This is a genomic window from Algoriphagus sp. Y33 (assembly GCF_014838715.1).
Classification (GTDB): domain Bacteria; phylum Bacteroidota; class Bacteroidia; order Cytophagales; family Cyclobacteriaceae; genus Algoriphagus.
Genome location: NZ_CP061947.1, coordinates 3,978,112 through 4,327,500, shown reverse-complemented (window position 1 = coordinate 4,327,500; position 349,389 = coordinate 3,978,112). Strand labels below are relative to the sequence as shown.

The 349,389-nt window shown below is 42.2% G+C and carries 281 protein-coding genes, 3 tRNA genes, 2 rRNA genes, 1 pseudogene and 1 riboswitch (2 of these 288 cut by a window edge); of the genes and pseudogenes, 170 read left to right on the top strand and 117 right to left on the bottom strand.

What is annotated here, in order from left to right; all coding sequences use genetic code 11:
• From ID165_RS17350 to ID165_RS17310, 9 genes are all read left to right on the top strand, one after another.
• Nucleotides 1-2,338 (top strand): 23S ribosomal RNA (locus ID165_RS17350); it begins 544 nt to the left of the window's first position.
• A gap of 95 nt (nucleotides 2,339-2,433) precedes the next feature.
• A 5S ribosomal RNA gene (gene rrf, locus ID165_RS17345) occupies nucleotides 2,434-2,545 on the top strand.
• A gap of 308 nt (nucleotides 2,546-2,853) precedes the next feature.
• Entirely contained in the window at nucleotides 2,854-5,463 is a 2,610-nt protein-coding gene (locus ID165_RS17340) for a heavy metal translocating P-type ATPase (protein WP_370539705.1), read from the top strand.
• Nucleotides 5,464-5,467: 4 nt separating this feature from the next.
• Entirely contained in the window at nucleotides 5,468-5,656 is a 189-nt protein-coding gene (ccoS, locus tag ID165_RS17335) for a cbb3-type cytochrome oxidase assembly protein CcoS (RefSeq protein ID WP_192346425.1), read from the top strand.
• Complete coding sequence (ccoN, locus tag ID165_RS17330) at nucleotides 5,649-7,775, top strand: cytochrome-c oxidase, cbb3-type subunit I (protein WP_192346423.1); 2,127 nt, start codon at nucleotides 5,649-5,651, stop codon at nucleotides 7,773-7,775. The genes ccoS and ccoN overlap by 8 nt, the downstream gene beginning before the upstream one ends.
• Nucleotides 7,776-7,968: 193 nt before the next feature.
• Nucleotides 7,969-8,889 carry a cbb3-type cytochrome c oxidase N-terminal domain-containing protein gene (locus tag ID165_RS17325; protein ID WP_192346421.1) on the top strand — a complete coding sequence of 307 codons (921 nt, stop codon included), beginning with the start codon at nucleotides 7,969-7,971 and terminating at the stop codon, nucleotides 8,887-8,889.
• Between the two features lie 51 nt (nucleotides 8,890-8,940).
• Nucleotides 8,941-10,353: a cytochrome c oxidase accessory protein CcoG gene (ccoG, locus tag ID165_RS17320; RefSeq protein ID WP_192346419.1), complete on the top strand. Its 1,413-nt coding sequence runs from the start codon at nucleotides 8,941-8,943 to the stop codon at nucleotides 10,351-10,353.
• 24 nt (nucleotides 10,354-10,377) lie between these two features.
• Nucleotides 10,378-10,803: a FixH family protein gene (locus ID165_RS17315; protein WP_192346417.1), complete on the top strand. Its 426-nt coding sequence runs from the start codon at nucleotides 10,378-10,380 to the stop codon at nucleotides 10,801-10,803.
• Entirely contained in the window at nucleotides 10,804-11,505 is a 702-nt protein-coding gene (locus ID165_RS17310; RefSeq protein ID WP_192346415.1) for a sulfite exporter TauE/SafE family protein, read from the top strand. It abuts the gene before it with no gap.
• On the opposite strand, the gene hemN is transcribed toward ID165_RS17310, so the two are convergent.
• The 4 genes from hemN to ID165_RS17290 all read right to left on the bottom strand — a co-directional run bounded on the left by hemN (nucleotide 11,502) and on the right by ID165_RS17290 (nucleotide 15,757).
• A complete protein-coding gene (hemN, locus tag ID165_RS17305) occupies nucleotides 11,502-12,860 on the bottom strand; it encodes an oxygen-independent coproporphyrinogen III oxidase (RefSeq protein WP_192346413.1) in 1,359 nt (452 codons plus the stop codon). The genes ID165_RS17310 and hemN overlap by 4 nt on opposite strands.
• 105 nt (nucleotides 12,861-12,965) lie before the next feature.
• Nucleotides 12,966-14,009 (bottom strand): VWA domain-containing protein, encoded by a 1,044-nt coding sequence (locus ID165_RS17300; protein ID WP_192346410.1) that lies wholly within the window; start codon nucleotides 14,007-14,009, stop codon nucleotides 12,966-12,968.
• A complete protein-coding gene (locus ID165_RS17295) occupies nucleotides 13,990-14,886 on the bottom strand; it encodes a hypothetical protein (protein ID WP_192346408.1) in 897 nt (298 codons plus the stop codon). Before ID165_RS17295 ends, ID165_RS17300 begins: the two co-directional genes overlap by 20 nt.
• Nucleotides 14,879-15,757 (bottom strand): DUF58 domain-containing protein, encoded by an 879-nt coding sequence (locus tag ID165_RS17290; protein WP_192346406.1) that lies wholly within the window; start codon nucleotides 15,755-15,757, stop codon nucleotides 14,879-14,881. The genes ID165_RS17295 and ID165_RS17290 overlap by 8 nt, the downstream gene beginning before the upstream one ends.
• Nucleotides 15,758-15,863: 106 nt before the next feature.
• Here ID165_RS17290 and ID165_RS17285 point away from each other — a divergent pair, with 106 nt between their 5' ends.
• Nucleotides 15,864-16,214, top strand: coding sequence for a DUF4296 domain-containing protein (locus tag ID165_RS17285; RefSeq protein ID WP_192346404.1), 351 nt, complete (start codon nucleotides 15,864-15,866; stop codon nucleotides 16,212-16,214).
• Nucleotides 16,215-18,602: an endonuclease MutS2 gene (locus ID165_RS17280; protein ID WP_192346402.1), complete on the top strand. Its 2,388-nt coding sequence runs from the start codon at nucleotides 16,215-16,217 to the stop codon at nucleotides 18,600-18,602.
• Nucleotides 18,603-18,617: 15 nt separating this feature from the next.
• Here ID165_RS17280 and ID165_RS17275 read toward each other — a convergent pair whose 3' ends face one another.
• The 6 genes from ID165_RS17275 to ID165_RS17250 all read right to left on the bottom strand — a co-directional run bounded on the left by ID165_RS17275 (nucleotide 18,618) and on the right by ID165_RS17250 (nucleotide 24,390).
• Nucleotides 18,618-19,106, bottom strand: coding sequence for a hypothetical protein (locus tag ID165_RS17275; protein ID WP_225586815.1), 489 nt, complete (start codon nucleotides 19,104-19,106; stop codon nucleotides 18,618-18,620).
• Between the two features lie 178 nt (nucleotides 19,107-19,284).
• A complete protein-coding gene (locus ID165_RS17270) occupies nucleotides 19,285-19,905 on the bottom strand; it encodes an ATP-binding cassette domain-containing protein (protein WP_192346400.1) in 621 nt (206 codons plus the stop codon).
• A 2-nt stretch (nucleotides 19,906-19,907) separates the two neighbouring features.
• Complete coding sequence (lpxA, locus tag ID165_RS17265) at nucleotides 19,908-20,687, bottom strand: acyl-ACP--UDP-N-acetylglucosamine O-acyltransferase (RefSeq protein WP_192346398.1); 780 nt, start codon at nucleotides 20,685-20,687, stop codon at nucleotides 19,908-19,910.
• The gene (locus ID165_RS17260) at nucleotides 20,684-22,078 is read right to left on the bottom strand and encodes a bifunctional UDP-3-O-[3-hydroxymyristoyl] N-acetylglucosamine deacetylase/3-hydroxyacyl-ACP dehydratase (protein WP_192346396.1); all 1,395 of its coding nucleotides are present in this window, start codon (nucleotides 22,076-22,078) and stop codon (nucleotides 20,684-20,686) included. The genes lpxA and ID165_RS17260 overlap by 4 nt, the downstream gene beginning before the upstream one ends.
• 39 nt (nucleotides 22,079-22,117) lie before the next feature.
• On the bottom strand, nucleotides 22,118-23,140 hold the full coding sequence (gene lpxD / locus ID165_RS17255) for a UDP-3-O-(3-hydroxymyristoyl)glucosamine N-acyltransferase (protein WP_192346394.1): 1,023 nt from the start codon (nucleotides 23,138-23,140) through the stop codon (nucleotides 22,118-22,120).
• Between the two features lie 17 nt (nucleotides 23,141-23,157).
• The gene (locus tag ID165_RS17250) at nucleotides 23,158-24,390 is read right to left on the bottom strand and encodes an HD domain-containing protein (RefSeq protein WP_192346392.1); all 1,233 of its coding nucleotides are present in this window, start codon (nucleotides 24,388-24,390) and stop codon (nucleotides 23,158-23,160) included.
• A gap of 59 nt (nucleotides 24,391-24,449) precedes the next feature.
• Here ID165_RS17250 and ID165_RS17245 point away from each other — a divergent pair, with 59 nt between their 5' ends.
• From ID165_RS17245 to ID165_RS17235, 3 genes are read left to right on the top strand one after another with little or no spacing between them, the layout of a single operon-like run.
• On the top strand, nucleotides 24,450-26,006 hold the full coding sequence (locus ID165_RS17245) for a bifunctional response regulator/alkaline phosphatase family protein (RefSeq protein WP_192346390.1): 1,557 nt from the start codon (nucleotides 24,450-24,452) through the stop codon (nucleotides 26,004-26,006).
• A gap of 8 nt (nucleotides 26,007-26,014) precedes the next feature.
• Nucleotides 26,015-26,446, top strand: coding sequence for a tRNA (adenosine(37)-N6)-threonylcarbamoyltransferase complex ATPase subunit type 1 TsaE (gene tsaE / locus ID165_RS17240; protein ID WP_192346388.1), 432 nt, complete (start codon nucleotides 26,015-26,017; stop codon nucleotides 26,444-26,446).
• Entirely contained in the window at nucleotides 26,436-27,647 is a 1,212-nt protein-coding gene (locus ID165_RS17235) for an alanine dehydrogenase (RefSeq protein WP_192346386.1), read from the top strand. Before tsaE ends, ID165_RS17235 begins: the two co-directional genes overlap by 11 nt.
• 5 nt (nucleotides 27,648-27,652) lie before the next feature.
• On the opposite strand, the gene ID165_RS17230 is transcribed toward ID165_RS17235, so the two are convergent.
• Entirely contained in the window at nucleotides 27,653-28,126 is a 474-nt protein-coding gene (locus tag ID165_RS17230; protein WP_192346383.1) for a response regulator, read from the bottom strand.
• Between the two features lie 369 nt (nucleotides 28,127-28,495).
• Between ID165_RS17230 and ID165_RS17225 the strand changes: the two genes are divergently transcribed.
• The 5 genes from ID165_RS17225 to ID165_RS17205 all read left to right on the top strand — a co-directional run bounded on the left by ID165_RS17225 (nucleotide 28,496) and on the right by ID165_RS17205 (nucleotide 34,151).
• On the top strand, nucleotides 28,496-29,599 hold the full coding sequence (locus ID165_RS17225; RefSeq protein ID WP_192346381.1) for a ThiF family adenylyltransferase: 1,104 nt from the start codon (nucleotides 28,496-28,498) through the stop codon (nucleotides 29,597-29,599).
• Nucleotides 29,589-30,296, top strand: coding sequence for a hypothetical protein (locus ID165_RS17220; protein WP_192346379.1), 708 nt, complete (start codon nucleotides 29,589-29,591; stop codon nucleotides 30,294-30,296). The genes ID165_RS17225 and ID165_RS17220 overlap by 11 nt, the downstream gene beginning before the upstream one ends.
• On the top strand, nucleotides 30,293-32,443 hold the full coding sequence (locus ID165_RS17215; RefSeq protein ID WP_192346377.1) for a 7TM diverse intracellular signaling domain-containing protein: 2,151 nt from the start codon (nucleotides 30,293-30,295) through the stop codon (nucleotides 32,441-32,443). Before ID165_RS17220 ends, ID165_RS17215 begins: the two co-directional genes overlap by 4 nt.
• Entirely contained in the window at nucleotides 32,436-33,521 is a 1,086-nt protein-coding gene (locus tag ID165_RS17210) for a hybrid sensor histidine kinase/response regulator (RefSeq protein WP_192346375.1), read from the top strand. The genes ID165_RS17215 and ID165_RS17210 overlap by 8 nt, the downstream gene beginning before the upstream one ends.
• Nucleotides 33,522-33,611: 90 nt before the next feature.
• On the top strand, nucleotides 33,612-34,151 hold the full coding sequence (locus tag ID165_RS17205; RefSeq protein ID WP_192346373.1) for an inorganic diphosphatase: 540 nt from the start codon (nucleotides 33,612-33,614) through the stop codon (nucleotides 34,149-34,151).
• Nucleotides 34,152-34,316: 165 nt separating this feature from the next.
• Here ID165_RS17205 and ID165_RS17200 read toward each other — a convergent pair whose 3' ends face one another.
• Nucleotides 34,317-34,790, bottom strand: a complete 474-nt coding sequence (locus tag ID165_RS17200; RefSeq protein WP_370539704.1) for a hypothetical protein — start codon at nucleotides 34,788-34,790, stop codon at nucleotides 34,317-34,319.
• Nucleotides 34,759-35,364 (bottom strand): ACP phosphodiesterase, encoded by a 606-nt coding sequence (locus ID165_RS17195; protein WP_192346371.1) that lies wholly within the window; start codon nucleotides 35,362-35,364, stop codon nucleotides 34,759-34,761. The genes ID165_RS17200 and ID165_RS17195 overlap by 32 nt, the downstream gene beginning before the upstream one ends.
• Before the next feature lie 64 nt (nucleotides 35,365-35,428).
• On the opposite strand from ID165_RS17195, the gene ID165_RS17190 reads away from it, so the two are divergent.
• The gene (locus ID165_RS17190) at nucleotides 35,429-37,360 is read left to right on the top strand and encodes an AAA domain-containing protein (RefSeq protein ID WP_192346369.1); all 1,932 of its coding nucleotides are present in this window, start codon (nucleotides 35,429-35,431) and stop codon (nucleotides 37,358-37,360) included.
• Nucleotides 37,361-37,564: 204 nt separating this feature from the next.
• On the opposite strand, the gene ID165_RS17185 is transcribed toward ID165_RS17190, so the two are convergent.
• Nucleotides 37,565-38,104, bottom strand: coding sequence for a DUF4924 family protein (locus ID165_RS17185; protein ID WP_192346367.1), 540 nt, complete (start codon nucleotides 38,102-38,104; stop codon nucleotides 37,565-37,567).
• 179 nt (nucleotides 38,105-38,283) lie between these two features.
• Between ID165_RS17185 and lepA the strand changes: the two genes are divergently transcribed.
• The 7 genes from lepA to ID165_RS17150 all read left to right on the top strand — a co-directional run bounded on the left by lepA (nucleotide 38,284) and on the right by ID165_RS17150 (nucleotide 45,888).
• Nucleotides 38,284-40,077 carry a translation elongation factor 4 gene (gene lepA / locus ID165_RS17180; RefSeq protein ID WP_192351636.1) on the top strand — a complete coding sequence of 598 codons (1,794 nt, stop codon included), beginning with the start codon at nucleotides 38,284-38,286 and terminating at the stop codon, nucleotides 40,075-40,077.
• Nucleotides 40,078-40,217: 140 nt separating this feature from the next.
• Nucleotides 40,218-40,571 carry a four helix bundle protein gene (locus ID165_RS17175; protein ID WP_192346365.1) on the top strand — a complete coding sequence of 118 codons (354 nt, stop codon included), beginning with the start codon at nucleotides 40,218-40,220 and terminating at the stop codon, nucleotides 40,569-40,571.
• 98 nt (nucleotides 40,572-40,669) lie between these two features.
• Nucleotides 40,670-41,554, top strand: coding sequence for a bifunctional 5,10-methylenetetrahydrofolate dehydrogenase/5,10-methenyltetrahydrofolate cyclohydrolase (locus ID165_RS17170; protein WP_192346363.1), 885 nt, complete (start codon nucleotides 40,670-40,672; stop codon nucleotides 41,552-41,554).
• A 125-nt stretch (nucleotides 41,555-41,679) separates the two neighbouring features.
• Nucleotides 41,680-41,763 (top strand) — tRNA-Leu (locus ID165_RS17165).
• 245 nt (nucleotides 41,764-42,008) lie between these two features.
• The gene (locus tag ID165_RS17160; protein WP_192346361.1) at nucleotides 42,009-42,659 is read left to right on the top strand and encodes a hypothetical protein; all 651 of its coding nucleotides are present in this window, start codon (nucleotides 42,009-42,011) and stop codon (nucleotides 42,657-42,659) included.
• Between the two features lie 124 nt (nucleotides 42,660-42,783).
• Nucleotides 42,784-43,326 (top strand): DsrE family protein, encoded by a 543-nt coding sequence (locus ID165_RS17155; protein WP_192346359.1) that lies wholly within the window; start codon nucleotides 42,784-42,786, stop codon nucleotides 43,324-43,326.
• Nucleotides 43,327-43,371: 45 nt separating this feature from the next.
• On the top strand, nucleotides 43,372-45,888 hold the full coding sequence (locus ID165_RS17150) for an ATP-binding protein (protein WP_192346357.1): 2,517 nt from the start codon (nucleotides 43,372-43,374) through the stop codon (nucleotides 45,886-45,888).
• Here ID165_RS17150 and ID165_RS17145 read toward each other — a convergent pair.
• The gene (locus tag ID165_RS17145) at nucleotides 45,885-47,294 is read right to left on the bottom strand and encodes a sigma-54 dependent transcriptional regulator (RefSeq protein WP_192346355.1); all 1,410 of its coding nucleotides are present in this window, start codon (nucleotides 47,292-47,294) and stop codon (nucleotides 45,885-45,887) included. The two genes, ID165_RS17150 and ID165_RS17145, sit on opposite strands and share 4 nt — an antisense overlap.
• Before the next feature lie 447 nt (nucleotides 47,295-47,741).
• Here ID165_RS17145 and ID165_RS17140 point away from each other — a divergent pair, with 447 nt between their 5' ends.
• From ID165_RS17140 to ID165_RS17120, 5 genes are all read left to right on the top strand, one after another.
• Nucleotides 47,742-49,625, top strand: a complete 1,884-nt coding sequence (locus ID165_RS17140) for an amidophosphoribosyltransferase (protein WP_192346353.1) — start codon at nucleotides 47,742-47,744, stop codon at nucleotides 49,623-49,625.
• Nucleotides 49,626-49,927: 302 nt separating this feature from the next.
• On the top strand, nucleotides 49,928-50,980 hold the full coding sequence (locus ID165_RS17135; RefSeq protein ID WP_192346351.1) for a M42 family metallopeptidase: 1,053 nt from the start codon (nucleotides 49,928-49,930) through the stop codon (nucleotides 50,978-50,980).
• Nucleotides 50,981-51,013: 33 nt separating this feature from the next.
• Nucleotides 51,014-52,051 (top strand): App1 family protein, encoded by a 1,038-nt coding sequence (locus ID165_RS17130; RefSeq protein ID WP_225586813.1) that lies wholly within the window; start codon nucleotides 51,014-51,016, stop codon nucleotides 52,049-52,051.
• Between the two features lie 19 nt (nucleotides 52,052-52,070).
• A complete protein-coding gene (locus ID165_RS17125; RefSeq protein WP_192346349.1) occupies nucleotides 52,071-52,976 on the top strand; it encodes a diacylglycerol kinase family protein in 906 nt (301 codons plus the stop codon).
• 163 nt (nucleotides 52,977-53,139) lie between these two features.
• Entirely contained in the window at nucleotides 53,140-53,943 is an 804-nt protein-coding gene (locus tag ID165_RS17120) for a DUF1080 domain-containing protein (protein WP_225586811.1), read from the top strand.
• Between the two features lie 393 nt (nucleotides 53,944-54,336).
• On the opposite strand, the gene ID165_RS17115 is transcribed toward ID165_RS17120, so the two are convergent.
• Entirely contained in the window at nucleotides 54,337-55,227 is an 891-nt protein-coding gene (locus ID165_RS17115; RefSeq protein ID WP_192346347.1) for a winged helix-turn-helix domain-containing protein, read from the bottom strand.
• 101 nt (nucleotides 55,228-55,328) lie between these two features.
• On the opposite strand from ID165_RS17115, the gene ID165_RS17110 reads away from it, so the two are divergent.
• Genes ID165_RS17110 through ID165_RS17100 form a run of 3 tightly spaced genes read left to right on the top strand, consistent with a single transcriptional unit; the run spans nucleotide 55,329 to nucleotide 57,686 of the window.
• On the top strand, nucleotides 55,329-55,970 hold the full coding sequence (locus ID165_RS17110; RefSeq protein WP_192346345.1) for a YceI family protein: 642 nt from the start codon (nucleotides 55,329-55,331) through the stop codon (nucleotides 55,968-55,970).
• Between the two features lie 10 nt (nucleotides 55,971-55,980).
• Nucleotides 55,981-57,108 (top strand): two-component regulator propeller domain-containing protein, encoded by a 1,128-nt coding sequence (locus ID165_RS17105; protein ID WP_225586809.1) that lies wholly within the window; start codon nucleotides 55,981-55,983, stop codon nucleotides 57,106-57,108.
• Nucleotides 57,109-57,113: 5 nt separating this feature from the next.
• The gene (locus ID165_RS17100; RefSeq protein WP_192346344.1) at nucleotides 57,114-57,686 is read left to right on the top strand and encodes a hypothetical protein; all 573 of its coding nucleotides are present in this window, start codon (nucleotides 57,114-57,116) and stop codon (nucleotides 57,684-57,686) included.
• A 1,087-nt stretch (nucleotides 57,687-58,773) separates the two neighbouring features.
• Here the strand turns inward: ID165_RS17100 and ID165_RS27150 are convergent.
• The 13 genes from ID165_RS27150 to ID165_RS17040 all read right to left on the bottom strand — a co-directional run bounded on the left by ID165_RS27150 (nucleotide 58,774) and on the right by ID165_RS17040 (nucleotide 70,527).
• On the bottom strand, nucleotides 58,774-59,304 hold the full coding sequence (locus tag ID165_RS27150; protein ID WP_370539703.1) for a Gfo/Idh/MocA family protein: 531 nt from the start codon (nucleotides 59,302-59,304) through the stop codon (nucleotides 58,774-58,776).
• 17 nt (nucleotides 59,305-59,321) lie between these two features.
• Entirely contained in the window at nucleotides 59,322-59,876 is a 555-nt protein-coding gene (locus ID165_RS27145) for a Gfo/Idh/MocA family protein (RefSeq protein ID WP_370539702.1), read from the bottom strand.
• A gap of 155 nt (nucleotides 59,877-60,031) precedes the next feature.
• Nucleotides 60,032-60,280 carry a DUF5615 family PIN-like protein gene (locus ID165_RS27140; protein WP_192346342.1) on the bottom strand — a complete coding sequence of 83 codons (249 nt, stop codon included), beginning with the start codon at nucleotides 60,278-60,280 and terminating at the stop codon, nucleotides 60,032-60,034.
• Nucleotides 60,277-60,498 (bottom strand): DUF433 domain-containing protein, encoded by a 222-nt coding sequence (locus tag ID165_RS17085; protein ID WP_192346340.1) that lies wholly within the window; start codon nucleotides 60,496-60,498, stop codon nucleotides 60,277-60,279. The genes ID165_RS27140 and ID165_RS17085 overlap by 4 nt, the downstream gene beginning before the upstream one ends.
• Before the next feature lie 76 nt (nucleotides 60,499-60,574).
• Nucleotides 60,575-61,345, bottom strand: a complete 771-nt coding sequence (locus ID165_RS17080; RefSeq protein ID WP_192346338.1) for a 3-ketoacyl-ACP reductase — start codon at nucleotides 61,343-61,345, stop codon at nucleotides 60,575-60,577.
• Complete coding sequence (locus tag ID165_RS17075) at nucleotides 61,342-62,787, bottom strand: NADH:flavin oxidoreductase (protein WP_192346336.1); 1,446 nt, start codon at nucleotides 62,785-62,787, stop codon at nucleotides 61,342-61,344. Before ID165_RS17075 ends, ID165_RS17080 begins: the two co-directional genes overlap by 4 nt.
• Complete coding sequence (locus ID165_RS17070) at nucleotides 62,784-64,163, bottom strand: glycoside hydrolase family 88 protein (RefSeq protein WP_192346334.1); 1,380 nt, start codon at nucleotides 64,161-64,163, stop codon at nucleotides 62,784-62,786. Before ID165_RS17070 ends, ID165_RS17075 begins: the two co-directional genes overlap by 4 nt.
• Nucleotides 64,153-65,565 (bottom strand): sodium:solute symporter family protein, encoded by a 1,413-nt coding sequence (locus tag ID165_RS17065; protein WP_192346332.1) that lies wholly within the window; start codon nucleotides 65,563-65,565, stop codon nucleotides 64,153-64,155. The genes ID165_RS17070 and ID165_RS17065 overlap by 11 nt, the downstream gene beginning before the upstream one ends.
• On the bottom strand, nucleotides 65,562-65,774 hold the full coding sequence (locus ID165_RS17060; RefSeq protein ID WP_192346330.1) for a hypothetical protein: 213 nt from the start codon (nucleotides 65,772-65,774) through the stop codon (nucleotides 65,562-65,564). The genes ID165_RS17065 and ID165_RS17060 overlap by 4 nt, the downstream gene beginning before the upstream one ends.
• A gap of 220 nt (nucleotides 65,775-65,994) precedes the next feature.
• Complete coding sequence (locus ID165_RS17055) at nucleotides 65,995-68,295, bottom strand: FdhF/YdeP family oxidoreductase (RefSeq protein ID WP_192346328.1); 2,301 nt, start codon at nucleotides 68,293-68,295, stop codon at nucleotides 65,995-65,997.
• Between the two features lie 150 nt (nucleotides 68,296-68,445).
• Entirely contained in the window at nucleotides 68,446-68,766 is a 321-nt protein-coding gene (locus tag ID165_RS17050) for an MmcQ/YjbR family DNA-binding protein (RefSeq protein WP_192346326.1), read from the bottom strand.
• A gap of 109 nt (nucleotides 68,767-68,875) precedes the next feature.
• The gene (locus ID165_RS17045; RefSeq protein ID WP_192346324.1) at nucleotides 68,876-69,505 is read right to left on the bottom strand and encodes an NAD(P)H-dependent oxidoreductase; all 630 of its coding nucleotides are present in this window, start codon (nucleotides 69,503-69,505) and stop codon (nucleotides 68,876-68,878) included.
• A gap of 128 nt (nucleotides 69,506-69,633) precedes the next feature.
• Entirely contained in the window at nucleotides 69,634-70,527 is an 894-nt protein-coding gene (locus ID165_RS17040; protein WP_192346322.1) for a DUF808 domain-containing protein, read from the bottom strand.
• Nucleotides 70,528-70,923: 396 nt separating this feature from the next.
• On the opposite strand from ID165_RS17040, the gene ID165_RS17035 reads away from it, so the two are divergent.
• The gene (locus tag ID165_RS17035; protein ID WP_192346320.1) at nucleotides 70,924-71,442 is read left to right on the top strand and encodes a GNAT family N-acetyltransferase; all 519 of its coding nucleotides are present in this window, start codon (nucleotides 70,924-70,926) and stop codon (nucleotides 71,440-71,442) included.
• 119 nt (nucleotides 71,443-71,561) lie between these two features.
• On the opposite strand, the gene ID165_RS17030 is transcribed toward ID165_RS17035, so the two are convergent.
• On the bottom strand, nucleotides 71,562-72,239 hold the full coding sequence (locus tag ID165_RS17030) for an OmpA family protein (protein WP_192346318.1): 678 nt from the start codon (nucleotides 72,237-72,239) through the stop codon (nucleotides 71,562-71,564).
• A 527-nt stretch (nucleotides 72,240-72,766) separates the two neighbouring features.
• Between ID165_RS17030 and ID165_RS17025 the strand changes: the two genes are divergently transcribed.
• The 7 genes from ID165_RS17025 to ID165_RS17000 all read left to right on the top strand — a co-directional run bounded on the left by ID165_RS17025 (nucleotide 72,767) and on the right by ID165_RS17000 (nucleotide 77,773).
• Nucleotides 72,767-74,017: an ectonucleotide pyrophosphatase/phosphodiesterase gene (locus tag ID165_RS17025; protein ID WP_192346316.1), complete on the top strand. Its 1,251-nt coding sequence runs from the start codon at nucleotides 72,767-72,769 to the stop codon at nucleotides 74,015-74,017.
• Nucleotides 74,018-74,019: 2 nt separating this feature from the next.
• Nucleotides 74,020-74,415, top strand: a complete 396-nt coding sequence (locus ID165_RS17020) for a group III truncated hemoglobin (protein ID WP_192346314.1) — start codon at nucleotides 74,020-74,022, stop codon at nucleotides 74,413-74,415.
• Nucleotides 74,416-74,557: 142 nt separating this feature from the next.
• A complete protein-coding gene (locus ID165_RS26950) occupies nucleotides 74,558-75,124 on the top strand; it encodes a formate/nitrite transporter family protein (RefSeq protein WP_255505041.1) in 567 nt (188 codons plus the stop codon).
• The gene (locus ID165_RS26945; RefSeq protein WP_255505040.1) at nucleotides 75,121-75,438 is read left to right on the top strand and encodes a formate/nitrite transporter family protein; all 318 of its coding nucleotides are present in this window, start codon (nucleotides 75,121-75,123) and stop codon (nucleotides 75,436-75,438) included. Before ID165_RS26950 ends, ID165_RS26945 begins: the two co-directional genes overlap by 4 nt.
• A 50-nt stretch (nucleotides 75,439-75,488) precedes the next feature.
• On the top strand, nucleotides 75,489-76,301 hold the full coding sequence (locus tag ID165_RS17010) for a hypothetical protein (protein WP_192346312.1): 813 nt from the start codon (nucleotides 75,489-75,491) through the stop codon (nucleotides 76,299-76,301).
• Nucleotides 76,252-76,644, top strand: coding sequence for a hypothetical protein (locus ID165_RS17005; RefSeq protein WP_192346310.1), 393 nt, complete (start codon nucleotides 76,252-76,254; stop codon nucleotides 76,642-76,644). The genes ID165_RS17010 and ID165_RS17005 overlap by 50 nt, the downstream gene beginning before the upstream one ends.
• Before the next feature lie 4 nt (nucleotides 76,645-76,648).
• On the top strand, nucleotides 76,649-77,773 hold the full coding sequence (locus tag ID165_RS17000) for a DUF4221 family protein (RefSeq protein WP_192346308.1): 1,125 nt from the start codon (nucleotides 76,649-76,651) through the stop codon (nucleotides 77,771-77,773).
• A gap of 54 nt (nucleotides 77,774-77,827) precedes the next feature.
• On the opposite strand, the gene ID165_RS16995 is transcribed toward ID165_RS17000, so the two are convergent.
• The 3 genes from ID165_RS16995 to ID165_RS16985 all read right to left on the bottom strand — a co-directional run bounded on the left by ID165_RS16995 (nucleotide 77,828) and on the right by ID165_RS16985 (nucleotide 81,556).
• Entirely contained in the window at nucleotides 77,828-79,345 is a 1,518-nt protein-coding gene (locus ID165_RS16995; RefSeq protein ID WP_192346306.1) for a M20/M25/M40 family metallo-hydrolase, read from the bottom strand.
• 46 nt (nucleotides 79,346-79,391) lie between these two features.
• Nucleotides 79,392-80,174, bottom strand: a complete 783-nt coding sequence (locus tag ID165_RS16990; RefSeq protein ID WP_192346304.1) for an NYN domain-containing protein — start codon at nucleotides 80,172-80,174, stop codon at nucleotides 79,392-79,394.
• Nucleotides 80,175-80,665: 491 nt separating this feature from the next.
• Complete coding sequence (locus tag ID165_RS16985; RefSeq protein ID WP_192346302.1) at nucleotides 80,666-81,556, bottom strand: dienelactone hydrolase family protein; 891 nt, start codon at nucleotides 81,554-81,556, stop codon at nucleotides 80,666-80,668.
• A 177-nt stretch (nucleotides 81,557-81,733) separates the two neighbouring features.
• Here ID165_RS16985 and ID165_RS16980 point away from each other — a divergent pair, with 177 nt between their 5' ends.
• Nucleotides 81,734-83,968, top strand: a complete 2,235-nt coding sequence (locus ID165_RS16980) for a radical SAM protein (RefSeq protein WP_225586808.1) — start codon at nucleotides 81,734-81,736, stop codon at nucleotides 83,966-83,968.
• 944 nt (nucleotides 83,969-84,912) lie between these two features.
• Here the strand turns inward: ID165_RS16980 and ID165_RS16975 are convergent.
• From ID165_RS16975 to ID165_RS16920, 12 genes are all read right to left on the bottom strand, one after another.
• On the bottom strand, nucleotides 84,913-87,441 hold the full coding sequence (locus ID165_RS16975; protein WP_192346300.1) for a phosphocholine-specific phospholipase C: 2,529 nt from the start codon (nucleotides 87,439-87,441) through the stop codon (nucleotides 84,913-84,915).
• Nucleotides 87,442-87,676: 235 nt separating this feature from the next.
• Nucleotides 87,677-88,270 carry an O-methyltransferase gene (locus ID165_RS16970; RefSeq protein ID WP_225586806.1) on the bottom strand — a complete coding sequence of 198 codons (594 nt, stop codon included), beginning with the start codon at nucleotides 88,268-88,270 and terminating at the stop codon, nucleotides 87,677-87,679.
• A 142-nt stretch (nucleotides 88,271-88,412) separates the two neighbouring features.
• Nucleotides 88,413-89,111, bottom strand: coding sequence for an SIMPL domain-containing protein (locus ID165_RS16965; RefSeq protein WP_192346298.1), 699 nt, complete (start codon nucleotides 89,109-89,111; stop codon nucleotides 88,413-88,415).
• Between the two features lie 144 nt (nucleotides 89,112-89,255).
• Nucleotides 89,256-90,227, bottom strand: coding sequence for a kelch repeat-containing protein (locus ID165_RS16960; RefSeq protein ID WP_192346296.1), 972 nt, complete (start codon nucleotides 90,225-90,227; stop codon nucleotides 89,256-89,258).
• Nucleotides 90,228-90,348: 121 nt separating this feature from the next.
• Complete coding sequence (locus ID165_RS16955; RefSeq protein WP_192346294.1) at nucleotides 90,349-90,642, bottom strand: type II toxin-antitoxin system RelE/ParE family toxin; 294 nt, start codon at nucleotides 90,640-90,642, stop codon at nucleotides 90,349-90,351.
• Entirely contained in the window at nucleotides 90,642-90,881 is a 240-nt protein-coding gene (locus tag ID165_RS16950) for a hypothetical protein (protein WP_192346292.1), read from the bottom strand. The genes ID165_RS16955 and ID165_RS16950 overlap by 1 nt, the downstream gene beginning before the upstream one ends.
• 200 nt (nucleotides 90,882-91,081) lie before the next feature.
• Complete coding sequence (locus ID165_RS16945; protein WP_192346290.1) at nucleotides 91,082-91,930, bottom strand: prephenate dehydrogenase; 849 nt, start codon at nucleotides 91,928-91,930, stop codon at nucleotides 91,082-91,084.
• A 6-nt stretch (nucleotides 91,931-91,936) separates the two neighbouring features.
• A complete protein-coding gene (locus ID165_RS16940; protein WP_192346288.1) occupies nucleotides 91,937-93,082 on the bottom strand; it encodes a pyridoxal phosphate-dependent aminotransferase in 1,146 nt (381 codons plus the stop codon).
• Between the two features lie 155 nt (nucleotides 93,083-93,237).
• Nucleotides 93,238-94,065: a prephenate dehydratase gene (locus ID165_RS16935; RefSeq protein WP_192346286.1), complete on the bottom strand. Its 828-nt coding sequence runs from the start codon at nucleotides 94,063-94,065 to the stop codon at nucleotides 93,238-93,240.
• A 3-nt stretch (nucleotides 94,066-94,068) separates the two neighbouring features.
• Nucleotides 94,069-95,310 (bottom strand): 3-phosphoshikimate 1-carboxyvinyltransferase, encoded by a 1,242-nt coding sequence (locus tag ID165_RS16930; protein ID WP_192346284.1) that lies wholly within the window; start codon nucleotides 95,308-95,310, stop codon nucleotides 94,069-94,071.
• A gap of 11 nt (nucleotides 95,311-95,321) precedes the next feature.
• The gene (aroB, locus tag ID165_RS16925; protein WP_192346282.1) at nucleotides 95,322-96,365 is read right to left on the bottom strand and encodes a 3-dehydroquinate synthase; all 1,044 of its coding nucleotides are present in this window, start codon (nucleotides 96,363-96,365) and stop codon (nucleotides 95,322-95,324) included.
• Nucleotides 96,366-96,456: 91 nt separating this feature from the next.
• On the bottom strand, nucleotides 96,457-97,554 hold the full coding sequence (locus ID165_RS16920; protein ID WP_192346280.1) for a chorismate mutase: 1,098 nt from the start codon (nucleotides 97,552-97,554) through the stop codon (nucleotides 96,457-96,459).
• Between the two features lie 547 nt (nucleotides 97,555-98,101).
• Here ID165_RS16920 and ID165_RS16915 point away from each other — a divergent pair.
• Both ID165_RS16915 and lysS read left to right on the top strand, forming a co-directional pair.
• Nucleotides 98,102-99,289, top strand: a complete 1,188-nt coding sequence (locus tag ID165_RS16915) for a proline dehydrogenase family protein (RefSeq protein ID WP_192346277.1) — start codon at nucleotides 98,102-98,104, stop codon at nucleotides 99,287-99,289.
• Between the two features lie 73 nt (nucleotides 99,290-99,362).
• Complete coding sequence (gene lysS, locus ID165_RS16910) at nucleotides 99,363-101,069, top strand: lysine--tRNA ligase (RefSeq protein WP_192346275.1); 1,707 nt, start codon at nucleotides 99,363-99,365, stop codon at nucleotides 101,067-101,069.
• Nucleotides 101,070-101,496: 427 nt separating this feature from the next.
• Here lysS and ID165_RS16905 read toward each other — a convergent pair whose 3' ends face one another.
• From ID165_RS16905 to ID165_RS16895, 3 genes are all read right to left on the bottom strand, one after another.
• The gene (locus ID165_RS16905) at nucleotides 101,497-101,751 is read right to left on the bottom strand and encodes a Txe/YoeB family addiction module toxin (RefSeq protein WP_192346273.1); all 255 of its coding nucleotides are present in this window, start codon (nucleotides 101,749-101,751) and stop codon (nucleotides 101,497-101,499) included.
• A gap of 12 nt (nucleotides 101,752-101,763) precedes the next feature.
• Nucleotides 101,764-102,024, bottom strand: a complete 261-nt coding sequence (locus tag ID165_RS16900) for a type II toxin-antitoxin system Phd/YefM family antitoxin (protein ID WP_192346271.1) — start codon at nucleotides 102,022-102,024, stop codon at nucleotides 101,764-101,766.
• Nucleotides 102,025-102,110: 86 nt separating this feature from the next.
• Nucleotides 102,111-104,564 (bottom strand): ABC transporter permease, encoded by a 2,454-nt coding sequence (locus ID165_RS16895; RefSeq protein ID WP_192346269.1) that lies wholly within the window; start codon nucleotides 104,562-104,564, stop codon nucleotides 102,111-102,113.
• A gap of 171 nt (nucleotides 104,565-104,735) precedes the next feature.
• Here ID165_RS16895 and ID165_RS16890 point away from each other — a divergent pair, with 171 nt between their 5' ends.
• Nucleotides 104,736-105,182: a hypothetical protein gene (locus ID165_RS16890; protein ID WP_192346267.1), complete on the top strand. Its 447-nt coding sequence runs from the start codon at nucleotides 104,736-104,738 to the stop codon at nucleotides 105,180-105,182.
• 46 nt (nucleotides 105,183-105,228) lie between these two features.
• Here the strand turns inward: ID165_RS16890 and ID165_RS16885 are convergent, their stop codons facing one another.
• Nucleotides 105,229-106,416, bottom strand: a complete 1,188-nt coding sequence (locus ID165_RS16885) for a winged helix-turn-helix domain-containing protein (protein ID WP_225586805.1) — start codon at nucleotides 106,414-106,416, stop codon at nucleotides 105,229-105,231.
• A 155-nt stretch (nucleotides 106,417-106,571) separates the two neighbouring features.
• Nucleotides 106,572-107,555 carry a hypothetical protein gene (locus ID165_RS16880; protein ID WP_225586803.1) on the bottom strand — a complete coding sequence of 328 codons (984 nt, stop codon included), beginning with the start codon at nucleotides 107,553-107,555 and terminating at the stop codon, nucleotides 106,572-106,574.
• 315 nt (nucleotides 107,556-107,870) lie between these two features.
• On the opposite strand from ID165_RS16880, the gene ID165_RS16875 reads away from it, so the two are divergent.
• From ID165_RS16875 to ID165_RS16860, 4 genes are all read left to right on the top strand, one after another.
• A complete protein-coding gene (locus ID165_RS16875; protein ID WP_192346263.1) occupies nucleotides 107,871-108,320 on the top strand; it encodes a KTSC domain-containing protein in 450 nt (149 codons plus the stop codon).
• A gap of 417 nt (nucleotides 108,321-108,737) precedes the next feature.
• A complete protein-coding gene (gene rapA / locus ID165_RS16870) occupies nucleotides 108,738-111,566 on the top strand; it encodes an RNA polymerase-associated protein RapA (protein ID WP_192346261.1) in 2,829 nt (942 codons plus the stop codon).
• Nucleotides 111,567-112,499: 933 nt separating this feature from the next.
• Nucleotides 112,500-113,303: a sensor histidine kinase KdpD gene (locus ID165_RS16865; protein WP_192346259.1), complete on the top strand. Its 804-nt coding sequence runs from the start codon at nucleotides 112,500-112,502 to the stop codon at nucleotides 113,301-113,303.
• A 73-nt stretch (nucleotides 113,304-113,376) separates the two neighbouring features.
• A complete protein-coding gene (locus tag ID165_RS16860; RefSeq protein ID WP_192346257.1) occupies nucleotides 113,377-114,114 on the top strand; it encodes a phytanoyl-CoA dioxygenase family protein in 738 nt (245 codons plus the stop codon).
• Between the two features lie 137 nt (nucleotides 114,115-114,251).
• On the opposite strand, the pseudogene arr reads toward ID165_RS16860, so the two are convergent.
• The 5 genes and pseudogenes from arr to ID165_RS16835 all read right to left on the bottom strand — a co-directional run bounded on the left by arr (nucleotide 114,252) and on the right by ID165_RS16835 (nucleotide 118,859).
• A pseudogene (gene arr / locus ID165_RS16855) lies at nucleotides 114,252-114,677 on the bottom strand (NAD(+)--rifampin ADP-ribosyltransferase).
• 135 nt (nucleotides 114,678-114,812) lie between these two features.
• A complete protein-coding gene (locus ID165_RS16850; protein WP_192346255.1) occupies nucleotides 114,813-115,463 on the bottom strand; it encodes a DUF2490 domain-containing protein in 651 nt (216 codons plus the stop codon).
• A gap of 229 nt (nucleotides 115,464-115,692) precedes the next feature.
• A complete protein-coding gene (locus ID165_RS16845; RefSeq protein ID WP_192346253.1) occupies nucleotides 115,693-116,964 on the bottom strand; it encodes a DUF445 domain-containing protein in 1,272 nt (423 codons plus the stop codon).
• A 346-nt stretch (nucleotides 116,965-117,310) separates the two neighbouring features.
• On the bottom strand, nucleotides 117,311-117,691 hold the full coding sequence (locus tag ID165_RS16840) for a nuclear transport factor 2 family protein (protein ID WP_192346251.1): 381 nt from the start codon (nucleotides 117,689-117,691) through the stop codon (nucleotides 117,311-117,313).
• Between the two features lie 217 nt (nucleotides 117,692-117,908).
• Nucleotides 117,909-118,859, bottom strand: a complete 951-nt coding sequence (locus ID165_RS16835) for an ornithine cyclodeaminase family protein (protein ID WP_192346249.1) — start codon at nucleotides 118,857-118,859, stop codon at nucleotides 117,909-117,911.
• Between the two features lie 1,048 nt (nucleotides 118,860-119,907).
• On the opposite strand from ID165_RS16835, the gene ID165_RS16830 reads away from it, so the two are divergent.
• The 4 genes from ID165_RS16830 to ID165_RS16815 all read left to right on the top strand — a co-directional run bounded on the left by ID165_RS16830 (nucleotide 119,908) and on the right by ID165_RS16815 (nucleotide 123,340).
• Nucleotides 119,908-120,900, top strand: coding sequence for a kelch repeat-containing protein (locus ID165_RS16830; protein ID WP_192346247.1), 993 nt, complete (start codon nucleotides 119,908-119,910; stop codon nucleotides 120,898-120,900).
• 299 nt (nucleotides 120,901-121,199) lie between these two features.
• The gene (locus tag ID165_RS16825) at nucleotides 121,200-121,604 is read left to right on the top strand and encodes a helix-turn-helix transcriptional regulator (RefSeq protein ID WP_192346245.1); all 405 of its coding nucleotides are present in this window, start codon (nucleotides 121,200-121,202) and stop codon (nucleotides 121,602-121,604) included.
• Between the two features lie 30 nt (nucleotides 121,605-121,634).
• Nucleotides 121,635-122,357, top strand: coding sequence for a hypothetical protein (locus ID165_RS16820; protein ID WP_192346243.1), 723 nt, complete (start codon nucleotides 121,635-121,637; stop codon nucleotides 122,355-122,357).
• An 86-nt stretch (nucleotides 122,358-122,443) separates the two neighbouring features.
• Entirely contained in the window at nucleotides 122,444-123,340 is an 897-nt protein-coding gene (locus tag ID165_RS16815) for a hypothetical protein (protein WP_192346240.1), read from the top strand.
• A gap of 180 nt (nucleotides 123,341-123,520) precedes the next feature.
• Here the strand turns inward: ID165_RS16815 and purL are convergent, their stop codons facing one another.
• Nucleotides 123,521-127,204, bottom strand: a complete 3,684-nt coding sequence (gene purL / locus ID165_RS16810; RefSeq protein ID WP_192346238.1) for a phosphoribosylformylglycinamidine synthase — start codon at nucleotides 127,202-127,204, stop codon at nucleotides 123,521-123,523.
• Nucleotides 127,205-127,802: 598 nt separating this feature from the next.
• Here purL and ID165_RS16805 point away from each other — a divergent pair.
• Entirely contained in the window at nucleotides 127,803-128,357 is a 555-nt protein-coding gene (locus ID165_RS16805; protein ID WP_192346236.1) for a transposase, read from the top strand.
• Nucleotides 128,358-128,715: 358 nt separating this feature from the next.
• On the opposite strand, the gene ID165_RS16800 is transcribed toward ID165_RS16805, so the two are convergent.
• Nucleotides 128,716-128,790, bottom strand: a tRNA-Pro gene (locus tag ID165_RS16800).
• A 411-nt stretch (nucleotides 128,791-129,201) separates the two neighbouring features.
• On the opposite strand from ID165_RS16800, the gene ID165_RS16795 reads away from it, so the two are divergent.
• The 5 genes from ID165_RS16795 (at nucleotide 129,202) to ID165_RS16775 (ending at nucleotide 136,676) form a co-directional block, all read left to right on the top strand.
• Nucleotides 129,202-129,801: a TetR/AcrR family transcriptional regulator gene (locus ID165_RS16795; protein ID WP_192346233.1), complete on the top strand. Its 600-nt coding sequence runs from the start codon at nucleotides 129,202-129,204 to the stop codon at nucleotides 129,799-129,801.
• 69 nt (nucleotides 129,802-129,870) lie between these two features.
• Nucleotides 129,871-131,280 carry a TolC family protein gene (locus ID165_RS16790; RefSeq protein WP_192346231.1) on the top strand — a complete coding sequence of 470 codons (1,410 nt, stop codon included), beginning with the start codon at nucleotides 129,871-129,873 and terminating at the stop codon, nucleotides 131,278-131,280.
• Between the two features lie 73 nt (nucleotides 131,281-131,353).
• Entirely contained in the window at nucleotides 131,354-132,484 is a 1,131-nt protein-coding gene (locus ID165_RS16785; protein WP_192346229.1) for an efflux RND transporter periplasmic adaptor subunit, read from the top strand.
• A gap of 7 nt (nucleotides 132,485-132,491) precedes the next feature.
• Complete coding sequence (locus ID165_RS16780; RefSeq protein WP_192346227.1) at nucleotides 132,492-135,896, top strand: efflux RND transporter permease subunit; 3,405 nt, start codon at nucleotides 132,492-132,494, stop codon at nucleotides 135,894-135,896.
• A 273-nt stretch (nucleotides 135,897-136,169) separates the two neighbouring features.
• Nucleotides 136,170-136,676: a UpxY family transcription antiterminator gene (locus ID165_RS16775; protein WP_192346225.1), complete on the top strand. Its 507-nt coding sequence runs from the start codon at nucleotides 136,170-136,172 to the stop codon at nucleotides 136,674-136,676.
• Here the strand turns inward: ID165_RS16775 and ID165_RS16770 are convergent.
• The 5 genes from ID165_RS16770 to ligA form a co-directional block, all read right to left on the bottom strand.
• Complete coding sequence (locus ID165_RS16770; RefSeq protein WP_192346223.1) at nucleotides 136,673-137,377, bottom strand: hypothetical protein; 705 nt, start codon at nucleotides 137,375-137,377, stop codon at nucleotides 136,673-136,675. The two genes, ID165_RS16775 and ID165_RS16770, sit on opposite strands and share 4 nt — an antisense overlap.
• Before the next feature lie 137 nt (nucleotides 137,378-137,514).
• A complete protein-coding gene (gene xseB / locus ID165_RS16765; protein WP_192346221.1) occupies nucleotides 137,515-137,703 on the bottom strand; it encodes an exodeoxyribonuclease VII small subunit in 189 nt (62 codons plus the stop codon).
• On the bottom strand, nucleotides 137,700-139,010 hold the full coding sequence (xseA, locus tag ID165_RS16760; protein ID WP_192346219.1) for an exodeoxyribonuclease VII large subunit: 1,311 nt from the start codon (nucleotides 139,008-139,010) through the stop codon (nucleotides 137,700-137,702). Before xseA ends, xseB begins: the two co-directional genes overlap by 4 nt.
• Before the next feature lie 2 nt (nucleotides 139,011-139,012).
• Nucleotides 139,013-139,876, bottom strand: coding sequence for a 4-hydroxy-tetrahydrodipicolinate synthase (dapA, locus tag ID165_RS16755; RefSeq protein ID WP_192346217.1), 864 nt, complete (start codon nucleotides 139,874-139,876; stop codon nucleotides 139,013-139,015).
• Nucleotides 139,877-140,010: 134 nt separating this feature from the next.
• Nucleotides 140,011-142,461: an NAD-dependent DNA ligase LigA gene (ligA, locus tag ID165_RS16750; protein WP_192346215.1), complete on the bottom strand. Its 2,451-nt coding sequence runs from the start codon at nucleotides 142,459-142,461 to the stop codon at nucleotides 140,011-140,013.
• Between the two features lie 532 nt (nucleotides 142,462-142,993).
• Here ligA and ID165_RS16745 point away from each other — a divergent pair.
• From ID165_RS16745 to metG, 3 genes are all read left to right on the top strand, one after another.
• The gene (locus ID165_RS16745; protein WP_192346213.1) at nucleotides 142,994-143,626 is read left to right on the top strand and encodes a TetR/AcrR family transcriptional regulator; all 633 of its coding nucleotides are present in this window, start codon (nucleotides 142,994-142,996) and stop codon (nucleotides 143,624-143,626) included.
• A gap of 49 nt (nucleotides 143,627-143,675) precedes the next feature.
• Entirely contained in the window at nucleotides 143,676-144,248 is a 573-nt protein-coding gene (locus ID165_RS16740) for a GrpB family protein (RefSeq protein WP_192346211.1), read from the top strand.
• Nucleotides 144,249-144,315: 67 nt separating this feature from the next.
• Complete coding sequence (gene metG, locus ID165_RS16735) at nucleotides 144,316-146,376, top strand: methionine--tRNA ligase (protein ID WP_192346209.1); 2,061 nt, start codon at nucleotides 144,316-144,318, stop codon at nucleotides 146,374-146,376.
• 168 nt (nucleotides 146,377-146,544) lie between these two features.
• Here metG and ID165_RS16730 read toward each other — a convergent pair whose 3' ends face one another.
• Nucleotides 146,545-147,450: a YitT family protein gene (locus tag ID165_RS16730; RefSeq protein WP_192346207.1), complete on the bottom strand. Its 906-nt coding sequence runs from the start codon at nucleotides 147,448-147,450 to the stop codon at nucleotides 146,545-146,547.
• Nucleotides 147,451-147,711: 261 nt separating this feature from the next.
• Between ID165_RS16730 and ID165_RS16725 the strand changes: the two genes are divergently transcribed.
• Together ID165_RS16725 and ID165_RS16720 are read left to right on the top strand one after the other, a co-directional pair.
• The gene (locus tag ID165_RS16725; RefSeq protein ID WP_192346205.1) at nucleotides 147,712-149,136 is read left to right on the top strand and encodes a circularly permuted type 2 ATP-grasp protein; all 1,425 of its coding nucleotides are present in this window, start codon (nucleotides 147,712-147,714) and stop codon (nucleotides 149,134-149,136) included.
• 14 nt (nucleotides 149,137-149,150) lie between these two features.
• Entirely contained in the window at nucleotides 149,151-150,137 is a 987-nt protein-coding gene (locus ID165_RS16720; protein WP_192346203.1) for an alpha-E domain-containing protein, read from the top strand.
• 21 nt (nucleotides 150,138-150,158) lie between these two features.
• Here ID165_RS16720 and ID165_RS16715 read toward each other — a convergent pair whose 3' ends face one another.
• The 8 genes from ID165_RS16715 to ID165_RS16680 form a co-directional block, all read right to left on the bottom strand.
• Nucleotides 150,159-150,929 carry a DUF6503 family protein gene (locus ID165_RS16715; protein WP_192346201.1) on the bottom strand — a complete coding sequence of 257 codons (771 nt, stop codon included), beginning with the start codon at nucleotides 150,927-150,929 and terminating at the stop codon, nucleotides 150,159-150,161.
• A gap of 267 nt (nucleotides 150,930-151,196) precedes the next feature.
• Nucleotides 151,197-152,333 (bottom strand): AEC family transporter, encoded by a 1,137-nt coding sequence (locus ID165_RS16710; RefSeq protein WP_192346199.1) that lies wholly within the window; start codon nucleotides 152,331-152,333, stop codon nucleotides 151,197-151,199.
• Between the two features lie 14 nt (nucleotides 152,334-152,347).
• Nucleotides 152,348-153,517, bottom strand: coding sequence for a histidinol-phosphate transaminase (locus ID165_RS16705; protein WP_192346197.1), 1,170 nt, complete (start codon nucleotides 153,515-153,517; stop codon nucleotides 152,348-152,350).
• A gap of 65 nt (nucleotides 153,518-153,582) precedes the next feature.
• The gene (locus ID165_RS16700; RefSeq protein WP_192346195.1) at nucleotides 153,583-154,026 is read right to left on the bottom strand and encodes a hypothetical protein; all 444 of its coding nucleotides are present in this window, start codon (nucleotides 154,024-154,026) and stop codon (nucleotides 153,583-153,585) included.
• 31 nt (nucleotides 154,027-154,057) lie between these two features.
• Nucleotides 154,058-155,518, bottom strand: coding sequence for a SusD/RagB family nutrient-binding outer membrane lipoprotein (locus tag ID165_RS16695; RefSeq protein WP_192346193.1), 1,461 nt, complete (start codon nucleotides 155,516-155,518; stop codon nucleotides 154,058-154,060).
• A 29-nt stretch (nucleotides 155,519-155,547) separates the two neighbouring features.
• Nucleotides 155,548-159,021, bottom strand: a complete 3,474-nt coding sequence (locus tag ID165_RS16690; protein ID WP_192346191.1) for a SusC/RagA family TonB-linked outer membrane protein — start codon at nucleotides 159,019-159,021, stop codon at nucleotides 155,548-155,550.
• Nucleotides 159,022-159,223: 202 nt separating this feature from the next.
• Nucleotides 159,224-160,150, bottom strand: coding sequence for a FecR family protein (locus tag ID165_RS16685; RefSeq protein ID WP_192346189.1), 927 nt, complete (start codon nucleotides 160,148-160,150; stop codon nucleotides 159,224-159,226).
• Between the two features lie 374 nt (nucleotides 160,151-160,524).
• Entirely contained in the window at nucleotides 160,525-161,151 is a 627-nt protein-coding gene (locus ID165_RS16680) for an RNA polymerase sigma-70 factor (protein WP_192346187.1), read from the bottom strand.
• Nucleotides 161,152-161,551: 400 nt separating this feature from the next.
• On the opposite strand from ID165_RS16680, the gene ID165_RS16675 reads away from it, so the two are divergent.
• The 6 genes from ID165_RS16675 (at nucleotide 161,552) to ID165_RS16650 (ending at nucleotide 171,251) form a co-directional block, all read left to right on the top strand.
• On the top strand, nucleotides 161,552-162,805 hold the full coding sequence (locus ID165_RS16675) for a PepSY domain-containing protein (protein WP_192346185.1): 1,254 nt from the start codon (nucleotides 161,552-161,554) through the stop codon (nucleotides 162,803-162,805).
• Between the two features lie 462 nt (nucleotides 162,806-163,267).
• Complete coding sequence (locus tag ID165_RS16670) at nucleotides 163,268-163,936, top strand: response regulator transcription factor (protein ID WP_192346183.1); 669 nt, start codon at nucleotides 163,268-163,270, stop codon at nucleotides 163,934-163,936.
• Nucleotides 163,933-165,312: a HAMP domain-containing sensor histidine kinase gene (locus ID165_RS16665; RefSeq protein ID WP_192346181.1), complete on the top strand. Its 1,380-nt coding sequence runs from the start codon at nucleotides 163,933-163,935 to the stop codon at nucleotides 165,310-165,312. The genes ID165_RS16670 and ID165_RS16665 overlap by 4 nt, the downstream gene beginning before the upstream one ends.
• Before the next feature lie 231 nt (nucleotides 165,313-165,543).
• Complete coding sequence (locus ID165_RS16660) at nucleotides 165,544-169,866, top strand: CusA/CzcA family heavy metal efflux RND transporter (protein WP_192346178.1); 4,323 nt, start codon at nucleotides 165,544-165,546, stop codon at nucleotides 169,864-169,866.
• Nucleotides 169,866-171,026: an efflux RND transporter periplasmic adaptor subunit gene (locus ID165_RS16655; RefSeq protein WP_192346176.1), complete on the top strand. Its 1,161-nt coding sequence runs from the start codon at nucleotides 169,866-169,868 to the stop codon at nucleotides 171,024-171,026. Before ID165_RS16660 ends, ID165_RS16655 begins: the two co-directional genes overlap by 1 nt.
• Nucleotides 171,027-171,095: 69 nt before the next feature.
• Entirely contained in the window at nucleotides 171,096-171,251 is a 156-nt protein-coding gene (locus ID165_RS16650; protein WP_192346174.1) for a hypothetical protein, read from the top strand.
• A 59-nt stretch (nucleotides 171,252-171,310) separates the two neighbouring features.
• On the opposite strand, the gene ID165_RS16645 is transcribed toward ID165_RS16650, so the two are convergent.
• Nucleotides 171,311-171,538 (bottom strand): hypothetical protein, encoded by a 228-nt coding sequence (locus ID165_RS16645; RefSeq protein ID WP_192346172.1) that lies wholly within the window; start codon nucleotides 171,536-171,538, stop codon nucleotides 171,311-171,313.
• Nucleotides 171,539-171,746: 208 nt separating this feature from the next.
• On the opposite strand from ID165_RS16645, the gene ID165_RS16640 reads away from it, so the two are divergent.
• A complete protein-coding gene (locus tag ID165_RS16640; RefSeq protein ID WP_192346170.1) occupies nucleotides 171,747-172,289 on the top strand; it encodes a DUF6252 family protein in 543 nt (180 codons plus the stop codon).
• Between the two features lie 35 nt (nucleotides 172,290-172,324).
• The gene (locus ID165_RS16635) at nucleotides 172,325-175,390 is read left to right on the top strand and encodes a T9SS type A sorting domain-containing protein (RefSeq protein WP_192346168.1); all 3,066 of its coding nucleotides are present in this window, start codon (nucleotides 172,325-172,327) and stop codon (nucleotides 175,388-175,390) included.
• A gap of 422 nt (nucleotides 175,391-175,812) precedes the next feature.
• On the opposite strand, the gene ID165_RS16630 is transcribed toward ID165_RS16635, so the two are convergent.
• Entirely contained in the window at nucleotides 175,813-176,292 is a 480-nt protein-coding gene (locus ID165_RS16630; RefSeq protein ID WP_192346166.1) for a GAF domain-containing protein, read from the bottom strand.
• A 106-nt stretch (nucleotides 176,293-176,398) separates the two neighbouring features.
• On the opposite strand from ID165_RS16630, the gene ID165_RS16625 reads away from it, so the two are divergent.
• The 10 genes from ID165_RS16625 to ID165_RS16580 all read left to right on the top strand — a co-directional run bounded on the left by ID165_RS16625 (nucleotide 176,399) and on the right by ID165_RS16580 (nucleotide 183,866).
• Entirely contained in the window at nucleotides 176,399-177,499 is a 1,101-nt protein-coding gene (locus ID165_RS16625; protein ID WP_192346164.1) for a glycoside hydrolase family 130 protein, read from the top strand.
• Nucleotides 177,500-177,631: 132 nt separating this feature from the next.
• Nucleotides 177,632-178,186 carry a GNAT family N-acetyltransferase gene (locus ID165_RS16620; protein WP_192346162.1) on the top strand — a complete coding sequence of 185 codons (555 nt, stop codon included), beginning with the start codon at nucleotides 177,632-177,634 and terminating at the stop codon, nucleotides 178,184-178,186.
• 363 nt (nucleotides 178,187-178,549) lie between these two features.
• Nucleotides 178,550-178,897, top strand: coding sequence for a VOC family protein (locus ID165_RS16615; RefSeq protein WP_192346160.1), 348 nt, complete (start codon nucleotides 178,550-178,552; stop codon nucleotides 178,895-178,897).
• Nucleotides 178,898-179,023: 126 nt separating this feature from the next.
• Nucleotides 179,024-179,800, top strand: a complete 777-nt coding sequence (locus ID165_RS16610) for a DUF3050 domain-containing protein (protein ID WP_192346158.1) — start codon at nucleotides 179,024-179,026, stop codon at nucleotides 179,798-179,800.
• 21 nt (nucleotides 179,801-179,821) lie between these two features.
• The gene (locus ID165_RS16605; RefSeq protein ID WP_192346156.1) at nucleotides 179,822-180,259 is read left to right on the top strand and encodes a GNAT family N-acetyltransferase; all 438 of its coding nucleotides are present in this window, start codon (nucleotides 179,822-179,824) and stop codon (nucleotides 180,257-180,259) included.
• Nucleotides 180,249-180,692: a GNAT family N-acetyltransferase gene (locus ID165_RS16600; protein ID WP_192346154.1), complete on the top strand. Its 444-nt coding sequence runs from the start codon at nucleotides 180,249-180,251 to the stop codon at nucleotides 180,690-180,692. The genes ID165_RS16605 and ID165_RS16600 overlap by 11 nt, the downstream gene beginning before the upstream one ends.
• Before the next feature lie 73 nt (nucleotides 180,693-180,765).
• A complete protein-coding gene (locus tag ID165_RS16595) occupies nucleotides 180,766-181,422 on the top strand; it encodes an HAD family hydrolase (protein WP_192346152.1) in 657 nt (218 codons plus the stop codon).
• A 254-nt stretch (nucleotides 181,423-181,676) separates the two neighbouring features.
• Entirely contained in the window at nucleotides 181,677-182,075 is a 399-nt protein-coding gene (locus tag ID165_RS16590; protein WP_192346150.1) for a heme-binding protein, read from the top strand.
• Nucleotides 182,076-182,238: 163 nt separating this feature from the next.
• Entirely contained in the window at nucleotides 182,239-183,285 is a 1,047-nt protein-coding gene (locus tag ID165_RS16585; protein WP_192346147.1) for a serine hydrolase, read from the top strand.
• Nucleotides 183,286-183,287: 2 nt separating this feature from the next.
• Nucleotides 183,288-183,866, top strand: coding sequence for a YdeI family protein (locus tag ID165_RS16580; protein WP_192346145.1), 579 nt, complete (start codon nucleotides 183,288-183,290; stop codon nucleotides 183,864-183,866).
• Between the two features lie 38 nt (nucleotides 183,867-183,904).
• On the opposite strand, the gene ID165_RS16575 is transcribed toward ID165_RS16580, so the two are convergent.
• The gene (locus ID165_RS16575; RefSeq protein WP_192346143.1) at nucleotides 183,905-184,633 is read right to left on the bottom strand and encodes an RDD family protein; all 729 of its coding nucleotides are present in this window, start codon (nucleotides 184,631-184,633) and stop codon (nucleotides 183,905-183,907) included.
• Between the two features lie 262 nt (nucleotides 184,634-184,895).
• Between ID165_RS16575 and ID165_RS16570 the strand changes: the two genes are divergently transcribed.
• From ID165_RS16570 to ID165_RS16540, 7 genes are all read left to right on the top strand, one after another.
• Nucleotides 184,896-185,873, top strand: a complete 978-nt coding sequence (locus tag ID165_RS16570) for a stage II sporulation protein M (RefSeq protein WP_192346141.1) — start codon at nucleotides 184,896-184,898, stop codon at nucleotides 185,871-185,873.
• The gene (locus tag ID165_RS16565) at nucleotides 185,852-186,679 is read left to right on the top strand and encodes a hypothetical protein (RefSeq protein ID WP_192346139.1); all 828 of its coding nucleotides are present in this window, start codon (nucleotides 185,852-185,854) and stop codon (nucleotides 186,677-186,679) included. Before ID165_RS16570 ends, ID165_RS16565 begins: the two co-directional genes overlap by 22 nt.
• Nucleotides 186,627-187,424, top strand: coding sequence for a DUF4129 domain-containing protein (locus ID165_RS16560; RefSeq protein ID WP_225586801.1), 798 nt, complete (start codon nucleotides 186,627-186,629; stop codon nucleotides 187,422-187,424). The genes ID165_RS16565 and ID165_RS16560 overlap by 53 nt, the downstream gene beginning before the upstream one ends.
• Complete coding sequence (locus ID165_RS16555; RefSeq protein ID WP_192346135.1) at nucleotides 187,421-188,647, top strand: DUF4350 domain-containing protein; 1,227 nt, start codon at nucleotides 187,421-187,423, stop codon at nucleotides 188,645-188,647. Before ID165_RS16560 ends, ID165_RS16555 begins: the two co-directional genes overlap by 4 nt.
• A complete protein-coding gene (locus tag ID165_RS16550; protein WP_192346133.1) occupies nucleotides 188,619-189,608 on the top strand; it encodes a MoxR family ATPase in 990 nt (329 codons plus the stop codon). The genes ID165_RS16555 and ID165_RS16550 overlap by 29 nt, the downstream gene beginning before the upstream one ends.
• 10 nt (nucleotides 189,609-189,618) lie before the next feature.
• A complete protein-coding gene (locus ID165_RS16545; RefSeq protein ID WP_225586799.1) occupies nucleotides 189,619-190,944 on the top strand; it encodes a DUF58 domain-containing protein in 1,326 nt (441 codons plus the stop codon).
• A gap of 65 nt (nucleotides 190,945-191,009) precedes the next feature.
• Nucleotides 191,010-192,545 (top strand): DUF1593 domain-containing protein, encoded by a 1,536-nt coding sequence (locus ID165_RS16540; RefSeq protein ID WP_192346129.1) that lies wholly within the window; start codon nucleotides 191,010-191,012, stop codon nucleotides 192,543-192,545.
• Between the two features lie 204 nt (nucleotides 192,546-192,749).
• Here the strand turns inward: ID165_RS16540 and ID165_RS16535 are convergent, their stop codons facing one another.
• Complete coding sequence (locus tag ID165_RS16535) at nucleotides 192,750-193,085, bottom strand: HopJ type III effector protein (protein ID WP_192346127.1); 336 nt, start codon at nucleotides 193,083-193,085, stop codon at nucleotides 192,750-192,752.
• A 127-nt stretch (nucleotides 193,086-193,212) separates the two neighbouring features.
• Nucleotides 193,213-194,346, bottom strand: a complete 1,134-nt coding sequence (locus ID165_RS16530; protein WP_192346125.1) for a VCBS repeat-containing protein — start codon at nucleotides 194,344-194,346, stop codon at nucleotides 193,213-193,215.
• 297 nt (nucleotides 194,347-194,643) lie between these two features.
• Here ID165_RS16530 and ID165_RS16525 point away from each other — a divergent pair, with 297 nt between their 5' ends.
• The 3 genes from ID165_RS16525 to ID165_RS16515 all read left to right on the top strand — a co-directional run bounded on the left by ID165_RS16525 (nucleotide 194,644) and on the right by ID165_RS16515 (nucleotide 197,817).
• Nucleotides 194,644-195,615 (top strand): GlxA family transcriptional regulator, encoded by a 972-nt coding sequence (locus ID165_RS16525; RefSeq protein ID WP_192346123.1) that lies wholly within the window; start codon nucleotides 194,644-194,646, stop codon nucleotides 195,613-195,615.
• A gap of 65 nt (nucleotides 195,616-195,680) precedes the next feature.
• Nucleotides 195,681-196,745 carry a DJ-1/PfpI family protein gene (locus ID165_RS16520; RefSeq protein ID WP_370539701.1) on the top strand — a complete coding sequence of 355 codons (1,065 nt, stop codon included), beginning with the start codon at nucleotides 195,681-195,683 and terminating at the stop codon, nucleotides 196,743-196,745.
• 22 nt (nucleotides 196,746-196,767) lie between these two features.
• Nucleotides 196,768-197,817 (top strand): hypothetical protein, encoded by a 1,050-nt coding sequence (locus tag ID165_RS16515; protein ID WP_225586798.1) that lies wholly within the window; start codon nucleotides 196,768-196,770, stop codon nucleotides 197,815-197,817.
• Between the two features lie 379 nt (nucleotides 197,818-198,196).
• Here ID165_RS16515 and ID165_RS16510 read toward each other — a convergent pair whose 3' ends face one another.
• From ID165_RS16510 to ID165_RS16500, 3 genes are all read right to left on the bottom strand, one after another.
• The gene (locus tag ID165_RS16510; protein WP_192346119.1) at nucleotides 198,197-201,346 is read right to left on the bottom strand and encodes a PVC-type heme-binding CxxCH protein; all 3,150 of its coding nucleotides are present in this window, start codon (nucleotides 201,344-201,346) and stop codon (nucleotides 198,197-198,199) included.
• 426 nt (nucleotides 201,347-201,772) lie between these two features.
• Nucleotides 201,773-203,275, bottom strand: a complete 1,503-nt coding sequence (locus tag ID165_RS16505) for a RagB/SusD family nutrient uptake outer membrane protein (protein WP_192346117.1) — start codon at nucleotides 203,273-203,275, stop codon at nucleotides 201,773-201,775.
• A 17-nt stretch (nucleotides 203,276-203,292) separates the two neighbouring features.
• On the bottom strand, nucleotides 203,293-206,391 hold the full coding sequence (locus ID165_RS16500) for a TonB-dependent receptor (RefSeq protein WP_192346115.1): 3,099 nt from the start codon (nucleotides 206,389-206,391) through the stop codon (nucleotides 203,293-203,295).
• A gap of 391 nt (nucleotides 206,392-206,782) precedes the next feature.
• On the opposite strand from ID165_RS16500, the gene ID165_RS16495 reads away from it, so the two are divergent.
• From ID165_RS16495 to ID165_RS16455, 9 genes are all read left to right on the top strand, one after another.
• Complete coding sequence (locus ID165_RS16495) at nucleotides 206,783-209,881, top strand: TonB-dependent receptor (RefSeq protein WP_192346113.1); 3,099 nt, start codon at nucleotides 206,783-206,785, stop codon at nucleotides 209,879-209,881.
• A 45-nt stretch (nucleotides 209,882-209,926) separates the two neighbouring features.
• On the top strand, nucleotides 209,927-211,435 hold the full coding sequence (locus ID165_RS16490) for a RagB/SusD family nutrient uptake outer membrane protein (RefSeq protein ID WP_192346111.1): 1,509 nt from the start codon (nucleotides 209,927-209,929) through the stop codon (nucleotides 211,433-211,435).
• A gap of 198 nt (nucleotides 211,436-211,633) precedes the next feature.
• Nucleotides 211,634-214,327 (top strand): c-type cytochrome, encoded by a 2,694-nt coding sequence (locus tag ID165_RS16485; protein ID WP_192346109.1) that lies wholly within the window; start codon nucleotides 211,634-211,636, stop codon nucleotides 214,325-214,327.
• On the top strand, nucleotides 214,324-215,127 hold the full coding sequence (locus ID165_RS16480) for a DUF1080 domain-containing protein (protein WP_225586796.1): 804 nt from the start codon (nucleotides 214,324-214,326) through the stop codon (nucleotides 215,125-215,127). The genes ID165_RS16485 and ID165_RS16480 overlap by 4 nt, the downstream gene beginning before the upstream one ends.
• 318 nt (nucleotides 215,128-215,445) lie before the next feature.
• Complete coding sequence (locus tag ID165_RS16475) at nucleotides 215,446-216,120, top strand: hypothetical protein (protein WP_192346107.1); 675 nt, start codon at nucleotides 215,446-215,448, stop codon at nucleotides 216,118-216,120.
• Nucleotides 216,121-218,210: 2,090 nt separating this feature from the next.
• Complete coding sequence (locus ID165_RS16470; RefSeq protein WP_192346105.1) at nucleotides 218,211-219,269, top strand: aldose 1-epimerase family protein; 1,059 nt, start codon at nucleotides 218,211-218,213, stop codon at nucleotides 219,267-219,269.
• Between the two features lie 114 nt (nucleotides 219,270-219,383).
• Nucleotides 219,384-220,595: a hypothetical protein gene (locus tag ID165_RS16465; RefSeq protein ID WP_192346103.1), complete on the top strand. Its 1,212-nt coding sequence runs from the start codon at nucleotides 219,384-219,386 to the stop codon at nucleotides 220,593-220,595.
• A gap of 145 nt (nucleotides 220,596-220,740) precedes the next feature.
• On the top strand, nucleotides 220,741-221,763 hold the full coding sequence (locus tag ID165_RS16460; protein ID WP_192346101.1) for a sugar phosphate isomerase/epimerase: 1,023 nt from the start codon (nucleotides 220,741-220,743) through the stop codon (nucleotides 221,761-221,763).
• Nucleotides 221,764-221,917: 154 nt separating this feature from the next.
• Nucleotides 221,918-223,084, top strand: coding sequence for a Gfo/Idh/MocA family protein (locus ID165_RS16455; protein ID WP_192346099.1), 1,167 nt, complete (start codon nucleotides 221,918-221,920; stop codon nucleotides 223,082-223,084).
• A gap of 90 nt (nucleotides 223,085-223,174) precedes the next feature.
• Here the strand turns inward: ID165_RS16455 and ID165_RS16450 are convergent, their stop codons facing one another.
• Complete coding sequence (locus tag ID165_RS16450) at nucleotides 223,175-224,083, bottom strand: sugar phosphate isomerase/epimerase (RefSeq protein ID WP_192346097.1); 909 nt, start codon at nucleotides 224,081-224,083, stop codon at nucleotides 223,175-223,177.
• Between the two features lie 108 nt (nucleotides 224,084-224,191).
• Between ID165_RS16450 and ID165_RS16445 the strand changes: the two genes are divergently transcribed.
• From ID165_RS16445 to ID165_RS16430, 4 genes are read left to right on the top strand one after another with little or no spacing between them, the layout of a single operon-like run.
• Nucleotides 224,192-224,914, top strand: a complete 723-nt coding sequence (locus ID165_RS16445; RefSeq protein WP_192346095.1) for a hypothetical protein — start codon at nucleotides 224,192-224,194, stop codon at nucleotides 224,912-224,914.
• The gene (locus tag ID165_RS16440; RefSeq protein ID WP_192346093.1) at nucleotides 224,911-227,646 is read left to right on the top strand and encodes a carboxypeptidase-like regulatory domain-containing protein; all 2,736 of its coding nucleotides are present in this window, start codon (nucleotides 224,911-224,913) and stop codon (nucleotides 227,644-227,646) included. The genes ID165_RS16445 and ID165_RS16440 overlap by 4 nt, the downstream gene beginning before the upstream one ends.
• Nucleotides 227,646-228,800, top strand: coding sequence for a DUF4249 domain-containing protein (locus ID165_RS16435; RefSeq protein WP_192346091.1), 1,155 nt, complete (start codon nucleotides 227,646-227,648; stop codon nucleotides 228,798-228,800). The genes ID165_RS16440 and ID165_RS16435 overlap by 1 nt, the downstream gene beginning before the upstream one ends.
• A 1-nt stretch (nucleotide 228,801) precedes the next feature.
• Nucleotides 228,802-230,418 (top strand): hypothetical protein, encoded by a 1,617-nt coding sequence (locus ID165_RS16430; RefSeq protein ID WP_192346089.1) that lies wholly within the window; start codon nucleotides 228,802-228,804, stop codon nucleotides 230,416-230,418.
• Between the two features lie 149 nt (nucleotides 230,419-230,567).
• Here ID165_RS16430 and ID165_RS16425 read toward each other — a convergent pair whose 3' ends face one another.
• The 5 genes from ID165_RS16425 to tilS all read right to left on the bottom strand — a co-directional run bounded on the left by ID165_RS16425 (nucleotide 230,568) and on the right by tilS (nucleotide 238,022).
• Nucleotides 230,568-232,223 carry a mechanosensitive ion channel family protein gene (locus ID165_RS16425; RefSeq protein ID WP_192346086.1) on the bottom strand — a complete coding sequence of 552 codons (1,656 nt, stop codon included), beginning with the start codon at nucleotides 232,221-232,223 and terminating at the stop codon, nucleotides 230,568-230,570.
• 68 nt (nucleotides 232,224-232,291) lie between these two features.
• Nucleotides 232,292-234,997 carry a hypothetical protein gene (locus ID165_RS16420; RefSeq protein ID WP_192346084.1) on the bottom strand — a complete coding sequence of 902 codons (2,706 nt, stop codon included), beginning with the start codon at nucleotides 234,995-234,997 and terminating at the stop codon, nucleotides 232,292-232,294.
• A 100-nt stretch (nucleotides 234,998-235,097) separates the two neighbouring features.
• Nucleotides 235,098-236,033 carry a malate dehydrogenase gene (mdh, locus tag ID165_RS16415; protein WP_192346081.1) on the bottom strand — a complete coding sequence of 312 codons (936 nt, stop codon included), beginning with the start codon at nucleotides 236,031-236,033 and terminating at the stop codon, nucleotides 235,098-235,100.
• Nucleotides 236,034-236,183: 150 nt separating this feature from the next.
• Entirely contained in the window at nucleotides 236,184-236,699 is a 516-nt protein-coding gene (locus ID165_RS16410; RefSeq protein WP_192346079.1) for a Crp/Fnr family transcriptional regulator, read from the bottom strand.
• A gap of 3 nt (nucleotides 236,700-236,702) precedes the next feature.
• Nucleotides 236,703-238,022: a tRNA lysidine(34) synthetase TilS gene (gene tilS / locus ID165_RS16405; protein ID WP_192346077.1), complete on the bottom strand. Its 1,320-nt coding sequence runs from the start codon at nucleotides 238,020-238,022 to the stop codon at nucleotides 236,703-236,705.
• A 48-nt stretch (nucleotides 238,023-238,070) separates the two neighbouring features.
• Here tilS and ID165_RS16400 point away from each other — a divergent pair, with 48 nt between their 5' ends.
• From ID165_RS16400 to ID165_RS16330, 16 genes are all read left to right on the top strand, one after another.
• On the top strand, nucleotides 238,071-239,711 hold the full coding sequence (locus tag ID165_RS16400; RefSeq protein WP_192346075.1) for an OstA-like protein: 1,641 nt from the start codon (nucleotides 238,071-238,073) through the stop codon (nucleotides 239,709-239,711).
• 169 nt (nucleotides 239,712-239,880) lie between these two features.
• Entirely contained in the window at nucleotides 239,881-240,597 is a 717-nt protein-coding gene (locus ID165_RS16395; protein WP_192346073.1) for a T9SS type A sorting domain-containing protein, read from the top strand.
• A gap of 67 nt (nucleotides 240,598-240,664) precedes the next feature.
• Nucleotides 240,665-241,579: an outer membrane protein assembly factor BamD gene (locus ID165_RS16390; RefSeq protein ID WP_225586795.1), complete on the top strand. Its 915-nt coding sequence runs from the start codon at nucleotides 240,665-240,667 to the stop codon at nucleotides 241,577-241,579.
• 21 nt (nucleotides 241,580-241,600) lie between these two features.
• Entirely contained in the window at nucleotides 241,601-241,915 is a 315-nt protein-coding gene (locus tag ID165_RS16385) for a DNA-directed RNA polymerase subunit omega (protein ID WP_192346071.1), read from the top strand.
• A gap of 4 nt (nucleotides 241,916-241,919) precedes the next feature.
• Nucleotides 241,920-243,128, top strand: a complete 1,209-nt coding sequence (gene coaBC, locus ID165_RS16380) for a bifunctional phosphopantothenoylcysteine decarboxylase/phosphopantothenate--cysteine ligase CoaBC (RefSeq protein ID WP_192346069.1) — start codon at nucleotides 241,920-241,922, stop codon at nucleotides 243,126-243,128.
• Nucleotides 243,129-243,156: 28 nt separating this feature from the next.
• A complete protein-coding gene (locus tag ID165_RS16375) occupies nucleotides 243,157-244,059 on the top strand; it encodes a DUF4835 family protein (protein WP_192346067.1) in 903 nt (300 codons plus the stop codon).
• Between the two features lie 39 nt (nucleotides 244,060-244,098).
• Nucleotides 244,099-245,751, top strand: a complete 1,653-nt coding sequence (gene recN / locus ID165_RS16370) for a DNA repair protein RecN (protein WP_192346065.1) — start codon at nucleotides 244,099-244,101, stop codon at nucleotides 245,749-245,751.
• 85 nt (nucleotides 245,752-245,836) lie between these two features.
• A complete protein-coding gene (locus tag ID165_RS16365) occupies nucleotides 245,837-246,652 on the top strand; it encodes an enoyl-ACP reductase (protein WP_192346063.1) in 816 nt (271 codons plus the stop codon).
• A gap of 246 nt (nucleotides 246,653-246,898) precedes the next feature.
• Nucleotides 246,899-248,488: an amidohydrolase family protein gene (locus tag ID165_RS16360; protein ID WP_192346061.1), complete on the top strand. Its 1,590-nt coding sequence runs from the start codon at nucleotides 246,899-246,901 to the stop codon at nucleotides 248,486-248,488.
• Between the two features lie 80 nt (nucleotides 248,489-248,568).
• Nucleotides 248,569-249,369, top strand: coding sequence for an alpha/beta fold hydrolase (locus ID165_RS16355; protein WP_192346059.1), 801 nt, complete (start codon nucleotides 248,569-248,571; stop codon nucleotides 249,367-249,369).
• A gap of 246 nt (nucleotides 249,370-249,615) precedes the next feature.
• Complete coding sequence (locus ID165_RS16350; protein WP_192346057.1) at nucleotides 249,616-250,068, top strand: MarR family winged helix-turn-helix transcriptional regulator; 453 nt, start codon at nucleotides 249,616-249,618, stop codon at nucleotides 250,066-250,068.
• A gap of 75 nt (nucleotides 250,069-250,143) precedes the next feature.
• Complete coding sequence (locus ID165_RS16345; protein ID WP_192346055.1) at nucleotides 250,144-250,671, top strand: YceI family protein; 528 nt, start codon at nucleotides 250,144-250,146, stop codon at nucleotides 250,669-250,671.
• Between the two features lie 112 nt (nucleotides 250,672-250,783).
• A complete protein-coding gene (locus ID165_RS16340; RefSeq protein WP_192346053.1) occupies nucleotides 250,784-251,734 on the top strand; it encodes a ring-cleaving dioxygenase in 951 nt (316 codons plus the stop codon).
• Nucleotides 251,727-252,335 (top strand): alpha/beta hydrolase, encoded by a 609-nt coding sequence (locus tag ID165_RS16335; RefSeq protein ID WP_192346051.1) that lies wholly within the window; start codon nucleotides 251,727-251,729, stop codon nucleotides 252,333-252,335. Before ID165_RS16340 ends, ID165_RS16335 begins: the two co-directional genes overlap by 8 nt.
• A 380-nt stretch (nucleotides 252,336-252,715) precedes the next feature.
• Entirely contained in the window at nucleotides 252,716-252,976 is a 261-nt protein-coding gene (locus ID165_RS26785; RefSeq protein WP_225586793.1) for an AAA family ATPase, read from the top strand.
• Nucleotides 252,904-253,599 (top strand): ATP-binding protein, encoded by a 696-nt coding sequence (locus ID165_RS16330; RefSeq protein ID WP_225586791.1) that lies wholly within the window; start codon nucleotides 252,904-252,906, stop codon nucleotides 253,597-253,599. The genes ID165_RS26785 and ID165_RS16330 overlap by 73 nt, the downstream gene beginning before the upstream one ends.
• A gap of 270 nt (nucleotides 253,600-253,869) precedes the next feature.
• On the opposite strand, the gene ID165_RS16325 is transcribed toward ID165_RS16330, so the two are convergent.
• Together ID165_RS16325 and ID165_RS16320 are read right to left on the bottom strand one after the other, a co-directional pair.
• On the bottom strand, nucleotides 253,870-256,899 hold the full coding sequence (locus ID165_RS16325; RefSeq protein ID WP_192346049.1) for an SbcC/MukB-like Walker B domain-containing protein: 3,030 nt from the start codon (nucleotides 256,897-256,899) through the stop codon (nucleotides 253,870-253,872).
• Nucleotides 256,896-258,125 carry an exonuclease subunit SbcD gene (locus ID165_RS16320; protein WP_192346047.1) on the bottom strand — a complete coding sequence of 410 codons (1,230 nt, stop codon included), beginning with the start codon at nucleotides 258,123-258,125 and terminating at the stop codon, nucleotides 256,896-256,898. Before ID165_RS16320 ends, ID165_RS16325 begins: the two co-directional genes overlap by 4 nt.
• A 127-nt stretch (nucleotides 258,126-258,252) precedes the next feature.
• Here ID165_RS16320 and ID165_RS16315 point away from each other — a divergent pair, with 127 nt between their 5' ends.
• From ID165_RS16315 to ID165_RS16300, 4 genes are all read left to right on the top strand, one after another.
• A complete protein-coding gene (locus ID165_RS16315; RefSeq protein WP_192346045.1) occupies nucleotides 258,253-258,747 on the top strand; it encodes a septal ring lytic transglycosylase RlpA family protein in 495 nt (164 codons plus the stop codon).
• Nucleotides 258,748-258,961: 214 nt separating this feature from the next.
• Entirely contained in the window at nucleotides 258,962-260,032 is a 1,071-nt protein-coding gene (locus ID165_RS16310; protein WP_192346043.1) for an efflux RND transporter periplasmic adaptor subunit, read from the top strand.
• Nucleotides 260,033-260,035: 3 nt separating this feature from the next.
• Nucleotides 260,036-263,080 (top strand): efflux RND transporter permease subunit, encoded by a 3,045-nt coding sequence (locus ID165_RS16305; RefSeq protein WP_192346041.1) that lies wholly within the window; start codon nucleotides 260,036-260,038, stop codon nucleotides 263,078-263,080.
• A gap of 1 nt (nucleotide 263,081) precedes the next feature.
• Nucleotides 263,082-266,198, top strand: a complete 3,117-nt coding sequence (locus ID165_RS16300) for an efflux RND transporter permease subunit (RefSeq protein ID WP_192346039.1) — start codon at nucleotides 263,082-263,084, stop codon at nucleotides 266,196-266,198.
• Nucleotides 266,199-266,427: 229 nt separating this feature from the next.
• Here the strand turns inward: ID165_RS16300 and ID165_RS16295 are convergent, their stop codons facing one another.
• Nucleotides 266,428-267,579, bottom strand: coding sequence for an ATP-binding protein (locus tag ID165_RS16295; protein WP_192346037.1), 1,152 nt, complete (start codon nucleotides 267,577-267,579; stop codon nucleotides 266,428-266,430).
• Nucleotides 267,580-267,812: 233 nt separating this feature from the next.
• Here ID165_RS16295 and ID165_RS16290 point away from each other — a divergent pair, with 233 nt between their 5' ends.
• Nucleotides 267,813-268,997, top strand: coding sequence for a hypothetical protein (locus ID165_RS16290; RefSeq protein WP_192346035.1), 1,185 nt, complete (start codon nucleotides 267,813-267,815; stop codon nucleotides 268,995-268,997).
• Nucleotides 268,998-269,460: 463 nt separating this feature from the next.
• A complete protein-coding gene (locus ID165_RS16285; protein ID WP_192346034.1) occupies nucleotides 269,461-270,537 on the top strand; it encodes a hypothetical protein in 1,077 nt (358 codons plus the stop codon).
• 63 nt (nucleotides 270,538-270,600) lie between these two features.
• On the opposite strand, the gene ID165_RS16280 is transcribed toward ID165_RS16285, so the two are convergent.
• Nucleotides 270,601-271,296 carry a hypothetical protein gene (locus tag ID165_RS16280; protein WP_192346032.1) on the bottom strand — a complete coding sequence of 232 codons (696 nt, stop codon included), beginning with the start codon at nucleotides 271,294-271,296 and terminating at the stop codon, nucleotides 270,601-270,603.
• Between the two features lie 148 nt (nucleotides 271,297-271,444).
• Here ID165_RS16280 and ID165_RS16275 point away from each other — a divergent pair, with 148 nt between their 5' ends.
• Nucleotides 271,445-272,605 (top strand): cellulase family glycosylhydrolase, encoded by a 1,161-nt coding sequence (locus ID165_RS16275; RefSeq protein WP_192346030.1) that lies wholly within the window; start codon nucleotides 271,445-271,447, stop codon nucleotides 272,603-272,605.
• Nucleotides 272,606-272,783: 178 nt separating this feature from the next.
• On the opposite strand, the gene ID165_RS16270 is transcribed toward ID165_RS16275, so the two are convergent.
• A complete protein-coding gene (locus tag ID165_RS16270; RefSeq protein WP_192346028.1) occupies nucleotides 272,784-273,770 on the bottom strand; it encodes an FAD:protein FMN transferase in 987 nt (328 codons plus the stop codon).
• Between the two features lie 369 nt (nucleotides 273,771-274,139).
• Between ID165_RS16270 and ID165_RS16265 the strand changes: the two genes are divergently transcribed.
• A complete protein-coding gene (locus ID165_RS16265) occupies nucleotides 274,140-277,664 on the top strand; it encodes a VCBS repeat-containing protein (protein WP_192346026.1) in 3,525 nt (1,174 codons plus the stop codon).
• A gap of 496 nt (nucleotides 277,665-278,160) precedes the next feature.
• Here ID165_RS16265 and ID165_RS16255 read toward each other — a convergent pair whose 3' ends face one another.
• Nucleotides 278,161-278,922: a creatininase family protein gene (locus tag ID165_RS16255; RefSeq protein ID WP_192346022.1), complete on the bottom strand. Its 762-nt coding sequence runs from the start codon at nucleotides 278,920-278,922 to the stop codon at nucleotides 278,161-278,163.
• 145 nt (nucleotides 278,923-279,067) lie between these two features.
• Here ID165_RS16255 and ID165_RS16250 point away from each other — a divergent pair, with 145 nt between their 5' ends.
• The 4 genes from ID165_RS16250 (at nucleotide 279,068) to ID165_RS16235 (ending at nucleotide 282,913) form a co-directional block, all read left to right on the top strand.
• On the top strand, nucleotides 279,068-280,060 hold the full coding sequence (locus ID165_RS16250; RefSeq protein ID WP_192346020.1) for an isoaspartyl peptidase/L-asparaginase family protein: 993 nt from the start codon (nucleotides 279,068-279,070) through the stop codon (nucleotides 280,058-280,060).
• Entirely contained in the window at nucleotides 280,048-280,791 is a 744-nt protein-coding gene (locus ID165_RS16245) for a copper homeostasis protein CutC (RefSeq protein WP_192346018.1), read from the top strand. Before ID165_RS16250 ends, ID165_RS16245 begins: the two co-directional genes overlap by 13 nt.
• A gap of 104 nt (nucleotides 280,792-280,895) precedes the next feature.
• A complete protein-coding gene (locus ID165_RS16240; RefSeq protein WP_192346016.1) occupies nucleotides 280,896-282,332 on the top strand; it encodes a VCBS repeat-containing protein in 1,437 nt (478 codons plus the stop codon).
• 119 nt (nucleotides 282,333-282,451) lie between these two features.
• On the top strand, nucleotides 282,452-282,913 hold the full coding sequence (locus ID165_RS16235; RefSeq protein WP_192346014.1) for a CBS domain-containing protein: 462 nt from the start codon (nucleotides 282,452-282,454) through the stop codon (nucleotides 282,911-282,913).
• A 110-nt stretch (nucleotides 282,914-283,023) separates the two neighbouring features.
• Here ID165_RS16235 and ID165_RS16230 read toward each other — a convergent pair whose 3' ends face one another.
• From ID165_RS16230 to ID165_RS16215, 4 genes are all read right to left on the bottom strand, one after another.
• Nucleotides 283,024-284,196, bottom strand: a complete 1,173-nt coding sequence (locus ID165_RS16230; protein WP_192346012.1) for a PLP-dependent aspartate aminotransferase family protein — start codon at nucleotides 284,194-284,196, stop codon at nucleotides 283,024-283,026.
• 102 nt (nucleotides 284,197-284,298) lie between these two features.
• Nucleotides 284,299-284,401, bottom strand: a riboswitch (SAM riboswitch).
• 156 nt (nucleotides 284,402-284,557) lie between these two features.
• Complete coding sequence (gene pth / locus ID165_RS16225; protein ID WP_192346010.1) at nucleotides 284,558-285,118, bottom strand: aminoacyl-tRNA hydrolase; 561 nt, start codon at nucleotides 285,116-285,118, stop codon at nucleotides 284,558-284,560.
• Nucleotides 285,119-285,315: 197 nt separating this feature from the next.
• Nucleotides 285,316-285,894 (bottom strand): 50S ribosomal protein L25/general stress protein Ctc, encoded by a 579-nt coding sequence (locus ID165_RS16220; protein ID WP_192346008.1) that lies wholly within the window; start codon nucleotides 285,892-285,894, stop codon nucleotides 285,316-285,318.
• Between the two features lie 113 nt (nucleotides 285,895-286,007).
• Nucleotides 286,008-286,934, bottom strand: coding sequence for a ribose-phosphate pyrophosphokinase (locus ID165_RS16215; protein ID WP_192346006.1), 927 nt, complete (start codon nucleotides 286,932-286,934; stop codon nucleotides 286,008-286,010).
• A gap of 359 nt (nucleotides 286,935-287,293) precedes the next feature.
• On the opposite strand from ID165_RS16215, the gene ID165_RS16210 reads away from it, so the two are divergent.
• From ID165_RS16210 to ID165_RS16195, 4 genes are all read left to right on the top strand, one after another.
• Complete coding sequence (locus ID165_RS16210; protein WP_192346004.1) at nucleotides 287,294-289,996, top strand: M14 metallopeptidase family protein; 2,703 nt, start codon at nucleotides 287,294-287,296, stop codon at nucleotides 289,994-289,996.
• Between the two features lie 244 nt (nucleotides 289,997-290,240).
• Entirely contained in the window at nucleotides 290,241-290,987 is a 747-nt protein-coding gene (locus ID165_RS16205) for a hypothetical protein (RefSeq protein WP_192346002.1), read from the top strand.
• A gap of 349 nt (nucleotides 290,988-291,336) precedes the next feature.
• Nucleotides 291,337-292,053 carry an EcsC family protein gene (locus ID165_RS16200; protein ID WP_192346000.1) on the top strand — a complete coding sequence of 239 codons (717 nt, stop codon included), beginning with the start codon at nucleotides 291,337-291,339 and terminating at the stop codon, nucleotides 292,051-292,053.
• A 54-nt stretch (nucleotides 292,054-292,107) separates the two neighbouring features.
• Nucleotides 292,108-293,262 (top strand): aminotransferase class V-fold PLP-dependent enzyme, encoded by a 1,155-nt coding sequence (locus tag ID165_RS16195; protein ID WP_192345998.1) that lies wholly within the window; start codon nucleotides 292,108-292,110, stop codon nucleotides 293,260-293,262.
• Between the two features lie 95 nt (nucleotides 293,263-293,357).
• Here ID165_RS16195 and ID165_RS16190 read toward each other — a convergent pair.
• The 3 genes from ID165_RS16190 to ID165_RS16180 form a co-directional block, all read right to left on the bottom strand.
• Nucleotides 293,358-293,439 (bottom strand) — tRNA-Leu (locus ID165_RS16190).
• An 89-nt stretch (nucleotides 293,440-293,528) separates the two neighbouring features.
• Nucleotides 293,529-293,828 carry a putative quinol monooxygenase gene (locus ID165_RS16185; protein ID WP_192345996.1) on the bottom strand — a complete coding sequence of 100 codons (300 nt, stop codon included), beginning with the start codon at nucleotides 293,826-293,828 and terminating at the stop codon, nucleotides 293,529-293,531.
• Nucleotides 293,828-294,598, bottom strand: a complete 771-nt coding sequence (locus tag ID165_RS16180) for an S-adenosyl-l-methionine hydroxide adenosyltransferase family protein (protein WP_192345994.1) — start codon at nucleotides 294,596-294,598, stop codon at nucleotides 293,828-293,830. The genes ID165_RS16185 and ID165_RS16180 overlap by 1 nt, the downstream gene beginning before the upstream one ends.
• A gap of 119 nt (nucleotides 294,599-294,717) precedes the next feature.
• On the opposite strand from ID165_RS16180, the gene ID165_RS16175 reads away from it, so the two are divergent.
• The 11 genes from ID165_RS16175 to pgk all read left to right on the top strand — a co-directional run bounded on the left by ID165_RS16175 (nucleotide 294,718) and on the right by pgk (nucleotide 305,716).
• On the top strand, nucleotides 294,718-295,707 hold the full coding sequence (locus ID165_RS16175; protein ID WP_192345991.1) for a PhoH family protein: 990 nt from the start codon (nucleotides 294,718-294,720) through the stop codon (nucleotides 295,705-295,707).
• Nucleotides 295,676-296,110, top strand: coding sequence for a GNAT family N-acetyltransferase (locus ID165_RS16170; protein ID WP_192345989.1), 435 nt, complete (start codon nucleotides 295,676-295,678; stop codon nucleotides 296,108-296,110). The genes ID165_RS16175 and ID165_RS16170 overlap by 32 nt, the downstream gene beginning before the upstream one ends.
• Nucleotides 296,111-296,145: 35 nt before the next feature.
• The gene (locus ID165_RS16165) at nucleotides 296,146-296,709 is read left to right on the top strand and encodes a DUF3575 domain-containing protein (protein ID WP_192345987.1); all 564 of its coding nucleotides are present in this window, start codon (nucleotides 296,146-296,148) and stop codon (nucleotides 296,707-296,709) included.
• A gap of 124 nt (nucleotides 296,710-296,833) precedes the next feature.
• Entirely contained in the window at nucleotides 296,834-298,768 is a 1,935-nt protein-coding gene (locus tag ID165_RS16160; protein ID WP_192345985.1) for a ComEC/Rec2 family competence protein, read from the top strand.
• A gap of 62 nt (nucleotides 298,769-298,830) precedes the next feature.
• Complete coding sequence (locus tag ID165_RS16155) at nucleotides 298,831-299,604, top strand: enoyl-CoA hydratase/isomerase family protein (protein ID WP_192345982.1); 774 nt, start codon at nucleotides 298,831-298,833, stop codon at nucleotides 299,602-299,604.
• A complete protein-coding gene (locus ID165_RS16150; RefSeq protein ID WP_192345980.1) occupies nucleotides 299,605-301,527 on the top strand; it encodes an ATP-dependent DNA helicase RecQ in 1,923 nt (640 codons plus the stop codon). It begins immediately after the preceding gene.
• The gene (locus tag ID165_RS16145; protein ID WP_192345978.1) at nucleotides 301,520-302,128 is read left to right on the top strand and encodes a hypothetical protein; all 609 of its coding nucleotides are present in this window, start codon (nucleotides 301,520-301,522) and stop codon (nucleotides 302,126-302,128) included. Before ID165_RS16150 ends, ID165_RS16145 begins: the two co-directional genes overlap by 8 nt.
• A complete protein-coding gene (locus ID165_RS16140; protein WP_192351616.1) occupies nucleotides 302,115-302,666 on the top strand; it encodes an NUDIX hydrolase in 552 nt (183 codons plus the stop codon). Before ID165_RS16145 ends, ID165_RS16140 begins: the two co-directional genes overlap by 14 nt.
• An 88-nt stretch (nucleotides 302,667-302,754) precedes the next feature.
• On the top strand, nucleotides 302,755-303,426 hold the full coding sequence (locus ID165_RS16135) for a tetratricopeptide repeat protein (protein WP_192351615.1): 672 nt from the start codon (nucleotides 302,755-302,757) through the stop codon (nucleotides 303,424-303,426).
• 1 nt (nucleotide 303,427) lies between these two features.
• A complete protein-coding gene (locus ID165_RS16130; protein ID WP_192345976.1) occupies nucleotides 303,428-304,393 on the top strand; it encodes an L-threonylcarbamoyladenylate synthase in 966 nt (321 codons plus the stop codon).
• Nucleotides 304,394-304,516: 123 nt separating this feature from the next.
• Entirely contained in the window at nucleotides 304,517-305,716 is a 1,200-nt protein-coding gene (gene pgk, locus ID165_RS16125) for a phosphoglycerate kinase (protein WP_192345974.1), read from the top strand.
• 143 nt (nucleotides 305,717-305,859) lie between these two features.
• Here the strand turns inward: pgk and ID165_RS16120 are convergent, their stop codons facing one another.
• The 4 genes from ID165_RS16120 to ID165_RS16105 all read right to left on the bottom strand — a co-directional run bounded on the left by ID165_RS16120 (nucleotide 305,860) and on the right by ID165_RS16105 (nucleotide 310,210).
• Nucleotides 305,860-306,594, bottom strand: a complete 735-nt coding sequence (locus ID165_RS16120) for a LytTR family DNA-binding domain-containing protein (protein ID WP_192345972.1) — start codon at nucleotides 306,592-306,594, stop codon at nucleotides 305,860-305,862.
• Nucleotides 306,591-307,679 carry a sensor histidine kinase gene (locus ID165_RS16115; protein WP_192345970.1) on the bottom strand — a complete coding sequence of 363 codons (1,089 nt, stop codon included), beginning with the start codon at nucleotides 307,677-307,679 and terminating at the stop codon, nucleotides 306,591-306,593. Before ID165_RS16115 ends, ID165_RS16120 begins: the two co-directional genes overlap by 4 nt.
• A 226-nt stretch (nucleotides 307,680-307,905) precedes the next feature.
• On the bottom strand, nucleotides 307,906-308,895 hold the full coding sequence (locus tag ID165_RS16110) for a kelch repeat-containing protein (protein WP_192345968.1): 990 nt from the start codon (nucleotides 308,893-308,895) through the stop codon (nucleotides 307,906-307,908).
• Between the two features lie 4 nt (nucleotides 308,896-308,899).
• A complete protein-coding gene (locus ID165_RS16105; protein WP_192345966.1) occupies nucleotides 308,900-310,210 on the bottom strand; it encodes a DUF4270 family protein in 1,311 nt (436 codons plus the stop codon).
• Between the two features lie 196 nt (nucleotides 310,211-310,406).
• Here ID165_RS16105 and ID165_RS16100 point away from each other — a divergent pair, with 196 nt between their 5' ends.
• Nucleotides 310,407-311,630, top strand: a complete 1,224-nt coding sequence (locus ID165_RS16100) for a hypothetical protein (RefSeq protein WP_192345964.1) — start codon at nucleotides 310,407-310,409, stop codon at nucleotides 311,628-311,630.
• Nucleotides 311,631-311,635: 5 nt separating this feature from the next.
• Complete coding sequence (locus ID165_RS16095) at nucleotides 311,636-312,169, top strand: hypothetical protein (protein ID WP_192345961.1); 534 nt, start codon at nucleotides 311,636-311,638, stop codon at nucleotides 312,167-312,169.
• 50 nt (nucleotides 312,170-312,219) lie between these two features.
• Here the strand turns inward: ID165_RS16095 and ID165_RS16090 are convergent, their stop codons facing one another.
• A complete protein-coding gene (locus ID165_RS16090; protein WP_192345959.1) occupies nucleotides 312,220-313,071 on the bottom strand; it encodes an endonuclease/exonuclease/phosphatase family protein in 852 nt (283 codons plus the stop codon).
• A 381-nt stretch (nucleotides 313,072-313,452) separates the two neighbouring features.
• On the opposite strand from ID165_RS16090, the gene ID165_RS16085 reads away from it, so the two are divergent.
• Nucleotides 313,453-314,355, top strand: a complete 903-nt coding sequence (locus tag ID165_RS16085) for a flavin reductase family protein (protein WP_192345957.1) — start codon at nucleotides 313,453-313,455, stop codon at nucleotides 314,353-314,355.
• 260 nt (nucleotides 314,356-314,615) lie between these two features.
• Here the strand turns inward: ID165_RS16085 and sppA are convergent, their stop codons facing one another.
• Nucleotides 314,616-316,382 carry a signal peptide peptidase SppA gene (gene sppA, locus ID165_RS16080; protein WP_192345955.1) on the bottom strand — a complete coding sequence of 589 codons (1,767 nt, stop codon included), beginning with the start codon at nucleotides 316,380-316,382 and terminating at the stop codon, nucleotides 314,616-314,618.
• 70 nt (nucleotides 316,383-316,452) lie between these two features.
• On the opposite strand from sppA, the gene folK reads away from it, so the two are divergent.
• Nucleotides 316,453-316,932: a 2-amino-4-hydroxy-6-hydroxymethyldihydropteridine diphosphokinase gene (gene folK / locus ID165_RS16075; protein ID WP_192345953.1), complete on the top strand. Its 480-nt coding sequence runs from the start codon at nucleotides 316,453-316,455 to the stop codon at nucleotides 316,930-316,932.
• 170 nt (nucleotides 316,933-317,102) lie between these two features.
• Here folK and ID165_RS27135 read toward each other — a convergent pair whose 3' ends face one another.
• The 4 genes from ID165_RS27135 to ID165_RS16055 all read right to left on the bottom strand — a co-directional run bounded on the left by ID165_RS27135 (nucleotide 317,103) and on the right by ID165_RS16055 (nucleotide 321,450).
• Nucleotides 317,103-317,156, bottom strand: a complete 54-nt coding sequence (locus tag ID165_RS27135; RefSeq protein ID WP_370539763.1) for a hypothetical protein — start codon at nucleotides 317,154-317,156, stop codon at nucleotides 317,103-317,105.
• A gap of 127 nt (nucleotides 317,157-317,283) precedes the next feature.
• Nucleotides 317,284-318,159, bottom strand: coding sequence for an ACP S-malonyltransferase (gene fabD / locus ID165_RS16065; protein WP_192345951.1), 876 nt, complete (start codon nucleotides 318,157-318,159; stop codon nucleotides 317,284-317,286).
• A gap of 70 nt (nucleotides 318,160-318,229) precedes the next feature.
• Nucleotides 318,230-318,673 (bottom strand): thiol-disulfide oxidoreductase DCC family protein, encoded by a 444-nt coding sequence (locus tag ID165_RS16060; RefSeq protein WP_192345949.1) that lies wholly within the window; start codon nucleotides 318,671-318,673, stop codon nucleotides 318,230-318,232.
• The gene (locus ID165_RS16055; RefSeq protein WP_192351612.1) at nucleotides 318,670-321,450 is read right to left on the bottom strand and encodes a gliding motility-associated C-terminal domain-containing protein; all 2,781 of its coding nucleotides are present in this window, start codon (nucleotides 321,448-321,450) and stop codon (nucleotides 318,670-318,672) included. Before ID165_RS16055 ends, ID165_RS16060 begins: the two co-directional genes overlap by 4 nt.
• A 298-nt stretch (nucleotides 321,451-321,748) precedes the next feature.
• On the opposite strand from ID165_RS16055, the gene ID165_RS16050 reads away from it, so the two are divergent.
• From ID165_RS16050 to ID165_RS16040, 3 genes are all read left to right on the top strand, one after another.
• Nucleotides 321,749-322,432: a succinate dehydrogenase cytochrome b subunit gene (locus tag ID165_RS16050; RefSeq protein ID WP_192345947.1), complete on the top strand. Its 684-nt coding sequence runs from the start codon at nucleotides 321,749-321,751 to the stop codon at nucleotides 322,430-322,432.
• A gap of 13 nt (nucleotides 322,433-322,445) precedes the next feature.
• A complete protein-coding gene (locus ID165_RS16045) occupies nucleotides 322,446-324,380 on the top strand; it encodes a fumarate reductase/succinate dehydrogenase flavoprotein subunit (protein ID WP_192345945.1) in 1,935 nt (644 codons plus the stop codon).
• Nucleotides 324,381-324,493: 113 nt separating this feature from the next.
• The gene (locus ID165_RS16040; protein ID WP_192345942.1) at nucleotides 324,494-325,243 is read left to right on the top strand and encodes a succinate dehydrogenase/fumarate reductase iron-sulfur subunit; all 750 of its coding nucleotides are present in this window, start codon (nucleotides 324,494-324,496) and stop codon (nucleotides 325,241-325,243) included.
• 187 nt (nucleotides 325,244-325,430) lie between these two features.
• Here ID165_RS16040 and ID165_RS16035 read toward each other — a convergent pair whose 3' ends face one another.
• From ID165_RS16035 to ID165_RS16020, 4 genes are all read right to left on the bottom strand, one after another.
• Nucleotides 325,431-326,054, bottom strand: coding sequence for a hypothetical protein (locus tag ID165_RS16035; protein ID WP_192345940.1), 624 nt, complete (start codon nucleotides 326,052-326,054; stop codon nucleotides 325,431-325,433).
• Nucleotides 326,055-326,457: 403 nt separating this feature from the next.
• Nucleotides 326,458-326,865: a hypothetical protein gene (locus tag ID165_RS16030; protein ID WP_192345938.1), complete on the bottom strand. Its 408-nt coding sequence runs from the start codon at nucleotides 326,863-326,865 to the stop codon at nucleotides 326,458-326,460.
• 2 nt (nucleotides 326,866-326,867) lie between these two features.
• Nucleotides 326,868-327,917 (bottom strand): DUF4221 family protein, encoded by a 1,050-nt coding sequence (locus ID165_RS16025; protein ID WP_225586790.1) that lies wholly within the window; start codon nucleotides 327,915-327,917, stop codon nucleotides 326,868-326,870.
• Nucleotides 327,918-328,265: 348 nt separating this feature from the next.
• Nucleotides 328,266-328,460 (bottom strand): hypothetical protein, encoded by a 195-nt coding sequence (locus ID165_RS16020; RefSeq protein ID WP_192345936.1) that lies wholly within the window; start codon nucleotides 328,458-328,460, stop codon nucleotides 328,266-328,268.
• Between the two features lie 386 nt (nucleotides 328,461-328,846).
• On the opposite strand from ID165_RS16020, the gene ID165_RS16015 reads away from it, so the two are divergent.
• Genes ID165_RS16015 through ID165_RS16000 form a run of 4 tightly spaced genes read left to right on the top strand, consistent with a single transcriptional unit; the run spans nucleotide 328,847 to nucleotide 332,457 of the window.
• Entirely contained in the window at nucleotides 328,847-330,283 is a 1,437-nt protein-coding gene (locus ID165_RS16015; protein WP_192345934.1) for a sodium:solute symporter, read from the top strand.
• The gene (locus tag ID165_RS16010; RefSeq protein WP_192345932.1) at nucleotides 330,280-330,720 is read left to right on the top strand and encodes a GNAT family N-acetyltransferase; all 441 of its coding nucleotides are present in this window, start codon (nucleotides 330,280-330,282) and stop codon (nucleotides 330,718-330,720) included. Before ID165_RS16015 ends, ID165_RS16010 begins: the two co-directional genes overlap by 4 nt.
• Before the next feature lies 1 nt (nucleotide 330,721).
• Nucleotides 330,722-331,804: an alanine racemase gene (locus ID165_RS16005; RefSeq protein ID WP_192345930.1), complete on the top strand. Its 1,083-nt coding sequence runs from the start codon at nucleotides 330,722-330,724 to the stop codon at nucleotides 331,802-331,804.
• A gap of 59 nt (nucleotides 331,805-331,863) precedes the next feature.
• Nucleotides 331,864-332,457: a porin family protein gene (locus ID165_RS16000; RefSeq protein WP_192345928.1), complete on the top strand. Its 594-nt coding sequence runs from the start codon at nucleotides 331,864-331,866 to the stop codon at nucleotides 332,455-332,457.
• 49 nt (nucleotides 332,458-332,506) lie between these two features.
• Here the strand turns inward: ID165_RS16000 and ID165_RS15995 are convergent, their stop codons facing one another.
• The 4 genes from ID165_RS15995 to ID165_RS15980 all read right to left on the bottom strand — a co-directional run bounded on the left by ID165_RS15995 (nucleotide 332,507) and on the right by ID165_RS15980 (nucleotide 336,351).
• A complete protein-coding gene (locus ID165_RS15995; RefSeq protein WP_192345926.1) occupies nucleotides 332,507-332,815 on the bottom strand; it encodes a hypothetical protein in 309 nt (102 codons plus the stop codon).
• Nucleotides 332,816-333,301: 486 nt separating this feature from the next.
• Nucleotides 333,302-334,207, bottom strand: coding sequence for an NAD(P)/FAD-dependent oxidoreductase (locus ID165_RS15990; RefSeq protein ID WP_192345924.1), 906 nt, complete (start codon nucleotides 334,205-334,207; stop codon nucleotides 333,302-333,304).
• Between the two features lie 87 nt (nucleotides 334,208-334,294).
• Nucleotides 334,295-335,017 carry a 3-ketoacyl-ACP reductase gene (locus tag ID165_RS15985; protein WP_192345922.1) on the bottom strand — a complete coding sequence of 241 codons (723 nt, stop codon included), beginning with the start codon at nucleotides 335,015-335,017 and terminating at the stop codon, nucleotides 334,295-334,297.
• Between the two features lie 122 nt (nucleotides 335,018-335,139).
• Nucleotides 335,140-336,351 (bottom strand): hypothetical protein, encoded by a 1,212-nt coding sequence (locus ID165_RS15980; protein ID WP_192345920.1) that lies wholly within the window; start codon nucleotides 336,349-336,351, stop codon nucleotides 335,140-335,142.
• Between the two features lie 164 nt (nucleotides 336,352-336,515).
• Here ID165_RS15980 and ID165_RS15975 point away from each other — a divergent pair, with 164 nt between their 5' ends.
• The 9 genes from ID165_RS15975 (at nucleotide 336,516) to ID165_RS15935 (ending at nucleotide 348,259) form a co-directional block, all read left to right on the top strand.
• Nucleotides 336,516-337,043, top strand: coding sequence for a sigma-70 family RNA polymerase sigma factor (locus tag ID165_RS15975; protein ID WP_192345918.1), 528 nt, complete (start codon nucleotides 336,516-336,518; stop codon nucleotides 337,041-337,043).
• Nucleotides 337,044-337,160: 117 nt separating this feature from the next.
• Nucleotides 337,161-338,132, top strand: coding sequence for a FecR family protein (locus ID165_RS15970; RefSeq protein WP_192345916.1), 972 nt, complete (start codon nucleotides 337,161-337,163; stop codon nucleotides 338,130-338,132).
• A 124-nt stretch (nucleotides 338,133-338,256) separates the two neighbouring features.
• Nucleotides 338,257-341,703 (top strand): SusC/RagA family TonB-linked outer membrane protein, encoded by a 3,447-nt coding sequence (locus tag ID165_RS15965; RefSeq protein WP_225586787.1) that lies wholly within the window; start codon nucleotides 338,257-338,259, stop codon nucleotides 341,701-341,703.
• A 12-nt stretch (nucleotides 341,704-341,715) separates the two neighbouring features.
• On the top strand, nucleotides 341,716-343,152 hold the full coding sequence (locus tag ID165_RS15960; protein WP_225586785.1) for a SusD/RagB family nutrient-binding outer membrane lipoprotein: 1,437 nt from the start codon (nucleotides 341,716-341,718) through the stop codon (nucleotides 343,150-343,152).
• Nucleotides 343,149-344,723, top strand: a complete 1,575-nt coding sequence (locus tag ID165_RS15955) for a calcineurin-like phosphoesterase C-terminal domain-containing protein (protein ID WP_192345909.1) — start codon at nucleotides 343,149-343,151, stop codon at nucleotides 344,721-344,723. Before ID165_RS15960 ends, ID165_RS15955 begins: the two co-directional genes overlap by 4 nt.
• A 295-nt stretch (nucleotides 344,724-345,018) precedes the next feature.
• Nucleotides 345,019-345,861: a sensor histidine kinase gene (locus ID165_RS15950; RefSeq protein ID WP_192345907.1), complete on the top strand. Its 843-nt coding sequence runs from the start codon at nucleotides 345,019-345,021 to the stop codon at nucleotides 345,859-345,861.
• Nucleotides 345,858-346,604 carry a LytTR family DNA-binding domain-containing protein gene (locus ID165_RS15945; RefSeq protein WP_192345905.1) on the top strand — a complete coding sequence of 249 codons (747 nt, stop codon included), beginning with the start codon at nucleotides 345,858-345,860 and terminating at the stop codon, nucleotides 346,602-346,604. Before ID165_RS15950 ends, ID165_RS15945 begins: the two co-directional genes overlap by 4 nt.
• 318 nt (nucleotides 346,605-346,922) lie before the next feature.
• Nucleotides 346,923-347,606 (top strand): hypothetical protein, encoded by a 684-nt coding sequence (locus ID165_RS15940; RefSeq protein ID WP_192345903.1) that lies wholly within the window; start codon nucleotides 346,923-346,925, stop codon nucleotides 347,604-347,606.
• Between the two features lie 14 nt (nucleotides 347,607-347,620).
• Nucleotides 347,621-348,259: a hypothetical protein gene (locus ID165_RS15935; RefSeq protein ID WP_192345901.1), complete on the top strand. Its 639-nt coding sequence runs from the start codon at nucleotides 347,621-347,623 to the stop codon at nucleotides 348,257-348,259.
• 144 nt (nucleotides 348,260-348,403) lie between these two features.
• On the opposite strand, the gene ID165_RS15930 is transcribed toward ID165_RS15935, so the two are convergent.
• On the bottom strand, nucleotides 348,404-349,389 hold the 3' portion of the coding sequence (locus ID165_RS15930; protein ID WP_192345899.1) for a tetratricopeptide repeat-containing sensor histidine kinase. Its footprint extends 889 nt past the window's final position; only the last 986 of its 1,875 coding nucleotides appear in the window; its start codon lies beyond the right edge, outside the window; its stop codon occupies nucleotides 348,404-348,406.

Below are 349,389 nucleotides of genomic sequence, written 5' to 3'. Positions count from 1 at the left end.
TACAAGCGGTCGGAGCCACTGTGTGTGGTGACGGCGTGCCTTTTGCATAATGAGCCTACGAGTTACTCCTCACCGGCAAGGGTAAGGCATTCAGTGCCGCACCCGGAGCGAAAGCGAGTCTGAAAGGGCGAATTAGTCGGTGGGGGTAGACGCGAAACCTAGTGATCTACCCATGGCCAGGTTGAAGTTGTGGTAACACACAATGGAGGACCGAACCGATAAACGTTGAAAAGTTTCCGGATGAGCTGTGGGTAGGGGTGAAAGGCTAATCAAACTGGGAAATAGCTCGTACTCCCCGAAATGTTTTTAGGAACAGCGTCGGGAATTGTATGGCGGAGGTAGAGCTACCGATAGGACTAGGGGGAGTCAAATCCTACCAAATCCTGACGAACTCCGAATGCCGTCATACAGAACCGGCAGTGAGGGCTTGGGTGCTAAGGTCCAAGTCCGAGAGGGAAAGAACCCGGACCTTCCGCTAAGGTCCCCAAATCCGTGTTAAGTTGAACAAAGGTGGTCCAGCTGCAGAGACAGCCAGGAGGTTAGCTTGGAAGCAGCTATTCCTTTAAAGAGTGCGTAACAGCTCACTGGTCGAGCGGCAGGGCGTCGATAATAATCGGGCATCAAACACGGTACCGAAGCGAAGGATTCGACTCCGATTTATCGGAGCGAGTGGTAGGGGAGCATTCCAACGGCGGTGAAGGTATGGCGTCAGCCGTGCTGGAGCTTTTGGAAAAGCAAATGTAGGCATGAGTAACGATAATGCGGGCGGGAAACCCGCACACCGCAAGACCCAGGTTTCCTGATCAACGCTAATCGGATCAGGGTTAGTCGGGACCTAACGCGAACCCGAGAGGGGTAGTGGATGGACAATGGATTAATATTTCCATACTAATTATACAGGTGATGGAGTGACGGAGTGATGAAAGATCCGCGCGGTGACGGAATACCGCGTTAAAGGCAGTAGGTATTGGACCCATAGTAAAATGCGTGGGTTTAGCCGAAGCTGACAGTACCGTGCGTCTTCGGACAGGCGGATAGTGATCCTAAGGGCTTCCAAGAAAAACTTCTAGCGCTAAGCGTATAATTACCCGTACCGCAAACCGACACAGGTGGTCGAGGAGAGTATCCTAAGGTGCTCGAGTGAATCATGGCTAAGGAACTCGGCAAAATGGCCCTGTAACTTCGGGAGAAGGGGCGCCCCCGGCGACGGGGGCCGCAGTGAAGAGGCCCAGGCGACTGTTTAACAAAAACACATGGCTTTGCAAAGTTTCAAGACTAAGTATAAGGCCTGACACCTGCCCGGTGCCGGAAGGTTAAGAGGGGATGTTACCGCAAGGGACGCATTGAATCGAAGCCCCGGTAAACGGCGGCCGTAACTATAACGGTCCTAAGGTAGCGAAATTCCTTGTCGGGTAAGTTCCGACCTGCACGAATGGTGTAACGATCTGGGCACTGTCTCAGCCATGAGCTCGGTGAAATTGTAGTCGCGGTGAAGATGCCGCGTACCCGCAACGGGACGGAAAGACCCCATGCACCTTTACTGCAACTTAGTATTGGTACTGGACAAATGATGTGTAGGATAGGTGGGAGACGTTGAAGCGGGTTCGCCAGGATCCGTGGAGTCACTGTTGAAATACCACCCTTTGTTTGTCTGGTATCTAACCCCTGTATAGGGGGACATTGCTTGGTGGGTAGTTTGACTGGGGTGGTCGCCTCCAAAAGGATAACGGAGGCTTCCAAAGGTTCCCTCAGTACGCTTGGTAACCGTACGTGGAGTGCAATAGCATAAGGGAGCTTGACTGTAAGGCCGACAAGCCGAGCAGGGTGGAAACACGGGTATAGTGATCCGGCGGTTTTGAATGGAAGAGCCGTCGCTCAAAGGATAAAAGGTACGCTGGGGATAACAGGCTGATCTCCCCCAAGAGCTCATATCGACGGGGAGGTTTGGCACCTCGATGTCGGCTCGTCACATCCTGGGGCTGAAGAAGGTCCCAAGGGTTGGGCTGTTCGCCCATTAAAGTGGCACGCGAGCTGGGTTCAGAACGTCGTGAGACAGTTCGGTCCCTATCTGTTGCGGGCGTGGGAAGTTTGCGAGGACCTGACCTTAGTACGAGAGGACCGGGTTGGACTGACCGCTGGTGTACCGGTTGTGATGCCAATTGCATTGCCGGGTAGCTACGTCGGGAAGAGATAAGCGCTGAAAGCATCTAAGTGCGAAACTCCCCTCAAGATGAGACTTCCAACTAGGGCCGTCAGAGACGATGACGTCGATAGGCTACAGGTGTAAAGGCAGCAATGCCATAGCCGAGTAGTACTAATTGCCCAAAAACTTACGCGCTGTTTGTTACAGTTTCTGCCAAGACATGTTGTTTTCCCAGGTACGGGGTATCTGGAAAGAACTTAAGATATTATGTGATGTATAGCCACAAAGATTTAGGCGGCCTGGCGCAGGGGTCCCACCTCTTCCCATCCCGAACAGAGAAGTTAAGCCCTGCAGCGCCGATGGTACTGGGGTTACACCCGGGAGAGTAGGCCGCCGCCTTATTTATTCAAAAGCCAGCACTATGCTGGCTTTTTTGCGTTGCTCCCTTTTGGAAACCGGCGGGGCAGATACACACAAAGTCGGATCAGTCTGAACAGCTTGAGAACTGTTTTTTGATTATATGTTATTCTAAACTCCTTCAACGCTGTACTTTACTCTAAGCTTTGCAGTGGATGCATTTAATTTTCAATAGGCCATGTATTGCGCTTTTCTTTTTTTACCGATAAGATTTTATAGAAAGAGTATTCTCGATCAAACTGGCTTTAGTTGTATAACAGGCGTATAACTATTGCAGTGTAATTCCACCTTTTTTGAAACTGACTTTTGTCAGCTTTTTATATGTGTTTGATCATTATTTGGGCTATTCCAATAGTATACTTTTGCGGTGTGAAGGGAATGGCCAGAGCGATGTAATTCAATTCTCTATCGTGGGGCTTCTTACATTCTGCCTGCTTTCTCCTGTTTTATTGATAGAATATTTAGTTAAATTGAAGGTGATGAAACCTGAAATAGCTCCAGCGCATAATGTATCTTGTTTTCACTGTGGTGAAAATTGCGATGAGTTGGTGATTCTATCCGAAGACAAGAACTTTTGCTGCCAAGGCTGTAAATTGGTTTATGAGGTGCTTTCAGAGAATGATCTGTGCAATTACTATGATATAGCGAATCATCCAGGAGAAAGTCAAAGGAGAAAAGGACTCCAATCCAATCGATTTGATTATTTGGATGATGAGGATACTGTCAATCTCATGTTGGATTTTCAGAATGAAACTGAAAGCCATGTTACGTTTTATATCCCTATAATTCATTGTGCATCCTGTATTTGGCTTCTGGAGAATCTCCATCAAATACATTCAGGTGTATTTCATAGCCGCGTTGAGTTTATTAAGAAGAAGGTTCAGGTTAAGATCTTACGTGATAAAATCAGTATAAAGGAGCTGGTTAGTCTACTATCCACAATAGGGTATGAACCTCAAATCCATCTTTCTAATCTTGATAAGAAACAAGGTTTGGGACTTGATAAGCGTTTAATCCTACGATTAGCGGTAGCGGGTTTTTGCTTTGGAAATATGATGCTATTTAGTATCCCTGAATACTTCTCTGAAGCGGATCTTATTGATTCTTCTTTTCGGGGATTGTTTAGTTATCTAAATGTAATTCTGGCGATTCCTGTAGTTATCTATTCGGCAAGTGATTACTATCGTTCGGCCTGGAATTCACTTAAACAAAAAAAAATCAATATGGATGTTCCTATCGTTCTTGGGATCATCGCACTGTTTGTTTATTCACTTTGGGAGATATTTGCTTTTCAACGCTCCGGCTATATGGACAGCCTTGGAGGACTTTTGTTTTTTTTATTGTTAGGGAAAATTTATCAGCAAAAAACCTTTTCAACACTTGAATTTGATCGGGATTACAAGTCTTATTTCCCAATAGCTGTTACCAAAATTGTAAAAGACCAAGAGGCTGTAATCCCTCTAGCAAAGCTTCAAGTAGGGGATGTGATCATGGTGAGGGATGAGGAATTGATTCCTGCTGATTCCCTTTTACTGAGTGCCTTAGCAAATATTGATTATAGTTTTGTGACGGGGGAGGAAGTCCCAGTACCAAAGCAAAAGGGGGAATTTATCTATGCTGGGGGGCGCCAAAAGGGTAATGCAGTCCTATTGTCAGTTCAAAAACTACCTTCTCAAGGGTATCTAACAGATCTATGGAATAATGAGTCTTTTTCAAAAGGAGAAGGAAGATTACTGGAACCTTTGGCTACCAAAATTAGCTCTGTATTTACATGGTCTGTCCTAGTTATTGCTCTGGTAGCATTTTCGTATTGGACGATAGTAGATTTTTCTATTGCGATTAAGGTATTTGCCTCTGTTCTCATAGTGGCTTGTCCTTGTGCTTTGGCCATGTCTACTCCTTTTACATTAGGCAATACGCTTAGGATTTTTGGAAAAAGTAAGTTTTATCTAAAAAATGCGAGTGTGGTCGAGCGGCTAGCTTTGGTTGATACCGTAGTCTTTGATAAAACCGGTACACTTACAGATCCTGCAAATGCTAAAATCAGCTACATAGGGGAGAAGCTTTCTGAAGAAACCAATGCTCTCTTGAAATCCATGGTAGAGCGATCCACACACCCACTCAGCAATCGGATTAATCATTGGCTTGGAAATCAAAAAGGTGTAAAGCTTGAACAAGTGAGGGAGATAAAGGGTGCTGGGATTCAAGCAGTTTTCAAGAATCAAGAATTTAGACTAGGCTCCGCCGTGTTTACGGGATTTGGGAATAGTATTGAAAACCGAAATGGCAATGTGGTTTGCTTATCTGTGGAAGGACAGGAGCTAGGATATTTCCTTATTGAGTCTGGACTTCGGGAGAAGGCTGCAGAAGTGATTGATCAACTTAAGACGGGTTATGATCTCCATGTTTTATCTGGTGATTTCCATCATGAGCAAACGTATTTGGAGGAAAAGCTGGGAATTGAGATTAAATATAATTTCAAACAAAGTCCCGGGGATAAACTGAATTATTTAAAGCAGTTAAACAAGTCTCGCCATACATTGATGATCGGAGATGGATTGAATGATGCAGGTGCATTACAGGAAAGTGAGGTTGGTGTGGCAGTTTCAGATCAGGTAAGTCACTTCTCACCAGCTAGTGATGCTATTATGGATTCGGAAGTATTTGGAATGATTCCTAATTTCTTAAGCTTTTCCAAATCCAGCAGGCTTATTATCAAGGCAAGTTTTATATTGAGTTTGTTGTATAACTTAGTCGGGGTTGGTTTGGCCGTTCAAGGGCTTCTAAGTCCTGTGATTTGTGCTGTTTTGATGCCGCTAAGCAGCGTTTCGGTAGTGGTTTTTACCACATTGTGTACAAATTTTGTCGCCTGGAGAAAAGGACTTTTAACTTTAAAACTGTAGTAGTATGGAGGTTATTTTTCTATTAATCGCAATCAGTTTAGTGTTGGCCGGTACATTTCTTTTCTTGTTTTTCAAAGCAATGAAAGGCGGTCAATTTGATGATAATTACACCCCTTCGATAAGGATTCTTTTTGAGAATAATTCGAAAAAACCTAAAAAAAATCAACAATCAAAACCGAAATCCTATGAATAACTCTACTCTGGAGAGGTTCCAATATGACAACAAGATTGTCAAATACTTTGGAGCCGCAACGATTATTTGGGGCGTAATCGGGATGCTCGTCGGCGTACTTGCTGCGACCCAGTTGTTTTTACCCGAGGCAAATTTGGGTAATCCATACACTACATTTGGGCGAATAAGACCCCTGCATACCAATGCGGTAATCTTTGCTTTTGTAGGCAATGCAATTTTTGCAGGCGTGTATTATTCCATGCCTAGGTTGTTGAAGACACCGATGTGGAATAAATCACTTGGCTGGTTTCATTTCTACGGTTGGCAATTGATTATCCTTTCAGCAGTTTTGACTTTGCCTTTGGGGCTGACTAGCTCCAAGGAATATGCAGAACTGGAGTGGCCAATTGATATCGCAATTGCAATCGTATGGGTGGCTTTTGGAGTCAATATGATAGCAACCATTCTCACCCGTAGAGAACGCCATATGTACGTGGCGATCTGGTTTTATCTCGCATCTTTTATTACAGTCGCGGTTTTGCACATTGTGAATTCCTTGGCCTTGCCGGTTTCCTTTCTGAAAAGCTATTCAGCTTATGCAGGTGTGCAAGATGCGCTGGTACAATGGTGGTATGGTCATAATGCAGTGGCTTTTTTCCTTACTACGCCTTTCTTAGGTTTGATGTATTATTTCCTGCCAAAGGCAGCCAATAGACCTGTTTATTCATACAAGCTATCTATTATTCATTTTTGGTCACTGATTTTCCTTTACATGTGGGCGGGTCCTCATCACCTGCTTTATACGGCATTGCCTGAATGGGCTCAAGTATTGGGAACTGTTTTCTCGGTGATGCTTCTGGCTCCTTCATGGGGAGGTATGGTGAATGGATTGCTGACGTTGCGTGGGGCGTGGGATAAAGTAACTACCGACCCGGTTCTGAAATTTATGGTGGTAGCGATCACCGCTTACGGTATGGCTACTTTTGAAGGGCCTATGCTTTCATTCAAAAATGTGAGTGCTATTGCCCACTATACTGATTGGATTGTGGCTCATGTTCACATTGGCGGACTAGGGTGGAACGGGTTCTTGACTTTTGGTATGCTTTATTGGATGTGGCCTAGATTATTCAAAACTACCATCTATTCTGTCAAACTGGCTAATACACACTTTTGGCTAGGGGTGATGGGAATTATTTTCTACGCTTTGCCAATGTATGTAGCAGCATTGACTCAGTTCTTGATGTTGAGAGAATTTGATGAGATGGGCAAACTGGCTTATGGTAACTTCCTACAGACTGTGGTTGAGTTGGTGCCTATGTATATGCTGAGGGCATTTGGAGGACTGCTGTATGTAAGTGGTGCTATACTGATGATGTATAATATGTTCATGACTGCTCAGCAGGGTACGTTTGTAGAGACGGAAGAGGATTCTGCTCCCGCACTGGCTAAAGTGTATAATCCTGCGGGAGAATACTGGCACCGTGCTTGGGAGAGAAAGCCTGTTTTCTTTGCTGTATTGGCTACCGTGGCGATTCTGATTGGTGGAGTAGTGGAAATCGTTCCTACCATTTTGGTGAAGTCCAATGTGCCAACCATCAGCTCTGTTAAACCATATACGCCGCTTGAGCTTGAAGGAAGGGATATTTATATACAAAATGGCTGCGTAGGTTGTCATTCTCAGATGATCCGGCCATTTAGATTTGAGACTGAGCGATATGGTGAATATTCCAAAGCAGGGGAATTTGTATATGATAGGCCATTCCTGTGGGGTTCCAAACGTACTGGGCCAGACCTTCATCGCGTGGGAAGGAAATATCCGGACAGCTGGCATTATTTCCATATGGAAGATCCACGCAGCATGTCACCGGGCTCATTGATGCCGCCATATCCATGGTTGGTGACCAATGCATTGGATTATTCGGATTTACCTGCGAAAATCAGAACAATGCAAAAGCTTGGTGTTCCATACCCTGAGGGGTATGATGAGCTAGCCTCGGCCGATCTCGAAGCTCAGGCAGCAGTGATAGCTACCAACTTGAAAGACGCTGGGGTTGAAGTAATGCCGACTACCGAAATCGTGGCCTTGATTGCTTATTTGCAACGATTGGGTACTGATATTAAAGTCTCACCATCTAACTAATCGGAGAAATCATGTACAAAGAAGTATTAAGATCAATGGAGAATGTAGAGATATTTCCGATTATCTCTCTAATCATATTTGTCCTGTTTTTTATAGGGGTTGCTATTTGGGCTATGAGAGTCCCAAAGGAATATGTTGACCATATGAGTTCTCTACCAATGGATGATGACAATGAATTAACCGACAACCAGCCATGAAAAAATATTTAATCTTTCTCGCTTTAAGTAGTCTTTTGTTTTCTACTCCGGCTTTGTCTCAGAGTGAATCATTTTTGGGAGGGTTGCAGGCGTTGGATTCAAATCAACTCTTCCTATTGATCATTATAGCCGTCATTATAGGAGTAATTGTTTTGCTCTTATTACTGATGATATATCTGATGTCGTTTATTTCAGCCGTTTTGCGCAAGGAAACTCCTGAGTTTGCGAATAAACCTAGCTGGTGGGATTCATTCAAAGAGCGGTTTGTCACTGGAGACATAAAGGAGGAGCAGGCAAAGGACAAGCTTATGGACGACCACTCATATGATGGTATTCAGGAATTGGACAACTTTATGCCTCCTTGGCTTCAATATGTTTTTATGGGTACTATCGTAATAGCCGTTGTCTATTTTGGTTATTATACTGTATTGGGCTATGGAAAGACCGGTGTGGAAGAATATGAAGAGGAAGTTCGTATCGCAGCTATAGAAGCTGAAGCCCGCGGAGCCAGCGAATTGGCATCTATTGATGAGACCAACGTACAAATGGATAACTCTGATTTAGGTATCAGTGCAGGTAACACTATATTCGGAGCGAACTGCGCAGCTTGCCATGCGTCAGATGGAGGAGGAGGAATTGGCCCAAACTTGACAGATGAGTATTGGATACATGGAGGTGATATCAAAGATGTCTTCAATGTGATTAAATATGGAGTAATCGAGAAAGGAATGGTGCCTTGGGAAGACCAATTGAGTCCGGTGGAAATACAACAGGTGGCTAGCTACATTCTCACCCTTCAAGGAACAGATCCTGCAGCACCAAAAGCTCCTCAAGGAGAATTGTACAGTGGCGGTGGCGAAGTTGCTCCTGCTGAGGATTCGATTCCGATGGACAGTACTTCTGCTATTGGAGAATAAATTCATACTGCCGGGGATTCGATATTTCCCTGCAGAAAACAGCCTACTACTATGGCAAAGAAGAACCCACATTTAAATCCTGAAACATTCAGGGATGCACTGGCTACTGTCCAAGATGATGGGAAGCGAAACTGGGTTTATCCTAAGAAGGTCAAAGGGTATTTCTATAAATACAGGACCTACTTTTCTTGGATATTACTAGCTATTTTATTTTCAGGTCCTTTTATCAAAATAGACGGACGTCCATGGCTCTTATTTAATATTTTTGAAAGGAAATTTATCATTTTTGGAGCTGTTTTCTGGCCTCAGGACACCTACCTGCTTATATTCCTGCTTCTGATTTTCTTTGTTTTTGTAATCCTCTTTACCGTAGCTTTTGGCAGGGTCTGGTGTGGCTGGGCATGTCCACAGACGTTATTTATGGAAATGGTTTTTCGGAAGATTGAGTACCTGATAGAAGGCGATGCCAATCAGCAAAGAGCCTTGAATGCCCAACCATGGAATCAAAACAAGATATTCAAGAAAATACTCAAGGTATCGGTTTTTGCGATCATATCGCTTTTGATCGGTCACCTGGTAATGGCTTACCTGATTGGAATAGATCAGGTAATAACTATAGTTTCTTCACCACCAACAGAGCATATGGCTGGCTTTGTTGGGCTTTTGGCATTTTCAGGTATTTTCATGTTTGTGTTCACCTGGTTTCGTGAGCAGGCATGTCTGGTGGTATGTCCCTACGGGCGACTTCAGGGAGTGATGCTGGACAATAATTCCATCAATGTGATGTATGATTATGTCCGTGGAGAACCGAGAGCACCGATTCGAAAAAAAATTGAGGAGAATGCGGGCAAAGGAGATTGTGTGGATTGTAGTATCTGTGTGCAGGTTTGTCCCACAGGAATAGATATCCGAAATGGTATCCAGATGGAGTGCGTGAACTGTACCGCCTGTATCGATGCCTGCGACGAAGTCATGGTCAAAGTAGATCGTCCCACGGGTTTGATCCGATATGCATCGGAGAACAGCATCAAACAGGGTTTTCAGAAGTTGCTCACTGGCAGAGTCAAATCCTATATAGTTGTTCTGGTTTTATTGATAGCAGTTTTTGTTTCACTCATTTCGACAAGGGATGATATTTCTGCTACGGTCACTCGATTCCCCGGAATGACGTACCAAGTGCGCGAAGATGGAATGGTCACAAATCTCTATCAGATAACGCTAATTAATAAAACCTTTGAGCCGCAGGAGGTAGTGCTGAAGTCACTGACCGAAGGAGTAGGAGTTGAGATAGTAGGAGTGCAGCATTTGATACTGGATGCCCAGTCAAAATTTGAGGGTAGATTCTTTTTGGTGAGAAACCATAATGAAGTTAGTATGAATCAGGAAAAAGTGGAACTGGCTCTTTTTCATAAGGGAGAGAAAATTGACCAAATAGAAACAAATTTCACTGCACCGGTAAAATAAGGCTGAAACTTAACCAAATAAATCATGAATTGGGGAACAGGAATAGTACTCACTATTATAGGATTTGTGGCACTGATCATGACAATGGTGGTAATATCGGTGCGCATGGATGGCATAGAGCTGGTTACCGAAAACTACTATGAGGAAGAGATCAAATACCAAGACAGAATTGATGAGTCCAACTCTGCAATGGCTCTGGACAGAGAAGTAATCTCTTATAATTCTCAGACTAAAATCATCGTACTGGATCTTCCGAATGGAACAATAGGTTCTTTGAAGCTTTTCCGTCCTTCTGATTCCTCGATGGATCAGAAAATAGACGTTGAAGTAACTCACTTCGGGAAAACAGAAGTTTCATTGAAGGAGCTAAAAGTAGGCTACTGGAAGGTTCAGCTCAATTGGTTAGAGAATGGGGTAGATCATTATCAAGAGAAAAAAATTACTATTTAAATGCTGTGGACCGCCTTCTTTTTGGGGTTTTTTGGGTCATTCCACTGTGTGGGAATGTGTGGTCCGATCGCTTTGGCAGTTGGAGGGAAGAAAGGACGAACATATTTCGCACATAAAATCCTTTATAACCTAGGGAGAACAGTCACCTACACGGTACTGGGCTTGATCGTCGGTAGCATTGGGTTTTCATTGTCACTTGCCGGGGTTCAACAAGTCTTCTCTATCGCCATGGGTATGGTTATTTTGATTTTTGCACTTTCCTATAAGCGAGCGGATCAGTTTTTAGCTGTCCCTGCACTATCGGGAATAGTGATTTGGGTCAAAAGACAATTAAACCGATTTCTGAGTGCAGGGGGATACACTACTTTTTTCGCTACAGGTCTTGCAAATGGCTTGCTGCCCTGCGGCATGGTGTACATGGCCTTAGCCGCTGCCTTAGCTTTTCAAAATCCAATCTTGGGAGCCACCTATATGTTTTTCTTCGGAATAGGAACGATTCCTTTACTCTTGGTTTTGATGTATTCCGGAAATATCTTTTCCGCCCAAGTAAGACAAAATTTTCAAAAAGCCATACCGTATTTAGGAGTAGTGATAGGTGCTCTGTTCATCTTTCGCGGGTTAGGCTTGGGTATTTTTTACAGTCCGGATTTAGTGGTTTTTGACTATGGGGCTCAGCAGGTAGAAATCACCATGTGTCGCTAAATTGTCTTACTGAATAGCTCTTTTTTCGTTTGGTCAGATGCAAGTCTCAGATCGATTTGCGCACAAATATTCCGAACGAAACTCATTCCCTCTGTGCTCACCGTGAGAATGGGAGAAGTTATGCTTATAAGTTGATCTTGTTCCATTTCCCTTAGGTTATCTAACTGATTATCGGTAAGCTCATCCCATATCTCCTGTGGGATTTCCGCTTGTTTTTTACATATCAAGTCAAGAATACTATTCCTTACCTGAATGTCCTTTTGCGAGAGTATATGGCCTTTCTGCAAGGCCCAATTGCCGATCAATACTTCAGACTGGTAGCTATCTATTCTTTTTTCATTTTGGGCGTAGGCGAGATAAATATCACTTATGCTGCTTGCGCCCAATCCGATCAGCAGTTTTGAGGGCAATGTGGTGTAGCCCATGAAGTTCCTATGAAGATTTCCTTTGGATTTTGCAGTAACTAGCGGGTCATCCGGCAAGGCAAAATGATCCATTCCAACTTCTTTATATCCCATTTCTATAAGAAGGGCTCTTCCTGTTTCATACAATTCCCTCTTTCCTTTTTCAGATGGAAGAAACTGTTCAAAACTTTTTTGGGCCGGAAAAGCACCTGGCAGATGCGCATAGGAATAAAAAGCAATCCGATCAGGTTTTAAAGAATGGACCTTTGTAAAGGTGTCCCTTATGCTCTCCGGCGTCTGATGCGGCAAACCGTAAATCAGGTCAAAATTGATTGAGCTGAATCCGAGGACTCTGGCAGAGTCTGTTACATACTTAACTTTCCCAAACGGCTGAATCCGATGAATAGCAGTTTGCACCTGCTCATTAAAATCCTGAATCCCGAAACTGACACGGTCGAAACCTAGGTCTTTCAGTGTCGTTAGATGAGCAAAACTTGTGTTGTTTGGATGCCCTTCAAAGCTAAATTCCGCATTAGGCATTCGCTCAGAAACCCTCAGAATACTTGATATCAAATCGTAGAGATTACCGGGATCAAAGAAAGTAGGGGTGCCTCCCCCCAGATGAATTCCGGCGATTTTAGGCTTTTCATCAAATAGAAGGGTGTATTTTTTCCATTCCGCTAACAGCGCCTGAATGTAAGGTGATTTGACAGCTTCGTTTTTGGTGATCCGCTTATTGCATCCGCAGTAAGTACATAGACTTTCGCAGAATGGAAGGTGGATATAAATAGAGATTCCTTCCTCCTTTCCAAATAGTAAGAAGGCCTTTTTCACCAATTCTTCCCAGTCTCCTGTTTGCAGAGTGTTTTCCCATAGAGGGAGCGTAGGGTAGGAAGTATATCTGGGAGCTGGGCGATTGTACTTTTGTACAAGATCGGCGGATAGTATCATGAGTTACCGTTTTTTTTGCGAATTACGGTAGACTAGACATGAACTTTATTGACTTCCGGTGGCCCGAAAACTGATTTTGATCAGGAATTTTCTTGCTACTGGGGACTAGTCCAATAGGAAGTTATTGAGAAATGAACTTTTAAGACCCAACCATACGAAGAAGAGCATAAGACCCCAAAACATATAAATTCTATAGTAATCCGCTGTCTCTTTGTATCGATTTTCTATCACCTCGGTTTTCTCAAGTGTATCAATTCTGTCGAAAATTGATGTTAGCGTTCCGCCATCGGCTGCTCTAAAAAACTCTCCATTTCCGATTTTGGCTATTTCCCGTAGGGTTGATTCGTCCAAATAACTTTCTACCATTTGTGGTCTTCCGAAGAAATCAGTACCATACGGAACTAGCCCGTCCTTACCCATTGCAATCGTATAAATTTTAATATCCAAGGCTGAAGCAAGGTTTGCGGCAAATAGCGGATCTACATTTCCGGCATTGCTCTCTCCATCGCTCAATAAAATCATCACTTTGGAGGCGGATTCAGATTCTTTCATTCTGTTTGTACCCGCAGCTAATGCAGACCCGATCGCTGTGCCCTTGGCTTCCATCATACTGAATGAAATCTCATTTACCAGATCTGTCAGTAATTTGTAATCATTGGTCAGAGGGGCTAGGGAATATGCCTCTCCCGCAAACACGACCATACCTATACGATCACCAACACGACCGGTTATAAAGTCAACGGCAGTGGCCTTTGCGGCTTCCAGCCGATTTGGCGTGAAGTCCTGTAAATCCATAGATTCGGAGATGTCCAAAACAAGCATAATATCTATACCTTCCGTGAATTGCTCTACCCGTTCATTGCTGCGCTGGGGTCGGGCTAGGGCAACGACGAGCATGATCAGAAAGAGGTAAAAAAAGCCCCCGGGAATAAGGCGTAGATATGTCCAGGGATTGTTTGTTGCTATCCGCTTAGGAAGAGAAAGCTCAAGAACAGGGTTTTTCAGAAACTTTACAAAAGTTCTGAAAAGCATGATCAGAGGGATAAGCCAAATCAAATTCAGAAAAATCGGATTTTCCCATTCGTAGCTTTTAAAGGTCTCAGGCAGAAACCAGGACCAGCTAAAGAATTCAGACAACTGCTCTCTCATGCTTGATTTTGGTTTGTTTTTCCCGGTATTTTTCTCTTGCCACTTCTAGTAGGTAGGCAGTAGCTTCCTCACTCTTTGAGGATTCTCCTGCATATATAATTAAATCTATGGACCGAAGAGCTGTGAAAATTTCTAAGTTGTCCATCCGTTCTCCTATTTCGCTGGAAGTCCATTCTTTCACAGGTAACTTAGTGATGCTCTCCATGTAGCCTTTCCATAGACCTATCACCTCATCTGCCGATTCGATAGCCGGATTTTTTGCAAGAAGGGCAGTTTGGGTTTTCCACTTTTTCTCAAACTGAGTCCAGCGTCTTTTCTCCAGTCTTTCCTTCCAATATTCTTTGATTTTACCAGCGAAAAGTAAATAAAGTACGCCTAATAAAAGGAGAAGCCCGCCCAGTATAATTCCGATAATTATCCAGTTGAATGACTTTTCGAGTGGTTGGTAAACATTGTTTTCCTGAAAAACCAACTCCTCAGGAATACTGTCCAATGTAAGTTTTAGTTTTAACTCTGCCTCCAGTGGGTAATGGATCACGCTGTCATATCGTGCTAATTCGTATACCGGTAAAGTCAAAAAAGAACTTGGATCCAGAGAGAAATTAGATAGGTAGTAGATCGTACTGTCCTGTGTGACGTTGTCTTGGGTATGGGAGATAAATGTTTTCTTTTCCAGTAAGACCAATGGCGTGAAGTCAAAGGTAGAGTCGGGAAAGATAATCTGAGTGGATTGAGGATAGGTTGCTTTTAGGACATAACCTACTCGCTCCCCAAGTTTGGCAGAATCCTGCAAGAAATAACCGTCCACAGTGATTTGCTGCGCATTGCTCAGGAATGGGATCAGAAGAAGGAAAAAGATTTTGAGCGTTTTAGCCACGTTTCATGCTTTTGTTTCGGTACTTAAATAGCTCGAGAAGCGGACCTACGATGTCTTGGGTCGTATCTATAGACAGGTAGTTTATTTGGTTTTTTTTGCAAATATCTTTTAGATATTCTCGCTCAGAGGTAAAGGTATCTGCTATTTTTTTCGAAAAGCTACCAAAGGCGGTGTTGACCCAAGTAGTTTTTCCTTTTTCTTTATCAAAAACAGGTATGATCCCCAAAGACGGCAAGGCTGATTCACGTGGGTCAGTGAGCTGAATGGCTACCACATCATGACGCTCTGCAAGAGCCCTGAATGGCCGTTCGTATCCTTCATCAATGAAATCGGAAATTATTACGATCACTGCTCTTTTCTTGATCAGATTCAGCGCAAACATGAACATTGAATTCAGATCTGTTTTCAGTGAATTACTCTCATGATCAAAAATGCCACGGATCATTTTCACGCCTTGCTTACTGCCTTTGGACGGAAGGATAAGTTTTTCCTTTTGATCTGAATAACTGATCAGTCCCACCTGACTTCCCTCAAACACTGCCGCAAGAGTCAGTACCCCTGCAATGATCTTGCCTTGATCTATTTTCTTATTCCCCGGCTGACCTATATCTTGGCTTCCGCTTATGTCCAGAAGGAAGAATACTGACTGCTCTTTTTCTTCACGAAATGTTTTGACAAAGGTACCATGTCCCTTCGCTGACACTTTCCACTCAATCGTACGAACATCGTCTCCATACTGGTAAGGGCGGAGATCATCAAACTCCAATCCTGATCCCTTGAAAAGCGATTGGTATTCTCCTTGCAGGTGATTATTAGCCACCTTTCGGATCATGATTTCGTATTTTCTGAGCTTGCTGAATAATTCGTTCATGAATGGTGATTTGAACGGCCTAAGTTATGCTTCTAAGCTGAATTATAAAATTTCAGTTACATGAAGGGTGGGGAGTTTTTCCGTTAAAAAAACCTAATTTTGATTTGTGAAAAGATTTCTGATACTAAGTTTTTGCATCCTTTCCCTCGTAAGTTGTGATTCTGCCAAAAAACCGGAAGGCTTGTTGTCGGAGGAGAAAATGGTAGAAGTACTCATAGATATCCATCTTACTGAGGGGATTACGAGTTCAATGCCTGTAGCTTATGATTCGTCAAGGGTACTGTATAGTTTACTCGAAAAAGATGTTTTCCTCAAGCATGAGGTGATCGATTCTGTATTCACTCAAAGCATGTTGTATTACCTCCGTGATCCTGATGAGATGGAGCGGATTTATTCCCGTGTGGTAGATTCTCTTGTGGTAAGGGAGTCTTCTGATGGGATTATAGACCAATTCTAAATGCTATACCCACGCAATCCCGAACAAAAAGTAAATTTCATTAAGATCAAAGAACTGCTAAAAGTAGAGTGTACTTCTCTGCTTGGTATGCAGTATGTGGATCGGTTGGCTTTTTCTTCAGACTATAATTTGGTCAACAAATTACTTGACCAAACAGAGGAGTTTCGCCAAATCCTCATCTCAGGAGAGCTATTTCCTTCTTCCAATTTCACTGATCTCAACCCTTACCTCGAAAAAGCCAAATTGGAGAACGCTTTTCTCGATGTGGAGGATTTCTATGAGATCAAGCTCTCTCTGGATACCCTACGTGGATGCATCTCATTTTTTCAGAAAAGAGAGAACGTATATCCTGTTTTGAGCCAGTTACTTGGATTACTCTTGGATATGGATATGAGTTTGCTCAAAGCCATCGAGCTGGTCATAGACGAAAAGGGGAAGATGCGGAGCAATGCGAGTAGGGAGTTGCAACTTATTCGCACGCAAATACTCTATGAAGAAAGCCGCCTGCGGAAAGTGATGGAGCGTGTCTTTAAGGAAGCAAGAGCAAAAGGCCTTACTCCCGAGGACTCTGCGATCACCGTCCGGTCAGGCAGACTGGTAATACCTGTAGCGGCAGAGAACAAGCGAAAGCTTCGTGGTTTTATACACGATGAATCTGCCACGGGGCAGACAGTATACATGGAGCCGGAGGAGGCGCTGGATATCAATAATGAAATCCGCGATTTGGAGTATATGGAACGTCGGGAGATTATTAAGATCCTGACCCAATTGACTGACAGGATAAGGCCTGCAATTCCGGCGCTAAGGAAGGCTACCAATTTCCTCGGTTTGATGGATTTTATTCGTGCCAAAGCAAAATTTGCACAAAAGACAGATAGCTGTAGGCCTGAGATTACCAAAGAGCGACAGTTGACTTGGACAAAGGCCAGGCATCCAATTTTGGAAATTGCGCTAAAAGCACAAGGTAAAAGCATCGTGCCGCTGGATGTCAAGCTTAGTGGCCATGAGCGATTGCTGGTAATCTCCGGGCCAAATGCCGGAGGAAAGTCAGTCACGCTGAAGACAGTGGCCTTATTGCAGTATATGCTTCAATGTGGTGTTTTGATCCCGGTTCATTCTGATTCGAAAAGCTCACTTTTTGATAATTTCTTTATCGATATCGGCGATGAGCAAAATTTGGAGAACGACTTAAGTACTTATAGCTCCCACCTGATGAGCATGAAGCATTTTTCACTTTTCGCAAATAAGAAAACAATTCTCTTTATTGATGAATTCGGCACGGGTACAGAGCCACAATTTGGTGGCGCTATTGCTGAATCTATCCTGATGGCACTGAATAAACTCGGTGCATACGGCGTGATCACTACTCACTATGGGAATCTCAAGCAGATTGCCAATAAAAATCAAGGAATGGTGAATGGGGCGATGCGCTATGACGTGGATAAGCTGGAACCGCTATATCAACTTGAAATTGGAAAGCCGGGATCTTCTTTTGCCTTAGAGATTGCATCGAAAATCGGAATTCCAAAGGAGATACTGAAGTATGCCAAAGAGCAAATAGGAGAGGAACGGGTTCGCTATGACAGATTGCTCACGCAGGTAGAAAACGAAAAAAATCAATATGCCACGTTACTCGCTGATGTCAATGCTAAGGAGAGGTTGCTGAAAACCCGTCTTCAGGAATACAATGAACTGAAGGAAACATTGGAAACTACCAGGAAGCGTTATATCCAAGAAGCAAAGCAGGAAGCTAAACAACTACTTGATCAGGCAAACAAGAAGATTGAGTCCACCATTCGTGAGATCAAAGAAGGAAAGGCAGAAAAAGAAGCTACCAAACAGATCCGTAAGGAGTTGGAGGAATTCAAGGAAAAAGTAAAGCCGGAAAAGAGTATTGTCACGAGTCCTGAGATCAAGGTTTTGGGGGGCAAAATTGATGTGGGTGACTGGGTGAGAGTGAAAGACAATGGTGCAATTGCAGAGGTGCTTCAGGTAAAAAATAACGAGGTGGAGATTTCTATCGGCGAGCTCAAGTCAAAAGTGAAGCTGTCGAGACTGGAGAAAATATCCCAAGGTGAAGTCAAAAAGGAGAAGAAAGCAGCTGTCTCCCGAGGTGGATACAATACCAACGAAAAGATGATGGATTATTCTCCCAATCTTGATTTGAGAGGAATGAGAGGAGAAGAGATTCTATCCTTGATCCAAACATTCATTGATGAAGGTTTTATGCTTGGATTAAAAGATTTAAGGATTGTCCATGGTAAGGGCAATGGGATTCTGAGGGATTTAACACGTAACTTCCTAAGAGGAATGAGTCAAATCCGTCATATTGAGGATGAGCATGCAGATCGTGGAGGAGCAGGAGTTACACTGGTGACATTGAAGTAAATTAAGGGGGGCGGTCTACTGCTTGATCAAATTAAATGTATAGCTTCCTGCCACCACCAGCACACCATTAACTCTGGCTTCGGGAGCAGGAATAGTAAAGTTAAGCGTCAGATTATCATTGTTTTGAGTAAAGGAGATTTCTCTTCCTGCTGCAGGTTGGGAGCCGGAGAGCATAAACTTGTCAAAGTTGCTGCCTGCAAAAGTCCAAGTACCTGAGGAATCAAAAAGATTGTTGTTGCTATTGGAAGTATATGTTTTGGCAGTTCCTGATTTTAACGCTAGTTCGAACCCAGCGTATAAATCTGTTACCGGATTCCCGTCCCGGACGACCGAACCGCCTCCATTGATTCCCCATACTTGAGTTCCTGAGCCGGTCAATGCTTCTATTGCGATCTCTTCGGCAGTTTTCACCGGTGGGTCAGGATCTGGATCATTCCCGCCACAGCCTTGAATAGCAATCACCGCAAAAGCGAGTAGTAATATTCTGGTAAAAGGAGATTTCATGTGTTTATAATTTGTTTTTCAACGGTCATAACCCGTCCCGTGACGAAGGATACGGGATGGAATTTCGTAGGGTTTACAATCATCCCAGTGTGTGCCGTTTTCGACATGCTGGATTTCATATGCTTTAGAATTAATACCTGCAAAATTAAAGATATGAATTTAACTTTAAAGCTGCTCTTTACTTGTAGTCTTCTAAGTATATTTTTTGTTCACAAAACTCGTATTCTCTTGGCTCATTTGAGCAAATCACTAAGATTCTATTCTTGCCGTATAGAGTTATCAGTTCCTGATACCATGTTATCCCTTTGTTGTCAAGATTGGAAGTAGGCTCATCGAGAAATATAAGAGGGACATCCGAAAAAAGTGCCAAGCCTAGTTTCAGGCGCTGCTTCATGCCTGAAGAAAATTGCCCGACGGGCTTTGAGCTATGCTGTGTGAGATATAATTGTTCGATGATTTCCTTAGAAGAAATTCCATCAAGAGGTTTTTTAAACTTGAAATGGAAATTGAGTAGTTCCTCTAGACTGAATTCTTCAGGTACCTCCATATAGGGAGCAGAAATCGTCAAATACGAAAACCAATCAGTTTCCGGGATCGATTTTTCATCCATCTGATAATCTATTTTTCCTGAGGTGATCGGTATAGCTCCGCTCAGACATTTCAGTAAAGTGGATTTTCCGGATCCGTTACTTCCTGTTATAGCCAAGGAATTGCCCTGAGATAATTCAAGACTTAGATTTTTAAAAATCCATTCGTATTGGAAGCGTTTGGAAGCTTCTTCTAAGTGGATTTTCAGCATGGTTAATTGATGTATCCTTTCATCACACCGCGTTCGGATGAGCGAATGAAATTCAAGATTTCATCCCTTTCTTTGGTGGCAGGCAGATTTACTTCGATTTCTTCCAGTGCCCGGCTATTGTTCATGCTGTTAAGGAAAAGGTAGCGATAGACTTCCTGAATGTGGGAAATTGATTCACTTGAAAAGCCCCTTCTTCGGAGTCCCAAAGAATTAACTCCAGCATACGAAAGTGGCTCACGGGCAGCTTTGGTAAATGGAGGAACGTCTTTCCTTACCAAGGATCCGCCGGAGACCATAGCGTGCATGCCTATTTTCACAAACTGATGAACAGCGCTGGATCCACCTACAATAGCCCAGTCATCGATAGAGACATGACCGGCAATTTGGACAGAATTAGCAATAATAACATGACTTCCTATTACACAATCATGCGCTATATGTACATAAGCCATCAACAGACAGTGGCTTCCGATGACGGTAGTTTGCTTTTCCACAGTGCCTCTGGAGATAGTGACACACTCTCTGATAGTAGTGTTGTCACCGATCATGACAGTAGAGTCTTCCCCTTGGAATTTTAGATCTTGAGGGATTCCTGCGATCACGGCACCTGGGAATATCTTGCAGTTTTTCCCAATACTGGCACCTGAAAAAATAGTCACGTTCGGGCCGATCCAGGTATTGTCACCTATAGTGACATTTTCACCGATCATGGTGAATGGATCAATGTGAACGTTTTTTCCAATTGTTGCTTTTGGGTCAATATGGGCTAAAGGACTGATCATGATTCTTTTCGGGTTATGCTTGCTGTCATTACGGCCTCACATACTAGCGTATTACCTACATAAGCTTCACCACGCATTTTTGCTATACCTCTTCTTATCGGGGCCAAAAGTTCACATTTAAAAATGAGAGTATCACCGGGAAGAACCATTTTTCTAAACTTACAGTTTTCAATTCCCAGAAAATATGTCCAGTAATTCTCCGGATCATCTACTGTACTCAATACCAATATGCCACCTGTTTGGGCCATAGCTTCAACCTGCAATACACCTGGCATCACTGGATTGGCAGGGAAATGCCCCATAAAAAATGGTTCATTGATCGTTACATTTTTTACTCCTGCTACTACAGTATTATCAAGATAGATGATTTTGTCAAGTAACTGGAACGGATACCTATGCGGCAATATATTGCTGATCTGATTGATATCCATTACCGGGGGAAGTTTGGGGTCGTAATATGGAATGTGCGAATTAGCAGACTTTTCCATAGCACGTTTTATTTTTTTTGCGAAAGCTACATTAGCGGCATGACCGGGCCTTGCTGCCATAATCTGGGCTTTCAGAGGACGGCCTACCAAGGCTAAGTCTCCGACAACATCCAACAACTTGTGCCTAGCTGGCTCATTGCGGTAGCGTAAGTCCACATTGTTTAAAATGCCTTCTTTTTTCACCTCGACCTTTGGCTTATTAAACATCTTGGCCAGATGAACCAATTCTTTTTCCTCTACTATTCTATCCACCACTACGATGGCGTTGTTCAGGTCTCCGCCTTTGATAAGGTTAGAATTGTAGAGCATTTCCAGCTCATGCAAAAAGCAAAAAGTACGGCAAGAAGCAATTTCCGATTTGAATTGGCCGATGTCAGTAATAGATGCATGCTGACTGCCTAATACGGGAGAATTGTAATCGACCATCACCGTCACACGGTAGTTGTCGGTAGGCAAAGCTACCATTTCTACCTCACGGGCAGAATCTTTATATTGAATGCTTTCTTGAACTTCATAGAATCTTCGAAGCGCATTTTGTTCTTCGAGACCTGCGTCTTCCAATACTTCTATAAACTGAATTGATGACCCATCCATAATAGGAGGCTCAGGTCCGTCCAGCTGAATGAGTACATTGTCGATTTCCAAACCTACCAAAGCAGCCAAGACATGCTCTACTGTATAGACCCTGGCTCCATTTTGCTCCAAGGTGGTTCCTCTGGATACATCTACCACCAAGTCGCAATCTGCATCTATAGTTGGTCTGCCTTCCAGGTCAATTCGCTGAAACTTATATCCGTGATTTGGGGGAGCGGGTAGAAATGTCATGTTTGAAATGACCCCGGTGTGTAGTCCCACTCCGGATAATTCCACCTGCTTTTTAATGGTGTGTTGTTTTACTTTCATCTGATTTTTGAACCGTTCAGCATGCTAAAGGCTGCAAATTTACTGCTTTTTTTCTAGTTCTTTTATGCGGTCTACTATCCCTTCGAGGTTTTTGAAGATGGAGTATGATTTCAGGAAGTTTTTCATGTCCATGCCGATGTATCCAAATAAAGTCGTTCCTGGCTTAGAGATAGATTTGCTTACTCCTGTATTTGCTCCGATTGTGGTATTGTCTGCGATTTTTATATGGCCTACAATGCCTGCTTTTCCAGCTATTACGCAGTTTTTTCCAATCACTGTAGAGCCTGAGATCCCCGTTTGGGAGGCTATTACTGTATTTTCGCCTATGACCACATTGTGAGCGATTTGGACCAGATTGTCTATTTTTGCCCCTCTTTTGATTATTGTTGAGCCCATGGTGGCACAATCAATCGTGCTATTTGCGCCCACGCTCACATTGTCTTCCAGTACCACGTTTCCGATTTGAGGTATAGCTTTGTATGAGCCATCTCCCTGGGGGGCAAATCCAAACCCATCAGAACCGATAACGGCTCCCGGATGAATTTCGCAATTGCTACCTATGATGCTGTCAGCACATATTTTGGCACCGGCATGAATTATCGTATTATCTCCTACCTGCACACGGTCTCCGATGTGCACATGACTATATAGCTTAACTGACTCTCCGATTCTGCAATTTTTTCCGATGTAAGAGAATGCGCCTCTAAAGGCCTGTTCCCCTATCTGGGAGCTAGGGTCAATGAAACTAGGCTCTTCGACTCCTACTGCGCTGTTTTTCATTAGCATAGCATAAGCCTCAAGCAATTTTGTGAAACCGGTATAAGCATCATCTACCCTGATTAAATTGGTTTTCAGGGTTTTGGTGGGGATAAAGTGGTGGGAGACAATTACTGCCGTAGCTTCTGTGTCATAGATGAAAGGAGTGTATTTTTCATTTGCCAAAAAACTTATACCTCCTTGGCTGCCATCTTGGATTTTGTCCAGCCGGGATACTTTTTGGCTTTCATCGCCTTCTACTTTTCCCTGTAGGATTGCAGCGATTTGTCCGAGGGTAAATTCCATAAACAATATAAACGGAGTTAATAATTTAAATTTAGGCTTTTGGCCTTACATACGTAATGCTTCTCCACGATTTTACTCATGACCTTTATGTTTGGCAGATCAGCTGCCTGAGCTACATCAATTACCTTTCCCTTTTTTGTCAAAATATTAATCCTGTCCTTAGCGAGGTAGCCATAGTTGCTCACTGCTCCATGGGAAAAGAAATAATCAAGATCTTCTGTAGGGATCTTAAGTTTTATAATGGTCTTCTCTTTTAACAGCGTGATTTCTTCAGCAGAAAAAGGTTCATTTGTTAAATTGATCTTATAAAGATTGCGGGTCAAAAACATCTGGGAAATATTCCTTAACACATAGTCTGGGTGATTTTTCCACAGTTTTACTGCTCCCCAAATGTCCAAATCGTCCATTTCAAGAAACAATCGTAAAAAGGCTGGATTAGTTCGGAAGTCCGCCAAAGATAAATTTTGGGTTAGAAAGAAATCGAATTCATCTGTGATCGTAAATCGAGTGCCCGACTGCCGTAGAAATCTCGCTCGCTGGATAAGCTTGATGAGCATTTTCTCAGCACTGACGGTAGTTTTGTGCAGGTATACCTGCCAATACATTAATCTGCGCGCACTCAGGAAATTCTCAATGGAGTAAATCCCCTTTTCTTCAATGACCACTTGATCATTTTTCACGTCCATCATCTTGATAATACGGTCTGCTCCGATAGTTCCTTCGGATACACCTGTAAAGAAACAATCGCGCTGTAGATAGTCTAGCCGGTCAATATCTAATTGACTGGATACTAGCTGATTGAAGAATTTTCGCTCATATTGATTCTTAAATATTCTTAAAGTAAGGCCTAATTTGCCACCAAACTCCTGATTCAGGAGTTCTATAGTCAGAAGAGAAAGTTCTTCATGGGGGATGCCTTTCAGCAAGCTATATTCTAAGGCATGTGAAAAAGGTCCGTGCCCGATGTCATGCAAAAGGATTGCAATTAGCGCAGCTTCATATTCCTCATCTGTGATCTCAGTGCCTTTTATTCGTAGATTGTCAAGTGTAATGCTCATCAAGTGCATTGCCCCTATGGCATGATGAAATCGGGTATGGAGAGCTCCGGGGTAGACAAAATCAGTCAGCCCCAGTTGCTTTATTCTTCGCAATCGTTGAAAATAAGGATGGTCGATAATCGTAAAAATCAACTCGCTTGGGATTGTGATAAATCCGTAAACAGGGTCGTTTAGTATCTTTTGGCTTTTCAAGGAGGCCTTTTTTGTTTGACTCAAAAGTAATTATAATTTTAAAAGAAACTGAATCTAAGATGTCTCAAAAATTCAATATACTCTGGGCAGACGATGAAATCGACCTGCTTAAACCTCATATTCTTTTTCTCGAGAAGAAAGGCTATGCTATAACCACGGTCAATTCTGGCGTGGACGCTATCGAAGAAGTTGAGCAAAAAAACTTTGACGTAATCTTTCTGGACGAAATGATGCCAGGAATGACAGGTCTCGAAACATTGCAGCAGATCAAGCAGATCAAGCCGCAAGTACCGGTAGTGATGATCACCAAAAGTGAGGAAGAGCATATTATGGACGATGCTATTGGTGGCAAGATTGCTGATTATTTGATCAAGCCGATCAACCCCAATCAGATTTTGCTTTCAGTAAAGAAACTCCTTCAAAACAAGCAATTGATCGATGAGCGAACTACTCAGAGTTACCAGCAGGACTTTATGAACATCAGTATGGCTTTCGGTGACGCTGAAGATCATCAGGATTGGGCCGATATTTATCGGAAGTTGACTTATTGGGAAATGCAGATCGATGATACTGAAAACAAAAACATGCTTCCCGTATTGGAGTCCCAGAAAATTGAAGCCAATGCCAATTTTTCCCGATTCATAAAAGACAACTACCTGGACTGGATGGAGGAAAAGAACCAGACAAAACCTCTACTTTCCCATCATGTGATGAAAAAGAAGGTTTTTCCACAACTCAAAGAGAAGAAGCCTCTTTTCTTCATAGTAATTGATAATTTCAGACTGGATCAATGGGAAGATATAGAGTCAATAATTGCTCCCTATTTTAATCTCAAGGATAAGGATACGTATTATAGCATCTTGCCTACTACCACAGCCTTCGCTAGAAATGCGCTTTTTAGCGGAATGATGCCTATGGATATGGCGAGATTCTATCCCCACTTCTGGGAGGATGAAGATTCAGATGAGGGGAAAAATAATTTTGAGGAAGAATGGCTTAAGATAAACTTGGAGAAAAACCGGCTATCTATCAAATCCAGTTATAACAAAATAATCCAAGCCCATCAGGGAAAAGCCGTTTTGGAGCAGTTCCATACTTTTCTTCAAAATGACCTGAATGTTTTGGTCTATAATTTTGTGGATATGGTTTCCCATGCAAGGACCGATATGAAAATGATTAGGGAATTGGCTCCAAATGAATCCGCCTACAGATCGCTGACCACCAGTTGGTTTGAGCATTCTTCCTTGTTTGAGTTACTCAAGAAAATCCATGACGCAGGAGCCGAAGTGATTATTACTACGGATCACGGCACTAAGCGGGTGAATAAGCCCTATAGAATCATCGGAGATAAAAATGTGACTACCAATCTAAGGTATAAGCAAGGGAAGAACCTGAATTTTGAGCAGGGTAAGGTGTTTGAAATCAAAAAACCTGAAGACGCAAAACTTCCAAGGCTAAATGTTTCTTCTACGTATGTTTTTGCAGTGGAGGACTATTTCTTTGCATACCCCAATAATTACAATTATTATGTGAACTTCTATAAGGACACTTTTCAGCACGGAGGTGTATCTTTGGAAGAAATGATCATTCCGATCGTTCATTTGTCACCAAAATAATTACGCAGTTGACCCAGTTCACATACGAGCTAGATGAAATTGAAAAGGCCGCAAACGCTTTAATAGAAGCTGCTGCTGACGAAAAGGTATGGGTGTTTCAAGGCGAAATGGGGGCGGGTAAAACCACTCTGATTAGGGCTTTGTCCAAAGCTTTTGCAATGACTGATCAAGTAAGCAGCCCCACTTTTGGGATCGTAAATCATTATGAAAATCTAGGTGGTGTAACTTTTTACCACTTTGATTTCTATCGAATGGATGATCCTACAGAAGCTTTGGATATCGGAATAGAAGAGTATTTTTATAGCGGAAATTATTGTTGGCTTGAATGGGCAGAGAAAATTGCCTCCTTTTTGCCGGAGAAGTTTTTCCTAATTCGGATCAGCAATGATTCCGAAACAAAACGAACCTTGAACCTACAACATATCCAAGATGCCAGCTGAAATTGATCAACTAACTGCTGTGGGGCTTATCCCACAAGAATCACCGGCTAGGGTTAGAAAGAAAGGCCAATCTTTGGTAATTGGCTTGCCTAAGGAAGCTTCTGCCCAAGAGAAGAGAGTAGTTATCACCCCCGAGTCCGTTGGTTTGCTTTCAAATAACGGCATTAGTGTAGTGGTGGAAGCAGGAGCCGGATTACAGTCTAAATTTTCAGACCAGGATTTTTCGGATGCGGGTGCAAAAGTCACAGATTCCAAGAAAGAGGTCTTTGAGTCAGAGGTAGTATTAAAAATTGACCCACCTACAGAGGAGGAGCTAAGTTATATGAGTACCGGAAGCTGTTTGATATCAGCATTACAGCTCGAACGACAAAGCCAGGAGTTTATCCAGACGCTGAACCTGAAGAAAATCACCTCGGTAGCATTTGAATACTTGGAAGATAAGGTGGGGGGAATGCCTGTAGTAAGGGCGATGTCCGAGATAGCCGGCAGTACGGTGATGCTTATTGCCGCTGAATACCTTTCCAGTGAAAATAATGGTAAGGGATTGATCATGGGAGGAGTCACGGGGGTACCGCCGACCCAGGTGGTGATTATAGGTGCAGGAACAGTGGCGGAATATGCAGCCAGAACTGCATTGGGATTAGGAGCCAACATTAAAGTTTTTGACAATCATATTTACAAATTGAGAAGACTTAAGCAGCTCCTAGGCCAGCAGATATACACTTCCACAATTGATAATTTCAGCTTGAACCAAGCACTTTCTGAAGCAGATGTGGTGATCGGGGCACTGCGTGCGGAAAAGGGAAGGAACAAAATTGTAGTGTCTGAGGAAATGGTGGCCAATATGATGCATGGGAGTATCATTATTGATGTAGCCATTGATCAAGGGGGGTGTATCGAGACAGGAAGAATGACATCACATGATGAACCGGTGTATCAGGTTCATGATATTACACATTATTGCGTGCCGAATATTGCTTCTCGCGTTGCCAGAACAGCTTCTTATTCCTTAAGCAATATTTTTACCCCTATTATTCTTCAAATGGCCGACTTGGGAGGTGCTGAAGAAATGATATTCAATTATAAATGGTTTTTGAGGGGGGTTTATACCTATCGGGGAAGCCTGACAAATGCCTATTTGGGAAGGAAATTTGGCATCAGTCACAAGGAACTACAGCTATTGCTTGCTGCTAGATATTGATAGGATTAGGAAAGTAGGTTTTGACGAAGTAGAAATTCCAGCTGATCATTGGATTTGATCAGTGCTTTGGTGAGCTTTTCGTTTTCCCTACGAAGTTGTAGGATCTCGTAAGCATTTTTGATGACGGTTCGTAGATAGTCTTCCTCCCAGGGTTTTGTTAGGTAGTGATAGACCTGGCCCTTATTTATTGCGTCAATGACAGCTTGGATATCCGTATATCCTGTAAGTAAAATTCTTATTGGGTTGGGATGGGTTGGAATTATGGATTCCAGAAATTCCACCCCGGATTCCTCAGGCATTCTTTGGTCAGTAACGATGATATCAACCTCTTCTTTTTCAAGGATAGCACGGCCCTCTTTGGCTGAGATTGCCAGGAAAATTTTATAATCTCTCCTGAAAGTTGCCTTAAATGCCTGAAGATTGTTCTCCTCATCATCTACGTAAAGGATTTTGATTTTTTCTTGAGGCTTGTCTTCCATGATGTAAAAGTCTAAAAAAAAACTTCAATTTTATACGATTTTTCGTTCATTTTCAAAATAGTCTTTTTTTCCTACAGTTGCATTAAGTCAAATAAAATTCTTGACAAAACCAATGAAAAGGATTCGATCCATTAATTTTGGGAAATTTGAAAATCCCCCTACAAGTTTCACCGCTCCCATGAGCATTTGACTTAGGGGAAATTTGTTGTAGTAAACCACTGAAATTCAGAGTAAAAAAAAGAAGGGTGGCTTAGTCGGTTGTTTGGTAGAAGGAAATAAAAGAAAAATATTCATTTATCATTAACTGATTTATTGCACTTTAGTGAATTATTATTCCTCCCATATCAAACCCCTACAAGTAAAATTTCGATGTCAAAACTAATGGGTACTTCAAAGAAAGAAGTGTATAAGCCGTTGATATTAAACACTTCAGATGAAGAGTTAAATAATGTCATACAAGAGCTGAAAGGAGACACTGCTTTACTTATTCATGATGAGATCAAGTCTCAGGTGGCTGATTTGATCAAACTCAGAAACCCGCAGAAAAAATACACACGGATTGAATTAGATGAGGCAGTTGAGGATTTCTTTGGCAATCAAGCTATTTCAGATATTGGGAATTGGGTGTATTATCCATGGCGCCATTGTCTCGTTCATTTACTTCCTGAGAAGGAGTTTGTTACTGTACGAACTGTTAGAAATAAATATGTCATCACGGAAGAGGAGCAAAAGGAATTGGCGGACAAGAAAATCGGGATAATAGGACTCTCGGTGGGACAGAGTGTGGCCTTAACTTTAGCGTTGGAAAGAGGGTGCGGGGAACTTCGGTTGGCTGATTTTGATGAGCTGGAACTTAGTAATCTAAACAGAGTTCGGACAGGGGTTCATAATTTGGGAATCAAGAAATCAGTAATTGCTGCCCGTGAAATCGCAGAGATAGATCCTTATCTGAATGTGGTGCTATATAATGAAGGTGTTCAGGATTATAATATTCATGATTTTTTTACTCAGGGAGGTGAACTGGATTTATTAATAGAGGAGTGTGACAGTTTGGATGTGAAAATCAAGAGCAGAATCAAAGCAAAAGAGCTTGGGATTCCGGTGTTGATGGACACCAGCGACAGAGGAATGATTGACGTAGAAAGATTTGATTTAGAGCCGGAGCGGCCGATACTTCATGGACTTCTTCGGCAGTTTGGAGAGGAATCGGGTCTTGTGTCTAAAATCCCCAATCAATACGCTGAGATTTTAATGGCTCTTTTGGATTTTAATCAACTGTCTACAGGAGCTCAGCAAAGTATTCATGAAATAGGGAAGACGATAACTTCTTGGCCACAGCTGGCTTCTTCCGTAATATTGGGAGGAGGGGCATGCGGGTATTTCTCCAGAATGATTCTTTTGGGGCAAGAAATCCGCTCCGATAGATATTATGTAGACTTAGAAAAGATCGCAAATTTTAGTCATGGAAGTTAGGGTAAGGGTAATAAGGGTCACGGAAGATATTGCGGCTACAGAGAAATATATAGCGGGGCATTTAAAGGTACTTGAATCCTATGGAGTTACTAAAGTAACCTCAGCGGATAGATCATGGGTAGATAATCCAAACACTTATTTGATTCTGTTTGAATCTATGGATGATTTTAGGGTTTTAGGGGGAGGCCGTGTTCAGTTAAGAAGTAAGGGATATCCTCTGCCCCTAGAAGATGCGATTTCGGAAGTGGATCCCGGCATCATAGAGTATATGAATCAATTTGGAGAATTGGAGGTGGCTGAGTATTGTGGTTTATGGAATAGTAGGGAGGTTGCAGGATACGGCATTGGAAGTATATATTTGGTAAAGGTTGGGGTAGCTATTGCATCTCAATTCAAACTTAAGAAGCTGTTGGCTCTATGCTCTCCTGCGACAGTACGAATATCAAAAAAAGTTGGCTATGAAGTGATAGAGACATTGGGAGATAATGGTACTTTTTATTACCCTAAAGAAGGGTTGATTGCTACTGTACTAGCCATTGAAGATGTTGATAATTTGCCCACTGCAGAAGAATCTGAGCGAGAGTTTATTTTTCAGCTTAGAAACAATGTGGTCCATCAAAAACTGGAAACAGGTCCAAAGGGAGAAATGATGGTGAGATTTGATTTAATAGTTAATAAGAATTCGGAGAACCAATGAGAATTAAGAAGTTAAATGTAATTGGTTTTCTTGTTGTTTTGATGATATTTTTTGGTATCTTCTTACCGCTATCTAGATATTTAGATATATTCGGCGACAATAATGTTTACCAGATTGATCGCTATTTTATTTTTGAAAGCGAAATTAATGAGAATTATGGATGGGGGGACGGGTTCCAAGAAATCGATGGGGAAAATACTGACATTATTGATCTTGGTGTACAGCATGACACAGTTTATATTGGATTGGATTTGAGTTCTGATCTAATGAGTCTGCCTGGTCAGTATTACCTTGAGATCAATAATCCTTCGTTTAGAAGTATAGAATTATACCGGGTCAATTTAGAAGGACTATTGGTTTTCTGCGACGTGGAGGGGATTGGTTTTTTGGACTCTAATGACTTTGGCAATCCGAACCCTACTTTTAAAATTACTAATTCAGAGCGTTGGCTACCCTATGTGATATTAAAGATAAATTCCTCAGAACCTATCCGTTTTACGGCGTTACTTTCTTCGGAAAGTGGTTTTGATTCAAGTTTTAATAAAAGGACTGTTTTTATAAATATATACATAGGTATAATGCTGGCCTTGTTTTTTTATAACCTATTCCTTTATTTTTCGGTCTTAGATGTTTTGTATTTGTTCTACAGCATGTATGTGCTGTTTATTGCATTAGCCCAGCTTTCACTTTCCGGACATTCTTATTGGTATTTTCTCTATCAGAACCCACTTCTTTACGAGATTAGTATTATAGGATTTACTTCAATAGCAAGTGTGTTTGCTATTCCCTTTGTCCGTAATTTTTTAAGCACAAAAGAGAGATTGCCTTTTTTTGACTTAATATTGAAGGCTATATGGGTTTCTTACATAGTTACCTTTCTATTAAGATTGTTTGGGATTGTTAGTTTGAGTTATCAGATCACTGATATTAATGGGTTTTTGGTGGTGATTACGTTTTTTTCGATTGCAATATTATTGGTTCGTAGAAAAATCCGTTCAGCCTCATATTTTCTGATTGCATGGAGTTTCTTTTTACTCGGCATAATTTTCTATATCCTGCAGACTCAAGGATACTTTAATCTAGGCTTTTATGCTAATCTACCGATGCTGATAGGAACAGCTTTGGAAGCTATTTTACTTTCTTTAGCCCTGGCGGATAAGATCAATATCCTAAAGAAAGAAAAGGAGATAGAACAGGCTGAGCGTCTAAAAGCCCTGGCTGAAAACGAGCAGCTGGTATTGGAACAAAATGCCATGCTGGAGCAAAAGGTAAGGATTCGGACGGATGAACTGGAAATGGCACTACGGAATCTCCAGAACACCCAGAGCCAGCTTGTAAATCAAGAAAAAATGGCTTCCCTCGGTCAGCTGACAGCTGGTATCGCCCATGAGATTAATAACCCGATCAACTTTGTGAGTTCCAATGTGATGCCATTGAAACGGGATATTAAGGATATTATGGAGGTGATAGCGTTTTATAGAGCCGCAGGTGAGAAAGAGTTTTCAGACGATTCGCGCAAGCAAGCAAAACAATTGGAAGAAGACTTAGAGCTTGACTACGTATTGGAAGAAGTGGAGCAACTGCTGAAAGGAATGGACGATGGAGCTAAGAGAACTGTTGAAATTGTAAAGGGACTCAGGTTGTTTTCTCGCGTCGATGAGCAAGACATGAAGAAAGTTGATCTTCATGACGGCTTAAACAGTACACTCATCTTACTGAATAGCACGATGTCTACCAAAATCAGGGTAGTAAGGGATTTTGAGGAGTTACCATTGGTGGAGTGTCTGGCCGGTAAGATCAATCAGGTATTTATGAACATTATAAATAATGCAGTTCATGCGTTGGCTGATCACATTGATTCTGTTGTTGATCCCAAGATTGAGCTGCGGACGAGAGCGTTGAAAGATTTGGTTACAGTTGAGATTATGGACAATGGGCCAGGCATGCCTGAGCATGTGAAGCAAAGAATTTTTGAGCCTTTTTTCACTACGAAGGCTGTAGGAAAAGGAACAGGTTTGGGGCTTTCAATAGTTTATTCTATTATTGAAAGCCACAAAGGAACGCTGGAAGTAATCTCTGAAGAGGGGCAGGGCACTACATTCAAGATAACCCTTCCTATTTATCAAAGCACTCAACGCTATGAATGATAAAATTCACGTACTCTATATTGATGACGAAGACAATAATCTAAAGTCTTTCAGGGCTACTTTAAGAAGGGACTTTAAGATTTTCACAGCTATAGACGCTGATGAAGGATTGAGAATCGCCAGAGAGGAAGAAGTACACGTGGTGATCGCTGACCAGAGGATGCCAGGAATGACAGGTACGGAGTTTTTTGAAGAGTTGGTTAAGTTTAATCCTGATCCGATCCGTATTTTGCTTACAGGCTATTCGGATATAGCATCTGTAATAGATGCTATTAACAAAGGGGAGGTATATAGGTTTATAGATAAGCCATGGAACATTGAGCAGATTAGAAACTCTATAAAAAATGCTGCAGACATATACTTTATGCGACGTGAGCTAAAGGATAAAAATTTGAAACTCAAAAAACTTCATTCTGAGATGAATCAATTTGTTTACAGTTTGTCCCATGAATTGAGAGGGCCTCTGATGAGTATTTCAGGGGTGTCTAAGTTGGCCAAAATGGAACTCAAAGATCCCGAGGCTGCGGAGTATTTTGATATGATAGACAGTGCGACGGTTAAGTTGGATGATTTTATCTACAAAATGCTGGACTTTTACAGATCAACCAAAATTGACAATAAAATTTCTGAAATCAGTTTCAAGGATGTAGTCGATCAACAGTTGAATGCCTACAAGGCCAAGTTCAATATCGATCATATTAAAGTGGATATTAAAATCAATCAAGAGTATGTGTTTTATTCAGATGATGCGAAAATCCGGGTAATCCTAAATAATCTCTTCAGCAATTCAGTCCAATTTCAGAAAGCGGATGAAAGCAACAAAAAAATTAATCTTTCTATCACCGTTACAGAGTCTGAGGCTACTATTGTCTTGGAAGATAATGGTATAGGCATTGAAGATAAGCATCACCCGGAGGTCTTCAACTTGTTTTCCCGAGCAACACAAAAGAATGTTGGAACAGGCTTAGGTCTTTATATGGTGAAAGAAGCGGTAGAGCAAATGGGCGGCAAAATAAATTTGAAATCTGTGTTCGGGGAAAGTACTATTTTCGAAGTAATTCTACCAAGCATGAAATAATGAGCGGTTTGTGGGCATTTTCGCTCTAAACTGTATCTTTGCACGAGTTTTGTGAAAAACTTCACTTTTTATTAACTAATTCAAGATACTATGATTAATCCCTGGCATGACGTCAACATTGGGAAAAATGCCCCTGAATTCGTAACAGGTGTAATAGAAATACCTAAGGGCAGTAAAGGAAAGTACGAGCTGGATAAGAAAACCGGGATGCTGATGCTGGATCGAGTGCTCTTCTCTGCGGTACATTATCCTGCAAATTATGGATTTATTCCACAGACTTTCTGCGAAGATCATGATCCATTGGATATTCTGATTATCTCTCAGATTGATATCCCTTCCATGTGTCTGGTAGAAGCCAAAGTTATCGGCGTGATGAGAATGATAGATGGTGGCGAAGCGGATGATAAAATCATTGCCGTGGCGGCCGGAGACCAGTCTGTGAATTACATCAACGATATTGACGACCTTCCTCCACATTTGATGAAAGAAGTCCACAGATTCTTTGAAGATTACAAGAAGCTGGAAAATAAAGAAGTGAAGGTAGAAGACTTCCTGGGCAAAGAAGATGCGATGCGCATCATTCAAGAAAGTGTTGATCTATACGATGAGAATTTCCGCACAAGAAAATAACCGAAAGCCTGAGATCAATCTCAGGCTTTTTTGCTTTTTCTTTAACCATGAATATGGAATTTTGTGCGGAGATCCTAATATGCAAGGAAAGACTGCAAAACATGTAAACCGTTCATGTGGAACTAACGGTGGCTCTTTCAGGTACTGAAAAAATACTGAGACTGATCACTTCTTTCCTTTCACTTTCCGCTTTCCCGCTTTCTTGGTCAGGTAGGCTAGTAAGTCTTTGTAAGCATCATGCTCATGATTTGACACGGAAATAGATTGCCGATCCGTGAATGCTACGGTCACCTGACGGAATTCTTTTTTATTCGCTACTACGATTTCTTCCTCCCAGGCAAGAATCTGTGAAATTGGATAGGTTTTGGAATATCCCCTCAAAGGTAATCTGACGATGATCTGATCCCTTCCCGCAGTAATAAATCGAAAGCCTGCCAGCATCTTCACCAGAAGCATCAAGATCACAAGAGTGATCAGCGTGCACGCAATCAAATAAAACCAGATTCCGAAACTTCCTTTATAGGCAAAATCCCTAAGAATATATACTAAGCCCGAAATAAGAATTAGTAGTATTAGGCTTAATGAAATGTAGGTAGAGACTTTTGGTTTAATGACCAGCATGGGTATTTTGAATTTCAACTAGTTTGGTTTGTGCAAAAGTCTCCAAATCCTTGAAAAAAGCGAAGAATATCACTTGAAATTCTGCGTCTTTCTCAAGTAAAGCCAAGTGTGCTACTTCCATTTTGGATTCGAAGCGGGTTCTTCGGGACATGCCTGTGAGTGTTTGCCGGATGCCCTCAATTTCCCTGTATTTCAAAAGCCAATTATCCTGTACCATCCATTGAAACATGCTTGTAAAACGGTCAGGAAAAAGATGATGGTAATGGCGAAGGGTGGAAAATGTGTTTTGAATGAACTCTTCTAGCTGGATTCTGGAATATTTCTCCCAGTTCCTTGCCAAGTAATAATCAAAGAAAATGTCCGTAATCACGGTGGCGTAATGTCCGAATTTTGGTCTTAAATAACTTTGCCCGGCATGAACCAGCGGGTGCGTATCCGTAAACTTGTCTATTGCCCGATGAAGCTTAATCCCATTTTGGACTTCTTGTGGAAAGGAACCCAGCATTTTTCCTTTTACAAAGTCTCCGATAAAGTTACCCACAAGTACTTCATCCTGACCAAATGATAGATAAGCGTGGGCTAAGTAGTTCATAGGAGATGATGAATTGGAGAAACTCTTGATGAGTTTTCATTAGTTTCGCCTAAAATACGCATTGATGGCCAATATCACGGAAGAATTAACTAAAGGACTGAAACTGCTGAAGATAGAATGGCAGGAAGATCTCGCCCAATACAAGCAGAAATTTCTAAACTCCTCTTTAGCTGAGAAGAAAAAAGAAGGAATTACTTGGCACCCTGTCCATCTGAAAAAAAGTAAAATCGGAATGGGTGAGCGGCTATTGGTGGAGGTGGAACGCCTGGACTCTACTCATGCTTCAGCTTTTAATTCAGGTAAATCTGTTACATTTTTCAGTACCCATGAGTCTTATAACAGCCCTGAAGATAGGGTTAACGGTGTAGTCAATTTTGTAAAGCAAAACACCATGACAGTTACCTTGCAAGCTGATGAGTTGCCTGAGTGGATGCATGGAAGTAAATTGGGAGTAGACTTACTCTTTGATGAGGCAAGCTATCGGGAAATGGAACATGCGATGAAGAAGGTGATCTCATCGGAAAACAAACGATTGGAAGAATTAAAGACTATTTTGCTGGGTGAGAAAGCTCCGGTTTTTTTTAATAAGTATCTTGCTCAGAAGACCAATCTCAATTTTTCCCAAAACCAAGCCTGCGAACTGATCGCAAATGCCAAGGACGTGGCTGTGGTGCATGGACCCCCCGGAACTGGAAAAACGACTACGCTGATCGAGGCGATCCAAGATTCAGTGATCGCAGGAGAATCGGTTTTGGTGTGTGCGCCAAGTAATGCTGCTGTGGATTTGCTGGTAGAGAAACTGATCGATCGGAGGATAGAAACCTTGCGCTTAGGCCATCCCGCCCGTGTAGAGGAGAAAATCCTAAATCAGACGCTCGATGCCAAGACAGCTTTTCATTCCAGCTATAAGGATCTTAAAAAGCTCCGTAAAGAAACAGACCAATACCTGAAACTGGCCAAACAATACAAACGGAGTTTTGGCTCAGAGGAACGTGGGCAGCGGAAGCTTATGTACGGAGAGGTTTCCCGACTGCGGGAAGCATCTAAATCGCTGGAGGAATACATTCAGTACGATATCTTTCAGAAAACGAAAGTATTTGCAAGTACCCTTGTAGGAGCATCGTCCTACAACCTGAAGGGGATGGAATTTGATGTGGTTTTTATTGATGAAGCTGCGCAGGGATTGGAAGCAGCAACTTGGATTCCCATTCTGAAGGCCAAGAAGGTGGTTTTTGCAGGCGATCACTGCCAGCTTCCGCCTACTATCAAGTCCTATCAGGCGGCAAAAGATGGATTAGCTGAGACGCTTTTTGAGAAAGTGATTTCCAGAAAATCCCAAGCTGCACAAATGCTGCAAGTACAATATAGAATGCCCGAAGTCATTATGGGTTTTTCGAATGAGCAGTTCTATCAGGGAAGATTGATTGCGGATGAACGTACCAAAGCTCATGTGTTTTCTGAAGACGAAGCATTTTTAGAGTGGATAGACACTGCCGGAGCGGGCTATTCGGATCAGCAGGAGCCGGAGAGTCTAAGTACATTCAATCCGGAGGAAGCAGCATTTGCAGCGAAGTATTTGAATGATCTTGTGGAAAGAATCGGAACTTCAGATTTTATCCAGAAGGGTTGGACGATTGGCTTGATCGCTCCCTATGGTGCACAAGTGCGGAGATTGAGAGCATTGATTTTCGATTCGGATGATTATCCTAATTTACTGGCGACAAAAGGGCTAATCACTATAGATACAGTGGATGGTTTTCAGGGGCAAGAGCGGGATCTGATGATGATTTCCCTTACCCGATCCAATGAGAGTGGAGAAATTGGCTTCTTGTCAGAAGAGCGCAGAATGAATGTTGCGCTGACCAGGGCGAAGCGAAAGCTGGTATTGATCGGAGATAGCAGCACACTGGCTCAGCACCCGTTTTTCGACAAGCTGCTTCAGTATTTCGAAAATCATGGAGGCTATAGAAGTGCGTGGGAGTTCCTTGCTGATTGAAAGATTAAAAAATTCTAAATCGTGAATTCACAGTAAATGGTTGTTTGCCCAATCGGCATATTAGGAATGATTGCATTCTAAGGGCGGCGCACTCATGGATTACATATATGTCAGCATCAAATTCGTCAAGAAATTGATATTTTCTCTAAATGCACCGTTACAATCCCAAGTGACAATCTTCAAATCTTTCAATCTCATTTCTGTTCAATTCTTCGAAATCGAATTCTTCACCTTGTAATGATAGCTCAGCGTACTGAGAATATCACCGTAAGCATCAGCTGACTTCAATTGCTCATCGGAGACTTTCTTTCCCAGCAGCCGGCAAAGCAATAAGCCGTAAACTCCATTCAGGCAGATTTGAATTTCATTTCCAAGGTCTAGCCCTTCTGCCTGCATCACTGTTTCCAAGATAAATGGCTTGGCTTTTCTGTAAGCTTCAAAGTAGACGGGGTCGGTTTTGAGCTGATTCCAATGGATTTGTGCAAGTTCTGAAACTAAAGAGTTAAGTTCTTCCAAATGCCCTTTTGTCAGAATATCCTGATCTTCCATCTGATCTAGAAGTGCCAAATACCAATCAGCTATTTCTCTTTTCTCTTTTTCTGAAACAGGGTATTTCTCTACTACAAAGGTTTTGATTTCCTCCCGATCTCCTTGGTAGGATCGGATCAAATCTTCCATCTGGTACATGTAGATGATGTATTCGGCTATATTTTGAGATTTTTTGTTTTCGGCTACTGACTGCATTTTACTGGCTTTTGAAAGTGCAAAGTTGGGTAAATTTTCAATTATCAATCAACAATGATCAATTTTCAAATGAAAGTGCATTAAGCCTTTCCTTGATCATTGAATTTGAACATTGAAAATTGACACTTGAGTTTGAAAATTCTCTTATCTCCCACTTATTTACTACTTTTGCGGGCAGAATGGATATGCAAAAAATAAGGAATTTCTGTATCATTGCCCATATTGATCATGGGAAAAGTACACTGGCGGATCGATTACTGCAAGAGACCCAGACGGTCGCTGACCGTGATATGCAGAATCAATTGTTGGATAATATGGATCTCGAGCGCGAGCGTGGTATCACGATCAAGTCTCATGCGATCCAGATGAAATATACGCATGAGGGTGAAGTCTACACACTCAATCTGATCGATACACCGGGTCATGTGGATTTTTCTTATGAGGTTTCCCGGTCAATCGCCGCCTGCGAAGGCGCTTTATTGATTGTGGATGCTTCCCAGGGAATTGAAGCACAGACGATATCCAATTTGTATTTGGCTCTTGGCCATGATCTGGAAATCATTCCGGTGTTGAATAAAATTGACCTTCCCGGAGCTGATCCGGAAGCTGTTGCCGATGAGGTGATTGATTTGATCGGTTGTGATAGGGAGGATATTATTTTGGCTTCCGGCAAAACAGGTATAGGCATTGATGATATACTGAAGGCCGTGGTGAATAGAATTCCTGCTCCAACAGGAGACCCCGAGGCACCGCTTCAGGCGATGATTTTTGATTCAGTTTACAATCCATTCCGTGGAGTGGAGGTGATTTTCAGAATCTTCAACGGTACTTTCAGCAAAGGCGATAAAATCAAATTTGTCAACACCGGAAAAGAATATGAGGCGGATGAAATTGGTATTTTGGGACTAAATCAAATTCCTCAGCAAACCATGAGTGCCGGTAATGTGGGCTATCTGATTTCTGGGGTGAAAGTCGCCAAGGAAATCAAAGTTGGGGATACGATCACGCACATCAAGAGACCTTGTGACAAGGCCATCCACGGCTTTGAAAATGTGAAACCTATGGTTTTTGCAGGGATTTATCCCGTAGAGACTACTGATTATGAAGAGCTTCGGTATTCTATGGAGAAGCTTCAGCTGAATGATGCTTCGCTCGTTTGGGAGCCTGAGACATCTATGGCATTGGGCTTTGGATTCCGTTGCGGATTTCTGGGGATGCTACATATGGAGATTATCCAAGAGCGTTTGGAGCGTGAATTTGACATGACTGTGATTACCACAGTACCTTCCGTTCAGTTTAAGGCGCTGATGACCAATGATACGTATCAGATTATCAATGCGCCATCAGATATGCCGGATCCAACTCGGATGAAGCATATCGAGGAGCCATATGTGAAAGCTTCCATCATTACTGCTGCGGAATATGTAGGAGCGGTGATTACGCTTTGTATGGACAAGCGTGGACAGATCAAAAACCAGGTTTACCTGACTTCGGAGCGTGTTGAACTTACGTTCGACATGCCATTGGCGGAGATCGTTTTTGACTTCTTCGACAAGCTGAAAACCATTTCAAGAGGCTATGCTTCTTTGGATTATGAACTGAAAGGCTACGAAGTGTCGCATATGGTGAGGCTGGATGTGATGCTAAATGGAGAGCCTGTTGATGCTTTGTCGGCAGTTGTCCATAGGGATAAAGCCTACGATTGGGGAAGAAGACTGTGCGAAAAGCTGAAGGAACTGGTACCTCGTCAAATGTTTGAAATCGCTATTCAGGCAGCCATTGGGCAGAAGATCATTGCAAGAGAGACTGTAAAGGCTTTGCGCAAAAACGTATTGGCAAAGTGTTATGGCGGTGATATTTCCCGTAAGCGTAAGCTCTTGGAAAAGCAGAAAAAAGGTAAGAAGCGAATGCGACAAGTCGGAAACGTCGAGGTGCCTCAGGAGGCATTTATGGCTGTATTGAAGTTGGATTAATCAGATTTATGATTTACGAAGGACGATTTACGAGGCTCTTTTGATCTTCATAGCCCAATTTTCCGATTTGATATTTTCGAATTTAGTTTTGTGGCCTTTTATGCATAAGTTTAGTTTGTCCACTTAATCTAATTTTCGTTATGAAACAGGAAATGATTAAAAGAACAAAGCAGTTCGCCACAGATGTTTGGCGATTGTGTTCGAAATTACCTCATTCGAGAGAATATAATAGTTATGTAAATCAGTTGATAAGAAGCTCCAGTTCTGTTGCTGCGAATTACCGGGCAGTGGGAAGGGCAAAATCAAAAGCGGATTTTATAAATAAATTGAAAATAGTTGAGGAAGAGGGGGATGAAAGTCAGTTCTTTCTTGAAGTGATAGATGAAATAAATACCAATCAGGAATTATCTTCTGAAATAGCAAGACTAATTAAAGAAGCAGATGAAATAGTAGCAATTATTGTTTCAAGCATAAAAACAGCAAGATCTTCTTAATCTTAAACAGTGTTTCGGCATCCTTTGTAATTTTAAGGACTGGGGTTCCTGAAGATCTCGTAAATCGTAAATCTGAAATCGTAAACCAAAAAATAGAAATGTCCATTCTTATCGACGGTAAAAAAACATCCTCTGAAATCAAATCTGAAATCGCAGCCCGCGTAGCGGAAATAAAGGCTGAAGGAGGTAAAACGCCTCATTTGGCAGCTATTCTCGTGGGAAGTGATGGAGCAAGTCAGACTTATGTAGGAGCTAAAGTGAAGGCTTGTGAGGAATGTGGTTTTGAGTCCACCTTGGTGAGATTGGAAGAAAATGTGTCGGAGGAAGAATTGCTGAAAGTAGTTGCTGATATCAACGAGAATTCGTCTATCGACGGATTGATCGTACAACTTCCTTTGCCTAAGCATATCTCAGTAGAGAAAGTGACTGATAAAATCAGGCCTGAAAAGGATGTTGATGGATTTACTCCTGCTAACGTAGGACGAATGGCGTTGAATTGGCCGGCCTATGTGGCGGCTACTCCCTACGGCATTATAGAATTACTTAAAAGGTATAATATTGAGACCTCAGGCAAGCATTGCGTGGTGATCGGTAGAAGTCATATCGTGGGAAGTCCGATGAGTATCCTGATGGCCAGAAATGGCTATCCGGGAAATGCAACCGTTACCCTGACCCATAGCCGGACTGCCAATCTTCCGGAAATCGCAAAAACCGCAGACATTCTTATCGTGGCTTTGGGCAAGCCTCATTTTGTGACGGTGGATATGGTGAAGCCAGGTGCTGTGGTGATCGATGTAGGAATACACCGAATCGAAGATGCAAGTAAGAAGTCCGGTTTCAGATTGGTCGGAGATGTAAAGTTTGATGAAGTGTCTGAAGTAGCCTCTGCAATCACACCTGTGCCGGGCGGTGTGGGCCCAATGACGATAGCTTCCTTGTTGTATAATACGCTCTTGGCTGCTGAAAGGAAAGTTTACGGGTGATCTATTTGCCCGTTTTTGAGATGCGAACGGTGGCTAGAAGGGTAATCCCAAGAAAATAATCAAAAAAGGTTTTAATCAGGTTTGTTTGGAATAGACAAGTCTGATACTTTTGCAGACTGTTAACCGCGCACGTGGTGAAACTGGTAGACACGCCAGCTTGAGGGGCTGGTGCTTTAAGTAGTGTGGAGGTTCGAATCCTCTCGTGCGCACAATCAAAGCCTTGATCGTTTATTCGGTTGAGGCTTTTTTGATTTAGGATTTTAGAAGTACGATTTACGAAGGCATTTTTAAAGTTGAGATTTATGATTTTGCTTGATCGCTTCGCCCCGGTTTGTGTCTCCACAAACCGGAATGCCTTATCCAATTACTTTTAAAAAAGTCAAATTAAGGAGGGGATTATTAGAAAGTATTATCTTGAAAAATGTACGAACGTTGGAATGAAATCTACCAATTAATGGAAACCTACTTTGCTTTTTTTACTGCAGTTTTTTCTGGCTTTAGCCTGTATTTGGTTTGGAGAGGTTTTCAACTTGCCAAGGAATATTTGCCTCAGCACAAAGAGAAACTCACAATTGAGCGAAATCACAGGTTTGCCGAAAAAATGATCGAAATCATTTATAAAATCGATTCCGAGATGAGCGAACTGTTTAAAGATAAAATACTCGAAAGGCCAGAATGGCAAAATGATGTGAAAAAAGTGAATGAGTTAACAGATGGATTTGCAATTCTAGGTTATCCTCAGATTAGATATTTATATATGAGACACTTGGCAGTCAAAGCCAACAAAGAAATAACATGGGGAAAAGTAAATTCTTTAAGTAGCGAGCTGGCACTTTACCTAGGGTACTTCGAAAATAGAGGGATGCAGTTTCATAAACCAAGAATGATCATTGCTGCAAAAGCTTTGATAGACTGGACAGTAGATACTTTTCCAAAGCTGATGAGAGAGGAATTTGATACTACTAAAGAGTTTATTGATTATTTCTTCTCTGAAATCAATTCTAAGTTTCCCGATACGATGTATGTGAAAACACCATTTGTGGAGGGCTATGAGAAACACAGAGATATGCTAACTGAGGAAGTATTTAAGATATTGGAGAATTAAAGAATAGATGAGGGTGTATCTATCATTCGTGATTACACTAATAGCGGCCAACAAAATCTTTTTCCACCATCGGCATCTCTCCTCCCCGTTATTTTCCTTACATTTTCAGCCTAATTACTGACTTATGGATCGTTTATTTGCCTCGGCTATCTTTTGTTTTACGTTTTTTACGCTTGGGTTTTCTTTTGCCCAAACCGCTCAATTTCCACTTGTTAAAGGATTCGGAGGAATTTATGAAGTGCCTGACGCAACAGAAAGACCCGATGGAAGCTTGGAATATTATATCTTAGTGGACATGTCCACGGGCGGAGCGGACAACTCCGAGATCAGCCGGTGGGTGGATAATGTAGCCCGGATGATGAATCTTCACGGTCTTGCCGGCGTTCCACAGGAGCGTATGCACGTGAAAGTGGTGGTTCATGGCGGGGCGATCTTCACTTTGCTGAACAATGAGGAGTACAACAAACGTTTCAATACTGACAACCCAAACCTCCCTGTATATGAGGCATTGGAAGCAGCGGGTGTAGAGGCGCTGGTTTGTGGACAGTCTCTACAGGCAAGAGGCTTAAAAAAAGGTGATTTATACGATGGTGTAAATGTGGCACTTTCTGCCTTGACAACGGTGACTACATATGTTCCGAAAGGATATACTGTCTTTAAGTTTTAATTCCCACTTGGAATAATTATTGGTTCCGGGGATAATGTGTTTTTGATGAAGAGAAAATCCCCAAGTTCCAGTACCGCTGGAAAAGTCGTTACCGGCTTTTTCATAGCTGCTATATTCCTGATCGGGATGGCGGGATTGACTTACTATACCCAGAATAGACTCCTTGCTACCATGAAGGAGCTCGCTGAGCCAAATCAGAAGCTCAACCTTCTGAACGAATTACAGTCTGAGATCATACAAATCACTCAATTTGACCATTCAGGGGTAGACGAGGATTTTAGAGTGCAGGATTCAAGTGTAGTTTCACTCAAAAATAAGCTAGAGGAATTAGGTTCCCTTGCGGAGGATTCCCTTGAGAGCACCTATATACACAGTGTACAGACCAATCTCGACACGCTTATTGTTGGTTATATCAATTTGTATGAGGTTAAGACAAATTTGGCCAACAGGAATTTCACCCAAGAAGCGCTGAATAAAGTCGAACTGGGAATTCGTAGGCGAGCCGCTACTTTAGAACAACGCCCAATTGGCAGGATCAACCCAAAGGACTACCTTTTCAACGAGTTGGAACGGGAGATTACTATGCGTCAGGAAGCTATGGCTAACCAAGCTATTATAGCAAAAGAAGATGATAGATCCATCGCCTATCTACGCGATCTGCAAAGGCAGAATCTTCGTGACCCCAATATGCCACCAAGCCAGACACTGGATAGTGTGCTGTATAGTATCAAAGGTGTAATGAACAGAGTCAATCGGGAAGAAGCTTATCAAAGACAAAGATTGGCCAAAATGGAGGCCGATATTTCTATAAGCCAAAGCAAGATTATCAATACCATTCAAAATCTGGTAAGCACACTGCAGCAGCGGGCACTGGAGAAATCAGACCGACAGAATGATTCTGCCTATAAACTGACCTATGACATGACGTATTTTCTGATCATGATTGTAGTATTGGCGGTAATAGGAGCGGGTATCATGGTATACTCGATTTTGAAAGAGATTAAAGTGACCAAGAAGTATCAGGAGAATCTTGAGGCTTCCAGGCTGAAATCTGAGCAGTTAGCAAGATCAAAGCAGGAATTCTTGGCCAACATGAGTCATGAAATTCGTAATCCACTCCATGTGATTCAGGGATATAGATCGGTGTTGGAGAAATCGGAACTGGACTCTAGCCAGCAATCCCATCTGAGAATGATAGGGTTTGCCTCGGATACATTGATGGAAATAGTGGATGAAGTGCTGGATTTTTCCAAGCTGGAAGCTGGTAAGTTAAAGTTGGAAGCCCGTCCATTTGATCCGGAGTCACTTTTCTCCTCTTTGCAGAATTTCTTCGAATTGCAGGCAGTGGAGAAGAAGATAGGCTTTGAGTGGTCCTTAGATCTTCCTGAAAATAAGTGGTTGATCGGAGATCAGCTTAGGCTCAAGCAGATACTGAACAATCTGCTGAGTAATGCTTTCAAATTCACTTCCGAAGGTGCAATCTGCGTAAATGTGAGGTGGGGCAAAGGTGCGCTAACTGTGGAAATAAAGGACACGGGCATCGGAATGTCTCCGGAGGTGCTGGAGAAAGTTTTTAGGGAATTTGATCAGGCGGACACTTCAATTTCGAGAAAATACGGGGGAACGGGGCTTGGATTGGCGATTGTGCAACGCCTAGTTTCCTTGATGGATGGAGAGATTACAGCATCTAGTGTGGAGCACGGGGGGACTACCATGCTGGTGAGTTTGCCGATGACAGCTACAGAAGCTCAGCGGGTGGAATTCAATCCTGATGAGATCGTCTCGCTTGATCTTTCGGGATTGAAAATTCTGCTCGTTGATGACGATAAAGTAGGAATCAGGTATTTGGAGACTATTCTAAGTTATTTTGGAGCATCAATTATAGCTTATCCAGGAGGGACCAACTTCCGGGATGAGTTTGTAGCCATTGATTTTGATCTGGCTATTTTAGATATACAGATGCCTGAGTTTTCCGGGTTTGATGTGGTGAAAAGATTACGGTCTATAGACATGTATAAGGAAATGCCGATTCTGGCAATGACGGCAAATGTCTTCGTGGAAGAACGGGAAAAAATGATGGAAAGCGGTTTTACAGAGATTATTTTTAAGCCCTTCCAAGAACGCGTTTTGATTGAATGTCTTGGCAAATTCTTCCCGAATCACGTAGTGAAAGATACGCCTGTGAATCACGCAATAAGTGAAACCGAGAGTACATTGTTTCAGTTGAAGGACTTGGCTAGGTTCTGTATGGGAGATGAGTTATTGCTTCAGGACATTGTACGGGAACTAGTGGGAGAGACTCAAAAAGATCTTGAAAAGTTGAAAAAGGCCAGACTGAATGATGATTTTGATGAGATCCTAGAGATCTGTCATCAGTTGGGAAGTCGTCTTGGACAAATTAAGAGTTCTGCAGGACAAACTGCCAGAAAAGTAGAGAACAGCTTGAAGATCGGAAATAAAAATGGCCTCGGTGACACCCTGAATCAGCTGGATGAGGAAATCCGCATCTTGCTGGCAGCGCTTAACGAGACCATCGAAAAAACCGCAAACGTAGCAAATTAGTCTAATCCGTATTTCTCCATTTTGCTGTAAAGAGTTTTGCGGTCCATATTCAGGATTCGAGCTGTCTTAGACTTGTTGAATTTGGTGTCAGTCAATACTTTTTGAATCAATTCTTTTTCTTGTTCCACCCATTGTGATTTATAATCCTTCGGTGAAGGGAGATCGGATGGTCGGGAAATTGAGTTCATGCTGCCCTTCAGTCCTGTTATGCTGGCGGAAGGCTCATAAAGATCTGCCGGTAATGCATCTTTCTCCACATGCGATGCAGGTGAAAGCAGTACGGCACGTTTGATAATGTTTCTCAATTCACGCAAATTTCCCGGCCAATCGTAGGCGATAAAAATCTCCCAAACTTCCGGTGAGAAGCCTTTTACATTTTTCTCAAGTCTCTCATTGCTTTCTTCGAGGAACTGGTCTGCAAAGTTTTCCAAATCTTCTTTTCTGCTTCGAAGTGGAATTGCACTTAGGGTAAACTCATTAAGTCTATGATAAAGATCTTCACGGAAATTCCCTTCTCCAGCCTGTATCAATAAATTGTCATTAGTAGCAGCGATTATCCGGACATCGATTTGGATTTCTTTGTTACCACCGATTTTACGGATTGTTCTTTCCTGAATTGCCCGGAGAAGCTGTATTTGGACTTCATAGCTTAGATTTCCGATTTCATCGAGAAATATTGTACCGCCATTCGCCATTTCGAAGTGGCCTGTTTTGTTTTCCAATGCACCTGTAAATGCTCCTTTTACATGACCAAAGAGTTCACTTCCGGCAAGTTCTTTAGGCAAGGCCCCACAATCAATGGCGATAAATGGCCCATCTTTTCTTGTGGAGAAATCATGGATTCTCCGAGAAATAAATTCTTTTCCGGTTCCCGTCTCACCAAGCACAAGAACACTCAAATCAGTAGGGGCAACGAGTTGGATGTGTTTTTCCAGTTTTTCGGCTTCGGCAGAGCCGCCTACTACATAGTTGCTTTTGAAGGATTTCTTAGATGATGAAGGTGGTTTGGTGATGGTATCTATCTCTTCAGATACCAGTTCTGTTACTTTGGCAGAAAGAGATTCTTTCACGGTGGCCAGAAGCTCATCAGGATTGATGGGCTTAGTGATGTATTCGAATGCCCCTAGTTTCATGGCTTTGATGGCTATTCGTATATCCGAGTAATGAGTGATCAGAATCACTTGAGTTTGCGGATAGTTGCTTTTTGACCACTGAAGGAGTTCCATTCCGGTTCCATCAGGCAGTCTGAAGTCAGCAATAATTAAGTCAAATTTGGAATTGCTGAAAAATTGCTGCGCTTCTTTGACTTTAACGGCTGTCTGCACGGTAAATCCATTTTTCTCAAGAAAGGTCTTAACGATTCTGGAATAGGTCAGATCATCCTCTACTAATAATATATGCTTCATGAATAACTTTCTTTATAAAGCTAATTAACAAAAAAAGCACCAGAGAAGTATCCGATGCGTTTTTACTTAGGGGATTGAGCAACTAATATTGAGTTTTTTTGCCCCAAATATTAAATATTTTATCGGGGAGTAAGTTTTTTTCAACAGGGTTTTGTCCCATTAGTAATAGAGACTTCAGGTTTCCTATTTTACCTAACTATCATTGTGCCAACTTGCATTGGGAGGAGATAGGGCTGGTATGCTGCAAAATCAGTAGCGGCTACCTGTGGAATATCCGGTCAATTTGTATCTGAAAAGTAAGCTTTGGCCGGTCTGAGACGAATTTGGGGTAGGTCAAATTCGTGTGGGATCACCAAATATATGAGAGGCAAAGAGAACTTATTTTGCCAAAAATATCTTCAAAAAACAATTACCTTTGATTCTTCAAAATAACATTTGCCAGACTCTATGAGTGACGCTATCAAACACGAATGCGGCATAGCAATGATTAGATTGCGAAAACCTGCCCAGTATTACATTGATAAATATGGGACAGCGGCTTTTGCCTCTAACAGACTCTATGTCCTGATGCAAAAACAAATCAATAGAGGTCAGGATGGTGCAGGTGTCGCCAATGTCAAAATAGACACCAAGCCAGGGACTCGATATATCAGCAGATATAGGTCAATAGAACCTTCCGCAGTCAATTATATTTTTGACAAAATCAATAGAAAATACAAGAAAGCAAAGAAAATTGGAGGCCATGATGCGCTTACAGATGGGACTTGGCTAAAAGAAAATATTGCTTTCACAGGGGAAGTTTGGCTGGGACACCTGAGATACGGGACACATGGCGAAAACTCCATAGAGACTTGTCACCCTTTCCTAAAGCAAAACAACTGGAGAAGCCGTAATCTGGTGATGGCAGGCAATTTCAACATGACCAATGTGGAGGAGCTTTTTGACAAGCTTGTCCAGCTGGGACAGCATCCGAAGGAAAAAACCGATACTGTCACTGTGATGGAGAAAGTCGGCCACTTCTTGGATGAAGAGAACCAACGTATTTTTGATAAGTACAAGCACCAGTTTTCCAATGAGCAAATCACCCAGGTGATCGAAGATGAATTGGACATGGCCAGAATCCTTCGAAGGTCCTGTAGAGACTTTGACGGAGGCTACGCAATGGCGGGAATTGTGGGGAATGGATCCTCTTTCGTGGTTAGAGATCCTTCAGGTATTCGCCCGGCATATTATTATGCTGATGATGAGGTGATAGTGGTCGCTTCAGAGAAGCCTGCCATTAAATCCGCATTCAATATTAATTTTAATTCCATCAAGGAGATTCAGCCTGGACATGCTTTGGTCATTAATAAGGATGGCTCTTATGCTGAGTCTGAAATAATGCCTGCAAGGGAAAAGAAATCATGTTCATTTGAGCGGATTTATTTTTCCAGAGGAACTGATCCAAATATCTACCAAGAGCGAAAGAATCTTGGCAAGGCTTTGATTCCCCAGATTTTGAAAGCCATTGACTTTGATCTGAAGAATACTGTGTTTTCCTACATACCGAATACTGCTGAAACCGCATTTCTGGGTATGATTGAAGGGTTGGAAGACTATCTGGCCGCAAAAAGAAGAGAAGTATTCGTGGATGGTAAGCCACATATGGGTGATTTGGATGAATTGTTGAATTTCCGTCCCAGAGTGGAAAAACTCGTAAGTAAGGATGTGAAATTACGTACGTTTATCACCAATGATGAAGACCGAGATACAATAGTGGCTAATGTGTACGATACGACGTATGAGGTGATCAAGTCGGGAATTGATACGTTGGTAGTGATAGATGATAGTATTGTCAGAGGCACCACACTTGAGAAAAGTATTCTGACTACACTCGATAAGCTAAATCCTAAGCGGATTATCATCGTTTCCTCTGCTCCTCAGATTAGATTTCCGGATTGCTACGGCATAGATATGTCTAAGATGAAGGAATTCATTGCTTTCAGAGCTGCCTTGGCATTGATCAAGGAAAGAAAGATTGATAATGTATTAGATCAGGTTTATGAATCTTGCGTGGAGCATCCGTATTCTACAGAGAATTTCGTGAAGGGAGTTTACAATTCATTCACCGACGATGAAATTTCTGATAAGATTTCCGAGATTGTTACCAATGAAGATATTAATGCAGAAGTAAAGGTGATTTACCAGACTGTGGACAATCTGCATAAATGTTGCCCGGATCATTTGGGTGATTGGTATTTCACCGGGAATTACCCTACTACGGGTGGGATGAGGGTAGTGAATAAATCATTCGTTAATTTCATCGAAGGCAAAACCGTGAGAGCTTATTAAGATATTTTTGGAGTATTTCCATACTCTTTTTAAGAGATAAAGATTCAAGAAAAAAGGCACTTGGAAGTTATTCTTTGTGCCTTTTTACATTCTAGACTTTTCTAATTCTTAATTTCGCCAAGAAGAAAAAGCAATTGTGACTTTTGACCTTTGTAGACGGGTATGAGAGTGCAGAGTTAATCCTACTTCAGGAGAATGTGTGACAGAATAGTAAGCACAGGATATCAGTAAACTTTGACCTCTGTGCAAACCTTAGTGCTCTCAGTGGATAAGATGGACTTTCAGTAAAAAAAACATAGAAAATGGATATAAACGTAGCCCTTTTAAAAGAAATCTGTGAAATCGCCGGAGCTCCCGGTTTTGAGAAAAGAGTTCGTGATCTCGTAGTTGATTTGGTCACTCCACTGGCGGATGAAATCAGAATAGATAATATAGGCAATGTGATTGCCTTAAAAAAAGGCAAGAGAAACCCGGATGGTAAGCGGGTGATGGTCGCCGCCCATATGGATGAAATCGGATTTATTGTTACCCACGTGGATGAGAATGGATTTTTAAGATTTCATACCCTAGGTGGTTTTGATCCTAAGACGCTTACTGCTCAGCGCGTGATTGTACACGGGAAAAAGGATTTGGTAGGTGTGATGGGGAGTAAACCTATCCATGTGATGTCAGCAGAGGAGAAAACCAAGCTTCCAAAAACTACGGATTTCTTCATTGACTTGGGAATGAGTAAGGAGGAAGTAGAAAGGTACATCACTGTAGGAGATCCGGTAACCAGGGATAGGGAGCTGATTGAGATGGGAGATTGTGTGAATTGTAAATCAATTGACAACAGAGTGGCTGTATTTATCCTGATCGAGACACTGAAGCAACTGGAAAATCCCGCTTATGATGTCTATGCGACCTTTACCGTACAGGAAGAAGTCGGCCTTCGCGGTGCAAATGTGGCTGCCCACGGCATTAATCCTGATTTCGGCATTGCTCTGGACACTACGATTGCCTTTGACGTCCCCGGGGCACAGGCTCATGAGAAGGTGACTGAACTTGGGAAAGGTACTGCCATCAAAATCATGGATGCTATGACAATATGTGATTATAGGATGGTGGATTTTATGAAGCGGACTGCGGATAAATCCCAGATCAGGTGGCAGCCTGAAATTTTGGTAGCCGGCGGTACAGATACGGCCGGAGTGCAGCGCATGGGTAAGCAGGGGGCGATAGCCGGAGCGATTTCCATTCCTACCAGACACCTACATCAGGTGATAGAAATGGCCCATAAGAGAGATATTGCTGATTCAATTGCTCTGCTCAAGAGTTGCCTTGAGCACATTGATGGATACGACTGGAAGCATTAAGTTATGGGATTTAGGAGCTGTAATTCTTGTTAAATGAGAAGTTTACTCATTACTATCTGCGTGATTTTTGCGTTACTATCGGTATACCAACTATCAGAATATTTGATGAGTATTAGTAAAAAGGATAAAATCAAAGTAGAACCTTTTTTAGCCTTCGGAAATGACACGGAAGTTTTTTTCAAAGGAAGAGTAATCAAGGTTTATACACAGAAACGACCATCTTCCCGCAATAATTGGCTATCAAATATCTTAGCGGCGGTGAAAAGATACTCAGGATCATCTGTCGCTCTTGCTAAGGTGGAAATCACTTTTCAGGGGAAAAACTATGTGGTATCCTCCGACGAGGATGGGGTGTTTGAGTTACAGATCGGGGATTCCAAACCCGGTACAGATGTGGTTGAACAAGCGACTTTTCAGGTATTGGAGCCTGTCACAAAGAAATCCCTCCTTGCTTACATGAATGTGAGTAGATTTTCAGGAAACACAGGAGTAATCTCCGATATCGACGATACTATAATAATCTCACACTCCACAGAGATCGGAAAGAAATTTTGGCTATCGATTTCGAAAAATGCCTATACCAGAAGGCCTTTGCCAGGAGTGTCAAAATTCTACAGGAAGATTACAGAAGGCACGACTTTACCTATTTTTTACGTGTCTAGTAGCGATTGGTCATTATATGATCTGATCAAAGATTTTCTACGTTACAGGCACATTCCTGATGGGCCTATTTTGCTCAAGGATAAGCATATAAACCTCAAAAATATCTGGAAATCAGGAGGTGGGGATCATTCTCACAAATTACAAAAAATCGAGCATCTTATGGAGATGTTTCCTGAGATGCAGTTTTATTTAATTGGAGATAGTGGGCAGCACGATCCTGAGATTTATGCCCAAGTGATTCAGGATTACCCGGGAAGGGTTAAGGATGTTTTTATAAGGGTGGTAGGACAATTGGATTCATCAAGAATAAGTGAACTGAAAAAACTTCACGGATTTGATCACTTTCATTTCATCGAATCGTCCGATGAGGCAATAGAAATAGTAGAAAAGGAATCAATCATCACTTAGTTTGCAATCTGAGCTCAACATGGGTAAAAAATGTTTGTTAATCTATAATCCTATCTCCGGGAATGACTCTATTACTGATGTCGAACTTCTAGAGATGGCAGCCGCCAGATTGCCCGGTTCCAATGTGGAACTATGGGAGACTACAGGAGAAAATGATGAAGACAAAATCTTGGCAAAATACAAGCAGTCAAGTCCTGATTTTGTTTTGATTGGTGGTGGGGACGGCACAGTCAAACTGGTGGCTAAATGCCTTAAGGAAGCTGCTGTTCCCATGTGCATCTTACCGCTGGGTTCAGCCAATGGGCTGGCAAAATGCATGGGGATCAATGATTTGACAGATTCATGGGAGGCCGCTCTGGATTTTAATGTACACCCTATAGATGCGATCCACATTAATGGTGAACTATGCCTGCATTTAGCAGACTTTGGGATAAACGCCAATCTGATTCAGAAATTTGAACAGGATGAGTCACGGGGTATGCTTGGCTATGTAAAAAATTCATTTTCAGAGATTTTTGGTACCGAGACAATGAATTTTCGGCTGAGAATCGCAGAAGAGTCAGTTGAGATAAAAGCTAAAATGATTGTAATTGCCAACGGTGATCAATATGGCACAGGAGCAATTGTGAATTGCAAAGGAGTTATGGATGATGGTAAATTTGAGATTATTGCGTTCAATCCCAAAACCGCTGAGGATTATGTTCGGATAACCATGGCTTTTATCAAAGGGAATTTAGACGAGGTGGAGGGAATTCAGACATGGGTAGTGCAGGAGTGCCAACTTGATAATCCTGAAGGGGCAGAATTTCAGATCGATGGAGAACTTATGGAAACAGTAAAAACCATCACTGCTAAAATTGAAAAACATGCATTTCGATTTTTGGTTAGCAAATCCTTTACTGCTTGCCGTGCTTCCCCTGATTGAGTTCGCTCGTCCAAAACTTACTTTTTAAACCTAGGAAATCCTTAACTTTAACCTACCTTATGCGCCGCCTCTTTCTATATCAGTCATGAAGGAAAATGTGAGACAGGCATAATTGCGGGTAATCGTAATTTATTGTAATCTTTTTATATCAACTTTTAATTCCATGTTAAAAAAAGTATTTATAGGATTTCTGATGGGAGGCACCCTGATTTCTTGCAGTTCTGATAAAAAGGAAATCCAAGGAGCAGATGAGCCCAAAGCAGAGTGGATTGATATGTTTAATGGTAAAAATCTGGACAACTGGATTCCGAAAATCTATCATCATGAAACCGGTGAAAATTACCAAAACACGTTCCGTGTGACCGATGGTACGATAGCCGTGAATTATGATGATTATAATGAGGGCTTCAATGACCGCTATGGACATTTGTTTTATGAGAAGCCATTTTCTGCCTTTCATATGACCTGGGAATACAGATTTACCGACCAGTGGCTCGAAGATGCAGCCAGCTACACCTATAGAAATAGCGGGGTAATGTTTCACTCTCAGGCTCCTGAGACAATCTTGAAGGAGCAGGACTGGCCTATCTCTGTAGAATGGCAAATGCTAGCCGAGGAAGAAGAAGGCGTGGCCAGGCCTACGGGAAATATGTGTTCTCCCGGGACAGATGTATTCTTTGAAGGTGAAAAGGATCCACGCCATTGTATAAATTCCACTTCTCCAACTTTCAAATGGGATGAATGGGTGAAAGCAGATCTGATCGTGTATGGAGATTCACTAGTCATTCATTTGGTGAATGGAGATACAGTTTTGCAATACACCAAGCCTCAGGTTGGCGGTGGGGTAGCTGCCAATTTTGATCCTAAATACAAGGTGGATGGAACTCCCCTGACTGAGGGATACATTGGGCTGCAAAGCGAAGGACAGGGAGTGATTTTTAAGAATTTGAAGATTAAAGAATTGTAAAAGTATCAAGTAGCAAGACGTAAGTATCAAGATTTCAGATATAAGAGCCAAGAATTTAGAATAGAGATTGTATGAGTTAGACTCTTGATACTTCCATTGCCGTTGAACTTTCCATTGCCGCCGTTCGTGTCCTCACGAACGGCCTTTTACATGTGCCGTATAGCAGGAGATGAAAATCCACTGTGGGGGATCACCAACTACTAGCCAAAAGAACAAGAACGCCCATCATGAGGTGGAACCTGACTGCCGTCAGGCAAGTTCTGAAGGAAGTTGGCGGTAAAACTCTGCCACGAGAACCTGTTCGGCTCAGCGGGAGGAGGTTTCAAGGATGTGTGGAAAGAGTAAATGCCAAATTGAATTCTAGTAAGATCAGTTTGGAGCCTGAGGATCTTCTTAAGCGCTGATTTCAAGCATATATCCTTTGCCGCGTATAACAACAATGTTGATATTCGGATCAAATTCCAGCTTTTTTCTAAGTTTTGATATGAACATGTCCAGACTGCGTCCGACGATAACACCTTCGTCCTCCCATATCTCTTTTTGTAACCGGCTCCGCTCTATAACCTCGTTAGGAGACAAAGCAAAAATGTGCAATACACGGGTTTCAGTTCTGGTCAGGTCGATGGTATTTTCATTTATCATGAGCTTGCGGGTTGCTGCATCGAATGACATGGATCCCAATCTGATCAAACCCTTATTCCGACTGTAGTGTGAGAACCTCCTCGGTTTGACAGATCTCAAAAAAACTAAACCAACAAATGCTAAGGCAAAAAGGGATCCAAATAAGTACTCATTTTTAGCCAATGAGATACCCGTTGGTTTAAATTGAATGTTGACCGCGTAACATCCCATAGGTTGCCTTCTTCCTATACAGGCTATAATGTCATCCTTCTTGTTTTTTGAAATAGCATATCCAAACAATACACTGGCATTGGCAGGGTCGACTACGTTCACAACATAATCACGTGCAAACGGACCTTCGGCTAACAAACTTTGGATCGTATTTACAAGGGTGTCGGGTTGAAAACTAAGCTCATTCTCAAAACTGATCTGATATTCATTTTCAGCGATCTTTTTTACCGGAAGCACCCGTGATGTACTGTCGCCTGACTGTAAGAGCAGTTCATGCCCGATTTTTCGAAGAAGAACTTCCTGCCTGGCAAGATCAAAGTCATCACTGCCCAACATGCTGAAACCCACGCTGGCCAAAGAGATAAAGATAAGTAGTACCGATGCAAACAGGTAGTTGCGTTCTTCGGAGAGGAGGTTTTGCCTGAGATCCATCGTGTCAAAAGTTTATTTACAAAGTTTACATTTCTATTTACAATCGAAATTCATGTATCAAAAGTTACCTAAGTACTATTGTGGATCAGCTATGAAACTTTATGAACAACAAGTTATCCCTATTTTACTTATTTCTGGTTATTGCTCCTTTGCCCTTTGGTTGCAGCAAATCTGTAAAAGAGGAGACTAAAAATACCATAGCGGCAATCCCCGTTTCCTACGGAGAAAAATATAAGGTAGATACAAGCCAAAGTGTGGTAACATGGATAGGTACAATGGTACTTTCTCCTGAAGACCATATAGGGTATGTCTACTTATCCAAAGGTGAATTGCTGATTGAAAAAGGACAATTGGTGGGTGGTACTGCTGAAATTGATATGAATTCAATTGAATATGGTGACAAGGAGAATAAGAACACCCCAGTGAAACACCTGAAGTCGCCTGATTATTTTGATGTCGAAAAATTCCCCATTTCTACTATCGCAATTACCAAGGTTGATTCAGTGAATAGCAAGAACATACAAATTACAGGAAACCTGACGATTAAAGGTGTCACACGCTCTGTTACTTTTCCAGCAGTGATAGAAGTCAAAGACGGGATTGTCAAGGCGACAGGCAAAATCATCATCGACAGGACACAGTGGGGTATCCGCTATAGATCAGGGAAGTTTTACGATAATTTAGCTGATCAAGCTGTTTCGGACAATGTTGAATTCCAGATTAAGATAGTAGCAAGAAAATAAAAACTATAAAATGATAAAATTCTTTTCCCTCCCCATTCTATTCTTGATGCTTGTTCTGTTCACATCCTGTGGACAAGAGCAAACAAACGTACCACAAGATACTATCAAGACCAATAATGCAGGATACTCCGAGTCGCAACTTAATGAGGCGGATACCTCTAGGGTGCCTATGAATATAGTTCGGAATGTAAAACAAGCGAGTAACGGAGATATTTTGATTGCTTCTTATTCAGGCGTGTTTCGATACGATGCCCGCCTGCCGGACGGACAGGGAAAATCGTTTACCAATCTCACAAATAGTATAGTAGGTTCGCACACATTCTGGGATGTGCTGGAAGATCGAAAAGGAAATCTTTGGATTGCTTCTAAAGATTCAGGGGTTTATCACTTACCTGCCGGGCAGACAGACTTTCAACATTTTACAACAAAGGATGGGCTTGCCAGCAATATGGTGCTGCACATTTATGAAGACAAGGCCGGTAATATTTGGTTCGGACCAAGCCGATATGACGGGAAATCTTTTCGGACCTTTACCACAAAAGATGGATTTCCCACTAACAATATTCGCTTACTCTTTGAAGACAAAACCGGCAAGCTTTGGTTTGGTCCTCACAATGAAAATATGTTTGTATATGATCCCCGTCTGTCCCGATCGCTATCGGGAGGTGATATCGATAGCTATAGAGACGGACAAGGAAAGGGATTTACCGTTTTAAAAAACAAAGAGGACAAGGCGTTTAAAAACGTTTGGTCAATCATCGAAGATAAAAAAGGCAACATTTGGTTCGCTGACGTTTACGGTCTCTGGCGTTATGACGGCAGCACTTTTACACACGTGTCGGAGAGAGGTGCCTATTCAATAATCCAAGATAAAAAAGGAAATATCTGGACTACCGGTGAGGTCAAACTCTATTCGAATGTCTGGGTACTTTCACGATATGATGCAGAGACATTGTACGATAAAAATCCTACTGTAACCGAAATTTTTTCAGGACCACCTGCTCTTTTTGGGCTTTTGGAAGCGAAGGATGGAAGTATTTGGTTTGGCGCCGATGGCGTTTATCGTTATGAGGTTGGTTCAGACGGGAAGGGATATACCATCACGGACTTCAAAGCAGATTCACTATATCAATTCTGATAGATATGAAAAATAAAAGATACGTTTTGTCCTGCCTGATTATTCTGTTAACAGGAGTAATTTATTTTGCCGTACAGGCTCAACAACAAAATGACAGGCATCGCGCCAACTTTTCCGGTGAATGGAAATCCAACCAGTCGATAAGTATGGACGGAAATATTGTTTGCATATATGACGCGGGTGATCGTATGCGCTCTAAAACAATGAAAATAGCAGAGCAGGCAGATTTTCTAACCATAGAAGTACCAAATCCCTCTCCTGAAGCAGCCCTGGCTACAAGCCTGGAGAAATTGACCTTTGACGGTAGAGAAAGCCAAATTAATCCTGGTCCGGAAAGAGGGAAGAAGTTTACCGTAAAGTGGTCACCTGATGGGCAAACTATGACTGTTAACTCACTTGTACACCTGATGGTCCACACTCCTTATAAGGTAAATGCTCGGGAACAAATGCTTGTTTCCGTAACAGAGGTTTGGAAGTTGAGCAATGATGGCAAGTCTATTACTGTTCAGGCCAAAGCAAAAGAAAATTCTGAAGAAAACGAGCGTTTCTGGACGACCGTATTTGATAAAGCCAATTAGTATTGAATTACGTATTTGTGCAAGCCCGACCGACGTTTGGGCTTTTTTAAACATGCTTGTTTCCGGGTAATTCAATTACTGTCTTAGGGCTTTATAAATTAGTCTATCTCCTTGAAACTTACTGCCCCAAGATCCTATAGAGTTCCAGATTCATGTAATAATGCCCACCACTGATTTCTCTGCGCTCGACGATTCCCATAATTGCTCAAAAATATCCAAATCCCTAAAATATTGCCCTTCAATGGGGAGCTCGGGAAGATTGTTCCAAGGTTTGGTTCTATCTGGGTTAATCAGGTATGTCATTATCTAACCTTAAATTTTAGTGTCAACAACTATACTGACATTAAAATATTAAATTTTTGATGTATCCTTAGATGTAAGCCTTAGCATTAATGTTGAATTTTGGATCTCACATCAAATTACGAAAAATTTAATGTGAGATCTTGTGTTGCTCAATCAATTTTTATCCTCATAAAGCCCATCTCATCATCTATATTTTCAAAAATCCATTGCTTTCCATGTTTTGGTAGATATTCTATATTGCCTCCGTTCGTGTCACACGAACGGCTTTTTAATATAAGTTGTGGGCAATTCTGGAATTCAAAAACACAACTAATCCAATATTTATTCGTAATTTAATATTTGAAAAAATTGAAAACTATGGTAGTTTCAACAAAGCATTTACCTGACTTCAACGAATTACTTTTGACTTTGAAGAGTCAACTTCCACATTATTCAATTTATACATCATACTCCATACCTCAAAAAAGTATAATTGTGCGAAAATCTGGTACAGTTGGAGTACAAATAACCGTTCGTGATAACGAAATTTTTGTTGATGGATGTTGCCCTAACATTTTCATAGCATCCCTTATTGGGTTTTTAAGTGTAATTTTCCCGCCCTATCATAACTTCGAAATGAAGATTACAGATTTCTTGAGAAAGAAGTACAATTGAAGAAATTTTAAGCTGCCCATAACATCACCTTGAATCCAACAGGCAGTACTGAGTATATAAGAAAATCAGTTTCTTTAAGAAATTAGGAATAGGTTGGAAGAGAACGTATCCTACTTTCAATTTTCTCCCTCTACTTCAAATGCACCGTTTTACCTGTCTTGGCACTTTCTACGGCCGCAGACAAGATTTCTACTACGATCATATTGTTCTCAAGTGAAGGAAGGGCATACTCATCGAGAACAAGATCTCCATTGATTACAGCTAAAAACAGGCTAAATGGATCTTCAAAGGGTGTATTCTCATATTCTAATTTGAGTTTATTTTCCTCAAAATCGCTATAGCCTTCTGCTTTTCTCACGCTTAGATCCGTAGGGTTATCAGCATAGATAGAGCCTGTGAGTCCATAGATTTCCATGTCTTTTCTTCCAATTGGCCAATTCCATGAAGCCTGAATGATGGCCTGTGAATCATCATAATTAAGGATAATGGTTGCCTCATCGTCTACTTTCGGATTGTTTTCCGGCTGAAGCTGCTGAGTGACGGCGGTGACAGAATTAGGCTTTTTTCCATCCTGAAGCCAAGTAATCAAATTCGCTCCATAGCAGCCAAAATCAATAATTGCCCCGCCTCCATTTAGTTTTGGATCAGTCAGCCATTCCAAAAACTCATCACTTACGCCTATTTTTTTGGACCTTTGTGACCGTCTCGCACGACTACTTTTCGCAAGTCGCCCACTTCTCCCTTATTCAAAAGTTCGTAGGCTTTGAAAGTACTGGGATACCATGTGGTTTCGTAATTGGTGATCAGGTGGATGTTGTGCTTCTCCGCAAGTGTCTTCATTTTCTGAGCATGTTCCAGACTTACAGCCAAAGGCTTTTCCACCATCACATGAATGCCTCTGGGTGCACAGGCTTCGACGACCGCCAGATGATCATAGATGTTTCCAAAACCTGTCACAGCTTCAGGATTCGTTTTGTCCAGCATTTCTTCCATAGAGTCAAAGACCAAATCCATGGAAATTCCATGTTGCCCGGTAAGTCTCTTTGCTAACTCCCGATTGGGTTCGGCTATTCCCACGATCTCAAGATCAGGTCGGTCTTTCGCATTCAAAATCCAACCCACATGACCATGGGTAAGGCCTGCGACTCCGATTTTTGTTCGCTTCTGCTGCGCAAAAGTTTGAGTACTAAGAAGGGCTAAAATGAAGAAACTGAAAAGGAAGTGGGTTTTCATGGGGCTTGAAATCTAAAAAGGCGAGAATAGGGATAAACTCATTTAAGCGTATGGACTGACTTGTTTTTATTTTCCAATTAACTCTAGACAAGATAGGGGACTATCAATTTTAAAAAGGTCGATATCTCGCAAGTGATGTCTTAATAAAGATTCAATTACCAGAGTGGTTTGGACAATTGAACGAATCCAGATGATTTTGGAGGGTGATCCCAGACAAGGGAGAAATGATAGAAATCAGCGTCAAAGGTGACAATAATGAAATCTCCACTCTTTACGAATTCCCATATTTCTCGATCAGTAAAGCCTTCAATCCCTAATTCTCGTACTTGCTTCGCTTCTGGAAAGATATCTGAAAGATTTTTGACAATTCGATACGAAATGTTCTGGTCGAACAGTAGCTTCATGATGCAATTCCTAAGTGTTTTTCCCTAGTTGCAGCAAAAAACAGACATGCATTAATGCTTTCCAAGGATAATTCAGGGAAATCAGAAATAATTTCTTCTTTAGACATTCCACTTGCCAACCAATTTAAAACATCTGCTACCGAAATTCTAGTGCCGATGATTGATGGTTGACCAAATCTTTTGGATGGATTGATTTCGGTGTACTTGATGAATTCCATAGCTAAATGTCGTAAACTCAGATAAGAAAATCTACGAAATAATATTGATGATGTTCATTTCAATCTAAAATCACTCCTACATCCTCGCAATAGTCATTCCTCCATCTACGGAAATCACCTGACCGGTGGAATAGGGAAGATCACCCCGCACTAAAGCGGCAACCACTTTTCCGATGTCCTCAGGAACTCCCATCCTCGGCTCAAGCGTCATTCCGTTTTTTACACCTTGATGGTAAGTTTCACGTACTTTTTCGATCATATCTGTCTCTATTACTCCGGGGCGGATTTCATAAACCGGGATTCCAAACTCTGCCATTTTCACGGCCAAAACCTTGGATAGCATAGAAAGTGCTGATTTTGACATGCAATAAGAAGCTCGGGTCGTGGAGGCAACAGTGGAGGAAATAGAAGTGATGGTGATGATAGAAATTTCCGATTCAGGACTCGCTTTCTTCAAATCTGCCATCCATTTTGCGATAGCTTGAGTTAAGAAAAAAGTACCTTTTTGATTGATCTCCATGAGGTGATCATAGTCTTCTTCGGTAACTTCAAAAAAATCGCTTCTAGTTCTAGGAGCCACTCCGGCATTATTGACCAGAATATCGATTTTTCCAAATTTTGCCAACAATCCTTCAACAATCTCCTTACGATCCTCCCTGGAGGCAATGTTTCCTTGAAGGTACTCTACCCGAACGCCAAAGCCTTTCAGCTCCTCTAAGGCTTCTCTTACGTCCGCCTCTTCACGCACGCCATTGATTGCCAGATTAATGCCTTCTTCGGCTAATTTTCGTGCTATTCCCAAACCTATTCCACGTGAACCTCCTGTGACTAATGCTACTCGACTCATGATGTTTTGATAGTTTTAAGTGTTTCGTGTATTTCCATTTTCTTGTAAAAAGGATCCAATGGAAAGCAACCTGAAATCATTCCGTTTCTGGGGGCGGTGGTACAGTCTGAGAAAGTACGGCATATTTTTGCCCGCTTCATAGGAATTCCGTCTATGACATCAGCCGGTAATTCCGGATAGCTTAACACCATTCTGCCTAAACCTATAGAATCTGCTTTTCCCGTTTCCAGTACATTTTGAGCTACATTTGGCAGCCATTCCTGAAGATAAGAGTATCCTGAACCTACCACATAAAAGTTGGGAAATGATTTTTTTACCTCACTTACCGCGGCTATTTGTCTGGCTACTCCGTGAAGCGGATCTTCCGGGGGCATGTAGCCGTCCGAAGGGGGGAAGAGTGCGGGACGCTGAATATGGGGGTTGTAATAAGGACTGCCGGCTGTAGTGCAAAGTAATTCTATATCGAGTTTTTCAAGTTCCCTGAGGAATTGAAAAGACTCATCAAGATCTTCTCCCTGACCGGTTTCATTTCCTCCGAAGGCATAGGTGTAAGGGGCTTCAGTAGCAGGAATCCCAACGCCTTCCGGACCCTGCTTGAAAGGCACCCAGTCAAAAATGCTCATGCGAACACCAATCTCTAAGCCGGGTGCTTCGGCTCTGATTCCTGCTGTGATCTCCCGGATAAAGCGCGTCCGGTTTTCGATTGATTTACCGTATTTACCCTCACGGTCGTAAGCGCTGAGAAACTCATGTCCCAAATAGCCATGACAGTGCTTGATGTCAACGAATTTGTATCCGGTTTTTTGGGCTCGTACTGCCGCTATTACATAGGCATCGATCAACTCGGATATTTCTCCGTCAGTCATGAGTGGGTAGCCCTCCGCCAGACCAAATTTCTTATTCAATACCGGGTGGGAATACAGTATTTTAGGCTCCATTTTGGTCTTGCTGTTTGGTTTGCAGAATCTCCCTGAATGTGTGAGCTGCAAGCCCGTGAGCAAATCATCCGAATTCCCAAAGGCAAGCTTGTGTTCATGCTCCACCAGTTGATACAATTCCTCAAAATCACCGAGATTATTCTCATTTATCATCAATTGATTTGGATTTGCCCTGCCTGCCGGCTGAACGGCGACAGCCTCACAGCCCCAAAGTAATTTCGCACCGGAAATTGCAAAGTTCTTCCAGCGTCTTTTGGTGAGCTCGGTAGGCTTACCGTCAGTAGTGCCGTCCCAGCCTTCCATAGGCAAGATGCAGAACGCATTTCCTATAGAATTACCCACTCGTGTGGTGTGGGATTTCGCAAAAGCTGAAGTTGCTCCGGACTTTAGTTCTTCGTCAAATTCAAGAGCGATGCCCTCCTTGTTGAAGTGGTCACGGAGATTCTCCCCTGTTTTTAGCTGTGCGACCCGCGGATATTGCGGTTTGTATTTTCCGGTGCTCATAGGCTTACGCAGTTAAAGAAGCTGTAATAGTTTTCTCCATTATGCATCCGCTTCAGCAGTAGCGCCAACTCCCGTGCATGATAGTCTCCCCACATACAGGATTCTCCATAAGGAGCCTTAGTCGGATCAGGACGATAATCCCAGCCATTTGGCTGATGATAGATGGAGTGCAAAATCAAACCCTGATGCGTTGGGTCCGTGGATAGATAGGGCTCAGCGAATAGATTCTCTGCTAACTGAATTCCAACTTGAATGTATTTTTCTGACCGGGCAGGGTCTGTATTTTTTAGCCAGTTTCCTATACGGATAAATCCTTGTGCCGCAATGCAAGCCGCAGAGGAATCAATTGGTTCATGGGCGTTGAATGGATCTGATTTCGTGTTGAGGTAATCTCCCATTTTATCCAAGCCCGGCGCTCCCGTGTCCCAATAAGGAATGCCATCGGTCGGCGTATTGTTGAGGTAAAACTCTGAAGTTGCGATGGCGGCTTTGGAAAGTTCTGAAAGGAGATCTTTTTTGGAAATGATTGCTGAATAGTCGCTCTCGTCAATCTTGTCCAGAATTTCCAGCGTTTCGCCCAGTCCGCAGATGGCCCACGCCAGGCCTCTGGTCCAAGTGCTAAAGCCTGTATAGCCTTGCTGCGAATTTGGGCAGCGGTAGTTTCCGTCATTTGTATTGAAGATGATTTCATGGGTTGTTCTGCCCGATACATCATATGAGTCTCTGCCGTTGCCATAGAAAATAGAATAGCGAACCGTACTCAGAATATGCTGGATTGCCCGCTGAATGAGTGAGATTCGCTTGTCATTTTCTCCCTGCATCACATGTCCTAATGCATGGGAAACGACTAGAGCCCTACATGAACGGATCGTATCCACAAACAGGGAATGTGGCCCATTAAACGAATAGATGTATCCACCATCAGGAATAGAAGTCCAGCGCATTGCCTGTACTGCTCCGCTGACTTTTAGAGCCAGTTGATAGAAGTTTTTCTCCCAAGCCGCACCTTCGATTTTCCCCTCTTCTATCAGGCGGAGTAGATTTCCGTACGTACTGACATTGTTAAAGCCATGGTCATGAACACCCGTATGGGTGAGATGGGGAGCCATTTTGGATAGTGTGCTGTCTCTGCCTATTTTTAAAAACTGCTCATCACCTGTGGCATCAAACTGGAGAATTGCTGAGCCGTACTGAAAGCCTTGTGTCCATTCTGTCCAGCCACGGGTAACATACTTTCCTTTTTCCGTGAAAACCGGTGCGCCCTTATTGGGATCAAACGACTTTTCTATTTGTAGAATTTTTTCTCCGGAAAGCTCCCAAAATCTTTTTAGCGGCTGTTCCAATCGAGTTATGGAAATGGTTGAATCAAGCTTCATGAGTAGTTTTTTGAGTCAAATGATGGCGAAGCATCAAGGTAAAAGTTATTACAAAGAGTAGGCAATACATTAAGAAATCAAGCGGATATCCTGCGATAAGATTGGGGACCACCCCTACAAGCGACAGTACAAATGTGACTAGTGCGAATGAGGAAAGCCAGATCAGCTCTTTTGGAGGATGTTTGAAGATCACTGCACCCAGTACCACAGGTGCTATCATAGATGTGCCCGCAAAACTCACGCGCGCCAGCAATACCAATTCATCACTCATATAAGTGGAAAACACCAAAACGATCAGCGAGAATACCAAGATTGAAATCTTGGTGACCCGCATATTGAATTGGTCAGATCCCGAAAGCATGGATCTAAGCTCTGTGCCCAAGGCGAAAATCTGTGCATTGGTGGTAGATAGACAGGCAGCGAATAGTCCTACCACCGCCAAGGCGGCAACGGGCACAGCCTGATCAAATAACAGGGCATTGGTAAGGAAATCTGCGGTGCTTGCGTCAGGGTATTTGACTGCTCCATAGAGCCCGATAAAGGCAGTAGGTAATATTACCAGAATCGCGAAAATCCCCACTGCATAAGCCATTCTATGGACTGATTTTAGGTTTTTCATGACCACCAAACGGGTAGTGAATTGGGGCTGAGATACCGGTATCAGTACGATTGCTATCGCCGAAGCGATCAGGAACGGACTGGTGAACAGTCCATTTGGGCCGGGAAGTGTCAGTAGATCGGCATTGGTTTCGGATACTTTTGCAAGGCCGGATTCCAGTCCTCCGCTCATTTGGAGACAAGTCACTCCGATGATCCAAATCACTGTCAGCATGATCACGCCTTGGATTGCATCACTGTATACGATGGCCTTTAGTCCTCCGATCTCTGAATAGATAAGCATAATGAATACCAACAGTGCTGACCAAGACCAATAGGGGAGCATGTCAGGGAAGGCCGCATCCAAAAAGATGGAGATCCCACGGATTTGGATGGCTACGTAAGGTATCAGAAAGAGAAATGCACTGGCGAATACCAAATAGCCGGCAAAGGAATTTCCATAGCAGGATTTCATCAATCCTGCTACTCCTTTGTATCCGTTAATGGAGGCACGTTTTCTCAACGCATATCCAAACCATATCAGGAAAAAAACCATCAGGGCATCGGATAAAGCCAGAAATATCCAAGCACCAACGCCGTGAGTACGGAAGAAATCCGGCATTCCCATAAAGGTGAAGGCAGAGAATAATGCAGCAGAGAATGTCAAGAAACCTAAAATGGTACCTATGTTGGAACCTGCGAAAATGAAATCGTCCGAAGTTCTTCCTTTGTTATAGGAACGATAAGAAGCATAGCCCAGCATGGCCAGGAATAGCGTGAAAAAGAATATTAGCCATCCAATCATGGCTTCTTCGGATCTTCAAATGGAAAGAATTTAGATCCTAGAAATGTAGCAAACACCACCAGTACGTTAACCAGAAAACCGGTCCAAAAGGTGAAAGGAATACCGGTAAGTGTAGGCTCAAGTTTGTGCTCTTTGAATAAAAACAGGAAAGCGCCTACTGTCAAGATTATCACAGCAAGCACCAGTGTTTTCCATAGTTTGGATTTCATGGGAATGGATTAAGGTTATTTTGGATAATTCGGGTTTTACCTAAAAATTATTTTAAGTTTGGCTTAAAATAGCAATTATCTTTTTTAATACTAACCTGTGGTGGCTTGCTATATGGATTTTCTTACGAAATGGATTCCATGAAAAGACGTAAAATCTGTTAGTAGTGAAGCGTGAAATTTGTTTCACTATGTACATAAAGAGTGTCTTACCGGTTAATATTTAGCCGGCTTTTTCCACACTCACCCGAATCGATTTACTGATTGGCGTGTTGCTTTTGTCGGCGTATTCATGGATTGGAACCAGTGGGTTTGTTTCCGGGAAATAGGCCGCCAAATTCCCTTTGGGGATACAGTAGGGGATTATCAAAAATTGAAAGACTTTTCGCTCTTGACCGTCATAATTGCTTAAGATATTGACTACGTCCATTTTCTTTAGACTTTCCCGAGCCATATCAGCTTTATTCATAAAGAGGACTCTTCGTTCATTGTGGATTCCCCGGTATCGGTCGCCAAGACCATAAATAGTCGTGTTAAACTGATCGTGCGAGCGTATGCTCATCAACAAGTACTCATTTTCTTTCAGATCATGCACAGGAAGCTCGGTCTTGCTGAATTGGGCTCTTTTATTTGGAAGCTTGCTGAAATCCAAGTTTCTTACATTATTTGGGAGATAGTATCCAGAACCTGCAGACTTTGAGTTCATATCCTTAAATCCAGTGATCACTTCTCCTAATTTTTCCCGGAGCAATTCGTAATTTGAGCCGAGCAACTTCCACTTTACAGGATGATTATCCCTGAAATATGCCTCGGCAATACCGGCTACTATCTCAGGCTCACTTTTGATGTCGTCAGAAATTGGATCTAGAAAACCTTTGGACCGGTGGACTATGCCCATACTGTTTTCTACCGTGAAATGCCGTTGTTTTCCGTCTTTTAGATCCTTGTCAGATCTTCCCAGTGTAGGTAAAATCAGGGCTGTCTTCCCTGTGATTACATGACTTCGGTTTAGTTTCGTGCTGATCTGAACTGTTAGGTCGCAGTTTTGAAGTGCTCTGGCTGTGTATTCAGTGTCGGATGCAGCGGATACGAAATTTCCTCCCAAGCCTATAAATACCTTGGCTTTCCCTGTATGCATTGCGGGAATCGCCTTGACCACATCTACTCCTTCATGGGTCGGTGCATCGAAGCCAAAGACGTTTTTGATGGCCGAGTTAAGTTCTTTGGACACGTAATGCATAATCCCCACACTTCTATCTCCCTGTACATTGCTGTGTCCACGAACGGGACAAGTGCCTGCCCCGGGTTTTCCCAGACTTCCTTTCAGCAACAGAAGATTGACGCACTCTTTGATATTTTCTACGCCATTTTTATGCTGAGTCAGCCCCATCGCCCAGCAGATGATGATTTTGTTCTTTTTGGCCAAAAGTGCTACTGCCTCCTCAATCAATTGCTCTTCTACTCCGCACTTCTCCAGTAATTCCTGCTCATCATGTGTGTCCAGATGAGCTAGAAGGGACTCGTATCCTTCGGTGTATTTACTGATGAATTCATGATCAAATACATTGCCGTCGGATTTATCCAAGTCCATCAACTTTTTCTCAATCAATTTCAAAAGAGCCACATCCTGATTGATTTTTACCTGAAGAAAGATATCGGTGAGTCCATGTCCATTGAGCAGCATCCCGCTGATCTCTTGGGGATTTCGGAATCGGATTAGCCCAGCTTCCTGTAGCGGATTTATACTGATTATTTTTCCTCCGTTTCTCTTACATTTTTCTAAAGCTGAAAGCATTCTGGGGTGATTGGTTCCCGGATTTTGTCCGATTACCATGACAACTTCGGCCTGATCAAAATCTTCCAATTTTACGGAGCCCTTGCCTATTCCCAATGTTTCTGAAAGGCCAACACCGCTGGATTCATGGCACATATTGGAGCAGTCGGGCATATTGTTGGTGCCAAAAGCTCTGGCAAAAAGCCCGTACAGAAATGCAGCTTCATTGCTTGATCTGCCTGATGTATAGAAAATTGCTTGGTCAGGATTGTCTAATGCATGGAGGTGCTCTGAAATTACTCGAAAAGCTTCCTCCCAAGTGCATTCCTCGTAGTGATTCGAATTGGGCTTTAAGATCATAGGGGCAACTAAGCGACCGCTTTGACCGATTTTATAGTCTGACCACCGGGAAATTTCCTGTAAGGAGTAGTTTGAAAAAAAAGTAGGGTCAACCTCCTTTGATGTGGCTTCTTCCGCCAAAGCCTTTGCGCCGTTTTCACAATATTCTCCAAGTTTGGAGCGGTTTTCAGGATCCGGCCAAGCGCAGCCCGGACAGTCAAAGCCATCCTTTTGGTTCATATGGGAAAGTGCCCGGAAGGATTTAATGACTCCCATTTCTTTGAATGTATGCTGAAGGGCTACTTTCACGGCTGTAAAACCTGCCGCATATTCAGCCGGTTTTCTAAGATCAATTCCTGTAAACTCGGTGGAGCTTTGTGTTTGGATATTTTTTCGTGTAGGAGAGGGCATATTGTTGGGTTTCTCTGGGGAACTATCTTAATGGCAGTCAGAATGTGTAGAGATGAAGTAATTTCTATTCCGGTTTGTGCTTCGAATGTTCAGTAGACTAGCAGATAAACACGCTGAAAATCATTTTTAACGTGCTCTGTTCTGCTTTTTCTATTTATGTTTGGTGATTTCCGAATAGGCGGAAGTTAGGGCTTCATACAATACCTCTTTGGAAACCTTGTCAAGTTCAAAAGTCGTCCAGCCTTTTTCTCCCCACTTATTGGGAACAGGATAGATAGCTTCGGGCTCGTATTCACAAAAAGCACTTTGCTCTTCTAAAGAAAGAGCGAGGTTAGCTGAATTGCTTTTTTCGTGAAGTGAAGCAAATATCCGTCTTTTTGTCACTTTAAAGGCAGTTCTGTCAAAGTGGGGAGCACGTTCAGTCCCTGGGAGTGAGAGTGCCATTTGGGCAAATGACTCAGAGGTTATCATTGGGCGTAGTGTTTTCCCTCCTAAGTTCACTAATTCCCACTTAAAAGTAAAAAGCGTATCGAGTGCTTTACCCAATACGCTTTAGAAAGTACCGGAATAATTGTCCTAGTTAGATTACTGTTACGAATTTTTCTGTTGGAGTACGTACTTTTTTCATGTTGACCAGCCAGTCATTTTCCTCATTTCTATAGCCGAGTGGCAGTATGACCACGCTTCGAAGACCTTTGGATTTAAGGTCCAGAATTTCATCCAGTGCTGCAGGGTCAAAACCTTCCATCGGAGTAGAATCTACTCGCTGCTCAGCTGCTGCTATCAATGCGGTACCAAGGGCAATGTAAGCTTGTTTGGCAGTGTGGGTGAAGTTTTCTTCAGCAGTTTTAACTGTGTATGAACTCAATAGCTTGTTACGATATTCATCGGTAACGCTGTCGGGTAAGCCTCGTTGTTCATTGTTGAATTTGAAGACGCTGTTGATTCGCTCTGCCGTGTAATTGTCCCACGCTGCAAATACAAGCACGTGGGATGCGTCTGTGATCTGACTTTGATTCCACGCAATTGACCTGATTCTTTCTTTTATTTCCGGATCAGTGATTACCAGAATTTCATAGGGCTGCAATCCTGAAGAGGATGCTGTAAGTCTGACGGCTTCCAGTATGTAGTCAATTTTTTCCTGGGGAACAGGAGTTCCATTCATTGATTTGGTGGCATATCTCCAATTCAAATTTTCTAATACTTCCATGATTTCTTTGTTTAGTTTTGACGTTTTCAGCTTTCGCCAAAAAGCAATGATTACTAAACATAATCGCCTTCCGAAAGTTCCGTGTTTAGAAAATTAATGTATGTACACAGGGTTTTGCCGAAACACTCTTAATCTAATTGGCTGTTGCGACCTTCCTTTTTCTTAAAGAGTTTTTTGCCAAGTTCAACAATTAAAAATACGATAAAACCAACGACCAAGCCGACCAAAAGCTCTGTAATGATAGCGGGGAAGGAAGGGAAGAGGTGATGGAAGAAATCTAGATTATGCACGAAAATCCCTCCGGATACCAGTAGAAGGGCTATTGTGCCTATCAACCCCATGGCTTTGATGATTTTGGGAAGTGCGTTTACAAGCACTAGTCCAACCTTGTCTGAGAAGCTGTCTTCTTGCTTATTCATTGCTATCAACTTGTAGCCAAATTCGTCCATTCGTACTATTAGGGCTACTATTCCATATACGCCTGCGGTGGCTAAGAGAGCGATGACAGACACCACTATGATTTGTTCTAGAATAGGTTCGTTCACCACAGTGCCCAAAGCAATGATTACAATCTCTACAGATAAAATAAAATCAGTTACCACGGCGGATTTTATTTTTTCTTTTTCACATCGAAGTAATTCTTCTTCAGAGACATCCTCATCTATTACCGCTATTTTGGTATGCTCATGAGGCACAATGTATTCGTAGATTTTTTCTGCCCCCTCGTATGCGAGATAGAGCCCGCCAAGTATCAAAATAATTGTAACTACGGTAGGAACAAAAGCACTGAGCAAAAAAGCAAAAGGGAGAATTATTGCTTTGTTGAGTAGAGAACCCTTGGTGATGGCCCAAAGCACAGGTATTTCCCGATCAGAGACGAATCCCGAGGCTTTCTCAGCATTCACAGCCAGATCATCACCCAATATTCCGGCTGTTTTCTTAGCCGCTACTTTACTCATTACCGCTACATCGTCCATCAGTGTGGCGATATCGTCTAGCAATGCAAATATTCCTGAAGCCATTTTGTTTTATTGAAAACTTTTGAAAATTCCTTTCACTACATCGCAATCGGGAGTGAATGTACTCTGCTCCTGTTGTGCTTACAAATAAAGATTATGCCTATGGGAAAATTAGCATAATGCCCTAAATTTTTCCTGATTATTGGAGGGTATCTCCGGTACTAAACCACTAATCAAGTCATGATTCAGGCTGGTTTAGTTCACTTCAAGAGTATTCGTTTACTACTGGACTCCAGAAATGATTAAGACACTTTGGGCATGGATTTGAGAAGATGGCGACACATAATTTCTTATAGGAAAAGAGTTGATTTGAGGCTTAAGAAGACAAAATCAAATTAGATTTGTGCGCAAATTGAAAACACCCTTAATACCGGGTATTTAGAACCATATTATTAACACATGTCCTATTTAATCAGAAAAGCCAATTTTGCTGACCTGAGTCCTTTGGTGGAAATGGCTAGGACCTCATTTGTCCAAGCTTTTACCGAAGGAAATAAAATCGAAAATGTAAACGCTTATTTGGAAGAGGCATTTACGGAGGAACAGTTTATGGATGAAATGGAAAATCCGGCATCTGTTTTTTTTCTTCTGGAAGTAGATGGGGTTCTTGTCGGCTATGCTAAAGTGAATTTTGTTCCTGCCCAAACGGATCTTCAAGATAATTCAAGCTTGGAAGTGGCTCGGTTATATCTTCTTGCAGAGTATATAGGCATGGGACTGGGCACGGTGTTGCTTACTCATACTATCAATTTTGCAAAGCTGAATCGGAAAAAATACCTCTGGCTAGGCGTTTGGGAGAAGAATAGACGAGCGATCAAATTCTACGAAAAGCACGGGTTGAGTGTTTTTAGCTCTCATCCTTTTCCTTTTGGAGATGAGATTCAAACTGATTTTTTGATGCGAATAGATTTTCATTAAAATCCAACTGGATTTAGGTGTATGTTTTGGAGTAAAGACTTGGCTTTGTCTCATTGATTTCCCAAAGAAAAGGCGACCGAACGGTCGCCTTCAGGTATATAGAAAGGGATAATGATGAATTAGTATTCTCCCAATTCCCCTTTTTCAGCCATTTTTTGCATTTTCTTATTAGCATAGATAGCGACTTCCACTCTTCGGTTTTGCTGACGACCTGCCTCGGTATCATTAGTGGCTGTAGGTTGCATTTCACCGTATGCAGTGATTTCCATCCGGTTCTTGGCAATTCCCTGACTTGTCAAATAGTCTTCTACAGAATAAGCTCTCTTTCGTGAAAGCTCCATGTTGTAATCTTCCGCACCGGTATTATCCGTATGGCCTTCCACAAGGATATTGGTCTCCTCATATTTTTTCAATGTTTCGGCTAATTCTTTCAAGTTTTGTTTTGAGCTCTCACTCAAGTCGGATTTGTTTACAGGAAACATCAAGCCTGAGTCGAATGTGATTTTGATGCCTTCCCCCACACGCTCTACATTTGCTCCTTCAAGATCCCGCTGAAGCTCGTCAGCGGCTTTATCCATTCGATTGCCAATAATTGCTCCCGCAGATCCACCGATAGCGGACCCGATCAGGACTCCGACAGCGGTATTGTTTTTTCCTGCGATGACTCCCCCGAGTACTCCGCCTGCCGCTCCACCGATAGCCCCGCCTTTCACGGTGTTACTTGATTTACAGCTCACGGCTCCCAAAGTGGTAGTAGTGATAAGGGCTGCCATTAGAAATTTGTTGGTTGTTTTCATATGATTATAATTTTTTCTTAAAGGCCATATGGAATCTCGCTGGGTTTATAGTTATCCCTTTGTGTGTCGTCTTCGACATGCTCGATTTCATACGTATTGTTTGTTTGATATGCTTGAGAGTTCAATTCATATGCCATTTCAATTTTAAACGTAAAGAAGTTGTTTAGGAGTTGGTGTGAGAAGGAATATATTTCCATGGATTCACAGCATGTGCCAGCAGTTGAGCAGGTAGAAAACGGGTGGTTTTTCTCCGTCTTTTTTGCCAATCATACATAGATCCGTCCAGAAAGGTTATGCATACTTATAAAGCTGAAAACGAACATGCCCTTAAGTTTACCAATCTGTTATAAATGACAGATGGATTGCTTGCCATGAATGCAGCAGGTATTTTTGCGGAAATATTCTCCTCTTAAATCGAGCATGACTCAGAATGTCACATACCGGGATGATAATCAATCATGCGAGATTACATCCCGTTTCCTTCGTCACGGGACAGGTTATGACCATAAAAAATCAATTATAAACAGATGAAAAGATTTTGCCTGCTGTTATTGTCTTTAGTAACATTTCCGACTTTCTCTTTTTCCCAAGGAGCTGCTGAATCAAAGGAACCCATTGTGATTTTGATTTCACTCGATGGGTTTAGATATGATTATGTAGATCGATTTCAGCCTGAAAATTTAAAAAGGTTTATCGCGGAAGGGGTGGAGGCTGAAAGCATGATGCCGTCATTTCCGAGTAAGACTTTTCCCAATCATTATACTATTGCTACAGGACTTAAGCCTGAGCATCATGGCTTGGTGGACAATTCTTTTTACGATCCGGAAAAAGAGCTGACTTACGGAATCGGCAAAAAGGAATTGGTTCAGGATGGGAGCTGGTATGGTGGGACTCCTCTGTGGGTGCTTGCGGAGCAAAATGACATGGTTGCGGCGAGTTATTTTTTCGTAGGTTCGGAAGCGGATATCCAGGGAATTCGGCCTAGCTATTATTACCCGTATGATGGAAGCGTCAGCAATATGACTAGAGTATCAGAGGTGTTCAAATGGCTGGAATTGCCGGAAGCTGAGCGTCCAAGGCTTATTACCATGTACTTTTCTGATATGGATGATATAGGGCATGCATATGGCCCTTCCAACGACGCTCTGCTTGAGCCAAGGCTAAGAAAACTGGATCATGAACTGGGGGCACTTTTTGAAGGATTGAAAAGTTATGATCTTGACATCAATGTGATTATCGTTTCGGATCATGGAATGACGGATATTCCGATAGATAATTTCCTGAATCTTACTATACTGACGAAGGATGTTCCCGGGAGTGTTGTCAATAATGGAGCTTTGGCCCATGTGTATTTGGAAAATAAAAAGGACAAACGTAAGGTGATCAAATCGCTTGAAAATGCCGGTTTTCCGGTCCATATCACTGACGTAGATCACAAGGAGAATTATCAGGATCTGATGTACAAAGACCGGATTGGAGATATTCTGATCATCCCGGATATGGGCTATTACCTTGCAACGGGACCGGCAGTCACTCTGACTAAGCGGCGTGCGAAGAGCATGGGGACTACTGTTTTCGGAGAGCATGGGTTTAGTCCTGCGTACAAAGAAATGCACGCAATCTTTTATGCGAATGGGCCTGCATTTAAGTCAGGACTGAAGATCGAAACCTTTCAGAATGTGCATGTGTATCCAATGATTTGTAAAATCTTGGGTCTACCTATTCCTGATGACATTGATGGCAAATTGGAGGTTTTGGCACTTATTTTAAAAAACTAGTCATGGATAAACTTGATATAAGCTCACGCAAAGAGGTAGATTTTCTGGTTAGGAGATTTTATGATCAGGTACGCAAACATGAGACGCTTGGTCCGATTTTCAATGGTGTGGTGAAAGATTGGGATACGCATCTGGTCCATCTGAGTGATTTTTGGGAGATGATCCTGCTACAGACCGGCCCCGGAGCAGGTAAATTCAACCCGGTCAAAGTGCACAGAACAGTGGATGCTGAAGTGAATAATAGCATAGAGCAGGTGCATTTTGGACATTGGTTGGAGTTGTGGTTTGAGACGCTTGACCGATATTTCGAAGGGGAAAATGCAAATTATGCCAAGGAACATGCAAGAAGAATGGCTCATATGCTTTTTATGAGGATTTGGGAAGCGAGGGTGAAATAATACTACAAGTGGATTGCTGATGAAATACTCTGACTTGAAATAGTGCAGAGCTACTTTTATATCAGCCCTCTATCAAACTTAATTCTTTAAAACTTGTTGTATTGGACTAGATTGATGGGAGAATAACATTACTACGTATCGGATGGCTTGGAAAAAAGAAATGACAGAGGAACAGATATTAGCAGCGCAGCAACGTGAAATAGATAACCAACTCCGTAAATCAAAGTCTAAAAGTGTAGATTCAGCCAAGACGCATGGAGAGATACTTCGCGATCAGATCACCGATGCCATGGAAGTGTATGACAAAAGGGACCGAAGTCTTTTTACAAGTTCGTTGACTGCCGGGTTGGAAATTGGATTTAGCTATTTACTGCTATGTACGTTATACTTCTTCTTAATGGGAAAGATGGATTCTGATTCTATTATCAGAGTGGTGGCATTAGTCTATCCGGTAGGTTTTATTTTGGTGGTAATGGGCCAAAGTATTCTATTCACAGAGCAGACTGCATTGCTGACTTTACCGGTTTTGAATAAAAAGCGATCAATAGGAAGTATGTTAAGGCTTTGGGGAATTGTGATCGCAGGCAACTTGGTAGGCGGGTATATTATCTCGGGAATTTTATTGTGGCTTGGACCTCATTTGGGAATTTTCGATGATGAGGTGGTCGTGATCTTGGCAAAACATTCGCTTCATGCCAAATTCCCGTGATATTTGTAAGTGCCATTGTAGCGGGTTGGCTGATGGGACTGCTTTCCTGGCTGCTGGCCTCCTCACGCGATACGATCAGTAGAATCGTAATGATCTATATGATCACTGCGGTGATGTCATTTACAGGCCTTCATCACAGTATTATCGGGAGTGTTGAGGTATTTTCGGGTATGCTGAGTTCTCCGGATATTTCAGTTTGGGACTACCTGTCATTCCAAAGTACCGCTTTGATGGGTAATGCATTTGGAGGGGCGATTTTTGTGGCTTTGCTGAAGTATAGGGCTTTTGTTTTCAATATTGTTTCGAAGAACTGAGTTTAGGGAAAATTAACTTATGTCTTTAGTTTTTGTTTTTAACTTCAGGGATGAATAGATTTTTACTCCCTCCGGCCTTAGTGGTGTGTTATTTTTCATGTAGTCAGAAAGATGACGTTGTCTCTAAGAAGGTTGGTGATTTTCGCTTAGAAATTGTTGATTCACTACAGATTGATTACTTGGGAAATTTGAGGATACTAGATTACGACTCTGCTAGTCAAAGTTATTTGGCTTTGGGAAACAGGGATAAAGAAGTATTAATCTTGGATAGTAAAGGCAAGATCACTTCAACCTTTGATTTCCCTTCAGATGGACCTCAAGCTTTGCAAGGCAGGATAAATCCACTTGGCTTGAGGGATGGAAATATCGAATTAAATAACTCTAGTGAAGGATTTTTTAGATACAATTACCAAGGAAATCGAATGTGGCAGTATGATTTACCTTTCGATTATTTTTATGTGAATGGATTGAAGGGGGATCCTTTTTATCCTTTGGGACATGAGATCGCATTTATCCGTCCACAACATGGCGAACACGCCAGAGATCAATCAATGAAGAGCGTATTTGAGGGGATTTATGGGAAACCAATTTTAGAAGTAATTGACACCCTTTCTGATGCTAGCCGTGAGACAATGCCATTTCCTCCTAGCTCAATCTATAGTGACGGAAATTTTTATTTTTGGATGTTCCCAACAGTAATTCAATCTGATAGCGAATGGCTGCTTTATTTCAGAAATGAAATGAAATTTTGGATTTACAGGGAAGAGAATGGTGAAATAAATTTACAAAAAGAGGTAAGTCTCGAAGTGAGTGATGCTATCGAACCTACTTGGTGTTCCTTTCGAAAAAGAAGAAGAATATAACGAGTTGACTGCTAATAACTTTCCGGGGACAATTCGGGAAATCTACAAGTCAAAGAATAAAACCTTCGTCATTTACATTAAAGGAATTCAAGAGGAAATCGCTCGACAACTTGATAAGAATGAGGATTCGGGTCGTAGGGAACTGGAGAAGCTAAAAGCTAATTATATTGCTGTTTTCGATGCTGAGTTTAATTTACTTCAAAATGACATTTCTGTCCCAAAAGGTCTGATCTTTTCTACCATACTGACTGAGGGGGATGAAATAATAGCATGGAAACATCCGGATTTTTTTGAAACTGAGGAGGATTATATAGTCTATTATAAGCTGAAACTTTTAAATTAGGTTTATGAAAAAATCTTACCTCTTTTCATTTCTGCTGTTGATGGCACTGAGTTTTTTACAAAGCTGCGGATCCGGTCAAGAGAACATTACCACCCCACAGGAACTAGTGTCTGACGGGCAGCTGATTTCTCTACAAATAGACAGCCAAACTTCGAATGTCAGTGATGGTTTAGTGGCTTTTCAGGACGAAAATGGAGCTTGGTTGTTTAACCTCAATTTTTCCAACAATGAAATCCAACTATACAACCTGGACTCCCAGACACTGAAAAAGAGAATGGTTTTTGAGCTGCAGGGTCCCGGGGGCGTAGGTTTTGTCCAAGGTTTTTATGTGCATAGTATGGACAGTATTTTTCTTTTTGGGTATCCTATGCAAAATCTTCATCTAACGGATACTAGTGCCCATATCAAAGCCAAATTTCACTATGAACCTCCTTTAGGCTATACAAGTGCTTTTATACATAATGCCCACTTCACGTATAAGCCCGTTTTGATTGGGGATAAGTTATTGGTAAATGCAAAATTTGAAGGGAATCTGCGCGAAATTACCGGGGAGGAATTGTCATCCAAAAAATTCGGATATAGTATTGATTTAAAGAATTCCGAAGTGGATCTTTTGCCTATAAGCTGGCCGGCGGATTATAATGCTTCCGGCGCAAAACTTCTGGATTTCAGTATGGCTGCTACGGATGACAGGTTAGTTTATTCACTTGTAGCTGACCATAATCTTTATGTAACAGATTTGCAGGGAAACCTCCTGAAAACTGTAAATTCCAAAAGCCAATTCATGGAGGAAAGCTTCGAGAGTTTCGATAGTACAGATCGCTTCGAAACCATGAAATATGTATTGGCATCTGACCGCTACGAGCGGATCTTGTATGATGAATTTAGGGGCGTATTTTATCGCTTTGTATTTCCCAAAGTAGATGTACAAAATGAAGAGGAAATAGACCAATTGAGGAGATTCCCACGGAAGTTTGCCGTGATGATACTTGATAAGGAATTAAATATCTTGGGAGAAACACTGATGCCTGATACTACCTATTATCCCGGAAATTCCTTTGTGGGCAAGGAAGGTTTATACATTTCTATCAGTCATCCCGACAATCCTGCGCGAATAAGGAAGACTTGATGAGCTTTGAAGTGTTTAAACTGGAGGAAATAGAGTGATTTGCTGAATTGAATTCTAAAGTTCTTGGGTTAAAATAGCCATCACTGCTGTAATACCTTCCTTGTAGTTTCCCAATCTGATATTTTCATTGGGACTATGCTGATTGTTATCAGGATTGACAGTTGGGATAGTTACTGCCGGGATTCCCAGGGCATCCACAAAAGGGGAGATAGGGATAGAACCACCTGAGATCCGGATTTGGACAGGATCCTTGCCATAGGCTCGATTCATAGCAGATCTCAGCCATGCACCAGCCTCAGAATCCATGGGAGTACGGAACGCCTGATAAGAAATAGAGTAGTTCATTTTGACGATTTTAGGATACTTCATCCGCTCCTCATCGCTGGGATCATGATCCGTAATATGGAATCCTTGTCGCGTTATGTGTTTTTTGATGAGGTCAAACAAACGCTCAGGATCAGATTCCGGAACTAGCCTTACATCGATTTCGGCTACCGCAGTGGCAGGCACAATAGTTCTGGCTTCTTTCCCTATCCAGGCAGATTCCATGCCTCTGATATTTAGAGACGGGTACTGGATACTTTCTTGGTAAGTTTCCCCTACCTGATCCGTTCTGCCAATCCCTAATTTTTGACGAATTGCCTCTTCATCATCAGGGACTTGAGCCAAGATCGCCTTTTCTGTTTCAGTCAGTACGATTCCATCATAATAGCCGGGAATTGTAACTTTTCCATTTTCATCTTTCATACCGGCTATAAGCTGAGCCAAAAGAAATCCCGGGTTTGGAGCGTAATTACCGTAGTGACCGCTGTGCTGAGGGAATTTAGGTCCGTAGGTAGTAAGTGTCATTTCAGAGATTCCACGGGCACCATAGCTCAGTGTAGGTTCATTGCTTGTATGGCGCGGGCCATCCATGATCAGCATTAAATCAGCCTCAAGTTTTTCTTTGTAGTTCAACACCGCACTTGGCAAATTGGGGGATCCCTGCTCTTCTTCGAAGTCCAGGATTATTTTGATATTATAATTTGGGGCAATACCGGCTTTCTTAAGTGCATCCCATCCGGTAAGAAACATGGCGATCGGGCCTTTGTCATCCGAAGTGGACCGTGCAAATATTCTCCAATCTGCGTCATATCCCGTTTTAAGATTTTCTGAAAGGATAATTTCCCATTCTCCTGATGAGGTGTTTACTGCTTTAAGCACCGGTACATAGGGATCAGGCTGATTCCACTTACTTCGGTCTACCGCCTGCCCATCCATGTGGAAATAGAAAAGAGCCGTTTTTGAAGCTCCTGCTTGCTTTTTGCTTACTAGAAGCAAGGGAATTCCACTTGTTTCCAGTTTTTCAGAAATCCAACCTCTTTCGCCGAATTCTCTTTCACACCAAGCAATGTTTTCTTCCATTTGATCAGGATGTGCAGCGTCATTTGGCATACTGACTATCTCTTGCAATAGGTTCAGCCCATGCTGCCAATTTTCGTCGGTGAGTTTTTCAAGTACGGATCTGAAAGTAGACTGGGGAAATGCGGTGAAACCATAGATCAAAAAGGGGAGAAGTAAGAGTTTTTTCATAGAGATTGGTTTTAATTCGGTGTTTCAAACTGTCTTTGATCCAGTCCTATTTCAATTTTACCAGTGGATAATTTAGCCCATTTACTTCATTTTTCATCACTTGGTATTTTTTCAAACTTCTAAAGAGCTCTGTCAGATTTCTGAATCCATACGACCTTGGGTCAAAACTTGGATCTATCTTTCGCAGTGAAGCCCCGATTTTTGCGATGTGGATTTCCTCTTCTTCATCTGAGGATATTTCAAAGGCCTTGTCTATTATGCTCAGATCCAGCTCTGCGTTTTCCTTTTCCGGCTGTTCTGCCTTGACTTCTTCCACCAAAACCACATTTTTCCGGGTAGTACTGACCTGGGATTTATCCACTTTCTTCGAAGTGGCTTTCGGCTTTTCCTCGGGCAAAAGATTCTCAGCATAAGTGAAAATCTCGCAGGATTGCACAAAGGCTTTTGGAGTGATTCTACGGCCTATTCCCATCACAAACAAGCCTTCTTCACGGATTCTTTTTGCCAATCCCGTGTAATCAGAATCCGAGGAAACGATACAAAAACCATCTACACTTTTACTGTGGAGTATATCCATTGCATCGATGATCATCGAGCTGTCGGTAGAATTCTTGCCGGTGGTATAGGAGAATTTCTGTATGGGACTGAAGGAGTGAAGATTGATCAATTCCTTCCAGCTGTTCATATGGGGAGTAGTCCAGTCTCCATATATTCTACGGATGGTGGCTTTTCCGTATTTGGAAACTTCTTCCAGTATTTCTTTGATTAGTTTTGCTTGGGCATTGTCACCGTCTATAAGTACGGCGATATTGAATTTATTATCTCTCATATATAAAAATAGAATGTCGTTATCCTAAAGCTAGCAATTAATAAGCCGAGGTGGGGAGTTGGAATGGGAAAATCCGGAAAACCTGCTTCCACCGCCGTGGCTGTCTCATAATCATGTTTTCTTGCCAGACTGAGCAGCCAGTCTGCTGCCACCGTGGTCTGTGTCCTTACTCACCACTTTTTATCGCCGTTGTGAGTGTCCTCACTCACAACCTTCTTCCAGCCATTTAATTTATGCTTTAAAACAACCAATAAGCAAGTGAGTGGAGATACTCACTTGGGCGGAGAAATTCGGGATTAGCCGAAAGTTCGACACCCTCCGGGGTCGTTTGGAATCGTATATTATTCGGTTGTCCATGGGTTGTACCCATGGTTATTGAGAAGTTTGATCCCTTCGGGATCATTCAAATGACATACAAAGTGGGAAACGGTTATTGTTTTAGAAATGAGGCTGTATCACCTTTTTTCAGACAACCTCATTATTCTAGTGGCTCACCCCTGCAAATGAACTTTAAAGAACCCAACCGTCCTTTCCCATGCTAAAGTAGCAGCAGCTTCATCGTATCTAGGGGTAGTGTTATTGTGAAAACCATGGTTGACATCCGGATAGATAAATGCCTGGTATTCTACTCCGTTTTCCTTTAAGACTTCCTCGTAGGCCGGCCAGCCGGCATTTACCCGCTCGTCTAAACTTGCAAAATGCAACATTAATGGTGTATTAACTAGGACAGCTTCTTCCGCTGAAGGTTGACCTCCATAGTAAGGCACTGCCGCGCCAAGTTCCGGGATCCGCACTGCCATCATATTGGCTATCCAGCCCCCGAAACAAAACCCTACTACACCGACCTTGCCATTGCAATTCGGATGTGTTTTCAAATACTCGTAAGCGGCGATAAAATCCTCCAGCATTTCATTCCGGTCTCTTTTGCTTTGCATTTCACGTCCTTGATCATCATTTCCCGGGTAGCCGCCCAGCGGAGTAAGTGCATCCGGAGCCAAAGAGATAAATCCATCTACAGCCGTTCTTCTTCCCACATCCTCGATGTAGGGATTTAATCCGCGGTTTTCGTGGACGACCACCACTCCAGGCACTTTGCCGGTAGTTCCCTGAGGGATGGAGAGCAGTCCTTTGATTTCGCCGCCTCCCTTAGGAGAGTCATAGGTGATGTATTCGGATGCTAAGCGCGGATCATCGGATTTGATGGTGCGGGTATCTTTATAATTTGGCATCATCGCACTCATCAGAGCAGCGACTGTAATTCCACCGACTGCGTAGGCGGAGAGCTTTTCTATAAATTGTCTTCGTTCCAGTTTGTTGTGGGCGTAGGCGTCGTATAGGTCAAAAACTTCTTGGCTGATGTCTTCTTTTCTTAATTCGTTCATGGTTCTGGTTTTATGGGTTCTCCCGTAATTTACTGATTTGCCGGAAGTAAATATATTCGCTCGTGTAATTTCCTAAGCTATTGAGAACTAAATCCCCCTTGCCCCCTTTAAGAAAGGGGGAATTGCCTCAATTCCATTTCTTGTTTTAAAATTAGACGGAGATCTGTAATTATATGAATGCTCCTATTACTTAACTATTCTTGCGAACTTGCAGCCGTAAATCACTCTTCTTACATCTTGGCTTCGAAAGTTCTCTTTATCACTCCGCCTTTTACCCAGCTGAATACACCTTATCCGGCGACTGCCTATCTGAAGGGGTACCTCAATCAAATCGGTGTGGGCTCCAATCAGGTGGATCTGGGGATTGAGGTGATTTTGCAGCTTTTTTCCAAGACTGGCTTAACCAAAATCTTCGAAAAGATAGCATCCAAACAGTCAGAATTGTCTGATAATGCTGCCCGTATTGTACGTCTGAAGGCCAACTATCTACAATCCATAGATCCTGTGATCGCATTTCTGCAGGATAAAAATCCAACGCTTGCCTACAGAATTGCTGAAGGAGATTACCTGCCTGAGGCAAGTCGCTTTGAGCAGCTGGATGATTTGGAGTGGGCTTTTGGTACGCTTGGAATTCGGGATAAGGCTAGGTATTTTGCCACGCTCTATTTGGAAGATATTGGGGATTTGATCACTGAGCAGATTGATCCGCATTTTGGCTTTAGCAGATATGCAGAGCGGCTGGGGCTTTCTGCCAATTCTTTTGATGAGATGCATCAAGCTTTGCATCAGGATTCCGGCTTAATCGACGGGATGATGTGTGATTTGCTTGAGCAAAAAATCCGGCAGTATCAACCGACTTCCGTGGCTTTTTCAGTGCCTTTCCCGGGAAATCTATACGGCGCTTTCAAATGCGGTCAATACCTCAAAAAACACCATCCCGAACTGGTGCTTTGGATGGGGGGAGGGTATCCCAATACAGAACTTCGTTCTTTGAAAGAACCAAGGGTTTTTGATTACATGGACTTTATTGTGCTTGATGATGGGGAAGCGCCCATTCGCTTATTATTGGATCATCTTGATGGGAAAATCCCAATAACTGATTTGAAAAGAACCTTTGCTAGAATTGATGGGAAAGTGACTTTTTGTAATAGTAATCCTGCCAAGGATGTTCCTCAGCGTGAAGTAGGAACTCCGGATTACAGCGATTTGCTGATCCGCGAATACCTTTCTGTCATAGAAGTAGCCAATCCCATGCATAGACTTTGGTCTGATGGTCGCTGGAATAAGATGACATTGGCACATGGCTGCTATTGGGGTAAGTGTACTTTTTGCGATGTGTCTCTGGATTATATAGGGAGATACGAGCCTATCACCGCTTCAATTTTGTGTGATAGAATAGAAGAAATTATCGCTCAAACCGGAGAGAATGGATTCCACTTTGTAGATGAAGCTGCGCCCCCGGCATTAATGCGGGATTTGGCAATTGAGATTCTCCGCAGACAGCTTTCTGTGACTTGGTGGACCAATATCAGATTTGAAAGCAGCTTCACCGCTGACCTTTGTCGCTTGCTTAGAGCATCGGGTTGCATTGCCGTTTCCGGAGGTTTGGAAGTGGCCTCTGACCGTTTGTTGGCATTGATCAAAAAAGGAGTGACTGTCTCACAGGTAGCTCAGGTGACCAATCACTTTACCCAAGCGGGAATCATGGTTCATGCGTATCTGATGTATGGTTTTCCTACGCAAACCGCCCAAGAGACGATAGATTCGCTGGAAATGGTGAGGCAGCTGATCCAGGCTGGTGTGATCCAGTCCGGTTTCTGGCACCGCTTTGCGATGACGGCGCATAGTCCTGTCGGTCTTGATCCAAAGGCATTTGGTGCGATTAATTTGATGCCTGTCGAAGGTACTTTCGCAAACAATGACCTTCCGCACGATGATCCCACAGGGGCTGACCATGAGCTTTTCGGTGAAGGACTTCGCAAATCACTTTTTAATTACATGCACGGGGTGTGTTTTGAGGTTCCGCTTCAAGACTGGTTTGATTCCAAAGTTCCGAAGACTACAGTCCCGAAGAATTTTATTGCGAATGAAATCAGGAATGAACCTACTCCGGAATATAAAGATCGAAATAGGATCTTGTGGATTGGAGCTCAACCGGAGTTGCAGGTTTTCGAAGAAGATGAGCTCTCAGAATTGATTTTCTCCGGGAAAAAGGAAGATTTTGCAATGGAACTTCCGCTCGATTTGGGGCAGTGGGTATATGAAATGCTGCTTACTGTAAGTTATGGACAAACCCTCAATACGCTAAAACCTATCCGGGAAAGTTATGAATCGGAATTGGGAGACTTTGAGGAATTACTGGAATCGGAAGTTTGGGAAATATTGAGGGAACACGGCTTACTGGTGTTTTAAAAGCTGGAAGACAGAAGACAGAAGGGGGCTCAATTTTAATGTTTGCCAATCCTTAAGTTGCTTTTTTCTGAAAGTCGGGTATTTCCCGCAGATCACCGCAGAAAAATTCGCTGACCTGCCTTGCCGGTAGGCAAGTTATCGCTGATCCTTTTATTTATAAGATTATGATGCTTCTTCTATCTCCGTTTGTGATCATAGGATTCGGAAAACACTAGCGTCAAGGCCACTTCGGTCTTCGGTCTTCCGTCCAATAAAGCAAAGAGAATATTGTTACTGGCATCATTGCGGATAATCACATTTCTTTTAATGCATTTCCGGAAAATCATATAAACAACATCAGGTCAACAGTGACTTTTTCCCAAATTGGGAAATGGCTCTTGTCTCAAATCGGGATTTTCTTACTCAAAGGTTGCTTTGAAAAAGCCAATAATCTTTCTGAAAGCTCGATTTTCTGGGTTTAGCAATGTGTTTGTAAACTGAAAACTGCTATGGCACAACTTGTGGGTCGGAGCCATAGCAATCAATTTAAAACTTAAAATTTCCCGACATGAATAATCTTTTCAAAGGACTAATCGCAGGCTACGGTGCATATAAGCTAGGTGGAGGATGCCTGGGCACTGTCTTGGTTTTTGTGATAATTTTTATGCTTTTGGGACAGTGTAGCTAGGGCATGCTGAAAAACGCCAGTAGTAGATCAAAAGCTATCATTTTGAATGATTAACCCATTTTTGATGCGAACGGTTTTTAAGCAAGTGCAAGCTTATTGAGCACAATAGGTCTTTATCTATGCATCAGAAAATCCCAAAATCGGGATTTTCAAGCTAGCCTCAGGCATACCATCTTCTATGTTGGCCTCATTCGAGGTATAAGCATACATCTTCACTCGGCTGCCTTGAAGCTGGCATACCTGAGACTTTTTCAGCAAGCCCTAGCTAGGCAATGGGTTAGATTACTTTTCCCATCTGCGGATCAGAAATGCTGTCTTTTCCCGTTTCTAACCTGCCTGCATAGGTGATTTGCAGGTGGGGATCCTCTTTAGCGGTAAGACTGAGTTGGTACCAGCCTTGGTGCTTCTTCGTATCTGCTTTCAGGGAGGTTTCTGCTCCGGCTGTGAGCTTGATTTCCTTGTTTAGCTTGAGGTAAACAGCATCCTTGACAAGGATAGTTAAATCGGAAAGGGAAGTATTCTTGATTCTCAATTCAAGTTCATCAGTAATTTTCCCGTTTTTCAAATGTGATTTGGCCTCTACTTCTACAGGTGAAGCGGGAGAAACTCCCTTAAATTCGCGATAGAAGCCATTTGGCCCATAGACCCGAAGGTGGCAAAGCCCATTTTCAAATTCTGAAATTGGCCATTCATAAGAAATGCTGTCTCCGGACTTTACGGCAAACGCCCATGTTTTCACCGCTTCAAACTTCTTGGTTTTCTGATTTAGATAGTTTCCCGGTGCATACACATTGAATCCTGAGCCTAATGACTCTTTACCAAAAAGATCTTGGGAAGCTGAGAAAGTGATGATAAAATTCTTTCCGTCCTTGCTCAGCGTCCCATCTGCATGCAAGTCGTAGTACAGTTTATTGGATGGTTTTGTTCCCGGTTCTTGAGTAGCAAAAACAGCTGAATTATTTCTGTTTTGTGCTTCTTTTTTAGCTTCTTCTTCAGATAGCTTGATGAAGTTGGTCGGGACGTTTTTAAACTTGGCATTATAGATCTGCTTTACGAATTCTTCCTGATCTACCGGCTCAGCATGGGTTATTTTCTCACCATTGTAAGGTCTGAAAACTGAGGTCAAATCTCCGCTTACAGTTCGTCTCCATGAACTGATATTCGTTTCCTCGATCACTTTTCCGGTTTTTTTAGAAAGGAATTTTTCCAGAAACTGAATGGTGGAAGTGATGTCACATACTTCAGAATTGACCCATCCGCCTCTTGACCATGGCGAGGCAATAATCAAAGGAACTCTATATCCTAATCCTACCGGACTCGTTCTTGCTTCTTCGGCATCGAATCCTGCTTTGATTTCTTCTTCGGCAGTCACAAATTCTCCTGCACTGGACAAACCTTCGGACATTTTGCCATTTGGTTCGTGGGGGTGTGGGGGCACGAAAGGTGGAATATGGTCGAAATAGCCATCGTTCTCATCGTAATTGACGATAAAGATTGTTTTCTTCCAGACTTCCGGATCCTCAGTCAAGATATTCATCACTTCGGACGCATACCAGGCACCGTACCAGGGAGCGCTGGGATGATCAGAGAATTTCTGTGGAGCTACAAGCCAAGTGACTGTAGGCAAAGTGCCTTCTCTCACATCTTTGCGGAATTGGTGCAGGATGTCTCCCTTGGGGATCAAAGTTTCCCTGTCTTCACCGTTTTCTTGGTAAGAAAGTTTTTCTGTCTGATGATAATCAGGGTCTCCGGTGTTCGTTTGAAAAGCTTTTTTATGGAGATTTTTTGCGCGATCTGAAAGCTTTTCAAATTCGGCTTCATTCCATTTCTTTAGGTAAGCTTCCAGATATGCCAAGCCATCTTCCTTCTCTTTCAGTTCCTTTTTCAGTCCTTCGGGATTGGCCGGATTGCTTTCTAGTTGTGCTTTTAGGGTTGCTATTTCAGCAGGAAGTCCCTTTTTTCTTTGTTGTAGAAAAAGGTAATGAGCCGGATGGAATCGTACGCCATATTGTGAAAACCATTCCAAATTGTTGTCTGTGAAGTTTGCCAAAAGCGATTCTGCTTCACCTCCCAGTTCGGAGGTAATGCTGAGCTCATTTTGGTAAACTTTCCAAGAGATATCGTTTTCCTCAAGCCGCTCAGGAAAGGTTTTCCAATTCCCCTCCTTATCATAGGTTAACTCCCCGTTTCTGACTTTGGCTTTCTCGCCATCTGCTCCATGGGTTTTTCCCGTCCAGAAGTAACTTCTATTGGTAGTAGTGCCGGTAAGTGCGGCGCAAAAGTGCTGATCACACACCGTAAACGCATCAGCCAGGGCATAGTAGAAAGGTAAGTCTTCTCTACTATAATAACCCATAGTCAAAGGCATGTCATAAAATTCCCCCCCGGGTCTTTTTGCCTCTATCCAATTGTTGTATTTCCCTTCGTTTCTTGCATCCACTTGATTTTCCCATGAATGGGGAGTTCCACTCATCCAGGTGGCTTTAGTATCTTTGATGTCAAAGCGAAAAGGAGCAAACCGGTTGCCATCCTTGTCCGGTTGAAGCCAAACAGGATTTTGGTCGGGAAGAGAAATTGCCCTAGGGTCATTGAATCCGCGAACGCCCTTCATGGTGCCAAAGCAATGGTCAAAAGACCTGTTTTCCTGCATCAACATGACTACATGTTCTGCATCGTAGAAAGTGGTTCCGGGTGCTGCAGGGATAGCCATAGCCCGCTGGACGGCTGAGGGCATTGCACTCCAGATGCTTGCACCACCGGTGACCAAAGCAGCCTTCTTTAAAAATTCTCTTCTCGAATCGTTCATTATATCTTATATCATTTCGGGTTTAAGTATAGCGACTTTTTGGATTTGCCTTACGCTTTCTGGGATTTCCTTTTTGTTATGGTTTTCGTTGAGTGTGCGATTAAAACTTTCTCCGTAAGTTAAAGGTGATTGAGAAATTTATAAAGCTGAAAAAGTACGTTAAAAAATAATTCAAAGTCGTTGTTTTTGCAAAGGATCCGAACCTGTGCTATTGAGATGGGATGATAACCACGGTTTAATAAAGTTTGGTCATTAGTATTATCCCCGTCGACCAATTCATTTTTGTGGTGCAAAAGTCTTCCCGTGCCTCAAGTGTGCTGATTAGCTCTTCAGCTTTTTCGGCGTGACCTTCCGGCCAATTCGGCTGCTCGTCCATATCGTCAATCACATAGATGCCCCCAACTTTTAGCAGCGCCAACGTCTCGTCTAATTCACTGTATTTTCCCGGCCATGCATCGGCAAAAATCAGATCAAAATCATCTCCGCTATAGCTTCTGATCCACTCAGCACCATCTTGGCAAAGAATAGTGACTCTGGAATCCTGGCTGAAAAGTCGACTGACCAGTTCCGTTAGTTTGGGGTCGTTATCTATAGAAATAAGCTTGCCAAAATCATCCATTCCGTCTGCCATCCAAGATAGAGACAAGCCGATGCCGGTGCCTAGTTCGAGGAAATTGCCACTGGGTTTACTTGCTACCAAAGTTTTTAAAAGGGTTCCTATATAAACATCCGATGGCATCGTAAAGCCAATTTCTTGACATTTGGCTTCTATGGTAGCATGTAGTTTGGGCTTTTTCCTGATGTTGGATTGCTTCATTTGAGAAAGCATAGGTTAAATTTTAAATTAGTCAAAAGTAAAATGTCCCAAAAAAAGGCTGTCTCAAAAAATAAGAACAGCCTCTTTTTCCTTCGGAAGGAATCCGGGTTATTACATATATCCCAGAGCTTCATTTATGTTAGGTTAAGGTTTTTTATTGCCAGGTGTACTTTACATACACTCGCTTTTCAATGCGTTGGTCATCAGGATTGATCATTGTAGGCGCAGCATCTGCACTGGAGCGCATCATTTCCATTTTGGCGTATGATTGTATAATTGGCTGTGAATCCAAAGACACTCTCTGAACCCGAATGGATTTAATGTTTAATGTTTGAGCGATTAAAAGTGCTCTACTTTCAGCATTTTTCAATGCCTCGGTAAGCAGTTCATTCTCAAGTGATTTTTGAGTAGCTTCTGAAAGCTGGAAATTTAAGTTAAAACTCATGTCTCCTGCTCCCTGAATTGACTCAATAATTTTTTGCAAGTCTTCATTTTTGCTGTTGGTCACCACGCGAAGAGACTGTCTGGCTACATATCCGGAATCACGTTGTGTCCCTCCTCTGTAAATGCGATTGACATCTACAGAATAATTATCAGCAATTAATTTGTAATCTTTGATTTTGGCTTTTTTCAACGCATTTGAAAGAAGCTCTGTTTTTTTGTTAAGTACTTGTACTGCATCGGTGACTTTCATGGCTTTTTCCTCTAGGTTGATCTGGAAAGCTGCTTCATCAGGAGCAATCTTTCTTTCGCTAACCCCCTCTACTTCAATCAAAGGAACGGTCATGTTATCCTGGGCAAAAACCGGAGCAGCCAATAAGAAGGCTAATAGGACAGTTAAGTAAGTTTTCATGTGTGTTTAGTTAGTTCTACTTTGTGGTTATTCAAAATGGAAGCCGGTTTTGAACAAAAACTGATTTTGTTAAGGGAAATTAAGGAATGAGAGATCAGAGAACCGAAGTGAAAAATCAATGTTCTTATTTGAAATCAGCAATGGTTATTCCCACTCCAGCACTTCCATGTCATTCAGCTCTGGCCCGCCGCCGCGGTTTGCACTTCCGGCAGCTACATACAGTTTGCCTTTGTAGTATATCACACCTGTACCGTGTCTTCCTTGATTCAGATCCGCTAGCCTTGACCACTCACCCGTTCTGGTGTCCAATACTTCCACTTCGGAATGTGATGCTTCCTGCACGGTGCTTTCGCCGTTCATTACAAGTAAATAATGCCCCTTTCCTATAGAAGACGTGCCTCCTCTTGGAGTCGGCAAGCCAGCTTCAACCGTGTTCCAAGAATTGGTTTTAAAATCAAAATAGTCCACTTCAGTAATCACGAGATCCAGAACTTTCCCTATTTCGGCATGGGAAGTCCTGCCGCCCGCAGCGTAAATTTTGTTATCCACGAGTACTGCACCAAAGTGATCCCGTGGTCTTGGGGCATCAGGAAGCACCGTCCATTCACCTGTTTTGGTATCATATTCATCGAGCCAAGGCACAAAATCAGCATAATGACCATCTACAATGCCGCAGACCATATAGATTTTATCACCACGTACCAAAACTCCCGCAGAACCTCTTCGCCTCTCTTCCGGGATTTCCGCCCCTTCCCGCCATGTGTTGGTTTTTGGATTGAAAACCAAGAAATGTGACAAAGGGGTTTCATGAGGATAGCCGCCTGTCAATGCTCCGATCACATAGATTTCATCCTTAAACGAGATGGCTTGGAAATGATGGAATTCTATCGGTGCTTCCGCCAAGGTTTTCCAGGTTTTTGTTTTCGGATTGTATTCTTCAATTGGTTTGATACCTCTTCCGCCCAAAAGGTAAAACTTGCCATCGCATTCTACGAATGAGTTTTCATGTCTGGGTAGCGGGTGATTGGCGGTTTCAGCTGTGGTCCACTGATCAGAAGATTGGGAAAATCCGACTGTGGTTATTAGCAAGATTGCTAGACTGAAAAAGTATTTCATAGAAATGTGTTTAGGTTTAATGAAGTTAATAATAAGGATTTTTGAATTGTTATATTTAAGTAACTGGTAGGAGATAATTCCAATAATTACTTGATAGGGTGTCTTTCTGTTGGATTGGTGATTATTTCGATGCCAGAATGTCGGGAGATTGTCTAGTAGAAAAAATATCAATAATTAGAATACGATTACCCTCTTCCAAATACAGGATTTTGTATTCTCTAACTATAATTCTATAGTATTTTGGATTGATATCGTCCTTCTGATATTGTTTTGCAAAGATAATCTTCTTCGGAGTTTGCAATAGATCAGCCCTTACATTTTTTGCTCCTTGCAACGATTTGTCTTTGTAATAGTCAAAAATTCCCTTTAGAGATTCCTTAGCTTGTTTAGACCAAATGATGCGTAGAGCCGGCATTACCAATTCTCAATTTCCTTTTCTAAATCTTCTTGAGAAAGAAATTCTCCAGAACTTATTTGTTGCTCTGCCTTTTCTAACCGGAGATTATATTCTCTTTTGGTCAATGGGGCACCCGCGGAAGTATAGGCGACAATCAATTCTTCTTCGAGCAGGTTGTCAATTTTTTCCAGCAATGATTCTGTGGAGACATTCATGATTTTTTGAATCACCTCAAGTTTGGCGGTTTTCAGATCCATCTTTCTAAGCTTTTGTACAAATTAACGATTTATCAGAATTATTGGGTTCACCTTCAATGGATTTCTGAATTATGCAGAGTAAAAGTGTGGAAATGGGTGTTTTTTTTAAAAAAAGCAGGCCTCAAAAAAAACGCCACTTGCTACTAAAGCAAATGGCACCTTTTTATGCCGAAATCAAAAATCTGAGAACCGAAGTTACTTTATTTCTCCAGATCCAAAATATCCCGAATCGAATTAATTTCTGTCATTTCTTCTGAAAGCCCTGCTCTATCACTTGCTACAATTTTCTGGCGGAAAGCGGTCAGGTTTGAAATATAACCGTCCAGGGCAGATAGAATATTTTCTTTGTTTTCAGTCAAAATAGGAGCCCACATCGCCGGACTGGATTTAGCCAAGCGTACGGTGGAAGCAAATCCTGATCCCGCCATATCGAAGATGTTCTTCTCGTCTTCCATTTTCTGCAAGACTGTTTTGCCAAGCATAAATGAAGATATATGAGATAAATGAGACACAAATGCCAAGTGACGGTCATGCTCCTCCGGATCCATAAATCTCAACTTTAGATTTAGCGCATCAAAAAGTTTATAAGCCTTTTCTTTCAATTGTAAGTCAGTCTTTTCCAGATCACAGATGATCATCACTTTGCGGTCCAACAACTCTGTAAACGCTGCTTTAGGCCCTGAATACTCGGTTCCCGCAATGGGGTGAGCCGCCAGGTATTGTTTCCTTTTAGGATGCTCTGCTACTAGAGCACAAAGTTTGGCTTTCGTAGATCCCACATCAAAAACCAAGGTGTGTTCACTAATTTGATCAAGAGTTTTTAAAAGCAAATTCCCCAAGGTATCAGCAGGAGTAGCCAGAATGACAATATCCGTGTCCGTGTCGGGGATATCTTTTGTTTCCTGAATGATTCCCAGATTTAGCGCATCCTGAAGATTTTTTTTGTCTGCATCGTTTCCTGTAATCAGAATTTCAGGGAATTTGTTTTTTGCTGCCAAAGCAAATGAGCCTCCAAGAAGTCCCAATCCGACAATGTGTAGTTTGTTCATGTGCTCTTATTTAATGCGGTTGATCGCTTCCAGGATCTTGAATTCCGGCATGCAAAGCGAAAAACGTACATAGCTTTCGCCTTCCGAACCGAAGATCTTACCTGGCGTGATAAATATATTTCTTTCGTATAATAGCTCGTCTACCACTTGATCGGCAGTTTTATCATCAGGGACTTTGCACCAGACAAATAACCCGGCGGCTTTGGTGTCGTACATCAAGTTGAGTTTGTCGGCGAGTTTCCATACCAACTTTCTGCGGTTTTGATAAGTGCTTTCAATGTCCGAAAACCAACTTTCTCCCAGATTCAGTGCAGCGATAGCCCCCTTCTGGATTCCCAAAAACATCCCGGAGTCCATATTGCTTTTCACTTTCAGTACTTTCGAAATCCAGTCCTCCCGTCCGGCAAGCAAACCCACACGCCAGCCGGGCATATTAAACGCCTTACTCAGAGAATTCAGCTCCATTGCTACCTCTTTCGCTTCGGGGATTGACAAAATGCTAATTGGCTCTTTTGTCAAAATATGACTGTACGGATTGTCATGAAGCAATACAATTTCATGTTTTTTGGCAAAGGCCACTAATTCCTGCAAAATAGCCTTGCTACCCGGTGCGCCTGTGGGCATATGCGGATAGTTGATCCACATGACTTTCACCTTGCTTAGATCTTGTTTTTCCAGCTCTTCCAGATTCGGTCGACCGGCTTTAGTCAGATCAATTGTATAGTAAACGGGTTTGGCATCCAGTAAATTGGTGACAGACGTATAGGTGGGATAGCCGGGGTTTGGAATTAACACTTCATCACCCGGATTTAAGAAAGTCATGCTGAGATGCATAATTCCTTCCTTTGAACCCATCATCGGCAGGATTTCCTTATTCGGATCAAGATTGACCCCATATTCCCCGGAGTAGAAATTTGCTATGGAAATCCTCAGTTCAGGAATCCCCTGATAGCTTTGATAGCCATGTGCCTGAGGATTGTCAGCAGTGCTTTTCAGTGCTTCGGTTACTTTTTTGTCCGGAGCCAAATCCGGACTGCCTATTCCTAGATTGATCACCGGTTTTCCGTCAGCTATCATCTGATTTACCTCACGGAGCTTAGCGGAAAAATAATATTCTTCCACACTGCCCACTCTATCTGCAAAGCCTTTCATGTGTGTATTCTTTTGATTTATTAAATGCTTAACAGCGTAAAAGAACCTATGTTCTTGAATTGATGATTGGGGTTCAAATTAGGTAATTCCCCCTTGCTTAAAGGGGGAAAGGGGAATTTCCTTATACTAAAACCCAATAAAATTCTAATAGGATTTCATTGTTTCCGACTCAAGTACTCTCCAAAAATCTTCACTTCACCAAAAGTAATTCGAATTTCTTCAATTGTCCGGGAGAAAATGACATGATCCTCAAATACCAAATCAATAAAAAACGCATACTCCCAAGGTTTTTCGATCACCGGAATAGACTGGATTTTGCTCAAATCAATTCCGTTTTCGGAAATTAAAGTCAGCAGTTTTGCCAGTCCGCCTTGTTGATTTTGTATAGTGACTTTTATTGATGCTTTATTAACTGAATTAGCAGGTTTTACAGCTTCTTTTTGAAGGATTATAAAGCGGGTAAAATTACTTTTCACCGTCTGAATATCCGCTGCAATGATTTCCATGCCGTAGATTTCTGCCGCAATCGTAGATGCTATTGCAGCGACTCCTTTGAGGTTTTCTTTGGCAATATCACGTGCTACTGATGCTGTGTCGGTATCTTCCTTGAGCCGGATATGAGGATGCTGCGCAAAAAAAGCCTTGCATTGCAGGAGTGCCATAGGATGCGAGCGGACTTCGGTAATGTCTTCGATAGTCTGTCCTGGAAGTGCCATCAATTGATGTCCGATAGGCAGGTAATATTCATCCCGAATGCTTAATCCATAGCGGTCTATCAAATCATAATTAGGTAAAATCGCTCCGGCTATGGAATTCTCTATCGCCATCACGGCAAAATCAGCTTCGCCATTTGCAACCGATCGTGCTACCGGCTCGAAGGTGGTGAAATCTAGAATTTCTATGACTTCACCGAAATTACGCAGCGCAACTTGATGGTGGAAAGACCCAAGTACGCCTTGAATGGCTATTTTAAGCTGGTTCATAGATTAGGATTGACTTACGATAGAAATTCCTGCAAGCCGGCAATGCTTCCAAAAGCTCGGATATGATTTATTCACCACGGATGGATCTTCTATGCTCACCCTCGTTTTGGTGATCAAAGGCATAAAAGCCATCGCCATTCTGTGATCTTCATAGGTGTGGATTTTCACTTCTGAAGGCATGGTCACTGATGGAATTACCTGATATACTTCAGGTTCTATTTCCTTTAAATCGGCATTGAATTTTGCAAGCTCCTGTTGCAGGGCATAAATCCTATCTGTCTCCTTTATTTTCAGACTTTCCAGTCCTGTAAAAGTTGCGTTTTGTCCTAAAATGGCGCAAGTCACGGCGATCGTCTGAGCCAAGTCTGGGCAATGGGTAAAATCCCAGGTTTTCAAGCCTTTTACCGGTTGTTTTTGCAATAAAACGCCCCCGTTCTGAAAAGTGCTTTTCACTCCCAATTGATCCATGATTTCCACTACCGCAGAATCTCCCTGCAAGCTGTTTTCTTTCAGACCGGAGAGAAAAAGTTCACCTGAATCAGCGCAAGCCAATAGACTGAACCAATATCCGGCTCCGGACCAGTCGCTTTCTACAGCAAAAGTAGTCGGATGATAGGCTTGATGGGGAACAGAAATTTTATTCCCGGTCCAGGTGTAGGTGATTCCGAATTGAGACATGGAATCCAATGTCATTTCTATATAGGAGCGGGAACCGACTTTGCCTTCCAATTCAACTTCCAATCCCTTTGGTAGCAAAGGGGCGATCATAAGCATCGCCGAAATGTATTGACTGGAAACGTCTCCCCTGATTTTTACTTTATCACTTTTCTGCTCCGGAAGGCCATGGATCGCAATTGGAGGATAACCTTCCACACCCAAGTAATGAATTTCTGCACCCACTGTCCTTAGCGCATCCACCAAAATCCCAATCGGACGTTCGCACATTCTTGGCGTTCCCGTCATCACCTTTTTCTGATTGGTGATCGCAGTATAAGCAGTCAAAAAACGCATGGTCGTCCCTGCGTCCAGCACGTCATATACAGGCGGGTTTTTCTTCAGCAGACTGATCATAGTCTGGGTGTCACGTGCTTCGGCAAGATTGCTCAGCTCATTTTTGCCTTCAGTCAATGCATCTATAATAAGTACACGGTTGGATTCACTTTTGGAAGAAGGAAGTGGGATATGGGTGGCCGAAAAATCTGATTTTTGAGCCAGATGAATCGTTTCTAGGATTTCAGTATTCACAATATATGGAGTTAGGTTTGAGGTAAATTTTGGTAGTAATGGATCGCTTCACGGATTTCTTCCCTGGTAACAGGAATGTTATAGGTACAATCACCAATGGAGTTGAGCAAAGAAAACATCAATTCTTTGCCTTCATTCTTTTTGTCTTGGAGGCAAAAATCCAGAACCGCCGGAATATCAGTTTCCAGAATTTCTATTTTGCCGTACACTTTCAAGAAGGCAGATTGAATTTGCTTCACTTCTGCCATCGAAAGGTTTGATTTTTTGTATGAAAGCCATGCTTCGCAGATCATGCCTACGGCAATGGCTTCTCCATGCAATAGATGTCGGGGTCCGTCCAAAAAGTAAGTTTCGAATGCATGGCCTATCGTGTGTCCAAAATTCAATATTTTTCGTAAACCGGCTTCTTTCGGATCTTCTTTGACAACAGCTTTTTTGATTTCCACAGAATGGTGAATTAGCGGTGTCCAGTAGGACTTCTTCCAGTGGTCAAAATCCAAACTCTCGAAATAGGTCTTGTCCCGGATCAGCCCGTGCTTTATGATCTCGGCATAGCCTGATCTAAGTTGTAACTCGGGTAAAGTCTTTAGGAATTCGGATGCTACAATAACCGTTTCAGGTTCGTTGAATACCCCAAGGTGGTTTTTCAGCCCTTCAAAATCCACTCCCAGTTTTCCGCCTACACTCGCATCCACTTGGCTCAGAAGGGTAGTAGGCATATTGATAAAGCGGATTCCTCTTTTGTAAATGCTGGCACAAAATCCACCCATATCGCCGAGCACCCCTCCTCCAATATTGATGAAAAGCGCTTTTCTGTCGAGTTGGGCTTCGGTCATCGCTGCCCAGATTTCCATGCAAGTGGCGATTGTCTTGTTCTTCTCCCCGGAATCTATCGTAAGAAAGGTGCTGTTGGAAGGGAAAACTTCTTCCACCAAGGGCAGACAATGCTCTTTGGTGTTTTCATCAGTTAGAATAAAAAGACCGGAGAATTTGAGCTCGCTGAGTACAGCAGTCAAATCAACAGACGCATTTTCAGAAAAGATAATTGAGTTCACGAAAACGAGAGTTTACTGAGTCTGAAACTAGAGTAAAAATCTGAGGAGAAACGTTCTCCTCAGATTTACAATAAGCTCAGTGATTATGAATTTACTTTTTTACGGGATCAGCTTCTCTAAGCTGCTTTTCCTGGCGCTTTACTGATTCTTCATGGATACAATAAAGTAACTCCCGCATAAATTTCTCGCTAAGGTTTTTCTGAACTCCCTTTGCGGTACGTCCCTCCATTACTTCTTTCCAGCGGTCAGACTGAAATACGGACAGGTGATGCTCTCTTTTATGTGCGCCGATTTGGTCGATCACGGCGAATCTCTCCTGAAGGATATCTAATAACTGATCATCCAAGTGATCCACAGCTCTTCTCAGATCATTGAGACGCTCACTCGGCTGCTCGGATTCTAGCGGTTTTTTGAAATCAATAGCATCCAAAATCTCTTTCAGACGGGCCGGAGTTACTTGCTGCTTTGCATCAGACCATGCTTTGTCAGGATCGTGGTGAGTTTCGATCATCAAGCCATCCAAACCAAAGTTCATAGCCTTCTGGGATATTTCCAGAATGCCATCTCTTTTTCCAACGATATGAGAAGGATCATTGATTACTTCCATTCCAGTCCATACGCGCTTCAAATGCATAGGCATTGACCAGTTTGGTTTGTTTCTGTATCGCTTGTCATATGCATCAGAGAATCCTCTGTGAATAGCTGCCAGTTTAGTGAGACCCACCGCGTGGAATCTTTCCAAAGCTCCCATCCAAAGATCAAGATCAGGATTCATCGGGTTTTTTACCATTACAGGGATATCTGATCCTCTCAAGGCATCAGCAATTTCCTGTACTGCAAAAGGATTTACTGTAGTTCTTGCACCTACCCAAACCACGTCCACATTATTTCTAAGGGCGATTTCTGCGTGGGCTGCATTCCCCACTTCCACAGTGATCGGGATATTCAGATGATGACGGACGATCTCCATCCACTTTAATCCTTCTTCACCTATCCCTTCGAAGCTTCCCGGTCTGGTTCTCGGCTTCCAGATGCCTGCACGAAACATGGATGGGATTACATTGTTTTCCTTCATCTCGATGCAGATCTGCTCGATTTGCTCCGGAGTCTCTGCAGAGCAGGGGCCTGCGATGATAGTTGGGCCTGTCAATCCTAGGCCCCAGTCTTTGATTTGCTTGTGTTCTTTCATACTACTGAGCTTTAAATGAAAAAAGCCCGACTCTTTCGAATCGGGCTTTATGTGTTATATTTTCTTTTTAGTTTAGGCTAGGCAATACACAACTCCGATTCGATTTTGTCTTCGAAAGTAAAAGTAAAAGAAGCTAAAATATGTCGCTGCTGTGTTTAACATGTGCCAAATGTAAAGTGGTGATTTTTAAAATCAAAATTAATTTTCTGCTGCCTATAGTATTTAATCCCCAACACTTCAGGAAATTTCCTGAAAACTTCTGCTTTCCAATAATAATGCGGCTATTTTCGGAATAATATCCTGTTTTTATGACAATATTCTGTTTTTCTGATTGTAAAATATTTTTTGGAATATGAGTATCCACATGAATGCACGTACCTGGTTTTATATGGAACCTCGCATTGACATGCCGCTATGTTTTACTTGCTTCATACCTAAAGGCGGTAGTCAGGCATGATTTCAACTCCCTATTCCTCACCTGAATTATCCCAACAAAAGGAAAGCAAAAGCAGTTTTTTTAATATCTTTGCAGCTTTATTTCCGGAATATGCCCGCCAAACCCACTATTTCTTTTGAGAATTTAAAGGTTGCCTTTGCATCAAAAAGTGATTCAGAACTCAGAAAAATGTACATGGTTTTTGCCATGTTGAACAATAAATTTGTCTCCAATCTCGGAATTGCCCTGACTAATTTGGGCTTTAGGCTTCATTTGCCTATAAAAGGGATTATGAAGCGGACGATGTTCGGGCATTTTTGTGGAGGAGAGACGATAGCGGAAAGCACATCGGCCGCACAGAAATTAGCCGAATACGGAGTGGAAAGCACACTCGATTATTCGGTAGAGGGAGAAGGGGATGAAGCAAGTTATGATCAGACTTGCGCCGAGATCTTGAAAACTATTGAGAAAGCGGAGAATCAATCGTCTTTGCCATTTGCTGTATTTAAGGTGACAGGGCTTGGTGATTATCAGATCATGACTAAGATGCAAGCGGGGGAGATGCTTTCAAAGGAAGAAAGCCTTGCGTTTGACCGAATGAAAAAGCGGGTAGATCAATTGTGCAGTACAGCTTTCCAAAAGGGAATAAAAATATTGGTTGATGCAGAGGAGTCTTGGTTTCAGGATGTGATTGATGAGTTGGCGTACGAAGCCATGGAGAAGTACAATCTAAAAACCTGCATTGTATACAATACTTATCAGATGTACAGACATGATATGCTGGCCCGTCTGAAAGCAGCTGAAGCGGTAGCAAAAGCTAAAGGCTACTTATTGGGAGCAAAGTTGGTACGTGGCGCATATATGGAAAAAGAGGCAGAACGTGCAGCTGAAATGGGCTATCAAAGTCCGATTCAGCCTAGCAAATCAGCAACGGATAAAGACTATGATCTGGGGGTGGGGTTCTGCATCGAACATGGTGTGTATCTGGTCAGCGGCTCGCACAATGAAGCGAGTAACCACCTGGTGGTAAAACTGATCGAGAAGCATGGTATAGATAAAAATTCAGATCGGGTATTCTTTGCGCAGCTCTATGGAATGAGTGACAATATTTCCTTCAATCTAGCTGATGCAGGATACCGAGTCTTGAAATATGTGCCATATGGTCCTGTGGAAAAAGTGATGCCATATCTAATCCGTAGAGCTTCTGAAAATTCCAGTATTGCAGGACAAAGCAGTAGGGAGTTTTCGTTGATAAAGCGTGAGATCACAAGACGGAAGTCGGAAGACCGAAGACCGTAGAAACCGACTTCGGTTTCCAGACTGCGGTCTTCCTGCCATAACAAACAAGAACTTAAAAATTCAAAACAATACAATGCAACTTTTGAGCGAACAGGAAATAGAAAGACGTAAGGATCGGGAAGAACTGATGAAGCTGGGGATCAATCCCTATCCAGCTGAGTCATTTCCAATCAATGTCACTGCGGAGGATATTCATCGTAACTATGAAAATCGCAAGAATGACTATAAGAGCATTTCGATAGCAGGCCGTTTGATGAGCCGTAGAATCATGGGTTCGGCCTCCTTTGGCGAGATTCAGGATGCTACCGGTAGGCTGCAATTCTATGTCCGCCGTGATGATATCTGTGAAGGCGAAGACAAGACGTTATATAATTCCGTTTTCAAAAAGCTCTTGGGAATCGGTGATTTCCTAGGCTTGAAAGGTTATATTTTTACAACTCAAACAGGTGAGATATCTCTTCACGTAACTGAGTTGACAGTGCTTTCCAAATCAGTAAAGCCACTTCCTGTGGTGAAAAGAGACGAAGATGGAAATGTACACGATGGATTTACAGATCCGGAGTTGAGATACCGTCAGCGCTACGTAGATATGACGGTAAATCCGGAGGTGAAGAAGACTTTTATCACCCGCTCCAGAATCATCACTCAGATGCGTCGCTATTTCGACGATCATGGATGGCTGGAAGTGGAGACTCCTATCCTTCAGGCTGTACACGGAGGAGCTGCGGCAAGCCCTTTCAAAACCCATCACAATAGCTTGGATATGCCGCTTTTCCTGAGAATTGCGAATGAACTATACCTGAAGCGGTTGATTGTAGGTGGATTTGATGGGGTGTATGAGTTTGGGAAAATGTTCCGAAATGAAGGCATGGACCGCACGCACAACCCTGAATTCACTTCCATGGAAATCTATGTAGCATATAAAGACTACATCTGGATGATGGAAATGGTGGAGGAAATGATCGAACAGGTGACTGAATCGATTCACGGCAAAACCAAAATAACGGTCGGTAAAAATGAAATCGAATTTGCTGGACCTTATAGAAGATTGACCATGTACGATTCCATCAAAGAATATGCTGGTATCGACGTCAGCAAGCTGGATGAGGAAGGCCTTCGTCAAGTCTGCGCTGATTTGGGCATAGAGACTGATGCGACTATGGGCAAGGGCAAACTAGTGGATGAGATCTTCTCTGAGAAGGTGGAAGCCAACCTGATCCAGCCAACCTACATCACGGATTATCCTATAGAGATGACGCCTTTGGCGAAAAAACATAGAACCGAGCCAGGTTTGGTGGAGCGTTTTGAGTTGTTTGTGAATGGAAAAGAAATCGGGAATGCCTATACCGAACTAAACGATCCTATCGATCAGCGTGAGCGCTTCGAGGATCAGTTGAAACTGGCAGAGCGTGGGGATGACGAAGCAATGGCGATGGATGAGGATTTCCTTCGTGCCTTGGAATACGGGATGCCTCCAACCTCAGGTTTAGGAATCGGTATAGACCGTCTGACTATGCTAATGACAAATAACACCACGATCCAAGAAGTACTATTCTTCCCTCAGATGAGACCAGAGAAAAAGCAGGTGGAAATGACTGAGGAGGAGAAAGGAATCTTTGAATTGCTTAAAGCAGAATCTCCAGTGGCAATCGCCGACTTGAAAGGGAAAGCTGGATTAAGTGGTAAAAAATGGGATGTAGCAATGAAAGGCCTTACAGGCAAGGGAGTTGCTAAAGTGACGAAGGAAGGTGATGAAATAAGCGTATCGCTAGTCGATTAATTCCTGAATGATATAAAAGTGTAAACCGGGCTGAGAGGCTCGGTTTTTTTGTTTTTAGCTACGAAGAAAGCGCAAAGACTTTTGCCGCTGTGGGTGTCTTCACTCACAGCTAACTGATATGGGTTTTATAATCTTTGGTCGGAATTTCATTTAATTCGGTAGTGAAATAATTGAGTGCTTCCTAATTCATGGATAAAGCAATTTATTTTGAGTATTGAACACGTGAGTGGAGACACTCACGTGGGCGTAGGCTAACTGATCCATCCATCTCATGGGTGGCTATTCAGTGTTCGACTGCTTCGCAGTCATTCCTTTATGGACATTTTCATGGGACAGAACATTGTAGAGTTCGCTGGACGCTTCTAATAAAATGTTTATCAAAAGTCTAGTATGAACTTAAGCGAAGATCTCTATAAACCCGGTTTTACTAATAATGATGTCTACACTGAGCAATCTCCAATGGGTCGTCTTTGACTCGGTACACCAGCCGATGCTCCCGGTCAATTCTTCGTGACCATGCACCGGATAGCTCGTGCTTCAGTGGTTCGGGTTTGCCAATTCCTGAAAAAGGAGTGCGTTGACATTCTTTGATCAACGAATTAATTTTCTTGAAGATCTTTTTATCTGTAGCATTCCAATAGAGGTAATCCTCCCAAGCTCGATTTGAAAAAATAATGTTCATCTGCTGGAAGTGCTATTCATCTATTTCAATTAGGTCTCTTTTAATTCCTCCTCCTTCATCCAATTCTTTGAGTGCTTCCATCAATCGTTCAGCATTTTTTGGGCTTCTCATCAGATAGTAGGTTTCCTGTAGTCCTTCATAGTCGGATTTGGATAGGACAACGACATCTTCGCCATTGGCTCGGGTGACATACAAGGCTTTCTGGTCGTTGACCACATCGTCGAGATGGGACTTCAGATTCTGGCGAAAATTAGAGTAGGTAGTGACATCCATGATTTTCAGGTTTTTACAAAGATAGAAAATTGTACGTGATGTTGTACAAGATGTTTTTTCTAGTATAGAAATACTCTTAGATCACCCTATTCATGCCTAAGCAATTTCGCGGGATTAATCAGGGAGGCTTTAATAATCTGGAAGCTTATGGTAAAGCAGGTAATCAGTAAAATCATGGCTATTGGAAGCATATAGATCCACCAGGAAATTTCAACCCGATAAGGGTAGTTTGCCAGCCATTGCTCCATAGTAAACTTAATAATCGGAACGGAAAGCACCCCTGCCACTAGAACTAAGACCATGAATTGCTTCGAAAGTAAAGAGACTATCTGGGAGACTGAGGCGCCCATGATTTTCCGTAATCCCACTTCTTTAATCCGCTGAGATACAGTAAGGAGGGTGATTCCGTAAAGCCCTAAACCAGCCACTATAATTGCTAGAAAAGTAAAGGCACTCAGCAGCTGCCCAAATTTCTGGTCGGCTTGGTATTGACTGTTGAAAAAATCATCCAAAAAGAAAAATTCAAACGGCTGATCGGGAAAAACTGAATTCCAACTATTCTGGATCATCGCTACATGCTCTGCTGCGTTTGCTCCATTGATCTCATCAAATTTGACAGAGACATATTTGTAAGGAAAGAAAGTAGAGGTGTAAGCCACGGGATAGTTAGATTCTTTATACGAAACTGCCCTGAAATCCACGACCCCTACAATTTCAGCTTTCGCCAGATTTTCATTTCCCCAATTGACTCCATGGCCTATGGCTTCTTCAGGATTTTCAAATCCTAAAACCTGAACAGCTTCCATGTTTAATATTATCGAGGACCGATTGTCTACACCCTCAATAAAATTCCTTCCGGCAATTAAATCGACATTAAATGTTGGAATAAAATCATAGTCCATACGGGTGAAGTAAAGGGTTACAAGTTCATCCGTATTTTTAAAATGTCTAAAATTTGGCATCATACTCAGGTGTTCTTTTCCCGGGATATCATGCGAAGCTGTTATTCCTTTCACCCCCTTATTTGCATTCAGTTTATCTCTAAAGGTATTCAGTCTGCTGGTAAAGACAGAATCAGATCCTGGAGGGCCAAAAGTCTTTTGGGTATTGACGACCATAGTGCTTTTGATGTCGATGCCCAAGCTGCTGTTTTTCATTAAGCTGAGTTGTCGGTAAGCAACAGTAGAAGCGGCAATCAACCCAATGGAAATCATAAACTGAAATACAATCAGACCATGTTTCAGACTGAAAAGTGATCCCTTGTGATGATTTGTGTAGCCACCTTTCAGCGCAAGTACAGGCTTAAAGGAAGAGGTGACAAATGCAGGGTACATTCCGGCCAATGCACTGCCAATGAGTATAAGCAATATAATTCCTATGAGAAAATCAGTACTGGAAAAAAGTGAAAGAGCTGATCCTCCACCGATGAAAGATGAAATATATGGGTCAAGTAAATACAAGAAAATGCATGAAAGGGAAATTGCCAGTAGGTTCATTACAAGCGATTCAGTTAGGAACTGCTTTATAAGCTGCAATCTGCTGGATCCGATGACTTTTCGGACTCCAACTTCCTTCGATCTTTCCAGTGATCTGGAGATTGATAAATTGATAAAGTTGATCCAGGCAATGATCATCACAAAAACAGCTATAGCCAATAAGGCATAGACGATTTTTGCCTCACTGTTGGGTTCTGCCTCAGCCAGTAAGTTGGAATTTAGATGAATGGATGTCAGCGGCTGAAGTGAGAATGCCGAATTGATGCTGGCATTTACATTGCTTGCTTTATATTTTTCTACAAATGATGGGAATTTCCCCTCCAATACTGGAATATCAGCATCAGGAGTTAACAAAAGATAGGTGTAGAACCCGTCCCATCTCCAGTTTTCATTATCACCTCCATCACTTGATACTTCCTGCCAAGCAAAGAGGAAGTCAAATTTCATATGTGCATTCCCGGGAACATCCTCAAAAACACCTATTATCTCATAATTTTCCGCATAATTATGACTGATTATTTTTCCGATAGCAGATTCGTTTCCAAAATATTTAGATGCAGTGGATTGGGAAACCAAGACCGTCTTTGGCTCCAACTGTTTGATTTCTGAATTCCCTTCTATGATGGGAAAGGAAAAGACTTCAAAGAAATTTCCTTTCACGTGGTAAACTTCCTTTTCGGGGAACCTTAACATTTCACCATCATCTGCCAAATGGGTCATGACTATATCTGATTCCGCACTGATTCTGAACATGGTGGTGTAATCTTCCACCTCAGGATATTCATTCATCATTGCTTCACCTGTAGGTATAAATGCCTGAGCTTTTTGATATTGGAGTTCCCCGTCGGAATATCGGTCATGTTGGACTCTGTAGATTCGGTCAGACTTTTCGTGAAAACGGTCATAACTCAATTCAAATCTGACATACTGCAATATGATCAGGCATGCGGTCATTCCCAGTGCAAGACCGAGTAGGTTGATGGTGCTAAAAATTTTATGCTTGAGAAGATTCCGATAAGCTATGCGTAAGTAGTTTTTCCACATTTTCTTTGGAGCTTGGTTGAAAGTGCCAATGTAATTACTGTTATCGTGCCAGAAAAAGAAAGGTGAAAGGGTTGATAAACAGATATTTTTCTTTAATTGAAGTGGGTTTTCGAACAAAAATGCTCGTTTACGGACGAAAGTCAACTAGAATGAAGACTAATTTTGAATTATATGCAAGCTTATGTCAACCACCTTTTAGAGGATATAGCGGAAGGGCATCGCCCATCAGACTATTTCCGAAAAACAAAGAAAAACACTGAAGAAGAGGATTTGGAAGAAGCACTTGAAGAATCTGAGAAATTTGTTAGTCAGGAGCCAATGCCTGGATTTTCACGTTATTGCGGATTAAAGAGAGAAAGCTTTCCTCCTAAAGAAAAGCTCTCTGAAAGTCAATTGGCTCAAGTGACAACGGCTTTTGTAGCAATGATGAAATCGTGGAATTTAGAGGTAGCATTTCCGGATGACCTTCCGCAACAGCGCAGATATGAATTGCTCATGGAGATTTTGGTCGGCCCGGTTATGATTTTCAAACATGGATATTATTGTTTTGACTTTTGTACTGGGAATTCTGACGGTTGTCAGCTAGGCGAGTATTGCTCTTGTTTGAAGAGTGAATAGTTTAATCCTTGAAAAAAATGGGTTGGTTTGATTACTCTTCCAAAGTTCAAAACTTTGGAAAAGCTTGCTTTAATGTGTTTGTCAATGTGGACGGGCTGACTTTTGTAAGTGTTAAATAGTGACAGTTGTTGAAATCAGCAAAGCTATTTACTGCTGCTATAAAGGGGGCTAGCCATGCTTCAATGTCGATAGTTGTATTTTCAATGTGTAAGTGTATTAGCTCGAGTTGTTTCTCTTTTCGATGCGTTTTGCAATCCACTCTGCCTATAAATGTGTCTCCGAATAAAATAGGTAAACAGAAGTATCCGTACTGTCTTTTTTCTCTTGGTGTGTAGCATTCAAGACGAAAATCAAAACCAAAAAGCTGTTTGATGCGGTCACGATGAATAATTGAATTGTCAAACGGTGAGAGAAGCCGGACACTAGGAGTTGGTTTTCTATATATTTTATCGACTAAATCACTTTGTACAAAAACAGAAGGCATGCCTTCAATAGGGACTTGTTGTACGGTGCCTTGCTGCAGCATTGAATTTAAAACTTCAGTTACATTCTTTTTTAACAATTCTCCCTTCCTCAGATGTGTAATTTGTTTTAGTGTAGTAAATCCATAGGCAAGTAGATATGTTTTTGCCAAATATTCAGCAAACTCCATTGGAGTTGGTTCCGTCGTGTCAATGTTGTCCGGAAGCACTCTTTCGCTGATGTCATAGGTTTTTTGCATACCGCTTCGCCCGCAAATCATTAAATCTCCTTGCATAAAAAGCCTTTCCAGAGCCAGTTTGGTTGGTTTCCAACTCCACCAATTCCCCGGTTTTTTACTTATACTTTCAAAATCTCTTGATTTTTTTGGCCCTTCCCAGCGGATTGTATCCATTACATAGCGCATGACTTTTGGATCTGCATTATAATAGTGGGATTTATTTCGTTTCACATCCAGCATTTGGGGTAGTGCGTAGCGAAAGTCTTTCATTGGAAGATATGAAGCAGCGTGAAACCAATACTCAAATACTTTGCGCTCCGATACTAACTCTTCCAGATATCCGGGTTTATAGTCTGGGATTCTTGTCCATAGTGTATGGTGATGTGCACGTTCGACTATTGATAATGTATCTATTTGTATATACCCAAGGTGTTCCAAAGCGTTAAGCACTGCGATTTTGCCATTTCCAAATGGAGATACTTGCGTTAATCGTTGACTTTTTAATGTTGCACGCTGAAGTTGTTGTAATGTCAATGCTTCTTTAATTTTTGCGTAACAGATATGTTTTATTAAGGAGAGATAGAGAAGGATTCCGATGCAAGCAAGGCGATGACTTTAACGTTCAGCCAGAAAAGGTTGATTCAGCCACTGTTCTGACATTTTTAGGACGTTGCTTTACCCGAAGTGTATTAATGATCATCCCATTTAAGCCATACATTGGCGACTGATTGATGAACTTCAGTGTTCAATACAACAGCGAGATTTTCATCGGTGAGCTTGTCTTCATGTTTTTCTAATGCTCTCCATAGTTTAGCAAACACATCTCCGCCGCCTGAATTGTAAATATCTGCTGCTGCCGAATGAAGTCTGCTTTGATACCATCCGTAGTTTTTGGGGTGTCTTCTGGCAATTTCATCATATTTAGCCTCAAAGTCGCTTAAGGTAGTAAATTGAAATTCAGAATCGGTAGCAGCTATTACCATCTGTGGGAAAACAGTAAGAGCCGGTAATAGGATGGGTTCTTTCTCAGCAATGTAGGTGTGTAGAAAAATGTTTGCAAATAATTCGGTCATCCAATGTCTCTGCATTGTGAGTTCTCCCTGATTGTGAAAAGCGTGACCTAGCTCATGAATTGCCAGCAAGTCAAAAAAAGGCTGCATCGTTGGATTGCCGTCTTTGTCAACATAGATTCGGGATATTTCTTCTGCAAGTTGTTGTGGGAGCTTGTCTATTGGCGGCAAAAAACTTTTCCAAAGACCATTGTTCTGGGAAGCTATGACTAGTGTGTTGTCGCTTTTGTAATGAGGAACTCCATAAGGTGCACCTGTTAGAGCAAACTTGGTCCAATCGTCAGGATCAAGGATTAACAATTTCACACCTGTCGGGTTGAAATTTATAGTTGATTCGTAGAAAGAATAAACGCTGTCACAACGAATGGCAATTTCATTCACCCTTTGTGAGCTGCCTAGGCCTTGACTATAGTAAACTTGAAGTTTGTGTCCGTCAAGCTGATCCAAGCCATCATATGTTTGTGCAAACATATCAAAAGACAACAGTATACCGGCTAACGTCAAATACTTTAGTATTTCTTTAAAGTGAATATGTATTCGAGGCATACTGTTTTTTGATGGTGTTTCATTCAGTTTATTGCTTACGTCTCGTCGCTTTTCCAATACAGTAAGGTATAGTGAATATAGACCAAAAAGATGATCGTTGCAATGGATAAATGATTGTGCATATGGCTATTTATGTCTCATGAATTTTGAAATGAAGCCGGTAAAATTTTGGATTTGTGATTTTGCCTTTCACCTCTTGATTTATACAGATTGGTTATGCTTACTCCCGGTTGTGCCGGGAGTAAATTTGGATCAAGGAGTGAGAGGAGGGTGAGGAGCTTGATGTAGACTGATGATATAAATAAAGCAAAGGATGGAATAGTAATTACCGTCAGATTAAGGCGTACTTTTGCGCCCGCAAAGAAATACGATATGAAGCGCATCAATGAATATAAGAAGCTCTTTGGAGTGGAAAAGCAAATCGATTTGAAGACCTTGAAAAAGAGTTATAGGGATTTAGTGAAGGAATGGCACCCTGACAAATTTCAAAATGGAGATCCTTTACATGCAGAAGCAGAAATACAAAGCCGAAGGATTATTGATGGTTACCATTTTTTGGTAAGTATAGCACCGGAAACCATAGAAGCTAATTTGGCCGCCTATACAGAAACGATTAACAACGCGGGGATTGCAGATTATCACCACAAGGGATTGCTGCTTGAAATCACGTTTCTTGACGGTACTACCTATGAGTACTTTGGTGTCACACCGAATGTTTATCGAAAAATGATCAATAGCGATAAGCTAAACCGTTTTGCCAAGCGGGCTATTTACCCCAATTATACCTATAGAAAGACTAAGAAAAGTTTGGAGCAGGTTTAAGGTTATCCTAATCGTGTTTGTTCCCCTTTCTAACTGTAGTTTGTGTCTACAGACGACAACATGTTTATTGTTTACTTGTGGAAAACAGACTAAGTAAGCTGGTCATCTGAACCAAAAACTTGGTTCTTTTCTGCTATTCTTGTTTTAAACTAAAAAAATAATAAACACAAGTCTGCTGTTTTTTACATGTATATATCCGCTTTTTTACCACTAAAGAGATTAAAGCATCCAAGGATTTGGTGAGCTTTATCTTTTAGGCCATTTCGGCCTGCCTCGCCGAGACGGGTCACCCGTCCTCGCCAGCCCGACGTGGACGGGGTCATCCAGCCAGTAAAAAAAATGTGGGGCTACTGGCATCATCCGATCACGGATGCGGATAATCACTTACATTAATCCTCTAAACAAAAATCCTTATTCATGGGAGAATTTTTTCTAAATCAACGATATACCAGTTCCGGAGAACCTGAACTCGGAGTGGGCATAGTGACAGAAGTCAGTAAAGGCAAGGTGAGGATATTCTTTCCGGTGCCAGACGAAGTGAGACTGTATTCAATAGAAAGTGCTCCTTTGCTCCGAACTATTTTTAAACCAGGACATACCATCGTAGATCAGCAAGGACATGCGATGTTGATTGAAGAAGTTAAATTTGAAAATGGGCTGTATGTGTACTTTGGGGGCAACAGAGCGTTGGGTGAGTCCGAACTTGGAGATGTATCTATCTCGCATACGGTGGATGATCGGCTATTTGCGGGAGATATTGATTCGCCAGAATTTTTTGCGCTGCGCAGAGAAACGCTCGATCATAATTATCAAAGAAGAATTTCTCCGGTACATGGATTTGTTGGGGGTAAAATTGATTTGATTCCTCATCAACTATACATAGCCCATGAGGTGAGTTCGCGGTTTGCGCCCCGTGTTTTGCTATCCGATCAGGTTGGACTGGGAAAAACTATTGAGGCTTGCCTTATTCTTCACCGCTTATTGGTGACTGGTAGAATATCAAGGGTACTTATCCTTGTTCCCGAATCCTTGATCCACCAGTGGTTTGTGGAAGTATTGAGAAAGTTTAATCTCTGGTTTAACATTTTCGATGAAGAACGTTGTTCGGCTCTTGAAAAAGGTGCGCCAGAGGTAAATCCATTTCTCGATGATCAGCTTGTTATTTGTAGCATCGAATTTTTGGCAGGTTCAAAAAAACGCACCCAACAGGCCATTTCTGCCAGCTGGGACATGCTGGTTGTTGACGAAGCCCATCATCTTGAGTGGTCAGTTGACGAGGTAAGCCCAGACTATGGTATTGTAGAATTGCTGAGTAAGGTGGCAAAAGGGTTACTACTCCTTACTGCTACGCCGGAGCAATTAGGGGTAGAAAGTCATTTTGCACGACTTAGGTTACTTGACCCCAACAGGTATAACAATTACGATGATTTTATCCACGAATCTGACGGAAATAAAGATATTGCTGCTATCGTCGAAAAGCTCTCGTCAGGAAAAGACTTAAAAGCTAAAGACCTCAGGCTGTTAGAATCCATTTTCTCTAAAGAAAGAATCGCCTTGCTAGCCAATAAAGATGAACTTACAACGCACAACCTAATTGAAGATTTGCTCGATCAGTATGGTCCGGGTAGGGTTCTATTTCGAAATACCCGATTGGCTATGAGCGGATTCCCCGAGCGTATTGCCCAGCTGATTCCCCTTCAGGAAAGAGAAAATCATAGCCTTTGGATCGAGCGCTTAACAAGAGAGTTTTCCTTGGATATGGAAAGGGAATCCGAAACAAAACCTGAACAGGAATTGTGGTTTGAAGAAGATCCGCGAGTGGAGTGGCTGGTTGGGAAAATGGAGGAAATGCATCCTGAAAAGATGCTCTTAATATGCACCTCCAAAGAAAAAGTACTGGCATTAGAATCGGCTTTAAGTAATTTCCCGGAATTTACAGCAAGCGTTTTTCACGAAGACCTCACACTTGTACAGCGGGATAGAAACGCTGCATGGTTTGCTGAGCCTGATGGGGCGCAAATACTCCTCTGCTCAGAAATAGGGAGTGAAGGCCGGAATTTTCAATTCGCCCATCACCTCATTCTTTTTGACATGCCCTTCCATCCCGAATTGCTGGAGCAGCGAATAGGCCGCCTTGACCGAATAGGACAGAAGAAGGACATTACTATACATATTCCGTATCTACTTGGCAGTCCACAAGAGCTCATTGTCAGGTGGTTCCATGAAGGACTGGATGCTTTTAATAGAAATCTTGAGGGAGGCAATCTTATTTCTAAATTGTTCAGTGAGCGATTACTCAACATTACCAAAATACCATCATTCGAAGGGGCTCAGAAGGAACTGGAAATATTGATTACAGAAACAGCTGAATATCAAATAGAACTCAAGAAAGCCCTTGCTGAGGGACGCGATAAATTGCTGGAAATGAACTCATTTCGTCCGAAAATAGCAAAAAGATTGATTGAGCAAATCCAGGCGGAAGATAATGATCCCACATTAGAAACATATCTAACGAAAGTCTTCAGGCATTTTGACATAGAGATGGAAGACCTTGCGTCAAGGACGTACCTGTTGCATCCGGCTTCATTTAGCGCAGAAGTGTTTCCGTCCATCCCGCGGGAAGGCATCCAGGTGACCTTTGATAGAAAACGGGCGCTCAGCAGGGAGGATGTAAGCTTTCTTACCTGGGATCATCCCATGGCAACCGGTGCTATTGATAAGGTGCTAGGCTCGACCTTGGGAACTGCCAGCTGTGGATTGATTCGGGGAACTGGCAATCCAGGCCTATTACTTGAATTAATCTTTGTCCTTGAAACAGCCGGCAAGAAAAGTACTGATATAGACCGGTTCCTTCCCGATACACCGCTTAGAATTGTAGTAGACCATACAGCTAAAGAAGTAACAGATAGCTATTCGGTAGCAATGCTAAACAAAAACTTAGTACCCGGTAGAATAGAACCCTTACTAGAAAATGAAGCATTTGTAGATACCCTACTGCCGAATATGATTTTATCCGCTACAGAAATCGCTGAGCAAATGGGTGAACAAGAAATTAAAAAGGGTTTAGAGCGGATGAAATTAACTTTGGATCATGAAATCAATCGGCTTACCGCCTTGCAAAAAAAGAACAAAGATATTAGGGCGGATGAAATTCAGGCAGGGCTGGAAGAGCGTAATACCTTATCCGCCCTGATAAAAAAAGCAAGAGTTCGATTGGATGCTGTGCAGCTGATTAGGAAGGAATAGGAGGTGATGTGTTTATTAATTAGGGTACAAAACCTAACCGTGATTTGCGCGCTCACTGAACACATACCTACCCATTGTTTCGGTCTGTGTCACACAGACCGAGGAAGCTGAACGATGGGGTAGGGTACAGCTAATATGGAGGAATAGCTTTCGGAGCTGTTAAGTGATGTAAGAAAGAAGTCAATGATAATCAATGACTGAAATCATATTAAGGGACTCTTTTCAGATGTAATTTTAAGTTTTAAGAATCACACTTAAAAACCTGATTATTGCGTGAATTTTCTAATCTTTAGCATACTCAAATGAATAGAGGATAGCAATATGGCCCTAGATTACCCTTCAATTTTGTTTTTTTTAGCGCTCAATAATTTATTCATTATTGCCTTATTCATCTATCAGTATTATTACCATCACAAGCGATGGTATTTGCTAATAGTTGCACTAGGAATTGCGTTTCAGGTATTCGCTATCGTTTTGTTTAATTTTAGAGATCATCTTCCTCCTTTATTTTCATTCAGGATAAGCAATTTCCTTATGATTTCCAGTTTTGCACTGACTTCATTTGGCCTTCTTTCTTTCGATGGTAAAATTCGAAAAAAGCTCATGTGGGGTTTCATTACTGCCGTTTTTCTGGTTTTTTCCTGCATTTTAGTCGTCGAAGAAAACAACACAATTCTCAATGTAATACGGATAGCATCCTCTTCATTTTTCTTTGGCGTTGGCTCCTATTATCTTTTTACCAATAAGAATAAGTACAAATCCGCTTTACTGATAAGTGGAGTGCTTTTGATCTATTCTGTGTTCCAGCTGATCAGGGCATTTTATATTTACCAATTAGATCAATCCTATATCTATACGACTAATTCAACGATTGGTAATTGGTTTCTGATAATTTCACTTTTTGTCATAAGTGGTTCCTGTATAGGTTTCATTATGCTTTTAAAGGAGATTGATGAAAAAACGATACTTGAAAAAAATATTATAATACAACAGAGTAAGCTTAAACTAGAAGAATTACACCTAACCCAGAATAAGTTATTTTCCATCATTGCACATGATCTAAGAAATCCATTCAACAATATTATAGGCCTTTCTGAGCTCCTCAAAGAAAACGGTATGAGTGAAGTAGAATCTGTAGAATATATTGATCTAATTAATTCTACTGCCAAAAACACCCTTAATTTGCTTGATAACTTGTTGAATTGGGCAAAATCACAAACGGGGCAATTAAGTTTTATCCCAGAGAAAATCATACTGTCCAGGTTCATAACTGAGATACTCTGGCTTAAAGAATCGCGTGCAAAGACTAAGAATATTTCTTTAAAATATGCACCAACGAGTGATATCGTATTATATACAGACAGAAATATTTTAGGAACTATTTTGCGAAATCTAATTTCTAATGCAATAAAATTCACAAATCAAGGAGGGTGTATTGATATCTTAACGACAACAAGCGACAATGAGGTGGAGATTTCTATTTGCGACAATGGAGTAGGAATGAGCGAAGAGACCATTCGTAAGATTTTTGACCCATCCACTACCATGACATCCCTAGGTACTAATAGCGAAGGTGGCTCTGGCCTAGGTTTGGCACTTTGCAGAGAGTTTGTGAAAGGGCTTGATGGGCATCTTTGGGTTGAAAGTGAAGTAGGGCAAGGAAGTAATTTCAAGTTTATCCTACCTTTAGCAAGTGAGGTTCTTCCGTCTCCCATCTCCTTAAACAAAGAAATTTAGGTGTCCGGCGTAATTGCATTCAATCATTATTTGAACATTGGCAGACTTGCGGTCAATTATAAACTATCTACATATGCTTACAACAGAAGAAATCGAATTTTTGGATAGCTATGGTTATCTTGATTTAGGGCAATTGTTGACTGCAGAGCAAGTGAAGAAAGTGAATGACAGAATTGACGAGTTGATGTGGTCGGAAGGTGAAAATGCGGGGGCAGAATTGGCAGAATCAAAATATATCCGTCATCCGAAAGAAGAAGGGGCGGATCGCTTGGCTAATTTGGTCAATAAAGGCTCCATTTTCGATGTTTTTTATACGCATCCTCGTGTGCTGGCGGGTATTGAAGCCGTTTTAGGGAAAGCGTACAAATTATCGTCGCTCAACTATCGGGCAGCAAAACCCAATCAAGGACTTCAAAAACTCCATGTGGACTGGAAAAATACGGTCGTGAATGACTCATACAAAGTTTGCAACAGTATTTGGCTGTTGGACGATTTTACAGCCACAAATGGGTCTACCCGAATCGTACCCAAATCACATAGATTAAGCACCTTGCCCGATGAAGTGATGGCAGACCCGTATGACAAACATCCCGACGAAATCCGGATTATAGCTCCCGCAGGATCGGTGTTTATTTTTAACTCGCACGTTTGGCATGGTGGTACTACTAATCAAACTGACCGCGTGCGAAGAAGTATCCATAGTTATTTTTGCAGCAGAGAGCAACCTCAGCAGATTGACCAAAGAAAGTATATAACGGTAGAAACTTCACAGCGGATAGGGGAAAAGGGCAGGCATATTTTGGATGTTTAAGGCATACAATAGATTTGCATCTGTAGGGTTGAAAAACGTAGTCCCTCGACGCTTGTTATACGCTCAGTATTAGCCTCGCCCTCTCGACGGTATCTTGTAGCGGCGAGTTGGTTTTTTTATTGAGGAAATCGTATTGATTAGTTTATGATTTCTGTCTTCGGATCCCCCCGTAATTTTTTCAGATTTTCTTGCCATTTCTTGAGTTCTTCGGGTGGTAGACGGACCCAATCGGTTACTTCGCCAATGATTTTTAGGGGCTCTTTGCTACGATAAGAACGGGTCGGATTGCCCGGGAATTTTTTGTCGGTGACATTGGGATCATTTTCAAAATGTCCCGTCGGTTCTACACTATATATACGTGGAGGCTCATCGCCGGGAGCCAGTTCAGCGGCAAGACCTGCCCCCTAGACCAGGGCAGTGAAATAAATATGATTCATAATCACATCCGGGCGGTAATTGGATCTAAATCCCGATGTCAGCAAGTCGCCAACTTTCAAATCTGCCTTCGTTCCATGATAAAAGGGGCCCTGATCTAGAACTGCTAAAGAATCTTTTTCTTTCATGCGTTTATAATTTGTTTTTCAATGACTACCCCGAATAGTAGGGACAGGTTATGGAATCTCGTGCGGTGTATAATCATGCCTCTGTGTGTTCCTTTAACCGTATTTTTTTAAGTTGTCAGCCTCTGACTCAATAATCTAAAAATTTAGAAATGTGATTATATTCAATTGATTTCGGGAAGCATTATTGGTGGATTGGTTCATTATACCAATTTCTGTTCTCATGTTAGAAAATCTGTATCCAAGTCCTCCATAAAGTCTGTTTCTGTCAAAAAATGTCTGTTCTGTATTCATGAAAACCTCATTGTATGTAGAAAAATAGAGTGTATTGTCAGTCATTTGTTTTTTGCTAAGAGCCACATTTAGAGAAAGAAAATATCTTAGCCTAAGTATAAAGTCATCATCGAAAAATCGTTGTTCAAATCTGTAGCGGTGTTGTAGTGCGAAACGTCCAAACGCTTGTCGTGTAATGAACTGTTGATAAATACGGTGTTCGTTAAACTTGGTTTTTTCATCCGTGTTCTGAATGTAAGGTTCACTATAGACAAAACTATAACCCACAAGGATGTTATTGTTGTTTTCCGAAAGGTCATACCCCAAGCCCGTCCTCAAGAGCAGTTGCTCTGTGTCGCCTATAAAATTGAAGTTACGATACTGAACCTCGTGATGCCAGTTGAATTTGTCATTGATTTTTTTGTTGCCAAAATAAATCAGCCAATTGCCAAAATCACTGGTTTGAGCAAATAGCGATAGTGGTGCAAATAATAGGATGAGCAGAATTCTTTTCATTTTCGATTGTGTTGTGTCCCCTTGATCAGTGTCCTCACCGACCATGCTTACGGGATATTCCGTTGACTGGGGAATTGGAGTGTATGCAGAATTGATGTTGAATTCCCGTGTAATAAGTGTCTACTGTCAGTATCAATTTCTTTCCTGTTGATAAGATAGAGAGGTGTAATTGCTTTCGATTACTTTATACCTCTCCTCTTCCAACGTGATTCTTTGTTCAGTGATGACTTTAGATCAGTTTTAATAACGCAATCAGAATTCCAACCAAACCTCCGACCACCGCTCCATTTAAACGGATATATTGCAGGTCACTGCCAACTTTCTCCTCAATTTGAGCTACTAATTCTTTGTCATCCAATTTGCGGAGACTGTTTCGAACCATATTCCCGATTTCTCCATGAAATTGGGTTATTAATCGGGAAACTGTTTCTTTTATCCAATGATTTATTTTGCTCTGAGCTTCGGGATCATTTTCCAAATCAGATATCACCTTGTTCGATTTGGAAATCACAAACTGCATAAGTGGAGTGTCATTAGTTGAAAGTTGCTGTCTAAGTGTTTCTTTGAAACCTTCCAGCAGGTTGTTAATAATCTTTTCAGCATCTGAGTGCTGTGTAAACCCTTGAATAAAATTAGCTATCATTTTTCGGCTGTCTGCGTCTCCTGAAGCTAGTTGACGGGCAAACTCCAACAGCCAATTATCAAATTTGGAACGAATCGGATGGGAAGGATTTGCTTTGGCTTCAGCCAAAAATTCCTCTGCTTTGTTGAGAAGATCATCAGCAAGTACATTCAGATCAATTCCTCCAACAGATTTTGCAAGGGAAATGGTAAGTCCTTTTATTAAACTTTTGTCTCCATATTCAGCGGCGGCATATTCTAATTTGTCGAGCAGAAGTTTTCGGGTGTCAGGGCTGTGAATCGCTGTGGAACTTGCCTCAATCATCAACTCCCAAAGCTGGTTGTGATCACCGTTTGTAATCGATTTTTCCAGCCATTCCCCTAGGGTCGATGCCAAATCCAGCTCGTTGATTTGCTCATTTAGCATAGCTTTAAGAGCTGATGCCATTCTTGGATTGTCCAATTCGTCTGCCAACTTCATCACGATTTTTTTTGCCACGGCAATAGTTTTTTGTTGGTTTTTCTGAGTTTTCAGAAAGGATAAAATAGCCTTTGCGGGATCCATTTCATTCATTTTTCCGGAAATGACTTCCGGAGAGAGCCATTGGTTAGTCACCAAATCGACAATGCCTTCGGTCAGCTTTCCCCTGTTTTTGGCAATGATATCGGTGTGTCTTTTGATATACGGAATGGGAATCTCACGGAACAAGGCGCTTACAGCAAACCAATCTGCAAATCCTCCGATCGCTGCTGCCTCAAAACCTGCCAATACCACTTTCCAACCCTGATGTGAAAGAATCCCCAAACGCAACATCGCTTCAAAAAACACCAATCCGATAAGTGCAACGGCTAGAGAGATTGTTCCAATTCTGTTTTTCATGTGGTTATACTTGTTTTTCTATAGTCATTCCGATTAATCGGGGCAGGCTATGGAACCCCGTACCTTTCCATAAAAAAGGTGCTTCAGTTACTAGGTAAGCTTTTTTTGGCTTAGCCACAAAGAAGGGGATTAAAGAAACCGTTAAGCAATCCTGATTTGAAACATTTCAAAGGAAATCGTTTAATAACCAGTTTGATTTATACTGGATAAAGATTATAGCTTAAGACGAATATCAAGATCAATTTTTAATTGATTCAATGACGGTGTTCCGATTGTAAATTGACTATGAAGGAATAATGATATTTACACTTGGCTCAATGCCTAATTTAAGCTCAGAGTGGGCTTTTTAACTTTCATCCGTTATCCTGATAATTGCATTTCCACTGAATTCAAAGGAGGATTTTCCATTCAATTCAAGCGTGTCTCCACGCTTCAGACCATTAGGTAAGTCCTTGTCCAAAGTAGCTTCATAAGCTATGTCAACTAAAACTATTGAGTTATTGAATTGCCAATTTTGAACCGTTTGCTTTCTTTTTCTGAAGTACTGTTTTGCAGTTTCTGCCTGTCCCTTAAACGCTTCCAATCCTTCCGTTCGCATATTCACTTTCCCATTTGATATGTTTTCAAACACAATATTTTCTCCTAAGTCTTTTATCATACCATTTACATCGAAAGCATTGTATGAGGAAATATAGTCCTGGATTTTTTTCTTTTGTTGGTCTTTCATCGTCTTTTCAGTTTGACAGGCTGTTATAACGAAAAAGCATGCAATAAAGATTGATGTTTTCATTTTTCCATAAATCGTATGTTCTTAATCCGACATGGGACAATTGTCAAAACCACCTACTTCAGACAAGTTTCAAATGAGAAATTCGAAGTTTAAGAGCAGCATCTATCAGCTCAGTGCAGCCCGATAGCAGGTAGGACTGGGTTGGGGTTGAGTTTTACTCTTGGACAGAGGAGCTATAGCTTTTATAAACCAATAGTGCTGCTGCAAGGTCTTCGATAGCCAAGCCTGCAGACTTGAAAAGAGTGATCTCTTCACGCGAAGTTCTTCCAGGGTGAATGCCTTTGATTAATTCAACGATATCAGCTTTAACGTCCTTTTCTGTAATGATTCCATCAGCAATAGGCAGTGCAAGTTCACCGGTTTCATGTAATGCTCCTTCACGCGAATCGACAAAGATGGAGCTCTTACGAATGGCATCATTGTCCGTTTCCCGGGTAGTCGGTTTATGAGAGCCGATCATGTCTAAATGTGTTCCGGGTTGTATCCATTTTCCTTTAATAATTGGAGTTTTGGAAAGCGTGGCACAGGAGATAAGATCTGCATGACCGACCGATTCTTCTAAATTAGTAACCGCTTCGGTATGAATTCCCTGAATGTTTAAGCTGGTAACGAATTCTTTCATTTTGGCAGTGTTTCGCATCCATACACTGATTTTTTTGAATTTTCTTACAGCCAAATGAGCCTGGACCAAATGTTTAGCCACAGATCCGCCGCCTATTACAAGTAAATTTTCTGCGTCTTTCCTACACAGGTATGAAGCTGCAAGTGCTGAGGTACAGGCCGTTCTCCGGGCGGTTAGCTCAGTGGCATTCATTATAGCCAAAGGTTGTCCCGTTTTGGAATCGCTAAGAATATACTGCGCAAAAATAGAAGGTATATTACCTTTGGTATTTGCCGGTGCTACAGTTACCTGCTTCATGCCCATGTATTCGCTGTTCCAAACCGGCATTAGAATCAATGTGTTGTCATCTCCCTGAGGTGTTTTATAAAAATGATGGTGCCTCAATGGCATGGTATAGTCAGACTGGAAAATTTCTCGAAGCGCTCCAATCAGTTCTGTATAATCTAAATATCCACTGATTTTCTCTTCAGGTATAATTAACATAGTGGTTTGTTGGGTTAGTCCAAGGCTCAAAGGTCGGGAAATTCTTAACAAAACAGTCAGACGGGGGCGATTACGACTAAGACGGCAATTTCTATTTGCGCTGAAAATGATCCGGATGCTGTATGAGTTTGTAACTGAGCTTAGCTCTTATCTTATATCGCCCGTCCCTCTGGGACTTTGCCGGATCATTCTGTCATCAATTTTTTCAGCCGTTGAAACGGCTGGCAAGAAGATGGGTCGTCCCGCTGAGGGGCGAGCGTTAAAGATTTGTCCACTGGACAAATCTAGCGAGCAGCCAGCCTGTAGGGTGGGTTAAGTTTGATTAATTTGCCGGACTTACAAATTTTATGATATTTATGATCTGTGTTCTGGGAATTGGCAAGAATGAGAGATTTCGTTCTAATAAATGCCGTAGGCATGATCGATTCTATAGCCAGTCATTTCAATGGCTGGTAAAATGATAAACCCGTGATTTGAAAATGCCTTTAGGCATGGCCGATATTAAAAATACCCCACAAACCATATAGTCATTCTTCTCAACCTTTTCAGCTAAACACATTGCTTAGACCTCATGACATTAGCTTAGAGCAGTACAAGTACAGCTGCGGAGTTCGACCGCCTTCGGGGTCGTGGGGTATGATACATTTGCCCTCATAGCCATGGGTTTCACCCATGGTTATTCATGGTTCGATCCCGTTGGGATCATGAATAGTTGAGATTTTCACATAATTCTATTTCGATATCCGACCACGAAGTGGTCAAACAATAAATACCTGTGCGCCGAGGCGTAGCCCCGTATGAAATGCGGGGTATATAGAATCGACGTTGGGAAATGTCAACCCTGAAGCTATAGTCCAATGAGCGAAGCGATTTCAGGGGGGAAACTAGTGAAGTAGAAGGATTACAAATCCAGAAATATAAATGTTGTCACAATCTACGCTCAGTTGGGGACGATTTGGTGGTATTTAAAATTCCATATTATGATCACAAAATCAGTAGATTAAAATACCATAGTTTTGTGCTACTTTTCCTATAAAATCCAAGACTTATGAAATCAATAACCATCATCATTTTATTTCTATGTATGGTATCAGGCTGTTCAAGTAGTGAAGAGCCACAAGTTACAGATCCTGATGAAGTCCAGTTGGAATTTTCCAATATCGGAGAATTCCCCTCCTCTGGAAGAACAGGTGCATTTTCTTTCACCATAGGAAACAAAATTTATGTTGGAACAGGCTACGGCTCTAATGCTACCTATTATGGAGATTTTTGGGAATATGATATAAACTCAGCCACTTGGAAGGAAAAAGCTTCATTTCCTTTGGGACCTTTCATTGGAGGTGAAGTCTTGGTATATAATGAAAAAGGCTACGTGTTTGTAGGCGGTACCTTAAGCTGTCCGGAATTAAATGTTGCATGCGATCATATCGAATACACTGCGGTTCATGCTTATGATCCAGTCTCCGATAGTTGGGAAAAAGTGGCCGACTTACCTGCATTTAGAGGTATGAATTATGGTGATATTGAAGTAAATGGTGATAAAGCAATACTTTTTTGGGGTAGGAAAACATACGAAATCAGTTTAATTGATTTCCAATTCATTCAAAAAACTAGTGCTCCAGCATCTATTGTTTATTCAGCCAACTTCAGAGTCGGAAATAAGGTCTATTTCACGTGCCGTATGGATAGTGGAAAAGGGACCAAATCAAACTATAGTTATGATCTCGTTACAGATCAATGGGAAGTTCTTCCAGATTTCCCGGGCATTAAGAGATACGATGCAACTGGTTTTGCACAGAATGGATTTGGATATATCCTTGGAGGCAAAGAAAGTGATTATCAGGGTGAAGAGGAGCAATTTAAAGAGATATGGCAGTTTAATCCCGCTGAAGAAAGTTGGAAAATGGTTGGGGAATATCCTGGTAATGCTTACACAGGACAAGTTTTAGAAATAGTAGGAAATGATATCTTTATAGGTTTTGGTGACACTAGAAGCTACATCACATTTGAGAAGGATTGGTGGAGGCTTAAAATCAATTAGACAACTAAACTCACCTAGTTTGCTAATTGAATGTACACTAAGTATGGCTAGAAGGGGTTCGATATATACTTTTCCCAGTCTACGAGCGATTTTACTGCACCTAGAGTAGGATTGACTTCTCGCATCTTTGTGCCTTTTTGACAAACGAAATCTCAATCCTTACTCACCCATCCCGACACCTTTTGTCTGGATTTATCAGGCAATACCTCGGATTCCTTGCTGATCTCATCCCTAAGGAATAAATTAGTCCAAGGACTTTGGGCAGATTTTCTTAATTTCCCTTTCTAATACTTCAGATTATGAACGAAAAAATCCACCACGGCAGGAATATCAAGCGTTTTCGTGAGATGATGGGCATCAAGCAGGAGTCACTGGCCTTCGAACTCGGGCCTGACTGGTCCCAGAAGAAAATCAGCCTGCTGGAGCAAAAGGAAGAAGTGGAGGAAGACCTCTTGCGTCAGGTGGCTGAGATTTTAAAGGTTCCGGCGGAAGCGATTAAGAGTTTTAATGAGGAATCGGCCATCAACTTTTTTAATTCTTCATTCAATGGTCAATTCAGCGGTGTGAATTATCATACAACCTTTAATGTAAATCCGATAGAGAAGTGGGTTGAGGCACTTGAAGAAAACAAAAAGCTTTATGAGCGACTTCTGGAATCCGAGCGGGAAAAGGTGGAGTTGTTGAAGAAAATGATGGAGAAATAGGTAAAATACTTTTCTAATTAGGTCGAAAGAATGAATTCTGAACATTTTCATTATGCATGGTATAAATTGAATTGGATTTGGGTTCTTTCATTTATGACTAGTATTGGTGGTATTTTGATTATTTCTATAAATTCTGAGAACCCAGAATTTTTCTCATACGGCTATGAACTAGGTGTGTTTTTTATGCCAGTTTTTTCATCCTTAATTGTCTCAATTCCTATAATTTTTTTCACATCTCATATGAACTCTGCTATCCGTGAATTTCAAGCTTTTGCCAAGTTTGAAGCATATCGTCTTACCGTAATTGATATTTTAAAAATTTTTCATGAAGTATTTGGAGACAAAGAATATGTCCCAAATTTTAATGAAAGCGATCTTAGTGAAAATTACTCGGTTATTATTAGCGAGGAGGCTATTCAAAAGGAAATATTTAGCTCTACCTATAGCTGTAATCTCAAGTTATATGATCTTTTAACTAGGGATGTAGAAACTTCAATGATGATAATTAAATCCAAAGAATTTTCAGATTTGAATTCAACCCTATACGACTGTATTATTTATTATACAAGGGCTAAAGAGTTACTTGTTAGTGAAAAAGATTATAATGCTTTTCTCTTTAACTTGAAGCATATTTTAGGTTTGATAAATATTCAAATTTCTGAAAACGATGATTATCAATTTTACTTTAAAATCGTTTTTGGGAAAATCTGGACTGGTGGAAAATTATTGAAAAGAGTTGTAATTAATGCTTGAATTTAATTTTCTATTGGGCTGTAAAATTGCGCTCAGATGGGTGGAAAGCAAGGGGTAGGTGAAAAATATTTGTTTATTTTTATAGTATGGATGAAAATAGATTTAATTGCGATAGCTTTAGAACATTGCTTCAAAGCCACCCATTATATAAAAAAGAGCGTATCAATGGAGAGTTTGCTGAAATTCCATTGGGGCTAGAAAATTTTGGTTTTCCATTTTTATGTATCTGCCAAGCCGAGCAGCAAACTCATCTTTTGAAATTTGAGGAAGAAACGTTGCGGAAAATGGAAATTCATGCCGCAAATAATAATCGATTACTTGTTTCAAAAAGAGTTAGGTACGCTTTTTATGAAATCAATGGACTGAAGGGTCAGAAATTTACAGAGAAAGTATATGGCGAATGTCAAAATTGTAAGAGAAAAAGGGCGGTTTTTCTTATTGAATTTTTCACTGAATTACATGAGGAAAATTATTATTTCTATGCAAAGAAAATAGGGCAAGACCCTCCATTTTCTATAAACGTTGATGGATTTGCGAAAAAAATCCTTAATCCTGAAAATCTAGATCTTTATAAAAAAGCATTGATGAACCTATCATCCAATTTTGGAATTGGAGCATTCGCCTATTTCAGAAGAATTGTAGAAAATGAAATACTTCATTTACTTACTGAGGTAGCTGAAATCAATACACCTGAAAGCATGGAATTAAAAAAATTGTTGGAAAGGCATGAAAGTGAACATGCTCTATCACAACTGATAGATGAAATTTTTAAATATTTGCCTGATTCGTTGAAGGGTTTGGGGCATAACCCTTTTAGGTTATTATACGGGACACTCTCAGTTGGAATCCATCAATTATCTGAAGATGAATGTTTTGAAAAAGCAACAAGTTTAAAGTTCGTTTTGGAATTTGTATTAAAGAAAATCTATGAGGAAAAAACTGAAGTTTCTAAAGTGAGAGATCACATCAAAAACTTATCATAATTCTTTAGTTCTTAAAGATGATACCTTGGGTTATAATTTGGGGTATTTTTCTAAAATCCCTCAGATTTCTCTAAGGGATTTATAAGTTTCGAGGTTCTTAATTTTTCAATCTTTCAATATTCCAATTTTTCAATCAGAAGAATATCGAATGATGAACATCCAATAATGAATATCGGAGGTTTAAGAAGTATGTTCTTCAACCCATACTCTCGCATTCACAAAAGCCTCCATCCAAGGTGTAAAGTCATCATTTCTATCAGCAGGGTAGTGAGCCCAGTTCCAAGGCTTCAGACTTCGCTCGATATGCGGCATAATGGCTAAGTGACGACCGTCTGCTGAGGCGATACCTGCAGTAGCGTGATCGGAACCGTTTGGATTGCCTGGGTAGGCCTCGTAGCTGTATTTCATCGCGAAGTTGTAGTCACTTTCTGCCTGAGGCAGATGGAATTTGCCTTCTCCGTGGGCTACCCATACACCTAGTCTCTGACCGCTAAGTGAGCCTAACATCACAGACTCATTTTGTGGGATGGTTACATTCACGAAAGTGGATTCAAACTTATGGGATGCATTGTGTAGCATCTTTGGTTTGTCGGCATGATCAGGAGTGACCAGGCCAAGTTCTACCATCAGTTGGCAACCGTTACATACGCCCAAACTCAAGGTGTCAGGTCTTGCGTAGAAGTTGTCCAGCGCCTGCTTAGCCTTCGGATTGTAGAGGAATGCACCTGCCCAACCTTTGGCCGAACCTAGTACATCGGAGTTGGAGAATCCACCCACGAATACGATTAGCTGTACATCTTCCAGGTTTTCACGACCTGCGATCAGATCGGTCATGTGAATGTCCTTCACTTCGAATCCAGCCAGCCAAAGGGAGTAAGCCATCTCACGATCTCCATTCACCCCTTTTTCACGGATGATTGCTGCTTTCGCCTTGCCTTTCGTAGTGCGGAAAGGATCAAGTCCCGCTGCCGCAAAGTTACCTTTCCAGCCTTCTGCAAACTCAAATGCCAGCGGTTGATTTTTATAGTTGTCAAAGCGGTCTTTGGCTAGTTGCTCCCCGCTTTGCTTTCTGTCCAATAGATAGGAAGATCTGAACCATACATCACGAAGCTCAGTGATGTCCAGCGTCAGGTCTTTTCCTGCAAATTCAATATTTCCGGAATCAGTCACTTTGGCCAACTCCACGTAGTCCACATCCGCTTCTGCCAATAAGGCTTCTACTGCATGCTCATCAGCCACCTGAATGAGGATTCCTGGATTTTCGGCAAACAATGCTTTTACCATGTCCGGCTCATGCAAGCGATCTAGTTTCACTTTCAATCCAATATTCTGTACAGGGAAACACATTTCCAACAGGGCTGTGACTAATCCGCCTGAGGAGATATCATGACCTGCAAGCACCCAAGTCTGATCGATGAGGTCCTGTACAGCTGTAAATGCCTGTGCAAAATACTGCGGATTTTTAACGTCAGGTGTTTCTGTTCCTACTTTGTTCAGCGCCTGATAGAAGCTGGAGCCAGCCAGTTTGAAGTCGTCCTTGGAAAAATCTATGTAGAGGATTCTACTTCCTTTGATTGGTTTCAGAGCAGTTTTCACCGTCTTCTTCACATCCGAGCATTCTCCCACTGTGGAGATAATCACCGTTCCGGGAGAATAAACCGTTTTTCCGTCAGGGTATTTCTGAGTCATGGAGAGGGAGTCTTTTCCTGTAGGAATATTCACTCCCAAATCAATGGCAAATTTCGAAACTGCTTCTACCGCTCTGTATAATCTATCGTTTTCACCTTTGTTTTTGGCAGGCCACATCCAGTTGGCAGAAAGGGAAATCCCCTGCAAACCATCCTGAATAGGTGCGAAAATCAAGTTGGTCATCGCCTCTGCGATTGCCAACCGGCTTCCCGCCTCAGGGTCTGCCAATGCTGCCACAGGTGCATGACCGATGGAGGTGGCGATACCTTTGTTTCCGGTAAAGTCCAAGGCCATCACAGCCACGTCATTCAGGGGAAGTTGAATCTCACCGACAGTTTGCTGAGTTGCCACACGACCGGTTACGGATCTATCGACTTTGTTGGTCAACCAGTCTTTACAAGCCACAGCCTCCAGTTGCAGTACGTCGCGGATATATCCTTGGATCAGATCTGCTTCATAAGTTGCTTCCGAAAAAGAGGCGTTGGTGGTTTTATCTTCCAAAATGGTTTTTGGGGAAGAGCCGAACATGTAGCTCAGGTTCCAGTCCACCGGCTTTTCACCGGTTTTTCCATTTTCGAATTTGAAATGCATATCTCCGGTAGTCTCGCCCACCACATAGAATGGTGCGCGCTCACGGTCGGAAATCTGATGCAAGGTGTCAACGTCCGCTTTGCCGATTACCAACCCCATGCGCTCCTGGGATTCGTTTCCGATGATTTCCTTAGCGGAAAGGGTAGGGTCTCCCACCGGTAATTTGTCAATATGAATCGTGCCTCCGGTGTTTTCTACCAGTTCAGAAAGGCAGTTTAAGTGTCCGCCTGCTCCGTGATCGTGTATGGAGATGATCGGATTGTTTTCGTTCTCAGCCATAGCGCGGATCACGTTGGATACACGTTTCTGCATCTCAGGATTGGAGCGTTGTATGGCGTTCAGTTCGATGGCATTGGAAAGTTCTCCGGTATTCAATGAAGAAACCGCCGAACCGCCCATTCCGATTCTATAGTTGTCGCCGCCCATGATCACAATCTGATCACCGGCTTTTGGTTCGTTTTTCTTGGTGTATTTGGCATTGGTGAATCCCACACCACCGGCCAGCATAATTACCTTGTCAAATCCGTGATGCTTCCCATCCTCCTCGTGCTCGAAAGTCAAAAGGGATCCGGAGATCAACGGTTGACCAAATTTATTTCCGAAATCAGACGCTCCATTGGAAGCTTTGATCAGGATGTCCATCGGTGTTTGGTATAGCCAAGGGCGTTCAGCTAGCTTACTTTCCCAGCTTCTTCCTTTCTCCGATCTAGGATAAGAGGTCATGTATACCGCGGTTCCCGCCAAAGGAATGGATGCCGTGCCTCCTGCGAGACGGTCTCTGATTTCTCCTCCGGCTCCGGTTGCCGCGCCATTGAAAGGCTCCACGGTAGTAGGGAAGTTGTGTGTTTCAGCCTTTAGGGAAATAACCGTGTCGATTTCACGGGTTTCGAAGAAGTCCGCTTGATGTGCTGTTTTCGGTGCGAATTGCTGTGCTTTTGGTCCTCCGACAAATGCCACATTGTCTTTATATGCAGAAGCGATTCTATTTGGGTGCTTCTTGGAAGTTTCTTTGATGAGCTGAAAAAGTGTCTGCGGTTTTTCTACACCGTCGATGATAAAGGTGCCGTTGAAAATCTTGTGACGGCAGTGCTCAGAGTTTACTTGGGAAAAGCCAAAGACTTCAGAATCCGTCAGAGGACGGGCCAATTGCTTGGCGACGTTGTCCAGGTAATCCACTTCTTCTTGGCTAAGTGCCAACCCATGCTCCTTATTATATGCCGCGATGTCGCTTACTTCTATGACCGCTTCGGGCTGCAGGTGAATATCAAAAATCTCCTGATCCAGCCCTTCAAATGCATGCTGAAGCATTGGGTCAATGCTGTCTCCTTCATTTAGCGGGAAGAACTCTTCAATTCGGATAATGCCGGGGATTCCCATGTTTGCGGTGATTTCCACTGCGTTGGTAGACCATGGAGTGATCATTTCCTTGCGGGGTCCTGAGTATTTACCGGAAAGTGAAGGTGCAGTAATAGCTGTTGCTCCGCCAAAAAGCCAAGTCAGCTTTTCTAGGTCTTCGGGCGCGAAAGGGTGTGGAGATTGTACAGCGTAAACGGTTTTTTGAGGGGATTCAAAGAAGAAAATCATGTCCTTTGGCTGGTAAGCTGCAAAGGTACGGAATTGAGCGTTAGATTGAAAGATTGAAAAATGAAATAACTTGTCCGCTGTGGCGGATTTGAAAATTTGGTGCCACGTCATTGCGAGGAGGCACGACGAAGCAATCTTTTATGATACGATGAGATTGCTTCGGTCATTCTTCCCTCGCAATGACGTCGAAGATCAATCTTGACTCTAGGTTATAAGACCTGATTGATTAGCGCAAGACTTTAGTCTTGTGCTTATGATAATGCAGTCTTCAGACTGCAGAGGTTAAATAACCTTACAATCACAGAAAAGCAGTCTAAAGACTGCAATACTTAGGGTCCAAGTCAATAGACTTGAACCAGTAGAGATTGGCGCAAGTCTTCAGACTTGTGCCTTGCTAATAAATGCAGTCTTCAGACTGCTGTGGTTATATAAATTGACGATTACTGAAAGGCAGTCTAAAGACTGCAATATTTTGGGTCCAAGTATGAAGACTTGAACCGGACTTAGACTTGAACCAGACTGCCTGATTTTTAACTAATCCATGAAAAATCATTTCACTTTTAAGTAACTTACTATTAGTAATCTAATGACTTTTTAAATGAGCAGAAAATACAAAATCAGAGATCAGGAGAGACTATATTTCGTGACTTTTACAATTGTAGAATGGATTGATCTCTTCACGCGAAAACATTACAGAGATATTCTGGTAGATTCTTTAAAATACTGCCAAAATAATAAAGGCTTGGACTTATGCGCCTTTTGCATCATGTCAAGCCATATTCATTTGATCATTGGCAGAAATAGTGAGCCAACAATCGAGTCAATTATCCGGGATTTCAAAAAATTTACTTCGACAGAAATAGTTAAATCTATCCAGACAAGCCAGGATGAAAGCAGAAAAGAATTTTTGCTTAATCACTTTAGGAAAGCCGGAGCAAAGAACTCAAACAACACGGTTTTTCAATTATGGCAGCAACATAATCATCCAATTGAGCTAAATACAAATGAAAAGATCAGTAGATGTCTCAATTACATACATCAGAATCCAGTAGTTGCCGGATTGGTGTATTCAGCAGAGGATTATATTTATAGCAGTGCATCCAACTATGCAGGATTACCGGAAAAGATGATTGATGTGATTCTTATTGAATAGTTTACTAATTTTTTCTTCTTGGTTAAGTGCAGTCGGGAGACTGCAGCAAGTTAAGTCCAAGTCTGAAGACTTGAACTAGAGCATCCAGCGCAATTGGCGCAAGTCTTCGGACCTTGTGCCTTATTCAATGCAGTCTTCAGACTGCTATGGTTAAATAAATTTACGATCATTGAAAAGCAGTCTGAAGACTGCAGTACTTCGGGTCCAAGTCTGAAGACTTAGACCAGTGCATTTGGACCAGTGCAGAGTTCAAATTTTAAACGATGGCTGCATTTGCCAAGAGAAATTTGGTCTGTAAGTTTAAGGCAAATGAAAAAGGAGCAATAAGATGTTAACTCATGGCTCCTTCTCAATCAAGTCGGGGTGACAGGATTTGAACCTGCGACCTCACGCCCCCCAGACGTGTACGCTAACCGGGCTGCGCTACACCCCGAGTGAATGCGAAAATAGTAATTTGATTTTTTTTTTGTAAAACCATTGCCTGTTTTTTTTGAAAAACCTTAGTTGGCGCAAGTCTCCTGACTTGCCTTGCTAAATGAAGTCTTCAGACTGCTCTATTTTGAAATTGCAGTCTGAAGACTGCAATATTTTGGGTCCAAGTCATGAGACTTGAACCAGACGTAGCCGTTCGAGACTTTGAATCAGTAATGAGGTTTTCCTACTTACCACTAGCTCCGTCAATTTAAAATTCTAAAAACTAGCTGTACTGTTCATTTTCGCACGGTTTTATATGTTATTTTTTTGTTAATGCCGAATATTGTTCGTTTTTGATACGTAGGAAACTTTTGACGGGATGAAAGTTTCTGTAATTTTGCCATGTAAAAATATTGGAGAATAGAGAGAAATGAGAGATAAGATTCTGGGGGTAGCACAAGAGCAGTTCAGTCAGTACGGGATCCGTGCCATAACTATGGAAGATATCGCCCGATTGGCAGGAGTTTCGAAGAAGACAATTTATCAGGAGTTTAGTGATAAAAAGCAGCTAGTAAAGGAAGCTTTTGCCGTGGCCTTGAATGAAGATCAACAGTCGCTCAAAAAGATAATGAATGGGGAGGACGGGGTTATTGAGCATTTGGTACATATGTCCAAAATGGTAAGAGAACGTTTGGCCACTTTAAATCCCATGGTTTTGCTGGAGATCCAGAAGTACTTTCCGGAAGTGTGGGAGATGTTCAATGAGTTTAAAGATGAAATTATTGTGACAGATATCGTCAACGTGATTGAAAAAGGCAAGAGGCTTGGCTACTTTCGACCTGAAATCAATGCCAAGATTTTGGCAAATATGAGAGTTGACCAAATTAGGTCTGCCATGAATCCTTCAACTTTCGATAGGACAGACTTCGGTCTAGTGGCACTTCACATGGAGATGCTGGATCATTTCTTACATGGCATATTTACCGAAAAAGGCAGGGAAGCTTATTTTGAAAAGCGTAATTCGAATTAATCGATCGAAGGCATAAAGTCTTCAAAAATTAACAATTAATAGACAACAGATCCTTTTTAGAATAACATTATGTTTAGATCGAAGATTTATTTAACACTGCTGATAGTTTTGGGCTTAGTTAAGCTTGAGGCTACTGCACAAGAAGCACCTAAAGTGGATGAGGTACAGCTCAATCTCAAAGAGGCATTGGAGTTTGCGCTGGAAAATAATGTAGATGCAAAAAATGCCAGGCTGGAGATTTTGGTTTCAAAGGGAGTTGTAGGAGAAAACAGAGCCGCCGGTCTGCCTCAAATCACCAGCACACTGGAGATGACCAAAAACGTACAGCCCCCGTTAATCATCTTGCCTGCTGAAGCAGGAGGAATTATTCCTGACGACGGTTCGGGCGGTGGGTCGGCGGATACTCCCGATGATATAACCGTTATACCGTTTGCCGTAAACTATCAGTCTTCATTAAGTATCAATGTGGAGCAGATGATTTTTAACGGATCTTATTTTGTGGGGTTGAAGGCAGCTAAAACGCTTAAAACCCTAACTGAATTTGATAAAGTAAAGACAGAGAATGATGTTGTCGAAAATGTGAAAAAGGCATATTTCACTGTACTGGTAAACAATGAAAGGAGAAAATTAGTAGAGGCTAACCTTACTCAGACAGATGCTTTGTTGAAAGAAACAGAAGCGATGTATGAAGCGGGGTTTGTAGAAAAGTTGGATGTGAGCAGGATCAAGGTTCAGTCTAATAACCTAAAGACTGAGCTTGAGAAAAACGAGGTAGCTGTAGCCGTGAGCAAGGAATTGCTAAAACTTCATATGGGATTGCCCGAAACTATTGAGATAGAGCTGACGCAAGATCTGTCGTCACTTAATGATGAAGCAGAAATCATGAATTTGCTTGATCAAGCCGGCTCCAATAGGGTAGAGGTTGACCAGGTGATTACCAATAGGGATCTTGCACTACTGGATTTAAAAAATAATCAGATTCAATATATGCCTCAAATTACTGCGTTTGGAACTTTTCAGAGAGTGTCGGGTGCAGAAAATTTGGGCAGTGTTTTTCAGGCAGACAGATGGTTTTCAACATCTTTTGTGGGGTTGAGGATGTCTATTCCTATTTTCGATGGACTCAATAAGCATTATAGAATACAGCAAAGCCGGTTGAAAGTGAATCAACTGGAAAATCAGTTGATGTATATGGAGCAGAATGTAGCATTGGAGTTGTTTGAGGCGAGAAAAACGCTCCAGAATAGTCTCCGTACACTGGTGGTCCAAGAGGAAAATATGGAGCTGGCAAGAGAGGTGTTTGAGATGACCAAGATTAAATATAACGAAGGTGTCGGATCGAATCTCGAGGTGGTGGAAGCAAATGCGACACTGGAAGAGGCTGAGTCCAATTATTTTTCAGCGCTTTACGATGCTCTGGTGGCTAAAGTGGATCTGGAGAAGGCACTTGGTATTTTACAGGAAGGACTGGACAACTAATCCAATCCGCCCCGGCGGGCAAGTTATTTTCTTTTACAGAGGAAGGCATAAACAAAGATATTATCTAAAAATCATGAAACTAATCAATAAATTTTTACCCCTAATTGCGCTGGCTTTTGTAGCTGTTTCCTGTGCTTCGGAAGAAAGTGTGGATGCCAAAAAAGCTGAACTGGAAAAGCTCAAAGCTGAATCCCATGAAATCGATACCCGGATTAGAGCGTTGGAGGCTGAGCTGATCGAACTGGATCCCGAATTTGCAAAGCAAAACCAAAAGTCGTTGCTGATCACTACAGCGAAAGTAAAAAAGGGAGAATTCGATCATTATGTAGAAGTGACCGGATCAGTGCTTTCCAAGAAGAATGTAATGATCAGCGCGGAGGCTGCAGGGCGTATTCTAGAGGTGCCCGTGAGTGAAGGGCAGACCGTGGCTAAAGGAGCTGTGCTTGCAACAATCGATGCAGAGTCTATCCAGCGGAATATTGATGAGTTGGAGAATACGTTGAGTCTGGCTACCACATTATTTGAGAAACAAGAACGTCTCTGGAACCAGCAGATCGGTACAGAAGTACAATTTCTGGAAGCGAAGAATAGGAAAGAGGGGCTGGAGCGGAATCTTGCCACTGCCAAAACCCAGCTAGATAAGGCCACTGTAAGAGCACCCTTTTCGGGGACGATCGAATCGGTAGAGGTAAGACTGGGAGAATTGGTCCAGCCAGGTGTCTCTATGTTTCAATTTGTCGGAAAAAGTGACTTGTTTATTGAAGCAGATATATCGGAAAGTTATGTAGGGGTGCTGGACAAGGGTGATTCGGTAAACGTGAATTTCCCGTCGATAGGCAAAGAACTCCGTACCAGAGTGTCATCTGTGGGAGCGATTATCAACCCTGACAACCGTACGTTCAAGATAGAGGTTTTTTTACCTAGCATGGCCATGGTGAAGCCCAATATGATCTCGGTCTTGAAGATTCGGGATTATGAAAATCCCGAGGCTATAATCGTACCGAGTTATTTGATTTTAAGTGATAACAGAGGCGATTACTTATTTACGGTAGTAGATGGGAAGGCCAAGAAAACCTATGTCAAGCGGGGCAAAACCTTTGATAGGGAATCAGAAATACTAGAGGGACTGACCGGTTCGGAGACCTTGGTGGATAAAGGATTTCGGGAAGTGGGGGATAATTTCAATGTGAATATAGCTCAGTAGTAAGAACATGTCAGATATTCAAAAGGACCAAAAAACGAGAGAATTTGGATTGTCCAGCATGTCGGTGGACAACTCCACTTCTGTGGTAATACTTACGCTGATTATCACTGTACTCGGCTTAAGTGCTTATCGCAACATGCCGAAGGAAAGTTTCCCGGAAATAGTGATCCCTACGGTGTATGTAGGAACGCCTTATCCGGGCAACTCTCCCGTGGATATGGAAAACCTGATCACCAGGCCTATAGAAAAAGAACTGAAGTCTATCAACGATGTGAAAGATATCACTTCCACTTCAGTTCAGGATTTTTCTTCCATCGTGGTGGAATTCAATCCCGGAGTAGAGATATCCAAGGCTATTCAGGATGTAAAAGATGCTGTGGACAAATCTAAAAGTGAGCTGCCTACAGACTTGGATCAGGATCCCAATGTATTGGAGGTAAACACTTCTGATTTTCCCATAATGAATGTAAATATTTCGGGAGATTACTCTGAGGCGGAGTTAAAGAAGTTTGGGGAGTATCTGGAGGATGAGATTGAGAAGCTCTCGGAGATCTCAAAGGCTGATCTGGCAGGCACGGTAGAGCGGGAAATCCAGATCAATGCCGATCCCTATAGGATGGAATCCACCGGTGTGACTTTCAATGATATCGCCCAGGCGGTGCAAACTGAAAATGTCACGATATCGGGAGGCAATATCCGGGCGGGAGAATTTCAGCGTACCCTACGGGTGGATGGTGAGTTCACCGATCCGATGGAATTGCTCAATATCATAGTCAAAACGGATAATCAAAAGATTGTCTATCTACGGGATGTGGCGGAAGTAAAAGACACTTACAAGGAAAGAACCAGCTATGCCCGGAGCAAAAACCTACCGGTGGTGACGATCAACGTCGTAAAAAGAAGTGGGGAAAACTTGTTGTATGCTGCAGATAAAATCAAAGAGATTATAGACAAGACCAAGGCAAACCGCTTTCCTCCTGACCTTGAGATTACCATTACCAACGATCAATCCAAGGCAACCAGACTTCAGGTCAGTGATTTGGAGAACTCGATCATTTTTGGGGTCATTCTGGTTGTATTGGTATTGATGTTCTTTTTAGGCTTTAGGAATGCGCTTTTTGTAGGTATTGCCATACCGCTTTCCATGTTCATTTCCTTCTTGATTTTGAACGCCTTCGGCATTACGCTAAACTTGATGGTGCTCTTCTCGCTGATCCTTGCTCTGGGAATGCTGGTAGATAATGGGATCGTGGTAGTAGAAAATATATACCGACTGATGTCCGAAGGGAAAGACGCAGTACAAGCAGCTAAAGAAGGCGTAGGCGAAGTAGCATGGCCTATTATTACTTCTACTGCTACCACACTTGCGGCGTTTCTTCCACTTGCTTTCTGGCAGGGTATAGTCGGAGAATTCATGAAATTTCTTCCGATTACACTTATCATCGTGCTTTCTTCCTCACTCTTTGTGGCTTTGGTGATCAATCCTGTGTTGACTTCCATTTTTATGAAAGTGGAAGATATAAGCAGGAACAAGCCTAAACAGAAATCAATAATTGTGGCGGGGGTGTTCCTTGTTTTATCCGCTATATTTTACTTGGCAGGTGCTACAGCTTTTGGGACATTGATGCTGGTAGGTTGTCTGCTTACGGTCTTCAACACCTTTGTTTTGAGGAAAGCCATCCGGTGGTTCCAGACGGTTTTTTTGGTGAAGTTGGAAAATGGCTACGAATCGACACTGAAGTACGCTTTGGATGGCAGAAGACCTTATGCGTTTTTGGGAGGGACAGTTTTACTTCTGGTGTTTTCTTTGGTATTGCTTGGTATAAGAGCTCCGAAAGTGTTGTTCTTTCCGGATAATCAGCCTCAGCTGATCAATGTTTTTATAGAATTTCCAATAGGTACAGACATAGAGGCTACCAATGAGTTTGTGGATGGGATGGAAGATGAATTGATGGTGGCACTGGAGGATTATCAGAATATTTTAGAATCTGTCATTACCCAGGTAGGAGAGGGTACCGGAGATCCGATGGAAGGGCCAAGTAATCAGCCGACTCCCAATAAGGCAAAAATCACGATCGGATTTGTGGATTACATTGATAGACAAGGAATAAACACCAACGGAGCGATGGAGGAAATTCGTCAGCTGGTCGAGAAGTATCCCGGAGTGCTGATTACCGTGGATAAGGAAAGAAACGGCCCGCCGACGGGACGGGCTGTGAATTTGGAGTTTTCAGGAGAGGATTATGAGCAATTGATTGCTTTTGTGAACCAGACAAGGGAATACCTGGTGAATCAAAATATCGGAGGTATAGAGGAATTGAAATCTGATTTGTCCTTGGGTAATCCTGAGGTTATTCTGGATATTGATCGCGAGAAAGCCAGAAGATTTGGACTTTCTACCTCGGAGATAGCGACAGATTTGAGAACAGCTCTTTTTGGATTGGAAGTGTCTAAATACAAGGAAGGTGAAGATGATTATCCTATTCAGCTACGTCTAAACGAAGGCTTCAGATATGATATCAATACCTTGGTAAATAAGAAGATCGGGTTCAGAGACAAGTTTGGGACTAAGCGGGAGGTGCCTATATCTGCTGTTGCTGATGTGAAATACGGGTCTACTTATGGCTCGGTGAAGAGAAAGGACCTTGAGAAAGCTATCACGGTCTATTCCAATGTTCTTGATGGCTACAATCCTACTGAGGTAAATACCCAAATCCAACAGGCATTGCAATCTTGGGAAGTTCCTGATGGAATCTCTGTGAAATATACGGGAGAACAGGAAGAGCAAAACAAATCCATGGAATTTCTAATAGGAGCCTTGGGAGTTGCGGTAGCCATGATATTCTTAATTATCGTAGCTCAGTTTAACTCAGTGACCACGCCATTTATCATTATGGCTTCTGTGGTTTTGAGTACAATTGGCGTATTCTTGGGGCTTGTGATTTTCAATATGGATTTTGTCGTGATTATGACGGGTATCGGGATTATTTCCCTTGCAGGGGTGGTGGTAAACAATGCGATTGTCCTTATTGATTATACCAATCTAGTTCGTGAGCGGAAGAGAGATGAACTGGGGATGGGGCCAAAAGATCATTTGCCTTTCCCTCTGATGATAGCAAGTATAGTGGAGTCAGGGAAAACCAGACTTCGACCGGTACTGCTTACTGCGATTACCACAGTTCTTGGGTTGATTCCTTTGGCGATAGGTATGAACATTAATTTCGGGACACTATTGAGTTCTTTTGACCCACAATTTTATGTGGGAGGGGATAATGCCGCTTTCTGGGGACCGATGGCCTGGACGGTAATATTTGGGTTAACCTTTGCGACATTCCTTACGTTAGTCATCGTACCAGTCATGTATTTGTTAGCAGATAAACTCTCATTGAGGATCAGCAAACTTAAGTCTTGATTGGATTAAGGTTGGTGGTTTTTTTTGTTAAAACCTCTGGGGCAATGTCTCAGAGGTTTTTTTTAAATATGATGAACCGCTTTTCCACTATAGGATTTGGTAAAATCCTAAGCTTGGGCTATTTCGCCCTGCTTCTCCTTACCGGGCTTTTGTCCGGTAAAACAAAGAGAATATAGCTACGGGCATTATTATAAATAATCATATTTAAATATTTATTTTTCTATTTCCAGTACGGAATTTGTAAGTTCGCCATCCCGAAATTATACGAGTAGAATGGAAGAATTAAAGTGGTTTGTGATGTACACAACCTCACGATCTGAGAAGAAAGTGGCTGACCGGCTGAAAGAAAAAGGAGTGGAAATTTACTTGCCAATGATAGAGGAGCTACGCCAATGGTCTGACCGTAAAAAGAAAGTGCAGCGTGCCATGTTCAACGGGTATGTTTTTGTGAAAACCCACCGCAATCAACTTTGGGAATGTCTTCAAGTTCCGGGTGCGGTTAAGTTTGTTAATTTTTCGGGACAGCATGCCACTGTTCGGGAGGAAGATCTTGATATCATCAAGCGGGTAATAGAAACAGGAGTAGGAGTAGAATCTGATGGATCGACTATTGACCCTGGTGAAAAAGTGCGTGTGATCGGAGGACCTCTCCAGAATATGACAGGTGAAGTGATTGAAAAAGGGAATAAAGATTATTTCCTAATACGGATTCCGGGAATCTATCAGAACCTGCTGATCAATGTTCCTAGGAAATTTCTGGAGGTTACAAATGAATCTTAATCGTTAAACTTGGAAAAAAAGTATCTTCTAAAGACAATCTGACCTTGGACTAGGTGGTCGCCAAATTTGTTGAAACCTATATTTCCATCAAGATTATCGGTGAACGTAGCGAGCATGGTGCCTTCCAGTGCGATATCAGAGAATGGGCCGAGTGTGTAGCTAAGTCCGGCTCGGATTGGGACATAACCCGTGGTTATTTTTTTACGCTGGGGTACTTCTTCCTCACCGAAGGATTTGGCTTGATCGGTAATTGTATGCATTACTCCCAGCCCTAATCCACCGTAAAGATTGAACATACTTCTATTCATATGGTTTACAAAAGGAATGGAGTACATGCTTGGCATTACATCAAAATAGTAAGCTCTACCAACGGCGGTAAATGAGGAGTTGTTGGCAGCCCACATATTTGTGACTTCGGAGACCGGGTTTCCCCCACTGGAAATCCACTGCACGCCACCGGTGGCCCTGAGCTCAAATCGATCAGTCAGTCTTTTGGTCAAAGAAGCAGAAACAGACGGCTTTATTTCGAATTTTAAGGATCTATACTGTCCGCCGTTGTCCATGTAAGAGAAGGAAGGGCCTACACCTATGCTAAAGATATTGTCTCTTGCCTGTTTCTCTTTATAAAAGTTCTGGGCAAACAGATCCATGCTTGCTAGAAGAAAGAAAATTACGATAGGGAATTTGGGAATTTTTGACATAACATTGAATCCTATATAAAGAATCAGAGCTTTAGGCAGGATTTTTTTTCAATTTTGGCAACAAATATGCCAATCTTCTCCCTAAAAGTATGTTTTAAACAGAGAAATACAAATATTGGTATGTCAAAGGCAAAAAATTATGCTCCTTCAAAAGCTTTTTTTATGTCATCTTCAGTGGTTTTTAATTTACTTCTACAGGCTTTTACCAGTTTAGAGGCTTCCCTGACTAGCTCAGAAAGCTCATCCACACTTTTTTTTCCTTCTTCCAGCTCTGTTAAGATTGTCTCCAATCGTTTCATTGCTTCATTATATTTTAGATCGTTCATTTTTCCTCAATTTGTGTAATTGTGCTGCTGATTTTTTGTTTGGAGGTATGGGTATGTAGTTCATCCCCAATTTGGATTTTTGTGGCATTTACAGGCTTACCGTTAAGTTCCGTCCTAGTATAACCTCTGGCTAGTATAGTGTGGGGATTCAATTGGCGCAGGAGTAGTTCTTTGGCGTCTACGTCTTGCTTTTGCTTGTGCAAAAAACCAACCAGTCCCCGTACTACATTTTTTTCCATAGAAACTAAACTGTTTTCCTGAATCTGTAGGATGTTTTTGCAAGAGATCCGGATTCGATTAGCAGAGGAGTTCAATTTCTCGGCTTCAAGTTTTAAACGGTTATGCGAAAATGCTTTTATCTGATGCGCTACCTGATTTATTTTTGATTGCTCTTCATTGAGCATTTGACGGGTTGCCCGATCCAGTCTCAGTATCGCCAATCCTAAATTTTCCTCAAATTCCCGAAAACCTGAAAGCAGAAATTCGGCCACGGCTGTAGGGGTTTTCAATTGGGTATGCGCTACAATGTCGGCGATGCTTTCATCCCGTTCATGTCCTATTCCGGTGAGCAGAGGAAGGGAGTAATTTGCGATTTTGACAGCGAGGTTGTATTCATCAAAGCAGTCTAAATCCAATTGGGCTCCTCCTCCCCGTATCATTACTACAGCCTCAATTCCCAGCTCATCTTTCACCGACTCGATCTGTTCCAGACTTCTGATGAGGGAAGCTACAGCTTCATTTCCCTGCATTGAAGAGGGGAAAAGCTTGTGATAAACTTGATATCCGTATGTGTTGTTTTCCAGCTGATTGGTAAAATCACCATAACCTGCCGCTGTGGGACTACTGATTATGGCAATTTTCTGGATAACTGCCGGAAGCAGATGTCTGGCATTCAGCCGCAATAAACCTTCCCTTGTCAGTCTATCAATGGTTTCTTGGCGGATACGCGCCCGCTCTCCCAAAGAAAACGAAGGGTCGATGTCCTTCACATTGATACTCAGCCCATAGACAGGATGGAAGTTAACGGCAACCTGTGCGAGCACTTTCATGCCGTTTTTGATGGTGGATCCTGTAATGGATTCAAATCTCGCAGCCACAGTCCTATAGGCAAATGACCAAAGATTTGCTTTTATTTTTGCCTGAACCTGATTCCCTTGCTTTTCTACCAATTCAAAATAAGCATGTCCCTGAGGTGCCAGACGGAAATCTGCGATTTCACCGATCACCCAGATCACCGGATCCAGTTCCGTCTCCAGGGCTTGTTGGATCAGCCGGTTGAGTTCGGATATGGATCTGGCATCTTGCATACTTACTTGAGTTTTTGGAATTCAGCTTTGATCTTTTGGCTCAGGCCTAGGCTAGCGCGAAGCATGGGTAGTCTTACCTGATCGTCGCATATTCCCATGTGACTAAGTAGGTTTTTGATGCCTACAGGATTGCTTTCGGCATACATTAGACTGTTCAGCGACAGTAGTGAAAATGCAGCTTGTAGACTTTCTTCTTCTGTACCATGACATAGTGCTTTGAAAGTTGCAGGCAATGCATTTGCCATGACAGAAATAATACCCGATCCGCCAATGCTATACAATGCCTTGGTCATTAGATCATCACCGGAAATCAGCAAGAAATCGTTTGGCATTTTCGCAGCGATCTGCATGCATTGCTCCAGGTTTCCACTAGCCTCTTTCATCCCGATGATATTAGAGTGTTCAGCAAGACTTAGCGTGGTTTCCGCTGTGATATTAGACATAGTCCTACCGGGAATATTGTACAAAATAACCGGTACAGGGCAGGCATCTGCAACCGCTTTGTAATGAGCGATAATCCCGGCTTGGGTTGGCTTGTTGTAATATGGGCTCACTGAAAGAATAGCCGTGATGCCGGTGAAATCTGTGTTTGAAATATCACTCAATACTGACATGGTATTGTTGCCACCAATGCCATAAACTACGGGTACCCGTCCGGCATTATATTCCAAGCAGGCATTAAGAACCTGTTTTTTCTCAGAAGATGAAAGAGTCACTGCCTCCCCTGTCGTACCCAAAACCACCAAATAATCCACCCCACCATCGATTACATGGTCAATCAATCGTTTGAGACCGTCGAAATCTATAGAGTAATCATCGTGAAATGGGGTGACAAGGGCTACGCCGGTTCCTTTAAATTGGTTCATTGTTATTAGGTTTGGGAGGCTAAAGATAATGGGATGATAGGAATTGGCATTCTGTTTTTGGAAAAAATGGGTTGAGATATAGTGATCAGTCTCAGTTACCACCAACTGTTTACTGCGACTGAACACTGTAAACTCTAATCACCTATCATCTTCAAAAACTCTTCTTCTGAAATCATCGGGACGCCCAGTTTCTGGGCTTTTTCTTTTTTGCTGGGTCCCATGTCTTCTCCTTCGATGATGAAGTCCAGATTTTTGGAAACGGATGAAATATACTGTCCGCCATGGGCGATCACGGTGTCTTTGATCTCATCCCGCTTGAAATGGGTCAGTTTCCCACTGGCCAAAATCCGCTTACCTTCCAGTGAATTGCCAAGCTGCTTTGATTCGCTTTTCTCTATCTCAAATTTCAATCCGAAGCTTTTCAATCGGGCGATGATCTCTTGGTTTTTCGACTGTTCAAAAAAATCATGGATGCTGTAAACAAGCGTTTCGCCCACGCCATTGATATCCAGTAATTGTTCAGAAGTGGCAGCTTCGAGCTTTTCAATAGAACCAAAATGTCTTGCCAGCAATTGAGCCGTGTTTTCTCCAATGTTTCTAATTCCCAGCGCAAAAAGCACTTTTTCGAAAGGCTGGTTTTTAGATGCTGCGATTCCTTCCATCATGTTTTTGATGACACCGTCTTGGAACGTATTCGCCTTTAGTTTCTTGATGCGGTCGGTGGTTTCCGGTGTCAAATCCAGATTAAGCTTGAGCAGGATTCCATGCACTGTGCCTTCGGTTTTACTGGCCTGAAGGATCGTGTCAAAATCAATTCTTCTACCTAACAGAATCTCTAAAACCACAGCGACGGGCACGTAGTCTTCCAGCTTGGGAAGGTTGTGATCTTTGAGGTGATTGATTAGGTATTCTATCATACCCACATTGGCAGAAGCTTTGGTTTTCCATTTTCTGATTTGATCCTGAAAAGCTCTCAGTGTTTCTGCGAAAGGAATGTCGGTTTTTTCAATTAGGAAATCAGAAATCTGTTTGAACTTAAGTCCCTCAGTCAAGGCGTAAAGTGCTTTTTCCAAGGTGATATAAAGCAATCCGTCACCTTCAGTTTCGTATTGATCTTGGGACATTTCCAAACCCAAAAGTTCATCCTTCCTAGCTTCCAATTCATAAATATCAGCCGGATTGGCAATGAATCCCTGATCGATCAATGCCCTGATCCGTTCCGTTCCCATGGAATCGATATCCATAGCCCGCTTATGCACAAAGTGCTCAATTCTTCCCAGTACCTGGGGAGGACAGGATTCAGCATTGGGACAGTAATGCTTGGCTTCACTTTCTTTTCGTTCCAGTTCAGTTCCGCATTCTGGGCAATGGGTGATATAGGTGAGAGGCTTTGCTTCGGGAGTTCTCCGTTCCGGGTTTACGGCGGTGATTTTAGGGATGATTTCTCCGCCTTTTTCCACAAACACAAAATCACCTTCATGCAGATCCAAGCGTTCAATTTCATTGGCATTGTGTAGGGAGGCCCGCTTCACAGTCGTACCTGCCAAGCTTACGGGGGAAAGGTTTGCCACCGGTGTGATAGCGCCTGTCCGTCCTACCTGGTACGTCACAGACAATAATTCTGTCTCAGCACTTTCAGCTTTGTACTTATATGCAATTGCCCATCGGGGATTTTTGGCTGTAAAACCCAGCTCCTCACGTTGATCGTAGTTATTGACTTTCAAAACTACCCCGTCAGTATCTACAGGCAGCGAAAATCGCTTTTCCTTCCAATCTTCTATGTATTGAATTACTTCTTGGATGTTTTCTACTTTTCTATAGGTTTGGGAGACATTGAATCCCCATGTTTCTAAAAGGGACATGGACTCAGAATGTGTGTTGACACTGAGTTCGTCTCCCAGCAACTGATAGAAATAGCAGTTCAATCTACGCTTGGCGACGACGGAAGAATCTTGCATTTTTAGAGTTCCCGAAGCTGCATTTCTGGGATTGGCGAGAAGTGCATCACCGGCTTCTTCGCGTGTGGCATTGATTTTCAGGAATTCCCTAAGCGGTAAAAATATCTCTCCACGCACTTCGAATCTGTCTGGAATATTGTCTCCTTTTACTTCTAGGGGGATATTTCGGATTGTTCGCACATTGGCAGTGACATCATCTCCGCGGTTTCCGTCCCCGCGCGTTACAGCCCGTACAAAACGCCCGTTCTCATAGACCAAACTGATGGCAACTCCGTCAAATTTCATTTCACAGAAATATTCGTAATCCGTATGCCCAAGACCTTTTGCGACACGCTCATCGAAGGCAATAAGCTCTTCTACAGAATAGGTGTTGCCCAGAGACAGCATGCGGGTCGAGTGCTGTACGGTGAGGAATTCCTTGGTGATTGTCCCGCCCACACGCTGGCTTGGGCTGTCAGGGTCGAGCAAATCCGGAAATGCAGTCTCCAATCGGATCAGTTCCTCCAGCAATTGATCGAACTCGTAGTCAGAGATTTCGGGATTGCTTTCCTGATAATACAGGTTGTTGTGGTGGTTGATTTCTTGACTTAGCTGGGCAATTCGCTTTTCGGCTTCCTGTGGGTTCATGTTTTTGTGGAAAAATTAGGGCTTGTAAAAATAATAGATACTGACCGCAAAGCCACAGAGATCGCAAAGAAAGGGGCCAAGGTTTTTGGAGAAACTGCGTTCTGCGTTCGCACAGACCGTAAGTTTTTTAGGAATAGTAATATTGATTTGGGATTATCCGCAATGATGCCAGTAACCATATTTTCTTTGCTTTACTGGACGGAAGACCCGCTACAGTGGGGGGGGCGAAGACGGGTGACCGACGTGACCTTGACACTAGTGTTTTCCGAATCCTATGATGCTTTTACTGGCAGAAAAGCGGATATACATATATTGATTTATATAAAGTCAGATATGCTGTCCCACTTTTTACATAAAACTGCACCTTAGGGCCTTAGCGGGATCATTTCCAAGACAAAATCTTTGAGGTCAGAAAAAGATCTCAACTGTCATCTCAATGATACACCTTCCGTCTTCGGTCTTCCGTCTATTTTTTTCTGGTATATCCTACCATTATTTTAAATCTTTACCTTCCCTATTTAACTAAATGCATATGAGTAAGAAAGCAAGTGCTGAAAGCAAGATTCTGGATGCGGCCTACAAACTTTTTCTAGAAAAGGGGTATCGCCAAGCTACCATGGACGATATCGCCCAAGTGCTGGGAATGAGTAAAAAAACGCTATATAAATACTATCCAGGTAAACTGGACTTGCTTGCTGCTTCGTTTGAAGTCACAAAAACCAAACTGACAGCCAAAGTGGAAGCAATAGTGGAAAACAGATACATTTCTTTTCCGCTCAAACTGAAGTCCGCGCTGACAGTGATGGCTTCAGTGCTTGGCCCTATCAACCCGGAGCTTTTCGAAGATCTTAGGGAACATGCCCCTGAAATTTGGGAGGATTTGGCACATTATATCCAAGAGTCTGCCCATGTCCGGTTTAAGAAATTGCTGGAGCAGGGAATCGGCGAGGGTATGGTCAAGCCATCTATAAACATCAACCTGGTGGTGATGCTTTATGCGGCTTCCGTACAATCACTTATGGATCCCAAATTTAGGGGGCAATTTCCCGAGCCTATTCAAAAGGGGATGAAAATACCTCCTGCTGATATTTATGATCAGGCGATCACTATTATTTACAATGGAATCATGACTGATAAAGCACGCAATGAATTTGCAAGTGCGTAAGAAAGGCTTTGGCTGATTTTCCTATCTTTGTGCTCTAGTCATAAAAGAAATGAGCAATCCATTATATGAGTTAAAAAAAGATGATTGGAACCGATTTTTTCCAATTCATCTTGAGAGCCACAATCCTCGGTGGAGTGCTGTTTTCCAGAAGGAAAAAGAGTTGATTTTTTCCCAAATTAAAACCTTTGAGCCTATCCTAATTGAGCATGTAGGTAGTACTTCCATCCCCGGAATAAAGGCAAAACCTTACATAGATATCCTAATAGTAATTGGAGAAGAATTGCTTTTTAATGAAGATATAATATCAGCGCTGACTGCCATTGGTTATACTTATTTTTTTGTGCCGAAAAGAGAGAATATTGAGGCTTACATGTCTTTTGGTAAAGGATATAATTTAGAAGGAAAGCCTGAGCAAATCTTCCATATCCATATGTGCCCGGAAAATAACATCACGGTGAAGCAGCGGGAATTCCGTGATTTTCTCAGAGCTAACCCTGAACAAGCAAAAGCTTATGAAAAGTTAAAATTAGAATCCGCTGAGAAATTTAAAAATGACAGAGGAGCCTATGTGCTGTCAAAAAATGAGTTTGTCCGACAAGTATTAGCTTTGGCTGGCAGTTAAAATAAGAATAATAAGAAAGGTCAATTGGGAAAACCATTTTCCTGATTTGATACATGAGAAATAAACTATGAGCAGCAAGAATTTCAAAAAATATACCATTACTTCCGCACTTCCCTATGCCAATGGGCCACTTCACATAGGTCATCTGGCGGGATGCTATATTCCATCAGACATTTATGTGCGTTATCTACGAAGTCTAGGCAAGGATGTCGCATACATTTGTGGTTCGGATGAGCATGGTGTGGCGATTACCATTAAAGCTAAAAAGGAAGGCAAAACCCCTCAGGAAGTGGTGGATCACTACCATGAGATTATGAAGGGAAGTTTTGCTGAATTTGGGATCAGTTTTGACCATTATTCCAGAACTTCTGCCAAAATACATCATGAGACAGCACAGGGGTTTTTCAAGGATCTTTATGAAAAGGGAGAATTTCTGGAGCAAAGCACTGAGCAGTATTTCGATGAAGAGGCAGGACAGTTTTTGGCTGACAGATATATCGAAGGAACTTGTCCTAAATGTGGCAATGAGCATGCGTATGGTGACCAATGTGAAAAATGCGGCAGCTCGCTGAGCCCTACTGAACTGATCAACCCGAAATCAAAACTCAGTGGAAGAACGCCTGTTTTGAAAGAAACAAAACATTGGTTTTTGGATTTGGCCAAATACCAGAATTTCCTGAAGAAATGGATTCTGGAAGACCATGCAACTGACTGGAAAAACAACGTGTTGGGACAATGCCGTTCCTGGCTAGAAGCCGGGGAAGGGCTGCAGGCAAGATCGATGACACGTGACTTGGACTGGGGGATAAAAGTTCCTTTGCAGGATGCGGAAGGCAAAGTCCTTTATGTATGGTTTGATGCGCCGATAGGCTACATCTCTTCGACCAAAGAATGGGCTGCGGAAAAAGGAATTGACTGGGAGCCGTACTGGAAAGATAAGGATACCAAACTGGTACACTTTATCGGGAAAGATAATATCGTGTTTCACTGCATTATTTTTCCTGCAATCTTAAAAACCCACGGGGAATACATACTTCCTGACAATGTGCCTGCCAACGAGTTTTTGAATCTGGAAGGAGACAAAATTTCCACATCTAGAAATTGGGCTGTCTGGCTTCATGAGTATTTGGAAGAATTTCCCGGTAAGCAGGATGTGTTGCGCTACGTGCTTACGGCAAATGCTCCCGAGACTAAGGATAATGATTTTACCTGGAAGGATTTCCAGACAAGAAATAACTCAGAGCTGGTTGCCATTTACGGGAATTTCGTGAATCGTGCAGTGGTTCTGACTCATAAATATTATCAGGGAATTATCCCTCGGCGAGGTGAATTGACGGGGTATGACCAGGAGGTGTTGGATGCCGTGGCAGAGTTTCCGGAGAAAATAGCAGCTTCTATCGAGCGCTACAGATTCCGTGAAGCGCTGAGCATAGTGATGGATCTGGCTCGTCTGGGAAATAAATATTTGGCGGATACTGAGCCGTGGAAAGTGATCAAAACCGATGAACCCCGTACGGGAACCATTTTGAATATTGCACTGAATATCGCTGCTAATCTTGCGATAGTTTCTGAGCCATTTTTGCCTTTTACTGCAGGCAAACTGGTAAATCTTTTCGGGATGGGAAAAATTGATTGGAATGAAGCCGGTCAGAAAGAACTTATGAAAGCGGGGACTTCGCTGGGGGAGATGGGATTGTTGTTTGAGAAAATCGAAGATGAGACTGTTGAAAAACAAGTACAAAAACTACTAGAAGCCAAAAAAATGAATGAAGCAGAAAATACACAGGTACCTGTGATGAAAGATACTATTACCTACGATGATTTCGCAAAACTGGATATGCGTGTGGTTACCATTCTGGAAGCAGAGAAAATGCCGAAGTCCAAGAAATTACTCAAACTGAAAGTGGATACGGGGCTTGGAAACCGTACGGTGTTGAGCGGCGTGGCGGAGCATTTCGAGCCTGAATATTTGATTGGAAAGCAAGTGACTATGCTGATCAATCTAGCCCCGAGAAAAATGATGGGCATCGATAGTGAAGGTATGATTCTAATGGCTGAAGACAAAGACGGAAAGTTGAAGCTGATGATGCCACATGAAGGTACTGCGAATGGCTCGGCGATATCTTAAGTAGCGAGTAGCAGGTGTTAAGTAGCTAGAGCACAGATTCTAGATTCAAGAGCCAGAGAATTCAGTAGCAACAGGTGCTGAATTTTCTGGCTCTTTGTCTTTGGTCTTGATTCTACTCTATTGATTCTAGTGTTTAGCGTCTTGATACTAGGATCTAGCTTCTAATGACTAATGAAGCGGTCTTTTCTTGATCATCCCTCCCTTGGTATCCTTTATGGGGTACTGGATTACAAAGGCTTTTGAGTCGATTTTCTCGATTTCCAGCAGCATTTTGGTGACTTCTAGGCGGGTAATCACACAGAATAGGACTTTTCTGTCTGGAAGTAGGTTGGCTTTGTCACCGTAGCCTCCATCGGATTTCAGTACAGTCACACCCCGTCCTAAGTCATAAGAGATCATCTGCTTGATATCTTCGGCTTGCTGGGACATGATCATCACGCCAAGGTATTCTTCCACTCCGTTAATGATGAAGTCTACTGTTTTCGAGGCTGAGAAATAGGTCAGCATAGAGTACATGGCTGTTTCCAGATCGACGAATATTGCTGCGACGATAAATAGGCAAACATTGAAAACGGTGATAAAATCACCCACGGTCAAGCTTGATGTTCTGCTTACAGAGATCGCCAGTACTTCTGTACCATCGATCACAGCTCCTCCACGGATGGCAAATCCTATCCCGGAGCCCAGGAAAAAACCGCCAAAAACTGCAATTAACAATTTGTCCGCAGTGATGGCGGGAACTTCTATGTAATGCACCAGAAGAGCCAATCCGAATATCGCAAGTGTGCTTTTGATGGCAAACGGCACTGAAACCTGCTTGGCTCCCAAAACGATGAAAGGCATATTGACCAGAATAATCAATACAGAAAGGTTGACAGGGGTGAGCATTTCCAACAGCAGGGACATTCCCATGGCTCCGCCATCGAAAAATCCGTTTGGCAGTAAAAATCCCTTCAAACCTATACTTGCCATCAGTACACCTATGGCGATAAATAACCCGTCCTTGATTTGTCTCCAAATCGTAATTCTCTTAACGAGTTTGTTGTCCTGAAATTTTAATAGCCGTTTCACCATAATTCGAAAATAGAGTTTTTTAACCAACCCTTCTGTTTAAAAATGCATATCGCGAAGGAATAATTACCTATCTTAAGTCAAAATAAAAGGCAAACTCTTTGAGTCGTTTAAATGAGAGATTGGTAATAAATGGGTTAGTTTGTTGATAAAACGTGATTGGAATAGTGATTGTAGTAAATATTTTAACCTATTTCATTATTTTTTTTGACAATTACTCTTTTTCATCTATCTTTTTGAAGCTTGTTTTATTTAGATAGAATTATGAAAACCGAAGGTTACAACGCAGGGGAACATTATGATGAGATGATTTCCGCAGATGGGGAGATCAGAGAACATTACAACGAATTTTATCATCATCTGAAAAAGACTAGCTCTCGGAAGATGAATCATCTTCAGCATTCTGCCAATCAGACACAGCGGTCGATGGGAATGACCTTCAATGTCTACCACGACAATCAGGGCATGGAGAAAATTCTGCATCTGGATATTATTCCCAGAATAATTCCCAATTCTGAATGGCAGAAACTTGAGGCTGGGTTAAAGCAGCGGACTCAGGCACTTAATCTTTTTTTGCAGGATATTTACAATGACCGGAATATTCTAAATGATGGAATTGTTCCTGCGGATTTGATTCTCAAGAGTAAGGATTACCTTGAGCCATGTATAGGGCTTACTCCTCCAAAAGGCATCTGGTGCCATATTACAGGTACAGATCTGGTAAAAAGTAAAGATGGGGAGTACTATATATTAGAAGATAATCTCCGATGTCCTTCAGGAGTGTCATACATGCTGGAGAGCAGGGAGATCATCAAACGGGTGTACCCGGATATTTTCAATCAGAAAGGCGTTATGCCTGTGTCCAATTATCCTACAAAACTGCTGCGAATGCTTCAGAATCTTTCTGACAAACCAAAGCCGGTGGTTGGGGTTTTGACACCGGGGATTTATAATTCAGCATATTACGAACATTCGTACTTGGCTTTGCAGATGGGAGTGGAGCTGGTCAACGGGGTTGATTTGATTGTGGAAAATAAGAGGGTGTATATGCAGACCACAAAGGGACTGCAGCAAATCGATGTGCTTTACCGCAGGATCGATGACACTTTTCTTGATCCCGAAACCTTTAATCCTGATTCCATGCTTGGGGTTCCGGGACTTTTTGAAGCCTATAAAGCCGGAAATATTGCCCTGGCGAATGCTCCGGGAACGGGTGTTGCAGACGATAAAGCTGTCTATGCTTATGTGCCAAAAATCATTAAGTATTACCTGGGCGAGGAGCCTATTCTGAACAATGTGCCCACTTATCTGTGTAGGGAGGAAGAGGATAGAAAATACGTGCTGGACCATATTGAGGAATTAGTGGTGAAGGAAACCAATGCGGCGGGAGGCTATGGAATGCTGATCGGCCCCAAAGCCATTCCGGAAGAGCATGCTAAGTTCAGAGAATTGGTCAGAAATAATCCGACAAACTATATAGCCCAGCCTACGCTGTCACTCTCCACTGTTCCTACATTGACTGAGGAAGGGATCAGTGGCAGGCATGTGGATCTAAGACCATACATATTATTCGGGCAGGAGATAGAAGTAATTCCGGGTGCATTGACCCGGGTGGCTCTCAAGAAGGGGTCACTCGTGGTAAACAGCTCCCAAGGTGGGGGAAGTAAGGATACTTGGGTTTTATATTAATAAAGAGATAGAATATGCTAAGCAGAGTAGCGAATAGTATTTATTGGCTGGGAAGATACCTGGAGCGTGCGGAGAATTACGCGAGATTTATAGATGTGAATTTCAATCTGATGCAAGATCTGCCTGTAGATTTGAAAGAACAGTGGCATCCGCTGATCGCAGCCACCGGAGACTTAGAGCTTTATGAGTCAAGGTTCAAGGGCTATGAGAGAAATCAGGTGCTGTTTTTCTTGGGATTCGATGCTGAGAACCCCAACTCTATGCTTTCCACAATAAAGAATGCGAGGGAAAATGCACGGATTATCCGTGAAAATCTGAACAAGGAGACGTGGGAAAAAGCCAACGAGCTTTACTATATGATGCAGGAAGGTTTGGAAAGAAAGGTTTGGAAAAAAGAAGACCCCAGGCCGTTTTTCGAGAAAGTAAAAAACCAGATTTTGCTGATCTATGGTATCGCAGATAGCAGTGTGGCGAGGATCGAAGGTTGGTATTTCAGGCAACTTGGTCAATACCTGGAGCGAGCGGATAAGACTTCCAGGATATTGGATGTGAAATACCACATCTTATTGCCCTCGGATCAGGAAGTGGGCACGCCTCTTGATTTTCTGCATTGGATGGCTTTGCTGAAATCAGTTACCGCATTCAATACCTACCGCAGGTTGTACGGGAATATTGACTCATCTTGCGTGGTGGAGTTTCTGGTATTGAACAAGTATTTCCCCAGATCTATATATTACTGTATCAAAGAAGCTGAAAAATGCCTCCACAATATCTCCGGAAATATGGGAGGTGGATATATGAACTCGGCAGAAAAGGCTATGGGTGAGCTTCGGTCAAGGTTGGAGTTTGCCGAAGTAAGTGAAATTATAGGTTTTGGACTACACGAATATCTCGATAATCTTCAGATGAAGATCAATGGGATTTCTAATCTGGTGGACTCTAATTTCTTCACGATCAGGGATAATCATACCGTTCAGACCCAAAGTCAAACCCAGAATTAACGGGTTGGAATTTTTACCGGGTTAGTCTGCGAAAACTCCATTTGTAGGTTTGTCAAAAATCTCTGAATCAAACTCTTCTTCCAGAAGTAAGGCATCGGCAAAAGTGACTTGATATCTTATGTTCTTGGTAGAGTCGTTTTCAAAAGTGTACCCGGTAAGGATTCTCGGGAAGTAAACTCCGTCAGCATTGCGGTAATCCTCATATTTCAGTGCATTGAGCGGTGGACTTTCATCACCGAAATAGGTGACGTTATAGAGAAGGTACTCAAGTCGGTTGGTTTCCGGGTTGATCAGCATGAAATATTGGTCTTTCGGGCTATAGCCCGTGCTTGGCTCAAACTTGGCTTGAAAAGTCGGATACTTTTTACCATTAAGGGATTTGTCGGCTATTTTCTCCACCGTCACACCGGGATCTGTAAATACATAGGGAATATTGAAAAAATAGAAGTACAAATTGTGATAAAACTTAACGGATTTTCCTTTGTAGGCTTCTCTGTTTGGGCTAATCCAAGTCTGTTTCCCGTCAAAACCAATCTCAAATTCTGTAGTTGATAGCCGTATTTTCCTACTGTCCAGATTGATGAATGCATTTTCCTCAGTCATAACTCCCTCATGGATCATGGCATAGCTTTCAGCTTTGGCGTTGCGCCATTTTCGCCAGTCACCGTGAGCATCCAGAATTGTCGTAAATTCCTGAGAAAGCTCAGGAAGGTTTTTTTCCACTTTGTTTTGGCAAGAAACACTAGTGAAAAGGATGATTAAATTGGCAAGAGCCAGACTGAGTTTGCGCATGTCGTGTTGTGTTTGGAGATTCAATTTAAAAGGAAATTGATATATACCCAATCGAATAATTTCAATACATTTTTCAACTTGTCCGTGAATTGTCCCAAGCTTGTGATAAGTGTAAAGCAATAGGCGCCCTTTTCAAAACCCGCAGGAATTGTGCGTTTGGGGTCAGCTTTTGGGCATACAATAAATTGCATCAAAAAAGCCCAAGCAAAGCTCGGGCATTTTCATTTGATCAGACCTATCGGATATATTCTATTAACCCAACTTGTGTTACTCCGCTGAGCTGTCTTTCAGTACTTTTTCTCTAACTGAGTCAAAGCTGAAATCGGAGCTCTTGATCAATTGTATGGCTTTTGGCAATAAAGCTGCTCCTACTAGTAATGCGCCAATTGATAATACGTGAAGAGGGGATGTGAAATAGCTGCCGGAAGTGAATACCCCTAGCACCAGTAAGGTGCTGAAGGGCATGGATACAGCCAGCACATTGATCCCCAATTCAAGATCAAAGGTTGGATTGTTCTTCTGGACTTCATTTTCATATTCAAACTTTCTGATAGCCGACATATGGGCAAATGGCCAAAAACTCACTGCGCTCTGCGGGAATACCACAGCAAGTAATACGGCGGCCTCCGAGGGCATAGGTACCAGCCAGATAAAGAGACCACTTAGCAGAAATGTAAATCCTGCTCTGAAAGTGAGTATGGAGGTAATCATACGTAATTGATCCCATTTGAAAATCACAGCTACTCCTATGAAAATCAAAACCAAAGGAGTCATCATGTCCTTCATCATAAGGATGGACTCGCCAAGAAATGCCGGCATACTTTCCATGTTGAATCCGAAGCTGAGTAGAACTATAGCGACTAGAATAACGAGATTGATAGGCTCGCTTACCATGGTTATCAGCAATTCTTTGACCTTTTGTCCATTAGACCTAGCTTCCAGCTTTTGGTTTTTGTAATACCAAGACATGGCGAGCAAATAGGCTAAAACCAATACAAATAGCTTATTTCCAATGTCTGCAAGCGCTGCCCAGGCCAGCACGTCATCGCCCAGATATTCTACTATGAATGGGAAACATGTCAGTCCCGGAGCCAGAGAAGGGAGAAGCAGCATCAGTGTTCGCATAGCCGGAGTATTTGCCTTGATGCCAAAAAACGGCAAGGAATACTTGGTAAGGAAAATCATCACGATATTGAAGATTAAAGCCAAAACGGGAAGAATCAGCAGATCCGGATTGATTTCGATTTTCAACAACGCAACAAAAATCATTGCCGGTAAGGCGATGTTTAGAATTATAGTCTTTAACCCCTTTTTCTGATCCTCATTTTGTAGTTTTTTCTGGAGAAATATCCCGATAACTATTAACAGGAGCAGCGATAGGGTCTTCTGAAGTGCAATACTCATAGTTGGTTATACTCTTAGGCAGTTACTTTTTTGAAAGCATCGACGAAAATTTCCATTTCGCCCATGGTTCCCATACTTACTCTACACCACGGTTTGTTGTCAATATTGAATACTCTGATGCCTACGCCGCTGTCGTACATGCCTTTCATAAATGGCTGTCCGTCCATGCGAAGCGGGAAAATCATAAAACTTGTATGTGAAGGGATGATATCGTATCCAAGGGAAGCGATTTCGCCTTTGGTGTATTCTCTGCATTCGGTATTCATGCTTCTACATTTTGAGAGGAAGCCAGGGTCTTTCATGCTTGCAATAGCACCGTTTAATGAGGTGACGCAAAGTCCCATAGTGCTTCTCACTTTAGAAGTGATGCTTTCAATCCGCTCTGGAAGTGCAACTAAATATCCGATTCGGAGTCCCGCCATTCCGTGGACTTTGGAGAATGTTCTGGCAATCATTACGTCTTTGCCCTCGGCCACAAGCCCCACCATAGAGCTTTCTTCGGGTTTTTCCAGAAATTCCAGATAGGCTTCATCTACGAATACAGGTGTTTTCTCGGATACGGAAGAGCAAAATGCTCTGAGTTTCTTGGCATCGGTGATAGATCCTGTAGGGTTGTTTGGATTACAGATGTATACCAGGTTGGTCTCCGAGTCCACAGCTTTGGCCATACCATCCAGATCATGCTGATAATCTCCAGTCAATAAAACAGGCTTCCAGGTTGCCCCAAGTTTTTGGGCAGTATTCATCAAGGACATGTAGGAAGGATCCGCTGATACTACATTGCCTCCGTTCATGAATTGCACAAACGCTGTCTTTTCAAGTATGTCTGATGATCCGGGAGATAACATAATATGATCTGGACTTACACCTTCTTTTTCGGCGATCATATCAATAAGTACCTTAGCCTCGCCATGGCCATACCGGTTACCCAAAGTGATAGAGTCCGTAATGGCTTTGATCACTTTAGGAGATGGACCGTATGGATTCTCATTTGCATTTAGTTTCGCAACAAGCCGGGCCTCGTCGTATCGGAAAGTTGGGATGTGCTCATTAAGAATAGAGTCTGGCTGATAAGCAGCCAGTGCTTTGTTTTTTGGAAGGGCGAAAGCCGGGGCTACAGCCATTGTTCCCACAGCCATAAGGCTGGATTTGATCCAATTTCTTCTGTTAATAGAGTGGTTCATAGCTTTTTTTAATGAGTTTGTGGAAAGATTTGTAGGAATGAATTTTTGGTTTTATGAATAGTATATTAGTTGACTCTTACTGTATGATACTTCCTGAATGCTACGTTTTTGTAAGTCCCTGTGAATTCCAATCGAACCTGGTTGCCACTTTTGGCTTCCGCCAACCCCAGATCAGCCCAGGAAATGATCAGTTCGGCACTGCCGCTTGTGTCGGTGATCAGTTTGGCTATTTCATCGGTGTTATTGATGAAGACAGCGATATCAAGGTTGGGGACAGGAATGGAGTCTATACCCTTGGTGTGGTCGAGGATGTTGGTTTTGTCAAGTTCCAAGAATTTGGAACCAACAGTCACAGGAGATTCTGCGTCGAAGGAAGTTCCTTCAAGCAGAACCAAAACAGGTGCGGCCACATTTGGGGTCACCAAATCTTCAGCTTCCACACAGGACTGGGTGAAAGCAATAGTGGCAAAAGCTGCCAGTACTAAATATATGTTGAATGACTTTTTCATATAGATTTTAATAAGTGTAGATCGATTTGGATTATTCTACCCACCAGAGCGGGGTTCTCATGTTATCGGCACCACCTAGTTTGCTTACACCCTCGTCGAGATTTGCTTTGTTGAGAGAGTATTCTGAAGTAGGGTATTCTATTCTTGTGGGAAGCACTCCGTCGTTGGAAAACACTGAGTTTGGGTGGGGAGCAGGCATCACAGGATAGCCTGTGCGGCGGTATTCATTCCATGCTTCGACTCCTTGTCCGAAAAGTGCAATCCACTTTTGGGTCATGATGCTTTCTTTTGTTACCCCGCCTATGCGGCTCATGTAATCGTCTGGCATAGTAAGTCCTTGTTGATTAAAGGATGCTTTGATCGCACTTTCAAGAAATTGGGCAGCGTCTCCCTCTATATCTCCGTCCAGAGCTGCCTCTGCTTTGATAAACTCCACTTCTGCATAAGTCATCAAGACGCTGGGGGCAGTAGGATCCAGGTATTTAAGTCCAATTCTGGAGGCATTGAAGTTGCCGGCTGCCGCATCGGTCAGCCCGTTGGGAAGACCTGCATAGGTGCCGTCTTCCAATGGCTGTGCATATACCGTGATCCTCTCGTCATCAAGAGCAAGTAGTTCGTCAATTAGCGTAGTACTGATGTTCCAATCCGAACGGGTGGAGAACACATCAAACATCTTGTTTCTGCTGCCGATTACATCGAAGTGAATTAATTCCGCTGTCTGAGAATTACTTTCTATAATCGGGTATTTTGCAGGGTCAGCCAGTATTCGAGTCATGATTTCCTTTGATTCTGCGGGCTTTTTGACCGCTTGTCTATTGGCGATTCTCAACGCAAGTGAATTGGCGAAACGCTTCCATTTCATGATGTCTCCATTAAACATGATGTCTCCGACTACTGCCGGACCAGAAGTAGAGAGATGGTCATTTGCTTCAGTCAAATCGGCTAGAATGCCTGCATATACTTCCTCCATGGAATCATATTTTGGAGAATTTATGGCTTCTTCTGCCGTACCTTTCAATGCTTCTGAGTAGGGGATAGGTCCAAATACATCAGTTAAATATGCATAGGTAAATGCCTGCATGACCATAGCAATGCCCACATAGTTGGTGTTTTCGTAGGACCCGCCCGGTCCTGACAATGTTTTGACCTTTTCAAAATTGATCAGGGATTCTCTGTAAAGATTGTTCCAAGTTCCTGAAGAGATAGTGAGGGGTATTTCATAGCTATCTCCCTCGGCATTGATGTAAATATTCCTTGAGAGATGCTGGATCCAGCACATGGCCGCGTCGATATTTAACCTTTCGTATCGGGTGCTATGTCCCCAGTACCTGTCCACTACTATTTGAATAGCATTGGGTAAAAGCAAGGATGGGGATACAGAAATGGGATCGTTAGGGTTTGTATTGATTTCTTCAAAATCCCCGGTACAAGAAGATATTGTGCCGAACGTTAACAGAAGTATTGCGATGGAGGAGATGTATAGTCTTTTCATGATAAGTTCTTAATAAGTAGAAGATTAGGTCAGAATGTCACATTAAGATTGAATCCCATATTACGTGTAGTGGGCATTTGTCCATAAGCGAATCCCTGTCCATTGCCGCCTTTCATATCTACTTCCGGATCCATATGCGGATGGTTTTTATAAAGAATAGCCAGATTTCGACCCACAAAGGAGAGTTTCATGGTTTGGATGAACTTATTACCCATGAAATTTTTAGGGAATACATAGCCAAGAGAGAGTTCACGAAGCTTGATAAAGGAGCCGTCAAAAATGCCAGCTTCGTGGTAGGTTCGTGGATTCTGTGAATTCCAGAAAGTAGTAGCATTTGCGATTACGTCGTTTGCTACATACACAGGCTCCTCTGAAGTTCCTATGTTCTTTACCCCCTGTCCGATTACTCCCTCTTCACGTCCAGCGGTTGTTTCGGCGTATTGACCTGTTTTTCTTGCGAGTCCGGTACCCACGTCAAATATATCCCCGCCCATTTTCACATCGATTAGGGTGTTGATTTCAAGGCCTTTGTATGTAAATGAGTTGGTCCAGCCCCCAATCCAATCAGGTTGGATATTTCCCAAAACAAAAGTCCCTTCTTCCAAAATAGGTAGGCCATTGTTGTAAATGAGTTCTCCTCCTGGGCTTCTTAAATACCTTCTTCCATAGAGCGAGCCATAAGGCTGACCTACACGAGCTTCAGATGTCAAAGAGTTTTGCGAAGCCAAAATTAAATTTTCCAGTCCTTCGGCTAGCTCTTCTACTTTGTTACGGTTTCTAGCAAAATTCAATGCTGTGTACCAACTGAACCCTGATGCAGTTCTGATAGGAGTTGCATTAATTGTTAGTTCAATTCCTTGGTTTGTGATAAGGCCTGCATTTAGTATCTGATTGCTATAACCAGATGCTGAAGAAATGGCCACTGCTAGGATCTGATTGAATGTGGATTGATGGTAATAAGTGAAATCCAATCCTACTTTTCCTTCAAAAAACCTCAAGTCTAAACCCACTTCTTTTCCATTTGTAGTTTCCGGCTTTAGCGTCCTATTTGCAATTTCATTTGATTCAGCATACATAGGAGTAGTTCCGGCCCAAAGACCTTCGGAAGTATATACTTGCTGCACTTTGTAAGGGTCCGCATCGCTACCAACCTGAGCAAGGCTGGCTCTGACTTTTGCAAATGAAAGGAAGTCAGATTGTACATTGAAAATATCTGTCAGTACAGCACTTAAAGCTACTGATGGATAGAAGAATGAAAGGTTTGATTTTGGAAGTGTACTTGACCAGTCATTTCTTCCGGTTACATCCAGAAACAAATAATTGTTGTATCCGAATTGTGCTGAGCCAAATGCACTGTTCACAACTCTTTTTCTAATCAAACTTGAAGGATCTACCGGGCTAGCATAATTACCCAAGTTGTATAGTCCATCAACGGTAAGCTGACCTACACTGACTCCGGTGCTTTTATAGTTATTGACCCTGTGTATTCCTCCAGCTTGTATTTTCAAAGAAAGCCTTTGTGTCAGATTTTTGTTAAAAGTCAAAATCAGATCACTATTTGTCTCTTGACTGGTCAATACTGATTCTGAGTACGACCCAAATCTTTTGACATTGTTTTTGAAACTTTCTGCGCTATTGATATTTATTCGGGTATCGCTCCAGTAGTCGGTTCCAGACCTGGCCATGATGCTGAAATGCTCACTTATATCATAGTTAAGCGCAATACTTCCCACCAAACGGTCTTTTTCGTTCGAATTGGGTAAATATTTTTGGTTGAAAAATGGATTGGAAAAGTATTCATGCTGCCAGTTGGCATAGGGGTAATCATCTCCAGGCCGGAAAGTTTGCCTTTGTACTTCGTAGTAATCCTCCCAGTTTTTCAATTTGGTATAATCTGTATGTCTATGAGCCCAAATAAAGTCTTGACTGCCTGTAAATCCCCTGTTGTCTGAACCTGATTTGACGTACTCGGCGTTCACACTCATCTGGAGTTTGGGGATGAATTTATAAGAAGTATTTAGTTTGAAGTTGTTTCTGTAATAATCATTATCTGCCATAATACTGGTCTGATCCAATCTGCCTATGGCCAGACGGAAACTTCCCTGCTCATTTCCTCCGGAAAGTGCGACGGTATTGGAGAAGCTTTGGCCTGTTTCCCAAAAATCCTCCCAGTTGTTTGGCTGGGGAAGTAACGCTACTCTCTCAGGAGCGGAATACCAAAGCGGTACCAGTCTCCCGTCCATGGGAGCACCCCAGCTTTCATCCACTCCGGCGGTTCCCCTGATGCCGTCTGCGTCGAATCCATTTCTTCCATCTACATACCAAGTTCTATAGCCGGCACCGCCACCGTAAATGTTCTGGAAATCCGGCTTAACTAGCGGGTTGTCAAAAGTCATATTGCTGTTGAACTCAATGCCCAGCCCTTTGGTCCCTGCCCCGTTTTTGGTGGTAACCATAATGACTCCATTGGCCGCACGAGAACCGTATAAAGCAGCAGCTGTGGGGCCTTTCAGAATGCTCATTTCTTTGATATTGTCCGGGCTTATTTCAGAGAGGCCGTTTCCATATTGCCTGCTTGAGCTTTGTTCCAACGGAACCCCATCCACCACCACCAATGGTTCGTTATTTCCACCTACTGAGGATGATCCTCTAATTACAATATGGGCTCCACTGCCCGGCATGGAATTTCCGGTTACCTGCACGCCTGCTACCCGTCCTGAGAGACTGTTTGCCACGTTAGTGGGACGAGATTCTGTAAGGGCATTTCCATCTACACTTTGTGTGGAATATCCCAGGGCTTTTTTGTCCCGTTCGAGGCCGAAGGCCGTGACGACTACTTCATTTAATGCCAAATCTGATGATTCTAGCGTGATAGTGAACATGGAAGTGGTTCCGACTTTTACCTCCTGGGTAGTGAATCCTATGAAGGAAACCGTCAGAATTGCATCAGGATTATCGTCTGCCAGTGTCAGAGAGAATTTTCCGTCTATGTCGGTTACTACACCATTCATGGTGCCTTTGATCAAGATACTTGCGCCGGGAATAGGCATTTGGTCATCGTCGAGCACCACTCCCTGGATGGTGCGCTCTGTTTTTCGTAGAGTATTGGTAGGTAGCTGATTGGAGAAGCCTGTTGTGATAGGTGCTGTCCCTTCTTCATCTGCTGTTTGTTCAAGCATATAAAAGTTTCCGGCGCCTTTCCTAAAGTGAAGCTTACTTCCTTTTAGAATGCGTTGCAGGTTTTCCTCGGCTGTAAGCTTGGAGTTAATGGCGGCGGGAATCTTTGTTTCTGAATCTATCAGGGAGGAAGGGTATGCTATCGATATAGCATACAGATCTTCGAGCTCCTTTAGCGTTGATTCCATGTTTTTTCTGTCCGACTTCTGGTCGAAAGTTGGGCCTTTGGCAGATTGGGTGAGATTTTGGCCTTTTGTGGAGATTGGGAGTGCCAGCACTCCCGTCACCCCTGCAACCAACAGGTAGCGGGTAAATTTGATGAGCATAGATTAACAGGTTAGTGGTTAGAATGATAACTCGTATTTATTTTGGGTCAATTGCTAATCATTCATAGAACTGAATAGGATAGTTATCCAGCTCTCACTAGTGTGATTTTAGCTGTAGGTCTTCACCAAAGCTTTTGCTCGAACTAATTTTGACTGTGGTTAAAGTTGATGCTTGCGATCCGGCCGAAAGGCAAGCAGTAATCTATTGTACTCTTAATGAATTCTGTTCTAGGGTGATTTTAGTATCGAAAAGCACTTGAATATTTTCGATCACCTCGTTTGGATTGTCTGTTAGTGGTAAGCTTCCTGAAATAAGTTGGGTGGTTGGTGGTATTTTTTGATCATGTAATTCGATGTCGTACAATTCTGTCACTATGCGGAGCACATCTTCTAAGCTCTCATCTTGCATCCGCAGCCTTCTGTCTTGCCATGCTAGAAGCCTTATTGGATCAGCTACTTTTTTAGTTTCAATTTGATGATTTTCTATGTTCAATTTTATTGTCTCTCCAGGGGCTACCATACGGTTGGTGTTACCCTCTTCACTTTGGTAGCCAAGTTTGACGCTTCCCTCTATAAGTGTCAGTTTATGGATGGGGTGCTGGTTTTTGAAGTTGAATTCAGTCCCAAAGACTTCCACTTCCATGAGCTCTCCTTCATTGATTACAAATCGTTTGGAGTCCGTGTCTTTTGCAATGTCAAAGTAGGCTTCTCCTGTCAGCTTGACTTTCCTGTCAAAACCCAAAGCCCAGGAATAGGAATAGGTTAGCAATGAATTGGAGTTCATAAAGACCGTAGACCCATCAGGAAGTTCGGTTTCCAGGGTCTCATTTGCGCCGGTTTTGTAGGTTTGTGTTTCCTGTTTCAGTGCCAGCCAAAGCCCTATGTTTGCCGCAACCAGAAGCAGGATAGAGGCGGCTATTTTAGTTTTATGAAGAATTCGCTTTTTGACTTTAATCTTTACCTCGTGCTTTCTGATTCCTGACTTTATTTCCCCAAATATTTTTTTCTTCAAAGCCTGTTGGTCTTCCGCCTTCAATTGACCTACAAAGTCAGGGACAATAGGATCTTCAGACCCCGGAAGAAATTCTGAGTTCTTGTCTTGAAATAGATGGAGATTGGTTTTTGTCATAACTTCTGTGTTATACTATATATGTCAATTCAGACATGAATATCCTCTATTGTGAATAGAATAAAAACCAATATTTTTTGAATTGACATTTTATTTGATTGAAAAGGTCAATTTTTAACCCTCATTTATTTTTTTACAAAAAATCGGGATTTGTGTGACATGTGAATCTCTCCGGGTATGCAAGGGATTAAGCTAGTGTCGTTATTGATGCCGAAAAACCGGAGTGAGGCAGGTGATATATTCCTAGAAGAAATGGAAATATGAAAAGATTTGACCAAAGAGTACTTATGAAAATGCAATTAAGCTGACTTCCAGGTGGTATTTCGACCCATTGCCTTTGTCTGCGAAGTACCTGCTTCAATGATAAAATATACTTAACTGAACACCGGGAATGATACGGCATCCAATAGTTTGAAAAGAGAATCGGATCCCACGCATGCCAGTGAGGAAAGTGTGAGTTCTCTTAGACTGACCCGAATATCCTTTAACGCACGCATCAGGTGTTTTTCGACCGTGCTTACTGATATTTCCATGCTTTGGGCGATTTCTATATAACTTAGTCCTTTGTTAAAACGAAGTTGATAGACTTTTTTGCGCTGTGGGGGGAATTCCCTCACGACCTTTTTGATGTTTGATTTCAGGTCGTTGAAGAGGATTTTTTCTTCGGTGGAAGCGCTGTTCTGTTCTCCTTTGGATTTTTCCTCCTCCGAATATTTGTCTCTAATACTTTGGGATTTGTACTTGTTGATGATTTTGTAATTCACAGAAGTGAATAGATACGAGGAGAGGGAGGTGTGAATTTCAAGTTTAGCCCGTTTGGTCCAAAGATCAATAAATACCTCCTGTACAATTCCTTCCACAATCTCTTTCTTGCTGAGCTTTTTATAGCCGAAATTGAACAGTTGCTTCCAGTAAAGGTCATATACTTCAATGAATGCTGACTCATCGCCGCTTTTGATTCTTTCTAGGGTTTCCTGTTGGTTTAACACTTTTTCGAGCATGGGGTCTTTTACTTGATGATTTGGTTGTTGATTGTGTTATTTTAGTAAAAGCTGGTTTAAAAATTTCTGATAAATTGAACATTTTTCGTTAAAATATCAAATAATGGGTTTAAATTAAACATTGTGATGAGGTATTTGCTTCAAATTTTAAAAATGGGGTTTAAAATCACTTCTTAATAAGCGGTTTTTTGGGTATTTTTTGTTAACTGATTGATTATTAAATACTTGTTTTTAATAAAGAGCGTTTAGTAAGTCAATCTTCTGTCTAACCGGTTGAAGTAGCTCTCTTTAGGCAGATTACGATTTTTTCAATTCTTTATTAGATTAAATCTAAATAATTAAATTCTTCCTTATTTTTGTCCTTTGGATTAATTTTCACCTCCTTTAAACTGACCATTGTATGCAGCCAAAAAAGTCTACCGCCTGGAAAAGTATCCGAAATATTTTTGACCAAATTCATTTATATGCTGGCTTGATTTCCGGTCTGGTGGTTATTGCTGTCTGTCTCAGCGGAACTGTCTATGTGTACAATACGGAGATCAGAGAGTTTATGGATTCGGAACTTTATTTCGTGGAGGAAACTGGACCTCGTATGACGGCCGACGAACTGAGGAGTTCACTGGAGCAAAGTGCCGAGTCGAAGGTGGTAGGTCTGATGTGGAATGAAGAGTCTGATCGTAGTGTTCAGTTTACGTTGAAAAAAGAAGGGGAAGAGGGAAGGGGCACCACCTATTATGTAAATCCATATTCGGCAGAAATTTTAGGCAATACATCTGATCGTACGCAGACAGCTGAATTTATGGGGTATATGTTTAGCCTTCACAGGTGGTTGCTTCTGGACCAGATCGAAGAACCAATATTGGAAAGTATGGGCAACCGTGACCTGGGAAGATTTATCAACGGAGTGGCTACGCTTCTGTTTCTTTTGGGGGTGATTACGGGGATTGTGATTTGGGTGCCCAATAAAGTAAAAAGCTGGAAACAAGGATTGAAAGTGAAATGGTCAGCTAACTGGAAGCGGGTGAATCATGACCTCCATAATACATTGGCTTTTTACTCTTTGATATTTCTTTTTATAATGGGAGCGACAGGGCCATTCTGGTCCTACTCTTGGTATAGAGAAGGATGGCAAAAGACTTGGGATACCTATCAGGAGAGCCCGGGGCCCAGAGGCGGAAATGCAGAGGGACCTAGAAGAGGAGGAGCAAAGCCCGAAATAGCTGATACAGAAGCTTCAGTTCCAATGCTTTCCCTTGAGGATGTTTTTGCAAAAACCAATGCGGAGCTTCCTTACGAGGGGAATATCAGAGTTTCAATTCCTTCCAAAGCGTCTGATCCGGTAAGTGTAAGTAAGTATAGAACAGGTTTTTTTGCCAGAGCCGGTGCTGATCAGCTGACCTTGTCTTCAACGGACCTATCTGTGACTGAGGCTAATTTATTTTCGGATTTACCTTTTCGCCAGCAGATCGGTAGGTCGGTAAAGTCTTTGCATGTAGGGGATATTTTTGGTCAGTTCTCCAAATTTCTTTGGTTTGTGGCCTGTTTGATTGCCACTTCATTGCCGATTACGGGAACCTTGATCTGGTGGAATAAGCGGAAGAAAAAACCGGCTAAGAAAAAGCCTATTGCTCGTCAGGTGGCAGAAATGGCATAAAGCATTTAAGAGACCTTCTGATTTCGGAAGGTCTTTTTTTTTCATCACGGTGGTCACGGTGGTCTGCACAGGTAGCGCAGAATATAATTTGGTCCAAGCCTTCAGATTTTGGTTCTTCATTTTGGTAAGTGCTCCCAAACAATGGCATTGTCTCTTCTGTAGTACTGCTTCTCCAGAAGCTGGATGTGAGTATGTGTTTTTTTTTCTCACATACTGAGTTCGTTGAGTGTTTTTCTGTTTTCTGTAAGCTCACTTTAAGATTCATTCAAAACTTTAAGAGAATCTTAAGCTGTAGGATTACGGGGCTTGGGTTGAATTGTTAACTTTTGGGCAGCAAAAATCAATTACAACTGAGACCTTTAGGGCAATGAGAAAAAATGTACGACTTTTCTTTACAGTTAGGCAACATAACAGGGACCTTTGCGTGACCTTTGAGCTCTCTGTGGTTAAAAAAGAGCAATCATGCGAATTCTAGTTGTAGAAGATGAGCCGGGGATTTCCGGATTTTTAAAGCAAGGATTGGAAGAGGAATCCTATCATGTGGATATCGCTGAAAATGGTCAAACAGGTCTTCAGATGTCGCTTAGTGGCGTGTATGATCTTTTGCTATTGGACTGGATGCTTCCGGTCATAAGTGGATTGGAGCTATGCATAGATTTCCGAAAGCAATTTCCGAATACTCCGGTCATTTTTCTTACTGCAAAAGATACCGTGGAAGAAACAATCACAGGATTACAGTCCGGCGCAAATGATTACATCAAAAAGCCTTTTCACTTTGAAGAATTATTGGAGCGGATCCGGGTGCAGTTGCGGGCCAGGGATATTTCGGAAGAGAAATATACTCTTGGGCCTATTACTCTCTACACCGGCAGGCATCTGGTGCTCAGGGGTGAAGAAGAAGTACAGCTTACCCAAAAAGAGTTTGCACTGCTGGAATACCTGATGAAAAACAAAAATCAAGTATGTAGACGGACCCAGATTATCGAGAAAGTGTGGGATATTCACTTTGATTACAATACGGGTGTGATTGATGTTTTTATGAATTCACTGAGGAAAAAGCTAAACTTCAATACCAATGAAGATTACATACAGACGGTACGGGGAATAGGTTATGTAGCCAAGGATTTATGAATATTTCCTACAAAGAACGGATAGCACGGAGACTGACGCTGGTCACGGCATTGATTGTATTGGTTGTGTTTGCCATTATTTATTTAGTGGTGAACTATACTGTCGTTCAGAGCATAGACAGGGAGCTTAAACTGGAAACTGATAAGCATGTCGGCCAGATTTTTTTGGTACATGGGGAGATAAGATTTGTACATAAGGACGAATGGCTGGAGCAGGAGCATAGCCAGATTCAGCTCAATCCTATCTTTATAGAAATAGTGGATATGCAGGGGAATTCCATGGATAGGTCCCCAAATCTCGGAGAGCATCACTTGAGTTTTTATCCCGGACGGGGAGAAAACAACGAGGCGTGGACACTGAAGACCGGCGACAGAGAAGTGCGCCAAATGCAGATTCCATTGAATCATGCTGGAAAGCAAGAAGGATATATGCTGGTGGCGAAGTCATTTGAAGATGCCCGAGAACTGCTGACCAATCTGAGGAATATATTGATGATTCTCTATCCGGGCATTCTTATTTCCCTATTCTTGGCCATGAGATATTTGGCGGGCCAAAGTATTCAGCCTATTCAGAAGATCATTCAGAAAACTAATCTGATCTCCCAGAGCAATCTCAATGAGCGGATCCCTGTAGCCGATCCAAATGATGAAATAGCCCAGCTCACCCGTTCAATTAATGAGCTGCTAGCCCGGTTGGAACAAGCCCTGACCCGGGAGAAGCAATTCACTTCTGATGCCTCTCATGAGTTGAGGACTCCTCTGGCCATTTTACGAGGTACACTGGAAGTGTTGATCCGCAAACCGAGAACACCCGGGGAATATGTGGATAAGATCAGAATGGCTTTGGGAAGTATAGACCGTATGTCAGAGATGATTGATCAGTTACTTTCCCTCGCCAGAGTTGGCAAAGGGAAAATGAGCAGGGAAGAAGTGGAGTTGATTTCTTTTGTGCAGGATTTTGTGCAACAGGCAGAGTTGGATTCGGGCAGGGAAATCACGGTGGAAACCAATCTTTCCACTCCGCTTTTTACACTGGTCAATGAGAAGTCCCTGCAGATGATCTTGACTAACCTCACCCAAAATGCCATCAAATATTCTTCTCCTACTACGATAGTCCGGTTTCAGGTAGGGAGTCATGAAGGGGCACCTTACCTCTTGATCAGGGATGAGGGAAAGGGGATAGCCAAGGAGTCATTGGACAAGATTTTTGATTCTTTTTATAGAGAGGCAAATGATGTGGGAAATCCTGTTCAAGGTACTGGGCTTGGACTTGCTATCGTGAAGAAGCTGGCGACGGAATCCGGTATCCGGGTGGAGGTAGAAAGCGAAAAGGGGAAGGGCAGTACATTTCGATTGATTTTTAACACTGAGATTTAAGACAATCTTAAGGAGATTTTTCAGGGGTTGAGAAGCCATTGGTCCATTTTTGCATTTCATTCAAACGGATAACTGTTTTGACTGCTATTGAGGTGAAACTAAGATAGGGGATGTCTAAAGCTGTCTATGAAGACCACTTCGGTCTTCGGCCGCCTGTCTTCCTGCTATTTCCTGTCAAAGTGCCCCAATTGGCTTCATTACAGAAATTAATATTCAACTACAATCTCTCACATGTTAGATAGAATTATACAATGGAGTATTGGGCATAAACTGATCATTTTCATTTTTATAGCAGCGTGGATAGGTTTTGGGGTTTTTGCATTAAGCAATCTGCCAATAGGAGCAGTACCGGATATCACTACTAACCAGATTCAGGTCATCACTACTTCCCGGAATCTGGCGACGGAAGATGTGGAAAAATACCTGACTTATCCGGTGGAGCTGGAAATGGCAAATCTTCCCGGGGTGATCGAAATCCGTTCTGTTTCCAAATTTGGGCTTTCGGTAGTGACTATAGTTTTTGAGGATGATATGGGAACCTATCTTCCCCGGCAGCTGATTGCAGAGCGCATCAAAATAGCAGAAGAAAGTATCCCCGCAGGATTCGGTTCTCCTGTGATGGGGCCGATTTCCACCGGTCTTGGGGAGATTTTCCAATATGTGATCGATGTAGAACCGGGCTATGAAAGCAACTATGATATTACTGATCTGCGTACCATTCAGGACTGGGTAGTCAGAAGACAGCTTTCTGGAATAGAAGGAGTGGTGGAAGTAAATACCTGGGGAGGTTTTCTAAAGCAATATGAGGTCGCCATTAACCCTGAGCGATTGAAGGGGATGCAGATCGATATTGCCGAGGTGTATCACGCTTTGGAAAAGAATAATTCTATTGCAGGCGGAGGGTATATCGAAAAGACTAACGAAAGCTATTTCATCCGTGGAGAAGGATTGGTAGCTGGTTTGGACGATATTGGGAATATAGTTGTAGAAGTAAGGAATGGAGCCCCGGTGTATATTCGGGATATCGCGGAAGTAGGCTTTGGTCATGCGAATAGATTTGGGGCGATCACCGCAAATGGTGAAGGTGAAAAAGTGCTGGGGCAGGTGATGATGCTGAAAGGAGCGGATTCCAAAGGGACAATAGACCGGGTGAAGGAGCGATTGGAAGAAATGAAAACCTCTCTTCCGGAAGGAATTGTCATCAACGGATTTTTGGATAGATCTGAATTGATTGGTAAAACTACCTTTACGATTGCCGAAAACCTGATATTGGGTTGCCTGATCGTGGTTTTTGTGGTGGTGTTACTTCTGGGGAACTTACGCTCCGGATTGGTGGTCGCTTCAGTGATTCCGCTGAGTTTGCTTTTTGCGCTTTCCATGATGTACATCTTTGAAGTCGATGCCAATCTGATGAGTTTGGGTGCGATTGACTTTGGGATTATTATCGATGGCGCAGTGATTATTGTAGAGTTTATTGCCTTCCAATTCACCAGAGCAGATCATCAGTTGGCCGGATTGTCTAGGGCTCAACGACAGGCTAAGAAGGATGAAATTTCTTTTATAGGAGCATCCAAAATGATGCACTCGGCAGTTTTTGGACAAATCATTATCATCATTGTTTTTATCCCTATTTTATCCCTGACAGGTGTAGAGGGTAAGATGTTTCGCCCGATGGCTGAAGTTTTTTCCTTTGCCTTGATCGGGGCAATGATTCTGGGGTTGACTTACGTTCCTGTAGTTTCAGCGCTTTTTCTCAAGACCACTCCTCCGGGGCCAAAAAATATATCCACAAGAATCATCAATGGCTTAAATAAAATTTACGGTCCGGCGATTACTTGGGCATTAGATCATACTAGGGCGGTGATCGCTACGGCTTTTGGCTTGTTGGTCGGAGCTATTTTGATTTTCTCTACGATGGGCTCCGAGTTTGTGCCTACACTGGATGAGGGGGATTTTGTAATTCAGCCTTTTTTGAAAACAGGAACTACGCTGACCAATACAGTGGAAACTGTCACGGAGATAGAGAAAATCTTAAAAGAATTTCCGGAAGTAAACCAAGTAGTGACCCGAATCGGTGCCGCCGAGATTCCCACAGATCCCATGTCCATGGAAGAGAGTGATGTGATCGTGACACTGAAACCCCGCTCAGAATGGACTACTGTGGAAACCAAGGATGAACTTGCTGATAAATTCAAAGAAGCTCTGGAAGTCATTCCTGGGATGGAATATGAATTTACCCAACCTATAGAAATGCGCTTTAATGAATTGATTACCGGTGTACGTGCCGATTTAGCTATCAAAGTGTTCGGTGAGGATCTGGACGTGCTACTGAAAACAGCTCAGGAAATCGAAGCTGCCATACAGGGTGTAGAAGGTGCTGCGGATATTATTTTGGAAAAAGTAGACGGGCTTCCGCAGATGAAAATTGAATACAACCGTGGCAAAATAGCCAAGTTCGGGTTGAATATTTCTGATCTGAACGAGGTCGTGACCATGGGGTTTGCAGGGATGACTGCAGGGACTGTCTTTGAAGGAGAGAAGCAATTTGATTTGGTGGTGAGATTTGCCGAGCCTTTCCGCAAGGATATCAGACATCTGGAGCAGGCTTCAATCCAGCTTCCCAATGGAGGTTCGGTGCCACTGTCGGAATTGGCAACCATCAGTTACACTAAAGGGCCTGCAAAGATATCCAGAGACAATACTAACCGCAGGGTAGTGATCGGGGTGAACGTGAGAAATCGTGATTTACAGTCTGTGGTAGATGATATTCAGGGAATCATTGCCAGCCAAATTGATCTTCCGGAAGGCTATAGAGTAGATTATGGAGGGCAGTTTGAGAATCTCCAAAAGGCCAGAAACAGGCTGATGATCGCAGTTCCGATTGCCTTATTTCTGATTTTCGTACTGCTTTATTTTGCATTTTCTTCTACCCGGGATGCACTGATGATTTACTCTGCAATTCCGCTTTCGGCGATAGGGGGGATAGTGCTGCTTTGGATCAGGGATATGCCGTTTAGTATTTCCGCCGGTGTGGGATTTATTGCGCTTTTTGGTATAGCCGTGCTGAACGGAATCGTACTGATAGAACATTTCAAATCTATGGAGTCCCATTACATCAATATCAAGGATTTAGTGATAAAAGGTGCGAAGGAACGTTTGAGACCTGTACTGCTCACTGCTTCTGCGGCTGCATTGGGCTTTTTGCCAATGGCAATTTCTAATTCCGCAGGGGCTGAAGTGCAGCGGCCACTTGCCACGGTGGTGGTTGGAGGGTTGATTTCCGCCACGTTCCTGACCTTGATCGTGCTTCCGGTGCTCTATGTTTTGTTTAAGACCAAATCCGGGTCGTCTCCTTCATCCAAAAAAGTACTGGCCTCTTTGGTGCTGCTTTCCATGTGCACTTTTAACATGCAGGCACAGGAGTTTCCGCTTACACTTGAGCAGGCGGTAGAGCTGGGATTGGAGAGAAATCTCACAATAAAGACAGCCGACAAGTCGCTTGAGATAGCCAATGCCAAAATTGGCCAAGGCTGGAATCTGGACAAGACGAGTATTTATTATGCGGAGGACAAAAATGATCTCGCCGAAAATGGGGTCTACAATAGGAGATGGGGGCTAAGCCAGAGTTTTGCTTTTCCGACGCTTTATGGAGCGCAGAAAAATGCCTTGGAAGCCGGCGCAGAAATGCAACTCAGTCAGTTTGAACTGCAGAAGAGAAAGCTGGAAGGCGAGATTAGTAAGGGATTTATTACAGTCAAATATTGGCAGGAACTGATAGAAAACTATGGGTATCTCGATTCACTCTATGCTGAATTTACCCATGCAGCTACCCGTAAGTTTGAAACAGGGGAAAGTAATTACCTGGAGAAATTGACGGCAGCAGGGAAGCGGCAGGAAATCAGTCTCAAGAGTAGTGAGGCCAGTGAAAATTATCTGATGGCTCTGGATCAGTTGAAATTATTGCTGAATTGGGAAGGAGATCTAGTGCTTTCAGAAGAGGATGTTTCACTGGCCCCTTCTTTACAGGAAGATTGGTCCGCCCATCCCGGTGTGGAATATTATGAAAATGCTGTCAGTCAGTCTGCATATCAGATTCAGACTGAAAAGAGAAAACTCCTCCCGGATTTCAATTTGGATGTGTTTCGTGGGACTAATCCCGGAGCAAATGCAAAGGTTTATCCGGGATTTCAGGCGGGAATAGCGGTGCCTCTATTTTTTGGAGCTCAAAAATCCCATATCAGAACCGGCGAATACCAACAGCAGAAAATCCAACTGGAAGCAGAGCACTATAGAAATCAGCTGGAAAGCCGGGCGCAGCAGCTGCACCGACAACTTGATCAGAATATCCGCGTCATAAATTATTATGAAGCCGAAGGCAAAACGCTTTCGGGGCAAATACTGGAACAGGCCCGGCGGTCCTATCAGGAAGGAGAAATCGATTTTCTCCAATACGTGCAGCTGATGGAGAATTCCCGAACAATTACCCTACAGTACCTGCAAAGCAAATTTGCCTATCAACAAACTATTTTGGACATCAACTACCTTCTAAACTGATGAAGAATTTCCCTATAAAATCAATCCTTAATGTCTCCCTTTTGGTGGGCAGTCTGTTGTTCTTTCAATGCAACGGACCGGACACCTCTGAAAATGGGGGAGTGGAAGTGGAGACAGGAACGTCTTCCGGACCGTTTATTATGGTTTCCCAGAAGCAGTTTGAGACGATGAAGATGACTTGGGGAAGTCCAAAACTGGAGGGATTTTCGGAAGGCCTGTCCGTGCAGGGAATGGTGAAAGTTCCCGTGGAGGGAGTTCAGGAGATTTCGGCATTTTTTGGTGGCTATGTCAGTGGCTTGAATAAGCTGGAAGGCGAGCCTGTAAAGAAAGGTGAGGTGCTTTTCTATCTGGAAAATCCTGATTTCATCCGATTGCAACAGGATTTCTTGGAGACAAGTAGCCAGTTGGGCTATTTGAAAGCGGAATATGAGCGTCAAAAGACCTTATACGGAGAACAGATATCCGCACAAAAAATCTACTTGAAAGCAGAGGCGGATTATCAGGGAACCAAGGCCAGAGCAGAGAGTTTGAAGCGTCAATTGGCGCTGATTAATATCAATGCAGATCAGTTGAAGCCGGAGAATATCCGCTCAAAAGTTCCTGTACTTTCGCCAATTGCCGGTTTCGTAGATGGAATTCATCTGGTGCAGGGCTCGTTTTTGACAGTTGGGGGAAAGGCTATGACGATCATTAGCAAAGAGCATTTGCATATAGAGTTGGTGATATTCGAGAAGGATGCGGGGAATATCCATAAGGGACAGAAAGTGCAGGTTTCCATTCCTGATCTTCCCGGGAGAACCTTTGAGGCCGAAGTGTTTGTGGTTGGCCAGTCGATCAATAATGAGCGCCAGATCAATGTGCATGCACATTTGCCGGATGAAAAAGAGGGGGAAATGCTTGTGCCGGGGATGTTTTTGGAAGCGAAACTGATTCAGGACCCCAAAGAAGCCTGGGTAGTTCCGGTGACTTCTGTGGTGGTATCCGAGGGAGAAAGCTATGTGCTGGTGCAGCGGGAAAAAACTGAGAACGGATTCAAACTGGAGAAGGTGGTAGTGAAGACAGGTTTGGAAAGTGAAGGGGTGATAGAGCTATTGCCGAATGGGGAATTGGGTGAGGATACTGTGATCTTGACTTACGGCGGATTTAATTTATTGCCTTAGGTTGTTTTAATTGCTGAGAGTCGTTCGTGATGACACGAACGACGGCGAAAGGGAGAAAGCTATGTGCTGGTGCAGCGGGAAAAAGCCGAGACTGGGTTTAAATTGGAGAAAGTCGCGGTACAGACGGGTTTGGAAAGCGATGGAATGATAGAGCTCTTGCCAAATGAAATGCTTGATGAGAGCACGGTTATTCTGACTCACGGAGGCTTCAATTTGCTGCCTTAGGTTGTTTTAATCGCTGAGAGTCGTTCGTGATGACACGAACGACGGCGGAAGCGCCAAAATTATTGCAGTCTCCTGACTGCTGTTTTGTTAGCAAAAAGCCGTTCGTGAGCATGAACGGCGGCGAAAAGATATTTCCCATACCAACGAATACGGCGAAAATGGTTACCGGCTCCATCATCAATAGGTAAAAAAGACAAAAGTGCTTCCCTACGTACTTTTTCACCAAATGTCAGATTATATTTTGCTCTAATTATTAATCTAAGTCCAATTAATATCTTAATAATCATAGTGTTGTGTTCAAACAGTTCAGTCTAAAAGGATCAAAGAAATACCTTCATCATTTAGTTTTGATATTTTAGTTTTTCATTTTATATTTAGTAAACCTAATTTTTATAGTTATGAAATCGAGCATGTCGAAGACGACACACATAACATAGGGATGATTATAAACCCAGCGAGATTCCATATGACCTTTAAGAAGAAAATTATAATTATATGAAAAGTAGCCTTTCTCCTTTATACCCTGCTTTACTACTGATTTTTACTATGTGTACTGCCTGTGACCTGAATCTATTCTGGAAAGAAAGCAAGCCAAAATCTGAATTGGAGAAACTTCCGCCGATTACCCTAACCGGAGAAAACACATTTGGTTGTTTGATCAACGGAGAAGCAATGGTTGCCAATAATTCGTTATATGTTACTGCGATATATCAGGGCGGGGGAGTTCAGATCTCTGGCAGGATGGATACCAAAGGCTTAAATCAAATTGTTGGATTTACCGTTCTGGATCCTTTTGAGATAAATAAAGAGTATGATTTGACCAATCTACCCAAGGTGAGGGCAAGATCAATGAAATATTTGGGAATTGAAAACTGCACCTATGCGGCAGAAGATATTATTGAAGGAAAAATTAACTTTTCAAGAATAGACAGAACCAATTTCGTGATTTCCGGAACATTTGAATTTTCAGCTTCTAATGAAGCTTGCGATACTGTTAGAATGACAAATGGACGTTTTGATATTCAGTACATACCTTAAGGCTCAATTTATCACTTTTATTAGATTAGCGAAATATGAGAAAAACAATACTTTTCCTGCTTTTTCTGGGTGTTTTCATTAACACATATGCTCAAACCACCAATTACTATAACAGAATGGAGCATGTGTTTGGTGCGATAGATAAAAGCAAGGTCAATACTGGGCTTTTAAAGGAATTCGGTGTCAAATTCAATAATATTGAAGCTTTTAACGGTGTTCTTACGGATAGTAGCTGGGTTAGTTTAAGTGAGTGGGAGGCATTCTATAATTCGGTGTATTCAATGAGGATAGGAAGTGCTACAACCATGACTGTACCGTCATCAGTTTTCAGTCATTTTAGTACTCAGCAAGATGCCAACCCGGGTGTGATTTTACTTGCCGCCGGCCATTTCAACTACCAGCAATACAAGGCCAATGCCTACACAAACGGGGATGTAACTGTAACTAACGAAAAAATATATGATGTGGCGGGAAGAAACCCCTATGAAATAAAAACATCTTTTGCTGTAGCTCCCCTTCAAAATGAAATTCAGGGTAACACATTTGCTTTTAGACTCCAAAGCAACATGGTTTATAAAAATATAACCAATTCATTAAGCTCAATACAAATCGATTTTGGCAATGGCCAAGGGTATCAAACAGTTAGTTTAAATAGTAATAAAAACGTCACATACACTTCCGGAGGCGAAAAAGAGCTGAAATTTAAATTTTCATACAGTGGTGGCATTACTAGGTATAGCCATTCCAAAATCTGGCTTGATTATATACCACCAAGCTCTTCCCCCAATGGGCGGTTTAACGGGTCTGGTGCAAGTACGCAAGTTATTACCGGTAATGCATGGCAGGGTGCGTCAGCTATTGGTGATATTACAATTGAGACTTCCGGGACAGATGGGGTTTTGGATAAGCCATTTATCGTGGTGGAAGGTTTTGATCCAAATAATGATTTTGATTATTTAAGTTTTGTAAACAATGACGATATAGGGGGAATAAATGTTTCAGTTGATAATAGCACTGGTCAAACGCTAAATGAGGCTATTGAAGCAAATGGATATGATTTAGTTTTTGTCAACTTTCGAAATGGAACTGACTACATCCAGCGTAATGCCTATATGGTTGAAAAGGTGATTGAATGGGTCAATAACAACAAAACCGGTAATGAAAAAAATGTTGTGATGGGAATGAGTATGGGCGGGTTGGTAGCCCGTTATGCATTGAGGCATATGGAGCAAACTAGTCGACTTCATAAAACAAAATTGTACATTAGTCATGACACACCCCATCAAGGTGCGAATGTACCATTGGCATTTCAGGCATTTATCAGACATTTAATAGGGGAGTCCATCAGTATTCCGGTCTTCTATAGTCTTTTTAATATAAATGTTGTAGATCTGGACAATGCATTTCCTGACCTGCAGCAAGGGCTTGATTTATTAGAGACTCCTGCAGCCCAACAAATGCTAATTTATCAACTTTCCGGAGTAGGAGCTTCCTTGACCCATACCACTAATGCACTGAGGACAAATTTTCTGAATGAGTATAAAAATATGGGATATCCGTCTCAGGACGGCATTCGCAATATCTCTATCTCAAATGGTTCTGAGTGCGGAACTCCATTAGACTTTGCTCCTAATGCAACGATAGCCCAAATCAATGAAACTGTAGTTGATCTTCCCTTTTTCGTTCATAACGTTGTTTTCAGCATTATTAATTCTCTATCTGTTAATCCGATTAAGACAATGACGTCCGCATTGTCAACGAATACTGATGTCAAGGCTTTATTTGTAATGAAAGCTTTACCAAATCAACAGGTCAAAGAAATCTATAAGGGGAAAATTTTTATTAAGAAAAAGGTTCTGGGATTTATCAATATAGAAGAACAATTGATAAATCAAAAAACGCTGAATTCAACTTCTTCTATGCTACCCCTAGACAATTCTAATGGCGGAATATATAATATCGATAAATTTGTTACTCTTCCCCCAGAAATGTCAGGGTATATCTTAGAACCGAGGTTTAATTTTGTTCCAACTTATAGTAGTTTGGATATAAGCAGTGGGAATCAAACTATCAGTTATACTGATCTTACCAGAAGCTACTCTCCATTATCACCTCCTCCAGCTCCAAAATCAGTTCCTTTTGATAATTTTTTCACAAATCCACAAATAAGTGAAGATCATACCCAATTTACCCTCAATAATGGAAATTGGTTGCTGGATGAACTGGAAGGAACTCCTTCACTCTTTTCATGTTTAGGGACATGTGGATCTTCTAATCCCATTACGGTTTCAGGGCCGAATACGATTTGTTCATCAGGCACATTTAGTTTAAACAATGTGTCTAATAGCGCTGTAATTATCTGGTCATCAAGCAATTCTTCTGGACTGAGTATCAATTCTTCATCAGGGGTAGCGACCAGAAAAAATAATTTTGACGGAGAAATAACAGTGACTGCAAAAATAAATAGTAACTGTGGCTTGGTTAATTTAACCAGAAAAGTATGGGTAGGGAGGCCTAAAGCAAGCTTTATAGGTTTCACTAATAGTGTTGACGGATTTTCATATTTTTGTTCTAATGCTAGCGGTAATTCATTTGAAGTGGAATCTTCTGCCCCTGGTGTTACTTGGAACGCCCGATTATTAAATTGGCCAAACCTAACAGTTAAGTACACCTCATCAACGCCCTATTCCGGAAATGGACCTCATGCATGGACATATGTCCCTAGCCCAATTGGGTATTATGTTTTTGAAGTGAGGGGAACCAATGCATGTGGGACTTCTTCGTGGCTTCCCGGCTATGAGGTGGAATATCTGGATTGTGGGCAATTTAATGAAGGACTATTTTCAGTTTATCCCAACCCAACCTCCTATGAGCTTAACATAGAAAGATTTGGTAAACAAAGTAAAAGCTCCATATTAAATAGCAATGAAAATATAAAGGTTGAATTAATTAATAATGTAGGTAAGGTTGTAATTACTAAAGAATTTATCGATAATGGTAACAACTCAATTGATGTTTCCTCGTTGTCTGGTGGACTTTACCTTTTAAAGGTATATACAATAAACAATGTGGAGACACACAGGATAAGAATTGATCATTGAGAGCAGGGCTGATTTATACTTTCACGCTGTGCTGCTTCTCCAGAAGCCGAACTTAGCACTTAGCCGTTTAAAGCCTGCCTCCCTTCAGGCAGGTCTGGATCCAACACAATGCAGTCTCCTGCCTGATGTTGCAAATTAGAAGAAGTCGTTCGTGGAGACGCGATCGACGGCGGAAATTATTGGTCGCAATAACTTTTACGCCGTGGCGTAGAAATACTAATGCATAATGGGGGTTTAACCACGAAGTACGCAGAGGTTTTCGCAGAGGGCGCAGCTGGTTATCGTTGTTATCTTACTAGCTGTGCTGCTTCTCCAGAAGCAGCACCTAGCACTTACTTGACCCCAACACAATGCAGTCTCCCGATTGCTGTTTTGTTAGCAAAAAGCCGTTCGTGGGGACACGAACGGCGGCGGAACCGATGCTAGGATAATGGCAAGTTCTTAATGCTTCTGGCAATTTCCTCTCCTATAGTTAATAGAGCATCACTTTCTGACTTGGTGAAATCATAGGGTTCCGGCTTGGCAATGCCTAAGGTTCCATACAATTCCCCATCCTGCATCATCGGAACGGCGATAGATCCTTCCACTTTGGTTTCTTTGGCGGCGGGACGCGCTACCCCGGACTCATCCGTCTGTAAGTTGCACATTTCTACAGGAGCCTTCCGTTCGGCTGCGATTCCTGCCATTCCCTTTCCGATAGGGATGGAAGACATTTTCGGCAATAGGAAGTCGGGAATTCCTTTTTGGGATTTGAGTACCAATAGATTGGTGGTAGGGTCTAGTGCGTGGATAGTACCTGTGGTGCAATCAAAGGATGAAATAATGCTTTCCAGCAATTCTTGCCAGTTGGGCTCGCCTGATGTTTTTTTGATGGAATCGATGATGAAGTCGGTATTGTTCATGGTTACAATTGAATATATGAAATGGTTTTATCAATCGGTTTTCGATTTCCAAAGATAGTTTTTTGTGCTTCTTGGGTTTACCTTGAACGGAATAAACCCAACTCAAATGAAGAAGTCGATTTCATTCATCCTGCTTTTATTTTCTTTTTTGTCTCTTCAGGCTCAGGAAAAAACCTGGATGCTGGGGCCTTTTCTTAGACCTGAAGGAGCCATGCCCATTATTGTTCCTCAGAATACGACCGGTTTTGTAGATCCCATGACCGGTAAAACCGTAGCTTGGGAATCCATGGCTACCTTCAATCCTGCTGCTATCGTCCGGGACGGAAGTATATATGTGCTCTATCGTGCAGAAGAAAAATTGGGGGAAAAAGAAATCGGTGGACATACCTCCAGAATAGGTTTGGCTACATCAGCAGACGGTTTTGCTTTTGAGCGGGAGGATGAACCGATCTTTTATCCGAAAGAAGACAATCAAAAGAAATTTGAATGGACAGGCGGGACTGAGGATCCCCGGATCGTCGAGACCACTGAGGGACTGTATGTGCTGACCTATACCCAGTGGAACAGGGATGTGCCAAGATTAGCTGTGGCCACATCAAGAGATCTGCGAAACTGGGAAAAACATGGACCGATTTTCAAAGAGTGGAAGGATGGGAAATACCATAATGTGGAATCCAAATCCGGTGCTATTGTCACTGAACTGAAAGATGGGAAGTTGACAGCCGCTAAAATAGATGGGAAATATTGGATGTATTATGGGGTTCCCCACATTTGGCTGGCTACTTCGGAAGACTTGGTCCATTGGCAGCCCGTAGAAAATCACGAAGGAAACCGGGTTCCGGTGCTTAGTCCACGGCCGGGATATTTTGATTCTTGGCTGGTAGAGGCAGGCCCTCCTCCGGTGCTGACCAAAGATGGGATAGTAGTGCTCTACAATGCGGGCAACTCACAACAGGTGGGAGTGAAAGATCTGGGAAATCGGGTATATACCGGTGGACAGGCACTCTTCTCTGCTACGGAACCTTGGAAATTGATCGATCGGGTAGAAACACCTTTTATTCAGCCTACACTGGCATTTGAAAAATCAGGGCAATACCCTGAGGGAACCACCTTTCTGGAAGGCTTGGTTTATTTCGAAGGCAAGTGGTTGCTTTACTATGGCACAGCAGATAGTATGGTGGGGGTGGTATCTGCCGAGGGTAAGTAGGTAGGATTTTTACTTTTGAGAGGTAATTGCCTAGGGAGGATAGAATCTTTCTTTTACAATTGAATTTCACTGACTATTACTTTTATTTGAGTTGGAAGTAAATGGTTTGAACATCCAAATCCCTATCACAAATTGAACATACGAAAAGCTATAGTTGAAGATTCTGAGGCGATTGCTGCACTGCTAATGCTTGCTACAGGAGAGGTGATGTACAAATTCATCGGAGAGCAGGATTACGATAAAGCCAAAGACTTTTTGCTACACTTTGTAAAAAGTGAAGACAACCAATATTCTTTTCAGAATTGCTATGTCGCGGACGAAGAAGGGGAGGTTTTAGCCGCTGTTCTCGTGTATGATGGAGCGAAACTAGGGGAGTTAAGAAAGCCGGTTTTGGAATACGTTCACAAGCATTTTGACTCAAATCTGAAAGTAGAAGATGAGACTAAGGAAGGAGAGTTTTACATAGATTCTCTTGGAGTAGCGAGCACCCAACAGGGGAAGGGACTTGGGTCAACCTTACTTAGTTTTCTTATTGATGAGATCGTACGCAAGATGGGAAAAACGCTGGGTTTGCTTGTGGATAAAACTAACCCGGGAGCAAAGAAACTGTACTTGAAATTGGGTTTTAAGCCCATAGGTGAGAAGAAATTGCTCGATCTTTCGCTTGAACATCTTCAGTTGAAATAGAAATTTAATCTAGTGTTATGTTAAGTGTAAAAAGAACCTGATAAACCTGTCAGGTTTTGCTTTTAGAACCGTAAAAACCTACTTATTTATCAAAAATTGATGGTGTTAACCTGACAGGTTTCGGTTAACACTACACTAGTCTAACGTAACCTGTGTCTCCTGACTACTAACTAACTAACTAACTACTTTCGGTCTGTGGGACACGTGAAAGCATAAAATCCACTTTTATTTGTTGACCCTGACTTGTGTAGCGTCGACCGGTAAAAGAAATAAAGTTTCCTGTCGTACTGACACAACTTGGATAGGATGATTTCTCCAAAACTTGTTAGTTTTAACACAAAATAATCTTAACCCATTTTTCTGATGAGTAGTACCAATAATCATATCAATTACATAGAGTTCAAAGCGAAAGACCTTGTCGAAATCAAGAAGTTTTATACACAGGTTTTTGGCTGGGATTTTACAGATTATGGCCCCAGTTACACTGCTTTTTCAGAGAGTGGGATATCGGGTGGCTTTGAAAAGATAGATGGGGAGATAGTAAATGGAGCATTGATTGTGTTATACCATAGTGATTTGGAACATGCAAAAAGCGAGGTAATCAAGGCAAACGGTAAGATTTCAGTGGATATTTTTTCTTTTCCAGGTGGACGTAGATTCCATTTCCTTGATCCATCCGGAAACGAACTTGCAGTTTGGGCAGAGGTTTAATAGGTGGAATGAGGTGAATTTTCTCAGTATTTCCCCATTTTTGCATCCCGGTAAAAGGGTTGGTTCGTATGGTCTGATGCCAAATCAAATTACCTGTAGAACCAAAACACGCAAGATTAAACCAACATGGATAGAATAGCACATATTGAGCAGGAGATCTCAGCATTGAGAGAGGAACTTAAGCATCATTCACTTTATGAAAACCTTCGGAATCTGGGTGATATCCGAGTTTTTATGAAAAGTCATGCCTTTGCCGTCTGGGATTTTATGTCCTTGCTGAAAGCGCTTCAAGTCCGACTGACTAATGTGCAGATCCCTTGGACTCCAAGCCCAAACCCTACACTGGCACGTTTTATCAATGAGATTGTCCATGGGGAGGAGAGTGATATCAATGAACTCGGTGAGCCCAAGAGCCACTATGAAATGTACCTGGATGCCATGGATCAGATCGGTGCCGATACCGATCAGATTTCGGGTTTTGTCCGGCTGATAAAGCAAGGGAAATCAATTGACGAAGCCTTTGGACAGATTGAAATAGATCGAAATGTGGAAGCCTTTGTGAAGTTTTCCTTTCAGGTTATCGCCACCCAAAAACCGCATTTAATTGCCTCTGCATTTACATTCGGTAGGGAGGATGTGATTCCGGATATGTTTATTTCTATCCTAAAGCAGGCCGATGCAGAAAATGTGCAGTACAATAAACTGCGGTATTATCTGGAAAGGCATATTGAATTGGACGGTGATGAGCACGGGCCGTTATCACTCAAAATGATCTCCGAGCTATGCGGCGACGATAAGCAGAAATGGGAGGAAACGTTAGAGGTGGCCAAGCAAGCACTTCAGCAAAGAATCTCGCTTTGGGATTGCATTGCAGAGCAATTGGGAAAGAAAGAATTGGTTTAGGTTTTTCAGAATATACTAGGAATGGATTTACGAAAGAATGACTATGTAATCTCAACGGACAAGGATAAATTGGACAGAGCGATGATCCATCGCTTTTTAAGTACGGAATCCGGTTGGGCAAATGGGATAAGTTTTGAAACGGTAAATAGGAGTATAGAAAATTGTCTGAACTTTGGAATCTATCACCAGAAGGAGCAGATCGGGTATGCCAAGGTGATTTCTGATTTTGCTACCATAGCCTATTTGGGCGATGTTTTTATTCTGGACAAATTCCGTGGCCTTGGTCTGAGCAAGTGGCTGATGGAGTGCATTACCTCGCATGGAGAACTGCAAAATCTGAGGCGCTGGATTCTGTTGACCAATACTGCTCCTTGGTTATATGAGAAATTTGGTTTCTCCAAGTTGGCCAACCCTGGCTTCTATATGGAGCGGCACAATCCCAAAGTCTATGAAGTATAAAATTACCGAAATTACCCCATCCGAATATCAGGAAGTAGTAGAACTGTGGGAAGCCTCCGTGCGGGCCACACACGATTTTCTGCAGGAGGAAGATATCATGTTTTTCAAGCCGTTGATTTTGAATGAGTATTTGAAAGCAGTAGAATTGAGCTGTGTGCGAGCTGACTCAGGTAAGATTTTGGGTTTTTCCGGGGTGGCCGAAGGGAATCTGGAAATGCTTTTTGTCCATCCTGATCAGGCAGGAAAGGGAATTGGGAAAGCCTTGCTTAGCAACTCCATCAGCACTCAGCACGTCACGAAAGTAGATGTCAATGAGCAAAATCCTAAATCACTGGAATTCTACCTCAAAAATGGCTTTGAAATCATCAGCAGATCGGAATTAGATGCTATCGGAAAACCTTATCCGATTTTGCATATGGAATTGGTGAAATGACCTTTTCCTGTAGCTTTTAGTTTTATTACTTTTAATCTAACCCTTATATTAGTATTCAACTATTTGGTATGTGATGAAGCTAATAAAAGCAGTTATTTTTGATTTGGATGGCACAGTGGCTAACACCCTGCCTCTTTGTATTTCCGCATTCCGCCAATCCATAGAGCCTTTGATTAATCGTTACGTCTCAGACGAGGAAATTATCGAAACATTTGGTCCTTCAGAAGAAGGAACGATAATGGCTTTGGCACCGGATCATTACGATAAGGGAGTAGCAGATTATCTCCTTCATTATGAATCCTCCCATTACATGTGCCCGACACCGTTTCCGGGTATAGCAGAGCTATTAGACTTCTTGAAGAAAAAAGGTGTACATGTTTCCATGGTAACCGGAAAGGGGAGAAAAAGTGCCATGATTTCTTTAAAGCAATTTCAGTTTGAGAACGTGTTCGAAATTCTGGAAGCTGGATCGTCTGCTGGGTCTCGAAAGACGGAGGGTATTCAGTTGATTCTAGAGAAGTTGCCGGATATTTCCAAGGATGAAGTGGTCTATGTAGGTGATGTTCCAAGCGATATAGTGGTAAGCAGGAAAGCCGGCATAGTCTCAATAGCTGCTGCCTGGGCAGAAACTGCGGAACCCGAAAAACTGCTAGCCTTAAAGCCTGATGAGATATTCTACTCCGTTGAAGATTTCTTTGATTGGCTGAAGGGAAAAATTGCAGATTCTTAAACTCAATTATGTGTATAAGCTTAACTGTACGCATGTATCTTGGATTAATGCTAGAAGTTCAAATTTGGCAATTCCCTCCATCGGGGCAGAGGGCGGGAGCCTGTCCCGACGACTGTCGTGGAGAGATTTTTTCAGGCTAGAACCAGAAATAGTTCTGATACGTGCATTCATGCGGATACACATAAACTCAATATATAGTAAGCATATTTGTAATATATTTAAGGATATAAACTAAATCACAAATAACTTAAAACATGAACATTACATTAGAACAAGCATCAACGGCACTAGATAGTGCTAAGAAAAAAGCCGAGAAACTAGATACCAAAATGAACATAGCAGTAGTAGATGCCGGGGCAAACCTTGTCGCTTTTGCGCGTATGGATGGTGCTTGGTTGGGTTCTCTGGATATCTCCATCAAAAAGGCAAAAACCGCTCGTTATTTTGATATGGATACAGGGATCATTGGTAGTCTTTCTCAGCCGGGAGGTTCGCTGTACAATATAGAACATTCAAATGGCGGTTTGATCACCTTTCCCGGAGGTATTCCAATCAAAGACGCAGAAGGAAATATCATAGGTGCAATCGGCGTAAGTGGAAGCACTGTAGAAAATGACCATGAGGTAGCTAAAGCCGGAGCAACACCTGTCTAAGTATCCATTACATTAATTTAATTCTCTGATGCCAAGAAGAAAAGCTGAAATGTTCCTTCTTGGCTTCTTCAATTTGGGTAGTATTCGAATTGTAAAACTTTTTGAAAATGAAAATTAGAGCCAGTACAAATCCATTTTAACTACTTAGTAGTCATTACATTAAATGAAAATTTATATTCCGGTTTTTCTCCTGCTGTTTTTAAATTCTTTCTTTTCAAAAGGACAGAATGATAAGGCGCACTATTCCGCATTGGTATCTGAAATTGATGCTATAATCGAGGAAAGCAACTTCAATGGTGTAGTGCTTTTCACTGAAGGGACTTCCACTATTTTCCATAAGGCTAAAGGCTACGCCAATTTTGAAGATAGAGTACTGATTGAAAAAGCCGACCAGTTTGTCATCGGATCAATAAGTAAGCAAATAACCGCCGTAATGGTCCTTCGGGAATATGAGAAAGGAAATCTTAATCTGGATGATGAAATTGGAAAGTACCTTCCTTTGATTGATCAAAGCTGGTCTAAAAGTGTGACGATTCATCACCTGATGACGCATACTCATGGGATAGTGGATGTAAACCAACAGTTGGAATTTGAGCCTGGCTCCCGATTTCATTATTCCCAGCTGGGCTATGAATTGCTGGCGCAGATTCTTGAAAACATAACCGGAAATTCATTCGAGGAATTATCAACCCAACTTTTTTTGGAGTATGGTTTATCCAATACGTTTCATCCTGATAATAAGGGGTACAAGTCTCTTGTGAAAGGATATGAAGAATCAGAAAATGCGACATTGGAATATGTGACAAACAGTTTGGATATTTATGTGGCCGCAGGTGCATTTATCTCAAATGCAGAAGATTTGAGTAGATGGAATTACTTACTTTATTCAGGTAAACTTGTCACTAAAGAAACCCTGAAACTGATGAAAATGCGGTATGCGACAAGAATCCATCCCATTTTTGGACAAATAGAATATGGTTACGGTCTACTTTTTAATAGGGGAGAAGAAAATATTCAAATTGGAGCATTGGGCTATGCGCCGGGGTTTGCTTCCGCTTGTTACTATTATCCTCGGGCTGATTTGAGTATACTAGTGTTGGAAAATGCACCAAGACACATGGATGATATCAAAAAGACTTTTAGAATACATACCCAATTAATGGAAGCGGTAAAGAGTGAAAGCCTATTAATTCAAAATCCCAATAATTAAAAATGAATCCTAAAACTGACTTTTTTTTCGATAAACCTACTCAATGGCAAGAAGAGTATAGGCAATTGAGGAGACTGGTTCTTGACTGTGGACTGACTGAAGAGCTGAAATGGGGTGTGCCTTGCTATACATTCCAAGGAAGCAATGTGGTGCTGATACATGGCTTTAAGGAATACTGTGCGCTTTTGTTTCACAAAGGTGCCTTGCTTCAGGATGCTGAGCATATTATGATCCAACAGACAGAGAATGTGCAAGGAGCAAGACAGATTCGATTTGCTGACGTTAAGGGAATCGTAGAGATGAAGCCTGTGTTGAAAAGCTATATATATGAGGCTATTGAAGTAGAGAAAGCGGGTTTGAAAGTAGCTTTGAAAAAGACGAAGGAGTATGCTGTCCCTGAGGAATTTCAGGTGAAACTGGATGAAAATGCTGCGTTGAAAAGTGCTTTTGAAGCACTCACACCTGGGAGACAGCGTGGATATCTACTGCATTTTTCCGCTGCTAAACAAGCCAAAACTAGAGAAGCGAGAATAGAAAAGTTGATTCCGCAGATTCTTGCAGGAAAGGGATTGAATGATTAATTGATGGGAGTCAAAGAGATCTGATGGGTTTCTCCACATTACCCTTCTCCATGCTCTTTTTGGGCGAAATATTCATAGTCCAAAATCAGCTGATCAATAAATGCAAGAGGTTTTGTATCATAGTTGACCTGAAGCATTTGACTTGTTTTTTCGGCCAATTTGTTGATCAATTCAAAATCATGGGATTTTAGGGCTTCCAGTCTTATACTTTTGATCTTCATGATTTGAGAGTCGTTCAAATTAACTACTTGGGGATATTTTGGCTCGTGATCGGATTTAACCTGAGTCAACAGATCCTCTCGTTTTATAGCTTCTTGTTTTAGGGAAATGACTGTCGTCCCGGCAGCTATATCGCCAAGTCTTTGGCCTTTGCCACCCATAAGTATGCTCAAGACAGCAATTCCACCGGAGCTGATTGTGATGTCCACAGGTCGGAGTAACCATCGAATCAGGTAACTGCTCACTGTAGCCTTGGTTCCATCAAGCTGAACTACCCGGATCTCCATGGCAAACTTTCCAATGGATTGGCCATTCATGAATATTTCAAACAACAGATGATAGACCAAAAAAGGTAAAACGAACATGGTAATCACAGCAACCGAATTGTCTTCAACCTTCATGATTCCAAAAACGGTGATCGAAACCAAGATAATATAGATTCCCATGACAAAGCCATCGATCAATTGCGCCAATATTCTGGATGCCAAAGTTGCCGGACGCTGTCTGATTTGGATATGCTGGGCAGTTTCGAAATAAATTCCTTCCATCTTCTATGTGCTGTTCTGCTCTTGAAATAAAGTTATCAGGAAAAATACCCATCTCATGTCATATAATAAAATAATTTAATAGTTTTAGGTGGGGCCTATTTTATTTAATATGTATATCTGCTTTCTTCTAGTGAAGAGCCTTAAGCATCATAAAATTTGGTCAACAAAAGCATTGAGGCTACTTCGGTCACCTGTCATCGGTCTGCCAGCAAGCCAAAGAAAATGAGGCTACTGGCATGATTGCGGATAATTATATAATTTAATGAGAGAATCACTTTTTATCAAGAAAAATCAGACGAAGTGGAGCAGTTTGGAACAGCATTTATCCAAGAAAACTGAGCTTCCACCATCTGATTTAGCAGACTTGTACTTGGAGATTTCGGATGATCTCAATTATGCACGGACGTTTTATCCGGAAGGAAAAGCTATTGTCTACCTCAATCACTTAGTCTCCCAATATCATCGTGAAGTTTATCGGGATAAAAAAGTGGGGCTCAAAGGAGTGTTGGATTTTTATACAAAGGATTTTCCGCTGATGTTTTACAAATACCTTCCCCAACTAGCGATCTCTTTCTTTGTGTTTGTCCTATTTGCGGTGATGGGAGCTTATTCTACCCAAACCGATATTTCCTTTGTGCGTTCTATTCTGGGCGATAGCTACGTGAATCAAACCCTGGCCAATATCGACTCGGGTGATCCGATGGCCGTTTACAAGAAAATGAACCGGATGGATATGTTTATGGGCATTACTGTCAATAACATCCGGGTAGCCATTACCGCTTTCGTAGCAGGAATCTTTCTGGGCGTCGGCACTCTGCTCGTGCTTATGTATAATGGGGTGATGCTGGGTTCATTCCAATATTTCTTCCATGCTAAAGATCTCCTTTGGGAATCTGCCCGTACGATCTGGATTCATGGAACACTAGAGATTTCTGTTATAGTTATTGCCGGTTGTGCGGGCTTGGTGTTGGGCAATGGAATCCTTTTTCCCGGAACATTCAGCCGCTTGCATTCCTTTCGTCGTGGGATGAAAGATGGTGTGAAAATTCTCATCAGCACAATCCCATTCTTTGTGATTGCGGGTTTTTTGGAATCTTTTGTCACCCGACTTACCCAAATGCCGGATGCACTCAGCATCCTAATCATCTTGGGCTCTTTGACTCTGATCGTTTTTTATTATGTTTATTTACCTATCAAACTATTCAAAAAGTCCAACCTATGCATCCTTATCTTGAATTAAGAACCAGGAGGGAATTAGGAACCATTCTTTCTGATTCATTCACCTTTATTAGAATCAATATCACCCCGCTTTGGAATATCCTATTAAAGACCTCGGGAGTATTCTTTGTGCTGACAGTGTTGTTATCGGGGCTTTATCAATATGCCAATACAGCCTTTTGGATTACTACCGATCCACTATACTTTGTTTTAGTGTTCCTTCTCATGATGTTGGGTAGTGTGCTTTTTTATGCTTCGGTGTCTGCTGCGATTTATGCTTTTATGCAGAACTATATTGACACCAAGGGAAATGTACAAGAGGAGGTTGTCATACAGAATGCCCGCGCAAAAATTGGGCATCTGGTCTTACTATCAGTAATGTGCTATCTACTCATTATTCTCGGATTTATGTTTTTCATTATTCCCGGAATTTATTTTATGGTGCCTGTATCTATGGTTTTTCCGGTGTTTTGCTTTCTGGGAATGGGGAAAATTGACAGTATCCGTGAGGCATTCAAATTGGTTTCGGGATATTGGTGGGTTACTTTCGGGACTATTTTGGTGCTGTTCATCGTGATGGGAATCATATCCTTCGTGTTTCAACTTCCGGGCACAGTCTATCTAGGTACTAAGACGTTCTTTTCGGTGATTGAGGGAAATGAAGAACTTTCAGGCGACTTTATCTATTTGCTTCTAGCTACCTTAGGTTCTGCTGCGAGTAATCTGATTTCTATAGTTATGGTTGTTGCATTTGGCCTGATTTATTTTGATTTGGATGAAGAAAAAAACAGAACCGGAATTAAGGCGAAACTTGAGGACCTTGGCTAGAATAGGACTGATAGCTCTTCTGTTTTTTTTATCCCCATACCGGCCGGTGATGGCTAAGCAGGATATTCTGCATGCCCAAGACAGCCTGGGTACAAGATTGGACTCACCAAGCTTTACTTATCACAAGGCTTGGTCATTTGAGGCGGGTTATGAAGATGGCTACCTCTCTCAGGCGGAATACGATTATGAGGAAATCCGACAGGAGAAAAACTGGCTTCACCGGGTAAAGTTGTGGTTTACAAATGCATGGAATAAATTTTTGGATAGAATATTGGGAGGATCGGCTCTTTCCGGTTTTTGGCAGGTGTTTTTTCAATTGGCACCTTACCTCTTGCTCATGATGCTGATGAGTCTGCTCGTCTGGCTCGTCATGAAATACAGCTCAGGTGCTAGCCAAGATGGTAAAACCGCACTGTCTTCTCTGAGTGCGGACGAAGCTCTGCTCAAAAGTGATAATCTAAAAGAACTTGAAGAAGAAGCACTGAGAAATCAGGACTTCCGACTTGCCTTGAGATACCGTTACCTTTCGGTATTGCAGCACCTTATCCGGAGCAAACTGATCGTGTGGAAATCTTCCAAAACTAACTTTGACTACCAAAAGGAACTGGAGGAAACCCCATTTCTTGCACCTTTCACCGAAGTGACCAGAATCTATAACTTCGTTTGGTATGGGCATTTTGACTTAGATGCCACCGCTTACGGGGAGCTGGAAGGAGCTTTTAGCAATCTAGACCAGCTGTCATGAGCCAAGGCCAAAAGATTCTGCTGATGCTGCTCTCCTTACTGATTTTGGGAGTGCTTTTGCTGATCCATTCCAGCCCTCCTCCCGTGGACTGGTCTCCCAGTTATGAGCAGCATGACAGTCGTCCTTTGGGGGCCAAGGTATTCTATGATCTGGTGAAAAAGGAATCAGGAGATTGGAGAGCTATTTATACACCGCCATTCGAGGCGATTGGAGAAATGCCGGAAGTGGGTACTTATGTGATTATTAATCAGTATTTCTCTACAGATCCCGACGAATGTGAGCTATTGTTGGATTGGGTGCGTAGCGGCGGTCATTTGTTTGTGTCGTCCTCAAATATATCTACTGTGCTACTGGATAGCCTTGGACTCAGTGAGGATGTTTTTCCTGAAAATTTTGAAGCGGAGCGACTATTTACCTTGAGTTTGGAAGCACCTATGGACTTGGTCGAATCCATCACCTACGATCAATTTCATTTTGGCGAGTATTTCCAATGGGGAGATTCCGTGCAAGTACAAACATTGGGAAAGATCAGGGACCAAAGTATTCTGGACACGGTAGGAGCGCAACCGAATTTTATCCAACTCAGGCAAGGAAAGGGGCTCGTCACACTCCACGCTTTTCCGGAGGCTTTTTCCAATTATTTTCTCTTGGACAAAACCAATAAATCTTATACAGAACAGGTTTTGGGAACTTGGGATTTGAATTACCCCGTGCTGCTGGATCATTACATCAAAGAAGGCAAGGTTACCCCTTCTTCGCCTTTGTATTTAGTCTTGGGCAATCCTTCCCTGAAAGCTGCGTATTTTACTTGCTGGATTTTACTGGCTCTATGGGTGGTGTTCGAGGGGAAACGCAGGCAAAAAGCCATTAGAATCATCACACCTCCCCAAAATCAATCCCTGGAATTTGCCAAAACAATCTCCTCAATTTACCTCAACCGCAAGGATATGACAGAGCTGGGACAGCTCCAACTTAAGCTGTTTTGGGATTATTGCAGAAGAACCTTCCACTTGCAGACAGGGGAGGATCAGGAGGAAATTGCCCTTTCATTGGCCAACAAAAGCGGAGTTCATCCGGATCATACCCGGGCTTTGGTCAGGCAGCTGAGCGTATTGGAAGCAAAAAAGCTGCTGAGCTCTGAAGATATTTTGCAGCTATATCATTTAATTGAAGACTTTAAATCAAAACTACAACATGGAAGAAATCTCCAACCCGCAGGATAGCGGCATGCCCTTCGGCAACCGCTTACCGGTGGAACATATCGCAGAGGGAATAGAGAAAATCCGCAGGGAAATCAAAAAAACGATCGTTGGCCAGAATGAAATGATTGAGCTTATGATCGTGGCATTACTCAGTAAAGGACATATCCTGCTTGAAGGTGTTCCCGGCATTGCAAAAACCCTAACAAGTAAATTGTTTGCCAAGTCAGTCGATACCGGATTTAGCCGGATTCAATTTACTCCTGACCTGATGCCTGCGGATGTATTGGGTACTTCTGTTTTTAATTCCGGAGAATTTGAATTCAGAAAAGGTCCCATCTTTTCCAATATAGTCCTGATTGACGAGATCAACCGTGCTCCCGCCAAGACCCAATCGGCGATGTTTGAGGTGATGGAGGAGCGTCAGGTGACAATGGATGGGCACACGTACCCGATGGCTACTCCCTTTATGGTTTTGGCGACACAGAATCCCATTGACTCCGAAGGGACCTATCGCTTGCCAGAGGCACAAATGGACAGATTTCTGTTCAAAATCCACCTTGGATTGCCTAACCTTGAGGAAGAAATTTTGATCCTCAAAAACAGGGGATCCGAAACAGAAAGTGAACCGAATGTGGTTCCTGCAATTTCAGGAGAGGAGGTTTTGAGGTTTCAGGAATGGACTTCTGCCGTAAGGGTTGAAGAAAAGCTGCTCCACTACATCGCCACTATGGTGGTCAAAACAAGAAATCATCCCAGCCTGTATGCAGGTGCTTCACCGAGAGCTTCTTTGGCGATCTTTCGTGCGTCCCAAGCGCTGGCTGCAATGGATGGGAGGGACTTTGTCATTCCTGAAGATATCAAAAGAGCGGCTATCCCGGCCATGCGACATCGGATCATTCTCAATCCGGAGAAGGAAATGGAAGGCATTTCCCCTGATTTGATTTTGGAAGGAATCATTCAATCCATAGAAATCCCCCGCTGATTTGTTCACGTTGTTTAAACAGTTGTTTCTGGGAAAAAGGCTATATGCGGGACTGGCGATAGTAGCCGTAGTCTTCTTTTTGTCCTATTGGTTTTGGGTGCTTTACCCCATTGCCCTCTTTTTTGTAGCCATGCTGTTGGTACTGTTTGTGGTGGATTTTTTATTGATTTTTGGAAAAAAGGCGGGGATCACAGCCGATAGAAAGCTTCCGGAGAAGTTTTCCAACAGTGATGAAAACGAAGTGGAAATCACCATCGCCAATCAGTACCGATTTCCTGTCCGCCTGTTTGTTTTGGACGAAATACCGGAACAGTTTCAAAAAAGGGACTTTGGATATTACACAAACTTGGCTTCAGACGAAAACCGGACGAGTTCTTATGTCCTCACACCTAAGCAACGGGGGGAATACCGATTTGGGAGTCTTCACTTGGTTGCTTATGGGCCTTTGGGGCTGGTTGCAAAACGCTATAGTTTTGATGACGGCAAAATGGTCAAGGTATACCCCTCCTTTTTGCAAATGAGGAAATACGAGTTTTTGGCATTCAATGCACTGAAGCGGGAGCATGGTCTCAAAAAGCTTCGGAAGTTTGGACAAAGCAGGGAATTCGAGCAAATCAAGCCCTACGTCACCGGAGATAGCCTTCGCAATCTCAATTGGAAAGCGGCTGCCAAATCAGGGAAATTGATGACCAATCACTATCAGGAAGAAAAAGCCCAGCCGGTGTACTCCATCATTGACTTAGGACGGGTGATGAAAATGCCCTTCGAAGGCCTCAGCCTGCTGGATTATGCGATCAACAGTAGTTTGGTTTTTACCAACATAGCGCTTAAAAACGGGGATAAAGCAGGTTTGGCCACTTTTTCAGATCAGATAGGCCTCACCTGTGAAGCCTATCACCGGCCTACCCAGCTCCTGACCGTGATGGAATTGCTGTATAATATCAAGACGGGTTTTCCCGAATCGGATTTTGGTAAGCTGTACAGTTGGGCAAGGAAAAAGCTGGGGCAAAAATGCTTGCTGATGATTTATACCAATTTTGAGCATGCGGGAGCCATGAGGCGGCAATTACCATTTCTGAAAGCCCTAGCCAAGCATCATTTGGTTCTAGTAGTGATTTTTGAGAATCACTTGCTGGAGGAATTCTCTGTCCAGCCGGCAGAATCTCTTTCGGGAATTGTGGAAAAAACCATCGCTGCCAAGTTTGTTTATGACAAAAGACTTATTGCCAAGGAACTGAATCGGCATGGAATTCAAACGATCCTCTGTGCTCCACAAGATCTAAGTATGCAGGCCGTCAATAAATACATGGAGATAAAAGCTAAAGGGTTGATTTGAAAATCCGGTTTTAGGTGGTTTTATGCCCCACTTTTATTATTTTATTGCCTCAACCCCAATAACCTATGCGCATTCCATCTAAGTCTCTACTAGTGGCAATATTTCTGACGCTGATATTTTTCTCATGCCAACCTACCAAAACAGAAACGGTCACCGAAACTCTTGGAGAGTCCAAAAAGCCAAGGACAATAGTCACTACCGATGGAGAGATTGATGATGTGGATTCTTTTATCCGCATGCTGCTTTATGCCAATGAGTTTCAGATCGAAGGCTTGATTTATTCCTCGTCCATGTGGCATTACAAAGGCGATGGGAAAGGGACGCTTTTCACTTCGGAGATGGAAATGACCAAAACTATGTATGGAGCAATTCCTGATTTGCGCTGGCCGGGGGTGGAATGGATGAATCCGCTTTTGGATTCTTATGAAGAAATTTACCCAAAGTTAAGTCAGCATGCCGATGGTTTTCCTACAGCTGATTATCTGAGAAGCCTGGTGAAAGTAGGGAATATTGATTTTGAAGGAGAGATGGAGGAGGATACGGAAGGTTCGGACTTTATCAAAGAAAAACTGCTTGATGATAATATGGAGCCGCTTTACTTGCAGGTTTGGGGTGGTACGAATACCATTGCCCGTGCTTTAAAATCCATTGAGGAGGATTATAAAGGCACCGACGAATGGGAAAGTGTTTACAAGAAAGTGACAGACAAAGCCATACTGTATGCGATACTGGATCAGGATGCTACCTACAGAAAATACATTGCTCCCAACTGGCCTGATCTGAAGATTTTCTATAATTCAAGTCAGTTTTGGTGCTTTGCCTATGCGTGGAAAAGTGCTGTGCCTGAGCCACAGCATTACCTTTTTGAAGGGGAATTCATAGGAAATGAGATTATAAACAACCATGGTCCATTGCTAAAGCACTATTACAGCTATGGCGATGGACAAAAGCAAGAAGGGGATGATGAGCATATTCATGGAGATTCCACCAAACTGGAAAATGCACAATGGGGGACTTTTGGTGTTTATGATTTTATTTCTGAAGGAGACTCCCCTGCATACCTTCATCTAATCAATGTGGGTTTGGATAATTTGGATAATCCCCAATGGGGTGGCTGGGGAGGCCGGTTGGTTCAGTCGGAAGAGCAGCCCAACCGATGGGAAGACGGGAAAAATGTCATGGATTTCAATCCTTTTACGGATACACTAGACGCTACCTATCCCCAGATTCGCTGGGTGGAGGGAATTCAGGAGGACTTTGCAGCACGGGCAGATTGGTGTGTGATGGATTATGCAGATGCAAATCATCCTCCGGTAGTGAAAGCGGTCGGAACGCACTCGCCTTCGGCAAAGGCAGGTGAGAGTCTTGCCCTTTCTGTGGAAACTTCCGATCCGGACGGAGATAAGTTGGAAACCAAATTTTGGGTATATAAGGAAGTAGGAACCTACTCCGGTGAAGTGAAACTAATGGCAGAAGGGAATAATCTTCAGGTTCAGCTTGATTCAAGCGCAAAAGGCCAACTTCACATAATCGCCGAAGTCAAAGACAATGGAGCACATCCAATGACGAGGTATCAGCGGTTTGTGATTAAGGTTGATTGAAAGATTGGGAAATCAGGCCCTAAGCGGATCAGGTTTACAGATTTTATTCTTATATGTTGATCTGATTTCTATCCTAAAAGAGATTAAAGTACTAAGGATTGGTTAACATTTAAGTCATGCTTCGGTCTACCGTCATCGGTCTTCCGGCCAGATTAACAAAGAGATTAAGGCGCTGGCATCATTAGAGATATTCAGAGAATTTAACTATATAGGCCTTAAAGCCTCATCCTCAAATTTGATCCCTTCCCAACCTGACTGCATAAAATTCCGGATGTTTTGGTGATCCGTTCCGTCGGGATTTTGCAAAACGTCTTTTAGGTAAAAGTCTCCAAAAAGTGACAAAGTTTCTATCGGAGTTAAGTTTTGAAGTTTTGCGAAGGAAAAGATTTTGCAACTCCCATTGTTTTGACCTGCTTCGTTTACTGTTGTTCCATTCAAAAATCTGGTGGGTGTAAATTCATAGTGGGAATCTATGTGCGCAATCACCTCCGAAAAAGAAATAGCGGCAGGGGCGTTTTTGATCTGATCTAAAATATTCATAAAATTCAATATTTACCGCAAGATGGGGATTTTTTGGAAAATGCCATTTATACTCCTCCGAACTGTAGATCATGGGTAGAATAGAGAAAATAATGAAATTGCGCCTTTGCACCTTAGTGGGAGATGCTTAATTCTCAGGCCTGCCCAGATTCTCAAAAACCACCAATCCATCTTTACCGGCTACGACAATATCTTTCCAGCCATCTGAGTTGAGGTCAGCAATCGAAAAATAGAGCCCGCTTCCCTTGCCCTCGCCAAGTGGTCCATAGCTGATTATATTTTTGGTAAATGAAGTTCCGTTCCATTTGAAATAATATAATCCTGCATAATCTTTTCCACCCGGATCTTTGCCGTTGTGCGCACGGTAACGCTTGCCGGTGACCAGTTCATTTTGACCGTCATTGTCTATATCCACCCATTCCATGGTGTGATACTGGGATTGGAATGGGTCTATTTCATGTTTGACAAAGCTTATTTTGTCTCCTTCTTTCTTTTGCTTCAGCCAAAACAATCCGAATCCATGTGCCTGCCCGACGATGATATCGTTCAATCCATCTTGATTCACATCTGCGACGGTCATTGGGATACTTGCATCGCCCAGATCAAAATCCGCATGATGAATCCATGTTCCTGTTTTCAGGTCTGCAGGGGCCTCTAGCCAGCCGTCGGAAATAATCAGATCTCCCCGCCCATCTCCATTGATGTCTCCAAAGCCCAATCCATGGCCTTGGGTGTCATGGACCGGGAATTTTTCAAATTGATTTGGCCCGGTCTTTTTATAGTAGGCGAGTGCCTTGCGTGGAGTATTTGGAACAATCTCCAATAGTCCATCCCCATCGATGTCAAAGCCCCTGCTGGTTTCTATATTTCCGGTATTGGCGATTTCATGCACAGGCCATTCGCTTCCATCTCCCGGGTTTTCTTTCCAGACCAAAGTACCTTCAAACCAGCCTCCGGTGATAAAATCCATTTTCCCATCTTCATTCACATCCATGGGAATGGTGGAAAAGTCCTCGTAATATTCTCCGTAGCGTTTGACTTGTCCGATCAAAAAGCGGTCGAGGAATTTCGGGCCTTTATACCAATAGCTTCCCGATACCAAATCCAATGTGCCATCATTATCTACATCAAATACTCCGACAGATTCCGTGCTTTCGTAGGCGACCATTTGTTTTTCGAAGTTGATATTTTTGGATTGAGAAAAAGCAGGGACAGTTCTCAGGAGAGCAAAAATGGCAATTGGCAGGTAGAGTAATTTCATGTGTTTATAATTGTTTTTTAACGGTCACATGGAATCTCGCATGGTAAATAATCATCCCAGTGTGTGAGGTTTTGCCTCATGCTCGATTTCATATGATTATAATTTGATTTTTAGAGGTTATATGACATGCTATGATTTCGTAGAAAGTAAATTGGAGGAAATAAACAATACGAAACAAGGATGGTCGGCCTAATTTTGGCAAAAAAACAAAGTGAGCTGTCCTGCTCTCTTTGTTTTTCGAATTGGGATTTTGGTATTCGCTTTATTACTCCTAATCTTTAGCAAATTTTGAGACACATGGATGTTTTGGCAGACCAAAAATACAGGGCTTTTTTCGCAGTTCCCATACAGGTTCAATTGTTGGATTTGAGTGGGCCTGTCCATGTGTTTTATGAAGCCAAATGTCTAAATTCTGCAGTGTCTTCTTATTTCATTTCATTGGAGGGAAATAGGGAAGTTGATTCTTGTGCTGGTCTTAGCCTCACAAATCTGCAGAATTTCAACGATTTTGAACTTTGCTCATCAGATTGGTTAATTATTCCCGGATTGGAGTCTGAAGTGTTTTTCGGGCAGCAGTTTTTTCAAAAAATCCAACCCTTTTTGGATTGGGTTAAAATCCAGGCTGATCGGGGTGCGAAAGTTTGCTCGGTTTGTACCGGTACATTTCTCCTGGCAAAGTCAGGAGTCCTGGAGGGGAAATCCTGTGCGACACATTGGAAATATTCCAAGGTTTTTCAACAGCAGTTTCCTAAATCCAAACTGCTTGCTGACAGGCTCTTTGTCAAAGACGGAAACATCTATTCTAGCGCGGGAGTGGCTTCGGGGATTGACCTATCGCTTTATCTGCTGGAAGAGGTTTTTGGGTCACTGTTTGCGATTCAGGTGGCCAAGGAGATGGTTATATATCTGCGTCGGACATCTGACGATCCTCAGTTGAGCATTTTTTTACAGTTTCGGAACCACCTCGAAAACCGCATCCATGAGGTTCAAGATTTACTCTCAAATCGTCTGGATCAAACAAATTCTTTGGAGGATTTGGCAGAAAAAGTAAATATGAGTTCCCGCAACTTGAGCAGGCTTTTCAAGAAAACCACAGGAATCACTTTGGGTGAATACAGGGACAAGCTCCGCTTGGAAAAGGCCGTCCAACTCCTTGCAAGAGGCGAGAAAGTGGAATTAATCGCACTGGGTTGCGGACTTAAAAGCCCCAATCAGCTCCGTGCTTTGCTCAAAAAACACAAAGGAGTTCTTCCTCGGCAATTGTCCTGATCTTGCGCACGGTTGTCCTTTTATGGAGGAGTACTTGACTCTAATTTTGAAAAAAAAATCAAGATATGACACGGCTTTTCTATTCGATATTAATCTGCATGATGATTCAATCTTCTCTTTTGGCACAAAGCATAAGTGATGCACCAGACTATGTCTGTCCCCCCTGCGGCAGCTCATGCGACTCTGAGATTTTTTCAAAGCCTGGGACTTGCCCACATTGTAATATGACTTTGGTAAAAAAGAACCAGATCAAAAAGATTGCTTTTTACCTGCAGGACGGCGTAGAGGTGCTGGACTTTGCCGGGCCTATGGAGGTGTTCTCCTATGCGGGTTACGAGGTGTTTACCGTTTCCAAAACCAAGGACCTTATCAAGTCTCAAGGGATCTTGAACGTGACTCCTGACTATTCGATTGATGACGCACCCAAAGCTGATATTTTGGCTTTTTTTGGGGGGAATGCCGTGGTGGCTTATCAGGATTCGGCGGTGATCGATTGGATCAAAGACCAAACGGAAGTAGAATATCACTTTTCCGTTTGCACGGGAGCTTTTATGTTGGCTGAGGCGGGAATATTGGATGGAAAGACAGCGACAACTTTTCATAATTCTTTGAATAGTCTGGAAGAAAACTATCCAGAAATTGAAGTGCTACGGGAAGTCCGTTTTGTGGATAATGGAAAGGTGATTACCACTGCCGGAATCTCGGCTGGTATCGACGGGGCCCTGCATCTGGTGGCCAAGTTTCAGGGTTTGAATGCGGCGAGAAGAACTGCTTTTTACATGGAGTATGACAATTGGGTGCCTGGCGACGGATTAGTTCTTTCAGGTGACAGCCCCTACCGCATTGCTTACTCTAGCCCAGAATTGATCGATTTTGTAGGAACTTATTCGCATAAGGGAAGCACAACCTTTGAACTGACTTTTAATCCGAATGACCAAACACTCTATGCCAAAATCCGTGGGGTAAACTATCCTATATTCCACGAATATGAGGACGTGTTCAGCGATGTTGAGGGAGGGGATGCGATCTACTTTCAGAGGGGAGAGAAGGGAGAAGTCATTGGCTATAAGGTAGAGAAAAATGGAGAGGTCTTTAGTAAGATAAATTGTTGTACGCAATTAGAAAAATGATCAATCAAATAAATTAAAAACTATGGAGTCAAAATTTTTATTCGGGCTTATTTTATTCGGGCTTATTTCTTGTAAAGAACAAGTAGGAGAGTATGTATGCAAACCTTGTGATTTACCTTGTGACGAATTGAATTTCAATGAATCTGGAATTTGTCCCCATTGTAAAATGGATCTTATTAAAAAAAGTGCTTTAATTCCTGAAAAGGAACTAATTGTAAATGAAATAAAGATTCAAGACGGAAGTGGGGAATTTTTAATTGATGGAGGTTTACAAGAAGGAAAACAAATAGTCATTCATTATTATAAACCACGGAATCTGAAATCCGAATCGCCTGTTTTGATGGTTTTGCCAGGTGCTGGACGAGATGGAGATGAATATAGAAACGCTTGGATTGGAAATGCAGAAAAATATAATATTCTGGTTCTTTCACCTGAATACCCTGAAAGATATTACCCTGGATTTTGGAGTTACAATCTTGCAGGAATGATTACAGCCGTTGAAATAAATGACGAAAGAACAGCTATGGCAAGTTTTAAAATCGTTAAAAATCCAAATGAATGGATTTTTAACGATTTTGACAGAATTTTCAACTTAACAAAAAACAAGCTTAATCTGAAAACAGATACTTACGATTTGTTCGGTCATTCTGCTGGTGGACAAATTTTACATCGACTTGCAATTTTTAAATCAGATAATAAAGCCAATAGAATTTTATCATCAAATTCTGGGTGGTACACTATTCCAACAGATATAGAGGATTTTCCATATGGACTTAAAAACAGTTATAAATCCGGAAAGGACTTAGATTTTAGCAAGAATCTTGTTTTATTTCTTGGAGAAAAAGATGATGCTAATGAAACAAGAGGAGATTTAAGGAGTTCAGCAGAAGTTGATAAACAAGGTCTTCATCGATTAGAAAGAGGGGCGTATTTTTATAATGAATCAAAGAAAATCGCATCGAAACTACACTCTGAATTCAATTGGAAATTAGAAATCATTTCAAATATCGGCCACGACTTTAGAGAAATGAGTAAGGCAGCTGCTGATTACTTATATAACGTGGAAAAGTAACTGCGGAGATCACCTATACGCAAGCAGGGGTTCCCCTCTTCTTAGGACTGGAAAGGGCTAAATTGAGAGCTTAGTTCTTCGTAGGAAGTTGAGCGGTTAAAATCCCTGTCTGGGCATAGCTGAGAAACGAAGTACGAGGCTTTTTCTGGAGTTTAGGGTCGTCGTCGCAGAATCAATCATGCAACAATTGGAGGCAAGCCATTTTAAAGCTTTACCTACTTCGGGTTTTCGAATAAAAAAGACTTCGACTCCGCTCAATCTGTCATCGGTGTCGCCCTGAGCGGAGTTGAAAGGTTCCCGATCATCCAATATATCAATAACCAATAACCCAAATTTCGAACATCGAATCAAATCAGTCATCCAGCAACGGACAAAATTCCTATTTCTCCATCGGATGCGCTTTCAACAATTCGGCTGGTTGGAAGAATCCCGTATGGTCTTTGACTTCTTCCCTTACTTTCTTCACCAGATCGGGAGAAATGGCCGAAGCGGAATTTCCAAAGGAGTTTCTCACGAAAGTCAAAACGGCTGCCACTTCAGAGTCGTCCAGCATACCTTCGAAAGGTGTCATCGGCACCTGTCCCGGATAGTCTTTCCCAAGTACTGTAATAGGCCCCATCATGCCTTTTAGAACAATTTTGATCAATCGCTCTTCACTTCCTGTTACCCAAGGAGTGCCTGCAAGTGGAGGAAAGCCTGATGCGGAAAGGCCTTGTCCATCCGGCTGGTGGCAAGTACTGCAGAATCCTTCTCTTGCATAAATTTCTTTACCCAGTAAAAATAGCTCTCTGTCTGAACCAGTCAAGGAAGACTTGATGTCTTCTTCTTTTTTCTCCTTTACAGAAAGCCCGGAAATATGAGCCACCGCAGTTTCATAAGCTGGTGTAATCCATTCTTCCATCTCCGTACCTTCAGCAGCTGAAAGCACCTCAAGACCTTCTTCACGTGGCATCCAGGAAGCCGCCACAATTGCTTCAAGTCGTACCCGGCCATTTTTGTCTTTGATTGCTTCGGCCATCAATTCTTTTTGATTGGATACCTGATGGCCTGTGTAGCGAAGGACTCTCACGGCCGCTGCCCTGGCCCTGTAATCTTTGGCTTTTAGTAACTGTTCCAGTAGTTCTTGATTCACCTTATTGATCCCCCAACTTACCCAAAGTGCCTCCAAAAGATGATGTTCATATCTTGGATCATTCTTGTCCAGCTTACTTGCCCAATCGGCCACAGCTTTCGAAACTTCTGTCTGGTCTCTTCCACGTAGTTCCCTGCGTGTTCTGTAGCGAGATCTGTACTCAGGCAGTTTTAGATTTTCCATCAACTCCGGAATGCTTGCTCCGTCGATTTTAGCCGGAGTTACCAATGGTCTGGATGGATAGGTGATTCTATAAATTCTTCCATGCTGATGATCCCGCAGAGGATCGCGGGCATTATGCTGCATGTGACCAATCAGAATATTGTGCCAATCTACTACGTACAATGAACCGTCAGGTGCAATTTCCATATCTACAGGACGGAAATTTCTGTCTGTGGACGTAAGCAGATCCTGTCTCCACTTGGTCGAAAATCCGATTTCCTCATCTATCATTTGGTGCTGCTTAGTCCCAAGAAACCCGATGGTATTATTGATAATCATGTCGCCCTGCACCTCATCAGGAAAATGTCTGCTGGAAATAAATTCCAAGCCGGAAGTGGGTCTTACCATCTGATCTTTTTGGATAAGGTTTGCGCCTTTATTCGTGGCATTTCCATAGCGCGGCAAGACGGATCCGGGTTGCATCCAGTTTACATTCGGTCCGGAAGTCTCCGCGTAGAAGTTTTGTCCCCACTCATCAAAAGCTATTCCCCAAGGGTTGGGAATACTTACCTGGGCTACGCGTTCCAGTTTATGTCTGCTTGGGGTGTATCGGTAGAAACCGCCATTTGTCGCACGGACAGTACCGTAGGAAGTTTCCACGTTACTGTGAAGGAATACCCCCTCTGCCATATAAATCGCTCCGGATTCATCGGTGGTAAATGCTGAAATCGCATGATGCGTGTCATGATCGTCAAACCCGCTTAGTAAAATCTCCTTGCGATCGGCTTTATCATCCTTATTGTCGTCGTAGAGAATGATGAGGTTGTTTCCCTGAGACACATATACGCCTTCCGGAGCCAATTCAAATCCTACCGGAATGTGAAGGTCATCCGAAAAAACCGTTTCCTTGTCTGCTTTGCCGTCATTGTTGGTGTCTTCATAGATCAACAGCTTATCCGCCGGTCTGGAATCTCCCGGCCTGTAATGTGGGTAGCTTGGCATGGTGGCCACCCAAAGTCGTCCTTTGTTGTCAAATGAAAGCTGAACGGGATTTGCCAGATTTGGCCAGTCCTCCTCGGAGGCGAAAAGCTCGATTTTATATCCTGGAGCTACTTTTAACTTGGCTAGGGCTTCTTCTCCGTATAGATATTCCAAACTGCCGTTTTGCTCCGGATTGTAATTGGTTTTCACTTCGGGGAGTTTCTTGGTTTTGGCATCGGCAGCCACAAGATCTTTCCTTTCTCCTTTATTCGCCATCCATATTGCGGTGTCTCTGATAGCGGTCAACTCACGGATTTTTTCCAATTCAAAAGGGTAATTGTCCGGTCCGAAAGGATCGTATCTTCTGCCAAAGACGTGAACACCGTTTGGTATTTTGTAGTCATTTCTCCAAAACCAGTTTTTCTCCTGCACGGCCTCATGAACCAGCTTCCTATTTGCTTCATTCTTGATTTTTTGCTTCCCAAAAATCTCATCTGCCAGCAGTACAGCCAGTTTCTGATATCCTGCCTCATTAAGTTGTGAGCCATCGATGGTCAAATCTTCTTCCGTTTCCAGATACCATTGCTTGCTTGGAGTATAAGCATCCACAAATATCACTTGGTTTTTTTCTGCAATCTCCCGCATGGCTACCGTGTAGAGATTTAGGTTTTCATTTTCTGTTTTCCCGTTAGGCACATCTATCTTTTCGGACAAGTCTTCGAAAGCAATGGGAGAGACGATGACTAATTGGGGAGAAAGTGTGTCGTGGTATTTCTGGCGCAGCGTATGCTTGATGAACGCATCAAGTTCTGCCTTGTAATTCTCCAACCCGTCTACTCCCTGAAATGATTCATTGTATCCAAAGAACGAAATAATAATGTCTATTTGCAGTCTGGTCAGCCATTCGTCAGGTTTTTCCAGATGGCCTTCGCTGCCTGAAAGGGTGGCGTATTCATCCTGAAAAGCGTCCGCTCCGGGGAAAGCCCAAGGATCATTGGTTCCGGATCTAGGCCTAAAGCCGGGAGTGTCTCCTGGATCGGAAAGATTTCGGATATACAGATTTTTGTCCGGATTTCTGAGTTGCATCTCAGTCTCAAAACTCCCGTAATCCATCATTCTAGAGCCCAGATTGTTTCCGATCAGGGCGATTCGGGCGTTGGGCTTTAATTCAATGGTCTCTTTTTGGGTGCATTGAACGGTGAGAACTCCTAGAATAAGTAGGGAGAGAAGTGAGAAGGGATATTTTTTAAGCATGATACAAGTGGTTGTCACTTTTTTAGTGTTGATTTGGATGTGTTAATCCAGAGAATTCAGAGGGTTTTGGAAAAGCCTGCAATAAGGTTGCTGCCATATATTCCGGTTGAAATACATACAATGATATTATGCCCTTTTTGTGGAAGTACAAAGTTTATTTTGATTGTAGCGTTTTTTTGCAAAGCAAACGGTCGGATTAATTCTTATGTCCGTTAATAAATTATTCTTTTTGCCGGTATTCATTATCATCTTCGGGGAAATTATCGTGTGTTTTTCCGCATTCATTTGTTTCCCGGACTGTAGGAGGGTTTTGGCAGATAAGTCAAAACCTTCCTTTTAAGTACAGCCTGCCGGATTATAGGAAAACAGCCTTGAGCATGCTTTTTAAAAGAAATCCCAATTGATGGAATTGCCTTTTACAGTTCATTAATAGCCGGGGTTTTGGACAAGATTCTTATTGTTCCTAATCTCAGCAGTAGGGATAGGGAACAGTAATTCACGTTCTTTTAGCGTAGGTCCGTATACAAATTGGTGGCCTACATAGTCCTCAAATTCCAATGTTTTGACATTAAATCCTTTTCGGATTCTCACCATGTCAAACCAAGTTTTATTCTCATAAGACAGTTCATGGAATTTCTCCCTCCAAATAGCTTCCCGTAAAGCTTCTTTTGAAAGCCCACTTAAAGGAGCTAATTCAGCCCGATCTCTGATTTTATTGACCGCATTGTAAGCCTCGCCGTTAGGCCCGTCAGCTTCATTGGAGGCTTCTGCAAAAATCAAAAGTACCTCAGCAAATCTCAATATTGGCCAGTTCATGCCGCTACTTGTCGTGTTTGTTTGGGCTACTTCATCAAAATGCTTGTAGATGTAATAATCGCCCAGCTCCAGAGTTTGGGTTCTGTCATCTCTAAGTGAATAACTGGTGTAATAAAACGCTTTCTCAGAAGTTCTTTTGTCACCGGTTTCGTAAGATTTCACAAATTCTTCCTGAGCAAAAATACCCCCAGTCTCAGCACTGTAATTTGAGATGCCTCTGTTGTAAGGAATAATAGATACTTGCCAGCTAGAAGGTAAAATATATGCAGCAAACTGAGCCATAAAGATGTTTTCGCCCAGGTTTTTCATCGATGGATCATGTAGCTCATCATAGGAGGTAAACAAGGAGAATTCGCCTGAGTCTATTACTTCCTTCGATTTAGCTGCTGCCAACGAATAATGTCCGGAGCCTTTCTGAAGCGGATAACCAGCCATGGTCAGATAGACAGATGATAGCAGTGATTTGACGGCTCCCAAGGATACTCGTCCGCTGGCATCTCTCATGGGAAGTCCGGAATCTTCGGCATCCTGCAGATCCGATACAATTTGATTATATACATCTTCTGTGGCAGCCGGAGGGGCAAAAAGACCCTCCGAAGTCAGGTCTATAGGCTCTAGAGTCAATGGGATATTGCCAAAGATCCGTACCAAATTAAAGTAATAGTATGCTCTCAGGTACTTTGCTTCCCCGATTAGTTTCTGTTTCTCGGTTTCATCCATTGTGATTTCAGGAATTCTGGCGATAGCAATATTCGCATTGGCAATACCTTTGTAGAAGCTGGTCCAAATGGTTTGGCCATACTCATTGTCAGAATTGTTTACCAAGTCTTTTACGAAAAGACTATTCTGTGCTTGGCCTAATTCCGTGTCAGCGAGGCCGGTGGCAAATTCTACCATCATCCATGGGCCTCCACCAAATCCGCTGGACATGATAGGCTGTAAACTCTCATAAATGGAGTTGACTACGCTTTTTGCATGTTCAGGTTTCGTGAAATAGCTGTCCAAGGTGAAGTTTGATTTATCGCTTTCATCCAGAAAATCAGCGCAACCGGCTGCTGAAACCAATAAGGCGGCTAGGGATATTTTTTTTATATATAGTTCTAAGCGTTTCATAATTTGTGGATTAAAATTTACAATGTGATACTTACACCAAGCATAAACACTCTAGGCTTAGGGTAGGCATAGAGATCAACTCCTTGATCAAATGCAGCACCCGATGTGGAGACTTCAGGATCATATCCGTCGTACTTGGTAGAGAGAAAGAAATTCTGTACAGACAAGTAGGCTCTCATTCGTGCCACGTTGATTTTTTCCAAAGTCTGAGGGAGGAAGTTGTACGAAAGCATCAGGTTTCTTCCGCGGACAAATGAGCCGTCCTGAACACGGTCAGAATCATTGTTTGTGTTATATCCTGCAGTCAGTGGTCGGATTTGAGCGATGTTTGTTTCCTGATTTTCCGGAGTCCAAGCATTTAGCACTGTTTTGAAACTGTTGGCAATTCCTGTTCTGTCCTCGGCAGAATGCTTGCTTCTAAATAATACGTCATTGCCATAAGTGTACTGTATATCCACCAGCAATTCGAAGTTTTTATAAGTAAATGTGTTGGCGAGTGTTCCAAAGCCGTCAGGAATACCTTTGCCTATCACGACTCTATCGGAATCATTGATGATACCATCTTCATTCACATCCCTATACTTGATGTCACCTGGACGCTTGTTGTATTGTGCTGCAGTGGATTCTTCACTTAAATTCCAAGTGCCGTCATGGATAAACCCGAAGAATGAGCCTACCGATTCACCTTTTCTGACAATGGTGGAGCCAAGAAAAATATCCGAGCCACCGGCAAGTTCCAGCACTTCATTCTTATTGTACGAAAAGTTAAAATTCGTGCTCCAGGAGAAATTGGCTTTTTCATAATTGACAGTACTTACACCTATTTCAACACCTTTGTTTATCATACTGCCTATATTCTGGCTTACTACCGTATAGCCGCTGCTCGATGGCACCGGAGCACTTAGAAGCATATCGTCAGTGACTTTTCTATACAGATCGACCTCAAACATTACACGGTTTTGAAACAATCCCAATTCAGCTCCTATATCAACTTGTGTTGTTTTCTCCCAGCGTAGATCCGGATTGGCCAATCTGCTGATGCCAATTCCGATTTCCCTTTGGTCGTTGAATATTACTGAATAATTGCCCATGCCTGCAAGTGCCTGATAAGCCGTAATTTCGGAGTTACCTGTGACTCCCACACTGGATCTTAATTTCAGATTTGAGATCACGGGGCTGTTTATCAGGAAATTTTCGTCTGAAGCTCTCCAGGCAAATGCCGCAGACGGAAAAAATGCATATTGGTTGGACTCTCCAAATTTGGAAGAACCATCCACCCTGCCTGTAAACGTAAATAGGTACTTGTCTTTTAGGGTGTAATTCAATCGGGAAAAGTAAGAATTAAGCCCGTATGCTACGCTACCTGATTGGGGTTGGATCGCATTTGCTCCGGCCCCCAGATTATTGAACATAAAATAATCATCCTGAAAATTTTGTGCCCTGGCTGTGGAATTAAACCTGTCCACATGCTGCCATGAAATGCCGACCATTCCGTTGAATGCATGGTCTTCGTTAAGGGCTTTAACGTAAGTAAGGTAATTCTCAAATTGCCAGGAGTTGAGTCTGTCATTAGAGATAGAGGCATCTCCACCCTGATTTCTTGCGATATAATTCAACTCTCTCCCACCATAGTAGTCAACCCGTTGATTCACAATATTGGCTGAAATATTTGATCGCAGCTCAAGGCCTTTTGCAAGGAAAAAATTGGCGTAAATATTACCCAATACGGTTTGTGTATTCACTAGATAAACCCGCTCTTTTGCAACATGAAGAGGGTTGTTTCCTCCTTCCATTCCCGGATAATCTGCATTTCCTGCCCAATTGCCGTCAGGGTATCTTACAGGAATGATCGGCAGGGCTTCCAGTACTTGGCGCATGGCTATAATCCCCCCATTTCCCAATGGGTCTACCTGACTTTCTTTTTGGTCGTTATAGCTCAATCCACCGCCTACTGTCACCCAGTTCTTCAGCTTACTGTCAAAGACAAACCTGCCTGAAAATCTTTTCATCCATGACTCTTTCATCAGTCCGTCTTCATTTCGGTAACCTAAATATGCTCCGTAACTATCGTCTTGATTCCCGCCGGTTAAGCTTAGCTGGTGGTTTTGGGTGAAGGCTTGCTGAAATGATTCGTCTTGCCAGTCTGTATCATAAAGCGGGTTTCCATTGGCATCAAAAAGGTTTGGGTCAGTTCTTTTTAGCTTCGGGTCTTTATAGATTCCATTTGCCCATCCTGTTGGGTCATATTTTTGTGCGTTTTGGTACGCCAGATCCTCGGTGGCTAGAAATTCTGCAGAATTTAAAAGCGGGATTTTTTTAGGAAGGATACCTATGCTGAAGTTTCCGTCATAAGTAATTGTCCCGCCTATTTTGCTGCCTCTTTTTGTACTTACTAAGATTACGCCGTTTGCTCCCCGCGCTCCGTAAATTGCCGTTGCAGAAGCATCCTTAAGCACTTCTATTGAAGCGATGTCATTTGGGTTGATGTAATCAATCGGTGTACTTCCATTTGCCAAGCCGGCAGAATGTAATATTACCCCATCAATGACATAAAGCGGATCATTCGCAATACTCACGGAAGTATTGCCTCGTATTCTGATATTTGCCCGACCTCCCGGTCTTCCTGAATTCACAGAGACATTTACCCCTTGTACTCTTCCGGAGAGATTCTGTGTCAGAGAAGCAGACGGTCTGTCTTTTAGATCCTTTTCGCCTACTGAGCCTACCGCTCCTGTCAAATCTGACTTCTTTTGGGTTCCATACCCGATGACTATTACTTCATCCAGTTCAGCTTCGTCCACTTGAAGGGAAACGTTCATTACTTCCGAAGTATTTTCTATCAAAATCTCCCGGGTGGTATAGCCTATAAAACTAACTACCAATGTTTCAGAAGAATTTGCATCAATGCTGAATGTTCCGTCATTTTCAGTGACCGTTCCCCGTTGTGTTCCTTTTACTACGATAAGTGCCCCGGGAATAGGCTCCTGTGAACCTTGTTCTGTTACTTTTCCTTTTAATGGGGCGGTTTGGCTGTAGCCAAGTCCCGCTAGGGAAAACAGGATCAAAAGGAGCCCTGTCCTAAGAATCCCTCTTAAGTAGATAGTGTGTTTTAGCATTATAGTGAGGTTTATTGATTTTACAATATCATTTTATGTAATACCTTCTCTGTCCTGCCGAATCCTGATTTATGGATTCTTAATATAAGGTTATTGTTTTTTATTTATATTATTTTATAAGTGTTAGATTTTATGTTGTATTATTTCTAGGTATGGATAATTAATTATTGATTTTATCAAGGTGAAAAAAGTATTCATGTGGATATAGGAATGAGCTTTTTTTTATTTTTAAATGTTTTATTGGATGTAACTGTCCTGTGCTATGCTGAATAATTTCTTTTTATTATAAAGTTGTATAAGGGGGTGTTGTTCAGGATGGTGCAGGATAGAATTTATATTTTATGCAGGTTTATTGTGAAAGATTTTGTTCAATTACATTAAGCCCATTTCTATGCTAAATTATTATCAAAAGAATGCAAGAATCCGATTTATAGGGTTTTTGCTGGCCTTTATCGTGTCTGTGTCGTCAGCGTTTTCGCAGTCTATAACTGTGAAAGGGACTGTGGTCTCCGAAGGAGACAATGAACCCATTCCAGGGGCCTTAGTTTCAATCAAAGGCACACAGAACGGAACTGTGACAGACATTGACGGTGGATTTACGATTCAGGCGGCAGTAGGCCAGACGTTGGTGGTTAGCTTTATCGGATTCACTACAAGTGAGGTGGCGGTGACAGCAGCTTCCACTCCTATTCAAGTTACGCTGGGCTATTCTACCTCAGACCTCTCCGAAGTGGTGGTCGTAGGATACGGTAGTCAGGTGAAGCGTGAAGTGACCGGGGCGGTGCAGTCTGTAAGCCAGGAGGAGTTAAAAGATCTACCGGTGTCCTCAGTAGCCCAAAAGCTTCAGGGACGTCTTGCCGGTGTGCAGATCAACCAAACGACAGGTAAGCCCGGTCAGGGAATGAACGTTCGGATCCGTGGGCAGCTTTCTGTGTCAGGCGGTAGTTCTCCTTTGTATGTAGTGGATGGATTTCCTATTACAGGAGATATCAACTCAATCAATCCGGACGAGATTCAGGAAATTACTGTATTGAAAGATGCAGCGTCCACTTCTCTATATGGTTCTCGGGCTGCCAACGGTGTCGTATTGATCACTACCAAAAAAGGTAAAGTTGGTCAGACGAATGTTAACTTAAATGTTTTCACCGGACTCCAGAATGTGCCTGATAGAGGCCGTTTGGAAATGATGGATGCGGAAGCTTTTGCTACATTCAAAAAGGAACATTATGAAGCATCAAATCAAGAGGTACCTGATATTTTTCAAAATCCTTCGGAGTACAGGGGGAAATCGAATGATTGGTATGATGCGATGCTCCGAACTGCATCGATATCCTCGTACAATTTGACTGTCACCTCTAACAAAGAAAAAGTCAATACGGCAATCGTGGCGGGGTTTTTTGATCAGGAAGGAGTAGTTGTAGGTTCTGATTATCAGAGGTTTTCATTACGGATGAATACCGATTATCAGTTGTCTGATAAGGTTACTGTAGGGGTGAATGTTGCGCCAAACTATGTGGTGGATAACACCCCGAGAACAGATGGGACTAGGGGAACGGGTATTTTATTTAACGCCCTGCACACTTGGCCTATTATGCCGATCTATGAAGAAAATGGTGAATTGACTTCCTTTAACCAACTCCCCGCCAGTACAGGTAATATCTATGCCTATCCTAACTGGGTGAGATCAGCTCAAGAGATCACTAATGAGACCAAACAAATGAATGTCTTGGCAAATACCTATGTAGAGTGGAAACCAATTGAGGGGCTTTCGCTCAAATCTACATTTAATGCTGAGATTCGAAATTCTAAGTATTTCTGGTTTAACCCATCTACCGCAACCGCAAATATAAATGTTTCTATACCGACAGTGGCTGTTTCCATCAGAGAGAACAGAGAGAATCTTTCTTGGTTGAACGAAAATATAGCTACTTATACCAAGAGCTTTGGAGACCATAATTTTCAGCTCCTGGGAGGATTCTCCAATCAGAAGTTCAGAATGGATCGCACACGTATACAGGCTGATACCTATGCGGATGATAGGCTTCCCACGGTACAGGGGGCTTTAAATATAAATCGTAACGGAACCACTACCGGTGTGGAAGAATGGTCTTTGACTTCCTTGTTTTCGAGATTGACTTATAATTTCAAAGGCAGGTATCTTCTAACAGCTTCCGTAAGGGGTGATGGCTCATCCAGATTTGGATCAGAGAATCGTTGGGGTGTCTTCCCTTCCACTTCTGTGGGATGGGTGCTTTCTGATGAGGGTTTTCTAAATACCAGTTCTACTATTTCCTTTGCAAAATTACGTGCGAGCTATGGGGTGACAGGTAACAATAATATCGGAAATTACACCTCTTATGCGTTGGTAAACAATACGATCAATGCAGTTTTTGGTGAGACTGTAGTGCCTGGTGCAGCAGTTACTACTCTTAATAATAATAACCTGGGTTGGGAGACTACAGCACAGTTAGACTTGGGTTTGGAAGTGGGGCTTTGGGATGACAGAGTACTATTTACCTATGATTACTATACTAAGAATACCACTAATCTCCTTTATGCAGTTCAGGTTCCTCAAGAGTCAGGCTTTACCAATTTCAATGACAACATCGGTGAGATACATTTTTGGGGACATGAATTTTCGATAAATACAATAAACACTACCGGGGCATTCAGATGGAGTACCAATGCCAACCTGTCTATTAATCGAAACAAAGTCCTAGAGCTTGCGGATGGCATAGATCGGGTATATGGTACGTTTCACATTACCCAAGTGGGTCAGCCTTTCGGGCAGTTTTATGGCTTGATCAAAGAAGGGAATTACATGAATCAGCAAGACCTCGATAACTCTCCCATCATTCCGGGAAGATCTACAGTGGGAAGTATTAAGATAAAAGATGTAAATGGTGACGGGGTTATCACCTATGGCGGGGACAATGACGATAGAGCGATTATGGGGAATCCATTCCCGGACTTTACGTATGGTTTGATCAACAATTTCAACTGGAAAAACTGGGATGCAAGTATAACTGCCTCAGGGTCTCAGGGCAATGAGCTTTATATGAGGCATTTGTATTCTACTGCCAATTTGGATGGAGTATTTAATATGGTCGCAAAGGTGTCTAATCGATTCAAATCTCCTGATGATCCGGGAGATGGGATCTTTGGTACTTCTGTAGGTGGAGGGAATGTGACCGGAGTGGAGCGTGATTGGAACAACAGCAATTTCGTCTGGGATGCTTCTTACTTTACGATCAGGAATATTACCCTTGGCTACACTTTCACCAAGTTGCCAAAGTCTATTAAGTCTTTGAGACTTTATGCTTCCGGACAGAATATGTGGGTGTTTACCAAGTATTGGGGAGGGTCAAATCCGGAAGTGAGTATGCAGGACAATGGAGATGGAGACGGAGGCAACCTGAGCCCCGGTGTAGATCTATCAGCTTATCCGGTTCCCCGCACGATCACATTTGGGGCAAATATCAATTTCTGATTTAGCCGGATCTGAACTTACATATTCACATAAACTGAATTAAAAATGAAAAAATATATAATTGTATTACTAGCTGCCACTTTGGGACTTTCAGGCTGTGATGATTTTCTCACAGTAGTGCCTGAGACTGAATTGAGCTCCACTACGTTCTTCAAAACGGAGACTGACTTTGTGCAGGCAGTGAATGCGGCTTATGCTCCGTTGAGGAGTATTGTGAACGACAGAGCCTATAGACTTGCTGAAATGCATTCTGATAATACCTATTATGGAAGAAATGAGCTGTTTGGAGCCGTAGATCCCCAGGAGGATTTGGCGGATTTTTCCGTGGCTGAGGCAAATGGTGTCACTGCAAATGATAATATTCTTCAGCAATGGAGGCTTGACTACCGTATTATTTCGAGAACCAATCAGATTTTGGCGTTGATTGATGAGGTGGAATTTGATCAGGATTCAAAAGACAATGTTAAAGGACAGGCATTGTTTTTAAGAGCTTATGCATATTTTGAGTTGGTGCGTTATTTCGGAAAAGTCCCATTGCATCTAACTCCCGTGGACACTCGGGAAGAGGCTGCTCTACCGCTTTCTGAAGAAGCAGATGTCTATGCACAGATAGTGGCTGATCTGAAAACTGCAGTGCCTTTATTACCTCCAAAATCCCAACAGGAAGCAGGAAGAGTGACATCCGGAGCAGCTCGTACATTGCTGGCAAATGTTTACATCAATCAGGAGCAATGGCTGGATGCTGAGGAGATATTGAAACCGGTAGTCAACAGCGGTGAATATAGTCTGATACCTAATTATGCTATGGCCTTCTCTGATAATGCCGGTAATAAAAATAATGCAGAATCGGTGTTTGAAGTACAGTTTTTAGAAGGTGCTGCAGGCCTTAACGGTAATTTTATTTATCAGATGATGCCTAGGCCGCTGTTGGCAGAAGAATTAGTGGAGATTACAGGAACCGGCAATCCCCAGGATTTGGACGGTGAAGGAAATAATATCCCTACCCCCGATATTATTGCTGCCTATGAGGAAGGGGATGAAAGAGAAGAGGCCTCCATTGGGTATGTGTTTTTGTCCAATAGCGCAAGAGATGATAAGACTTACCCTTACATTAAGAAATACGCCAAAAAACACTCCCAGCATAATAATACAGGCACGAACTTCCCGATTTACCGCTATTCAGAAGTATTGCTTTTTATGGCAGAAGCACTTAATGAGCAGGGGAAAGACGGGGAAGCACGCACTTACCTGAACCAAGTGAGAGACCGCGCCGGGCTCGGTCCGGTGAATAGTAGTGGTACAGATTTGGGAGAGGCGATTTTCAGAGAGAGGAGAGTGGAGTTAGCCTTTGAAAATAAGCGCTGGTTTGATATCCAAAGAACTGACCGTATTCAGGAAATTATTGTTCCTTATGGCCAACGGATTGTAGCTAATCCTTTGGATTATTACTATCCTTCAACTGAGACGGGTAAGCCCCGTCCACAGGTATTTACGAATCTTAATAAGTTCTATGCATTGCCGGCGGCAGAGTCTGACCTTAGTCCTTATTTCTAATAAATAAGAGTAAATGACCCGACATCAGCTGTATTGAGAATGCTTTGATGTCGGGTAGTTTTATTTGCAGCTGGGAATAATGTCTTACTGTAAAAATCATTTTGCAAAAAGACATAATATTTCATGAGTGGTTTTATTATAGCAGAATTAATCACCAATTTAAAATTCTAACTATTGCTATCCAATAACATTAGCCCTATGCGCCTCAAAAATTCAATAAGAAATTTATTTCTTTTCTCTGTGGCTGTGCTTGTAACAGTATCCTGTTCCACAGAGGATAAGGATGAAAACAAACGAAAATTAACCGGCAATCCCAAGTTGGATAAGCTTACGTTACCCGATGGTTTTGTAGCCGAACATCTCTTGAGCCCTGGAGAAAAGGATGAAGGATCATGGGTTGCTATGACTTTCGATGACAAAAACAGATTGATTACGGCTGATCAATATGGGTTTCTATATAGGCTGGAGATCCCTGAAATAGGGGCTGACTCCATAGTTCCTAAAGTAGAAAAACTCATTGTAGGAAATGTGTCGGAACCTCAAGTAGGGATGGGATATGCGCAAGGCTTGCTGTATGCATTCAATAGTCTCTATGTCATGGTAAACCATCATGGAAATGAGACATTTGCCGAAAGTACAGGACTCTACCGGATTCAGGATTTAGATGGAGACGATCAGTATGAGTCCGTAACGAAGATCAAAGGATTTACCGGGCAGCCAGGCGAACATGGACCACATAGTATCAAGCTTTCACCCGATGGACAGTCACTTTATATAGTAGCGGGAAATCATACAGATGTACCTGAAATGGATGCTTACAGACTTCCGAATGTATGGCAGGAAGACAACCTGTTTCCTGAGATAAAAGATCCAAGGGGACACGCAAATGATAGAATGGCTCCGGGAGGATGGGTAGCAAACATAGACCCCGAAGGAAAGCACTGGGAGCTGATCTCTGCAGGGTACAGAAATCCTTTTGACATTGCGTTTAATGAGGTTGGTGATTTGTTTACTTACGATTCAGACATGGAGTGGGATTTTGGAATGCCTTGGTATAGACCTACCAGAATCTGTCATGTGACTTCGGGAAGTGAGTATGGGTGGAGAACGGGCAACCAAAAATGGTCTCCAAATTATCCGGATAATTTACCGGCGATTTTAAACATTGGACAAGGGTCACCTACGAATGTGATGTTTGGTACAGAAGCAAACTTCCCGGAGAAGTATAGAACATCCCTTTTTGCATTTGACTGGAGCTTTGGGATTATTTATTCTATGACATTGACTCCAAAAGGAGGCACCTATGAAGCCAAAGCCGAAGAGTTTATTTCCGGTTCTCCGCTTCCTTTGACTGATGGAATAATAGGCCCGGATGGTGCGATGTATTTTATGACTGGTGGCAGAAGATTGGAGTCAGATCTTTATCGGGTATACTATGATGGTGATGTAAAGGAGTCCGATAAAAAACCGCTTCAAATAGATGATTTGCCTGATGAAGCAAAGTTGAGAAGACAATTGGAGGCTCTTCATGTAGCTGATGCCCCGGCTTCCGGACTTGATCTGGCTTGGGAGAACCTGAAAAATGGGGATAGATACGTGCAGTATGCAGCTAGAATTGCCTTGGAGCATCAGCCTGTGAGTTTATGGAAAGCCAAGGCTCTTGGAGAAAAGGATCCTGTGACTTTGACACAAGCAATGATAGCTTTGTCCCGTCACTCAGACAAAGGGGCGGGAGCACCTATGGTCCAGGCGTTGATAGGAATTGACTTTAGGTCTTTGGATGAGAAAGGTAAGCAAGACTTATTGAGAGCTTTTGAGCTGATCCTGGCTAGGCAGGGAGAGCCCTCAGGTTCTCTGAAAACCGATTTGATAGCTTATCTGGATGATAATTTCCCTGCTAATAATAACAACCTTGATCGTGCTTTGGCGGTGCTTCTTGTTTATTTGGATGCGCCTAATGCGGTAGAAAAGACTTTGGCTTTACTGGAAAATGCCAAAGATGATCCGGATTATCAGAAGACGTTTACTTCTTCTTCTGATCTGATTATGAGAAATCCCCAGTACGGATTGGACATCGCAAATATGCTGGCAAATGTGCCACCTGCCCAACAGACGTATCTTGCTACAGTTCTCGGTGGAGCTGAAGCGGGGTGGACCCCAGAATTACATGAGAAATATTTCAGTTGGATTCAGGATGCTTTCAAATACAAGGGGGGGCGCAGCTATGTTGGCTTTATAGACCGAGCTAGAAAAATGGCATTATCCCATGTTCCAAAAAGTGATTTTGATAAATACAATGAACTCTCAGGTGCAGCTTTGCTCACGGGGAATGGAAATGACTTGGTGAATTCAGACATTCAGCCGGAGGGACCGGGGAGAAGATGGACTGTGGAAGAAGCTGATTCGCTGATGAGAGATTTAAGTGGCAGAGATTTGGCCAAAGGTAAAGCGATGTTTGCGGCTTCTCAGTGCTTGTCCTGCCATACACTAGGCGGAGAGGGCGGAATCATAGGTCCTGATTTGACCCAGTTAGGAACCCGTTTCTCTCCAAAAGATATTCTGGAAGCTACGATCAACCCTAGCGATGAGATTTCTGAGCAATATGTAGCTAGCGTACTTGAGTTAAATGACGGAAGCTCTGTGATGGGAAGAATCGTGAACGAAGATGAAACCAGCTATTCTGTTTCCCAAAACCCTTTCTCTCCAGATGTGCTTCGCAAAGTGGAAAAGAATAAGGTGTCCACGGTCAAGGATTCGAAGATTTCTGTAATGATGCCGGGGTTGATCAACAGATTAAACGAGGAAGAATTGAAAGATTTGATGGCTTACCTGATCTCTGGAGGCAAGGCAAATCATAAAGTATACCAAACTAAAGCCCAAACAGAAGAATGAAAGATCTATTAAAATCAAAATGGCTGAGAATAGAGGCACTTAGTGTAGGGGCAATGATGGTAATCGGTTTTGTGAATTGCCAACAACCTTCGGATAGTAATGTGTCTACTATAGTCCCAATAAGTTCAACAGATGCTGGTTTCGAATCAATTTTTGATGGACAGACTCTTGAAGGTTGGGAGGGAGATCCTGTTTATTGGTCTGTGAAGGGGGGAGCGATCACAGGCGAAATCACTCCTGAGACATTACTGAAAGCCAATACTTTTCTGATTTGGAAAGGAGGACAGCCCGGGGATTTTGAGCTAAAAGCAGAATTTAAGATTTCTGAAGGCGGAAATTCCGGGATTAACTATAGGAGTGAGATGGTAGAGGACGTGCCATTCGCCCTGAAAGGCTATCAAGCTGATATAGACGGAAAGAACAATTATACCGGTCAAAACTACGAGGAGAGAAAGCGTACTACACTAGCTTACAGAGGTCAAAAAACTAAGATTCTGTCACAGCCTGATGGTGTGGAAATGAGGGAATACATAGAGCGAAACGCCTGGAAGGGGCTTAGGGTAGAGCAGGAAATCGGTGATCGGGCTGAGCTGGGGGCTATGGTCAAAGCCGGTGAATGGAACAGTGTCCATATCATTGCGAAGGGGAATGTGCTACAGCATTATGTAAATGGACAGCTTATGAGCGAAGTGCATGATGAGGATCCTAAAAACAGAATGGAATCAGGTTACTTGGGGGTGCAGGTGCACGTAGGACCTCCGATGGAAGTTCAGTTTAAGGATGTTCTGCTGAAGCAGTAGACAGCTCGTTAGAATAGGTCATGAAATGCCCTTGTTGAAAAGCAAGGGCTTTTTTATTGGCATTTATCCAAGTCCTGAGATTTCGATGCACAAACATTAACAAATATAAATCTGACAATAAACCTAGTTTCGGAGGACTTAAGAAGCCTTTTTGTGATTCTAAGCTTTAGGTTGTGTTCTTAATACTTCCTTGCTCGAACGCTAATTGTAGAATGTCCGTTATAAAATCAAGAGTACGGTAAGCTAGCGGAGCTTTTTCCTACAGGCTCTTTGTTAGCAAATAGCTACACAATTCTATAAAAACTAAAACCACTAATTATGAATTACCATATCATTATCAACAAAGTCAACACCGTAGATGAATTGCTGGAAAGTTGGAGCAACCAAGATTTAATAGCATTGCTTGATCGTTTTGGTTTTCCAGATGCTGCAAAATCCAACCCGGCTGAGTTGAGAGAGCTTCTTACTATGGCGATTTCTGATTTCGAACCGGCTGAAGCTGCAGCAATCCTGCTTGATTATAGACTTTCGGATAAACTCAATGAAGGTCAGATTGAGCAGATTTCCCATGATATGCTATTGGACAAGATCTCCGAGGAGTACCCTGTCATTAGCCTCCATCACCAGCTTTTCAATATCAATCAGTTATTGCACAAGGCCTACAATGGCAAATTCCCAAATGCAAAAGCCACAATTGCTGAATTTGAAATCAGCAGTGTCGATGCCGCTGCAGAAGAGGTCAGCAAGGAAATTGTGCTTAAAGCTTTGCAGTTTACTTTAAATGATAGCAATTTGATCAAGCGGCTATTTGCAGATCATCTCCTGGGTAAAGTCAAGTTTGAAGAAGCAGATTCGATAATTTGGGAGTTAAGCAATTTGGGTGAAAATCAGTACAGATTGATCACTTCAGAATACTGGATAGCGAGGGATGAGTTTGTGGAGGCAGAATTTGATGCGGAAGTAACCGTTTTTCAAGAGGCAGAGGAAGAGTAGCTTTGGGTTGGGTTCTAGTGCCCTGGCTCCCAACTACTAAGCTTCGAGGTTTCCGAAATCTCGAAGGTTTTTTGAGTTAAACTACTTTCGCACCCTAGTTCAAGTCTTCAGACTTGGACTTACTTTGCTGCAGTCTCCCGACTGCATTTAATTAAGAAGAATCCTGCTCATTTTAGAAAAGTGTAAATGTTCGGATTTTAAGATGCTCTTAACTCTTAAAGAGAGTTGACTTTTGCCAAATTAGGAGAAAAATAAGGCAGTCTGAAGACTGCAATGATCTAGGTCCAAGTCATGAGACTTGAACCAATTTCGCACCCTAGTTCAAGTCTTCAGACTTGGACTTACTTTGTTGCAGTCTTCCAACTGCATTTAACTAAGAAGAATCCTGCTTATTTTAGAAAAGTGTGAATGTTTTGATCTTAAGATGCTCTTAAAGAGAGTTGACTTTTGACAATTATTAAGAAAATAGGGCATTCTGAAGACTGCAATGATATGGGTCCAAGTCGGGAGACTTGAACCAATTGCGTGCCCTAGTTCAAGTCTTCAGACTTGGACTTATTTTGCTGCAGTCTCCCGATTGCATTTAATTAAGAAGAATCCTGCTCATTTTAGAAAAGTGTAAATGTTCGGATTTTAAGATGCTCTTAACTCTTAAAGAGAGTTGACTTTTGCCAAATTAGGAGAAAAATAAGGTAGTCTGAAGACTGCAATGATCTAGGTCCAAGTCATGAGACTTGAACCAATTTCGCACCCTAGTTCAAGTCTTCAGACTTGGACTTACTTTGCTGCAGTCTCCCGACTGCATTTAATTAAGAAGAATCCTGCTCATTTTAGAAAAGTGTAAATGTTCGGATTTTAAGATGCTCTTAACTCTTAAAGAGAGTTGACTTTTGCCAAATTAGGAGAAAAATAAGGCAGTCTGAAGACTGCAATGATCTAGGTCCAAGTCATGAGACTTGAACCAATTTCGCACCCTAGTTCAAGTCTTCAGACTTGGACTTACTTTGTTGCAGTCTTCCAACTGCATTTAACTAAGAAGAATCCTGCTTATTTTAGAAAAGTGTGAATGTTTTGATCTTAAGATGCTCTTAAAGAGAGTTGACTTTTGACAATTATTAAGAAAATAGGGCATTCTGAAGACTGCAATGATATGGGTCCAAGTCGGGAGACTTGAACCAATTGCGTGCCCTAGTTCAAGTCTTCAGACTTGGACTTATTTTGCTGCAGTCTCCCGATTGCATTTAATTAAGAAGAATCCTGCTCATTTTAGAAAAGTGTAAATGTTCGGATTTTAAGATGCTCTTAACTCTTAAAGAGAGTTGACTTTTGCCAAATTAGGAGAAAAATAAGGTAGTCTGAAGACTGCAATGATCTAGGTCCAAGTCATGAGACTTGAACCAATTTCGCACCCTAGTTCAAGTCTTCAGACTTGGACTTACTTTGCTGCAGTCTCCTGACTGCATTTAATTAAGAAGAATCCTGCTCATTTTAGAAAAGTGTAAATGTTCGGATTTTAAGATGCTCTTAACTCTTAAAGAGAGTTGACTTTTGCCAAATTAGGAGAAAAATAAGGCAGTCTGAAGACTGCAATGATCTAGGTCCAAGTCATGAGACTTGAACCAATTTCGCACCCTAGTTCAAGTCTTCAGACTTGGACTTACTTTGTTGCAGTCTTCCAACTGCATTTAACTAAGAAGAATCCTGCTTATTTTAGAAAAGTGTGAATGTTTTGATCTTAAGATGCTCTTAAAGAGAGTTGACTTTTGACAATTATTAAGAAAATAGGGCATTCTGAAGACTGCAATGATCTAGGTCCAGGACAGGAGAATTGAACCAATTTTGTGCCCTAGTTGAAGTCTTCAGACTTGGACTTACTTTGCTGCAGTCCCCCCGACTGCATTTAATCGAGATGAATCCCGCTCATTTGAAAAAGTGTAATTTCCTGATCGTAAGATATTTTTTGATCAGCGGCAAAGTTCCAACACCCGGATTTTATAACTTATTCCCGGGCTTTTACTTCCAACCCATATAGGGCAGGACAGTGTCAGGAGCCCTTTTTAATAGATTACAGACTAGTTCAAAACTTCAGAATGAACCTATCAGATCCATCCAATTGGAAAGATAAATTATCCAATTTCCACCAGCTTGGCGGAATAGAAACATCTATACTTGATAATGGCTCAGGTCGCGGTACCCGCATCGCTTGGATTAATACAGGCACCGGACTTCGGTTTAAAGTCGTTTTGGACCGCGGAATGGATATTTTGGATGCATTTCACAATGAGCATAGCTTGGCTTGGATTAGCAATGCAGGTCATGTGGCTGCGCAGCCTTTTTCCAATCAGGGAATAGATTGGCTGCGTACTTTCGGAGGAGGACTGTTGACCACCTGCGGGATTTCTTCGATGGGTCCACCCAATGAGGATGAAAATGGGAGTCGTGGTTTGCATGGGAATTATAGCAATACTCCTGCGGAACTGATTTCTGTCAAGCAGCCTGATATATATTCCGGAAACTTAGATTTTGAAATTGTAGGTGTAATTCGTGAGACAACGACGTTTGGGCCAAGTCTGGAACTGAAAAGAACAATCTCAGGCACTATTGGAAATACTGCTATCCGCATCAAAGACGAGGTGAGCAATCGGGGAAATTCTCCCGCACCGCACATGGTACTCTATCATGTCAATTGTGGTTGGCCGCTAATAGATGAAGGAACGAGAATAGTGTGGAAAGGTGAAATACAGCCAAGGGAAGCTGATGCTACACTTTCATCTTTCAACAAAGAGTACAAATTCACAAGATGTGCAGGGCCATTGGATGAACACACTTCATTTGGAGAAGATGTGGCTTTCATAGACCCAAAAGCGGGAGAGAATGAGCAAGTTACTTGTGGTTATATGAATGACCGACTTGAGCTTGGGCTCAGTATTTCATTTTCCAAAAAACAGATGCCATGGTTAATCAACTGGCAACACTGGGGCAAAAATGAATATGTCACCGCGCTCGAACCGGCTACCAATCCACCGATAGGTCAGGCTGCTGCGCGTAAAAATGGAACTTTGATTTTATTGAAGCCGGCAGAAAGCAGAACTTATGAAATCAAACTGGAAGTTCTCACAAGGGAAGCAGTCAAGGAATTTAAAATGTAAATTTAGGAATGGGGAATTGTGACTATAGAGAAGCTGAAATAATTTTCCAATCTTTCAATTTTCCAATTTAATCTCAAGTTAGAAATCTCAAATCTCAAAATAATCAATAAACCCATGAGTTTAGCAAAAAAAGCCCTAGAGCAGGGAGAAGGAATTTTAAGATTAACACCAACCTGGGTACCTCGTTCGTTCTGTGTACCGGGAAGAAGAATTAAACTTCATCCTGATGATTATTATTGTCTGGGGGGCAACCGCGGAGGCATAGATGAACGTTGGTTTTCATCGACTACGCCTGCCGAAAATGGCCCCCTCACAAGCAAAAATGAAGGACTGAGCCATATTGCCTATGAAGATGGGAGCAAGACGGAGCTTTTTCTTTTGAAAGACGCGATTGATGAGCTGGGTGGAGAAATCATCGGAGGTCGGCTCTGGGACAAGTACAAGTCCTGGCCTATGTACTCCAAGTTTTTTGACAATATGGGGCCGCTTCCACACCACATTCACCCAAGCGATGAATATGGAAAACTGACCGGTCAGAATGGCAAACCTGAAGCGTATTATTATCCTCCGCAATTGAACAATCACGGTGGAGATTTTCCGTACACATTCTTCGGAATAGCTCCGGGAACGACCAAAGAACAGATCAAAGAATGCCTGATGAACTTTAATAAAGGCGATAACAAGATCACTAATTATTCGCAGGCATTTAAGCTTCAGCCGGGAACCGGTTGGGATGTGCCTCCGGGGATGCTCCATGCTCCAGGCTCACTTTGTACCTACGAGCCGCAGAAGGCATCGGATATTTTTGCGATGTATCAGTCTCTTGTAAATGAGGCGATTATTCCTGATGAATTGCTCTGGAATGCCACTCCAAAGGATAGAGTAGGGGATTACGACTTATTGGTTGAGATGATTGATTGGGAACTGAATGTCAATCCTAATCTTTTGGAAACCCGTTTTATGGAGCCGATTCCTGTGCAAAATGAAGAAGAAATGCACGCAGTGGGATATCATGACAGCTGGATCTGCTATAGATCCCATGACTACAGCGCAAAGGAGTTGACGGTCTATCCAGGCCAGACAGTGACGATCAAAGATGCTGCCGCCTACGGAATGATCATGATGCAGGGATATGGTAAAATGAATGAGTGGGATATAGAGACACCTGCGTTGATCCGCTTTGGTCAGCTGACACATGATGAGTATTTTGTCAGTGAGAAAGCTGCGAAAGCTGGTGTGAAAATCACGAATCATTCCAAAACCGATCCTATCGTGATGCTGAAGCACTTTGGTCCGGATAACCCTGATCTGAAAGTGTGGGAGTGATTTTAGATGCTAGATAAAAGACACACGAATCAAGACAAAAGAAGTAATTAAGAATATCCAATGCTGAATACCGAAGTAGGTGAGTTTGAGGTTCTGTCTTCGGTCTTCCTCCTTCACACTTTAATAACTATTAACCCATAATATCATGAGTTCTAATAACTATCCAAAACTACATAATGCCACTTGGCCTGGGATAGTAGGCAAAGGAGCCGATTCTGAGCCTGTAATTCCATTTGATTCCCTTCTGGCGATGACTGCAGCAGCTGAAGTGGACGGAGTGAAATTTGACGGTCTTGATCTAGGCTTGCTTGAGCCCCACTTCACACTCAATGATCCGGATGAGACTAAGATTTTGGCAGAAAAACTTCAGAAACATAACCTTGTAGCAGGTTCTTTTGTTGCTCCGATCTGGGCTGGATCAGCGATGGGCTCCGCGGATCAGCGGAAAACTTTTGTAGAAATGGTTAGAAAGGCATGCGAATTTGGCAAGCAGCTTAATGATCTTGGCGTTCGCCACTATGGCGTAGTCAGGATAGACTCTGCTGCCGGAGTGGAAGACTGGGCAAAAGACCCTTTAGGAAACACAAAAATCATTGCAGATACGTTCCGTGAGGCCTGTGATGTGGCAGCAGGATATGGAGAGAAATTGGCAGCGGAAGGTGAAATCTGCTGGGGAGCCATGCACAGTTGGAAGCATATGGTGGAGTTACTGGAGCTGGTGGATAGGCCGAATATTGGCTTCCAGGCAGATATGTCCCATACCTTTCTTTATACCATGGGGTATAATGCGCCAGAGCATAGAATACTCCCGAAAGACGCAGATCTTAAAGACCGTGAGGCTGTCAAAGCTGCACTGAAAACGGTGACAGATGCGCTTCGCCCTTGGACGATTGACTTCCATGTAGCACAAAATGACGGCTCAGTCTTCGGTTCCGGTTCTCACGATAAGACGGGTAGACACTGCCAAGCGACTGATCCCAACGGAGTCTTGGATATCACGCATGATGCAGGTTATTGGCTTCGGGATGAAAAAGGTGAGCTGACCAAAGCGTTCAAGCATATTTGCTGGGATGGATGCATGTTCCCCAATGAGGTCATGAACAACCAACAAACCTGGAATGATATCCTTGCTGCACTCGTGAAAGTAAGGAATGCCCATGGATGGTAATAGTGGTTTTCACGTTGCTGCGAGCGAAGGAATGATGTGAAGCAGTCTCTAATTTAATTAAGATTGCTTCTCCGCCTGTGGCAGATCGCAATGACGAAAATTTAAATTTTCAACTCTTGTCCCGATAACTATCGGGATTCAAATTCAAAGTAGAATGAAAGAAAAAAAACATATAAGAATAGGTCTCATCGGTACAGGATTGATGGGCCGAATACATACCAATGGTTACAAAAGAGTGCCTGATTTTTTTCCGGAGTACGAATATGTTCCGGTGTTGCAGGCATGCTGCTCCAGAAGAGCCGATAAAGCGCAGGCTTTCGCAGATCAGTGGGGCTACAAATCTGTGGAGACAGATTGGAGAGAACTACTGAAAAGAGACGACATAGATGCAGTGGATATCTGTACTCCAAACGATACTCATTCGGAAATTGCGATAGCAGCTGCTGAAGCGGGTAAAATGATTCTATGTGAAAAGCCTTTGGCAAGAACAGTTGCGGAAGCTGAAGGTATGGTGAAGGCAGTGGAAAAAGCAGGAGTAAAAAATACTGTTTGGTATAATTACAGAAGAGTGCCCGCAGTGACTTTGGCGAAGCAAATCGTAACTTCGGGGAAGCTGGGCAAGATTTTTCATTACCGTGCAAATTTTCTCCAGGATTGGACAATTAGTCCGGAATTGCCTCAAGGAGGTGATGCACTGTGGAGGCTGGATGCTGATGCTGCAGGCTCAGGTGTGACCGGAGATTTGCTGGCGCATTGTATCGATACCGCTATGTGGCTGAACGGTGGCATCAAAGATGTCTCGGCCATGACGGAGACATTTATCAAAGAGCGCGTTCATCAGGGCACAGGTGAAAAGAAAAAAGTAACTATCGACGATGCCTGTGTATTCCATTGCCACTTTGATAACGGCTCTTTGGGCTTATTTGAAGCGACTCGATACGCAAGAGGGCATAAGGCACTTTATACCTTTGAGATCAATGGAGAGCATGCTTCGATTCGCTGGGATTTACATGATTTGACACGTCTGGAGTACTTCGATCACAATGATGAAGGTCAAGTCCGCGGCTGGAGATCTATTCACGTGACAGACGGGGATCATCCGTATATGGACAGATGGTGGATTCCGGGAACTTCCATCGGCTATGAGCATTCCTTCATTCATCAGGTAGCTGATTTCTTCCATAGTTTGGAGACAGGTGAGGCTTGTCATCCTACTTTCAGAGATGCTTTTGAGACTCAGAAAGTTTGTGAAGCTGTAATCAATTCTGCCAATGAGCGTGCTTGGAAAGATACGGGAGTGGATTGGATAGAGAAGGTTTGAACGGCAGAAGTACAAAGTTAGAAGTATGAAAAATATAAAAAGCAGGAAGAAATACCCTTCCTGCTTTCGTATCAGCTATAGTTAATTCTATCAAAAAAACTGCTTCATTTTTTTTAGTCCGGTATTCGCTACTTCCTGTGCATCCTGAGCCCAATAGGTTTCGTTAAAAAGTTCCAACGAAACGAATTTTGTGCCTCCCATAGCTTTTAGTAAAGTAGCTACTTCTTTCAATGGAGCTATGCCATCCCCCGGATATATTCTGTCGCTGTCATTTTGCTCCAGTCTTGGTTTTGTGTCAGTGAAATCATTCAAGTGAAAAACTTCGATGGCATTTCCATTGACCATTTTCAATCCCTCAAATCCTGATCCTCCCCTGAACAGATGGTATATGTCAGGGAGAATTCTTGCATCTGCATCGTTTGCAGCCGCAGCCGTAGCCAAGGCTTGACCCAGATGATGGAAGGGAGGAAATGCTCCCCAGAATTCCAATTGCGGCATCACTCCGGTTTTCCTTCCGACTGTTAAAAGCTTGGCGTACTGCTCACCGGCAGCCAGTAAATCTACAGGATCTGTAGCACCGATAGCAGGAGCAGCTATTCGTTTACAACCAATCTCAGCAAGCATGCCCATTTCTTTTTCCATTTGGTCAAAGCCCACTTTACTTTTGGTCTCATCCTGCGCCATCCAAGGAGCAAATCCAATGGCATTTACCGGGATTATTTTAGCATCCTCCAACAATTTTTTAAGAGATGCCAAAGATTTGCCGGTGCTGAGGTAGGTCTCCAACTCTGATATCCAAAGTTCGATCCCATCATACCCTGATTTGGCTGCAATCTCAATAATTTGGCGTAAATTGAGTTTTTGACCGCGTAAAGTGCTAGTATTAAGGGAGAATTGTATCGTTGCTTCCTTTTTCTGCGTAGTAGAAGCAAGTACAGGTGCCAACGGAAGAACGGTGGCACCAAGAGCAATAGATTTGAGTAAATTTCTTCTTTTCATCTTAGGTTTATTTATAACTTGAGAGAGACCCATTCAGACACTATATTTACCGTTCAAATTATTGTATGTAAAAGAGAGTTTAATCTGATCTAGTATAGTACCGAACATATGCTAAAAATAAACTTTTTCACACCTTTTCTGCTGATTTTTATAGTAACTGCCAATGCTTTTGCACAGTCACAATCTTATTTGTCCTTATATAAGGAGCAGTTGCCATATTTTCAGGAAATAATCACAGGCGGTCAATACAAAGAACCTCCCTTCAACTACGAGGGAGATCCTTACTACATGGATAGGAAGTTCGGAGAGGGAATGCTGTCCATCAATAAAATCACCTATACCGAAGTTCCTCTTTTATACGATGAACATGCGGATGTAGTGATCACATTCCATCCGATCTACCGTCAGAAGATTCTGATTAAACCTGAAAAAATTGAAGAATTTCAACTTGTCGATGGAAGTCTATTTAGAAAATTCTTGGGAAATGATTCATACGCTCTCAACAAGAATGGATTTTATAAAGTGATTCAGGATGGTGAGCTCAAAGTACTTATGAAATATTATAAGTACACGGAACTAACGGGGGAGCTGGGGAAATACACACACAGATTTGTAGAAAACACAGACTACTTCTATTGGCATTCTGGCGATTTTGTACTTATCAGGAAGAAAAAGCAGGCATTTAAAAGCCTGGGACTGAAAAAGAGAGATGTGAAAAAACACATGAAGGGAAAGTCTCTTTATTTCTCTACGGACAAGGAAAAGTATATTATAGAATTGGTTTCCCTCAAGGAAAGCATGGTAGAGGAATTTAATGGATTTGTCGAATGAAAAGAATTCTATCCCTTTTTGTACTTGTTCTCTTTTTCGCAGAAACAAATGCCCAGACGACTACCACAAAGCTGTCCGGTATGTACTTGGGAATGACATTTGAACGGTTTGCTGAAAGAATAGAATCCGAAACTGAGTTTAAATTTTATTATAAGAAGAAAGACGTAGAAAATATTCAAGTCAACCTTCAGGCTACTGATTCGGACCTCAAGATGATATTGAATCAAGTATTTGAGAATACAGGTTTGATTTATTCCATAGACGCTTCCAAGAGAATTTGGGTAAGCAAAGGCCAACGAATACAAGTTGATTTTCCGAAGGATTATTTTTTAGTTCAGGAGAGACAGGATAATCTGGCAAATGCGGGTGATTCACTTGGCGCATACGATAAGAACAAACGCTTTGTGATCGGGAAAACAGCGGATAATCCTCAGTCCAAAACAGCAATTTTGAGTGGTGTTGTGACCAGCATAGAGTCCGGGAAGCCAATGAACGGAGCAATCGTTTTGGAAAAAACAGACTATAACCAAGTAGCTACTGATGCAAGTGGCAAGTATCAGCTGACTCTTCCAAAGGGGAGACACACCATCTGGGTACAGAATATAGGAGGCTATCAAGAGCAGCGTCAGATTGACCTGAAAGGCGATGGAGTTCTCAATATGAGTATTGAAGAGACGATACTTTCCTTGGATGAAGTAGTAGTAAGTTCGGGAGCCTTATCTAATGTCAATAAACTCGACATGGGTGTACAGGCTATCAGTATTGCCGAAGTGAAGAGACTACCTGCGGTGATGGGTGAGGTGGATGTACTGAAAGGCATCTTGATCATGCCTGGAGTGAATACCGTTGGAGAGGCTACTTCCGGCTTTAATGTACGTGGCGGTGCTGCTGATCAGAATTTGATCCTGTATGGGAATTCCACGATTTTCAACCCTACCCATGCGTTCGGTTTTTTCTCTGCATTCAATGCAGACATTGTAAATGGGGTAGAACTTTACAAAGGCTCTATTCCGGTAAATTATGGAGGAAGACTGTCTTCGGTGCTTCAGGTGGATCCGAAGTTTGGCAGATCTGAAAAAATAGGTGGCTCGGGAGGAATAGGAATTTTGACAAGTAGGCTGAGTTTGGATGGGCCGATTGGTGACAAAACAACCTTTATGCTGGGAGGGAGGACAACCTATTCTGACTGGGCACTGGATCTGCTGGACGATGAGGCGGATTTAAACGACAGTAAGATTACTTTTTACGACATCAATGCGAATATCAGGCATACTATCGATGAAAAGAACGCACTGGAGTTGACAGCTTATTTGAGTCAAGATGATTTTCGGTTTGATGCGGATACCACCTATTCCTACCAAAACATAAATCTTGCTTTGGGCTGGAAGCATTTTTTCAATGACGAACTTGAAGCTAGGTTTTCAGTGGGTAGCGATAGTTACCGATTTGGCATTGTGGGTCAGGACAATCCCTTGAACTCCTTCAATTTCAGCTTCGATGTTCATCAGTTTTTTCTAAAGGCAGATTTTGAATACAGAATGAACGAGAAGCATATCATGACTTTTGGAGTGCATGGGATTCAGTATTCTTTAAATCCGGGAAGAAATAGGCCGTATGGTTCTGAATCAATTGTGATAGAAAAGGAGCTGGATGAGGAAAATGCCCGGGAGATTTCTCTTTACTTCGGAGATGAATTTAGTGTGTCTGAAAAGTTTTCAGTGAGCTACGGTGGTAGGTACATGTTATATCAATTGCAGGGGCCAATGATTGTAAATCAATATGTTCCTGGAGCTCCTATAACTGAGAGCAATGTAATCGGAGAAGAGATAATTGGAGAGGGAAATACGGTTAAAACGTACCATGGCCCTGAATTTCGGGTTTCGGGGAGATATATATTGGACAACAAGTCTTCGGTCAAAGCTGGGTTTAATACCATGAGACAGAATATACACTTACTCTCAAACACCTCCTCTATTTCTCCGACAGACTCTTGGAAATTGAGTGATTCCTACATTCGACCGCAGACAGGAGGACAAGCCTCGGTGGGGTATTATCGTAACCTTGCAAAAAACAAACTCGAATTTTCCACGGAGGTATACTATAGATACATGGCAAATCTGCTTGATTACCGTTCGGGAGCAAATATTGTCCTTAATGAAAACATAGAACAAGACGTGTTGAATTCAGACGGAAAGGCCTACGGGGTGGAACTGCTACTGAAGAAAAGCACAGGATTGCTCCAAGGTTCCTTGGCTTACACATATTCCCGGTCTTTGATGAAAACTTCCGACGATCCGAGCATCGAGAAGATCAACGACGGAGACTTTTATTCCAGTAATTTTGACCAGCCGCACCATGTGGTTCTCACGGCGAATTATGAATTGAGTAAGCGGATAAATACGTCGCTAAATGTAAACTATAGTACAGGAAGACCTATTACTTTACCGATTTCAAAGTTTGACTATGCCGGATCCGAGCGTGTTTATTTCTCCGAACGGAATGCCTACAGAATCCCCGATTATTTCAGAGTAGATTTTTCTGTTAATCTGGAGGGAAGTCATAAGGTTAAGAAACTGGCCCACTCTTCCTGGTCATTGGGAGTTTACAACCTGCTGGGTAGAAGCAATCCGTATTCAGTATATTACACTCCTGTGGAAGGTCGATTAAGAGGGTATCAACTGTCTATTTTTGCCCAGCCGATTCCGTTTATTACTTATAATTTCCGATTCTGATGAATAGATTAGCTGCTCTTATATTTTTATGTGCACTGCTCACCACCGGTTGTAGGGAACCATTCGATCCGGATATAGCACCTGCGGATCTTTCTGTGTTAGTGGTGGAGGGATATTTGGATACGGAGGGCTTGCCAAGTATGCTAAAGCTAAGTTACACTAGAAACATCCAAACAGATGATTCGTATTCGCCAAGTTATCCTGATGGAACAGTCTCTCTTAGGTCAGAATCCGGCACAGAGTACGCTCTGACCGCGATGGGATCTGGGGAGTTTGAATTTGCACATGATATCCCTGAAGATGAGAATTACAGACTATACATTTCAACGAATGATGGGAAAAGCTATACATCAGAGCTGATGAAACCCATTCTTACTCCTGATATTATCGATGTGGGTTTTGAGAGAAATGAAGAAGGTGCAGAGATATATTTGACGACTAAGGGGAATGAAAATGCAGATGATTTTCTATGGACCTATGAAGAAATGTATGCGTTTCGTCCAAAAATCACCTCTGTATTTAAATATGATGAAGAGACTGGAGATATAGTGATCAGAAAGCCTGAGGAGCGAACTGACTTGTGCTATAGAGGATCTGTTAGTGCCGATTTGATTTTAGAGACTTCATCCCGATTTGAAGATCAGTTTGTATTTAGGCAGTCTATCAAGCAGATTTTACAAGATGATGAGCGGTTGTCAGTTCGTTATAGTATTCTGATTTCCCAGAAGGCCTTGGATTCCAAAGCGTCTGAGTTTTGGGAAATTCTACGCAAAAACACCGACGATATTGGCTCCATATTTAGCCCACTGCCTTCAAATATTGGAGGAAATATCAAGAATGATCAGAATCCTGATGCCCCTGTGGTGGGCTATGTAAGCTTGGGAACGGTAAAACAACAGCGTTTTTTTATCGATGTAAGAGATGTGGCTCCGTGGAGAGCGGTAGAACCTGATTACTACAGTTGTTTTATCGAGCCTGACACGGTGATGAAGGAAGATTATGGGAGATCATTCAGTAATGGTAGCTTTGTGCCTGTCATACCTGTTATTCCAGAGAGAGCGCCTGAGCCAATCGGCTATCAAGGAGCAATTCGCCGCTGTACAGACTGTACCTTGAGAGGGACAAATGTGAAACCTGATTTCTGGGAGGATTAATATGAGCTTATTACATAAAATTTCTATATTTCTCTTTTTAGGTTTTAGCTTTTCCCAAGGTGTATCCGGTCAGGGAAATGGGAGAGAAGCAGTGGCTTTTTCTATTCCCAAGACGATCTATTTTGGAGGAGAGCGGATATGGATAGCGAGCGAGGCTATGCAGGGTAATTCTCCTGTGGAGTCAAAGATTATCTACGCAGAGCTTGTCAATCGATACAATGAGTCAGTGGCTATTGCCAAAATGCCTTTGGAGGAAGGAAAGAGCTTTAACTTTCTGCAGCTTCCAACTAACCTTCCTTCTGACAATTACCTCCTTCGTGTGTTTACCAGGGTAAGTCCCTACCAAAACTTAGAAGAAGGATTGGTGCAGCGGTTTATTACGGTATTTAATAGGAATGTCCCACCTACGGTTGTCTCTGAGCGAAAGGCACTTTCTCTAAATCATGACTCCCGGGAAATAGTATTGTCCAGAGAAGTGAACGCTCCTGGATCCAAGTTGAAAATAGAGTTGCCTGAGACAGTTGAAATAGAAGAAGTAAGTATAGCTGCTGAGAATCCGTTTTTGACTGATGAGGGGATGATTTCCTCAGCAAAGGCCTATGAGTCAATTCAGCAACATAATTTGCTCCCCGAGCTTTTTGGGCATATTATCGAAGCTCAAGTTGAGAGTGCATCTGTCGATACCACGAAATTGTATTATCTGTCTCTGCATGGTGAAAAGTCAGCACTTTTTACAGATCGTCCCAATGCTGAGGGGAGTATGTTTTTCGATGCTGGAGGAATGAAAAATTGGAAATATCTGGTGGCACAGGCGAGTAATAACGAGAGCTTGCTTGATTTTGGGATTGTTTCTCCGGGACCTGTAACTCAATTCAAAAGCGATTTCATTTTTCCGGAGCTTGAAATAAGCCCTGCGGATCAAGACCTTCTTCAAGAATTGCTAAAAGGCGGCCAGGTGGAAAGCTATTTTGTAAATGAATTTGATGCAAGCCTATTTCCTGTGGTAACTGGGTTTACGGAAGATCGAACGTACCTGTTGGATGATTATACAAGGTTTGAAACTGTAGGGACAGTTATCAAAGAATATGTGCCTGAAATACGTATAAAAACTACCAAGAAGAAAAAGGAGTTTCGTGTCTTAGATGATGTGATGGATGCGGGTTTTGATTCCAATCCGCTTATGCTTATCGATGCATTACCCGTTTTTGACTCGGATTTATTGGCAGCATTTGACCCAAAGGGTTTTAAGAGGCTTGAAGTATTGACCCGTGCGTTTTACCTAAATGAAGAGAAGTTTCCCGGAGTGCTGAGTTTCAGTTCTTACAAGAATGACTTTGGTGGATTCCCTATTCCTTCCAATGGTATTTACCTCGACTATGAAGGAATCCAGCCCAAGGTAGTATCAGCTTCTTCTCTTTTTGAAGCACCGGAGCCAAGTCAGGGTATCATGGACTGGCGTACGGTACTGTTTTGGTCAGAAATCCCTGAAAAACTTCCTATAGGCAATGTTGTTGAAATCCAAGTTCCGGACGTTAAAGGGAAATACCTCATTACAATTAAGACTGGAGCTAATGGGGGGGGAGTCAAAGTGTATAAGAGGACTTTTGAGATAAAGTAAATGTCTTTATGTGTTTTGGGGAGGGTAGTAAGAAGGCACAGCAAAAACAGAAATTTACCCGTTTCCTATCATTCATGCGATCATTTGGGGTTCCAATTTTCTTTAGCAGAGATATTAGAGTCAATTAAGGTGATAGCCAATCGCTTTGGTTATTCTTTTGTGTGTTTCAACTCCCTTTGGACAAACTCGGTCACTTTTGCTTCGTATCCCCCATTGTATTGGGGAACAAGCGTTTTCTTTTCAGGGAAGGATTCCATATGCAAGGTCTGCGTAGGGAATGCAAAGCGTACTCCTATTGAATTGGCGAGCTTCACGATCTGTAACAATATTTCGTGCCTGGACTGGAGTTCTTCTGCCCAGGTAGGTACCTCGAAAAAGATATAGAACATAATGTCTTGGCTGAATGAGGACAGATTGTTGAAATAGACATGATAACCATCCTTTCTGGTCTTGGGATGGGCAAGTACGATTTGACGGAGTCCTTTTACGAATTCGTCGATTAGATCAGGAGGAGTGTCGTAGGTAATTGTCAATGTAGTATAAAACCTTCTGTATTGACGTAAGCCATGGTTATCGAGAATAGCGTCTGCAATTTTCCCATTTGGCACATACATCAGAGAATTTCGGAATGTACGGATTCGGGTAGATCTAAACCCGACTTCTTCTACAGTCCCATCGATGTCACCTGAGGTAATCCAATCACCTACCTGAAAAGGCTTGTCGATGAAAATCATGACGGATCCGAAGAAGTTTTTGATCGTGTCTTGGGCAGCTAAAGCAATCGCTACACCACCTATGGAAAGACCTGTCAGGAATGGAATAATGTCAAGATTCAGACCATCCCGGAGAATAAACAAAGTCCCTACCAGAATCACAAATGCCTTCAGTGTTTTACGCATCAAAGGCACCAGTTGGTCATCAAGTGTGGATTCGGTCTTGGTGGCTAATCTGGCAAAATAGGCCGCTATCACATCTGCCAACTTGTAAAAAATGATAGTGATTAGGAATGGTTTAAGGGTTCGTAGTACGATCAGTATCCATGACCAAATCTCTATTGGTAGCTGGAGAACACGGATGAAAAGTGACAGCAAAACCACAATTAAGTAGAAGCTGATGATCCGTGCCACCGGTAGGATGTAGTCTTCTCCCACCTTCCCGTAGCCGTATCTATTGAAAAGATAAAGCATCAGTTTGTCCACTACTAAAGTGAAAATCCAATGCGAAAGGAAAATCAAAAGCAGCAGAATAAACAAGCCAACCAATTGCCAAAGATGGAGTCCCAAGTATTCCTCATTTCCAATCTTGGGTAAGACGTTTAGAAGCTTGGCTGTCCCGTAAGGATAGGTTTCTGAGTGGAGTTCATCTATTTGGCTGACGCTGAAGGCAGAATATTTCCAGCTATCACCGCTCTTTTCCAGAAAGATCCCAGGGAGCTTTTTTTTGTCAAAATAGTAGATGTTTTCATTGGAAGCCGAGGTGCTGTCAAAGTAATTTTGCTCGTTTGGTATTTCATTGGTTCGGATTAATATCCCCTTCCCCTCAAAAATCTGCTTTAATTTTACGGCAAGACGCTGCCCATTTTGATCCTTACTACCGGAAAGATCAAGTGTCATGGCTGCTTTTTCAGGCTGGTAATGCCCTTCTTCCAGATTGTAGAAAAATGATAAGGTAGTGTGATAGGGAGAGCTAAGATTGACTGAGTTGCCTATTTTGTAAGTGTCCTCTTTTCCGGATATCAACTGGGCAAAAGCCTGAGTATTGATCCAAATAAGTAGGGGGAATAGAATGTAATACTTCTTCAGCATTAGTCGGTTTAGTGATTTTTTGCAAGTTAGCCAATCGTGATAGGAAGCCCAAGAGAAACCGGATATGCCTAATTTGCCAATTGAAATTCTGTAAGCGTACTCCCGCTCACAGTTCTGATCAAATATTGGCCTAAGGAAGACTGGTAGGTGATCTGGATTGGACCGGTACTTTCCAATGGCATGGTAGTCTGCAGGTTTCCTTTTAAATCATACAGATAGCAAAATTCTTGATTGAGATCTGTTATTGCGAATAATTGTCTGTTTGATCCGAAATCAAAATATTGATAAACTAGGTGTTCGTCCGAAACCCGGGTATTGAATAGAGGTTTTTCATTTCGGTCAAGCACACTTACTTCATTAAACTGACGGGAGATAAAAACGAAGTCATTTTTTTTCTGATCAGCGACCAACAGGAATTCGCTGTCTCTATCATTTTTGATCAGTTGGTTTCTATAGCTTATTTCCCCATTGAAGTTAGAGTGGATCACTTCCCCATTTTTGGTAATGCCTACAAGTTGGGTAGATCGGGATCTGGGATCTCTCCAAGCTATCAAGCCGGTATTGAAGGACTCTCCGAGTTTCACTGAAGAACCTGACTGGCTTTCCCCTCTTCTATTGAAAAGTTGAAGTCTTCCGTCTTCTGTCAAAGAAGCCATAAAGTCCCCTTTGCCGGGTACCCTGTAATGCGCCGGTGCGCCGGTAGTTTTAGCCCCTATTCTATTAGGGTTCCAGCCCTCAAGTTTTTCCCCCGTCTTATCTAGTAAGTATAAGTTGCCTTCTTCAGTGCTGGTGAAATAGCGGTAATCTTTTGTGTTGCTATAATCTACGAGGTTGAAATGCCTGATTTTTTCGCCATTTACTTCGAATGGATACCCCGGGAGAGGATTTCCAAGTCTATCTATTCCATAAATTCCTTCCGCGGTTGCTATCAGCAGCTGTAGTTTTCCATTTTTGTAATAATCAATTTGGAAAGCTTCCGACACGATCGGGCCGGTAAGTTGCTGGGAATACACTTCCTGGCCTGCAGAATTGATCAAGTGGAGGACGTTATTTTGATCCTGTACCAGCAGATCTTCTGTATTGTCTTGATAATTGACAATGGATTTTGGACCATAAATTAGTTGCTGACTAAAGGATATCCTATTGCTTGGCTTCAACAATATAGCATCCGTGGTTTTAATTTTTGGCTTGGAATCTCCATCATAAGGGAAGCTCAACGTTGCTTCAGTTCTGTCCTGAAGTTGGTTGATTTTGAAAGAAACCCAAGAAAAAGAGCGAAAGGCTTCGGAGTATTTCTGAAGGAAAGAACTCCAGGACGGATTGGCTTTTTTAGTCCAGGAATCCCAAATGTAGTCCGTCAAATACATCCGGCTAAAACCCGAAGTAGGACTTAAATCTTTTTTCGCCTTAGGTGCTCTTGACGATTTTCCCCAAGTGTTGCCAGAAGTGATATCGTCTATAATGAGCTTCATTCCTTGCTGGGAATTGGCGAAAATCAGCACGTCGTTTTCTGAGGTGATAAAGGTCTGTCCAAAGCCGTGGAATTTGCCTTCCAATAAATGTGCTGGGAAATCCTCCTCAGACAGGTATAAAATTTCATGTCCCAGATAGAAATCAGAACTCTCATCACTTTCTATTTCCTGAAATTCTTTGAGTTGCTGAATAGCCAGCTCTGTATTTCTAGTTCTTGCCAAGAGTGCCAGATTTTGATCTACTCCTCCCGCATTTTCGAGATCAAGCAAATACAGTTCACCGGTAAAGCTATCCAAGAACCCCCTGTCTAAGAGTTTGCGTTGAATTTCCCCGCTAAAAGTGGCTCTAGCTGTAAATGCGCGGTTGGCAATTTTTTGTGTTTCGTAAATGCTTTCCAGATTGATCTGAGTAAGAGCAAGGGTTCGATTGGGAATGATCTCTTCGATAGTTGCAAGATTGGCTTGGATGGATGGTGTGAAGTCAACATCCTCATCATAGCTCATGGATCCTTTGAATACCATCCTGTTTTCTTCCAGATTTAAGTCTAATGCCACCACCCCGGGCATAATCTCCAAAGCGGCAATTGTAGTGCTTTCCCTTTGCCCACCAATTCCTTTAAGAAGACTACCAAGTCCCTTACCTGCAAGCAATAGTCTTCCTTGAGCATCTGAGTTGTATGGAATTGACTTTACCAGCGTTAAAAAGCTTTGTTGATCTTCGTTTACATAGAACCGTATTGCTTCTTCCACCAAGAAGGAAGATGAGGAAATCACAGCCAAGTCACCAAGCAGTGATATGCTCCAGAGTCTGTTGTTTTCAGAATCGTAATACTCTAGCACCTCTTTGTCAGAGTATTTTCGGGGTTGAAATCTTGATCCTAAAGGGATTCGGGATTTGACTTCGTCTATAAAATCCACTGCTGTCTTGGGGGGTAGATTTACGGTAAAAAGTAAATCGAAGGTCTCAATGCCTGTAGAATGAAGGCTGATCGTGGCTTGCTGACCATTAATGGATTTTGCGATTTCCCCGGAGCCGCCGTTGAGACTGTCTAGTGCGATTAGTTGATCGGATAATCTTTGAAATGCGGGAAAGGTTTTTAAAATTTCCCAAACGGGATCATTGACTAAAGCATTCCATTGATCAGCACCCTCGTATGTTTCAAAAACAAAGACTGCGTTTTGGCTAATTACTTCTAGACTATTGACGTGACGGGATGAAAAGTAGGTTTTGTAGATCCAGAATCCACCTACGGCAAGGAGTACGGTAATAAAAAGAATAAGTAAGCTTTTCCAGATCTTCACAGGCTCAAGGATGATTCAGATGGCATATTACAAAAATCAGACCTAAGAAACCCCTACATAAGCAAGGGAATCTCAGGTCTGATATATAAATCTGCCGGGATTATTTGCCCAGCTTGTTCAAAACTTCCATTACTTCTTTCACATGGCCTCTAGAAGTCTCAAGAAGCGCTTTTTCTTCGGCATTTAGGTCGAGTTCCAAAACTTTTTCAACTCCGTTTTTGCCTAGAATTACCGGCACGCCAAGGTAGCAATCGTCGATTCCGTATTCGCCTTCAAGCTTGATGCAGACAGGGAATACTCTTCTTTGATTTTTCAAGATTGCTTCTACCATTTGAGCTGCTGCTGATCCCGGAGCATACCAGGCAGAAGTACCCATTAGCTTCACTAGCTCGCCGCCGCCGAACTTAGTTCTCTCAATGATTGCATCCAGTTTGTCTTTCGCTACCAATTCAGTCACCGGAATACCTGCTACTGTAGTGTAGCGTGGAAGGGGTACCATGGTGTCGCCATGGCCACCCATGAGGATTGCCTGGATTTCTTTTGGGGATACATTCAGTTCTTCAGCAAGGAAAGCCCTGTAACGCGCCGTGTCCAAGATACCTGCCATACCGATTACTTTGTTCCTGGAGATACCTGCAGTGATGTGTGCCTGGTAAGTCATTACGTCAAGTGGATTGGAAACCACAATGATAATTGCATTGGGAGAGTGCTTAATCACATTTTCAGTCACGGACTTCACTATACCTGCATTGGTTTCGATCAAGTCGTCACGAGTCATTCCCGGTTTGCGGGGAAGGCCGGAAGTGATGACCACTACATCAGAATTAGCGGTCTTGCTGTAATCATTCGTGCTTCCTGTTGTGCGGCTGTCGTACTGATTGATGGGAGCTTTCTGGAAAATGTCAAGTGCTTTGCCTTCTGCTACACCTTCTTTGATGTCAACTAATACAATTTCCTCGGCGATTTCGCGATAAGCCAATACATCAGCACAGGTTGCGCCTACGTTACCAGCTCCTACTACGGTTACTTTGCTCATTAGATTTATAGATTATTATATATGAATATAGTGCGTTAAAAAGCGGCGCTAAGTTATTAAACAATGCCTAGGATTCGAAACAGAGCCCGGAATACTTTGGAAGTAATTAAGTTTTTTTGACATATAGGAAATGCTATGCCTGAACTATGGTTATTCAAACATTTGACGGAGGCTGAAGAAGCCGAATGATTCTCGGTAGGAGCGGAAAAGCCGCTGATTGTTTTGATTGTAATACTCGGTAAGCGAAGTCATCATTTTTGCTTTGATTTTCGGGTTGCTGTCAAAAATCTCCTGTATTGCAAAGTGAGGGATTACAATCAATTCAGCTTCCTCAGATTCTATTAGCGCAGTGTACGTTCTCTTTGCATTTTCGAGTAGGGAGTTTTCCCCAAAAGCTTCTCCTTTTTTGATTTCAATAATAGTCTCGAAACTGTCTTTAATATCGATGGTGAGGCTAATAGCTCCACTTTTGACCAAATAAAAAGCCTGACTGGGATCTTTACTGAAAAATACCACTTCATCTTTGACATACTTTCGGTGATGCATGGCAGGGATGAATCGTGCCATTTCCTTGTTTTTCAAGCTTTCAAAAAATTTAATCTGTCCAAGAAAACGGAACATTTGTTCCTCTGCCTCTGTGTATGTTTTAGAAAATGGATTGCGCATTGCCTATCGTTTTTTTAGATAAAGTAGCTTTCTGGTGGCTGCTGTCGATTTAGCCCAGTCAGCTATTCTGTAGCCGATCACCCAAGCTATTTGGTCTTCTGAAAGTAACACTTTTACCGCATGTTTTTTCACTACAGGAACCTTCAAATCTATCAGGAAGTCAGAGATCTTTTTGGGGTTTTTCATTCCAAGGGGAATAAACCGGTCACCCTCTTGCCAAGTTCTGATTTCTAAGGGAAAGCTGAGCCGTTCCAGATCAAGCATGGCATTTTGCCTGGTTTTGTCAAGACTTTCCTTGCCTTCCAGTTTGAGGATTTCATAATTGCCTTCAGGCAATTGAAACCCAATGGCATCTTCGGATACTGAGATAGAATCAAATTCGCCCGGTGTAGATGCCAAAATCAACTGCCCCCTATCAAAATTGAGCAAATGGGTAGGGCTCTCAAAGAGTTTTCCGGAATCTCCGACATGACAGGCTTCTAGAATATCCTGTGCCTGGTCGGAATTGAAACCATACGGACGAAGCCAGAAGTACAGAAGAGAAGCCGCACCGGCGGTTCTCAGAATATCAGTTGAAGAAAGGATCTGCATCCCGTCAGATTCTTCTATTTTTTCATTCTTCCAGTTTTCAAAAAGGGAGGTGAAGGCTTTTCCTGTGTCCTTCAGTCTGGCAAAACTATTCAGTAGGTTTGTTTTTGCATCATCAGCCACATCATAGAGTGCAGGCAAACTGATATGGCGGATTTTATTGCGCTTGTAATCGGTTTTATCATTAGAACTGTCTTCTCTCCATTCGATTTGATTTTCAGTGATATAGTTATGGATTTCTTTTCTTCCAAAAGGTAGCAAGGGACGGATCAGCCAGCCTCTGCGCTCTGCCATCCCGTAGATTCCTTCGATACCTGTGCCTCGTAGAAGATTCAGGAAAATAGTCTCAATCTGATCGTCTTCATGATGAGCCAGAACTATTCCGTCCAGTTTTCGTTCTGCCCGTAATTTCTCAAACCAATCGTACCGAATCTCCCGGGCTGCCATTTGGGTCGAAATGTTTCTCTCGGTAGCGTATTTATACGTGTCTGCGTAATGCACATGAATGATTTTGCCTTGAGAAAGTGCCCATTTTCTTAGAAAGCTTTCATCCCCATCACTTTCCTCTGCACGTAGTTGGAAATTGACGTGGGCTATTTCAAATGGGATTCCTGCTTTGGTAAGAAGATTGCCTAAACACATACTGTCCATTCCACCGCTGCTTGCCAATAGATAGGTTTTGGAGGGATCCAAAATTGATTTGTTCCGGATATGCCGGATAAAAGCTTCAACCATTGACCAAAAATATCATTTTCTGCTAATTTTGCCCACATTTGTGCTGCTATGACTTCATCTCTCTTACGTGTTTTCTTTTTCCTTCAGGCTTTTTGGGGTTTTTCAATTTATTCCTATGCTCAACAACCTTCCACGTTGGAGATTATCCAAGCTGATAAACTGATCGGTGCTAAGGGCTTTGATAGGCTATTGGGGGCAGCGCAGATGAGACATCAGAAAACATTGATTTATTGTGATTCTGCACATTTTTTTAGAGAGGAAAATAAAGCCAGACTCTTCGGGAATGTAAGAATAGTGGATGAGGTAGATCCTGTCAGGACTACTAGTAGATATGCAGAATATGATGGGAATACGCAGATGGCAAAGCTTCGAAATAATGTAGTGTTCACCAATGATAAAACTACGCTGAATACTGAATACTTGGATTATGATCGTGCGGGTAATATTGCTTATTACTATAATGACGGAAAAGTAGTGGACTCTGTAAACGTTCTGACGAGCGAGCGCGGCAAGTATGAGGTGAATATAGAACGGATCACTTTTCAGAATAACGTGGTGCTGGTCAATCCTGACTATACCATGAAAACCAACGATTTGGTTTATATGACAATACCCAAAACCGCGGAAACAAAAGGGTTGACGAATTTGATCTCAAAGGATGGCAATACGCTTGATGCCCAAAAAGGGAGTTTTTATGATACTCAGGGAAAAAAATTCAGGTTTTATGATGGGGTGGTAGAGTCAGAAACGAGCAGGATTAAAGCAAAAGAGCTATACTATAGTGAGCTGGAGGCATATTATGAAGGGATTGAAAATGTAAGTGTGCTCAATAAAGAGCGGCAAGTGGAGGTATTTGGTGATATAGGCGAGTATTGGGAAGAGCGGAAGTACAGTCAGGTTTATGGCAATGCTTTGGTTAGAAGGTATTTTGAAAAAGACACCTTGTATATGGCCTCAGATTCCTTGATTTCTCAAGACGGTGAGGCGGATTCAATGAAATATTTGCTTGCTTTCAGAGCTGTAAAATTAGTAAAGACCGATTTGTCCAGCGTCGCAGATTCATTGGTTTACAATTATTCTGATTCATCTATCCAGCTGTTCAAAGACCCGGTTATGTGGAACCAAAAAAGCCAGATTACAGCGGATAGCATGGTTTTTTACATAGCCAATGAGGAACTGGATCGTGTGTTTATGAAAGACAAAGTATTCGTGATCACGCAGGATACAATAAAGAACTTCAATCAAATGAAGGGCAGAACGATGGTCGGCTATTTTGAAGAGGGGCAAATGGACAGAATCGACATAGAGGGAAATGGTGAATCACTGTACTTCGCACTGCAGGCAGACACAATTTCTCAGGGGATCAATAAAACGCTGAGTGCCAATATCAAACTCAGATTTAAAGAAGGGGCGATTCAGCGGGTAACTTACGGGATCAAACCCGACGGGAAGTTTACCCCGTTTCAGCTCATCAGTGAAGATAATTCTAGACTGGAGGGTTTCACCTGGAGGTTTGAAGAGAAGCCGACCATGGCGGATATTGATGCTTGGAGAAAACCTGAAGAAGTAGATCTGAAAGCAGAAAATTTATTTAATGATCCTGAGGTAAAATTGATTTTGCCCACTGATGAAGAGATTCTGAAATCACTGGAAAAACGTGGATGGAAGCCCGTGAAAAAGGATCTATAATAATTTTTGAAAGAACGGGCAGAAGCGTAACGTGCCCGGGCAGAAAAAATTTTAAAAGGGTTAACAGATTTTAACCGCATTTTTCTCCAAATACATAACCATTGGCTTAATTTTGTCCGTATATTGAATACAGTTACAACACTGAAAGGCGTATCGATAGAAACTCTACATGAAACTATTACTCATATTTTTTACATGGCTCTGGCTGCTGGTTCCCTTGTTGGCGGAGGCACAACAGGTACGCGTGTTGAGTGAAGGGATTGAATTTCGTGGAGATTTGGGGTCAACCCAGCGCCGGACGGTGATTTTGCAGAACGAGACAGGCCAGGTCAAATCATATCTTCTCAAGAATCTTAGGGGGAATATTGGTTCTTCACAGAAAGTGAGGATCTGTATAGGAGATCAATGCTATGATCCCAAAAAAGATCTGGCAAAAATCAAAATAACATTGGGACCGGGGGAATTGTTGACGGATCTATATTTGGATTTTGACATGGGAATAGCTGAAACCCGCGGTTCTTTCGATTTATCGTTTGTGAACGAAAACAATTTGAGGGACTTGTTTGTCGTTGAAGCTAGGTATGAAGTAGATGATCCTGCTATCAAAGTGGACGAGTTTGACTATAAGGATATCATTCTTAGTGATGTATACCCAAATCCCAGCGTGAGAATTGCTCAGTTTGATTATACTTTCAAAAATCAGTCTGTAAAGGCAAGGATTGCGATAAATAGTTTCATTGGCAACCCTGTTGCTGAATATGAACTTGATCCCGAGAGGAATACGTTGCCAATTAACGTGTCTGATTACAATCCCGGGATTTACTTCTACACCCTTTTCTTGAACAATAAGAATATTGTGACCAAGAAGCTCGTTGTCAAGAAGTAAGACTTGACTGTCCTGCTATCATCCATTTGAATCCCAATAATTATCCCGTATATTTGCGGTCTTGAAAATGAAAATGCGCATACAATCCATCCTATTTCTGATTATCATACTAGCTGCAAGTTCCTGTGGCCCATTCAACAAGCTTGAGAAAAGCACGAACTGGGAAGATATTTATGCAGGGGCAAACAAATATTATCAGGAAGGTGAATATAACAAAGCTATTATCCTCTACGACAAGGTTCTGCCTGTGATCAGAGGAAGTGAAAAGGCTGAGTTGGCAGATTATAATTATGCCAATTGTCATTTCAAGACAAAACGATACATTGAGGCTGCGGGCTATTTCAGTGGTTTTTATAGAACCTACAACAGAAGCCCTTTGGCGGAAGAGGCGCTGTTTATGAATGCATATGCACTGTATCTTGATGCTCCTGATGCTAATTTGGATCAGCAAAGTTCTCAGGAAGCTGTAGCTGCAATTCAGCAGTTTGTCTCCAAGTTTCCGGCTTCCGCCAGTTATGAGCGCGCTATGGATATGCTGGTTGATTTGCAAGGACGGTTTGAACAGAAAGCATATATGGAGTCATCTATGTATTACCGTCTCAAGGACGGTCTATATCCGGGAGATTTCTACCGTGCATGCATCATTAATTTCCAGAACTTTACGAAAAATTATCCTGAGAGCAAACACAATGAAGAACTTGCTTATAAACTAGTGGAAGTGGGGACAGGATATGCGGAGAATAGTACCTTCCTTAAAAAGGAGGAAAGATTGAAAGATGCACTGGGTTTTGCAACTTCATTTTACCGCAAATATCCAAACAGTGCTTATACAGGGAAAGTTAAGGAGTTTGAAGAGAAAGCTAAAGATGAGCTGAAAGCGCACGCTGTTCTGCAGAAGGAATACGCAGAGCGATTGGCTGAGCAAAAAACTAAGGAGTTTGAGAGCAAGTCTTTGGAAGAGAAAAAAGAAGAAAATAAATAGAACTATAATCCAATTAAGAATATGGCAGTTAATCCATCCATCATTACAAGAGATCTTGATAAAATAGCCGATAAAACCGGAAATATCTATGAATCTCTTCATGTAGTAGGGCAGCGGGCAAAGCAAATATCAAACACCTTGAAGGAGGAGCTGAATATTAAGCTTTCTGAGTTTGCTTCTACTGTCGATAATTTGGAAGAAGTATTTGAAAACAAAGAACAGATCGAAATTTCCAAGTTCTACGAAAGAATGCCAAAACCGAGCACACTTGCCATGGAGGAATTCATGGAGGGCAAAATATACAGCAGGCTTCCGGAAGAACCGACAGCTGAATAATTTTATGAATCTAAAGGGTAAGAAAATCATATTGGGCGTGACGGGAAGCATTGCAGCTTACAAGTCCGCGGTTCTTACTCGATTGTTAATTAAAGCAGGAGCAGAAGTGCAGATTATTATGAGCACTTCTGCTTTTGATTTTATCACCCCGCTCACATTAGCCACACTTTCCAAAAGACCGGTTTTAAGTCAATTTCAGAAAGATGAAACCGGTATATGGAACAATCATGTGGAGCTGGGGCTTTGGGCTGATTTATTTTTGGTGGCACCTATCAGTGCGAATACGTTGGCGAAATTTGCACATGGCATATGTGATAATCTGCTTTCAGCTACTTACTTGTCTGCGAGATGTCCTGTGATGATAGCTCCTGCTATGGATCTGGATATGTATCAGCATCCTGCGGTGCAGTCAAATATTAACACGTTGGAATCTTTTGGCAATATCATTCTGCATGCCGAATCGGGAGAATTGGCAAGTGGGTTATCAGGTCAGGGTAGGATGATGGAACCGGAGCATATTTTGTCGAGGGTTGAAGATTTTTTCGCGTTAAAGTCTGACTTCACAGGAAAGAAAGTCTTGATCACTATGGGCCCCACTCAAGAGGCACTAGATCCTGTGAGGTATATTAGCAATCACTCAAGTGGGAAAATGGGACTTGCTTTGGCTAATGCTTTTCTTTCCAGAGGAGCTGAAGTTTTTGTGGTTTCAGGCCCGATTTCACTGAGTCCTAATAAGGATAGTTTTCATTGGAAAGATGTGAAATCAGCAAAAGAAATGTACGAAGCTGCTTCTGATCTCCACAGCCAAATGGATATATGCGTGTTTGCGGCTGCAGTAGCCGACTATGCTCCTGCGGAAGTTGCTCTAGAGAAAATAAAAAAAAGCGATGCTAATCTTTCTATAGATTTAGTGAAAAATGTGGACATCGCAGCAACTTTGGGAAGCAAGAAAAAACAACATCAGAAACATATAGGCTTTGCTTTAGAGACAGAGCATGGAGTCCAACATGCTCAACAGAAGCTTTCGAAGAAAAATTTCGATGTTATTGTGCTCAATTCCATGAAGGAATCAGGGGCAGGATTTCAGTTGGACACGAATAAAGTTCACATTTTTCATGCTTCAGGACTGTCCATAGAGTCTGAGGTTATGCCAAAAAGCCAAATCGCTAATCTGATCGTTGATCAAATCAAAAATATCCCAGTTACAGTTTGAACTTGGATATTTCCTTATTTTTAAGATTATGAAAAAAGGAATTCTCCTGACACTCTTCTTTTGCTATTCAACCATGGGGTTTTCGCAGGAGCTTAATTTTACTGTGACTATCAACAGTGAACGTGCGAGGATCCAGAATACAGATGTGTTTTCCCAGATGAAGACCAGCTTTGAGCAATTTCTCAATGGGAGATCTTGGACTACTGACGAATTTCGCCCCGAAGAGCGAATCAAAGGGAATTTGCTTATTACGATTAATGATGTTCCTCAAGTAGGATCCTACAACGCAACTGTGCAGATTCAGACAGTAAGACCTGTGTATGGGACGAACTACGAAAGTTTGATCTTTAATTTTGCTGATAGAAACTGGAGTTTTGATTATATAGAATCGCAACCTTTAGAGTTTAATCGATTTACCTATTTGAACAGCATTAGTTCATTGCTGGCATTCTACGCACATATTGCTTTGGGGTTGGATTACGATTCCTTCGAAAGCAGAGGGGGGGACGAATTCTTTGCTGCGGCAAATGATATCGTAAATAATGCGCAACAATCAGGCAGGCAGGGTTGGGCGCAAAGTAGCTCTGACCGTCGAAACCGATATGCTTTGAATAATGATATTTATACATCCTCGGTCTTTTCGGTAATTCGGGATGCCTATTACTTGTACCATCGTCAAGGCCTGGATATTCTCCAGATCCGCCCGGAGGAGGCCTACGCCAATATACTGGAAGCAATTCGGATTTTGGCGGAGGCTAACAAAACCCAGCCTAATGGAATATTTACAATTACATTTATGGATGCCAAAAGTGATGAGATTGCCTCCGTTATGAAAAATGCTTCTTTAGAGATTCGGTCAGAAATTGTTGAATTATTACTGGAAGTTGATCCTAATAATGCTAGAAAGTATAACGAGCTACTGAAAAGCTAAGCTCGATTTTTTAGTTTTGCCCAAACCAACTCTTTACCCATGCTCAAATCTCTCAGCATTTCCAATTATGCGCTGATCGACCAACTGCACATGCAGCCAAGTCCCGGACTCAGTATGATTACCGGCGAAACAGGAGCTGGGAAATCCATTATGCTGGGTGCTGTCGGCTTGCTTCTTGGCAATAGATCTGATACCAAGGTCTTACTTCATGAAGATAAAAAGTGTGTAATAGAAGGAGTGTTTGACGTGGCTGATTACGGGTTGAAAGATTTCTTTGATCAGGCTGAGCTAGACTATGAGCCTGTCTGTATCATCAGAAGAGAGATAAGCCCGGCAGGCAAATCCCGTTCTTTTGTAAATGATACCCCGGTGCTTTTGGATGCGCTGAGGTCTCTAGGGGGTTTTTTGATGGATATCCATTCCCAGCATGATACCTTACAATTGGGCGAAGGAAGCTACCAGCTAAGCCTGGTAGATGCATTTGCACAGACTCAGCAGGAGGTCAAAAAGTATAAAGCTGATTTTATAGCTTTTCAGAAAGCGCAAAAGATTTTTAAAGAATTGAATAAAAAGGCAGTTGAGTTGCAAAAAGAAGCTGATTTCAACCAATTCCAATTGGAAGAATTGAGTAGTTTGGGATTGAAGGAATACGAGCAGGATGAGCTGGAGTCTACACAGGAAATTCTTGAGAATGCTGAAGAAATTAAATTGAAAATCAATGAGATGCTGAATCTTTTCCAAGATGAGCAATTTGGGATTATGCAGGGAATGTCACAAGTGCAGCATGGAATGCAGTCCTTAGAGCGGTTGGCACATGCGTTTGCTTCTTTGAAGGATCGTTTTCAGGCAGTCACGATCGAATTGAAGGATATAGAGGAGACGCTTGGTGATGAGGAGAGTAGAGTTGAAGTAGACTTTGAGCGATTGGATGAAATAAGGGATAGGCTGAGTAAGATTTACCAGCTTCAGAAGAAGCATGGCGTAACTTCTGTGAAGGAGTTGATGGAGTTGGAGAGAGAGCTGGTAGATAAAGTGTTTCAGGTTCAGAACCTGGATGAAACGCTGGAAAAGGCTAAACATGAATTGGAGGAAAGTAGGGAGCAAGTAGCAGATTCAGGCATGTCACTTCGCAAAAAACGACAGGGAAGCTTCAAGGATTTTCAAAACTCTCTGGAGAATTTGCTTGCCGGCTTAGGGATGGAGAATTCCAAAGTTGTCATGGAGCATAAGTCTATTGAGCCATCGGCGAATGGAATGGACGAAATCGAATTGCTTTTCTCTGCGAATAAAGGATCCTCTCCCCAGCCATTGAAGAAAGTAGCTTCAGGAGGTGAGTTTTCCAGATTACTGTTTGCCATCAAATACCTTATGGCGGATAAAATGGCAATGCCTACTTTGATTTTTGATGAGATTGACACAGGTATATCCGGTGAAGTGGCCCTAAAGATGGTTGGAATGATGCAGGATATTTCAAGGAAGCATCAGGTAATATGCATTACCCATTTACCTCAGGTAGCAGGCCAGGGAGACCTTCATTATTTTGTTTACAAGGATAATTCGTCAGAGAAGACTGTAAGTAAAATAAAGCTCTTGGACCAAGAAGAGCGTGTGCTTGAGCTGGCAAAAATGATTTCAGGAGCTTCGCCGTCTGCATCTGCTATAGAAAGTGCCAGGGAGCTGCTCCGACGCTAATTCCTTCAACGCATGTATTTAGGGGCTTGAATGATTATTTTTTCCTATTTTTGGGCAATATTTTTGAAAATAACCCCCTAGCTATATGCCAGATAATTTGCTAAAAGGAAAACTTGGAATCATTACAGGTGCTCTAGATGAGAATTCAATTGCTTGGAAAACAGCGCTTAAGGCGAAAGAACAAGGTGCGAGATTTGTCTTGACGAATGCGCCTATTGCGATGCGTATGGGTGCTATCAACGACCTTGCAAAGGAATGCGATACCATCGTGATTCCTGCGGACGCTACGAGCACAGAAGATATAGAAAAACTCTATACGGAAGCCAAAGAGTATCTTGGAGGTAACTTTGACTTTCTTTTGCACTCCATCGGAATGTCTCCAAACATCAGAAAGGGCAGATCCTATGGGGATCTTAACTATGATTGGGCGATGAAATCTTATGATGTGTCTGCTGTTTCTTTTCATAAGATGATGCAGGTGGCAGAGAAGCAAGACGTGATGAATGAGTGGGGATCAATCATTGGCCTATCCTACATCGCAGCGCAAAAAGTTTTTCCTTTCTACACTGATATGGCAGATGCAAAAGCTTTGCTGGAAAGTATAGCCCGGGGGTATGGATATAGGTTCGGGAAATTGAAAAAAGTAAGAGTAAATACCATCTCTCAGTCACCTACTAAAACTACAGCAGGAACAGGAATTGGTGGATTTGATTCATTTTACAATTTTGCGGAATCTCTTTCTCCACTAGGAAATGCTTCGGCAGAAGCCTGTGCAGAATATATCGTTACGATGTTCTCTGATTACACTAGATTGGTTACGATGCAAAACCTCTTCCACGATGGAGGATATTCCTTTACCGGGATCTCTGAAGATATCATGGAGAAGTTTAAAGATTTATAACAGGTAGAAATTGAGCATGTCGAAACCGGCACACAGAGGGATGGCTATCCAACTTGCGAGATTCTCCCGAAGGAAAACCGGGACAGGCTATGTGACCATTCAAAATCAAATTATAAACAGATAAAATCACACTAAAAAAGCCCTATGGAAATCCCTTAGGGCTTTTTTATAGCTATAGTTCTTTGGTTTTTGTTTTTTGTTGTGTCTATTTGGCTTAACTTATCAGGCTTAATCAGACTGTCGTATATGAACAAAAGACTTTTACTCCTTGCTGTTTTTGGCTTATGTCTTTCTTTTCCTTCTTTTTCCCAAATAGAACCTGCTCCAGACCGGGAAGAGGGGGACGGCCAGTATGGGAGGCTGATTTTGAGAGGAGTGATTCTCATTGATGGGACAGGAGCACCACCTGTGGGACCTGTGGATATTGTGGTGGAAAAGAATAGAATCGCCCAAATCCGGGTGGTCGGATATCCCGGAATGCCTATAGATGAAGAACGAAGGCCAAAAGCCGGTTCCGGGGATAAAGTGTATGAGTTGGAAGGACATTATTTACTTCCTGGATTTATTGATTCTCATGCGCACATAGGCGGTAGAGGTCAAGGCACCCCTGCGGAATATGTCTTTAAGCTTTGGATGGCACATGGTGTCACTACCATTCGTGATCCTTCGGCTGGAAACGGACTTGATTGGGTCTTGGACCAAAAGAAAAGGTCTGCCGTAAATGAAATCACAGCACCTAGGATTTTGGCATACACCAGTTTTGGGCAAGGGGCCAAGGCTCCGATCACCACAGCAGAGCAGGCAAAAGCCTGGGTGAAAGAGAATGCGGAAAAAGGAGCTGATGGGATTAAATTTTTTGGTGCAAATCCTGAAGTGATGGAGGCTGCAATCACGGAGAATAAGAGAATTGGGCTCCGCTCAGCGATGCATCATCAACAATTGGATGTGGCTCGCTGGAATGTGTTGAGTTCTGCCAAAGCCGGCCTTACATCTATGGAGCATTGGTATGGATTGCCTGAAGCCTTGTTCGAAGATCGTACGATTCAGGATTTCAGACTGGATTACAACTATCAAAATGAACAACACCGGTTTGGTGAGGCCGGTAAACTTTGGAAGCAGGCTGCGGCGCCGGGGTCTGAGCATTGGAATAAAGTAATGGATGAATTGCTTGAATTGGATTTCACTCTTGACCCTACATTTAATATCTATGAAGCTAATCGCGATATGATGAGGGCAAGAACCGCTGAGTGGCATAGTGTTTATACTTTGCCTTCACTTTGGGAGTTTTATGCCCCAAGTCGACAGTCTCACGGTTCCTATTGGTTTGACTGGACTACAGAGGAGGAGATTCAGTGGAAAGAAAACTATAGACGTTGGATGACTTTTGTGAATGAATACAAAAACAAAGGAGGAAGAGTGACTGCTGGATCTGATTCAGGATTTATCTATCAGCTTTATGGATTTGCATATATCCGTGAATTGGAACTGCTGAGAGAAGCCGGTTTTCATCCTCTGGAAGTTCTTCGTTCTGCCACCCTAAACGGTGCTGAATTACTTGGAATGGAAAATGAAATTGGTACTGTAGAAGTTGGCAAACTGGCAGATTTTGTCATTCTTGAGGAGAATCCTCTTCAAAACCTAAAGGTGCTTTATGGAACTGGAGCTATTAGAATTGATGAAAATAATAAACCGATACGGGTGGGCGGCGTAAAATATACGGTGAAGGATGGTATAGTGTATGATGCCAAAAAGCTCTTGGAAGATGTGAAAGAGATCGTGGACAGGCAAAAAGCTGAGCGGAAGTATAGCATCACCCAACCTGGCTTAGATTGGTAAACAGAAATTGAATTTAGTATGAGGTGATCTCGGTCAATACGTGGTTTCTATTGACAGATTGCGCTAAAACAAATTGACTAATGCCCCAAATCAATGTAAACGGAGTTGACATTTTCTATACGGATCAAGGAAATGGGGAGGAAACGATTGTCTTTTCGCATGGTTTGCTTTGGAGCCATAAGATGTTTGGTGATCAGATTGAATTTCTGCAATCCCGTTTTCGCGTGATTGCATATGATCATAGAGGGCAGGGTCAAAGTGAGGTGAAGGGGCCATTTGATATGGACACACTGACTGATGATGCTGCGGAATTGATCAGGGGGTTGTGTGTTGGGTCTGTACACTTTGCAGGTCTTTCCATGGGAGGTTTTATAGGTATGAGACTTGCTTCTCGGTTTCCTGAGCTGATTAAAAGCCTGATTCTCTTAGAGACATCGGCAAATTCGGAGCCAGTGGAAAATCTCCCTAAATACAAAACATTGAACGGGATAGTGAAATGGCTAGGTGTAGTGCCTCCCGTCACCCGTAAAGTGATGAAGATTATGTTTGCCGAGAGCTGGCTTAATGATCCGCTCAATTCTGAGAAAATCAATTACTGGAGATCAGAACTGAAAGCGAACAAGAGGAATATCTCAGGAGCAGTAGATGGGGTCATTTATAGAAAGGGGATTGAAAGCGAACTTGTAGGAATCATCTGCCCCACGATGATTATAGTGGGGGATGAAGATGTAGCAACCACTCCTGTGAAGGCCAAGTTTATCCATATGGGTATCCGTAAGTCAATATTGCACCTAATTCCGGGTGCAGGCCATAGCAGTTCCATAGAAAAGCCGAAAGAAATCAATAGACTGATAGGTGATTGGTTGATTGAGAGAAGTTGATGGTATAGTGTCGTGTATTCTTCTAAGCTAGAAAAATCTGTGTATCTGATTGTTTGCCGGTAAAGAGACAAAAGCTTTATAGGATTTGTGACACTTCCTCCTGCCATGGGGGCTTTCCTGCTTGAGGAGCAGAGAAACTAAGGCAATTGGTATCATTGGAGATAGACATATTTTTATTTTTTTTTCCGCAAATGAAACCTTTTCCTATATTTGTATGTATATACATTAAATACAACAACAAAAGATATGGGGAGTTTAGAAGATGCAATAAAGCAGAAGGAGTTTAAAGACCCATACAATAAGTTAGTGGTCAATCTTCTTTATACGCATAGCTACTTGGTGTCAGCTCAGAATGGTGTCTTAAAACCCTTTGACCTTTCTCCTGAGCAGTACAATGTGCTTAGGATACTAAGAGGACAGAATGGAGTGCCTATTACAGTTTCTTCCATTCAGGATAGAATGCTCAACAAAATGTCCAATGCCAGTAGGCTGGTAGACAAATTAAAGGTAAAGCAGTTGGTAGAGCGGAGTGAGTGCCCAAATGATCGTCGGCAAGTGGATATTATGATTACCGAAAAAGGTCTTCAGATATTGGACGATTTGCAAGTTCGAATGGAAGGATTCAATAATCAAGTGATTAATCTCACCAAAGGAGAAGTTGACACCATGAATGAACTACTGGATAAATTGAGAGGTTAAAAAATTTTACACTTATTCATGTGTATACATTAAATATCAATACAAACAAAAATTTAACTAAAAAACAAGAAAATTATGAGTACTACAAAATGGATTATCGACCCTACACACTCTGAAGTGTCTTTCAAAGTAAAACACTTGGTGATTTCTACAGTGACAGGCTATTTCAAGGAATTCGAAGGTGAGGTAGAAAGTGCTTCTGAAGATTTTGACGGTTCAAGTGTATCATTCTCTACCTCAATCGACAGCATCAGTACCAATCAGACTGACAGGGATAATCACTTGAAGTCAGCAGATTTCTTTGATGCAGAGAATCATCCTAAATTGAGCTTTGCCGGTAAAATTGTAAATGAAGGTGGAGATTATAAATTAGTCGGTGATTTGACGATAAAAGGAAACACAAAGCCACTAACGCTGGATGTGGAATTTGGTGGTGTCGCCGGAGATCCTTATGGACAGACTAAGGCAGGATTTGAGATTGAAGGTAAAATCAGCCGTAAAGAGTACGGTTTGACTTGGTCACCCGTGACTGAGGCTGGAAGTGTAGTAGTAAGTGATCAGGTTCGTTTGATCCTGAGCGTTCAGCTTGTGAAACAGGCGTAATGTTTTAACCTTCGAGGTCTTTCAAGGCCTTGAAGGTTTCTTTATACAATCCTTGCGTCCTCAGCAGACCTGAAATTGCGCAAGATAATAGTAACCATTTTCCCCGATAGTCATGAAACCATTAATCACTGGAATCCATCACATTACTGCAATTGCAGGCAATCCACAGGCAAATATTGATTTCTACACCGGAATTCTTGGATTAAGATTGGTGAAGAAAACGATTAATTTCGATGCCCCGGGTGTTTATCATTTCTATTTTGGAGATGAGTTGGGAAGACCGGGTACAGTGTTCACCACCTTTCCATTTACCGGTGCGCGTAGAGGAAGCAAAGGGGCTGGTGAGGTTACCTACACGGCCTTTTCTATCCCGTCCTCATCGTTAAACTATTGGATAGAGCGGTTGAAGAAATATGGGATTTCCGTATCTGATATTTTAACCCGTTTTGGTGATCGGCTGATTCGCTTTGAAGATCATGACAGTATGGGAATTGAGCTGGTAGCCAATGACCAAGATGATAGAATAGGTTGGTCCTATGGTCAGGTGCCAATAGAACATTCTATCAAAGGGTTTTATGGAGCTACCTTAAATCTACGGGCCAAAGAATTGACGGAAAAGCTGCTGACAGAACACATGGATTACCACTTCATCGGTGAGGAAAATGGCAGATTTCGTTACGGTACTGCCGGCAAACCGGGAGATATTGTGGACATCATACTTGATAAATCGGGAAATAGAGGTTCACAAAGTGCCGGAACGGTGCATCACATTGCATTCAGAACAGAGAATGCCGCCTCACAGCTTCAGGTGCAGGAACTCTTGATGCGGAATGGATATCAGGTGACAGAAGTGAAAGACCGGAATTATTTCACCTCCATTTATTTCCGCGAACCGGGAGGAGTGCTATTTGAAGTAGCAACGGATGAGCCAGGCTTTGCTATAGACGAGGATGAAGCACACTTGGGTGAATTGATCAAATTACCCGAATGGGCTGAACCAAATCGAGCCAAATTTGAAGAGAGTCTAGTGCCGGTAAAGTTAAATGTGGAAGCTTATGACTAAGATAAAAGTAACGGGTGTTCCGTTGGCTGAGGCAAAGAAAGCAGCGATATTAATTCATGGTAGAGGTGCAAATGCAGAGAGTATACTTTCGCTTTCGCAATACCTTACCCTTGATGAGTATGTGCTTTTGGCACCGGAAGCCGATGGAGGTACTTGGTATCCCTATAGTTTTATGGCCCCTGACGAGGCTAATCGAGCTGCTTTGACCAAATCGCTGGAGCGTATAAAAGCAGCATGGAACCAAATCGCTCAAGCAGATATACCTCCGGAGAATGTTGTGCTGATTGGCTTTTCCCAGGGAGCTTGTCTGAGTCTTGAGTTCGCGGCACAACATGCCAAGAAGCTAGGGGGAGTTATAGCTTTTACCGGCGGATTGATAGGAGAGAAAATTCAGGAAGAGAAATATCCTGGAGACTTTGAGGGTACAAAAATTTTCATTGGAAGCAGTGAAAAAGATATGCATGTACCACTATCCAGAATAAAAGATTCAGAAACCCTACTGAGCAGGATGGGTGCAAAAGTGAAGTTGTTGATTTTCAAGGATTCCAATCACACTATCCGCAAGGAAGAAATTGATTGGGTTAATGAGAATATATTGTAAATAGGTTTTCTTAATTCAAAAAATCCTCTGGCAGTCGTCAGAGGATTTTTTTTTGTGAAAATTTTAACCGCATAGGATGCGGAGATTTTCTCAGAGGCAATAGTTTAGAGATAATTTTCCGGCAACCTAGCCTCCTATAGGACGGAAGTCCAAGTTTGTACGACAGAAAGCCTGGCTGCCGCAGAGCGGAAAGTCAAAGCCTTGTTTCCCAAATGCATTGTCATCCCTGGATGTGCCCATATCTGTTATTTCCTGTTGAGTATGGATGAATATTCTTTAAAAATTATCTTGTAACTAACTGATAGTAAAATTAATATGATATATTTTTTAAAATTACTCATTATATTGAGTAATTTTACTTAGGTTAAAGAGTAAAAAGAATGAGCTATCAGAGAGCAGAGAAAGACCAGATACAGAAACGTCTTTGCGATGAGCCTAGAATGTTCATCCAAGTAATCTATGGTCCTCGTCAGGTCGGTAAAACGACACTTGTGCGTCAGATCATGAAGGATATCAATTGGCCACATACACTGGTCGCTGCTGATGCGGTTCCGGCTACTGATAGGATATGGATAGCCCAGCAATGGGAAAGTGCCCGGATGAAGACCGCTGGAAGAACTATGTGCGGGATGCGCTGTTAGAGACCAGTATCTCTAAGGATATCCTAATGCTTACCCGTGTAGACAAGCCGGCGCTTATGAAGCGGCTATTTGAGATTGGTTCATCCTATTCGGGGCAGGTTCTCAGCTTCACCAAAGTCATGGGGCAGCTTGCTGATGCCGGAAACACCACCACACTTGCTCATTACTTGGAGCTTTTGAATGAGGCTGGTTTGCTAAGTGGGCTCGAAAAGTACAGTCCTAACCTCGTTAGGAAGCGATCTTCCAGTCCCAAATTCATGGTGCATAATACTGCGATCATGTCAGGTATTTCCAATGAAACCATGGAAACTCTCCAAGCGGATCATCGTGCGTGGGGGAGATGGGTGGAGTCTGCAGTAGGAGCCCATCTGGTAAATGAGACTTTCAAAGAGAGAAAGGTGCACGTCTACTATTGGAGAGAAGGGAATAATGAGGTTGACTTTGTGGTAGCGTACAAGAAACGAATAATAGCCTTGGAAGTGAAGACTTCAAAAGTCGGTGGATTGACCGGCTTGAATTCCTTCACGAGTGCTTATCATCCGGAAAGATCGCTTGTTGTGGGGACGGGTGGAATTCCCTTGGAGGACTTCTTGCAGATGGATCTGTTAGATTTATATAATTAAAAAGGCAGTCCAATGGCTGTCTTTTTTGTGGAAGTTTGTTTAACCACGAAGGAGGCAGAGCTTTTCATTCAGGGCGTAGATTAGAACCCTTTTTATCTCATCCACTTTTGAGCAAAGTGCCTGAAGATGCTAAATTATGCACTCCTATTCACTTAATTTGCTCTTAAAATTATTTTATAATCCATTGATTTTCAATGAATAATTCTTTTTTTTATATTTTACTCAACATAATGAGTAAATTTACTCAGTATAATAAGTAAAAAATCTGATTTAAAACGAGTAACTCACCTGAGATCCCCGCTCAGGATCGAGTTCCACATTGGCGAAGACACCGATTTCCTGCTGCAGATCTTCTACATGACTGATGATTCCCACTATCCGGTTTTCATGACGAAGTGATTTGAGGGTCTCGAAGACTACCCGCAGGGCATTTCTGTCCAAGGCTCCAAATCCCTCATCCATAAAGAAGAAACTTTGATCTGCCTGGTTAAGTGCTTTTACTTTCTCTGCCAAAGCCAAAGCCAGACAAAGTGAAGCCTGAAATGTCTGTCCCCCCGACAGGGTTTTGAGAAGTCGCTTTTTGCCTCCGTTCAGATAATCAATCACCCAAAATGTATTGTTGTCGTCTATCTCCAGACTGAGCTGGTTTTTGCAAAGCTTCATGAACCTCACGTTGGCAGTGTTGCAGAGTTCCTTTAGGTAGATAGAGCTCACAAACTTTATAAATCCACTTCCACGGAACATGTTTTCCAGTTCCTTGAGATAGCTTTCCCGTATCTCCAGCTTGGCAAAATCTGCCTGAAGAATCTTCTTTTCTGCTAGTTTAGCCGTAGTTTCTTGGATTTCTTTGTCGAGTAAATGAACCTGCTTTTGATAGGACTCTGCATTGGTTTTTAAATTCTCGAAGGATATGACTAATTCCTGAAATGCATTTTCTTGAAAATCAGCCACTCCATTTTCAGCTTCAAGTTCCTGAATTCTACTCTCCGCTATATCGCGTTTGCGGTCAAAATCCGCGATTTCACGGGCTATTTTTTCCGCATCAATTGAATGCCGGAATAAGCGGATCAATTGTTCCTCATCCCTGAATCCATGCTGTACTTTCAGCGATTCAAATTCTGAGGTGAGTCTTTCAAGCTTAGCTTGGCTTTGCTCCCGCAACCGGATGAAATTTTCTAAATCTGCCAGATTTATATCTCTTTTGCTTCTTTGGTCGCGAAGATGCCTTTGCTTTCCTTCGAGCAATTGTAGTGCTTCTTCTATGTCCTTCTCCACTTTGTCAATAGTGACTTGGATTTGATCGGGCTCTTTGGTGAAAAACTGCTTGCAGAAGGCCATATCCCGGATTTCTTCTTTCTTGGAAGAAATATTGGACTGCACAGATTGCAGTTTCAACTGCGCTTGCTGAAGTTCTTTCTCTGACTGAGTGATCAGTTCCCGATCAGCTTCCCAGTTTTTTCGAAGTGTTTTCACTTCTTTGAGAAGTCGCTCCCTGGCCTGACTGCTGTGTTCTATAGCGCTTATTTTGGCCTGCAGACTCTCCTGAGAATCTATCCCATGATGAGCGAGTCCGGTTTTTAATGCGGTAAAATTCTGTGTTAGGAGATGAATTTCATCGTTCTTGGCACCTAGGGTTCTTTGATGGTTTTCGAGTTTGTAGAGCAATTCATTTTGCGTAGAAGCTAAAACTTGAGTTTTCTCAAGTAGAGATTTGGCTTCATGGATCTCATGGGATTTCAGCTCCAGCTCATTTCCTCCATCAACATCCAAGGGATCCGGGTGCTCCAAGGCACCGCAAAGTGGACAAGCCTCACCTTGATGGAGTAAATGAACGTGAGCGGCAAGCCCTTGCTTTTGCATAAGCAGATCCCGCTGTTCTTCCAAATTACTTATGCTGTTTTTTTGTAGAACAACCCATGTTTCGAAAGAATCGGCTACATCAGGAATTCTATGCTTAAGTTCATTTAGTTTGAGCTGAATTTCTTCCGCTTCTCTTTTTGCCTCCTCTGCTTCAAGCTGAACTTTGTTTAATTGGTTTGTTGTGTGCTGCCAGTCTTTTGCAGAACTTAAGAGTTGAGCTAAAGATGTACTGTCTACGGTATTTACCTTTTCTGCCTGATTCTCCAGATCAGCGATTTTTGTTTCTAACTCTTTTTGGGTTTGCTTTTTGGTCTCTATAGCCGGTGACAGTTTCACCAAAGTTGAATTTACGTCCTCGCGCTGAGTTTCCAGCTTTTGAATCTCGATGACTTTCTTCAGGTCCCTGATTTTACTTTCCCGCAGAGGTCTTTCCTGATTCTTCTTCTTTAGCTCTTCTTCTTCTTTTTCGAGGTCAGAGACTTCCTTGGCAAATTCAATTTTGAAGCGTTCGCAGTCAATGACACTTACTTTATACTTTTCAAAGTCTGATTTGGTATCCCTGATCTGTTCCCATACCGGTCGCAGATAAGTGGTGGCAGTAATGAATTCTGAGTGAAGCTGACGCTGTTTTTCTATTTCCGGCAGTTGAATATTCAAGTTCTCCCGCTCAGTTCTGAACTTCAGCAATTGGAGATATTTGTCCCGGAGGTTTTGCTGAGTTCGGATTTCTATTTCCGCAGTTTTCAGCTTGAGAGAAGCTTCGGTTGCTTGGCTTTTCAATACTGAAAATAGCGCTTGTTTTTCAGTGAATATTTCTTCTGTGATCTCCTCCAGTCCCTGTAATTGAGTTTCAAGTCGGATTTTCTGTTCTTTGACGGTTTTTAGTAGAATTCCGGTCTTGAATGAAAGGTCAAATCTCTCCAAGCCAAAAAGCTCCTTCATCATCTTTGCCTGGTCTGTGGGTTTTTGATCGATGAATTCACGGAATTTTCCCTGGGGAATAATGACAGTCTGCTTGAAGTGCTCCTTACGCATACCGATTATCTCCTCGGCTCTGGCTGTAATTGGTTGCCAATTCCCATCTGTTTTTTCATAGAAGGTGTGTTCGGCGGGTTTGATGTCGTCAAAGTTTTTGGTATTCCTCTTTGCCGCATAGCGGGCCAGGTAAGTTTTGGCATTGTTTCTTCCTGAGCTGAATTCGAAGTTTATGAGCAACTGGTCACTTTGCAGATTGACCATGCTAGTCTTTTCTCCGCGATCAGAAAGACGCTCAGTACTACCGTAAAGTGCCAAAAGTACCGCCTCCAGAATGGATGATTTCCCGCTGCCTACCGCACCAAAAATCCCGAACAGTCCGGCAGCCGTGAGTTTGTCAAATTCTATGGTCTGTTTTTCTTTATAGGAATATAATCCCTGAATATCGAGTTTGATAGGAATCATATTTCTTCGTTTTGGCTGATGACTTCTTTGAAGATTGCGAGTAGTTCTTCGTTTGGCTTCTGGCCTTTGTTGCTTTCGTAGAAAAGTTTGAAGAGGCTTTCCATGTCTTTTCCCAGATCTTCCACTTGCAAACTTTGATTTTCCCTGCCCAAAGGGTTTTTGATTTGTGGGATTAGATTGACGATGCCGTCGTGGGCTTTCATAATAGCTTTTCTGGTTGCTGCTTCAATAGAATTTTCGGTAGCATAGGTCAATTCTACGTAGCAATAAGGGTTTTCTTCCAGCCAAGACAAGGCGTAGGACAAATTGTCGAAGGTTTTGCGATAAAGAGGCCGTCCTTCTTTGAGTCCAATGGGCTGGAATCGAACATGTTTTCCTGGTTCTGCTTCGATGATCACCACTTGCTTCTGCTGGTCTGCTTCGCTGAAAGAGTAGGCTAGTGGCGAGCTGGAATAGACTGCCGGGCAGTGCTCATGTCCCAACGCATGATAGCGATGTAAATGCCCCAGAGCAGCGTATTGGATCTGATGGGGGATATTTCCGGTAAACAGTGCCTGGGTTCCTCCTACATGAAGTATTGGGCGCTCGGACTCAGGTTCAGGCTCAGGTTTTTCTCCCTCCTTCATGAAGAAAAAGTGCCCGACAAAGAGATTTACTCCTTGGTCATCGCAATACTGATCGGCTATTTTCTTCCAGTTTTCGCCCATCAAATTTCGGAATTCCTCCTCTCTATCTCCTTCTCCCAAATAGGTTTTCATCGAAACTTCATTAGCGTATGGAGCCAAAATGATTCTGACCGGAAAGCTAAATTGCGGGAGTTTCATTTCTACGAACCCCATGGCAGATTGGGTGATTTCTATGCCGTTGTCAAGTTTTCCATTCGGAATTACTGTGTCATATTTTCCATAGAAAAAGATTCCCATTTCTCTGGCCAAGGGATCGGGAGCTTCAACGAACTGTGTACTGTCATGATTTCCGGAGATGACAACAATCGGACGCTTCCCCCCATTGGTAAGTCTTCGAAGTGATTTGTAAAGTAATTCTACCGCTTCATGACTGGGATTGAATGTGTCAAAAATATCACCTGCCAAAAGAATTAAATCGACATTTTCGCGATCTGCTATAATTCTGATTTCCTCCAAAACCAATTTTTGTTCCTCCAGTCTTGAAAATTCCTGAAGCTTTTTTCCCAAATGCCAATCTGCGGTGTGAAGGATTTTGATCATATTCGTAGTCTAAAAATAAATGAAGAACCAAATTACTTAAGCGAATGACTAGCTGCAAGCCATTTGATACAAATCACATGATTTGGCATCTTTATTGAAAAGACAGAGCGTAATTCATGAATAGTCTATGTGGAACTGGTTTTTGATTTTGATAGCAGCACTGTCGTCTGAACATTCCCAGCCCTCATTGCCACCGGATGCTTTATTGATTCAGGAAGGTACAGCCAGTTTTTACGGTCGGAGATTTCACCTGAGACGGACCTCCAATGGGGAGGTTTTTCACATGGACAGTTTAACGGCCGCCCACAAGACTTTGCCTTTCGACACGAGGGTAAAAGTGACAAGAGTGGATACAGGAGAGTTCGTTTGGGTGAGGATTAATGATAGGTTGCCCAGAGTTTCCAAGCGTACGATAGATTTGTCACGTAAAGCAGGTACCCGGCTGGGACTTCTCCATGATGGTATTACCGACGTACGGATTGAAGTAGAAACCCCTGCGGACATAAATCGGCTGATTGAGTATTTTGGAGATGATCCGCCTTCCTCTATGCGGTTACGCCCTGTGGAGGAGCCTGTTATAGTTCCTGATGGAGGATTGGATTTTTCTATTGATAGACGCTAGGTTTAAAATAATTTGATATTCTACTGTCTTAATCCATAATTATTGTGAAAAGGAGAGCTGCGGGTACGTAAAAAAGTTAGACTTCGGGAAATTTATCCCTACAAATTGTTGGGTGAGGTAGAAGGCAATTCACTTTTTTTAACTGTATTCAGGCAATAAATATTTTGACATTGAAGAATTAGTTGGTTTCTTAATAGCTGAAACTACTATTTAAATGAAAAACTCTCCTCTAGTACTTTTCGGTTTTTTGATATTCCTATCCTCTGCCTGTCAAGAAGATAAGGAAAAGGTCGAAGAAGCCCCGACAGAATCCTTTCGAAATGAAGTTGCCGCCACAGAAGTAAAAGTTGCCACTGCGGAGCGAAAAAGCTTCGATTATCTGATCAATGCTCCCGGCAAACTCGAAGCCGGATCTGAAGTCTTGGCTGTGATAGAACAGGCAGGTTATCTACTCGAAGTACATGTGCGGGAAGGACAGTCGGTAAATAAAGGTGAAGTCATTGCCCAGCTGGATCCTACCGAGCCGGAATTTAGATTGGAAAAAGCCAAAATTGCCCTTCGAAATGCGAATGCGGAGTATGAGTCTGCCAAGATGGGCTTCGAGGCTTTATTTGCATCAGACAACACGGAACAGCAAGCGGTCGTGGATGAGCAGCTTAGGGCAAAAAGCGGTGTTTTTTTATCAGAATTGGAGCTTAAGGAAGCTCAGATGAGCTTCGATAGAAGTGTGGTAAGGGCTCCTATCTCAGGGCAGGTGGCTGACCTGAAATTCAAAGCGGGTAGCTTGGTAGGTGCCAATGAGGTGCTTTGCCAGATTTTGGGAACCAGCCAGTTTATTCTAAAAGTTAAGGTGTTGGAATCTGACATCAGCTTTATTTCCATTAATCAGAAAGCAGAGGTTTATCCTATATCAAATACACAAACAGCCTTGGAAGGAAGGGTGACCGGTATCAATCCAAAGGTAGATGAAAGTGGATTGGTGCAGGTTTCTATCACACTGGCAGCCAATAAGGCTTTGCTGCCTGGAATGAATGCCAGGGCTATTATCCGCTCTCCTCAAAACAATTCTCTGGTGGTACCGAAGGATGCGCTGGTCTATAGGTCTGGCCGGGCGGTGGTCTTTACCATAGAAAATAAGGAGTCCAAATGGAACTATGTGGAAGTGGGCAAAGACAATGGGGAGGAAGTGGAGATTTTGGAAGGAATAGAAGAAAACAGCACGGTAATCACCACCAACAACCTTCAACTTGCGCATCAAGCACCAGTTCAAATCATAAAAGAATAAGCCATGGTTAGATTTTTACTGGCCCGGCCGATAGCAGTTTTTATGACTTTTGTGGCACTGATGGTATTCGCTTTTATCGTGCTGCGTACACTGCCTATTTCGCTTTTGCCACCGATAGATGTGCCGCAGATCGTGGTGAAAGTCAATTATCCCAATGCCTCTCCGGAAGCTATTGAGCAAAATGTTTTGAGCCCAATCCGGGAAGGACTGATCACCCTCAATGGATTGGAGGCAATGGATTCCAAAGCAGGTTCTGAGGTGGGAACAATCCGATTGACCTTTGACTACAACACCAAAATGGAGTTGGCCTATATCGACGTCAATGAAAAGATAGACAGATTGACAAATGGACTTCCGGAAGATCTGGGGCGTCCGGAAGTCATCCGGATCAATACCTCCGATATTCCGGTGGCCCGGGTACAGGTGGTCCCATCAGCCGGGGTAGATGAGGTAGAGGTAAGCCTTCTTACGGAAAATGTACTGAAAAAACGAATAGAACAATTGCCGGGGGTGTCGCTCGTGGATATCAACGGAAAAAAGGAACGTATTATCACGGTAGAGCCAAATGAGGAAGCATTGGCTGCTCTCGGGATGACTCAGCAAAACGTGATTTCTGCGATTGAATCAGGAAACCGGGAACTTCCGGGGATCTCTGTGAAAGACGGCCAATTCCGGTATTATCTACGGCTTGCTACAAGGGTGGATACGCCCAAGGATATAGAGAGTCTTCCCGTGGCGGCTACTTCGGGGGTAATTGTTCCTTTGGGGAAACTGGCTAAGGTGAGGTATGAAACCCAGGAAACATTGGGGTATCATCTTTTTGGAACAAAGGAAAGTCTGGTGATTACTGTGCATAAGCAGGCTTCCGCCAAAATGAATGAGTTGATCCCGGAGTTGAAAAAATCGTTGGAATTGTTTAGGAAGGATTATCCTCAGGTAGAATTTGAACTTACCCAAGATCAGTCAAATCTCCTGAATGCTGCGATTTCCAACTTGGAAACGTCCCTGCTTTTTGGAGGTGTTTTTGCATTTGCTGTGCTTTTCCTCTTTATGAAGGATTACAGGCTTCCGTTGATAATTGGAGTGAGTTTGCCGTCTTCCTTGCTGATCAGTTTCTTGATTTTTTACTTTTTTGGTCTTTCTATCAATATCATTTCTCTTTCTGGGTTGGCACTGGGAATCGGAATGCTTATCGATAATGCGATCATTGTCTTGGATAACATCACCCGCAAGCGGGAAGGTGGTTTGCCGCTTTTCGAAGCATGTGTGGAAGGAGTAGACGAAGTAATGGGAGCACTGGTTAGTTCTGTACTTACTACACTGGCAGTATTTGTGCCGCTGGTATTTTTGAGCGGTATTTCCGGTGCGCTGTTCTTTGATCAGGCAGTAGCTGTGACAGCGATTCTGTCGGTATCTCTTGCAGTGGCTTTTATTCTATTGCCAATGCTCTATTTCCTGATGTTTTCCCGTAGCAAAAAAGCCTATGATAATAGAGAAAGTGTGTTTTTCAGCAGGGTGTTAGGCTTGTATGAATTTGGCTATCGCAAAGTGACCCAAAACCGAAAAACGGCTATACTGGCGTTTTTACTTTTGATTCCACTTATGCTGGCCGTCAGTTTGATGCTGAAAACAAGCGGTCTGCCTGAGATCGAAAAACTGGATGCTACATTGGAAGTAGACTGGAGTGAACCGATCTCTGCGGCTGAAAACAGAGATCGTGTGGTTACGATTTTGAAAAGTTTGGAAGGGAGCTATTCCCAGGTAGAGGCGGATGTCGGGGTGAAACAATTTTTGCTATTTGACGGGGAAAATTCCATACAGCAATCTTTACTTTACTTTCTTTTCCCTACGGTGGCTGAAAAAGAAACCGCTATAAAGAAACTTGAAGCGACACTGAGAAAGAATTATCCAGAAGCGGCTTTTACTCTTGGCGATGCACCAAATGCTTTCGATCAATTGTTTAATTCCGCCATGCCTTTTTACGAAGTTAGATGGAAAGACCTGGGATCAAAAGAACCGGTCCCGGAGATTAAGATGGATCCTTGGCTAAGTCAATTCCCTACGCAAGAATGGGAGCGAGGTCCGGGTTTGCAGAAAGAATCTTCGGTGGTCTTTACATTGCGGGCTGATAAAATGGCTACCTACCGGATTCCTGTCGATGTGGTGCAAACACAGATTTCCAGGCTTTTTGGAAGCTTCACCATCACAGATATCAGACGATTTGGCCAGATCACCCCCATTCGTCTTAAAGAAGCCAATGCACGGTTTGAAGATATATTGCGGACCACCAGAGTAGTTGCTTCAGACACGACTTCTTATATTTTGGGGGAATTTGTGGAATATCAATATGAGGATCATTACAAATATGTGACCGCTGACAAAGGCGGTATTTATCAATCGCTGAATGTGACCGCGGAGAATCCTGATATAAATGCGAGTGAATACATTCGATGGGGTCAGGACAAAAATCTGGGGGTATCTATGGTTGGTCAATATTTCAAAGACAAAGAAAATATTCGACAGCTCATTGGGATTTTGATGATTTCAGTGTTGCTTTTGTACTTTATTTTGGCTGCCCAGTTTGAGAGTTTTATCCAGCCTTTGATTGTGGTGTTTACTCTTCCTTTGGGAATTGGAGGTGCATTTTTGGTGCTTTTACTATTTGGTGCTTCGCTGAATGTGATGTCTGCCATTGGATTGGTGGTGATGCTGGGAATCATGGTGAACGATGCCATTCTGAAGATCGATACGATCAACCGGCTTCGCTTAGAATATGTGGAATCTGATACTGTTTCAGCTGCTGAAGCATTGGAAATGGCACTTCATAAAGCAGGGCAGATTCGTCTCAAGCCAATTCTGATGACTTCAATTACGACGATCTTAGCATTGATACCTATTGTGTTTAGCAGTGGCTTGGGAGCAGATTTGCAGCGCCCGTTGGTCTTTGCCGTGATCGGAGGTTTGACGATAGGTACACTTACGGCCCTGTACTTTGTGCCTCTGGCTTATTGGTTTACTGTTTCCAAGAAATCTCTGAAAGCTATTTGATATGACTTCCTTCAGAATACTGATTGTTTTTGTGGTGGCATCTATTTTAGGTTTGGCGGTGATTCCCATGCTTTCCGTAGACTTGAATCCCAAGGAGAAATCCGCAGTTTTATCTGTAAGTTTTGGAATCAACAATGCGTCTCCTGAAATAGTAGAAAAGCTCGCAACATCTCCATTGGAGGGAGCTTTTTCCAGACTTTCTGAGCTGAAGGAAATCACCTCAACTTCCAATTATAACGGCGGATATATCACCCTTACGTTTGACAAGAAGGCGGATATGGAAATGAAGAAGTTTGAAATCTCTTCTATGATCCGACAGATTTATCCTCAGATGGATCAGCGGGTTGGGTATCCGATGGTTACTCGGTCATCCCAAGCTAGAACAGACGAGAAGACACCGATTTTGACCTACAGTGTGAATGGTCCTTTTGCTTCTTTTGAGATCAAGAAAATAGCTGAGGATATTCTAAAACCAGCACTGACTCGCTACGAAGAAGTGGAGGAAGTGACTGTGCGTGGGGCAAATGACCTTCAGCTTTTCGTGACCTATGATATTCAGAAGATGCAGGCTTTTGGTATCACCAGAAGTCAGGTGGAATCCAGTGTAAGAAGTGCCTTTGGATTGACATTTCCCGGTGCGGTGATGAACAGTCAGGGCAAAACGCTTTTTGTCCAAGTGGATCGCTCGCTGAAGGAAAAGGACCAGCTGGAGAACTTGGCCGTAAGCGAAATGGATGGGATGGAGGTGCGACTTAGGGATGTGGCTAGTTTGACCTTGGAAGAGGCTGAACCTGAAAGATACTTTAGAATCAACGGCAATAATTCAGTGACGCTTTCGGTATATAACCGTGATGGAGTAAACAAAGTCTTGCTGGCGCAAAATCTAAAACTTGCCATACAGAATGCGGGAGAATTACTTCCTGCCGGCTTTGAAGTGAGGTTGGAAAATGACGACACCGAATTTCTGGAAAAAGAATTGAATAAAATCTACAAGCGATCAGGGCTGTCAATTCTGATTTTGGTGGTTTTTATCTTTCTGATCAATAGAAATATAAAATACCTCAGCATTCTCTTTTTTGGGATTTTGGCAAATCTCAGCCTTTGTACCATTGTGCTGTATTTCCTCAAAATAGATATACACATGTATTCTTTGGCAGGATTGACGATTAGTTTCGGTCTGATCGTGGATAATGCGATTGTGATGATTGATCACCTGCATAAGCACAAAAACCGCCGGGTTTTTTTGGCACTTTTGGCAGCTTCACTCACAACCATTATGGCGTTGATGATCGTTTTTTTCCTGCCTGAGGAAGAGCGAAAAAACTTGACTGAATTTTCTATTGTCGTTTCGGTAATGCTGGGAATATCGCTTTTGATTGCACTGGTTTTTACCCCGGCTTTTTACCGGGTGATGTTCAAAGAATCGGTAAGACAGGGTAGGAAATTGACCATTCCAAAGTTGCGCAAACGGGTCAGGGCATTGCGAAGCTATGAAAGAGCGATTGGATGGACGGCGAGATACAGGAAGACATTCATTACATTATTGATCCTGCTTTTTGGCTTACCTGTGTTTTTCCTCCCGGCCAAGTGGGAAGACCACGAATGGTATAATAAGACGGTAGGAAATACATTCTATCAGGAGGAGATTCGGCCTTACGTGGACAAGGCTTTAGGCGGTTCCATGCGCATGTTTACACGGGGAGTTTATGAGAAAAGTGGTTATCGGGAAGCAGCAAAGACCAGACTTTATGTTTATTGCCGGTTGCCGTTTGGGAACACACTGGAGCAGATGGATTTTATCATGCGCGAGTTTGAGATGTATCTGAAGGGCGTGGAAGGCATAGATCAGTTTGTGACCACAGTCAATTCCGGACAAAGTGCCATGATAGCCATTACGTTTAAAGAAGCGTATGAAAATGGTGCTCTACCCTATCAGCTTAAGGGGAAATTATCCGTAAAATCCACGGATTGGAGTGGAGCTCAGTGGAATATCTATGGGGTAGGACAAGGGTTTTATACCGGGGGATCCAGCGATCAGATTCCAAGCTATCGGGTGAAAATGATGGGCTACAATTTTGATGAATTGGAACGACAGGCAAATGTACTGGCAGAGAAGCTTTTGGTGCATAAGCGGATACAGGAAGTGAAAACCAATGAACGGATGGGCTATGGCGAGCAGAAAACGGAAGAGTATGTCCTTCGTCTGGACCAGAACAAAATCGCACTTGGACAGACCAACCAAAACGAAGTGATCACGGCCATGCAGGATATGTCCAAGCCGACGCGGGCTTCTACCATGCTGACGCTGGAAAACAAAAACTACGGTCTTGTAGTCCGTGAACGCAAGTCGGGGGATTTCAGTAAGTTTGATCTGGAGAAAAAAGGCCTGATCGGAGGAGAAAACAGGGTTTTTAAAATTTCAGATTATGGCACACTGACAAAGGAGACTACAACCAATTCCCTTAACAAGGAAAATAGGCAGTACATCCGTATAGTTGCTTTTGAATACATGGGGTCTGCAAAATTTGGCAATGAGTATCTCGAAGAAGTACTGGAAGATATGAAGAAGACCATGCCGATAGGATACGAAGCCAAAAAGGAATCATATTCTTGGAATTACGATCAGCAAAAACGTCAATATTCTCTCTTGGGACTGTTGATTATCGGGGTTTTTATGATTTGCTCAGTGTTGTTTGAAAACCTGAAGCAGCCCGTGTATATCATTGCGATCATACCCATTAGTTTTATAGGGTTGTTCTTGATTTTTTCACTCTTTGATTTTTACTTTGATCAGGGAGGTTATGCTGCTTTTGTCATGCTGGGAGGGCTGGCCGTAAATGCTGGGATTTTTATTGTGAATGACCTGAACAATCGAGGACAAGGGCTTTACAACCGAAATGTGTTAAAGTCTGTGGCGGGAAAAGCAATTCCTATTCTATTGACCATTATGTCCACTTGCTTTGGGTTAATTCCATTTATCATGGAAGGACAAAATGAAATTTTCTGGTTTTCGCTGGCCATTGGGACAATAGGCGGATTGGTGTTCAGTATGCTCGGAGTGTTTTGGGTGTTGCCGGTGTTGCTGTGGAAAAAAACTCAGAATCTCGCAACGGCGTAACGATTTACCTCCCGCAAAGGCGACAAGACGCAAAGGATTCTTTCGGATTCTCTCAAGGCGACGAGGCGGCGCAACGGATTTGGATAACCTTTGAGGTCTTTTTTTGACCTCGAAGGTTTTGAGTAGAAGATTGAATCTCTCGAAAGGCACTACGTCGCAACATTAGGTAATCTTGTGGATGTAGCTCTTAGCAGCCTGTCCGCCTCGGCCAGGCGAAGGATGCAGGTTGTTAGGCAGAAATCACTTGGATGAAATGAGTAAGGCCAACCACCTGTATATTTTTTGCCATTGGGTAATTTTCTTCTCTGGGGATAACGACATGCAAAAGCTCGATTCCTAAATCTTCTACTGCAGTATATGTTCCTTTGGTAAGTGTTGGATTTACGCTGAATTTGATCTCCGCAGCAGCTAGCCATAGGTTATTACGTCTAATTAAAAGGTCGATTTCTGCGCCGTCCTGAGTTCGGTAAAAATACATTTCGTCATCACTTTTTAATACTGTAGAGACTTGATTTATGACAAATGCCTCCCATGAGCTTCCCAGTACGATATTGCCATATATGGTTTCCATACTTTTGATTCCGAGCAAATAATGTAACATACCTGTATCTCGGTAAAATAACTTTGGTGATTTAACAAGTCTTTTTCTTGTGTTAGCTGACCATGCCGGTAATTCTCTGAGAAGGAAAGCCTCCAATAGGAAGCCAAGATATTTCTTGATTGTGGGGACGGATAATCCTAAAGATTTGGCATAGGTGGAGTAGTTGAGAACTCCTCCATGTGCAGAGGCTATCATCATTAACAACTGCCTTGTCACACGGGGATCTGCAGGCAGCCCATATTGAGGCAAATCCCGATGAATGTAACTTGTCGTGAAGTTTCTATACCAATCTTGGACGAACTCAGGATCTAAGGAAAGTGCTGGTTCGGGAAATCCACCATATATCCACAGATTTTCTATTGATACTTGACTATTAGTTTCTAAAATGGAAAGAGGAGCCATTTCCAAATAGTTGATACGACCGGCCAAACTTTCAGAACTCTGCCGAAGTAGGGAAGGGGAGGCCGATCCAAGAATTACAAATCGACCTGGTTTTCGGTTCTCGTCGATTACTGCTCTTAGCAACGGGAAAATAGAAGGCTGATGCTGGATTTCATCCAGTATAATAGTTCTATTCTGATTTTGTAAGAAAAATAGTTCAGGATCCTTCAGTTTATTGATGTCTGAATTTTTTTCCAAATCAAGATAAATAGCATTGATATCAGTTAAGGCATGTTTTGCCAAGGTAGTTTTACCAACTTGCCTAGGGCCAACGATCCCGGTAACAGAAAATTGGGATACTGATTTGAGAAATATTTTTTCTATTGCTCTTCTAATCATCCCTGCAAATTTAAATATTTTATTTAAATTTGCAGGGATGATTCATTTTGTCTTAGAGCGGTTATCGAGTTATTTTCCTTGTACCTCAAATTGGTGATTAGGCTCCCTCGAAAGTGTCAAGGAGCAAAGAGTGTAGTCTACAATCCTTTAATTTTTTTGAGTGATGGTATATTTATCCAACCGTTCTTGTCCTATAAATCCCCTCCTTCCCGACTAACTGTAAATTCATTACTATGAACAAATCCTTTCTTTTTGTATTTATTGCTTTTATTTCATTTACACTTTTTTCCTGCTCCAAAAAAGAGTCCACTACAGCCTCTCTTGATCCAATCCGTGAACTTCAGTTTGAAGTGGTCGATTCGATCATGGTAGATGTGCTGGAAGACTTGGTTATTTTAGATTATCAGGAGGAGCTGGATCAGTTTATGATGAAAGAGCGTCGTGGGGGGAAAGTTTTGCTGGTTAGTGGTGAAGGGGATGTGATCGGGGAAGTAGAGCTGGCGGGAGAAGGCCCAAATCAAGTTTCGATGATTTTGGAAGGTAGATTTTTGGGGAAGGACCGCTTTGTTTTTAAAGAGATATCAGCGAATATGGATTTCCATTTGTTTGATCGGGATTTCCAAAAAATCGAAAAAATAAAAGGCCCGGCTATTGGGTTAAATGCGATTTTTATTTCTTTTTTTAGACAGACGTTTACTGCTTGGGTAGAGGATGAAAATGACGTCATCCTGGGAGAGGAAGTGAATTCATATAATCCGGGAGATGCGGATCCTGAAAAAATCGGAGGCGAATTTTATAATCAGGTAAAGACAGGGTTCTTATATGATTTGCGGCAAGATTCCATCAAGTATTTGAATTTGTACCCCGAATCATGGGGGCCTCGAAAGACCACCCGTTGGATTGGTCAGAGTTTCCCTTTTTTGACAGTTGACTTAGCTAGAAAGAAGGCTGCAATTCTTCCTCCGATAGGAGATCATCTTTTCCTGTATGATTTTGATGGGAAATCATTGGCAAATGAAATATCGGTGGCACTCTCTCACCCTGAAAGAAATCAGGAAATCCCTGATGTATCCCGCGAAAATTTACTGTATCCTTCCTTTAGCGATGTGAAGAGTTTCGGAGAATATCAGCTGGTGATTTTTTATACGGCAGTTCCGGAAGATGTATTCAATGAGTTTCGGGCAAAAGGAGAGGATTACCGGCAAGATCCGGAATGGAGGAAAGCACAGGCTAAGTACAGAAATCCGCATTACATTATCGTAAAGGGAGATCAGCAAATCGGAGTCTTAAATAAACTTCCTGTAGAAGGCAATGTGAACTTGGGACTTTCGGATGGAACGCTAATAGTGAAAGCTGCAGATGGGGAAGTGGAGCGGGATTATAATCTGTTTTATAAGCTTAGATTGGTGGAGAAATAGCTGCTGTTTATTGATTAGCAATGGATTATAGATCCAACTAATGATTTTAATTTTTTTCAAAAAAATAGTTTGATTTACTTGCATTTTTCTAGTCGGGGGGGGTATATTGAAAATGAAATTTCAAGATTATCGGTAATGGAGAGTTTTAAGGGTTGTTTTTTCCTGCCCTGCATAGTGCGAAAAGGATTGTTTTAATTCTCTAGAAATTATGAAATTGAAAGTATTCAGTATTATTCTATCTGTGTTTGGAGTATTCATTTTTGTTGCAGGTGTTCAGCCTGTATCCGCACAGGAAAATATGACTTGTAGGCTAATTGCTGGTAGTGAAGTGTATGATCCCGGATCAGGGATGCACTGTGCTTTGTATAATTGTCCTAATGGGGAGCAAGTACAATCCTGTCACGTTCATTAAATGAATTAACGATGAGAAAATAAAACAGAGCTTCTGCTCTGTTTTTTTACTATGGCTAAACATTATTTGTTTTTTCTTTTAGGAGTCTTAACTATTTCTTGCAATGGTAAATCAGGACAGGATCTTTCTCTAGAAATAGTGGGATTTGATACCACTTTTTTAGAAGGAGGGAATTTTAAATATGTTGGGACAAAGTACAGAATGTCCGATCAAAATAATTACTTACTGATCCATCAAGGAGTAGAAATTTATTGGTTTGATGTGAAGAAGGATTCAATCGTAAAGTCTATAAATCTGGATACTACGAATTTGATCCTGCCTCAGGTAAGTATGCTTCAGGCTCATTATCAAGAAACTGATAGTTCTTTGGTTCTCTTCTTTCCTCAGCGGAACAAAATTATCCATTTGAGTTTTGATTTAAAAATAGAAAAAGAAGTGAATCTAAGTGGCATTCAAGAGATAAATCACATGTTTATGCCTTATGGTCAGGTCTTTCACTATGATAATAAACAGAGACAATATTATATAGGGATGATGAGCAGCAAACTAGGAGCCTATAAGCCCTTTTTAACTGAGACGAGATTTGTAGGAGTTTTTGATGGAAATTCAGGAAAGCTTAATTCCTCTTTTGGAGAATTTGGAGAAGATAGAAAGAAAGTAGAATCGTATGTTAGTAGTGAGGGGCTTATTAATTTTGGAACTTTAAATGATAGGTTTTACATCCGTGAGAAAGTTGGGTCTTCACAAATTCTAGAATATGATAGAGTAGGTAATTTGGAAAAAACATATGATATAGGATCATTTTATCTCTCATATAAATTAGATTTAAATCAAGGAGATTTTGAAGAATCCCATTCTTTCAATGATCATAATTATGGGATGGCTATCGCTAGTGCTAGTCGAATAGTTTCTCTAGGAGTCAAATTCAAGGACGATAGTAAGAATATTTTAAGGCACTATGGTATATTGTTTGTTGAGGATCTTGAGAATGGGATATGCTATTCCACTCCTATTGACCCATTTCAAAAGATTCTTTGGGCAAATGATTCAGAAATTTATTTGATTAGGATTCATCCTGAGACAGAGGATATGATTTTAGTGAAGATTAGGTATAAACTAGAGAGTTAGAGGAAGACTAATACATAGATTTTTTAAATTAAACTAATTTTGGATTTGTAAGTATTCTACCATCTACCTAAACACATCATACAACACTATTCCCACTGAAGCGTCGATAAGCTGCAATGGGCTTTGTCTGGGGTTGTATTCAAATTCCCCATCCCCTTTGTCCGATAGAAAATTGGTGTCTCCTTTTGTAAGAAATCGGGCTGTACTTCCATCTTGGTAAAGTAACCTGAACTCCAGTTTGCCTCCGTCAAATCCCGGAAGCGGCAATTGGATGCCTCCTCCGATTTTATATCCAAAAGACCAGTCCTGCATATCCATTCCTGTTTCTATAGTGTCTTCGAATAGTGAGGGGCGTATGGTAAATCTGGAATATAGGAAATTGGTGCCTGTCTGGATTTCTACAAAGGGAATTATTTTGCCCGAAACCACTGGTAGATAGCGGAAAACAGCCATCCCCGAAGTGTAGTTATTGTTTCGCCTGAGTCTGTATTCGTCCGAAAATCCCGGATATAGGTCGGTTCTCTTTTCCAGCTTCGTCCCATAGATGCCAAAACTCAGCTCTAATCCCACCTGAACAGGATAATCCCGAAATTCATATAAGGCTATTCCTGAAATGGAAGGAAAAATCAAACCGTCTACTTCCATTTTCAACCTTGATACCGGCATACCGCCACTTATATGCCCACCCGCAATAAAGAACTGTGCATAGACATAAGAAGATGTGAATAGAAAGAGGAGAAGAAGAATAGATTTTCGCATGATGTATTGTTAGAATAACATACGGAAGAGGGGGAGACCTTTGTTTAGTTGATCTGAAAAAATATTTTGCCCGAGGATAATTTTCCTTGGATTAACGGTTGAGCTGGTAGGCTTTATTATCTTAAGGTATTCAAACCTACAATAACCCATGAATACCTCAGACTCCCGCAGGGATTTTCTTAAGAAATCTGCTTTGCTCGGCACAGGACTTTGCTTGGCTAGCAGTACTGCATTTCCAGCTTTTGCCGATGTAGCCAATTCCAAAAACAAACTTCCCGCTTGGAAAGGTTTTAATCTGCTTGATTTTTTCTCCCATGATCCGAATGGAGGCAGACCTACTAAGCTTGAGTATATCCAGTGGATAGCGGATTGGGGGTTTGATTTCGTGCGGATTCCTATTTCCTACCCCAGTTACCTGAATATAGATCGCTCACGTTCTATTCGTCCGGATGAGGTTTTGAATTTTGATGAGAGTCGTTTGGAGAAGGTGGATGAACTAGTTCAGCGTTGTATCGATCATGGCCTGCATGTGAGTTTGAATCTCCATCGAGTCCCTGGGTTTTGTATCAACGCCGGCTTCGTTGAGCCCTACAACCTGTGGAAAGATCAGGAAGCACAGGATGCTTTCTGTGCACATTGGAAGATGTGGGCCACCCGATACAAAGGGATTTCCAAGAAGAAACTAAGCTTTGATCTGGTGAATGAGCCCTATCAGCGTCTCGACCCCAATGATCAGCATAGTCCGGGTGGGCCGGTGGATATACAGGATTATTATCGTGTAGCTGAAGCTGCTTTAGATACCATCAAATCCGTGAAAAAATCCAGATTGGTCATAGCCGACGGGAATGGAGGAGGAGGTACGGCTATGCCTGAATTTGCAGACCTGGACCTAGCACAGAGCTGTAGGGGGTACCATCCATTTCCAATTTCACATTACAAAGCAAGTTGGGTCTACAAGGATCCATCTTCTGTCCCACCGGTGAATTGGCCATTGACTCAAGATGGAAATGTCTTGGGAATTGACAGTATTCGCGAGTACTATGCGCCATGGAAAGCTTTGGTAGATCGGGGAATTGGGATTCACTGTGGGGAATGCGGATGCTATAATGAAACTCCTCATGATGTTTTTCTCAGCTGGTTTGGTGATGTGCTGACCGTACTGAAGGAGAATGGAATTGGATTTGGGATTTGGGAATTTTCAGGAAGTTTTGGAGTGCTGAATTCTGGCCGAAAAGATGTGGAGTATGAAGATTGGTACGGGGAGAAGCTGGATAGGAAGTTTTTGGAATTACTTAGGGCTCAGATCTAAATGTGTTCTTCTATAAAAGGTCAAAACAGGAAGTAGTCTGGGGCGATCTGAAAGAAGGCGGGAAACAACACATTGTAAAAGTGCCGGACTACAGGGGGGGCTATAAGACAAAAGTTGCCAACCTTGTTGATCGATATTGGAGTTCTTTCGCTGTTTCGGAAAATGGGAGAATACCGGCTTACGGATTAAGAACTTCGGCATTGAACCCCTCAGATTGCCAATAGGAGGTAATTCCATTGTCGAGATACACGAAAAGGGCTTCAACACCTTCCAGATTTTCAATCATTAGCTTTCCCTCTTCCTCACCCATTATCATGCAGGCTGTGGCCAAGGCATCTGCGGTGAGGCAATCCTGCGCTTTTACCGTTGCACTGATCAGGTGATGCTGGATGGGATAGCCAGTCCGGGGATCCAGAAGGTGAGATTGCCTACGTCCTAAGCTATCTAATATAAAATGACGGTAGCTGCCAGAGCTTCCCAAAGCTTCGTCTTGTAAGGCAATGATTGCATAGAGATGATCAGCTGCGCCTTTTTTGGAAATTGGGTTTTCTATACCGATTTTCCATGAAATTCCTTTGGGACTTAGTCCTTTGCAAAGAACCTCACCGCCTATTTCAACTTTGAAATCTTTGATTCCCTCTTTTTCCAAGAAATCACCGATCATGTCAATTCCATACCCTTCTCCCAAGAAATTAAGGTCCAGCGTCACTCCATCTTTTAAAGTGGTTAACATACTGTCGTTTGGAATTATCGCTGAAAAATCTGTGAACTTCAGAAGTGAGTCAACTGCAGCACTGTCTAGCTTTTGAGGATCGGATGAGCCAAATCCCCAAGCTTCAATTAGTGGCATAAGAGTGGGGTTAAGTGCACCATTCGAAAGACCATTAAAATGTTTCGCACTTACGATCAAATCTTTTAAATACGGGGATCTGAAGATTACTTTTCCGGTTTGGTTAAATTCAGAAAGCTCCGATTCGGGTTCATATTTGCTCACTGCTTTCCCATACACATCCAGGAGATTTTCTATGGCTGCGCGATGATCTTCAGTAGCCTTGTAGTGAATGGAATAATATGTTCCAAATACATCGCCTTGCAGTTCAGTGAATTGGCTTCTGGGAGAGTCGCAGGAGAAAAGGAGTAGGAGAGGAAAATAGCGGATTTTCATGAGTTTATAATTGTTTCTTAAAGGTCACAAGGAAACTTTGACGATTAAAATAATCATTGCCCTGTGAATTTTAATGATGATTTTAATCACGTCGACTTCATCTGTTAAATTTAAAATCTAACTATTCCCCCAACTAATAGAAGCTAAATGAAATTACGTCAGATCCGTAGACCGTTCCTTTTGCCAAGGATTTGCAATATAGTATATGGGCTCAGACAGCGCTCTGAAAAAGTATGTGCAGGGAATATTTACTTGTGTCTTTAAAGACCGAAAGAATTTTATTTCTGATTTATTTAATATGCTATGGTTTTCTCTTGTCTTATAAAAGTGCTAATTTCAAAGCAACCCAAGTACCCAACCTATTTTACTATGAAATTCACTTTCTCTAGCCTTTTGGTTTTGTCCCTTTTGGCTTTTTCCTCTTGTAAAAAAGAGACTACGCTGTTCGAACTTATCCCTGCGAGCAAGACAGGAATCGATTTTAATAATGCTATCGTAGAATCCGATTCATTCAATATTCTCACTGATGAATATATTTTCAATGGAGGAGGAGTGGCAGTTGCTGATTTTGATAATGATGGATTACCTGATTTGTTTTTTACAGGCAATCAAGTTTCTAATAAGCTTTACTTGAATTCGGGAGAATTCAATTTCGAAGACATAACTGAATATGCCGGTGTAGCTGCCCCTAGCCAATGGTGTACAGGCGCAGTTGCTGTAGATATTAATGGAGATGGCTGGATGGATATCTATGTCACCTCTGCTATGAAACTTGGCCCGGGAGAGCGGGACAATTTGCTTTTTGTCAATCAAGGGAAAAACTCCTCAGGTAAAATTACTTTCAAAGAAATGGCTTCCGAATATGGGATCGCTGATTCGGGAAATACCATGTGGGGGGCTTTTATTGACTATGATTTGGATGGTGATTTGGATCTGTACGTACTGAATAATGAGCAAAGCAGAAGTGTCCCGAGCAATTACCGTCAGAAAATTATTGATGGATCTGCGATCAATAATGACAGGTTCTATCGAAATAATGGGGATGGTACCTTTACAGATGTGACCATCGAGGCAGGCATTGCCATTGAAGGCTATGGTTTGGGCGTTTTGATTTCTGATTTGAATAATGATGGTTGGCCTGATATCCATGTCAGCAATGACTATGTCACCAATGATATTCTTTATATCAACAACCAAGATGGAACGTTTTCAAATCAATCCAGCGAGATACTGAGACATCAGAGTCAGTTTTCTATGGGAGCTGATATTTCTGATTTTAACAATGATGCCAGACCGGATATCATCACGCTGGATATGCTGGGTGAAGATAATTACCGAAAGAAAACGACCATCGGAAACAATTCATACCAAGTTTATATAAGTAATGAGCAGTGGGGGTATGAATACCAATACGTCCGAAATATGCTCCATATGAATAATGGTGAAGATGTACCATTCAGTGAGATAGGGATGATGGCAGGGATATACCAAACGGACTGGAGCTGGGCACCTTTATTTGCAGATGTGGACAATGATGGATTAAGGGATCTCTTGGTGACAAATGGATTCCCACGGGATATCACGGATAAGGACTTTGCCAACTATCGGGCTGATGTGGGGAATATAGCATCAAAACGACAGTTGCTGGATTCTATTCCGATCGTGAAAATCCCAAATTATGCATTTAGGAATAAAGGAGATTTGACTTTTTCCGATGAAGGAAATGCTTGGGGATTGAACAAACCTTCCTTTTCTAATGGAGCAGCTTTTGTGGACTTGGATAATGACGGAGACTTGGATTATGTGGTTAATAATATAAACGATCCTGCATTTGTCTTTGAAAATACCCTAAATACTAAGGGGCAAAAGAATGGTTATATCAGACTTAAGCTTCGCGGAACAGCGCTTAATCCCCAGGGATTGGGAGCAAAAGTTCTTATCACACTTCCTGACAGCAGTCAACTCTACCAAGAGCAGCAGGTCGTGAGAGGCTATATGTCGTCAATTGATGAAGTAATGCATTTCGGAGTAGGAGAAGTGTCTGAAATCTCATCTATTCAGGTCATTTGGCCTGATGGAAAGGAAAGCTTTCAGGCAACTGTAAAACCGAACCAGCAGCTTGAATTTGTCTATGCAGATGCTAAACAAGGGAAAAGCAAAGTAGCCATAACTCCTTTCAAAGAGTCAAACGCACTTTACACCGAGGTTTCATCAGATAGGGGAGTGGAATACATCCATGAAGAAGTGGACAAGATCGACTTCAATATTCAACGGGTAATTCCACACAAGCTGACTCAATACGGCCCGAGCCTAGCTGTAGGTGATGTGAATGGAGATGGACTTGAAGATCTAGTCATTGGGTCAGCTTCAGGCTTTGCTCCACGGGTATTTATTCAGGATATTGAAGGAAAATTCTCGGCAAAAAATCTTATTCCGGAAGAGGGTAATTTCTTTGAGGAGATGGGAATACTCCTTTTTGATATTGATAATGATTCCGATTTGGATATGTATCTGGTGGGAGGGAGTAATGAGTTTTTGGGAGATGCCACAGAGTACACAGATCGGGTGTTTTTGAATGATGGAAAAGGGAATTTTACGCTTGATCAAAACTTCTCAGGCGTGAAAGCGAGTGGGTCAACAGTGCGGGGAGCGGATTTCGATGGGGATGGGTTTATGGATTTATTCGTGGGAGGCAGAACTCCTGTTGCTCAATATCCTTTTCCCGATAAAAGCTATCTTCTACGAAATGTCAACGGTCAACTTCAGGATGTAACGGATGAAATTGCCCCGGGCCTGCGTAAAGTCGGAATGGTGACAGATGCTATCTGGTCAGACGTGGACGCTGATGGGCTTGTGGACTTGGTGGTAGTTGGAGAATTGATGGAGATATCAATTTTCAAAAATTTGGGAGATCGGTTTAAAAAGCTTGAAAATACCGGGTTGGAAAATTACCTGGGTTGGTGGAATTCCATCACAGCCGGTGATTTTGATCTGGATGGAGACACAGATTTTGTGGTAGGGAACCTGGGTGAAAATAATTCTCATCACCCAACAGATCAAAGACCTGTGAAGATTTACGGAAAGGATTTTGATAATAACGGCAGTGTGGATCCAATCACTTTCGCTTATTACAAGGATAGTGAAGGCAATTACAATTCTTTCCCAAGCCATTTTTGGGGAGACCTCTATGGACAAAGCCCTATGTTCAGAAGGAAGTTTGAACGCTATAAACTGTATGCATTAAGTACTGAACGGTCTCTGTTTACTGAGCAGGAGAGAGAAGATGCCCTTATTCTCAAGGGGAATTACGATAAGAGTGCTTACATCGAAAATCTTGGTAACGGGAAATTCAAGGTGAAAAGACTACCAACTTTGGCACAGATTGCACCTGTGAATGGATTGATAACCGAGGATGTAAATGGAGACGGGTTTCTTGATGTAGTTATGATAGGAAATGACTACGGAAATGAAATCTTTATCGGCCGTCTGGATGCCCATTTGGGACTGGTTTTATTGGGAGATGGAAAAGGCGGGTTTACACCGATCAGCCCCCAAGAAAGTGGATTTATGGTTCCTGGGGACGGAAAGGCATTGGTAAAAATAGCTTCAGCACAAGGTGAGCAGCTTCTGGTAGCGTCCCAGAACCGGGGGAAGCTGCTGATGTTCCAAAAGCAAAACCCACAGTCAAGTCGTTCAATTACGCCCGGTCAGGAAATAATGGCAGTGATTTTGGAATTGGAAAACGGTAAGAAGCAGCGAATAGAAACCGGCTTTGGGTCTGGATTTCTCTCCCAGTCGGGACGGGAAATCAACTTGCCTAAAGGAGTGAAGGGAATTCAGTTGCAGGATTATAAAGGGAATATCAAGGAGGTTGATATGGGGTCTTTGGACTAGATATTTCAAAATAACCTATTATTTATAAACATCTGTGGGGGCGAATCAAGAAGTTATGTAACCTTTTGAATAACAAAAAATGACAACTCAAGAGATAATTTCAGCAATTGGGCTGATTGGGTTAGGAGGACTTCTTAAAGGTGTTCTTGACTTTTTTATTGCTGACCGAAAGAGAAAATCAGAGACAAAACATCAATTTAAGGAGATCAGATATAAGTCTATCATACTCCTTTGTTACGCATATATCAACTTTAATAAAGAAGTAACTACTCTCGTAGTTCATAGGCCTGATATCAATTCAAGAGAAAGATTGTTCAATGAATTGTTGGACAAAGGCTTAAAAGTATGGAAAGAAATTATGTCTGGTTCTAGCCTGAAAAAATCCCCCTTGCCCCCTTTTAGAAAGGGGGAATTGCCAAATTTGAACTTCCGGCATTAAGTACATAGGTGCAGATAAGCGGATACACATAAAGGAAATAAACCAATTGTTAGCATATTACTCATATAGCTCTCCAGGCTTAGCCTTGCAGATATCCACCATAAGTCCAGCAACTTTATCCGTTACGTCTTCAAAATATTTTCTCCCTTTTTCGGATGAGGATTTCTTTGGATTACCTATCCCGGTGTCTTGGGATACTTCGGACCATTTCCGCTCGGCCCAAGCCCATTTTTCCTGTATACCCTTGATTTTAGACTTTTTTTCAGTCCCATTTCCTGCCTGCTCGAGTGGCATAACCAATTCGGGATGCAGGTGCATGATAATGGAAGTCTCCATTTCATCCGCATGGTCACCCGTTTCCTCAAAATACTTGGTCTTGTCAAGTGCCTGAAACCAATTGCAGGTGAAAAGCATCATGTCAGGAAACTTCAGTCCGAGTTCACGGAGCATGGTCTTGAAATCATTTCCTCCATGACTATTTACAATCAAAAGTTTCTTTGTTCCCTGCCGATCTAGAACAGTGATGATATCCTGAAGAATCATCAGCTGCGTACTTGGGTTTAGATTGATATCCAGATAAATATCGGATTGCCCTGTGTTCACTCCAAAAGGAATCGTTGGCATCACCGTGACATTGGCACCTTTGTCCCATGCTTTTCGCCCTGCTTCGCCGGCTACTGCATCTGCTTCATATATGTCAGTACCATAGGGCAGGTGATAATTATGGGCTTCGGTTGCTCCCCATGGCAAAACTGCCAATTCAAAGCGATGGTTTTCCAGTGTTTTCCAGTTGGATTCTGCTAGTAAATAGGGTTTCATGAGTATATAGTCGTTTCTCGTAATTAAATGAAATTCTTACTGTAGTCAAGGTTGAGAATCCGTGTGATTCAAAAGGAAATGAAGAAAGGTAAGTCTAAATATCCCCATTTTTAATAATTTGAGGCCTGATTCTAAATTAACTCGAATGTCACAAAGAAGAAAATTTATAAAGCAATCCCTGATGGGGTCTGCGCTTTTTATACCGGGAGTTTCCACCATTGCTGAAGCAAAGTCACCTCCTCTTTTCAAAGGAGAAAAACCTCTTATCCTATCCACCTGGAATCATGGATTGCCGGCTAATGCTGCCGCTGTAGAAAAACTAAAATTGGGAGGGAGTATTGTGGATGCGGTAGAAACAGGAGTGAGAGATACTGAGTTGGATCTGACTAACTTGTCTGTAGGGTTACAGGGATTGCCTGATCGTGAAGGGATTACTACGTTGGATGCCTCGATAATGTCAGGGGACGGTTCCTGCGGGTCGGTAGCTTTTGTCAGACAGGTAAAGCATCCTATTTCCTTAGCACGGGTAGTGATGGAAAAGACACCACATGTGATGATCGTGGGCGAGGGAGCCAGGCAATTGGCAATAGCAGAAGGATTTCCTATAGAAGAAGAGGAGTTAAGCCCAAATGCGAAAAAAGCTTATGATGAATGGAAAGTTACCAGCCAATATAAGCCAATCATCAATATAGAAAATCACGATACCATTGGCATGATAGGGATGGATGCTAAGGGAAATATGGCAGGAAGTTGTACTACTAGTGGTCTTTCTTACAAAATGCATGGGAGGGTTGGTGATAGCCCAATCATAGGAGCGGGATTGTTTGTGGATAATGAAGTGGGAGCTGCTACGGCTACCGGGCTTGGAGAATCTATTATCCGTATTTGTGGAAGCTTTTTGATTGTGGAATTGATGCGTCAGGGCCGTACTCCGCAGGAAGCCTGTGAAGAGGCAGTGAAGCGCTTAATTGCAAAAAATAAGGATATTAAAGATATCCAGGCAGGATTTCTTGCTATGAACAAAGATGGTGAAGTAGGTGCCTATGCGGTACACCCGGGGTTTAACTTTGCGCAGGCAACCCTGCAAAAGAATGTGATGATAGATTCCAATTCGCATTTCAAAGGATGGGCAAAATAATATTAGAATCTCCTGTTTTCAATGTGGAAGCGGCTATGGATGCAGCTGACTATGGTGTAGATCGTTTAGAACTTTGTGCAAATTTTCCTGAGGGGGGAGAGACTCCAAGTGCGGGTATGCTCAAATTTCTAAAAACTGAAATTGACATTCCTGTATTTGTGATGATCCGGCCAAGAGGCGGCGATTTTGCCTATTCTCAGAAGGAATTGATGGTGATGAAGCGGGATATAGAATTGTTGGGTGAATTGGGAGCGGATGGATTTGTGTTTGGAGCACTGGATAATCAAGGGTTTGTAGATACCGATTCTTGCAAATCACTCTTACGGGTAGCTTCCGGAAAGCCCTGTACATTTCATCGTGCATTTGATGCTTCAGCTGATTACTTTGATTCCTTGGAGAGAATTATCGCTTGTGGTTTTGATCGTATTTTGACCTCAGGTGGTAAGAATTCTGTCACCGAAGGTCTGGATACTCTTAGGGAATTACTGGGGAAAGCCGAAGATAGAATTAGTATTATGCCAGGGGGAGGAACTAAGCCCGAGCATGTTTTGGAGCTGAAAAAAACAGGTTTCTTAACAGAAATCCATGCTTCCTGCAAGATTTGGAAACCTTCTTCAAATTTATATTTAAATTCGGATGTATCGTTTTCGGATGACCCAAAATCCTTCACCCATCACCTTCGGATAGATCAAGGTCTAGTTAATCAGTTTTTGGAGGTAATCGAAGAATGAAGTTTACAGGGCCGATTGTTTTAATATTAGCGGTGTTATCTTATTCCTGCAGCCAGATTTCGGAACGGAAACAGCCACCGCCCACATTGGAGCAGTTGGCTACTATGGATTTGAATCTAACCGGTGAGCAGCTTGCAAATGCCTATTGTGCAAGCTGTCATTTGAAACCAGACCCTGAAATTTTGGATAAAAGGACTTGGGGAGAAAAAGTGCTTCCTGATATGCGGAAACGGATGGGACTTTTTTTGCCTGAGGATTTTGGGCAACTACTACCGGAAGACCTAGGCATTCCTCCAGGAGTTTATTCCAAAGCACAACTGATCAAAAGAGAGGATTGGGAGAAAATTCTTGACTATTACTTGGATCATGCACCTGATTCCCTCTTGCCTCAGGCAAGAAAGTCGGCTCCAACTCTTGGCATTCCTGGTTTTCAAGCTTCACGTCCGGACTTGCACAGAATAAAAGGAAATCTATCCACAATGCTTCAAATTCATCCGGAGACCGGGGATTTATGGCTCGGTGATCGTTTGAAGATGATTTATATTCTAGACCCCAAGAATGGTTTTCAAATCAAAGATTCTATTCCTACCGAAGTTGCTCCGGTGGATATAAACTGGAATTATGATGGCAGCTTCGATTTACTGACTATGGGGCGAATGGATCCTTCAAATGATTCCTTGGGAATGGTGTCTAAGTTTTGGCTAGAAGCTCAAGAATGGCAAAGCAAGGAGCTTTTGGGCGGGTTAATCCGTCCTGTTGATCTTGCTGTTGCCGATTGGAATGGTGATGGAGAGCAGGACCGGGTAGTTTCCCAGTTTGGAAATCACTTTGGGAAAATGAGCCTCTACCTCTCAGGATCTAAGAATCCTACTGAAGTGATTTTACGTGCTGAACCCGGTGCGAGACGGGCAATTGCTGTGGATTTTGATGGAGATGGGAATTTGGATGTGTTGGGGCTTATGACTCAGGCTCAGGAAGGGATTTATGTTTGGTTAAACAAAGGAGCAAATCAGTATAAGGAAAAGGCCATCCTTCGATTCCAGCCGGCATTTGGCGCAAGTGACTTCCGGTTTGAAGATGTGAATGGAGACGGTCACAAAGATATTATTGTGGTGAATGGGGATAATGCGGATTTGTCCCAAGTACTCAAAAACTACCACGGGGTGCATGTGTTTTTGAATGATGGGGAAAATAAATTTGAAGAATTATGGTTCTATCCCATGTATGGAGCTAGCGGAATTGAAGTGGGGGATTTTGATGACGATGGCGATCTGGATTTTTTCGTCCTGTCATTCTTTCCTGATGATTTGCAGGTTCCAAAACAAAACTTGGTGTATTTCAGGCAAAATGAAAAAGGTGAATTTGATCCGTATGTTTTGAGTGAAAATGTAGAGGGAAATTTGCTTACTATAGCAGTGGGCGACACTGATTCTGACGGTGATCTGGATGTTGTAGTGGGAGCCTTTGAGTTTAATGATCTTTATAAGGGGGCGAGTAAGAGTTGGAAGCCCTTTGTTTTTCTTGAAAATAAAAACAAGTGATATTTTGTGTGAATGGTTTTTTTTAAATTATAGTATCGAAATATAGGGTTTTTTAAGTTATAATTTTTAATTGTTACTAATTATCGATAATTTATTCTTTCATCCTTAAATTTTAACCTATGGTAAAAAGTTTTCAAGGGGTTAGAATGGCAGAACCCAAAAAAGCCCCAATTCCGCAAATTCTAGTAAAAGAGTACATGAGTACAAGCTTGATTACTTTCAAGCCGGATGATACTATTGATCAGGTAATGGAAGTGCTCACCAAACGAAAGATATCCGGTGCACCGGTGATAGATGCTTCAGGCGCATTAATAGGTATTATTTCGGAAGTGGATTGCCTAAAAGAGATTATTAAAGGAAAATACACCAACACGCCGAAATTCCCGGCAAAAGTAAGCGAGCATATGTCTAGGGATGTTCTTACGCTTTCTCCGGATTTATCAATATTCGATGCTGCATCACAATTTTTAGAGCATAAAATCCGAAGATTCCCGGTGATGAAAGATGGAGTCCTGTTGGGACAGATTAGTCTGAGTGATATAATTCGGGCCTTTCCTACCTTGCGGCAAACCACTTGGTAGAAGTGAGGCTTAAAAAATGAATGCCCTCAAAAGAATAACATCCTTTTTGAGGGCATTTTTGTATTCAACCTGCTTTTATCTTACAAAGACTGGCAGCAATGCTAGTCGTTTTACTTTGATAAGTCAATCGCTCTTTCTACATCCTGAATTATGTCTTCGTAGTGCTCCAGACCTACAGATAGTCGTACCAGTCCATCCGAAATCCCAACCTGTGCTCTTTCGTCAACAGAAAGTTTGCTGTGCGTAGTAGAGGCAGGATGTGTGACAATACTTCGACTGTCACCCAGATTAGCAGTGATGGAGATCATCTGAAGCTGATCGATGAAGCGTTGGGCACGCTGAACTCCGCCTTTCAGATCTAAGGTAACTATCCCACCACCCTGACTCATTTGTTTTTTTGCGATTTCGTATTGGGGATGTGATTTTAGGAATGGATATTTTACTGCAAGTAACTCAGAATTACCTTCGAAATACTCAGCTACTTTCAGCGCATTGCTGCAGTGTCTATCCATTCTTACACCAAGTGTTTCCATGCTTTTCGCAAGTATCCATGCATTGAATGGAGATATGGCAGGCCCTGTATGTCTCGCAAAAAACTGTACTTCCTGCATCAAGTTAGCTTTGCCCAAAATCAAGCCTCCCAGCACTCGTCCTTGTCCGTCGATGTATTTGGTAGCACTGTGGGTCACAATATGAGCTCCCCACTTAGCAGGCTGTTGTAAATAAGGCGAGGCGAAGCAATTATCCACTACCAGAATCAGGTTGTGAGCTGCCGCAAATTTACCCGCCCATTCCAGATCGATTATTTCCAAGCCCGGATTGGATGGGGTTTCGATGAAAAGCATTTTGGTGTTGGGTTGTATGAGTTTTTCCCAATTCAAATAATCAAAAATATCCCCGTAAGTAGAGGTGATCCCCCACTTAGGAAATACTTTAGTAAGTAGCTGATGAGTAGATCCGAAAAGTGACCGTGCGGCAAGTACATGATCTCCTTGCTGCAGTAGTGCGGCAATACTCCCAAACATTGCGGCCATCCCTGATGCAGTAGCAAATCCATCTTCAGTGCCTTCGGCAGCACAGACTTTTTCTATCAGATCACTGGAATTTGGGTTGGCATACCGGGAGTAGATATTCCCTTCTATTTCATCAGCAAAAGTAGCTCGGGCTTCTTCCGCTGAGTCGAATGTAAAGCTGGATGTAAGGTAAATAGGAGCGGAGTGCTCCCGCTGGCTGGACTTGGAAGGGGAGATCCTTACAGAGTTCGTTTCAAAGTGCTTACTCATTTATTGATCAGTTTAGATTTTGATAAGACTAATCAAGCAGATTTGAGAAAATCAAACCCAATGAGGGGAACGAAATAAAAGGGATTATTTGTGAAGTAAGCCAATCTATAGTTCCCGCATAGGGTAGGATTTGGCACCGTTCTCCGTTTCGGGATGGTTGCCAGAGGGTCGTTGAGCCTAATCTCTCGCCTCTTCTTTATAAATCAGTTGCCTGAAGTGATGCAAAGAAAGATCGATATTTGGGGAATTCCAAATCTTATTTCATGTGTTTGTGTTTTTTTAAAAGGCCACATGGAATCTCGCTTGCATTATAGCCATATAACCATTACAGTGTGTGACGCTTTAGTTATGCTCGATTTCATCAATCGTTGAATTGATTCATGGTGCGTTCTATGCCAATTGTACAAAAACTGAGGGTCATTTCTATTGCTTTATCCATTATGGTAGGGATTTCGGCAAATTCCTGCTGTGTGAAATTTCCCAAAACAAAATCAACTTGCCTACCCTTAGGAAAGTCATCGCCTATGCCCATTCTCAGTCTTGGGTAGTTCTGACCTCCTGTGAGCTCTTCTATGTTTTTCAGCCCGTTGTGACCGGCTGCGCTTCCTTTGGGTTTCATGCGGAGTTTGCCAAAAGGAATGGCCACATCATCTACGATCACCAGCGTATTCTCTTTGCTTACCTGAAGTTCTTTCATCCAGTAATTCATTGCCTTGCCACTAAGGTTCATGTAAGTAGTAGGCTTAATCATATGGATTGTTCTGCCTTTGTGCTTGAATTCTGTTTTGAATGCAAGTCTGTCACTCTTCCAGGTGCAGTCCTTCGAGTCGGCAAGCCTGTCCACTGTCAAAAAGCCAATGTTGTGTCTGGTGAGTTCATATTCTGGGCCAATATTCCCAAGGCCTATGATTAGGTGTTTCATGTGTTTATAATTTGTTTTTCAGCTGTCATATGGAATCATGAATGCATTATAATCACCTGGTGTGTGACTTTGGAGCCAGGCCTGTCTGCTTCAGGCAGGCTCGATTTTCATTTTACAGCAGCTATCGGGTTTGAAAATAAAAAATCCCACCCGGATATGGGCAGGATTTTAAATGAATAGTGTAATAGAGACTGAATTTACTCTTCTCCGCCTTTCTTACCTCTAAGAGCTCTTGGTACACCAATAGTCACGATAGAAACGTTCGGATTTGTTAGGATTTCGAAGCCTTCCACTTTGACATCTTCCACTTTGAATGATTTACCCAAGTCAAGCTCAGAAATATCGATAGGAATAACATCAGGGAAGTCTTTTGCAAGACCTTTAACTTTCAATACTCTCGTTTTCAATTCTAGTTTACCACCTTTTGCAAGACCAGGAGAGCTTCCTTCTACTTTCACAGGGATTTCAAACTTGATAGGTTTGTCTTCGGCAAAAGCCACAAAGTCTGCATGAAGAAGAGTCTCACTTACCGGATGGAATTGTGCGTCCTTCAATACTGCCTTGATAATGGTTCCTTCGATATTCAATTCAACCATGTGTACTTCAGGAGTATAAATCAAGTCTCTGAAAAGGATGATTGGTGAGTAGAAGTGGATCTGCTCTTTGATACCAGGTCCGTAAACCACACAGGGAACATTACCTGATTCTCTCAATTCAGAAAGACTGGCACTGTCGAGATTTGCTCTTTTAAACCCTATAATCTCTAAATTTTTCATATGTTATTATTGATTATTAATTGTCATATGGAATCTCGCAATATGGATTTCATCCCTCTTTGAGATGCTTTTCCAAGCTCGATTTCATATTGTATTTGTATTAAAATTGATTCTTAGATAAACAAAGAACTGATAGAAGTATTTCCTGTAACGGCGTGAATAGCCTTTGCGAATAGGTCTGCGACTGTCAAAACTTTGATTTTGGATGATTGTTGTTTCGGAGTGATGGTGTCAGTGATGACCAATTCTTCCAGTACTGAGTTTTCGATATTTTCGTAAGCTTTTCCGGAGAGTACACCATGGGTTGCTATAGCTCTTACTGAAGTAGCTCCTTTTTCCATGACGATTTGTGCAGCCTTACAGAGCGTACCTGCGGTATCCACCAAATCATCTACTAGAATCACATCCTTACCCTCTACATCCCCGATTACTTGCATGGAAGCAATCTCGTTGGCTCTTTTTCTGTGCTTGTCACAGACCACCATTTCTACTTCAAAATGCTTGGCGTAAGCCCTTGCTCTCGCTACTCCTCCTACATCCGGGGATGCAAAAATCATATTCGGAAGCCTCAGCGAATTCAAATAGGGCACAAAGATAGCTGATCCATTCAAATGATCCAAAGGTATGTCGAAAAAACCTTGAATTTGTCCTGCGTGAAGGTCACATGTCATGATTCTGTCTGCTCCTGCAGAGGTGATCATATTGGCGATTGCCTTAGCGGCGATGGATACTCTTGGCCTATCTTTCCGGTCTTGCCTGGCGTATCCAAAATAAGGAATCACTGCGCATACCTTATATGCACTGGCTCTTTTGGCTGCATCAATCATCAAACAAAGCTCCAAAAGATTGTCACTCGGCGGGGTGGTGCTTTGAACCAAAAAGACGGTACAGCCTCTGATGGATTCATTGAAGCTCGGGGACAATTCGCCATCACTGAACTTGGACAGCGTAAGATCGCCCAGCTTTTTGCCGTAGTTTTTGGCGATTTTCTCTGCAAGTGACTGGCTATTGGTGCCTGAAAAGATTTTAACCTCGGACATGGGTATTCGTTTTTCGGAAAGATTTGGAATGGATTTAAGAGCAAAAATAGTAATTTTTGAATGGATGACTAAGGTGTTTGAAATTCATATGGAAGATAATTTTGAGTTCAAACAGGATCAGGCAATTTCCTGAAATCTATTGGGCTAAATATAAGCAGGCGTGAGTAAGGCAACAGGAGTTAGTTTAAGGTAATTGTAATTTCAAACTATATAAAGGCTTAGTTGAACTGTAGGGATTCGATTATTGATTAGTTTATTGCTTCTATTTTCCAATCCTGTAAAATCCCGATAAAAGAGGCTTGTGATCACTGGTCGCCTATTTTTTCGTGCTATTTTAGTCAGAAAATAAACCAACCCATATGCTTATGAGATTAAGAACTACACTGCTTATTCTGTTTATATCCTTTTCATTAGGAGTATTTGCCCAGAATGTGCCCACGCCAAAAGCTCATTTTGGCTTTGATATAGGAGATGATTACAAGCTGGCAAATTTCACTCAGACGGAAGCTTACTTCAAGAAAGTAGCCGAAGTGAGTGACCGGGTGAGGATGGTGGAAATCGGCAAAACCGAGTATGGAAGATCTCAGCCGATGATGATCGTGACTGCACCTGATAATTTTGCTAAGCTAGATGAATACAAAGAAATCTCCCAGAAGCTCGCCCATGCCGAAATTACCAGAGAAGAGGCAGAAAAGCTCTCGGTAGAAGGCAAGCCCGTTGTGTGGATAGACGGCGGATTACATGCTAATGAAGTGGTAGGGCCTCATCAGCTGATAGAAACCTTGTATCAATTAGCTTCAAAGAATGATGCTGAGACACTGAAAATCCTCGATAATGTAATCATTCTTCTTGTGCATGCCAACCCTGATGGAATGGAAATCATGTCAGACTGGTACATGAGAAAGGATGATCCGGCAGCCCGTGATCAGAACATCCCGATTCTCTATCAAAAGTATGTAGGGCATGACAATAACCGTGACTTCTACATGAATAACATGAGTGAAGCTGCAAATATGTCTCTTCAGCAATATGTAGAGTGGATTCCGCAAATTATTTACAATCACCATCAGACGGCTCCTGCTGGCGCAGTAGTGGCAGGGCCGCCTTACCGTGATCCTTTCAATCACGTGTTTGATCCGCTGATCATCACCAGTTTGGATGCTGTGGGTGCAGCAATGATCAATAGAATGCATCAGGAAGATAAACCCGGCTATACAAGATTGGACGGCTCCGTGTTCTCAACTTGGTGGAATGGTGGCTTAAGAACCACCCCGTATTACCATAATATAATCGGTATTTTGACAGAAATCATCGGGAATCCTACTCCATACAACGTGCCTTTGGTGCCTGAACGATTGATTCCAAACAATGGAACCCCGTATCCGGTGACTCCTCAGGAGTGGCATTTTAGGAGATCTATAGACTATTCGGTGTCTTTGAATTACGCAATCTTCAATCATGCTGTGCGACATGGGGATGAATTACTTCTTAATATTTACCTGATGGGTAGAAAATCCATCGAAAAGGGGAGTCAGGATAATTGGACAATGTATCCAAAGTATGCTCAGGCGGTACAAGAAGCATTTGATAATTCCCGGAAGAGTGAGGACGGTGAAACTAATCCCAGATCAGGGTTGCCAACCCAGTTTTATGACTCTATATATACAGATCCTGTGAATAGAGATCCCAGAGCTTATATTCTTTCAGCCGGTCAGCCAGACTTTCCGACGGCTGTGAAATTCATGAATGCATTAATCAAGTCGGGGATTTTGGTAGAGAAAGCTACGGCTGATTTTACTGTCAATGGCAAAAACTATCCTGCCAATTCTTTTATTGTCAAAACAGCACAGGCTTTTCGTCCACATGTGATAGATATGTTTGAACCACAGGATCACCCGAATGATTTTCTTTACCCGGGTGGGCCTCCGATCAGACCGTATGATGCGGCAGGATGGACTTTGGCATTGCAAATGGGTGTGGAAGTGGATAGAATGTATGAAGGTATTGATGGACCCTTCGAGCGTATTCCGTACGGAGAGATCCAGTCTCCGCCGGCAAAAACTCTTGCAAATGGCTCAGGCTACCTGCTTGATGCGAGAAACAACAACAGTTTCATGGCGGTGAATGATTTGCTGAAAGCAAACCTGAAGGTTTATAGAACGACTGCTGTGGTAGACGGATTGCCTGCGGGATCCTTTTACGTAAGTGGAGGGAAAAAAGAATTGGAACTGGCAGCGAAAGAATACGGGGTGTATCCGGTTCCGGCTTCTATGCCAAAAGGGGTCACTCAGATACATCCAGCCCGTGTTGCCTTGTATGACTACTATGGTGGATCCATGCCTTCGGGCTGGGTGAGATGGATGCTCGAGCAGTTCCATTTTGAATACCAACTCGTATTTCCTAAGGAGATAGATGCCGGTAATTTGAAGGATAAGTACGATGTGATGCTGTTTATTGGGCCTGGTATTCCCGGTGCAGACTCTCGCGGTTATTCCAGAGCGCAACCAAAACCTGAAGAAATTGATGAGAAATATCATCATATGTTGGGCAGTTTTACTGCCGCAGAATCAGTTCCCCGGCTAAAGAAATTCATAGAGGATGGAGGAGAGGTCATATCGGTGGGGGCTGCCACCGAGCTGGCATACCACTTTGGCCTTCCCGTGGAAGATGCGCTGGTAGAGATTGGGGCTGATGGAAAACCCAAGCCTCTAAGCGGCGAGAAATACTATGTGCCGGGCTCAGTTTTGGAAATGCATGTAGATAATTCTTTTCCGATTAACTATGGTATGAGAGATGAAGCCTACATCATGTTCAACAGAAGTCCAGTTTTCAAATTGTCACCTTCTGCAGGAAATAAGGGGGTGAAACCGATTGCATGGTTTGGAGATGAAGAGCCGCTGAGAAGTGGTTGGGCATGGGGCCAGTCTTACCTGAAAAACGGGGTGACGGCTTTTGAAGCTCAACTGGGTAAAGGGAAATTCTACGCCTTTGGTCCGGAGATTACCTTTAGAGCCCAGTCGCATGGGACATTCAAAATGCTGTTTAACGGGCTTTACAAATAAGTAGTCAGTTCTTTGTTTATTGAAAACCGCCTTGAGAAGGGCGGTTTTTTTTATAGGAATTTATAACCAGAACGATCACGGATTTTTGCAATGTACTTTACCGTTTCTGTTCTTGCCTCACGAACAGTGGCATTTGAAGTTGTCCTGCTTCTCTAGAAGCCGGACTTTATACAAAGCCCTAATTCGTAAATCTTTTTTATCTTAAACGTATACATTCTTCGAACCCTTCCTTATTTACTGCATTATGGATGACATCAACTCAACTTTTATCTCAGGAATATATAATTGGTGCGATCGATGGTGTGAACGCTGTGCTTTTACCACAAGATGTAGGGTTTTTGAGAGGGAGAAAGAGAGGGATTTGAAAGAACCGGAAGACTTTTGGAATGCATTATCCGAGAACTTTAAAGAGACTTTGGATATGCTTCATATAATGGCAGAGAAGCTTGGTATTGACCTGGACCAAATCGCAAAGGATAGTGCGGCTGACATTTCCTTGGAAGAAGAGGATAGAAGGCTGGAAGGGCATCCCTTGAGCGTCATTACAAATCAGTATTTGCTTGAGGGGAAGGATTGGATTGAGTCGTCCAAATTAAAAGACTATTGTGAAGAATTAACCCAGCAAGTAGACTTGGGAATTAGGCAAGTATCTGAGGTCAATAATCAGATTTCTAAAATTGAAGATGCACTTGAAGTGATTCAGTGGTATTTGTTTTTTATCCATGTAAAATCAAAAAGAGTGCTTAATGATCTTTCAGATGACTTTTGGGAAGAGTTTCCGGAAGAAGAGAAAAGTTATAACGGGTCTGCGAAGATCGCGATGATATCAATTGAACGAAGTATGCAGGCTTGGAAAATACTGCTTGACGCACTGGGAACTGAGCAGGATTCGATTTTGAGTTTATTGATCCTTTTGGATAAATCCAGAAAACTCCTGGCGGAATTGGTTCCGAACTATGCTCAATTTATTAGGCCAGGATTTGATGAATGATTTAGGGAATAAGTACAGTTTGGCAACTCGTAATTTATTCGATACGATTTTTGCCAAATACCCTGAAGGAAATAGAGGGAGAATTTTAAAAACTGACTAAGACTGAACTATATGGTTAGAGAATCAATAAATAGGCTTGAATATCTTACACAAGCAATTCCCAGACTGTTGAGAGAAATTGAAGACGAACAATTTTCTTTAAAATTAACATCAAGTAAATGGAGATGATAATTTGACATTGGGATTTCTGATAGTTGATTATGTAGCGCATTTAGAACATCATTTACAACAAGTAGTAGACTATTGAAAACGAAATCCGTTTGATAGTATCGCAAACTAAATTTATTTTATGGACGCCTATTTACATTATGCCCATGCTGAGCTTGCTCTTTGGCAATATGAAATGAAGAAAAAGCCAAGCCTAGGAGGACGCCTAACCCATGGAGTTCAGAGCAAAATCAATAGCTGGATCCCGGAAAAGGTTCATAAGGCTATTACTCTAGCAATAGAAAACATGGTCAAAGTGGTGATCACCGGTTCAAGTTGGATTGTTCCCAGGCCACATGAAAGCCTGACATTCAAACAACGGGAATTTAAAGTACGAAGTAGGATTAAATGGTACCGCAATACGGCTTCTGTAGAAGGAGCAGTCACCGGTGCAGGAGGAATTCTTATGGGGTTTGCGGATTTTCCTGCTTTTCTGACCATCAAAATGAAAATGCTTTTTGACATCGCGGCACTCTATGGCTTTGATACCAAGGATTTTCATGAGCGACTCTTTCTGCTTTACGTTTTTCAGCTTAGTTTTTCCAGTCAGCAGAGGCGGAATGACTTGGTAGGGCTTGTGGAAAATTGGGAAGAATACAGAGACAGCTTGCCCAAGGATCTGAAAGAGTTTGACTGGAAGACCTTTCAGTTGGATTACAGGGACTATATCGACTTGGCGAAACTGGCACAACTGATTCCGATTATAGGGGCGGGAGTGGGTGCGATTGCAAATTATCGACTTACCGAGCATTTAGGCAAATACGCAATGAACGCTTATCGATTACGTGTGTTAGAATGATGTAATCTTCAATCAATAATTTTACACTTCGCAAATTGAACTAAATTATAGTTTATGGATTCTCAGAAACACCTATTTAATCTTGATCAGGATATTCATTACCTCAATTGTGGTTCCAAATCTCCACTGTTGAAGTCGGCTGAGGCTGCTGCCATAGCAGCACTTATTCAGGCTAGAAATCCTTTTCAAATTACACCTGAAGATTTTTTCGCATTGCCCAAAGAAGTGAAAGCACGATTTGCAGAGTTGATAAACTGTGATCCGCTTCAGGTTGCTTTGATTCCTTCAAGTTCTTACGGCTTTGCAACGGCATTGGGTAATGTTTCTTGTGCTCCTGGGCAGCATGCCATCGTTTTGGAAGATGAATTTCCCAGCGGGTATTTTTCACTGAAATCATGGTGTCATAAAAATCAAGCTGAACTTAAAGTAGTCGGGCCTGACAAAGAAGCTCTAACGCAGGGAGAAAGCTGGAATAAAAATCTGCTGGATAGCATCACCCCGGAGACCGCCGTGGTGCTGATGTCATCCATTCACTGGATGAATGGACTGAAATTCGATCTGGAGAGTATAGGCCAGAAATGTAAAACCGTGGGAGCGATTTTTATTGTGGATGGTACCCAGTCCGTGGGAGCTGTTGAGATGGATGTCAAGCGATTTAAAATTGATGCCTTGATCTGTGCGAGTTACAAATGGCTTTTTGGTTCTTATGGAATAGGGATTTCCTATTTCGGTCATGCTTTTGACGGAGGGCAACCATTGGAAGAATCGTGGATGAACCGCACCAATTCACAGGATTTTGGAAATTTGACCAACTACGATCATGAGTATACGGAGGATTCCGGGCGTTACAATGTGGGGGAGATGAGTAATTTTATTCTTTTGCCTATGCTTAATGAGGGCCTGAAACAGATTAATGAATGGACTGTCGTGGAAATAGAACGTTATTGTCGTGAGCTGACCATACCACTTTATGAGTATTTGAAAAGCCGGAATGTAGTGCTTGAAAAGGAGTCGTATACTTCCCATCATCTCTTCGGGTTAAAATTGCCGGAGGATATTGATGCTGAACTTTTGATGGATAATCTGCAGAAAAACAGAGTCTTTGTTTCTAATCGTGGAGAAAATCTGCGGGTTTCTGTCAATGTTTTTAATACAGAAGCAGATATTGACAAGCTGATTCAGGTGTTGGAGGCAAGTAGAGCATCGTAAGTTGCGTAATAAAAAATTGTATGCTAAGTGACCATCGTGGTTAATTTTAAAAACACAAAAAAAGCTCTTTCTGATAAGAAAGAGCTTTTGCAATGTACCCAGAGCCGGAGTCGAACCGGCACGTCCGAAGACATTGGTGTTTGAGACCAACGCGTCTACCAATTCCGCCATCTGGGCTTTTGGTAAGTCGGATTTTACACCTGACTTGACTACATCACTTGCGTAACGGGATGCAAATATGAGGAAAGAATTTTTTTTCTACAAATTCATTTTTCCACTTCTTCCAGTTTTTTTGAACTGAAAGCTTGAGGCTTTTCTGAAAAGAGTGCTTTGGTAAATGCCCACACAGATTTAAAAAGCTCAGAGTCACGGTATTGATTTAGTTTTTCCTCGCTTTCCCAATGGCTACAGGTTAGGAAAATATTTTTCTCGTTTTCATCCTGCCAGAGTTCCAAGTGATGGCAACCGGCGAAATTTCGAATGGAATTCTTGTTGGAGTGGAAGTATTGCAAGAAAAGATCTACCGCATCAGGTTTGAACGTCATCCGAACAATTCTAATCAGCATTAGGAAAGGAACGTTATGTAGACTACACTGTCGTATTTCAATCCGAGCAAATCACTTCCGTGACCGTGATTGATCCCAATTTCAAGTAAATCCAGGCTGTTGAAAAACGCAAAACAGTCTCCCGGTTCTACCTGATCGTAGCCTTTGTGTAGTTTGTTGACAGATTCCCTACCAAATTCTATGGTGAATTTGCCTGGATTCAACTTGTCGAAAACGGCCCTGTTGATATTTGTGATCAGATTGCCATAGCGATCCACGCGAAGCACATGCCCGATGATATGCTCACGGGTAGCTTTTGGATGGCGGGACATGAGTTTTCGGAAGTTTGCCAGGGGTCCGCCAAAATCATGAATTGCTGCACCGCTGGCCACTTTTGCGGCTATAGGGGCTAAGATATCCTTAGTAGGGAATGTGGAGTCTTTCAAATGTATGTCGGCAAACTGAACCATAATTCCCGGCTCATGATCAGCCAGCAGACTTAAGATCCCGTTGTTCGGACCGATGAAAATATGTTCTTCGAGCTTTACACCGATATACCCATGGGTAATGCTTCCGGTGGTATTTATAGAAACCAAATGCACGGTGCCCTTTGGGAAATCCCTGAAAGTAGAACGTAGCACAAATGCAGCATGGGCAATATCAAACGTCTCGATATTGTGCGAAATATCGATGATGTTTAATTGTGGATTTACGGCAAGCATTTTAGCTTTTACTGCCGGTACGTAGTAATCTTTGTCCCCAAAATCTGAGAGGAATGTCACCAATGCCATAGAAGCAAGTCAATTAAAATTTATGTACTTTTGTTAAGGAGGGCTGCGGACAAAAATAGAAATTTTATTCTTCTGCCTTCAAGGAAAATCTAATCAATAGCGCTAATCAACAGAAAAGTTTGGTCGAAAAAGTAATCACATTAGAAAATGTCCCCTTGGCAGAATTTTTAGGCGAAGCCAATGAGAATATCCGTCAAATTGCCGCTGCCTTTCCCCAGAGCAAGATTATTTCCCGGGGCAATGAGATCAGAATTCAGGGCGGAGCTCCTGAAATCTTGAGGATTAATGATGTCCTTAATCTTTTGCTTGAGCATATTGACCGGTTTGGTCACATCTCGCCGGAGAATGTAAAAGACTACCTGGATGTGGAAGGCGTACCTTTCGAGGAAGCGAATCGGGATCAGGTAATTGTCTTTGGCAACAAGGGACTGGTGATCAAGCCAAAGTCTGCCAACCAGCGGAAATTGGTTGTGTCGGCAATGGAGAATGATCTGGTGTTTGCCTTGGGACCGGCGGGTACGGGCAAAACCTATATTGCAGTTGCCTTGGCTGTCCGTGCATTGAAGAACCGTGAGGTCAAGCGGATCATTATTACCAGACCGGCCGTGGAAGCGGGAGAAAATCTTGGATTTTTGCCAGGCGATCTTCAAGAGAAACTGGATCCATATTTAAGACCGATTTATGATGCGCTTCAGGATATGGTACCACCGGAAAAACTTAAGTACTATCAAGAAACCCGTGTTATAGAAATTGCTCCGTTGGCATATATGCGTGGACGAACGCTCCATGATGCATTTGTTTTGCTGGATGAAGCACAGAACACTACCAATGAGCAGATTAAGATGTTCTTGACCCGGATGGGGCCAAATTCCAAAGTGATCATCACCGGAGATCAGACACAGGTGGATTTGCCTATAAGGCAAAAAAGCGGATTGACGGAGGCCCTTAAGATCCTAAAAGACGTAAAGGGAATTGGTATTGTAAATCTTAGTGGAAAAGATGTAATCAGGCATAGGCTGGTAAAATCCATTATAGAAGCTTACGAAAAAGATCATTATTATAAAGAACAGGAAAAAAATGAGTCTCAAAGTAGAAAAAATCACCCGTGACGATCAGTTGAAATCTGCATTTTGGATAAGAGAGCAGGTGTTTGTGATTGAGCAAGAGGTGGATCCCAAAGAGGAATACGACGAGTTTGAAAGCATTTCTAAACATTTTCTCGCTTGTCTTGATGATAAACCCGTAGGTACGGCCCGTTGGAGAATTACATCGAATGGAGTGAAGCTTGAGCGTTTTGCCGTAATGAAAGATGCCCGCGGAAAGGGAGTGGGGCAGGCTTTGGTGGCAGCAGTTTTGTCGGATATCAAAGAAAATCCTGATACTCAAGGGAGAAAAAAATACCTTCATGCTCAGCTCACTGCTGTTCCCCTCTATTCAAAATTTGGTTTTGAGAAAGAGGGAGATATGTTTGAAGAGTGTAATATTTTGCATTATAAAATGCAATTGGCTTAAGTATTGATGTTAATTTCTCCAAAAAAGATAGGAATATGAAAAAGTCAATTTTTACGCTAGTGTTTGCGCTTGCTTTTGTAGGATTAGGATTCTCACAAGCAGTTTTATCCAGTAGTGATTCGTACAGTGGAGGCTATTCAAATGAGATTCATGCCAATTTCCTTACCTTAATTTGGTTTGGATCTGTAGAAATAGGATACGAACGCTATTTGAGTGATGATCATTCTTTAGAATTCAAGGGTTTTATAAACGACCGCTTTGGCTTTAATTCAGAATCAGACGGTAAACAGTACAAGACCAATTCTATACAAGCATCAATGAATTTTTATTTTGGTAATGGCAGTAGTGGGCGGTTTTTCTTGTTTCCGCTTGCTAAAATCCGCTTTGGGGATTTTGAAGAGCCTTCAAATGGAGGAAGAAGTACTACCGATATGACTGCATTTATTTTAGGTGCAGGTGCCGGTTATAAGTGGGAGCTTTCTAAAAACTTTGCCTTTGGCCCGTTCTTAAATATTGGGAGAAACTTCAACGATGACGTAGCTGATCGTTTTTCGGCTATCGAATTGAATGGGGGCTTCAACTTGGGCTATAGATTCTAATAATATATCAAAACATACTTTCACAAAAGAGCCTTGCGGGGCTCTTTTTTTCGTTCTAGGAATTAAGCGACCCAGTTGCACTTTTTTCTAATATATTGTAAATTAAATCTTTAATTTTTTTCGGATGAGATTTGCAGACTTTCCGTTTTTAAGGTACATGCCCTTTATATTACTTGGGGTTTTTATGGGGCAATCAAGTTGGTCTCCAGGCGCTCACATACTGCTATTGATTTTGAGCATAATTTGGGTTGGATATCTGATACTGGTCCTTTTCCGATCACCAAGTAATTGGCTCTTTCAGCCTAGCCACTTGGCCTATACCGCTTTGGTCGCTTTTGGTTCCCTGCTTGTTCAATATACAAAAGATCAACTTTCTGCCGATTTGGACTTAGCCCGATCAGAATCTTATCTGGGAGAAGTGACTAGGTATGATCTGCAAAAACTAAATTCATTTGAGAATTTGCTTGAGGTGAAATCAGCGTTCATCGAGGGAGAATGGATGGATCTTGGAGGGAAAATCTTGATATATCATCAGCGTGAAGAACCTTTAAAACCCGGAGAGATACTTTTGGTAAAGAAAAAACCCGAAAAAATAGGTGGACCACTTAACCCCCATGAGTTTGATTACAAGGAGTACTTGGCTAGAAAGGGAATTTATTACCGGCAGTTTGTAGGGAATGATTTTCAGGTGATTTCATCTGGGACTGATAGGGGTTTCCTTTACTTTTTGATACATCTCAGGCATGCCATTGGGCAAATGCTCACCGCAAAAATCCCTGACGAAAACTCCGCCCAAATTGCATTGGCTTTACTTTTGGGACAGAAAAAAGAACTTGACCCGACTATACGGGAAGCCTATACCCAGGCAGGAGTAATGCATATTTTGGCAGTTTCTGGACTTCATGTGGGCATTATTTATGCGCTTTTTATTTTGATGTTGAGGCCTTTAAAGCTGAAGATAGGAAAGGCTAGGATGTACCTTTTCTGTGTTGTTTTGGTGATTTGGCTTTATGCTTTCCTTACCGGCTTATCTTCTTCGGTGGTTCGGGCGGCCACTATGTTTTCATTGCTTACTTTTGGACAAATGCGCGAACGCCGTCCGTCCATCTATAATATCTTGGCGTTCTCGGCGATTCTGATGATTACGTTCAATCCGTACGTGATTTATGAAGTTGGCTTTCAATTGTCTTATTTGGCCGTGTTGGGAATTGTGACGATCCAGCCGTTGATTTTGAACTTATGGCTGCCTAAATATAAAGTGCTTGAATATATCTGGCAATTAATCTCGGTGAGCCTTGCCGCTCAACTGGTCACTTTTCCCCTGTCACTGTATTATTTCCATGTATTTCCGACGTACTTTTTATTGGGTAATTTATTGATTCTTCCTCTGGCCTTTTTGATTATGCAAGTAGGAGTTCCTTTGATGATTTTTGGGTGGGTTCCTATTTTGGGAGAGGTATTAGGGTGGATTTTGAGCCGGTTGATTTGGACTCAAAATTGGCTAGCGGAGGCCATTCGGTTTATTCCGGGTGGTAAGTTGGACCGTCTGACCATGGATTTTTCAGGTATGACTTTGGTGTGGGGAATGTTATTGATCATACTGGCATGGGATTTTGGTTCAAAGAGGAAATTGACTTGGCTGGGGCTCAGCCTTACCTTGCTCTGGTCTGGATTTCAACTGTATTCAGAAGTGATAATTCCTCACAAAGAATTAATCGTATATCAGGGAAAGAAATCCCTGCTTCTGGATTTCTATACTTATGGTGGTGTTTATTCTTGGAATCAAGGACTGGATGCCGGCGAAATCAGCTATTCTGTAGAGCCGAACCGGATCCGGAAACATTGGCCGCAGATTCCGAAATCATTAATGGCTGCCCGGGAAGATTCGGATACCATACAGTTTGTTGGAGCTGAATTCACTTTTTATCCAAAAGACAATAAAATACAATTTCTGAGTACTCCTAAATCGATCCATTTTTGGTCAGAAGGAAGATGGGTGCCCAAGCCTGTAAGGGATTCACTTGTTGCTGATTCTTTAGCTTACCGAATACTTTTCTGACTTTGATTTTGCAAAGCCTGCTATTGAAAGTAACTTGATCCCAAACCCAAATCGAAAATCAAATGAGTGCTGTACTTACTGAGGTCGTGGATAGAATAGGTATCATCACATTGAATAGGCCTGAGAAGCGTAATGCGCTTAATCCTGAGATGATTGCCGGATTGCATAGTGCTTTTGAGGATATGAATTCTGATGGTAAGGTGAAAGTTATTGTCCTTCGATCCACTGGAAAGACATTTTGCGCAGGGGCTGACTTGGCCTACTTGCAGCAGCTTCAGGGTTTTTCGCAGGAAGAGAATCTGAAAGATAGTCTTCGGCTGATGAGCTTGTTCAATTTGGTTTATTGCCTTCCCAAAGTCGTGATTGCGGAAATTCATGGGCATGCATTGGCAGGAGGATGCGGATTGGCTACGGTCTGTGATTTTGCTTTTTCGGTACCGGATGCGCTATTTGGTTATACGGAAGTGAGGATAGGTTTTGTTCCTGCATTGGTATCGGTCTTTTTGCAAGAGCAAATTGGAGCTGCTAAAACTCAGGAACTGTTACTTTCCGGAGAGTTTATCTCTGCCAGCAAAGCTTCAGAATTAGGATTGATCACGGGAGTGGAGGCTTCCGAATTTCTAAGGAGATCAGTGGAAGAATTTGCGCTTAAGCTGGTTTCTCAGAATTCGGCCTTTTCGATGGGGAAAACTAAGACGCTTTTGCGTCAGCTTAATGAAATAGAACGTATCAAATCCCTACAGCTGGCAGCAGAGGTGAATTCCGAGGCTCGGGCTCATGAAGACTGCAAAAAAGGGATTGCTGCCTTCCTCAACAAAACCTCGCCGGATTGGTAAATGCTTATTAGGGCTACAGAAATCCTCCATCAAATCTTTGGGCATGCTGATTTTAGGCCTGTACAGAAAGAAATAATCGAGTCAGTCTTGGCTGGGAAGGACACGCTTGCGCTATTGCCTACGGGCGGAGGTAAGTCCCTATGCTACCAAATTCCAGCTCTGGCTCAAGAGGGGATTTGTCTGGTAGTGAGTCCACTTATTGCTTTGATGAAAGATCAGGTGGATACGTTAAAGTCAAAAGGCATCAAAGCTGCTGCGATCTATTCGGGGATGAGCTACCGGGAGATTGACCGCACCCTGGATAATTGCATCTACGGAGACTATAAATTCCTATACGTCTCCCCCGAGCGGTTGAAGGCCGAACTTTTTGTGGAGCGTTTTCGGCAGATGAAAATCAATTTGATAGCGGTGGATGAGGCACATTGTATTTCTCAGTGGGGGTATGATTTTCGTCCTCCTTATTTGGAGATCGCCCTGATTCGTCCATATCATTTGAAAGTCCCTGTTTTGGCATTGACAGCCTCCGCAACGCCGCAGGTCTGTGTGGATATTATGGAGAGGCTTGAGATGAAAAAGGCCGCCGGGTTCCGTCAGAGTTTCGCCAGGAAAAATCTAAGTTACAGCGTGCGTCATGTGGAAAACAAACTTGAGAAGGGGCTGGAGATACTCAGTAGGATCGATGGGACTGCGATCTGGTACGTGAGAAATCGGCAGAGCACACATCAAATAGCCAAAGCATTGGGACAACTGGGGATAGCTGCTTCTGCTTATCATGCAGGCTTGTCCATGCAAGAGCGTTCCCAGCGCCAGGAGGCCTGGATGAACAATGAAGTGCGTGTGATGGTGAGCACGAATGCTTTTGGGATGGGGATTGACAAGCCGAATGTTCGGGTGGTGATTCACAATGAATTGCCTGAGAATTTAGAGAATTATTATCAGGAAGCCGGGCGTGCAGGTCGGGATGGAGAGAAGGCTTATGGAGTGCTATTGGCAAATAAGCAGGATTTTGAAACTGTTTTGACGCGTGCAGAGTTGGTTTATCCAAAGCTGGATTTTGTAAGGCGAGTATACCAATGTCTAGCCAACTACTACAGAATAGCGGTCGGCAGCAATATGCTGAGCAGTTTTGATTTTGAATGGAACGAATTTGCAAATACCTACGAATTGGGAGTGCTGGAGTCGTTTTATGCATTGAAATTGTTGGAGGAAGAAGGTTTTATAGGATTGAGTGAAAGTTATTATTCTCCTTCCAAAATTCATTTTACTGTGGATCCTTCCCGACTGTATGAGATTCAGATTGCTTACGCAAAGCTGGATCCTGTAGTGAAAATCATCATGCGGACCTATGGAGGGAATGTTTTTTCGGAATACATCAAGATACAGGAAAGTAAACTTGCCAAATCCCTGAACATCTATGAAAACGAACTGATCAAATTACTGAAGCAACTGGAGCAGTTGGAAGTGATGGTGTATGATCAGCGCAAGGATAAGCCCCAGATTACCTTTTTGACACCACGATACGATGCAGGAAAACTGCCTCTTAATTTTAGACGGATAGAACTTCGAAGGGCGTTGACACTTGAAAAGGCCCAAAGTATGGTAAGGTACGGGCAGCAATCCCAGCTATGCCGCACCCAGTTTATCCAGGAGTATTTCGGGGAAAATACAGATGAACAATGTGGCGTTTGTGATGTCTGTATCATGCAACGCAAAGCAAATAACCCGGAAAAGGCAGAAAATAGGCTTAGAAATAAGATTATCGAAACTTTAACCACTTCGGGTGAGTTGACAGAGAAGCAGATTTTCGATAGCATTAGATTACCTTCTTCTGAAAAAAACCTTCGGATGTTACGCTTAATGCAGGATCAGGGATATATTACACTTCTGCCTTCAGGCAACTACGCAATTACAGCCCATGAATAATTTTCTGGATGATTTATTCAACAAAGTGTTCAAGCCTTCGGAAAAAAAACCGATGACTCATAAGGAGAATATTGTGTTTAAGGAGTTGGAAATAGCCAAAGCAAAGAAGTGGATGAATTCAAAGCAAGGGAAAGAACTCATTTCCATAATTTCCAAGTCATACCACTTCAAAACCATTCAGATCGAAGAACGTCCTCAAATTCATATTTTGGATTCCAAGTATGCCAGAGGTTTTGCGATTACTTATGACGATCCTTTGGATGAAGAAACATTTTACCTGCTTTTCTTGGCATTTGCGCAGCGAGTTTTAGCTTTGGGATATAGACAGGTGAGCTTGGATAGAAAAATGGAGGAAGTAAACGAGCTGGTGAAAGTCACTGACAAGTTCTACTTCAAACCTCCGCTCAAGGCACTTGCAGAAAATGAATTGATTTCTCAGTTATTCGGCAGGATTACCATTGAGAAAATCACTGTAAATAACCAGCCCAATTACCTCAAGGTACTAGCGACGTTTTATTCGGATAGGCTGTACCGGGATCCAGAACCTTTCGATCAATTTCTTGATCACATATTTGAAGTAACCAATGATGGACAGAATTAATTTAAGAGAGCAGTTAGGAAGATATCGTACGCCCTACGAGGAGGAAGCAGATTTTATTCAGGATTTTATGGATTTGACGGAAGATTCCCTTGCTTACGGGAGAGAGCGGCTGGAAGGGCATTTTACGGCTTCGGCTTGGATTGTCAATCGGAAGCGTACACACACCTTACTTACTCTTCACCGCAAACTTGGCAGATGGTTGCAGCTTGGAGGGCATGCTGACGGTAATGAGGATTTGCTCGAAGTAGCTATGCAAGAGGCAAATGAAGAGAGCGGATTGAAGAGTTTGGCATTTGTGGACAAGACTATTTTTGATCTGGACAAGCATATTATTCCGCAGAGACCGCATGTTCCTGAGCATTTTCACTACGATGTACGCTACATCTTGGAAGCGGATCTTCAGGAACCGTTGATCAAAAGTCATGAGAGTATTTCATTGGCTTGGGTAGCTTTTGATTCTGTACAGGATGTGATTGGATACAATCCATCCATTCTTCGTATGCTTGAGAAAACCAGTAAATCAGAAATTCTTCTCTGATGTGATATCAAGGACGTATTTCTTATCTTTGGGCAAAAATTAAGCTGTGAAAAAACTTTGGATAATTACCTTCCTGATAGCAGGAATGATGGGATGTAGCCCTAGTGAAGAGGAATTGTTTCAGGCTGGAATTCAGAAGATGGATTCCCAAAACTGGAAGGAGGCGATTTCACTTTTTGATAGAGCACTGGAGATCAATTCTGGAAATGCCCAGGTTTTAAATGCCAAAGGTGCCGCACTCTTCCAACAAGAAAAATTTCAAGAAGCTGTTCCTGTTTTTGCAGCTGCTATTGAGGCAGACTCCAGTAGTTATAAAGCTTGGTTCAATCGGGGAAATGCCAACTTGAAGTTGGAGAACTTCAAAAACGCTGTCTCTGATTACAACATGGCAAGCTTGCTTGATCCGTCGCAAACAGATATTTATTACAACCGTGGCTTGTCATTGCTCGGCTTGGAAGAATACGAAGATGCTTTGTTGGATTTTGACAAAGCACTACAAGTGGAACCAAACCAAGCACTCGTTCACTTCAATCGTGGTAAAGCACAACTCGGAAATAATGACCCCGCAGGTGCGATGCAGTCACTTACCGAAGCCATCAATCTGGATGGTAAAAACGGTGCCGCTTATTACCTGCTGGGCGTGACAAGAATGTCTGCTTTGGGTGATGCCGAAAAAGAAGAAGGCTGTGCTGATCTGAAGATGGCACTTCAGCTGGGATATACCGAAGCCAAAACGTGGATAGACGACTTCTGTAAGTAAAATGGCAGTGATAGGGCAGGACATAGGGCTGGCAAAAAGAGTTCTGGAAGTAGGTCAATTGGTTGGTATTCCTACCGAGACCGTTTATGGGTTGGCGGGAAATGCGCTGAATTCTGTAGCTGTAGCTTCTATTTTTGAGACAAAAAACCGTCCTAGTTTTGATCCTATGATCATTCATGTGCCGTCACTTTTGGAAGCGGAAAACTACGTGAATGATATTCCTACCCCGCTCCGCAAACTTGCCGAACAATTTTGGCCTGGACCACTGACATTGCTGCTCCCCAAGAAAAAAAACATACCTGATATTGTCACTTCAGGTTTGGATCGAGTGGCTGTACGAGTTCCTGATCATCCGCTGACGTTGGAGTTGCTCGCTCAGATAGACTTTCCTCTGGCAGCCCCTAGTGCCAATCCATTTGGCTACATCAGTCCCACATCTCCTCAGCATGTGGATGCCCAATTGGGAGAAAAGATCCCTTATATTCTGGATGGTGGAGCTTGTAAAGTAGGTTTGGAAAGCACGATCATTGGGATGGAAGGTGATGAAATAGTGGTTTATCGACTTGGTGGACTGGAGATCTCCGAGGTTGAAAGTATCGTGGGACAAGCAAAAGTAAAAAGCCATAGCTCATCGAATCCACAGGCTCCGGGCCTATTGGAAAGCCACTATGCTCCGTCCAAGCCTTTTATAATCGGCGGCTTGGATAAGTTGATTTCAGAGTATCAAAGTAGCGGAATTGATTTTGCAGTGCTTTCCTTAGATCGATTATATCAGTCTGTTCCCTCAGAAAATCAAATTGCTTTAAGTACTAGTGGAAATTTGAAAGAAGCAGCTACCCGTCTTTTTGCAGCCATGAGAACGTTGGATGAATCTAGTGCTACCGTGATTTTGGCTGAGTTAATGCCTGAAACCGGCCTTGGACGGGCGATTAATGATCGCTTGAAACGGGCTGCGACGAAAGGGTGAAAATTTCTTACTTTTCATTTTTAGCAAATTGATCATCCCCGAAAGTCGATTTTTGCCATAATCTTTGATAAATTCACCCAGATTTTTACCAATCAATTTTATCAATAGCTATTAACCTTGCTTATGAATCCTAGAATCAAAAATGTAGATAACCTCAGTTTTGAGGGGAAAAAGGCCTTAGTCAGAGTAGATTTCAATGTTCCTTTGGATGATCAATTGAATGTGACTGACGATACCAGAATTCAGGCGGCTTTGCCGACTATCAATAAAATCTTAAAAGATGGTGGATCTGCCATTCTAATGTCCCATCTGGGTCGTCCTAAAGGCGGGCCTGAGGATAAATATTCTCTTAAAAACATCGTAGTAGCACTGGAGAAAGTACTGGAAAGGCCGGTGAAATTTGCGCAAGACTGTATAGGTAAAGAAGCAGAGGTGCTTGCTGAAGGCTTGAAGCCAGGTGAAGTGTTGCTTCTTGAGAATCTTAGGTTTCACAAGGAAGAAGAAAAAGGAGATAAGGATTTTGCCGAAAAGCTTGCTAAACTTGGTGATGTCTATGTGAATGATGCTTTCGGGACTGCACATAGAGCGCATGCGTCCACAGCTGTGATCGCACAGTTTTTCAATGATAAGGTTTGTGGTTACTTGATGCTTTCTGAATTGAAAAATGCAGATAAAGTGCTGGGGAATGCTGAAAGACCTTACACTGCTATCATGGGTGGTGCGAAGATCGCCGATAAGATTTTGATTATTGAGCAATTGCTGAACAAAGTAGATACGCTGATTATCGGTGGAGGGATGTCTTATACTTTTGCCAAAGCACAGGGTGGAACAATCGGTGATTCTCTTTTGGAGGAGGACAAGCTTGATTTCGTGTTGGAATTGATGGAAACTGCCAAAGCGAAAGGAGTGAACTTGATTCTACCTGTAGATACGGTTATATCAAAAGCTTTTGCAAATGATGCCGAGCAGGGAATGGCTAATAAAGGTGAGATTCCTGATGGCTGGATGGGATTAGACATCGGACCTAAAACCGCCGAGCTTTTTGCGGAAGAAATCCTAAAGTCAAAGACTATACTTTGGAATGGTCCGATGGGCGTGTTTGAAATGTCTTCTTTCGACAAAGGAACAAAAGCTATTGCAGAAGCAGTAGTTGCTGCTACCAAAGCAGGTGCATTCTCGCTGATCGGCGGTGGAGACTCTGCTGCAGCTGTCAATAAGTTTGGCTTTGCGGATGATGTGTCCTTCGTGTCTACCGGCGGAGGAGCATTGCTAGAGCATATGGAAGGTAAAGTGCTTCCGGGAGTTGCGGCATTGGTTCCTTGATGATGTGGGATCGTAATTAATGGAAAGGCTGGCAGATATAGAATTTGCCAGCCTTTTTTATTGAAGAATCCCATAAATTTCTCCTATCGTGAGCCAGGCTGCATCACTTTTCGAAAGTCTTGCATACGAGGTCAGACTTTTTATTACAGATTTTTATTTACGACCAGTTCGTAGAAAAAGTCCTTGTAGCTGGCACCTATTAAAATAAACTCCTCCTTGGTCTTCATCTTAACCCGGTTTCTACTGATGTTTTCGATTTTGTCTATGGAAATAATGTGTCGCTTATGTACTCTGACAAACCCCTTGGAAAAGAGTGATGTTTCGTAATGCTTGATGCTGCTCAGCGTCAGAATTGGCTTCAACTCGTTCAGCAAGTGGATTTTGACATAGTCTTTATAGCTTTCCAAAACTACAATGTCTTTCAGATTGATTTTGATGGATGAATATTCAGATTTCACAAAAATGTAATCCTGCGAATCATTCAAGGTGAAATTTGACGAAGAATGGGGAATAGGCATATTTATTCCGGCAGCCATAAGCTTATTTACAGCCATGAAAAACCTTTCGAAACTGAAAGGCTTCACTAGATAGTCAACGGCATTGATTTCAAATCCCTTCACGGCAAAATCACTGTACGCTGTGGTGAAGATTACTTTAGGTTTCAAAGGCAGATTTTCATAAAATGAAATCCCGTTGATATCAGGCATGTTGATATCCAAGAAGACCAAATCCACAGACTGTGTCAAAATCGTTTGTATCGCCTTCAGAGGGGAGTCGAAGGTGCCTATCAGTTCCAAATTTGGAAATTTGGTAATGTAATCTTCTACGACATCTATGGCGAGTGCTTCATCATCGATCACTATACACTTGTAGTTCATTTTTTGATAGTCAGAAAGCTTTTGAATAGGTTGTTTTCCCGTTTTTGCCGGAAGGAATATTTTCCCGGATAGATCAGTTCCATCTGGTTTTCCAGATTTTTGATTCCCAGTCCCACATGTCTTTTTTTCGCAGGGTCTTCAAACTTCTTCGTGATGCTGTTGATTACTGAGAACTTCAATTCACGTTCATTTTCCTCCAATGAGATGAGGATAAATGAAGGACTTAAATAGCTGACCCCATGTTTGAAGGCATTCTCTACCAAAGTCATCAGTATAAGAGGCTCGATAAGTAAGTTTACGTTTCTTATTTTGACATTGAAATTAATATTCGGTGTGTTTTCTTCAGTGAATTTCAACTTCTCCATTTTGATGTAATTGTGAATGAAGTCTATTTCCTGTTTGATAGAAATTTTGTTTTTGCCAGCTTCATACAGGACATGTCTCAGAATATCAGAAAGCAACAAAATTGCATTGGTAGTGTCCTCCGATTTTTTCCGTGCCAAAGCATAAATGTTGTTTAAAGCATTTAGGAGGAAATGCGGGTTTAGCTGGGTTTTCAGGAAATTAAGTTCTCCGATGGCCTTTTGCTTCTCCATTTCATCATTTCTTGTGCGCTCCTTGTCGAAAAGTAGAAGTACTTCGAATGCTGTGCCCAGTCCTAAAAGCAAAAAGTACCGGAAAGTGAAGAATATGGTCCGGAAGAAAAAAGGGTTGAGCGGAAATAGGAAGCCTTGTGGCTTTGGGGAGGGCTCTATTTCTATTTCTTCAAACTGATTCCTCTTTATACTGATCATGTGATAAGGATCCCAAAGGTAATAATCAATCAAGTGATGGATACTAAGTGAGGCCAATAATAGAATAAGAACACTAAGGAAGTACCTGCGATAGGAGCGTTTCTCAATGTATTTAGGTATTAATATCGCAATGTTAAGAATGTAAAAAAGCACCAGATTGATATTCGTCAGACTGATGTTGATCACATTTCCTCCGGGAATTGGTCTTGAGAAAGATGGGATTGATTGGGAAAGTAACACCCCGATAATCAGGAGATGTACAATCCCTTTCAATAATTTCCTGTGTTCCATGTGGGGAGAGGTTGAATCAAGTTGCAAATGAAACAGAGTCAGGCCTTTCCGTAACAACATGACGAAATGTTTTAAGAAAAATTAAACCTTGAGACTAGTGCACTGTTAACCAAAACCTGTCAGGTTTGCACCATGGATTTTTGATAAATAAGTAGGTTCTTACGGTGCTGATAGCAAAAGCTGACAGGTTCGTCCTATACTTTTTGCACTTAACATAACACTAGGTTTAATCATCGTCGTCTGATTCTTCAAACGGAAGGAATTCCCAGATGTCATCAAACCGGATCGAAGAACTTCTGCCGAGTAGAACAAAAGCTCTGTTTCCATCGGAGAATACGGATGCCCCACTTCTGGCAGTGCCTTCGAAGTCCGTTTTATCATCCCATACATCCAGATTCGGATTATATTGCCAAGTGGTATTGGTCAATGAGCCTACCGATCCGGTAGTGATATATCCCAGCGCACCTACGCTGAACCCCACCCCTTCACTTCTGGCAATAGTATAATCATCGTCTTCATCAAGGTCTTCTTTTTGTGTCCATGTCTCGGTCGTGCCATCTAAAGCCCAGAAGTCATATTCATACAAGCCATTATTGACACCGCCACCGATGTAGGCTACGTCATTGATTGTAAATACAAATGCATTGGAACGTTTTGCACCACCCATACTGATGAAGGAATTCCAGGAGTCTGTTTCCGGCTGGTACTGCCAGAAATCCTTCTGCTCACTGCCGTCAAATCCGGTACCTATATAGCCTTTTCCGGCTACAGAAAAACCTATTGCCCCATATCTTGCTGTCCCGGGAAAAGAGCTCACTTCAGTCCAGGTATCGGAGTTGGGGTCATAAGACCAAAAATCACCAAGTCTGTTTCTTCCATCGTAGCCCGTGCCATAGTAACCTTTGGAATTTATGGCAAAAGCCACAGCATTGGAACGGGCGGTTCCCGGGAAGTCAGCTCTTCTGGTCCATGCGTCCAAGACAGCATCATATTCCCATAGGTCACGGGTATATTCATCTCCTGTATAGCCACCTACAACGAAATAGCGGCTTCCCACAGTAAAAGAGGAGGCGTTTGAGCGGTTGCTGCCTTCGAAGTAGGATTTTCGTACCCAGTTGCCTTCTGTGGATGTATCATCTGAGTCCTGACAGGAGTAGAGTGGGACTAGCATAATCAGTGTTGCCAGAGCTGATAAAAGCCGGTTTACTTTTTTCATAATCTTAGTTTAAAGGGATAATTGTGATTTCTAATTTTGATTTGTATTGGGTGTTGTTTTCGCCGACCACCAAATAGCCCATATTGAAAGAAGTGGTGGAGGTCACATCGATCCAGAGGCCATCAGTTTGCCGACTACCGGAAATTTGACTGTCAACAAAGTCTTTGACGGGGATTTTGAAATAGGTTGCCTCTTGGAAAATCTCATCAAAAGATGTCAAGGTTGCCTGAGTCAGGTAGGATTTGATGTTATTGTTTTTATCCATCACATACACATCGAATTCCTGCAGCGGAGGATTGAGTTTGCCATTGTAGGTACCTTTTTTGACAGGCATGTAGAGGTAAGCTTCCGAGATGTAATAGTCGTAAGCTACATCTCCAATATAGGTGAGATCACCCAGGTCAATCCGGATTCCGCCAAATCCCAGTTCATCGGCAAGAACCAGATCTTGACTTTCTTCTGAAGGAAGAGAGGCGTAATTCTGTGCCGCTGAGAAAGGAGTGTTTGATCTGTCTACATTTAATTGGGTGTAGCCTAAGGAATATTCACCGATGGGGATTTGGTATTCCTCATCGTCTTCTCGAAGTTCTAAAGGGACCTTGTGATAGATTGAGATGTAGGATTCTTTAGAGACTAGCATCAGTGGGCTCTGACCTGTGACTTCTAGCATAAACCCGGGGAAAAAGTCCAGGAAATCTTCATTGTTCCCAAAAATTTTGTCTGAGCCTTTGGCTTTTTCCATTAGCTCCATTCCAAATTCCATCGGTAAAGTGATTCTGATTGAATCCTTTGAGGGAAGATATTGGACTTTGGTCGTGATCAATGGATTGCTATAGGTGGAGAAGGTCTCAAAGTCATAAAACACATCATCGTCGTTTTGATATTCCAGCCGCTGGGAGAGCTGATAGATGTTAAGGTCAAACTCAGGTAAGGTATCGAAGTGTGAGCCATCTATTTTTAAGACAAGTACAATAGAATCCAATATGGTGTCATCCTCAAACCCGGTGACTGTGCTGCTCAATTCAAACTCGAAATATGGACTTGCTTTGACCGTTCCTCTGTAAGGATCCGTATTATTTCCCAACAAAAAACTCTCTTGTACACTGGTGACCATACTGTCTTGAAAATAGCTGGAATAGGAAATGTCGGTAAATTCTATTTTACGGATGGAGAAATCATCTTCAATATCTACTTCTGGTATTTCCTCCAGAAAGCTATTTTCGTAGCAGGAGCTTAGGATTAAAACCAGCAGGCTGAAAGCAATTCCGGACTTCATTTTTTTTTGTTCCAAAGCTATCGCCTCTGCTGTAGGCATATTGAGAAAGTAGAACAACGGTCTTATTGTCTAGAGGAAAGAGGATATCCTATCTATCAAATGAGAGTAGATGAGTTTGACGCAGTATGCTTATTCATCTGGAGAATTTACTGTTTGATCTATTAAAATTGGTCGTTCCTCTAGATTCCGCTATGCGCTTACTTGTTGTCTATAGCTTGCATACAAAAATGTAGAGATGATTAAATACTTTCCAGGCTTGTTGATTTGTTTTTGGCTTATGTCCGCAACTTCAGGCATGGCTCAGCGCGGCCATGGGTCATTATATTCCACTGTAGGATTAGGCTTGCCTACATACGACAGTTATGGTTTGGCCAAGAGATTGGGGGGAGTTGGAGCTGGGGTGAGATCCCCGTATTTTCTAAACACCATTAATCCTGCTTCACAAACGAGTATTGGCTTATCTCATACCTTTATCCTTGATGTAGATGTTTCCTACAATCAGCAAAAAATCACTACGGGAAACGAGACAATTTCAAACAACTTTTCTAACCTCAATTACTTCAATATGTGGTTTCGGTTTTCTCCGAAATCCACGGTTTCATTGGGGTTAAGTCCGGTTACAATACAAGACTTCAGTTATTCGGATACCTATTACTTTGAAGGAATGGCCGATAGATATATACGGGTATTTAAGGGCTGGGGAAATATCAATAAAGCATATCTTAATTTTGCTACTAGTCTCAGCCCACGGATTTCGGTGGGCATTAGACCATCGTTTCTATTTGGGAATTTCCAAAAAGAAACCACTTACCTAGATCAATATGGAGCTGGCTTTTTATATGCCAGAAATAATTCCTATACCGGATTGGGTGCGGAAGGAGGTGTTCAGGTCAATATACTACAAAATGAAAAGCGTGTTCTCACCTTTGGAACTTCCGGGCAGTGGTATTCCAAACTTGCGGGGACTGGGATCTCTCGGGTGGAAGATTATCTAGCACAGGAAGTTCTGTATGAAGCTGATGAAGTTGAATTGGAATATCAGCTTGGCAGCACTGTTCGTTCCGGGCTTTCTTTCCAAAACAAATCCTGGACAATCGGTGCGGATGTTCTCTATGGATTTTCTTCTGCAGATGAAGATTATAGCATAGCCAACCAAGTATATAGTATAGGAGCTGAATTTATTCCCAATTATTTCGACTCGGAATTTATCAAACAAATGAGTTTCTCACTTGGAGCCAATTACGATACAGGATCGATTATGATCGAAGGAGCCAAAGTTTCCTCCTACGAAGTGAGTTCCGCCGTCGGTATACCACTCAATAGATCAAGTAGACTAGCCATTGGCTATAAGTATAGAAATATGGGTGATGTCGATATTATTTCCAAAGAATCCCTTAACACAATTACACTCAATTTCACTTTTGGTGATACTTGGTTTTTCCGTAGAAAATTTGAATGACCCCGATGAAAAAAAAAATAGTAGTGCTGCTCATGCTGGTTGCGAATAGCTCAATTGCCCAAGAAGTGGATGGAGAAAAAGTATCCGGTTTTTTCCATTTGTCCGTTGAGAACCTGATGGGTATCCTAGATTTCAATCTGGAAGAAGTTGCAAGGCGGCTGCATTTGAAAAGGCAATCTTCCGAATACAAAAAAAAAGCTCATATTATCTCTTGGTATCAGGTTAAAACGGATAGTATCTATAATGCGAACAAACCGCAGTTGGTAGCTATTGAAAATTCCTATTGGGAAAAAGTGGCAGCAATAGATGACAGGAATGACTTTGACAGGGTGTTTGCTGTGGTGAAGGAATACACAGAAGCGGTAAAGCCTTACAGTCCGCCGATTCAAGCTGTGGAACTGGAGATAGGTAATTGGATCTCTACATTTTTGAGTGACAGACAATATGCTAAATGGGAAACGTATCTCACTAAAAAGCATAAAAAAAATCATCCAAAAACTCCTATGCTTATGAGCGGACCGCCTAAAGAACTATTATAAAATAAAGCAAAGGGATGAATGGATTTTCATACCCTTGCTTTACAGTATGATTACTTCCACTCAATTTCTACCAGCACCGGAAAATGATCCGAAGGGTATTTCTTACCGTAGTTGTCTGTAAGTATACCATGACGTATTACTTTTAGATCTCCTTTAACAAAGACATGATCTATGATGCCATCAGGCATTTTCTCCCAGTTGAAACCTGTGAATGAACCTGCCGGCCCGTAAGCAGGAATCTCAGAGATCATTCTGGCATCTTGCCATTCAGGATTCTCGGTGATGGTGGTATATGCACCGTTCTGGGGGGTAACATTGAAATCTCCCATTAAAAGGGCAGGAGCATTTTCTGTATTGATTTTTGATACTTGAGTCATCACCAATTTGCTGCTTTCCTCACGCGCTTCCTGACCTATGTGATCATAGTGGATATTGAATACATAGAATATTTTTTCATCCTTATCCTTGAATTTTCCCCATGTACAAATTCTGTTCAGCGAAGCATCCCAGCCTTTACTTGGTTTGTCGGGAGTGGGAGAGAGCCAGAAAGTCCCTTCGTCAAGGATCTTAAACTTCTCAGGATCGTATAGAATTGCAGCATATTCACCTTTTTCGGTTCCGTCATCACGGCCAACTCCGATAAATGAATAACCGAGTTCAGTACTTAAATCCAGAAGCTGCTTATTTAATGCTTCTTGTACCCCAACTAATTCGATCCGGTGAAATCGGATCAGCCCTGTCACATGCGGTAGTCGGTCTTCCCATAGATTTCCAACGTCATTTTGATTGGCATATCGGATGTTGAATGTGGCAAAATTATGTGTTTGTGCTATAGCAAGGGAATTTACCCCTAGCGTTACGGCAATCAAAAACACACTTGTTTTTAGGATACTTCTAAGCATTCTAGTCATGATTTCAGAACTTATTCTTGAAAAATAGTTTTAGTAATTCGAATTGATGTTCAATTTATGAATATCCAAAATCTTGTCAGCAGTCAGTACAATCTATCAATAAAGCCGGAAGACCTTTGCCCTGACGGCAAGAGGGGATGACGGAAGACCGAAGTTATCTCAAACTTAGCTTATGACAAACCTTATAGCAGTTTCTTCACAAAAGCATCATGTCAGCGGATTTATCTATTTTATTTCAGTATGGTACTTGCACGAAGATGAAATTGTTGATAAGATTAAGACTGGGTAAGGACTGCTTTTCTGTCTTTCGGCCTATTTGCCTAAATTCGACCTATCTACTCACTCTATGTAGTCCTCAATTAATGTCGTCAAATGAAAACCTTTTATCCCAAAGACCTCTCTACGCTTGAATTTTATGGATTGCTGCAAGGAGCGGTGGCTCCGAGGCCAATTGCATTTGTAAGTTCAATCGACAAAGCTGGCAATGTAAATCTAAGTCCTTTCAGTTTTTTCAATTTGTTCAGTTCCCAGCCTCCTATATTGATTTTTTCTCCACTCAGGCGAATGCGTGATAATACCACTAAGCATACGCTGGACAATGTGCTGGAAGTTCCTGAAGTGGTTATTCACGTGGTGCACTTTGGCATGGTGGAGCAGATGTCGTTGGCTAGTACGGAATATGAAAAAGGTGTGAATGAATTTGAAAAAGCAGGATTTACCCAAGTAAAATCAACAGAAGTGAAGCCTCCCCGAATCAAAGAAGCTCATGTGGCCTTTGAATGTAAGGTGAATGAGGTGAAATCGCTGGGAGATAGTGGAGGAGCCGGAAACTTGGTGATTTGTGAGGTTTTGGCAGCGCATGTGAATGAACATGTTCTGGATGAAGCTGGCGTGATCGATCCTAGGAAATTGGACGCAGTAGCCAGATTAGGAGGCAATTGGTATAGTCGTGCCAGTGGGGCATCTCTTTTTGAGATTCCTAAGCCTCTGCGTACAATGGGTATGGGGGTAGACCGGATTCCGAAAGGAGTGAGAAACAGTACTATTTTAAGTGGGAATAATTTAGGGAGATTGGGGAATGTTGCCGCATTCCCGAGTGAAGCTACGGTAGCTGAGTTTGGGCTAAGCCAAGAGATCCAAGAAATGAAAATCCGTTTTCAGAATGATCCGGACTCGATGATTGATCATTTGCATTTGCTGGCCAAGGAAGCACTGGATGAAGATAATGTGGAACGGGCGTGGTTGATATTGTTGCAGGGAGGATTCAGTGAATAGTATTCAGTCGCAGTATTCAGTTTTCAGAGGTAAGATGGAGATGCTGCGTAAAAAACGCTGCCCAGATGGTTAAAAAAAGCGGCCTGAGCCGAATGCTGTTCGGGCTTTGTAAGCTAGAACTTTGATCAGTTGAGCTGAAGAAATACTACGTTCTCTGCGAAAGGCTCTGCGTAGGCTACGGTAAAAAAGGTATAAAATAAAAAAAGCGGCCTTAGCCGCTTTCCCTTTACCATGTTACTACCTAAATAAGACTGCTTACCTTATTTTATGATAATATCCTGAGGCATTCGTACTTGAATACCCTCGTAGGATTTTAATTTTTCGACCTGCTTGAAAATCGTGTAGTTTGAGCCTAATTCGTTTTTGAGTAGTTTGATTTGAACATTTTCCCCCAAGTCTTCCATAATAGTTTCGAACCATGGCTTTTTGGTAGGGTAATAAATCACACGATAATCATCTGAGGCACCGATTCTGGCTGCAGCAAGCTCAATGGTGGTATTCAGCCCTCCCAAGACATCTACCAAACCTCTTTCTTTAGCTTGATTTCCTGTCCAAACTCTTCCGGATGCTACTTCCTTTACAGCTTCAGCAGACATTCCCCTGCCCTCAGAGACTCTGGATATAAAGGTTTCATAGCCATCTTCCACTGTTCCTTGAATGATTGTTCTCTCTACTTCTGTTAATGGTCTGGTTACATTCATGAAGTCGGACAGCTCACCTGTTTTTACCACATCTGTAGTAATGCCAAGCTTGTCATTTAATAATTCCTGCGCATTGAACATCATTCCGAATATACCGATTGACCCTGTGATGGTATTGGGCTGAGCTACGATAGTGTCTGCAGGTGCAGAGATGTAGTATCCCCCGGAGGCTGCTACCTCTCCCATTGATACATATAGAGGCTTTGCCTTTTTGGCTTCAGCCATTTCTCTCCAGATGACTTCCGAAGCTACCACAGAACCTCCCGGTGAATTCACGCGAAGGACGATCGCTTTGATATTGTCGTCTTTACGGGCTTTTCGGATTTCCTTGGCAAACTTTTCTGAACTGATCACGCCGTCAGCCTTTCCACCTACGATCTCACCTTCAGCTATGATTACAGCAATCCTATTAGAAGAGGTGATGTTTTTGGATTTTACTACTTTAGTTAGATCCGTGGCATTGATTGTTTTGATGTCATCGTCTTCATCGATGCCAACTTTTTCTTTTAGTTTGGAAAGCACTTGGTCAAAATAGAGTAAATCCGTAGCCAAGCCATATGTCACTGCATCTTGAGGTTTGCGGACCAACATCAAATCATTGATTTTCTTCAAGCTATCATAAGCAATTCCTCTTGATTCCGACACGCCATGGAGAGCAAACTGATTCATATCATCCAAAAAAGACTGGGTCTGCAATCTTGCCTCGGGGCTGTTTTTCTCTAGGATAAAAGGTTCGACGGCGGATTTGAATTCCCCAACCCTAAAAATTTCAGGTTTCACTCCTATTTTTTCGAAAAGGCCTTTGAAGAACACACCTTCGGAGGAGAATCCGTTAAAATCAATTCCTCCCAAGGGATTAAGATATATTTCATCCGCTACCGAAGCGACAAAATATCCGCCTTCAGTATAGGCTTCGTCGTAAGCAACAATAAATTTTCCTGAAGTTTTGAAATCGACTAAAGCTTCACGAAGCTCAAGCAGGCTAGCCTGTCCGGCGAACACTAAGCCGGTATTTAGGTAGATTCCTTTGATGTTGTCATTGCTTTTTGCTTCAGCAATTGCTTTTTTAAGGTTGATAAGCCCCGCATTAAATTCTTGGCCGAAGGGGTTTCCAAATATGGAAAGATCCAAATCATCCTCGGAAGTACGCTCCACGAGTGTTCTACCGTTAAGATCCAAGTGCAATACGGTATTCTCACTTACGGTTACTTCTTTGTTTCCTGTAGCGGCTAGCATACCGATCAGGCCAAACATAAGAAGCACGCTAAGTATGCTGAAAACAAAAAGCCCGACGATTACCGCCAGCACATTTCCCAAGAATTTCATAAGCTAAATTATTTGAAGCCCAAAATAACCTAATTTGGGGCATGTTTACAAAAGCAATTATACGAGGAGAATGTTTGAGAAGATAGTGTTGATATTAGGAGGAAATAAAGGAGACAGAATTTCATTGCTCAATTCCGCATTGAAATCTATTTCTGAATTGGGGGAAGTGACGAAAAAATCAAAGATTTATGAAACTGAAGCGTGGGGAGGAGTCGCTAAAGGGCCTTTTTTGAATCAGGTGGTGGAAATTAAAACTGCGTATTCTCCTAGCGAGATCTTGGCTTTTATCCAACAAACCGAAGCAGATCTTGGAAGAAAGAGGGATGAACATTGGGGGGATCGCACAATGGATATTGATATTATTTATTTTGGTACTAGTATAATTGATACTCCTAAACTTCAGATTCCCCATCCTTTTCTTGCGGAGAGGAAATTTGTTTTGGTTCCGTTGGTAGAGATTTTGCCCGATTATATTCATCCGGCTACGGGGAAAACCAACCGGCAGATGCTGATGGAATGTGAGGATAGGAGTGACGTGAAGGGACTGTAATGGGTATGGTCGTAAAGTTTGTAACCGGTGAAAAGTGTCAAGTAAAATCAGAAATTGGCAATAATTTTTGAGATTTTAAGTCCAGATCGTAATCCTGATTTAATAAGGAGGAAAGGCATCTTAATTTAAGCGATCTCAGAGAAAAAATCAACTCTAGAATCAATAGATATTTATTCCAAGATATCTCCAGCTTGACAAGCTAACACCTCACATATTGCTTCCATTGTGCTAAAATGGAGGCTTTTGCTTTTCCTGTTTTCAGAAGGGAGTGGTAGGACAGCGTCATGCCTACTTTTTCGGAAACTCATTCTGTTTGAAAAACAAAACCCGCCTTGTGAGCGGGTTTGAGTATTATAGGCCTGACACTTCAGCTTCAGGATGGATTTTTTTGACAAGGCCTTGGAGGACTTTCCCAGGCCCGCATTCTACAAATTCTGTTGCCCCGTCAGCCACCATGTTTTGCACGGATTGAGTCCATTTTACCGGAGCAGTGAGTTGTGCGATCAAATTGGCTTTGATTTCGGCTACATCTGTCACCGCCGTGGTACTTACATTTTGATAAACTGGACAGCTAGGCGTATGAAAAGCTGTCGCCTCGATCGCTGTCTGCAATTTTTCCCGTGCAGGTTCCATTAGGGGAGAGTGGAAGGCACCTCCCACCGGTAGCAGTACTGCCCGTTTGGCGCCCGCTTCTTTCATCTTTTCGCATGCGATCTGCACTCCTTTATTTGAACCTGAAATCACCAATTGGCCTGGGCAATTATAGTTTGCGGGTACCACAACTTCATCGGTGATTCCTGCACAGATTTCTTCTACTTTTTCATCTGCCAGTCCCAAAATAGCAGCCATGGTAGACGGGTTGATCTCACAGGCTTCCTGCATGGCAAGTGCTCGCTGATATACCAGCTTAAGGCCATCTTCGAAAGCAAGGGTGCCGTTGGCAACTAGGGCTGAAAGCTCACCCAATGAGTGGCCTGCGACCATGTCGGGTGCGAAATTAGGTGTTGTTTTAGCCAAGATAACTGAATGAAGAAATACAGCAGGTTGAGTTACATTTGTTTGCTTTAATTCCTCAGCGGTTCCTTCAAACATGATGTCTGTGATACGGAATCCCAAGATTTCATTAGCCCGCTCAAATAATTCTTTTGCTTGGGTATTTTCTTCATAAAGTGCTTTTCCCATTCCTGGGAACTGGGCGCCTTGGCCCGGAAAAACAAATGCCTTCATTAACTAGTGTTTTTTTTTTTGTTCGGCGCAAATATAAGCCTTTTCCCAAAGGCAGCCCGCAATTAAGAAATCAGGGAACTGGTTTGAATGCCGTTTGGGAAAGTGTCTCTGCAGAAAGAAATTTTGCTTTTTCGGCTGGAGAAGGGAGACGGCAGGTACTTTTCTTGCCAAACCAGCGGTAGCGATTACTGCCTATCCAATTGTAAATAGGATCTCTAAAGAACTTTGGAAGGAGAATAAAAGCATACAATGCAGGCCATAGCCCTGTTAGATTTCTGGCTATTTTAAGCGCAGCAGTGCTTTTGTAGTAGATCTTCCCTTTCTCCAAAAGTACAAGGGAGTCGAGGTAATCTTCTCTGACTTCAAATTGGGAGAGGATTTTTCTGCTCAAACCCTCTTGCAATGCCCCCATTAAGAAGTGATCTTTTTTATCTCTTCGGATCACAAAATCAATGGAAGCATTACAGAGGTTGCAAACCCCATCAAAGAAAATGATGGATTTGGTTTGGGTCATTTGAGCAGTTGGATCGTGCCTTTTAAGCTTTGTTCTTTCTGCGCAGGATCGAGCATGTCAAATAATACTGTGCCGGAATAATAATAAGTGCCTGCGGGCAATTCGTTGCCACTTTTATCTTTTCCATCCCATCGGATGTAGATGTCATTTTCAGAAGTTTCGAGACTGTTGTATGAGAATACTTCCACTCCCCAGCGATTAACAATAAATAGCTCAACTCCCAAGACGAATCGCGGGCATTGTACATAAGGATTGTCAAAGGCCATAAAGGTCTCGTTTATCCCATCACCATTTGGAGTAAAGGCATTGGGAAGATTGTAGCTAGGGCAATTCTCTACACAGACGATATTACTTGCATCAGATTCGTTGCCTGATCTGTCAATGGCAGTAATGTAATAGCATCCACGGTAGGTTGTAAGATTGCGAATGGTAGTAGACAGATCCAACGAAGAAAGCTCTGCGATCAATTCAAACTGGCTATCCTCGCCATCAGCGGTATAGTATAGCTTGTATCCTGCAAGCTCATCATCGCATTCTCCTGATACATCAGGTGTCCAGCTCAAGTCATGTTCGTAGCTTGTATTGTTGCATGGGACTTCAGCAACATATGCGGCACATTCAGGACCTTCGAATGTCAATACGGGAGGGCATGGCAAGCGATTGTCATCAGGTTTGGCGCATATGATTTGAGATTTGTTTTCCAGTGGATACACGAGCCCTGCTACGTTGTAGGAACCTTTGGTGATTACGTAATAGCAATATTCAATCTCTTTTTGGAGCGGTGCGCCATTGAAGCTGCCATCGTCCAAATAGCTAAATCCTTCTGTGGTAACATCCACCTCGGCTATTTTTACAAAGTTGTCTTCATCAGCAGCGGCGGCATCAGTTCTGTTTCTATAAACTTCATGCCTGTATTCGCTGATTGAATTATTCCAAGGAACAGTGAATTGCCAATTCAGCTCAATTGCTTCATTGATAATTGTAGGCTCTGCCCAGACTGAAGAAGCTTTGGAAGAAGTATCGATTTTAGTGTTTCTATCCAGTAGTACCACTTCATAATTGTACACGGTATTCAGAGTATTCAGACCTGTATCGGTGAATAGCGTGTCAGAAGTAATTCCCAGTGATACCCGGTTTGCATTTCCTGTGAAACCCGTACTTCTAAGCAACTCATACCTATAAGGTCCGGGGAATTGTACTTTGTCAATATCATATGGAGGAGTCCATTTTACAAAAATCTCGCCCTCAGTAGGGTCAGTTTCCTCCACACTTACATTGGTGATGATAGGTACATCCACATCTATGGTGACGCAAATCTCATCAGAGACTATGCTTTCGCCAAGTCTAGGTTCAGGGTAGGCGGCCACCAGTCTATAGCAATAGGTGTTGCCCGGAGCCAAGCCTTCTCCGCCATTCGTATCGACGAAATCCAGCGTTTGCATGTTGGTAGTTCCTATCAGTTCATAACCCGCCCTGATTCCTGTTTCGCAGCTATCAGGTTGATAAGGATCAGAATTAATTCTTCTCCAGATTTGCATTTCATTTGAGGAATTGGCACAAACATAAGGATCCCAGTTTAGCTCAACAGACCTGCCTGGCAGTTGTTCTATTTCATCGAAAACCGGGGACGGACCCACTACCTTGATTCTCCATGTTTTGATATCTACCAAGGCGGGGCCCGAACTAGGCTGATCGGTAATCCTTACCCGCACTTCATATTCTCTGGCGCGTACATGATTACAGACAGTTTGCCAGTCGAAATTGACTATGCCGGGGCTAGGTTGAAATTCAGTTTCAGGGGAATAGGTAGCTGGAGAACTTATTATCTCAACGGGCTCGCCAAATACTTCTATTTTGATAGGGTCACCATCAGGATCTTGTCCCTGGATGATTTCTTCTATTTTGGTGCCCGCTTCTACACAGAGATCAGGCGGCAAAATTAATTCGGGTCGCCTATTATTCGAATTTTCGATAATAATCTGCATATCGCGGACCACACTGCCAATGAGCTCCCATTTACCATTAAGCTTTCGATATTCATTGATTCTAAAAGCGACGTTAAACTGTCCCGCGGTGCCCGGTGCATCCCAAATCAAATCTCCTGTGATCGGGTCCAGAGTCAAAGTAGCAGGTGTACTTCCATCTTCCTTGCTGAAGCTGAATTCCGGAGACGCAGGACTCCTGTAGTTGTTTACAGGGCGTTGAAATTGTTGCTTAGGCACATCCATTTCGTAGGCAAGACTATCGCCATCGGGATCATATGCGCCCGGATTGTGAATGTATCTTACATTTACGGCACCATTATCAACTGGCGGAATCGTCAGAACAGGAGAGTTGTTTACCCCTATAAATGGATCAATGGTAATGGTGGTTTCCACATAGAAAGGAGTATCCACTGAGTTGTCCATATTCAGTGTTTTGTCGTTTCGATTCTGTTCCAGAAAACGGATTGTGTACGTTCCGGGTCCCTGAAAAGTATGTCTAATGACGAAGGTGTTTTTTTCGATTAAATTGCCAAGTGATTCTACAAGCTCAAACTCATTTTCAGTATTCAATCCTTCCACCACTCGTCCATCCCCAAAGTCAATTTCACCAGGCCCAAAGATTACATTTGATCTTGTGTCCGTGTAGCCTACCACAGTAATAATATACACTAAGGACTGAGGAGATTCGCGCTCAGCAGTTATTTCACCTGCTCTAATGTGTGTGGCCCAGGCCTCAGAAATTCCGGCAACCAGAAAGATTAGAAAAAGTCCCAGGGTGATTTTCAGCTTCATATTGGTCAAGTTCATTTGTTGGGAAAAATATAATGTACGAATTTATCCTCTTTTAAGGTTTTAACACACATTTTCTTCCTATACGAAATAAATGGAAGTAAGGAGAAAATCTCCGTAAAATCAAACATTAAATCTGCTCAAATAGTTAATCAGGCTATAAAGGCAGCTGCTGCTGTTTTTATTTAGAAAGACTTAAAATAAGACAAGTGTTTTTGAATGGATTGTTTGCTAGTTGATCCGCATGTAAATTTGACACTAATAATCAAAGATTTCGTTTTAATCTAATCGCAAAAATTGTATGAGCTGGGTTACAAAAACCTTGAGTAGCACAATAGGCAGGAAATTGATCATGGCACTGACCGGACTTTTCCTGATCCTGTTTTTGACAGGCCACGTTTCGGGTAATTTACTGTTGTTTAAGAATGATGGGGGTGAGGCATTTAATATTTATGCCAAGTTTATGACTACCAATCCAGCAGTAAAGCTTCTTTCTTGGCTGACGTACATTTCCATCATCGGACATGTGATTTTCTCTATCTGGCTTACTAAAAGAAATAAGTCAGCGCGTCCTGTAGGTTATGGTGTGTCTACACCTCCTTCTACCACTTTTTCTTCTCGCAATATGGGGATTTTGGGGACTATCATTTTGATTTTCATCGTGGTTCATATGCAGAGCTTTTGGGCTCAGATGCATTGGGGGGATCTTCCTGTAGTAAATTATGATGGAGAAGAGTACAAGGACCTGTTTAGCATAGTCACTTTTGCTTTTCAAAATGAACTGATGGTCATAGGCTATGTAGTAGCGATGGCATTCTTGGCATTTCACCTTTCCCATGGATTTGCAAGTGCATTTCAGACTTTGGGTCTGAACCACAAGAAATACTCTCCAGCCATTCTCGTGATCGGAAAAATCTATTGCATTCTGGTACCGATTCTATTCGCCAGCATGCCTGTTTACATCTATTTTACATCACAGAGCTAATCAATAGTCACCTATGATACTAGATTCCAAATCCCCAATTGGCCCATTGGCCGAAAAGTGGACTAAGCATAAGTTTAACAGTAAGCTGGTAAATCCGGCGAACAAGAGAAAATACGAGGTAATTGTGGTGGGAACCGGGCTTGCGGGAGCTTCTGCTGCTGCCTCACTTGCAGAACTTGGTTACAAAGTAAAAGCATTCTGCTTTCAAGATAGCCCTCGCCGTGCACACTCTATCGCTGCGCAAGGCGGTATCAATGCTGCGAAAAATTACCAAAATGACGGTGATTCCGTTTTTAGACTTTTCTACGACACCATCAAAGGCGGTGATTACCGTTCCCGTGAATCGAATGTGTACCGATTGGCGGAAGTTTCTGTAAATATCATTGACCAGTGCGTGGCGCAGGGAGTTCCTTTTGCCAGAGAATATGGAGGATTGCTTGCCAATCGCTCATTTGGTGGTGCGCAGGTGTCCAGAACCTTCTATGCAAGAGGCCAAACGGGACAGCAATTGCTTTTGGGGGCTTACTCTGCACTCAGCCGACAGGTGGCCAATGGTAAGGTGAAGCTTTATCCACGTACAGAAATGATGGATGTAGTCACTATCGACGGCCATGCAAGAGGTATTGTGACCAGAAACCTGATCACGGGAGCTATCGAAACCCACGCTGCCCATGCAGTACTACTTTGCACAGGGGGTTACGGAAACGTGTTTTTCCTTTCTACCAATGCAATGGGATCTAATGTGACTGCAGCTTGGAGAGCACATAAGAAAGGTGCATACTTTGCCAACCCTTGCTACACGCAGATTCACCCTACTTGTATTCCTGTGTCCGGGGATCATCAGTCCAAATTGACGCTGATGTCTGAGTCACTGAGAAATGACGGACGTGTATGGGTTCCAAAAACAAAAGAGATGGCCGAGAAGCTCCGCAAAGGAGAAATTAAGCCTAAAGATATTAAGGACGAGGAAAGAGATTATTATTTGGAGAGAAAATATCCTTCTTTCGGTAACCTCGTGCCTCGTGATGTGGCTTCCAGAAACGCCAAAGACGTGTGTGACGAAGGGCGCGGCGTAAATGAAACCGGGCAGGCTGTTTTCCTTGACTTCCGTGATGCCATCAATCGTGACAGCGAAGATGCGATCCGTGCGAGATACGGCAACTTGTTTGACATGTATCAGCAGATTACCGGTGAAAACCCTTATCAAACCCCAATGATGATTTATCCGGCCGTTCACTATACCATGGGCGGACTTTGGGTTGATTACAATTTGATGACAACAGTTCCAGGGCTTTATTCGCTGGGAGAAGCCAACTTCTCTGATCACGGAGCAAACCGTTTGGGAGCTTCTGCCCTGATGCAGGGTTTGGCTGACGGATACTTTGTGGTCCCTTATACTATTGGTGATTATTTGGCGCAGATAGGACCAAGTCCGGTGGATATAAACCATCCCGAATTCGCCAAGGCTGAGAAGGGGGTGAAGGATGCCATCCAGCAACTTTTGAGTATCAATGGTAGCAAGACAGTGGATTACTTCCATAAGAAACTGGGACATATCATGTGGGAATACTGTGGTATGGCCAGGAACGAAGAGGGCTTGAAAAAGGCCAAAGGAATGATTCAGGAGCTTAGAAAGGAATTCTGGGCTGATGTGAAAGTGCTCGGAGCCAATGAAGAATTGAACCAGACTTTAGAGAAAGCCAGCCGTGTAGCTGATTTCTTGGAGCTTGGAGAATTGATGGTGGACGATGCTCTGAACAGATCTGAATCTTGTGGGGGACACTTCAGACTAGAATCTCAGACTCCGGATGGAGAAGCACTTAGAGATGACGAGAACTTTGCTTACGTGGCAGCTTGGGAGTTTATGGCAGAAAATGCTCCTGAGACATTGCACAAAGAGCCGTTGGTTTTCGAAAACGTGAAGCTGACCCAGAGATCTTACAAATAATTTCTAGACATTAATTCATAACTATTATGAAATCGAGCAAGACGCAAGCAACACACATTGATTATCGGTCAAGCGAGATTCCATACGGCCTTTAAAGGACAAATCGTAAACATATGAAACTGACATTAAAAATATGGAGACAAAAGAACGCCGGTGATAAGGGCGGGTTTGTCACCTATCCCATAGATGGAATTTCCACTGACATGTCATTCCTGGAGATGATGGATGTCTTGAATGAGGAACTTGCAGAAAAAGGAGAAGATCCCGTACACTTTGACCACGATTGTCGCGAAGGCATCTGTGGCATGTGTTCCCTTTATATCAATGGCCATCCCCATGGCCCTAAGCAGACTACTACTTGCCAACTACACATGCGTTCGTTCTCTGATGGAGATACTATCACGATTGAGCCTTGGAGAGCAGCGGCTTTTCCGGTAGTGAAGGATTTGGTGGTGGATCGCGGTTCATTCGATAGAATTATCCAGGCGGGTGGTTATGTATCCGTGAATACAGGAGGTGTACCTGACGCAAATGAGATTCCTATTCCAAAGAGAATCGCTGATGAAGCCTTTGACTCGGCTACTTGCATAGGCTGCGGAGCTTGTGTGGCAGCGTGTAAAAATGCTTCTGCGATGCTGTTCACTTCTGCGAAAATCTCTCAGTTGGCCATGCTGCCGCAGGGTCAAGTCGAAAGAATGACCAGAGCAGAGAAGATGGTTGCCCAGATGGATGCGGAAGGATTCGGTGCATGTACCAATACTGGTGCCTGCGAAGCAGAATGCCCTAAAGGGATCAGTCTAACAAATATCGCCAGAATGAACAGAGAGTATTTCTCAGCTTCAGTGAAAAGCGAAAATGTGTAATTGAATCGCTGAATTCATGTAAAACCAAAAAAGCCGGCCGAAGTCGGCTTTTTTGTACCTTGTAAGCTTTCCAACATTGGGGTAAATGTCCGCTTAGGTGAAAAATTGTAAACAAATCTAAGTGATGAGGCCTACTGTGAATTAGGATACTATAGAGGAATACCCTAAGGCAGAACGTCGATATTCTTTAAGGTATTGTACTTTCAATTAAATCATGCCATGACATTATATCTATAGTTTGGTTCTTTTCAGATTTTCTGGCTACTAGCACTAAGTTTCCTTTGGTGATGATAGTTTTTGCAAGCTTGTCCATGGGATAAATAGAAGATAAATCCTCAGATTTTTCAAAAAGGGAATAGCTGTATTCAAGAGAATTGGTTAGGGGGGCTTGTTTAGAGATACCAACAATTAGTGTGAAATGCTCCGGGGCTCCGGTTCCTCCTATTATCCGTATATTGCCATCTTCAAGGGCAGATTTAATTGTCTCTTCAACTGCTCCCTGTCCTTCAGTAAAGGTTAATTTTTCAGTGTAAAAATTAGAATCAGAGATTTTGTTTCCGCTTTTGTCATAGAATGTAAAGTATGCCTCTGAAGGATCGATGATGAAAAAGTGGTCTTTCGCAATATGGGTGGCAATGGACTTACTTGTGTGCCTAAATTCACCAGTAGCCATAAGTTTACTTTCACCGGTTTCCATATTTAAACTTTGAATTTGAAATTTTCCCGTTTGTCGTGAAAGATTGACAATGGCTAATGTTTCATTATTAGAAGAGCCAAAATCATATAGGTTAAGGAAAAAATCTTCTTCCAATGAGGGGATGTTGATTCTTTTTAGAAAAGTAGAGTCAAGCAGAGAAATTGACTCCAAATATTTTTCGCTAGCATATTGAATGTAGAGGACTTGGTTAAAATAAGTAATTTGGGACATCTTCCCCTTAGGGTATTGATATGGTTTTCCAAGTGGGTCAAGGTCTACTTTATCTGACCAGATTAAATCCAGCTCTCCTGACGGAGTTACTTTAAAAATCTGATTGTAATTGTTTAATATAAACAGATCAGATTGATCAAAATGGAAATCCATGATGATTGATTTTTCCGGGAAAGTGGAGGATAAAACTATAGGATAACTGAATGCTGTCTTGTCTGCCTTTTTAGGATTGGAGTGGCAGGAAACAAGTAGAGACAGGATTAGGATGCTAAGTATAGCAGAATGGTTATTGACCAGGGTTTTTTGGAGGTAAAATGACCAAGGAATCATATGAATTTCCGTTTTTCCTGTAAAATACTGGGAAGCTCTCTATTAAATTTAACCGCTTACTGATAAAGTCTTTATCTAGCTTAAGATTAGGAAAGTCTCCACCAATAAATAGTTTAGCTTTCTTAGAGTTTTTTGAAGCAATGACTACTGAGCCTGAGTCAAGGTGTTTTCGTGCAATATCTTTATAAATTACTTGGCACGAAGGACATTCATCTAATAATACTACTAAAAAATTATCTGTACTTATATTTAAGGTCTCTTTGGTTAAATTAACTCTGTCGGCCAAAAAGGTATCATCTTGCTGTTTCGGTGAGCATGATGCAAGAATTAGTATAAAACAGCATATTTTTTTGTGTAGACTCATTATTAGATGGGCTTAGAAAGATCAAAAGTCTCCACGACTAGTCTATCTTCAGAGACTGTTTCATCGAAGATATTGTTTCTGAAAAGCATTAACCCTGCTTTGCTGGGGATAATTAAATAAGGTGAATACTGGTTTCCAGGAAAATCAACCTCATGGATGATTTCAAAGTTCTGGCTCATCACGATAATTGAAAAGTTCTGTTCGTTCACAGCAGGCCATGCTGTCTTGTTTTTATAATCTTTCAAGGGGTGACGGACAATTCTATAAATGAGCTTGTTGTACCAGTCGTAGTGAACATCGCCATAGCGATAGTTGCTCAGTACAAGTTCATTGTCCTGTTCTTCATTGGGTTTTATTTTAAAGTCTTGTGGGTTACTCTTAAAGTACTTGCTTTTCGCTGAAATATGATCTAGGGTATTGCTTGATTTGTTAAATAGAATCAGAGAGTCCATCAAAGGCCATGAAACCAGGTATTTCGTAGCTGAAATTGCACTTCTCGAATAGTCAGTGTCAGAAAACGGCCATATTTTATCTAGATATAAGTCTGGGTATGTGTTCATTGAATCAAAGGAAAGCTCGTTTGATTCAATGTCATATTCCAAAGTAATGGGGAATTTTTTATTAAGCTCTGACGGATTATAAAGATCCCCTAGGCTATATCGGACAAAATGAAGTTTATTGCCTGCTTTGAACGTTGGGTTGGGGACGGTTGAAACATGATTGATAAGACCATGATCTATTAATTTGTTTCTATCAGGACTTAATTTATGAACAAAATTGCCATCTTCATCTATACAAATGCTGCCATTGATATTTCCCCTAACGAATACAAATATAGAATCAGGAGAGCTGTAGGTTAGTCCTTGCAAGACATTACCTGTAATTCCTTCCGGTCCACCCATGGGGATATTTATACGCTTGACCATTTCACCTGAGTTAAGTGAATACTTGTCAACGGTGTAAGTTAACGTGTTAAGCGTTATCAGATATTCCTCTGAATCATCTTGAAAATACTGAGTGTAATGAAACTCATTGGATGTGGAATCATCCAACTCAAGTGAAATTTTTTTTATCAGGTAGTTGGCGTGGAATGTGTTTTCTTCTTCGACCTTCTTGCTTCGATTACAAGAAGCTGAAAATATTATTAGTAATAATACGATTATAGGTACTGATGGGAAATACCTAGGTAATTGGTTTATGTTTTGAAATGATAAAAAATAAATGATAAGGTCATTTTTCAGTAAACAGTTTACTTTGGCTTAAAAGAATATCTGCAATTCAATTCGCAAAGCACGGAAGCTAAATTTTACATAAAATTTACAGCCGTAATTTCACAAATTAATTAAGTGGAGAGCTGGTTTGCAAATAGTTAGAGTTGCGGATAATCCTTGTGACTGTATCTAATTAATGTAGATTACACAGCCTCCACAGCCTCTACAGGCACCGCTTCCAGCAGATTTGGATAGCACATAAGTTCCGTTAGCATCTTCAAACAGTAACTCTTGACCTTGTGGGTTGGTGCAGGCTGCATTGAGCTCCGCAAATGGGGACAATCCCAAAAATCCTAAACCAAGAATTAAAACAATTTTTTTCATAATTATTTGATTTTAGAAGTGTGAAAATGATTTAATGAAAGTCAATCAAAAAAAAAATGAGATTGCCAAATTTTTTAAGATTAAATAATTGAGTTTAGTTTGACTTTTCCGAAGATTTCTAGCCGTCACTATCCAACTACTAATGCTAAGATAGGATTTAACAAAACCTAGAAGAAATAGCAATACGCCTTCTTGCCTTGAATAAGTAATAGACTTACGGACGCAATGTGGTTGTGGATAATCTTTTTTTATACTATTCCAATCTAAAATTGCACTGAAAGATCAAATTCCGCCTTTAAACCAATTAAAATTTTGAATGCGAGGCTTATTGCTTAACTTTGAAAAATTATATTTCAGGAGGATTTTGTTACAAATAGAAAATAGATATGAGTTATTTAGATCTGGGGATCTTTGTGGCCTACATGCTGGCTATGCTGGGTGTGGGATTTTTTTATATGAAAAAGAATTCAGGTCAGGAGGATTACTATGTGGGAGGAAGGAGTATCGGACACTGGCATATTGGCCTGTCCGTTGTAGCGACTGACGTAGGAGGAGGTTTTTCCATTGGCTTGGGCGGTTTGGGCTTTGTGATGGGCTTGTCCGGGTCCTGGATGCTTTTCACCGGACTTTTAGGCGCTTGGTTAGCTGCGGTGGTTTTGATTCCCAGAGTAAAGTCTGATCCGGCTTTTGCTAAGTTTTTTACATTTCCTCAGATCATAGGGCATCTGTATAATTCCACCACTGCGAAAGTAGCCGCGGTGATCTGTTTTTTAGGATACTTAGGTTTTACTTCTTCCCAATTATTGGCTGGGGCAAAGCTTGCTTCAGGTACTTTCAAAGAGCTTGATCTTTCGTATGCACTTTTGATAATGGGAGCTGTGGCCGTGATTTATACCGTGATGGGTGGATTGAAAGCTGTAATCTACACCGATACCATACAATGGATTGTTTTGATGGCGGGATTGATGTTTATCGGAATTCCGATTTCCTATAATTACGTTGGTGGCTGGGAAGGAATACAGAGCACTTTGCCTCAGGAATTTTTCTCTTTTTCCAATCTTACTTGGCAGGATCTTGCCAACTGGGGAATTACTATAATTCCAATTTGGTTTGTGGGAATGACACTTTATCAGCGAATTTTTGCTGCCAGGGATGTGAAGTCGGCCAAGAAGGCTTGGTTTATAGCAGGGCTGTTCGAATGGCCGATCATGGCACTTTTAGGGGTTTCTTTGGGTTTACTATCCAGAGTGGCAGTGGAGCAGGGGGCATTGGAGGGCTTCACAACAGCTATGGATCCTGAGATGGGGCTTCCCGTGTTACTCAGCCAAATCTTGCCTGCGGGTATTTTGGGATTAATGATGTCGGCTTATTTCTCGGCGGTTCTTTCTACGGCGGATTCTTGCCTGATGGCGGCTTCCGGAAATATGACTACAGATATTTTAGGGAAATTCTTCACAAGCAAATCTCTGAAGGAGGAGATGAGAATCTCTCAGTTGCTGACGTTGGGGATAGGCGTGATGGCAATTATTATTGCTTGGCAGATGACGGAAGTCCTCAGTTTGATGCTATATTCCTATGCATTTATGGTTTCGGGCTTATTAATTCCCGTGGTGGCGGGTTTATTCTTCGGGCAGAATAGTGCCAGGGCAGCCACTTCATCCATGATCACCGGCGGGTCTTTGACTGCTGGATTAATTATTTCCGAAGTAGCTCTTCCGTTCGGCTTGGATGCCAATCTATTTGGGCTCACGCTCTCTTTGCTGACGTTTTTGTCAGTAATCTATTATGAAAAAAATCACAGTTCAAAGTTAAAATCTATATGATCAAACTAGAAACGCTATCCACTATTGATTCTGCTACTTATTTGCAGAAAAATGAAATCGCAGACTTCCTGTTTGTTCATCTGGGGCAATATGGTGATCCAAAGGAAGATATTATGAAATGCTTGGATTATGCTCTGGACCAAAGCCTCCATGCGGGAGGTTTTGTGGTGATGGCCCGGGAAGAGGGTAAGCTTCTCGGTGTGCTTGTCATGAACAAAACAGGAATGTCAGGTTATATTCCGGAAAATATTCTCGTTTATATAGCAGTAGATGCCGAACAGCGAGGAAAAGGCATCGGCGGGAAACTTATGGAAATGGCTATCAAGATGGCTAATGGTTCTATAGCCCTGCACGTAGAGCCTGATAATCCTGCCAAGAAACTTTACGAAAGAATAGGCTTTACCAACAAGTATCTCGAAATGAGGTTGACTAAGTGAGATGGCATATCTGACATTAAATAGAGCTAAGCTCAAGGAGAACTTTGAGTTTCTCAAAAAGACCTTTAAGGCAAATGAAATTTCTTGGGGAGTTGTGTCAAAACTGCTCTGCGGAAACAAGCTTTTCCTTCAAGAACTTATAGACCTGGGAGTGAAAGAGGTTCATGACAGTAGGATTTCCAATCTGGCCATGGTCAAGTCCCTTTATCCTGAAGTTCAGACTGTGTACATCAAACCGGTTTCTAAAAGAAATATTGCCAAAATGGTGCAGTTTGCGGATGTCAGCTTGAACAGTGAATTGGAAACCATCCGATGGATTAGCAAGGAGGCTGTGGAGCTTGGCAAAAAACATAAGATTATCATTATGGTGGAGACAGGGGATCTTCGGGAGGGTGTGATGGGAGAACAGTTGGTGGAATTTTATTCCCAAATCTTCCAGCTTCCAAACATCGAAGTGATAGGGTTGGGTACAAATCTAAATTGTCTCAATGGCGTAATGCCCTCTACGGACAAGCTTATTCAGCTGTCTCTGTACAAGCAAATCATCGAGTTGAAGTTCAACAAGAAAATTCCTTGGGTATCTGCCGGGACATCAGTTACGATTCCTTTGATGCTGACTCATCAGCTTCCAAAGGGAATCAACCATTTTCGAGTGGGGGAAACCTTGTATTTTGGACTTGACTTATTTGAAGAAAAAGTGATAGAAGGCATGAATGGCGATGTGTTTGAACTGCATGCGGAGATTATCGAAATGCAGGAAAAGCCGCTCCTACCCGTTGGGAATCTAGCTGCTAATCCTCAAGGAGAAACTGCTGAAATTGACGAGTCCCTCTATGGACAAAGCTCTTTTAGAGCCATCATTGATATCGGACTTTTGGATGTAGATCCGAAATATTTGATACCGAGTGATGAGAAATATGAAATACTTGGAGCCAGTTCGGATATGCTGATTATTAATCTAGGTAAAAATCCCAACAACTATAAAGTAGGCGATACATTGAATTTCGATATGAAATATATGGGCGCTCTGAGTTTGTTGAATTCGAATTATATTGACAAAAAAGTAATTGAGAATTTAGACTGAGTAGTTGCTCTTTGGCATGGTCATGGGAATACAGTGGTATAACCAATTAGTATTTGACTATGAAAAAAGTATTGTTAATTCTTGCCCTTGGCCTGGGAGCAGTCCAACTGTCTCAAGCTCAATCATCTGATAAACCCGGAGGATTCGGTGTTCGGGGCGGTGCCAGTCTTTTCAATTTTGGAGGGGATGATGTTTCGGAAAACTCTTACACAAATAGGGTAGGTTTTCACGTTGGGGGTTATGCCATGCTATTTATGACGGACCGTTTGGCGTTAGAGCCCGGAGTATACTACGCTGTGAAAGGAACCCAAAACGATGATTTTGTAGACAGTAGAGCAATTTTGAATTATGTGGATGTTCCCGTGCTGTTCAGATTGTATCCTGCGGAGGGGTTTAATGTTTTCGCAGGGCCTCAGATCTCCTTTCTGGCAAATTCTAAGTTTGAAGGTGATTTCTTCGGCAATACGATTTCTTATGATTCAGACGCGATAAAAGAAACAGACTTCGGATTAGTATTGGGACTTGGATATAATCTGCCAAAAGGTTTTAACGTCCAGGCATCTTATGATTATGGATTTACCCCGATTTTCAAAGACAGTGATGCTGATGTGTATAACAGAGGCTTTAAGCTATCTGCCGGTTATACTTTCTAAAGGAATTCAATAGTGAATTAGAGGCTCCGTCTCGATTGCGGAGCCTTTTTTATTTCATGCTGTTGATCCAGTCCCTGATTAGCTCAACACCCTCATTATGGACTGTTGTTCTTCCGAGCTCCGGCATGGCTATCCCTACTTCTGTGGAATTCATATGATGCGTGAGTATGGATTCATCAGCTTTCCCCGGCATGACGTCAAAGTCAAAAGTTCCCGCTCCATTTCCTGCCGCTACCGGGATTTTATTTACACCTAATTTTCTCAGATCAGTCTGATCATAGGTGAGAAAAAGGGCTGAAGTACTTGCAGGTCCCTCGGCACTAGGGCAATGTGAGCAGTTGATGTCAAGATAAGCCATTGCCCGTTCATCTAAGCGTAGATTATTGTCTTCATAATTAATCTCGCAGGGTGTGATTTTTCGCCTTCAAATCCTTGCAATTTATCCGATTCAGTCCAATACGATAATTGGTTAGCTTTGCCGGACGCATATTTAAGCTCGTTGTTTAAGTAGTGAACTTTCACCCCAATCGGAACTAGCAATTCATTTTTGTTAAAAAAAATGAAATAATCATGGGTTAACTATTAGAATATAGGGTGAATATTTTAATCTTTAAAAGCTTGGCAAGTTATTATATGTCTGTCTGTACTGTTTCGGGTATGTTTTTGGAATTAATTGCAATGAGGATAGATGAGCCATTCCCTCCGTGGGAGCGGAGGGAATGGGGTTTAGTTGATCTATACCAACCACTAGTGGGTTATAGGTATGATTTCCTGACTCTTTATTTTCAAGTCATAAGCCTCTCGACAAACCAAAAAAAAGCGCAGCTACTGTTATCCGGAGATGCTAAAACTCTTCATCTATCAATTCTTTATTAGATGCAACTCCGGCCATAGCACCGGTAGATACTGCATATGATACTGACCGAAACGGGGTGGTGCTATCCCCACAGGCATATACTCCGGGAATATTGGTTTTCTGCATAAGGTCAACTTTAATATGACCATGATCAGTCAACTCTATTTCCAGAGTGGATGGGATTGCAGTGCTTTGTACAAAATCAACTTTTGAATAAAACGCATTCAGCGGAAATTTCGAGTTATCCTTTAGCACTAGATATTCTAGTTTTCCAACCGTATGGCGGATGCTCATAATTTCCGTTTCGATGACATGAACACCTTTTGTAGCTAATTTGTCGGCCTGCTCCTGAGATAACGTTGATTTTCCGTTGGTGAATAATGTAAGATCTTTCGTCCAATTAGTGATCATTTTGCCGAATTCAAATGCAAAATCGCCATTTGCCAAAATTCCGGTTTTTTCATTCCGTACTTCGTAACCATGGCAGTAGGGACAGTGAATCACAGAAATTCCCCAGCACTCGGAAAAGCCTGGGATTTCAGGCATGATGTCTTTAACTCCAGTGGCTAAAATTAGCTTTTTACCTTCAAAGACTTTATCGTCTTCGGTTTTGATTTCGAAGCCCGAATTGGTCTTTTTTGCATCCACGGCAAATCCTGAAAGGAAAGTGACCGTGTCATACTTCTCCACTTGCTTTCGTCCTATTGAAGCTATTTCTGCAGGAGTTTTTCCATCTTGAGTCAAAAAATTGTGGGAATGGGGAGTTTGTCTATTGCAGGGTTTTCCCGCATCGATTACCAGAACCTTACGCAATGATCTTCCTAATGCCATGGCGGCAGATAATCCGGCATAGCTTCCTCCAATGATGATTACTTCAAACTTACTTTTTTCCATAGGTGTATTTTTAGACTGATATGACAGAAGAAACAGTTATTAATGCAATAAAGTTGCATTAATAACTGTTTTAAAATGCCAAAAAACCTACGGATTTGTAGACCAAAGTCCTACATCCTTGACCAATGCTCTCTTGGGTAGCTTCAAGTGAGCCACAAGCAACTCCGCAAAATCCTCCGGTTGCAATACGTTGTCCGGATTTCCGTCTGTCAAGTTATTGCCAATAGCCAAATCTGTCGCAATCGTACTCGGACTCATGCTAAAGACACGGATGTCTGATTTGCGTACCTCCTGCATTAGCGATTCTGTCAGCCCGTTTAATCCGAATTTGGACGCACTGTATGCACTGGTCATCGCATTTCCTTTTTGGCCGGCAGTAGAAGATACATTTACAATGTCGCCGGATTTGCGGGCGAGCATGCCGGGAAGTACTTCGTGGATTACATAATACACGCCCAGCAAGTTGACTTTGATGATATTTTCCCATTCACCCACTTCCAGATCGAGGAATTTACCAAACTTCCCGATTCCTGCATTATTGACCAGAATATCAGGTACTCCAGTTTCAGAGATCAATGAAGCGATTGCATTTTTAATGCTGGGGAAGTCAGACTGATCTGCAACGGCGATGCTTACTTTCAGAGAAGCATCTATTTCTGCTACTATTTTCTTGACAGCTAGCAAGTCAGCTTCCGTTCTGGATAGCAATGCGAGATGAACGCCTTCTTTGGCCAATGCCTCAGCAATCGCTTTGCCTAATCCTTTTCCTGCGCCAGTAATCAGCGCAGTTTTTCCTTGTAGTGATTCCATTGTTACTTGTTGATCATTTGAAGAAGAAAAATAACAATAGTTTATTTGAGTTCCAGTTGGAATTAGTTTTTACCCATAGATTTCCACAAGGCTAAGGAGAAGGAGTTGAACAATAAGGTGCGTTAGTTATCAAACCGTTGATTAATTGAGGTGGTTTCTGATTCAGCCACTCCTTCTGTGTTTGATTCGCTCGATTTTTTGGTAATCCCCGCACTTGATAAATAAAGATGAGAGAAATCAGAGAGCGTCAGCGGGTGAGCTTCTATTAAATCTTGTGGAAGGGTCATAGAAAAGGTAGTAGCAGGGCCATTTATACTCCAGCTGAAAGAGGTGGAAGTTGGTCGCCCGTCAAAAACATGCTTTGTAGAAAGAAAGCCTACACTATAATACTCAGCGTCTTCCACTGTTGTTTCAAATTGAAAATCAGAGATGGAGTTTTTAGCAATTTTTATTTCTTCTATATCCAAAAATGTTATCTGAGATGGAGGATTTCCTGTTTTCGAGTAAGTATAGGACACTTTTTCATTGGATGCTTTATTGGCAGTGACAAGAGTCCAATAATTCTTAATGTCACTAACATACCCTAGTTTATAAGTTCCGTCTCTCTCATTATAAAACCCCATGTTTCCAAGTATATAATTTGAGAAATTCAGTCCATTTCTCTTTTCCATGCTGCGAATTTCGTAGCTAAAAAATAAGTAGTCTGATTTTGGGACTTCAAATATGAAGTCAAACGCCTTCATTTGCGTATACTTAAGTGTATAGGTTTTGTCTTTCTGAGGATTATCGATATAGGAATATCGTCTTCCGGAAGCCCCGCTTGCTACCACCATATATCGTGTCACTCCAGAGAACAATTTTGCATTCTCGTCATATAGGTTTGTATAAGGAGAATAATCAGACATCCAACCTTCAGCTGTTACATAAGCTCCCACTGGCTCGTCATCTGTAACTATTACTTTGAAAGTACCAGTCTGAGGTGGTGTAGTTGATGAGTCCTTTTGTAAAACCATGCCGAAAGTTAAATCTTGATCAGTAAATGTGCTCATGTATTCCTGATGACCATATTCACCTTTCAAGATCGTATAGATGCTTACGAAATATTTTTTGCTTTTGTCTACCAAGAATTCGACAGTCTCTCCATTATTAATTGCACTATACTCTAGTGCCGTCCCGATTGAATCATGTAGGATGACATACATTATTTGATTTTCTTGGATGTAGTCAACAGATGTAACTTTGAATTTGTCAGGTGTTTGGGAATCTGGCTTCTCATCTTCCACACAGGATAGGAGCGTTAAAAAACAAATAACTAATGGTAGTATTCTTTTCATCCCGCTAAAATATGGGTTTGTTTGATTTTAATGAGACTGTTGACTTATGAAAGGTTAGGAACAGAATACTTTGCTGTGTGCTATCTCTTAATAATATCTTAACCTCCTCGATTCCACTTTGGTCCTGATCCCGATTAATTTTGAGGACACCCCGATTCAGGATTATGTCCGCTTTTCAGAATTCAGCACATTTCGAACAGGTTTTCAAGGACAATTGGGAATTGATGTACCAATCTGCGTACTGCAAAATCGGTAATCAATCCGTCGTTGAGGATATGCTACAGGAGATTTTTATAGATATCTGGCAAAGGCGTGAGTCGTTGGAAATCAAATCCGGGATCAAAGGATACCTACTCACAGCAGTAAAATATCAGGTGATGAAGTATTTTGATGAGTTGACAAAAACCCGATCCGGCAGTGCCAATACTTTTCCTGAATCCTTTTATGAAGAGGATGTTTTTGGATTTGAAGAACTGTATAAAGAGATAGAGATTGCGGTGGAAATGCTTCCCCCAAGAGCCCAACTGGTCTTTCGCATGAGTAGACTGGAAGGGTATTCAGTCGACGAAATCGCCGACAAGCTAAATATTTCTCCCCAGACCGTTCATAATCAACTCACCAAATCGCTTAAAATCATGCGTGGGGAGTTGAAACATTTGGCTCCGGTATTGGCTGTTTATTTCGTGGCTTAGGTGTTTCTTTGTTATCCTGAGATTATTTTTTCCAGCCTATTATTCATGATTAGATAATCAAAATGAGTGGTAGTCAAGTGGACGTTTTGACACTTAATAAGTGAAAGACAACTACACATGAGACTATCATCTGTCCTTTCGGACATCGTTTCTAAAACCCTTCGGGGAAAAGCTTCCAAAGAAGAAATCCAAAAATTCAACTCCTGGTATGACAAGGGAATTGACTCTTCATGCCACATTCAGGATTTTAAGAAGCGGGACAAAGCTCAGATAGAATCTGAAATGCTTAAGAACATTCAGAAAGCTACTCATTATCAGCTTCCAAATACTTTACCGAAACAAGGGTTTTTGCGATGGAAGGTTGCCGCATCACTAATTTTACTCGTTGGAATTGGACTTCTGGCTATGAATAAATTGACACCCGGTTCACAGGAAAGTCAAGAAACTGCCTTTTTGACTTTTGAGAATTCAAAAGGAATGATCAAAAAGGTAAAACTCCCGGATGGGTCAATAGTGAGTTTATTTCATAACACTCATATCAAAGTTGCCGAAAACTTCTCCGAAAACAGATTTGTGAAACTTTCCGGCGAGGCATTTTTCGAAGTAAAACGCGATACGCTGCATCCTTTCCTTGTAGAGTCCGCAAATCTTACCACCGAAGTACTTGGGACATCATTTCTCATCAAAAATCTAGTAGGCCGGCAGGAAGTAGTCGCTGTGAAAACCGGCTTGGTCAAGGTGTCTGATCAAGTTGATTCCACGTTTATGCTCACCCCCAATCTTCGGCTTGATTATACCAATCAGACGGGTTTTGTCTCGACAATGCTTGAAAATGACCCACTATTAGCATGGACTCAGGACATCATAGTCTTCAAGAACACTCCAATGAATGAGATGATCACGACGCTGGAAGATTGGTATGGAGTGAAAATGACACATGACCTAAAAGCATCTAATACTTGCCAAATCTCAGGGACTTACGAGAAACAAAGTTTGGAAAATCTACTTCAGCTCATCCAATATTCTATACCGATAACCTATCAATTAGATGGAAAAAAAGTAACCATATCCTTTAAAAATTGCCCTTAAAATACGAATGGATCCGCGCCAACGGATCCATTCAGTTCGAGTAAAAAACGATTCAGACATTTTATCACATGAACAAATCAAATTTATGAAAAAAAAGTTACCACCAGCCTTAAAAACCTTGGTTATGAGATTATTTACGGCTTGTCTACTCAGTTGCTGGATGCATTCAATGGTGCTTGCCAGTGACGTAAATGCCCAAAAACTGGAAGAGACTATCGTCACTTTCAATGCAGTTGAACTGGTGCTTTCGGAATCTTTTAACCAGATAGAGAAGCAATCCGGATTCAAGTTTTCCTATGAGACGGGATTGGACCTTACTACTAAAGTGAGCTATTCTAAGCGGAAAATGGATCTTCAATCTATTCTTGAAGAAATCTCCCGCCAGTCTAGTCTGAAGTTTAAGCAGATCAATAATACAATAGCAGTAAGTACCAAAGTGAAACCGGCACTACAGGAGAATTTGGTGGATAAGGTGAGAATTTCAGGGATTGTGGTAGATGAAGAAACCGGTGAAACGCTGCCTGGAGTGAATATTATCATCAAAGGTACTGCGACGGGCACTACTACAGATCTCGATGGTAAATTTTCGATCTCTGTGGAAGAAGGCGCAATGTTGGTCTTCTCTTATGTAGGATATGATAAACAGGAAGTACAGGCGGCAAATCAGACTGATCTTACTATAAGATTGAGGCTGGACGGCGATGTGCTCGGTGAAGTAGTGGTGACAGCCTTGGGGATCAAAAGAGATGAGAAAGCGCTTGGCTACGCTACCCAAAAAGTAGATTCTGAAGAGCTGCTTGATGCGAGGTCAAACAACTGGTCTGATGCGCTAAGAGGTAAGGTAGCAGGTCTAAATGTGCTTTCGGCTGGATCAGGACCTATGAATTCCTCGCAAATCAGCCTTCGGGGAGATAATTCTCTTAATCCTAATGGCAATTTTGCCTTGATCGTAGTAGATGGAGTTCCTATGAATTCGGGATTGACTTCATCAGGGGTTAGCAATGCATATGGTGCTGGATCAGGAAATGATGTGCCTGTGGATTTTGGAAATGGAATAGCAGATCTCAATCCTGATGATATAGAAAATATTACTGTGCTGAAGGGAGCAAGTGCCACGGCACTTTATGGCAGCCGGGCTGCAAATGGTGCATTGATCGTGACCACAAAAAGCGGTTCTAGAAAAAACAAGGGACTCGGAGTGACGATCAATTCCAATTTCAGTTTTCAGAATGTATTGAACTGGCCTGACAGACAGTATGAATACGGGCAGGGAACAGGTAAATCTTTCAATGCAGACGGTGATCCTTACTACTCTTATGGCGTATCTGAAGATGGATCCAGTACAGGGGGTACCAGTAGTGCATTTGGGCCGAAGTTCGACGGGCAGTATTATTTTCAATACGATCCTACACTGGAAGGGCAGTCAGCTGAGCGCCAGCTTTGGAGGCCTTATGAGGACAATGTGACAGGTTTCTGGAAGACAGGTTTCAACATGGTCAACAGTGTTTCACTCGAAGGAGCAAATGATGGTGGCTCCTTGAGGGCTTCTATCACCCATACCAAGAACGAGTGGATCATGCCCAATACAGGTTTTGAGCGACTGGTAGCTTCGCTATCGGCATCACAACAGGTCAGCAAACGGTTAAAGCTGAATGCCAAAGTAAATTACACCAACAAGAACTCTGATAATCTTCCCGCTACCGGTTATAATAATCAGTCCATTGCCTACTTTATGATCTTCCAAAATCCAAGCATAGACTTGGAATGGTATCGGCCGATTTGGAGAAAAGGATTGGAAAATGTAGAGCAGGTTCATCCGTTTAGCTCTTTTATAGACAATCCGTATTTGATCGCATATGAGATGACCAACGCTGTGAATAATAACTCCGTGTTTGGAAATCTGTCTGCTAACTACACCTTCAGCGATCATTTTGAGTTGATGGTAAGAACCAGTTTGGCTATGAGTCAAGAAGAACGTCAGCAACAGCGGCCTTACAGTACGGCAAATTTCCAAAGAGGTTATTTCAAGGAACAGAGCATCACCAATTATGAGCAAAACTCAGATTTCTTGTTCACTTATAAAGGGAAACTAGCTCAGAAAATTTCTTTGAGGGCAAGCATAGGTGCCAATCACATGTCCAGAAAATTCCGCATGATGTCTGCCTATGTCGATGGTCTGGTGATTCCGGGAGTGTACAAACTCGCAAACGGTATCAACAATCCGGTGTTTTCTACCAATGATAATAACCGGGTGATCAATTCTCTTTATGGATTGGTAACATTGGATTTTGACGAAAAAGTATTCGTGGACATCACGGGAAGAAATGACTGGTCTAGTACGCTCCCTATTCAAAATAACAGCTTCTTCTATCCTTCTGTAAGTACCAGTTTTGTGCTATCAGATATTTTTGTCTTGCCGGCCGGGATTTCCTTTGCGAAGCTAAGAGTGTCGGGAGCCCAGGTAGGAAACGATACAGATCCATACCGAACATCCAAGTATTATGGTCAAAGTGAGTTCCCCGGCTCAGCATCTGTACCGTCTACACTTTATAATACTAGTTTCAAGCCGGAGATCACTACCAGTTTTGAGACCGGATTGGAGATGATTTTCTTCAATAGGAGACTTGGCTTTGATGTCAATTTTTACATCTCAGAGACTAAAAACCAGATTCTTCAAGTTCCGGTAGATATCACCACTGGGTATTCAAGCGCAATTCTAAATGCAGGAAAGGTACAAAACAGGGGAATCGAGTTGGTACTTAACGGCAGTCCTGTCAAAACGAATAATTTCCAGTGGAATTCTTTTGTGACTTGGGCAAAAAATGAAAATGAAGTGCTCTCTCTTCCTGACGAGGTAGATGGAAGTCAGGTAATAGGAAATGGAGGAAATGCGTCCATTATAGCCAAAGTTGGAGGTACCACTGGAGATATCTACGGGTTTGGCTTTGTAAGATCTCCAGAAGGAGAAATCGTGTATGGGAGCAATGGTCTTCCTACCAGACCTTCGGAAATAGAATACCAAGGAAATGCCTATGCAAAGTGGAAAGGTGGATTCAGAAATGAATTTGTCTACAAGAATCTTAGAATGAGTGTTCTTTTTGACGGGCAATATGGAGGGATTGTATATTCCCAGACTCATCATAAGATGACAGAGCAGGGTAAGCTAACTCATACACTGGAAGGCAGAGAGACAGGAATGATCGTAGGCAAAGGTGTGGTGGACAATGGTGACGGTACTTTCTCTCCAAATACCACAGAGGTCAATACCGCTGATTATTATAAGGAAGCTTACCGTAGGGCAAATGTTGAATCCAACTCCTTTGATGCATCATTTCTCAAACTTCGTGAAATGAGGTTGGAATATGGAATTCCTGCCAAACTCCTTCAGAAAACAAGTATACGCCAAGCTTCCATCGCACTGTATGGAAGAGATCTGGCGATGTGGACCAAGTTCCCAATGTTTGATCCGGAAACGGCAGCTTTGAATGGTGGAACATTGCTTCCGGGAATCGAAATGGGACAGTTGCCAAGTACCAGAAATATGGGAGTGAACCTTACACTTAAGTTTTAATTGATGGAAAACATGAAAAAATTTATCGCAACACTAGCATTGTCATTATTGGTGTGGGCTTTTACTTCCTGTACCAATGATTTTGAGGAAATCAACACCGATCCAAACAGGATTGACCAGATCAGTCCTGGGACTTTGTTGAATCCAATTATTTATGGCTTGTCGAGTTTTGGGACGGATAGGGCAGATGCCTATACCTTCCAGGTCATGCAGGTGGCATTGCCATTTCCCAGTGCGAATGGTGGAATTCACCGCTATGATATCTCAGAAGCTGCGGGGAATTCCACTTGGAACACCTATTATAGATGGCTGATCAATATCAAGGAAATGGAAGTTTCCGCGATTGCCAATTCTGCCGTGAATTATGAAGCAATCGCACTTACGCTGAGAGCTTATAGTCTGAGTCAATTGACCGATAGCTTTGGGGATATTCCGATGGTGGAAGCGAGCCGTGCAGAGGAGGGGGTTTTTCAGCCACAGTTTGATACACAGGAGGCTGTCTATTCGCAGGTTTTTCAAGATCTAGAGCGGGCTAATTCATTATACGATGATACGCAGACAATGATTTACGGAGATGATATTCTCTTTCACAATGATGTAAAGAAATGGAGAAAATTCACCAACTCACTTCACCTGAGATTGCTTCTGAGGGTTTCCAATAGATCAGAGATAAACTCCTTTGCCAAGCTTGCTACGATGATCAATAATCCGGATCAGTATCCGGTTTTTGAAAATACGGCTGAATCTGCAATTCTTCAGATTACGGGAGTGACACCGAATCTTTCTCCTTGGGGAAGGGCGATTGACTTCACGACTTTTCGTTCGATGTCGGAGTTTTTTGCAGATAATCTTAATGTATTGGAAGATCCGAGAAGAGAACGGTTCATGACTCGGGCCAGAGCAATGGATGGAACGACTGACATTGGATATAAGGGGATTCCCAGTGGTTTTGACGGAAATGAAAACCAGTTCCAGTTTATTCCAAGCAATCATAATAGGGCATTGGTAGAGGCTCCGATGATTTCTTTGATTCTGACCTATTCGGAAGTGGAATTTATCAAAGCGGAATTGGCACAGCGTGGAGTGATAGACTCAGATGCAGCGACTCATTATGAAAACGGTATAAGAGCTGCCATGGAGCAGTGGGAAGTGGAATTTCCTGAGAAATATTTCGAGAATCCGGAAGCCGCTTACGATGGAACCTTAGAGCGAATTATGCTTCAGAAGTATTTGGGGCTGTACTTCAATGATTACCAGCAGTGGTTTGAATACCGAAGAACTGGTTTTCCGGTACTTCCGAAGAATGAAGGCATGTTAAATAATCAGCAGGCTCCGGTGCGGTTCCGCTATCCTGTGAGCGTGCAGATCAACAATCCTGAAAATTACAGTGCCGCTGTAGCCAGAATGGGTGCAGATGATATCAATACAAAAGTATGGTGGGAAAAATGAAAAAAATTATGCAAATGGGGCTGGCAGCTGCCCTGATCCTTACAAATCTGACAGCCTTTTCCCAAGAATTGGCAAAGGGCTATGTTTATCATGATGCAAATGGAGATGGAAAGAAACAGCGGCGTGAAAGGGGACTTCCGGCAGTCAGCATATCCAATGGTCAAGAGGTAGTCCAGACAGATGAAAAAGGCTATTACGAAATAAGCCTAGAAGATGGTCAGCTGCTATTTCTGATCAAGCCAAGTGGTTTTACAGTTGCGCTGGACTCCTTGAACAAACCTCAGTTCTATTACATCCATAAGCCAACCGGCTCGCCTGAACTAAAATATGCAGGTTCTGCCCCAACGGGAGAGTTGCCAAGGGAAATCAACTTTGCGATGACTGCCACGGAGGAACCTGATGATTTTACTGCGTTGATTTTCGGTGATCCGCAGCCTTACACGCTGGAAGAAGTGGATTTCTTCGCTCGGGGTATAGTGAGTGAAGTGGAAGGGATCCAGGATGCAGCGTTCGGTTTATCCTTAGGGGATTTGGTGGGAGACGATCTGGATTTATTTATTCCGTATGCCAAGGCTGTGGCTAAAGTCGGCCTTCCTTGGTACAATGTCATGGGAAATCACGATCAGAATTATGATGTGGATAAAGATGAGTTTGCTGATGAAACTTTCGAAGCCCATTTTGGCCCAAGTGCTTATGCGTACAATGTAGGTAAGGTTCATTTTATCGTAGTTGACGATATCTTGTGGCCGGATCCGAGAGATAAGCAAGGTTATTGGGGAGGTTTGCGTCCGGACCAGCTGGATTTCCTGAGAAATGATTTGAAGTTTGTCCCCAAAGACCATCTGGTTGTGATTGCAATGCATATTCCTCTGGCAGAGGAGGGAGATTCCTTCCGCGATGAGGATAGGCAGGAGATTTTTGATTTATTGGCTGATTTCCCTCATACCCTTTCTTTGTCTGCCCACACCCATTTGCAGAAGCAGGATTTATTTTACACAAAGGATGGTTGGAAGCAGGATAAGCCGCATCATCATTACAATGTGGGAACTACTTCAGGGGATTGGTACAAGGGGACGTTGGATGAAAAAGGAGTTCCTGTATCCACCATGCGTGACGGTACTCCAAAAGGTTATGCGCTGATTCATTTTGAAGGAAATCAATACAAAATCCGCTATCAGGTAGCCGGTAAGTCCAGCGATTATCAGATGGAAATATTTGCTCCGAAAGTTTTGGAAAAAGACAAGAGAACTACAGCTGGGATTTTTGTAAACTTCTTCATGGGTGGAGAAGGGGATGAGGTGCTGATTAAGTTTGATGGGGGAGAATGGAAGGCTGCCGCTAAAGTGTCCGACTACGACCCTTCCTATTTGATAGACTTGTTCGAGTGGGATGTGACAGAAGAATTGATCGAAGGAAAAAGACCTTCCAATCCCGCCCGGAGCCAGCACCTTTGGAGGGGAGCAATTCCTAATGGATTGAAAGCCGGTGAGCATAAGATTAGCGTGCAAGCTACGGATCGGTTTGGGCAAGTACATATCGGAGAAGCGACTATACGGGTTATTGGTTATTGAGAAAAAGTAAACTAGTGAAAGCCCTTGCGGATATCTGCAAGGGCTTTTTTGTGAATTATCCGCTTAAACATATCTGAAAGTTATCCTGCTTCTCCAGAAGCTGGATTTTACTTAGGGTAAGTGAAATTTTTTCATGCTAGCACCAGAAATAGTTCTAGTACGTGCTTTCATACGGATTAATCAGAAAAATCAATTATAAACAGATAAAAAGTAAGCTCTAATTGAAAGATTTGATGGTTAAAAAGGCTATTTTAAGAGTTTCAATACTCACTCACTCACCCTAACCGCAGCTGCCTTGTATCCATCTTGGATTGATTTTAGATTTTTTTGGATTCAAGCAAAAACAGAAGCTGCCAAGGATTTGGTGCCTGAGGATTCTACTAATGAGGTAGCCTTGGCACTGGTACTCGGGTTGATACCTGTGGTTTTGGCTTTTTCATTTATCATATTTGTGATTTATCGGTCCCGAAGAGAATCTGATTTTAAGCGTAAAGAAACGGAATTACGATTGAGTAAGGCAGAGGGTGAGCTAAAAGCACTTAGAGCACAAATCAATCCCCATTTTATCTTCAACTGCTTGAATTCCATTCATCATTTTATCCAAAAACAAGAACCGGGAGAAGCCAGTGAATATCTGATCAAGTTTTCAAAACTCATCCGCTATGTACTGGAAAGTTCGGCCCGGAAATGGGTGACCCTTCAGGAGGAATTTGAAGCAAATGAGCTTTACCTAGAGCTTGAGCAGTTGAGGATGGAGCATACGTTTGAATTTGAGTTTAAGAGTGATGAATCTCTTTCTAAGGGAAACACCTATATTCCTCCCATGCTGATACAGCCTTTTTTGGAGAATGCTGTTTGGCATGGATTGAGCCAAGGCGGGAGGATTTCCTTGAAAATAAGACGAAAGACCGATGCTATGCTGATCTGTGAAATAAGTGATGAAGGTGAGTCAAGACACAATAAGCCTGATTTTGATCTCAGTAATTTGGTGAAGAAGAGTAGTATGGGGATTCATTTGATGGAGGAGCGATTTGCAACGCTGAATGAATGGTCGGGAGTAGAGGCCGGATATATCTATAGTGAAAATTCCCAAGGCGGAAGATTGGTCACCTTGACAATTCCATTTGAAGAAGAATGAAAAAGATATACACAGTAGTACTGATAGAAGATGAGCGGCAGGCGAGGGAGGAACTGAAACATTTGCTTGCCGGATACCCAGAAATTCAGGTCATAGGTGAGGCGGGAGATCTTGATGAAGCCGATAGGCTATGTAAGCAGCTGCATCCCGATTTGGTTTTTTGCGACGTAATGCTGCCGGGAGGGACGTCTTTTGACTGGCTCACAAGTCTTGATACGATTGATTTTGAGCTGATATTCATCACTTCATTTCAAGACTTTGCGATCCGTGCTTTTCGGCTTGCGGCATTGGATTATTTACTCAAACCTATTTACCCGAAAGAGTTTAAGGCTGCAATAGAGCGGTTCTTGGAGAAAAATGAAGACCAGACACCAAACCTCAAACAGCTAATTTACAATCTCCAGTCTCCCAAGGACAAAGCGAAGATCGCCTTGCCTACGCTTCACGGCTATCTTTTTGTGGAAATAAAGGAGGTGATACGCTGTGAATCAGACAATACGTACACTACGTTTTTTCTACAAGACAAGCGCAAAATATTGGTTTCCAAAACACTCAAGGATGTTGAAACCATGCTGGAGCATCATGGCTTTTGCCGTGTGCATAATTCGCATTTGATCAACCTGGATTATGTCACCGAATATTTGAAAGGAGAAGGCGGGCAGGTAAAGCTTAGCGATGGAAGTGTGGTGGACGTGTCTCGAAGAAGGAAGGAGGAGTTTTTGGGGAAGGTGAGGGGTCAATGATCAATGACCAATTTGCAATGGACAATATACAATGACCGATTATCAGTCGTGGCAATCCTTGAACATTGAGTTTGAGCATTGTTTCGCCAAATTCTAGCTCAGAGTTACCGAAATCTGTTTTCCGCTTCTTTAGAAGAAAGAAAAAAAAGAGCTTAGCATACTTTAAAAAAGAGATAGAAATATCTGGTGATATGAAAATCCTGCCGGACCAAGGGAAACTTAATGAGGTGATTAAACAATTTTCTGGAGTTATATTTCTTGGGTTATCTCTTATGATTAAAAATTCGGTTAGTGTTCAAAATTAAATTATAGAATGTTATGTTTAAAATTTCATTATCAGATGCGAATAGTTTAGTTGATTGTTTTCTTAAAGAATTTCAAGGATCAAAGTTTCAAACTATAGGAGGGGTTATCAATAAAAGCTCTTTCATAAATATGCCGTTCGTCCCATTTAAAGGAACTATGTGTTGGTTTGGGCTCGAAGGAGAAAATAAATTAAAATTATTTTTTGAACCAAATGTAGATTATATTCCTACGGATGTACCTTTTTATCCGATTTCGGAAGATTTGTGGGACCCTTTTTTTCTTTTAGACCAGTCAATGATTTCAGCTCCCGGAGGAGGAAATCCAATAAATAATATAAAGTTTACTATTAGTCAGGGAGTTGGTGATACTATTATTTCTAGAAAGAATTGCCTGAATCATATTGCCGATTTTTCGTGGAAATTTCCTAAAAATGGTATCGAAAGATATAATAATTATTCTTTAGGTTTCTTTGAAACAAACAACTTCCCGGAAGTTTCTGGTTTCCTCAACAGTTCAGAAGTTCATTATATAGCATATTTTTTTGGACTGGATATGTCCCCACATTATAAGGGGAGCAATAGAATAAGGATCATTTTAGTAGGATTGGACTCTAAAGGCAATATGTTGCTTCCTGCTAAAAATGATTCAATTGAAGAACCATATTTACTCCAATACTCCTGGCCACCTAAACCTTAATGGATTTATAGCAAATGCTTAACCGGATTCCTATTCAGGAAATTTCAACTCTGGCCATATTGATTCCTTTGATACTGGCGGGGTGGAGACTCAAGACAGGCGATTTAAAACTTTGCCTGTTTTTTGCGTTTCTTCTTTTTGGGGCACTGGTGGATGGATTGGGATGGTTTTTATATTTGAATGGATATAGTTTTTATATTCATGCTTTTTTCCAGTTTTTATATCTCTGGTTTGAGGCCATATTTTTTGTCTGGTTGGCATTTGAATTTCTGTCATTTGAGAATAACAAATTTTGGAAAAGTCTGATCCTATTTGCATTAAACTTACTTTTTGTCTGCGATGGCTTTATTCGCTTCATTCTAGACCATGCAGGCGGTAATTTGAGAGGTTTTATTTATGCCCTTATGCTGGTTATCAGTTCATTTTTAATTGCGTTTGCTCTTCTACGGATAGCAGAAAGTCGCGAGGATATCATGCAATACCCTTGGTTCTGGATCTTGTCCGGTATTTTTTTCTATTGTTTTGGTAGTTTTTTTATAGATATGCTTTCCTACACGGACTTTGGGTCACAGCTTTGGGGTTTCCGCAATGTGGTCAATATCCTACAGTATGGGTTTTTTGTGGTGGGTTTGGTGCGGATGGGGAAGTTTTAGTGTGAGTCGAATTCTAATTCAACCGCTTTCCCCGACTGATCATGCCCGCCCGTCCCTTTTGTTTCCTGAAAATCTCCTGTGAAATTGTACTATTCTCTTTCTGCAAACATCCGCTGTATCATGGAGTGAAGCTTACGGATCTTATTAAAGAGCCTTTTCAAAAGTAAGAATGATTTCCGTACCGCCTTCAGCTGGGCTTTGAAGGTTAAGTTTTCCTCGATTTAGTTCTAAAAACTGCTTCACCAAGAGCATTCCCAGACCGGTCCCCTTCTCCTGAATAGTTCCAGTCTCAGAAGATATAATTGATTTTTGGTTCAATATTTTCTGGATTTTATCAGGTGAGATGCCTATTCCTTCATCTTTGATTTTCAAAATAACAGCTCTTTCCTTTCCCGAGATTTCTAAAAAAATCCTTCCGCCCGGATAGGAGAATTTGATTGCGTTTTGAAGGCAGTTTTGGATAATTATCTTTATTTGGGTGCGGTCCGCGAGGATTTGGAGTGCTGGGTTTTCAGGGGAAAATATAACCTGAAGTCCCTTGTTAATTGTCAAAAGTTCGTTTTGGGCGATACATTCCGCAACCAGATGCTTCAGGGAAACTGGCAATCGGTCGGTGACTATGCCATCCATTTGCGCAATTGACCAATGAATCAGTTCATCCATCATCAGGTCTGTTTGAATGACCTGCTTAAGTAGGAGTTGGTTGATGTGTTTTTTTTCGTTTTCGTCGAACAGATTGGCGTTTTGTACCTCCAGGATCTGTTTGATTGAATTGATGGGGGTTCTTAAATCATGGGTAAGCACGGAAAATAGTTTGTTTTTTTCCTCATTCAGGGATTGAAGGGCGTTGTTTTGGTGAAGAATTTCATGTTGCTTTTCAAGCAAGAGTTTATTGAGATGTACTTTTTCTTTAAGCCACTTTCTGTGGAAAAGCAGCAAAGTGATCAGCATGACCATGGTAATGCCAAGACCCAAAACTGTCTTTTGACTAAACTCAGCAGCTTGTTTATTCAATTGTCGCTCCTTATCAAGCGACTCGTTGTCTGCCTCCGCCAACTGGAGTTGTAAGTAGCTAATTTCAGCATTTTTGTTTTCGTTGTAGAGGCTATCGGAATAGCTTTTGTTGAGTC

What these genes read in the sequence shown, in the direction of transcription:
- ccoS (WP_192346425.1), top strand. Translation starts at nt 5,468, where the DNA reads ATGGAGGTTATTTTTCTATTAATCGCAATCAGTTTAGTGTTGGCCGGT.
- ccoN (WP_192346423.1), top strand. Translation starts at nt 5,649, where the DNA reads ATGAATAACTCTACTCTGGAGAGGTTCCAATATGACAACAAGATTGTC.
- ID165_RS17325 (WP_192346421.1), top strand. Translation starts at nt 7,969, where the DNA reads ATGAAAAAATATTTAATCTTTCTCGCTTTAAGTAGTCTTTTGTTTTCT.
- ccoG (WP_192346419.1), top strand. Translation starts at nt 8,941, where the DNA reads ATGGCAAAGAAGAACCCACATTTAAATCCTGAAACATTCAGGGATGCA.
- ID165_RS17315 (WP_192346417.1), top strand. Translation starts at nt 10,378, where the DNA reads ATGAATTGGGGAACAGGAATAGTACTCACTATTATAGGATTTGTGGCA.
- ID165_RS17310 (WP_192346415.1), top strand. Translation starts at nt 10,804, where the DNA reads ATGCTGTGGACCGCCTTCTTTTTGGGGTTTTTTGGGTCATTCCACTGT.
- hemN (WP_192346413.1), bottom strand. Translation starts at nt 12,860, where the DNA reads ATGATACTATCCGCCGATCTTGTACAAAAGTACAATCGCCCAGCTCCC.
- ID165_RS17300 (WP_192346410.1), bottom strand. Translation starts at nt 14,009, where the DNA reads ATGAGAGAGCAGTTGTCTGAATTCTTTAGCTGGTCCTGGTTTCTGCCT.
- ID165_RS17290 (WP_192346406.1), bottom strand. Translation starts at nt 15,757, where the DNA reads ATGAACGAATTATTCAGCAAGCTCAGAAAATACGAAATCATGATCCGA.
- ID165_RS17280 (WP_192346402.1), top strand. Translation starts at nt 16,215, where the DNA reads ATGCTATACCCACGCAATCCCGAACAAAAAGTAAATTTCATTAAGATC.
- ID165_RS17275 (WP_225586815.1), bottom strand. Translation starts at nt 19,106, where the DNA reads ATGAAATCTCCTTTTACCAGAATATTACTACTCGCTTTTGCGGTGATT.
- ID165_RS17270 (WP_192346400.1), bottom strand. Translation starts at nt 19,905, where the DNA reads ATGCTGAAAATCCACTTAGAAGAAGCTTCCAAACGCTTCCAATACGAA.
- lpxA (WP_192346398.1), bottom strand. Translation starts at nt 20,687, where the DNA reads ATGATCAGTCCTTTAGCCCATATTGACCCAAAAGCAACAATTGGAAAA.
- ID165_RS17260 (WP_192346396.1), bottom strand. Translation starts at nt 22,078, where the DNA reads ATGAAAGTAAAACAACACACCATTAAAAAGCAGGTGGAATTATCCGGA.
- lpxD (WP_192346394.1), bottom strand. Translation starts at nt 23,140, where the DNA reads ATGGAATTTACCCTCGGACAAATCGCTGCAATCCTACAGGGAAAAGTA.
- ID165_RS17245 (WP_192346390.1), top strand. Translation starts at nt 24,450, where the DNA reads ATGTCTCAAAAATTCAATATACTCTGGGCAGACGATGAAATCGACCTG.
- ID165_RS17235 (WP_192346386.1), top strand. Translation starts at nt 26,436, where the DNA reads ATGCCAGCTGAAATTGATCAACTAACTGCTGTGGGGCTTATCCCACAA.
- ID165_RS17230 (WP_192346383.1), bottom strand. Translation starts at nt 28,126, where the DNA reads ATGGAAGACAAGCCTCAAGAAAAAATCAAAATCCTTTACGTAGATGAT.
- ID165_RS17225 (WP_192346381.1), top strand. Translation starts at nt 28,496, where the DNA reads ATGTCAAAACTAATGGGTACTTCAAAGAAAGAAGTGTATAAGCCGTTG.
- ID165_RS17220 (WP_192346379.1), top strand. Translation starts at nt 29,589, where the DNA reads ATGGAAGTTAGGGTAAGGGTAATAAGGGTCACGGAAGATATTGCGGCT.
- ID165_RS17215 (WP_192346377.1), top strand. Translation starts at nt 30,293, where the DNA reads ATGAGAATTAAGAAGTTAAATGTAATTGGTTTTCTTGTTGTTTTGATG.
- ID165_RS17210 (WP_192346375.1), top strand. Translation starts at nt 32,436, where the DNA reads ATGAATGATAAAATTCACGTACTCTATATTGATGACGAAGACAATAAT.
- ID165_RS17205 (WP_192346373.1), top strand. Translation starts at nt 33,612, where the DNA reads ATGATTAATCCCTGGCATGACGTCAACATTGGGAAAAATGCCCCTGAA.
- ID165_RS17195 (WP_192346371.1), bottom strand. Translation starts at nt 35,364, where the DNA reads ATGAACTACTTAGCCCACGCTTATCTATCATTTGGTCAGGATGAAGTA.
- ID165_RS17190 (WP_192346369.1), top strand. Translation starts at nt 35,429, where the DNA reads ATGGCCAATATCACGGAAGAATTAACTAAAGGACTGAAACTGCTGAAG.
- ID165_RS17185 (WP_192346367.1), bottom strand. Translation starts at nt 38,104, where the DNA reads ATGCAGTCAGTAGCCGAAAACAAAAAATCTCAAAATATAGCCGAATAC.
- lepA (WP_192351636.1), top strand. Translation starts at nt 38,284, where the DNA reads ATGGATATGCAAAAAATAAGGAATTTCTGTATCATTGCCCATATTGAT.
- ID165_RS17175 (WP_192346365.1), top strand. Translation starts at nt 40,218, where the DNA reads ATGAAACAGGAAATGATTAAAAGAACAAAGCAGTTCGCCACAGATGTT.
- ID165_RS17170 (WP_192346363.1), top strand. Translation starts at nt 40,670, where the DNA reads ATGTCCATTCTTATCGACGGTAAAAAAACATCCTCTGAAATCAAATCT.
- ID165_RS17160 (WP_192346361.1), top strand. Translation starts at nt 42,009, where the DNA reads ATGGAAACCTACTTTGCTTTTTTTACTGCAGTTTTTTCTGGCTTTAGC.
- ID165_RS17155 (WP_192346359.1), top strand. Translation starts at nt 42,784, where the DNA reads ATGGATCGTTTATTTGCCTCGGCTATCTTTTGTTTTACGTTTTTTACG.
- ID165_RS17150 (WP_192346357.1), top strand. Translation starts at nt 43,372, where the DNA reads ATGAAGAGAAAATCCCCAAGTTCCAGTACCGCTGGAAAAGTCGTTACC.
- ID165_RS17145 (WP_192346355.1), bottom strand. Translation starts at nt 47,294, where the DNA reads ATGAAGCATATATTATTAGTAGAGGATGATCTGACCTATTCCAGAATC.
- ID165_RS17140 (WP_192346353.1), top strand. Translation starts at nt 47,742, where the DNA reads ATGAGTGACGCTATCAAACACGAATGCGGCATAGCAATGATTAGATTG.
- ID165_RS17135 (WP_192346351.1), top strand. Translation starts at nt 49,928, where the DNA reads ATGGATATAAACGTAGCCCTTTTAAAAGAAATCTGTGAAATCGCCGGA.
- ID165_RS17130 (WP_225586813.1), top strand. Translation starts at nt 51,014, where the DNA reads ATGAGAAGTTTACTCATTACTATCTGCGTGATTTTTGCGTTACTATCG.
- ID165_RS17125 (WP_192346349.1), top strand. Translation starts at nt 52,071, where the DNA reads ATGGGTAAAAAATGTTTGTTAATCTATAATCCTATCTCCGGGAATGAC.
- ID165_RS17120 (WP_225586811.1), top strand. Translation starts at nt 53,140, where the DNA reads ATGTTAAAAAAAGTATTTATAGGATTTCTGATGGGAGGCACCCTGATT.
- ID165_RS17115 (WP_192346347.1), bottom strand. Translation starts at nt 55,227, where the DNA reads ATGGATCTCAGGCAAAACCTCCTCTCCGAAGAACGCAACTACCTGTTT.
- ID165_RS17110 (WP_192346345.1), top strand. Translation starts at nt 55,329, where the DNA reads ATGAACAACAAGTTATCCCTATTTTACTTATTTCTGGTTATTGCTCCT.
- ID165_RS17105 (WP_225586809.1), top strand. Translation starts at nt 55,981, where the DNA reads ATGATAAAATTCTTTTCCCTCCCCATTCTATTCTTGATGCTTGTTCTG.
- ID165_RS17100 (WP_192346344.1), top strand. Translation starts at nt 57,114, where the DNA reads ATGAAAAATAAAAGATACGTTTTGTCCTGCCTGATTATTCTGTTAACA.
- ID165_RS27145 (WP_370539702.1), bottom strand. Translation starts at nt 59,876, where the DNA reads ATGAAAACCCACTTCCTTTTCAGTTTCTTCATTTTAGCCCTTCTTAGT.
- ID165_RS27140 (WP_192346342.1), bottom strand. Translation starts at nt 60,280, where the DNA reads ATGAAGCTACTGTTCGACCAGAACATTTCGTATCGAATTGTCAAAAAT.
- ID165_RS17085 (WP_192346340.1), bottom strand. Translation starts at nt 60,498, where the DNA reads ATGGAATTCATCAAGTACACCGAAATCAATCCATCCAAAAGATTTGGT.
- ID165_RS17080 (WP_192346338.1), bottom strand. Translation starts at nt 61,345, where the DNA reads ATGAGTCGAGTAGCATTAGTCACAGGAGGTTCACGTGGAATAGGTTTG.
- ID165_RS17075 (WP_192346336.1), bottom strand. Translation starts at nt 62,787, where the DNA reads ATGAGCACCGGAAAATACAAACCGCAATATCCGCGGGTCGCACAGCTA.
- ID165_RS17070 (WP_192346334.1), bottom strand. Translation starts at nt 64,163, where the DNA reads ATGAAGCTTGATTCAACCATTTCCATAACTCGATTGGAACAGCCGCTA.
- ID165_RS17065 (WP_192346332.1), bottom strand. Translation starts at nt 65,565, where the DNA reads ATGATTGGATGGCTAATATTCTTTTTCACGCTATTCCTGGCCATGCTG.
- ID165_RS17060 (WP_192346330.1), bottom strand. Translation starts at nt 65,774, where the DNA reads ATGAAATCCAAACTATGGAAAACACTGGTGCTTGCTGTGATAATCTTG.
- ID165_RS17055 (WP_192346328.1), bottom strand. Translation starts at nt 68,295, where the DNA reads ATGCCCTCTCCTACACGAAAAAATATCCAAACACAAAGCTCCACCGAG.
- ID165_RS17050 (WP_192346326.1), bottom strand. Translation starts at nt 68,766, where the DNA reads ATGATAACCTCTGAGTCATTTGCCCAAATGGCACTCTCACTCCCAGGG.
- ID165_RS17045 (WP_192346324.1), bottom strand. Translation starts at nt 69,505, where the DNA reads ATGGAAGTATTAGAAAATTTGAATTGGAGATATGCCACCAAATCAATG.
- ID165_RS17040 (WP_192346322.1), bottom strand. Translation starts at nt 70,527, where the DNA reads ATGGCTTCAGGAATATTTGCATTGCTAGACGATATCGCCACACTGATG.
- ID165_RS17035 (WP_192346320.1), top strand. Translation starts at nt 70,924, where the DNA reads ATGTCCTATTTAATCAGAAAAGCCAATTTTGCTGACCTGAGTCCTTTG.
- ID165_RS17030 (WP_192346318.1), bottom strand. Translation starts at nt 72,239, where the DNA reads ATGAAAACAACCAACAAATTTCTAATGGCAGCCCTTATCACTACTACC.
- ID165_RS17025 (WP_192346316.1), top strand. Translation starts at nt 72,767, where the DNA reads ATGAAAAGATTTTGCCTGCTGTTATTGTCTTTAGTAACATTTCCGACT.
- ID165_RS17020 (WP_192346314.1), top strand. Translation starts at nt 74,020, where the DNA reads ATGGATAAACTTGATATAAGCTCACGCAAAGAGGTAGATTTTCTGGTT.
- ID165_RS26950 (WP_255505041.1), top strand. Translation starts at nt 74,558, where the DNA reads ATGGCTTGGAAAAAAGAAATGACAGAGGAACAGATATTAGCAGCGCAG.
- ID165_RS17010 (WP_192346312.1), top strand. Translation starts at nt 75,489, where the DNA reads ATGAATAGATTTTTACTCCCTCCGGCCTTAGTGGTGTGTTATTTTTCA.
- ID165_RS17005 (WP_192346310.1), top strand. Translation starts at nt 76,252, where the DNA reads ATGCTATCGAACCTACTTGGTGTTCCTTTCGAAAAAGAAGAAGAATAT.
- ID165_RS17000 (WP_192346308.1), top strand. Translation starts at nt 76,649, where the DNA reads ATGAAAAAATCTTACCTCTTTTCATTTCTGCTGTTGATGGCACTGAGT.
- ID165_RS16995 (WP_192346306.1), bottom strand. Translation starts at nt 79,345, where the DNA reads ATGAAAAAACTCTTACTTCTCCCCTTTTTGATCTATGGTTTCACCGCA.
- ID165_RS16990 (WP_192346304.1), bottom strand. Translation starts at nt 80,174, where the DNA reads ATGAGAGATAATAAATTCAATATCGCCGTACTTATAGACGGTGACAAT.
- ID165_RS16985 (WP_192346302.1), bottom strand. Translation starts at nt 81,556, where the DNA reads ATGAACGAATTAAGAAAAGAAGACATCAGCCAAGAAGTTTTTGACCTA.
- ID165_RS16980 (WP_225586808.1), top strand. Translation starts at nt 81,734, where the DNA reads ATGCTCCTATTACTTAACTATTCTTGCGAACTTGCAGCCGTAAATCAC.
- ID165_RS16975 (WP_192346300.1), bottom strand. Translation starts at nt 87,441, where the DNA reads ATGAACGATTCGAGAAGAGAATTTTTAAAGAAGGCTGCTTTGGTCACC.
- ID165_RS16970 (WP_225586806.1), bottom strand. Translation starts at nt 88,270, where the DNA reads ATGCTTTCTCAAATGAAGCAATCCAACATCAGGAAAAAGCCCAAACTA.
- ID165_RS16965 (WP_192346298.1), bottom strand. Translation starts at nt 89,111, where the DNA reads ATGAAAACTTACTTAACTGTCCTATTAGCCTTCTTATTGGCTGCTCCG.
- ID165_RS16960 (WP_192346296.1), bottom strand. Translation starts at nt 90,227, where the DNA reads ATGAAATACTTTTTCAGTCTAGCAATCTTGCTAATAACCACAGTCGGA.
- ID165_RS16955 (WP_192346294.1), bottom strand. Translation starts at nt 90,642, where the DNA reads ATGCCGGCTCTACGCATCATTTGGTCTAAACAAGCTAAGGAATCTCTA.
- ID165_RS16950 (WP_192346292.1), bottom strand. Translation starts at nt 90,881, where the DNA reads ATGGATCTGAAAACCGCCAAACTTGAGGTGATTCAAAAAATCATGAAT.
- ID165_RS16945 (WP_192346290.1), bottom strand. Translation starts at nt 91,930, where the DNA reads ATGAACAAACTACACATTGTCGGATTGGGACTTCTTGGAGGCTCATTT.
- ID165_RS16940 (WP_192346288.1), bottom strand. Translation starts at nt 93,082, where the DNA reads ATGAAAGGCTTTGCAGATAGAGTGGGCAGTGTGGAAGAATATTATTTT.
- ID165_RS16935 (WP_192346286.1), bottom strand. Translation starts at nt 94,065, where the DNA reads ATGAACCAGCTTAAAATAGCCATTCAAGGCGTACTTGGGTCTTTCCAC.
- ID165_RS16920 (WP_192346280.1), bottom strand. Translation starts at nt 97,554, where the DNA reads ATGAAAGAACACAAGCAAATCAAAGACTGGGGCCTAGGATTGACAGGC.
- ID165_RS16915 (WP_192346277.1), top strand. Translation starts at nt 98,102, where the DNA reads ATGCCCGCCAAACCCACTATTTCTTTTGAGAATTTAAAGGTTGCCTTT.
- lysS (WP_192346275.1), top strand. Translation starts at nt 99,363, where the DNA reads ATGCAACTTTTGAGCGAACAGGAAATAGAAAGACGTAAGGATCGGGAA.
- ID165_RS16905 (WP_192346273.1), bottom strand. Translation starts at nt 101,751, where the DNA reads ATGAACATTATTTTTTCAAATCGAGCTTGGGAGGATTACCTCTATTGG.
- ID165_RS16900 (WP_192346271.1), bottom strand. Translation starts at nt 102,024, where the DNA reads ATGGATGTCACTACCTACTCTAATTTTCGCCAGAATCTGAAGTCCCAT.
- ID165_RS16895 (WP_192346269.1), bottom strand. Translation starts at nt 104,564, where the DNA reads ATGTGGAAAAACTACTTACGCATAGCTTATCGGAATCTTCTCAAGCAT.
- ID165_RS16890 (WP_192346267.1), top strand. Translation starts at nt 104,736, where the DNA reads ATGCAAGCTTATGTCAACCACCTTTTAGAGGATATAGCGGAAGGGCAT.
- ID165_RS16875 (WP_192346263.1), top strand. Translation starts at nt 107,871, where the DNA reads ATGAAGCGCATCAATGAATATAAGAAGCTCTTTGGAGTGGAAAAGCAA.
- rapA (WP_192346261.1), top strand. Translation starts at nt 108,738, where the DNA reads ATGGGAGAATTTTTTCTAAATCAACGATATACCAGTTCCGGAGAACCT.
- ID165_RS16865 (WP_192346259.1), top strand. Translation starts at nt 112,500, where the DNA reads ATGCTTTTAAAGGAGATTGATGAAAAAACGATACTTGAAAAAAATATT.
- ID165_RS16860 (WP_192346257.1), top strand. Translation starts at nt 113,377, where the DNA reads ATGCTTACAACAGAAGAAATCGAATTTTTGGATAGCTATGGTTATCTT.
- ID165_RS16850 (WP_192346255.1), bottom strand. Translation starts at nt 115,463, where the DNA reads ATGAAAAGAATTCTGCTCATCCTATTATTTGCACCACTATCGCTATTT.
- ID165_RS16845 (WP_192346253.1), bottom strand. Translation starts at nt 116,964, where the DNA reads ATGAAAAACAGAATTGGAACAATCTCTCTAGCCGTTGCACTTATCGGA.
- ID165_RS16840 (WP_192346251.1), bottom strand. Translation starts at nt 117,691, where the DNA reads ATGAAAGACCAACAAAAGAAAAAAATCCAGGACTATATTTCCTCATAC.
- ID165_RS16835 (WP_192346249.1), bottom strand. Translation starts at nt 118,859, where the DNA reads ATGTTAATTATACCTGAAGAGAAAATCAGTGGATATTTAGATTATACA.
- ID165_RS16830 (WP_192346247.1), top strand. Translation starts at nt 119,908, where the DNA reads ATGAAATCAATAACCATCATCATTTTATTTCTATGTATGGTATCAGGC.
- ID165_RS16825 (WP_192346245.1), top strand. Translation starts at nt 121,200, where the DNA reads ATGAACGAAAAAATCCACCACGGCAGGAATATCAAGCGTTTTCGTGAG.
- ID165_RS16820 (WP_192346243.1), top strand. Translation starts at nt 121,635, where the DNA reads ATGAATTCTGAACATTTTCATTATGCATGGTATAAATTGAATTGGATT.
- ID165_RS16815 (WP_192346240.1), top strand. Translation starts at nt 122,444, where the DNA reads ATGGATGAAAATAGATTTAATTGCGATAGCTTTAGAACATTGCTTCAA.
- purL (WP_192346238.1), bottom strand. Translation starts at nt 127,204, where the DNA reads ATGATTTTCTTCTTTGAATCCCCTCAAAAAACCGTTTACGCTGTACAA.
- ID165_RS16805 (WP_192346236.1), top strand. Translation starts at nt 127,803, where the DNA reads ATGAGCAGAAAATACAAAATCAGAGATCAGGAGAGACTATATTTCGTG.
- ID165_RS16795 (WP_192346233.1), top strand. Translation starts at nt 129,202, where the DNA reads ATGAGAGATAAGATTCTGGGGGTAGCACAAGAGCAGTTCAGTCAGTAC.
- ID165_RS16790 (WP_192346231.1), top strand. Translation starts at nt 129,871, where the DNA reads ATGTTTAGATCGAAGATTTATTTAACACTGCTGATAGTTTTGGGCTTA.
- ID165_RS16785 (WP_192346229.1), top strand. Translation starts at nt 131,354, where the DNA reads ATGAAACTAATCAATAAATTTTTACCCCTAATTGCGCTGGCTTTTGTA.
- ID165_RS16780 (WP_192346227.1), top strand. Translation starts at nt 132,492, where the DNA reads ATGTCAGATATTCAAAAGGACCAAAAAACGAGAGAATTTGGATTGTCC.
- ID165_RS16775 (WP_192346225.1), top strand. Translation starts at nt 136,170, where the DNA reads ATGGAAGAATTAAAGTGGTTTGTGATGTACACAACCTCACGATCTGAG.
- ID165_RS16770 (WP_192346223.1), bottom strand. Translation starts at nt 137,377, where the DNA reads ATGTCAAAAATTCCCAAATTCCCTATCGTAATTTTCTTTCTTCTAGCA.
- xseB (WP_192346221.1), bottom strand. Translation starts at nt 137,703, where the DNA reads ATGAACGATCTAAAATATAATGAAGCAATGAAACGATTGGAGACAATC.
- xseA (WP_192346219.1), bottom strand. Translation starts at nt 139,010, where the DNA reads ATGCAAGATGCCAGATCCATATCCGAACTCAACCGGCTGATCCAACAA.
- dapA (WP_192346217.1), bottom strand. Translation starts at nt 139,876, where the DNA reads ATGAACCAATTTAAAGGAACCGGCGTAGCCCTTGTCACCCCATTTCAC.
- ligA (WP_192346215.1), bottom strand. Translation starts at nt 142,461, where the DNA reads ATGAACCCACAGGAAGCCGAAAAGCGAATTGCCCAGCTAAGTCAAGAA.
- ID165_RS16745 (WP_192346213.1), top strand. Translation starts at nt 142,994, where the DNA reads ATGAGTAAGAAAGCAAGTGCTGAAAGCAAGATTCTGGATGCGGCCTAC.
- ID165_RS16740 (WP_192346211.1), top strand. Translation starts at nt 143,676, where the DNA reads ATGAGCAATCCATTATATGAGTTAAAAAAAGATGATTGGAACCGATTT.
- metG (WP_192346209.1), top strand. Translation starts at nt 144,316, where the DNA reads ATGAGCAGCAAGAATTTCAAAAAATATACCATTACTTCCGCACTTCCC.
- ID165_RS16730 (WP_192346207.1), bottom strand. Translation starts at nt 147,450, where the DNA reads ATGGTGAAACGGCTATTAAAATTTCAGGACAACAAACTCGTTAAGAGA.
- ID165_RS16725 (WP_192346205.1), top strand. Translation starts at nt 147,712, where the DNA reads ATGAAAACCGAAGGTTACAACGCAGGGGAACATTATGATGAGATGATT.
- ID165_RS16720 (WP_192346203.1), top strand. Translation starts at nt 149,151, where the DNA reads ATGCTAAGCAGAGTAGCGAATAGTATTTATTGGCTGGGAAGATACCTG.
- ID165_RS16715 (WP_192346201.1), bottom strand. Translation starts at nt 150,929, where the DNA reads ATGCGCAAACTCAGTCTGGCTCTTGCCAATTTAATCATCCTTTTCACT.
- ID165_RS16710 (WP_192346199.1), bottom strand. Translation starts at nt 152,333, where the DNA reads ATGAGTATTGCACTTCAGAAGACCCTATCGCTGCTCCTGTTAATAGTT.
- ID165_RS16705 (WP_192346197.1), bottom strand. Translation starts at nt 153,517, where the DNA reads ATGAACCACTCTATTAACAGAAGAAATTGGATCAAATCCAGCCTTATG.
- ID165_RS16700 (WP_192346195.1), bottom strand. Translation starts at nt 154,026, where the DNA reads ATGAAAAAGTCATTCAACATATATTTAGTACTGGCAGCTTTTGCCACT.
- ID165_RS16695 (WP_192346193.1), bottom strand. Translation starts at nt 155,518, where the DNA reads ATGAAAAGACTATACATCTCCTCCATCGCAATACTTCTGTTAACGTTC.
- ID165_RS16690 (WP_192346191.1), bottom strand. Translation starts at nt 159,021, where the DNA reads ATGCTCATCAAATTTACCCGCTACCTGTTGGTTGCAGGGGTGACGGGA.
- ID165_RS16685 (WP_192346189.1), bottom strand. Translation starts at nt 160,150, where the DNA reads ATGACAAAAACCAATCTCCATCTATTTCAAGACAAGAACTCAGAATTT.
- ID165_RS16680 (WP_192346187.1), bottom strand. Translation starts at nt 161,151, where the DNA reads ATGCTCGAAAAAGTGTTAAACCAACAGGAAACCCTAGAAAGAATCAAA.
- ID165_RS16675 (WP_192346185.1), top strand. Translation starts at nt 161,552, where the DNA reads ATGCAGCCAAAAAAGTCTACCGCCTGGAAAAGTATCCGAAATATTTTT.
- ID165_RS16670 (WP_192346183.1), top strand. Translation starts at nt 163,268, where the DNA reads ATGCGAATTCTAGTTGTAGAAGATGAGCCGGGGATTTCCGGATTTTTA.
- ID165_RS16665 (WP_192346181.1), top strand. Translation starts at nt 163,933, where the DNA reads ATGAATATTTCCTACAAAGAACGGATAGCACGGAGACTGACGCTGGTC.
- ID165_RS16660 (WP_192346178.1), top strand. Translation starts at nt 165,544, where the DNA reads ATGTTAGATAGAATTATACAATGGAGTATTGGGCATAAACTGATCATT.
- ID165_RS16655 (WP_192346176.1), top strand. Translation starts at nt 169,866, where the DNA reads ATGAAGAATTTCCCTATAAAATCAATCCTTAATGTCTCCCTTTTGGTG.
- ID165_RS16645 (WP_192346172.1), bottom strand. Translation starts at nt 171,538, where the DNA reads ATGATTATTAAGATATTAATTGGACTTAGATTAATAATTAGAGCAAAA.
- ID165_RS16640 (WP_192346170.1), top strand. Translation starts at nt 171,747, where the DNA reads ATGAAAAGTAGCCTTTCTCCTTTATACCCTGCTTTACTACTGATTTTT.
- ID165_RS16635 (WP_192346168.1), top strand. Translation starts at nt 172,325, where the DNA reads ATGAGAAAAACAATACTTTTCCTGCTTTTTCTGGGTGTTTTCATTAAC.
- ID165_RS16630 (WP_192346166.1), bottom strand. Translation starts at nt 176,292, where the DNA reads ATGAACAATACCGACTTCATCATCGATTCCATCAAAAAAACATCAGGC.
- ID165_RS16625 (WP_192346164.1), top strand. Translation starts at nt 176,399, where the DNA reads ATGAAGAAGTCGATTTCATTCATCCTGCTTTTATTTTCTTTTTTGTCT.
- ID165_RS16615 (WP_192346160.1), top strand. Translation starts at nt 178,550, where the DNA reads ATGAGTAGTACCAATAATCATATCAATTACATAGAGTTCAAAGCGAAA.
- ID165_RS16610 (WP_192346158.1), top strand. Translation starts at nt 179,024, where the DNA reads ATGGATAGAATAGCACATATTGAGCAGGAGATCTCAGCATTGAGAGAG.
- ID165_RS16605 (WP_192346156.1), top strand. Translation starts at nt 179,822, where the DNA reads ATGGATTTACGAAAGAATGACTATGTAATCTCAACGGACAAGGATAAA.
- ID165_RS16600 (WP_192346154.1), top strand. Translation starts at nt 180,249, where the DNA reads ATGAAGTATAAAATTACCGAAATTACCCCATCCGAATATCAGGAAGTA.
- ID165_RS16595 (WP_192346152.1), top strand. Translation starts at nt 180,766, where the DNA reads ATGAAGCTAATAAAAGCAGTTATTTTTGATTTGGATGGCACAGTGGCT.
- ID165_RS16590 (WP_192346150.1), top strand. Translation starts at nt 181,677, where the DNA reads ATGAACATTACATTAGAACAAGCATCAACGGCACTAGATAGTGCTAAG.
- ID165_RS16585 (WP_192346147.1), top strand. Translation starts at nt 182,239, where the DNA reads ATGAAAATTTATATTCCGGTTTTTCTCCTGCTGTTTTTAAATTCTTTC.
- ID165_RS16580 (WP_192346145.1), top strand. Translation starts at nt 183,288, where the DNA reads ATGAATCCTAAAACTGACTTTTTTTTCGATAAACCTACTCAATGGCAA.
- ID165_RS16575 (WP_192346143.1), bottom strand. Translation starts at nt 184,633, where the DNA reads ATGGAAGGAATTTATTTCGAAACTGCCCAGCATATCCAAATCAGACAG.
- ID165_RS16570 (WP_192346141.1), top strand. Translation starts at nt 184,896, where the DNA reads ATGAGAGAATCACTTTTTATCAAGAAAAATCAGACGAAGTGGAGCAGT.
- ID165_RS16565 (WP_192346139.1), top strand. Translation starts at nt 185,852, where the DNA reads ATGCATCCTTATCTTGAATTAAGAACCAGGAGGGAATTAGGAACCATT.
- ID165_RS16560 (WP_225586801.1), top strand. Translation starts at nt 186,627, where the DNA reads ATGAAGAAAAAAACAGAACCGGAATTAAGGCGAAACTTGAGGACCTTG.
- ID165_RS16555 (WP_192346135.1), top strand. Translation starts at nt 187,421, where the DNA reads ATGAGCCAAGGCCAAAAGATTCTGCTGATGCTGCTCTCCTTACTGATT.
- ID165_RS16550 (WP_192346133.1), top strand. Translation starts at nt 188,619, where the DNA reads ATGGAAGAAATCTCCAACCCGCAGGATAGCGGCATGCCCTTCGGCAAC.
- ID165_RS16540 (WP_192346129.1), top strand. Translation starts at nt 191,010, where the DNA reads ATGCGCATTCCATCTAAGTCTCTACTAGTGGCAATATTTCTGACGCTG.
- ID165_RS16535 (WP_192346127.1), bottom strand. Translation starts at nt 193,085, where the DNA reads ATGAATATTTTAGATCAGATCAAAAACGCCCCTGCCGCTATTTCTTTT.
- ID165_RS16530 (WP_192346125.1), bottom strand. Translation starts at nt 194,346, where the DNA reads ATGAAATTACTCTACCTGCCAATTGCCATTTTTGCTCTCCTGAGAACT.
- ID165_RS16525 (WP_192346123.1), top strand. Translation starts at nt 194,644, where the DNA reads ATGGATGTTTTGGCAGACCAAAAATACAGGGCTTTTTTCGCAGTTCCC.
- ID165_RS16520 (WP_370539701.1), top strand. Translation starts at nt 195,681, where the DNA reads ATGACACGGCTTTTCTATTCGATATTAATCTGCATGATGATTCAATCT.
- ID165_RS16515 (WP_225586798.1), top strand. Translation starts at nt 196,768, where the DNA reads ATGGAGTCAAAATTTTTATTCGGGCTTATTTTATTCGGGCTTATTTCT.
- ID165_RS16510 (WP_192346119.1), bottom strand. Translation starts at nt 201,346, where the DNA reads ATGCTTAAAAAATATCCCTTCTCACTTCTCTCCCTACTTATTCTAGGA.
- ID165_RS16505 (WP_192346117.1), bottom strand. Translation starts at nt 203,275, where the DNA reads ATGAAACGCTTAGAACTATATATAAAAAAAATATCCCTAGCCGCCTTA.
- ID165_RS16500 (WP_192346115.1), bottom strand. Translation starts at nt 206,391, where the DNA reads ATGCTAAAACACACTATCTACTTAAGAGGGATTCTTAGGACAGGGCTC.
- ID165_RS16495 (WP_192346113.1), top strand. Translation starts at nt 206,783, where the DNA reads ATGCTAAATTATTATCAAAAGAATGCAAGAATCCGATTTATAGGGTTT.
- ID165_RS16490 (WP_192346111.1), top strand. Translation starts at nt 209,927, where the DNA reads ATGAAAAAATATATAATTGTATTACTAGCTGCCACTTTGGGACTTTCA.
- ID165_RS16485 (WP_192346109.1), top strand. Translation starts at nt 211,634, where the DNA reads ATGCGCCTCAAAAATTCAATAAGAAATTTATTTCTTTTCTCTGTGGCT.
- ID165_RS16480 (WP_225586796.1), top strand. Translation starts at nt 214,324, where the DNA reads ATGAAAGATCTATTAAAATCAAAATGGCTGAGAATAGAGGCACTTAGT.
- ID165_RS16475 (WP_192346107.1), top strand. Translation starts at nt 215,446, where the DNA reads ATGAATTACCATATCATTATCAACAAAGTCAACACCGTAGATGAATTG.
- ID165_RS16470 (WP_192346105.1), top strand. Translation starts at nt 218,211, where the DNA reads ATGAACCTATCAGATCCATCCAATTGGAAAGATAAATTATCCAATTTC.
- ID165_RS16465 (WP_192346103.1), top strand. Translation starts at nt 219,384, where the DNA reads ATGAGTTTAGCAAAAAAAGCCCTAGAGCAGGGAGAAGGAATTTTAAGA.
- ID165_RS16460 (WP_192346101.1), top strand. Translation starts at nt 220,741, where the DNA reads ATGAGTTCTAATAACTATCCAAAACTACATAATGCCACTTGGCCTGGG.
- ID165_RS16455 (WP_192346099.1), top strand. Translation starts at nt 221,918, where the DNA reads ATGAAAGAAAAAAAACATATAAGAATAGGTCTCATCGGTACAGGATTG.
- ID165_RS16450 (WP_192346097.1), bottom strand. Translation starts at nt 224,083, where the DNA reads ATGAAAAGAAGAAATTTACTCAAATCTATTGCTCTTGGTGCCACCGTT.
- ID165_RS16445 (WP_192346095.1), top strand. Translation starts at nt 224,192, where the DNA reads ATGCTAAAAATAAACTTTTTCACACCTTTTCTGCTGATTTTTATAGTA.
- ID165_RS16440 (WP_192346093.1), top strand. Translation starts at nt 224,911, where the DNA reads ATGAAAAGAATTCTATCCCTTTTTGTACTTGTTCTCTTTTTCGCAGAA.
- ID165_RS16435 (WP_192346091.1), top strand. Translation starts at nt 227,646, where the DNA reads ATGAATAGATTAGCTGCTCTTATATTTTTATGTGCACTGCTCACCACC.
- ID165_RS16430 (WP_192346089.1), top strand. Translation starts at nt 228,802, where the DNA reads ATGAGCTTATTACATAAAATTTCTATATTTCTCTTTTTAGGTTTTAGC.
- ID165_RS16425 (WP_192346086.1), bottom strand. Translation starts at nt 232,223, where the DNA reads ATGCTGAAGAAGTATTACATTCTATTCCCCCTACTTATTTGGATCAAT.
- mdh (WP_192346081.1), bottom strand. Translation starts at nt 236,033, where the DNA reads ATGAGCAAAGTAACCGTAGTAGGAGCTGGTAACGTAGGCGCAACCTGT.
- ID165_RS16410 (WP_192346079.1), bottom strand. Translation starts at nt 236,699, where the DNA reads ATGCGCAATCCATTTTCTAAAACATACACAGAGGCAGAGGAACAAATG.
- tilS (WP_192346077.1), bottom strand. Translation starts at nt 238,022, where the DNA reads ATGGTTGAAGCTTTTATCCGGCATATCCGGAACAAATCAATTTTGGAT.
- ID165_RS16400 (WP_192346075.1), top strand. Translation starts at nt 238,071, where the DNA reads ATGACTTCATCTCTCTTACGTGTTTTCTTTTTCCTTCAGGCTTTTTGG.
- ID165_RS16395 (WP_192346073.1), top strand. Translation starts at nt 239,881, where the DNA reads ATGAAACTATTACTCATATTTTTTACATGGCTCTGGCTGCTGGTTCCC.
- ID165_RS16390 (WP_225586795.1), top strand. Translation starts at nt 240,665, where the DNA reads ATGAAAATGCGCATACAATCCATCCTATTTCTGATTATCATACTAGCT.
- ID165_RS16385 (WP_192346071.1), top strand. Translation starts at nt 241,601, where the DNA reads ATGGCAGTTAATCCATCCATCATTACAAGAGATCTTGATAAAATAGCC.
- coaBC (WP_192346069.1), top strand. Translation starts at nt 241,920, where the DNA reads ATGAATCTAAAGGGTAAGAAAATCATATTGGGCGTGACGGGAAGCATT.
- ID165_RS16375 (WP_192346067.1), top strand. Translation starts at nt 243,157, where the DNA reads ATGAAAAAAGGAATTCTCCTGACACTCTTCTTTTGCTATTCAACCATG.
- recN (WP_192346065.1), top strand. Translation starts at nt 244,099, where the DNA reads ATGCTCAAATCTCTCAGCATTTCCAATTATGCGCTGATCGACCAACTG.
- ID165_RS16365 (WP_192346063.1), top strand. Translation starts at nt 245,837, where the DNA reads ATGCCAGATAATTTGCTAAAAGGAAAACTTGGAATCATTACAGGTGCT.
- ID165_RS16360 (WP_192346061.1), top strand. Translation starts at nt 246,899, where the DNA reads ATGAACAAAAGACTTTTACTCCTTGCTGTTTTTGGCTTATGTCTTTCT.
- ID165_RS16355 (WP_192346059.1), top strand. Translation starts at nt 248,569, where the DNA reads ATGCCCCAAATCAATGTAAACGGAGTTGACATTTTCTATACGGATCAA.
- ID165_RS16350 (WP_192346057.1), top strand. Translation starts at nt 249,616, where the DNA reads ATGGGGAGTTTAGAAGATGCAATAAAGCAGAAGGAGTTTAAAGACCCA.
- ID165_RS16345 (WP_192346055.1), top strand. Translation starts at nt 250,144, where the DNA reads ATGAGTACTACAAAATGGATTATCGACCCTACACACTCTGAAGTGTCT.
- ID165_RS16340 (WP_192346053.1), top strand. Translation starts at nt 250,784, where the DNA reads ATGAAACCATTAATCACTGGAATCCATCACATTACTGCAATTGCAGGC.
- ID165_RS16335 (WP_192346051.1), top strand. Translation starts at nt 251,727, where the DNA reads ATGACTAAGATAAAAGTAACGGGTGTTCCGTTGGCTGAGGCAAAGAAA.
- ID165_RS26785 (WP_225586793.1), top strand. Translation starts at nt 252,716, where the DNA reads ATGAGCTATCAGAGAGCAGAGAAAGACCAGATACAGAAACGTCTTTGC.
- ID165_RS16330 (WP_225586791.1), top strand. Translation starts at nt 252,904, where the DNA reads ATGGATAGCCCAGCAATGGGAAAGTGCCCGGATGAAGACCGCTGGAAG.
- ID165_RS16325 (WP_192346049.1), bottom strand. Translation starts at nt 256,899, where the DNA reads ATGATTCCTATCAAACTCGATATTCAGGGATTATATTCCTATAAAGAA.
- ID165_RS16320 (WP_192346047.1), bottom strand. Translation starts at nt 258,125, where the DNA reads ATGATCAAAATCCTTCACACCGCAGATTGGCATTTGGGAAAAAAGCTT.
- ID165_RS16315 (WP_192346045.1), top strand. Translation starts at nt 258,253, where the DNA reads ATGTGGAACTGGTTTTTGATTTTGATAGCAGCACTGTCGTCTGAACAT.
- ID165_RS16310 (WP_192346043.1), top strand. Translation starts at nt 258,962, where the DNA reads ATGAAAAACTCTCCTCTAGTACTTTTCGGTTTTTTGATATTCCTATCC.
- ID165_RS16305 (WP_192346041.1), top strand. Translation starts at nt 260,036, where the DNA reads ATGGTTAGATTTTTACTGGCCCGGCCGATAGCAGTTTTTATGACTTTT.
- ID165_RS16300 (WP_192346039.1), top strand. Translation starts at nt 263,082, where the DNA reads ATGACTTCCTTCAGAATACTGATTGTTTTTGTGGTGGCATCTATTTTA.
- ID165_RS16295 (WP_192346037.1), bottom strand. Translation starts at nt 267,579, where the DNA reads ATGATTAGAAGAGCAATAGAAAAAATATTTCTCAAATCAGTATCCCAA.
- ID165_RS16290 (WP_192346035.1), top strand. Translation starts at nt 267,813, where the DNA reads ATGAACAAATCCTTTCTTTTTGTATTTATTGCTTTTATTTCATTTACA.
- ID165_RS16285 (WP_192346034.1), top strand. Translation starts at nt 269,461, where the DNA reads ATGGCTAAACATTATTTGTTTTTTCTTTTAGGAGTCTTAACTATTTCT.
- ID165_RS16280 (WP_192346032.1), bottom strand. Translation starts at nt 271,296, where the DNA reads ATGCGAAAATCTATTCTTCTTCTCCTCTTTCTATTCACATCTTCTTAT.
- ID165_RS16275 (WP_192346030.1), top strand. Translation starts at nt 271,445, where the DNA reads ATGAATACCTCAGACTCCCGCAGGGATTTTCTTAAGAAATCTGCTTTG.
- ID165_RS16270 (WP_192346028.1), bottom strand. Translation starts at nt 273,770, where the DNA reads ATGAAAATCCGCTATTTTCCTCTCCTACTCCTTTTCTCCTGCGACTCT.
- ID165_RS16265 (WP_192346026.1), top strand. Translation starts at nt 274,140, where the DNA reads ATGAAATTCACTTTCTCTAGCCTTTTGGTTTTGTCCCTTTTGGCTTTT.
- ID165_RS16255 (WP_192346022.1), bottom strand. Translation starts at nt 278,922, where the DNA reads ATGAAACCCTATTTACTAGCAGAATCCAACTGGAAAACACTGGAAAAC.
- ID165_RS16250 (WP_192346020.1), top strand. Translation starts at nt 279,068, where the DNA reads ATGTCACAAAGAAGAAAATTTATAAAGCAATCCCTGATGGGGTCTGCG.
- ID165_RS16245 (WP_192346018.1), top strand. Translation starts at nt 280,048, where the DNA reads ATGGGCAAAATAATATTAGAATCTCCTGTTTTCAATGTGGAAGCGGCT.
- ID165_RS16240 (WP_192346016.1), top strand. Translation starts at nt 280,896, where the DNA reads ATGGATTTGAATCTAACCGGTGAGCAGCTTGCAAATGCCTATTGTGCA.
- ID165_RS16235 (WP_192346014.1), top strand. Translation starts at nt 282,452, where the DNA reads ATGGTAAAAAGTTTTCAAGGGGTTAGAATGGCAGAACCCAAAAAAGCC.
- ID165_RS16230 (WP_192346012.1), bottom strand. Translation starts at nt 284,196, where the DNA reads ATGAGTAAGCACTTTGAAACGAACTCTGTAAGGATCTCCCCTTCCAAG.
- pth (WP_192346010.1), bottom strand. Translation starts at nt 285,118, where the DNA reads ATGAAACACCTAATCATAGGCCTTGGGAATATTGGCCCAGAATATGAA.
- ID165_RS16220 (WP_192346008.1), bottom strand. Translation starts at nt 285,894, where the DNA reads ATGAAAAATTTAGAGATTATAGGGTTTAAAAGAGCAAATCTCGACAGT.
- ID165_RS16215 (WP_192346006.1), bottom strand. Translation starts at nt 286,934, where the DNA reads ATGTCCGAGGTTAAAATCTTTTCAGGCACCAATAGCCAGTCACTTGCA.
- ID165_RS16210 (WP_192346004.1), top strand. Translation starts at nt 287,294, where the DNA reads ATGCTTATGAGATTAAGAACTACACTGCTTATTCTGTTTATATCCTTT.
- ID165_RS16205 (WP_192346002.1), top strand. Translation starts at nt 290,241, where the DNA reads ATGGATGACATCAACTCAACTTTTATCTCAGGAATATATAATTGGTGC.
- ID165_RS16200 (WP_192346000.1), top strand. Translation starts at nt 291,337, where the DNA reads ATGGACGCCTATTTACATTATGCCCATGCTGAGCTTGCTCTTTGGCAA.
- ID165_RS16195 (WP_192345998.1), top strand. Translation starts at nt 292,108, where the DNA reads ATGGATTCTCAGAAACACCTATTTAATCTTGATCAGGATATTCATTAC.
- ID165_RS16185 (WP_192345996.1), bottom strand. Translation starts at nt 293,828, where the DNA reads ATGCTGATTAGAATTGTTCGGATGACGTTCAAACCTGATGCGGTAGAT.
- ID165_RS16180 (WP_192345994.1), bottom strand. Translation starts at nt 294,598, where the DNA reads ATGGCATTGGTGACATTCCTCTCAGATTTTGGGGACAAAGATTACTAC.
- ID165_RS16170 (WP_192345989.1), top strand. Translation starts at nt 295,676, where the DNA reads ATGAGTCTCAAAGTAGAAAAAATCACCCGTGACGATCAGTTGAAATCT.
- ID165_RS16165 (WP_192345987.1), top strand. Translation starts at nt 296,146, where the DNA reads ATGAAAAAGTCAATTTTTACGCTAGTGTTTGCGCTTGCTTTTGTAGGA.
- ID165_RS16160 (WP_192345985.1), top strand. Translation starts at nt 296,834, where the DNA reads ATGAGATTTGCAGACTTTCCGTTTTTAAGGTACATGCCCTTTATATTA.
- ID165_RS16155 (WP_192345982.1), top strand. Translation starts at nt 298,831, where the DNA reads ATGAGTGCTGTACTTACTGAGGTCGTGGATAGAATAGGTATCATCACA.
- ID165_RS16150 (WP_192345980.1), top strand. Translation starts at nt 299,605, where the DNA reads ATGCTTATTAGGGCTACAGAAATCCTCCATCAAATCTTTGGGCATGCT.
- ID165_RS16145 (WP_192345978.1), top strand. Translation starts at nt 301,520, where the DNA reads ATGAATAATTTTCTGGATGATTTATTCAACAAAGTGTTCAAGCCTTCG.
- ID165_RS16140 (WP_192351616.1), top strand. Translation starts at nt 302,115, where the DNA reads ATGGACAGAATTAATTTAAGAGAGCAGTTAGGAAGATATCGTACGCCC.
- ID165_RS16135 (WP_192351615.1), top strand. Translation starts at nt 302,755, where the DNA reads ATGGGATGTAGCCCTAGTGAAGAGGAATTGTTTCAGGCTGGAATTCAG.
- ID165_RS16130 (WP_192345976.1), top strand. Translation starts at nt 303,428, where the DNA reads ATGGCAGTGATAGGGCAGGACATAGGGCTGGCAAAAAGAGTTCTGGAA.
- pgk (WP_192345974.1), top strand. Translation starts at nt 304,517, where the DNA reads ATGAATCCTAGAATCAAAAATGTAGATAACCTCAGTTTTGAGGGGAAA.
- ID165_RS16120 (WP_192345972.1), bottom strand. Translation starts at nt 306,594, where the DNA reads ATGAACTACAAGTGTATAGTGATCGATGATGAAGCACTCGCCATAGAT.
- ID165_RS16115 (WP_192345970.1), bottom strand. Translation starts at nt 307,679, where the DNA reads ATGGAACACAGGAAATTATTGAAAGGGATTGTACATCTCCTGATTATC.
- ID165_RS16110 (WP_192345968.1), bottom strand. Translation starts at nt 308,895, where the DNA reads ATGAAAAAAGTAAACCGGCTTTTATCAGCTCTGGCAACACTGATTATG.
- ID165_RS16105 (WP_192345966.1), bottom strand. Translation starts at nt 310,210, where the DNA reads ATGCCTACAGCAGAGGCGATAGCTTTGGAACAAAAAAAAATGAAGTCC.
- ID165_RS16100 (WP_192345964.1), top strand. Translation starts at nt 310,407, where the DNA reads ATGATTAAATACTTTCCAGGCTTGTTGATTTGTTTTTGGCTTATGTCC.
- ID165_RS16095 (WP_192345961.1), top strand. Translation starts at nt 311,636, where the DNA reads ATGAAAAAAAAAATAGTAGTGCTGCTCATGCTGGTTGCGAATAGCTCA.
- ID165_RS16090 (WP_192345959.1), bottom strand. Translation starts at nt 313,071, where the DNA reads ATGCTTAGAAGTATCCTAAAAACAAGTGTGTTTTTGATTGCCGTAACG.
- ID165_RS16085 (WP_192345957.1), top strand. Translation starts at nt 313,453, where the DNA reads ATGAAAACCTTTTATCCCAAAGACCTCTCTACGCTTGAATTTTATGGA.
- sppA (WP_192345955.1), bottom strand. Translation starts at nt 316,382, where the DNA reads ATGAAATTCTTGGGAAATGTGCTGGCGGTAATCGTCGGGCTTTTTGTT.
- folK (WP_192345953.1), top strand. Translation starts at nt 316,453, where the DNA reads ATGTTTGAGAAGATAGTGTTGATATTAGGAGGAAATAAAGGAGACAGA.
- fabD (WP_192345951.1), bottom strand. Translation starts at nt 318,159, where the DNA reads ATGAAGGCATTTGTTTTTCCGGGCCAAGGCGCCCAGTTCCCAGGAATG.
- ID165_RS16060 (WP_192345949.1), bottom strand. Translation starts at nt 318,673, where the DNA reads ATGACCCAAACCAAATCCATCATTTTCTTTGATGGGGTTTGCAACCTC.
- ID165_RS16055 (WP_192351612.1), bottom strand. Translation starts at nt 321,450, where the DNA reads ATGAAGCTGAAAATCACCCTGGGACTTTTTCTAATCTTTCTGGTTGCC.
- ID165_RS16050 (WP_192345947.1), top strand. Translation starts at nt 321,749, where the DNA reads ATGAGCTGGGTTACAAAAACCTTGAGTAGCACAATAGGCAGGAAATTG.
- ID165_RS16045 (WP_192345945.1), top strand. Translation starts at nt 322,446, where the DNA reads ATGATACTAGATTCCAAATCCCCAATTGGCCCATTGGCCGAAAAGTGG.
- ID165_RS16040 (WP_192345942.1), top strand. Translation starts at nt 324,494, where the DNA reads ATGAAACTGACATTAAAAATATGGAGACAAAAGAACGCCGGTGATAAG.
- ID165_RS16030 (WP_192345938.1), bottom strand. Translation starts at nt 326,865, where the DNA reads ATGAGTCTACACAAAAAAATATGCTGTTTTATACTAATTCTTGCATCA.
- ID165_RS16020 (WP_192345936.1), bottom strand. Translation starts at nt 328,460, where the DNA reads ATGAAAAAAATTGTTTTAATTCTTGGTTTAGGATTTTTGGGATTGTCC.
- ID165_RS16015 (WP_192345934.1), top strand. Translation starts at nt 328,847, where the DNA reads ATGAGTTATTTAGATCTGGGGATCTTTGTGGCCTACATGCTGGCTATG.
- ID165_RS16010 (WP_192345932.1), top strand. Translation starts at nt 330,280, where the DNA reads ATGATCAAACTAGAAACGCTATCCACTATTGATTCTGCTACTTATTTG.
- ID165_RS16005 (WP_192345930.1), top strand. Translation starts at nt 330,722, where the DNA reads ATGGCATATCTGACATTAAATAGAGCTAAGCTCAAGGAGAACTTTGAG.
- ID165_RS16000 (WP_192345928.1), top strand. Translation starts at nt 331,864, where the DNA reads ATGAAAAAAGTATTGTTAATTCTTGCCCTTGGCCTGGGAGCAGTCCAA.
- ID165_RS15995 (WP_192345926.1), bottom strand. Translation starts at nt 332,815, where the DNA reads ATGGCTTATCTTGACATCAACTGCTCACATTGCCCTAGTGCCGAGGGA.
- ID165_RS15990 (WP_192345924.1), bottom strand. Translation starts at nt 334,207, where the DNA reads ATGGAAAAAAGTAAGTTTGAAGTAATCATCATTGGAGGAAGCTATGCC.
- ID165_RS15985 (WP_192345922.1), bottom strand. Translation starts at nt 335,017, where the DNA reads ATGGAATCACTACAAGGAAAAACTGCGCTGATTACTGGCGCAGGAAAA.
- ID165_RS15980 (WP_192345920.1), bottom strand. Translation starts at nt 336,351, where the DNA reads ATGAAAAGAATACTACCATTAGTTATTTGTTTTTTAACGCTCCTATCC.
- ID165_RS15975 (WP_192345918.1), top strand. Translation starts at nt 336,516, where the DNA reads ATGTCCGCTTTTCAGAATTCAGCACATTTCGAACAGGTTTTCAAGGAC.
- ID165_RS15970 (WP_192345916.1), top strand. Translation starts at nt 337,161, where the DNA reads ATGAGACTATCATCTGTCCTTTCGGACATCGTTTCTAAAACCCTTCGG.
- ID165_RS15965 (WP_225586787.1), top strand. Translation starts at nt 338,257, where the DNA reads ATGAGATTATTTACGGCTTGTCTACTCAGTTGCTGGATGCATTCAATG.
- ID165_RS15960 (WP_225586785.1), top strand. Translation starts at nt 341,716, where the DNA reads ATGAAAAAATTTATCGCAACACTAGCATTGTCATTATTGGTGTGGGCT.
- ID165_RS15955 (WP_192345909.1), top strand. Translation starts at nt 343,149, where the DNA reads ATGAAAAAAATTATGCAAATGGGGCTGGCAGCTGCCCTGATCCTTACA.
- ID165_RS15945 (WP_192345905.1), top strand. Translation starts at nt 345,858, where the DNA reads ATGAAAAAGATATACACAGTAGTACTGATAGAAGATGAGCGGCAGGCG.
- ID165_RS15940 (WP_192345903.1), top strand. Translation starts at nt 346,923, where the DNA reads ATGTTTAAAATTTCATTATCAGATGCGAATAGTTTAGTTGATTGTTTT.
- ID165_RS15935 (WP_192345901.1), top strand. Translation starts at nt 347,621, where the DNA reads ATGCTTAACCGGATTCCTATTCAGGAAATTTCAACTCTGGCCATATTG.